At 61.3% G+C, this 457010-nt stretch carries 410 protein-coding genes, 3 tRNA genes, 13 pseudogenes and 1 riboswitch (2 of these 427 only partly in view); of the genes and pseudogenes, 221 read left to right on the top strand and 205 right to left on the bottom strand.

Going from position 1 to position 457010, the window contains the following annotated elements:
- From ON753_RS13815 to ON753_RS13805, 3 genes are all read left to right on the top strand, one after another.
- Positions 1-1784 carry the 3' portion of a heme lyase CcmF/NrfE family subunit gene (locus tag ON753_RS13815; protein ID WP_265963213.1) on the top strand. The gene continues 205 nt to the left of window position 1, outside the view, so only the last 1784 of its 1989 coding nucleotides appear in the window; the start codon falls outside the window, past its left edge; it ends in the stop codon at positions 1782-1784.
- 4 nt (positions 1785-1788) lie between these two features.
- Positions 1789-2277, top strand: coding sequence for a cytochrome c-type biogenesis protein (locus tag ON753_RS13810; RefSeq protein ID WP_265963212.1), 489 nt, complete (start codon positions 1789-1791; stop codon positions 2275-2277).
- 77 nt (positions 2278-2354) lie between these two features.
- Positions 2355-3596 carry a bifunctional alpha/beta hydrolase/OsmC family protein gene (locus ON753_RS13805; protein WP_265963211.1) on the top strand — a complete coding sequence of 414 codons (1242 nt, stop codon included), beginning with the start codon at positions 2355-2357 and terminating at the stop codon, positions 3594-3596.
- Between the two features lie 69 nt (positions 3597-3665).
- Here ON753_RS13805 and ON753_RS13800 read toward each other — a convergent pair whose 3' ends face one another.
- Together ON753_RS13800 and ON753_RS13795 are read right to left on the bottom strand one after the other, a co-directional pair.
- Positions 3666-4745 (bottom strand): DUF2336 domain-containing protein, encoded by a 1080-nt coding sequence (locus ON753_RS13800; protein WP_265963210.1) that lies wholly within the window; start codon positions 4743-4745, stop codon positions 3666-3668.
- Positions 4746-5033: 288 nt separating this feature from the next.
- The gene (locus ON753_RS13795; RefSeq protein ID WP_265963209.1) at positions 5034-6032 is read right to left on the bottom strand and encodes a DUF2336 domain-containing protein; all 999 of its coding nucleotides are present in this window, start codon (positions 6030-6032) and stop codon (positions 5034-5036) included.
- Between the two features lie 126 nt (positions 6033-6158).
- Here ON753_RS13795 and ON753_RS13790 point away from each other — a divergent pair, with 126 nt between their 5' ends.
- The 6 genes and pseudogenes from ON753_RS13790 (at position 6159) to ON753_RS13765 (ending at position 13831) form a co-directional block, all read left to right on the top strand.
- Complete coding sequence (locus ON753_RS13790; protein ID WP_265963208.1) at positions 6159-6815, top strand: glutathione S-transferase; 657 nt, start codon at positions 6159-6161, stop codon at positions 6813-6815.
- Positions 6816-7159: 344 nt separating this feature from the next.
- Positions 7160-8557: a Do family serine endopeptidase gene (locus tag ON753_RS13785; protein ID WP_265963207.1), complete on the top strand. Its 1398-nt coding sequence runs from the start codon at positions 7160-7162 to the stop codon at positions 8555-8557.
- Positions 8558-8764: 207 nt separating this feature from the next.
- The gene (locus ON753_RS13780; protein ID WP_323054732.1) at positions 8765-9451 is read left to right on the top strand and encodes a response regulator transcription factor; all 687 of its coding nucleotides are present in this window, start codon (positions 8765-8767) and stop codon (positions 9449-9451) included.
- Positions 9345-10289 (top strand): annotated as a pseudogene (locus ON753_RS26725) (HAMP domain-containing protein); the annotation flags it as partial. The gene ON753_RS13780 and the pseudogene ON753_RS26725, both read left to right, overlap by 107 nt.
- A gap of 316 nt (positions 10290-10605) precedes the next feature.
- Positions 10606-10884: a sensor histidine kinase gene (locus tag ON753_RS13770; RefSeq protein ID WP_265963205.1), complete on the top strand. Its 279-nt coding sequence runs from the start codon at positions 10606-10608 to the stop codon at positions 10882-10884.
- On the top strand, positions 10841-13831 hold the full coding sequence (locus ON753_RS13765) for a bifunctional [glutamine synthetase] adenylyltransferase/[glutamine synthetase]-adenylyl-L-tyrosine phosphorylase (protein ID WP_265963204.1): 2991 nt from the start codon (positions 10841-10843) through the stop codon (positions 13829-13831). Before ON753_RS13770 ends, ON753_RS13765 begins: the two co-directional genes overlap by 44 nt.
- A 32-nt stretch (positions 13832-13863) precedes the next feature.
- On the opposite strand, the gene ON753_RS13760 is transcribed toward ON753_RS13765, so the two are convergent.
- Both ON753_RS13760 and pepN read right to left on the bottom strand, forming a co-directional pair.
- Positions 13864-16221, bottom strand: coding sequence for an ATP-binding protein (locus ON753_RS13760; protein ID WP_265963203.1), 2358 nt, complete (start codon positions 16219-16221; stop codon positions 13864-13866).
- Positions 16222-16378: 157 nt separating this feature from the next.
- Entirely contained in the window at positions 16379-19024 is a 2646-nt protein-coding gene (gene pepN, locus ON753_RS13755; RefSeq protein ID WP_265963202.1) for an aminopeptidase N, read from the bottom strand.
- Positions 19025-19282: 258 nt separating this feature from the next.
- Here pepN and ON753_RS13750 point away from each other — a divergent pair, with 258 nt between their 5' ends.
- The 9 genes and pseudogenes from ON753_RS13750 (at position 19283) to ON753_RS13705 (ending at position 30742) form a co-directional block, all read left to right on the top strand.
- On the top strand, positions 19283-19780 hold the full coding sequence (locus tag ON753_RS13750) for a class I SAM-dependent methyltransferase (protein WP_265963201.1): 498 nt from the start codon (positions 19283-19285) through the stop codon (positions 19778-19780).
- Between the two features lie 43 nt (positions 19781-19823).
- Positions 19824-21014, top strand: a complete 1191-nt coding sequence (locus tag ON753_RS13745) for a CaiB/BaiF CoA transferase family protein (RefSeq protein ID WP_265963200.1) — start codon at positions 19824-19826, stop codon at positions 21012-21014.
- A 16-nt stretch (positions 21015-21030) separates the two neighbouring features.
- Positions 21031-21537: an NUDIX domain-containing protein gene (locus tag ON753_RS13740; RefSeq protein WP_323054731.1), complete on the top strand. Its 507-nt coding sequence runs from the start codon at positions 21031-21033 to the stop codon at positions 21535-21537.
- Positions 21538-21702: 165 nt separating this feature from the next.
- Positions 21703-23582: pseudogene (locus ON753_RS26720) on the top strand (adenylate/guanylate cyclase domain-containing protein).
- Positions 23583-23774: 192 nt separating this feature from the next.
- On the top strand, positions 23775-25661 hold the full coding sequence (locus ON753_RS13725) for an ABC transporter ATP-binding protein (protein WP_265963199.1): 1887 nt from the start codon (positions 23775-23777) through the stop codon (positions 25659-25661).
- A complete protein-coding gene (locus ON753_RS13720; protein WP_377046994.1) occupies positions 25661-27544 on the top strand; it encodes an ABC transporter substrate-binding protein in 1884 nt (627 codons plus the stop codon). The genes ON753_RS13725 and ON753_RS13720 overlap by 1 nt, the downstream gene beginning before the upstream one ends.
- A 301-nt stretch (positions 27545-27845) precedes the next feature.
- A complete protein-coding gene (locus ON753_RS13715; protein WP_265963197.1) occupies positions 27846-28871 on the top strand; it encodes an ABC transporter permease in 1026 nt (341 codons plus the stop codon).
- Positions 28868-30049: an ABC transporter permease gene (locus ON753_RS13710; protein ID WP_265963196.1), complete on the top strand. Its 1182-nt coding sequence runs from the start codon at positions 28868-28870 to the stop codon at positions 30047-30049. The genes ON753_RS13715 and ON753_RS13710 overlap by 4 nt, the downstream gene beginning before the upstream one ends.
- Before the next feature lie 99 nt (positions 30050-30148).
- Positions 30149-30742 carry a class I SAM-dependent methyltransferase gene (locus ON753_RS13705; RefSeq protein WP_265963195.1) on the top strand — a complete coding sequence of 198 codons (594 nt, stop codon included), beginning with the start codon at positions 30149-30151 and terminating at the stop codon, positions 30740-30742.
- 161 nt (positions 30743-30903) lie between these two features.
- On the opposite strand, the gene ON753_RS13700 is transcribed toward ON753_RS13705, so the two are convergent.
- Positions 30904-31191, bottom strand: a complete 288-nt coding sequence (locus tag ON753_RS13700) for a DUF1330 domain-containing protein (protein WP_265963194.1) — start codon at positions 31189-31191, stop codon at positions 30904-30906.
- 81 nt (positions 31192-31272) lie between these two features.
- Between ON753_RS13700 and ON753_RS13695 the strand changes: the two genes are divergently transcribed.
- Positions 31273-32184, top strand: a complete 912-nt coding sequence (locus ON753_RS13695) for a LysR family transcriptional regulator (RefSeq protein ID WP_265963193.1) — start codon at positions 31273-31275, stop codon at positions 32182-32184.
- Positions 32185-32194: 10 nt separating this feature from the next.
- Here the strand turns inward: ON753_RS13695 and ON753_RS13690 are convergent, their stop codons facing one another.
- The 4 genes from ON753_RS13690 to nthA are packed head-to-tail and all read right to left on the bottom strand — an operon-like array spanning position 32195 to position 34286.
- Positions 32195-32656 (bottom strand): methyltransferase family protein, encoded by a 462-nt coding sequence (locus ON753_RS13690; protein ID WP_265963192.1) that lies wholly within the window; start codon positions 32654-32656, stop codon positions 32195-32197.
- Entirely contained in the window at positions 32649-33011 is a 363-nt protein-coding gene (locus ON753_RS13685; protein ID WP_323054730.1) for a nitrile hydratase accessory protein, read from the bottom strand. The genes ON753_RS13690 and ON753_RS13685 overlap by 8 nt, the downstream gene beginning before the upstream one ends.
- The gene (gene nthB, locus ON753_RS13680; RefSeq protein ID WP_265963191.1) at positions 32998-33657 is read right to left on the bottom strand and encodes a nitrile hydratase subunit beta; all 660 of its coding nucleotides are present in this window, start codon (positions 33655-33657) and stop codon (positions 32998-33000) included. Before nthB ends, ON753_RS13685 begins: the two co-directional genes overlap by 14 nt.
- Complete coding sequence (gene nthA / locus ON753_RS13675) at positions 33654-34286, bottom strand: nitrile hydratase subunit alpha (RefSeq protein WP_265963190.1); 633 nt, start codon at positions 34284-34286, stop codon at positions 33654-33656. Before nthA ends, nthB begins: the two co-directional genes overlap by 4 nt.
- A gap of 155 nt (positions 34287-34441) precedes the next feature.
- Between nthA and ON753_RS13670 the strand changes: the two genes are divergently transcribed.
- Positions 34442-34957 (top strand): peptide-methionine (S)-S-oxide reductase, encoded by a 516-nt coding sequence (locus ON753_RS13670; RefSeq protein WP_265963189.1) that lies wholly within the window; start codon positions 34442-34444, stop codon positions 34955-34957.
- Positions 34958-35081: 124 nt separating this feature from the next.
- Here ON753_RS13670 and ON753_RS13665 read toward each other — a convergent pair whose 3' ends face one another.
- The 6 genes from ON753_RS13665 to ON753_RS13640 are packed head-to-tail and all read right to left on the bottom strand — an operon-like array spanning position 35082 to position 40965.
- A complete protein-coding gene (locus ON753_RS13665) occupies positions 35082-35387 on the bottom strand; it encodes a DUF3088 domain-containing protein (RefSeq protein ID WP_265963188.1) in 306 nt (101 codons plus the stop codon).
- A 35-nt stretch (positions 35388-35422) separates the two neighbouring features.
- Positions 35423-36190 carry a polysaccharide deacetylase family protein gene (locus ON753_RS13660; protein WP_265963187.1) on the bottom strand — a complete coding sequence of 256 codons (768 nt, stop codon included), beginning with the start codon at positions 36188-36190 and terminating at the stop codon, positions 35423-35425.
- A complete protein-coding gene (locus ON753_RS13655) occupies positions 36187-37341 on the bottom strand; it encodes a glycosyltransferase family protein (RefSeq protein ID WP_265963186.1) in 1155 nt (384 codons plus the stop codon). The genes ON753_RS13660 and ON753_RS13655 overlap by 4 nt, the downstream gene beginning before the upstream one ends.
- The gene (locus ON753_RS13650; RefSeq protein WP_265963185.1) at positions 37341-38468 is read right to left on the bottom strand and encodes a glycosyltransferase family 4 protein; all 1128 of its coding nucleotides are present in this window, start codon (positions 38466-38468) and stop codon (positions 37341-37343) included. Before ON753_RS13650 ends, ON753_RS13655 begins: the two co-directional genes overlap by 1 nt.
- Positions 38469-38477: 9 nt before the next feature.
- The gene (locus tag ON753_RS13645) at positions 38478-39698 is read right to left on the bottom strand and encodes a glycosyltransferase family 4 protein (protein ID WP_265963184.1); all 1221 of its coding nucleotides are present in this window, start codon (positions 39696-39698) and stop codon (positions 38478-38480) included.
- A 49-nt stretch (positions 39699-39747) separates the two neighbouring features.
- Complete coding sequence (locus tag ON753_RS13640; protein WP_265963183.1) at positions 39748-40965, bottom strand: glycosyltransferase family protein; 1218 nt, start codon at positions 40963-40965, stop codon at positions 39748-39750.
- Positions 40966-41231: 266 nt separating this feature from the next.
- Between ON753_RS13640 and ON753_RS13635 the strand changes: the two genes are divergently transcribed.
- The 8 genes from ON753_RS13635 (at position 41232) to ON753_RS13600 (ending at position 51234) form a co-directional block, all read left to right on the top strand.
- Complete coding sequence (locus tag ON753_RS13635) at positions 41232-43814, top strand: ATP-binding cassette domain-containing protein (RefSeq protein ID WP_265963182.1); 2583 nt, start codon at positions 41232-41234, stop codon at positions 43812-43814.
- Positions 43815-43916: 102 nt separating this feature from the next.
- A complete protein-coding gene (locus ON753_RS13630) occupies positions 43917-44375 on the top strand; it encodes a cyclic nucleotide-binding domain-containing protein (protein ID WP_265963181.1) in 459 nt (152 codons plus the stop codon).
- A gap of 10 nt (positions 44376-44385) precedes the next feature.
- Positions 44386-45210, top strand: coding sequence for an MBL fold metallo-hydrolase (locus ON753_RS13625; protein ID WP_265963180.1), 825 nt, complete (start codon positions 44386-44388; stop codon positions 45208-45210).
- 445 nt (positions 45211-45655) lie between these two features.
- Complete coding sequence (locus ON753_RS13620; RefSeq protein ID WP_265963179.1) at positions 45656-46810, top strand: helix-turn-helix transcriptional regulator; 1155 nt, start codon at positions 45656-45658, stop codon at positions 46808-46810.
- A gap of 412 nt (positions 46811-47222) precedes the next feature.
- Positions 47223-48317 (top strand): adenylate/guanylate cyclase domain-containing protein, encoded by a 1095-nt coding sequence (locus ON753_RS13615; protein WP_265963178.1) that lies wholly within the window; start codon positions 47223-47225, stop codon positions 48315-48317.
- 290 nt (positions 48318-48607) lie between these two features.
- On the top strand, positions 48608-49375 hold the full coding sequence (locus ON753_RS13610; RefSeq protein WP_265963177.1) for an SDR family NAD(P)-dependent oxidoreductase: 768 nt from the start codon (positions 48608-48610) through the stop codon (positions 49373-49375).
- A 131-nt stretch (positions 49376-49506) separates the two neighbouring features.
- The gene (locus tag ON753_RS13605; RefSeq protein ID WP_265963176.1) at positions 49507-49992 is read left to right on the top strand and encodes a hypothetical protein; all 486 of its coding nucleotides are present in this window, start codon (positions 49507-49509) and stop codon (positions 49990-49992) included.
- Complete coding sequence (locus tag ON753_RS13600; RefSeq protein WP_265963175.1) at positions 49993-51234, top strand: HlyD family secretion protein; 1242 nt, start codon at positions 49993-49995, stop codon at positions 51232-51234. It begins immediately after the preceding gene.
- 40 nt (positions 51235-51274) lie between these two features.
- On the opposite strand, the gene ON753_RS13595 is transcribed toward ON753_RS13600, so the two are convergent.
- Positions 51275-51661, bottom strand: a complete 387-nt coding sequence (locus ON753_RS13595; protein ID WP_265963174.1) for a VOC family protein — start codon at positions 51659-51661, stop codon at positions 51275-51277.
- A 98-nt stretch (positions 51662-51759) separates the two neighbouring features.
- Between ON753_RS13595 and soxR the strand changes: the two genes are divergently transcribed.
- Together soxR and ON753_RS13585 are read left to right on the top strand one after the other, a co-directional pair.
- The gene (gene soxR, locus ON753_RS13590) at positions 51760-52245 is read left to right on the top strand and encodes a redox-sensitive transcriptional activator SoxR (protein WP_265963173.1); all 486 of its coding nucleotides are present in this window, start codon (positions 51760-51762) and stop codon (positions 52243-52245) included.
- 282 nt (positions 52246-52527) lie between these two features.
- Positions 52528-54423, top strand: coding sequence for a PhoX family protein (locus ON753_RS13585; RefSeq protein WP_265963172.1), 1896 nt, complete (start codon positions 52528-52530; stop codon positions 54421-54423).
- A gap of 125 nt (positions 54424-54548) precedes the next feature.
- Here the strand turns inward: ON753_RS13585 and ON753_RS13580 are convergent, their stop codons facing one another.
- Complete coding sequence (locus ON753_RS13580; protein WP_265963171.1) at positions 54549-54806, bottom strand: YjhX family toxin; 258 nt, start codon at positions 54804-54806, stop codon at positions 54549-54551.
- A 269-nt stretch (positions 54807-55075) separates the two neighbouring features.
- Here ON753_RS13580 and ON753_RS13575 point away from each other — a divergent pair, with 269 nt between their 5' ends.
- On the top strand, positions 55076-55261 hold the full coding sequence (locus ON753_RS13575) for a hypothetical protein (RefSeq protein ID WP_265963170.1): 186 nt from the start codon (positions 55076-55078) through the stop codon (positions 55259-55261).
- A gap of 400 nt (positions 55262-55661) precedes the next feature.
- Positions 55662-55964 carry a phosphatidylglycerophosphatase gene (locus ON753_RS13570; RefSeq protein ID WP_265963169.1) on the top strand — a complete coding sequence of 101 codons (303 nt, stop codon included), beginning with the start codon at positions 55662-55664 and terminating at the stop codon, positions 55962-55964.
- A 44-nt stretch (positions 55965-56008) separates the two neighbouring features.
- On the opposite strand, the gene ON753_RS13565 is transcribed toward ON753_RS13570, so the two are convergent.
- Positions 56009-56260 carry a DUF6455 family protein gene (locus ON753_RS13565; protein WP_265967156.1) on the bottom strand — a complete coding sequence of 84 codons (252 nt, stop codon included), beginning with the start codon at positions 56258-56260 and terminating at the stop codon, positions 56009-56011.
- A 301-nt stretch (positions 56261-56561) separates the two neighbouring features.
- Between ON753_RS13565 and fliK the strand changes: the two genes are divergently transcribed.
- The 5 genes from fliK to ON753_RS13540 all read left to right on the top strand — a co-directional run bounded on the left by fliK (position 56562) and on the right by ON753_RS13540 (position 63239).
- Positions 56562-58958: a flagellar hook-length control protein FliK gene (fliK, locus tag ON753_RS13560; protein ID WP_265963168.1), complete on the top strand. Its 2397-nt coding sequence runs from the start codon at positions 56562-56564 to the stop codon at positions 58956-58958.
- Positions 58959-58992: 34 nt separating this feature from the next.
- Entirely contained in the window at positions 58993-59280 is a 288-nt protein-coding gene (locus tag ON753_RS13555) for an EscU/YscU/HrcU family type III secretion system export apparatus switch protein (protein ID WP_265963167.1), read from the top strand.
- Between the two features lie 210 nt (positions 59281-59490).
- On the top strand, positions 59491-60972 hold the full coding sequence (gene gatB / locus ON753_RS13550) for an Asp-tRNA(Asn)/Glu-tRNA(Gln) amidotransferase subunit GatB (protein ID WP_265963166.1): 1482 nt from the start codon (positions 59491-59493) through the stop codon (positions 60970-60972).
- Positions 60973-61195: 223 nt separating this feature from the next.
- The gene (locus ON753_RS13545) at positions 61196-62737 is read left to right on the top strand and encodes an ArnT family glycosyltransferase (protein ID WP_265963165.1); all 1542 of its coding nucleotides are present in this window, start codon (positions 61196-61198) and stop codon (positions 62735-62737) included.
- A gap of 37 nt (positions 62738-62774) precedes the next feature.
- Positions 62775-63239, top strand: a complete 465-nt coding sequence (locus ON753_RS13540) for a GNAT family N-acetyltransferase (protein WP_265963164.1) — start codon at positions 62775-62777, stop codon at positions 63237-63239.
- A gap of 119 nt (positions 63240-63358) precedes the next feature.
- On the opposite strand, the gene ON753_RS13535 is transcribed toward ON753_RS13540, so the two are convergent.
- Positions 63359-63781 (bottom strand): DUF2147 domain-containing protein, encoded by a 423-nt coding sequence (locus ON753_RS13535; protein WP_265963163.1) that lies wholly within the window; start codon positions 63779-63781, stop codon positions 63359-63361.
- Between the two features lie 447 nt (positions 63782-64228).
- Between ON753_RS13535 and ON753_RS13530 the strand changes: the two genes are divergently transcribed.
- Positions 64229-64498 (top strand): hypothetical protein, encoded by a 270-nt coding sequence (locus ON753_RS13530; protein ID WP_265963162.1) that lies wholly within the window; start codon positions 64229-64231, stop codon positions 64496-64498.
- 120 nt (positions 64499-64618) lie between these two features.
- Here the strand turns inward: ON753_RS13530 and ON753_RS13525 are convergent, their stop codons facing one another.
- Together ON753_RS13525 and ON753_RS13520 are read right to left on the bottom strand one after the other, a co-directional pair.
- A complete protein-coding gene (locus tag ON753_RS13525) occupies positions 64619-65344 on the bottom strand; it encodes a DUF930 domain-containing protein (protein WP_265963161.1) in 726 nt (241 codons plus the stop codon).
- Positions 65345-65473: 129 nt separating this feature from the next.
- Entirely contained in the window at positions 65474-66184 is a 711-nt protein-coding gene (locus ON753_RS13520; protein WP_265963160.1) for an SOS response-associated peptidase, read from the bottom strand.
- A gap of 292 nt (positions 66185-66476) precedes the next feature.
- Here ON753_RS13520 and ON753_RS13515 point away from each other — a divergent pair.
- The 3 genes from ON753_RS13515 (at position 66477) to ON753_RS13505 (ending at position 67502) form a co-directional block, all read left to right on the top strand.
- Positions 66477-66566, top strand: a tRNA-Ser gene (locus ON753_RS13515).
- Positions 66567-66694: 128 nt separating this feature from the next.
- The gene (locus ON753_RS13510; protein WP_265963159.1) at positions 66695-67042 is read left to right on the top strand and encodes an ArsR/SmtB family transcription factor; all 348 of its coding nucleotides are present in this window, start codon (positions 66695-66697) and stop codon (positions 67040-67042) included.
- A complete protein-coding gene (locus tag ON753_RS13505; RefSeq protein ID WP_265963158.1) occupies positions 67032-67502 on the top strand; it encodes an SRPBCC family protein in 471 nt (156 codons plus the stop codon). The genes ON753_RS13510 and ON753_RS13505 overlap by 11 nt, the downstream gene beginning before the upstream one ends.
- A 77-nt stretch (positions 67503-67579) precedes the next feature.
- On the opposite strand, the gene ON753_RS13500 is transcribed toward ON753_RS13505, so the two are convergent.
- Complete coding sequence (locus ON753_RS13500) at positions 67580-67960, bottom strand: hypothetical protein (RefSeq protein WP_265963157.1); 381 nt, start codon at positions 67958-67960, stop codon at positions 67580-67582.
- Positions 67961-68033: 73 nt separating this feature from the next.
- On the opposite strand from ON753_RS13500, the gene ON753_RS13495 reads away from it, so the two are divergent.
- From ON753_RS13495 to ON753_RS13485, 3 genes are all read left to right on the top strand, one after another.
- Positions 68034-68837, top strand: a complete 804-nt coding sequence (locus ON753_RS13495; RefSeq protein ID WP_265963156.1) for an IclR family transcriptional regulator — start codon at positions 68034-68036, stop codon at positions 68835-68837.
- 95 nt (positions 68838-68932) lie between these two features.
- Entirely contained in the window at positions 68933-71041 is a 2109-nt protein-coding gene (locus ON753_RS13490; protein ID WP_265963155.1) for a 3-hydroxyacyl-CoA dehydrogenase NAD-binding domain-containing protein, read from the top strand.
- A gap of 140 nt (positions 71042-71181) precedes the next feature.
- Positions 71182-71832: a dihydrofolate reductase family protein gene (locus ON753_RS13485; protein ID WP_265963154.1), complete on the top strand. Its 651-nt coding sequence runs from the start codon at positions 71182-71184 to the stop codon at positions 71830-71832.
- Positions 71833-71941: 109 nt separating this feature from the next.
- Here ON753_RS13485 and ON753_RS13480 read toward each other — a convergent pair whose 3' ends face one another.
- From ON753_RS13480 to ON753_RS13460, 5 genes and pseudogenes are all read right to left on the bottom strand, one after another.
- A complete protein-coding gene (locus ON753_RS13480) occupies positions 71942-73375 on the bottom strand; it encodes an NAD(P)(+) transhydrogenase (Re/Si-specific) subunit beta (RefSeq protein ID WP_265963153.1) in 1434 nt (477 codons plus the stop codon).
- A 13-nt stretch (positions 73376-73388) separates the two neighbouring features.
- Positions 73389-74959: pseudogene (locus ON753_RS13475) on the bottom strand (Re/Si-specific NAD(P)(+) transhydrogenase subunit alpha).
- 413 nt (positions 74960-75372) lie between these two features.
- Entirely contained in the window at positions 75373-76245 is an 873-nt protein-coding gene (yghU, locus tag ON753_RS13470; RefSeq protein ID WP_265963152.1) for a glutathione-dependent disulfide-bond oxidoreductase, read from the bottom strand.
- 189 nt (positions 76246-76434) lie between these two features.
- Positions 76435-77694 carry a M24 family metallopeptidase gene (locus tag ON753_RS13465; protein WP_265963151.1) on the bottom strand — a complete coding sequence of 420 codons (1260 nt, stop codon included), beginning with the start codon at positions 77692-77694 and terminating at the stop codon, positions 76435-76437.
- Between the two features lie 41 nt (positions 77695-77735).
- A complete protein-coding gene (locus tag ON753_RS13460) occupies positions 77736-78701 on the bottom strand; it encodes a TAXI family TRAP transporter solute-binding subunit (RefSeq protein ID WP_265963150.1) in 966 nt (321 codons plus the stop codon).
- 301 nt (positions 78702-79002) lie between these two features.
- Here ON753_RS13460 and ON753_RS13455 point away from each other — a divergent pair, with 301 nt between their 5' ends.
- Positions 79003-79632, top strand: coding sequence for a LysE family translocator (locus ON753_RS13455; RefSeq protein WP_265963149.1), 630 nt, complete (start codon positions 79003-79005; stop codon positions 79630-79632).
- 69 nt (positions 79633-79701) lie between these two features.
- Here ON753_RS13455 and egtD read toward each other — a convergent pair whose 3' ends face one another.
- Together egtD and egtB are read right to left on the bottom strand one after the other, a co-directional pair.
- A complete protein-coding gene (egtD, locus tag ON753_RS13450; RefSeq protein ID WP_265967155.1) occupies positions 79702-80598 on the bottom strand; it encodes an L-histidine N(alpha)-methyltransferase in 897 nt (298 codons plus the stop codon).
- Between the two features lie 45 nt (positions 80599-80643).
- Positions 80644-81909, bottom strand: coding sequence for an ergothioneine biosynthesis protein EgtB (gene egtB, locus ON753_RS13445; protein ID WP_265963148.1), 1266 nt, complete (start codon positions 81907-81909; stop codon positions 80644-80646).
- 499 nt (positions 81910-82408) lie between these two features.
- Here egtB and ON753_RS13440 point away from each other — a divergent pair, with 499 nt between their 5' ends.
- Together ON753_RS13440 and ON753_RS13435 are read left to right on the top strand one after the other, a co-directional pair.
- Positions 82409-83002 (top strand): TetR/AcrR family transcriptional regulator, encoded by a 594-nt coding sequence (locus ON753_RS13440; RefSeq protein ID WP_265963147.1) that lies wholly within the window; start codon positions 82409-82411, stop codon positions 83000-83002.
- A 17-nt stretch (positions 83003-83019) separates the two neighbouring features.
- Positions 83020-83307, top strand: coding sequence for a YciI family protein (locus ON753_RS13435; protein ID WP_265963146.1), 288 nt, complete (start codon positions 83020-83022; stop codon positions 83305-83307).
- Between the two features lie 564 nt (positions 83308-83871).
- Here ON753_RS13435 and metG read toward each other — a convergent pair.
- The 8 genes from metG to ON753_RS13395 form a co-directional block, all read right to left on the bottom strand.
- The gene (gene metG, locus ON753_RS13430) at positions 83872-85392 is read right to left on the bottom strand and encodes a methionine--tRNA ligase (RefSeq protein WP_265963145.1); all 1521 of its coding nucleotides are present in this window, start codon (positions 85390-85392) and stop codon (positions 83872-83874) included.
- Positions 85393-85583: 191 nt separating this feature from the next.
- A complete protein-coding gene (locus tag ON753_RS13425) occupies positions 85584-86570 on the bottom strand; it encodes a YeiH family protein (protein WP_265963144.1) in 987 nt (328 codons plus the stop codon).
- A gap of 165 nt (positions 86571-86735) precedes the next feature.
- Positions 86736-87794: a TRAP transporter substrate-binding protein gene (locus ON753_RS13420; protein WP_265963143.1), complete on the bottom strand. Its 1059-nt coding sequence runs from the start codon at positions 87792-87794 to the stop codon at positions 86736-86738.
- A 24-nt stretch (positions 87795-87818) separates the two neighbouring features.
- Complete coding sequence (locus ON753_RS13415; protein ID WP_265963142.1) at positions 87819-89108, bottom strand: TRAP transporter large permease; 1290 nt, start codon at positions 89106-89108, stop codon at positions 87819-87821.
- A complete protein-coding gene (locus ON753_RS13410; protein ID WP_265963141.1) occupies positions 89108-89698 on the bottom strand; it encodes a TRAP transporter small permease in 591 nt (196 codons plus the stop codon). Before ON753_RS13410 ends, ON753_RS13415 begins: the two co-directional genes overlap by 1 nt.
- Before the next feature lie 56 nt (positions 89699-89754).
- Complete coding sequence (locus ON753_RS13405) at positions 89755-90270, bottom strand: flavin reductase family protein (RefSeq protein ID WP_265963140.1); 516 nt, start codon at positions 90268-90270, stop codon at positions 89755-89757.
- Positions 90270-91160, bottom strand: coding sequence for an aldo/keto reductase (locus ON753_RS13400; RefSeq protein WP_265963139.1), 891 nt, complete (start codon positions 91158-91160; stop codon positions 90270-90272). Before ON753_RS13400 ends, ON753_RS13405 begins: the two co-directional genes overlap by 1 nt.
- Positions 91160-92314, bottom strand: a complete 1155-nt coding sequence (locus ON753_RS13395; RefSeq protein ID WP_265963138.1) for an LLM class flavin-dependent oxidoreductase — start codon at positions 92312-92314, stop codon at positions 91160-91162. The genes ON753_RS13400 and ON753_RS13395 overlap by 1 nt, the downstream gene beginning before the upstream one ends.
- A gap of 191 nt (positions 92315-92505) precedes the next feature.
- On the opposite strand from ON753_RS13395, the gene ON753_RS13390 reads away from it, so the two are divergent.
- From ON753_RS13390 to ON753_RS26875, 3 genes are read left to right on the top strand one after another with little or no spacing between them, the layout of a single operon-like run.
- Positions 92506-93216 carry a GntR family transcriptional regulator gene (locus tag ON753_RS13390; protein WP_265963137.1) on the top strand — a complete coding sequence of 237 codons (711 nt, stop codon included), beginning with the start codon at positions 92506-92508 and terminating at the stop codon, positions 93214-93216.
- Positions 93217-93252: 36 nt separating this feature from the next.
- On the top strand, positions 93253-93888 hold the full coding sequence (locus ON753_RS26880) for a Gfo/Idh/MocA family protein (RefSeq protein WP_470424747.1): 636 nt from the start codon (positions 93253-93255) through the stop codon (positions 93886-93888).
- Positions 93851-94378: a Gfo/Idh/MocA family oxidoreductase gene (locus ON753_RS26875; RefSeq protein WP_470424746.1), complete on the top strand. Its 528-nt coding sequence runs from the start codon at positions 93851-93853 to the stop codon at positions 94376-94378. Before ON753_RS26880 ends, ON753_RS26875 begins: the two co-directional genes overlap by 38 nt.
- A 56-nt stretch (positions 94379-94434) precedes the next feature.
- Here the strand turns inward: ON753_RS26875 and ON753_RS13380 are convergent, their stop codons facing one another.
- Positions 94435-94863, bottom strand: a complete 429-nt coding sequence (locus ON753_RS13380; protein ID WP_265963136.1) for a hypothetical protein — start codon at positions 94861-94863, stop codon at positions 94435-94437.
- Between the two features lie 216 nt (positions 94864-95079).
- On the opposite strand from ON753_RS13380, the gene ON753_RS13375 reads away from it, so the two are divergent.
- Positions 95080-97647: an SH3 domain-containing protein gene (locus ON753_RS13375; protein WP_265963135.1), complete on the top strand. Its 2568-nt coding sequence runs from the start codon at positions 95080-95082 to the stop codon at positions 97645-97647.
- Between the two features lie 30 nt (positions 97648-97677).
- Here the strand turns inward: ON753_RS13375 and ON753_RS13370 are convergent, their stop codons facing one another.
- Positions 97678-98139, bottom strand: coding sequence for an Lrp/AsnC family transcriptional regulator (locus tag ON753_RS13370; protein WP_265963134.1), 462 nt, complete (start codon positions 98137-98139; stop codon positions 97678-97680).
- Between the two features lie 104 nt (positions 98140-98243).
- Between ON753_RS13370 and ON753_RS13365 the strand changes: the two genes are divergently transcribed.
- Positions 98244-99710: an aminotransferase class V-fold PLP-dependent enzyme gene (locus ON753_RS13365; protein WP_265963133.1), complete on the top strand. Its 1467-nt coding sequence runs from the start codon at positions 98244-98246 to the stop codon at positions 99708-99710.
- Between the two features lie 16 nt (positions 99711-99726).
- Positions 99727-100515, top strand: a complete 789-nt coding sequence (locus tag ON753_RS13360; protein ID WP_265963132.1) for a class II glutamine amidotransferase — start codon at positions 99727-99729, stop codon at positions 100513-100515.
- Positions 100516-100617: 102 nt separating this feature from the next.
- Here ON753_RS13360 and ON753_RS13355 read toward each other — a convergent pair whose 3' ends face one another.
- From ON753_RS13355 to ON753_RS13340, 4 genes are all read right to left on the bottom strand, one after another.
- Positions 100618-100989: a SpoIIAA family protein gene (locus tag ON753_RS13355; protein ID WP_265963131.1), complete on the bottom strand. Its 372-nt coding sequence runs from the start codon at positions 100987-100989 to the stop codon at positions 100618-100620.
- Positions 100990-101098: 109 nt separating this feature from the next.
- The gene (locus ON753_RS13350) at positions 101099-101683 is read right to left on the bottom strand and encodes an HD domain-containing protein (RefSeq protein ID WP_265963130.1); all 585 of its coding nucleotides are present in this window, start codon (positions 101681-101683) and stop codon (positions 101099-101101) included.
- 109 nt (positions 101684-101792) lie between these two features.
- Positions 101793-102374, bottom strand: coding sequence for a helix-turn-helix domain-containing protein (locus ON753_RS13345; RefSeq protein ID WP_265963129.1), 582 nt, complete (start codon positions 102372-102374; stop codon positions 101793-101795).
- A gap of 82 nt (positions 102375-102456) precedes the next feature.
- Positions 102457-103083, bottom strand: coding sequence for a DapH/DapD/GlmU-related protein (locus ON753_RS13340; RefSeq protein ID WP_265963128.1), 627 nt, complete (start codon positions 103081-103083; stop codon positions 102457-102459).
- A 394-nt stretch (positions 103084-103477) separates the two neighbouring features.
- On the opposite strand from ON753_RS13340, the gene phnC reads away from it, so the two are divergent.
- The 5 genes from phnC (at position 103478) to ON753_RS13315 (ending at position 108976) form a co-directional block, all read left to right on the top strand.
- Positions 103478-104311 carry a phosphonate ABC transporter ATP-binding protein gene (gene phnC / locus ON753_RS13335; RefSeq protein WP_265963127.1) on the top strand — a complete coding sequence of 278 codons (834 nt, stop codon included), beginning with the start codon at positions 103478-103480 and terminating at the stop codon, positions 104309-104311.
- Positions 104312-104369: 58 nt separating this feature from the next.
- Positions 104370-105284 (top strand): phosphonate ABC transporter substrate-binding protein, encoded by a 915-nt coding sequence (phnD, locus tag ON753_RS13330; protein WP_265963126.1) that lies wholly within the window; start codon positions 104370-104372, stop codon positions 105282-105284.
- 163 nt (positions 105285-105447) lie between these two features.
- The gene (phnE, locus tag ON753_RS13325; protein ID WP_265963125.1) at positions 105448-106296 is read left to right on the top strand and encodes a phosphonate ABC transporter, permease protein PhnE; all 849 of its coding nucleotides are present in this window, start codon (positions 105448-105450) and stop codon (positions 106294-106296) included.
- Between the two features lie 13 nt (positions 106297-106309).
- A complete protein-coding gene (gene phnE / locus ON753_RS13320) occupies positions 106310-107644 on the top strand; it encodes a phosphonate ABC transporter, permease protein PhnE (protein ID WP_265963124.1) in 1335 nt (444 codons plus the stop codon).
- A 135-nt stretch (positions 107645-107779) separates the two neighbouring features.
- The gene (locus tag ON753_RS13315) at positions 107780-108976 is read left to right on the top strand and encodes a lytic murein transglycosylase (protein ID WP_265963123.1); all 1197 of its coding nucleotides are present in this window, start codon (positions 107780-107782) and stop codon (positions 108974-108976) included.
- A gap of 74 nt (positions 108977-109050) precedes the next feature.
- Here ON753_RS13315 and ON753_RS13310 read toward each other — a convergent pair whose 3' ends face one another.
- Positions 109051-109287 (bottom strand): DUF2798 domain-containing protein, encoded by a 237-nt coding sequence (locus ON753_RS13310; protein WP_265963122.1) that lies wholly within the window; start codon positions 109285-109287, stop codon positions 109051-109053.
- The gene (locus ON753_RS13305; RefSeq protein ID WP_265963121.1) at positions 109284-109649 is read right to left on the bottom strand and encodes a VOC family protein; all 366 of its coding nucleotides are present in this window, start codon (positions 109647-109649) and stop codon (positions 109284-109286) included. The genes ON753_RS13310 and ON753_RS13305 overlap by 4 nt, the downstream gene beginning before the upstream one ends.
- A gap of 112 nt (positions 109650-109761) precedes the next feature.
- Between ON753_RS13305 and ON753_RS13300 the strand changes: the two genes are divergently transcribed.
- Positions 109762-110325, top strand: a complete 564-nt coding sequence (locus ON753_RS13300; protein ID WP_265963120.1) for a TetR/AcrR family transcriptional regulator — start codon at positions 109762-109764, stop codon at positions 110323-110325.
- 66 nt (positions 110326-110391) lie between these two features.
- On the opposite strand, the gene ON753_RS13295 is transcribed toward ON753_RS13300, so the two are convergent.
- Positions 110392-110595: a hypothetical protein gene (locus tag ON753_RS13295; protein ID WP_265963119.1), complete on the bottom strand. Its 204-nt coding sequence runs from the start codon at positions 110593-110595 to the stop codon at positions 110392-110394.
- A gap of 233 nt (positions 110596-110828) precedes the next feature.
- Here ON753_RS13295 and parA point away from each other — a divergent pair, with 233 nt between their 5' ends.
- From parA to ON753_RS13270, 5 genes are all read left to right on the top strand, one after another.
- A complete protein-coding gene (gene parA, locus ON753_RS13290) occupies positions 110829-111470 on the top strand; it encodes a ParA family partition ATPase (protein WP_265963118.1) in 642 nt (213 codons plus the stop codon).
- A gap of 155 nt (positions 111471-111625) precedes the next feature.
- Positions 111626-117115 (top strand): alpha-2-macroglobulin family protein, encoded by a 5490-nt coding sequence (locus tag ON753_RS13285; RefSeq protein ID WP_265963117.1) that lies wholly within the window; start codon positions 111626-111628, stop codon positions 117113-117115.
- A gap of 20 nt (positions 117116-117135) precedes the next feature.
- A complete protein-coding gene (pbpC, locus tag ON753_RS13280) occupies positions 117136-119376 on the top strand; it encodes a penicillin-binding protein 1C (protein ID WP_265963116.1) in 2241 nt (746 codons plus the stop codon).
- Positions 119377-119950: 574 nt separating this feature from the next.
- Complete coding sequence (locus ON753_RS13275; protein ID WP_265963115.1) at positions 119951-121111, top strand: porin; 1161 nt, start codon at positions 119951-119953, stop codon at positions 121109-121111.
- 450 nt (positions 121112-121561) lie between these two features.
- Positions 121562-122722, top strand: a complete 1161-nt coding sequence (locus ON753_RS13270) for a porin (protein ID WP_265963114.1) — start codon at positions 121562-121564, stop codon at positions 122720-122722.
- A 90-nt stretch (positions 122723-122812) separates the two neighbouring features.
- Here ON753_RS13270 and ON753_RS13265 read toward each other — a convergent pair whose 3' ends face one another.
- Positions 122813-123727, bottom strand: a complete 915-nt coding sequence (locus ON753_RS13265) for an alpha/beta fold hydrolase (protein ID WP_265963113.1) — start codon at positions 123725-123727, stop codon at positions 122813-122815.
- Positions 123728-124006: 279 nt separating this feature from the next.
- Here ON753_RS13265 and dapA point away from each other — a divergent pair, with 279 nt between their 5' ends.
- Positions 124007-124885 carry a 4-hydroxy-tetrahydrodipicolinate synthase gene (gene dapA, locus ON753_RS13260; RefSeq protein WP_265963112.1) on the top strand — a complete coding sequence of 293 codons (879 nt, stop codon included), beginning with the start codon at positions 124007-124009 and terminating at the stop codon, positions 124883-124885.
- Positions 124886-124908: 23 nt separating this feature from the next.
- Positions 124909-125400, top strand: coding sequence for an SsrA-binding protein SmpB (smpB, locus tag ON753_RS13255; RefSeq protein ID WP_265967154.1), 492 nt, complete (start codon positions 124909-124911; stop codon positions 125398-125400).
- Between the two features lie 438 nt (positions 125401-125838).
- On the opposite strand, the gene ON753_RS13250 is transcribed toward smpB, so the two are convergent.
- The 12 genes from ON753_RS13250 to rpoZ all read right to left on the bottom strand — a co-directional run bounded on the left by ON753_RS13250 (position 125839) and on the right by rpoZ (position 138349).
- Complete coding sequence (locus ON753_RS13250) at positions 125839-126228, bottom strand: acyl-CoA thioesterase (protein WP_377046939.1); 390 nt, start codon at positions 126226-126228, stop codon at positions 125839-125841.
- A gap of 65 nt (positions 126229-126293) precedes the next feature.
- A complete protein-coding gene (locus ON753_RS13245; RefSeq protein WP_265963110.1) occupies positions 126294-127457 on the bottom strand; it encodes an iron-containing alcohol dehydrogenase in 1164 nt (387 codons plus the stop codon).
- A gap of 117 nt (positions 127458-127574) precedes the next feature.
- On the bottom strand, positions 127575-128216 hold the full coding sequence (locus ON753_RS13240) for a hypothetical protein (protein ID WP_265963109.1): 642 nt from the start codon (positions 128214-128216) through the stop codon (positions 127575-127577).
- Between the two features lie 112 nt (positions 128217-128328).
- Complete coding sequence (parC, locus tag ON753_RS13235; protein WP_265963108.1) at positions 128329-130581, bottom strand: DNA topoisomerase IV subunit A; 2253 nt, start codon at positions 130579-130581, stop codon at positions 128329-128331.
- A 127-nt stretch (positions 130582-130708) separates the two neighbouring features.
- Positions 130709-131464, bottom strand: a complete 756-nt coding sequence (recO, locus tag ON753_RS13230; protein WP_265963107.1) for a DNA repair protein RecO — start codon at positions 131462-131464, stop codon at positions 130709-130711.
- Between the two features lie 103 nt (positions 131465-131567).
- Entirely contained in the window at positions 131568-132476 is a 909-nt protein-coding gene (gene era, locus ON753_RS13225) for a GTPase Era (protein ID WP_265967153.1), read from the bottom strand.
- Between the two features lie 100 nt (positions 132477-132576).
- The gene (rnc, locus tag ON753_RS13220; RefSeq protein ID WP_265963106.1) at positions 132577-133284 is read right to left on the bottom strand and encodes a ribonuclease III; all 708 of its coding nucleotides are present in this window, start codon (positions 133282-133284) and stop codon (positions 132577-132579) included.
- Between the two features lie 61 nt (positions 133285-133345).
- Positions 133346-134098: a signal peptidase I gene (gene lepB / locus ON753_RS13215; protein WP_265963105.1), complete on the bottom strand. Its 753-nt coding sequence runs from the start codon at positions 134096-134098 to the stop codon at positions 133346-133348.
- Between the two features lie 237 nt (positions 134099-134335).
- The gene (locus tag ON753_RS13210; RefSeq protein ID WP_265963104.1) at positions 134336-134944 is read right to left on the bottom strand and encodes a DUF2062 domain-containing protein; all 609 of its coding nucleotides are present in this window, start codon (positions 134942-134944) and stop codon (positions 134336-134338) included.
- A gap of 39 nt (positions 134945-134983) precedes the next feature.
- Positions 134984-135565 (bottom strand): orotate phosphoribosyltransferase, encoded by a 582-nt coding sequence (gene pyrE, locus ON753_RS13205; RefSeq protein ID WP_265963103.1) that lies wholly within the window; start codon positions 135563-135565, stop codon positions 134984-134986.
- Positions 135566-135596: 31 nt separating this feature from the next.
- Complete coding sequence (locus ON753_RS13200) at positions 135597-137843, bottom strand: RelA/SpoT family protein (RefSeq protein ID WP_265963102.1); 2247 nt, start codon at positions 137841-137843, stop codon at positions 135597-135599.
- Positions 137844-137950: 107 nt separating this feature from the next.
- A complete protein-coding gene (rpoZ, locus tag ON753_RS13195; protein WP_265967152.1) occupies positions 137951-138349 on the bottom strand; it encodes a DNA-directed RNA polymerase subunit omega in 399 nt (132 codons plus the stop codon).
- A gap of 397 nt (positions 138350-138746) precedes the next feature.
- Between rpoZ and ON753_RS13190 the strand changes: the two genes are divergently transcribed.
- Together ON753_RS13190 and ON753_RS13185 are read left to right on the top strand one after the other, a co-directional pair.
- Positions 138747-139340, top strand: a complete 594-nt coding sequence (locus tag ON753_RS13190) for a LabA-like NYN domain-containing protein (protein ID WP_265967151.1) — start codon at positions 138747-138749, stop codon at positions 139338-139340.
- Positions 139341-139349: 9 nt separating this feature from the next.
- The gene (locus tag ON753_RS13185; protein WP_265963101.1) at positions 139350-140009 is read left to right on the top strand and encodes a uracil-DNA glycosylase; all 660 of its coding nucleotides are present in this window, start codon (positions 139350-139352) and stop codon (positions 140007-140009) included.
- 19 nt (positions 140010-140028) lie between these two features.
- Here ON753_RS13185 and ON753_RS13180 read toward each other — a convergent pair whose 3' ends face one another.
- From ON753_RS13180 to hemB, 5 genes are all read right to left on the bottom strand, one after another.
- Positions 140029-140793 (bottom strand): arginyltransferase, encoded by a 765-nt coding sequence (locus ON753_RS13180; RefSeq protein WP_265963100.1) that lies wholly within the window; start codon positions 140791-140793, stop codon positions 140029-140031.
- A gap of 85 nt (positions 140794-140878) precedes the next feature.
- Entirely contained in the window at positions 140879-142528 is a 1650-nt protein-coding gene (locus tag ON753_RS13175; protein WP_323054729.1) for an SLC13 family permease, read from the bottom strand.
- Positions 142529-142878: 350 nt separating this feature from the next.
- On the bottom strand, positions 142879-143385 hold the full coding sequence (locus tag ON753_RS13170; RefSeq protein ID WP_265963099.1) for an RDD family protein: 507 nt from the start codon (positions 143383-143385) through the stop codon (positions 142879-142881).
- 72 nt (positions 143386-143457) lie between these two features.
- Complete coding sequence (locus ON753_RS13165) at positions 143458-144708, bottom strand: threonine ammonia-lyase (RefSeq protein WP_265963098.1); 1251 nt, start codon at positions 144706-144708, stop codon at positions 143458-143460.
- Positions 144705-145742 carry a porphobilinogen synthase gene (hemB, locus tag ON753_RS13160; RefSeq protein ID WP_377046941.1) on the bottom strand — a complete coding sequence of 346 codons (1038 nt, stop codon included), beginning with the start codon at positions 145740-145742 and terminating at the stop codon, positions 144705-144707. The genes ON753_RS13165 and hemB overlap by 4 nt, the downstream gene beginning before the upstream one ends.
- Positions 145743-145985: 243 nt before the next feature.
- On the opposite strand from hemB, the gene ON753_RS13155 reads away from it, so the two are divergent.
- The 16 genes from ON753_RS13155 (at position 145986) to ON753_RS13080 (ending at position 162103) form a co-directional block, all read left to right on the top strand.
- Positions 145986-147125 carry an isobutyryl-CoA dehydrogenase gene (locus ON753_RS13155; protein ID WP_265963097.1) on the top strand — a complete coding sequence of 380 codons (1140 nt, stop codon included), beginning with the start codon at positions 145986-145988 and terminating at the stop codon, positions 147123-147125.
- A gap of 53 nt (positions 147126-147178) precedes the next feature.
- A complete protein-coding gene (locus ON753_RS13150; protein WP_265963096.1) occupies positions 147179-148222 on the top strand; it encodes an enoyl-CoA hydratase/isomerase family protein in 1044 nt (347 codons plus the stop codon).
- A 24-nt stretch (positions 148223-148246) separates the two neighbouring features.
- Complete coding sequence (locus tag ON753_RS13145; RefSeq protein WP_265963095.1) at positions 148247-148666, top strand: DUF6163 family protein; 420 nt, start codon at positions 148247-148249, stop codon at positions 148664-148666.
- Between the two features lie 66 nt (positions 148667-148732).
- On the top strand, positions 148733-149659 hold the full coding sequence (mmsB, locus tag ON753_RS13140; protein WP_265963094.1) for a 3-hydroxyisobutyrate dehydrogenase: 927 nt from the start codon (positions 148733-148735) through the stop codon (positions 149657-149659).
- Between the two features lie 154 nt (positions 149660-149813).
- Positions 149814-150329 carry a transcriptional regulator LdtR gene (gene ldtR / locus ON753_RS13135; RefSeq protein ID WP_265963093.1) on the top strand — a complete coding sequence of 172 codons (516 nt, stop codon included), beginning with the start codon at positions 149814-149816 and terminating at the stop codon, positions 150327-150329.
- Positions 150330-150707: 378 nt separating this feature from the next.
- A complete protein-coding gene (locus ON753_RS13130; RefSeq protein WP_265963091.1) occupies positions 150708-152018 on the top strand; it encodes a L,D-transpeptidase family protein in 1311 nt (436 codons plus the stop codon).
- Positions 152019-152126: 108 nt separating this feature from the next.
- Positions 152127-152354 carry a DUF6898 family protein gene (locus tag ON753_RS13125; protein WP_265963089.1) on the top strand — a complete coding sequence of 76 codons (228 nt, stop codon included), beginning with the start codon at positions 152127-152129 and terminating at the stop codon, positions 152352-152354.
- A 329-nt stretch (positions 152355-152683) separates the two neighbouring features.
- On the top strand, positions 152684-153994 hold the full coding sequence (gene glyA, locus ON753_RS13120) for a serine hydroxymethyltransferase (RefSeq protein WP_265963087.1): 1311 nt from the start codon (positions 152684-152686) through the stop codon (positions 153992-153994).
- A gap of 27 nt (positions 153995-154021) precedes the next feature.
- Positions 154022-154498, top strand: a complete 477-nt coding sequence (gene nrdR / locus ON753_RS13115; protein WP_265963085.1) for a transcriptional regulator NrdR — start codon at positions 154022-154024, stop codon at positions 154496-154498.
- A gap of 20 nt (positions 154499-154518) precedes the next feature.
- Positions 154519-155643 (top strand): bifunctional diaminohydroxyphosphoribosylaminopyrimidine deaminase/5-amino-6-(5-phosphoribosylamino)uracil reductase RibD, encoded by a 1125-nt coding sequence (gene ribD / locus ON753_RS13110; RefSeq protein ID WP_265963083.1) that lies wholly within the window; start codon positions 154519-154521, stop codon positions 155641-155643.
- Position 155644: 1 nt separating this feature from the next.
- Entirely contained in the window at positions 155645-156256 is a 612-nt protein-coding gene (locus ON753_RS13105) for a riboflavin synthase (RefSeq protein ID WP_265963082.1), read from the top strand.
- A 158-nt stretch (positions 156257-156414) separates the two neighbouring features.
- Entirely contained in the window at positions 156415-156864 is a 450-nt protein-coding gene (gene ribH / locus ON753_RS13100) for a 6,7-dimethyl-8-ribityllumazine synthase (protein ID WP_265963081.1), read from the top strand.
- A gap of 5 nt (positions 156865-156869) precedes the next feature.
- Positions 156870-157388 carry a transcription antitermination factor NusB gene (nusB, locus tag ON753_RS13095; RefSeq protein WP_265963080.1) on the top strand — a complete coding sequence of 173 codons (519 nt, stop codon included), beginning with the start codon at positions 156870-156872 and terminating at the stop codon, positions 157386-157388.
- Positions 157389-157390: 2 nt separating this feature from the next.
- A complete protein-coding gene (gene thiL, locus ON753_RS13090; RefSeq protein WP_265963078.1) occupies positions 157391-158389 on the top strand; it encodes a thiamine-phosphate kinase in 999 nt (332 codons plus the stop codon).
- 131 nt (positions 158390-158520) lie between these two features.
- The gene (locus ON753_RS13085) at positions 158521-159744 is read left to right on the top strand and encodes an MFS transporter (protein ID WP_265963076.1); all 1224 of its coding nucleotides are present in this window, start codon (positions 158521-158523) and stop codon (positions 159742-159744) included.
- A 220-nt stretch (positions 159745-159964) separates the two neighbouring features.
- Complete coding sequence (locus ON753_RS13080) at positions 159965-162103, top strand: sodium-translocating pyrophosphatase (RefSeq protein WP_265963074.1); 2139 nt, start codon at positions 159965-159967, stop codon at positions 162101-162103.
- A gap of 284 nt (positions 162104-162387) precedes the next feature.
- On the opposite strand, the gene ON753_RS13075 is transcribed toward ON753_RS13080, so the two are convergent.
- Positions 162388-162720, bottom strand: coding sequence for an outer membrane protein assembly factor BamE (locus tag ON753_RS13075; protein ID WP_265963073.1), 333 nt, complete (start codon positions 162718-162720; stop codon positions 162388-162390).
- 246 nt (positions 162721-162966) lie between these two features.
- On the opposite strand from ON753_RS13075, the gene ON753_RS13070 reads away from it, so the two are divergent.
- From ON753_RS13070 to ON753_RS13045, 6 genes are all read left to right on the top strand, one after another.
- The gene (locus tag ON753_RS13070) at positions 162967-163515 is read left to right on the top strand and encodes a ubiquinol-cytochrome C chaperone family protein (protein WP_265963072.1); all 549 of its coding nucleotides are present in this window, start codon (positions 162967-162969) and stop codon (positions 163513-163515) included.
- A 33-nt stretch (positions 163516-163548) separates the two neighbouring features.
- On the top strand, positions 163549-164121 hold the full coding sequence (locus ON753_RS13065) for a YceD family protein (RefSeq protein ID WP_265963070.1): 573 nt from the start codon (positions 163549-163551) through the stop codon (positions 164119-164121).
- A gap of 214 nt (positions 164122-164335) precedes the next feature.
- Positions 164336-165400, top strand: coding sequence for a phosphate acyltransferase PlsX (gene plsX / locus ON753_RS13060; protein WP_265963069.1), 1065 nt, complete (start codon positions 164336-164338; stop codon positions 165398-165400).
- The gene (locus tag ON753_RS13055; RefSeq protein ID WP_265963068.1) at positions 165397-166374 is read left to right on the top strand and encodes a beta-ketoacyl-ACP synthase III; all 978 of its coding nucleotides are present in this window, start codon (positions 165397-165399) and stop codon (positions 166372-166374) included. The genes plsX and ON753_RS13055 overlap by 4 nt, the downstream gene beginning before the upstream one ends.
- A gap of 155 nt (positions 166375-166529) precedes the next feature.
- Positions 166530-166844, top strand: a complete 315-nt coding sequence (locus ON753_RS13050) for an integration host factor subunit alpha (RefSeq protein WP_265963067.1) — start codon at positions 166530-166532, stop codon at positions 166842-166844.
- An 18-nt stretch (positions 166845-166862) separates the two neighbouring features.
- Positions 166863-167459: a MerR family transcriptional regulator gene (locus ON753_RS13045; protein ID WP_265967149.1), complete on the top strand. Its 597-nt coding sequence runs from the start codon at positions 166863-166865 to the stop codon at positions 167457-167459.
- Between the two features lie 14 nt (positions 167460-167473).
- On the opposite strand, the gene ON753_RS13040 is transcribed toward ON753_RS13045, so the two are convergent.
- Positions 167474-168673: a glycerophosphodiester phosphodiesterase family protein gene (locus ON753_RS13040; protein WP_265963066.1), complete on the bottom strand. Its 1200-nt coding sequence runs from the start codon at positions 168671-168673 to the stop codon at positions 167474-167476.
- Between the two features lie 316 nt (positions 168674-168989).
- Positions 168990-170225 (bottom strand): cytochrome P450, encoded by a 1236-nt coding sequence (locus tag ON753_RS13035; protein WP_265963065.1) that lies wholly within the window; start codon positions 170223-170225, stop codon positions 168990-168992.
- A 273-nt stretch (positions 170226-170498) separates the two neighbouring features.
- Between ON753_RS13035 and ON753_RS13030 the strand changes: the two genes are divergently transcribed.
- Positions 170499-170690, top strand: a complete 192-nt coding sequence (locus ON753_RS13030; protein WP_265963063.1) for a hypothetical protein — start codon at positions 170499-170501, stop codon at positions 170688-170690.
- 37 nt (positions 170691-170727) lie between these two features.
- Here ON753_RS13030 and ON753_RS13025 read toward each other — a convergent pair whose 3' ends face one another.
- From ON753_RS13025 to ON753_RS13005, 5 genes and pseudogenes are all read right to left on the bottom strand, one after another.
- Positions 170728-171234, bottom strand: a complete 507-nt coding sequence (locus ON753_RS13025; protein ID WP_265963062.1) for a GAF domain-containing protein — start codon at positions 171232-171234, stop codon at positions 170728-170730.
- Between the two features lie 16 nt (positions 171235-171250).
- Positions 171251-172000, bottom strand: a complete 750-nt coding sequence (locus ON753_RS13020; RefSeq protein WP_265963061.1) for an ABC transporter ATP-binding protein — start codon at positions 171998-172000, stop codon at positions 171251-171253.
- A pseudogene (locus tag ON753_RS13015) lies at positions 171997-172843 on the bottom strand (ABC transporter ATP-binding protein). The gene ON753_RS13020 and the pseudogene ON753_RS13015 overlap by 4 nt, the downstream one beginning before the upstream one ends.
- Positions 172840-173736 carry an ABC transporter permease gene (locus tag ON753_RS13010; protein ID WP_265963060.1) on the bottom strand — a complete coding sequence of 299 codons (897 nt, stop codon included), beginning with the start codon at positions 173734-173736 and terminating at the stop codon, positions 172840-172842. Before ON753_RS13010 ends, ON753_RS13015 begins: the two are co-directional and overlap by 4 nt.
- Positions 173733-174809 (bottom strand): ABC transporter permease, encoded by a 1077-nt coding sequence (locus ON753_RS13005; RefSeq protein ID WP_265963059.1) that lies wholly within the window; start codon positions 174807-174809, stop codon positions 173733-173735. The genes ON753_RS13010 and ON753_RS13005 overlap by 4 nt, the downstream gene beginning before the upstream one ends.
- A gap of 220 nt (positions 174810-175029) precedes the next feature.
- Between ON753_RS13005 and ON753_RS13000 the strand changes: the two genes are divergently transcribed.
- The 3 genes from ON753_RS13000 to ON753_RS12990 all read left to right on the top strand — a co-directional run bounded on the left by ON753_RS13000 (position 175030) and on the right by ON753_RS12990 (position 178583).
- Positions 175030-175704, top strand: a complete 675-nt coding sequence (locus ON753_RS13000; RefSeq protein ID WP_265963057.1) for a helix-turn-helix domain-containing protein — start codon at positions 175030-175032, stop codon at positions 175702-175704.
- 24 nt (positions 175705-175728) lie between these two features.
- Positions 175729-177315, top strand: coding sequence for an ABC transporter substrate-binding protein (locus tag ON753_RS12995; RefSeq protein ID WP_265963056.1), 1587 nt, complete (start codon positions 175729-175731; stop codon positions 177313-177315).
- A 173-nt stretch (positions 177316-177488) separates the two neighbouring features.
- Complete coding sequence (locus ON753_RS12990) at positions 177489-178583, top strand: M24 family metallopeptidase (protein ID WP_265963055.1); 1095 nt, start codon at positions 177489-177491, stop codon at positions 178581-178583.
- Between the two features lie 130 nt (positions 178584-178713).
- On the opposite strand, the gene ON753_RS12985 is transcribed toward ON753_RS12990, so the two are convergent.
- The 6 genes from ON753_RS12985 to ON753_RS12960 all read right to left on the bottom strand — a co-directional run bounded on the left by ON753_RS12985 (position 178714) and on the right by ON753_RS12960 (position 183142).
- The gene (locus ON753_RS12985) at positions 178714-180018 is read right to left on the bottom strand and encodes a ferredoxin reductase family protein (RefSeq protein WP_265963052.1); all 1305 of its coding nucleotides are present in this window, start codon (positions 180016-180018) and stop codon (positions 178714-178716) included.
- A gap of 252 nt (positions 180019-180270) precedes the next feature.
- On the bottom strand, positions 180271-180771 hold the full coding sequence (locus ON753_RS12980) for a hypothetical protein (RefSeq protein WP_265963051.1): 501 nt from the start codon (positions 180769-180771) through the stop codon (positions 180271-180273).
- Positions 180772-180872: 101 nt separating this feature from the next.
- Positions 180873-181250, bottom strand: a complete 378-nt coding sequence (locus ON753_RS12975) for a DUF4168 domain-containing protein (protein ID WP_265963050.1) — start codon at positions 181248-181250, stop codon at positions 180873-180875.
- A gap of 205 nt (positions 181251-181455) precedes the next feature.
- Positions 181456-182340 carry an anti-sigma factor family protein gene (locus ON753_RS12970; protein ID WP_265963049.1) on the bottom strand — a complete coding sequence of 295 codons (885 nt, stop codon included), beginning with the start codon at positions 182338-182340 and terminating at the stop codon, positions 181456-181458.
- Positions 182337-182861, bottom strand: a complete 525-nt coding sequence (locus tag ON753_RS12965; protein WP_265963048.1) for an RNA polymerase sigma factor — start codon at positions 182859-182861, stop codon at positions 182337-182339. The genes ON753_RS12970 and ON753_RS12965 overlap by 4 nt, the downstream gene beginning before the upstream one ends.
- A gap of 17 nt (positions 182862-182878) precedes the next feature.
- Positions 182879-183142: a hypothetical protein gene (locus ON753_RS12960; protein ID WP_265963047.1), complete on the bottom strand. Its 264-nt coding sequence runs from the start codon at positions 183140-183142 to the stop codon at positions 182879-182881.
- On the opposite strand from ON753_RS12960, the gene ON753_RS12955 reads away from it, so the two are divergent.
- A complete protein-coding gene (locus ON753_RS12955) occupies positions 183141-183488 on the top strand; it encodes a DUF4168 domain-containing protein (RefSeq protein WP_265963046.1) in 348 nt (115 codons plus the stop codon). The two genes, ON753_RS12960 and ON753_RS12955, sit on opposite strands and share 2 nt — an antisense overlap.
- A 314-nt stretch (positions 183489-183802) precedes the next feature.
- On the top strand, positions 183803-184507 hold the full coding sequence (locus tag ON753_RS12950; protein WP_265963045.1) for a CPBP family glutamic-type intramembrane protease: 705 nt from the start codon (positions 183803-183805) through the stop codon (positions 184505-184507).
- Between the two features lie 261 nt (positions 184508-184768).
- Here the strand turns inward: ON753_RS12950 and ON753_RS12945 are convergent.
- The 5 genes from ON753_RS12945 to ON753_RS12925 form a co-directional block, all read right to left on the bottom strand.
- Positions 184769-184845: transfer RNA gene (locus ON753_RS12945), tRNA-Pro, on the bottom strand.
- A gap of 79 nt (positions 184846-184924) precedes the next feature.
- On the bottom strand, positions 184925-186193 hold the full coding sequence (locus tag ON753_RS12940; protein ID WP_265963043.1) for an O-antigen ligase family protein: 1269 nt from the start codon (positions 186191-186193) through the stop codon (positions 184925-184927).
- On the bottom strand, positions 186190-187797 hold the full coding sequence (locus ON753_RS12935; protein WP_265963042.1) for an undecaprenyl-phosphate glucose phosphotransferase: 1608 nt from the start codon (positions 187795-187797) through the stop codon (positions 186190-186192). Before ON753_RS12935 ends, ON753_RS12940 begins: the two co-directional genes overlap by 4 nt.
- The gene (locus tag ON753_RS12930; RefSeq protein ID WP_265963041.1) at positions 187797-189026 is read right to left on the bottom strand and encodes a glycosyltransferase; all 1230 of its coding nucleotides are present in this window, start codon (positions 189024-189026) and stop codon (positions 187797-187799) included. The genes ON753_RS12935 and ON753_RS12930 overlap by 1 nt, the downstream gene beginning before the upstream one ends.
- 105 nt (positions 189027-189131) lie before the next feature.
- Complete coding sequence (locus tag ON753_RS12925) at positions 189132-189689, bottom strand: polysaccharide biosynthesis/export family protein (protein ID WP_265963040.1); 558 nt, start codon at positions 189687-189689, stop codon at positions 189132-189134.
- 196 nt (positions 189690-189885) lie between these two features.
- On the opposite strand from ON753_RS12925, the gene ON753_RS12920 reads away from it, so the two are divergent.
- Complete coding sequence (locus ON753_RS12920) at positions 189886-192375, top strand: exopolysaccharide transport family protein (RefSeq protein WP_265963039.1); 2490 nt, start codon at positions 189886-189888, stop codon at positions 192373-192375.
- Positions 192376-192391: 16 nt separating this feature from the next.
- Here the strand turns inward: ON753_RS12920 and ON753_RS12915 are convergent, their stop codons facing one another.
- Complete coding sequence (locus ON753_RS12915; RefSeq protein ID WP_265963038.1) at positions 192392-193549, bottom strand: GNAT family N-acetyltransferase; 1158 nt, start codon at positions 193547-193549, stop codon at positions 192392-192394.
- A 261-nt stretch (positions 193550-193810) separates the two neighbouring features.
- On the opposite strand from ON753_RS12915, the gene ON753_RS12910 reads away from it, so the two are divergent.
- Complete coding sequence (locus tag ON753_RS12910) at positions 193811-194845, top strand: polysaccharide deacetylase family protein (RefSeq protein WP_265963037.1); 1035 nt, start codon at positions 193811-193813, stop codon at positions 194843-194845.
- Here ON753_RS12910 and ON753_RS12905 read toward each other — a convergent pair.
- Complete coding sequence (locus tag ON753_RS12905) at positions 194805-195020, bottom strand: DUF2842 domain-containing protein (RefSeq protein ID WP_265967147.1); 216 nt, start codon at positions 195018-195020, stop codon at positions 194805-194807. The two genes, ON753_RS12910 and ON753_RS12905, sit on opposite strands and share 41 nt — an antisense overlap.
- 194 nt (positions 195021-195214) lie before the next feature.
- Here ON753_RS12905 and ON753_RS12900 point away from each other — a divergent pair, with 194 nt between their 5' ends.
- Positions 195215-196273: a COX15/CtaA family protein gene (locus tag ON753_RS12900; RefSeq protein WP_377046998.1), complete on the top strand. Its 1059-nt coding sequence runs from the start codon at positions 195215-195217 to the stop codon at positions 196271-196273.
- Between the two features lie 34 nt (positions 196274-196307).
- Here ON753_RS12900 and ON753_RS12895 read toward each other — a convergent pair whose 3' ends face one another.
- From ON753_RS12895 to ON753_RS12885, 3 genes are all read right to left on the bottom strand, one after another.
- Positions 196308-197588: an O-acetylhomoserine aminocarboxypropyltransferase gene (locus tag ON753_RS12895; protein ID WP_265963035.1), complete on the bottom strand. Its 1281-nt coding sequence runs from the start codon at positions 197586-197588 to the stop codon at positions 196308-196310.
- 316 nt (positions 197589-197904) lie between these two features.
- Positions 197905-198435, bottom strand: coding sequence for a CoA-binding protein (locus ON753_RS12890; RefSeq protein ID WP_265963034.1), 531 nt, complete (start codon positions 198433-198435; stop codon positions 197905-197907).
- Between the two features lie 174 nt (positions 198436-198609).
- Positions 198610-199431 carry an enoyl-CoA hydratase gene (locus tag ON753_RS12885; protein ID WP_265963033.1) on the bottom strand — a complete coding sequence of 274 codons (822 nt, stop codon included), beginning with the start codon at positions 199429-199431 and terminating at the stop codon, positions 198610-198612.
- 75 nt (positions 199432-199506) lie between these two features.
- On the opposite strand from ON753_RS12885, the gene ON753_RS12880 reads away from it, so the two are divergent.
- A complete protein-coding gene (locus ON753_RS12880; RefSeq protein WP_265963032.1) occupies positions 199507-200415 on the top strand; it encodes a DUF1194 domain-containing protein in 909 nt (302 codons plus the stop codon).
- A gap of 139 nt (positions 200416-200554) precedes the next feature.
- Here ON753_RS12880 and ON753_RS12875 read toward each other — a convergent pair whose 3' ends face one another.
- The 8 genes and pseudogenes from ON753_RS12875 to ON753_RS12840 form a co-directional block, all read right to left on the bottom strand.
- The gene (locus ON753_RS12875; RefSeq protein WP_265963031.1) at positions 200555-202588 is read right to left on the bottom strand and encodes an ASKHA domain-containing protein; all 2034 of its coding nucleotides are present in this window, start codon (positions 202586-202588) and stop codon (positions 200555-200557) included.
- A gap of 190 nt (positions 202589-202778) precedes the next feature.
- Positions 202779-203736, bottom strand: a pseudogene (locus ON753_RS12870) (methyltetrahydrofolate cobalamin methyltransferase).
- Positions 203737-203788: 52 nt separating this feature from the next.
- Positions 203789-204631 (bottom strand): methylenetetrahydrofolate reductase, encoded by an 843-nt coding sequence (locus tag ON753_RS12865; RefSeq protein WP_265963030.1) that lies wholly within the window; start codon positions 204629-204631, stop codon positions 203789-203791.
- Complete coding sequence (locus ON753_RS12860) at positions 204624-204926, bottom strand: virulence factor (RefSeq protein ID WP_265963028.1); 303 nt, start codon at positions 204924-204926, stop codon at positions 204624-204626. Before ON753_RS12860 ends, ON753_RS12865 begins: the two co-directional genes overlap by 8 nt.
- 206 nt (positions 204927-205132) lie before the next feature.
- A complete protein-coding gene (locus ON753_RS12855) occupies positions 205133-205789 on the bottom strand; it encodes a DUF1638 domain-containing protein (protein WP_265963027.1) in 657 nt (218 codons plus the stop codon).
- A 4-nt stretch (positions 205790-205793) separates the two neighbouring features.
- Entirely contained in the window at positions 205794-206495 is a 702-nt protein-coding gene (locus tag ON753_RS12850; RefSeq protein ID WP_265963026.1) for a corrinoid protein, read from the bottom strand.
- A 234-nt stretch (positions 206496-206729) separates the two neighbouring features.
- Positions 206730-208401, bottom strand: a pseudogene (locus ON753_RS12845) (formate--tetrahydrofolate ligase).
- A gap of 286 nt (positions 208402-208687) precedes the next feature.
- A complete protein-coding gene (locus tag ON753_RS12840) occupies positions 208688-209062 on the bottom strand; it encodes a hypothetical protein (protein WP_265963025.1) in 375 nt (124 codons plus the stop codon).
- A gap of 135 nt (positions 209063-209197) precedes the next feature.
- On the opposite strand from ON753_RS12840, the gene ON753_RS12835 reads away from it, so the two are divergent.
- From ON753_RS12835 to tdh, 3 genes are all read left to right on the top strand, one after another.
- Positions 209198-209758 carry a helix-turn-helix domain-containing protein gene (locus tag ON753_RS12835; protein WP_265967145.1) on the top strand — a complete coding sequence of 187 codons (561 nt, stop codon included), beginning with the start codon at positions 209198-209200 and terminating at the stop codon, positions 209756-209758.
- 111 nt (positions 209759-209869) lie between these two features.
- Positions 209870-211057, top strand: a complete 1188-nt coding sequence (locus tag ON753_RS12830) for a glycine C-acetyltransferase (protein WP_265963023.1) — start codon at positions 209870-209872, stop codon at positions 211055-211057.
- Positions 211054-212094, top strand: coding sequence for an L-threonine 3-dehydrogenase (tdh, locus tag ON753_RS12825; protein ID WP_265963022.1), 1041 nt, complete (start codon positions 211054-211056; stop codon positions 212092-212094). Before ON753_RS12830 ends, tdh begins: the two co-directional genes overlap by 4 nt.
- Positions 212095-212183: 89 nt before the next feature.
- On the opposite strand, the gene ON753_RS12820 is transcribed toward tdh, so the two are convergent.
- Together ON753_RS12820 and ON753_RS12815 are read right to left on the bottom strand one after the other, a co-directional pair.
- Positions 212184-213398, bottom strand: a complete 1215-nt coding sequence (locus ON753_RS12820; RefSeq protein ID WP_265963021.1) for a winged helix-turn-helix domain-containing protein — start codon at positions 213396-213398, stop codon at positions 212184-212186.
- 124 nt (positions 213399-213522) lie between these two features.
- The gene (locus ON753_RS12815) at positions 213523-214557 is read right to left on the bottom strand and encodes a GlxA family transcriptional regulator (RefSeq protein WP_265963020.1); all 1035 of its coding nucleotides are present in this window, start codon (positions 214555-214557) and stop codon (positions 213523-213525) included.
- Between the two features lie 450 nt (positions 214558-215007).
- Between ON753_RS12815 and ON753_RS12810 the strand changes: the two genes are divergently transcribed.
- From ON753_RS12810 to ON753_RS12790, 5 genes are all read left to right on the top strand, one after another.
- Positions 215008-215820, top strand: coding sequence for a ferredoxin--NADP reductase (locus ON753_RS12810; protein ID WP_265963019.1), 813 nt, complete (start codon positions 215008-215010; stop codon positions 215818-215820).
- Between the two features lie 249 nt (positions 215821-216069).
- The gene (locus ON753_RS12805) at positions 216070-216933 is read left to right on the top strand and encodes an N-acetylneuraminate synthase family protein (RefSeq protein WP_265963018.1); all 864 of its coding nucleotides are present in this window, start codon (positions 216070-216072) and stop codon (positions 216931-216933) included.
- A gap of 91 nt (positions 216934-217024) precedes the next feature.
- The gene (locus tag ON753_RS12800; RefSeq protein WP_265963016.1) at positions 217025-217774 is read left to right on the top strand and encodes a class I SAM-dependent methyltransferase; all 750 of its coding nucleotides are present in this window, start codon (positions 217025-217027) and stop codon (positions 217772-217774) included.
- Positions 217775-217805: 31 nt separating this feature from the next.
- Positions 217806-218993: an acylneuraminate cytidylyltransferase gene (locus ON753_RS12795; RefSeq protein WP_265963015.1), complete on the top strand. Its 1188-nt coding sequence runs from the start codon at positions 217806-217808 to the stop codon at positions 218991-218993.
- A gap of 32 nt (positions 218994-219025) precedes the next feature.
- Positions 219026-219994, top strand: coding sequence for a class I SAM-dependent methyltransferase (locus ON753_RS12790; protein ID WP_265963014.1), 969 nt, complete (start codon positions 219026-219028; stop codon positions 219992-219994).
- A gap of 23 nt (positions 219995-220017) precedes the next feature.
- Here the strand turns inward: ON753_RS12790 and ON753_RS12785 are convergent, their stop codons facing one another.
- The 3 genes from ON753_RS12785 to ON753_RS12775 form a co-directional block, all read right to left on the bottom strand.
- Positions 220018-221871, bottom strand: coding sequence for a tetratricopeptide repeat protein (locus ON753_RS12785; protein WP_265963013.1), 1854 nt, complete (start codon positions 221869-221871; stop codon positions 220018-220020).
- A gap of 170 nt (positions 221872-222041) precedes the next feature.
- Positions 222042-222821, bottom strand: coding sequence for a class I SAM-dependent methyltransferase (locus ON753_RS12780; RefSeq protein ID WP_265967144.1), 780 nt, complete (start codon positions 222819-222821; stop codon positions 222042-222044).
- Entirely contained in the window at positions 222805-223356 is a 552-nt protein-coding gene (locus ON753_RS12775) for a winged helix-turn-helix transcriptional regulator (protein ID WP_265963012.1), read from the bottom strand. Before ON753_RS12775 ends, ON753_RS12780 begins: the two co-directional genes overlap by 17 nt.
- Positions 223357-223443: 87 nt before the next feature.
- Between ON753_RS12775 and ON753_RS12770 the strand changes: the two genes are divergently transcribed.
- Both ON753_RS12770 and ON753_RS12765 read left to right on the top strand, forming a co-directional pair.
- Positions 223444-224310 carry an alpha/beta fold hydrolase gene (locus ON753_RS12770; protein WP_265963011.1) on the top strand — a complete coding sequence of 289 codons (867 nt, stop codon included), beginning with the start codon at positions 223444-223446 and terminating at the stop codon, positions 224308-224310.
- A gap of 504 nt (positions 224311-224814) precedes the next feature.
- Positions 224815-225147: a GYD domain-containing protein gene (locus tag ON753_RS12765; protein WP_265963010.1), complete on the top strand. Its 333-nt coding sequence runs from the start codon at positions 224815-224817 to the stop codon at positions 225145-225147.
- Positions 225148-225389: 242 nt separating this feature from the next.
- Here the strand turns inward: ON753_RS12765 and ON753_RS12760 are convergent.
- Positions 225390-225464, bottom strand: a tRNA-Val gene (locus tag ON753_RS12760).
- A gap of 151 nt (positions 225465-225615) precedes the next feature.
- Between ON753_RS12760 and ON753_RS12755 the strand changes: the two genes are divergently transcribed.
- Positions 225616-227580, top strand: coding sequence for a DUF4139 domain-containing protein (locus ON753_RS12755; RefSeq protein WP_265963009.1), 1965 nt, complete (start codon positions 225616-225618; stop codon positions 227578-227580).
- A 118-nt stretch (positions 227581-227698) separates the two neighbouring features.
- Here the strand turns inward: ON753_RS12755 and gph are convergent, their stop codons facing one another.
- Positions 227699-228382, bottom strand: a complete 684-nt coding sequence (gene gph / locus ON753_RS12750) for a phosphoglycolate phosphatase (RefSeq protein WP_265963008.1) — start codon at positions 228380-228382, stop codon at positions 227699-227701.
- 98 nt (positions 228383-228480) lie between these two features.
- Positions 228481-230151, bottom strand: coding sequence for a methyl-accepting chemotaxis protein (locus tag ON753_RS12745; protein ID WP_265963007.1), 1671 nt, complete (start codon positions 230149-230151; stop codon positions 228481-228483).
- Between the two features lie 379 nt (positions 230152-230530).
- On the opposite strand from ON753_RS12745, the pseudogene rpiA reads away from it, so the two are divergent.
- The 3 genes and pseudogenes from rpiA (at position 230531) to gor (ending at position 233494) form a co-directional block, all read left to right on the top strand.
- A pseudogene (gene rpiA, locus ON753_RS12740) lies at positions 230531-231222 on the top strand (ribose-5-phosphate isomerase RpiA).
- Between the two features lie 54 nt (positions 231223-231276).
- Positions 231277-231789 carry a DUF2059 domain-containing protein gene (locus tag ON753_RS12735; protein WP_265963006.1) on the top strand — a complete coding sequence of 171 codons (513 nt, stop codon included), beginning with the start codon at positions 231277-231279 and terminating at the stop codon, positions 231787-231789.
- 328 nt (positions 231790-232117) lie between these two features.
- The gene (gene gor / locus ON753_RS12730) at positions 232118-233494 is read left to right on the top strand and encodes a glutathione-disulfide reductase (protein WP_265963005.1); all 1377 of its coding nucleotides are present in this window, start codon (positions 232118-232120) and stop codon (positions 233492-233494) included.
- An 87-nt stretch (positions 233495-233581) separates the two neighbouring features.
- Here gor and ON753_RS12725 read toward each other — a convergent pair whose 3' ends face one another.
- The 3 genes from ON753_RS12725 to ON753_RS12715 all read right to left on the bottom strand — a co-directional run bounded on the left by ON753_RS12725 (position 233582) and on the right by ON753_RS12715 (position 238120).
- A complete protein-coding gene (locus ON753_RS12725; RefSeq protein ID WP_265963004.1) occupies positions 233582-235120 on the bottom strand; it encodes a sensor domain-containing diguanylate cyclase in 1539 nt (512 codons plus the stop codon).
- 155 nt (positions 235121-235275) lie between these two features.
- Positions 235276-236838 (bottom strand): diguanylate cyclase domain-containing protein, encoded by a 1563-nt coding sequence (locus tag ON753_RS12720; protein ID WP_265963003.1) that lies wholly within the window; start codon positions 236836-236838, stop codon positions 235276-235278.
- 88 nt (positions 236839-236926) lie between these two features.
- Complete coding sequence (locus ON753_RS12715; protein WP_265963002.1) at positions 236927-238120, bottom strand: aminotransferase class V-fold PLP-dependent enzyme; 1194 nt, start codon at positions 238118-238120, stop codon at positions 236927-236929.
- Positions 238121-238182: 62 nt separating this feature from the next.
- On the opposite strand from ON753_RS12715, the gene ON753_RS12710 reads away from it, so the two are divergent.
- Positions 238183-238788 (top strand): gamma-glutamylcyclotransferase family protein, encoded by a 606-nt coding sequence (locus ON753_RS12710; RefSeq protein ID WP_265963001.1) that lies wholly within the window; start codon positions 238183-238185, stop codon positions 238786-238788.
- On the opposite strand, the gene ON753_RS12705 is transcribed toward ON753_RS12710, so the two are convergent.
- Complete coding sequence (locus ON753_RS12705; RefSeq protein WP_265963000.1) at positions 238777-239562, bottom strand: VIT1/CCC1 transporter family protein; 786 nt, start codon at positions 239560-239562, stop codon at positions 238777-238779. The two genes, ON753_RS12710 and ON753_RS12705, sit on opposite strands and share 12 nt — an antisense overlap.
- Positions 239563-239786: 224 nt before the next feature.
- Here ON753_RS12705 and ON753_RS12700 point away from each other — a divergent pair, with 224 nt between their 5' ends.
- The 5 genes from ON753_RS12700 to gltX all read left to right on the top strand — a co-directional run bounded on the left by ON753_RS12700 (position 239787) and on the right by gltX (position 246379).
- Positions 239787-241169: a class II 3-deoxy-7-phosphoheptulonate synthase gene (locus ON753_RS12700; RefSeq protein WP_265962999.1), complete on the top strand. Its 1383-nt coding sequence runs from the start codon at positions 239787-239789 to the stop codon at positions 241167-241169.
- 238 nt (positions 241170-241407) lie between these two features.
- Positions 241408-241941, top strand: coding sequence for a response regulator (locus ON753_RS12695; RefSeq protein WP_265962998.1), 534 nt, complete (start codon positions 241408-241410; stop codon positions 241939-241941).
- A 105-nt stretch (positions 241942-242046) separates the two neighbouring features.
- Positions 242047-243714 (top strand): NAD+ synthase, encoded by a 1668-nt coding sequence (locus ON753_RS12690; protein ID WP_265962997.1) that lies wholly within the window; start codon positions 242047-242049, stop codon positions 243712-243714.
- A 32-nt stretch (positions 243715-243746) separates the two neighbouring features.
- Complete coding sequence (locus ON753_RS12685) at positions 243747-244961, top strand: MFS transporter (protein WP_265962996.1); 1215 nt, start codon at positions 243747-243749, stop codon at positions 244959-244961.
- A gap of 56 nt (positions 244962-245017) precedes the next feature.
- Positions 245018-246379: a glutamate--tRNA ligase gene (gene gltX / locus ON753_RS12680; protein WP_265962995.1), complete on the top strand. Its 1362-nt coding sequence runs from the start codon at positions 245018-245020 to the stop codon at positions 246377-246379.
- Here gltX and ON753_RS12675 read toward each other — a convergent pair.
- The gene (locus tag ON753_RS12675) at positions 246342-247688 is read right to left on the bottom strand and encodes a DUF2865 domain-containing protein (protein WP_265962994.1); all 1347 of its coding nucleotides are present in this window, start codon (positions 247686-247688) and stop codon (positions 246342-246344) included. The genes gltX and ON753_RS12675 overlap by 38 nt on opposite strands.
- An 89-nt stretch (positions 247689-247777) precedes the next feature.
- Positions 247778-248284 carry a MarR family winged helix-turn-helix transcriptional regulator gene (locus tag ON753_RS12670; RefSeq protein WP_265962992.1) on the bottom strand — a complete coding sequence of 169 codons (507 nt, stop codon included), beginning with the start codon at positions 248282-248284 and terminating at the stop codon, positions 247778-247780.
- 515 nt (positions 248285-248799) lie between these two features.
- Between ON753_RS12670 and ON753_RS12665 the strand changes: the two genes are divergently transcribed.
- Positions 248800-250056, top strand: coding sequence for an MBL fold metallo-hydrolase (locus tag ON753_RS12665; protein WP_265962991.1), 1257 nt, complete (start codon positions 248800-248802; stop codon positions 250054-250056).
- A 299-nt stretch (positions 250057-250355) separates the two neighbouring features.
- Positions 250356-250871 (top strand): CreA family protein, encoded by a 516-nt coding sequence (locus ON753_RS12660; protein ID WP_418067878.1) that lies wholly within the window; start codon positions 250356-250358, stop codon positions 250869-250871.
- Positions 250872-251163: 292 nt separating this feature from the next.
- Here ON753_RS12660 and ON753_RS12655 read toward each other — a convergent pair whose 3' ends face one another.
- From ON753_RS12655 to ON753_RS12640, 4 genes and pseudogenes are all read right to left on the bottom strand, one after another.
- The gene (locus ON753_RS12655) at positions 251164-251505 is read right to left on the bottom strand and encodes an ArsR/SmtB family transcription factor (protein WP_265962990.1); all 342 of its coding nucleotides are present in this window, start codon (positions 251503-251505) and stop codon (positions 251164-251166) included.
- 68 nt (positions 251506-251573) lie between these two features.
- Positions 251574-251762, bottom strand: a complete 189-nt coding sequence (locus tag ON753_RS12650) for a sugar transporter (protein WP_265962989.1) — start codon at positions 251760-251762, stop codon at positions 251574-251576.
- 227 nt (positions 251763-251989) lie between these two features.
- Positions 251990-252343: a L,D-transpeptidase family protein gene (locus tag ON753_RS12645; protein ID WP_265967142.1), complete on the bottom strand. Its 354-nt coding sequence runs from the start codon at positions 252341-252343 to the stop codon at positions 251990-251992.
- A gap of 217 nt (positions 252344-252560) precedes the next feature.
- Positions 252561-253439, bottom strand: a pseudogene (locus ON753_RS12640) (L,D-transpeptidase scaffold domain-containing protein); the annotation flags it as partial.
- A gap of 608 nt (positions 253440-254047) precedes the next feature.
- On the opposite strand from ON753_RS12640, the gene cysS reads away from it, so the two are divergent.
- From cysS to rarD, 5 genes are all read left to right on the top strand, one after another.
- A complete protein-coding gene (gene cysS / locus ON753_RS12635) occupies positions 254048-255463 on the top strand; it encodes a cysteine--tRNA ligase (protein ID WP_265962988.1) in 1416 nt (471 codons plus the stop codon).
- A gap of 130 nt (positions 255464-255593) precedes the next feature.
- Positions 255594-256085 carry a GFA family protein gene (locus ON753_RS12630; protein WP_265962987.1) on the top strand — a complete coding sequence of 164 codons (492 nt, stop codon included), beginning with the start codon at positions 255594-255596 and terminating at the stop codon, positions 256083-256085.
- Positions 256082-256573: a GFA family protein gene (locus ON753_RS12625; RefSeq protein WP_265962986.1), complete on the top strand. Its 492-nt coding sequence runs from the start codon at positions 256082-256084 to the stop codon at positions 256571-256573. The genes ON753_RS12630 and ON753_RS12625 overlap by 4 nt, the downstream gene beginning before the upstream one ends.
- Before the next feature lie 32 nt (positions 256574-256605).
- Entirely contained in the window at positions 256606-258201 is a 1596-nt protein-coding gene (gene cimA, locus ON753_RS12620) for a citramalate synthase (protein ID WP_265962985.1), read from the top strand.
- Positions 258202-258238: 37 nt separating this feature from the next.
- On the top strand, positions 258239-259165 hold the full coding sequence (gene rarD / locus ON753_RS12615) for an EamA family transporter RarD (protein WP_265962984.1): 927 nt from the start codon (positions 258239-258241) through the stop codon (positions 259163-259165).
- A gap of 16 nt (positions 259166-259181) precedes the next feature.
- On the opposite strand, the gene ON753_RS12610 is transcribed toward rarD, so the two are convergent.
- The 3 genes from ON753_RS12610 to ON753_RS12600 all read right to left on the bottom strand — a co-directional run bounded on the left by ON753_RS12610 (position 259182) and on the right by ON753_RS12600 (position 261375).
- Positions 259182-260009, bottom strand: coding sequence for a GGDEF domain-containing response regulator (locus ON753_RS12610; protein WP_265967141.1), 828 nt, complete (start codon positions 260007-260009; stop codon positions 259182-259184).
- A 98-nt stretch (positions 260010-260107) separates the two neighbouring features.
- Positions 260108-260434 (bottom strand): response regulator, encoded by a 327-nt coding sequence (locus ON753_RS12605; protein ID WP_265962983.1) that lies wholly within the window; start codon positions 260432-260434, stop codon positions 260108-260110.
- A gap of 323 nt (positions 260435-260757) precedes the next feature.
- On the bottom strand, positions 260758-261375 hold the full coding sequence (locus ON753_RS12600) for an LOG family protein (RefSeq protein ID WP_265962982.1): 618 nt from the start codon (positions 261373-261375) through the stop codon (positions 260758-260760).
- Positions 261376-261588: 213 nt separating this feature from the next.
- Here ON753_RS12600 and ON753_RS12595 point away from each other — a divergent pair, with 213 nt between their 5' ends.
- The 7 genes from ON753_RS12595 to ON753_RS12565 all read left to right on the top strand — a co-directional run bounded on the left by ON753_RS12595 (position 261589) and on the right by ON753_RS12565 (position 269546).
- A complete protein-coding gene (locus ON753_RS12595) occupies positions 261589-263106 on the top strand; it encodes a LysM peptidoglycan-binding domain-containing protein (RefSeq protein WP_265962981.1) in 1518 nt (505 codons plus the stop codon).
- 139 nt (positions 263107-263245) lie between these two features.
- Positions 263246-263638, top strand: a complete 393-nt coding sequence (locus tag ON753_RS12590) for an ArsR/SmtB family transcription factor (RefSeq protein ID WP_265962980.1) — start codon at positions 263246-263248, stop codon at positions 263636-263638.
- A gap of 228 nt (positions 263639-263866) precedes the next feature.
- The gene (locus ON753_RS12585) at positions 263867-265714 is read left to right on the top strand and encodes an ABCB family ABC transporter ATP-binding protein/permease (protein ID WP_265967140.1); all 1848 of its coding nucleotides are present in this window, start codon (positions 263867-263869) and stop codon (positions 265712-265714) included.
- A gap of 308 nt (positions 265715-266022) precedes the next feature.
- The gene (locus tag ON753_RS12580; protein WP_265962979.1) at positions 266023-266982 is read left to right on the top strand and encodes a LysR family transcriptional regulator; all 960 of its coding nucleotides are present in this window, start codon (positions 266023-266025) and stop codon (positions 266980-266982) included.
- A gap of 106 nt (positions 266983-267088) precedes the next feature.
- A complete protein-coding gene (locus ON753_RS12575) occupies positions 267089-267835 on the top strand; it encodes a phosphatidylserine decarboxylase (RefSeq protein WP_265962978.1) in 747 nt (248 codons plus the stop codon).
- Positions 267836-267903: 68 nt separating this feature from the next.
- Complete coding sequence (pssA, locus tag ON753_RS12570) at positions 267904-268716, top strand: CDP-diacylglycerol--serine O-phosphatidyltransferase (protein ID WP_323054803.1); 813 nt, start codon at positions 267904-267906, stop codon at positions 268714-268716.
- An 80-nt stretch (positions 268717-268796) separates the two neighbouring features.
- Positions 268797-269546, top strand: coding sequence for an SDR family oxidoreductase (locus ON753_RS12565; protein WP_265962976.1), 750 nt, complete (start codon positions 268797-268799; stop codon positions 269544-269546).
- Between the two features lie 122 nt (positions 269547-269668).
- On the opposite strand, the gene ON753_RS12560 is transcribed toward ON753_RS12565, so the two are convergent.
- From ON753_RS12560 to ON753_RS12545, 4 genes are all read right to left on the bottom strand, one after another.
- Complete coding sequence (locus ON753_RS12560; RefSeq protein WP_265962975.1) at positions 269669-270637, bottom strand: bifunctional helix-turn-helix transcriptional regulator/GNAT family N-acetyltransferase; 969 nt, start codon at positions 270635-270637, stop codon at positions 269669-269671.
- Between the two features lie 236 nt (positions 270638-270873).
- Positions 270874-274416 carry an efflux RND transporter permease subunit gene (locus ON753_RS12555; protein WP_265962974.1) on the bottom strand — a complete coding sequence of 1181 codons (3543 nt, stop codon included), beginning with the start codon at positions 274414-274416 and terminating at the stop codon, positions 270874-270876.
- On the bottom strand, positions 274413-275354 hold the full coding sequence (locus tag ON753_RS12550) for an efflux RND transporter periplasmic adaptor subunit (protein ID WP_265962973.1): 942 nt from the start codon (positions 275352-275354) through the stop codon (positions 274413-274415). Before ON753_RS12550 ends, ON753_RS12555 begins: the two co-directional genes overlap by 4 nt.
- 183 nt (positions 275355-275537) lie before the next feature.
- Positions 275538-276095, bottom strand: coding sequence for a PadR family transcriptional regulator (locus tag ON753_RS12545; protein WP_265962972.1), 558 nt, complete (start codon positions 276093-276095; stop codon positions 275538-275540).
- Positions 276096-276575: 480 nt separating this feature from the next.
- Between ON753_RS12545 and ON753_RS12540 the strand changes: the two genes are divergently transcribed.
- Both ON753_RS12540 and ON753_RS12535 read left to right on the top strand, forming a co-directional pair.
- Entirely contained in the window at positions 276576-276974 is a 399-nt protein-coding gene (locus tag ON753_RS12540) for a hypothetical protein (protein ID WP_265962971.1), read from the top strand.
- 563 nt (positions 276975-277537) lie between these two features.
- On the top strand, positions 277538-277768 hold the full coding sequence (locus tag ON753_RS12535) for a hypothetical protein (protein WP_265962970.1): 231 nt from the start codon (positions 277538-277540) through the stop codon (positions 277766-277768).
- Between the two features lie 43 nt (positions 277769-277811).
- On the opposite strand, the gene pcaF is transcribed toward ON753_RS12535, so the two are convergent.
- The 3 genes from pcaF to ON753_RS12520 form a co-directional block, all read right to left on the bottom strand.
- The gene (pcaF, locus tag ON753_RS12530; protein ID WP_265962969.1) at positions 277812-279017 is read right to left on the bottom strand and encodes a 3-oxoadipyl-CoA thiolase; all 1206 of its coding nucleotides are present in this window, start codon (positions 279015-279017) and stop codon (positions 277812-277814) included.
- A gap of 129 nt (positions 279018-279146) precedes the next feature.
- Positions 279147-279947 carry a cupin domain-containing protein gene (locus tag ON753_RS12525; protein WP_265962968.1) on the bottom strand — a complete coding sequence of 267 codons (801 nt, stop codon included), beginning with the start codon at positions 279945-279947 and terminating at the stop codon, positions 279147-279149.
- Positions 279944-280549, bottom strand: a complete 606-nt coding sequence (locus tag ON753_RS12520; protein WP_265962967.1) for a mannose-1-phosphate guanylyltransferase — start codon at positions 280547-280549, stop codon at positions 279944-279946. The genes ON753_RS12525 and ON753_RS12520 overlap by 4 nt, the downstream gene beginning before the upstream one ends.
- 171 nt (positions 280550-280720) lie before the next feature.
- Between ON753_RS12520 and ON753_RS12515 the strand changes: the two genes are divergently transcribed.
- From ON753_RS12515 to ON753_RS12480, 8 genes are all read left to right on the top strand, one after another.
- Positions 280721-281560, top strand: a complete 840-nt coding sequence (locus tag ON753_RS12515; RefSeq protein WP_265962966.1) for an ATP-binding cassette domain-containing protein — start codon at positions 280721-280723, stop codon at positions 281558-281560.
- Positions 281550-282377, top strand: a complete 828-nt coding sequence (locus tag ON753_RS12510) for a metal ABC transporter permease (protein ID WP_265962965.1) — start codon at positions 281550-281552, stop codon at positions 282375-282377. The genes ON753_RS12515 and ON753_RS12510 overlap by 11 nt, the downstream gene beginning before the upstream one ends.
- Positions 282374-282790: a Fur family transcriptional regulator gene (locus tag ON753_RS12505; RefSeq protein WP_265962964.1), complete on the top strand. Its 417-nt coding sequence runs from the start codon at positions 282374-282376 to the stop codon at positions 282788-282790. Before ON753_RS12510 ends, ON753_RS12505 begins: the two co-directional genes overlap by 4 nt.
- A gap of 165 nt (positions 282791-282955) precedes the next feature.
- A complete protein-coding gene (locus ON753_RS12500; protein ID WP_265962963.1) occupies positions 282956-283537 on the top strand; it encodes an NnrU family protein in 582 nt (193 codons plus the stop codon).
- Positions 283538-283738: 201 nt separating this feature from the next.
- On the top strand, positions 283739-284419 hold the full coding sequence (locus ON753_RS12495) for a tetratricopeptide repeat protein (protein ID WP_265962962.1): 681 nt from the start codon (positions 283739-283741) through the stop codon (positions 284417-284419).
- Positions 284420-285772, top strand: coding sequence for an outer membrane protein assembly factor BamB family protein (locus ON753_RS12490; RefSeq protein WP_265962961.1), 1353 nt, complete (start codon positions 284420-284422; stop codon positions 285770-285772).
- A 45-nt stretch (positions 285773-285817) separates the two neighbouring features.
- Entirely contained in the window at positions 285818-287239 is a 1422-nt protein-coding gene (der, locus tag ON753_RS12485; protein ID WP_265962960.1) for a ribosome biogenesis GTPase Der, read from the top strand.
- Between the two features lie 99 nt (positions 287240-287338).
- On the top strand, positions 287339-288136 hold the full coding sequence (locus ON753_RS12480) for an inositol monophosphatase family protein (RefSeq protein WP_265962959.1): 798 nt from the start codon (positions 287339-287341) through the stop codon (positions 288134-288136).
- A gap of 280 nt (positions 288137-288416) precedes the next feature.
- Here ON753_RS12480 and ON753_RS12475 read toward each other — a convergent pair whose 3' ends face one another.
- The 12 genes and pseudogenes from ON753_RS12475 to rpsF all read right to left on the bottom strand — a co-directional run bounded on the left by ON753_RS12475 (position 288417) and on the right by rpsF (position 299340).
- Positions 288417-289031 carry an HAD family hydrolase gene (locus ON753_RS12475; protein WP_265962958.1) on the bottom strand — a complete coding sequence of 205 codons (615 nt, stop codon included), beginning with the start codon at positions 289029-289031 and terminating at the stop codon, positions 288417-288419.
- Positions 289032-289138: 107 nt separating this feature from the next.
- Positions 289139-289777, bottom strand: a complete 639-nt coding sequence (locus ON753_RS12470) for a glutathione S-transferase family protein (protein ID WP_265962957.1) — start codon at positions 289775-289777, stop codon at positions 289139-289141.
- Positions 289778-289895: 118 nt separating this feature from the next.
- Positions 289896-290624, bottom strand: a complete 729-nt coding sequence (locus tag ON753_RS12465; protein ID WP_265962956.1) for an SDR family NAD(P)-dependent oxidoreductase — start codon at positions 290622-290624, stop codon at positions 289896-289898.
- Positions 290625-290741: 117 nt separating this feature from the next.
- Positions 290742-292214 (bottom strand): amidophosphoribosyltransferase, encoded by a 1473-nt coding sequence (gene purF, locus ON753_RS12460; protein WP_265962955.1) that lies wholly within the window; start codon positions 292212-292214, stop codon positions 290742-290744.
- A gap of 119 nt (positions 292215-292333) precedes the next feature.
- Entirely contained in the window at positions 292334-292945 is a 612-nt protein-coding gene (locus tag ON753_RS12455) for a CvpA family protein (protein WP_265962954.1), read from the bottom strand.
- Between the two features lie 74 nt (positions 292946-293019).
- Complete coding sequence (gene radA, locus ON753_RS12450; protein WP_265962953.1) at positions 293020-294414, bottom strand: DNA repair protein RadA; 1395 nt, start codon at positions 294412-294414, stop codon at positions 293020-293022.
- Positions 294414-294674, bottom strand: a complete 261-nt coding sequence (locus ON753_RS12445) for a hypothetical protein (RefSeq protein WP_265962952.1) — start codon at positions 294672-294674, stop codon at positions 294414-294416. Before ON753_RS12445 ends, radA begins: the two co-directional genes overlap by 1 nt.
- 17 nt (positions 294675-294691) lie before the next feature.
- Positions 294692-295834 (bottom strand): alanine racemase, encoded by a 1143-nt coding sequence (gene alr / locus ON753_RS12440; protein WP_265962951.1) that lies wholly within the window; start codon positions 295832-295834, stop codon positions 294692-294694.
- 236 nt (positions 295835-296070) lie between these two features.
- Positions 296071-297556, bottom strand: a pseudogene (locus ON753_RS12435) (replicative DNA helicase).
- Positions 297557-297928: 372 nt separating this feature from the next.
- A complete protein-coding gene (rplI, locus tag ON753_RS12430; RefSeq protein WP_265962950.1) occupies positions 297929-298519 on the bottom strand; it encodes a 50S ribosomal protein L9 in 591 nt (196 codons plus the stop codon).
- A gap of 113 nt (positions 298520-298632) precedes the next feature.
- Complete coding sequence (gene rpsR, locus ON753_RS12425) at positions 298633-298881, bottom strand: 30S ribosomal protein S18 (protein ID WP_265962949.1); 249 nt, start codon at positions 298879-298881, stop codon at positions 298633-298635.
- A 6-nt stretch (positions 298882-298887) separates the two neighbouring features.
- On the bottom strand, positions 298888-299340 hold the full coding sequence (rpsF, locus tag ON753_RS12420; RefSeq protein ID WP_265962948.1) for a 30S ribosomal protein S6: 453 nt from the start codon (positions 299338-299340) through the stop codon (positions 298888-298890).
- 414 nt (positions 299341-299754) lie between these two features.
- Between rpsF and fabD the strand changes: the two genes are divergently transcribed.
- From fabD to ON753_RS12375, 9 genes are all read left to right on the top strand, one after another.
- Positions 299755-300699: an ACP S-malonyltransferase gene (gene fabD / locus ON753_RS12415; protein WP_265962946.1), complete on the top strand. Its 945-nt coding sequence runs from the start codon at positions 299755-299757 to the stop codon at positions 300697-300699.
- 68 nt (positions 300700-300767) lie between these two features.
- Positions 300768-301505, top strand: a complete 738-nt coding sequence (gene fabG / locus ON753_RS12410) for a 3-oxoacyl-[acyl-carrier-protein] reductase (RefSeq protein ID WP_265962944.1) — start codon at positions 300768-300770, stop codon at positions 301503-301505.
- Between the two features lie 234 nt (positions 301506-301739).
- Positions 301740-301973 (top strand): acyl carrier protein, encoded by a 234-nt coding sequence (locus ON753_RS12405; protein WP_006931822.1) that lies wholly within the window; start codon positions 301740-301742, stop codon positions 301971-301973.
- An 84-nt stretch (positions 301974-302057) separates the two neighbouring features.
- Complete coding sequence (fabF, locus tag ON753_RS12400) at positions 302058-303323, top strand: beta-ketoacyl-ACP synthase II (protein ID WP_265962934.1); 1266 nt, start codon at positions 302058-302060, stop codon at positions 303321-303323.
- 120 nt (positions 303324-303443) lie between these two features.
- A complete protein-coding gene (mltG, locus tag ON753_RS12395; protein ID WP_265962932.1) occupies positions 303444-304574 on the top strand; it encodes an endolytic transglycosylase MltG in 1131 nt (376 codons plus the stop codon).
- Between the two features lie 45 nt (positions 304575-304619).
- On the top strand, positions 304620-305513 hold the full coding sequence (locus ON753_RS12390) for a YicC/YloC family endoribonuclease (RefSeq protein WP_265962930.1): 894 nt from the start codon (positions 304620-304622) through the stop codon (positions 305511-305513).
- 5 nt (positions 305514-305518) lie between these two features.
- A complete protein-coding gene (gene gmk / locus ON753_RS12385) occupies positions 305519-306238 on the top strand; it encodes a guanylate kinase (RefSeq protein WP_265962928.1) in 720 nt (239 codons plus the stop codon).
- A 270-nt stretch (positions 306239-306508) separates the two neighbouring features.
- On the top strand, positions 306509-306715 hold the full coding sequence (locus ON753_RS12380) for a YegP family protein (protein ID WP_418067869.1): 207 nt from the start codon (positions 306509-306511) through the stop codon (positions 306713-306715).
- Positions 306708-306845: a YegP family protein gene (locus ON753_RS12375; protein ID WP_265962926.1), complete on the top strand. Its 138-nt coding sequence runs from the start codon at positions 306708-306710 to the stop codon at positions 306843-306845. Before ON753_RS12380 ends, ON753_RS12375 begins: the two co-directional genes overlap by 8 nt.
- 151 nt (positions 306846-306996) lie before the next feature.
- Here the strand turns inward: ON753_RS12375 and rsmA are convergent, their stop codons facing one another.
- From rsmA to lptF, 6 genes are all read right to left on the bottom strand, one after another.
- The gene (gene rsmA / locus ON753_RS12370; RefSeq protein ID WP_265962924.1) at positions 306997-307848 is read right to left on the bottom strand and encodes a 16S rRNA (adenine(1518)-N(6)/adenine(1519)-N(6))-dimethyltransferase RsmA; all 852 of its coding nucleotides are present in this window, start codon (positions 307846-307848) and stop codon (positions 306997-306999) included.
- A gap of 20 nt (positions 307849-307868) precedes the next feature.
- Complete coding sequence (pdxA, locus tag ON753_RS12365) at positions 307869-308888, bottom strand: 4-hydroxythreonine-4-phosphate dehydrogenase PdxA (RefSeq protein WP_265962922.1); 1020 nt, start codon at positions 308886-308888, stop codon at positions 307869-307871.
- Between the two features lie 6 nt (positions 308889-308894).
- Positions 308895-309614 carry a peptidylprolyl isomerase gene (locus ON753_RS12360; RefSeq protein ID WP_265967138.1) on the bottom strand — a complete coding sequence of 240 codons (720 nt, stop codon included), beginning with the start codon at positions 309612-309614 and terminating at the stop codon, positions 308895-308897.
- 361 nt (positions 309615-309975) lie between these two features.
- A complete protein-coding gene (locus ON753_RS12355; protein WP_265962920.1) occupies positions 309976-312345 on the bottom strand; it encodes an LPS-assembly protein LptD in 2370 nt (789 codons plus the stop codon).
- A 34-nt stretch (positions 312346-312379) separates the two neighbouring features.
- Positions 312380-313441 carry an LPS export ABC transporter permease LptG gene (lptG, locus tag ON753_RS12350; protein ID WP_265962918.1) on the bottom strand — a complete coding sequence of 354 codons (1062 nt, stop codon included), beginning with the start codon at positions 313439-313441 and terminating at the stop codon, positions 312380-312382.
- Positions 313441-314625 carry an LPS export ABC transporter permease LptF gene (gene lptF, locus ON753_RS12345; RefSeq protein ID WP_265962916.1) on the bottom strand — a complete coding sequence of 395 codons (1185 nt, stop codon included), beginning with the start codon at positions 314623-314625 and terminating at the stop codon, positions 313441-313443. The genes lptG and lptF overlap by 1 nt, the downstream gene beginning before the upstream one ends.
- Before the next feature lie 246 nt (positions 314626-314871).
- Between lptF and ON753_RS12340 the strand changes: the two genes are divergently transcribed.
- From ON753_RS12340 to ON753_RS12330, 3 genes are all read left to right on the top strand, one after another.
- Positions 314872-316371, top strand: coding sequence for a leucyl aminopeptidase (locus ON753_RS12340; protein WP_265962914.1), 1500 nt, complete (start codon positions 314872-314874; stop codon positions 316369-316371).
- A 480-nt stretch (positions 316372-316851) separates the two neighbouring features.
- On the top strand, positions 316852-317304 hold the full coding sequence (locus ON753_RS12335) for a DNA polymerase III subunit chi (RefSeq protein ID WP_265962912.1): 453 nt from the start codon (positions 316852-316854) through the stop codon (positions 317302-317304).
- A gap of 23 nt (positions 317305-317327) precedes the next feature.
- A complete protein-coding gene (locus ON753_RS12330) occupies positions 317328-317723 on the top strand; it encodes a rhodanese-like domain-containing protein (RefSeq protein ID WP_265962910.1) in 396 nt (131 codons plus the stop codon).
- A gap of 18 nt (positions 317724-317741) precedes the next feature.
- Here the strand turns inward: ON753_RS12330 and ON753_RS12325 are convergent, their stop codons facing one another.
- The 4 genes from ON753_RS12325 to ON753_RS12310 all read right to left on the bottom strand — a co-directional run bounded on the left by ON753_RS12325 (position 317742) and on the right by ON753_RS12310 (position 322966).
- Positions 317742-319067 (bottom strand): DUF4349 domain-containing protein, encoded by a 1326-nt coding sequence (locus tag ON753_RS12325; RefSeq protein WP_265962908.1) that lies wholly within the window; start codon positions 319065-319067, stop codon positions 317742-317744.
- A gap of 330 nt (positions 319068-319397) precedes the next feature.
- The gene (locus ON753_RS12320; protein WP_265962907.1) at positions 319398-320099 is read right to left on the bottom strand and encodes an HAD family hydrolase; all 702 of its coding nucleotides are present in this window, start codon (positions 320097-320099) and stop codon (positions 319398-319400) included.
- Positions 320099-321985 (bottom strand): ABC-F family ATP-binding cassette domain-containing protein, encoded by a 1887-nt coding sequence (locus ON753_RS12315; protein ID WP_265962905.1) that lies wholly within the window; start codon positions 321983-321985, stop codon positions 320099-320101. The genes ON753_RS12320 and ON753_RS12315 overlap by 1 nt, the downstream gene beginning before the upstream one ends.
- A gap of 102 nt (positions 321986-322087) precedes the next feature.
- Positions 322088-322966, bottom strand: a complete 879-nt coding sequence (locus ON753_RS12310) for a DUF4344 domain-containing metallopeptidase (protein ID WP_265962903.1) — start codon at positions 322964-322966, stop codon at positions 322088-322090.
- Between the two features lie 239 nt (positions 322967-323205).
- On the opposite strand from ON753_RS12310, the gene ndk reads away from it, so the two are divergent.
- From ndk to ON753_RS12295, 3 genes and pseudogenes are all read left to right on the top strand, one after another.
- Complete coding sequence (gene ndk, locus ON753_RS12305) at positions 323206-323628, top strand: nucleoside-diphosphate kinase (RefSeq protein WP_265962901.1); 423 nt, start codon at positions 323206-323208, stop codon at positions 323626-323628.
- A 174-nt stretch (positions 323629-323802) separates the two neighbouring features.
- A complete protein-coding gene (locus ON753_RS12300; protein ID WP_265962898.1) occupies positions 323803-324933 on the top strand; it encodes a YHYH protein in 1131 nt (376 codons plus the stop codon).
- Between the two features lie 97 nt (positions 324934-325030).
- Positions 325031-327126, top strand: a pseudogene (locus tag ON753_RS12295) (molybdopterin-containing oxidoreductase family protein).
- Here ON753_RS12295 and ON753_RS12290 read toward each other — a convergent pair.
- Together ON753_RS12290 and ON753_RS12285 are read right to left on the bottom strand one after the other, a co-directional pair.
- Complete coding sequence (locus tag ON753_RS12290) at positions 327123-327269, bottom strand: hypothetical protein (protein WP_265962896.1); 147 nt, start codon at positions 327267-327269, stop codon at positions 327123-327125. The pseudogene ON753_RS12295 and the gene ON753_RS12290 sit on opposite strands and share 4 nt — an antisense overlap.
- Positions 327270-327274: 5 nt before the next feature.
- Positions 327275-328435 (bottom strand): WD40/YVTN/BNR-like repeat-containing protein, encoded by a 1161-nt coding sequence (locus tag ON753_RS12285; RefSeq protein ID WP_265962894.1) that lies wholly within the window; start codon positions 328433-328435, stop codon positions 327275-327277.
- Between the two features lie 305 nt (positions 328436-328740).
- On the opposite strand from ON753_RS12285, the gene ON753_RS12280 reads away from it, so the two are divergent.
- The 4 genes from ON753_RS12280 (at position 328741) to ON753_RS12265 (ending at position 333937) form a co-directional block, all read left to right on the top strand.
- Positions 328741-329775 carry an HPP family protein gene (locus ON753_RS12280; RefSeq protein WP_265962892.1) on the top strand — a complete coding sequence of 345 codons (1035 nt, stop codon included), beginning with the start codon at positions 328741-328743 and terminating at the stop codon, positions 329773-329775.
- 53 nt (positions 329776-329828) lie between these two features.
- Positions 329829-330479, top strand: a complete 651-nt coding sequence (locus ON753_RS12275; RefSeq protein WP_265962890.1) for a 5-formyltetrahydrofolate cyclo-ligase — start codon at positions 329829-329831, stop codon at positions 330477-330479.
- A 286-nt stretch (positions 330480-330765) separates the two neighbouring features.
- Positions 330766-331959 (top strand): HlyD family secretion protein, encoded by a 1194-nt coding sequence (locus ON753_RS12270; protein ID WP_265962888.1) that lies wholly within the window; start codon positions 330766-330768, stop codon positions 331957-331959.
- 1 nt (position 331960) lies between these two features.
- Positions 331961-333937: a glycosyltransferase family 2 protein gene (locus ON753_RS12265; RefSeq protein ID WP_265962886.1), complete on the top strand. Its 1977-nt coding sequence runs from the start codon at positions 331961-331963 to the stop codon at positions 333935-333937.
- Between the two features lie 30 nt (positions 333938-333967).
- Here the strand turns inward: ON753_RS12265 and ON753_RS12260 are convergent, their stop codons facing one another.
- Positions 333968-335056 (bottom strand): cache domain-containing protein, encoded by a 1089-nt coding sequence (locus ON753_RS12260; RefSeq protein ID WP_265962884.1) that lies wholly within the window; start codon positions 335054-335056, stop codon positions 333968-333970.
- Positions 335057-335200: 144 nt separating this feature from the next.
- A complete protein-coding gene (locus ON753_RS12255) occupies positions 335201-336016 on the bottom strand; it encodes a sugar phosphate isomerase/epimerase family protein (protein ID WP_265962882.1) in 816 nt (271 codons plus the stop codon).
- A 172-nt stretch (positions 336017-336188) separates the two neighbouring features.
- Between ON753_RS12255 and ON753_RS12250 the strand changes: the two genes are divergently transcribed.
- The 6 genes from ON753_RS12250 (at position 336189) to ON753_RS12225 (ending at position 343173) form a co-directional block, all read left to right on the top strand.
- A complete protein-coding gene (locus ON753_RS12250) occupies positions 336189-337100 on the top strand; it encodes a LysR family transcriptional regulator (protein WP_265962880.1) in 912 nt (303 codons plus the stop codon).
- Positions 337101-337235: 135 nt separating this feature from the next.
- Positions 337236-338240 (top strand): Bug family tripartite tricarboxylate transporter substrate binding protein, encoded by a 1005-nt coding sequence (locus ON753_RS12245; protein ID WP_265962879.1) that lies wholly within the window; start codon positions 337236-337238, stop codon positions 338238-338240.
- A gap of 97 nt (positions 338241-338337) precedes the next feature.
- Complete coding sequence (locus ON753_RS12240; RefSeq protein WP_265962877.1) at positions 338338-338904, top strand: tripartite tricarboxylate transporter TctB family protein; 567 nt, start codon at positions 338338-338340, stop codon at positions 338902-338904.
- Complete coding sequence (locus ON753_RS12235) at positions 338901-340421, top strand: tripartite tricarboxylate transporter permease (RefSeq protein WP_265962875.1); 1521 nt, start codon at positions 338901-338903, stop codon at positions 340419-340421. The genes ON753_RS12240 and ON753_RS12235 overlap by 4 nt, the downstream gene beginning before the upstream one ends.
- Complete coding sequence (locus tag ON753_RS12230) at positions 340418-341281, top strand: shikimate dehydrogenase family protein (RefSeq protein ID WP_265962872.1); 864 nt, start codon at positions 340418-340420, stop codon at positions 341279-341281. The genes ON753_RS12235 and ON753_RS12230 overlap by 4 nt, the downstream gene beginning before the upstream one ends.
- Entirely contained in the window at positions 341278-343173 is a 1896-nt protein-coding gene (locus tag ON753_RS12225; RefSeq protein WP_265962870.1) for a bifunctional sugar phosphate isomerase/epimerase/4-hydroxyphenylpyruvate dioxygenase family protein, read from the top strand. The genes ON753_RS12230 and ON753_RS12225 overlap by 4 nt, the downstream gene beginning before the upstream one ends.
- Positions 343174-343208: 35 nt before the next feature.
- Here the strand turns inward: ON753_RS12225 and purN are convergent, their stop codons facing one another.
- Both purN and purM read right to left on the bottom strand, forming a co-directional pair.
- On the bottom strand, positions 343209-343856 hold the full coding sequence (purN, locus tag ON753_RS12220; protein WP_265962869.1) for a phosphoribosylglycinamide formyltransferase: 648 nt from the start codon (positions 343854-343856) through the stop codon (positions 343209-343211).
- Positions 343853-344943, bottom strand: a pseudogene (purM, locus tag ON753_RS12215) (phosphoribosylformylglycinamidine cyclo-ligase). The gene purN and the pseudogene purM overlap by 4 nt, the downstream one beginning before the upstream one ends.
- A gap of 234 nt (positions 344944-345177) precedes the next feature.
- On the opposite strand from purM, the gene ON753_RS12210 reads away from it, so the two are divergent.
- The 4 genes and pseudogenes from ON753_RS12210 to ON753_RS12195 all read left to right on the top strand — a co-directional run bounded on the left by ON753_RS12210 (position 345178) and on the right by ON753_RS12195 (position 350840).
- The gene (locus tag ON753_RS12210; RefSeq protein ID WP_265962867.1) at positions 345178-346263 is read left to right on the top strand and encodes an AI-2E family transporter; all 1086 of its coding nucleotides are present in this window, start codon (positions 345178-345180) and stop codon (positions 346261-346263) included.
- Between the two features lie 10 nt (positions 346264-346273).
- Entirely contained in the window at positions 346274-346954 is a 681-nt protein-coding gene (locus tag ON753_RS12205) for a P-loop NTPase family protein (RefSeq protein ID WP_265962865.1), read from the top strand.
- Between the two features lie 260 nt (positions 346955-347214).
- A pseudogene (locus ON753_RS12200) lies at positions 347215-349318 on the top strand (RNA degradosome polyphosphate kinase).
- 1 nt (position 349319) lies between these two features.
- Positions 349320-350840 carry a Ppx/GppA phosphatase family protein gene (locus ON753_RS12195; RefSeq protein ID WP_265962862.1) on the top strand — a complete coding sequence of 507 codons (1521 nt, stop codon included), beginning with the start codon at positions 349320-349322 and terminating at the stop codon, positions 350838-350840.
- A 46-nt stretch (positions 350841-350886) separates the two neighbouring features.
- Here the strand turns inward: ON753_RS12195 and rnd are convergent, their stop codons facing one another.
- On the bottom strand, positions 350887-352059 hold the full coding sequence (rnd, locus tag ON753_RS12190; protein WP_265962861.1) for a ribonuclease D: 1173 nt from the start codon (positions 352057-352059) through the stop codon (positions 350887-350889).
- 591 nt (positions 352060-352650) lie between these two features.
- Between rnd and aspS the strand changes: the two genes are divergently transcribed.
- Together aspS and ON753_RS12180 are read left to right on the top strand one after the other, a co-directional pair.
- Positions 352651-354432 (top strand): aspartate--tRNA ligase, encoded by a 1782-nt coding sequence (gene aspS, locus ON753_RS12185; protein ID WP_265962859.1) that lies wholly within the window; start codon positions 352651-352653, stop codon positions 354430-354432.
- Between the two features lie 109 nt (positions 354433-354541).
- Positions 354542-356329: an ABC transporter ATP-binding protein gene (locus tag ON753_RS12180; RefSeq protein WP_265962857.1), complete on the top strand. Its 1788-nt coding sequence runs from the start codon at positions 354542-354544 to the stop codon at positions 356327-356329.
- A 237-nt stretch (positions 356330-356566) separates the two neighbouring features.
- Here the strand turns inward: ON753_RS12180 and ON753_RS12175 are convergent, their stop codons facing one another.
- On the bottom strand, positions 356567-357739 hold the full coding sequence (locus ON753_RS12175; RefSeq protein WP_265962854.1) for a hypothetical protein: 1173 nt from the start codon (positions 357737-357739) through the stop codon (positions 356567-356569).
- Positions 357740-357841: 102 nt separating this feature from the next.
- Positions 357842-358753, bottom strand: coding sequence for a sugar kinase (locus tag ON753_RS12170; protein ID WP_265962852.1), 912 nt, complete (start codon positions 358751-358753; stop codon positions 357842-357844).
- A gap of 91 nt (positions 358754-358844) precedes the next feature.
- Here ON753_RS12170 and ON753_RS12165 point away from each other — a divergent pair, with 91 nt between their 5' ends.
- The 4 genes and pseudogenes from ON753_RS12165 to ON753_RS12150 all read left to right on the top strand — a co-directional run bounded on the left by ON753_RS12165 (position 358845) and on the right by ON753_RS12150 (position 365673).
- Positions 358845-360563 carry an EAL domain-containing protein gene (locus ON753_RS12165; RefSeq protein WP_265962850.1) on the top strand — a complete coding sequence of 573 codons (1719 nt, stop codon included), beginning with the start codon at positions 358845-358847 and terminating at the stop codon, positions 360561-360563.
- A gap of 293 nt (positions 360564-360856) precedes the next feature.
- Positions 360857-361420 carry a TetR/AcrR family transcriptional regulator gene (locus ON753_RS12160; protein WP_265962848.1) on the top strand — a complete coding sequence of 188 codons (564 nt, stop codon included), beginning with the start codon at positions 360857-360859 and terminating at the stop codon, positions 361418-361420.
- A gap of 12 nt (positions 361421-361432) precedes the next feature.
- The gene (locus ON753_RS12155) at positions 361433-362527 is read left to right on the top strand and encodes an efflux RND transporter periplasmic adaptor subunit (RefSeq protein ID WP_265962846.1); all 1095 of its coding nucleotides are present in this window, start codon (positions 361433-361435) and stop codon (positions 362525-362527) included.
- 75 nt (positions 362528-362602) lie between these two features.
- Positions 362603-365673 (top strand): annotated as a pseudogene (locus tag ON753_RS12150) (efflux RND transporter permease subunit).
- Between the two features lie 283 nt (positions 365674-365956).
- Here ON753_RS12150 and ON753_RS12140 read toward each other — a convergent pair.
- Positions 365957-366784, bottom strand: coding sequence for a bifunctional allantoicase/(S)-ureidoglycine aminohydrolase (locus ON753_RS12140; protein WP_265962842.1), 828 nt, complete (start codon positions 366782-366784; stop codon positions 365957-365959).
- Positions 366785-366932: 148 nt separating this feature from the next.
- Between ON753_RS12140 and ON753_RS12135 the strand changes: the two genes are divergently transcribed.
- Together ON753_RS12135 and ON753_RS12130 are read left to right on the top strand one after the other, a co-directional pair.
- Positions 366933-367250: an antibiotic biosynthesis monooxygenase family protein gene (locus ON753_RS12135; protein ID WP_265962840.1), complete on the top strand. Its 318-nt coding sequence runs from the start codon at positions 366933-366935 to the stop codon at positions 367248-367250.
- Positions 367251-367395: 145 nt separating this feature from the next.
- The gene (locus tag ON753_RS12130) at positions 367396-368220 is read left to right on the top strand and encodes a GNAT family N-acetyltransferase (protein ID WP_265962838.1); all 825 of its coding nucleotides are present in this window, start codon (positions 367396-367398) and stop codon (positions 368218-368220) included.
- Positions 368221-368249: 29 nt separating this feature from the next.
- Here the strand turns inward: ON753_RS12130 and ON753_RS12125 are convergent, their stop codons facing one another.
- The 3 genes from ON753_RS12125 to ON753_RS12115 form a co-directional block, all read right to left on the bottom strand.
- Complete coding sequence (locus tag ON753_RS12125) at positions 368250-369566, bottom strand: GNAT family N-acetyltransferase (RefSeq protein ID WP_265962837.1); 1317 nt, start codon at positions 369564-369566, stop codon at positions 368250-368252.
- 92 nt (positions 369567-369658) lie between these two features.
- Positions 369659-370429 (bottom strand): glycerophosphodiester phosphodiesterase family protein, encoded by a 771-nt coding sequence (locus ON753_RS12120; RefSeq protein ID WP_265962835.1) that lies wholly within the window; start codon positions 370427-370429, stop codon positions 369659-369661.
- A 59-nt stretch (positions 370430-370488) separates the two neighbouring features.
- The gene (locus ON753_RS12115; protein ID WP_265962834.1) at positions 370489-370953 is read right to left on the bottom strand and encodes a RidA family protein; all 465 of its coding nucleotides are present in this window, start codon (positions 370951-370953) and stop codon (positions 370489-370491) included.
- A 316-nt stretch (positions 370954-371269) separates the two neighbouring features.
- Here ON753_RS12115 and ON753_RS12110 point away from each other — a divergent pair, with 316 nt between their 5' ends.
- Positions 371270-372088 carry a cell envelope integrity EipB family protein gene (locus ON753_RS12110; RefSeq protein ID WP_265962833.1) on the top strand — a complete coding sequence of 273 codons (819 nt, stop codon included), beginning with the start codon at positions 371270-371272 and terminating at the stop codon, positions 372086-372088.
- Between the two features lie 34 nt (positions 372089-372122).
- Here the strand turns inward: ON753_RS12110 and ON753_RS12105 are convergent, their stop codons facing one another.
- From ON753_RS12105 to ON753_RS12095, 3 genes are all read right to left on the bottom strand, one after another.
- On the bottom strand, positions 372123-373430 hold the full coding sequence (locus tag ON753_RS12105) for a DNA polymerase IV (protein WP_377046999.1): 1308 nt from the start codon (positions 373428-373430) through the stop codon (positions 372123-372125).
- A 315-nt stretch (positions 373431-373745) separates the two neighbouring features.
- The gene (locus tag ON753_RS12100; RefSeq protein ID WP_265962827.1) at positions 373746-374429 is read right to left on the bottom strand and encodes a hypothetical protein; all 684 of its coding nucleotides are present in this window, start codon (positions 374427-374429) and stop codon (positions 373746-373748) included.
- Positions 374416-374715, bottom strand: coding sequence for a DUF3572 domain-containing protein (locus ON753_RS12095; protein ID WP_265962824.1), 300 nt, complete (start codon positions 374713-374715; stop codon positions 374416-374418). Before ON753_RS12095 ends, ON753_RS12100 begins: the two co-directional genes overlap by 14 nt.
- 138 nt (positions 374716-374853) lie before the next feature.
- On the opposite strand from ON753_RS12095, the gene ON753_RS12090 reads away from it, so the two are divergent.
- Complete coding sequence (locus ON753_RS12090) at positions 374854-375225, top strand: response regulator (RefSeq protein WP_265962822.1); 372 nt, start codon at positions 374854-374856, stop codon at positions 375223-375225.
- A 522-nt stretch (positions 375226-375747) separates the two neighbouring features.
- On the opposite strand, the gene rpmG is transcribed toward ON753_RS12090, so the two are convergent.
- From rpmG to ON753_RS12025, 13 genes are all read right to left on the bottom strand, one after another.
- Positions 375748-375915, bottom strand: coding sequence for a 50S ribosomal protein L33 (gene rpmG, locus ON753_RS12085; RefSeq protein ID WP_094070346.1), 168 nt, complete (start codon positions 375913-375915; stop codon positions 375748-375750).
- Positions 375916-376104: 189 nt separating this feature from the next.
- A complete protein-coding gene (locus ON753_RS12080) occupies positions 376105-376851 on the bottom strand; it encodes an NUDIX hydrolase (RefSeq protein WP_265962817.1) in 747 nt (248 codons plus the stop codon).
- Entirely contained in the window at positions 376848-377318 is a 471-nt protein-coding gene (locus tag ON753_RS12075; protein ID WP_265962815.1) for a DUF983 domain-containing protein, read from the bottom strand. Before ON753_RS12075 ends, ON753_RS12080 begins: the two co-directional genes overlap by 4 nt.
- Positions 377315-379567: a ribonuclease R gene (rnr, locus tag ON753_RS12070; protein WP_265967136.1), complete on the bottom strand. Its 2253-nt coding sequence runs from the start codon at positions 379565-379567 to the stop codon at positions 377315-377317. The genes ON753_RS12075 and rnr overlap by 4 nt, the downstream gene beginning before the upstream one ends.
- A 62-nt stretch (positions 379568-379629) precedes the next feature.
- Positions 379630-382308 carry a type I DNA topoisomerase gene (topA, locus tag ON753_RS12065; protein ID WP_265962813.1) on the bottom strand — a complete coding sequence of 893 codons (2679 nt, stop codon included), beginning with the start codon at positions 382306-382308 and terminating at the stop codon, positions 379630-379632.
- 174 nt (positions 382309-382482) lie between these two features.
- Positions 382483-383619 (bottom strand): DNA-processing protein DprA, encoded by a 1137-nt coding sequence (locus ON753_RS12060; RefSeq protein ID WP_265962811.1) that lies wholly within the window; start codon positions 383617-383619, stop codon positions 382483-382485.
- Positions 383616-384284, bottom strand: coding sequence for a glycerol-3-phosphate 1-O-acyltransferase PlsY (plsY, locus tag ON753_RS12055; protein ID WP_265962809.1), 669 nt, complete (start codon positions 384282-384284; stop codon positions 383616-383618). The genes ON753_RS12060 and plsY overlap by 4 nt, the downstream gene beginning before the upstream one ends.
- Before the next feature lie 174 nt (positions 384285-384458).
- Positions 384459-385250 (bottom strand): DUF3108 domain-containing protein, encoded by a 792-nt coding sequence (locus tag ON753_RS12050; RefSeq protein WP_265962807.1) that lies wholly within the window; start codon positions 385248-385250, stop codon positions 384459-384461.
- A 115-nt stretch (positions 385251-385365) separates the two neighbouring features.
- Positions 385366-386667: a dihydroorotase gene (locus ON753_RS12045; RefSeq protein WP_265962805.1), complete on the bottom strand. Its 1302-nt coding sequence runs from the start codon at positions 386665-386667 to the stop codon at positions 385366-385368.
- Positions 386668-386679: 12 nt separating this feature from the next.
- Positions 386680-387636, bottom strand: a complete 957-nt coding sequence (locus ON753_RS12040) for an aspartate carbamoyltransferase catalytic subunit (protein ID WP_377046972.1) — start codon at positions 387634-387636, stop codon at positions 386680-386682.
- Positions 387637-387872: 236 nt separating this feature from the next.
- Positions 387873-388799, bottom strand: a complete 927-nt coding sequence (locus ON753_RS12035) for an AEC family transporter (protein WP_265962801.1) — start codon at positions 388797-388799, stop codon at positions 387873-387875.
- A gap of 70 nt (positions 388800-388869) precedes the next feature.
- Positions 388870-389355 (bottom strand): Holliday junction resolvase RuvX, encoded by a 486-nt coding sequence (ruvX, locus tag ON753_RS12030; protein WP_265962800.1) that lies wholly within the window; start codon positions 389353-389355, stop codon positions 388870-388872.
- Positions 389356-389467: 112 nt separating this feature from the next.
- Positions 389468-390064: a GNAT family N-acetyltransferase gene (locus tag ON753_RS12025; RefSeq protein WP_265962799.1), complete on the bottom strand. Its 597-nt coding sequence runs from the start codon at positions 390062-390064 to the stop codon at positions 389468-389470.
- A 163-nt stretch (positions 390065-390227) separates the two neighbouring features.
- Here ON753_RS12025 and ON753_RS12020 point away from each other — a divergent pair, with 163 nt between their 5' ends.
- Both ON753_RS12020 and ON753_RS12015 read left to right on the top strand, forming a co-directional pair.
- Entirely contained in the window at positions 390228-390932 is a 705-nt protein-coding gene (locus tag ON753_RS12020) for a metal-dependent hydrolase (protein WP_265962797.1), read from the top strand.
- 176 nt (positions 390933-391108) lie between these two features.
- Entirely contained in the window at positions 391109-391657 is a 549-nt protein-coding gene (locus ON753_RS12015) for a cupin domain-containing protein (RefSeq protein WP_265962795.1), read from the top strand.
- A gap of 90 nt (positions 391658-391747) precedes the next feature.
- On the opposite strand, the gene ON753_RS12010 is transcribed toward ON753_RS12015, so the two are convergent.
- From ON753_RS12010 to ON753_RS12000, 3 genes are all read right to left on the bottom strand, one after another.
- Positions 391748-392992, bottom strand: coding sequence for a lytic murein transglycosylase (locus ON753_RS12010; RefSeq protein ID WP_377046973.1), 1245 nt, complete (start codon positions 392990-392992; stop codon positions 391748-391750).
- Between the two features lie 70 nt (positions 392993-393062).
- On the bottom strand, positions 393063-393548 hold the full coding sequence (locus tag ON753_RS12005) for a hypothetical protein (RefSeq protein WP_265962791.1): 486 nt from the start codon (positions 393546-393548) through the stop codon (positions 393063-393065).
- Between the two features lie 105 nt (positions 393549-393653).
- Positions 393654-394751, bottom strand: a complete 1098-nt coding sequence (locus ON753_RS12000) for an SH3 domain-containing protein (protein WP_265962790.1) — start codon at positions 394749-394751, stop codon at positions 393654-393656.
- A gap of 282 nt (positions 394752-395033) precedes the next feature.
- Between ON753_RS12000 and ON753_RS11995 the strand changes: the two genes are divergently transcribed.
- From ON753_RS11995 to ilvD, 4 genes are all read left to right on the top strand, one after another.
- Positions 395034-396221 (top strand): ABC transporter substrate-binding protein, encoded by a 1188-nt coding sequence (locus ON753_RS11995; RefSeq protein ID WP_265962789.1) that lies wholly within the window; start codon positions 395034-395036, stop codon positions 396219-396221.
- 115 nt (positions 396222-396336) lie between these two features.
- On the top strand, positions 396337-396936 hold the full coding sequence (locus tag ON753_RS11990) for a TetR/AcrR family transcriptional regulator (RefSeq protein ID WP_265962787.1): 600 nt from the start codon (positions 396337-396339) through the stop codon (positions 396934-396936).
- A 117-nt stretch (positions 396937-397053) separates the two neighbouring features.
- The gene (locus ON753_RS11985; RefSeq protein ID WP_265962785.1) at positions 397054-398160 is read left to right on the top strand and encodes an alkene reductase; all 1107 of its coding nucleotides are present in this window, start codon (positions 397054-397056) and stop codon (positions 398158-398160) included.
- A gap of 308 nt (positions 398161-398468) precedes the next feature.
- Complete coding sequence (gene ilvD / locus ON753_RS11980; protein WP_265962783.1) at positions 398469-400313, top strand: dihydroxy-acid dehydratase; 1845 nt, start codon at positions 398469-398471, stop codon at positions 400311-400313.
- Between the two features lie 166 nt (positions 400314-400479).
- Here ilvD and ON753_RS11975 read toward each other — a convergent pair whose 3' ends face one another.
- The 4 genes from ON753_RS11975 to ON753_RS11960 form a co-directional block, all read right to left on the bottom strand.
- Positions 400480-401427 (bottom strand): hypothetical protein, encoded by a 948-nt coding sequence (locus tag ON753_RS11975; protein ID WP_265962781.1) that lies wholly within the window; start codon positions 401425-401427, stop codon positions 400480-400482.
- 454 nt (positions 401428-401881) lie between these two features.
- The gene (locus ON753_RS11970; RefSeq protein ID WP_265962779.1) at positions 401882-402232 is read right to left on the bottom strand and encodes a hypothetical protein; all 351 of its coding nucleotides are present in this window, start codon (positions 402230-402232) and stop codon (positions 401882-401884) included.
- Between the two features lie 255 nt (positions 402233-402487).
- Positions 402488-404668 carry an anthranilate synthase gene (locus tag ON753_RS11965; protein ID WP_265962778.1) on the bottom strand — a complete coding sequence of 727 codons (2181 nt, stop codon included), beginning with the start codon at positions 404666-404668 and terminating at the stop codon, positions 402488-402490.
- A gap of 267 nt (positions 404669-404935) precedes the next feature.
- On the bottom strand, positions 404936-405700 hold the full coding sequence (locus ON753_RS11960) for a substrate-binding periplasmic protein (RefSeq protein ID WP_265962777.1): 765 nt from the start codon (positions 405698-405700) through the stop codon (positions 404936-404938).
- Between the two features lie 398 nt (positions 405701-406098).
- On the opposite strand from ON753_RS11960, the gene ON753_RS11955 reads away from it, so the two are divergent.
- The gene (locus tag ON753_RS11955) at positions 406099-407520 is read left to right on the top strand and encodes an 8-oxoguanine deaminase (protein ID WP_265962775.1); all 1422 of its coding nucleotides are present in this window, start codon (positions 406099-406101) and stop codon (positions 407518-407520) included.
- A 42-nt stretch (positions 407521-407562) separates the two neighbouring features.
- Here ON753_RS11955 and ON753_RS11950 read toward each other — a convergent pair whose 3' ends face one another.
- Complete coding sequence (locus ON753_RS11950) at positions 407563-408057, bottom strand: FKBP-type peptidyl-prolyl cis-trans isomerase (protein WP_265962773.1); 495 nt, start codon at positions 408055-408057, stop codon at positions 407563-407565.
- A gap of 180 nt (positions 408058-408237) precedes the next feature.
- Complete coding sequence (locus tag ON753_RS11945) at positions 408238-408804, bottom strand: MarR family winged helix-turn-helix transcriptional regulator (RefSeq protein WP_265962771.1); 567 nt, start codon at positions 408802-408804, stop codon at positions 408238-408240.
- A gap of 227 nt (positions 408805-409031) precedes the next feature.
- Here ON753_RS11945 and ON753_RS11940 point away from each other — a divergent pair, with 227 nt between their 5' ends.
- Together ON753_RS11940 and ON753_RS11935 are read left to right on the top strand one after the other, a co-directional pair.
- Entirely contained in the window at positions 409032-410021 is a 990-nt protein-coding gene (locus tag ON753_RS11940; protein ID WP_265962769.1) for a DMT family transporter, read from the top strand.
- A gap of 182 nt (positions 410022-410203) precedes the next feature.
- Entirely contained in the window at positions 410204-411148 is a 945-nt protein-coding gene (locus ON753_RS11935) for a class I SAM-dependent methyltransferase (protein ID WP_265962767.1), read from the top strand.
- On the opposite strand, the gene ON753_RS11930 is transcribed toward ON753_RS11935, so the two are convergent.
- From ON753_RS11930 to ON753_RS11920, 3 genes are all read right to left on the bottom strand, one after another.
- Positions 411100-411993: an ROK family protein gene (locus ON753_RS11930; protein ID WP_265962766.1), complete on the bottom strand. Its 894-nt coding sequence runs from the start codon at positions 411991-411993 to the stop codon at positions 411100-411102. The genes ON753_RS11935 and ON753_RS11930 overlap by 49 nt on opposite strands.
- 2 nt (positions 411994-411995) lie before the next feature.
- A complete protein-coding gene (locus ON753_RS11925; RefSeq protein ID WP_265962764.1) occupies positions 411996-412712 on the bottom strand; it encodes a class II aldolase/adducin family protein in 717 nt (238 codons plus the stop codon).
- Between the two features lie 187 nt (positions 412713-412899).
- Entirely contained in the window at positions 412900-413826 is a 927-nt protein-coding gene (locus ON753_RS11920; RefSeq protein ID WP_265962763.1) for a pirin family protein, read from the bottom strand.
- A 266-nt stretch (positions 413827-414092) separates the two neighbouring features.
- Positions 414093-414218, top strand: a riboswitch (TPP riboswitch).
- A 164-nt stretch (positions 414219-414382) separates the two neighbouring features.
- On the opposite strand from ON753_RS11920, the gene thiO reads away from it, so the two are divergent.
- The 4 genes from thiO to ON753_RS11900 are packed head-to-tail and all read left to right on the top strand — an operon-like array spanning position 414383 to position 416922.
- Positions 414383-415360 carry a glycine oxidase ThiO gene (gene thiO / locus ON753_RS11915; protein WP_265962762.1) on the top strand — a complete coding sequence of 326 codons (978 nt, stop codon included), beginning with the start codon at positions 414383-414385 and terminating at the stop codon, positions 415358-415360.
- Positions 415344-415541, top strand: coding sequence for a sulfur carrier protein ThiS (gene thiS / locus ON753_RS11910; protein ID WP_265962760.1), 198 nt, complete (start codon positions 415344-415346; stop codon positions 415539-415541). The genes thiO and thiS overlap by 17 nt, the downstream gene beginning before the upstream one ends.
- A gap of 5 nt (positions 415542-415546) precedes the next feature.
- Complete coding sequence (locus tag ON753_RS11905; RefSeq protein WP_265962758.1) at positions 415547-416320, top strand: thiazole synthase; 774 nt, start codon at positions 415547-415549, stop codon at positions 416318-416320.
- Positions 416317-416922 (top strand): thiamine phosphate synthase, encoded by a 606-nt coding sequence (locus ON753_RS11900; RefSeq protein ID WP_265962756.1) that lies wholly within the window; start codon positions 416317-416319, stop codon positions 416920-416922. The genes ON753_RS11905 and ON753_RS11900 overlap by 4 nt, the downstream gene beginning before the upstream one ends.
- 35 nt (positions 416923-416957) lie before the next feature.
- On the opposite strand, the gene ON753_RS11895 is transcribed toward ON753_RS11900, so the two are convergent.
- Positions 416958-417839 carry a LysR family transcriptional regulator gene (locus ON753_RS11895; RefSeq protein WP_265962754.1) on the bottom strand — a complete coding sequence of 294 codons (882 nt, stop codon included), beginning with the start codon at positions 417837-417839 and terminating at the stop codon, positions 416958-416960.
- Positions 417840-418093: 254 nt separating this feature from the next.
- Between ON753_RS11895 and ON753_RS11890 the strand changes: the two genes are divergently transcribed.
- The 3 genes from ON753_RS11890 (at position 418094) to ON753_RS11880 (ending at position 420762) form a co-directional block, all read left to right on the top strand.
- Positions 418094-419593 (top strand): CoA-acylating methylmalonate-semialdehyde dehydrogenase, encoded by a 1500-nt coding sequence (locus ON753_RS11890; RefSeq protein ID WP_265962753.1) that lies wholly within the window; start codon positions 418094-418096, stop codon positions 419591-419593.
- 126 nt (positions 419594-419719) lie between these two features.
- A complete protein-coding gene (locus tag ON753_RS11885) occupies positions 419720-420163 on the top strand; it encodes a methyltransferase family protein (protein WP_265962752.1) in 444 nt (147 codons plus the stop codon).
- A 2-nt stretch (positions 420164-420165) separates the two neighbouring features.
- On the top strand, positions 420166-420762 hold the full coding sequence (locus ON753_RS11880; protein ID WP_265962750.1) for a TetR/AcrR family transcriptional regulator: 597 nt from the start codon (positions 420166-420168) through the stop codon (positions 420760-420762).
- Positions 420763-420964: 202 nt separating this feature from the next.
- Here the strand turns inward: ON753_RS11880 and ON753_RS11875 are convergent, their stop codons facing one another.
- Positions 420965-421423, bottom strand: coding sequence for a hypothetical protein (locus ON753_RS11875; RefSeq protein WP_265962748.1), 459 nt, complete (start codon positions 421421-421423; stop codon positions 420965-420967).
- 22 nt (positions 421424-421445) lie between these two features.
- Between ON753_RS11875 and cydD the strand changes: the two genes are divergently transcribed.
- The 5 genes from cydD (at position 421446) to cydX (ending at position 428097) form a co-directional block, all read left to right on the top strand.
- Complete coding sequence (cydD, locus tag ON753_RS11870) at positions 421446-423158, top strand: thiol reductant ABC exporter subunit CydD (protein ID WP_265962746.1); 1713 nt, start codon at positions 421446-421448, stop codon at positions 423156-423158.
- Positions 423155-424822 carry a thiol reductant ABC exporter subunit CydC gene (gene cydC, locus ON753_RS11865; protein WP_265962744.1) on the top strand — a complete coding sequence of 556 codons (1668 nt, stop codon included), beginning with the start codon at positions 423155-423157 and terminating at the stop codon, positions 424820-424822. The genes cydD and cydC overlap by 4 nt, the downstream gene beginning before the upstream one ends.
- Positions 424823-425191: 369 nt before the next feature.
- Positions 425192-426796 carry a cytochrome ubiquinol oxidase subunit I gene (locus ON753_RS11860; protein WP_265962743.1) on the top strand — a complete coding sequence of 535 codons (1605 nt, stop codon included), beginning with the start codon at positions 425192-425194 and terminating at the stop codon, positions 426794-426796.
- Between the two features lie 5 nt (positions 426797-426801).
- A complete protein-coding gene (cydB, locus tag ON753_RS11855; protein ID WP_265962741.1) occupies positions 426802-427959 on the top strand; it encodes a cytochrome d ubiquinol oxidase subunit II in 1158 nt (385 codons plus the stop codon).
- A 12-nt stretch (positions 427960-427971) separates the two neighbouring features.
- Positions 427972-428097 (top strand): cytochrome bd-I oxidase subunit CydX, encoded by a 126-nt coding sequence (gene cydX, locus ON753_RS11850; protein WP_265962740.1) that lies wholly within the window; start codon positions 427972-427974, stop codon positions 428095-428097.
- A gap of 75 nt (positions 428098-428172) precedes the next feature.
- Here the strand turns inward: cydX and ON753_RS11845 are convergent, their stop codons facing one another.
- Positions 428173-428715, bottom strand: a complete 543-nt coding sequence (locus ON753_RS11845) for a peroxiredoxin (protein ID WP_265962738.1) — start codon at positions 428713-428715, stop codon at positions 428173-428175.
- Positions 428716-429057: 342 nt separating this feature from the next.
- Here ON753_RS11845 and ON753_RS11840 point away from each other — a divergent pair, with 342 nt between their 5' ends.
- The 4 genes from ON753_RS11840 to ON753_RS11825 all read left to right on the top strand — a co-directional run bounded on the left by ON753_RS11840 (position 429058) and on the right by ON753_RS11825 (position 432660).
- Complete coding sequence (locus ON753_RS11840; protein ID WP_265962736.1) at positions 429058-429531, top strand: TRAP transporter small permease subunit; 474 nt, start codon at positions 429058-429060, stop codon at positions 429529-429531.
- Positions 429528-431084 carry a TRAP transporter large permease gene (locus ON753_RS11835; protein ID WP_265962735.1) on the top strand — a complete coding sequence of 519 codons (1557 nt, stop codon included), beginning with the start codon at positions 429528-429530 and terminating at the stop codon, positions 431082-431084. Before ON753_RS11840 ends, ON753_RS11835 begins: the two co-directional genes overlap by 4 nt.
- A gap of 18 nt (positions 431085-431102) precedes the next feature.
- Positions 431103-432167 carry a TRAP transporter substrate-binding protein gene (locus ON753_RS11830; protein WP_265962734.1) on the top strand — a complete coding sequence of 355 codons (1065 nt, stop codon included), beginning with the start codon at positions 431103-431105 and terminating at the stop codon, positions 432165-432167.
- 145 nt (positions 432168-432312) lie between these two features.
- On the top strand, positions 432313-432660 hold the full coding sequence (locus ON753_RS11825) for a hypothetical protein (protein WP_265962733.1): 348 nt from the start codon (positions 432313-432315) through the stop codon (positions 432658-432660).
- A 219-nt stretch (positions 432661-432879) separates the two neighbouring features.
- Here ON753_RS11825 and ON753_RS11820 read toward each other — a convergent pair whose 3' ends face one another.
- Both ON753_RS11820 and ON753_RS11815 read right to left on the bottom strand, forming a co-directional pair.
- Positions 432880-433116, bottom strand: a complete 237-nt coding sequence (locus tag ON753_RS11820) for a hypothetical protein (RefSeq protein ID WP_265962731.1) — start codon at positions 433114-433116, stop codon at positions 432880-432882.
- 197 nt (positions 433117-433313) lie between these two features.
- Positions 433314-433742 (bottom strand): CBS domain-containing protein, encoded by a 429-nt coding sequence (locus ON753_RS11815; protein WP_265962729.1) that lies wholly within the window; start codon positions 433740-433742, stop codon positions 433314-433316.
- 496 nt (positions 433743-434238) lie between these two features.
- Here ON753_RS11815 and ON753_RS11810 point away from each other — a divergent pair, with 496 nt between their 5' ends.
- A complete protein-coding gene (locus tag ON753_RS11810; protein ID WP_265962727.1) occupies positions 434239-434628 on the top strand; it encodes a hypothetical protein in 390 nt (129 codons plus the stop codon).
- Positions 434629-434743: 115 nt separating this feature from the next.
- Here the strand turns inward: ON753_RS11810 and ON753_RS11805 are convergent, their stop codons facing one another.
- The 4 genes from ON753_RS11805 to ON753_RS11790 all read right to left on the bottom strand — a co-directional run bounded on the left by ON753_RS11805 (position 434744) and on the right by ON753_RS11790 (position 435922).
- Positions 434744-435025 (bottom strand): DUF1488 family protein, encoded by a 282-nt coding sequence (locus tag ON753_RS11805; protein WP_265962725.1) that lies wholly within the window; start codon positions 435023-435025, stop codon positions 434744-434746.
- The gene (locus ON753_RS11800; RefSeq protein ID WP_265962724.1) at positions 435016-435204 is read right to left on the bottom strand and encodes a hypothetical protein; all 189 of its coding nucleotides are present in this window, start codon (positions 435202-435204) and stop codon (positions 435016-435018) included. The genes ON753_RS11805 and ON753_RS11800 overlap by 10 nt, the downstream gene beginning before the upstream one ends.
- Before the next feature lie 21 nt (positions 435205-435225).
- Positions 435226-435477: a hypothetical protein gene (locus ON753_RS11795; RefSeq protein WP_265962723.1), complete on the bottom strand. Its 252-nt coding sequence runs from the start codon at positions 435475-435477 to the stop codon at positions 435226-435228.
- A 238-nt stretch (positions 435478-435715) separates the two neighbouring features.
- Complete coding sequence (locus ON753_RS11790; protein ID WP_265962722.1) at positions 435716-435922, bottom strand: cold-shock protein; 207 nt, start codon at positions 435920-435922, stop codon at positions 435716-435718.
- Positions 435923-436381: 459 nt separating this feature from the next.
- Between ON753_RS11790 and ON753_RS11785 the strand changes: the two genes are divergently transcribed.
- Entirely contained in the window at positions 436382-437353 is a 972-nt protein-coding gene (locus tag ON753_RS11785; protein ID WP_265962721.1) for a hypothetical protein, read from the top strand.
- Between the two features lie 66 nt (positions 437354-437419).
- Positions 437420-438424 carry a DUF3137 domain-containing protein gene (locus tag ON753_RS11780; protein WP_265962720.1) on the top strand — a complete coding sequence of 335 codons (1005 nt, stop codon included), beginning with the start codon at positions 437420-437422 and terminating at the stop codon, positions 438422-438424.
- 12 nt (positions 438425-438436) lie between these two features.
- On the opposite strand, the gene ON753_RS11775 is transcribed toward ON753_RS11780, so the two are convergent.
- Positions 438437-438943, bottom strand: coding sequence for a sensor histidine kinase (locus ON753_RS11775; RefSeq protein WP_265962719.1), 507 nt, complete (start codon positions 438941-438943; stop codon positions 438437-438439).
- A gap of 97 nt (positions 438944-439040) precedes the next feature.
- On the opposite strand from ON753_RS11775, the gene ON753_RS11770 reads away from it, so the two are divergent.
- Together ON753_RS11770 and ON753_RS11765 are read left to right on the top strand one after the other, a co-directional pair.
- Entirely contained in the window at positions 439041-439301 is a 261-nt protein-coding gene (locus ON753_RS11770) for a hypothetical protein (RefSeq protein ID WP_265962718.1), read from the top strand.
- A gap of 54 nt (positions 439302-439355) precedes the next feature.
- On the top strand, positions 439356-439616 hold the full coding sequence (locus ON753_RS11765) for a hypothetical protein (RefSeq protein WP_265962716.1): 261 nt from the start codon (positions 439356-439358) through the stop codon (positions 439614-439616).
- 146 nt (positions 439617-439762) lie between these two features.
- Here the strand turns inward: ON753_RS11765 and ON753_RS11760 are convergent, their stop codons facing one another.
- Both ON753_RS11760 and ON753_RS11755 read right to left on the bottom strand, forming a co-directional pair.
- Positions 439763-440107, bottom strand: coding sequence for a putative pterin-binding protein (locus ON753_RS11760; protein WP_265962714.1), 345 nt, complete (start codon positions 440105-440107; stop codon positions 439763-439765).
- A gap of 274 nt (positions 440108-440381) precedes the next feature.
- Positions 440382-442655, bottom strand: coding sequence for a vWA domain-containing protein (locus tag ON753_RS11755; protein WP_265962713.1), 2274 nt, complete (start codon positions 442653-442655; stop codon positions 440382-440384).
- A 136-nt stretch (positions 442656-442791) separates the two neighbouring features.
- Here ON753_RS11755 and ON753_RS11750 point away from each other — a divergent pair, with 136 nt between their 5' ends.
- Positions 442792-443913, top strand: coding sequence for a response regulator (locus tag ON753_RS11750; protein ID WP_265962712.1), 1122 nt, complete (start codon positions 442792-442794; stop codon positions 443911-443913).
- A gap of 66 nt (positions 443914-443979) precedes the next feature.
- On the opposite strand, the gene ON753_RS11745 is transcribed toward ON753_RS11750, so the two are convergent.
- The gene (locus tag ON753_RS11745; RefSeq protein WP_265962711.1) at positions 443980-444936 is read right to left on the bottom strand and encodes a LysR family transcriptional regulator; all 957 of its coding nucleotides are present in this window, start codon (positions 444934-444936) and stop codon (positions 443980-443982) included.
- Between the two features lie 106 nt (positions 444937-445042).
- Here ON753_RS11745 and ON753_RS11740 point away from each other — a divergent pair, with 106 nt between their 5' ends.
- From ON753_RS11740 to dusA, 3 genes are all read left to right on the top strand, one after another.
- Positions 445043-446698 carry a glutaredoxin domain-containing protein gene (locus tag ON753_RS11740; RefSeq protein WP_265962710.1) on the top strand — a complete coding sequence of 552 codons (1656 nt, stop codon included), beginning with the start codon at positions 445043-445045 and terminating at the stop codon, positions 446696-446698.
- A gap of 250 nt (positions 446699-446948) precedes the next feature.
- On the top strand, positions 446949-447437 hold the full coding sequence (locus ON753_RS11735; RefSeq protein ID WP_265962708.1) for a hypothetical protein: 489 nt from the start codon (positions 446949-446951) through the stop codon (positions 447435-447437).
- 269 nt (positions 447438-447706) lie between these two features.
- Positions 447707-448708, top strand: a complete 1002-nt coding sequence (gene dusA, locus ON753_RS11730) for a tRNA dihydrouridine(20/20a) synthase DusA (RefSeq protein WP_265962706.1) — start codon at positions 447707-447709, stop codon at positions 448706-448708.
- A gap of 37 nt (positions 448709-448745) precedes the next feature.
- Here dusA and ON753_RS11725 read toward each other — a convergent pair whose 3' ends face one another.
- From ON753_RS11725 to ON753_RS11710, 4 genes are all read right to left on the bottom strand, one after another.
- A complete protein-coding gene (locus ON753_RS11725) occupies positions 448746-449459 on the bottom strand; it encodes a retropepsin-like aspartic protease family protein (protein WP_265962705.1) in 714 nt (237 codons plus the stop codon).
- A complete protein-coding gene (locus ON753_RS11720; RefSeq protein ID WP_265962704.1) occupies positions 449459-449638 on the bottom strand; it encodes a DUF1289 domain-containing protein in 180 nt (59 codons plus the stop codon). Before ON753_RS11720 ends, ON753_RS11725 begins: the two co-directional genes overlap by 1 nt.
- Before the next feature lie 74 nt (positions 449639-449712).
- Positions 449713-450864 (bottom strand): alpha/beta hydrolase, encoded by a 1152-nt coding sequence (locus ON753_RS11715; RefSeq protein ID WP_265962703.1) that lies wholly within the window; start codon positions 450862-450864, stop codon positions 449713-449715.
- 80 nt (positions 450865-450944) lie between these two features.
- On the bottom strand, positions 450945-451694 hold the full coding sequence (locus ON753_RS11710; RefSeq protein ID WP_265962702.1) for an adenosylcobinamide-GDP ribazoletransferase: 750 nt from the start codon (positions 451692-451694) through the stop codon (positions 450945-450947).
- 230 nt (positions 451695-451924) lie between these two features.
- Between ON753_RS11710 and cobT the strand changes: the two genes are divergently transcribed.
- The gene (cobT, locus tag ON753_RS11705) at positions 451925-452950 is read left to right on the top strand and encodes a nicotinate-nucleotide--dimethylbenzimidazole phosphoribosyltransferase (RefSeq protein WP_265962701.1); all 1026 of its coding nucleotides are present in this window, start codon (positions 451925-451927) and stop codon (positions 452948-452950) included.
- A 10-nt stretch (positions 452951-452960) separates the two neighbouring features.
- Here the strand turns inward: cobT and ON753_RS11700 are convergent, their stop codons facing one another.
- The gene (locus tag ON753_RS11700; protein ID WP_265962698.1) at positions 452961-454517 is read right to left on the bottom strand and encodes a sensor histidine kinase; all 1557 of its coding nucleotides are present in this window, start codon (positions 454515-454517) and stop codon (positions 452961-452963) included.
- A gap of 162 nt (positions 454518-454679) precedes the next feature.
- On the opposite strand from ON753_RS11700, the gene ON753_RS11695 reads away from it, so the two are divergent.
- The 3 genes from ON753_RS11695 to ON753_RS11685 all read left to right on the top strand — a co-directional run.
- Positions 454680-455354: a uracil-DNA glycosylase family protein gene (locus ON753_RS11695; protein WP_265962696.1), complete on the top strand. Its 675-nt coding sequence runs from the start codon at positions 454680-454682 to the stop codon at positions 455352-455354.
- Positions 455355-455522: 168 nt separating this feature from the next.
- Entirely contained in the window at positions 455523-456008 is a 486-nt protein-coding gene (locus tag ON753_RS11690) for an Lrp/AsnC family transcriptional regulator (protein ID WP_265967135.1), read from the top strand.
- 258 nt (positions 456009-456266) lie between these two features.
- On the top strand, positions 456267-457010 hold the 5' portion of the coding sequence (locus ON753_RS11685; RefSeq protein ID WP_265962695.1) for an aromatic ring-hydroxylating oxygenase subunit alpha. 492 nt of this gene lie beyond the right edge of the window; only the first 744 of its 1236 coding nucleotides appear in the window; it begins with the start codon at positions 456267-456269; its stop codon lies off the right edge, out of view.

The raw sequence follows: 457010 nt of genomic DNA, 5'->3' as shown, positions 1-457010 counted from the left end.
TGAACGTCCTGGAGAACTCTCATTCCGCCAAGCCGCTGCTCTACAAGTTCACCGGCGTGTGGGGCAATCATGAAGGCTCAATGCTGCTCTGGGTTCTGATCCTGGTGTTCTTCGGCGCGCTTGTGGGGCTCTTCGGCGGCAATCTGCCGGCCGATCTCAAGGCAGCGACACTGGCGGTTCAAGGCTCGATATCGGCAGGATTTCTCCTGTTTCTGCTGGCGACGTCCAACCCCTTTACCCGTGTCGCCAATCCGCCGCTGGAAGGCGCCGACCTCAATCCGATCCTTCAGGACATTGGCCTGGCGATTCATCCGCCGCTCCTCTATGTCGGCTATGTCGGCTTTTCGATCACATTCTCATTTGCCGTTGCCGCGCTGATTCTGGGGCGCACGGATGCCGCCTGGGCGCGGTGGGTCCGGCCCTGGACGCTGCTTGCCTGGAGCTTCCTGACGCTCGGCATCGCAATGGGGTCCTACTGGGCCTATTACGAACTCGGCTGGGGCGGCTGGTGGTTCTGGGACCCGGTCGAAAATGCAAGCTTCATGCCCTGGCTGGCCGGAACTGCCCTGCTGCACTCGGCAATCGTCATGGAGAAACGCGAGGCCCTCAAGGTGTGGACGGTGCTGCTCGCCATCTTCACCTTCTCGCTGTCGCTGCTCGGCACCTTCCTGGTCCGCTCGGGCGTCCTGACGTCGGTGCACGCGTTTGCCACCGACCCGACCCGCGGCGTCTTCATCCTGGGCCTCCTGTGTTTCTTCATTGGCGGCTCGCTGGCGCTCTATGCCTGGCGCGCCTCGACCCTGAAACAGGGTGGGCTCTTTGCCCCGATCAGCCGGGAAGGGGCGCTGATTCTCAACAACCTCTTCCTGACGGCCGCCTGCGCCGCGGTTTTCGTCGGCACGCTCTACCCGCTGCTGCTGGATGCGGTGACCGGGGAAACGATCTCCGTCGGAGCGCCCTTCTTCAATCTTACATTCGGGCCGCTGATGGTGCCGCTGCTGATGGCCGTTCCCTTCGGGCCGGTTCTTTCATGGAAGCGCGGCGATCTGCTTGCGGCCGCTCAGCGGCTTTACGCGGCCCTCGGCCTCGCCTTGGTGCTGACGCTGTTCACGTTCTGGCTCTGGGGCATGGAAAAAGTGCTTGCACCGCTGGGCGTCGGCCTTGCCGTCTGGATCATGGCCGGATCGGTCTCCGAAATCGTTACCCGCGTGAAGCTCTTTGAAATCGGCCCGCGGCGCGGCCTTTCCCGCCTGATTGGCCTGCCGGGTTCCGCCTGGGGCACCGCGACCGCCCATTTCGGCGTCGGTGTCGCAGTTCTCGGGATCGTCACGGCGTCAGCCTTCCAGGAAGAGCGGATCGAAACCATGCGCCCCGGCGACACGGTCGAGCTGTCCGGATACCAGGTGACCTTCGACGGCGCCGCACCGAGGCGTGGACCGAACTATACCGAAGAAGTCGGCCACTTCACCGTCCGCCGGGCCGGCCTGACCATCGCCGAGCTCGATCCGTCGAAGCGGGTCTATACGGCCCGCCAGATGCCGACCACCGAGGCGGCCATCCATACGACCGGCTTCTCGCAGCTCTACCTGTCGCTCGGCGAAAGCCGCGGGGATGGGGCGGTCGATGTGCGTGTCTATTTCAAGCCGCTGATTACGCTGATCTGGATCGGCAGCGTCATCATGGCGGTGGGCGGTGCCTTGTCCATCGCCGACAGGCGGCTTCGCGTCGGCGCGCCGAAGCCGGCAAGAAAACGGAACGCGGGCGCAACAGCCCCGGCGGAGTAAAGCGATGATCCGATCCCTTCTGACCTCGATTGTCCTTTGCCTCGGACTGCTGGCGCCCCCCGCCTTCGCCGTGGCGCCGGACGAGGTGCTGGACGACCCGGTGCTGGAGGCGAGAGCGAGAGATCTTTCGGCGGAGCTGCGCTGCATGGTCTGCCAGAACCAGTCCATCGACGACAGCGACGCGCCATTGGCAAAGGATCTGCGCATCCTGGTGCGCGAGCGGCTGGTGGCGGGCGACAGCGATGAGGAAGTGATCGACTACCTGGTCTCCCGCTATGGCGAGTTCGTGCTGCTGAAACCGCGCTTTGCCTGGCACACGGCTGTGCTTTGGGCCGCAGGCCCGCTGGCGCTGGTCGCCGGCATGATCGCGATCTTCCTGGCCATGCGCAGGCGGGCCGGCCGCCGGTCGGAAACCGCCGGCGAGGCCGGTCAGACCAAGCTTTCCGCGGAAGAAGAACGCCGGTTGCGGGTGCTTCTCGAAGAAGCGGAATAAGTTTTCCCTCCGCCTTCGGCTTGCTCCGCGCGCCATTCCGCCTACCTCTGGTTTGAGAAACTCCTGGAGGCTTGAGAATGGCGAAACGTCCGCTGAAACTGGAATTCGACGGTGCCCACGGCGCCAAACTGGCAGCACGGCTTGACCTGCCTGCCGGAAAGGTCCGGGCATTCGCGCTCTTTGCCCATTGTTTTACCTGCTCCAAGGACATCGCCGCCGCCCGCTATATTGCCGATGCACTCAGTACGGAAGGCATTGCGGTATTGCGGTTCGATTTCACCGGTCTTGGCGGCAGCGGCGGAGATTTTTCCTCAACGGGATTTTCCTCCAACCTGGAGGATCTGAAACTGGCCGCCGATTTCCTGCGCCAGAACTACGAGGCTCCGCTACTGCTGATCGGGCACTCGCTCGGGGGCGCCGCAATTCTCGCCGCCGCTTCGGAAATCCCGGAGGCCCGGGCTGTGGTGACGATCGCTGCTCCTTCCGACGCGGACCATGTGCTTGAGCAGTTCAAGGGCGCCCTGGAGACCATCCGGGAAAATGGGGCGGGCGAGGTCAATCTCGCCGGACGAACCTTCACGATCCGCAAGGAATTCGTCGATGATCTCGACCGGCATTCGGTCACGGAGAAGATCTCCCGCCTCGGCAAGGCACTGCTGGTCATGCATGCGCCGCTCGATGAGACGGTCGGCATCGACAATGCCACCGATATCTTCCTTGCCGCCAAACATCCCAAGAGCTTCGTTTCGCTGGACAAGGCCGACCATCTCTTGAGCAACAGCGATGATGCGGCCTACGCGGCCAAGGTGATTGCCGGCTGGGCGAGCCGCTATCTGGACGCGGACCCGGCTTCCGCCTCCGACGAGGTGAAGGAAGGCGTTGAGGTCGTGGAAACCGGTCAGGGCAAATTCCAGGCAATGGTGTCCAGCGGAACGCATCGCATGATCGCCGACGAGCCGGTCGACTTCGGCGGCCTTGACAGCGGCCCGACCCCCTACGGCTATCTGGCTGCCGCGCTTGGCGCGTGCTCGGTCATGACCATGCGGATGTACGCGGACCGGAAGGACCTGCGCGTCGACCGGATCAGCATGCGCGTACTGCACGGCAAGGTTCATGCCGCCGATTGCGAGGGCTGTGCGGAAGAGCTGAAGCAGCGCGAAGGCAAGATCGACCGGTTCGAACGGCTGGTCACGATCGAAGGCGACGTCGACGCGGAGACACGGGTGCGGCTTCTGGAGATTGCCGGCAAGTGCCCGGTCCACAAAACGCTTGAACTGGGCGCGGCCGTCATCACGCGCGAAGTCAAGCCCGATAGCTGACGCCCGGCGTGAGGGGAGGTGGAACGCGGCCTGGAAACAGCCGCCCGTGTTCCTGCCGGTCGGGACCGTCTACGCCGCCACCGTTTCCAGGGAACTCAGGCGGATCTTCATGAAAGACAGCAGGCGGCGCGCATCCTTGTCGGACAGGGACCGGTAGGCCGCAATCCAGTTGTCGACCGTCGTCAGAGGTTGCTTGTTGTGGCTGGCGCGCGCCTTGGCCAGGGCCAGATAATCCTGATCCTCCACGCCCAGGGCACGGCAGAGAACCGCGACGCCCGTGGCATCGTAGCGGACCATGACGTTCGTGACGTATTTCTGCTCCAGACCGGCCACTTCGGAGAGCAGAAAGCAGATGTCGAACAGGTTGTTTGACAGCGAAAGCTGGGTGATCGCCTTGCCCAGGGACCGCTGTCCGGCGCGGATCTCCTTCAAGGTGGCCTTGGCATTGATCCTCGTTGCCCTGCGTTCCAGTTTGGAGCTCGCAACAATCTTGCTGGCCTTTTGAAAGAGATCCTGAATGAGGGTTTCGTTCTCTGAGCGCAGCTTGCGGATCTTTGCCTGCTGTTGTTCGGGCATCTGACTGATCAGCTTTTCGTAATCGTCTTCGGTGACATCCGTGCGTTCCATCATGGCGTCACGGATCTTTTCGTCGCTTTCCGCCAGTTTGATCAGGAGCCGCGAACCCCAGTCGGAAAACTCGGCGCCTGAGTTGGCCGCCACCGATTGCTTGACCGGCTTTTCACCACGCTCCAAGAGGACATCGGTTACCTGGGCCTCTAGATGCTTGCGTTTGGAAATCGCCAGAAGATGGCCTTGCCCCATTGTCCTTGCGAGCTGAAGGATTTCGTCCGGCTTCAGGGCGTTGGACGACGTCAGCATCGGACGGGCAATGTCGATTTCTTCGCGGGCCAGGGCATAGGCGAGCTTGGGCGACGTGCTGTCGATAGGAGCAAGTTGCTCGGACACCGCCTTCTTCTGCTCCTGCTCCATGACCGGCAACATGCCTTCCAGGATAGAATTGAACAGGGTGATTTCTTCCGTCCGATAACTGTCCGCCCCGTTTGCGAAAAGCTCGGTGACATGGTCAACCAGCTGGTGACGCTTTTCCGGGGTGCAATCCCGGGCGAGGTTTATGATGTTATCGATCATGGCGGGGCCGTCCGTTGTTCTGATCTAGAACTACAGGCTAGGAAGTTTACAATCAGGTAAAAACGGAGATGAAAGTTGGATAAGCTTTTATATTGTTTGTATTTTTATGGATAAAATTGAAATAAAAATGTTTTCGTGGCTATTTAGGGTAGTATAGGTAAATCTATTTTCCGAAATGTAAGGTTGTGTCACTGGGTCCGTCGAGAAAGGGGCCGGGTTTGGAATACGGCAGCTTTACTCAGGATCTTCCGACGTTGTCACACGGGATCTTCGCTGCGGAGCTCGTTGCTAGGCTGCCCGTGCCTGCTTGACTGCCTTCAGCTTCATTTTCATCAGCGCCAGCAAGCGCCGGGCGTCGGTTTCATCGAGCATATGGTAGTTGGTAAGCCATTTGCTGCCGGTGCTTTCCGGGAATTTCAGGTGTTTGCAACGTTCCTTGCAGATCGCCTGGAACTCCATTGCTCCGATTCCCGTCGCCCTGCAAACCGTCGCGATGCCGGTGGAGTCGAACCGGACCATGAGATTGTGAACGTATTTCATGTCCAGAGCCGAGAAGAAGGAAAGCAGGGCAACCGCGTCCAGAAGATTGTGTTCCTGAGCGAGTTGATAGATCGCCTTGTTCAAGTTGGTCTTGCCGAGCCGGATTCCCATCAGCCATGCCTTCGGGCTGATCTTGGACGGACGCCTTGCCAGTTCCGCGCCCGAAGCGATTTCGCCATCGGCCTTGAAGAGGTCTTCGAGCAACTCTTCGTTGGACTTTCTCAGGTGCCGGATGCGGTCGCCAAGCTGCTTGGGCATGTCCTTCACGAGGGCCTCGAACTCGGCCATGGAGATATCGGCGCCCAGATTGGTGGCAACGGTTTGTCTGACCTCCTTGCTGCCGCGCCTGATCAGGGTCCTGGAAACGTCCTTGCTGATATGCTCGCGCTTGGCCATGGCCAGGAGGTAACCCTGGTCCTTGGTCTCCGCGAGCTTTCGCAGGTCCTCTTCCTCCAGCGACTGGGAACGTTCGAGAACCGCTCTTGCGACCGGCAGTTCGTCACCGGCGATGACCGCTGCAAGCTTGGCGGACATCGCCTGGACGCTGGCGAGCCGCTCGGACAGCTTCTGGCGGGTTTCCGGCGCCAGGCTGTCATAGACGCCTTCGAGCACGTTGTTGAGAAGATGCGTTTCGTCGGACCCCTTGTCGTCCGCCCTTGCCGCGAGCAAACCCGTCACATGCTCGGCGAGCTCGTGTTTTTTCTCGGAAGAACTGCCCTTGGCAAGCTGGAGAAGTGAGTTCGTCATGGTCATACCTTGTCGGCATCAGCTTGAATTAAAATCCTTTATAAGCCGTGAAACAGTGTTCTTTCCCCTATTGAGAGGGCCCGCCACAGAGTTGACGCGGCGGCGGCTTTGCGCCATGGGACGGCGATGAGCGCGTTTCCGATCCTCTATTCCTTTCGCCGCTGCCCCTATGCCATCAGGGCTCGGCTGGCGATCGCCTCCAGCGGCCGAACGGTCGAACTGCGGGAAATCCTCCTGCGGGACAAGGCCCCGGAATTTCTTCAGACATCGCCGTCGGCGACGGTTCCGTGCCTGAAGGACGGCGACAAGGTTCTGGACGAGAGCCTGGACATCATGCTGTGGGCGCTTGAGCACTCGGACCCTGAAGGCTGGCGGCAAGCGGCGGACGAACACGCCATGCTTTCCCTGATCAGCGAGTGTGACGGTCCCTTCAAGCGTCATCTCGACCGCTACAAGTACGACACCCGCGACGCGGATGCGGACAGGCAGGAGGAACGGTCCGCCGCGGCCGGTTTCCTGTGGCAGCTCGACGACCGGCTCGCAGCAGGCAGCTGGCTTTTCGGCGCACGTGCCTCGCTCGCCGATTATGCCGTCCTGCCCTTTGTCCGCCAGTTCGCCAACACAGACCGCGCCTGGTTCGACGGTGAGCGCTGGAGCGCCCTGAAAGCGTGGCTGGTCCGGTTCGAAACCTCGGACCGCTTCCGGGCCGTCATGCCGAAATTGGAAAAATGGCATGCGGGCAACGAGCCCGTCCTGTTTCCTGCCGCCGCAGGCGAGAATTAATCGCCCCGGCGGTCCATTCACCGGATGGGAGTGCCGTTTACCGGCTCCAGCCAGTGGATATCGTGTCGTTTTGTTCCAACCTTACGAAATCGTAATCTCACCGTCAGGCGCCTGTAAGGCTGGGTAACCTACCTTCCTCCTCGAGCCTGGAATGCGACTCCCCGCTCGCATCCGAACACGGCCTCCAAGTCGAATATTGATAGAGGAACAAAACATGCAAAATCGTGGGTCAGTCTCTCCCTTGCGGTCCCGCCGCGCCAAATTGCTGGCAGGAGTCGTTGCGCTCGGCACCGCAGGTCTGGTGAGCGCGCAAACTCTCGTGCCCAGCCAAATGGCGCTGGCTGATGCGGTCCGTGTGGATCTCGGCCTCCCCGGCGGACTTCTCCGATGTTGTCCGCACCGTCAGCCCGGCCGTTGTCAGCGTCCGCGTCAAGCAGGCCGCCGAGCCGCGCATGATGAATTTTGGCGGCGGCGAAAACTTCGAGGAATTCTTCAAGGGTCTTCCGGACGGCCATCCGTTCCAGCGCTTCTTCCGCGAATTCGGTGAGCGCGGCGAAGAAGGCAACACCCCGCGCCGCGCGCCGCGTCAATACGGCATGTCGCAGGGCTCCGGCTTCTTCATTTCCGAAGATGGCTATGTCGTCACCAACCAGCATGTGATCGACAAGGGGACCGAGTTCACCGTGATCGATCAGGACGGCAATGAGTACGACGCCACGCTGATCGGCGCGGACAAGCGCACCGACCTGGCGTTGCTCAAGGTCGAAGGCGAGGCAGACTTCACGTACGTGAACTTTGCCCAGGACGCGCCGCAGGTCGGCGAGTGGACCGTTGCCATCGGTAATCCATTCGGCCTTGGCGGGTCTGTCACGGCCGGCATCGTGTCCGCCCGCGGCCGCGACATCGGTGCAGGCCCCTATGACGACTTCATCCAGATCGACGCCCCCGTGAACCGCGGCAATTCCGGTGGTCCGGCCTTCAACATGCATGGAGAGGTGATTGGTGTGAACGCGGCGATCTTCTCGCCGTCCGGCGGCAATGTCGGTATTGCGTTCGCAATCCCGTCCTCGACCGCGCAGGATGTCATCATGCAGCTGAAGGATGACGGGACCGTCGTCCGTGGCTGGCTGGGGGTCCAGATCCAGGGGGTCACCGACGACATCGCCGAAAGCATCGGCCTTGACAGTGCACGCGGCGCAATTGTCGCGGAAGCACAGCCGGAAAGCCCGGCTCAGAAAGCCGGCCTGCGTGCGGGCGATACCATCCTGGCCGTCGACGGCACCAAGGTGGACGGTCCGCGCGACCTGTCCAAGATCATCGCTGCCTATGAGCCCGACACCAAGGTGGACGTGACCGTCTGGCGGGATGGCGAAGAGAAGGACATCAGCGTCACCCTGGGCCGCCTGCAGGACCAGGAGCAGGCTGCTGCCGCAACCCCGCAGGCTGAAGAAGGCAAGACTTCGCTGGACAAGCTCGGCCTGGTCCTGACCACGAAAGCCGAAGCCGGCCTGGAAGGTGAAGGCGTTGTCATCGTCGAAATCGGCCCGGACAGCCCGGCAGCGGAAAAGAACCTCGGCACCGGAGACGTCATCCTGGAAGTCGGAGGCATGAAGGTGAACAATCCGGCCGATGTCCTGAAGGCGCTTGAAAAGGCTGAAAAGGACGGCCGCAAGGCGGTTCTCTTCCGGGTTGAGAGCAACGAGCGCTCACGCTTCGTGGCCCTGCCCATGAACGTTGGCTGATCAGGCGCCCGTGCCTCGACGCATACCAGCGTTCACGAACGCGGGATGTGATCCGGAGCGGAGCCTGAATGGCGGGCCGGCTCGCCCTCTGCCCCTGAAACCCGGCGGGCCGGTTCTGTCCATAACCTGAATGGTGGCGGCGGCAATTGCATCAGTTGCCGCCGCCAACCATTTTGTTTCGACGCAACTCACGGTAAAAAGGATCTTATGTTGAAGATTCTTGTTGTTGAAGATGATCCGGAAGCGGCCAGCTACCTCGTCAAGGGGCTGAGCGAAGTCGGCCACATGGCCGACCGGGCATCGGATGGTGATACCGGGCTGCAGATGGCCCTCGACAGCACCTACGACATTCTCATCGTCGACCGGATGCTGCCGAAAATGGACGGCTTGTCGCTTATCCGCGAGCTGCGCCGCGAGCAAAACCACACGCCGGCGCTGATCCTGTCGGCGCTTGGCCAGGTCGATGACCGGGTCAAGGGCCTCAAGGCCGGCGGTGACGACTATCTGCCCAAGCCCTACGCTTTCACCGAATTGCTCGCACGGGTCGAGGCGCTGGCCCGGCGGCCTCAATCCTCCCACCACGTGGAAACGACCTACAGGGTCGGTGACTTGATCCTGGACCGCATGGCCCATTCGTGCCGGCGCGGCGATACGGAAATCCCGCTGCAGCCGCGCGAGTTCCGCTTGCTGGAATATCTCATGCAGCATGCCGGCCAGGTCGTCACCCGCACGATGCTGCTGGAAAACGTCTGGGAGTATCACTTCGACCCCCAGACGAATGTGATCGATGTCCATATTTCGCGTCTTCGCGCCAAGATTGACAAGGGATTTGACACACCGCTCCTGCACACGATCCGCGGCGCTGGATACACGATACGTGACACGTCTCACTAGATTCACCAGGACCACGGCCTTCAAGCTGTCGTTGCTTTACATCGCCGTGTTCACGGTGATGTCCGGTTTCCTGCTGCTCTACATCTCCAAAAGCACCGAAAAACTGATGTCCGAGCAAGTGGTGCAGGATGTCGATTCAGAACTGAAGAACCTGGCCGACGTCTATGTGCGCGGCGGGGCCCGCGAACTGGTGGAAACCATCGACCGGCGCTCGCGCCATCCGGATGCCAACCTCTATCTTCTGGTCGACTTCGCCGGCAACGCGCTCGTCGGCAACATTGCCCGCCTGCCGACCATGGTGCTGGAAGAGGCCGACGGCGGCCTGCACCGGGTGCGCTACACCAGGCTTGGGCAGGAACCGGAAAACGCAGAGCGCCAGGCCATGGTGCGCACCTTCGAACTGCGCGGCGGCTTCCGCCTGCTTGTCGGCCGGGATCTCGGCGACCAGCTCTTGTTTTCCAACCTTCTGGGTAATGCGCTGCGCCTGTGGCTGATCGTGGTGGTGATCATGGGTGTCATCACCTGGCTGTTCGTCAACCACAGGGTCATGAAACGCATCGACGAGATCTCCGCCACCAGCCGCACCATCATGGAGGGGGATCTGACGGGGCGCCTGCCGATTGCGGGCAACGACGACGAATTCGACCGCCTGGCCATCAACCTCAACGACATGCTCGAGCGCATCGAACTGCTGATGCAGTCGATGAAGGACGTGACCGACAACATCGCCCATGACCTCAAGACGCCGCTGACCCGCCTGCAGACCCGCGTCGAGACGGCGCTGCGCGAAGCCAGGGACCAGGCGGACTATCGCGGTGCTCTGGAGGCGACGCTGGAGGAAACCGACCATCTGCTGCGCATCTTCAATGCGCTGCTCAGGATTGCCCGGATTGAAGCCACCGCTCCGGCATCCGTCATGGAACCGGTTGATCTCAACAAGGTCGTGGCCGAAATTGCCGAGCTCTACGAGCCTCTGGTAGAAGAGGAAGGCGGCAGGCTGGAAACGGACGTGCCGGAGAAAGCGCTCCAGGCGGACTGCAACAGGGATCTGATCAGCCAGGCCCTGGTCAACCTGATTGAAAACGCCCTGAAATACGGCCATCCCGATTCGGGCGAACTCCTGATCCGGATTTCCGCATGGCGAGAGGGCGACCGTGTCGTCTCTTGCGGTCACGGACAATGGCCCCGGCATTCCGGAGAAGGATCAGGACCGGGTCAAGGAACGCTTCGTTCGCCTCGAAGAAAGCCGCTCGGAACCCGGAACGGGTCTCGGATTGAGCCTCGTCAAAGCCGTTGCCCGCTTGCATGGAGGAGACTTGCGCTTCAAGAATGAAGCACCGGGCCTTTCCGCCCGGATGGATTTAGCACCGGTCAGCAACGGGACGGACCATGGACAAGGCGGCACAGGAACAGGGCACACCGACGGAAGCTGAGGCTGCCCCGGGCGAACTTGCCGGGCGCATCGCCGTCGTCCCGGCGACCCCGGATCCCGATCACGCGGCGCTCTTCCTGAAGGACCTCATTGACGACGCAGGGGCCGGAGCCGAGCTCAAGGCCCTATTCCGCGACAATCCCAGCCTTGAAGATTTTCTGACAGGCATCATCGGCAATTCACCGTTCCTGCGCGATCTCATGCTGTCAGATCCGTCTCGGCTCGTGAGCATACTGAAAGACGCCCCGGAAACGCGGCTCGAGCGCATTCTCACCCAGGCCCGGGACGCCCGCGCGGACGATGAAGCGGGCATCATGCGGGCGTTGAGGCTGCTGAAGAACGATCTCGCCCTGACCCTGGGGCTGGCGGATATTTCCGGTGTGATCGAACTCGACCGGATCACCGGCGCTCTGGCCGGCTTTGCCGACGCGGCGCTGACAGCCGCAATCCGCTTCTGCCTGAGCGATCTGACCCGCCTCAACAAGTTCAAGCCGTTCGATCCTGAAAAACCGGAAATAGACAGCGGCTTCATCGTGCTCGCCATGGGTAAGCATGGCGCCAATGAGCTGAACTACTCGTCCGACATCGACCTGATCGTCCTCTATGATCCGGACAAGGCCCCGATGGCGGGCACGGCCGAGGCTCCGGTGGAATTCGTCCGCATGACCCGGCGTCTCGTCAAGATCATGCAGGACAGGACGGCGGAAGGATATGTTTTCCGTACTGACCTGCGCCTTCGTCCCGACCCCGGCGCGACGCCCCTGGCCATGTCCGTTCCTGGCGCGCTCGTCTACTACGAGTCGCTCGGCCAGAACTGGGAACGGGCGGCGCTCATCAAGGCGCGGCCTTGTGCGGGAGACATTGCGGCGGGGGAAGCCTTCCTTCACGAGATCGCCCCGTTCATCTGGCGGAAATACCTCGACTTTGCCGCGATTGCCGACGTGCAGTCGATCAAGCGGCAAATCCATATGCACAAGGGCCACGGGACCATCGCCGTGGCGGGACACAACGTCAAGCTGGGCCGCGGCGGCATCCGCGAAGTGGAATTCTTCGTCCAGACCCAGCAGTTGATCGCCGGCGGCCGCAATCCGGCGCTCAGGGGCCGCCGCACGCTCGACATGCTGAACGCGCTTTGCGAGGCCGACTGGATCCGGCCGGAATCGCGGGACGAGATGGCCGATGCCTACAGGTTCCTGCGCAATGTCGAGCACCGTATCCAGATGCTGAACGACGAACAGACCCAGCTCCTGCCCAAGGATGAAGAAGGCCTCACGCGCATCGCCGCCCTGATGGGCTTCGGCACACTGAAGGCATTTGAAGCAGAACTCCTCAGCCATCTGAAGAAAGTGCAGCATCACTATTCGGAACTTTTCGAGGACGAACCGGCTCTGTCCTCCGAACTCGGCAATCTGGTCTTCACGGGTGACGATCATGATCCCGGTACGCTCGAAACGCTCGCCGGTCTTGGCTTCAAGCAGCCGGCCGAAGCGGCCAGCATCGTCAAGTCGTGGCATTTCGGCCGCTATCCCTGCACGCGTTCGACCAAGGCGCGCGAACGTCTGACTGAAATGCACCCCGCCCTGATCGGCGCTCTGGCGGCGACCGACAACGCGGATGCGGCGCTGCGGACCTTCGACAGTTTTCTCGCCAAGCTCCCGGCCGGTGTGCAGCTTTTCGCGCTGCTGAGATCCAATCCCCAACTCCTGACGCTGCTTGCCACCACGATGGGCGTTGCGCCGCGCATGGCGGAAACCGTGTCCAGGCGGGTCCATGTCCTGGACGCGGTGCTGGACCCGGCCTTTTTCGGCGCGATGCCGAGTGTCAAGGAATTTCGCGTCGGCCTGGACCGGACGCTCGCCCAGGCCAGGTTCTACGAGGAAGCCCTCGACCGGGCCCGGATCTTCACCCAGGAGCAGCAGTTCCTGATCGGCCTTCGGCTGATCTCCGACACGCTTTCCGCCGATAGGGTCGGCTTCGCGTTGGCAAGGCTGGCGGAAGTGGTCGTCGACCGTATCCAGTCCCGCGTCATTACCCATGTCGCCGAAACCCACGGGGTGGTGCCGGGCGGCAATATCGCCGTGCTTGCCATGGGCAAGCTGGGCGGACGGGAAATGACGGCCAGCTCCGATCTTGACCTGATCCTGCTCTACGAGGCGCCGGAGGACGTGAAGGAGTCCGACGGCAAGCGGCCCCTGTCGATCACCCAGTACTATACGCGCCTGACGCAGCGGCTGGTCACGGCGCTTTCCGCACCGACCGCCGAGGGCTCGCTCTACGAGGTGGACTTTCGCCTCCGCCCCTCCGGAAATGCCGGACCGCTGGCCACCAATCTGGAAGGTTTCATCGCCTACCAGAAGAAGGACGCCTGGACCTGGGAGCATATGGCCCTGACCCGCGGACGGGTCATTGCCGCCACGACACCGGAATTCAGGCAGAAGATCGTCGACAACATCGGCGAAACGCTGACACAGCCGCGCGACAGGGCAAAGCTTGCAAACGATGTCCGCTCGATGCGGGCGCGCATCGAGAAGGAAAAGGGCACGAAGGATATCTGGGACCTGAAGCAGGTCTCAGGCGGCCTGGTCGATATCGAATTCATCGCTCAGTTCCTGCAACTGGTGCATGCTAACGACAACCCCGGCGTCCTGGCCCAGGGCACCGAACAGGCGCTGGAGCGTTTGCGCGACGCCGAGTGCCTGGATATCGGCGATGCCGAACTGCTCCTGGAAGCGCTTCGCCTCTACCACCGGCTGACCCAGATCCTGCGTCTGACGCTTTCGGAAAGATTTGTGCCCTCTGCGGCGCCGGGCGGCGTGCTCGGCCTGCTCGTCCAGGCCTCCGGCAGCCCGACCTTCGACCGGCTCGAGACGGAACTGGCCGACCTTCAGGCGAAGGTGCGCTCCACATTCGTGCGGCTTGTGGGGGAGGTCGAGGTGGCTGAGGGGTAACGGGTTCCCGGGCTGACTTTCAGGCCCGCCTGTCACGCAGGCTGCTTGTCCTCCGCCATCGGCAGCGTGAAGCTTACCGTGGTGCCTTTCTTGACTTCCGACTGGATCGTCAGCTTGCCGCCGTGCAATTCCACCAGCGAACGTGCGATGGCGAGCCCGAGGCCGGAGCCCTGATGGGTTTTGGTGAACTGGTTTTCCACCTGCACGAATGGCTTTGCGAGGCGCTCGATGTCGCGCTCGGAAATGCCGATGCCGGTGTCCGTGACCTCGAAGCGGATCTTGTCGCCGCGCGGCCGCGCCTTGAGCGTCACCGTGCCGTTGTCCGGGGTGAATTTCACCGCGTTGGCAAGCAGGTTCAGGAGGATCTGCTTCAGCGCCCGCTTGTCCGCCTGGACATTGAGGTTTTCGGCGACTTCCGCAGCCACGGTAATGTTCTTCTCGGTCGCCGCGGCGGTAACGATCCGGCCGGCATCCGCGGCGGCAGCCGAAGCGCTGACGGCCTCGGTTTCGATGTTCATCCGGCCCGCCTCGATCTTGGACATGTCGAGAATGTCATTGATCACGTTGAGCAGGTAGGTGCCGGAGGAATAGATGTCCTTGCAATAGTCGGTATACCTGTCGGTGCCGATCGGCCCGAACATCTCCTGGGTCATGATGTCCGAGAAGCCGATAATGGCGTTCAGCGGCGTCCTGAGCTCGTGGGAGATATTGGCCAGGAATTCGGACTTGGCCTTGTTGGCCGCTTCCGCGCGGGTCTTTTCTTCCTGGTATTTGTCGGCCATTTCCACCAGCTGCCGGGCCTGGACCTCCAGCGTCTGGCGGGATTTCTGCAGATCGGAAATCGTGGCCTTCAGCCGCTTTTCCGACTCCATCAGCTTTTCTTCGTGTTTCTTCAGCGCGGTAATGTCCGTGCCGACGGAAACGAAGCCGCCGTCCTTGGTGCGGCGCTCGGAGATCTGCAGCCAGCGCCCGTCTTCCAGTTGCGCTTCGTAGGAACCGTCCGGCGCTCCGCCGCGCTGGGTGACGGTGACCGGCTGGGGGGCGATCTCCGCATTGGAGGCGGCGGCCATCACGTCGTTGTAAGGCGTGCCCGGCTTGATGACCGCGCTGGGGAGGCTGTGCAGCGACTGGTAGTTGGAGTTGCAGATCACCAGCTCGTTCCGGGCGTTCCACAGCACGAATGCCTCCGAGATCGTCTCGATCGCATCGCGCAGGCGCAGATCCGCCATGCGGCTCTGTTCGGCGAGCTGGTGCTGCTCGGTAATGTCGATGCAGATGCCGATCAGGTGCGGTTCCGCGCGGCCCGGCTCGGACTGGATTTCCCCGCGGGCCCGCAGCCAGATCCAGCTGCCGTCCGCATGGCGCATGCGGAAGGTTTCGTCGACCAGCGTTTCGCCGCTCTCCAGCAGATGCTCCGCCAGGGCGAGCAGGTCGATATCGTCCGGATGGGTGATGTCGGAGACATCGGCAAAGCTCAGGATGTCGTCCTTGGGCTCCCGGCCGAGCAATTCATAGAGCGAGGAAGACCAGAACATGCGGCCGCGGGAGAGATCCCAGTCGAACAGGCCGCAGCGACCGTGGGTGAGGGCGGTGTCGATACGGGCCCTGGTCGCGGCATACATTTCATCGGCGGTTTCCGCGCGCGTAGCCTGGCTGAAAAAGCCGTAGATCACCGCCAGAAGCACCAGCGAAGTGCCCACGAACAGCGTCACGTTGGCCGAAAGGTCCTTGCGCCAGTCGGCGTAGATCGCCGTCTCGGGCTGCAGGACCGCGACCATGCCTAGGCGCCCGTCGAGATGATGGACCGTGGCGAATACCTGTTCGTCACCGTCCGGACGGCCAAGACCGGCAGGCACGGACAGGACGCCGGCACGCGAGCCGAAGACGGTCAGCGGTTGCGACGGGCTGAGGATGTCGGTGATCGGGCGGCTTTCCATGTCCGGATGGGCCGGGGCCGAGGCGACGATCGTTCCGGACGGATCGGTGATCAGGAAAATCCGGCCCTTGCTCGTGGCGCCGGCCGGCAGGCTGTCGGCCAGGAGGCGCTTGAGTGTCGTCCGGTAGCCGGCTTCAGGAAGAGTGTCCTGCTCGGCGTTGAGATTGCCGGCGACAACGGTCGCCAGCAGGCTGAGCGTGCTCTGCGCCGATGTCTGCGCTTCGGAATAGCGGCCGGCAAGTTCGCCGCCGCGAAAGAGCGCCAGTATGACGATGAAGACGATCGCAAGGCCGGGAATGACACGTCGAAGCAGGCCGTCGGACCGGGCAAGGCTGTTCAGGAAGGTTTCGACCAGGGTGCGCAGCGGCAGGCCTGGCGCGCTTGCGCGCGTCTCCTGATCTGACTCCTTCTCGCCGCGCCGCGCAGATGCGTCGCCAGCCAATGCTTGCGTCATGGGAAGTGTGCCTCAAGTTCCGCCGCATCGGAGCTTGCCCCGAATCACTTCCATTTGAATCAAAACGTCTGTTTTTGTCCAGACCTGCGGAAGAAGAAAATGGTTAACGCGCGGCGCGATTTGCTGCTCTCGCGTTAACCTTCTTCAGTATTGCACACTATTGCAATGTCCTGTCGACGATGTCGCGACTGTCTCTCGACAGATCTTCGCATGAGGAAATCCGCAGGAGGGCAGATTCCGCAAGGACAGAACGTTGTGGGTCAAGGGCCCGCCATGACCTGAAACTGGTCAGCAGACGGGACGCGACCTGCGGGTTGCGCTTGTCTATTGCCAAAACCGATTCGGCAACCAGCTCGAAACCGGCCCCGTCGGCCCGGGCAAACTGGGTCGGATTGCCGGTGGCGAACGACTGCAGGAGCGAGCGCACCCTGTTCGGATTGCTGCTGTCGTAAAGCGGGTGCTTCATCAGCGCCCGGACCTTGTCCAGCGTCCGGTCCCCCGGCGCGGTGGCCTGGGTCATGAACCACTTGTCCATGGCAAGCGAACTGGCCTCGTGCCGCTTCCGGTAGTGGTCCAGCGCGGCTTCTTCCTGCGCCATGTGGTCATGAACGAGGAGCGTCAGCGCGGCCAGGCGGTCGGTCATGTTGTCAGCGGCCACGAAACGGTCCCAGACAAGCCGGGCGGCATCGTCGTCACCCGAAGCCGCGTAATAGTGCAATGCCCGGTTGGCAAGGGCACGTTTCCCGACGGCCTCCGCGTCAGGGGAATAGGCCCCCGCGGGAGCAAGACTGGTGATGAGCGGCAGGAGTTCGCTACCGTGGCTGAGGGCGATCGCTTCCCGCAGCAGCCGGCGCGCCGCGAAGATGGCATCCGGGTCGACATCCTTGCCGATCTCCTGGGCGACATCGGCTTCGCTTGGCAGCGTGAGCGCCTGCGCCCTCAAAGCCGCGTCAAGCGAAGTATCGGTCAGCACGGAGCCCATGACGCGGATGACGTCCTCGGACGGCTTGCCGCTGTCGCCTCTGCGAATGAGGCTGGAGAGCCGCACCAGATCCTGCATGGCCAGGGTCTGCACCGCCTGCCAGCGGTTGAAGGGATCGTTGTCCTGAGCCGCCAGAAACAGCAACTCGTCCGGCTGCAATTCCTGGCTCAGCCGGATGGGCGCGGAAAACCCGCGCAGGAGCGACAGGACGGGCCGGGAGGCGACATCCCTGAACGTTACCTCCTGATGGGCCTTGTCGAGCACCAGAACATCGCCGGAGACAGTGGCGCCCTCGGGAGCGGAAAGGTCCATGTCCTCGCCATTCGGACCGATAAGCCCGAAGCGGAGCGGAATGACTGCAGGTTTGCTGGACTTTTGCCCGGGCACCGGCGGGATTTCCTGAGAGAGCTTGACCGTAAAAGTCTGGCGCTCCGGATCGTATTCGCTCTGGACGGCGACGACCGGGGTGCCTGCCTGTTCGTACCAGAGGGCAAACCGGCTGAGATCGATTGCGGCCGCTTCCTCGAAACAGGCAAGAAACGCCTCGATCGTCGTGGCTTGCCCGTCGTGGCGGTCGAAATAGAGATCGAGCCCGGCCCGGAAGCTGTCGTCGCCCAGCAGCGTCTTCAGCATGCGCACCACTTCCGCACCTTTTTCATAAACCGTGGCGGTGTAGAAGTTGTTGATTTCGTGGTAGATCCGGGGGCGGACGGGATGGGCCAGCGGTCCGGCATCCTCCGGAAACTGATGGGATTTCAGCAGCCGCACGTCGGCAATCCGCTTGACCGGGCGGGAGCGCATGTCGGCAGAAAATTCCTGATCGCGGAAGACCGTCAGGCCTTCCTTCAGGCACAGCTGAAACCAGTCGCGGCAGGTGATGCGGTTGCCGGTCCAGTTGTGAAAATACTCGTGCGCGATCACCGCCTCGATGTTGGCGTAATCCTGGTCGGTCGCGGTATCCGGATCGGCCAGAACGTATTTGTCGTTGAAGATATTGAGGCCCTTGTTCTCCATCGCGCCCATGTTGAAATTCGACACGGCGACGATGTTGAATACCTCCAGATCGTATTCGCGGCCGAAGACCTGCTCGTCCCAGCGCATGGAGCGCTTCAGGCTGTCCATGGCCCAGTCGCACAGGCCCTCCTTGCCGTGCTCCACATAGATGTTGAGCTCCACATCCCTGCCTGACGCCGTGGTGAAGCGGTCCGGCACCTGCGCCAGGTCGCCTGCAACCAGCGCGAAGAGATAGGCCGGCTTCGGGAACGGGTCGTGCCAGACGGCATAGTGGCGGTCCGAACCGGCAACGCCGCCGGTCTCGATCAGGTTGCCGTTGGCGAGCAGCACCGGGCATTCGGCCTTCGGAGCTTCCAGGCGTGTCGTGTAGACGGCCAGAACGTCCGGACGGTCCAGAAAATACGTGATGCGGCGGAAGCCTTCCGCCTCGCACTGGGTGCAGAATGTTCCGGATGACCGGTAAAGCCCCATCAGCTTGGTGTTGGCGCCGGGATTGATTTGCGTCGTGATGGTCAGCTCGAACGGGGATGCGGGCGGGGCGTTGATTTCCAGCCGGTCGGCGGACGCCGTGAAGTCCTGGCTGCCGAGCTCCTCGCCGTTCAGTTTCAATCCGGTCAGGGTAAGCTCGTCCCCGTCCAGGACGAGAGGCGTACCGGCCTTCGTTCCGGCCTGTCGGGCAAGCGACAGCGTGGCGGTGACCGTCGTGGCGGCCGGATCGAGCTGTACGTCCAGATGGACCGTGTCGATGCGGTAAGCGGGCGGTTGGTACTCTTCCAGCCGGATGGCGGGCGCCGTTTCGGAACGCATCGAACTCTCCTGCAATGACGTCATACAAGCAAAGGATCGCGGCTGATGAAGCCTGGTTTGGGGTCAGGGCCGGTCAAGAGGTCCCGATACCAAGGCGTTAGCATGATCGAACAATGGGGCAAAGGCCTGTTTCCGTTTCCGCCTCCTGCGGCAATTGGAACGAGGGCAGATCCCTGTTCAATTACGCCAGATAGTGCTTTGACGTGGTGCAAGCCATTGTCTATGTCATGACCTTTGCCAGAACCGGGAACCTTTTTGATGAGCCGTTTGGACAGTTTCATTCGCCGTATGACTTCCCAGAAGATCCTGATGGAACATCTGGTCGACAGGGTCAACGAGGTCGAAGGTCCGATTCTGGAGCTGGGGCTGGGCAATGGCCGAACCTATGACCATCTGCGCGAAATCTACCCGAACAAGGAAATCTTCGTTTTCGATTTCACCATGGACTGCCATCCGAGCTGCGCGCCCGATGCCGAACACATGATACTCGGCGATATCCGCGACACGCTCGCCTTTTGCGGTCCGCGTGTCGGCGCCAAGGCGTCCTTTGCTCATATCGACATCGGCTCCGCCGACCCGACCAATGACCTGGCCATCGTCCACTGGCTTGCGCCGCTGATCGACAAGCGGATGGCCGTCGGCGGCATCGTCATGTCGGCCCTGGAACTCGACCTTGCGAATTTCGAGGCGCTGGAAAAGCCCGAGGGTATTCATCCGGGCCGCTACCACGTCTACCGCAAGACCTGCGAAGCGTGATGCCAGGCCGGAGTGAGGTGGTCAACTTTTCAAGGAACCGAGCATGACCGCGCCGCTGAAAGGCATAAAGGTTATCGAACTTGCCCGCATTCTGGCCGGCCCCTGGACCGGTCAGACCCTGGCCGATCTCGGTGCGGACGTGATCAAGGTGGAAAGCCCGCAGGGGGACGACACCAGAGGCTGGGGACCGCCCTTTGTCCGGGACGAAGCCGGTGAGGACCGGGACGCGGCCTATTTTCATGCCTGCAATCGCGGCAAGCGGTCCATTGCAGTCGACTTCAGGACGGAAGAAGGGCAGGAGATCGTCCGCCGGCTGGTTGCCGGAGCGGATGTCCTGATCGAGAATTTCAAGGTCGGCGGTCTGGCCAAATACGGGCTCGATTACGAGAGCCTCAGGAAGGTCAATCCGAAGCTGGTCTATTGCTCGATCACCGGCTTCGGACAGACCGGTCCCTACGCCCGCCGTGCGGGCTACGACTTCATGATCCAGGGCATGGGCGGGATAATGGACCTGACCGGAGAGCCGGATGGCGCCCCGCAGAAAATCGGTGTCGCCTTCGCCGACATCTTCACGGGCCTCTATGGCGTTATTGGCGTTCTGGCGGCGCTCCGCAGGCGCGACGAGACCGGCGAGGGCGAATGGGTGGACATGGCCTTGCTGGACGCGCAGGTCAGTGTGCTCGCCAATCAGGCGCTGAATTACTTCGTGTCCGGCAGGTCCCCGAAACGGCTCGGCAATGCCCACCCGAACATCGTTCCCTACCAGGTGTTTCCCGCAAAGGACGGGCATCTGATCATCGCCGTCGGCAATGACAGCCAGTTCAGGCGCCTTTGCGGCGTGCTCGGCCTGCCCGCGCTCGCCGGCGAGCCGAAATTCGCCACCAATGCGGCGCGCGTTGCGGCCAGGTCCGAACTGATCCCGCTTCTAAGCGCGGAAACCGCCGCCCGCAACCGGGACGATCTGCTTGCGGCCCTCGAACTGGAAGGCGTGCCCGCCGGGCCGATCAACTCGGTCGAAGAGGTCTTCGATGACCCGCAGGTGCAGGGCCGCGGGCTGAAGGTCGATCTGCCCGCAACCGGCGTTGCCGGCGGAACCGTGCCGTCGGTGCGCACGCCCATCAGTTTCAGAAACAGTGAACTCGTTCTCCGGCACGCGGCACCCATGCTGGGAGAGCATACGCAGGAAATTCTCGCCGAACTCGGTCTCGTGCCTTCGAAAGGCACGGGATCATGAAGTCAGGAGGCGCATGATGGCAGATCCGGATTTCCTGAAGATAGTTGACGCCGAGGTGCTTGCGAACGAGTGGGGCAAGCTGACCAGGTACAGGATCGAATACAGGCGCAGGGACGGGACCTGGCAGGAACAGGTCCGCGAGGCCTACGACCGGGGCAACGGCGTCACCTGCCTGCTTTACAATCCTGAAACCGGCTGTGTTCTGCTGACCCGGCAATTCCGCCTGCCGGTCTGGCTGAACGACAAGGATCCGTTGGTGATCGAGGCACCGGCCGGAATGCTGGACGGGGCCCATCCGGAAGACCGGATGCGGGCCGAGCTTGTCGAGGAAACGGGTTTCGAGATTTCTCGGCTGGACCATCTCTTCGACGTTCTCATGAGCCCGGGAGCGCTCACCGAGTATCTTTCCTTTTTCTCCGGCACATACCATCTGAAGGATCAGGTCGCGGAAGGGGGGGCCATGAGCATGAAGGCGAGGATATTGAAGTTCTCCACGTTCCGCTTGACGATGCGCTTCGGATGATCCGGTCCGGTGAGATCTGCGACGCCAAGACCATCATACTTCTGCAGGAGCTTGCGCTGCGGAAAATGGTTCCCGGGCAAACGTGAATCTCGCCAGATCCTGTCCGCCGGGATTTGACGCCAAGCCATTGGCGGGTAAGCTGTTGCCGACAACGGAGGCCGCCTGATGGCGAAGAAGGACCGTACCCGAGGGCGCATGAAGTGGCCCCTGACGACCGTCGTCGGGCTTGGCTTCGGCGCGTTTGTGGCGCTGGCGATCGGTCTGGTGCTCGGCCTGTCCGTGATGGCCAATTTCCAGAACACCTTTTCGCTTCTCAACGACAAGGCGATCTTGAGCACCCAGGCGCTGGAGACGCGGCTGCGCACCCACTTCCGATCCGTTGAAAGCGCCGTTGTCGGACTGAAACCCTATTTCGATGACGATACCATCGGCTTCAGCAATCCGGAAAAGACCCTGGAAGACCTGTCGATCGCCATGAAGGCCAATGGCGATCTCAGCACGCTGGCCGTCACGGACCTGAATGGCCGGCGGCTGGGCATCTTCCGTGCGCCGTCGGGGAAGCTCTGGCGGATATCGACCGACGTGCCGCCGCCGGGCATGATCTCGGACGGTATTCCAAATCTGGTGGCCGATAGCGGGCCGACCTGGGGACCGCTTGTGCGTCATGATGTTGGCTTGTTCGCAAATGTCTCGGTGCCGATCACCCGGAACGGCCAGGTCACCGGCATACTGACGGCGGCAACGTCAATGGAGGACCTGTCGCATGCGGTGTCCGCGCAGGACGAAGGCGCCAACAATACCGTCTTCATCATCTCGGGAGACGGCAAGGTCATCATGCACTCCGACGTGAACTGGCTGCAGACAGGCGGAAGCATAAAGGACAATCTGCCAAGCCCCTGGAGATCCGCGGGAGATCCGGTTCTGGCGGCGATGGCGAACGAGCAGCGCCTGAACGAATTCGAGAAGGCGGCGGAACTCGGCATCGAGGTTTCGTTCGTGGAAGCAGGCGGCAGCGAATACATTCTCATGAAAGGCGTTCTGGAAGGCTTTAGCGACGAGGCCTGGATCGTGGGACAGTATTATCGTGGCGTCACGGTTTCCCGCGAGGTCAGGCGGCTGGCCGGGTCGATGTTCGTCGGTTTCGGCGCGCTGGTGGTTTCGGTCCTGATTGCCTTCTGGATCGGCCGGCGGGTGGCCCGGCCGCTGCGCAATCTTGCCGTTCAGTCACGGCGGGTCGGCTCATTGTCGTTGAATGAGGTCGAGCCGCTGCCGCGCAGCCGGGTAGCGGAGGTCGATCAGGTTGCTCTCGCGTTCAATTCCATGGTGGAAGGCCTGAAGGCCATGAACACCTATGTGCCGCGGTCGCTGTTCATCAAGCTGATGCGTCTGGGCGGCCGCGGGGCGGCAGACGCGCGGGAAGCGGAACTGACCATCGTGTTCACCGATATCGTCGGCTTCACTGCGCTGTCCGAACACATGAGCGCCGAAGAAACGGCCGGCCTTCTGAACGACCATTTCGCCATCCTGGTTGAGGCGGTGGAGAGCGAGGACGGGACGGTCGACAAGTTCATAGGCGACGGCATGCTTGCATTCTGGGGGCTCCCGACGCGCGGCCCGACCATGCCGCAGCGGCGGTCAGAACAGTCCGCCGGATCGCGGCTGCCCTCCATAAGGCCAACGAGCAGGCGGTGGAGGAGGGCCGGCCCCGGCTCCTGCTTCGCGTCGGCATCCACACCGGGCCTGCTGTCGTCGGCAATGTGGGCGCGCTCGACCGTTGGAACTATACGGTTGTCGGCGATACGGTGAATGCGGCCGAACGCCTGCAGACGCTGGGCAGGGAAGTTGCGGGAGATGCGGAAGTCACCATTCTGGCCAGCGCTAACACCGTTGCCCAACTCCCGGGCGAGCGGAACCTCCGCCGGGCCGGAGAGCATCTCTTGCGTGGGCGGAGTGATCCGATGGAGGTTTACTGGCTGGATCCGTTCCCGGCGGCCGAACCCGCGCAAACCGCTGCGGAAGATTTGCCGGTCTCCGCGGCAGAGTAGCTTTGAAACTTTACTGCGCGCACGGACAAGATTCTGAACAGAAAAGGGATTTTTTGCCAATATGATTTAGATCACTGATACTCGGTACCGATTTCTGCATTGCTATCGCTCGGCGAATTTGGTTGTCTTTCTATTGCAACAAGGGCTTATTAAGCCACTCTGAGACAAACCTTGCCGGGGAGGAGCCGCGCGGTGAATGTGCTCTCGATCGAGGGACTGACGGTCGATTTTAATATGCCGGAAGGCCGTATCAGGGCGGTCAACGACGTCTCGTTTGTCGTGCCCCAGAACAAGACGGTCGCGCTGGTGGGAGAGTCCGGGTCGGGCAAAACGGTCATTTCCCAGACGATCATGGGCCTGCTTCCCGATGCGGCCGCGATCACATCCGGCAAGGTCGTTCTGGCCGATCCTTCAGGCACCGAGCCGCCGGTCGATATCGCGACACTCGAGCGCAAGGGCGCGAAGATGCGGCACCTGCGCGGCAACCGGGTTGCGATCATCTTCCAGGAACCGATGACGTCCCTGTCGCCGCTGCACACGATCGGAGACCAGATCGGCGAGGCAGCGCTCCTGCATCGCAACGTCTCGCGCGCCGAGGCCCGCGAACTCACCAAGGACATGCTCCGCCTCGTCCATTTCCCGGACCCGGAGCGCGCGCTGGATACGTATCCGTTCGAGCTTTCCGGCGGTCTGCGTCAGCGCGCCGTGATTGCCATGGCGATGATCTGCCGGCCCGCGCTGCTGATCGCCGACGAGCCGACCACTGCCCTCGACGTGACCATCCAGGCCGAAATCCTGAAGCTCATCCGCGAAGTCCAGTCCGAGCTGGAAATGTCGGTGCTGATGATCACCCACGATTTCGGTGTGGTCGCCAATATGGCCGATGAGATTGCGGTGATCTACCACGGCCGCATCCTGGAAAAGGGGACAGCCGAGCAGCTCTTCGGCGATCCCAGGCACGATTACCTGAAGGCGCTGCTCAACGCGGTGCCGAGCTTTCACATGGGCAAGGACGAACGGCTCGTGCCGATCCGCCCGATCAAGGTGAAGGCCACGGACCTCACCGCGAACCGAACGCGCTGTGACGTTGCCCCGGGCGAGCCGCTCGTTGAAATGCGCAACGTGACCAAGGAATTCACCTTGCGCAAAGGCTCGTTTCTGGGCGGCAAGGCCAGGACGATGACCGCGCTGGACCAGGTCAGCCTGACGATCCGCCGGGGCGAGTGTCTGGGACTGGTGGGCGAATCCGGGTCGGGCAAAACCACCGCCGCCAAGGCGATCTTGAGAGCCGTCAAGCTGGAAGGCGGCCAGGTTCTCTACAACCGGGGCAACGGGCTGGAGGACATCGCCAAGCTGAGGGGCTCGGCCCTCATGGATTACCGGCGCAGGGTCCAGCTGATCTTCCAGGATCCCTTTTCCTCGCTCAATCCCCGTATGACCGTCAACGATATCCTGACCGAACCGTTTGAGGTTCACAGCATCGGCACTGCGTCCGAACGGGCGGAGCGGGCAAGAAATCTGATGAACCTGGTCGGACTGGACCCGCGATATCTGCGCCGCTATCCGCATTCCTTCTCAGGCGGGCAGCGCCAGCGCATCGGCATCGCCCGCGCGCTTGCGCTCAATCCGGAATTCATTCTTTGCGACGAGCCGACCTCGGCGCTGGACGTTTCGGTGCAGGCGCAGATCCTCAACCTGCTTCAGGATCTCAAGCGCGATCTCAATCTGACCTATCTCTTCGTCAGCCATAACCTGGCGGTGGTCGACTATGTCGCCGACCGGATTGCCGTCATGTGCCGTGGCTGCCTTGTGGAAATGGGCGAAACCCGCACCGTCGTGGGCAATCCGCTCCACCCCTATACTAAGGCCCTGCTGTCCGCTGTTCCCGAGCCGGACCTGTCAGCGCGTTTGGATTTTGCCGCCCTGGATGCCAACAGGGCATCGGAGCCGCAACTCTGGCCGGAACCTTTCCGCCTTTCGGACGGTATGGAACCGTCACTCGTCGAATTGGAACCGGATCACTTTGTCTGTGCACCTGGCCTGAAGAATGCCGGGGCACTTGAGGGGACTGCAGCATGATGTTCTTGAAATCCGTCAGGGCAGGACTGTTCCTGGCCGCAGCGATGATGACCGGTCCGCTGGTCGCGCTGGAGCTGAAAGAAACACCGGGGCTCGACGCCTCGCTGCCACCTGTGGCGGAGCGGGTTCCGTCCGAGCCCCTGGTCGTCGACCTCGAAGCCAAGGGCCGGGAGACCGGCAGGCACGGCGGCACGCTCGACACGCTGATCGGCCGGGCCAAGGACGTGCGGCTGATCAACGTGTGGGGCTATGCGCGTCTTGTCGGCTACAATGAAAGCCTCGATCTTGTTCCGGACATCCTGCAGGACATCGAGGTCGAGGACGGCCGCATTTTCACGCTGCACACGCGTCAAGGGCACAAGTGGTCCGACGGCCACCCCTTCGGCGCGGAAGACTTCCGCTACTATTTCGAGGATGTCGTCAGCAATGAAGAACTGACGCCCGCCGGCCTGCCGCCTTTCCTCCTGTCGAATGGCCAGAAACCGAAATTCGAGGTGCTGGACGAGACGACGGTGCGGTTCACCTGGGCGGACCCGAACCCGCTGTTTCTGCCGGAGCTTGCGAAATCCCGGCCCCCGTTCATCTACCGGCCGTCGCACTATCTGAAGCAGTTCCACGAGAAATACGGCGATCCAGATATCATCGCCAAGGAAGCGGAAAAGGTGAAGGCCCGCGGCTGGGCGCCGCTGCATAACAAGAAAGACGATATGTACAACGCCCAGAATGTGGATATTCCGAGCCTGCAGCCCTGGGTGCGCAATCGCGCCGACAGTGACCTGCGCTTCATTCTGGAGCGGAATCCGTACTATCACCGGGTCGACAGCACCGGACAGCAGCTTCCCTACATCGACGAAATCGTCATGACGGTCGCCGATGGCAAGCTGATCCCGGCAAAGACGCAGGCCGGCGAGAGCGACCTTCAGGCGCGCAACCTCAGCTTTGCCGACGTCACGGTTCTGAAGAAGGGTGAAAAGCAGAACGACTACGTGACCGCGCTCTGGTCGAATTCCAAAGGCTCGGAGATTTCGCTGCTGCCGAACCTGACGGTCAAGGATCCGGTCTGGCGCGAGCTGCTGCGCGACACCCGTTTCCGCCATGCGCTTTCCCTCGGCATCGACCGCACGCTGATCAACCGGGTGCTGTTCTTCGGTCTCGGCAGGCCGGCCAATGACATGGTGCTGCCCGCCAGCCCGCTCTACAAGGCCGAGTACGCCACCAAATGGGCCGAGTACGACCCGGAAAAGGCAAACGCGCTTCTGGATGAAATCGGCCTCACGGAGCGCAACGGCGAGGGCATCCGCCTGATGCCGGACGGGCGCGCACTGGAAATCATCGTTGAAACCGCCGGTGAGGACCAGACACACGATGATGCACTGGAACTCGTCACCGAGATGTGGCGGGAGATCGGCATCAAGCTGTTCGCAAAGCCCAGCCAGCGGGACAACATGCGCGAGCGCGCCATCACGGGCGAACTGCTGATGTCCGTCTGGTGGGGATTTGAAAACGGCATCCCGACCTCCGAAATGCCGCCGGAAGACTATGCACCGGTTCATGGCGACAGGTTCGCCTGGCCCGCATGGGGCGATTACTACGAAACAGGCGGCGAGGGCGGCGAAAAGCCCGACTGGGAGCCGGCCGTGCGCCTGATGGAGCTCTACAAGACCTGGCTGGTTTCCAGGGAGCCCGAGGAACGCAGGGCGATCTGGGATGAGATGCTGCAGATTCATGCCAACCAGACTATCCATATCGGTCTGGTCTCGGGCGTCCCGCAGCCGGTCGTGATCAAGGACGTTGAAAACGTTCCCCTGGAAGGGATCTACGGCTGGGATCCGGGTGCCCATTTCGGAATTCACCGCATGGATGAGTTCTACATGGCCGAGTGAACACGAACCGAAAGACGACGGATTTCCAGGAAGGCAACATGGCTGACAGGCTGAACAAAACCGCAGGTCCGGCCCGTCATGTCTGCCAGGACGGATCCCGGAGATCCCGTCACATCATTACAGGACCCGGATCCGTTCGGCGGATCCGGGTTCGCAACCGGCCGGCGGTGATTTCAGAATTATTTGTTTCGGGTGGACACGCTCTCGTTCTAAAAACATGCTGACAGGAAGAACGAGGCGGCCGTTTGACGAGCCGTGGGTGCGTGCTTTGCGGGAAGTATCGGGGCTAAGGGGAGTTTAGGTGCTTTATTACATTATTCGCCGGATACTGATGATGGTCCCGACACTGTTGGTGATCAGCTTTTTGATCTTCTTCATCGTTGAACTCCCGGCTGGCGACTACATCTCCAACCAGATCGCCGCATTGAAATCCTCAGGGGAAGCATCTTCGGTCGCAAAGCTGGAGTTCCTGCGCAAGGAATTCTCGCTCGACAGGCCCTTCCTGGAACGATACCTGGTTTGGGTCGGTCTGTGGCCGGGGCCCCACGGTTTCGATGGCCTTCTCCAGGGCAACTGGGGCTGGTCGTTCGAATTCGACAAACCGGTCGATTATGTCATCGGTCCGACGCTGCCGCTGACGGTCGTGCTCAATTTCGCAACGATCTTATTCGTCTATGTCGTTTCCTTCCCGATCGGGATCTATTCGGCGACGCGGCAGTATTCCTGGGGGGACTACGGGTTCACGTTCCTGGGATATGTGGGACTCGCGACACCCAACTTCCTGCTCGCGCTCATCCTGCTCTACATGTTCAACCGGTGGTTCGGTCTATCCATCGGCGGCCTCATGGCACCCGAATATATCGACAGTCCGTGGAGCGTCGACAAGATACTGTCCGTGCTGGCCCATCTGATCGTGCCCACCATCGTGATCGGAACGTCGGGTACGGCCGCCATGATCCGGCGCCTGCGCGCCAATCTTCTGGATGAACTCCACAAGCAATATGTCACCACGGGCCGGGCCAAGGGGCTGAAGGAAGGCCAGCTCCTGGTCAAGTATCCGCTCCGCATGGCGATCAACCCGTTCATTGCCGACATCGGCAACCTGATCCCCTCACTGGTCTCCGGCTCGGTGATCGTCTCCGTGGTGATGAGCCTGCCGACCGTCGGGCCGGTGCTCGTTTCCGCGCTGCAGTCGCAGGACCAGTTCCTGTCCGGCTTCATTCTTCTGTTCGTCGCCATCCTCACCCTGATCGGCATGCTGATATCGGACCTGCTGCTCGCGGTTCTCGATCCGCGTATCCGCCTCGGCGGGAGGGCCTCGTCATGAGTATGGATGCGAAAGACAAGGCAGCCGTGCGGGAAGTCGAGCACTACGTCGATCCGGCACCGTTCAATCCCGCCGTGACGGAGGAGATGACGCCCGCACAGGAGCGCTACTTCCAGGCCTCGCAGTGGCAGATCATGTGGTGGAAATTCAAACGCCACAAACTCGCCGTCTGGTCGGGCGTGATCCTTATCCTGTTCTATCTCACCGTTCCGTTCGCGGAGGTCATTGCCCCCTATACGGCAAATACCCGCGACAGCATGAATCTCTATGCGCCGCCCCAGCAGGTGCATTTCTTTCACGACGGTGAATTCGTCGGACCCTTCGTCTACGGGATAAGCTCGGAAATCGACATGGAGACCCTGCAATGGGTGTTCCAGGAGGATCCGACCCAGGTGCAAAGGATCCGTTTTCTCTGCAGCGGAGATCCTTACGAATTCTGGGGGCTCTTCGACGCCAGCTTTCACCTGTTCTGTCCGGCGAAGGACGGAACCCTGTTTCTCCTGGGAACGGACCGGCTGGGCCGCGATCAGTTCTCCGGCCTGGTCTACGGGGCCAGATTGTCGCTCACGGTGGGCCTGGTCGGTGTGACGATCTCGATCGTGCTCGGCCTGTTCTTCGGCGGTATCGCAGGCTATTTCGGCGGGCTGCTCGACAGCGCCATTCAACGCGTCATCGAGATCATCCGCTCCCTGCCGGAGCTGCCGCTCTGGATGGCGCTTTCCGCCGCGCTGCCGGTCACCTGGAGCCCCGTCTGGATCTATTTCGGCCTTACCATCATTCTGGGCCTTCTCGACTGGCCTGGGCTCGCTCGCGCCGTCCGCTCCAAGCTCCTGTCGCTGCGTGAGGAGGAATATGCCAAGGCGGCGGTGCTCATGGGGGCAAAGCCCCGCCGGGTGATCACACGACATCTGCTGCCCGGCTTCACCAGTCACATCATCGCCTCCGCGACGCTGTCGATCCCGGCGATGATTCTGGGCGAAACCGCACTCTCTTATCTGAACCTCGGCCTGCGGCGCCCGGCCGTCTCATGGGGCGTCCTCCTGAATGAAGCGCAGAATATCTCGGTGGTTACGGTCTACCCCTGGCTGATGGCGCCGGTCATCCCGATCATCATCGTGGTCCTGGCGTTCAATTTCCTCGGGGACGGTTTGCGTGACGCGGCAGATCCCTATAAGTGATGCATCTGAAATCCGGAATGTTCCGGCGGGGCCGTGGAGCGGGATAGTTCTGGCTGAACCATCCCGCTCGCCGCCCGCCTTTGCTGTCAGGAAGCCAACATGTCGAAAAACGCCACAACCGCCGAAGGCTGGGACGAGGAATACGAAGCCGGACGCTGGGCCTTTCTGCGCTCGCTGCCGGAAAGCGGCCGCTACGGCATAATCGGCATGTGGCTGTCGCTGACCGGCACCATGGAAAACGTGCTCGATATCGGCTGCGGCGAGGGGCTGTTATACGAGCGCCTGCAGCCGATGGGCATCAAGCGCTATGTCGGCATGGACCTTTCCCCGGCCTCGCTGAAGATCGCCAATGTGGATCCGGCCATCGCCTCATTGCGCGCGGCGGACATGCACACGTTCGAACCCGAACCCGGCGAAGCGTTCTCGGCCATCGTCTTCAACGAAGTGCTGCATTTCGCCGACGATCCAGCCGCCCTTGTCTCCCGCTACGTGCCCTTCCTGAAGGAAAACGGCGTCATCGCGCTTTCCATGTATTCCCCCAAACGGCCGGAATCGGGCGCCAACAAGCTGATCAACAGCCTTTGGCAGGCGACCGACGACGAGAGCAAGTGGGAAGTCCTCGACGACTATCGTCTGGTCTCGGACAAGAAGGGCGTCACCTGGCGCATGCGGCTGGTCAAACCGGTGAAGTGATTGCGGGCCCACTTGGGCCAGCAGACCCGAAAATCCCGATTGCCTTCCCGGTCCTGCCGCATTGGCGCCGAGACCGGGAACCGGTGACCCGTGTCACATTTCACGCCGAATGCCCGCCACTTCGCCAACCGGCCATGAACCGATGCCGCGGCCTCGGGCACTCAGCTTGGCAAAACCACGATCGTCGACTTGCCGCCCTTGTTGCGCAGTGCGTGGATGTCGGCGAGATCCGGGTCGTCGCGCCAGGCTTGTGCCGCCTCGAGGTTCGGGAAGGACAGCAACGCCGTCATATCCGGCGTGTCGCTTGCGGCCTCGAGAACCAGCGGTTCGGGATCGGCCGCCAGCACGCTGCCACCATGCCTGGCAAGGGCCTCCGCAGCCCTTTCCCGGTAGGCTCCGAGGCTTTCCCGGTCGGTGATCGTGATAATGGCAAGTGCTTGGATGGACATCTCTGCGTCTCCTCTTTGTCGAGATGCGAAAAACCTAGCCAAAATCGCGCCTGCGAAAAATTCTTCATATTCGGAATCAGGATGTGCAAAAATGCACAGGCTATGAACCATTGGGACGATTTGAAATTCGTGCTCGCAATTTCCAAGGCGGGCAGCCTGGCAAGGGCGGCGAGAAACCTTGGTGTGACGCACTCCACGGTTTCACGCCGTCTGGCCGCAATGGAAGAGCGCCTGGGGACGCGCCTGTTCGACAGGCTTCCGGACGGCTTCACGGCAACGGCTGCCGGCGAAGAGGCGGTGGCGGCGGCCGAGCGGATGGAAGCGGAGGTCCTGGCGCTGGACACCCGCCTGACCGCGCGGGATGCGGAGCTGGAAGGTCCCCTCAGGGTAACCGCGGCCCAGCTGATCTTTCAGGTGCAGCTTGCTGATATCATTGCGCGGTTCAAGGAACGGCATCCGGGCATCGACGTGACAATGAACGCTTCCAATGAAATCCTCAGCCTGCACCGGCGGGAAGCCGATATTGCCGTGCGCGTGACGGACAAACCGGACGAGAATCTCTTCGGCCGCCGTGCCACCGGGCAGAACCGGTGTTTCTATCTCTCAAGGGACTACGCCCGCCAGCACCAGGATGCGCTTCTGGAGTCCGCGACATTGAGGCGGGTGCAGTTCGTCACGTTCAAATGGTGGGGCAGAGGCCCGCCAAAGGAACTTCTCGAAAGATTTCCCAATGGAGAAGTCGCCACCGTGACCGACGACATGATCGCGATGCATGCGGCCGTTCGCGCCGGAATGGGGATCGGACATCTGCCCTGCTTCCTGGGAGATCCGGATCCGGGGCTCATCCGTCTGCCCGGCGCCGAGCCGACGCGTTACCTCGACATCTGGATACTCACCCATCCGGATCTGAAGAACGTCGCCCGCATCCGCTCGTTCCTGCGATTTGCAGCCGACGAGTTCAAGGCGAGAAACCGCTTCTATCTCGGGACCTGACGGGTCGGGCTCAGATCCAGCGGCGAACCTTGCCGCGATAGTCCCGGTAGTCATCACCGAAGATCTCGATGAGCCTTTCTTCCTCCGGCCTGATCTGGAATGCGCTCATGTACCAGACGAAGGCGGGCAGGACGACCAGCGCCGTCAGCGTTCCGAGGTAAACCGCAACGGCAAGCAGGAGCGAGAGCAGACCGAGATACATCGGGTTGCGGGTAATGCGGTATACACCGTCGGTGACCAGTTTCGTTGCTGCCTCAGGCGTCATCGGGTTGACGGTGGTCCGCGCTCGCCGGAACAACAGAACACCTTGTGCGCCAAGGATTGCGCCGGCAACGACCAGGAGTGCGGCCAGGATCGTCTGTCCGGGGAAGGCAATGCTGAGCTGCGGCAGCAGCCAGGCGCCGGCGCCCAGCAACAGAACCGCCACGATGAAAACGGCGACCGGCGGAACTTTCAGGCGCATGTCAGCCATGGGGCCTCTTGAGCTCTATCGGTTGACCGTGAGGCGTTGCGCGCGCCGCGTCGTCCCACGCGCTGCGCAACTCCGACAGTTGCTGCGGTCCCGCGATGCCCTTTGACGTCAGCAGCGCCTCGAACGCGTCCAGCCAATGGTCGTAATAGCCGGCGGTCTCACTGCTGCCGTCGCCATCCCTGGCGAGCTTCGCCCCAAGAGCCTCTGCCCATTCGCTCCAGGTGAAGACGCCGGCCTGATGGGCCTGTACCGTCATGGCGAAGACCTTCGCTTCCCAGGGGGCGTTGAACACCGGACCGCCGTCATCGTCCAGCGGCAGGCGCGGCATTGATCGGACATCGTCAGGCAGGGTCAAGATAGGGCTCCCACAGATCGATGCGCAGGACAAGGTCCGGATCGGTGTCCGGGCCCCAGAGATCCGTGCCCCTGAAGGCGACGCCGTAGAGCCAGGCGGGCTGCTCGCCCTTGCCGTGGGCATTGGTATCGGGAAAAACATGGACGCCGTGAACGGCCTCGATCCGGCCCTCCACATCACGGGCATAGCGCGGCAGGCGGGTGTGGGTTTCAGGATGCATCCGCTTCGTGCGCACCCGGTCCCCGGCTTTGAACCTCGCCGGAACGTTCTCGGGCCGGTCGACCGGCGCGCCCTTGGCAAGCACGCCCGCCACGTCGCCGGCCTTCAACACCCGCTTGACGGACTTTGGCGGCACCAGGGCCTTGCCCTGGCTGAGCTCTTCCTGTGTCACCAGCCCGTTGCTCACCACCAGCTTCTCCAGTCCCTTGAGCCAGATCTCGTAATAGCTGGACGAAAGATAATCTGCCGGAGGCAGGGATCTGCGGGCAAAGCGGGAGGCATCCAGCGTCCAGGAGCCGGTGGCGCCCATGGCCAGTGTCACGGCAAAGGCACGTTCTTCCCATTCGGCGTGAAAGTTCGGCTCGCCCGGTTCCAGCTCGATGGGGCCGAACCCCATCTGTCCGCCAAGATCCTGTGCGCCGTTCATGCCGCATCCTCCGGCTTCGACGGGTCGAGCGCCAGACCGGTGCCGATCATGCTGTCCCGGGTGACGAGTTCGGCGAGCCGTTCCTCGCTCCAGCCGTCGGTTCCGGCTGGGCGCTGCGGGATCACCAGATAGCGCATCTCCGCCGTCGAATCCCAAACCCGGATCTGTTTGCCTTCTGGCAGCGTCACGCCGAATTCGGCGAGAACCCCGCGCGGATCGCGCACGGCGCGGGAGCGGTAGGGCGCGGATTTGTACCAGACGGGCGGCAGGCCGAGCACGGTCCACGGATAGCAGGAGCACAGCGTGCAGACGACCATGTTATGCGTCTCGTTCGTGTTCTCGACCGCAACCAGGTGCTCCCCCTGGCGACCGGTAAAGCCGAATTCGGCGACGGCCGCCGTGGCATCGGCGAGCAGCCTTTCCCGGAAACCGGCATCCGCCCATGCCCTGGCAACCACCCTGGCACCGTTCTTCGGTCCGATTCTGGTTTCATAGGTCTCGATCAGCTCATCAAGGGCCAGGGGATCGACATAGCCCTTTTCGGTGAGCAGCGTCTCCAGCGCCCGCACCCGCAGCTCGATATCGGAGAGATGTGAATGGTCGTGATCATGATCGTGATCGTGTGACATGGGAGCTCCATTGGCGACGGGACTCTCGATCCTAAATGTCCAGAAGCGCACCGCCAAGAGGGCAGGGCTGTCACAGTCAAAAATGCTTTGGGGGAATCTCCGCCAACGCGTTTTGCAAACGACGAGTCCATCGGCAGAGTTGGGAAAGACACGGGATGACTTCGGAGGCACAGGTGAAAATCGGGCTGGGCGGCGGCTGCCATTGGTGCACCGAAGCCGTCTTTCAGGCAGTGGCGGGCATTTCCCGGGTGGAACAGGGCTTCATACGCTCCGATCCGCCGAACGCGAGCTGGTCGGAAGCTGTCGTCGTGACCTTCGACCCGGTCGCGCTGCCGTTGGCCGTGCTGCTCGAAATCCACCTGCGCACCCATGCCAGCACCAGCGAACACAAGATGCGCGGCAAATACCGCAGCGCGGTCTATGTCTATGATGCCGGCACCGGCCAGAAGGTCGCCGGAACCATGCGCGAGCTGCAGCGCGGCTTTGACGAACCGCTCGTCACCAAGGTGCTGACCCTCGCCGAATTCAGGCCTTCGGACGAACGCTTCCGGAACTACTATGCGAGCGACCCGGAGCGGCCGTTCTGCAGAACCTATATCGATCCGAAGCTGGCGCTGCTGAGAAAGGAATACGCGGACAGGCTGCGCCAGAAGCAGGTGGCGGCGGAGTAGGTTCCGGGCCGCTCCCGGTGCCGGAGCCGTGAGCAAAGCGCTTCTTCCAGGCACCCGTCATTCCGGATCTGTGTTCGGCTTGGCCTCACTTGTCCAGAATGACAGGGCAGGCAAGAGCCTGCCGTCACGGATGCGGATGGGCAAAGCCGTGACGTTCCGTCAAAGCCGCCAGGATCAGATCCTTGTCATCGATGAACCCGCCCTCGGCCAGTACCAGAACCGGCAGGCTCTGGTTTTCCTCGCCCAACAGGTCGGCGACCTCCCGACGCGGCTTCGGCCAGGCAATGCGCCGCACATCCAGTTTGGCAGCAAGCTCGGGGAATGAGGCCAGCACACCTTCCATCAGCGCGCAGTGCCAGCAATAGAAGGTCTTGCCCGGATAGGCCGGATCTTCGAAACCGGGAGCAAGGAGGCAGAGCGTATCCTTCATTTCGTCTCCAGTTGCAGCTTGGTGACCTCCGCCGCTCAAGGCCGTGGTTCGAACAGCCCCTTCACCTCCGGCCACTCCGCTCCGTCATGATGGGCGGCAATTGCCAGAAACGTTTCCAGAAACGCGAATGAGCTTTCGTCATGGGCGAGGTGGTGGGTCAGCAGGCCGAGCGGTTCGTCGCCCGTGTTCCGCCGGCGGGTGAGTTGCAGATCAAAACGCAGGCGAGCGCTCTCCCAGCCGATGAAGCGCACCTGCTTCTTCCATTTCAGAATGTCGACATGCGACTGGACCTGGCACGCGCGCGGAAAATTGTGCCAGGTGAAGGTGGACAGGCCGGGAAGACCGATGTCCGGCAGGCGGCGGGCGATTTCCGGATCGATCCGGTTCCAGGGCGGCACCACGGCGGGGATGAACCTGTCGCCGAAAAGCGCTTCCAGCCGCGCCTTGCCGTCGGCGAGCTGGCCCATGAGCTCGTCCGGGTCGCGGCGCGAGCCGAGTTCGGCTGCCTTCTCGCCAAGATCCTTGCGCTGAAAGTTCCGGTGCTGCCAGCCATGCTGCAGAACCAGCGCGTGCTGCTCCGAGCCAAGCCGCTCGGCCAGCGCCTGCGTTGCATCCTTCGGGATGATCGCAAGCGCCACATCCACGTTGTGCCGATTGGCGATTGCCAGCATCCTGTCGAGCGCCGCGGTGGGTTCGACGGCATCGTCGTCCCGCCACCAGAACCGGACCTTGCGGCCGCGGTCGGCAAACCAGTCGAGATGCGCGCTCAGTTCGTCCCTGAAGCGCTGAAGGCCGGAGGTCATGTGCTGCGGTCCTTCAGATCCTGAAGAAGAATGCGCGCACTTTCCCGCGCGCCGCCGAGCCGCACCTTGTGCCGGCGGCGGGGCAGGGCGAGCGCATCGTCGATGGCCGCCGCCAGCCGTTCCGGCGTCAACCCGGCTTCGGGCACGACGACCGCGCGGCCGTGGGCCGCCAGAGCCTGAGCCCGCTGGTCTTGTTCCGTCTCGTTGACCTGGGCAAAGGGAACGAAGACGGCCGGAACACCGGCGGCGAGAATATCGAGCACGGTATTGTAGCCCGCCTGGCTCACCGACAGCCGCGCCCGCGTCAGGAGCTCCGGGAAATCCCTGCGGGCCCGCTCCACGATCACGCCGGCCGCGGCGCTCTTGCGGTAAATGGCAAACGCGTCTTCGGAGACATCGTGGCCGATCAGCACCCGCCAGGCGGTGTCTTCCGCACGCCGCGAAAGCGGCCGCGCATCGAGGGCAGCCCACAGCAGGCTCTCGGCCACGGCACCGCCCCCGCAGGAAATGATGACCTCATCCTCACCATCGGTACTGCCTGTCGGCGGACGGGCGCCACCGTCGACAAATCCGGTGTAGCGCACGAGATGGTCGACCCGGTCCGCAAAGGGAAAACTGTCGGTGAGCCGCACGAAGTCCGGATCGGAATGGACCAGGATGCGATCGTAAAACTTGAGCGCCTGCGCGGCCATCCACTCCTCTTTCCAGAGTTCCTTCTTGCGCACCAGAATGTCGCGGATGGACGTGGCGATGAGCGGCGGCTTTGCCCGGGCCGTCGCGCGTTCCAGAAGCGGCGTCAGCTCGAAATCCAGCTGACGGCGGCCGAAGGGATAGGTCTCTGTCAGAAGCAGATCGTAGTCCTCGGCGTCAAAGGCTTGAATCGATGCTTTAACGCGGGCGGATTTCCAAGTCTCGTCAATACCTTCATTGTCTAAAGTGACAAGACGCTTGAAGGCGGCGTCCGGGCTCTTGCAGGCGGGCAGCTCGACGACCCTGAGCGGGCCGGTGTCGAGTGTCGGCGGTATCCGGTTGCCGCTGGCCAGCGTCACCTCAATGCCTTCTGCGGCAAGCGCCTTGCCGATGCGGGCTGCGCGGACCACGTGGCCGGTGCCCAGCAGGTGCTGCACATGAATGAAGGCTTTCAAGCTCATCAGCCCTGTTTCTTTCTTGCGTGCGCAAAATGATTGCGGACGGCGCGTTGCGCGAAGTTGTCAAGCCTTTGCGCGCCGGCCGCAAGCGTGTGGTTCTCGGCGATATGCGCGCGCGCCGCATGGCCCAGCCGGTCGGCCAGCGCAGGATCCCCGATGACCCGGCCCAGATTTGCCGCGAAGGCAGCCGCATCGCCTTCCGGGGAGAGTAGGCCGGTTTCCCCGTTCCTGACGATATCGGGCACGCCGAACGTATCCCCCGCGACAACGCCGACGCCCGCCGCCTGCGCTTCCAGCAGCACAAGGCCGAAAGCCTCGCGGATGGCGGGCCAGACAAACAGATCGTGAAGCGCATACTGGGTGGGCAGCTGCTCCGGCGGCAGGGCGCCCAGCCAGGCGATCTTTTCCGGCGGAAACAGTCCCAGGATGTAGTCCCTGTTCGGACCGTCCCCGATGATCGTCAGCTGCCAGGGGCGGTCCTGCAGTTGCCTCAGCGCCTCGGCCAGAACCTCGTAGGACCTGGTCTTGTCGCCCTCCCGCATCATGCCGACGGTCAGCAGGCTCAGGGGTTGGGCGGCAAGCGGCTTGGGGACATGGGAAGCTTCCTGCAGCGGAGCGGCGTCCAGAAAGGGCAGCAGGACCTCCAGCCGGTCCTCCGGCACGAGCGCGCGCAGGCACTGCGCATCCGCATTGTGGAGCGCGGCAACCGCGTCGGCCCGTTCCAGCGCGGCGTCAGCGGCGGTAAAGCCGTAGGCCCAATCGCCCTTTTGCCGTTTCGGCGCCCGGCTGGCCTCCACGATCGCGTAAGGCAGGTCGAACCGGTCGGCAAGGGCGGGGCCAATCCAATCCGGGGCCTTGTGGTAAAGGTGATAGGTCAGAAACAGATCTGGCCCGTAGCCGGTTCGCAGCCAGTCTTCGGCAATCCTGTCGGCTTCCCTGATCGCCTCCGCGCGGACCGCCCCTTGAATTTCATCGCTGCCCTGCCTGCGCCAGGAGCGGAAAGTGGTTGCAATCCTGACCGCGTGCCCGGCTTGCTCCAGTGCCTGAACGATCAGCCGCCCCATGGTCCTGTCACCGGACGGCACCGGATGGTCCAGAGGTTTCATGGGGGCGGTGAAAGCGATTTTCATAGATCTTCCTCAGAGCACTCTTCGCAGTTTTTCCGTCAGACGGTCGAGGCCCGGATCGGTCGAGAAGTCCCTGCGCACCAGGTCCGAGGCAGCAAGGCCGAGCGCATGGCGACGCTTTGGATCCTGGATAAGGCCTGCCATCGCCTCGGCCAGCTCTTCCGGCCGGCCGGGTGCGACCAGAACGCCGGTCTCGCCATCCCGGATCAGCTCCGGGATGGCGGAAACGCGGGTGGACAGGCAGCACAGCCCCATGGACTGGGCCTCCATCAGCACGTTCGGCAGGCCGTCCCGGTCACCGGTCCTGGCGAGCTTGGAGGGAAGCACGAAAAGATCGGCCGGCCGGCAGGCGTCGATCACTTCCTCCCGTGGCCGGGCTCCTCGCCAGGTGATCCTGTCCGACAAGCCGAGCGCCTCTGCCTGGGCTTCCAGGGCATCGGAGAGCTCCCCGCCGCCGATATGGGTGAAATGCCACTTCAGGTATTTGGGGAGTCTGGCGAGCGCTGACAACAGATCGTCATAGCCCTTCTTTTCCACCGCCCGGCCGACGGAGACGATGCGCACCGGCTCGCTGCTGCCGTCCCTGGCGGACGCGGTGCCTGAAGGGAGGGGAAAGCCGGAAAAGTCGAGGCCGTGATAGAGCAGTTCGATCTTGTCGGGCTCGTCGGAAAGGCCCTTCAGATACTCGGCATTGACGCGCGTGCAGGTAACGCCCCAGGCGGCATCGTTGATCTTGGTTCTCAGATCCCATTCCGGACTGGTCCAGATGTCCTTCGCATGGGCCGAAAACGACCAGCCGCGCCCCGAAAGATGCGCCGCGTAACGGGCCGCAGAACAGGGCGTGTGGAGATAATGGGTGTAGATCCATCTGATGTCATCGGGCAGCTCGTGGGCAAACACGCAGCCCTGCGCCCACCGGCGCCGCCGGTCCGCGTTCGGCTGCCGGGCGAAATCGGCGTCGAAGGCCGCCTTTGCGGTCTCATAGGTCGGCTGTTTCTCCGCCCATCGTTTTGCCCGTGCCACGCGACCGGGGTCGTCCTTCACATATTCCGGCAGATACATCACCTCGGCCGAAATCTGCCGGTGCAGTTCGTGAATGTAAGGGTCGTAGGGTTTGCGCAGGGCAACGATCACAATGCCGATGCCGCGCCGCTCCAGGCCGAGGATCTCCTGGGCGATAAAGGTCTCGGACAGGCGCGGATAGCCTTTGACCACAACGGCGATTCGGGACATCGGTTGGCTCCGGGAAGATTAAGGGCGCAGATGGCGCGGCCGGTCGGGTTCAGAAATTGACCAGCTTGCGTCCCACATCGGACATCTGTTCCTGGAAGATCTCTTCCACGCGCGTGCTGATGACTTCAAGCCCCCCGAGAAGATTGTCGACACCGGCGCAAGACGGCGCAGCCATGTCCGGAAGTTCCGAAAGGGCGGTCGCCATCAGGTCCGGATCGGGATAGCGGTCGATCGGCAGCACTTTCAAAAGGCCGCTTTTCTCGGCCCTTTCCGCACGGATCGCCTGTTCCCGGCGCGGAATGATGCGCGGCACCATGAGGGTGGGTTTGTCGAAGGACAGGATCTCGCAGAACGTGTTGTAGCCTCCCATGCCGATAATGGCGGTGGCGCTGGCAAGATAAGGTTCGATCTGCGGCGTGAAACGGATGATCTCCACATCGCGCAGATGCTCGGCGCGCTCCGTGAACTCGGCGGCAGCGGCAGCCGGCATGAACGGACCCAGGACGATCAGCGCGGGAAACAGCGGTCTTTGGCGGGTCTCGTAGGCGCGCATCACCCAGTCGACCATCTCGACGCCGTCCCCGCCGCCGCCGGGCGTGACCAGCACGTAGGGTTCTTCGCCGAAGGGTGAGGGAGCCGGCTTGTCCATGACCGATTCCGGCATGTCGCGACGAAGATATCCAGTATAGCGCAGCTTCTCGCTCACGCCCTCCGGCAGGTCGATCCCTTCGAGGGGATTGCAGATGTCCTCAGGTCCGTAGACCCAGATCTCGTCATAGAGGTCCTTGAGCGCCGGATAGACATGCTTGCGCTCCCATTCGTCCCTCAGGACGACCGGATCGTCCATCACGTCGCGCAGACCGAGAACCAGCCGGGTGCCGGTGTCCTTGAGCGCTTCCAGCGTCCTGAGCACTTCGCCGCGCAATCCGAGCGGTTCCTTGTCGACGAGGAAGATATCCGGGTCGAAGACCTTCGCCGTGTGTTCGATGATCGAGGAGCGAATCGCCAGGGTCTGGTCGATGTTGATATGCAGCGAAAGCGGCGTGTATTCGCCGTTGCGCAACTTGATCACCCCTGGAATGCGCACGAAATCGACGCGGGTGCGGAACTCGAAACTGCCGATGATCGGTGATCCGGACAGGATCAGAACGGACAGCGTATCGAAGTCGCCAACCAGCGACTGAGCGATCGCGCGGCAGCGTCTGAGATGGCCAAGCCCGAAGGAATCGTGGCTGTAGATCAGGATCTTCGGTGTTCTGGAACTCATACTGCCCCTGGATTGCTGAAGCTGGCGCGAGGCACTTATGTCTCAGTTGGCCGGCCTTTGTCACGCCCGGTTGTGGCATGACGTGAAACTTTTGACGAGGAACGGTCGGATGACCCTTTCAAAATCGCTGTCGCAAATGCTAATCCTAGAGCGAAATGAGTTTAGATTGAACCGTTTCACTCTGTCTGGCGGTTCGTTCCGGAGCGCTAATATACCAAATATGATCTGCTTGCACATGTTTGATCCATGTCTATTTGGATGAACTAATGGAAAAAAGCCTATTTAGTTTTATTTGGAAGTACAGCGCACGGCAGCAGATCTTCATTCTCCTGGTTACCGTCCTCAGCTATCCGGTGGTCTACGTCCTGCTCGAACTGCCCAAGCTGATCGTCAACGATGCGGTCCAGGGCGATGATTTTCCCCGCACCATAATGGGCTTTGAGTTCGACCAGATTCCTTACCTGGTTCTGCTTTGCTTCACCTTTCTTGGCCTGGTGGTGGTTTCCAACGGGCTGAAATTTTTCCTGAACATCTACAAGGGGCGCCTCGGCGAACGGATGCTGCGGCGCCTGCGTTTTGAGCTGTTCCAGCGCGTCCTGCGCTTCCGGTTGCCGCATTTCCGGAAAGTCAGCTCCGGCGAGATCATCCCGATGATCACGTCGGAAGTCGAGGATGTAGGCGGCTATATCGGCGAGGCCTTTGCCCTGCCGGCCTATCAGGGCGGCATGCTCGTGGTCCAGATCGGCTTCATCTTCATGCAGGACCCGTTGCTGGGGCTCGCGGCAATCAGTTCCTATCCGATCCAGGGCTATGTCATTCCGCTGCTGCAGAAGAAGGTGGTCATTCTGTCCCGCAAGCGGGTGAGGAACATCCGCGTGGTCGCGGACAAGGTGGGCGAGAGCATTGCCGGCGTTGCCGAGATCCACGCCAATGACACGGCCGCCTGGCATTCCGCCGACCTTTCCGACCGTCTCTACCAGAACTTCAGGATCCGCTATGAGATCTTCAACAGAAAGTTTCTCATCAAGTTCCTGAACAACTTCATGAATCAGCTGACGCCGTTCTTCTTCTATCTGATCGGCGGCTATCTCGTGATCGAAGGCAATTTGAGCATCGGCGCGCTGCTGGCGGTGGTCGCGGCTTACAAGGATCTGGCGGGACCGTGGAAGGAATTGCTGTCCTTCTACCAGATGACCGCAGATGTCAGCGTCAAGTACCAGACGGTCGTGGAGAATTTCGACCCGCCTGATATCTACGATACGGAGCGTCTGACCGCGGACGAGACGGTCGAACTCAGCGGCGATCTGAAGTTCGAGAATGTCAGCTTTTCCGGCGGCGCCGCCGGTCAGGAAGTCATGGACGTATCGATGACCGTTCCCGCAGGCAGCGCCTGTGCGATTGCCGGGCCCGATGGCTCGGGCCGTTCGGAGGTGCTGCAACTTGCCGCGGGGCTGGTCTCGGCTTCGTCGGGCAAGATCTGCATCGGCAATCACGACTTGGCCAAGCTGACCGATTCCACGCTCGGCCGCGAGATCGCCTATGTGGGCGGCGCGGTTCACGTGTGGACCGGCACCATTCGCGACAACCTCTACTACGGACTGCGCCACAGGCCGCTGGTTGCGCCTCAGCGCGAGGGCGAGGACCTCAAGGAATACAAGAAAAGGCTCAATGAAGCCAAGGAGACGCGCAATCCGCTCTATGACCTCGAGGCCGACTGGAACGATCTGGAAGCTGCGGGCGTTGAGCGTGCGGACGAGCTTGATGAAAAGGCACTGGAACTGCTGGAGGCGGTGTCGCTGGACAAGGATATCTACCGACTTGGGCTCCAATCGCGATTCGATCCCTCAATGAACGACACGTTTGCCGAGAAGATCCTGAACGTACGGAAGAACCTCGCAATCCGGATCGCGAACGAACCGGAGCTCGGCGGCCTGGTCGAGCTGTGGCATCCGGACCGGTTCAACGCCAGCGCAAGCCTCGCGGAAAATCTGTTCTTCGCCGTTCCCTCCGATCCCGATATCACGATGGACCAGGTGCCGGAACTGGAGGAGGTGAAAGCCTTTCTCGCCAAAACGGGCTTTGACGACAAGTTGCAGCAGATCGGCCTGAAGATCGCCGAAACAATGCTCGAGCTGTTCGCCAACGTCTCCGGCGACAGTGGGCTTCTCGGCGCGTATTCCTTCATCACCCAGGAAGAAATTCCGGACTTCGAACGGATCGTTCGTATCGCCAAATCCGATCAACCGCGGCCCGGCCTGACCGTCGCGGACAGGACCAGGCTCAGGGGACTGGCCTTCAAACTGGTTCCGGCGCGCCATCGTCTCGGCGTGATGACCGACGAGCTTCGCGACGAGATAATCTCCGCCCGCAAGCAGTTTTTGTCGCAAGTCGTCGAAAACAACCCCGGATTTGTCGCCTTCGATCCGGATATCTACCTGCCGCCGCTGACCATCGAAGACAATCTCCTCTTTGGCCGCGCGCGCGTTGACCGCCGGGACGCCCGCAGGCGCATCGATGACGTCATCCGCACCATCGTGGAGGAGACCGGATTGCGCCGGCCGATCATCTTTGCCGGCTTCGGATATCACGTCGGTGTGTCCGGATCCCGTCTGTCGGCAGGGCAGCGCCGGCGCATCGCGCTGGTGCGAGGTCTACTGAAGAACGCAAAAATCACCATATTGGATGATATTGCCACAGGTATGACTGAAGACGACAAAGACCTGCGCCGCAGTCTGCAGAGAATACTCGAAGGCAAGACTTTCCTGTTCGGTACGTCCAACACGGAAATTGCGGCTGAATTCGATCAGTCTTTCGTTCTGGACCAGGGACGAATTTCAGATAAAGAGTAGGGATATGGCGGTGAATACTCGAATGCAGTCGGACTGCAGGTCACCATCCTGTGGTCGCAAGAAAATAGGCCGGAAGATGGGCAGCGTGTCCGGGAGAAGAAAATGACACTGGAAACGGAAGTCGAAGCACTGCGCAAGGTGCCGCTGTTCCATGGTATCGACGAGACCAAACTGCGTCTCCTGGCCTTTATCAGCGACCGGACGGAATACCCCGCCGGCGAGCGGCTCTGCTCGCAGGGCGAGGAGGGCGACTGCGCGTTCATCATCCTTTCCGGCGCAGCGGATGTTCTGGTGAATACGCCGGAAGGCGAGAAAAAGGTCGCCCAGGTTTCCGAAAACTCCATCGTCGGCGAAATAGCCATTTTGTGCGATGTGCCGCGAACCGCCACACTGGTGGCCGCAACGGACATGGATGTTCTCACAGTTTCGAAGGACGACTTTTTGAAACTATTGAAAGAATTTCCGGATATTTCGTTGGAGGTCATGCGGACGTTGGCCCTGCGGCTCGAGCGGACAACCCGAGATCTGGCGGACGCGCGCCGGGGAGTTGCAGGCGGTTAGGGAGCTATACGTGACAGAGGAATTTTCGCTTCGTTGCTGGGGCGCGCGGGGATCCACCCCGACACCCGGGTCGAACACACTTCGATACGGAGGCGAAACCTCGTGTTTCGAAATCCGCGCTGGAAACGCCCTGTTGCTCGTCGATTGCGGATCCGGCGCTCGAAATCTCGGCATGGAGCTCTGCAGGCGCGGGGCGCGCGCCTTCGACCTGCTGTTCACGCACACTCATCTCGACCACATATGCGGGCTGCCGTTTTTCAAACCGGCCTACGATCCCAGGTTCGCGGTGACGGCCTGGGCCGGGCATTTTCAGGACGAAACCAGTCTGGTCGACATTGTCAGCCGGGTCATGTCGCCGCCGATTTTCCCGGTCGCCGCCAAGACGCTGAAAGGCGTGGAATTCAAATCCTTCACCGCGGGCGAGCAGATCCCGCGCACCGACGATCTCGTCATACGTACGATCCGTCTCAATCATCCCGGCGGCGCCTGCGGCTATCGCTTCGAATATCACGGCAAATCGATCTGCATCATCACCGATCACGAACATGGCGATCCGGAAGTCGATGCTGCCCTGCCGAAATTCGTGGAAGGCGCGGATATCATGATTTATGACGCCATGTTCACCGATGACGAATACGAAACGTTCAGGGGCTGGGGACATTCCACGTGGCAGAAGGCGGTGCAGCTAGCCAGGGAAGGTCATGTGAAGACGCCGGTCCTGTTCCACCACGACCCGCGCCGTACCGATGACGAACTCGATGAGATCGGGCTTGCCGCCAGCAATGCCTATGCAGGAACGCTGGTGGCCAGCGAAGGCATGATCCTGCGGCTGTAGTCTTGTACGCCCTGGTATCCTTCGGATCGGCCGACGCAGTCGAACTATGCCTGTGCACCCCGGATGAGCGGACCTTCGAGCGGATCTGATCGCACGTCCTGCGGCTGGTCGGTTGCAATGGGTCGGGCGGCCCTTGTGCGGCCCGGGCCGAACGCAGGACCCGGAAAAAAAGGCGGCCCAAACGGCCGCCTGAAAAAATACTATAGATTAAAAAATCAATCGCCCGCCGGTTGCAGGAATGCGGGAATCCCATGATTGCAACCGAAAAACAGCCATCCGCAACCCGAAGAGTCCGTTGCGATTGACCGCGCGATACGATCATTAGTTGTTTACAGCGTGTATACGTTAAGTGCATGGTCCATTTGGGCTATGCGGCAATAAAAGTTATGGTTGCAAATGTGGTTGCGGCTGCCCGGGTTTTGAGCAGAGGACTGCCGGGGGCATCGTGGTCATCGCTGTCGACAAATACATCGAACTGTCCAACCTCGCCGTGGCGGCGGCGGTGGATCCGGGCCGGTGGCAGCACTTTCTGGATGAAATGGGGCAGGCGCTGGGAACGCGCGTATTCACCCAGCTGATCGGCTATGATGGTCTCACCAAAGCCGCGCCGCTCACCAGTTCCTCCGGCTACGACCCGGACATTTTGCACCTCTACGAAACCCATTTTGCCGACAAGAACCCGTATGCCGCCAATTTCGCGAAATGCGCGATCGGCGACACCATCGCGGCGCATGAACTGTGCCCGCCGGATGTGTTGAGAAAGACGGAATTCTATTCGGAATTGCTCCTGCCCCATGACGATATTTGCGCCGGCGGCGGCGCGATGCTCGCTGCCGAGCAGCACCGGATGTTCCTGGTTGGCGGCAACATGCGTGAGAAGGACCGCGAAAAACATGAGGGTCAATGGTTGCAGCTTTGCGCCAGGCTCGCACCCAGCATCCGTCAGTCGCTGGAGATCAACCGGGCAATCTGCGGCCTCACCTTCGAAAAATGGGCGGCCGAGCAACACATGCTCGGAACGGGAACCGCGATATTCGTGGTCGATGCTGCCATGACGATCCACCATGGATGCAGGGAAGGACAACATCTGCTCGCCAACGGAACCCTGGTGGGCAGCGGGCTGGGCCGCCGCCTCCACTTCCACTCGGAGGAGGCTCAAAGGCGGTTTACCGCACTCGCGCGTGTTCAGTCGAAGGGAGACCTGAATGTCCTGAACAGCTGGCGGCTTGCCGACCAACACGGCCAGTCCTGGGTCTGCCGGGCCATGGGCATGCGGCTGGGGGATCTGGACGAAACGCCCTTCGGGCCCTTTCTGACGAAGTCGATCTCGGTGATCCTGTTGGCGATCAAGCCCGAAGCCAGCCTGGCAACGCTCCAGCTCAGGTTGCAGGAAGTCCTCGGATTGAGCCAGGCGGAGGCCGAAACCAGCCTGATGCTGGCCGACGGCAGGACCCCGGCGGAAATCGCGGCAAGCCGGCAAGTCAGTCTTCACACCGTCCGCAATCAGATCAAGGCCGCCCTGGCCAAGTCCGGCTGCCGGCGGCAAAGCGAACTGGTTCGCAAGATCGAGCAAATCCGGCTGCACGGGTTGTCGCTTTAACCTACGCTGGTGGGAGGCGGATCGCTGATGGTTCCGAACCCGTTCACGCGCTGTCACATTCCCGTTCAGCTTATTGCGCATTTTCCGTCCAGAGTGGAAACTCCGGACTTGTTGAAGATCCGGGTCACATGAGCTCATTTCTGGACACTTTGCGCTATCTCTTCCGCGGCGGCCCGCCGGAAACCGGTTTGCCGGATCGGGTGCGGGCGGAAATCCGTGCCCGTGAGGCCACATCGGAACGGCTGATCGGCTGGATGCAGCTGGCTCTGGTCCTATTTTTCTCCGTCCTCTATGCGATCGCGCCGCGGGCGGAAGGATCGGCCGGTTTCAACTTCGTTCCGATTGCACTCGCAAGCTATTTCCTGTTCACCGTTTTCCGGCTGGTTCTGTCCTACCGTTTCGAGCTGCCCCGGTGGTATCTGCTGATCTCGATCGGCGTCGACATGGCGCTACTGGTCGGGCTGATCTTTTCCTTTCACATTCAGTACAACCAGCACCCGACGTTCTACCTGAAGACGCCGACATTGATGTACGTCTTCATCTTCATCGGCCTCAGGGCGCTCCGGTTCGATCCGCGTTTCGTCCTGACAACCGGTCTTGTCGCCGTCGTGGGCTGGCTGGGATTGGTGTTCTATGCGGCTTTCTCGGATATGGACCACATGCGGGTGACCCGCAACTATGTGGAATATCTGACCGGCAACACGATCCTGATCGGCGCGGAACTGGACAAGACCATGGTCATCTTCGCCGTGACCATCATCCTTTCCGTCGCGCTTTACCGCGGCAGGTCGATGCTGTTCGAGGCAACGCGCGATCATGCGGCGGCGATGGATCTGCGCCGGTTCTTTGCACCCGAGGTTGCCGCCTCGATCACGAATGCCGACAGCGAGCTTCAGGCCGGAGAGGGAGTCTGCGCGAAGCGGCGATCCTCTATGCCGATATCCGTTCGTTCACCTCCACGTCAGCCACGCTGCCGCCGGAAATCGTTCTGGCTGTCCTGGCCGAATACCAGAACATTGTCGTCGACGCGATCAGCCAGGAGGGCGGACGCGTGGACAAGTTCCTGGGCGACGGCATCCTGGCGACCTTCGGCGCGGTCCAGCCTTCCAGCACCTTCGCCGCGGATGCGCTCAGGGCCGCTTTGCGCCTTTTGGAAAGCGTCGAGGCGAACCAGGAGCGGTTCGTCGCCGCTGGCTGGCCGGGCGTGTTGCGGATCGGAACGGCGGTGGCCGCCGGCCCGGTGACGGTTGGTGTGATCGGTTCAAGGAACCGGCTGGAGTTCACCGTCATAGGAGATGCGGTCAACCGGGCCGCGAAACTCGAGGACGCCAACAAGGCGCAAGATTCCAGGGGACTGACGGACAGGACCACCTGGGACCTGGCCTGCCGGCAGGGTTTTGGGTCCGCCTTGATCGAAGAGCGGCCGGGTGCGCAGGTTACCGGTCTCAAGCAGCCGCTCGATCTGGTCGTGCTGGCTCAGGATACGGTCCGCTCCGGATCCATCTGAAGGACGTAAAAACGTCTGCGGGCCCGCAGCTCCAAAGTCCGTAACCGTTACGCCGGCATCGGCCTGCGAACTTTTCCTCGCCGTCTTGAGGCCAGCGCTTTCAATTTTGTGAGCCCGTCCGGATTTGTCCCCTCGGGCGGTCGCCGGTTGCATCTTTCAGCAAGGGCCAACGCAGGCGCGCTTGACCGGCGCGTCATTCTCGGTCAATTTGCCGGTCAAAATTGACGTTTTCGTCAATTAGGAGAATTAAATCCATTATTTTCAATGGATTGCTTTGATTGGAGGCTGTGATGAAACTCGATTCAACCCTTTCCGCCATCGTGACAGGCGGCGCATCGGGACTGGGGGCCGCGACGGCCCGGATGCTTGCTGGCGAGGGTGTGCGGGTTACCGTGTTCGACCGCAGCGCGGAACAGGGTGAGGCGGTGGCCGCCGAGATCGGCGGCGTGTTCGCCAATGTCGACGTGACGGACCAGGCCAGCGTCGCGGCTGGTTTCGAAAAGGCGCGCACCGCACATGGCCAGGAACGGATTCTTGTCAATTGCGCCGGCATTGCCCCGGTGGCCAAGACCTCCTCGCGGGGCGAGCCCCATCCGATGGACATGTTTGAAAAAGTGATTGCAGTCAACCTGATCGGCAGCTTCCGCTGCCTCTCGATCGCGGCGACCGGGATGGCCGGGCTCGAGCCATGCACCCGGGACGGGGGACGCGGCGTGATTGTCTCCACCGCTTCGGTCGCGGCTTTCGACGGTCAGGTCGGTCAGGTCGCCTATGCTGCGTCCAAGGCGGGCGTTGCGGGCATGACCCTGCCGGTCGCCCGCGATCTCGCCAAATCCGGCATCCGGGTAATGACGATCGCCCCAGGCATCTTCGAAACGCCTATGCTGCTAGGGCTGTCCGAAGACGTTCAGCAGTCCCTGGGCCAGCAGGTGCCGTTTCCCTCGCGTCTCGGAAGGGCGGCCGAATACGCCCAGCTGGTCAGGTCCATTTGCGAGAACGACATGCTCAACGGCGAAACGATCCGCCTGGACGGCGCCATCCGCATGGCGCCGCGATAAGTACAGGCATCGCGCGATAAACTCTTCTGCGACGCATTTTATTTGCACACGGATGCCGATTGCAGCTTAAATGTGGCGTGGCGAAGCTCGGGTTGTTCCGGAGGGGTGCCGCAGGCGAACTGGGGTTTGGAATGGCTGAGAATACGCATGAACTTGCGCCCGAGCATCTGCCGGCGTTCTTACCGTCGATGGAAGGAAGCGATCCGCTGATGATGATCATGCTGGCCGTGCTCATCATCGGTGTTGTCCTGTTGGGGACGTTCTACCTGCACCTTCATTCCTTGCCGGAGCGCCTCGCGCACAAGCATGGCCGGATGCATTTTGAGCTGGTTGCCGTGCTCGGCCTTCTCGCGCTCTTTACGCATAACAACATCTTCTGGGTTGCCGCCCTCCTGTTGGCATTCGTTCAGGTCCCGGATTTCGTGTCTCCGCTTGGCTCGATTGCGAATTCGCTGAGCCGGATGGCCAACCGGCCTGATGTTCGAAGCGGCATTGGTCCGGAGCCCTTGAGGGAGGCAAGCGAGCCGGACAGCCCGGCGGAGGAGCGCGATGCCGCGGCCCCGGCAGGTGAGACGGCAACGGACACTCGGCAATCCGCACCCAGGCAGGAGGCATAAATGTTTGAACTTCTGTTCTGTTCAGTGCTGACGATCTTGCCGGACTTTCTTTACCGCCGCTATGGGCAGGGCAAACGGATCGGCCACGAGATCACGCTCTACTCGGTCTGGTACGAGCTGCGCTACGGCATCGTCACCTGCCTGATGCTTACGGTGGCGCTGATCACACTGGTTTTCTACTTTCACCCGACCGCCACGAGTGCGGTTTCCGCGTTTCGCACCATCGCGATCCTGCCGGAAGGTTCGGGCCGCGTGGCGGAAACCTACGTACCGGTCGGCCTCGAATATGACGTCAAGGCGGGAGATCCCATCTTCAAGCTGGACAGCAGCCGCCAGCAGGCTGCCGTCGGCACGGCGCGGCAGCAGGTTGCCGAACTCCAGGGAGAGATTGCGCTGGCAACGGGCGAACTTGCCGTTGCCACCGCGCAGGTCGAGCAGGCACAGGCAGCCTTGAAGCAGGCCCAGGATGAGTTCGACACGAGACAGGAGTTGTTTACCCGCAACGCCAGCGCGGTCAGCGTGCGGGATGTCGAAAAACTGCAGACCACCGTGGAAGCCATGACGGGTGCCATGAAAGCAACGGAGGCGAACAGGGACCTGGCCGAAACCAAGATCAATGTGTTCTTGCCAGAGAAGCTGAAAAGCGCGCAAGCGCGGCTGGCCGAGGCGGAAGTGGAACTGGCGAAAACGACTGTCTATGCCGGTGTTGACGGGACGGTCAGTCAGTTTGTGCTGCGGCCTGGCGACATCGTGAATCCGATCATGCGCCCGGCGGGGATCTTGATCCCCAAGGACGCTCAAAACGAACGGTTGATCGCGGGCTTTGGCCAGATCGAAGCGCAGGTCTTGAAAGTCGGCATGGTGGCCGAGGCGTTTTGCGGCGCCCAGCCTTTCACGATCATACCGCTGGTGATCACAGAGGTGCAGACCCAGATTGCCTCCGGACAGGTGGCTGCGGGCGGTCAGCTTGTCGACACCAGCCAGACCGTAAGGCCGGCGTCGATCACTGCCGTTCTGGAGCCGATCTACAAGGACGGTCTGAAACGACTGCCGCCCGGCGCGGTTTGCAGCGTGAATGCCTATACCAGCAATCATGACCGGCTGAGTTCAGGCGAGCCGCTTGGAACAGGGGAGTTCATCTACCTGCATGCGATCGATGCGGTCGGGCTCGTTCACGCCATGCTGCTTCGTGTCCAGGCCCTGCTATACCCTGTCCAGACGCTGGTCCTGAGCGGGCATTGAGTTTTAGCGGAGCGGGCGGCCGAAGCCGCCCGTCAGCCGATCAGGCATAGCTGACGACTTCAAACTCGATGCCGTCATCGTCCTCGAAATAGAACCGGCGGCCCGGCTCATAGGCGGCGTGATTGTGGGGGACGTATCCGCCGGCCCTGATCCGCGCCTCTGCCGCATCCAGGTCATCGACGACAACGGCCACGTGGTTCAGCCCGCCGCGATGGCTGTAGCTGTCGCCACTTAGGGGTGTGGTGGCCTTGGGCGGGGTGTAGGCGGCGATGTAGCTCGTCTCGTTGCCGATGTGATACGTGGTGCCGCCGCCAAGACTGTCACCTTTCCAGCGGACTTTCCAGCCGAACCAGTCGTGCAGCCGTTTCGCCGTGGCCTCGGGATCGCTGACTGTCACGTTCACATGTTCCAGGAATGCGGTGCTCATAACGTCTCCTTTCAAGATTTGACTCGAAGCAGACACAGAGATAATTCCTCAAGTTAAGTTTAGGTCAAGAGGCGAAAGGTGAAATTTTGAAAAAGGTTATGAAGACGACCGATCTGCTCACCATCGGCGAACTGGCTGACCGCACCGGTCTTTCCGTGTCGGCGATCCGGTTTTACGAAGAACGGGGGCTCGTTCATCCGGCCCGCAATCGGGGCGGCCAGCGCAGGTTCATGCGCGCCGATATCCGCCGGCTGTCCTTTGTCCTCGTGGCCCAGGAGTTCGGCTTTTCGATTGCCGAAATCGCCGACCGGCTGAAAAGCCTGCCGGAGGGCAGGGCGCCGACCAAGGCGGACTGGACGAGGATCAGCAAGGACTTCCGCAGGCATCTGGATGAGAGAATCCAGCGAATGACCGCATTGAGGGACAAGCTGGACAGTTGCATCGGCTGCGGGTGCCTGTCGATGAAAAGCTGCCGTCTCTATAACGCGGGCGATGCGGCCTCGCGTCTCGGGCGCGGGCCGCGGTATCTTTATGGCGACCGGCCCGACCTGCCTGAGCGGGAGCTGCAGGATGAAGACGCATGACCTCAAAAGACGTGGAAAACCTGACCCTTCAGTCCCGGCCGACGCTCACGCCGGGACGCAACTAAATCCGTGACTGAAAGCCGCCTGAAGGGCGGATTTCCGCCGTGACACAAGGACGGGCGCCCGGGGCTCAGGCGAATGCGCCGGAAGCCCGCCGATGGTGAAACGGTCATGTGACATCAGGATTTGCGTACTTGTCGCCGAACTGTTGCGCAGTTGTCATGATGCTTGTCTAACGCAGTCCGGGTGTAGTTTCCTTTAGCCATCCTTTGGAGAGCAAACATGACCCGTATCAGCCACGATGACCTGTCCTGGGACGAATGGGACGAACTCGTTCGCCCGACCCCTGAAACCACCGATTTCGACCGTGTCGTGGAAGCAGGCCTTTCCCGCCGCGGTTTCCTGGGCGGCCTCGTGGCCTTCGGCTCCGGCGCGGCTGCAATGGGGCTGGGAAGCGGCGTGAGCCTGATGAATTCCACCTCGGCCCGGGCGCAGGAAGCCGGCCGGTTCGCGTTCAACCCTATCCCGATTGCAACCGATGCCACCGTCCACGTGCCCGAAGGCTACACCTGGGACATCCTCGTGAAATGGGGCGACAGGCTGTTCTCGGACGCCCTCGACTTCGACCATGAGACAGGCGGTGATGCCAGGACTTCGGACCGGGTATTCGGCGAGAACACCGACGGTATGGAACTCTTCGCGGTTGGTGACAGGCAGGTGATCGCGGTCAACCATGAATACGCCAATCCGAAGATCAACCTGCCGCACACCGAGGACGGCAAGCCTCAATCGGCTGAAGACGTCCGCAAGATGCAGAACCTGCAGGGCGTCACAGTCATGGAAGTGGAAGAAGGCGATGGCGGCTGGAACGTGGTCGTGGACAGCCCGCTCAACCGCCGTATCACCCACAACACCGCAATGCGGCTCGCCGGTCCGGCAGCAGGTCACGACCTTCTGAAGACCGACGCGGACCCGAGCGGAACCACATCGCTCGGCACGTTCAACAACTGCGGCGCCGGCAGGACGCCCTGGGGCACGTACCTGACCTGCGAAGAAAACTTCAACGGCTATTTCGGTTCCACGGATGCGAACTTCGAGCGTCCGGAGGACTTCAAGCGATACGGCATCTCCCTGGAAAGCCGTTACGACTACGAGAAATTCGACGAGCGCTTCGACATCTCCAGGAATGTCAACGAACCGCGCCGCTGCGGCTATATTGTCGAGATCGATCCGAGCGACCCGAGTTCCACGCCGGTCAAGCGCACCGCTCTCGGCCGTTTCAAGCACGAGAACGCTGCCTGCACGCTGGCGCGTGACGGCCGTGTCGTCGTCTATATGGGCGATGACGAGCGCGGCGAGTTTCTCTACAAATACGTTTCCAACGGCGCCTATACGCCGGGTGCATCCACGGATGGCCTGCTCGATGACGGCACGCTGTTCGTCGCGAAGTTCAACGAGGACGGCAGCGGCGAATGGCTTGCCCTGACTGCGGAGACCACCGGCATGAGCCTGGCGGAAGTCTGCATGTTCACCCGCATGGCGGCATCCAAGGTCGGCGCGACGACCATGGACCGTCCGGAATGGGTGGCGGTCAACCCGGTCGCGGTCGAAGCCTATTGCGCCCTGACCAACAACAAGAACCGCGCGGTCAAGCCGAATGCCGGCGGTGACGAGACGCCCGTCAACGGACCGAACCCGCGCGCGCAGAACCACTACGGCCAGATTGTCCGCTGGTATCCTGAGAACGACGATCACGTCGATCCGAAATTCAAATGGGACCTGTTCGTGATGGCCGGCAATCCGGACGTTCATGAGGATGCCTATGCCGGTTCGCAAAACATCAATTCCGGCAACATGTTCAATTCGCCGGACGGCATGATGTTCGACACCACGGGCCTGCTTTGGATCCAGACGGACGGTGATGACGACAACGAGGGCGACTTTGCCGGCATGGGCAACAACCAGATGCTGGTCGGTGACCCGGCGACGGGCCGGATCGAGCGCTTCATGACCGTGCCCTATGGCGCGGAGGTGACCGGTATTGCCTGGTCCGCCGACAAGCGCACCCTGTTCGTCGGCGTCCAGCACCCGAAAGCACCGTTCCCGGATGGCGAAGGCATGCTGGCCCGCTCGGCCGTCGTTGCCGTCAAGCGCGCGGACAACGCCAGAATTGGCTAGGGCCGCGACCAACCTGCAAATGATAAGCGCGCCGGAACTCCGGCGCGCTTATCAATCCGATCATCCCGGCCCGCTAAGCGTGGCCGGGATGATGGCCTGGAGGCCTGTCCGTGGAACCGGTCGTTTCACCGGTTGTTCAACTGGGCCCGGACCCGCTTCAAGCCAAGCCGGGTGATCTTGTAGGGGCCGCTGTTGCGCGACGCGATCAGCCTCTTGTACTTGAGTTTCCGGAACAGGTGAGGCGAGCAGCCGCCCCAGAACCAGCCTTCCCGGGTCACTGTTTCATAGTTGACGATGCGGCCGTCCTCGTCTTTTTCCACGAGAATGCAGCCGCCTTGAGCCAGCAGGTGCAATACCCGCTGCTCGGCCTTGGAAATGTCCATTGATTTCTTGAGAAGCTCTACAAATGCAAACGGGCAGCCACTGCAGCCGGTCGCATGCAGTGCTGGTGTGCATTACCCCGGCCTTGGTGGCCAGGGACTATCGGGTCTCGCGTCTTCCGCGCATAAAGCCTCACAATCGAATGAGCTGCCATTAGCATATGCGCGCAGCGCTTGACAATTATGGCGAGGAGGGTTTGCGCGCCTGCAATCGGTTTCCACGTAAAGTGTTGCATTTGTGCGCAGGCAGGGCGCCGGGCTGCGGAGAGCCGATGAGGCTGGTGGACTTGTCTTCGGCGGACGGGTGTCAGCTGCGCTCGGCAGGCCAATATCCGTTTTCGGGATTGCGGGAGACCGCGACGGCCCTGACATTGTGGGAGCCGCATGTGCCGCAGGTGAGCTTTGCACTCAGTGCCGAGACTTTCTCCTCCCCGGAAAACCGGGCGGAATTCATGTAGCGGAACCGTCCGCAACTGCTGCACAAAATACCCAGTCTGCGATCTGTCTTACACAGCGCTTCAACGGTAGGGTCGTCGGTTGCCAAAGAACTTTGTAACGACATGATCTTTAAATCTTATCTAATGGAAATGACAAGTCGGGAGACGAGTGTAGTATCTTGCTTTATTTATTTAATTTATCACAACGACACGCAAATCAGAAACGAAATGTACTTACGTGTGTTGCCGTTCAAGTTGATCTCGCTAAATGCCTGTTTTAACGGGCTTAGTCGTGCAAGTAGCGAGGAGCGATCGCTCCGAATGCAACCAGTGCGGGTGAGGTGGTTACGGCTTTCCCGCCGGACGATGAGCTTCGCGAAAGTATCTCGATTTTTGCGGTGGTCAACTGTAAGAGAGGCTCATGACCATGCTTTCAGACACCTGGCTCGATCTTGTCGGCCTTTCCGGCCTCCTCAATCCGTTCGCTCTTCTGATCGGAGGGTATCTGGGATGGCGAGCCGACAGTGCCAGCAAGCTTTGGATTGCCGGATTTGCCGCAGCGGCGCTGTCGCTCATTCTGGAAGCCGCCGTGGGCATGCTTCAACTGCCGCAGCCAATTTCACAGGATGCCGGCGCCCTGGCCATGTTTCCGTTCCGCTTCGTCGGAGGCGCACTGGCGGGCAGTCTGACCTATTGGCTCAACCCCAAACGCAAAAGCAACTGATCCGGCGTCCGAACGCCTCTCCGCGGTTTCGGGAAGGCCGGTGTTCACTCAGTGGAACTGTCGGTCCAACTGTTGAACAGAGGCGCGTTCGGACATTGCGGCAAGGCCTTGCGGGCTCCTTCCGGATGGCTGTCCAGCCACTTGCGGCAGGCTTCCGTTTGCGTGCACGATATGCAGCGGAAGGCCGCGGAGCGCATGGCCATGTCGGCTTGCACCCCTGAGGGCACATGCTTCATGGCCCCCATGGTCTCGAGCATTCTTCCCATCAATTCAGCGCGTTCATTAAGGCGGTTCATCCAGTTCACGCTGTCTCTCCCTCTGCCTGTCGGCGTAACCGTTCAGTCCGCATCCGGTTTCCGGTCAGCAGCCGGTTGATCGGAGCCGATTGTCCGTCCGCGAACCGACCGTCCCTGGAGTGCTGGACATCTTGCCTGCGTTGGTCTTAGCGCAAGATGCACACAGCGACCTGACGGCTGATGGACATATGTTTGACCTATCCGTGCTGTCGGAGCCTTGATCAGGGTCAAGTCTGGGCAATGCTTAAGAAACCGGCCATACTTGGCCCTTATGATTCTCTGACCACACGGAGATGATGTGATGGTCAAAACGGTGACTGCGCTGCCCCTTGCCCAGGGGACGAGCAGCAATGCGGCCGTCCAGGGACTGGAGCCGGGAACGGAGCTCAAGGCGCGAGTGGAGGCCAATCTGCCCGGTGGCGTGATTCGTCTGGCAGCCGCGGACGCTCGGATCGACTTGCGCGTTCCGGCGCCGCTTCCCGTCGGCGCCGAAGTCACCATCACCGTATCCGGCAGCAAGCAGCAGCCGGCCATCCAGATCACCACATCGGGTGCCGCCGAACCCGCCCGGCCGTCCGGGCAACTTCTCCAATCCCAACCCGGCAATCTGCCGGGTGGCGCATCCGGGCAGCCTGCGACTGCCGTCAGTAGTCCAATTCCTCGGTCCGATCCTGCACTGGTGCATCTGGTGCAGACACTCGGCGGTTCGCCGCAAGCAGCTGCGGGAACGGCCGCTTCCAGCGGTGCGCCATCACCGGCACCAGTGCCGGCTGCTCCGCCAGCACAGCAGGCCGCGGGCGTGCCGCAGGGAACTTCCACGGCGGCCGGACAGCCAGCGGCAGCGCCCACGCCGGGCCAGGGGCCGACCGTTCCTGCCTCTGGCACCAATATGTCGCCGACTGTGCCCGTGCCGGGAGCTTCATCTCAACCGGTCCCTGCCGCTGGGGCCCCGACAGTCTCGACAACACCAGGCGTTGCGCCCCAGGCCGCCACTCCGGCCGGCAATGCGCCGGCGGCGACCCCGGGCAACGTGCTTCCAGCGGGCGGACTTGTTCCGGCGGCGGGCCGGCCCGGTGCATCGGTTCCGCCCGGCGCTGCCTCACCATCCACGGCGCCACAGCCCCCGGCACAGCCTGCAGCAGCGCCGCTGCCGGCAGTCTCCGGCGCGCCCACATCGCTTTCCGCAGGCGGCGGCCAGGCGACTTTTGGACCGGCAACCGCACCGCTGCCCGGAGCGCCCAACCTGCAAACCCCGGCACCAGCCTCGCAACCGGTCACCCCGTCCCAGATCCACACCGGCCCGGTTCAAGTTACCGGCGGTAACGTCAGTCTTCCGGGGCAGCCGGTTTCCGGTGCCGGACCGCAAGGCGTTCCGACATCCGCTTCCCCTGGCCAGGCCTCACCGGCAGCGGCAGGGCTGGCGGAAGGGTCGGTCGGCAGGAGACCGCCGCCGTCGCCAGGACCCTCCGGCCCGGCGGTTCAAGCATTGGCGAATACGCCCGCCCAGGGCGGACAGGGCACTCCGGCAAGTGTGCCCGGTGCAGCGCGAATGCCCGGGCAGCAGGCGCCCCCTGCCGGAGCTGCACCCGTTCAAAACACTGCGCTGCAAGCCGCGGGCACTGCCGGGACGCCGTCCGGGTACGCACCAGGAGGAACGGCTCGGCTGGAACTGTCATTTTCCCGCGCCATTCCCGCGCAGCCTTATCCGGCACCTGCCGGCCCGCCTGTGTCCGCGGGCGGGGAAGCTGTTTCGGGCCTGCAAAATCCGGCGCAGCAGGTCGCGGCCCTCTTGAGGCAGCCACTGGCCGAACAACAGGCCGGGTTCGGCGCGCTGTTCGCGCAAGTCAGTTCCCTGATGACGACCCAGGCGGCCGGAAAGGCATCGCTGCCGGACCCGGTGGTCAAGGCGATGCAGCAGATCCTGGGGCTGCGGCTGAATTCGGCACAAAGCCTCACCGGCAAGGATCTGCAGCAGGCCGTGCGCCTCTCCGGGCAGTTCCGGGAAGCACAGGCCATGCGGCCTGGAAGCGGGCTACAGCCGCTTCCGGACCTCAAGTCCGCATTGCTGTCGCTGAAGGCGCTGTTGCAGCAGCTCGGCGCCGAAGCGCAGGTCTCCCGTCCGGCGGGCCAGCCGCCGGTTCCCTCCAGGCACGGCGCCCCGCAAGGGCAGGCGCAGCAGGGCGGAAGCGGACATGTGGCCGGCAGCACGCCGCAGAACCTGCAGTCGCTGCTGCAGGAAACCGATTCCGCCCTTGCCAGAATGCGCCTGACCCAGTTCGTCAATTCCGGCCTTTTGAGCGACGAGGGGCCGCGGGCCGCATCCCGCCCCATGGACATCGTCCTTGAGCTTCCGCTGGCGCTCGGTCACGAAACGGCGGTCATGCAGATGCAGGTCGGACGCGACGGCGGCGGCCGCGACGGCGAAGAGGAGCAGGAACCGGCGTGGCGTTTGCGTTTTGCCCTGGACCTGACGGCAACCGGGCCCTTGGAGGCTGCGATCAGCCTGCGCGGCGGGGGCACTTACGCCAGTCTCTGGATCGACCGGAAAGAAACCTATGACAGCCTGAACGCGGTTCGCGCCAGCCTGGAAGCATCCTTCGCGGATGCCGGGCTGGACCTGCAGGAATTGAGGTTGATCCGCGGCTTGCCGCCGAAGACAGCCGCCCGATTTGGCGCGCTGGTCGACCGGCAGTCTTAGACAAATGCGCATGACGGCCTGAAGGAGCGGAACGGTGAGCGAAAACAAAACGCCTGGCAAGAAACTGGCCGTCGCGCTCCAGTATGAGAACGACGGCGCCCCGGTTGTCACCGCCAAGGGAGCGGGCTCGATCGCCGAGCAGATCGAGAAGCTCGCCCGCGAGGCCGGCGTGCCGATCGAGGAAAATCCGATGATGGCCGAGGCCTTGTCCCAGATCGAAATTGATCAGGAAATCCCGATCGAACTCTACCAGGCCGTCGCGGTGCTGATCGGCTTCATCATGCGCACGGGCCAGGCAAAACATCCGCCGCGCCCGGATTAGGCAGTGCCGCGCGTTTGAAGTTCCACAGATGTGCCGTGAGCGATCGTGTGGTGTTCAAATTGATTGCACCTCGCGCAAGCGCCCAAGGAAACCCTTGCAGCCGGCACAATTCCCGACTAGGCATCAATCCGGCTAGCAACGTGCGCCGCAGCAAGTCATCCTCCGCTGCCGAAAGGGCGCAGATAAGTACAGAACAGGATTTTAGACGCAATGACGATTGTCGACGTACGCACACCCGATCCGAAGAAATTCATCAAGGGCGCGACCGGCGATTGGGAAATCGTGATCGGCATGGAAGTTCATGCCCAGGTCACCTCCGAAGCCAAGCTCTTCTCCAGCGCCTCGACCCAATTCGGCAAGGACCCCAACGACAATGTCAGTTTCGTTGACGCGGCGATGCCGGGCATGCTGCCGGTCATCAACGAGGAATGCGTCCGTCAGGCGATCCGCACCGGTCTCGGCCTCAAGGCGCATATCAACCTGAAATCGGTATTCGACCGGAAGAACTATTTCTATCCGGATCTCCCGCAGGGCTATCAGATCTCCCAGTTCAAGCAGCCGATCGTCGGCGAAGGCAAGATCCTTCTCGACATGCCGGACGAGCAGGTCGAGATCGGCGTCGAGCGCCTGCATCTGGAGCAGGATGCCGGCAAGTCGCTGCACGACCAGCATCCGACCATGTCCTTCGTCGATCTGAACCGCTCCGGCGTGGCGCTGATGGAAATCGTCTCCAAGCCGGACCTGCGGTCTTCGGACGAAGCCAAGGCCTACCTCACCAAGCTGCGCACCATCCTGCGCTACCTCGGCACCTGCGACGGCAACATGGACCAGGGCTCCATGCGCGCCGACGTCAACGTCTCCGTGCGCCGTCCGGGCGGTGAATTCGGCACGCGCTGCGAGATCAAGAACGTCAACTCGATCCGCTTCGTCGGCCAGGCGATCGAGTACGAAGCCCGCCGCCAGGTGGCGATCCTGGAAGACGGCGGCGTGATCGATCAGGAAACCCGCCTGTTCGATGCGGTCAAGGGCGAAACCCGCTCCATGCGCTCCAAGGAAGAAGCGCACGACTACCGCTATTTCCCGGATCCGGACCTGCTGCCGCTGGAATTCACCCGGGAATATGTCGACGATCTGGCCCAGTACCTGCCGGAACTGCCGGACGACAAGAAGAAGCGCTTCATGGGCGACTACGGCCTGACCGCCTATGACGCCGACATTCTGGTGTTTGAAAAAGCGTCCGCCGATTTCTTCGAGGAAGTCGCCAAGGGACGGGATGCGAAGGTCGCCGCCAACTGGGTGATCAACGAACTCTTCGGCCGCCTCAACAAGGAAGGCATGGAGCTTTCCGCAAGCCCGGTATCGGCCGGGCAGCTCGGTGCCATTGTCGACCTCATCAAGGAAGGCGTCATCTCCGGCAAGATCGCCAAGGACCTCTTCGAAATCGTCTGGACCGAAGGCGGCGACCCGGCGAAGATCGTCGACGAGCGCGGCATGAAGCAGGTCACCGACCTCGGCGCGATCGAGGCCATCGTGGACGAGATCATCGCCGCCAACCCGGACAAGGTCGAACAGGCGAAAAACAAGCCGGGCCTGCTCGGCTGGTTCGTCGGCCAGGTGATGAAACAGTCCCAGGGCAAGGCCAATCCGCAGGCGGTGAACGATCTGCTGAAATCGAAGATCGGCCTGGAATGACAAATGCCGGTGACCGGCCTGGCCCCGCAAGGCGCGGTGCTGCCGCTCACCGGAGTCATCTCGTTGCGGGGCTGTATCTTGTAAAGCAAAGGTACAGCCCGTTGCACGCTCGAACCAATGAGTTATGGTCGGTTGTGACTGGCATCAACCGCCAGCCTTGCTAGGAAACTCCGGCCAAATGCGCTAAACGGCTGAACGTCCGAAAGCCGATCAGCAAACCCGAATGACCATATCCGCAACAGCCTCCCGCGCACAGACGCCGTTCTACGCCACGCCCTCCGGTGTGTGGGCCGTCGTTGCGCTCTGGGGCCTCTCCCATCTGTTGCTGCGCGCGCTGTCGTCACCGGTGCTCGGCACGGACGACATGTTCGAGAATGTCCTCGTGCAGACGCTTCAGGCCGGCTACATGCTGCGCCAGCCGCCATTCTACGAATGGCTGCTCTGGTCCGCCCAGCAAGTGTTCGGGCCGACGATCTGGGCCGCGCTCTTCGTCAAATACGGGCTCATCTCGATTGCCGCCCTCTTTCTGTTCCTGATCGCCCGCAAGGCGGTCTCGGACCCGCGATTGGCCGCCCTTTGCGCCTTTTCCTATTCGCTCTACTACCAGTTCGGCTGGAACCTGCATGAGGGCGTCACCCACACGGTGGTGCTCACAACGGCCTGTGTGGCCAGTGCCTATCTGTTCGTGAAGGCGCTGGAGACGGAGCGGCTAGTCTTCTATGTGCTCTTCGGCCTGGTGGCAGGAGCGGGGCTGCTCGCCAAGCATTCCTATCCGTTGTTTGCGCTGGCTCTCGTCCTAGCGGCGGCAAGCGACCGGGAGTGGCGCCCGAAGCTTCGCCTGACCGGCCTGCTGCTCGTGCCGCTGGCGGCGGTGCTCCTCTACAGCCCCTATGCCTGGTGGATCGTCAGCGAAGGCCTGGCACTGCTGTCAGCCGTCTCCAAGACCATGGGCATGACCGACGAGGCCTCCCATGTTTTGCGCGCAGGCGAGGGGCTTGGCAAACTGGCGTTCGGGCTCCTGGGATTTTCCGTTCCCCTGCTGCCGATCCTGCTCGTCCTCTTCTGGCCGCGTTACATCGGGCGGCGGGAGCCGGTCATCCCGTCCGTCACCGCCGTCGCGCGGCTTTGCGGGCGCACCGTCCTGGCCATGATCGCCTTGACGGCTCTCATCATCGTCGTGACCGGGGCAACCTATGTGAAGGAGCGGCACATGCATCCGCTCATGCTCCTGTTGCCCATCTACCTGTTTGCCGATCTTGAACGCTTCGGCTTTCAGCGCCGGTGGCGCTGGCTTGCCGCCATCGTCATCGCTGTGGCGGCGGTCGCCTTTCTGGCCCGCGTGCCGGGACTGGCCGCGCCGGACAGGTTCTGGTGCGGCGGCAATTGCCGGCACATGAAGCCCTACGCGGATCTGCAGGCCCCCCTGGCCGGGCTCGGCGCCGCCGATGCGACCCTGATTGCCGATGACGGCTATACGGGCGGCAACCTCAGAGTTCTGTTTCCGGATGCACGCATCGTCACCAGCGCCATTCCGGCGCGCACGGCGGCGCGTGAAAAATGCTTCTTCATCTGGGAGGAGGGCGACCGGCAGCCGGCAGCTCCGGCCGGGGAGCGGTTCGCCAGGGTCGCCTTCTGGGAGGCACAGGCCCCGCTTTCGGTCCACTATCTGACCGGCACCTGGCCGCATCTGTGGAAGGGTCCTGATTGGCGGAGCACCTGGTGGGGCGTGGCCGAGCTGGATCCCTCAGCACCAGCCTGCCGGTAGACATGCATATACTGGAAAACAAGCGTGAGCTGATCTGATGATCCCTTCGATTGGAATTGAAAAGGCGCGCCCCGAGCATCTGCGCGAGATCGTTGCCATCATCAATGCAGGCGCCACAAGCGTGCGCAGGGACAAGGAGTTTGCCGATTGGCAGGACTATCGCCCTGCCTTTGACGCACTCCGTGCCGCGCCGGAGGTCGATATCTATGTGGCCCTGGATGGGGCGGGAGCGGTGGTCGGAACCTTTCAGATCCATTTCCTCAAAGGCCTTGCCTTCACGGGACGCCCTCGGGTGGAACTGGAAAGCGTCCACGTGCGGGCGGACCGGCGCGGAACCGGTGTCGGCCGACTGATGATGCAAAAGGCCGAAGCCCTGGCCGCGGAAGCAGGTGCCTGTCTGGTGCAGCTCACCTCCAACAAGGAGCGGGAAGGCTCACATCAGTTCTATATGCGCCTCGGCTACGACCAGAGCCATCGGGGCTACAAGAAGATGCTTGTTTGAGGCAGCCGGACGCCCGAACGGCCCCGCCGCCATGCCGGTGAGGCGTGCGCCACACTTTCTTGCCGGCACATGCGGCAGAGAGATCGCCAGATCGGGACGACTTGGCGAAGGCAGGGGCGCTATTGCGCCCGCGTCCAGGTCTCGCCCTTGCAGATCAGCCCTCCCATGACACAGCCTTCCAGCTTCAGCTCATCTGACGAAACGAGCTTGATGAAGCCGGTATAGGTCTTGCCGTCCTCCGCATTATAGACCTTGCCTTTCCACTGGCCGGCCTGATCCGTCGGTTTCATCGACTGCACGATCTGAACGCCGAGCAGCGGGCGCTCGCGCTTGGACGCATCGGGGTTCTGCGTGTCATTGCGCGGTTCGCGCAGCCAGATCAGTTTGCCGCACAGCGAAGCGCCGCAGGAACTGATGCGGATCTTGGACGCCCCGTTCGGGCGGACCCAGTCGCCCTTGGCGTCGGCGGCGGAAGCCAGGCTTGCAGATGTGGCGGCAAGACCGGCGGCAATGAGGCCGGAGGTCAAAAAGGATTTCAGCATGTTTTCCCTCCCAAGGCGAAGTGCCTTCCGTTTACGGAAAGGGAATGTAGCGGCTTGACCGCGTCCAGAAAACCCGTCTCCTTACGTCAGGTGCCGGATATTTCCGTGGATCCTGCGGGCAGGCCGGGAGGGAAGGCAAGGACGCAGGGTGGCTTCAGCCATCCAGGCTGCGAAACGAAACCATGGTGAACAGACCGTTGATGCGTCCCGTCGACTTTTCAGAAAAGGCCACTGTCTTTAAAGGGAAAATCGCAACCACATGATTACCATCGCGTAAACTTCAGATTTGTTTAAATTTTTGTTCGCATTACGTTAAACCTGTATTTTAACGGGCCTTTTAACTGCTCCTGATGAAGTGGATGTCAGGAAACGGCGAGAACAGCTTTGCAAAAGCTTACGTTTCCCAGACGCATTCGGGAAGTCTCACAGAGATGAAAGGGGAGCATCATGGCTCGTTTTGAAATGCATTCGGCCGATATGGCCATCATGGGCGAAAAGCCCGTCACTGCCGACATTCTGTTCCAGATGGGTCTGGACAGCGCCTGCGGCCGTCACGGCGAAGCCGACCTTGTGACCGCCCACAAGTGGTTCAACATCGCCGCCCTGAAGGGCAATCCGGAGGCCGGGCGCTATCGCAAGGAAATTTCCGGCGAAATGAGCCCGTCCCAGATCGCGGAAGCGCAGCGTTCCGCCCGTGAATGGCTGGCCATGCATTGAGACCGGCCAAGGCTGCCGGCCTGAAGGCACCTGAACCTGTCAATTCCATCTGACGCGGCAGACACGATCTCTGCCGCGTCCCTAGCACCTTCAAGCCGATAATCGAAGCGTTTGCCGTCCTCAATGGATCGGCGCAAGACCCAGTTCGTCCCAGAGCTGCCGGTCAATCCTCTTGCCGAGCGCGTATTCAAAGCCGACCACGGCCTCGTGCGCTGTATCCAGCCGGCATCTGTAGGCAATTTCATACCACACCCGATCACTCCGCACGGCGGCCGCCGGGGCATGGATCAGATTTCCCTTCTGAAACGAATTGCGCAGCGCATGCGGCGCCAGCCTTGTCGGGCGGAAACCCGGCTGCGTGTGCCGTACCTGCTCCATGGCTTCCAGGCCGCACAACTGTTCGCCCTGGTCGGCGCCCGTCAGCGTTGCAAGCGCCACGCGCGCCTGTTCGGAACGCGGATCGCTGAGGATGTCGCCGGCGTAGTAACTGGTTGCGCCTATCCAGACGGGCTCTGCCGCAGTGCCGGTCCCCGCCACCTCGCCGGGGCGTTCGCTTGCCGGGGCAGCTGCGGGGTCGGCATCGATCGACGCTTCGCCGCCGGCCGTCAGTGCCGCTGCCCGGTTCGCCGCGGGCGGCAATGGCGCGGAATGCTGCGTGCCGGCGTCCGCCAGCGGCTCGACGAAGATCTCGACGGAAATGGGCGACGATACAGGCTGGCTGAAACGGCCGGTTGCTGCCTGATCGGCGAGCAGCACAAAAAGGGCCAGATGCAGCCAGATGGCGCAGACCCAGGGAAACCGGTCTGCAATCAACTGATTGAAACCCGCCCTTCCGGCATAGGCCACCCGAGTCCGCCCCTGATCGATTGTCGCAATGGTTGCATTTTCAAGACGAACACTGTGTCGGATTTATGGTTTGCGGTCCCTCGCGTTCAGCCGCTGTCCGCGGGCCGGATTGAGGAGGTTGGCCATGGCTCAATCAAGAAGGTCCGGATCCGGGTCGAACGGGTCGAGAATGTCCGGTGTATCGTTTCGCGGGGAATTCACGCGGGTCGAGACCGGCCACATCTTCAAGCGCTCCGAAGGATACGGTTTCAGCAGATCGGAAGGATCCTCCGTGTCGATGCTCAGCCAGTGGCCGTAATCCACCGGGTCGATGATCACCGGCATCCTGTCGTGGATCCGTGCCATCAGATCGTTGGCAGGGCAGGTGAGCACGCAGAAGGTCCGCACGGCCGCGCCGGTCTCCGGATTGCGCCAGACCTCCCAGATCGCGGCAAGCGCAAATGGCTTGTCGTCCGTCATGGATATGGCATAGGGCTGCTTGACGCGCTGCCCACGAACGGCCTGCCACTCGAAATAGCCGTCGATCGGCATCAACGCCCGTCTCGACCTGTACGCGGCCCTGAACATGCCGTTGGTCGCCACGGTTTCGCTTTTCGCGTTGACCGGTTTCGGTCCGCCCTTGGCTTCCTTCATCCACCGCGGCACAAAACCCCAATGCGCCATCACGAAGGCGCTGCCGGGCATGTCCGGTTCGTTGACGATCAGCGGATATTCAAGCCCCGGCGCCCCGTTGAACCGCGGCCGCAACCCGTCCAGACCATCCCCCTGGCGCCGCTGCGCAAAGGGAAACGCCTCAACGAGCCCATCGGCACTGGTCTTGACTGTCACTCTCCCGCACATGGCGGCACCTGCCATTGCTCAGGTTCGCTCACCCGGCCGATTAATTCATCCCGGGCGGATTGCCACGATTAAAGATCATTTCATGAGTCATTGAAAGCGGTGCTGAGAGAGGCAGCTTCTTGAGAGCAAACAGCGGACATAGCTGTCAGGTCTTTGCCGGAGACCTTTGAACCAATTCGTTGTTCACTGAACGTTCTGGCGAATAGCCACAGGGTGGCAGAGGTGGAAAACGAGACGCCCAAGTCAAAAAGTTCTTGCGTCCTAAGGCTTACGCCACTAAACGAGACGGACCGGAGAGGTGGCCGAGTGGTCGAAGGCGCTCCCCTGCTAAGGGAGTAGACGGGGAACCGTCTCGAGGGTTCGAATCCCTTCCTCTCCGCCACTTCCCAACTGCGTGCAACTTCCAACATCTTCCATACAATCGCTTCGTCGTGCGTTGTCGGCCGACAATTGTTTTCCGATGCGAAAACAGTTTGCCAAACGGTGAACTGTCCGCTTATAGTTTCCCGTATGGAAAACCATTTTGCTCTCGACACCGCCTTTCACGCCTTGTCGGATCCGACGCGCCGGGCCGTCGTGAGCCGGCTCATGCGTGGTTCCGCGCCGGTGAAGGAACTGGCGGAGCCTTTCGCCATGGGGCTGCCGTCCTTCATGAAGCACCTGAAGGTGCTTGAGGGGAGTGGTCTGATCCGCACCGAAAAGGCAGGGCGCGTGCGCACCTGTCATGCGCGCCGGGATCGGTTGCAGGCGGTGGAAACCTGGCTCGCCGAGCAGCGTGGGCTGTGGGAGGCCAGGAGCGACCGGTTGGCGGACTATGTCGAAAACCAAATGTCATGGAGCGACGAAGATGGCAGCTGAAAAATCCGAACTCACCATTTCGCGTCTGATCAACGCCCCGCGCTCCGCCGTCTGGACGGCATGGAGCGTGCGCGAGCATTTCGAGAAATGGTGGATCCCCAAGCCCATGGAATGCAAGGCGGTCAAGCTGGATCTGCGGCCGGGCGGCGGGTTCGAAACGCTGATGCGCGAGGGGCAGGGGCCGTTTCAGCCCCATCTCGAAGGCTGCTTCCTGGATATCGCGCCGGAACAGCGTATCGTCTTTACCACCGCCCTTGCGGAAGGCTGGCAGCCAATCGATCCCTGGCTGACGCTGACGGCGATCATCACCCTGGAGGCCGAGGCAGGCGGCACCCGCTACGCGGCCCGCGTCATGCACAAGACCCCGGAAGACAGCCGCAAGCACGAGGGAATGGGATTCTACGATGGCTGGGGCAGCGTGATCGATCAGCTTGGCGAAGTTGCTGCACGGCTGGCGTGACCTGCCGGTGGGCCTTCCTCCCGCCCAGGGTCCCTGGTTCGGCGGAAGGCCCCATGCGGACCCTTGCAGTGTGGCTGTCATCCGATCAGGCGATAGCCCATCACGCAAAAATAGCTGCCGATCGCGACGAACGCGAGGCTGCTGAACCGAAGCCCGTTTTTGCCCAGTGCCGGAGATCTCGCCGCCATCTCGGGCAGCACGATCAGCCCGGCACCTTTCAGAGCGGCGGCCGCGCCGACCAGCGTTACCGCCGCCTCGAGTGCGGTTGACCATGCGAAGTGGTTCACAAGAACGGTCATACCGACGATGAAATGTGCCGCCCCGGACAGGTTCAGCGTAACGGGGTCGGTGCGCGCCTGGCCCGCGATCATTCTGGCGTAAAAGCCTGCGGACAGTAGAAACCCGAGCCCGGTCAGGAGCAGATAGGGGCCCGCGATCCTTGCAATCGTCTCCGTCATGGATATGCCTTTCGATTGGCGTTCCCCGCTTGGTATAAGCTCCGGAGATCTCGCCTGTGCAAGGGACAGTCAGATGAGCGATTTTGAAACCGACCGGCGTTTTGCCACCACGCTCGCCAGGGGCTTGAGCGTGCTGCGGGCCTTTCGTGTCTCGGATGACGGCCTGGGCAACGCCGAAATCGCGGAGCGGACCGGCCTGCCGAAGTCCACGGTCTCCCGGCTGACCTTCACCCTGCAGGCGCTCGGATATCTCAGCCACGCCCGGCGCCATGACCGCTATCGTCCGGGGCCGGCGCTCCTTGCCCTTGGCAACATCGCCAGCGCCGCCATATCCTTTGTGGATCTTTCCGAAACGCTCATGCAGCGGCTCGCCGATGAGACCGGGACTTTGGCCCTGCTGGCGGTGCAGGACCGGGACAAGATGATGCTGGTGAAAACCTGGCGCCCGCGCGCGGTTGCCTCGATCTGGCTGGAACCGGGTCACCGGCTACCGTTTGCAGGATCGTCCTCCGGCCACGCCTTGCTTGCAGCCCTTTCCGACCAGGGGCTGGAAAAGCTGTTGGCAGAGACCGGTGAAGACAGGCTGACGCCCGAACGGGCCCGTCAAATCCGCCGGGAGGCAAACGGTCAGCTCCTGTCGCGCGGATACGTGATCGCCGAACCGTCGGACTATTTCGCACCCGGCATTCACGCAGTCTCCGCGCCGTTTCATGCCCGAGACCTGAGTGAGCCGGTGGTCTTCACCTGCGGGGCGACACCCGCCGACCTGTCGTTGGAGCGGATGCGCGACGAGGTCGGGCCGAGCCTGAAGACAGCCGTCGGCGACCTGGAACGGATGCTGGGGCAAGCGCCCTGCCGGGTGCAGAACGGAAATTGAACAGGAAATAATTCCGCATAGTGGAATTCACTTTTGCATGTTGAAATGAAGCACCCGTTGCTCCACATTGCGGCCCGACAAGGAAAGGGTGAGGTATGACAGACACCGTAGGCTACGCCGTTCGCGACAATGTGGCCGTCATCACGATCGCGAATCCGCCGGTGAATGCGACCTCGCAGCAGGTCCGCACCGGCCTCATGGCCGCAATCGAACGCGTTGAGGCAGATCCCGAGGCCGGTGCCGCGGTCATAACAGGGGCAGGCAGGATCTTTGTCGGCGGGGCGGACATTACCGAGTTCGGCAAGGCGCCGCTGGAGCCCTATCTTCCGGATGTCGTCAACCGGATCGAGGAATGCACAAAGCCGGTCGTTGCAGCGGTCAATGGTGCAGCGCTCGGCGGCGGGTTTGAAATCGCGCTCGGTGCGCACGTGAGGATGGCAGCCCACACGGCCCGTGTGGGTCTGCCCGAAGTCACCCTCGGCCTCATTCCAGGGGCCGGCGGCACCCAGCGCCTGCCGCGGCTGATCGGCGTTGGCGCCGCAATTGACATCATCACCTCCGGCCGCCAGCTCTCTGCGCAGGAGGCAAAGAAGCTCGGTATCTTCGATGATGTGGTTGAGGCGGACGATCTTTTGAACGCTGCCACCGCGAAGGCGAGATCGCTGGCCTCGGGGGAGGACAGCCCTCGGCCTTGCGGGCAGCGGCCACGCCCTTCCATCGATCCAAAGGAGCTGGAGGCGGTTCGCAAGAAGACCGCGGCCAGGCACAAGGGGCAGATCGCCCAGCTCGCCGCGATCGATGCCGTGGAGGCAAGCACCCGGCTCGATCTCAAGGACGGCCTGGTGGAAGAGCGCAGCATCTTTCTGACCCTGATGGAGACACCGCAGCGGGCGGCGCTGATCCACGCCTTTTTTGCCGAGCGCAGGGCGGCTCAGCTTCCGGAAATCGCAGGTGTCGAGCCACCGCCGTTCGCGGAAATAGGGATCATCGGCGGTGGCACGATGGGTGCGGGCATTGCGACGGCCGCGGCCATGGCGGGGCTGAGCGTCGTTCTGGTCGAACGGGAAGCGGAGTTCGCGGACAAGGCCCGCCAGACGATTGCAAGGAACCTCGCCGGCGCGGTCGAGCGCAACAAGCTGAGCCAGGAGGCTCATGGCCGTATCCTGAACGAGCGGCTCAAAACCGTGGTCGGCTACGACGCGCTTTCAAATGCGGACATCATCATCGAAGCCGTTTTTGAAAGCATGGACGTCAAGAAGGACGTCTTCAACCGGCTGGACACAGTCGCCAAGGCTGGCGCGACGCTTGCCACCAACACGTCATATCTGGACGTGAACGAAATCGCGCTGGCGACCGGGCGGCCTCAGGACGTTCTCGGTCTGCATTTCTTCTCTCCCGCCCATATCATGCGGCTCCTGGAAATCGTCGTCGCGGACCGGACCGACAGGCGGCACGTCGCCCGGGCCTTCGCCCTGGCCAAGCGGCTCGGAAAGGTCGGCGTGCGCGCCGGTGTCTGTGACGGCTTCATCGGCAACCGCATCATGTCCCACTACCGCCTTGCGGCCGACTACATGATGATGGACGGGGCAAGCCCCTACGAGATCGACGCGGCCCTGACCGATTTCGGCTTCGCGATGGGCCCCTTTCAGGTGGCCGATCTCGCGGGCATCGACATCGGCTACGCCGCCCGCCAGCGCAAGGCGGCAACACGCGATCCGCGCGAAAGGTCGGTGGACTTCGCCGACACGCTCTATCACAAGGGCTGGCTTGGCCAGAAGACCGGACGCGGCTTTTATGTCTATGACGGCGAAAGCCCCAAGGGCCGTCCGGACCCGGAGGTCCTGGACCTGCTTTCAGAGGCAAGGCGAGAGGCCGGTATCGAGCCGCGCAGCTTCACCGCGGGCGAGATCCAGCGGCGCTACATGGCGGCGATGATCAACGAAGCCGCACGGGTCCTGGCCGACGGGATCGCGCAGCGCCCCTCCGATATCGATGTCGTTCTGCTGTTCGGCTACGGCTTCCCGCGCTGGCGCGGCGGCCCGCTTCATTATGCCGATGCTTACGGGCTGGAGAATGTCCTCGTCGATATCCGCAAGTTCGCCGCCGAGGATCCGTTCTACTGGTCGCCGGCCGTGCTGCTTGAGGAACTGGTGGCCGAAAACCGCAGCTTTTCCGGGCTGAATGACGACAGTCAAGTGAGTTAGTTATCGGACATAACCATCTTGATGAACCGGCTGCGGCCTGGATTCGGACAACGCGGATTGTGCGATTAAACCACTTGCAATATGACATCGGTTATGAGAGTTTGGCGCTTGCAGATCACAAGCAGATTGAGGTGTCGATTATGTCCAAGCTCCGTGTTTGCTGTTTCGGCGTGTCGCTCGATGGCTATGGTGCAGGTCCCTCGCAGGACCTGGAAAATCCGCTCGGCATCGGCGGCATGGCGATCCATGAATGGTTTTTCCCGACACGGACTTTCCAGTCCAAGGTCCTTGGCAATGACGGGGGCGAAACCGGTCCGGATGACGATTTTGCGCGGCAAGGCTTTGAGAATGTCGGTTCCTGGATCCTCGGGCGCAATATGTTCGGTCCCATCAGGGGCGAATGGCCGGATGATGAATGGAAGGGGTGGTGGGGCGACAATCCGCCTTATCAGACGGATGTTTTCGTCCTGACGCACTACCCGCGCGACCCTGTCGTCATGGAGGGCGGAACGACCTTCCATTTCGTCACCGATGGCATCGAGGCGGCTCTTGAGCGGGCGCGAGCCTCCGCGGCGGGCAAGGATGTCCGTCTGGGTGGCGGTGTCTCCACGATCCGGCAGTATCTCAGCGCCGGCCTTGTCGATGAAATGCACATCGTTGTGGCGCCGACGCTGCTCGGGAAAGGCGAGAACCTCTTCAGCCGGCTCGACCTGCCGGCGCTCGGCTATCAGGTCAGCTCGAGCCAGAGGACCAAGGCTGCCACCCACGTGACGATCAGTCGTCAGGGTTGAATGGTCGCAGGGTCCGAGCCGCCTCTACGGATGAAACGCGCGTCACGGCAAAGAAAAGCCGCCGCTCCAGTTCCCTGGAGCGGCGGCCTTGTTTCGTCTGCGGCCCGGATCAGTCGATCTTGGACAGCAGGGCGTCGACGCTGCTACGGGCGTCGCCGTAATACATCCGCGTGTTTTCCTTGAAGAACAGCGGGTTCTCGATGCCGGAATAGCCGGTGCCCTGGCCGCGTTTCAGCACGAACACCTGCTTGGACTTCCACACTTCCAGAACAGGCATGCCGGCGATCGGCGAGTTCGGGTCGTCCTGCGCCGCCGGATTGACGATGTCGTTGGAGCCGATGATGATCGCAACGTCGGTCCGCGGGAAGTCCTCGTTGATCTCGTCCATCTCCATGACGATGTCGTACGGCACCTTGGCCTCGGCCAGGAGCACGTTCATGTGCCCCGGAAGACGGCCGGCAACCGGATGGATGGCGAAGCGGACTTCCTTGCCGGCGGAGCGCAGCTTGCGCGTCAGCTCGGAGACAGCGTTCTGCGCCTGCGCCACCGCCATGCCGTAGCCGGGCACGATGATGACGCTGTCGGCGTCGTTGAGCGTGGCCGCGACACCGTCGGAGTCGATGGCAATCTGCTCGCCTTCCACTTCCATGGCCGGTCCGGTCGTGTTGCCGAAGCCGCCCAGGATGACGGAGATGAACGAGCGGTTCATCGCCTTGCACATGATGTAGGAAAGGATCGCACCGGAGGAACCGACAAGCGCGCCGACGACGATCAGCAGATCGTTGCCGAGCGAGAAGCCGATGGCCGCCGCGGCCCAGCCCGAATAGGAGTTCAGCATCGACACCACCACCGGCATGTCGGCGCCGCCGATGCCCATGATCAGGTGATAGCCGATGAAGAACGCGAGCAGCGTCATCGCGATCAGCGTCCAGATTCCCGCGCCGTTCAGGAACAGGATCAGGAAGAGCACGCTGAGGATCGCCGCCCCGGCGTTCAGCATGTGTCCGCCCGGCAGCTTTTCCGCCTTGGAGGAGACCTTGCCGGCCAGCTTGCCAAAGGCGACGACCGAGCCGGTAAAGGTAACCGCACCGATGAAGACGCCGAGGAAGACCTCGACCTTGAGGATCGACTGCTCGATCGGGGTCTTGTGGGCCAGGAGGGCGGCGAAGCCTTCCAGGGCCTCGCGCTCTTCAGCCGACATGGTCAGGACGCGGCCGAGTTCGATATAGGCGTTGAAGCCCACGAAGACGGCGGCGAGGCCCACCAGCGAATGCATCGCGGCCACAAGCTGCGGCATCTCGGTCATCTGCACGCGCTGTGCGACGTAATAGCCGATGATACCGCCGCCCGCGATCAGGATGATCGACAGCAGCCACAGGCCCGAGCCCGGGCCGATCAGCGTGGCGACCACCGCCAGTCCCATGCCGGCGATGCCGTACCAGACGGCACGCTTGGCGCTCTCCTGCCCCGAAAGGCCGCCAAGCGAGAGGATGAAAAGAACAGCCGCAACAACATAGACGGCAGTCGTGAAACCGAATTCCATCGCTCGGCCCTCCTTAGGATTTCTGGAACATGGCGAGCATGCGCCGGGTGACGAGGAAACCGCCGAAGATGTTGATCCCGGCCATGAAGACCGAGAGACCGGCGAGCAGGATCACCAGGAACGACCCGGACCCGATCTGCATCAGCGCGCCGAGGATGATGATCGACGAAATGGCATTGGTCACGGCCATCAGCGGCGTGTGCAGCGAATGGCTGACATTCCAGATCACCTGGAAGCCGACGAAGACCGCCAGCACGAAGACGATGAAATGCTGCATGAAGCTGGCCGGGGCGATCAGGCCCACGAGCATCAGCAGCAGTGCACCGACGGCCAGGAGGGTCACCTGCTGTTGGGTCTGCGCCTTGAAGGCGGCGACTTCCTGCGCGCGCTTTTCTTCCGGCGTCAGCTCCTTCTGCTTTTCCTTCGGCTTGGCCGCGATCGCCTGCACCTTGGGCGGTGGTGGCGGGAAGGTGATTCCGCCTTCGAAGGTCACGGTCGAGCCGCGGATGACGTCGTCTTCCATGTTGTGGACGACCTGGCCGTTCTTCTCCGGCGTCAGGTCCGTCATCATATGGCGGATATTGGTGGCGTAGAGGCTGGAGGCCTGGGTCGCCATGCGCGAAGGGAAGTCGGTATAGCCGATGATGACCACGCCGTTCTCCGTGACGATCCTCTCGTCCTTGACGGTGCCTTCCACGTTGCCGCCGCGTTCGGCCGCAAGGTCGATGATCACCGAGCCCGGCTTCATCGACTTGACCATGTCTTCAAGCCACAGCTTCGGGGCGTCCCGGTTGGGGATCAGCGCCGTGGTGATGACGATATCCATCTCCGGCGCCAGCTCGCGGAACTTGGCAAGCTGGGCTTCGCGGAACTCAGGGGAGGAGACGCTGGCATAGCCGCCCGTGGCAGCGCCGTCCTGCTGTTCTTCCTCGAAATCCAGATAGACGAACTGGGCACCCATGGACTCGACCTGCTCGGCCACTTCCGGGCGCACGTCGAAGGCATAGGTCACGGCACCCAGCGAGGTCGAGGTACCGATGGCGGCGAGCCCGGCAACGCCAGCGCCGACGATGAGCACCCTGGCGGGGGGAACCTTGCCGGCGGCGGTGATCTGGCCGGTGAAGAAGCGGCCGAAATTGTTGCCGGCCTCGATGACCGCCCGGTAGCCGGCGATATTGGCCATCGAGCTGAGGACATCCATCTTCTGCGCACGCGAAATCCGCGGCACCATTTCCATGGCGATGACGTTGGCGCCTGAAGCCTTCGCGGCTTCCAGCCCCGCCTCGTTGCCGCCCGGATTGAATAAGGAGATCAGCGTCTTACCCTTGGCGAGATAGCCGAGTTCCGTTTCGTCGGGCGGGCGGACCTTGGTGATGATGTCCGCCTTCTTCCAAAGGTCCTCGGCGGTATCGACGAGCTCGATGCCTGCCTTTTCATAAGTTTCGTCCGAAAAACCGGCGGCAGCCCCGCTCCGCGCTGGAGCAGGCAGCTATAGCCGAGCTTTTGCAGTTGAGACGCTGACTCTGGGGTCATGGCCACGCGGGCCTCCCCCGGGAAGGTTTCCTTGGGTGTCCCGATTTTCAGGGCTTCTGGCATATGTCGCTCCAAATGGTAACGAGGGAGTGGCCTATGAATGGTTTGCCCGTCCGATCTGGTGAACGAGTCACCGGTGCCGCCCGGACCGTGCAAGCGCGCAGCGAATATAGAAACGAAAATGTTATTTGTGACAAGGTGTGATTCAACATGATCTGCACGGTATTACCGGCAGGATCGGCAAACGGTGTGTTCGGGGGTGAATGTTAGTCAGCGCAATTTGAGCACTGTTGACTGTGTTCCGGTCGGTGCTCCGGCCGAATTACTCAAAAGGAAGTCGGTTTTAGTATATTTTTCCGTAACGACCGCAGCACCTGCGGGGTTTGGGCGGGATATAATCAGTTTAAGCAGAACGCTCCAGCGCCGCGGCTCCCGCCAGAAGAGAAGCCGCGGCTGTGGCAATTTTACTCGGCAGCGTTCCTGGCGGCGACCTTCGCATCCAGGTCCGATGCGTCGTGGCGCTCCAGAAGCTGTTCGGATTCGTCGCCCGAGGTACGGTTGACCATGCGCCCGCGCACCACGGCCGGACGGGAATCGATCTTCTCCGCCCAGGCCAGAACGTGCTTGTAGTCGCGAACCGACAGGAATTCGGCCGCATTATAGGCGCGCCCGAGAACCATCCCGCCATACCAGGGAAAGATGGCGATGTCGGCGATGGTGTAGTCGTTGCCGGCAATATACGGCCTGCCCGCCAGCAGCTTGTCCAGCACGTCCAGCTGGCGCTTGGTTTCCATGGCGAAGCGGTCGATCGGATATTGGTACTTTTCCGGTGCATAGGCATAAAAGTGCCCGAAACCGCCGCCGACATACGGCGCCGATCCCATCTGCCAGAACAGCCAGTTCAGCGTTTCCGTCCGCCCTGCGTGATCCTTGGGAAGGAATGCGCCGAACTTCTCGGCAAGATAGAGCAGGATCGATCCGGATTCGAAAACCCGCGTCGGCGTGTCGGTGCTGTGATCGACGAGGGCAGGGATCTTGGAATTCGGGTTGATGCCGACAAAGCCGCTGGAGAACTGATCGCCGTCACTGATGCGGATAAGCCACGCATCGTATTCGGCGCCCGTGTGGCCAAGCGCCAGGAGTTCTTCCAGCATCACGGTGACCTTGACCCCGTTCGGCGTTCCCTGCGAGTAGAGCTGCAGCGGATGTTTGCCGACCGGCAATTCCTTTTCATGGGTGGCACCGGAAACCGGCCGGTTGATGCTGGCAAAATCACCGCCGCTCGGCCGCTCCCACTTCCAGACTTTCGGCGGGGTGTAGGTCGTAGTGTCGCTCATGAGAATGAATCTCCAAAAGGGGATGAGACGGAACGTTTCGGAATGACTGCATACCTCAGATACGCAAATCATCGCAACATTACGATAGGTAGGTGAAGGGATGCGGATTTGCCAGTCCGTCACTCAGAGTTGAGAATGGTTTTTTAATTCCGGAGGAGATTTGAAGATGCCGGGACATGGTTTTCCCCCTCATGCCAGAAGATCGTCCTCAAAAGGAAAGCGGGACAGGACCTGGATGCCGTCAGCGGTGACGAGCAACTGTTGCTCCAGTTTGACGCCCTCCCGCGCGCCTTCCTCGCCGATATAGCTTTCAACGCAAAGCGTCATGCCCGGCTCGACGACGCCGTCATAGCCCGCATCGGGGAAATCTCCGTGATGGTAGAGATAAGGGTATTCCCCGGTCATCCCGCAGCCATGGGCGGACAGATAATACCGGTTGGCATAGAACTTCTCGGGAATGTTCCACGCCTTGTCCGCATACTCCCGGAATGTCATGCCGGGGTGCAGGATATCGATGTTGTGGTGCACCTGTTCATGGGCGGTCTTGTAGAGCTCACGCTGAACGTCGCTCGGCCGGTCCGGACCGGCATGAAAGGTGCGGGAGAAATCTGCGTAATATCCGTGGCAGCCGACCACATCGGTATCGAGTGCAATCAGCTCGTTCGCTCCGATGACATTGTCCGAGGTTTCCTGGAACCAGGGATTGGTGCGCGCACCGGCGCTCAGGAGCCGGGTTTCGATGTAGTCGCCATTCTGCTCGATGACGGACTTGTGCAGCACCGACCAGAGCTCGGCCTCGGTCAGTCCGGGACGGATCGCGTCGCGCAGTTTTCCGACACCGATCTCGGTCGCGCGCAAGGATGCGATGACGCATTTCATTTCCTCTGGCGACTTGATCGCGCGCGCCATTTCAACCGGCTCTTGAGCATCGGCGATGCGGAACCCGGCGTCCCGCAGCGCAATGGCGGTTCCCGCATTCAGCCGCTCAAGCCCCACCGTCGCATCCTTCATTCCGGTCAGTTCGCGTATGAGCGATGCCATTTCCGCCGCCCAGCTGCGTTCGCGTTCGGCAATATGCGGGCCGGCTGCAACGAAGCTTGCCGTTCTGGCCGGGCGAACCTCGTCTATGGTCTCGAAGCCTTCGCCCAGATGCAGGCAGCCGGTGAACTCGAACAGGACGGATCGGTTCGGTGTCAGCAGCAGGTAGCGGGAAGGGGCGTTGCGCATGGAGAAGACCTGCATGTTCCGTGTGCCGGTCGCATAGCGGATGTTCACCGGGTCGGACAGGATCAGCGCATCGATACCATAGTCGCCCATCTTCGCGCGCACACGCGCCTGCCGGTATTGGCGGACGGCTTTCAGATCGATGTCATGTGTCTCCGGCGCCCGGTCTAGCTGAACGAGCCCTTCCAGGTCACTGCGCTCCGCATGCCAGTCCAGATCCGCCATTTCGCCTCCTTCCGGGTCTTCTTTCTGAAATTGGCTGGAAATCAGAGCCAGCCCTGTTCCTGATAGTATTTCACTGCACCCGGATGCAGATCGGCCGTGAGGCCGTCCTTGATCATTTCTTCCCGCTTGAGGAGGGCGAATGCCGGATGTAGCGCCTTGAACTCGTCGAAATTCTCGAAAACGGCGGAAACAACCGCGTAGACGAATTGATCGGGAACATCCGCCGAGGTGACGAAAGTGGCCCTCGGGCCCCAGGAGGGAATGTCATTCGGGTTGCCCGGATACAGGCCGCCGGGAATGGTGGCTGCCGCGTAGGCGCTGGTCTCGGCAAGCACCTTGCCGGTGATTTCGCCATCAAGGGGGATGATCCTGATATCGCAGGTGGACGTCGCTTCGAGAGCCGAAGCGTTCGGCAGGCCGGCCGCCCAGATGGCGGCATCCAGTTTGCCCTCGCACAGTGCGGCGGCCTGTTCGGTGGACTTCAGCTCGCCGGCAAGCGCCAGGTCTTCAGGGGAAATGCCCGCCTGCAGCAAGAGAATCTCGGCCATTACGCGGCTGCCGGAGCCGGGATTGCCGATATTGACCTTCTTGCCCTTCAGGTCCTGCGCGCTGTCGATCCCCGCATCCTTGCGGGCCACTACATGCAGTGGTTCCGGATAGATGGAAAACAGCGCGCGCAGCCCGGAATAGGAGCGGTCGGCGGCAAAGGCTCCCGTGCCCTCGAGGGCCGCGGCCTGGACGTCGGACTGGACAACACCGAATTCGAGGTCGCCCCGGCGGATGGCCCGGATGTTGTATACGGACCCCCCGGTGGATTCGATCGAGCAGCGGATGCGATGCTCGCTGCGTTCCTTGTTGACCAGACGGCAGATTGCACCACCCGCCGGGTAATAGACGCCGGTTACCCCGCCCGTGCCGACGGTGATGAAGTCTTCCGCAGAGGCAGCGCCCGCAAATGCGACGGCCACTGCCAGAACGGCGCCTGCAAGGTTCGGTTTGATCGTCATCCGGCCGGTTCCCTCGTTGGAAAATTCTCACCTGCAAAGAAGCGGCTATCCCGGACAGGCGTCTCCGGCAAACGCTGACGCCGGCAGGTCGTTCCTCACATTCCGGGCGCAGCGCAGCGGAGATCCGGCATCGCCGAGCCGAAACTCTTGGCGTTAAAGTCATAAAGCACATCCCGGCGTGGAGGAACACCTGGGACCATCGCCTTCGCCATTCAGCACGCCATGAGTATTGCCGGGCGGGGCGCAATTGACTTTTGCCTGCCGGCTGTCCATTCGTTCATTCGCTTCCGGGGAGCCGACCATGATTCCTTTTGATGTTCTGACCGTCTTCCTTGCCGCAGCCATTGCACTGGGGCTGGCGCCCGGGCCGGACAATATTTTCGTGCTGACCCAGTCGGCGCTCCATGGCCGAATTGCCGGCCTCATCGTCACCCTGGGGCTGTGCACCGGTCTCATCGTTCACACTGTCGCGGTCGCTTTCGGTGTCGCGGCGATCTTCAAGACATCCGCACTGGCTTTCACGGCGCTGAAATTTGCCGGGGCCGGTTACCTTCTCTATCTGGCGTTTCAGGCCTTCCGGGCAGGCGGAGCGAAGCTCTCCGGCCGCAACGACCCGCCTCTGACTGCCTTCGCGCTCTACCGGCGCGGCATCGTCATGAACGTGACAAACCCGAAGGTCGCGATATTCTTCCTGGCGTTCCTGCCGCAATTTGCCGATCCGTCGCGCGGTTCGGTTCCGGTGCAGATCCTGTTGTTCGGCGGACTGTTTATCGTCGCAACCATCTTGGTGTTCGGCGGCATCGCGCTCGGCGGAGGGTTGCTTGGCGCGTTCCTGAAACGGTCGCACGGGGCGCAGGTCTGGCTCAACCGCCTGGCCGGCGTGGTCTTCGTCGGTCTTGCCGTCAGACTGGCCGTGACCGAGCGCGCGTGATCTTCAAAATGCATCTTCCGTGAGCGGCTCACGGAAGATGCGATGGTTGCGCAGGGCGGAAGCGGCGGCTCACACGGCCTGCAAGGTATAGACGGTGAACTTGTCTTCCTTGTCGCTCGCCTGATCGAGAACCCGCCAGCCGCCCTGGCCGGCGATCTCGGTGAAGGCTTCCTCGCTGTATTTGTGCGAGTTTTCCGTGTGGATCGTTTCGCCTTTCTCAAAGGCGATCTTTTCACCGCCGATGGATATCGTCTGCTCGCGCAGGCTCTCCAGATGCATCTCGATCCGGCTTTCCTCCTCGTTCCAGACCGCCTTGTGGGCGAACAATGTGAGGTCGATATCGCCGTCGAGTTCGCGGTTGATCCGTTGCAGGAGGTTCTGGTTGAACGCGGCCGTGATCCCGGCCGGATCGTCATAGGCTTCGACCAGCACCTCCCGGTTCTTCGGCCTGTCGACCCCGACGATCATGGTCGCCCCGGGGATGGCAGTGCGAATATTCCTCAACAGCTCGGCCGCGGCGGACTTCTCGAAATTTCCGATGGTAGATCCCGGGAAGAACACCAGAACCGGAAGTTCCGGCAGAAGCGGAAGCTCGCCGAGGGGCTGGGTGAAATCCGCCGCGACCGGGATGACGGCAAGCGAGGGATAGGCGCGGCGCACCCGTTCGGCGGCGTCCTTGAGATGATTTTCCGAAATATCGATCGGCATGTAGACCGAGAGATCGGGAAAGGCGCTGAGCAGCAGGTTGGTCTTGCGGCTCGATCCGCTGCCCAGCTCGACCATCGCTCCCCGGGAGCCGGGAAGGCGCCTGTAATTGCGGACGTTCTCCTTGAGAATGCCCAGTTCCGTGCGGGTCGGGTAATAGGCGTCCAGCTCGGTAATGGCTTCAAACAGATGCGATCCGACATCGTCGTAGAGCCACTTGCTGCTGACGGCCTTTCGCGGCGCATTCAGACCCGCCAGGATTTCGGATCTGAACGAGTTGTCCCGGGGCGGGGGAAACGTGTTTTGTCATTTGTCTCCTGCCAGTCTGAGGCCGAGCATCTGCCAGCGCTGGTGCGGATAGAAGAAGGTACGGTAGGACGGGCGCATCTGGAGCTTCGGAGTGGCGCAGGAGCCGCCGCGCAGCACCATCTGGTTCACCATGAACTTGCCGTTGTATTCCCCGATCGCGCCTTCCGGCGGTCTGAAGCCCGGGTATGGCGAAAAGGCGCTGCTGGTCCATTGCCAGACATCGCCCCACAGGCCGGTCCGGCGTCCCACCGGCACAAGCGCGCCGTGATCCATGAAGTTGCCTTCGATCGGTGTCTGCTCCGCGGCCGCTTCCCACTCCGCCTCCGTGGGCAGCCGGCATCCGGCCCAACGGGCGAAGGCGTCCGCCTCGTAGTAGCTGACGTGAACGACCGGTGCCGAGAGGTCGACGGGATGCGGGCCCTTGAGGGAATAGGTCCACCAGGTCCCGTCCTGCTTCCACCAGTAAAGGGGACTGTCCCAGCCGTTCTTCTCCCGGACCGCCCAGCCCTCCATAAGCCAGAGCGGCTGGGTTTCGTAACCGCCGTCCTCCATGAAGGCAATCCACTCGCCGTTGGTCACCGGCCGGTCGCAAAGCATGTAAGGCTCCAGCCAGACCTTGTGGCGCGGGCCTTCGCAGTCATAGGCAAAGCCGGTGCCGTCATGGCCGATTTCCACGAGCCCGCCGTCATGGGACGTCCAGCCCGGCTCGCGGACTTCGCTGACGGTGGCGGGTTTGGCGTCGGTATAGGCGGGAAGGAGAGGGTTATAGGAGAATGCGTGCAGGAGATCGGTCACCAGCAGTTCCTGGTGCTGCATCTCGTGGTGACAGCCGAGCGTGATCAGCGCCTCAAGCTCGTCCCGGTCCAGCGTGAAAGCGTCCCGCGCCACACCTTCGCGCAAGGCGTCCTCGACATGCGAGCGATAGGCCATCACGTCCGGCACCGCCGGCCGGGACAGGAGGCCGCGTTTGGAGCGGGTGTGCCGGGGGCCGGCCTGCACGTAGTAGGAATTGAACAGCAGCGCGAACCGGTCGTCCCTCGGCTGGTAGCCGGGGAGCGAGGGTTTCAGGATGAATTCCTCGAAGAACCAGGTGGTGTGCGCCAGATGCCACTTGGGCGGGCTGGCATCTTCCATGGACTGCAGGCCCATGTCCTCGTCATTCAAGGGGGCCACCAGCGCCATGCTGCGGGCCCGGGTGTGGTCAAAGAGATCGAGCGCAGCAGTTTCCTGCGACGGCTCGGCCCGTCCTTCCATATACGTCATTTGCTTCCCTCCGCGCGGAAACCGGCATTCCTGCCTTTAGCCGGTCCTGTGAGTGCCGCCAGGCTGGTTGAACTTAGGAGAGGATTGAGGATTTCCAATGTCGGGAATTGCGCGCGGCTGCGGCACAAAGCCGTCACCGCAGCGCGCGTTCCCGCATTGTTGATAAAACACAACATTGTTTTGGACTGTGTCATTTAACCTGTCGTTTGATGATAACTGTGCAAGTATTTGATTTACAGGAACAAACCGATACTGCACATGCCCGAAGCCGCCGGACGCCGGCTGATCGCAACCATAGAAAATCCTTCCTGACAGGGTGTGTCAGGAGAGGTTGCAACCTCGGTTCACGTTGACGTGAGGCCGGCGATGGCCTGCATCGGCTGCGACGGGTTAACCGAGCGGACCGGGTTGACTGTTTAGGGCATTTGTCCTAGTTGCTAAGTCAATTGTCCTAGAAAAGACCAGCCAGGGCCAACGGCTTGTAAATCGGAGGGAACGAATGACAGGCAGCACGACCCGGCAGCAGATCGTCGACGCGGCAGACAGCCTCTTTTACGGCCGGGGCTATGCAGCGACGTCCTTCGCGGACATCGCGGCGGCGGTGAAAATTTCCCGCGGGAACTTCTACTACCATTTCAGGACCAAGGACGAGATCCTGGACGCGGTGATCGAAAAGCGCCTCGGGGACCGTAAGAAGCTGCTTGCCGTATGGGATGAAACGGCCCGGGACGCGGCGGTCCGGATCGAATGTTTCGTCAGGATCGTCATCGCCAATCAGGCAAAGATCATGGCCCACGGCTGTCCCGTCGGCACGCTCACCACCGAACTTGCCCGGCTCGACCACGGCTCGAAGGAAAAGGCCAATCAGATCATGGCGCTGTTCCGGGATTGGCTCACCAGGCAATTTGAAGAACTCGGCTGCGGCGGGCAGGCGGAAGAGCACGCCCTGCACGTCCTGAGCTGGAGCCAGGGCGTGGCGACCCTTGCCCAGGCCTTCAAGGACGAAGGCTTCATCCGGCGCGAAGTCGACCAGATCCTGGAGTGGCTGAACAGCGTCCGGCCGGCTCCGGCGACCCGAGCAAACGCATCATGACCCGAAGGAGAAAACCCATGTTTGTCGTCACTCTGACCTTCTCGCACAACACGGCGCGCGCCGCAGATCTGATGGAGGGCCACAAGGCCTGGATCCAGCGCGGTTTCGACCGGGGCATCTTCCTGATGGTCGGCAGTCTGCAACCCGATCGTGGCGGCGGCATTCTCGCCCACAATGTTGCCCGGGAAGACCTGGAGGCCTTTGTGTCCGAGGACCCGTTCGTCGCCGGGAACGTGGTGACCGCCGACGTCCTGGAGATCACGCCGGCACGGCTGGACGAACGGCTGGAGTTTTTGGCCGCCTAGCGGAATAGCGATTATCCCGGCGCTGCCAAGTGCGCCGAATGGTTCGTTTTTCATTGGAGAACGCCTGTGGCCAACGGTTACTCATCGCGGGTGATCCCCGACTTGATCGGGGATCCAATCATTTCCAGAGCGGTCGCCTTCAAGACCTCGTGTGCCGCACATCCTGCAATCCATACAAATCTTCCTGCAAACCAGACAAGCCAATGGATCCCCGATCAAGTCGGGGATGACCTCTGAGAGGGGCTTGGGACCTACTCGCTAAACCGAGTTGATGACAACGGGTGCAAACCCGACCCCGGCACGGTCGCCTGCCACTGGTCTCCCGGAATTGTGCTCCGGGAGACCAACTCCACAATAACACCAAGCTCAACAAACAATCCCGGCCAAGCGCAGCGCGAGCCGGGATCAGAGAGCCACACGTTTCTCGGATTCAAACCGGGGGCCTCGGCTCACCGATCCCGGATTTCCGCTTCGCTGCGTCCGGGATGATGATTGGGGGAGGGTTTTCACAAGAAAAAGGCACCCGGATAAAGGGCGCCTTTTCGTGTCATTCGATGCCGGAAGCTACTGCACCCGCGGGAACAGCGTCTCGATCTCGTTGAGTTCGCCTCCGCCCTTCAGCCTGTCCAGTTCCGGTTTCCACGGAGCGGCGGCGTCCGGTGCGTTCAGCATGGCGAGTGCCTTGCCGGCGGATTCCGGGATGACCTGCAGCAGGGCTTCCATGACGATGCGCAGGCAGTCGAGGGTGACATAGATGACCGTCTCGCAACGTTCCCGGGTCTCATCGTTCTTGATCAGATCCCAGGGCGCCTGTTCGGCGAAGTAGTTGTTCATCTCGTCCGCCACCGTGATGATGGACTGCATCCGCACCGGAATGTCGGCGAGGTTCATCCATTCGCCCATGTCCCTGGTCGCCTCGACCACGGCCTTGCGGATGGCCTCGTCCTGGGCCGAAAGCGGACCAGGCGCCGGCAGCTTGCCGTCGAAGCGCGCCTTGGAGAACTTGGCCGCCCGCGACAACAGGTTGCCGATCTTGTTGCCGAGTTCCGTATTGTAGCTCTGGGTGATGAACTCGACCGAGATCTGGCTGTCGCTGTCGGCGCGCATGTGCCGGGCAAGATACCAGCGCAGCGCGTCGACACCGAGCTTGTCGACCACCTCGACCGGATCGACCACGTTGCCGATCGACTTTGACATCTTCACCCCGCCGGCACCGACCCAGTGGCTGTGCACGGTGAGCTTCTTGGGCAGCGGCAGTTCGGCGGCCATCAGCATGATCGGCCAGTAGACGCCGTGCGGCTTCAGGATGTCCTTGCCGATCAGGTGCTCGCATTCAGCCCACCAACTCTCATAGCCCTCGCTCGGCCAGCCGATATTGGTGAGATAGTTGGCCAGGGCGTCGAACCAGACATAGGTGACGAAATCCGGGTCGAACGGCAGCTCGACGCCGAGGGTCACGCGGGTCTTCGGCCGGGAGATGCACAGATCGTCCAGCGGCTCGGACAGCATCTTCTTCAGTTCGTTCCGGAAGGCTTCCGGCTGGACGAAATCCGGGTTGTCGGCAATGTGCTGCAGCAGCCGCTCCCGGTAGGGTTCCATCTTGAGGAAGTAGTTGGTCTCGTCCGTCTGCTCCACCGTCATGGTGGGGTGCAGCGGGCACTGGCCTTCCTCGGTCAGGTCCGACTCCTTCTTGAACTCCTCGCAGCCCTTGCAGTAGGTGCCGGTATACTGCTTCTTGACGATCAGACCCTTGTCGTAGATCGACTGCTCCATCGCGGCGACAGCCTGCTTGTGACCTTCCCGGCTGGTGCGCACGAAATAGTCGTAAGCCACGCCCAGGCGGTCGAAGACGCTGCGGAATTCCTTGCCGCGCATGTCGAGGAATTCTTCGACGGACATGCCGAGCGCCGCCGCTGCTTCCTGGTTCTTCTGGCCATGCTCGTCGACGCCGGTCGACAGCAGCAGCTCGTATCCGAGCGCCAGCCGGTTGCGCTTCAGGATATCGGCCATGACGGACGTAAAAGCATGACCGATATGCGGAGAACCGTTGACGTAATAAATCGGGGTCGTGATGTAGCTTTTCATCCAAACGCTTTCGAAATGTCTGGGCGGACGTAAGTCAATATTGTCTAACGTCGACCGGCATGCCGGTCCGCCATAAGAGGTGCGAGCTATATTCCATACTCGCCAGCACAAGAAAAGCCCCGGTCTTGGAAAAGGACCGGGGACACAGTCGATATATAGGGTTTGTGTCAAGGTCCGGAAAGTTCACCCGATCAGCCAGATTCCCCCAGCACGAACAGCGCCAGGAAGGCTGTTTGCGTCACGACCATCCAGATGGCCTGACCGCCGACCTCCAGGATCTTCGGGATCGAGGTCTTCATGCCGACGGCGGCGATGGCCGCGAGCAGCGCCCACCGGGAGACCTGACCGGCCACGTCCTTGACCAGGTTCGGGATCAGGCCGAAGGAGTTGAGCGTGGCAAGCACCAGGAACGCCACCACGAAGGCGGGCATCAGCGGCGGACGGGCAGTGCCCGGGTCCATGCCCTTGCGCAGGATCAGCGCCGCCACGAGCACGATCGGGGCGAGCATGGTGACACGGATCAGTTTCACCAGTGTGGAAAGATCGCCCGTTTCCTCGGAAATGGAGAACCCCGCCCCGACCACCTGGGCAACGTCGTGGATCGTTCCCCCCAGGAACACGCCGGTGGCGTCCATGGAAAGGCCGAGAGCGCTGGTCAGGATCGGATAGAAGATCATGGCCAGCGTCGAAAGCACCGTCACGGTGATCACCGTGAAGGCGAGATCGCGTTCGGCATGTTCGCGCTTCGGCAGGATCGAGCCGATCGCCATCGCAGCCGACGCCCCGCAGATCGCAACCGCACCGCCGGACAGAAACGCGAACAACCTGTCGCGGCCGAAAAGCCCTCCGATCAGCAGCGAAAAGCCGATCGTTGCCAGCACGCCGAGGATGACGAGACCCAGGAACGGAATCCCCAGGGCCTGGACCATTTCCACACTGATGCGCACACCGAGCAAGGCAACGCCAATGCGCAGGAGCGTTCTTGCGGCAAAGGAGATCCCTTCCGACGTGCGCTGCTCCTCGGACAGGAAATTGAGCGGCATGCCGAGCAGGATCGCCATCAGCATGGCCGGCGCGCCGTAATGCTCGTTCAGGAACTGGGCGGCAATCGCCACGAGCCCGGCGATGACGATCCCGGGAAACAGCTGGTTGGCGCGATCTTTCAATGGTTCGACCATTTGGGTCCTTGGCTTTGTCTCGGGGGCTTCGATGTGAGGTTTCGATCTGACAGAGGATCTTATGGGGCGGTAGCCTAGACGCAGGAGAGGACGAGAACAGCAAAGAAGTTTGCAAAAAGAAGGGAGCCCGTTCCGGCACGGGCTCCCTCCCTTCATCGGCACAGTCTAGTTCAGATCGGCATCGCGGTCGGCATTGACGTCCGCTTCCGCTTCCGCAACGGCTTCTTCAAGAGCGACGAAGATTTCCGCGCCTCGGCCGACATTTTCCTGGAACCAGTCGTAGACCGGCGCGGCAGCTTCCCTGAAGGCGTCCTTCTGGTCCGGGGTCGGCACGTAGAGATCACCGCCGCCGGCGACGAATTCCTCGTAGGCCTGGATCGACTTGCGCTTGGGCGAAGCAAAGGTTGCCTGCTGCAGGGCGTGGAAGCCATCGATAACGACCCGGCGAAGATCTTCCGGCAGGGAGAGGAACTTCTCGTTGTTCATCCACCAGAGCGCCCCCATGTAGGCGTGGCCGTCAAGGGTGACATATTGCAGGCCGGCATCGGGGAACTTCATGCTCATGATGTCGGTGATGCCGTTCTTGGAGCCTTCGACGACACCGGTCTGGAAGGACGTGAACAGCTCCGGCCACGGGATCGGGGTCGGGGAGGCGCCGAGCGCCTTGACCAGTTCCTGCGGCAGGTCGGCCACGACGGTCCGGATCTTCAGGCCCTCCAGGTCGGACGGTTTTTCGATGCGGCGCTTGGTGTTGGCAAAGTTGCGCCAGCCGCCGGTATTGCCGATGGTCATCAGACGGATGGCGCCGCCGGAATCCTCGAGGGCCATCGCACGCATCTTGCGGGTGAAGTCGCCCGAAAGCACGTGTTCCGCAATCCGGTCGTCGGACATCATATAGGGCAGGTCGAGGACCTGCACATACGGGAAGATCCCCGCCGCACCGCCGGACGTGGAGATGTAGATGTCGAGCGCCCCGTCGGCGACGCCCTGCAGGCACTCCGCCCCGTTGGAGCAAAGCTGGGTGCCGATGAACAGCTCGACTTCGATCGCGCCGTTGGACGCCGCTTCCACGAAGTTCTTGAAGACGACGAGGCCGTCATAGTCCTCGTCGTTTTCGTTGGAATTGGCGGTGGCGCGCAATGTGTAGTCCGCCGCCACGGCACTCAGTGCCGACCCGGCGAGCATCGCCGCCACGGTGAATGTCTTAAGTGCAGATTTGAGCATCAGTTCCTCCCTTTAAGCTCAATATCAGTCGGCAAATCCGGTGTAGCGCGGGATGGCCATCGAAAGTGCCGGTATGTAGGTGATCAGGAAGATCACCGCGATCTCCACCGCCAGAAACGGCAGAATTGCCTTGGAAATCGTGTCCACCCGCTCTCGTGAAACCGATGCGGCGACAAACAACACCAGCCCCATCGGAGGCGTGGCGAGGCCGACAGTCAGGTTCACGCTCATGATGATGGCAAAGTGGATCGGGTCGACGCCCATCGACGTAAAAATAGGCCCCAGGATCGGCCCCAGGATGATGATCGCCGGGCCGGCATCGAGGAACATGCCGACCACGAAGAGCAGCAGGTTGATCAGGAACAGCAGGATCAGCGGGTTCTCGGTCAGGCTCAGCACGAAGCTTGCCATCATTTCCGGTGCATGGCTGAGGCTGACGACCGTCTTGAAGGCCATGGCAGCGCCGACGAGCAGGAGGACGACCGCCGAGGTGACGCCGGCCCTGTTGAGCACGCCCGCTATTTCCGACGGTCTTATCGTCCGCAGGACGAAGAGGCCGATGACCAGGGCATAGGCGACTGCGACCGCGGCCGCTTCCGTCGGCGTGAAGATGCCGCCCAGAATACCGCCCATGATGATGACCGGTGTCAGCAGCGGAAAGAACGCCTTCAGCGACGCCTGGCCGCGCTCGCCCCAGGTGTATTTCCGGCTGGCGGCGGGAAAGTCGTATCTGTCGGCCATGAACTTGACCATGATCATCAGGCCGAGCCCCACCATCACTCCCGGCACGATGCCTGCAAGGAACAGGGCCGCAACGCTTTCGCCCATGACATAGGCGTAGATGATCATGATCCCGGACGGGGGAATGATCGGGCCGATGACGGAGCTGGCCGCGGTGATCGCGGCGGCAAACCGGCGGGTGTATCCCTGCTTTTCCATCGCCGGGATCAGCATGGAACCGAGCGCGGAGGTATCCGCCACCGCGGAGCCGGAAAGGCCGGCGAACAGCATTGAGGACAGGATGTTCACATGGGCCAGGCCGCCGCGCAGATGACCCATCAGTGCCTGGCTGAATTCCACCAGCCGCAGCGTGATGCCGCCCTTGTTCATCAACTCGCCGGCGAGCATGAAGAACGGAATCGCCATCAGAGGAAAGCTGTCCATGCCGTTGTAGACGTTGCGGTAAAGCAGCGTGATGTCGCGCTCCTGACCGTTCAGCCACAAGATGATGCCCGGCGCGGCCAGCAGGCCGAAGAACACCGGCAGGCCGATCATCAGGAACAGGAGGAAGATGGGAAGAAACCAGATCAGCATCACTCGGCTCCCACCGGGTCGGCGTCCGGAATGACCGGCAGGCGTTCGGTGCCGCCGATTGCGGAAATGACGTTGCGCAGGATCAGCTCGACATTGACCAGCGCCAGCAGGACCACGCCAACAAGGAGCGAGGCCATCATCCAGCTGCGCGGGACGCGGAACCATTCACTGAAGGTGGCATTGCCAGGCACATAGAGCGAGGCGGTCGCAAACCGGCCGCCGAAGCCGGTGACCTCCGCATAGCCGATCCGGATCGCGACCAGCAGAACGAGCAGCGAAAGCGCCAGCAGAGCCAGCGAAAGCAGGTGGGCGAGAGCCCGCGGCAGGGCGTGGCTGATCATGTCGATCGCCACGAAACCACCCCGCCGGAAGGCCGTCGGCGCCATCAGGCCGGTCATCCACAGCATGCAGAACCGCGCGGCTTCATCGGGCCAGGGCAGCGCATTGTTGAAGACATAGCGGAACACGACCTGGATCAGGATCGCGACAACCATCAAGGCTACGGCGAAAGCGCCGATTGCACGGCCGATGCGCAATAAATAGGAATTGGCAAAGGCAAGCGGTGCGAGGACCGCCAACAATGCGCCCATCCGGGCTCCTCCCTGAATATTCCGTTGATACGGGGCGCCCGCCCCGCGGTTGCCGCCTATTTCGGGGCGATTTGCCCGAGCTTGCCGGCAAAGAAGGTGAGCGCGTCTCCGGTGCGCATTTCCGCCTGCAGGACCCGGCCCAGCACGATCAGATGGTCGCCGCCCTCATAGGCCGCGTACCGCCGGCATTCGAAGCGGGCGAGGCAGTTCTCGATCAGCGGAACGCCGTTCTCGTCGGTCCTGTAGGGCAGCCGGTCGAACGCATGGGCATTGCGGGCGAAACCGCTGCAGACCTCAGCCTGCTCATGGCTCAACACGTGGATGGCATAATGCTCGGCCGTCTCGAAATAGCGGAACCGGCGCGATCCCTTGTCCGGCATCCACAGAACCAGCGGCGGCTCCAGGGAGACGGAGGAAAAGCTGTTGGCGGTGATCCCGACCGGGCCGTCGTCGGTTCCGGTGGTGACGACGGTCACGCCGGTTGCGAAGCGGCCGAATGCGTCCCGCAGGAGGCGGGTATTGTCGGAATCAGGCTCGAAGGTAACGGTATGATTGGTATTGTGCATGGTCATCAGGGCACCTCTTTTCCGAGGGCCGCTTCATAGAGGCGGTACCAGGTTTCGCGGTCCAGATTGACCTTCAGCGCGTCGGCGATCCTGCCGATCCGTTCCAGGTTGTTGGTTCCAAGAACGGGAAGAACCTGCGCCGGGTGCGCCAGAAGGAAGGCGACTGCAACCGCCGAACGGTCGACGCCGTAGTCTCCTGCAAGTTCGTCAAGGACAGCACCGATCGCGCCGCCCTCGGAGATCAGCGCGCCACCGCCGAGCGGCGACCAGGCCATGATCCGGGTTCCGAGCCGCTGGTGAAACGCGACATCGCCGTTGGTGAACGGCGAGATCTCCTTCAGGGAAATCTCGATCTGGTTGGTGACCAGTTCGGTTTTCATGGCCGATTGCAGCAGTTGCCAGTCCCACGGACGGAAATTGGAAACGCCGACATTTTTCACCTTGCCGCTCTTCACCAGATCATCGAGCGCGGACGCGGTCTCATGGTGATCCATGAAGGGGTCCGGCCTATGGATCAGCAGAAGGTCGATCGTCTCGATGCCCATATCGGCAAGGGATGCCTCGACCGATTTCTCGATATGCGCACGGGAGGTGTCATAGTGTTTCACCATGCTGGACGCATAGCGGCCGACGGGGGCGACGATGCCGCATTTGGTGACGATTTCGATCCTGTCGCGCAGGGCCGGGTTGGCCTTCAGCGCGCCGCCCAGAACGGCTTCCGCGGTGTAGCCGCCATAGATATCCGCCTGATCGAACGCGGTAATTCCCTGATCGAGGCAGGTCTGGATCTTCCTCTCCACATGGGCGGGCGATGTGTCCTTGTCGTCGCCGAGGCGCCACATGCCGTAGATCAGCCGGGAAATCTCCAGGGTGTCGGTAAGTCTGACGCGTTCCATCAGCGACGCACTCCATTGCCGAGAGGGGTTGCCGGGGTCTCGGCCGGGACGCGGCCGTAGACATGAGGAAGCGAGCAGGTTTTCAGGTTCGGCAGGACGCGCGAACCGAAGTGCTTTGCTTCCTCAAGATGCGGGTAGCCGGAGAAGATGAAGGCTCTTATGCCCATCTTCTGGTAGTCCTCGATCTTGGACAGGACCTGATCCGTGGAGCCGACCAGCGCGGCGCCGCAGCCGGACCGGGCGCGGCCGACGCCGGTCCACAGGTTCGGTTCGATATATCCGAACTCGTCGGCAATATCGCGGTTTTTGGCCTGATGGCTGACACCCAGGGACCGGGCATCGAGAGCCCGCTCGCGGATTGCCGTGCCCTGGACGTCGTCCAGTTTGGAGACGATGTAGTCGGCATATTCCTGCGCTTCGCGTTCGGTGTCGCGCACGATCATGTGGACGCGCAGGCCGTAGTCCAGCGTGCGGTCGTATTTTTCGGCCACCGCATTGACGGCCTTCATCCGCCCGGCCAGTTCCTCGACCTTTTCGGGCCACATCAGGTAGACGTCGCAGTGCTGACCGCAGAGCTCCAGCGCGGGGGGCGAGTAGCCGCCGAAATAGAGCAGGGGGCCGCCGGTCTGATAGGGCTTGGCCGGGTCCGTGGTGAGCCCCTTGAAGGTGTAGATCTCGCCTTCGAAGTTGATCTCGTCCTGCGTCCAGGCCTGTTTCAGGATCTCCACCACCTCCCGCGAGCGCTGGTAGCGGTAGCCGCTGTCGGCCTGTTCGCCGGGAAAGTCCGACGAGATGATGTTGACCGTCAGGCGCCCCTTCAGCATGTGGTCGAGCGTCGCAATGGTGCGCGCCAGCATGATCGGCTGCATTTCACCGCAGCGCACGGCCGCCAGCAGGTTGATCCTGTCCGTGATCGGCGCACAGCCGGCCACGAAGGAGAGCGTGTCCTGGCCGACCTGGTAGGAAGACGGGCACAGGATGTTGCGGAATCCCTGTTCTTCCGCTGTCTTCACGATCGAGGAGCAGTGCTCCCACGAAGACCGCAGGTGGCCTTCCGGAACTCCCAGGAACTGGTAGTCGTCGGAGCACAATGCCGCGAACCAGGACACTTCCGCAGCGTCGAGATCCGGCGATGTTACCGGGACAACAGTCATGGATTTCTCCCTTTGATCGGCCTGCCGTCCTGCGGAACGCCGGGATGGCAGCAAAGTTGAGCGGTCTTTGAGAACGCGGTTTCGTTTGTTTTCGATTGGCTTCACTTCGCCTTCGAATTTCCTCTTGCATATCACCCGATTTGATGTAAATCAATAGTGTATCAATTTTGAATTCGGGTCCTCAGAAACGCATGCCGACCGCCTCGCAAAACTCCAACGCCCTGCCACTCTATGTGCAGATAAGCGAACTTTTGATCAGGGATATCGCCGCCGGACGGCTGATCGACGGCGAGCGTCTGCCGCCCGAGCGCGACATGGCGGAGGAGCTGGGAATATCGATCGGCACCCTGCGCAAGGCTCTGGCCGACCTTACGGAAAAAGGCTTACTCGAGCGGATCCAGGGTTCGGGAAACTACATACGCCAGGGCGGGGCCCATGAGAGCGTCTATGCGATGTTCCGCCTGGAGCTTCTGACGGGGGGCGGTCTGCCGCGGGCGGATGTCCTCAACGTGGAGCGCATGGCCAAGCCGGACGTTCTTCCGGCCTTCGGCACCAGCGCGGAGGGCACCCGGATTCGTCGGCTTCGATATCTAAATGATGTCATGATCGCGGTCGAGGAGATCTGGCTCGACGGCGACTCAGGCTTCGTCAGGCGGGACCAGCTCTCCGATTCGCTCTACCGCTATTACCAGAAGCAACTCGGCTTCTGGATCGTTCGCGCTGAAGACAGGGTGACGATCAAGGAGGTGCCCGCCTGGGCGCCAGAGGTGTTTTCCAAGGCGCCGGGAACGGTCACGGGTTACATCGAACGGTTCAGCTGGGCGGACCGGCCCAAACCGGTCGAATACTCGCGGACATGGTTCGATACCGACAGGGCGCATTACGTTCAGCGACTGAAATAGGCGGGTGAAAAGACCCTGCCTCTTGTGGAGGATTAGATGCCTGCAAAGGTAAGATACGGTGTGATAGGCTGCGGAATGATGGGCCAGGAGCATCTGCGCAATATCGCTCTTTTGCCCTATACGGAAGTGACCGCGATCTTCGAGCCGGACGCCGCAATGGCCAGTGCCGCCTCGCAGTTCGCGCCGGATGCCGTGTTCGTCGGGTCCGTCTCCGAGTTGCTGGATGTGGAGGAGATTGACTGCATCCTGATTGCCAGCCCCAACCACTGCCATGTTCCGCAGATGGAAGAGATCCGCCGGAGGCGTCCGCTGCCGCTGCTGGTCGAAAAGCCGCTTTTCACCGATCCGAAGGACCTGGCCGAGCTGGAGGCCTTCAGGGCCGGCTATCCGGCGCCGGTCTGGATCGCCATGGAATACCGCTACATGCCGCCGATCGCCGCCCTCATCCGGCAGGCCGACGAGGCGACTGGCGGCATCAGGATGCTCACCATCCGCGAGCACCGCTACCCGTTCCTGGACAAGGTGGGCGCCTGGAACCGTTTCAACCGCTATTCAGGCGGCACATTCGTCGAAAAATGCTGCCATTTCTTCGACCTGATGCGCCTGATCATGAAGTGCGAGCCGGTTCGAGATCATGGCCTCCGCCGGTCAGGATGCCAACCACAAGGATGAGATCTATGACGGCGAACAGCCGGACATTCTCGACAACGGCTACGTAATCGTCGACTTCGAAAACGGCTCCCGCGCCATGCTGGAACTGTGCATGTTCGCGGAAGGGTCACGCTACCAGGAAGAGGTCTCCGCGGTCGGGCCGAAAGGCAAAATCGAAGCCTTCGTGCCCGGTCCAGAGCGGTTCTGGCCAGCGGAACTCGGCGAGTTGCCGATGCCGCACCTGGTCGTGTCGCCGCGCACTCCGAAGGGACCGCGCCGGATGGACGTTCCGGTCGACCCGACAATCCTCCACGCAGGCGATCACAACGGGTCCACCTTTTATCAGCACGAGAGGTTCGTCGCCGTCGTTCGCGGCGAGCTCGAGCGGCCGGAAGTGACGCTCGACGACGGCCGCCGCGCGGTCGAGATGGGCCTTGCCGCCCAGCTGTCGGCCCGCACGGGTCAGGCCGTCCTGATGACGGGGCGGACGATCTCCTCGCTCGCCTGCTGACCGAGACCAGGCCCTTCCGGCGTGGCGTAAGTCACGCCGCGTACTTCGAGCGAAACCTACCAGCCCTCTTGCGGCAAATGGCTGCCGATCTCATCGGTGCTGAACCCGTCGCGGCCGCGGCGCATGTTGAGCGCCTTGATCGGCACCTTGTATTCCCGTCCGGTGTCCGTCTTGCGGCACTGCTGTTTCCGGTAGGCGATATTCTCGGGCACGCCGGTATGGTTCTGCACGAGAACGCAGAAAATGTCATAGCGCCCGTTGAGCGCCACCTCCCGGCGCGCGCCCTGGGCGACTACGATCTGCCGATGCCGGGTGAATGCATTGTCGAACAGCAGAAAGTTGCAGTACTTGGCGCCGCCATTCGTCCCTCGGGTGCTCTCGCAATAGAAGATTTCCGCCCGGGCCTCAGAGGGATGGAAGGCGGCAAGAGCGGCGATGCTCAGGCAAGCCAGTCCGGCGGTCAAGGCATAGCGCGACGTTCGCAACGTTAATCTCCCGGGTTCAAAAGGTCGTCCATCGAACAAGCACCGGATGCCGCATCGAGGATGACGTGACTGGTGGGGCGAGTATAGGCAAGTCGATTTGCGCGGCCAGTGCGCATGATCACAATCTGCCATTACGGCTGTTTCGATTGCAGCCATTCGTGGCAACCAGTGGTACAGTTGTCCACCCAATTCTTGCTCCGCCTCCCGGAGGATCCCATGCGTAAGACAATATCCGTTCTTTTATCCTCAGCACTGATTGTCCAAACCGTATTCATAAACGGCGTTCTCGCGGCACCGGCCGTCACCACCGCCAACGTGAACTTCCGCCAGGGGCCGGGGACCGGCTACGGAACACTTGGCACCGTCCCGGACGGTACCCAAGTAGAGCTGCAAAACTGCGACGACAGCGGTGCCTGGTGTTCCATCAGTTTCAACGGCCAGAACGGGTTCGTCAGCGGCAAGTATCTTCAGTTGACGGAAGCTGAAGAAGGTACCGGCTGGCCGCGCTCCTATCGTACCGACGGCGGGGCGACGCTCATCCTCTATCAGCCGCAATACACCGAGTGGAAGGACTTCAAGACGCTCAGCGCGCTCGTGGCCGCCGAATATGTGAAGGACAAGGATGCGACACCCGTTTTCGGCGTGATCGGCATCAGCGGATCGACCGTGGCCGACACTGAAAACGGTGAGGTCGACGTCAGCGGGATCCAGGTGACGCAACTGGACTTTTCCGCACTCGATCGCGCGTCGCTGACAGATCTCTCCCTGCAGGTCGGCAAGATCATGCCGACGGGCTCGATCACCGTAAAGGAAGACCGCGTCACCGCCGGCTTGGCCGAATATCAGCGGATGGAAGACGTTGAGGGCCTGAATGCCAAAGCGCCGCCGATCTTCGTCTCAAACGAACCGGCCATCCTGGTGCAGATCGACGGCGAACCGATCCTGGCTCCGGTCAAGGGCGTTGAGGGCCTGAGTTTCGTGGTCAACACCAACTGGGACATCCTGAAGATCGACGAGACGTCCGAGTTCTACCTGCGCGACGAGACGTCCTGGATGAAAACGAAGGACATTTCCTCCGGGTGGAGCCCTGTCACGGACCTGCCGGATCTGATCGAATCCCTGCCCGACGATGACAACTGGAGCGAGACAAGACAAGCAATCCCGGCGGAGCCCTTCCCGGACGATCAGCCCCCAAGGGTGATCTATTCCGACAAGCCCGCCGAAATGATCGTCTTTGAGGGCGAGCCGAAGCTGGAGCCGGTCGAAGGCACTGATCTTGAATGGGCGTCGAACACGGACAGCGACGTGTTTTTCCTGAAATCCGCATCCACCTGGTACATCCTCTTGTCGGGACGCTGGTTCCGGTCGGCGTCCCTGGACGGTCCCTGGACATTCACGACGCCCGACATGCCGGCAGACTTCCGGAACTTGCCGGAAGACGCGCCTTATTATTCGGTGCGCGCCTCCGTTCCGGGCTCGTCGGAGGCAGAGCAGGCGCGGCTGAAGGCCAGCATTCCGACCACGGCGCGCGTGAAACTGGGCTCGCTCAGCGCCGATGTCTCCTACGCCGGCGATCCGGAATTCGAGCCGATCGAGGGCACAACGCTCGCCTACGCGGTGAACACGTCCGATCAGGTCATCCAGGTCGGGGCAAGGTATTACGTGCTTCAGGATGGTGTCTGGTTTGTCGGCGACAACCCTGAAGGCCCGTTCCAGGTGGCAACCTCGGTGCCGGAGGAGATCTACACTATTCCGCCGTCCTCACCGGTCTACAACACGACATATGTGCGCATTTACGAGACCGAGCCGGATGCCGTCTGGTTCGGTTACACGATGGGCTACCTGACCGGCTTCCTGGCCTGGGGAACCTTCGTCTATGGAACTGGATGGTATTACAGGCCCTGGTACCGGCCGGGACTGCGCCCGATCTACTTTCCGCGGCCGGTCTCCTACGGCATCGGCGCCTTCTACAATCCGGTCCGCGGCACCTTCGGCCGCTATGGGTATGCCTATGGGCCGCTTCGCGGCATCGCCGGGGGCGGGGTCTACAATCCGCGTACAGGCGGCTATATCCGCGGCGGAGCGATCAGCGGACCGCGCGGGACCGCCGGGTTCATCAGCGCCTATAATCCGCGCACCGGCAATCGCGTCATCGTGGGCGGTGCTCGCGGTATCTACGGCTCCTGGGGCGGCAAGGTCGTGACCGGACCCGAGTGGTCGCGCACGAGCGCTATCCAGACAGACGCGGCACAGCGTTGGAAACAGGACGGCAATGCCGGCCGCCTGGCCAATCTGGATCGCCGGAGCGACGTATTTGCCGGGCAGGACGGCTCGGTCTATCGCAGGGACGGGGAGAACTGGCAGAAATTCGAGGGTGGACGCTGGGGAGACGTTGCCGCGCCATCACGGGAAAATCTGCAGGACCGATCCGGTGACATCGGTGCGGGCGCTGCCATAGGAGCAGGTGCTGGCGCTGCGATTGCGAACAGGCCCGCCGGCGACCGTGCGACTAATCTGCCGGCCGGCCAGAGGCCGAACGTGCAGCGTCCGGCCCAGCAGCCGAGTGTCCAAAGGCCGGCTCAACGGCCTCAGCAGCAGCCCGCGGCGCGTCCGGCACAAAGAAAGCAGGCCCCTGCACATCTGAGCAGCGACCGGCAGGCCAGGTCCACCGGCAACAGCCAGGTCAACCGGCAGCGCAGCGTCCAGCAGTCACGGCCGCAGGCTTCTCCGCAACGCCGGTCAGGTGGTGGTGGGGCGCGCGGTGGCGGCGGCCGTCGGCGTTGAGCGCAGGGGACGGTACCCTAAGGATGTCGTCTAAATCGGCAGGTCGCGGGCATCCGCGATCGCCTCCATGGTCATGTAGGAGGTGACCGTGTCCAGGTCGACCTTTTCGATCAGGCGCTGATAGATCCCGTCGAAGGCATTCATGTCCTCCGCCACGACCTTCAGCATGTAATCGTAGTCCCCGGCAATCCGGTAGAAATCGATTATGTTCGGGATCGCCACCACTTCGTTGCGGAATGCCTGCAGCCAGTCCTTGGAGTGGTGCCGGGTGCGGACCATCACGAACACGGTCAGGTTCAGCCCGAGCCGTTGCGGATTGAGCCGCACCGTATGACCTTCGATCAACCCGCTTTCGTGGAGCGCCTTCAACCGGCGCCAGCAGGCGTTCTGGGAAAGTCCCACCGCGTCGGCAAGCTCGCGTTGCGAAAGGCGGGCGTCCCGTTGAAGGGCGCGCAGCAATGCGCGGTCAATATGATCGAATTTTTTCTCCATACTCGTTCATTTGACACAATATCAGACGCCAGGCAATCAAAATAGGTAAAGAAATTATACATCGAAGGGTCGTATGATCTGGATACTGAGATTCGGAGAATAAAATGATCCCGCAAAGCGGCACCGCACTCGATCATTTCAAGCAAAACCTGGAAGGTCCCGACCTGATCGCCCGCTTGCGCGCGGGGCTGATCGGCGAGGGGATCTCCATCTCCGGCCCGTTTGGCGAGCGCGAACTGATCTATGCCGACTATGTCGCCTCCGGCCGTGCCTTGCGCCAGATCGAGGAATTTGTGCTGGAAGAAGTCCTGCCGGTCTATGCCAACAGCCACACCGAAGCTTCATTCTGCGGCAGCGCCATGACCCGCATGCGCGAAGCCGCCCGCGCGGAGATCGCGCGGATCTGCGGAGCTGACGACACCTGTGCAACGGTCTTTTGCGGGGCCGGGGCGACGGCCGGCATAAACCGCCTGGTGCACCTGCTCGGCGTTTCGGGAGCTGCCGGGCGCGGTGAAAATCCGCTTGTTATCCTCGGACCCTACGAACACCATTCGGACATTCTGCCCTGGCGGGAAAGCGGCGCCGAAGTCGTCGAAATCGGTGAAGCCGCCGACGGCGGCCCTGATCTTGCCGAACTCGAGGAGGTCCTGCGCAAGGCCGGCAAGGAGCGCCTGGTCGTCGGCGCCTTTTCCATGATGTCCAACGTCACCGGCATCGTTACGGACGACGAGGCTGTGACCCGCCTTTTGAAGCGTTATGGCGCCCTGAGCGTCTGGGACTGCGCCGGCTCGGGCCCCTATCTGCCGATCGACATGAAATCAGGCACGGATGTTCAGAAGGACGCCATTGTCGTTTCGCCGCACAAGTTTATCGGCGGCCCGGCAGCATCCGGCGTGATGATCGTCCGCAAGGGCGCCGTGAAAATCGACACGCCCGTTTTCCCGGGCGGCGGCACGGTCCGCTTCGTCTCGCCCTGGAACCATGACTACACGGCCGATGTCGCGGCCCGCGAGGAGGCCGGCACGCCCAACGTCGTCGGCGATATCCGGACCGCCCTGGTCTTCCTCGTGAAGGAAGCCATCGGCCAGGAGTGGATGAACGGGCAGAACGCCCTCCGGCGGGCGGAGGCGCTGGCCGTCTGGCAGTCCAATCCGGCGATCGAAATCCTCGGCAATCCCCGCGCTTCGCATGCCCTGCCGGTGTTTTCCTTCCGGGTGCGGGACCTGGAGCGGGGCGGCTATATCCACCAGCAGCTGGTCACCAGGATGCTGTCCGACCTCCACGGCATTCAGGCCCGTGGGGGCTGCGCCTGCGCCGGTCCCTATGCCCACCGGCTGCTCGGCATAGGCAAGGAGCAATCGGACGCCTTGAGGGCCGGCATACTTTCCGGTGAGGAACTCAGGAAACCCGGCTGGACGAGACTCAGTTTTTCCATTCTCATGACGGCGGAAAAGGCAGACAGGATCATCGCGGCCGTCGACGATCTTGCGTGCAATCCATACCCCGTTGCCGACAGTTACGCGTGCGATGAAACCACCGCACGGTTCAAGGCAATGCAACATGCTGCGTGAAGGAAACCGGTAAAAGATGTGCCGCTGGGCTGCTTGGAGCGGGGCTCCCAAATATCTTGAGGAAGTGATCTGCGACCCGGAGCATTCGCTCATCGACCAAAGCCGCAATGCCTTGTCGTGCAAGACGGCCGTGAACGCGGACGGTTTCGGCGTCGCCTGGTATGGCGACCGGCAGACGCCGTGCCTCTACAAGGACGTGCGCCCCGCCTGGTCGGACCCGAACCTGCTTCAGATCGCCCGGCACATCCGCTCCGGCCATTTCCTTGCCCATGTGCGCGCCTCCACCGGAACGGCCACGACACGCGACAATTGCCACCCGTTCACATTCGACCGCTGGACCTTCATGCATAACGGCCAGGTCGGCGGCTACGACAAGGTGCGCCGGCGTCTCGACAACATGATCCCGGACGATCTCTACCGCGGCCGCATGGGCGGGACCGACAGCGAGAGTGTGTTCCTCGTCGCGCTGGCCTACGGGCTCAATCTGCATCCTCGGGCGGCCATGGCGCGGGCGGTCAGCGAGGCCGAAGCCCTTTCCCGGTATGCCGGCTCCACGCCGCATATGCGCTTTGCAGCCGCCTGGTCGGATGGCGAGACCCTCTATGCCGCCCGCTACGCGTCCGACAATCTTGCCCCGACGCTCTACTACCGTGAATTCGGCGACGGCGTGATGGTGGTTTCCGAGCCGCTCGACAAGGCCCGCGACTGCTGGATGGAGGTTCCCCAGGGGCACATGATCGAAGTCAGCCAGGGCAGGGTGAAGCAATGCGCCTTCCTGAGCGACGAAGTGCTCGTGGGCGCCTGATTTCCCTAATCGGACACCGTTCCCATAGGACTGACAGCGTGTCGCCGGACTTGAGGATGTCGCCCGGAAACAAATGCTCAGGTTCCCTCAAGGACAGTCTCCTTACTGCCCCTCTTCGATCCACTTCCACGCGGCTTCGATCTGCCTTTTATCGAAATGCTTTTCCGCGATGCCGACCATCTTCGCAAAGGTGGCGTCCACGGCCACCAGCGTGGCCAGCAGGTTGCTGTCGGTGACGATGGCAAGCTTCTTCAGGTGCTGCATGTTGGCGAGCACCCATTTGATGTCGGCCATTGCCGCTTCATATGAGAGCCCCACATCATCGCCGACCACGATAAGAACGCTGATCTTGCCATGCTCCTCGATCAGCTCCTCCGCGACGGCTATCAGCGCCTGCTCCTGGGCCATATCCATTTTGCCGCTGAGCTCGACGCCCAGGACGGCGCCCTGGCTGCGGGGCAGGATCGTGTACATGGGGCTCCTCCAGTTTCGCCGACACGTTGCAGGACGCCCGGTCCTGGCCGGGCGTCCAGGAGGGTAACGCCCAGTGCGGCCCGGTCAAGGTGTTCGTCCGCCGAGCGGATCAGGCCGGCTTGCTTTCAAGTGACCTGATCAGGGCCAGCGTGCCTTCGTCCGCCTGCTGGCGGATCTGGCGTGTCAGAGGATGATAGTCCGTATGTTCGCGTCCATAGGTCAGGTTGAACTCGTAAAAACCCACGCTGGGCGGCGGCATCAGCTGGTGCTGGAGAATGGTTTCCGTCTTGTCGAGCGCCTTGGCGAACCGCGCTTCCACCGTTTGTGCCTGTGCATATTCGTCCCAAAGGGCGGTGAGGCTTTCCGCCAGATCCCGGGGAAGGGGCGCGCAGAGGGTCTGGAAGTCGCGCCTTTCCCGCTCCTGCCGGTCGTCTCCCGGCTTCTGGTCCGGGGCCGGAATATCGCCGGAAATAGCTTCGCCGAGATCGTGGACCAGGCACAGCTTCAAAAGCTTCGGGAAGTCGACGCCGCGCAGGTCCCTTTCAAGCAGCAGGACGAGCAGGGCCAGCCGCCAGCTGTGCTCGGCGGTGCTTTCCGGCCGGCCCTTGCGGGTCGAGCCGGAACGGATCGTATCCTTGAGCTGCTCGGCCGCCTGGAGAAACTCCAGGATGCCTGTGAGTCTCTTGTCGTTCATTTTGTTCGTGAATGGGGGAGGAGTTACCGTCTTTGTCATGCCCGCAAGACTAGCCGGCGGCAGCGGCGTGATCGAGGCGGTGAATATTTTATGCAAGGAGCTCCCGCGTTCAGTTGGCGGTTGCCGGGCCGTGCGGCTCCTCGCGCACCAGCCGGGCGAAGCTGCCGTCGGAAAGCGGCAGGCGCGAGATCCTGATCCAGCTATCGGGGATGGTCATCTCTGCAAAGTCGGCGCGTTCCGTCCTGAAGCAGACGTCCGGTCCGAACGGCTCGAACCAGCCATGCTCGGTCAGCTGATATTCATTGGACCGGATGCTCTGCGTCGCGAAGCGCCACAGCGGCCGGTTCAGAAAGTCGGCAACCGGCACATGCCACTCCCGCGCGCGGGCAGGAGAGAGCGCCAGCAGTCTGTGGGTGAGATCGCAGACCAGGTGGACCGGACCTGCGGCATTGGAGACCAGCTCCAGAAGAGCCCGGTCCGCAGCGGTTTCGGGCCGGGCGCGCAACAGCTGCGTGATCCTCAGGCGGTCGGCCCCTTCCGGTTCCGCCGCGCCGCTCTCCCAGCGGGAAACCTTGCTTTGCGAGACGCCGAGGTCCCGTGCCAGGGCCTGCTGCTTGACGCGGTTCAGCACCCGCCATCGTCGCAAGGACGGGCCGAGGTTGTTTTGCAGCACTGCGGTCTCAACTGACATGGGCCGATTTTAGCGCAGTCGGGCGCCGGTTTGAAACCGTCATGCGCTGAAAGAGATCACTTTCGCCCGCCGGGAGACCGCCTCAGCGGTATTTCTCGATAAAGCCGTCGATCGACAATTGGCGAAAATCCGGCAGCCGGTCCTTCAGCTGCTCGTGGCTCCAGTCCCACCATGCAATCTCCATGAGAGCCTCCGCCTGGGCTTCGGTGAAGCGGCGCTTGATCGGCCTGGCCGCGACACCGCCGACCACCGTATAGGGTGCCACGTCCCTGGAGACCACTGCGCCTGCCGCGACGATCGCGCCGGTGCCGATGGTGACGCCGGCAAGAACGGTGACGTTGTGCCCGATCCACACGTCATGCCCGATGGTCACCCAGTCGTCCTTCCGCCATTGGAAGAACTCGGCATCGTCCTCGCCCAGCCCGTAGGCAGCCGCGCGGTAGGTGAAGTGATGCTGGGAGGCGCGCCAGGTCGCGTGATTGCCGGGATTGAGGCGCACGCGCCGGGCAATGGAGCAGAATTTGCCGATGGTCGACCAGATCACGTCCCCGTCCTGGACGATATAGGAATAGTCCCCCATCCGGCTTTCGCGCATGTCCGTCCGCGCGCCGACCTCCGTCCAGATGCCAAGCTCGCAATCAAGGACATGCGCCTCCGGGTGAATATTGGCGGCTTCGCTCAGGGAAGGCTTCTGGCTCGGGGCAGACATGGGAACTCCATCACTATCGGCAGGGAAGGTTTAGAGCCTTTTACCGGTCGGGGCGACAAGGGGAGTGACAGTTCTGTGACGGGAGGATGACTGATTCACCATCTGGAGAAGCGGAGCGATATTGAAGACCTGGATCTGAAAGATGCCCGTTCGGCAATCCTTGCGATCCTCTGGGCAGAAAAACGCATTCGGGGCTTGCGCTCAGGCCGTCATCAAAGCTCCGGCCGCATGGCGGAACTTCCCCGTTTTCCTGAATTTTTCCGGGCCGGCGGCGCAGGCGTCACCCAAGCGTCACAAATCTTTGGCCGTGCCGTCAAGGAAGTGTCATCCGGCTGTAACGGTCCGATGGCTCATGTCGCCGGGAACGACGAACAAACACGGACGGGGCCGGCACGTGATTCAGTTTCAGGAAGTGACCAAGACCTTCGGGTCTCGGACCGCGGTCAACAGGGTGAGTTTTAATATCGGCAAGCCGCAGATGGTGGGTGTTATCGGCCGCTCGGGCGCCGGCAAATCGACCCTGCTGCGCATGATCAACCGCCTGACTCCGGCAAGCTCCGGAAAGATCCTGTTCGAGGACCGGGACATCCTGCGGCTGACGGGCGGCATGATGCGCCGCTGGCAGCGCGACTGCGCCATGGTCTTCCAGCAGTTCAACCTGGTGCCGCGCCTCGACGTGGTGACCAACGTCATGCTCGGGCGGTTGAACGGCCACGGCACGTTCAAGAGCCTCTTCAACGTCTTCAGCGCCGACGATGTAAACGCCGCGCTCGCCGCGCTCGACCGCCTGGGCATTTCCCAGGAGGCAACCAAACGCGCGGAGGAGCTGTCCGGCGGCCAGCAGCAGCGCGTTGCCATCGCCCGCGCCCTGATGCAGGACCCTCACATGATCCTCGCCGACGAGCCGATCGCCTCGCTCGATCCGATGAACGCCAAGATCGTTATGGATGCCCTGCGCCAGATCCACGAGCGCGACAACAAGATCGTCATCTGCAACCTGCACACGCTCGATACGGCACGCAGTTATTGCGACCGGGTCATCGGCATGCGCGACGGGTTCATCGTGTTCGACGGCTCGCCTGAAGAGCTGACGACCGCCGCCGCGCGGGCGATCTACGGCGCGGATGAAAGCTTCAACGAGGCGGCGACGTCCACTGCCATCGATGCCGGAAGGTCCGGCGCCCAGGAATCCGCCGGTGCGATGACGCCGGCGGCGGCGGCGGTTTGAGCCGGCTGCGCACTTGAACCACGTCATCACAATCGAGAACTCTCGGGGAGTGTCCCATATGAAAATCGTTTCCAGAATTGCCGCTCTTGCTGCGGTCAGCACGATCGCCCTGAACGCTTCCGTTGCAGGTGCGGCGGAAATCAGCGAATTCCGCATCGGTATCCTCGGCGGCGAAAACGCTTCCGACCGGCTGCGCGCTTACGAATGCCTGGAACAGAAAGCCGCCGACCTGCTTGGCGTTCCGGTCAAATTGTTCGCTCCGGCCGACTATAACGGCGTTATCGAAGGTCTACTCGGCGGCAACCTCGACATGGCCTGGCTGGGCGCTTCCGCCTATGCAAAAGTCTACCTGACCGACCCGGAGGCCGTTGATCCGGTTCTCGTCAAGGTGAACGTCGATGGCAGCTACGGCTACTATTCCATCGGTTTTGCCCGCGTCGACAGCGAGATCAACTCCCTTGACGACATGAAGGGCAGGGTCTTCGGCTTCGGCGACCCGAACTCCACGTCCGGATACCTGATCCCGTCCATCGAGATCCCCAAGGACGGCTACTCGATGAAGCCGGGCGAGTATTTCGGTGACGTGAAGTTTACCGGCGGTCACGAGCAGACCATCGTTGCCGTGTTCAACGGCGACATCGACGCCGGCGTGACCTGGGCTGACGGTCTCGGCGAATGGGAAGACGGTTACAACTCCGGCGCCCTGCGCAAGGCTTCCGACGCCGGCCTGGTAGACATGACCGATATCCACGAAATCTGGCGTTCGCCGGTGATCCCGGAAGGTCCGATCGTTCTGTCCAGGAAACTGCCGGAAGACGTCAAGATAAAGATGACCGCCCTGATGGCGTCCTTGAATTCCATGGACCCGGAATGCGCCTATGGCGTGGCGGCCGGCGACACGAAGGGCTTCATGCCGATCACTCACGATGCGTATGTTTCGATCGTCGAAGCCCGCAAGGCGAAAAGCCAGTAATCGCGTCCGGCCAAGAAGCGCGGGCCGAGCCTCGGTCCGCGTTTTTTCCTGAACAACACATCTACTTCCATCCCGGCCCGCCGGTACGGCGCGTGGAGAACCAGCGGTTCCGTCCTATGCAAGCGACACTCGGATGGAACGCAGCATTTAGAGGTCCCGGCACATGCCCGTAGCTGCTCTCGAGCAGGAAATCCTGACACTGCGCAAACGCCGGCAGCTTTATTCCCTGATCGGTCTGCTGCTCGTCGTCGCGGTCCTGGTCTCCGGATATTCGAAATCCAACGAGATGAATTCCGGCGGCTTTCTGCAGGGCCTGTCCAAGTTCTTCGACTATCCCGGAGAAATCGTCGCGGAAGCCTGGGCGGCCGGGCCGGCGTTTTTCGCCCTCGTCCTGACTTACGTTCCGGCGATGCTGGAAACGCTCAACATCGCGATGGTCGCAACGCTTCTTGGCGGCGCGGTCGCCGTCGTCCTGGCGATGGCCTCGACGCGGAACGTGGACAGCTGGGGGCCGCTCATCCCGGTGGTCCGGCGCATGATGGACATCATGCGCGCCTTTCCCGAACTCATCGTCGCGCTCTTCCTGATCTTCGTGCTCGGATCGAGCCCCGTGCCGGCCATGATCGCGGTCGCCTTTCACACGGCGGGTGCGCTGGGAAAGCTCTTTTCGGAAGTGAACGAAAACATCGACCGCAGGCCGATCGAAGGACTTTCGGCCTGCGGCGCAAGCTGGCTGCAGCGCATCCGTTTTGCGGTCCTGCCGCAGGTTGCGCCGAACTATCTGAGCTATTTCCTGCTTCGTCTTGAAATCAACGTGCGCGCCTCGGCAATTCTCGGCTTTGTCGGAGCCGGCGGCATCGGCCAGGAGTTGCGCCGCACGATCGGCTGGGGTCAGGGCGCGGGCGACGACACCGCCGCGATCTTCGTTCTCCTGTTTCTCACCATCATGGTCATCGATCAGCTGTCGTCCTATCTGCGCGGCAGGCTGGTCGGCTCCGGCCGGGCACATTGAGGAAAGCTCAAAGATGACCACGCACACCCTTGAACCGGTCGTGACCCCTCGGCTCGTCTGGCAGAATGTGCGCCGCAGGGCCTGGATGACGGCACTGCTCCCGCTCGCGGTCGTCGCCTACCTGGCCTATACCTGGTTTGCCTTCGACGTCTCGGTCCTGCTGGCGAAAGCCCAGCCCGAACGGGCGGCGATCCTTGCAACGGACAGTGTCGCCCACAAGGTTCACGTCACCAAGACCTTCCGCCGCGGCGAACTGGAAGTGGCCATCGAGGGCGAGCGGACGGCCACTTACGATGCTGATGACGTTCCTGACTGGGTGCAGCTGAACGGCGAAAACGCCTTTGTCGATCTCGGCGACGGATACACGATCGAAATTGACGGCAAGACGGCCTATTTCGACATCCCGGGCTACGGGCTGATCAAGGCAACGGCCACCAACGATGGCGTCGACACGATTCTGCCCGGTGGCAATGTTCCCGAATGGGTCAGGGTCGATCCGCGCAAACTCGATGTGCGCCCGCAACTCGACAAGCGCCTGCAGATCACCAAGACCAAGATCGAAATCCATAACTATTTCGCCGGGTGGGAGAATTTCTGGTTTCCGTTCAGGTCTCCGCTCCACGGCATGTCCGCGGGTCAGTTCTATGCGCTGGCGCTGAGTGCCGACCGGCTCGACCCGGACTACGCGAACCTGTGGTTCATCGTGCACGAATTCCTGGACAATCCGGACTGGCAGCATGGCGCGGTCTTCAATGCCCTGTTCGAGACGGTCATGATGGCGGTGCTCGGAACCCTGACGGCAGCTTTCTTCGGCCTGCCGCTGGCCTTTCTGGCGGCCCGGAACTTCACGCCGTCGAAACTGCTGCGCTTCGGTACACGCCGCTTGTTCGACTTCCTGCGCGGCATCGACATGCTGATCTGGTCGCTGATCTTCATCCGCGCCTTCGGCCTCGGCCCGCTCACCGGCGCGCTGGCAATTGCCTTCACCGATACGGGGACTCTTGGAAAGCTGTTTTCCGAGGCCTTGGAAAATATCGACAACAGACAGGTGGAGGGCGTGAGGGCGACCGGCGCCAGCCAGATCCAGCGATACCGCTTCGGCGTCATCCCGCAGATCCTGCCGGTCTTCGTTTCCCAGGTCCTCTACTATCTGGAATCCAACACCCGCTCCGCGACCGTGATCGGCGCGCTGGGGGCAGGGGGCATCGGTCTGATGCTCGTGGAAACGATGAAGACGTCGCGTGACTGGGAAAACACGAGCTACATCATCATTCTGACCATCCTCGTGGTGATGCTGATGGACCAGATCTCCGGCTGGCTGCGCAGAAAGCTGATCGAAGGCAGGTAGGCCGACTTGGCCGCCCCAGGCCGGCCCGGCTTGTTCATTGCTTTCTACTTGAAAACGACCCCGTTCCAGTTTCTGCCGCATTTAGGTCGTGCTCGCGTGGCAGCGTTTCCCAAGTGATTCACCGGGGGGCTGGCGATGTATGGTCGAAGCGTAGCAAAGACACTCACACGTGCTGTTATCGCAGCCGGGCTTGGGCTGATCCCGGGAGCCGCGCATGCCATCGAAGGGTGCGTTGAGTCCCTGAAACAGCAGGCGATCTCGGCCGGGGTCCGTGCGGACGTTGCCGAGCGCATGCTTTCCGGGGCGACGTATGACGAGAAGGTGATCCGCTTTTCGACCTCCCAGCCCGAGCACAAGACCGAAATCTGGGACTACATGGCCTTCCTCGTGGATGCGGAGCGGATCAAGGACGGCAAAGCCAATCTGCAGAAGCACTCCCGCACTCTTTCCGCAATTGAGAGCCGCTACGGCGTCGACCGTCACGTCGTGCTGGCCGTCTGGGGAATCGAGAGCGATTACGGTCAGTTCCAGGGCGACTTCTATACGCCCCATGCCCTGGCCAATCTCGTGTGCGCCGGCAGCCGGCGCAAGGACTATTTCCGCGGCGAACTCATCAAGACCATGCAGATCGCCTCGCGCGGCGATGTCCCGCTCGACGATTTTCGCGGCTCCTGGGCCGGGGCCTTCGGCCAGACGCAGTTCATGCCGAGCACCTACAACAGCCTGGCGGTGGATTTTGACGGCGATGGCCGCAAGGACCTGGTCAATTCGGTTCCCGACGCGCTAGCCTCGACCGCCAACTTCCTGAAGAACGCTGGCTGGCGGAACGACCGGCCCTGGGGATACGAAGTCAGGCTGCCGGACGGCTATTCCGGTCCGTCCGGTCTCAAGTCCCGGTCTTCGCTTGCGACCTGGAGCAAGCGGGGCCTGACGAAGATCGACGGCGGCAGGCTGTCCGGCAATCTCGAGGCCGCGCTCATCCAGCCGGCCGGAGCCGGCGGCCCGGCCTTCCTGGTCACCCGGAACTTCAACGCTCTGCGCTCCTACAACGCGTCGACCTCCTACGGTCTGGCCATTGCCCTTCTGTCGGAACTTGTGTCCGGCGGCGAGCCCTTCAAGACACCCTGGCCGACGGACAATCCTGGCCTGTCGCGGGCACAGAGGCTCGAGCTGCAAAAGCTTCTCAACAGGAACGGCTTCAATGTCGGCGAACCGGACGGCAAGGTCGGCCCCGCAACCCGGGAAGGGATCCGCAAGGCGGAAGCCAAATTCGGCATGCCGGTCACGGGGCGGCCGTCGTGGAACGTCTATTATGCGCTCGGAGGGCGCTAGGGCAGGGCCCGCGAGCTTGCGGACGCGCTCGCGTCAAGGCGCCCCGCTCGCAGCGGTTTTGCGCCGTTCGCAGGCTATTCGGTCATTCGGTCGACGATCGACTTGACGATGGGCGTGACCAATAGCGCGGTCGGCAATCCGATCGGCAAGCTTCCCGCGTAGGCGATCATCCACTTCACAAGGAAATCGCCGCGCAGGCCGAGATTGATGACTGTCACCACGAAGGACATGATCAGTCCCATCGACAGCGCCATCAGAAGACCCATGAGCAGACCGGCATACCGGCGCGGAATCTTGCTGGCTTTCGTCACCGGGCGGCCGCCTGGAAAAGTTCGACCACGTTGCCGGAGGGGTCTTCCAGAAGGATCTGCCGCCCGCCCGGCCCCGAGGCAATCTCGCCGCGAAACGCCGCTCCGGCCTCGCTGATCCGGGCTATCAGGCCGTCCAGGTCATCGGTTTCGATCTGAAACCTGTTCCAGCCACCGGGCTGTGGGGTTCCCCCTGCCTTGCCGGCGCTGCCCGCCCCCGGCGTGTTCAGGAACAGGCGCAATTCGCCGCGGGACAGAGCCGCAAACCCCGGGCCCGGATGCATCTCCACCGTGAAGTCGAGCCGGTCACGGTAAAATGCAACGCACTCTCCCACATCGGAGACGATATAGCGGACGGAAGCCATTTTGTTCCTCCATGTCGTTTGCAGCATTCGAATTTTATAATACGGTACCGTCTCATAAAAAGATATGAAACGCAACCGTCCCATAACTTTGGGCGCTGCTTCGGGATCCGGCATGGACAAACGCATCGAACGCACAAGGCACGAGGTCCTCAGTGCTGCTATCGCGCTGCTGGGGGAGAGGGGTTACGCTGCTTTCAACATGGAGGCCATCGCCGACAAGGCGGGCGTGTCGAAAAGCACGCTCTACAGGCATTGGCCGACAAAGGTGTCGCTCATCGCCGATGCATTGAACACCTTGAATGTGCAACCCCGGCCTGGTCCTGCAGATGGCACTGTCAGGGAAAGGGTGACGATCCTGCTGCGTCATTTGACGGAGGCGCTGACCGCATCGCCGTTTGCCTCCTGTATTCCAGGGCTCATCGAAGCGACAAAGCATCATCCGGAAGTCGCGGACTTCCTGTACGATTACAGCGCCCGCCGGCGGGAGAGACTGGTCGCCTTGCTGCGGGATGGGGTCGCGGCGGGGGAACTGCCTGCGGATTTCGATGCCGAGACGGCAGCAACGGCGCTCAGTGGCGCGATCTTCTATCGCTGCCTGATGACGCCCGACCCCTACCAGGCAAAGGACGTTCCGGCGCTGGTTGCGCTGGTGCTCGGATCACAAGGCGGCACTTGAGAGGGGCGTAGTCATGCCACGTCATCCGATAGGCTCATGACGTGACATTTTCGTTCAGCTCAGACCCTAAACATACTGAACGACAAGAATAGCCAGAACCAGTACCAGAACCGCCGCAATACCTATGCGCCAGGCGTTTGTTCTTTTCGAAATGGGAGGCACCAGGGATTCCAGCTCCTTGTCGGCTTGGGTCTCTTGCTCAAATTCGCGATTGAGCTGATCCTTTTCGGTGAACTTCTCCTCGGCACTGCGCGTCGTTCTTTCGGTCATTTCCACTTTCCTTGCAGATATGTATGGAAAACTGACAGGCTAGGATTAGGTTCCGCCGCAGTGTTTCGCAGTGCTGCCTGATAACCTGCTGGAAACGGATCGTTCCCGGTCCAGGCGCCTTCATCGCCTGAGACATTCTTGCCGAACACAGGCGGTTTCACGGAGTTTTCATTGTCATATTGCATTGCGGAAATTGGCAGCGCAATATGATGGCCAACTTCTGGAGGGAATGAATGTCCGGGCGGATTCTGACTGTTGCACAGCAAAAGGGCGGTTCAGGAAAGACAACCATAGCGGCTCATCTTGCCGTGGCACTCGCGGCACGGTCCGGCGAGCCGGTTGCCATACTCGACGTCGATCCGCAAGGGTCTCTGGGAACCTGGTATGAAGCGCGGGAAGACAGCCTCGGAGAAGACAATACCGGGCTGGAATTCCGCACCGCTTCCGGCTGGGGCGCGCGGCGCGAAGCCCGATCGCTCGCAAGGTCCCACGGCTATGTGGTGATAGACACGCCCCCCAAGGCGGACACGGATGCCAAACCCGCCATTGATGCCGCCGACTTCGTCATCGTTCCGATCCAGCCGACGCCTGTCGACCTTTGGGCAACATCTCAAACCATTGAAATTGCCGCCCGCGAGAATACGCCGGCGCTGATGGTGCTCAACCGCGTTCCGCCGCGCGCGTCCCTGACGGGTGAAATGGCTGCCGCGATCCTTGCCTCAGGCTATGATGCCTTGACGGCACGGCTCGGAAACCGCACCATATTCGCGTCAGCCATGGGCAGGGGATGTTCCGTTACGGAAGAGGCTCCTTCCAGCAAGGCGGCTCAGGAAGTCGATCTTCTGATTGAGGAACTGATCGCCCGGATCGGTTAACCTTCGCTCAGCAGTGTCGCTTCGGCGGCGTGTTTTCTGTCTTGTGCTTGTCGCGATCCGGTGCCTTTATAAAGTCGATGCTTGGCCCGGAAGCACGAGCCATGCTGTTTTATTCGCAGTTCTTTAGTCACTTTCAATAATGCTCCGGACTTCACATGAAAAACCTTCTCAAATCCGCCTTGGTAGCCCTCGCGCTCGCGGGTGGCACCGGCTTTTCGGTTCCCCAGGCTGAAGCCCAGGACCGGCGTATCGTTACGATCGACGATGCCGATTTTTTCGGCAGTGACTACAGGACGGTGAAGGATGTCGATCTGGACGGCTGCAAGTCGGCCTGCCTCCAGGACGGGCAATGCCGCGCATTCACCTTCAATACGTCTGCCGGCTGGTGCTTCCTGAAATCGGACTTCGGCGAATTGCAGAGTTTCGCCGGCGCCATTGCCGGCCGTGTCGTCGAGGTGCAGGCGCCGCGGGCGGATATGAGCGTGGACCGCAAGGCGGAACTCTCCTTCCTGCCGCAAACCCAACTCGAGAGTGCCGAAACCTATTCCCTCAGCATTTCCAATTCCGTCAACCCGCGCGGACAGACCGCGGATCAACTGCGCAGCAACGGACAGGCTGCCCTGAACGACCGGAACGGCGTCCTGGCCGAGGCCGATTTCCTGCAGCTGATCGTGCTGGAGCCGGGCGACTTTGATGCCTGGACGCGGCTGACGAGCGCGCTGCTTTTGCAGAATCCCGACAACTGGCAGGACCGGGAGACCAAGCAGAAGAACGCGGTCTCAGCGGCGATCAATGCCTATCTGCGTTCGGTAGGCGTGCCGGAGCGCGCATATGCCCTTGACCTTCTGGGCCGCTCGCTGGAGCGGCGCGGCGAGTACAAGAGCGCCATCAGGTCTTTCAGGGCATCCCTGGCGCTTGAGGAGAATTCCGGCCGGCGGCAACGCTACGACCGGTTGGTCGCCGCGCATGGATTCCGGATCGTCGATCACCAGGTGGATTCCGACAGCGCGTCGCCGCGCATCTGCCTGGTGTTCTCGCAGGCATTGCCCGTCGGTGAAGACATGAGCCCTTATGTGACCGTTAGGGGTGAGGGCACGCTTTCCATCGAAGCGGAAGGCAACCAGATCTGTGCGGACGGTCTCAAGCACGGTGCCCGCTATCAGGTGGCCGCACGCAGCGGCCTTCCGGCCGCGGACGGTGAAAAGCTGGAAAAGACCGCTGAACTCTCGGTCTATGTGAAGGACCGCTCGCCGACGGTGCATTTCCTCAGCAGGTCCTATGTGCTGCCCTCCGGCGGAAATCCGACAATTCCGATCGTCTCGGTGAATACCGACGAGGTGGAAACCGCGATCTATCGGGTCGGCAACCGTTCCGTCGCAGATATCCTGCGCGACGAGCGGTTCCTGCGCCAACTGGACACCTATCAGGCGGACCAGATCGAGGATGAGCTTGGCGAGAAGGTCTGGTCCGGCATTGTGGAGACCGAAAACCGGCTCAATCAGGACATCACCACGGCCATTCCGGTGTCCGAAACAGGCATCGAACTGAAACCGGGCGTCTATGCGATGACGGCACGGTCGAAACTTGACGTGCAAAACCGCTGGGGAGCGCTTGCCACGCAATGGTTCCTGGTTTCGGATCTCGGCCTGACTGCGCTGACGGGCGACAACGGCATTGCGGCGAATATCCGCTCGCTCTCGAGCGCGAAAGCCCTGGAAGGCGTCGCCGTCAAGCTGCTTGCGGTCAACAATGAAATCCTCGGCGAAACGACGACCAACGCGGAAGGCTTCGCCGAATTCGCGCCCGGTCTGACACGCGGCCAGGGCGGACGTGCGCCCGCCGTTCTCGTCGCGGAATCGGGAGCGGGGGACTATTCCTTCCTCGATCTGCGCAAACCGGCCTTCGATCTGTCGGACCGCGGCGTTGAAGGACGGCCGGCCCCTGGCCCCCTTGACGTCTTCGCCTGGACCGATCGCGGGATCTACAAGGCAGGCGAGACCGTTCACGCTCAAGCCCTGTTGCGCAACTCCAAGGCTGTCGCGCAGGAAGACTTCCCCCTGACCTTCGTCTTTTCCCGCCCGGACGGCGTCGAACATGCCCGCTTCACAGTCAATGACGGCGGCCTCGGCGGACATCTGCAGGATCTGACCCTGGCGCAATCCGCGCAGCAGGGCATCTGGTCGTGGCAAGTCTTTGCCGACCCGAAGGGCAGTTCTCTGGCGCGAGAGACTTTCCTGGTGGAGGACTATCAGCCCGAGCGGGTCGATTTCGAGCTTGATACCGATGCCAAGACCTTCAGCCGGACAGAGCCTCTCCAGGTGACCCTGGAGGCGAAATTTCTCTATGGCTCACCTGCCAGCGGCCAGACGCTGGAAGGGGACATTGTCGTACGGCCCGTGCGCACCCTGGCCGCTTATCCCGGCTATGAATTCGGACTTGAGGATTCGGAAGCCTATCCCGAGCGCGGCTCCCTTCCGTCCGGCTTGAAAACCGACGAGGACGGCAGGCTCACCTTCGAGGTTACCCTGCCGGAGCTGCCGGACACGACACTTCTCTACGAGAGCGAGCTGATCGCGCGGCTGGTCGAGGCCGGCGGGCGCTACGTGGAACGGGATCTCAAGCTGCCGGTCGCCCTCGACGGGCCGCGCATCGGCGTCAAGCCGGCCTTCGACGGCGGCGTCGACGAAGGCGGCCCGGCCGATTTTTCCGTCATCGTCGTTGGTGCCGACGGCGCAGAACAGGATGCCTTCGGCCTGAGCTGGACGCTGTCGCGGGTCCACCGGCGCTACCAGTGGTACCGGCTCGATGGCCGCTGGTCCTTTGAGCCCATCACCACATCACAGCGGGTCGCCAGCGGCGAGATCGAGACAAAGGCGGGTCAGCCGGGACAATTGTCCTTGCCTGTCGAGTGGGGCGAATACCGGCTCGACGTGGAGGGAAGCGGCGACGTGCAGACCTCGACCAGCGTGACTTTCAACGCCGGCTGGTACACGGCGGACGCATCCTCCGATACGCCTGACTATCTTGATGTCGGCCTGGACAAGACAAGTTACCGGCCGGGAGACACGGCAAAACTGCGCCTCAAGCCGCAGATGGCGGGGATAGCGGTCGTGAATGTTGTCTCCGGAGGTCTTCTTGCCAGCCGGACGGTGGAAGTTTCCGGCGAGGAAACCGAGGTCGAGATACCCGTGAGCGATGACTGGGGCGCAGGAGCCTATATCACCGCAAGCCTCTATCGCCCGATGGATCTGGACCAGAAGCGCATGCCGTCGCGCGCAATCGGCCTGTCCTGGCTGCAGGTCGACCCGGGTGACCGCGTCATCGGGGTCGAGCTGTCCGCTCCCGCCCGGATCCTGCCGGAAACGACCCTTGAGGTGCCGGTCAGACTCGCCAATCTCGAGCCCGGCACACAGGCCTACCTGACCGTGGCTGCGGTCGATGTCGGCATCCTGAACCTGACCGGCTACGAGACGCCGGAGCCTGATGACTGGTATTTCGGCCAGCGGCGCCTGGGCACGGATATGCGCGACCTTTACGGCCAGCTGATCGACCGGATGGCCGGCACGATGGGCCGTGTTCGCTCGGGCGGCGACGCCATGGCCATGCGCCTCGACGCACCTCCCCCGGATGAGGAGCCGGTCGCTCTGTTCTCCGGTCTGGTGGACGTTGGCACGGATGGCGAGGCCACGGTCTCGTTCGACATTCCTGCGTTCAACGGCGCATTGAAACTCATGGCGGTGGCCTGGACCAAGGACGGTGTCGGTCATGCCGACAGTGAAGTGGAAGTCCGTTCGCCTGTTGTGATGACGGCAAGCGCACCGGCATTCCTTGCGCCCGGCGACCAGTCGCGTCTCGCCCTTGAAATCGACAATGTCGACGGCGCGGCGGGAGCCTACGAGCTTGAGGTCTCGGCTGGCAACGGGCTGACGCTTGAAGAGGGGGCCGCGAGCCTGACCCGTGCGCTTGACATGGCTCAGGGCAAGAAGTCTCTCGTTCTTCTGCCAGTTTCCGCGGGTGCTGCGCCGGTGACGAGCGAAATCGTCGCCTCGCTGACGGGGCCGGACGGCAAGGTCTATGTCAAACGCTTCAGCCTGGAGGTCAAGGATACCCAGCCGGAAGTCGTCCGCAGGTCTTCGTTCCAACTGGCCTCCGGCGACAGTCTCACGCTCGGCGCGGACAGTTTCGACGGACTGCGCACCGACACCGTTGACGTGACCCTGACGGCCGGCGGTGCTGCCAACATCGACATTGCGGGCCTGCTCGCCGCCCTGGATCGCTATCCCTATGGCTGCACGGAGCAAACCACCAGCCGGGCTCTGCCGCTCCTTTACTTGAGCGAAGTGGCCGAAGCGGCGGGTCTCGGGTCGGACAGTGCCATCCGGGAGCGGGTCGTGAAAGCGATTGCGAGCGTGCTGGCCAACCAGTCCTCTTCCGGAGATTTCGGTCTTTGGAACAGCTACGGCGACGGCGACACCTGGCTTGACGCCTATGTCACCGACTTCCTGACCCGCGCGAAGGAAAAAGGCTATCAGGTTCCGGATCTCGCCTTCACCACGGCGCTGGACAATCTCGAGAACCGGCTGGCCTATGCGTCCGATTTCCAGGACGGCGGCGAGGGGATTGCCTATGCGCTCTACGTGCTGGCCCGCAACGGCCGCGCCTCGATGGGCGACCTGCGTTACTATCTCGACGCCAAGCTGCAGAGCTTCGCGACCCCGCTGGCAAAGGCCCAGCTGGCGGCCGGGCTGGCGCTCTATGGCGAGCGCAGCCGCGCGGAAACCGGCTTCAGGGCTGCCCTGGCCGCCCTTCCGGACCTGAAGCAGCAGACATACCGGCCCGACTACGGATCGGTGCTGCGCGACAGCGCGGCTGTCACCGACTATGTCGTGTCCGCATCCATGGGCGACAGCCTGCAGGGCGAGGCGGTCGATTTCCTGAAATCGGCACAGACCCGGAAATCCAGCCGCTCCACACAGGACATGGCGTGGTTGTTGCTGGCCGCGCAGGCCCTCAACGAGTCGGCCGGCGAGGCGCGGATCTCCGTCCGGGGCGAGGAAACCGCCGGGCGGCTTGCCTGGTCTTTCAGCGGCGAGGACATCTCTGGCTCGTCTACCGTGGTGAAAAACAACGGCAGAGAGGCGACGGATCTACTGGTTTCCGTGGTCGGGCAGCCCACCACGCCGGAGCCGGCGGGCGGCAATGATTACGCGGTGGAACGCACGGTCTACGATCTTGACGGCAATCCGGTCGACCCGACGGCCGTGCCGGTCAACACCCGGCTGGCCGTTGTCGTTACGGTTCGCGCCCTGACGGACCAGCCGGGGCGCTTGATGGTGGTCGACCGTCTCCCGGCGGGCCTTGCCATCGACAACCCGCGCCTAGTGCGCTCGGGGGATTTGGGCGGGCTCTCCTTCCTGTCGACGATCGACCAGCCGGAGCATTCGGCCTTCTACGCGGACAGGTTCGAAGTCGCGGTCGACCAGACCCGGCATGGCGGCAAGGAACTGACCTTTGCCTATCTTGCCCGCGCAGCGACACCGGGAGAATTCGCCCATCCTCCGGCGTCCGTGGAAGACATGTACCGGCCCGAACGGCGCGCGATCACGGAAACCGGCCGCTTCGTCGTCCTGGGGCCGACGCGGTAAGGCACAGGTAGGGCAATGCAATGAGAGCACGGCAGCGCAACAGCTGGCGTCTGTACCGGCAGTGGGCGACCGCTGCCGGGCTCGCACTTGCCGTGCTTGGCGGGTGCGCCGTGCTGAAAGTCCGGCACGATTACGCAACCCTGCCTCCCTTGCCGCAGATTGCGGACCTGCCGCTCTCGGTGGTGGTGCTCGACCGCAAGGACAGGCTCCTGCGGGCATTCACCAGCGACGACGACAAGTGGCGCCTGCCGGTCGGCCTTGGCGAAATCGACCCGCTTTACGTCAAGATGCTGCTCGCCTTCGAGGATAAGCGGTTTTTCGCTCACGGCGGGGTGGATCTGCGCGCCTTAGTCCGGTCGGCGGTGCAGAGCGCACGTTCGGGACGAATCGTCTCCGGCGGCTCGACGCTGACCATGCAGGTGGCAAGGCTCCTGGACGAAAAACCGACAAGGACGCTGAAACGCAAATACGAACAGGTTCTGAAAGCCGTCCAGCTGGAGCGATCCTTTTCAAAAGAGGACATCCTGAGAATATACGCGCTGCGGGCGCCGTTCGGCGGCAACCTGGAAGGCGTGCGGGCTGCGAGCCTGACCTGGTTCGGCAAGGAACCCGGGCGCCTGACACCGGCCGAGGCCGCCCTGCTGGTCGCCCTGCCGCAAAGTCCGGAATCCCGTCGCCCCGACCGTTTCCCCGCGGAAATCCGTCGGGCCCGCGACCGCGTGCTGGCCCGCGCCGCCGCCGCCGGCGTTCTGACCGAGGAAGAGGCGCAGTCGGCGGCCGCCGAACCCGTTCGCGCAAGCCGGCACGCGATGCCGTTCCTGGCGCCCCATGAAAGCCGCCATGCGCGCATCAGCGCTCCCTCGAAGCCCGTGCACCGCCTGACTTTGGACCGCGACCTGCAGTCGGCGCTCGAGAAGCTGGCCCGCCAGAAGATCGGCTCTCGTCCGAGCCCCGTCTCGATGGCGATCATGGTCGCCGATCATCAGAGCGGCGAAATCCTGGCAAGGATCGGTGCTCCGGATCTTCTGGACAACGGCCGTCAGGGGCATGTCGACATGACCCGCGCCATCCGCTCCCCCGGCTCGACGCTGAAACCGTTCATATACGGATTGGCATTCGAGGAGGGAATCGGCCTGCCGGGCAGTTTCATCGTCGACCGGCCGACGGATATCGGTGGCTATCAGCCCACGAATTTCGATCAGGCCTATCAGGGAACCGTGACGCTCCGCGAGGCCTTGCAACTGTCCTTGAACACGCCTGCGGTGCAATTGCTGGAAGCCGTAGGCCCGGCACGGCTGATAGCACGTCTGAAGCGGGCCGGTGTCCGCCCTGTTCTGGAGGACGGCGCAGCGCCGGGACTGGCCATCAGCCTCGGAGGACTGGGCCTGTCGCTTGGGGACCTGACGCAGCTATACGCTGCACTGGCACGGGGCGGGGAGCCAATCTCCCTGTCGGCCTGCCGTCTCGACTGTGATGTTGCCGGAACGGCCGGGCATCCGGGAAACGTCCTGTCCCCGAAGGCCGCCTGGCTGGTAAGCGACATCCTGACCGGCCTTCCCCAGTCGCAGGGGGACGAGACCTCCCATATCGCCTACAAGACCGGCACCGCCTACGGCTATCGCGATGCCTGGGCCGTCGGGTATGACGGGCGCTATGTCGTCTCTGTCTGGCTGGGCCGCCCCGACGGAACCCCCGTCCCGGGTGAAACGGGGGCAAGTGCGGCGGTCCCGGTCCTTTTCGAAGTTTTCCAAAAGCTGGGCCCGGGCAGGGTGCCGCTGCCGGACGCCCCGCCGGAAGCCCTTCTCGGCGCAAACGTGTCTGTGCCGGCACCGCTGCGCTATGCCCGTCTGCCGGAACGGCGCGATATGGCCGGACCGGGTGAAGGGCTGCAGATTTCCTATCCGCCCAACGGCGCGGAGCTGGACCTGGGTTTTGCCTCGACCGGGCAGGAGAGCGCCAAGCCGCAGCCGCTCGTCGTCAAGCTGAAGGGTGGTGCAGGGCCTTTTTCCATTCTCGTCAACGGCGCACCACTTCCGGAAAAGGCGCTGAGACGGCAATTGATCTGGCAGCCGGAAGCTCCCGGATCTCGCCAGTGTGACGATCCTGGATGCGCATGGCGCAAGCGCGAGAGTGACGGTCTTGCTTCGATAGCGTCGGCACCCCACATGGGGATGAAATCGGGCACGCCATGCCTCGTCGATACGAATCTCCGGCGCTTGCTGCGACCGAAAGCCGGCTTTTCCCACGCCGGTTCCAGATAGACTGTCCCTGACGCCCCCAGATCACGGCGTTCACAGTTGGCCGGGTTGAAGCCCTAAGGGAAGAAGCCCGCGATACGCGCAATTTGTCCCACAAAGTAAACATTCGTGACTGTTGGAAATAAAAATGATAATTATACTCACGAAATAATGTGAGCAAGATTCATTTGTCCAAAAAATATTTTCTTACACGCAACCCAATCAAAAAGTTTTGGTAAATAGACTAGTGATATTTCCAATATTACGTAGTGGTAGATGGTAAGCGGTAACGTGCATTTTTATTTCACAGATACCGTGTCGAGCGAAGGAAAATTACCAAACGTCATTAATTAATATTGAAAATCAGTATGTTGCAGGAAAGGCACACCGTCGCCTGGCAGTGCCTCCAACAGGCGATTTGGGCTTGATGGTGAGTCCCAAGTTTGGTTCTTAAGTTGTGCGACGGCGAGTAATCGCCAGTAAAAACGGTTCCCGGAAATTCTTTTTGGATCGTTTTTCTACAAAATCGCGGGGACGGAACCCGCAGGGCTCGATCGGGCCAAGCAGGTTCCAACAGAAATTGACTTTGGAGGTCATAATGAAACTCAAGAGCTTGATGCTCGGCGCTGCTGCTGCAGCCGCTGCTACCACTGCTCAGGCAGCCGACCTTCCGGTTGCTCCGGAGCCGGTTGACTACGTTCGCGTTTGCGATGCTTACGGCGCACGCTTCTACTACATCCCGGGCACCGAAACCTGCCTGCGCGTCGGCGGACGTGTCCGTACCCAGTTCGTTGTCAACAACGTTCTGGACGGCGGCAACTGGGGCGACCGTGACGCAGACGGCTATTCCTGGCTGGCTCGTGGCTACCTCTTCCTCGATGCCCGCACCGCCACCGAATTCGGCACGCTGCGTGCATTCGTTTCCATGTACGGCGACTCCGTTTCCAACGGTACCGACGATGCCAGCAACTCCGGCTTCGCCATGGACAACGCCTACATCCAGTGGGGCGGTCTGACGGCCGGTCGTCTGGGTTCCAACTTCGACATCTTCACCGGTCAGGTGTTCATGGGTGTCGTCGGCCGTGACTGGTCGGATACGGTTTTGAACCAGATCGCTTACACCGCAGCTTTCGGTAACGGCTTCTCCGCTACCATCGCTCTGGAAGACCGCACTGCACGTCAGGTCGGTGCCTACGGCGGTTCGCGCGCTCCGGACGTTGTTGCTGCTCTCGGCGTTTCCCAGGGTTGGGGTTCCGCACAGCTCTCCGGTGCTCTGCACCAGGTGTACCCGGACGTTGCCAACAACAACGCTACCGGCGGTGAAGACAACATGGGCTGGGCAATCGGTGGTGGCGTCGTCGTCAACATTCCGATGGTCACTCCGGGCTCCAACATCTTCTTCCAGGGCTTCTATGCTGATGGCGCTCTGGCGTACATCGGTGCAGGCGACACCGAAGGCGGCATCACCGTTTCCGATTATGTCGGCGACGACACGTCTACCGGTTACTCCCTGTCTGCTGGTGCCTACATCCAGGCAACTTCCACGATCGGCCTCGCACTCGACGGCTCTTACATGGATGTTGACCAGGCTACTGGCAACACTGACTTCAACCGTTACGCAATCGACGGTTCCGTCAAGTGGGAGCCGGTCTCCGGTTTCGAACTCGGTGCTGACGTTGGTTATGCCAACACTCAGGCTGATGGCGGCGACGACGTTGACGAGCTCCTCTTCGGTGTTCGTCTGCAGCGGACCTTCTAATCAACTGATGATTAGATCCTGACTGTGATCTGAACTCCAGTCAGTCATGCGGCCCGGCAGGCTCCAATCTGCCGGGCCGTCCCCTTTTCTGATTCTCATTCGGAAAAGCATTAAGAGGTGCGATTCAGGTCGCGCCAGAGCACCCGGAGCGCGCACGAGACGCCTCTTCTGCCTCTAATTCCTAACAGTTTCTAAATTTCCGGCCTGCTTTTGTGACATTCGTGCCACACCGGTTTTTGAAAACAGCCCCGGCGGTAGCAGCCGGGCGCATTCGATGTTGAACCGGGATGGCGGATGCGTATGGTCATTCCTGCGAGCGGCTTCGGGCCGCACTGGTTTGCATGCCTCGGACGTCCAACCTCCGGTCGGTGGCAAACACAGAAATATTTCGCGGGGACATATGGTGCTTCTGTTTTAGTACCAATTGATATGACTGATTGGAGGTCAGAAATGAAACTCAAGAGCTTGATGCTCGGCGCTGCTGCTGCAGCCGCTGCTACCACTGCTCAGGCAGCCGATCTTCCGGTTGCTCCGGAGCCGGTTGACTACGTTCGCGTTTGCGATGCTTACGGCGCACGCTTCTACTACATCCCGGGCACCGAAACCTGCCTGCGCGTCGGCGGCCGTGTCCGTACCCAGTTCGTTGTCAACAACGTTCTGGACGGCGGCAACTGGGGCGACCGTGACGCAGACGGCTATTCCTGGCTGGCTCGTGGCTACCTCTACCTCGATGCCCGCACCGCCACCGAATTCGGTACGCTGCGTGCATTCGTTTCCATGTACGGCGACTCCGTTTCCAACGGTACCGACGATGCCAGCAACTCCGGCTTCGCCATGGACAACGCCTACATCCAGTGGGGCGGTCTGACGGCCGGTCGTCTGGGTTCCAACTTCGACATCTTCACCGGTCAGGCCTTCATGGGTGTTGTCGGTCGTGACTGGTCGGATACCACTCTGAACCAGATCGCTTACACCGCAGCTTTCGGTAACGGCTTCTCCGCTACCATCGCTCTGGAAGACCGCACTGCACGTCAGGTCGGTGCCTACGGCGGTTCGCGCGCTCCGGACGTTGTTGCTGCTCTCGGCGTTTCCCAGGGTTGGGGTTCCGCACAGCTCTCCGGTGCTCTGCACCAGGTGTACCCGGACGTTGCCAACAACAACGCTACCGGCGGTGAAGACAACATGGGCTGGGCAATCGGTGGTGGCGTCGTCGTCAACATTCCGATGGTCACTCCGGGCTCCAACATCTTCTTCCAGGGCTTCTATGCTGATGGCGCTCTGGCGTACATCGGTGCAGGCGACACCGAAGGCGGCATCACCGTTTCCGATTATGTCGGCGACGACACGTCTACCGGTTACTCCCTGTCTGCTGGTGCCTACATCCAGGCAACTTCCACGATCGGCCTCGCACTCGACGGCTCTTACATGGATGTTGACCAGGCTACTGGCAACACTGACTTCAACCGTTACGCAATCGACGGTTCCGTCAAGTGGGAGCCGGTCTCCGGTTTCGAACTCGGTGCTGACGTTGGTTATGCCAACACTCAGGCTGATGGCGGCGACGACGTTGACGAACTCCTCTTCGGTGTTCGTCTGCAGCGCACCTTCTAATCATCCCTCTTACGAGGTTTGATGGGAAAACCCGGCGGAAACGCCGGGTTTTTCTTTTGTCTTCAGGGACTTGCCCTTTCTTGCGCCTGCTCAGAGGCCTCTGAGAAAAAGCGCAATGTTTTCATGGGCTTCTCGGACCCACAAGACGGGAGCATGTCCCTGGCCCCCTATGGTTTCCAGACTTGCCGCCGGATGGAATTCCAGCATGCGCCGGCAGGTGTCGCTGCTGAGAATGTCGGAGTGCTCGCCGCGAATGACCAGAAGGGGACGGTCGCTCAGCTTTTCGTACAGATGCCAAAGGTCCGGGAGAGGCGCAGCGTCGTCCAGGCCTGCCAACTGATTGGCCAGTGCCGGATCGTAGTCCATGACAAACCGGCCGTCCTCTTCGCTTGCAAGTTGTCCGGCAAGCTTCAGCCAGTCCTCCATTCCGAATGCCGGAAACTGGGGGCCTAGAAACTGTCGCAGGATCGCCGCCAGATCCTCACGGGAGCCATATGTCATCTGTTGCCCGAGTGTACCCGCGATCCGGCGAAGGCCTTCCATTTCAACTTGAGGGCCGATGTCGTTGAGAATCACGGCCGCCATCCTGTCGGCCGGATACCGATCCGCCATGGCGAGGGCATGGAGGCCGCCTCTGGAGGTTCCGAGGACCGCAAAGCGCTGCAGGTCGAGATGGGCTATCGCCGCGTCTATGTCGGCTGCCTCGACTGCGAGCGTATAGTTCCGCCAGTCCGGGTCCCAATCGCTTCTGCCCCTGCCGCGATAGTCGAGCGCCACCACATGATGGCCGGCTGACTGCAGATATGCGGCGACGTCATGAAAATCGCGGGTGTTTCTCGACAGGCCGGGCAGACAAAGAACCGGTATGGCGGACGCAGTCCGAGTTGCACCGCCTTGCTGCGGAGACCACTCACACCCGGCGAGCGTCAGGCCGTCGGGGCTCTGCCAGGTGAATTGCCTCCTTGCGGCACGGCTCGGCAGCGCATGTTCGGGCGCAGATGTCATGAATTTCTCCCGCTGTTTTGGAGCTCCTGAACAACGGTAACCCGTATCAGGTGCCGCCGGACAGGACAAAGACGTTGCCTGTTCCTCGCCATGTGGTTGTGAGGCAGCGGGAGAGTGTCGCCGAAAAGGCGCATGGCAGCGAAGAAAAGTTGCCACGCAGGGCCTGAAACACCTGGGGAGCATTGCTCCTTTTGCGGCAGATGAGTATGTTGCGCCTCCGTCGAAAACCGCTAACGTTCTAGCCGGGAAACCGCAAGATTGATCCAAGAGGAAACCGAGATGTTCAAAGGCTCCATTCCAGCGCTGATTACCCCGTTCAAGGACGGAGCGCTCGATGAGAAACGGTTTCAGGATCTCGTGGAATGGCAGATCGGTGAAGGATCATCCGGGCTGGTTCCGGTCGGGACGACCGGCGAAAGCCCGACGCTGAGCCATGACGAACACAAGCGCGTCATTGAGCTGTGTGTCGAGGCCACCGCGGGCCGCGTTCCGGTCATTGCCGGAGCCGGTTCCAACAACACGACCGAAGCGATCGATTTTGCCCGCCACGCGGAAAAGGCAGGGGCGGATGCACTGTTGGTCGTTACGCCCTATTACAACAAGCCGAATCAGGCAGGCCTGAAAGCCCATTTCAGGGCCATTAGCGGCGCTGTCGGCCTGCCGATCCTGATCTACAACATTCCCGGACGGTCGGTCATCGACATGACACCGGAAACCATGGCCGAGCTTTACGAAACCTGCGAGAACATCAAGGGCGTGAAGGACGCGACCGCCGACCTTGCAAAGACAAGCCGCCAGCGCCATCTGTGTGGTCCCGATTTCATTCAGCTGTCGGGTGAGGATATTTCAGCACTGGCCTTCAACGCTCATGGCGGTGTCGGCTGCATTTCCGTGACTGCGAATGTGGCGCCGCGCATGTGTGCGGAGTTCCAGACAGCCACGCTGTCGGGTGATTTCGCGAAAGCGTTGGAATACCAGGACCGCCTGGCGCCGCTTCACCGCGCCCTGTTCCTGGAACCGAACCCGACGGGCGCGAAATATGCGCTTTCGCTGCTCGGCAGGGTCGAAGAGGAACTGCGCCTGCCGTTGGTCCCGGTCAGCGAGGAAACCCGGGTGGAGATCCGCGCCGCAATGGCCCACGCCGGCCTGATAAATTGAGCACGAATTAAGGTGCTGGACACCTGAAGGATAATAATGGCTCCGAAAAAGGGGGCACTCCGGGGCGGACCATCATTTCCGACAACCGGAAAGCCCGGTTCAATTACGAGATCGAAGATACGCTGGAAGCCGGGATCGAGCTGAAGGGAACCGAAGTCAAATCCCTGCGCAACGGCAAGGCGAATATTGCCGAATCCTATGCTGCGGAACGTGGCGGCGAGATCTGGATCTACAACGTCTATATCCCCGAGTACCTTCAGGCCAACCGGTTCAATCACGAACCGCGCCGGCCGCGCAAGCTGCTACTGCACAAGCGTGAGATCGGCAAGCTGGCAGGTGCCGTTCAGAAGGACGGCAAGACGATTGTCCCGCTCAAGCTGTATTTCAACGACAAGGGCCGCGCCAAGCTGGAACTGGCCCTTGCCCGGGGCAAGAAGCTGCATGACAAGCGGGAGACGGAAAAGAAGCGCGACTGGCAACGCGAGAAATCGCGGCTGTTGAAGACCATGGGCTGACCCGACAGGTATTTTCGCGACTGTGTTCAACCTGTTGGAAAGCTGCGCACAAGTTGTGGATCGTGTGTGCATAACCTGTGGGTAGATGATGAGTGCGCCCAGGGGATATGCTGTGAAAAGTCGCCGGTTATCCACTTGCAGGCAATCTGCCGGTCGGGTGGATCATCGCAACATCTGGAGTCTCAACAGGACGTCCATTGGTAGCATCTCAGGCTGCAAAAACGTTCGCATCCACCCTCATCCTGAGGAGCCGCGCAAGCGGCGTCTCGAGGGATGGGCCGCTTGCTCCGAGGATGCCGCCCATCCTTCGAGACGGACCTGAAGGTCCTCCTCAGGATGAGGTGGTGTTGTAGATAACCTCTTGCAATCTCACATCTACTACATTTAAAGCGACCGACTTTTCCGCATTCAGGTGAGGCAGGATGAACGCAGGTTGGCCTACGGCATCAATGCGTTCAGAACCTCCCGCTTTTCCTCTGGAATCGGCACTGGCCGGCGCGTCTCGCGGTCGACGTGCACATGCACGAACCTTCCATGCGCTGCCGTTTCCAGGGCATCTCCGGAAAACAGTCCGACCCGGAAGACCGCAGAGCTGGAGCCAAGGCTCTCGATCCTCAAGCCTGCAGTGACGACTTGGGGAAAGGTCAGTTCGGCAAAGTAGTGGCAACCGGTTTCGACGACGAGAAAGATCTGCCGGCTCTTGGCCGGGTCGAGGATCTTGTTGTCCATGTACCAGCCATTCACTGCGGTGTCGAAAAAGCTCAGGTACTGCACGTTGTTGACATGGCCGTAGATGTCCACATCCATCCACCGGGTGGGGATATCCACGAATGCTCTGAAATCCTCGCGTCGAAGCGGCCTGGGCCGTTCAGTCTGTGGATGCGCGGGAGAATTCATAGGGCGGCCCGGTAGATTTCGAATGCATCCGCTTCGCCCAGCTCTCGCGGATTGTTCACCAGGAGACGGGTCTGTTTCATGGCATCCCTGGCCAGTTTCGGCAGGTCGGCCTCACTGATGCCGACCTGCCTGAGGCAGGTCTGAAGACCCAGCTTCCGGGAGAGGTCCGCAAGGCGTTCGGCAAATTGCGCCGCTCTCTCCGGCCCGTCGGAAACGGCCGCCAGATCCGGAAGGAGCGCCGGTGCGATTTCCGCATAGGTTTCAGCGGCAACTTCATTGTTGAACTTGAGGACGTGAGACAGCACCAGGGCGTTCGATAGCCCGTGCGGTACATGGAAGCTTCCACCGATCGGATAGGCGAGCGCATGAACGGCCGCCACGGGAGAGTTCGCAAATGCCATACCTGCCAGCATGGAGCCCAGCAGCATCTCGCCTCTTGCCTCCTCGTCGTCAGGTGAGAAAACCGCCCGCTCGATATTTGCGCCAAGCAGCTTGAGGGCTTCCACGGCCAACGTTCTGGAGACCGGGTTGTTGTTGGCGGATTTCGAGGCATAGGCCTCGATCGCATGCACGATGGCGTCGATGCCCGTTGCAGCCGTGACGGCTGCCGGCAGCCCGAGTGTCAGCAGCGGATCCAGAACGGCAAGATCCGGCAGGAGGAGAGGGGAGACGACCCCGCGTTTTTCCTCCTCTGCGACGGTGACGATTGAAATCGGCGTGACTTCCGAGCCTGTACCGGCCGTGGTCGGGATCAGGATCAGCGGCAGGCGCGGGCCCTTGGCGTTGCCGATGCCCCAGGCCTCGTCGAGATCTTCGCCGCTTCTTGCGATCAGCGCAACGAGCTTGGCAACGTCGAGGGATGAACCGCCGCCAAAACCTATGACCGATGTCGCCCCGTGTGCCTTTGCGCTCTCTATCGCCTTCTCCACCAGCGCCAGTGGCGGATCGGCCGCGACGTCGCAGAACTGGCCAAGTTCGCAACCGGCCACGCTCACGTCGTTTGCGCAGGGTCCTTGCAGGTCGAGGGCGACAATGCCGGGATCGGTGATCAGAAAGGGACGAGGACCCAGAAACGGGGCGGCATGCGTGGCAAGTCGCGATGCAGCGCCTTTTTCAAAGACGATGCGCTGGCTGGTATTGAAGGTGAATGGCCCGATCATCTGTCCCCCGGCCGATGGATCCCAAAAGGCCAGATTGCCCGCTTGGCATCGATCCGTCGAGAGGCAATGGGCCAGACTTTTGAAGGGCGGATGCGATAGCGGTATATCTTGGACGTTCTATCTGCCGTTGCGGGGCAGCCAGCGCGGTGAGTTCTCGCCGAACGTCAGGACCGGCGCGTTCGGGTGGATCCAGGGAAACGAGCCGCCATCGTGTTCCAGATTGGTGAAAACCACGGCCGGAACCAGATCGAACTCGTCCGAGGCGGGCGGGGGGTCGAACGAAATCGTCACCGCGCCGTCGCTGACGCGCACGAAATCGCTAAGCGCTGCCAAAGCGAAGACTTTTCCGTCGAACTCATAGCCACGCATGGAAAACACCGCCGAATCGAAACTGTATTTCGGAACGGGTTTCCACCCGCTTTCCGTCGCCGATGCGTGGACTTCCTCCAGAAGGCCCGATTGATCCTGGATTTCGTCTCCGCCGATTTCGTAGCCGCGGGGCCGCAAGGCCTGCCTTCGGGTGGCGTCCGGATAGTCCTCCCGGATCAACTGCAGAAGAGGGCCCCAATAGGACAGTAGAACGCTGTTCATCAAGGTCCCGTTGTAATCCTCGTCTGCCGTGACGATCTCCACCGGCAGGACAGGCGACGAAACCTGCGCGGCAATCGCCTCCGGCAAGGCGTCATTCCATCCGATGGCGGCAATGCCGACCATGGCGGGGCCTACAAGCAGACCTTTCGCAAGGCTCCGTTTCGTCACGGGGACTTCTCCTCATCCAGGAACGGGGAACAATAGTGAACCGACAGGAAACGCAGGCAATTGTGGCCGATTTCTGGTGTGGCGCAACAGGCGGACAGCAGAGCGGGCTGATCTACAGGCTCTGAGGTCCGAACTTGTTGGAGCGCGGGAAACCGGTCGGCGGCAGACGTCCGGCCTGGCCGCGCTCGCCGCGCCAGTCGGCGAGCTCCTGCAGGCTGCGGGTGAAGCTGCGGCCGGAACTGTCGGTCCAGGTAAGGCCGTCTTCGCCGTTGAAGACACGGATGTCCGACACGCTGCCATCGCGGTAGCGTTGCAGCCGGACGCCGCGTCCGCGCGTCATTTGCGGAACCTGCACCAGCGGGAACACGAGAAGCTTGCGGTTTTCGCCAATAATGGCGACATGGTCGCCCCTCGCTTCCACGCACTGCGTTGCTTCGGCCGGAGCGGTGAGATTGAGGACCTGCTTGCCTTTGCGGGTGTTGGCGATCACCTCGTCTTCATTGACCAGGAAGCCGCGGGCCTCGCTGGTGGCCAGCAGAAGGTTGCGGCCGGGCTTGTAGACAAAGGCGTTGACGACATCCTGGGCTTCGTCCATTTCCACCATCAGGCGCATCGGTTCGCCGTGGCCGCGTCCGCCCGGCAGGCGGTCGGCTCCCAGCGTGAAGAACTTGCCGCCGGTGGAGAAGATCAGGATCTTGTCGGTCGTTTCCGCATGAAACGACAGCTTCAGCTTGTCGCCCTGCTTGAAGGAAAGGGTGGAAAGATCCGCCTGGTGGCCCTTGAGGGCGCGGATCCAGCCTTTCTCGGAAATGATGACGGTGATCGGTTCCTTTTCGATCATCGCCTGCTGAATATCGACGATATCGGTCTCGGGCGCCTCGGACCTGTCGGTCCGGCGCTTGCCGATCTCGGTCTCCGGACCGTAGACCTTGGCGATATCGGCAATTTCCCTGGAGATCCTGGTCCACTGGCGCGCGTCGGATCCGAGCAGCTTGTTCAACTCTTCCTTTTCGGCCGTAAGCTTTTCGTGCTCCTTGCGGATTTCCATCTCTTCCAGCTTGCGCAAGGACCTGAGGCGCATGTTGAGGATGGCTTCCGCCTGGACGTCGGAAAGCTCGAAAGTCCGGATGAGTTCGGCCTTCGCTTCGTCCTCTTCGCGGATGATGCGGATCACCTCGTCGAGGTTCAGGTAGGCAATCAGATAGCCTTCCAGCACCTCCAGCCGGTGATTGATCTGCCCGAGACGATGTTCTGACCTGCGGACCAGCACTTCCTTGCGGTGATCCAGCCATTCGCGCAGCACCTGTTTCAGGCCCATGACCATGGGCACCCTGCCCATGGAAAGCACGTTCATGTTCAGCGAGAAACGGCTTTCCAGGTCGGTCAGCTTGAACAGGGATTCCATCAGGATATTGGCGTCGACATTGCGCGAGCGCGGCACCAGGACGACGCGGATGTCCTCGGCGGACTCGTCCCGCACGTCCTCGAGCATCGGCAGCTTGCGGGCGGTCAACAGCTCCGCGATCTTTTCGATCAGGCGCGACTTTTGAATCTGGTAGGGGATTTCGGTGACGACGATCGCCCACTGGCCGCGTCCCAGGTCCTCCACCTCCCAGCGGGCGCGGATACGGAAGCTGCCGCGGCCGGTGGCATAGGCCTCGCGTATGGAGCCCTGGTCGGATACCAGAAGGCCGCCGGTGGGAAAGTCCGGGCCCTGGATGTATTCCAGGAGCTCGTCGACTTCCGCACCCGGATTCTTGATCAGGTGCTGGCAGGCCAGGCAGAGCTCATGGGCATTGTGCGGCGGAATGGACGTCGCCATGCCCACGGCGATGCCGGAGGAACCGTTCCCCAGAAGGTTCGGAAACCCGCCAGGCAGGACGATGGGTTCCCTTTCCTCGCCGTCATAGGTCTCGCGGAAATCGACGGCGTTTTCGTCGAGGCCGTCCAGCAGGCGCTTGGCCGTATCGGTCATGCGCGCTTCGGTGTAACGCATGGCAGCCGCGTTATCGCCGTCGACGTTGCCGAAGTTTCCCTGACCGTCGATCAGCGGATAGCGCTGTGCAAAATCCTGGGCAAGGCGGACGAGCGCGTCATAGACGGCCTGGTCTCCATGGGGATGGTACTTACCGATGACGTCACCAACGACGCGGGCGCATTTCTTGAAGCCCGAGCCCGGGTCGAGTTTCAGGAGGCGCATGGCGTAAAGCAGGCGCCGGTGCACCGGCTTCAGCCCGTCACGCACATCGGGCAGAGCCCGGTGCATGATGGTCGACAGGGCATAGGCCAGATAGCGCTCTTCGAGCGCGTCCTTGAGGTTGATGCCTTCAATGCCGCTCGGCGGTGGTGTCGTCTCTTTTCCCATAATTGCTTGCTAGCTTTTTCGCGCCGCCAGCGCAATTCGCTTCTGTGCTTTCCCCGGCGGGATCGGCGGATTTTCAACGGATTTCGAAGGATTGTGGGTTGTTCGGGGCGTTCAGCTGCCGGTCCGGCTAGAAATTCCAGGGGAACTCGTCGCGGTAGCGTTTCTCCAGCGCACCGAGCAATTGAGCGCGCGTGCCGCTGTCGCCGCTGCCGCGTTCCTCAAGATGCCGGTTCAAGAAGTAGCTCGTCAGGTCAAACCCCTGCCGGACATCCGCCCAGGTCAGTTCACTGCCCGCTTGGCGCTGGCCTTCCAGCACGAACGAGGGCAGCGGCAGCAGCTTGTCGTGATAGGGCCGTCCAGCCTCCCGGCTGACGGCGCGCGCCGATTTCGGCGAGACATAGGCGAGGTCTTCGCGGATTCCGGTCGCGGCACAGGACGACAGGTCCAGGCCTATCCCGAGTTCCCGCAACAGCTCCAGTTCGAAGCGGATGATGAGGGCGCCCGCCGCGTCCGCCGCGCTCATGTGATCGAGAACGACCACCAATGCGTCGAAGAGCCTTGGATAAGGGTATCTCTCCGGCAGAAGGCGCACGAGAAAGGCAAGATGCTGCAGGCCGGCCAGTCCGACGGAACTGGTCATCAGGTCTCCGGCACGCAGGCTCAGCGGTTCGACCTGAAACTGGCCGAGGTGTTCCGACAGACGCGCTTTCCAGGTGAGATCCAGCTCGTTGCCCGGCTGCAGAACGGGGCGGTGCCGCTTGGACCTGCCGCCGCGGACAAGGCCGAGGTGGCGGCCATGATCGAGGGTCATGGCCTCCAGGATGACGTCGTTTTCGCCGTATTTGCGGGTGGTCAGAACCACACCGCGCCCGCTCCATTCCAAGTGCCGTTTCCTGTTTCAAGGCCAGACCAGCGGACGATTGAAAACTGACCGGTTCCAGCATGCTCTGATACCGGCGTCTGGCGGCTTCCGCCCGCCCGGCCGGTTACCTTGGGAACTCCAGTCCCATTTCGCGATACCGTTCGGGATCGTCGGCCCAGTTCTCGCGCACCTTCACAAACAGGAACAGGTGCACGGGCGCCTCGATGATCTCGCCGAGTTCCTTGCGCGCCGCCTGGGAGATCGCCTTGACGGTCTGGCCGTTCTTGCCCAGTACGATGCTCTTCTGGCTGTCCCGCTCCACGTAGATTGTCTGTTCTATGCGCACGGAACCGTCCTTGCGCTCTTGCCACTGTTCCGTTTCCACCGTGGAAATATAGGGCAGTTCCTGATGGAGGCGTTCGAACAGTTTCTCCCGGGTGATCTCGGAGGCAAGAATGCGCAAGGGCAGATCCGACGGCTGGTCTGCCGGGTAGAACCAGGGACTTTCGGGGACCTTGGAGGCGAAATAGTCCAGGATGGCCTGTGTGCCGTCTCCGGTCAGGGCGGAAATCATGAAGGTTTCCTCGAACCGGACGTGTTCATTGGCCTTTTGCGCGATCTTCAGAAGCTTCTCGCGTTTGGCCACATCCGTCTTGTTGAGGATCAGCACCTTGGGGGCGGACTGACCCGGCAGGCGCTTGAGGATGTTTTCCACTTCCTCGTCGATGCCTTTGCGCGCATCGATCAGGAGCGCGATCAGGTCCGCGTCCCTGGCGCCGCCCCAGGCGGTATCGACCATCGCGCGGTCAAGCCGCCGCTTGGGCTTGAAGATGCCCGGCGTGTCGACGAACACCAGCTGGGCCTTCCCGTGCATTGCAACTCCGCGCACGATGGTGCGGGTTGTCTGCACCTTGTGGGTCACGATGGAGACCTTGGTGCCGACGAGCTGGTTGATCAGCGTCGACTTGCCGGCATTCGGCGCGCCGATGAGCGCGATGAAGCCGGCCCTTGTATCGGCGGGCATGGCGTCCATCGGGTCGGGCAGGGGAATGTCGAACCGGCCTTCCGGCGGCTTGAAGCCGTCATCATCGTCCATCGGGTCGTCGGTATGGTTGTCGTCGCTCAAGGTGTCTTCATTCCTTCCAAACGCCTTCACGGCGGAGCACGGCTTCGGCTGCGTTCTGCTCCGCAATCCGCTTGGAGCCGCCCTTGCCCTCGCCGGGGGCCAATCCCTGCACGGTCACCGAAACGGTGAAATTCGGCGCATGGTCCGGCCCGTCCCGGCCCGTGACGTCATAGTGCGGGGTCGGCAGGCTCCGGGATTGCGCCCATTCCTGCAAAGTGGTCTTGGCATCGCGAAGCGGGCCGGACCAGGTTAGCATACGCGGCTCCCAAAGGCGCCTGACAAAAGCTTCCGCGGCGTCGAAACCTCCATCGAGATAGATCGCGGCAATCACGGCTTCGCAGATATCGGCAAGCAGCGCCGTCTTCTTCCGGCCGCCGGTCTGTGCCTCTGCCAGGCCGATGCGCATGGCATCCCCGATGCCGAGTTCCTGGGCTATTTCGGCGCAGGTTTCCCGTTTCACCATGTGATTGAAGCGGCGGGCCAGTTCGCCTTCATCCGCTTTGGGAAAATGGCGGTGCAGCATGGTGGCGATCGCCAGTCCGAGCACCCGGTCGCCCAGAAACTCCAAACGCTGATAGCTGCCGGCGACGGAGTCCGCCGGTGCAAGCGCGCTCGCATGGGTAAGGGCGACGCGCAGCAACTCCAGATCCTTGAAGTCATAGGCCAGCGTCGCCTTGAGCGCCGAGATGGAATTCAGTTGTTGTTTTTTTATCATTCAGACTGCTTCGGTCTTTCGGTCGATGACCTGCCGAACGGCCGGGTCCGGTCGGATCGGATCAGAGAGTCCGGCCGATCCGCTCCCAGCGTACGCTCCACGGCCACGTCCAGATCTGCCATGCCGGGGTTTCGTCCTCGATCGAGAAGAACAGGATTTCCGCCCGTCCCATGAAGTTTTCGAACGGCACGTAGCCGACGCGGTCCAATACCCGGCTGTCGGTGGAGTTGTCCCGGTTGTCGCCCATCATGAAGTAGTGCCCCTCGGGCACCTTGTACGCGCGGGTGTTATCGAGCGTCCCCCGCTCGGTGAGGTCGAGCGTGTCGTAGGAAACGCCACTGGGCAGCGTTTCGCGGTAGCGCGGCACGCGGCGCGTGACACCGGAAGGCGACTGCTCGATATAGTCGTCGATGCGCTCCCGTTTGACGGGCTCGCCGTTGATATGGACAACGCCGTCGATCACCTGGATCGTGTCGCCGGGCAGGCCGATCACCCGCTTGATGTAATCCACCGTCGGATTGGTCGGAAGCTTGAAGACCGCGACATCGCCCCTTTCCGGTTCCGAGCCGAAGATTCGTCCCGAAAACGGCCCCAGCCCGAAGGGGAAGGAATAGCGCGAATAGCCGTAGCTGTATTTCGAAACAAACAGATAATCGCCAATGAGCAGCGTGTCCTTCATGGACCCGGACGGAATATTGAACGGCTGAAACAAAAAGGTCCGGACGATCAACGCCAGCAACAGCGCCTGGACGATGACCTTTACGGTTTCGTAAAGACCGTTCTCCTTGTCTTTTTTGTTTTCCGACACGCTCATTTTATCCCTTAAAAATGTTGTCCGGCATACCCGGAGGACAAAGCCGCTTGGCAGTGGACTCTTAGCTGCTCAGGCCAGCGGAAGCAATGCAGGGAAGGCTTCCTGTCCTTTCGCAACCGGCACCATGTGATCCCCGTTGCCGCCCGTATCGGCACGAGGCAGTCATATCGCTGTTTCTTGTCGGGAATGCCACAGAATTTTCCGCCCCGTGGCATTGAACGTTGAGGTTTCGTCTTCTCAGGAAGGGCTGCTGTCTTCTTCCATCGCCGCACCGGCGGGAGGCGGGAACAGCCGGCCGTTCTTGTTGGCAAGAACCCGCTTGCGACGACGCTGATAGACTTCGACGCTCTTGAAGACGATCACGTAGGACACCGTGCCCACCAGCAGACCGAGCGGAACGGAGCCGATGAACATCGGTTTCAGCATCGGCCAGAGCGCATCCAGGGATTTTTCGAAAATTCCCTGCTGGAACTGCTGGTGAACCTGATGCGGGTCGGTATTGGGAGCCCGCCCGTAGAGAACCCACCGTCCGAACTTGAAGGTGAACGCCCAGATGAACGGAAATGTCAGCGGATTGCCGATCGATGTGCCAAGGGCGGCCGCGATCATGTTGCCGCGAAGCAGATAGGCCAGCGCGAAGGCCGTCAGAAAATGGAAGCCGACCAGCGGTGTGCAGGAGGCGAAAGCGCCGGCGGCAAATCCGATTGCGATGGCATGCGGGGTTGCCGTCAACCTGAGAACCCGCTTGCCGAAATAGCGGGTCGACCGGGCCCAGCCGTTCCGGGGCCACACGGCAACGCGCAGGCGTTCGATGCGGGTTGGCCTATTTCTCCGGCGGAACAGCATGGGGGTAAAGTCTTCTCCGTATTACGCTTTCGTTGTCATTCAGACCAACCCGCGGCTTCCGGGTTTAACGGCGGGCAGGGCGGCCAGTTCCGGCGGCAGATTGTCCGGCTCGTAGGCCGGTACCTTGTATTGCGCCAGAGCGATGACCGGAACCGAGGCATCCGCTTCGCCGCCGGAACGGTCGATCAGGCAGGCAACGCCAAGAACTTCAGCACCAAGAGCTTTCAGGGAGGTTACCGTCTCGCGGCTCGAAAGCCCCGTGGTTACGATATCCTCAACAACGATCACCCGTGCCCCCTTTGGCAACTCGAACCGGCGAAGCCGGAACTCGCCGTCCTCGCGCTCGACCCACATTGCCGGAACGCCCAGGTGGCGCGCGGTTTCATAGCCGGGGATGAGGCCGCCCAGAGCAGGTGAGACGATATAGTCGATCTGCCCGAGGTTCGATGCCCTGATCTTCTGCGCAAGCGCCTTGCAGAGCTTCTCGGTCTTATCCGGATACATGAAAACGCGGGCTTTCTGCAGAAAAACCGGGCTGCGCAGTCCCGATGTCAGAATAAAATGCCCTTCCAGGATCGCACCGGCTTCGCGGAACAAGGACAACACTTCGTCACGTGTCATGAAACAGATCCCTCTGAAATAGACCGCGTTTCTAGCCGTTCACCCGGCTGACATTTGAAACATTCGGTTTGGAGCGCAATTGATTGATGATCCGGTTCAGGTGCTTCAGGTCCCAGACCTCCAGGTCGATATACATCCGGTGGAAGTCCGGTGCCCGCTGAAGCATCTTCACATTGTCGATGTTTCCGCTGTTTTCCCCAATTACCTGGGCAATGGTTGCCAGAGAGCCGGGCTCGTTGGCCGCGGAGATATCAAGGCGTGCGGGAAATCGTTCTGGATTGTTGACGTCGATGTCCCAGCGCACATCCACCCAGCGTTCGGCCTGATCGTCATATTCCTTCAGCGCCGGCGATTGTATCGGATAGATGGTCAGTCCCTCCGACGGGGTCAAGATGCCGACGATACGGTCGCCCGGAACGGCGCCGCCGTCGGGTGCGAATTTGACCGGGATATCACCGGAGAGGCCCCGGATCGGCAGAGCCGGAGCTTCACCGGCCTCCGCCGTTTGGTCGAGGGCGGGCTTTTCGGTATCCGTTTCGGCCAGCGGAAAGCGGAATTTCATGCCATGGCCCTGTTTCAGGCCGAACCAGCCTTCTTCCATGGGCGGGCCCGACAGGGCCACTCGTTCGTCCTGATAGTCCGGATGGGCGGATTTCAGCACTTCCTGGGCGCTCAGGTCGCCCCGCCCGACCGCGGCAAGCAGATCGGCGACGCTGGCCTGGTTGTGATCGTCCAGCGTGGAGTCCAGAAGGTCTTCCGAATAGGTCTTGCCGGCACGGGCGAAGGCCCGCTTGAGAATGTGTTCGCCGAGTGCACCGTATTGCTTGCGCACCGACTCTCGCGTTGCCCGGCGGATGGCGGCGCGGGCCTTGCCTGTTACCGCGATTGCCTCCCATGCAGGCGGCGGCGTCTGGGCCGGCGAGCGGATGATCTCCACCTCGTCGCCGTTGCGCAACTCGGTCACCAGCGGCATGATCTTGCCGTTGATCTTGCAGCCCACGCATGTATTGCCGATGCCCGTGTGCACCGCATAGGCAAAGTCGATCGGCGTTGCCCCGCGGGGCAGGGCAATCAGCCGGCCCTTGGGCGTAAAACAGAATACCTGGTCATGGAAGAGTTCCAGCTTGGTGTTTTCCAGGAACTCTTCCGGCGTGTCGCCCTGCGCCAGCAGTTCGGTGGTCCGGCGCAGCCATTCGAAGGCGCGGCAGTCTTCCGTGTGGTGGGTAATGTTCCGGCCGCCGAGAATACCGTCCTTGTAGAGCGCATGGGCGGCAATCCCGTATTCCGCCACCCGGTCCATCGAGACGGTGCGGATCTGCAGTTCGACGCGCTGGCGAGACGGACCGACGATGGTTGTGTGAATCGACCGGTAGTCGTTCTGCTTCGGGGTCGAGATATAGTCCTTGAACCGGCCGGGAACGGTTGGCCAGGTGGTATGGATCACGCCGAGGACCCTGTAACAGGCCTCGATGGTGCCGACGGTGACGCGGAAACCGTAAAGGTCCGACAACTGCTCGAAGCCGATCGCCTTGCGCTGCATCTTTCGGAAGATCGAATAGGGGCGTTTTTCGCGCCCCTTCACAACCGCGGCCATGCCCCGTTCGCTGAGGCGCTCCGTCAGCGTGGTTTCGATGTCCATGATCAGGTCCCGGTTGCGCTCATGCAGATCCGCGAGCCGGTCGGTGATGGTTTCATAGGCTTCCGGGTTGAGCGTGCGGAAGGCGATGTCCTCCAGTTCCTCACGCATGTCATGCATGCCCATGCGTCCGGCAAGCGGCGCATAGATTTCCATCGTCTCTTCCGCAATGCGTCCGCGCTTGTGCGGCGGCATGTGGTTGAGCGTACGCATGTTGTGCAGGCGGTCCGCCAGCTTGACCAGAAGAACCCGGACATCGTCGGCAATGGCGAGCAGCAGCTTGCGGAAATTTTCCGCCTGCTTGGCCTTTTGCGAGACCAGGTCCAGCCGTTTGATCTTGGTCAGGCCCTCGACGAGCTTGCCGATCTCCTCGCCGAAAAGACTGTCGATTTCGGACCGGGTGGCGTCGGTGTCCTCGATCGTGTCGTGCAACAGCGCAACGGCAACGGTCGCATCGTCCAGCCGCAAATCCGTGAGAATGGCGGCGACTTCGAGAGGATGGGAGAAATAGGGGTCGCCAGATGCGCGCGTCTGGGTGCCATGTTTCTGCATGGCATAGACATAGGCCTTGTTAAGCAAGGCTTCGTCCGCTTCCGGATTGTAGCGTGTAACCCGTTCAACGAGTTCATATTGACGCATCATGGCCGCAACCGACCCTGGCAACCGGCTGAGACTTCAGCAGGAAAAGAATATTCGCCTGAAGCGCCGGGCCGCAGCGGCCGCGCTTCAGGCGAGTTTGTGCAGTGAAATCAGACTTCGTCGTTCCGCTCCGGCGGAACGAGACCTTCCAGGCCGCGCAGCAGATCTTCCTCGGACATGCGGTCAAACTCAACCGCGCTGTCGTCTACAGCGTTCACCTGGGTCGCCTGATGCTGGCTGGACGGGATAGAAGGTACCGCATCCGCTTCGGGCTCGTCCACTTCCACAAATTTCTGCAGAGAGTGGATCAGGTCTTCTTTCATATCTTCCGGGCTGACGGTCTGCTCGGCAATCTCACGCAGGGCAACGACAGGGTTCTTGTCGTTGTCGCGGTCAATGGTCAGCGGCGAACCGCTAGAGATCATGCGAGCGCGATGCGCAGCAAGCAGCACCAGCTCAAACCGGTTTTCGACCTTGTCGATGCAGTCCTCGACGGTCACGCGCGCCATTCGACGTCTCCATAGGCTGAAGGAACTTTGAAAAACCAGCGTATAGTGGTCACGTTTCGAAAAAGCAACCCCTGTCACATATGTGAGGCCACAGCTATTCTGCCAATCGAACCGTTCATCTTCCGCTGACATTTGCCTGATTTTTAAAACTGCCTCTCGCTTTTGCATTGCGACCTTCCAATATAATGGTGTAGGCCACTAAAACGGTCCCAAAAAGAATCATAAGACCGTTGGGAAACAAAACAATAAGCTGTCAGAAGCTGCGTTTAGCGGACTTCATGCAGCACTTGTGTGCGTTGACTGCAGGATTGGATTGGCGGGGTTTGGCTGCGGGAAGCCGGGTTCGCTGTTGCAATTGAAAGCAAAGCGCATGCGACTGGGAAAGGTTTCACATAAGATGTTTGACGCTAGAGAAAAGGTTGCTTTGTTCATTGATGGAGCCAACTTGTATTCGACAGCCAAAGCCATTGGCTTTGACATCGATTACAAGCGTTTGCTGCGAGAGTTCCAGGGACAAGCATATCTTTTGCGCGCCTATTACTACACGGCATTGATAGAGGATCAGGAATATTCCTCTATCCGTCCGCTGATAGATTGGCTGGACTACAACGGCTACAAGGTCATCACCAAACCGGTGAAGGAGTTTGTGGACAGTGCCGGCCGGCGCAAAGTTAAAGGCAATATGGACATCGAACTTGCCGTCGACGCCATGCAACTGGTCGAAACGGTTGATCATGTGGTGTTGTTTTCAGGCGATGGCGATTTCCGCTATCTCGTGGAAGCCCTCCAGCGCAAGGGCCGAAAGGTGAGCGTCGTCTCCACCTTGAAAACCCAGCCGCCGATGATCGCCGATGATCTGCGCCGGCAAGCGGACCACTTCATCGATCTTGCGAGCCTTGCCAGCAAGATCGGTCGCGATCCGTCCGAACGTCCCGTACGTCCGCAGACGCCTGTGGACGTGGACGATGAAGACGAGGACGACGACTACTAAGGCCGCCGAATGTCCGTACTTGACGGAAAACCTGGCCCGGTCGATCCGCCCCGGGAGTGTCCGGCATGCCCCCGGCTTGTCGAATTCCGCGAGGAACTGAGGGCCGTTCATCCCGATTGGCATAACGCGCCCGTGCCGTCCTTCGGGGCCGAAAACCCGCGTCTTCTGGTGGTCGGGCTTGCCCCGGGCATGAAGGGCGCCAATCGCTCCGGCAGACCGTTCACCGGCGACTATGCAGGCCATCTTCTCTATCAGACCATGCTGGACTATGGCTTTGCCGAAGGCACGTATGAGGCACGCCCGGATGACGGTCTCGTGCTGAAAGACGCGATGATCACCAACGCGGTGCGCTGCCTTCCCCCACAGAACAAGCCGACCGGTGAGGAAATCCGGACCTGCCGGCCGTTTCTGCTGGCGACACTTGCGGCCAATCCGTCAATCACCGCCGTTCTGGCCCTTGGCCGCATCGCCCACGAGACGTTCCTGACGGCTCTGGAACTGAGGCGGGCGGAGTTTCCCTTCGCGCATGGAGCAAAGCACGATCTGCCGGGCTACGACCTGTCGCTCTTCGACAGCTATCACTGTTCGCGCTACAACACGAACACCGGCCGATTGACGCAGGAGATGTTCACATCGGTCTTCGACAAGATCCGCAGGCATCTGTCCTGAGGCAGCGCCCGGACGAGGGTCACTTGATGCAGGCGTCCCCGTCGACGACCATCCAGCCGTTCGGACCAAGGTGCTCCTGGGGCTTGAAGCGGGCCTTGTAGGCCATTTTGGCCGACCCTGCGACCCAATAGCCCAGATAGACGTAAGGCAGCCGCATTCGGCGGGCCCGTTCAATGTGGTCCAGGATCATATAGGTGCCGAGCGCCGTCTTGGTGTAGTCCGGATCGTAGAACGAATAGACCATGGACAGGCCGTCCGTGAGCTGGTCGCTGAGAGCCACCGCCAGGAGCGGTCCCTCTCCGGCGCCGGTGATGTAGCTGTCCGGTCCGCGCCGCCGGTATTCGACCACCAGCGTCTCGACATGGGTATCCTCTACCATCATGGCATAGTCGAGCACGCTCATTTCCGTCATGCCGCCATTCTCGTGACGCGCTTCGAGATAGTCCCGGAAAAGATCGTATTGTTCCGCCGACGGGCTGGCCGGAAGGCGTGCGCCGACGATGTCGGCGCCGGATTTCCACACCCGCCGGAAGGATTTGGTCCACTTGAAGTCGTCGACCCGAACCCGGACGGAAACGCAGGCCTGGCAGCGCTCGCAGGCCGGCCGGTAGGCGATGTTCTGGCTGCGCCGGAAGCCGCCTTGCGTGAGCACTTCGTTGAGGGCAGGGGCACCCTGTCCGACCAGATGCGTAAAGACCTTGCGCTCTTGTTTCCCTTCGAGATAGGGGCAGGGCGCCGGTGCCGTAAGATAGAATTGCGGATGGTCAGTTGGGTGGCGTGTCACCGTAGTTTCCCGCGATTCCTCATTGCTCGTACCAAGTCGATCGCCAAAGTCCGTGCGACGTGGCCCTCAAGGCCTGACCATGGCGCTACAGTCCATAATACCATGGCGCGACCAACGAGAAGGTCAACCATAAAATAAGCGTCAGAGGCGTACCTGCTTTAAGGAAATCGTTAAACCGGTAATGTCCCGGACCCATGACGATAAGATTGGTCTGGTAACCGACCGGGGTCGCGAAAGAACTGTTCGCCGCAAAGATCAGGCAGACCACGAAGGCTTCCGGAGGCTGGCCGATCTGGTCGGCCAGATTGAGCGCCACGGGGGTGAACAGAACGGCCGCCGCATTGTTGGAGAGAAAGTTCGTCAGGATCATCACGATGAAGAACAGGGCGGACAGCATGATGGCGGGCGAGGCGCCCTCCAGAACTTGGACCAGGGTCGTTGCGATCGCCATTGCGCCGCCGGTCGACTCCAGCGCCACCGCACCGGCAAGCGAGGCGCCGACCAGCATGAAGATCCGGCTGTCGATGGCGCGCATTGCCTGGCGGATGTTGAGGCACCCGGTGGCGATCATCGCAAAGGTACCCGCAACGGCCGTCGACACGATCGGCACCACGCCCGTGGCTGCGAGCGCGACGACGCACGCGAAGATGAGCAGCGCGCGCGGGGCGTAGCGTCGCCGGGGAAGTTCGGCGGTCGACCAGTCGAGCAGAAGCACGTCCCGATTGCCGCGCAGACGGGCGATTTCGTCTTCATTTCCGGCAACGAGGAGCACGTCGCCGGCTTCGAGCCGTATGTCGTTCATCGCCATGCGCGGCATCCGGCTGCGTCTTTGAATGCCCATTACGAGACAGCCGGTTTCGCTGTAGAAACCGGACTGGGGCAGGGTCCTGCCCATCAGGCGCGAGGCCGGCGCCACGACTACTTCGGCAAGGTTGATGGAGCCGGGAGCCGTTGCCGATGCTTCCCGGCCGGAACTCCCGGCGTCGGACTCCGTGTCCATCAGCGGCTGGCGCCGGGCAAGCGCATTGGCAAGCGCGGCGCGGGTGGCGGCGACGATCACCGTATCGCCCGGCGACAGCGCCACGTTTTCGAAAGGCGGCAGGATCGGCTTTTGTCCCCGCTGCACCAGGCGGACGGTCATGTCCTTGAGTTTGGGGAACATGCCGGAGACGGATTCAACCCCCACAAGCGGATGGCCGTAGGTGATCTCGATCTGGGCGATGAATTGTTTGCCGGACGTCGCCTGGAACTCTTCCGCCATGGTTTTGCGGATTTTCACGAAACGGGGCATTACGTAGAGCACATAGATCGAGCCCGCGCCCGCAACGATCAGTCCGATGGGCGTGAAGCTGAAGAAGGTGAGCCTGAGATCCGAGCTCTGTGCGGCATAGTTGGCGACAAGCAGGTTCGTCGACGAGCCGATCAGGGTTGTCATGCCGCCGAGGATCGCAATGAATGACAGAGGCATGAGCACCCGCGCGGGAGATTGCCCCGTGGTCGCCGCAACGGCCGTCAGGATCGGCAGGAACATCACCACGACGGGGGTGTTGTTCAAAAAGGCGCTGAGGATAGCCACCACGATCAGGATGGGAGTGGCCGCCCAGTGCGAACGGCCGCGCGACATGCGCACGATGGCCTTCGCCGGTCCCTCGAGCGCATCCGTCTGAAACAGACCCTGACCGATAACGAGAAGGCAGATGACGGTTATGAGGGCAGGATTCTGCAAAACCTGCAAGAAAGTCCGCGGTAGTGACCTCGGTCCCGTCCGGCGCGGTGACGGGAAAGATTGTGAAAACGACAATCAGCGCGGAAACAGAACCAAGAGCGATGGATTCGATCGGGTAGCGCTCAATGGCGTACAGAACGACAGTTGACGCGAGCACCACGAAGGTCAGCGCCATTGCAATATCTACTGAATCCATTCACCTGCCCAAAGCCGCCAATATTCGACGGCGCACTCTAGAACAGGCGATCCCGTCAATGGAAGAGCAAACACCACACATTAACGTTGATTGAATTCGGCAATTTCAATCTGGGGCCCGGAACCTCAGTGTATCTGCGGCATCAGGCCGCCCGGGCCACGCTTCACGCCCGGTTCTGGGGTACCTCCTGGTGATGAGCGGAATTGATCACCACCGTTCCCAGAACGATGTCGTGCAACAGGCGTTTCCGGTCTGAAAACAGCGATACCAGCAGCACCAGCGGGGTCAGCAGCGATATGGAAAACCAGAACAGAAGAACATGCACGGCCGCGAGCAGGGGATAGGGTTTCGAGCCGTACCAGAGCCGCATCTCCAGTCCCATGGCGCGCATGCCGAGGGTCGATGCCTGCGAGCCGCCAAGGGTGAAGGCCACATAAAGAAGGGCAACCGTCGTCGGCAGGATGGCATAAAGCGCGAATCCGAGGCCGAGTGTGAAAATTCCCAGGAAAAACACCAGGATACCTGCGCCGAATGTCAGCAGCGCGATCACGATCACGTCGATGAGGAAGGCGAAGATCCGGCGGCTGCGCACGCCTGAGAACAACTCGGGATTGCGAACCGGATCGAAGGCGGCCTGGCGCCCATAGTCCGGTGAGGTTTCTGCTGACATGTACCGGCTCCCGTAAAACTGACCCTCCTGATGTGGGGGCATGCAAAGAGATTCGCAAATTCGAACGCTGTGTCAGTCCATACGTTCCCCGATTTCCAGGTAGCGCACCACGAAACCCCTGTCGCGAAGGGCGGCGACGACGCGCTCGCCATGAGGCCTGTCGAACGCCTCGAACGTGACGTCCAGCGTCGCGCCCTTGGCGGGAACGTTCAGGAACAGCCGGTGGTGTTCCACGTCAACCACGTTGCCCTGCATGTCGCCGATCACCGTTGCGATTTCGCCCAGGACCCCCGGGCGGTCCGGCGTATCGATGCGGATCGAGACCAGGCGGCCGTCGCGGGCAAGTTCCCGAACGACGATCTTGGACAGAAGCCGCGGGTCGATATTGCCCCCGGTGAGGACAAGCCCGGTTCGTTTTCCCGCAAAGCGTTCCCGGTCGCTCAGCAGACCGGCCAGGCCGGCCGCGCCCGCGCCTTCGGCAATCGTCCGCTGCATAGTGAGATAGGCGTTGATCGCCTGTTCGATGCTCGTCTCAGAGACCAGCAGGATGTCGTCGACGCTTGCTTTGACGACCGCGGTCGTCAGGTCGCCGATGTCGCGCACGGCGATGCCTTCGGCAATGGTCGCGCCTTCGCAGCGCACTTCCTTGCCGTGAAACGCGCCCCACATGCCCGGATAGAGCGCCGTCTCCACGCCGATGACTTCCACGGACGGCTTGATCGCCTTGGCCGCGGTCGCCATTCCGGCGATGAGGCCGCCGCCGCCGATCGGGACGACAAGCACGTCGAGATCCGGCTGGCTGGCGAGCATCTCGGCGGCGATCGTGCCCTGGCCGTTGATCACATCGGCGTCGTCATAGGGGTGCACCCAGACGAGACCGCGCTCCTTGGCCAGCCGGTCGGCCTCCGCCTTGGCCTCGGCGAGCGTGTTGCCCGCCAGAACCACCTCGGCGCCATAGCCGCGTGTCGCCGCGATTTTGACGAAGGGTGTCAGCACGGGCATCACGATGGTGGCCGGGATGCCGAGCCGTCCGGCGTTGTAGGAGACCCCTTGCGCATGGTTGCCCGCCGAAACGGCAATGACGCCGCCGGCTTTTTCGTCCGGGCTCAGGCTGGAGAGCTTGACCAGCGCCCCGCGTTCCTTGAACGAACCGGTGACCTGCATGTTCTCGTATTTGACGTAGATCTCCGCGCCGGTCAGCTGGGAAAGGCGCGGGGCAGGCAGGCACGGGGTTTCCAGAACGGCTCCCTTGATGAGCGCGGCAGCCTCCTGGATCCGTTCGAAGGAAACCTGGTCCGCAGCATTTGGAGCCGCGCCGGTCATTTCCCGCGCGCCAGCATTTCGGCAACCTTCGGTGCGAAATAGGTCAATATGCCGTCAGCGCCCGCGCGCTTGAAGGCCAGAAGGCTCTCGAACATGGCGCGCTCGTCGTCCAGCCAGCCATTGGCCGCGGCCGCCCTGATCATCGCGTATTCCCCCGACACCTGATAGGCATAGGTCGGAACCCGGAATGCGTCCTTGAGACGGCGGACGATGTCGAGATAGGGCATGCCCGGCTTCACCATGATCATGTCGGCGCCTTCCGCGATGTCGAGCTCCGCCTCGCGCAGCGCCTCGTCCGTGTTGGCCGGATCCATCTGGTAGGTGAGCTTGTTTCCCTTCAACGTTCCCGACGAACCGACCGCATCGCGGAACGGGCCGTAGAATGCCGAGGCGTATTTGGCTGAATAGGCCATGATCTGGGTGCCGCGGAAGCCCTGGGAATCAAGCGACTCGCGAATGGCGCCGATACGGCCGTCCATCATGTCGGACGGGGCAATGACATCCGACCCGGCTTCGGCCTGAACCAGCGCCTGACGGCAGAGCTGATCGACGGTCTCGTCATTGAGGATCGTCTCCCCCTCCATCAGTCCGTCATGGCCGTGGCTGGTATAGGGGTCGAGCGCCACATCGGTCATGAGACCGAGATTGAGGCCTTTGGCCTTGATCGCCCGCAGGGCGCGGCAGGTGAGGTTGTTGGAGTTCAGGGCTTCCGAGCCGGCCTCGTCCCTGAGGGCCGGGTCGGTAAAGGGAAACAGCGCCATGGCCGGAATACCGAGGTCGGCCGCGCGTTCCGCTTCCCGGACCGCCTCGTCCACGGACAGCCGGTAGACATCGGGCATGGACGCTACGGGCTGGCGGACCCTTTCGCCGTCGACCAGGAAGATCGGCCAGATCAGGTCGTCCACCGTCACGACATTCTCGCGCACCAGCCGGCGCGACCAGTCCGTCTGGCGGTTCCGCCGCATACGTATGCCGCCCAGCAGCTTGTCCATGTCGTCGGAGGTGATCGGCGGTAGCGGAGATTTGGACGGCATGGGCCCCTGCCTGCTTGGTGATGGGAATGACAAAAGGCATTCTTGTGAATTTGGGCCGCCAATCTATCACGCAGATTGACGCATTCCAACATTATGAAAAACAACTGAAATTAAAAACGAAAAATAGATTGTTTGACGTTTGCGTCAAATGTGATTTAGTGCGGCGCCAATGGTGACCGGAAGCTTTCGCGAAGCAGACCCAATGGCGATGCCAGGGTCTCATCCGCACTTGGGAGGACAATCGTGGACTTTTCTCTGAACGAAGATCAGCGCGCCTTTCAGGCCATGGCCGCAAATTTCTCGCGGGACGAATTGGCGCCCCATGCCGCAAAGTGGGACGAGGACAGCCATTTCCCGATCCCGACCCTGCGCAAGGCCGCCGAACTCGGCTTCGGCGGCATCTATGTGAAGGAAGATGTCGGCGGATCCGCCCTCACGCGCCTGGACGCGGCGCTGATTTTCGAAGAACTTTCCAAAGGCTGCACATCGACGGCCGCCTATATCTCCATTCACAACATGGTTGCCTGGATCATCGACACTTACGGATCCGAAGAACTTCGCCGGAAATATCTGGCGAGGCTGTGCACCATGGAACTGCTGACCAGCTACTGCCTGACCGAGCCCGGCTCCGGATCGGACGCGGCCGGCCTGCGCACCAGCGCGAAGGACGACGGCGATCATTACATCCTCAACGGCTCGAAGGCGTTCATTTCCGGCGGCGGGGTGAGTGACCTTTACGCGGTGATGGTGCGCACCGGCGGGGACGGGCCTTCGGGCGTTTCCTGCCTTCTGGTGGAAAAGGGCACGCCGGGCCTGAGTTTCGGCGCCAACGAGGTCAAGCTCGGCTGGAAGAGCCAGCCGACAGCCCAGGTCAATTTCCAGGACTGCCGGGTGCCGAAAGCCAATCTGGTCGGCTCCGAGGGCCAGGGGTTCCGGATCGCCATGGCGGCCCTCGATGGCGGGCGGCTGAATATCGGCGCCTGTTCCCTCGGCGCGGCCCAGGCTTGCCTCGATCATGCTCTCACGTATGTGAAGGAGCGCAAGCAGTTCGGCAAACCGATCGCCGAATTCCAGGCCCTGCAATTCCGCCTGGCGGATATGGCGACCGAGCTGGAAGCGGCCCGCTTGCTGCTCCACAAGGCCGCCGCGGCCGTCGATGCGAAATCGCCCGAGGCGACCAAGCTGGCTGCCATGGCCAAGCGCCTCGCCACGGATACAGGCTTCAACGTCGTCAACGAGTCGCTGCAGCTCCACGGGGGTTACGGCTATCTGCGCGACTATCCGATCGAGCGGTATTTCCGCGATGTCCGGGTTCACCAGATCCTGGAGGGCACCAACGAGATCATGCGGCTGATTATCGCCCGCCAGCTCTTGAATCAGTAGGCGAAGTCTTTGAACCTGTCCTTTGAAATGACTCTGTTTTGTGAGGCGGCGCTGTGAGTGACGAGATCCTTTTTGAAAAACGCGGCAGGGCCGGATTTGTTACCCTGAACCGGCCCAAGGCGCTGAATGCACTTAGTCACGACATGGTCAAGCTGCTCGGCGAACAGCTGACGCGATGGGCGCAGGACCCGACCGTCGCCCATGTCGTCATCAGCGGGGCAGGGGACAAGGCCTTTTGCGCCGGCGGCGATATCCGCAGCATCTACGACGCCCGCCAAGCGGGCAAGGCGAGCGGCCTCAGCGCCTTTTTCCGCGATGAATATCTGCTCAACGCACAGATCAAGGCCTATCCCAAGCCCTATATTGCCCTGGTCAACGGCATCGTCATGGGCGGTGGGGTCGGCGTGTCGGTTCATGGCAGCCACCGGCTCGGAACGGAAAAGACCCTCTTTGCCATGCCCGAGACGGGGATCGGCTTCTTTCCCGATGTGGGCGGCACCTGGTTCTTGCCGCGCATGCCGAAAAGGGCTGGCGTCTATTGCGCCTTGAGCGGCGGCCGGATGAAGCAGGGCGATGCGCTGGAGACCGGTGTGCTCACCCACGCGGTCGCTGAAAGCTCATTGGCCGACCTTGAACGGTCGCTTGAAACCGCCGCCGATATTGACGCTGCTCTGGCTTCCTATCTCGTCAGTCCCGAAAAGGGAGTGGTGAGTGAGAATGCGGACCTGATCGACCAGGCCTTCTCGGGCGACATGGTTGCAGACATCCTGAGCCGGCTGGACGCGGCGGACAGTGAATTCGCTCACAAGACGGCCCGAACGATCCGCGAGAAATCTCCGACCAGCGTGCTGATTGCGTTCGAACAGATGAAGCGCGGGCCGGAGCTCAGCTTCAACGAGTGCATGCGGCTTGAATACCGGATCGTGTGCCACATTCTTGAGGGCAGGGATTTCTTCGAAGGCGTGCGCGCGGTACTGGTCGACAAGGATCAGAACCCGCAGTGGTCCCCTTCACAGTTAGGACAAGTGGACAGCGGGGACTTGGCGTCGTATTTCCAGGAACCGTCCGGCGGAGATCTTCCGCTGGCCGCAACCTGATTCTTTCCCGAACCCGGACCGGCCATGATCACCAGCTTTCAGGACCTGATAGAAACCCGCCCGCCCTGGAGCACCGTTCTGATCTGGTATCTGCGCGGCATCGCGATCCTGCTGTTTGCGGGCGGCGTCATCTATTGGGCACGCATCATCGGCGTCGTCGAATGGCGCGGGTTCTGGTTCTGGGAAATGCCGCTCGCCCTGCAGGGGGCCATCGTCTTTTTCGCCGTTCTGGATCTGGTCGCGGCCACGGGGCTGTGGCTGACCGTAACCTGGGGCACGGTGATGTGGCTGTTCCGCTGCTTCTGCCAGATCGTCATGCACACGGCCTTTTCCGATCTTTACGGCCGCAGGCCTTATGAGATCACGTTCTACCTGCTGACCATCGCGATCTTTGCCCTGCTGGCCTATCTGATGGGCAGGGAGAATCGGGAAGCCGCGGGCTGAACCGGCTTGAATCGAATTGTGAAGCTGCTCGTGGACAGCTTCAAGGGAACCGATCAACAGATCTCGATGACAACGCGAAATTTCTTTTGGGAGGAAACAATGGCAAGCACAGTCGGATTTGTCGGTCTCGGCAATATGGGCGGGCCGATGGCCATCAATCTGGTAAAGGCGGGGCACAGGGTCCTGGGCTTCGACCTGTCCGAAGCGGCCATGGCCGCCCATGCCGAGGCAGGCGGCGAAAAGGCGGTCAGCATAGGTGAGCTTGCCGCTGCCGCCGACGTCATCGTGACGATGCTGCCGGCCGGCAAGCATGTGCGCCAGATCTATCAGGGCGAAGGCGGCATTCTGGAAACTGCCAGACCGGGTACGCTCCTGATCGATTCCTCAACAATCGATGTCGAAAGCGCGCGCGTGGTCAGCAAGGCCGCGGAGGAAAGCGACATGCCGATGGTCGACGCGCCGGTCTCCGGGGGCGTTGCCGGGGCGGCGGCCGGCACGTTGACATTCATGGTCGGCGGCGCCGACAGCGCCTTTGAGGCGGCAAGGCCCTTCCTCGAGGTCATGGGCAAGACGATCGTGCATGCCGGCGGGGCCGGCACCGGTCAGGCCGCCAAGATCTGCAACAACATGCTTCTCGGCATTTCCATGATCGGGGTGTGCGAGGCTTTCGTGCTCGCGGAAAAGCTCGGACTGGATGCACAGAAGCTGTTCGACATCTCCTCCACCGCCTCGGGGCAGTGCTGGTCGTTGACCTCCTATTGCCCGGTGCCGGGTCCGGTTCCGTCCTCTCCGGCCAACCGGGACTACCAGCCCGGCTTTGCCGCTGCCATGATGCTGAAGGATCTGAAACTGGCCCAGGAAGCTGCAGGATCGTCCGGCGCCGCGACGCCTCTGGGCGCGGAAGCCGCCTCTCTTTATGCGCTTTTCTGCAACTCGGGCGGGGAAAGCCAGGATTTCTCCGGGATCGTGAAGTTCCTGCGCGGCGAAACGTAAACGAAATCTTAAATGGGCCGTTAAAAGGCCCTGTGGGAATTAACCAATGATTCAGCGTATCTCTTAAGCGGATCTTAGAATCGCTCGGTTAGATTGCAGGTCAAGGCGGGAACAATATCCGTCGAACGACAGGTACTACAAGAGGCGCAATCACATGATCACCGCAAGTAGGGCAGTTGACGCTGTTGCACCGGGTCAATCGGAAGAAGCGGAAATCAAACCGCTTTACCTTGAGGCTCTTACGCTCGTTGAGCGGCTGCACAGGCGTCTTCTCGACGTTATCAAGGACGAGTTCGACCGCATGGGCCGGTCAGATGTCAACAGCGTACAGGCACTGCTGCTGTTCAACATCGGCGATGCCGAGCTCACGGCAGGTGAGCTGCGGACCCGTGGTTACTACCTGGGGTCGAACGTTTCCTACAATTTGAAGAAACTGGTCGAAACCGGCTACATCCATCATCAACGTTCCCGCATGGACCGCCGGTCCGTCCGCGTGAGCCTGACCGACAAGGGCCAGGAAGTGGCGAAGATCGTCAACGATCTCTATGAACGCCACATTCTGTCCGTGGAACAGGTTGGTGAAATCGGTCCGGAGGATTTCGTTTTCCTGAACAAATCCCTGCGCCGGCTGGAACGTTTCTGGACCGACCAGATTCTTTACCGCCTGTGAAATTTCGCGGCACATTCAGATGACAAGGCACCGCCCACCGGGCGGTGCCTTCTGCGTTTTGGAACATCTTGGGTTCAAGGCCGGACTCCGTCACATATCTTGACGCGAACTTGTGCTTCAATCGTGTGAAAAACGGCCAAAATACTGGACTGGAAGTCGGCCACACCTTATGAGGGCGGCGTTCCTGACATCTTTAGGTCACAATGAAATGTAATTTGACCGCGTTCCCGGAAAAAGATGGTTAAGGAATCATGCGATTTGTTAACTCCCATCCGTTAGGAATCGGAGCAGGAGCGGCAGCGGTCCGTTTTTGTGTGGCCGCGCCAAAGGCACAAGAGCAAAAATCCGTGCGAGAAATGTAGCAAAATGGGGTTGCCAATGAACCTTTTTTCCCATCCGTTCGGGATAAAGCTTCACCTGAATGTCGCCAAGCGGCAGACGCTGATGAGCCTGTGCGCTCTTGGGATCGCCGTGCCTATGTTGGCAAGCGGCCAGGCCAGTGCACAGACCGCGATGCAGTCCCTCCGGCAGAACCAGCAGGGTCTCGAGTGGACTGACAATTTCGACATCGCGACCGAAAACATCACGGAAGTGAATTCGTCCGAACCGACCCTGTCGCCCCAGACGGCCGACTATATCGCCGTGGCAATCGATCGCTATCAGCGCATCGTTCAGAGCGGCGGCTGGGGAACGGTCACACCCGGCGGCAAGGATCTGCGGATCGGCGCCAAGGACCCGCGCGTCGTCGAATTGCGCCGCCGCCTGATGGCTTCCGGCGACCTGGAGCAGCACGCCGGCCTTTCCGATACGTTCGACTCCTACGTGGATGCAGCCCTGCGCCGCTTTCAGTTGCGCCACGGGCTGATCCCGGACGGCGTCATGGGGGAGACGACGGTTCAGACGCTCAACATTCCGGCGGATGTTCGGCTGCGTCAGCTGGAAACCAACCTCGTGCGCATGAAATCCATGTCGGGCTTTCTTGGCGACCGCTACGTGATGGTCAACATTCCGGCGGCGGAAATCGAAGCGGTTGAAGACGGCCGGGTCCGCTCGCGGCACACGGCGGTTGTCGGCAAGATCGACCGCCAGACGCCGATCCTGAACAGCAAGATCTACGAACTCAACTTCAACCCGTACTGGACGGTTCCCGTTTCGATCATCCGCAAGGACCTGATCCCGAAAATGAAGCAGGACCCGGAATACCTGGCCAAGAACAAGATCCGGATATTCGACTGGCACGGCAACGAACTCGCGTGGCAGCAGATCGACTGGAACACGGACGAGGCGACGCAGTACCGCTTTACCCAGGATCCTGGTGCGGAAAACTCGCTCGGCTCCGTCCGCATCAACTTCCACAACGAGCACCAGGTCTATCTGCACGACACGCCGTCCAAGACCCTGTTCGGCGAAGACTACCGCTTTCACTCGTCCGGCTGTGTACGGGTGCAGAATGTTCGTGAGCTGGTCACCTGGCTGCTGGAATCGACGACACCCGATTGGGATCGGTCCCGTGTGGATGGCGTCATTCGCAGCGCTGAACGCGAAGACGTCAAGCTGAAGACGCAGATCCCTCTCTATCTCACCTATGTGACGGCATGGGCGAATGCGGACGGCGTGATCCACTTCCGGGACGACATTTACGACCGGGACGATCTCTTCTATGCGAGCGAGAGCCAGGCCCGTCTGTGACGAAATGCCGGCCCGGTTGCATCTGACTGGCATGTTTAGCGAAACGCCGACCTTGATAAGGCCGGCGTTTCGTGGATTCTGACTGCTTCCATGCAGGGAGGCAAGGTCATGAGTCGCGATCCGCGGCCAGGCGAGATCTATCTCGAATTCCGTCCGGTCGGTCACCAGGTGCAGGTGACCGCAATCGATGCCGCAACAGGTATCGAGGTCTCCATATTCGGTCCCGCTTCGGCGTCCCGGGAAGACCTGAAACGCGTCGCCGTTCGCAAATTGCAGCGCCGCATCGCACAGGAAAATCCATCTTCCGCACCGCAATCCGACCCGACGCTCTATTGAGCCGCGGGGTCCTTCGGCCGAAGCCTGTATTGATCCAAGGCGCCTCGAGCCGCCGTAGAGGCGGTGCGAGCCTGGCAAATGACCGGAAGGAAAAGCCTGCAGTGCGCCGGCAGGCATTCCTCTTGAAACATACCCTTCCGCACAGCCCGGAAAACATGCCCGGATGACCCTCGAAGTCGTTTTCAAATCGGCGCGCGTCGGTAAGACCCTTGGTTCTTGGCCGGCCTTATGTTAATCCCTCGCCTCAGTTGGCAAGGCGGTCAGACGACGCCCGGCGAAGTCCGCATCGCCCATGCCCCGTTTTTTCACAAGAATAAAAGGATGGCGAAATGTCTTTGATGGAAAGCTCCGGTCAGTCCGCGCAGTCCGGTTTCTTCACCCGCAGTCTGGCTGAGGCGGACCCGGACATTTTCGACACCATCGAAAAGGAACTTGGCCGTCAGCAGCATGAAATCGAGTTGATCGCGTCCGAGAACATCGTCTCCCGCGCCGTACTGGAGGCCCAGGGATCGATCTTCACCAACAAATATGCCGAAGGTTACCCGGGCAAGCGCTACTACGGCGGCTGCGAATTTGCCGACATCGTCGAAACCCTGGCGATCGAGCGGGCCAAGCAACTGTTCGATTGCAATTTCGCGAACGTTCAGCCCAATTCCGGCAGCCAGATGAACCAGGCCGTGTTCCTGGCGCTGCTGCAGCCGGGCGACACCTTCATGGGCCTTGACCTGAATTCCGGCGGTCACCTGACGCACGGTTCCCCGGTCAACATGTCCGGCAAGTGGTTCAATGTGGTTTCCTATGGCGTGCGCCAGAACGATCACCTGCTCGACATGGAAGAGGTCGAGCGCCTTGCCAACGAACACAAGCCGAAGCTGATCCTGGCAGGCGGCACTGCCTATTCCCGTATCTGGGATTGGAAGAAGTTCCGTGAGATCGCCGACAGCATCGGTGCTTACCTGATGGTCGACATGGCGCATATCGCGGGTCTTGTCGCCGGCGGCGTGCATCCGTCTCCGCTTCCCCATGCCCATGTGGTCACCACGACGACCCACAAGTCCCTGCGCGGCCCGCGCGGCGGCATGATCCTCACTAATGACGAGGACATCGCCAAGAAGATGAATTCCGCCGTCTTCCCGGGTCTTCAGGGCGGTCCGCTGATGCATGTCATCGCGGCGAAGGCGGTTGCCTTCAAGGAAGCGCTGCAGCCGGAATTCAAGACCTATGCCCGCGCGGTCACCGAAAACGCCAAGGCGCTCGCCGAGGTTCTGAAAGAGCAGGGGCTCAACATCGTCTCCGGCGGCACCGACAATCACCTGATGCTGGTGGACCTGCGTCCGAAAAACGCCACGGGCAAGGTTGCTGAAAAGTCGCTCGGCCGCGCCAACATCACCTGCAACAAGAACGGCATTCCCTTCGACCCGGAAAAACCCTTCGTCACCTCCGGTGTCCGCCTCGGCACGCCCGCGGCGACGACGCGCGGCTTCGGCGTGGCGGAATTCCGCGAAGTCGGCCTGCTGATCACGGAAGTGTTGGACGGTTTGAAGGCCGCAAACAGTGAAGAGGGCAACGCGGCAGTTGAAGCGGCCGTCAAAGCCAAGGTAGAAGCACTGACAAACCGGTTCCCGATTTACGGGGGATAATACCGGCTCGGTCAGGAGCTAAGAAAAATGAGATGTCCGTTTTGCGGCGGCGAGGAAACCCAGGTCAAGGATTCCCGCCCGACCGAGGACAATACCGCCATCCGCCGCCGCAGGATCTGCAACACCTGCGGCGGCCGCTTTACGACATTCGAACGGGTTCAACTGCGCGAGCTTCTGGTGCTGAAACGCTCCGGCCGCAGGGTTCCCTTCGACCGGGAAAAGCTGATGCGGTCGGTGCAGATCGCCGTTCGCAAGCGGCCCGTGGACCCGGAAAAGATCGAGCGCATGGTCAGCGGCATCGTCCGGCAGCTGGAAAGTTCCGGCGAGAACGAAGTCACCGCCGAAACCATCGGCAATCACGTCATGGAGGGGCTGAAGGCCATCGATGACGTCGCCTATGTGCGCTTTGCTTCCGTTTACAAGAACTTTCGCGAAGCCAAAGACTTTGAGGCGCTTCTGGACGAGCTCAGCGATCCGGAAGGTCATCTGCTGAAAAACAACTGATCTGTTGCGACTGGTCTTTCATGTCAGCCATTTCCAATCTTGACGAGCGTTTCATGGCCGCCGCCGAACGCCTGGCCCGTCGCGGGCTTGGGCGCGTGTGGCCAAATCCCTCCGTGGCAGCCCTGATCGTGCGTGAAGAAAGCGGCGGGCCGGTGCTGGTCGGGCGCGGCGTTACCTCGCGGCCGGGCATGGCTCATGCGGAAGTGAACGCCCTCAATCATGCGGGAGAACAGGCCCGGGGGGCCACATGCTACGTGACGCTTGAGCCGTGCTCCCACTATGGCCGCACGCCGCCCTGCGCGCTGGCCCTGGTCGATGCGGGGATCAAACGCGTCGTCGTGGGCATGCTGGACCCAAATCCGCGCGTCGCCGGACGCGGTGTGGAGATGCTGCGGGAGGCCGGGGTCGACGTTACCGTCGGCGTGCGCGAAGCGGCCGTGAAGGTGCTCTATCACGGCTTCACACTGCGCCAGCGCCGCCAGCGGCCGCATGTCTTTCTCAAGCTGGCCGTGTCGCAGGACGGTTACATCGGCCGGGCGGGAGATGGCCAGATCAAGATCTCCGGGCCGCTCTCCATGCGCAAGGTGCACGGCTTCCGGGCCGAACACGACGCCATCCTGATCGGATCCGGAACGGCGCTGGAAGATGATCCGCAGCTGACCTGCCGGCTGCCCGGCCTCGCCGACCGCTCTCCCGTCAGGGTGATTGTCGACCGGTGTGCACGCCTCCCGGTGGACTCGCAGCTCGTGAAAAGCTGCGTGGATGTGCCGGTCTGGCTGGTCTGCGCCAATGATGCCGATCCGGACAGGATCCGGGACCTGGCGGCCGCCGGTGTGCATATCATCCGCGTCCCCGCGTCAGCCGCCGGCATAGAGCCCTCCGTCATTCTCAGCGCACTGGCAACGCGCGGCGTCACCCGGCTGATGGTCGAGGGCGGTGCGAGAATTGCCTCGTCCTTCCTGGCGGCGGATCTGGTTGATGACCTGTGTGTCGTCACGGGCAATATCGTCATCGGCAACGATGGCATAGCGGCCCTGCACGGTCTCGATCTTGCGGATGTCCTGAAAGACCCCAAATTTGGGCGGGTCGATGCCGGCAGGTTCGGTGACGACAGTTTCATCTATCTCAGACGGCGTGGAGCCTGACATGTTTACCGGTATTGTGACCGACCTCGGCGAAATCCTTTCCATCGAAGACATTCCGGCCGGCAAACGGACGCGCATCCGCACCGCCTATGATACGGAGACCTTCGATATCGGCGCCTCGATCGCCTGTGCCGGTGTTTGTCATACCGTGACGGCCAAGGGAAACAGCCCCGAGGGCAACTGGTTCGACGTGGAATCTGCCGCCGAGACCCTGGCCTTGACGACCGTTTCCAACTGGAAGGTGGGGCAGAAGGTCAATCTGGAGCGGTCGCTGACCATGGGGGCGGAACTTGGCGGTCATCTGGTTCTGGGTCACGTTGATGGTCTGGCAACAGTGACCAGACGCGAGGACCATCCCGATTCCGTCTATTTCCAGTTCGAAGCGCCAGGAGAAGCGGCGCGCTTCATCGCAAAGAAGGGCTCGGTTGCGCTCGACGGCACGTCCCTGACGGTCAACGAGGTGGACGGTCTGCTGTTTTCCGTCTTCCTCATTCCGCATACGCTGGAGGTGACCACGTGGTCCGAGCGCCAGGCGGGAGACAAGATCAACCTTGAAGTCGACATGATGGCCCGCTACGCGGCGCGTCTTGCGGAATTCGCAAAGACCGGGTAGGGGAGACGGTCCCTACATCATCGAAACGAGCTATGATCGTCAGCCGCGTCTTCCTGGCGGCACATTGTTGCCGGGTTCCAGCGGTCCCTTACGAATGAGACTGGACAAACCGGGGCAGACGTGGTTCCTGTCGCGGCCCTTCAAAGGATTCTAGACCCATGAGCGCTGCACCGAAACTTCTGATCATCGAAGCCCGCTTCTATACGGAACTGGCCGACGCGCTCGCAGAGGGCGCGATCAAGACGCTCGAAGCGGCAGGGGCTGCCTACGACCGGATTGCCGTTCCCGGCGTGCTCGAGATCCCGGCAGCGCTTTCAATGGCCATGACCGCAATGGAAAACAACGGTGACTTCTATGACGGTTTCGTTCTGCTGGGGGCCGTTATCCGCGGCGAGACCTCTCACTACGACATTGTCGCCAATGAATCGAACCGCGCCATCATGGATCTTATCGTGGATGCGGACCTGGCCGTTGGAAATGGTATTCTCACCGTTGAAAACAGTGCGCAGGCATGGGCCCGTGCGAAGGTGGACGAGAAGAACAAGGGCGGCGCCGCAGCTCAGGCGGCCCTCGACATGATTGCCCTGCGCGAACGGCTTGGAGCGTAAGAAATATGACCGGAAAGGCCGACCCGGAACAACCGGCTAAGACTGTACGCCCCGCGAACAAGCGAGGCGTTGCGCGTCTCGCTGCGGTCCAGGCTCTTTACCAGATGGACGTGGGCGGCGCATCGCTTGCCAGCGTCATCAGCGAGTTCACCGCCTTCCGTCTCGGCAAGGAGATCGACGGTGCGCAATACCGCGAAGCCGACGAGCAGTGGTTCAAGAATATCGTCTCCGGCGTCGTTCACGATCAGAAGTTTCTGGATCCCTATATCCACACCGCGCTGACCGAGGACTGGCCGCTGAAGCGGATCGACAGCCTGCTGCGGGCTATCCTGCGCTCGGGCTCCTATGAGCTTCTGCGCCGCAAGGATGTTCCCGCCAAGGTGATCATCTCGGAATATATCGACGTCGCCAAAGCCTTCTTCGAGGATGACGAACCGGGCCTCGTCAACGGCGTGCTGGACCGGCTGGCGCATGAACTGCGCGATGCGGAGTTCGACGCCAGGGACGCGGACGGCAGTTCCTGATCATGGACGACGGCCGGCCTGGCGAGTTTGAGCTCATCAGACGGTACTTTGCGCCGCTGGCGAAAGATCCCGGCAGTCTGGGCCTGACCGATGACGCGGCCGTCCTGACGCCCAGACCGGGGGTCGACCTTGTCCTGACCAAGGACATGCTTGCCGCGGACGTCCACTTCTTCGCCGATGATGCGCCGGAGGCGATCGCTGCAAAGGCGCTGCGGGTCAACCTGTCGGACCTTGCCGCCAAGGGCGCCCGCCCGCGCGGCTACCTGATGGGGCTGGCCCTGCCAGCCGATTGGACGGAAGGCTGGGTGGCGCGGTTCTGCAACGGCCTGGCGGCCGACCAGCAGGCGTATGGGGTTCATCTCCTGGGCGGCGACACGATCCGCTCCTCAAACGGGCTCCAGGTGTCCATCACCGCGATCGGTGAGGTCGACACCGGCAAGGCCGTACGCCGGTCAGGGGCAAGGCCCGGCGACATACTGTTCGTCAGCGGGACGATCGGAGATGCGGCGGCCGGCCTGCACGCACGGCTTGATCCGGACTTCAGCCGGGTGCACGACCTCACGCAGGACGAAGAACGTCACATCCTGAACCGCTACCTGCTGCCCCGCCCGCGGACCGGACTGGCCGGACCGGTGACCGGCTTTGCCACCGCGGCAATGGACATATCCGACGGGCTCATTGCCGATAGCGCGCATATGGCACGGGCCTCCGGTGTCGGTCTCTCGATCGATCTTTCGAAAGTGCCGCTGTCCGGCGCGCTTCAGCGTCTCAAGATGAACGCCCGCCACGAGTTTATGCGCTGCTTCAATGGCGGGGACGACTACGAGATCCTTGCGAGTGTCTCAAAAGACAAAGCCGCGGCCTTTCAGAAAGCCGCAGCTGCCGCCGGTTGCCCCGTCACGGAAGTCGGGCTGGTGGAAGAGGGCAGTGGCACCGTCCGTCTTCACGATGCCGGTCAATCGCTGGACTTGTCTACGGGCGGCGGCTTCCGGCATTTCTGAACGCGTCCAAGTGCCGGGTGGCGCGCTGTACCGTGCAACATTTGAACAGCTTCCTGTTTCAAATTCCCGCTGCGACGTGATACCGGTAAAATCCACTTCCTTCCGGATTCACCTGTTCAGAGACATGACCGATGACAGCCGTAACACCGGACTCCTTTGTTGACGATCGCCTGGCCAAGCGCAATGCGCTGCTTCTTGCGCTGGCCCAGGCCCTCGGTGGAGCATCGGCTTCCATCGTGATCGCAACCGGGCCGCTGGCCGGCTACATGATGCTGGAGGAGGACAAGTCGCTTGCCACGCTGCCGGTCTCGGCGATGGTTCTGGGCACGGCCTTCGGGACAATACCTGCCGGAATGATCATGCGCCGTTTCGGCCGCCGGGCAGGGTTCATGGGGGCCGCCCTTCTTGGCGTCCTGTCCGGTCTGCTGGCCTCATATGCCATGTTCCGGGATGAGTTTCTGTTGTTTTCACTTGCCCTGTGCATGGGCGGCCTCGCGGGAGCCTTCGTGCAGCAATACCGCTTCGCCGCCGCGGACACGGCAAGCGATGCGTTCAAGCCGAAGGCGATTTCCTGGGTTCTTGCCGGTGGGGTCCTGGCGGGCATCGTCGGCCCGCAGACCGTCATCGCCACGAAGGACCTGTTCGAACCGATCCTGTTTGCGGGGACCTACCTGGCGCAGGCCGGGCTGGCTCTCGTCGCGTTCTGCCTCCTCGCCTTCATCAGGATTCCCATACCGCCCCGGCAGACACATGCCCAGGCGGGCGGGCGCCCGCTGAGGCAGATCATGGCGCAGCCGCGCTTCATCGTGGCCGCCGCCTGCGGCATCTGTTCCTACGCGCTCATGAGCCTCGTGATGACCGCCACGCCGCTGGCGATGATCGCTTGCGGCCTGAGCGAAAACGATGCCGCTCTCGGTATCCAATGGCATGTGCTGGCCATGTTCGGTCCCAGCTTCTTCACCGGCAACCTGATCGCCCGCTTCGGCAAGGAACGCATCGTCTCCATCGGGCTCGCCCTGTTGGCCGGCTGTTCGATCGTCGCGCTGATGGGGGTGGAGCTGGCCCACTTCTGGACCGCTCTCGTACTGCTCGGCCTCGGCTGGAATTTCGGCTTCATCGGGGCAACGGCGATGCTTACCGACACCTATCGGCCGGAGGAACGGAATCTGGTCCAGGCCACCAATGATTTCCTGGTGTTCGGATTCGTCGCAACGGCGTCTTTTTCCTCGGGTGCGCTGCTCAACGTGTTCGGCTGGGGCACGGTGAACGTGCTTGTCTTCCCGTTCGTGCTGTTGTGCCTCGGTCTGCTCGGCTGGCTCGTCGTAGCTGAAAGAAAAGCAGTTACAACCGCTTAAGGTATCTTTCCAAATTCCGTTTCGTCGGCGCAGCGCAATTATTGCACTGCGTCAAATGATACCGTAACGGAACTGTCAAATTAAACAATGTGAGAGCTTGACGAGCCGCTCTGCTTTGCTGCTATCGTGTCGACGCTTCACGCTGGGGAATTGACGTGAGGTGCAGCCTGGCGGGTGAAAAGAACAATAAGATCCTCCCGCCGCAGTCTTGGGAGGAAGTATGATCGAGCTTGTCGTCATCATTTTTTGTGGCCTCTTGTCCATCGCCTATGGCGTGTGGGCGATTCAGTCCGTCATGGCAGCGGATGCGGGTAATGCCCGCATGCAGGAGATCGCCGAGGCGATCCAGGAAGGGGCCAGGGCTTATCTCAACCGGCAATACACGACCATTGCCATCGTTGGAGCTGTTGTTTTCGTACTTGCCTGGATTTTGCTTTCCGGACCCGCGGCGATAGGATTTGCGATCGGCGCCATTCTCTCAGGTGCTGCCGGCTACATCGGCATGATGGTTTCCGTCCGCGCCAACGTGCGCACCGCCCAGGCGGCCAGCCAGAGCCTCGGGGCAGGACTGGAAATCGCGTTCAAAGCCGGTGCCGTCACCGGCCTTTTGGTTGCCGGCCTCGCGCTTCTTGGCGTTGCGGTCTACTACACCGTCCTGACGGCCGGCATGGGTCTCGACCCGACCGACCGCACCGTCATCGATGCCCTGGTGGCGCTCGGTTTCGGCGCATCGCTGATTTCGATCTTCGCCCGTCTCGGCGGCGGCATCTTCACCAAGGGTGCCGACGTTGGCGGCGATCTGGTGGGCAAGGTCGAAGCGGGCATTCCCGAGGACGATCCGCGCAACCCGGCGACGATTGCCGATAACGTGGGCGACAATGTCGGCGACTGTGCCGGCATGGCTGCCGACCTGTTCGAAACCTATGCGGTGACCGTGGTCGCCACCATGGTTCTGGCATCCATCTTCTTCACCGGCGGGCAGGCGCTCGAACTCATGCTTCTGCCGCTCCTGATCGGTGCAAGCTGCGTGGTGACGTCCATCATCGGTACGTTCTTCGTCAAGCTCGGCGCGAACAATTCGATCATGGGGGCTCTCTACAAGGGCTTCATCGCCACGGCTGTGCTGTCGGCGGTCGCTCTGGGGATCATCATCTTCGGCTGGCTTGGCGCCGGGACGGAATACACCACGTCCGGCGGCGTGACCTTCACCGGCTTCGACCTGTTCATCTGTGGTCTCGTCGGGCTGATCGTCACCGGTCTGATCATCTGGGTTACCGAGTACTACACGGGCACGCAATACCGGCCCGTGAGGTCCATTGCCCAGGCGTCGGTGACCGGTCACGGCACCAACGTGATCCAGGGCCTCGCCATTTCGCTGGAAGCGACGGCGCTTCCCGCGCTCGTCATCATTGCCGGTATTCTGGTCACCCATGCCTTTGCCGGCCTGTTCGGCATTGCGATTGCCGTCACCACGATGCTGGCCCTGGCCGGGATGGTCGTGGCGCTCGATGCCTTCGGCCCGGTAACGGACAACGCCGGCGGCATTGCGGAAATGGCCGATCTGCCGGCCGAAGTCCGGTCCACGACCGACGCGCTGGATGCTGTCGGCAACACCACCAAGGCCGTCACCAAGGGCTACGCGATCGGCTCCGCAGGCCTCGGGGCCCTGGTGCTGTTTGCTGCCTATACGGAGGACCTGAGGTTCTTCTCAAGCAATGCGGCGGAAGGCTCGATCTTCTACGGCATCGATGTCAGCACCCTGTTCTCGCTCTCCAATCCATACGTGGTGGCGGGGCTCCTGTTCGGCGGTCTGTTGCCGTATCTCTTCGGCGGCATTTCCATGACAGCCGTGGGCCGGGCTGCCGGGGCGGTGGTTGAGGAAGTCCGCCGGCAGTTCAAGGAAAAGCCGGGCATCATGGAGGGCACGGAACGGCCGGATTACGGCCGCGCCGTGGACATGCTGACCAAGGCCGCGATCAGGGAAATGATCGTGCCTTCGCTGCTGCCGGTGTTGTCGCCGATCGTGGTGTTCTTCGTGGTGCGTGCCGTGGCAACGCCCGCCGACGCTTTCGCGGCTCTGGGGGCAATGCTGCTGGGCGTGATCGTGACCGGCCTCTTCGTCGCCATTTCCATGACGGCGGGCGGCGGTGCCTGGGACAACGCCAAGAAGTCGTTCGAGGACGGCTTCACCGACAAGGACGGCGTTACCCACCAAAAGGGCAGCGAGGCGCATAAGGCTTCGGTGACCGGCGATACGGTCGGCGATCCTTATAAGGACACCGCCGGACCTGCGGTGAACCCGATGATCAAGATCACCAACATCGTCGCCCTGCTGTTGCTGGCGGTGCTGGCGCACTGATCACCGGTGATCAGAAAACAAAACCCCGGCCTTTGGGCCGGGGTTAGATTGATGACAAACCCTCAGTTCGTCATCCCGGACAGAGCGAAGCGGAGATCCGGGATCGGTGAACCGAGGGCTATCGAATAGAAGGGAAGGCTTGTGGCTTTCCGATCCCGGCTCGCGCTGCGCTTGGCCGGGGTATTTTGTTGGGAGCGACGGATTCTGCCTTCGCCGCCATCCGGCATTCCGGCGCGGCAGGCGTCTCCGCCTTCAGGTGACAGCACCTGACTTGAGGAAAGATCCTAAAGACCGAGGCCCGGGTTGGTCGCGCCTTTCAGGATCTGGGTCAGGAAGCCGTAGTCGGCACCGCCCGTGCGGGTCTTGCGGGTGACGATATCGACGATCTTGCCGTCTTCCAGCGTGTAGTTGCCGATATCCTGGGCGTAGCCATCCTTGTCGAAATAGACGGCCACCACGCGCTGCTCGACGATGTCGGGCGCAAAGAACGCGGTCGTCGCGGTCTTTTGCGAAATGTAGTAATAGGCGTCGCCGTTCAAACTGGATGTCGTCGACGGCGAGCCGAGCACCAGTTCGACCTGTTCACGGCTGGAGCCCACCTGCACCTGGTTCAGCATGTCGGAGGTTATGACATGCCCGTGTGTATAGGTGGTGGTGAAGCACCCCCCAGCGGCAGTGTAACCAGAAGCGGAAGGAACAGGGCGCTCGCCTTGAAGTTCATGTAAGAAGTCCTGTTTCGCCGGACAGGTCCGGCTGCTCTTGCATTCGTTGCTTGGCAAAGTGTCTATCGTGGGATAGGGCACATGACAACACCTGAGTCTAGGGCTGGGCCCTAGCCGCCTCTCATCGTGAAGGAGACGGTCATGCTATTCGGCCTGTTCCGCCGCCGGACCCGTGACGCCGAGCACAGGGTCTATTGTGAAATCGTGGCTCAAGCGCGGCAGCCGGCTTTCTACGCGGATTTTCTCGTGCCCGATACGATCGACGGCCGGTTCGACATGATTGTCGCTCACGCGGTGCTGTACTTCCGGCGCATGCGCGGCGAAGGAAAGGAGGTTGCGGACTTCTCCCAGAACGTCTTTGACCTCTTCTTCCAGGACATGGACGCCTCGTTGCGCGAAATGGGTGTCAGCGACACCCGCGTGCCCAAGAAGGTGAAGGTCATGGGCGAGGCCTTTTACGGTCGCGCCGATGTCTATACGCCGCCAATCGAAAGTGGCGACGTCGACCAGCTGGCAGAAGCGCTCGGCCGCAATATCTATCCGGACAATGCCGAGCCGGTCGCACAAACGCGTCTTGCCCATTATATGCTGGAAGCGGCAAGCCGCCTGAGCGGCCAGTCCCCGCAAGACCTGATGAGGGGAAAGATAGACTGGCCGGACCCGGAAGCATTCAAGGACCTTCCGGTGTGAAGATCGCCGAACGCGTGAAAGAAAGAAAGAGCAATGGCAACGGACACTTTCCCTTATTCCTTCAAGGTGAATGCGGCCAGCGTGGTCGACAAGGATCACAAGATGGTGGTCGAGCCTGACGCCGCCGGCCTGAAGGCGATTGCCGGGACCTACGATCTTGACGCCATCAGCGACCTGAAAGCGGACTTCAGGTTAAAGCCCTATCGCAAGGCCGGACTGCGGGTGGTCGGAACGATCACCGCCGACATTACCCAGACCTGCGTCGTGTCGCTGGAGCCATTCGACAGCCGGTTGCGGCTTGATGTGGACCGCACCTTCGAACCCCATTCCAGCAGGCCGGCGAAGACCCGGGACCTGAACGCGGACGGGGAGATCGAGATCGATCTGGAAACCCTTGATCCGCCGGATGTCATCATCGACGGCGTTCTGGATCTGGGCGCCGTCATCTGCGAGGAAATCGCATTGTCGCTTGATCCGTTCCCGCGCAAACCGGGGGTCGAATTCAAGGCCGGCGAAGTGGATGATTCCCTCGAAGAGGACAAAAGCGAAGAAAAGCCGTCTCCCTTTGCCGTCCTGGAGGCCCTCAAGGCAAGGAACGAAGACTGAAACCTTTCTTCCCCTAATGTCGTCAGCAGCGGTTCAACGCCGCTTTCTTGCCGGTTTTCAACCTCTCCACCTGAAAGGGACAGGAAAACGGTTGTCACTCCGCCCAAAACCGTTATGTTCGCGCCGGATTTGGGCCTTGCTGGAGTTGCAGGACTTTTTTGGGCGCACCGACCGGTGCCGTCTTTGGTAGCATAACGTCAAAAAGACCTTGTAAATGGCGAAAAAGATTCCGATTTCATTGGATGCCATGGGCGGCGATAACGGGGCCGAAGTCGTAATTCCCGGTGCGGAGATAGCCCTTGTCCGCCATCCCGACATACACTTCCTGCTGTATGGCAACGAACAGGTCATTCGCCCGCTCCTGGAGAAGTATCCGCGTGTGCGGGACGCTTCGACCGTGCATCACTGCGAAGTCTCGATTGCCATGGACACCAAGCCCAGCCAGGCCCTGCGTCAGGGAAGATGGCGGTCCAGCATGTGGCGCGCGATTGAGGCCGTGAAGACCGGCGAGGCAGCCGTCGCCGTTTCGGCCGGCAATACCGGCGCCCTGATGGCGATGTCGAAATTCTGCCTGCGAACGATGGCCAATATCGAGCGGCCCGCCATTGCCGCCATCTGGCCGACGATGCGCGGGGAATCCGTCGTGCTGGACGTGGGTGCAACGATCGGCGCCGACGCACAGCAACTGATCGATTTCGCCATTCTGGGTGGCGCCATGGCGCGTGCTCTTTTCGGGGTCCAGCGCCCGAGCGTCGGTCTCCTGAATATCGGCGTCGAAGAGGTGAAGGGGCTGGAGGAAGTGCGCACGGCGGGCCGTTTGCTTCGCGAGACGCCTCTGCGCTCCCTGCAATATGCAGGCTTCGTCGAGGGCGATGACCTCGGCAAGGGCACGGTCGATGTTGTCGTGACCGAAGGCTTTGCGGGCAATATCGCCCTCAAGACGGCGGAAGGCACGGCCAAGCAGATCGGCAGCTACCTGCGGTCGGCGATGAACCGTACCTTCATGTCGAAAATCGGCTATTTCTTCGCCAAGGGCGCGTTTGACTTGCTGCGCGAGAAAATGGACCCGCGCAAGGTCAATGGCGGTGTGTTCCTGGGATTGAACGGCATTGTGATCAAGAGCCATGGGGGAACGGACGCCGAGGGCTATGCCTCGGCGATCGATCTGGCCTATGACATGGTCAAGAACGAACTGACCCACAAGATCGCCCAGGATCTTGTGCATTATCATCGCGGCCGCTTCGCAGAAGCCGCGCCGACATCGGAAGGTGATTTGTGAGCGTAATCCGTTCGACCGTAACCGGCTGCGGAAGCTATCTGCCGGAAAAGATCCTGACAAATGACGACCTCGCAAAGATGGTCGATACCTCTGACGAGTGGATCGTTCAGCGCACCGGCATCAAGCAGCGTCACGTCGCCGCCGAAGGGCAGGTGACGTCGGATCTGGCACTGGAGGCGGCAAGGCGCGCCCTTGCCCATGCCGGCCGGGATGCGCAGGACATCGATACGATCATCCTGGCGACCGCAACGCCGGACAACACCTTCCCGGCAACGGCAGTAACGGTTCAGGCCAAGCTCGGCATGAGCCATGGCGTCGCCTTCGATCTTCACGCTGTCTGTTCGGGCTTCGTCTACGCACTTGCAACCGCCGATGCGTATATCCGCTCGGGGATGGCCAAACGCTGCCTGGTCATCGGGGCGGAAACCTTTTCGCGGATCCTGGACTGGGAGGACCGGACGACCTGCGTGCTGTTCGGTGACGGGGCCGGGGCGGTGGTCGTCGAGGCGGCGATGGGCGAGGGCACCAACGACGACCGCGGTATATTGACGTCGCACCTGCGCTCCGACGGACGCCACAAGGAAAAGCTCTTCGTGGATGGCGGTCCGTCCTCGACACAGACCGTCGGCTATCTGCGCATGGAGGGCCGGGAGGTCTTCAAGCATGCGGTCGGCATGATCACCGACGTGATCGAGGACGCCTACAAGGCAACCGGGCTGACGTCGGAAGACCTGACCTGGTTCATTCCTCACCAGGCCAACAAGCGGATCATCGACGCCAGCGCCAAGAAGCTCAACATCGCCCCGGAAAAGGTCATCACCACGGTGCAATGGCACGGCAACACCTCCGCCGCCTCCATTCCGCTGGCCCTCGATCTGGCCGTCAAGGACGGACGTGTCAAAAAGAACGATCTTTTGATGCTGGAGGCCATGGGCGGCGGATTCACCTGGGGTTCGGTCATCCTGCGCTGGTAACTGGCCCGGGTTTCCCCGCAGGACGACCTGGCGACAAATATTAATCAGATGCCGAGTTCCGGTTGACCGGCTCGCCGTGAGGCCGTACCGTAGAGGCTTGCATCGGAGTTCTCTTGCAAAATCAGCCAGATCGCTGGCGTCATTGAGGAGGGGTTATGGGCAATCGGACTATTACCCGGGCGGATCTGTGCGAGGCCGTTTATCAGAAAGTCGGTCTGTCTCGGACTGAATCTTCTGAATTGGTCGAGCGTGTACTTTCTGAAATTTCAGACTGTCTTGTAACCGGAGAATCAGTAAAATTATCGAGCTTCGGTTCATTCGTGGTTCGCTCCAAGGGGGAACGTATCGGCCGTAACCCGAAGACCGGCGAGGAAGTGCCGATTTCACCGCGTCGTGTGATGGTGTTCAAACCATCCAACGTTCTGAAACAGCGGATCAACGACGCGCTCACAGGACCGAGCAGCAAATAACAAAACGGGATGAGCTCACTGGACAAAAGCCCGGACGCGTTTCGAACCATCAGCGAAGTCGCTGACGATCTCGATTTGCCGCAACACGTTCTGCGGTTCTGGGAAACGCGCTTTTCTCAGATCAAGCCTCTGAAAAGAGGCGGCGGAAGACGCTATTACCGCCCTGACGATGTCGAGCTTCTCAAGGGCATTAGGCATCTGCTCTACGGCGAAGGCTACACGATCAAGGGCGTGCAACGCATCCTGAAGGAGCAGGGCCCCAGGTTCGTGATGCAGATCTGGCGCGAAGATGCATTGCCGTTGCAGGTTGCCGCTGCACAGGAAAAGGCACCTGCGGCACGTTCCGGCAATGCGGAACCCCAGCCCGCACCCCCGCATGCTTCCACCAAACCGAATGGGCAGCGCGAAAAGCTGCCGAGCGGCGTCCTGGCCGATGACGAAGCCGAACCGGCCGCGCACGCGCATGCCGGTGGGCTGAGTATTCTCGGCAGGCTGAGGGGCGACAAGCAAGGCGGGGCGGCACAGTCAGCGGTCTCCAAGGAAGACATCCGCCGGCTTCAATCGACGCTCTTCGAGTTGCTGGAGTGCAAGCGGACACTCGATCAGGCGCGGTGATCCGCCGTACCCTGCTATTCCAATCCCATGCAGGACGCATAGAAGCTCGTCGTGGCGGGCCAGTCGGAGAAGATCCCCTTCACGCCGACAGCTTGCGCGAGCACATCCACGACTTCCAGCATCCTGCCATCGCCATCGATCACGTCGCTGACGGACTGATAATACCAGCCGCCGCCGGATGAAAGCGGACCGGAGCGTTCGAGTGTCCAGGCGATAATGTCGATACCCGCCGCCCTGGCTTCCCTTGCATAAGGAGAGGGCACGATCATGCCGTCTTCCTCGGCCAGCAGGACGTAGAGCGGCGGCGCGATATAGTTCACGCCCATGGCCTTCAGCTCGGCCATGGAGGGCGAGAAGGTGGCTGGGTCCATCGGGTCCAGGTCGCGTCGGCCCTCCAGGTAGACGGCCTGCTTGCCGAATTCCGGTTCATGCTCGATCCAGTAAAGAACGTCATCGAGGTTGAAGGACTGGGGATAGACCTCTTCCGGCGGGACATCGGCCTCCTTGTATTCGTCGATCAGCTTCTGGGCATAGTCAGCCTGGGTGAAGCCGTCATACGGCATGTCGACGACCGGGGCCTTCAGCTCCGGCGTGAATTTCACTCCCAGGCTCCTGAACAGCGCGATGGACTCCTTGTGGGTCATCAGCGTGCCGGTTGCCCCGTAGAGTTCCGTCCGCCAGGGAGACGTGCCGTTGAGATAGTCCTCCACGCTCTGCGCGCTCTTGTCCGCGCCGTCCATCTTGCCGCGGAGGGATTTGAATTCGGCAAGGGCCAGATCGGACGTCCGGCATTCGGCGGAGGCGGGATCGCCCCCGCTGGCCGGCTGGAAGCCTGCGGTGCATTTTTTCGCAAGATCCGTCGCCAGGATGTTGGTGGTGGTGTGCAGGTCGTTCTGGGAATGCCGGCAGACCAGCTCCTTGTCGCTGGTAAAGGTCACGTCACATTCCAGCATGCCGGCCCCCATCAGCGCCGCCGCACGGTAGCCCTCTTCGGTGTGCTCGGGAAACTGCAGGGGCGCCCCCCTGTGGCTGATGGAAAAGAGTGTGCGCTTCACCGGTGAGCCGACACAGGCGGACAGCGTTTGCTTGAGGTCACTCTCGGGCATTTGGCTGACGAGATAAGCGGGCCGGGGGCCGAGTTCGAATTCCTTTGCGCCGGCCGGCGCTGAAAGCACCGATCCAGCCAGCAAAACGAGTGTGAAAGCAGATCGCATGTCTTATCCGGGATCGTTGGAAGTGGATAGATTACCTTAGGATCAGTACCCTAGGGTACGGACCCATAAAATTGAATGCACTGGTCGCTCTGGAGCGGCCCGTATTCAAGGCGCGAAGGCGCAGGAAACCCGGCCGGTTTTCAAGACTTCGCAACGCAGGAGACGGTCCGCTCCAGAGCGATCCAACGGACGCCAAAACGGCTGCGAGCGGCAGCGTCAAAGCCCTTGGCCGATGCACATGCATCGACCTGCGGACTTTTCCTCCCCGCTCCTTGCCGTTTTGACGCCAGTGCGTTCAATTTTATGGGTCCGTACCCTAGGCTGCTTTCCACGATATTTGCAACGACTTGGGTCCGCGAACCGACAGACCGCTCTTGTAGGCCGGGGTGTCTTCCACGAGCTCAATGGATTTGAAGCGCTTCAGGAGCGTTGAAAAGATGATGTCCATATCCAGCCGGGCAAGGTGATTGCCGAGGCAGAAATGGGCTCCACGGCCAAAGGCGATGTGCCAGTTGGGCGAGCGGCCGACGTCGAAGCGGTCGGGCTCGGGAAACTGCTTCGGATCTCTGTTCGCCGACCCGTAGAGCACGCCGAACTTCGTGCCGCGAGGATAAGGCGTTCCGCAGATCGTCACGTCTTGCGCCGCGTAGCGATGGAAGAAGGGCAGGGGCGATTCAAAGCGGAACATCTCCTGCACCGCCGTCTTCATGAGGCTCGGCTCTGCGCGCAGGCGCGTCATCTCGTCCGGAAATTTCAGCAGCGCATGCATGCCGCTGCCGAGCACGTCGATGGTCGAACCGTGACCTGCCATCAGGATCAGCATTGCGGTGGAGATGAACTCGTCATGGTTCATGTGCCCCTGGCGTTCCGATTCGATCATCAGCGACAGCAGGTCATCCCTCGGGACCGCTTCCCGCTCGGCCCTGAGCTTGAGGAGATAGTGGTAAAACTCCGTCGTATTGCGCTCAGCCAGTTCCTTGCGTTCGTCGGAGCGGTCGATATCGAAGAACTGGACGATGTTCTCGGACCAGATCCTGAGCTGCGGACAGTCCTCGTCCGGCACGCCCAGAACGCGGCCGATGATATGGCCGGGAACATGGGCCGCCAGATCTTCGACGAAGTCGATTTCCTCCCGGTCGGCAAGCTTGTCGAAAAGCCCGTCCACATAGGCCTGGATGCCGTGCCGAAGCTGGTTGACCATCACCGGGGTGAACAGCTTGAACACCTGCTTGCGCAGCCGGTCGTGGACCTCTCCGTCGCTGTCGAGCAACGAAAACTGAACGAAACGGGAATGGTGCGGCATGTCGTGCCAGTTGAGAGCCCGCTTCTGTTCCGCGATTTCGTCGGGACTGGCGACATGGTCCAGGGAACGGACCATATGCTCATGCATTACGATTTCGGAAACATCGTCGAACCGGGACGCCAGCCAGACGTCGAAGTCTTGATAGTAGGTCAACCCGTCCCTGGCGCGCAGCGCGGCGTAAAAGGAATAGGGATCCTGGGCGAAGGCTTCTGACAGCGGATCGAAACAAAGGTCTGTGGATGGGCTCATGTGAGACTCTTGGCACCGTCGGCAATCGGTTAGAATTGTGATTCTTGGCAGGGTCGAAGATTTGTCTGACCAAGTGCAAGAGGAAAGCGGAGTTGGTTCGCTGTTTTCTGCAGATATTCCGAGTTTTCCCGGCCGGCGCAGATAGCGCCTGGGGATAGTGAGGAAATGGCAAAAGTTACGATACCTGGGTGCGTCTGGAATCCTTAACAGTTTCTAAACGCGATCGGGGAACCGGTTGCCAGATCCAGAAATTCATGTGTGCGTGAGGCCGTGATGCAGGTGCCAAAGGCTTTCGTTGAAGAATACCAGACCTTCTTGCGGGAGACCGGATTCGACAATCCGGATCCCCAGGCGCTGCTGATGGACCTCGCCTCGCTCAGCATGGAGGTCTATCTGAAAGAGATCGCCTGGCTTTCCGATTTCATCGGCAGGCTTGAGCGGGCGAAAAAGCAGCGGGCCGCCTAGTGATTACCTCGGCTTCCTCCGTCATGACAGCAAGGATTCAGCCTGCCGCCTGCAGCGCGCGTCTCGCCAGATAAGCGGCCTTGGCGGGAACGGATAGCCAGTTGCTGGCCAGGCTTACCCGCTCCGGCGTGTAGTGCTGTTCCTCGTGCAGCATGTTGACCGTGCCGACAGGCGTGTCGCCCAGTACCACCGGCAGGTTGATGACCGAACCGCAGCCGAGCCGGCCGATCAGCTCGTAATCCGGAAACACCGTCGCGATGTCCGCCAGGGTATTGGCGACAAAGCACTCGCGCCGTGTGTGCACCGTCTCGAACCAGCGATTGTAGGTGATCGGCTTCGTGCCGGAGACGGGATAGTCCTGCGGATGCGAGGTATAGGACCGCCGCGCCGTTTGCGTTGCCATGTCCGCGGTCATGAAGGTGAACAGCTTCACGCCGACCGTTGCGCGGGCGAGGTCCAGAAGGGCATCGAATGGTGCATCGGGCGCCCTCGCAATGGATAGCGCACGGTCGAAGGCGGCCAGCGGGCCGTGAAAATCAGTCATTTGGAGAAATCTCGGATCATGCGGGTTGCAGGGTGCCGCCACTGGCGGCGTAGAGTTCGCGGGAATAGGGTTCTTCCAGACGGCCGGTTTTCAGGGCATCGACCCCGGCGACTTCGACGATCCGGCCATGCCGCATGACGGCGAGGCGGTCGCACAGGAACGACACCACGGGCAGGTTGTGCGTGACCATGAGATAGGTGAGGCCCTGTTCTCGCCGCAGCTTCTTGAGCAGGTTCAGGATCTCCGCCTGGACCGACACATCGAGCGCGGAGGTCGGCTCGTCCAGCAGGAGAAGGCGCGGCTCCAGCATCAGGGCACGGGCAATAGCCACGCGCTGCCGCTGGCCGCCGGACAGCTGATGCGGGAAGCGGAACCGGAAGCGCTGGTCCAGGCCGACGGCGGCGAGCATATCCTTGACCCGGCCGTCCCGGCCGCCGATCCCGTGAATGGCAAGCGGTTCGGCGAGGCACGTGTCGACCGTCTTGCGCGGATGCAGCGACCCGTAGGGATCCTGGAACACCATCTGGCAGGTCCTGGCGAATGCGCGGTCGGGCGCATGAGCGCGCACAATGCCGTCCACCGTGATCGTTCCGGTCCAATCCGGCGCCAGTCCGGAAATCGCTTTCAGGATCGTGGATTTGCCCGAGCCCGATTCGCCGACAAGAGCGAAGCTCTCCCCCGCCGCAACGTCGAAGGAGACGGAATGGACCACGGCGGTCGGGCCATAGCTGATCGTGAGGTTGTCAAGATGAATGGCCGCGGTCATGTTCCCGCCCCCGTCGTCCAGGTGCTGCGGTCGAGCACGGGCAGTTCCTCTCTGGTCTCATTCATGCGCGGCATGGCCTCAAGCAGTCCACGTGTATAGGGATGCCGGGCGTCGTGCAGGTCGCTCGCCTTGCAGGCTTCAACGATCTCGCCGCTGTTCATGACCAGGATCCGGTCGCAGTAGCGCGACACCAGGTTGAGATCGTGGCTGATCAGGATCAGCCCCATGCCCTTGCCGGTGACGAGGTCGTCGATGATGTCGAGCACCTGGGCCTGGACGGAGACGTCGAGAGCCGACGTCGGTTCGTCGGCGATCAGGAGGTCCGGTTCCGGGATCAGCATCATCGCGATCATGACGCGCTGGCCCATGCCGCCGGAAACCTCGTGCGGGTAAAGCCCGGCCACGCGGGCGGGATCGTCGATCCGCACCGCCTCGAGCATGCCCAGCACCCGGGCCTTCAACTCGCCGCGTGGCAGCTTCCGGTGCGTTACGAGCGCCTCCGCGATCTGCTCTCCGACCGTCATGACCGGATTGAGCGAGAACTTCGGGTCCTGCATGACCATCGAGATCCGCGCCCCGCGCAGGTCCCGCATCTGCCTTTCGCTCCGGCCGAGCAGGTCGATGCCGTCGAATGTCATGGTCTTGGCCGTCACCCGTCCGGGATTGCGGATGAGGCGCAGGATGGCGCGGCCGGTCATGGACTTGCCGGATCCGGATCTCGCCGACAATGCCGAGCCGCTCCCGGCCGAGGGAGAAGGAGATGCCCTTGACCGCATCGACCGGGCCTCTTGAGGTCGGAAAGGTGACGGTGAGGCCGTCGATCTCGAGCAGGGGGCCGGTCATTGCTTGTCTCCCTGCTTGGGGTCGAGGACGTCGCGCAGGCCGTCACCGAGAAAGCAGAAGCCGAGGCTCACTACGATGATGGCAAAGCCCGGCATGGTGGCGACCCACCATTGGTCGAGAATGAAAACCCGCCCGCGGGAGATCATCGCGCCCCATTCCGGCAGCGGCGGCTGGGCGCCGAGGCCCAGAAAGCCGAGGCCGGCGGCCGTCAGGATGATGCCGGCCATGTCCAGGGTGACCCGGATGATGGTGGAGGAGGCGCAAAGAGGCAGTACGTGGCGCAGGATGACGCGCATCGGGGAAGCCCCCTGCAACCGGACCGCGGCAATGAACTCGGCGTCGCGGAAGGTGATGGTCTCTGCGCGGGCTATGCGCGCATAGACAGGCCAGGCGGTGATGGCGATGGCGATGATGGCGTTTTCGATGCCTGGCCCCAACGCCGCCACGAAAGCCAGCGCCAGGATCAGCTTGGGCATCGACAGGAAGATGTCGGTCACTCCCATCAGGATGCGGTCGGTCCAGCCGCCGAAATAGCCCGACACCGCACCGACGACCAGCCCGATGGGCGCTGCAATGACGGCGACCATGGTGACGATCAGAAGCGTGATCCGTGCTCCGTAGACCACACGGGAATAGATGTCGCGGCCGAGCTCATCCGTGCCCATCCAGTGTGCCGCGGACGGCGGCATCAGCCGGTTCGCCAGGTCCTGGCCGATCGGGGAATAGGGCGCGACCAGCGGGGCGAACAGCGCCATGGCGATCAGGATCAGAACAATCAGTCCGCCGACAACCGCAAGGGGATTGCGCAGCAGCGCGGTCCAGATGCGCCAGGTGCGGCCGAGATTGGCCTGCAGGCGCGAGGTGGGGGAATCGTCGAGAAGCCAGTCGATCATCTGCGGGCCCTCGGATCGAGAATGCTGTAGAGCACGTCGGAAATCTTGTTGATGAGGATGAACACCGCGCCGATGACCAGGGTCGCGCCGAGCACGGCGTTCATGTCCGCGGTCAGGAGCGCGTTGGTGAGGTAGTTGCCGATGCCGGGCCAGGAGAACACCGTCTCGATCATGACCGAGCCTTCCAGCAGGGCCGCATAGGACAGCCCGATCACTGTGATCAGCTGGATGCGGATCGGATAGAAGGCGTGGCGCCAGATCACCCGGCGCTCCGGTACGCCCTTGACGCGCGCGGTCGTCACATATTCATGGCCGAGCTGGTCGAGCATGAAGGAACGCGTCATCCGGGCGATATAGGCCAGGCTGAAAAAGCCGAGGATCGAAGCGGGCAGCAGAAGGTGGTCGAGGGCGTTCCAGAAGATGTCCCATTCGCCGGCAACGAGGCTGTCGACCAGATAGAGCCCGCTCACCGGCTCCACGATGCCCTCGTAGAAGATATCGATGCGCCCGGGGCCCGCGACCCAGCCGAGGCCGGCATAAAAGACCGCCAGGCCCACGAGACCGAGCCAGAAGGCGGGAACGGAGTAGCCGAGCAGGCCGAGCACCCGGATCAGCTGGTCGACCCAGCTGCCCTGGCGGGTGGCCGCGAGCACGCCCATGGGCACGCCGAGTAGCACTCCGATCAAGATGCCGATGGTTGCCATTTCCAGCGTCGCCGGAAAGACGCGGCCCAGATCCTCGGCAACCGGGCGGCCGGTGGAGATGGACATGCCGAGATTGCCGGTGAAGACATCGCGGACATAGGCGAAGAACTGCACGATCAGCGGCCGATCGAGCCCCATCGCCTGACGGGCCGCCTCATAGACCTCGTTCGAGGCCCGGTCGCCGACCACTGCCAGCACCGGATCGATGGGCACCACACGGCCGATGAAGAAGGTGATCGCGAGCAGGCCGAGAAAGGTACCGGCGGTTACCAGCGCAAACCGCAGAAGCGCCGCCAAGCCGCCCAGAAACTGGCCCGGCAGCGCGCTCCGGCGTGCGTCGACGGCGCTTTCGGACGGTTCAAACGCCATGCCGGAGCCCGCTGTGCGCCGTTCTCTGTTCGATCGGTTTGTTCAAGGCCGCATCTCCATCTGCCGCTTCGAGTTACGAAGCGAAAACACAACAGTTTGTTTTTAAACGACTTTTGGAGGGGTTCTGGATTACCTCTTCCGCAAAGCCGCTTAAAAAAGTTCTTGGAGCATACAAAAAAATCTGGTTAGATCAAAAAAATTTTGATGGGAGTAAAAACATTTGAGCAGTTCTACGGCGCGAGCCGCCACCGCCACGGAGACGAAGATTGGCGCCCTGATCCGGGCACGCCGGCGGCAGCTTGGTCTGACGCTGCAGCAGCTCGGCGACAAGTCGAACCTGTCGGTCGGGTATCTCAGTCAGGTCGAGCGCGATCACGCGACGCCGACCCTCGGCTCGCTGGCGGGAATTGCGAAGGCGCTCGGCGTCGGCCTCGATTATTTCGTCGCCCAGCCACGCGCCCAGGATGCGCTGACCCGTTCGGACGCCCGTCCGCATTTTTCCATCTCCGGGTCCTCGGTCAGCTATGAACGCCTCGGCGCGGAGTTTCCCGGAAACCAGTTGTCGTCCTTCATCCTCACCGTTCCGCCGGGCTACGCCTCCGAAACGGTGAGCCACGAGGGCGAGGAGCTGATCTACATCCTGGAAGGTTCGATCACCCAGTTCCTGGACGGCCAGGCGATGGTGATGACGGCGGGCGACAGCCTGCACTACCGGGGCAACACCCCCCATGCATGGTCGAACCCGAACGACATGCCGGCGAAAATCCTGTGGACCGGCACGCTGACGATCTTCAACGGCGGCGACGAGCAAACCAGCCGCTTCGAGCTGGTGTCGCCGGACAAAAGCGCGGCGGTGAAAGCGCCGGCCCGCGCCAAGAACAAGAACAGACCTTAAACCCTGACAGACGGAGACGTAGGAATGAGACTTCTCAAGACCGCGCTGCTGGCCGCCGCTCTGGCAATGCCGATTGCGCAACAGGCAAGTGCCGCAACGCCCGACGACCTCCTGGTCGTGGCACAGAATATCGACGATATCGTCGCCATCGATCCGGCCCAGGCCTATGAGTTTTCCTCAGGCGAACTGGTGACCAATATCTATGATCGCCTTGTCCAATACGACGCTGAGGATCCGACGGTGCTTGCCGCCGGTCTTGCCGCTGAGTGGCAGGCCGATCCACAGGCCAGGACGATCACCTTCACACTGCGCGACGGGGCAGTCTTCCATTCCGGCAATCCGGTGCGGGCCGAGGACGTGGTCTTCTCATTTGCGCGCGTCATCAAACTCAACCTGACCCCGGCCTTCATCCTGGCACAGCTCGGCTGGACGCCGGAAAATGTCGGCGAGATGGTCAAGGCCGACGGCAACAAGGTGATCGTCAAATACGAGGGAGAGTTCTCGCCGGCCTTTGCCCTCAACGTTCTTGCCTCCCGCCCGGCTTCCATCGTCGATGAAAAGACGGTGATGGAGCATGAAGAAGACGGCGACATGGGCAACAAATGGCTCAACGCCAACTCGGCCGGGTCCGGCCCGTTCGAGCTGCAGTCCTACCGTCCGGGGGAAATGGTGCGTTTCAAGGCCAATCCGGATTATTTCAAGGGCGCGCCGAAAGTGGAGGGGGTCATCATCCGCCATGTGGCCGAAGCGGCGACCCAGCAGCTGCTCCTGCAGTCCGGCGACGTCGACATGGCGCGCAACCTGACGCCGGATCAGATCTCCGGCATCGAAGGCGATGCCATCAAGGTGGAGACCTATCCCCAGGCCGCCGTGCACTTCCTGTCCTTCAACCAAAAGGAAGAATCCCTGCAGCCTGAAGCCGTCTGGGACGCCGCGCGTTACCTTGTCGACTACAAGGGCATGACCGACACCTTCCTGAAAGGGCAGATGGAGATCCATCAGGCCTTCTGGCCGGAAGGCTTCCCAGGGTCCTATGACGAGACGCCCTATAGCTACGATCCGGACAAGGCCCGGCAGATCCTGACCGATGCCGGCATCGAAACGCCGATCACGGTGACGCTCGACGTGATCAATTCCGCGCCGTTCACCGACATGGCGCAGTCGCTGCAGGCAACCTTTGCCGAAGCCGGCATCAACTTCGACATCATCCCCGGCACCGGCTCGCAGGTCATCACCAAGTACCGCGAGCGCAGCCACGAGGCGATGCTGCTTTACTGGGGCCCGGACTTCATGGATCCGCATTCCAATGCCAAGGCCTTCGCCTATAACAGCGACAATTCCGACGACAACTACCAGGCGACCACCACGTGGCGGAACGCCTGGGCGGTGCCGGAGGACATGAACGAGCTCACCAAGGCGGCCCTTGCCGAAAGCGATCCGGAAAAGCGCCTCGACATGTACGTCGAACTGCAGAAGCGCGTTCAGGAGAAGTCGCCGATCGTCATCATGTTCCAGGCGGCCTATCAGGTCGCCATGGATCAGAAGGTCGAGGGTTACGTCAACGGCGCAACATCCGACTTCGTCTACTACCGCCTCGTGACGAAGAACTGACCCTTCCAGGAAATGAAACCGCCCCCGTTGCGGGGCGGTTTCTGATCGTCCCCGGACTGCTGCTTTTCCTGCACCCGTTCCCGTCAGGCCGAGCGCACGCGTTCTTTGCAGCCTGACCGTCTCTGGTTTCCCGGCAGATCATCGGATCGCCAACCATTTCCGGAGTTCCTGAAATGACCTCCATCTCCGATCAGCGCCTCGCGTGCCTGCGCGCGCGGATGTCCGCAACCGGAACCGATCTCGTGGCAATTGGTCCGTCAAGCCACATGGCGTTCATGGCCGGGTTGGATCCCCATGGCGACGAGCGTCCGGTGATGCTGCTCGTCTCGCATGATCATGCCGGCTTCCTGATGCCGGCGCTCAATGTCGACAGTTCGCGTCAGAAGACGAAACTGACCTTCTACCCCTGGCGCGACGACGATGGGCCCGACGCGGCGCTGGCCGCTCTCCTGCAGGCTTGCCGCCTGCCGGACAAACCGAGCGTCGTAATCGACGAGACGATGCGCGCCGACTTTTGCCTGCTTTTGCTGGATGCGCTGCCGGGCGCGTCGCGGCGGTTCACCGGCGACACGGTGGGTTTCCTGCGTGCCCGCAAGGACGCGGACGAGTACGAGCGCCTCAAGGCCAGCGCGCTCCTCAATGACAAGGCGGCTCTGGCAGGATTTGATGCGCTGAAACCGGGAATCACCGAGCTCGAGGTCGCCGCAGCCATCCGCGATGTCTACAAGGCGGCCGGCGCGGTGCCGGTGTTCACTTCCGTCTGCTTCGGCGCCAACGGCGCGTTTCCGCACCACCATACCGGCGAGACGAAGCTGGCGCCGGGCGATGCCGTTCTCATCGACACCGGCGGACGGCTCGATAGCTATCCCTCGGACATGACCCGGGTCGGCTTCTTCGGGGAGCCGACGCAAGCGTTTGAAACGGTACATACCATCGTCGACCGGGCGGTCGAGGCGGCTCTGGCGGCGGCCCGGCCCGGCATTGCCGCGAAGACGGTCGACAAGGCTGCCCGTGATGTGATCGCACAGGCGGGCTACGGCGACTTCTTCACCCACCGCACGGGCCACGGGCTCGGTATCGACATTCACGAACCACCCTACTTGACCGCCACGTCCGAAACGGTTCTGGACGAGGGCATGGTGTTCTCCATCGAGCCCGGCATCTACCTGCCCGACCGCTTCGGGCTGCGGCTGGAGGAGATTGTCATCCTGCGGGAAGACGGACCGGAGATCCTCTCCGGGATGCCGCGTGATGCGCAACTGAGGTAGGGCGTTTCTTTTCCGTCCTGCTCTTGTCTTTTACCGCAGCACGATAACGAGCAGGGTCACGAACAGCAATGTGTTCACAGCGAGGACCGTAACGGTAACCCTTTGGCGCAAGGGTATTTTCCTGAATGGATCAATCATATTCGAATCTCTCTGACAGGATCCGGCCCGACGGAGTTCCGCGGGCAATCAGATAGTCCTCGACGGTGTCCATCATGGCCGAAGGCCCGCAAAGTACGAACAGCCAGTCCTGGACCTGAACCGGCGGTAAAATGAGGTCGAGCAGTATGGCGTCGATGAGGCCGGTTTCGCCTTGCCAGTCCTGTGGTGGTTCAGTGAGAACATGGGTTACATCTTCATCAGCCAGCTCGTCCGCGTACAGAATTTGCTCCTCCGTCCTGTTGCCGTAGATCAGACGGACCTTGCGCGGATCGCCGGTCAGACGGATTTCTCGCACAATACCCAGAAGCGGCGCGATACCGACCCCTCCGGCGACAAGCACGATGCCCGGCTCACAGCGGTCCTCGATCGTGAGGCTGCCATAAGGACCGTCGAGATAGGCGCGGGTTCCGGGCTGGACCTGATGAAGAGAGCGGGTGAAATCTCCGAGTTCTTTGATGACGAATGAAACGTTCGGGCCGCTGGAGGGCGCCGAGCTGATGGAAAACGGGTTTTCATGAAGCGAATACGGGCTGTGGCCGATGTTCAACCACACAAACTGACCCGCTTTGTAATTCAGGCCTGAATGACCCCTGGGAGATACGATCACTTCCCATTGTCTGGGCGACAAACGGTTTATCGCCGAGACTTGCCATCGCTGCCGCTTGTCCTTCATCGGCACGATCAAATATACGTAGATCAGCGATCCGACGGCAATTGCCGTCATCGCCACCCATAGCCAGGTCAGCGGCGTTTCCGCGCCATAGCGACCAGCGTAGATCGTATGATGCAGCAGGAATAATGCAATCAGAAGAGCGCTGATGCCATGCATCAGCCGCCAAGTCTCATATTTGTAGTCCAACTGCGTGCGGTAAATCGACAAAAGTACCAGGCTTGGCAGAAGCAGGTATGCGGCGATGCCGGTTGCAAGTGCGGAAAGGTCGGTGGTGAGCGTAAGTTGTCGGCTCGGGTCCCACGGACGCTGGCCGCCAGATGGCGAGCCTTGGTAGAGGAATGGGTGGACGAGGGCAAACAGCAGAGCTGTGCGGGCCATGAGCTGATGGAACCGCATCGTGACATCCATGCCTATCCTGTTGGCTACGCTCTTGAAGCGGCCGGAGAGGACAAACTCTGCAAGCACAATCGCGAAGGCGAGTATGCCGAGCCCGGAGGCAAGTTCCTGGTGAAACGGGCGCGGCGGACCGCCGAAAATCGCCGCGAGGATCAGCGGCAGAGTAACGGCGACCAGATAAAGCGGAATAAGACTCAACGCTATCATGCGCCTGTCTTACCGCAGCACTGACCAGTCGCAATGATCTCTCTCAATTCAGGCAGATCTCACGCGCACGGCACCGGCCCGGCCGACCCTTAACATCGTCAGGGCAAACGCATTGCCATTTGATGATCGGCCGAAGCCTGTCGACGACTGGATACCGGGGACTATTGGAGCTGGAAGGATACAGTGAGGTGTACACTTGCCGGTCCGCCGGAAGCGAAACTGTGGCGGACATATCCGTGCCGCGCGTGCGGTTTACCGTTCTCGGCCCGACACAAACACGGTTACCTCATCTTCGTCGGATATGTCTGCCGCGACGATCCTGTCGACATCGAGATTCTGAGCTTCAAATGCCACGAGAAATATGGCGCTGGTTCCCATCTTTCTTCTCAGGGCGCCAATATCCTCATTGTGTTCAGCAATGCTTTCAGACAACCGTTCAGATCCCAGCGGTGGCTCCTCGTCACCTAAATAGACGACTTCGAACGTATCGAGCTTGTATGTCATTATGACTCGTGTGACCGTCTCTGAGAGGCCGTCCAGTGCCGCGATGACCTGATCGATTGTAACATCGTCCAATTGACCGACTTCGATTTCGGTTCCGTAAATGGTTTCCCCTGAGGTCGTCTCGCCGAGTGGCTGCGCGGTCGATTGCTGCGCGATCGATTGCTGCGCCGGAACTGAGGCGAGAAGGAATAAGCCCAAGGCCAGTGCGGAGAACATCCTGCTGTTATCGCTTACAAAAACACTTATCATGATTTCTGATCCGATAATACGTTAGTGAGGGAGGCCGAGGTCTGTCGGCCATGGCTCGGGCGGAACACGTTCGTATCCAATTGTTGCCGACCGTGTTGGTCCTACTTTTCTTTGAGGCTGGTGATACTTGTCTCGATCCGCTCGGCGAGTATGGGATCCTGCCGGGCCTGTGAAGCGATCGCTTCATATTCCTCAACCGAGATGCCGTCAGTGGACTCGATTGCGGTCAGCATTTCCTGCCGGGCCTCCGCTCGAAGGTCAGACTGTTCACCTGGTGTTATCGCAGCCTGGATTTTCGCATCGAAGTCCTGGCGCACACGGTCCAGTTCCAAAAACGCTGCTACGAAAGCTTGCAGCTTTTCCCTGCTGAATTCCTGGGACTGCATCTGGCCTGGCTGTTCCTGAGCCGTGGCCGGTGCGACCACACCTGTCACCGCAGCGACCAGGGCGACCAAAATTCTACAAATGCGGATGACCATGTGGGGTCCTTTCTTTCGTCGTTGAACCCACCGGCCTTGAGGGCGTCGGTGGAGATCCAAGACGCGATGACGCGTCATTGCGCCCGAAGGTTCTGTCGATGGCGCGGAGGCAATGAGGCCCCGCTTCTTGCCGATTTGTGCTCAAGCCGCATTGGCCACACCCGACGAAGAGTTGAATCAGCCTCTCAAACCAGCCTGTTTCCGGCTAGTTGAATTGCCTTGGCTGCGGGAGACCAGGCGCCGGTTCGGTTTGTCCGTCGACAGCTTGGGAGCTGTTGCCTGCGGCAGGTTCCACCTGGCCGGCAACGTTTGCCGGCGGCGGCTCCACGAAGTGCCCGGGCTGGGCGGCGTCGCGCACCGCCTGGGCCAGTGACGCTGCCCGATCCTTCCCGGCATTAATCGTCAAGGCATAGGCCAGCGCACCCTCGGACCAATAATGGACAGAGACGTCGTCCGTTTCGATGTCCCGCATGTCCGTCGTCTTGGCGTTCCGGCGCAGCCGCATGAACAGGTTTATCGCCTCGTCGGAAGAATTGTAGACGACGCGCACCATCGTCTTGCCACCGACATCGACGACGGAACGCCCGGTGAGTTCGAAACCGTGAGCGCTCAGGTCGGGCACCGGCACTTCGATCAGCACTCTTTGCGAAAGGTTCGGCAGAAGGAGGCCACTGGACGGCGTGGCGACAGCCGTCTGAACCTGGGCATCCAAATGATGGCCAGCGATGTCGCGCAGCAACTCCGACGGAACTGCTGTCCCGCCACTGTGGCCGATGAACCAGCCGCCGCCGGCAGCGAGTACCGCAAGCGCTAGGCTCGCGGCGGTCGCGGTGGGCATGCGGCGACGCCTCGGCGCCGGCTCGCGCAGGACGCGCGACAACCATTGAGGAACCGGCCGGTGGAGTTCCTCCGCATACAACTCGCGGATCAACCTGTTGTCCTCGATGATCGCCGCCACACGGGCTGCGTCGATTGGGTTCTCTTCAAGATAGGCCTCGACAGCCGCCTTTCGGGCGCTATCGCCTTCCAGCAAACCATCGGCATAGGCCATTAGGTCGATTTCGCGGATATCCTGCCGGGTACTGGTCATTTGATTGTCCTCAGCTTGGCTGTCCGGCGCTCCGGCGGTGCGGCGTCGCGGAACAGCCGCAACGTCTCCCGGGCCCGCGACAGGCGCGAACGTATCGTGCCGACGGGGACATCGGTGATCTCGGCAATCTCGTCATAGGCCAGACCCTCGAGCGCTGCCAGAAGCACCACCGCACGCTGTTCTGCCGGCAGCCGGTCGAGCGCTTCGGCTACCCTGAGGCAGTCGATGCGCATCTCCTGGTTGGCGGGTTGTGCTGCCGCTCGGTCGATTGTCCCCGCATCAGCCGGTACCGTTTCGGGGCGCAAACGGCGAAAGTGCTCGATGCTCTGGCGGTAAAGGATGCGGAAGAGCCAGCTTCGGATGCTGCCGCGCCGTTTCCACAGATGGCGCTTGCGCAGTGCCCTTTCGAGGCTGTCCTGAACGATCTCGTCCGCGGTATCGCGGTCGCGCGTGAGCGCCAGCGCATATCTGCGCATATGCGGGATCTGTCGCTCGATCATCCACTTCAGCTCATCCGGCATGCTGCTCCCGATCCCATCTAAAGGGTTTCTTTTGCTGTCTGCTTAAAGGACGGGCTGACGACGCGATTGGTTCCGAGAAAAGTTGCGCGGCGCGCGAAACGAAAATCTGCGGAAGGAAGGAACTTATCGCCCGTTGCCCCCGTCTGTGAAGTCAGTGCCGCGTCCCTGCGGCGCTTGGAACTCACAGAGGCGCCGCCTGGTTCGGCGGCGCGCAACAGGAGATACCCACCAATGAAATTGTTCCCCAAGAGCTTGGCAGCAGCAGCCGGAACCGCGGTCATGTTGACGTTTGCGGCCAGCGTTGTCCCCGTCCAGGCGCAACAATCACAGCAGCCGGCACCGGAGACACAGCAGCCTTCGGATTACCGGCTGAACGACGAGACATTGAAAGCCTTCGCGCAAGCCTCACTTGATGTCGAAGGTGTGCTGAACGAGTGGACGCCGCGCATCGAGACGGCAGAGGGTGATGAGGCCGACCAACTGCGCGACCAGGCAAATCGTGAAATCGTTGACGCCGTGCAGACCAACGGCCTGGAGGTCCAGACCTACAATCAGATCTATGAATTCGTAAAAGCCTCTCCCGACGTGGCGGTCAAGGTCCAGCAGTACCGCCAGCAAATGAAGTAAACCAAAAGCTGCGGGTGGCGACACCGGCAGCGGCGGCCGGCCGTCTCCTGATTGCGCCGGCCTCCACACCGGACGTAGACCTCACTGAAGCAAGTGTGAATTCAACCCAGGTGCAGTGCGAACCGCGATGCTCAGGGCGACTTTAATTGTCGCATTTGGTTTTTCTCCCTTATGAGTTGCTGTCGACTCCAAACCTTTTCTATGGTTGTATTGCGGCGTCCGAGGAGGTTGGGGGCGCCTTCAGACAGATGCAATCTGTTGTCGCGTGCGAAGAGCAGTTCCCTTGTCGGTTTTAGATGGCTGGAGGGAAGGCGATGTTTCCGGATGGCATAGGCATCATGTTTTGGAATGGTGCGCAGGGGCTCTACTACTATGCCGCAAAGGCAGGTCGCATCTTTGTGGAAAACAGCGGCGTTATCATTTCCGTTGCTGTTGGCGCATACGTTTTCCCGCAACAAACGAAAGTCGCGCTGGCTGGCGCCGTCGTTTCGCGCGGCGCGACATGGCTGACCGAGGAGATTGATCAAAGGTACCATAGGCATCTGGCCGATGCGTATGACTGGCTGCTCGATCAGGCACCGCAAAACGTGACGCAGGGCTATCTCAGGATGACGAGAACGGTTGGCGCGCCGCAAAGAGAGATATCGACAGCAGTCAGGAACAGGGGCCATCAGGGCCCACAAATTCTTCTCTGGGTGAATGAAGACACGGTAACGGAGCTTATCGCGCCTGTGCTTGAGGAGGGCATTTTCAGGCTCGGAATACAAAGTGGTATCGGGATTGCGTTGACACGTTTCGGCGTGCCGTCTCCGCTCGCGCATTCACTTTCCGGCGCGATTGCCACAACCCTGTTTGCAGGTGCGCACAATCCGGACCCCAGAGATCCTCAGTTCAGACAGACGCTGATTTCTGGAATTGCTTTTGGCCTCATGATGCATTTCCGCGGCTATCCGGCAGCGGTCATGACGCACTCGTTCCATAACTTCAGCATGCGAGCGCAGGAGAGATTAGGTTATTGAGCTCTTGCTGTGAAACGGCAGGGATCCCTACGCCAAACGGCGTCGCAAGCGATTGAATGCACGTCTGCGATGAAGATCACTCGGCGGCGCGGATTCACAGTCGATGCCTTGGCGCGAAGGACTGTTTGAGGCTGACTTTTGATTATCTTAGACCGCAAAATGGATGCCAACCGAAGTTGCGCGCTACAACAGCACGCTTGGCAATCCGGGCCGGTCGGTTGGGCATGCGTGTCGGATAAGATGTCAAGTTGCTCGGAGAATTGGTCGGGCAGGCCGGATTTGAACCGACGACCCCTTCACCCCCAGTGAAGTGCGCTACCAGGCTGCGCTACTGCCCGAACGGCCTCTACCTAGCTTGTTCGCCAGCCGAGCGCAAGCGGCTTGTTGAGGCAAGGGAGCAGGTTGTGCCCATGGTTTTCAGGTCCGCGCCCGGCTCAGCGGCCACGCCGCCGTTCGAGCCCGCTTCTGCTCGATCCTGTCCGTCGCGATCATGCCCCAGGCCAGACCGTAGAGCATGTACATGTGCCGCCAGTGGTCGGTGTCGATGATGACCGACAGGATCAGGTGGGCAAAAAAGACGGCGAAGACGGATTGGGTGAAGGCTGTCCACGGCCGTGACTTGAACAGCAGCGGCACCATGGCGCAAAGGGTCCACAGTGCCAGCAGGATATAAATGGCGCCGCCGAGCCAGCCATAGGTCGTGAAGCCTTTCAGGTAGACGTTATGCTCGTCTTCGGGAAAGTAGTTGTTGAATTCCAGAGCCCCGATGCCGAGGGGATATTCCATGACCATCTGGAAGCCGAGGGAATAGCGTGCGAAGCGGCCGAGACGGGCGGCATCATAGTCCTGGACCAGCTTGGCGCGCTGAACGAACATGTCGGAGACCGATTCAAGGGAAAGCGCGGCTGCGATAAGCGCGAAAACCGCCAGCACGCCGGCAAAGCCGAGGAAGACGAGGCGTGCGCGCCTCCGGCGGCTTTGCTCCGTCACCAGCGCCAGCACATAGATGAGCAGGACGGCGGCGCACAGGACACCCCAGGCGCCGCGGGAAAAGCTCAGGAAGACGCCGAGCAGCAGGACGGCGAGCGGCATCAGCAGGTGAAGGTTCTTCAGCACCGAGTCGCGCAGGAGCTTCTGGATCAGGAGAACCGTCGGCAGCACGAGGAACGGCCCGAAGACGTTTGGGTCCTGGAACGTGCCGCGGGCGCGGTCGTACAAGGTGAAATAGTCGGCACCGGGAAAGAGGCGGAAATAGCCGGAAATGCCGATCGCCGCCACCAGCACCGCGCTGAACGTATAGCCGCTCTGAATGACCCTGAATCGGTCCGGATCATCGGCCAGAATGGCGGCATAGAAGATCGCCGTTACCGCGAGAAAGCCCGAGACGGCGATATACATCATCGCCTGGCCGAATTCCGTTGCCATCGGCGTGGAGGCGATCCCGCCGGCGACATAGAGCATGAGGCAGATGATCAGCAGTCCGAATTCGCGCCGCAGCTTCAGCCCGCAGGCGAACCAGACAACCGCGATGAGCGCCATGTAGAGTTCGTAAGGCGCCGGTTCCTCGATGACGAAACCCGACAGGAAGGCCGCAAGCCACAGCGCGCCGTTGCCCAGGCTCCTGACCGGAAGACCGGCAGGCGCGCGCGCCAACTGAGTGCCGTGAGCTTCGGACCATACGCTCAATAGGCGTTCTCCGTATTGAGCAGGCTGAACGGCGTCATGAACAGGATCTTCAGGTCAAACAGGATCGACCAGTTCTCGATGTAATAGACGTCGCATTCGACACGGTTCTGGATTTTCTCCGGCGTGTCCACTTCACCGCGCCAGCCGTTGATCTGGGCCCAGCCGGTAACGCCCGGCTTCACCTTGTGGCGGGCGAAATAGCCATCCACCACGTCATCCCAGGTCCTGTTGTCCGTATGCGCGTTGACGGCATGCGGGCGCGGGCCCACCAGCGACAGGCGGCCGGCGAGCACGTTGAAGAGCTGAGGCAGTTCGTCGATGGAGGTCTTGCGGATGAAGCGGCCGACCCGGGTCACGCGCGGGTCGCCCTTGGTCACCACGTTCCTGGCGTCCGGATCTGCCATCTGCGCATACATGGAGCGGAATTTCAGGACTTCGATGATCTCGTTGTTGAAGCCGTAACGCTTCTGTCTGAACAGGACCGGTCCCTTGCTGTCGAGCTTCACCGCGATCGCGGTCAGGATCATGACCGGAAGCAGGACGACGAGGGCAAGGGATGCGAACACCACGTCGAAAATCCGCTTGGCGACCATGTCCCAGTCGGCAATCGGTTTTTCCGCGACATCCACGAAAGGCACCGTGCCGATGAAGGACGCGCCGCGGTTGCGGAACCGCACCTTGTCGGTATGCGCGGACAGGCGGATGTCGACCGGAAGCACCCACAGCTTCTTCAAGAGCTCCAGCACCCGCCGTTCCGCCCGAAGGGGGATGCACACGATAAGCATGTCGATGCGGGCAAGCCGGGCGAAATGCACAAGAGCGCTGATGTTGCCGAGCTTGGGATAGCCGGCGACGACCGGCGGCGAACGCTCGTTCGAACGATCGTCGAATATGCCGCAGATGCGGATGTCGTTATCCGGCTGGGCCTCCAACTCGTGGATCAGCTCCTGTGCCGCGGTGCCGCCGCCGACGATGATCGCCCGCCGTTCCAGGCGGCCGGTATTCATCCAGTGGCGCACCAGTTGGTAGACGATCAGCCGGGACAGGCAGAGGGCGGGGAGGCTGAGCGCATACCAGGATCCGATCCAGGTTTCGGGAATGCTGGCGCCGATCCCCGTCGTCGATCTCAGCAGGGCGAACATGGCAAAGACCAGCGTCCAGCCCGCCGCGACACGGCCCAGCTGGGACAGGCCCTGGCGCATGACCGGCACCTGATAGACGTCTGCTGCCTGGAAGAAGGCAAGGGAAAACAGAATGGAGGCGGCGGTGGCAAACAGGTTTGGCAAGCCAAAACCGGTCGCCTCCGCACCGGTGAATGCGGCAATCAGGGCGGTTCCGGCGATCAGCAGAACGTCTGACAGGCGGACCAGGCCGGTCAGGACCGGAATCGATATGCCCTTGCCGCCGAGGCCCTGGGCGATTTCGAGCGCCTCGGCCGTCAGGTCGAGATTGGCCGTGGACAGCACTTCCAGATTCGTCGATCCGGATACCTCTCCGACGGCTAGTCTGAGATGTTTTTCCAGCCTGTCCCGCAACTTCGATCCATCGCTGGAGTACCGCGTCGGATCGATCGGTCCGGTGGGCTTAAAAGCGCGGTTGCTCATTATCGGTTGCTCGATCTGGCGTAAACGGCTTGTCTCGGGGCGCGGGCCGACACACTTTCGGTGCCAAGGGATGGCGTTTCCTCGGCCGGGGTATTGCCCTGCAGTTCCTGATAAAGCGTGGTGATCCGGTCGTTCATCAGCTCGGTGGAGAAGGTCTCTGCCAGGCAGCTGCGCAGCTCTCGGGCTTCGGCCGCCATTCTTTCAGGGTTTTCAAGTGCCCCGTCCATCGCGAGCGTTAGCTTGCCGATATGGCCCGGCTCGACCAGCCGGTTGGCATAGCGTCCGAAGATTTCCGGTATGCCGCCAACCCGGGTGGCAATCAGCGGCCGCTCGGCGGCGACCGTCTCGAGAATGATATACGGCATGGCTTCGGCGCGGGAGGGAACGACCACGGTCCGGGCAAGCTTGAAGGCTTCGCGCGCGGGCAGGGCACCGTGGAACGTGACGGCGCGCTCCAGGCCGAATTTCTCGACCATCTTGCGGTATCGGTGCTCGTCGGGCCCTTCGCCGACGATATGCGCCCGGGGTGCCGTGCCGGTCGACAGGCGAATGTTGTAGAGCGCCTCGATGAAAAGATCGGGACCCTTCAGGTCTCTGAGCATGCCGATATAGACAAAATCGGCCGCTTCTTCGCCAACCTCCACCGGCGTGAATTCTTCCGGCGTCAGCCCGTTATAGACGATGCGCGACAGTGCCTTCGGACGACCGACCTTGCTTTCGTAAGCGGCGGCTTCGTAATCGGAAACGAATATCAACCCGTCTGTGAGCCGGCCAAGCAGGCGTTCCAGCGTGTGATAGACGCGGCCCTCGAAGCGGTTGGGATGGTAGTGCAGGCTGCCGCCGTGCGGACTGTAGACGCGCACTATATTCCGGCCGCCAAGCCGCAGGACGCTGCCGATAAGGCGGGCATAAGCACCGCCCTTTGCGCCGTGACCGTGCAGAATGTCCGGCGCGAGATCGCGGATATGCCGGTAAAGGGCGAGAGTTGCCGTGAGGTCCTGAATGGTGAGCTGGCGCTGCATCGGAAAGCGCGCCACACCGAGCGTCAGTTTCGGCCGCAGCTGATCCAGGAGCCGGTTGTCGTATGCGCTGCCCGTGCTGCTGTCGCAAATGAGGCCGACATCGTGTCCAGCCTCTGTCTGGGCTATCGCCAGGTCGCGGATATGGCGGAAGATTCCGCCAATAGGCGAGCGGACACAATGCACGATCCGCATGGGAGTCGTTGTCATGGTGCAGTTTCCCTGTTGCAGCCCCCGGGTTTCTTTTCGAACCCGTGGGACTTAGAAACGGCACCCTAACAAAGGGAGATGAGTCCACAGTTAACTCGGCGGACCTCAGAAATAGCGTTCGCGGACGTGGATCGTGTCGCCGGGACGGATCGGGTCCGAAATAGGCACACGGCCGTTTAGGATCTCGCCATTGATCTGCCGCGTGATATCCACATCTGATTGCAGCGCCCGGGGGCTGAATCCGCCCGCGGTCGCAATGGCGTTCTGGACAGTCATGCCGGCCACGTAGTTATATTGGCCCGCATTTTGCACTTCGCCCATGACGAAGATCGGCCGGTAGGTGTCGACCTCGACGGAGACATCCGGATCGCGGATATACCCCTGCCGCAACTTGGTGGCGATCTCGGCGGCCAGACCCTGTTGCGTCTTGCCCCGGGCAGCGACGCTTCCGATCAGAGGAAAAGAAATATATCCTGCCTGATCAACGACATAGGTGTTGGACAGGTCGTCCTGGCCGAACACGATGATGCGCAGCTTATCGCTGGAGTCCAGGCGATAGGGCTGTGTCAATGTCTCATGAAATGCTGTCGGCGGCCGCCTGTAACCGCTGCAAGCGGCAATGCCCAGGCAGAGGGCCAGGACAAGTAGCGCTCTCATTCGCATCTACGACTCTCCTACAATTCGCCGACAGCATCGCGTGTTATGGTTAATCGAGGGTGAAGAGGCGAATACGTTCCGACCGTATATCGTCAGAACTGCGCATGCATAGTTAACGCGCGGGGATGTACAATTGCATGTGCCTTAACTGATCGCTTACCCTAATTCGAGATAGTTCGGCAGAGTTGCGGAGATAGATACAATGCATGCTGAGCGGCAGACAGCTTCCGAAGACGATATGGCGCTGGACCTGGGCGGTCTGCTGCGGGCGATAGGCCGCGCGCTCGTCTGGTTGCTGCCCTTGACGTTGTTCGTCGCCGTGGCGGTGTTTCTGGGGTTGCAATTCGTGGCTCCTAAGTATCAGGCCGAAGCGCGGATCCTGATCGAAAGCACGGACAACCGGTTTCCCGGCGCCTCGCGCGGCGCGGAGGAGGAGCGGGCCATCCTCGACAGTGAAGGCGTGGCCAGCCAGGTTCAGCTCCTGATGTCCACGGATCTGGCACGGCGGATCGCCCAGGAACTCGACCTGGCGGCCATCCCGGAATTCGAGGCTAAGGGCTCGGCTTCTCTCGTCGGCGATCTGCTGACCTCGATCGGACTTGGCAAGCCGTCAGCCGGCAACAGCGAGGAAGAACGCGTCCTCAGCCATTTTTACGAGAACCTGCAGATCTACCGTCTTGAAGGTTCCCGTGTCATCGCAGTCGACTACACCGCGGAAAATCCTGTTCTCTCAGCCAAGGTGGCCAATGCGATCGTGGACGAGTATCTGGCGGTCCAGCGCAGCGCAAAGCGACAAACCACGGAACTTGCCTCGGCGGCCCTGGAGCCGCGGATTGCCGAGTTGCGCAAGGAAGTACAGGCCGCCCGCCAGGCCGTCGCCGATTTCCGCGCCCGTGCCGACCTCCTGATCGGTGCCGACAACATTCCGCTGCACCAGCAGCAGCTTGCCGAAACCAGCAGCAACCACTCGGCAGCGCAGGCCGCCAAGGCCGAGTCCCAGGCCAAGGCCGACCTGATCCGGGAATTGCTGGAATCGGGCGGCTCCCTGGAAACGGCGAGCGACGTTCTCAATTCCCTCCTTATCCAGCGACTGCGGGAGCGGCAGGTCGAACTGCAGTCGAACATCGCCGAACTGTCGATTACGCTGTTGCCGAACCATCCGCAGCTGAAAGCCCTCAAGTCGCAGCTCGATGACTACGACCGGCAGATCGTCTCCGAAGCGCGCAAAATCCTGCAGGGGCTGGAGAACGACGCCAAGGTCGCCAATCAGCAGGCCATGGCGCTGGAAGAACGCCTCAACGAGCTGAAAGCGGCTGCCGCACGCTCCAATGCGGATCAGGCCCGGCTGAGCGAACTGGAACGGGAAGCCGATGCGAAGGCGGACCAGCTGGACCAGCTCATGCGGAGCTATCAGGAAGCCGATTCCCGCCTCCAGGCCCAGGTTCTGCCGGCCGATGCCCGCATCATTTCGCGGGCCGGCGTTCCTGTCGAGCCGGTTTCTCCGAAGATCATTTCCAGCACGATCATCGCTGCGCTCGTCACGGTCATTCTGGGCTGCGCCTTTGTACTGATGCGCGAGTTCCTGAGTGGCAATGCCCTTTACCGGACGCACCACTCCGCACCTGTCAATGCACGTGGCGCCGCTCTTGCCACGGCGGATTTTGCGCCGGCAGGGTCTTTCGGCTGGGAGCGCGGATACAACCAGACGGTTTCGAACTACCGGATGGACGCGGATTTCCCATCTTCTCACGCCTCGTTGCCGGAGCCACGGATACCCGAGTTGACGGAAGCCGAGCGGCCGGAGCCCGAAATCCCGGCAGCCGGGATGCCGGACCTTGGGCAGCCGGATCCCGGGCTCCAGCCGGAGCCGCATCGATTGCGCGCAGGCGAGACGCAGGAACAGCAGAGCATAGCTGACGAAATGTCGGAGCCCGCCGCCAGCACGTCCAACAGGATCTCGACGCTCAGGGCGGCCATTGCGCGCAGGATGCAGCGCAAGGAGCGGAATAAGACCGACCAGGACGCGCAACAGGAATGGGTCGGCGATCTTCGCAAGACGCCGATCGACGATGAGCCGATCCCGGTGCTGCCGGAGCCGGGAACTCCCGCGGTCGATCCCGTGCCGACGACCAGCGTCGACGAGGTGGAAGCGGCCGGGAGGATTGTGGTCCTGAGCGTCGATGACGATGCCTTGTCCCACAATCTTGCGTTCGACCTCGTGCGCAAGGCAGCGAAAGCCGGCGGGACCGCGCTCATCATGGAAGTATTTCCGGAGCAGAACAACAAGAAGGCGGCTGAAGGATTTGCCGACATCGTTGCCGGAACCGCGCCGTTTGCGAAAGTGGTCTACAGGGACGCCGCCTCCAAGGCCCATATTATCGAGGCGGGCCGGGTGGAGATCACCGACGACATGGTCGGCTCGGAACGCTTCAAGCTTGCGTTGGAGGCGATCAGATCCACCTATCAGACCATTGTGGTCGACCTCGGGGCGATCGACGGAACGCTCGCCAGCGCCCGTATGCTCAGCTTTGCCGACAAAGTGCTGATTGCGGCCAGCGCGCCGGACCACGGCCACGAACTCGAAAGCGCAGCCAATCTGCTCGCTCACAATACCGGCGCAAAGGTCGAGGTCGTCATTTCGGGAGGAGCAGGCCCCGGTCCGCGCCGCAACGACGACGGTCACGCCGCCTGAATGCATCTCCTGATGGCTAGACAGGCGTCTTGTTGCTCAGTCCAGCCTTCCACTTCCGCAATCGCCGCACGAGCGGCCAGACACGTCCGGAGCTCCGGACGGCGGACTTTGCCCGGATGATCGCGGCGTCAAAACGGGCCTTCATCGCCCCTTTCAGGGTAACTGCGTAAAGGACATCCCCGAGGGGAAAAGGCTCGGTCCAGGATGTCTTGTAGCGTTCTTCGCCAAGGCCCAGATCCAGGCGGACCAGACCGGGTGCGGAGCAGGCGTGCTCAATAATCTCCTTTGTCAGCACCACGCCGGGGCTGTTCTGCAGCATGTCATCATGCGCGATGCTGTTGCTGTAGGAGTAGATTGTGCCGGCATCCTCGATGCACAGATAGGTCGCACGGATCGCGCCGCCCGTTTCCAGCAACCACAGGTCCAGCGGGCGGTTTCCGTTTGCCGGGGCATCGGCGTTCAAGAGCCGCGACAGGAACTCCTGCGCCTCGGGACCGGAAAAGACATTCGGGATGCCGGCTTCGCCCGCACGTATGGCGCGCTGCTCCAGGAAGGCGCTAAGCCCCCGCCGGATATCCTCCGCAGTTCGCGCCTTAATAACCCGGTAGTCGCCGGGCGCCTGCAACCGGCGTTGTTTCCGCAAGAGGTTCTTTCGGGACGACTTGCTGTGCGTTTCCTCGAAGAAGGGCACGAAATCGGCGGGGAGGTAACATACGAAGACGGGGCTTGGGCTTGGCGTTACCGTGCCGACAAGCAGTGGATGCCGACGGCCATGCCAGATCTCAGGAACGTTGTGCAGCGCCAGAAGGTCCGCCCCGGCCCGGCGGCACATCTCGTCCAGAAACGGCAGGATCTCTTCCCGGGCCGCATTTGCATAGAAAGCCCTGTCCCAGAAACCGGTATTCTGATTGCCGTACTGGTGCCCCAGAAAGGAAAGGGTCCTGATCCCGGCAGACCTTTCCAGGCCCATCGGCAGAACGACGACGGCTTTCCCGTCCAGCCGTCCGACCGCGACGACCGCCTCGATACCGAGAGCCTTGCCGATGGTCTCGTGCCAGGCTGTAACCCATTCCCGGGACTGATACGGACTTGTGTAGCCTGCATCTCTTAGTTGTTGCCAGTCGGCCTCGGCTTCACCGGGCGTACTGTACAAGGAGAGTTGCAGAGCGTTCATGACATGTTGCCCCTCCGTCTTGCTGTTGAGAGCCTGACGCGGCATGGGAAGATCACGTAAACCATTTTGAACGAACATACGGGTCCAACCGGAACTAGTACTGGCGGTTCGGAATTTCTCTCGGTAGATCTAGCTATAAATGTTAAAGAATCCGTGCCTTACTGGCACTTTATTGAACGTGGGCATCAGCGCCATATGGCTTTACGACAGCAAGCAGTTTCACAGGCATTCCGCATCCTGAACGGGACGGGACTCGGCCGAATGCTGGCTCCCCTGACCCAGGGCTGCGGCGCGGTTTTCATGATGCACAATGTCCGGCCTGCCCGGATCGACGCCTTTCAGCCCAACCGGCACCTCGAAATCACGCCGGAGTTTCTGCGCGTCGCGGTTGAGCGGATCTGCGCGAACGGCTACGAGATCATTTCGATCGACGAGGCCGTCGATCTTCTGAAATCCGGCTACGGGAACCGTCGTTACGCGGTGCTGACCTTCGATGATGGCTACCGGGACAACCTGGAAGTCGCCTATCCGATCCTGAAGGAGCTTCAGGCGCCTTTCACCGTCTTCGTCGCCACCGGGCTGGTCGACCGGACCAGTGAACTCTGGTGGCTCGCTCTGGAGCGCATCATCGCGGCAAACGATGAGATCGTATTCTCCGAAGCCGATAAGGCGGGCGATATTCCATGTGCCACCGTTGCGGAAAAAAACGCCTGCTTCGACAAGCTGTCCACCTACCTGACGCTGGAGCTTGGTGAGCAGGATCAGCGGCGTGTCATCCGTGCGCTGGCGAAGAAATATGATCTCGACCTGGCGGCGCTTGCCGACGAGCAGGTCATGAACTGGGATGAAGTCCGGCAACTGGCGTCAGACCCGCTTGTGACCATCGGCGCCCACACTCACGATCACTTCGCCCTGGCTCGCCTGGATGCCGCCGCGGCCCGCGCCGACGTGATGAAGGGCCTGACGCGTCTCGAAGAGGAGCTCGGCCGGCGGCCGAAGCATTTTGCATATCCTTACGGCAAGTCCCACGCCGTCAGCTTGCGCGATGCGGACATTCTCCGGGAGATAGGCTTTGCGTCCTCCGTGACGACGCTGCCGGGCGTGCTTCAGTCTGCGAACGCGAAAAATCCCCTGATGCTGCCGCGCATTTCTCTCAACGGTCGTTTCCAGGAACCTGCGGTGGTTGACGAATATCTCACCGGAGCGCCCTTCGCGCTTTACCGGGCAGCCCGTTGGGCCACGTCCGGGTTCGGCGTCAGGTCCGGTTTTTCCCGCCTTTTTCCATCCACCAGATGATGGCGCCCGCCGGGATCACCCAGATGAGTCCGGCAACGCCAAAATAAATGAAACGCACCAGATTCGATGCCTGCTGCAATTTCAGGTCGCCGATCACCATTGCGGTGAGGGCATAGACGACGACGAATGTTACCAGCAGCACCATGCCGACGAATTTTCTGAACGAGGGGACCATAGCCAATGGGTTTCCGTGGATCGTGTTAGTATCGGCAGGATGAGGGACCGATTGCCGCAAAGCGCCTCAGACCGCTTGCCGTCTTGCTCTTGCACCTATATCTCCCAAAGCCAAAGGTCAAACCAGTTCAGGCAAAACACCGGGAACGTTTCATGAGCGCTATTGCAGACAGCACCAAGAGCGGGCAGGGGCAGATGCGTCCGGCCGGGCTGGCGACCATCGAGCGCAACAGGGTCATGATCCGTTGGTGGCTTTACTGCGTCTGTGCGCTGATCCTGGCCATGGTCGTCGTCGGCGGCGCCACGCGCCTCACCGAATCCGGACTGTCGATCACCGAGTGGAAGCCGATCCACGGCGTCATTCCGCCGCTCAGTGAGGCCGAATGGGAAGAAGAGCTCGAGAAATACCGGCAGATTCCCGAATACCAGATCATCAATAAGGGCATGAGCCTCGACGAGTTCAAGGTCATCTTCTGGTGGGAGTGGGGACACAGACTGCTTGGCCGGCTCATCGGCGTTGTCTACTTCGTGCCGATGGTGACGTTCTGGGCCGCGGGACGGATAGAGCCCTGGCTGAAGCCGAGGCTCGTGGTGGGACTGGCGCTCGGCGGCCTGCAGGGCTTTGTTGGCTGGTGGATGGTCGCCTCCGGCCTCGTCGACCGGGTTGATGTCAGCCAATACCGGCTCGCCGTCCATCTGACGCTGGCATTGATCATATTCGCCTATCTCTTCTGGCTTGCCCGGCGGCTGGCGTCCTTGTCGGAGCCGGCCGACGAGGAGCAGGGACGTCTTGCCGGGCTCGGCAGGCTGGTTCTCGGGCTTGTTTTCGTGCAGATCTTCCTCGGCGGACTGGTCGCGGGCCTGAATGCAGGCCTGACATTCAACACCTGGCCGCTGATGGACGGAAAGATCGTGCCGGGCGGGCTGCTGGCCATGCAGCCGGCCTGGCTGAATTTCTTTGAAAATGTCATGACCGTGCAGTTCCAGCACCGCATGACCGCCTATCTTCTGGTCGTGGTCGCACTGGTGCTGACATACAGCACGTTCAAGGTTAGCCGGCGCAAGGAACTGCGACGGGCCGCAGCCCATGTCGGCGGTTTCATCCTGCTTCAGGCGATAATCGGCATACTGACGCTGATCTGGATGGTGCCGTTGTCCGTCGCCCTCATCCACCAGGGCTTCGCGGTGTTCGTCCTCGCAGCTTTCGTGGATTATATGGCGGCGCTCAAGGGTCCCTTTCCGGCACGGAACTAGAGGCTCGCCGGCCGGCGAACCTCGTTCCCTCTGGTTATCCGGACAGGGCCTGGTCCAGGTCTGCGATGATATCGTCGACTTCTTCCAGACCGATTGAAAGGCGCACCACGTCCGGTCCTGCGCCCGCGGCCGTCTTCTGCTCGTCGCTCAGCTGGCGGTGCGTGGTGGAAGCCGGATGGATGATCAGGCTGCGCGTGTCGCCGATATTGGCCAGGTGCGAAAACAGTTCGATCTTGGAGACCAGTTGCACGCCGGCATCGTAGCCGCCGTCGACACCAAACGTAAGCACGGCGCCCGCGCCCTTGGGCATGTATTTCTGCTGCAGGGCGTGGTGCTTGTCATCCGGCAGGGCGGCATAGGAGACCCACTTGACCTTGCCGTGCCCCGACAGATGCAGGGCGACCTTCTTGGCATTGTCGGAATGCCTTTGCATGCGCAGCGGCAGGGTTTCGATGCCGGTCAGGATCATGAACGAGTTGAACGGCGAAATCGCGGGACCAAGGTCGCGCAGCCCGAGGACCCGGCAGGCAATCGCAAAGGCGAAATTGCCGAAGGTCTCGTGCAGAACGATGCCCTGATATTCCGGACGCGGCTGGGAGAGCAGCGGATAGTTGCCGCTGGCGGACCAGTCGAAACTGCCGCCGTCGACGATTATGCCGCCCATGGAATTGCCGTGGCCGCCCATGAACTTGGTCAGCGAATGCAGAACGATGTCCGCACCATGCTCGATCGGCCGGCACAGATAAGGCGTCGCCAGGGTGTTGTCGACGACCAGCGGCACACCCTTCGCCTTGGCGAGCTTGGCGATCGCCTCGATGTCCACGACGATGCCGCCCGGATTGGCGAGGCTTTCGATGAAGATGGCCCGGGTCCTGTCGTCAATGGCCGCCTCGAAGGAATTCAGGTCGGCGGGATCGGCCCATTTCACGCCCCAGCCAAAACTCTTGAAGGAATGGTTGAGCTGGTTGATGGAGCCGCCGTAGAGCTTGTTGGCCGCGACAATATTGTCGCCGGGCTGCATGAGCGAGTGGAAGCACAGGAGCTGGGCGGAATGGCCGGACGCGGTTGCGAGTGCCGCCGTGCCGCCCTCAAGGGCTGCGACCCGCTCTTCCAGAACCGCTGTCGTCGGGTTGGTGATGCGGGTATAGATGTTCCCGAATGCCTGCAGGCCGAACAGGGAGGCAGCGTGATCGACATCGTCGAACACGAAGGATGTCGTCTGATAAATAGGCGTCGCCCTGGCGCCCGTTGAAGGGTCGGGCGCCGCGCCGGCATGAATTGCAAGGGTGGAAAAACCCGGAATCTTATCGCTCATTAAAGAACCTCCCAGTTGGAATTGCGGCCAGTTTGACCGAAGGGCATGGGCAGGTCAAAGGCTGAATTTCCGCTTCCATTACATTGTAATTATTCCCAAGGTGCCAACCACATGGGAGGGTGTCTCCACCCTATCGGCCCTGACTGGCAAGGCGAGGGCCGATAGGTGCGCATGGACCCGGCGCAATTCCTCCTCGCTGCAACGCGTATGCGGACCCACGCCTCTGGCCGGCTCTGCGTCCGGAGCGAGGGCAGGGCGTGCTCCGGGTGAACGGTTTCCTGTTATGCAGTGCGCAAAGCTGTCGGCGAAGCGCAAGTCAGCTGGTGTCTTTCCCGGTGAGCCCGCGATGCTGAAAACCCGACTTGAGGGACGGGCGCTTGGACGAAAGCGTTCTGGAATTGACGCCCGCCCAGCCGATTTCTCCCGACAGACGGCCGTACTCGATCTTCGGGCAGCGGTTCATGACCACCTTGATGCCCGCGGCCTCGGCCCGTTCGGCGGCTTCGTCGTTGCGCACGGAAAGCTGCATCCAGATGACCTTGGGCAGCCTGCCGCCGGCCAGAACTTCATCGACGACCTGTCCTGCGGCCTCCGAGTTGCGGAAAATGTCCACCATGTCCGGCGCGGCCGGCAAATCCGCCAGTGAGGCATGGACCTTTTGCCCGAGGATGTCCTTGCCCGCATGTCCCGGGTTGATCGGCCAGACCTCGTAGCCTTTCGACAGAAGATACTTGAGCACGAAATAGGAGGGCCGCACGCTGTTGGCGCTGGCGCCGACCATGGCGACGGTTTTGACCTCGTCCAGAATGCCCTTGATGTAGGCGTCGGAATAGGCGTCGTGGTTCATGAAAAGGAGATCCCTTTATGTGCCGCGCCATCCAATCCGAAAGAGCGCATTTCCGCAAGGCCGCCGACCGCTACAACCGGTCACAATCCCGAAAGACCGCCAGCGAAGCCCCGGTTTCACAAGGTTCCGGCCGAGATCGATCGCATGCCTTGCACCTTGTGCGAAGAGTCTGCCTCAGCTGTCCGTCCATTCGGGCTTGCGCTTTTGCAGAAAGGCCGCAATGCCTTCTTCCGCATCCTTGGCCATCATGTTTTCAACCATGGTCTGGGCAGCAAACTCATAGGCTTCGGCAAGCGGCATTTCGATCTGGCGGTAAAAGGCATCCTTGCCGATCTTGAGAGTCCTGGAGGATTTCGACGCGATCACCTCCGCATATTTCTGCACGACCTGTTCAAGATAGTCCTGCGGCACGATGCGGTTGATGAGGCCGAAGTCCTTGGCGGTCGAGGCATCGATGCTTTCGCCGGTCAGCAGCATTTCCATGGCCTGCTTCGGCGCGACATTGCGGGAAAGCGCCACCATGGGTGTGGAGCAGAAAAGGCCGATATTGACGCCCGGCGTGCAAAAGGTCGCCGTGTCCGTGGCGATCGCCAGGTCGCAGGAGGCAACCAACTGGCAACCGGCCGCCGTTGCGAGTCCCGTCACGACTGAGACAACCGGCTTGGGCAGGCGGACGATCTGCTGCATCAGGTCGGAGCATTGCCGCATGATCCGCTCATAGGTCGCCTTGCCGCCATCGGCTTCGGCCCGTGCAGCCGTCAGTTCCTTGAGATCATGGCCGGCACAGAACACCGTTCCCTCCGCCCCCAGAAGAACGACCCGAACCTCCGGGTCTTCGGCTGCCTTGGCCAGTTCCGCAGACAGAGCGGTCATCATCTCGCTGGAAAGCGCGTTCATCCGCTCCGGACGCTGCATCACAATCCGGTAGACGCCTCGATGCAGCAGGGTTCCGAGCAATGGTTTCTGAACGTCGTCGTTTGCCGCATTGTCGGACATGGAATGCTCCCTGAAGTCTGATTTACGGCCCTTATACCCGATAGGAGCCGTGCGGCGATAGGCCGGGACCGGATTTTGCGCGCTCCCGATCACGGATCGTTTATCGCATCCGCTCGTCAAGTCGCTGGCGGTTCGCAGCCGATCGTCTATCTTTTTGCCATGCGCAGGCTCATTCGTCTCGGGATTGCAGTGTGGGCGCTCATCGGTGCTCTTAATATCGTTTCCTCCGCCGGTGCCGAGGAACAGGTGGATGTTGCCCTTGTGATCGCGGTCGATGTGTCGCGGTCCATGTCGCCGGAAGAACTGCTTATTCAGCGAAAGGGGTATGCGGCCGCGATTGCCAGCAGGGATGTCGTCCGCGCCATCGAACTCGGTCCTTACGGCCGCATCGGCCTGATGATGTTCGAATGGGCCAACGAGAGCCACGCCCGCGAGATCGTCGGCTGGACGGTCATCGAAAGCCAGGCGGATGCGCTGGCCTTTGCGGAGCAGGTCCTGGCCGACAGCACTTACGGCCAGCGCCGGACATCCATCTCCGGCGCGATCCGGAGTGCGACGGCCTTTCTGGAAGACGTTCCCTATGTGGCAAGCCGGCGCGTCATAGACATTTCCGGGGACGGCCCGAACAATCAGGGGTTTCCGGTCACGCAGGCGCGCGATGCTGCCATTGAACGCGGCTTGATCATCAACGGCCTGCCACTGATGACCACGGGCGGGGCCGGGTTTCAGTTCAACATCAAGGATCTGGATGTATACTACCGCCGCTGCGTCATCGGCGGGCCCGCCAGTTTCGTGATCCCCGTCAACGACTGGGCCCAGTTCCCCGAAGCGGTTCGCCGCAAGCTGATCCTGGAGATCGGCGGGCGGGTTCCCGAAAAGGCAAAGGTCATTCCTGCTCAATTCACGTTCGAGGAGCCGTATGACTGTCTGGTCGGTGAGAAGATCTGGCAGCAGATGCGCGAGCAGTACTACTGGGACCAGTAGGCATCCGCCTGAAAAGCGCTAGCCGAGAGCTCTGCGGGGGAACGTGAACGTTCTTGAGAAAATCATATGCACACCCTCATCCTGAGGAGGACCGACAGGTCCGTCTCGAGGGATGGACGGCCTGTTCCGAGGGCGGCTCCTATCCCCTGCGCCGCCGCCTGCGTCTCTCGCCGCCCGCGGGATCGCTGTCGGCAAGCTCCTTGGGCTCCGGCAGGGCGACTGCCGCCCTGAGGTGGGGGAAGGGATCGGTCTTGTTCGGCAGGGCCATGGCGTTGACGAAATGCTCCTGGAACCTGGGCTCCAGAGCCGTTTCGATCTTTTCGATGTTCCGAACGGTGTGCTCGATCTCCCGGCGGTAGCCGCGGTTGACGAGCGCCATGCGCGCGCCTGTTCCGGCCGCATTGCCGACGCCGGCGACGCCCTCCAGCGGGCAATCCGGGATCAGGCCCAGGATCATCGCGTATTTCGGGTCGATATAGCTGCCGAAAGCGCCCGCCAGGCGGATACGGTCGAGCTCGTAGACGCCGAGCTTGTCCTGCAGCAGCTTCACGCCCGCATAAAGAGCGCCCTTTGCCAGCTGGATCGCGCGGATATCGGTCTGCAGGATCGAGATCTCCACGCCGTCCTTTGCGATCACATAGGAGAACGTCCTGCCCTTGGGCTGAATGCGCGGCGTGCGCTCGGCCATGGAGCCGTCGATCACGCCGTCGGTGGTAACGATGCCGGCCAGATACATCTCGGCCACGGCCTCGATGATGCCGGAACCGCAGATACCCGTGACGCCGACGCCATCGATCTTGTCGGTGAAGCCTTCTTCATCCGACCATTCGTCGACGCCGATCACCTTGAACCTGGGCTCGAGGGTGTCCTTGTCGATGCGGATACGCTCGATCGCGCCCGGAGCCGCGCGCTGGCCCGAGGAGATTTCGGCTCCTTCGAAAGCCGGGCCGGTGGGCGAGGAGGCCGCGAGCAGGCGATCCTTGTTGCCCAGCACGATTTCGGCATTCGTGCCGACATCGACCAGCAGGGTGATTTCGTCGCGGCTGTATGGCGCCTCGGAAAGCGTGGCCGCGGCGGCATCCGCACCCACGTGTCCGGCGATGCAGGGCAGCATGTAGACCCGTGCCCCCGGATTGACCAGCAGGCCGAGGTCGCGGGCGTTCAGGATCATGGCGTCGGATACGGCCAGCGCGAAGGGCGCGCCGCCGAGTTCCACCGGGTCGATGCCGAGGAACAGATGATGCATGACCGGATTGCCGACAAAGGTCGCGTCGAGCACGTCGGAGCGCTGCGCACCGACATCACCTGTCAGTTTGCCGATCAGGGAGTTGATGGCGTCGCGGACGGCTTTTGTCAGGTCCGGCAGCCTGGACGGGTTCATCTGCACATAGGAGACGCGCGACATCAGGTCTTCGCCGAAGCGGATCTGCGGGTTGGACGTGCCGGCGGAGGCGACCGTACGGCCGTTCTGGAGATCGCACAGATGTGCGGCAATCGTCGTGGAGCCGATATCGACGGCAAGTCCATAGACCGTTGATTTCTCGCCCGGCCACAGCGCGACCACCGTCGGGAGTGTGTTGCGGTCCTGGTGGATCGCGGCCGTTACCCGCCATTGGCCCTGACGCAGAACGGTCTGCACACTTGGCAGCAGCACCGGATCGGTGATCAGGTCGGCGAGGCCGGTTTGCGCGACCAGCGCTTCACGCAGCCGGTCGATGTCGCCGCGCGGGATTTCCATGTCCGGTTCCGGGATCGCAACGCTCACCAGCGATATCGCGCTGTCCGGGTCGATCTGCCTGGCTTCGGCCCGTTTGCGCACGATCTGTCGATTGGTCTGCGTATCGGTGGGAACATCCACCACCAGATCGCCCAGGATTTTGGCCTGGCAGGAAAGCCGCCGGTCTGCCGGCAGGTTCCGCAAGCTGGCGTAACGGTTCTCGGCCTCCGTGGCGGCTTCCAGGTTTTCCGCCCGGCTGGTCAGCTTTTCCTTGGCGAACGAGCCTTCGGAGATCAAAATCTGGCAACGACCGCAAATGCCGCGACCACCGCAAACCGATTCCACGTAGACGCCGAGCGATCGGGCGGCGTCGAGAAGCGGGGTTCCTACGGGAAACGTTCCCCGGCGGCCACTTGGCTGAAATACGACTTTGGCGAGTTTGGTATCTTCGGTCATGGCTGCGAATTCGCGTGTGTCAGCGTGGTTGTGTTTCGGAAGGGCCGGATCGAAACGGCCTCCGGCCGGGAACTGACGTGCTGCCTCTCAAAGCGCAAATCCCCTCCCGAATTCGGGGAGGGGATCGAGGTGGGGTTACCACCCCGTTGCGGCCGGGAGAGAACCGCAAATGCGTCGGTCTCCAGAGGCCTCAGCCGGCAGACATTCTGCCGGCCCGGCCGCCTCTGCGGCGCCCGGCCATGCCTGATCCGGAACCTTCGGACGTGCCTGCCGTGCCTGCGGCTGCCGGCTGGTGATCGCGATAGGTCATGATCCATTCATAGCAGTTCGGATCGGTGCCGTTGAGCACGTTTGCGGCGCGCACGGCTTCCATTTCCTGCGGACGGCACGGGTTCATGATTGCCGACGTCATGCCGGCGCCGATCACCATCGGAATGAAACCGGCATTGATGCCATGGCGGTGCGGCAGGCCGAAGGAGATGTTCGACAGACCGCAGGTCGTATTGACTTTCAACTCGTCGCGCAGGCGGCGCAGCAGATGGAACACCTGCTTGCCGGCGGTGCCCATGGCGCCGATCGGCATGACCAGCGGGTCGACGACAATATCATGCGCGGGAATGCCGTAGTCGGCGGCGTGCTCGACGATTTTCTTTGCCACGGCAAAGCGCACATCCGGATCTTCCGAAATGCCGGATCTCGTCGTTGGAGATCGCAACCACCGGAACGTTGTACTTCTTGATCAGCGGCAGGATCGCCTCGAGTTTTTCCACCTCGCCCGTCACCGAGTTCACCAGCGGACGGCCCTTGGCGACTTCAAGCCCGGCCCTGATCGCCTCGGTCACGGATGAATCGATGGACAAGGGAACATCGACAAGCCCTTGAACAATCTCAAGTGTCTTGACCAGAAGCGGCGGTTCGGTCTCGTTCGGATTGACGGCGGTCACACCGGCATTCACGTCCAGCATGGTGGCGCCAGCCGCGACCTGTGCGAGAGCGTCCGCTTTCACGGTTTCGAAATTGCCTTCGATCATTTCGGCGGCCAGTTTCTTGCGGCCGGTCGGGTTGATCCGTTCACCGATGACGCAGAACGGCTGGTCGAAGCCGATAATGATTTCCTTCGTGGCGGAGGCGACAACAGTACGTGTCATTTATGCGCTCTCATTGGCTGTCAGAGTTGTTGACGAAGTTTGAAACGACCAGCTACCGCGTCCGAGCAGCCAGCCGGCGGACTTCTCGATGCCGCCAAAGGGATAGACATGGATCTGGGCGAGTTGCAGAATCGGGCTGGCTGACAACCCGGCTTTCGAGCGGCTCGACCATCGTTTCGGGATCGTAGCCGGCCAGCATGGAAACCACGGCGCCGCCACGTTTTTTCAGGAAGTTCAGCGAATTCTCCACCCCGGCAAAGGCAGCGAATTTCAGCAGCGTGGTCATTTTGGCCGGACCGGCAACACCCACATGAACCGGGAATTTGTTGCCCCAGGCCCGGAGCTCATCGAGCCACAGGCTGACACGGTGCGGATCGAAGCCGAACTGGGTGACGATGCGGAACTCGGCGTCGCTTGCCGCCGCCAGCTCATGCTTTTGCAGCAGGAACGCCCTGATCACGTCCGGCTTGATGTCCGGTGCGCCTTCCGGATGCCCGGCAACGGCGATCTTGCGGATGCCGGTCTGATCGAAAAGACCGCTTTCCAGCATCTTGACGGACGAGGTGAGGGGGCCTGCCTTGTCGGCTTCCCCGGCAATCGCCAGCACCTCGGTGACGCCGGCCTCAGAGGTGAGGCGCTTGATACGACGTTCGAAGGCTTCAAAGGAGGGGTAACGGCGGGCCGCCATATGCGCCACCGGGATCAGTCCGCTGTCGGTCAATTTGCGCGCCGCGGCGACGATCGTGTCTTCCGGAGCATTGCCGAGATCGGTGACGTAAACCTGCGTGCCGGCCGGAATATGGGCCAGCAGTTCAGACTTCTCGACCACCTGTTTCGGCGACATTTCAGTGGAGGCGGCAAGCCGGCCATTTGCGAACAGGCGCTGATCAGTCATTCTCGATTCCTCCACGTGCCAGCAAGGCATTCAGTCGCTCTTTCGGATAGGCGGCAACCAGTTCACTCAGGGCCGCGTCCGCTTCCTCTTCCAGATTGTCAGAGACCTCGGCGGGATCGGTGCGGCGCCATTCTGCCATATAGGCGTCACTGTCCTTCGCCCCGATCCGCATCGCGCAGGCATCGATCACTTCCATGAATACCGACGGCATTTCCCGGCGTGCCGATGTCCGGCCTTTCTTCACCAGGATCTGTGCCGGGATATCCCGCCAGTAGACGACGATTTTCTGCGCCATGGTCTCTCATTCCTCTTCAAGACCATGATTGCTCAAGCGAGGCGTTTCAGGTCGCAAGATACCGGCAAAATCACGTGAAAAACCGACTTGTCCCGACGCCGGTTCGTTTATTGCCCGTCCACGGAAGGCTTTCCGTCCCCGCCGCACGCCACGTCATCGAATCGGGTCCCGATTCCCCGGTTTCCAACTGTTCGGAAGTGTCAGGTTCAGCCGGCCAGGAAAGGCGTCAGAAGGCCGTATCCCGTGCGGCGCATTTCAAAGGCAAGGCCGAGCCGGTCGGCGGCCCTGCGCGCGGCATCCTCGAGAGCCGGGTCGTCCGTCTGGGCCAGATAAAGCACCCGCGTATAGTGGGTGAAATACATGTCCCGGAGGTGCGGGTGCCAGTCGAGCCCGAGCGGTTCGATCACCATGGTCTGGAAGTGCCGGGCCAGAAAGTCGGTCAGATAGAAGGTGCCGAGCTGATCCTCTTCCAGGTCGTCGAACGCTTCAACGCCGGTAAAGAAGGCATAGCAATGCGCGCCGGCGATCCGGCGTGCGCCGGTCTCCTCGAGAACCTTGTCCAGAAGGCCGCCGGTCCCGCAATCGCCATAGGCCACCAGGATCTCGGAATAGCTGTCCTGGTTCATCAGGATCGCGCGGCGCACCGCATCCGGGATCTTTTCCGGTGAATTGTGAAGCTTCGCAGGCAGGCAGGTCAGGTCGATGTGATCGAGCCCGTTCAGGTCGCGGATGGCGAGGATTTCGCGCGCCAGGGCTCCACACGCGATAACGAGAACGCGGCCGGCCTTGTCGGTCGCGCTCCCATCCGTCTCAACCGGAAAGAGAGGCTCGCCCACACGCATATCGGCAGCCTCCTGGTACATGGCTCTAGCCTCTGTTGGCCAGCTGGTTGTGGCGGCGGGCGATCAGGTCCTTCGCCATTTCCACCGCAACAGCCGCATCCCGGCAATAACCGTCGGCGCCGACGGCGTCGCCGAATTCCTCGTTCAGCGGTGCGCCGCCGACGAGCACGATATAGTCGTCCCGGATGCCCTTGGCCTTCATCTCGTCGATGACGACCTTCATGTAAGGCATGGTGGTCGTCAGCAGGGCGGACATGCCCAGAATGTCGGGCTGGTGTTCCTCAAGGGCGGCCAGGTAGTTCTCGACCGGGTTGTTGATGCCGATGTCGATGACTTCGAAACCCGCGCCTTCCATCATCATGGAGACGAGGTTCTTGCCGATGTCGTGGATGTCGCCCTTCACGGTGCCGATCACCATCTTGCCGACTTTCGGCGCGCCGGTTTCGGCCAGGAGCGGGCGCAGGATGTGCATGCCCGACTTCATCGCATTGGCCGACAGGAGGACTTCCGGCACGAACAGGATGCCGTCGCGGAAGTCGACCCCGACGATGCGCATGCCTTCGACGAGCGCTTTCGTCAGGACATCGTAGGGCGTCCAGCCGCGCTCCAGCAGAATCTTGACACCTTCCACGACTTCGTCCTGCAGACCGTCGTAAAGGTCGTCATGCATCTGCAGGACGAGGTCGTCGTCGGACAGAGTGGCGAGATCGATATCGTCTTCAGACATGGGCAGCTCCAAAGGGCCACAAGGGCATCAATTTACTGCAAAACCTTATGCCCCATGCCGAAGTTCCCGATATCTTTAAAGCGACACGCCAAGTCGTTTACGCGACAGGTAAAAAATCGGTGACTGGTCCAACGTGGAGAGTGGGATTTCCGCCACGGTGCCAGGCTGATGCAAACATGATTTCTCCGCCTCTCAGACCCCGGCTACCACTGTTCCCGGCGAGTACGGAATTCTCTAGAACAGCCCCTCGATCCTGCCCTCTTCATCCAGACGGATATGGTTCGCGGACGGGATGCGGGGCAGGCCGGGCATGGTCATGATTTCCCCGCAGATGGCGACGACGAAACCGGCGCCCGCCGCAAGCCGCACTTCGCGCACGGGCACGCTATGGCCGGAAGGAGCGCCGCGCAGTTGCGGGTCGGTGGAGAAGGAATACTGCGTCTTGGCCATGCAGACCGGCAGGTGGCCAAAACCGTCCGCTTCCCAGCGGCGCAACTGATCGCGTACGGATTTGTCGGCAAGAACCTCGTTGGCCCGGTAGATGCGTTTGGCAATGGTTTCGATTTTCTCGAACAGCGGCAGGTGGTCGTCGTAAAGCGGGGCGAATTGCGACGCGCCGCTTTCAGCCAGCATGGCGACGCGCTTGGCAAGAGTTTCGGTGCCGGCGGAGCCATCCGCCCAGTGCGTTGCGACGATCGCGTCGACACCCAGTTCGGCGCAATAGGCCTGCACCGCCTGGATTTCGGCCTCCGTGTCCGCCGTGAAGTGGTTGATGGCAACGACCGCCGGAACGCCGAACTGTTTGACGTTCTCGACGTGACGGCCAAGGTTGGCGCAACCCTTGACGACGGCCTTGACGTTCTCGGTTCCCAGATCCTCCTTCGCGACACCGCCATTCATCTTCAGCGCCTTGACGGTGGCGACGATGACGACGGCATCGGGATGCAGCCCGGCCTTGCGGCACTTGATGTCGAAGAATTTCTCGGCCCCGAGATCCGCCCCGAATCCGGCTTCGGTCACCACATAATCGGCCAGTTTCAGGGCCGTCTTCGTGGCAACGACGGAGTTGCAGCCATGGGCGATATTGGCGAACGGGCCGCCGTGGATGAAGGCGGGATTGTTTTCCAGGGTCTGAACCAGGTTCGGCTGCAGCGCTTCCTTCAGGAGGACGGTCATCGCGCCATCGGCTTCCAGGTCCCTCGCGGTGACGGCGGTGCGGTCGCGCCGGTAGGCGACGATCATGTTGCCCAGGCGCCGCTGCAGGTCGTGAAGATCCGTTGCCAGGCAGAGGATCGCCATGATTTCGGAGGCAACCGTAATGTCGAAGCCGGATCTCGCGCGGAAAGCCGTTGGCGACGCCGCCGAGGGAGCAGACGATCGACCTCAGCGCGCGGTCGTTCATGTCGATCACCCGTCGCCAGGTCACCCGGCGCTGGTCAATATCAAGATCGTTGCCCCAGTAGATGTGGTTCTCGATAAGCGCGGCCAGCAGGTTGTGGGCCGAAGTGATGGCATGGAAGTCGCCGGTGAAGTGCAGGTTGATGTCTTCCATCGGCACGACCTGCGCATAGCCGCCTCCGGCCGCGCCGCCCTTCATGCCGAAACAGGGGCCGAGCGACGGTTCACGCAGACAGATCATCGCGTTCTTGCCGATCCGGTTGAGCCCGTCTCCGAGCCCGACGGTGGTCGTGGTCTTGCCTTCCCCGGCCGGCGTCGGGTTGATCGCCGTGACCAGGATCAGCTTGCCGTCCTTGCGTCCGTTGACGTTTTCAACGAAATCCGCCGATATCTTGGCCTTTGTGCGCCCGTAGGGCAGGAGAGCTTCGTCAGGGATGTTCAGCCGCGCTCCGATCTCCTGGATCGGCTTCATGTCGGCTGCACGGGCAATTTCGATATCGCTGGCCATCTAAGTCTCTCCGAAAGCGTTTCCTGTAGAAATCTTTGTCGGACACGCAAGGTCCTATCGCATTGACCCTTCTCAAGAACGCTACGGGTGAGGGCAGCGCAGCAAATGTTCTGAATGCGACCTTCAACCGATCGTTTGCGACCGGAGGGCTGGGGTTCCGGCCGGGATCGGGCGGTGCGGCGCGACCGGTGAATTGATTGCCGGGCGCAGCATTGCGCCCGGCCAGACAACACCGGGCGCCATAAAGAAGCCGGGTGCTCCCTGTGCAGGATTTGGTCCCGGCCTCTTAGGCGGCCGGATCTCGGAAGCGGACGATGACGAACAGAAACAGCAGCATCGTCAGGACCGCGAGACCAGAACCTGCCTTGGCAAGCGCTTCGCCGCTCTGGTTGATTGCCATCGCGATGCCCGGAACCATCACCACGACGGTGAGGACTGCGAGCGTGTAGTGGGCGATCGCAAGACGTCCGGATGCGGCCTTTGGCACCAGCGCATAGTAGGTCCCGAAGACAGCCATCGCCACAAAGCCGATCAGGTTCAGGTGGCCGTGAGCCGGGGCCAGTGTGAAATCTGTCGTCGCCGACATGTGAATGCCCCAGCCCATGCCGATCAGTACGAAGATGACAGCGGTTGCAAAGAATAAACGTGGTATCGGTTGCATGAGTTTCCCCCAATCTGCCGCGGAATTCTACGTCCAGGTTGCGGCAGGCGGGGCGAAAATATCACGGAGCGGCAAACCGGACAGCGGGAAAAAGAAAGAATTGCAAAATCTGCCAGAACGGATTTTAGTTCCGTGATGACAGATTCAGACATTCTCTCCCGTCTTCCCGCACGCCTGAAGAAGGCCCGGCGGGCGCAAGGCCTGTCGCTCGAGGCAGTCGAAAAGCTTTCAGGCGTTTCCCGTTCCATGGTCAGCCAGATCGAGCGCGGCGAATCCAATCCGACCGTCGCAACGCTGCTCAACCTGACGCGCGCCCTGAATGTCGATTTCGCCGGTCTCCTGGGCGAGGAAGCGGCCGAGGACAGGGTGGAAATCCAGCATGAACACCAGACCCCGGCGCTTGACCGGGCAGGGGACGGCTGCAAGATCCGCATCCTGTCATCGCCTCAGGACACCGGCCGGTTCGAAGTCTACGAGCTGATCTTTGCCGAAGGCGGAAAGCTGGAGAGCAAACCGCATGAGCGCGGCACCAGGGAGCAGTTGATCGCTGAAGAGGGCAAGCTGCAGGTGACCTCGGGTGTTGCCAAAGGCATCATCGGCAACGGGGATACCGCCCGGTATGCAGCCGATGTTCCTCACTCCATTGAGGCCGTCGGCGGGCCTGCGCGCGCTATACTGATGGTGGTGAAGCTCTAGAATTTTTCCTTGATAACGGAATTTTTCCGTTATCAAGGAAATCGAACTTTCATTTCCGGTGAAAATTCGGCATGGTGGAGGAAGCCATCCAACTTTGCCGGAGGAAGCCCTGTGTCCGACGCGTTTCTGTCTCATGTTGCCGACATTCTGGAGGAAATCGAGGCCGAAGGGCTCTACAAGCGCGAGCGGCTGATCACCTCGCCGCAGGGCGCGCGCATCACGGTGGACGGGCGCGAAGTCATCAATCTGTGCGCCAACAACTATCTTGGCCTGGCGGATCATCCCGCGCTGGAAGAAGCGGCAAGGAAGGCGCTCGGACCGAAAGGCTACGGTATGGCGTCCGTGCGCTTCATCTGCGGCACGCAGGACATCCACCGGGAACTCGAACAGCGCCTGGCACGGTTTTTGGGCAAGGACGATTCCATTCTGTTTGCCGCCTGTTTCGACGCCAATGGCGGTCTGTTCGAACCGCTTCTCGGCCCTGAGGACGCGATCATATCGGACGCGCTCAATCATGCCTCGATCATTGACGGCATCCGGCTCTGCAAGGCGCGGCGCCTGCGATACGCCAATTCCGACATGGCGGATCTGGAAGAGAAACTGAAGGAAGCACGGGAGGTGGGCTGCCGTCACATCATGATCGCCACCGACGGCGTCTTTTCCATGGACGGCTACCTGGCAAAGCTTCCCGAAATCACCGCCCTTGCCAAAGAACACGGTGCCGTCGTGATGGTCGACGACTGCCATGCCACCGGTTTCATGGGACCCAAGGGGCAGGGCACGCCGGCACATTTCGGTGTCGACGTTGATATTCTGACCGGAACCCTCGGCAAGGCGCTTGGCGGGGGCATCGGCGGTTACGTTGCCGGGCCGCAGCCGGTGATCGACCTTCTCCGACAGAGGGCACGGCCCTATTTGTTCTCGAACTCCCTGCCGCCGGCAATTGTCATGAGCGCGCTGGAAGCGATCAGGCTCGTGGAGGAAGGCGATGACCTGCGCCGGAGCCTGTTCGAAAACGCCGCATACTGGCGGACCGGTCTGGAAACCCTCGGCTTCACACTGCTGCCGGGCGAGCATCCGATCATTCCGGTGATGCTGGGAGAAGCGAAGCTTGCGCAGGCTATGGCGGCGAAGCTGTTTGACGAGGGGGTTTATGTCTCCGGCTTCTTCTTCCCCGTGGTTCCGCGCGGCGAGGCGCGCATCCGCACGCAGATGAATGCGGCATTGACCAGAGACGACCTGGACCGCGCATTGGATGCGTTCGGCAAGGCCGGAAAGGCGACGGGAGTTCTGTCATGAACACCAATCAGATGAAGGCGCTGTGCAAATCCGAACCGAGGGAAGGCCTTTGGATGACCCGGGCGCCAGTGCCTGAAATCGGCCCAGACGACGTCCTGATCAAGATCCACAAGACCGGCATATGCGGCACCGATATCCATATCTGGAACTGGGACGACTGGGCGGCAAAAACCGTGCCGGTTCCACTGATCACCGGCCACGAATTCGCCGGGGAGATCGTCGAGCTCGGCACCAACGTCACCGATTTCCGGATCGGCCAGCGCTGCTCCGGCGAGGGGCATCTGATCGGCACGCATTCGCGTCAGTGGCGCGCCGGAAAGTTTCATCTGGATCCGGAAACCCGCGGGATCGGCGTAAACGAACAGGGGGCCTTCGCCGAATATCTGCGTCTGCCCGCCTTCAACGTCGTGCCGTTGCCGGACGAGATCGACGATGAAATCGGCGCCATACTCGATCCGCTCGGCAACGCGGTGCACACCGCACTGAGTTTCGATCTGGTCGGCGAGGATGTGCTGGTCACCGGGGCCGGTCCGATCGGCATCATGGCCGCTGCGGTCGCCCGCCATGTCGGTGCGCGCAACGTGGTGATCACCGACATTAACCAGGCGCGGCTGGACCTGGCGACAAAGGTTGTCGATGTGGTGCCGGTCAATGTCGCGACGCAAGATCTGAAAGGCATCGAGAACAAGCTCGGCATGCGTGAGGGCTTCGACGTCGGCCTCGAAATGTCCGGCAGCCAGGCGGCGCTGGATCAGATGGTCGAAAACCTTGTGATGGGCGGCCGGATCGCGCTGCTTGGCATTCCACCCGGCAAGTCGCCGGTCGACTGGTCACGCATCGTCTTCAAGGCCATCACCATCAAGGGCGTTTACGGACGGGAAATCTTCGAGACCTGGTACAAGATGATCGCCATGCTCCAGAACGGCCTCAACGTACGCAATGTCATCACCCACCGGTTCGGCATCGATGATTTCGAACAGGGATTTGCGGCAATGAAATCCGGCGAAGCCGGGAAGGTGGTCCTGAACTGGAGCTGAGCACAGGCGACGCTCGCCATTCGGGGACCGCACCAGGGGCGCCAGGACGCGCCGGATTGCGTCAGAGCCGTTTGACGGGCGGCCTTGGTTCAGGCCGTCCGCAGCCAGTCGGTCTCGAAGCTGACATCCGAACAGCCGGAGAACCGGGCCACCCTGCCAAGCTCCGCCTCCAGGCGGTCCAGGCGGCCCTTGCTCATGCGCACGCGGTCTTCCGGCCAGAAGGCACGCACATGCAGTCTGCCCTCGCTGCGGAGCGCCTTCATGTCGATGCGCCCGATCAGCCTGTCCCGCTCCATCACCGGAAAAACGTAATAGCCGTATTTGCGCTTGGCCTCGGGGACGAAGATTTCGATCCGGTACGAGAACCCGAAAAGACGCTCCGCGCGTTTGCGGTCGCGCAGCGCCGGATCGAACGGCGAGAGGATGCGCACGCGGGGAGACGGTTCGGGGATTGAAGCAAGGGTGTCGAGCGTTTCCGGATAGGCAAACACCTTGCGGAACGCGCCATCCATGCATTCGATCTCGACATCAATGATGTCTCCGCTGACGCGTGCCTCTTCGCACCAGGCCTTGGCTTCCTGCGGCGTGATCAGATCCCAGAAAGCGGAGATTTCCCCTGACGTCGCAAAGCCGAGCCTGTCGAGTGCGGACCGGGCCGCCCAGTCGACCGTTTCCTCGGCGTCAAAGCGCGTGTTCAGATGCTCTGCCGGAATCACCCGCTCGGTGAGATCGTAGACTTTCTGAAAGCCCTCGCGCCGGCACACGGAAAGCGCGCCCGTGCGCCACAGGAACTCCAGTGCGGTTTTCGACGGGTGCCAGTCCCACCAGCCGCCGCTGCTGCGCTTTTCATCTTTACCGATGGTTGCAGAAGTGACCGGGCCATGGGCGCTGATCTGCTTGAGAACCTCGTCGAACTTCGCCTCAAAGCCGTTGCGGCGCCAGTTCCGCCAGCGGCCCATCAGGGCTTCCTTGTCCCGCTCAAAGCGCAGGCGCCAATGGGGAAACAAGGCGGCCGGGATCACGGCCGCGTCGTGCGTCCAGTGTTCGAACAGTTGCCGGTCCCGTTCCAGTAAGGCCTTGAGGTTCTTTTCCTTGTAGGCCGGCCTGCGGGCCGCGACGATCATGTGATGGGCCCGGGCGACGGTGTTGATGCTGTCCACCTGCACGAAACCGAGCTGGTCGATGACGGCGGACAGATCGTCGCCCTTGCCGCTGCCCTTCGGAGTGGCACACAGACCGTGCTTGTCGAGAAACAGGCGCCTGGCGGGTAAATTCGGCACCCGTGGAATCGTTTGAGACGTCATGGGCGGACGATAGAGCGTTTTCCGATCAAATTGAACCACTTGATGGAAAGCCAGGGACGCGTTTGCGCAAAAGAAAAGGCGCCGCAATCCCTGCAGCGCCTTCGGGAGAGAAATGGCAGGCGATCTACTTGGCGATCAGCCGCATCGGAGTTGCCGTGCCGACGCCGGAGGTCGTTTTCGTGTTGGCCCACTGATAGGACTGCCGCTCTTCGGTCGGCGTGCACAGGAACCGCTCGCGGTAGCACTTCGTGAAGTGGGACGTCGAGGCAAAGCCGCAGGCAAGTGCCACGTCCAGCACCGGGCGGCTGGTACGGCGTAACAGGTCCCGCGCGGTTTCCAGGCGAAGGCGCAGGTAATACTGGCCCGGCGTGCAGTTGAAGTGGCGGCGGAACAGGCGCTCCAGCTGGCGCGGCGACAGGTTCACCGTCATGGCCAGCTGCTGACAGCTCAGCGGGTCTTCGATGTGCAGATCCATGATGCGGATTGCGTCGAGGATCTTCGCATTGGAAATGCCGGTCCGCGCCTCGATGTCGTGGCGCTGCGCGGATTCGCCGGAGCGCATGTTCTGGTAGAGCGCGACTTCGGCGACCTCATGGGCAAGATAGGCACCGTGCTGAATGGCGATCAGCCGCAGCATCATGTCGAGCGAGGCCATCCCCCCGGCGCAGGTCATGCAGTTGCGGTCGATCGCAAAAATGTCAGAGGTGACTTCGACGTCCGGAAACTCCTCGCGCAGGGACCTGAGGTTTTCCCAATGGATCGTGCAGCGCCGGCCATCCAGCAGGTGATAGCGGGCGAGCAGGTAGGCACCGGTGCAGATGGCCCCGAAGGTGCGTCCCATCGCATTCAGGCGGCGCAACTTGCTTCCAAGTTCCGCATTCATCGGCAGCCGTTCCACGTCTATACCGGAGCACAGAAGTGTAATGTCCGTATCGTGAAGCTCACGAATGGACTTGTTTACAGAGACCTCGCATCCGTTGCTTGCGACGACGGAATTTCCATCGAGCGAATAAGTCGTCCACACATAGTAGTCCCGGCCAAGCAGCCGATTTGCTATCCGGAGCGGTTCGATGACGCTGGCGAAAGCGTTCATTGAAAACCGGTCCATCAACACGAATGCTACTGTCTGGCCTGTTTCTTCCTGCGTGCGTCCGGCCATTTACTTTGCCTCTTCGGAAGGTGTTATTTCTAACGTTTTATATTACCAGCAAATTTTGCATTTTGTATGTAGCTGTCAAATAAAAAACGAGCTTTTTCCGGATGATCTTGAAAACGTCACGAACAGGCGCGCCAGCGACCCGGTCTGCCGCAGATGTGCCGCAAATCGACCGGGGGCGATAAGCCGGCGTTCCGGCCAGCTGCCGGCGCGCCGGTGCGGCTGCATCAAGCAGTCCGGGGCCCGACGGCAAAGCGCTCTCCCGCGTGACGGGCATTCAATCTCATGAATTTCCACGCTGGACCCGTCAGCAGACCCCAGATTCGGCTGCATTTAGAATGTTTTTTTGCGCAAACGCGTTTTCATGGATCGGAGTTGCTTCAAGTCAATGTGCGAGTGGTGCTACATGGGGCAGGTTCAATTCACGCAATGACCCACGGACCCTTGATTGAAATGAATGTACTTGCCAAACCCGCAGATCTGGAAGCCGCTGCTCCGGCCGGCGCTTTTGTTGAAGAGGTAAAGAGTGTCCAGCACTATACGGACCACCTGTTCCGCTTCCGCATGACCCGCCCGGCAAGCTTCAGGTTCCGGTCCGGCGAATTCGTCATGATTGGCCTGATGATTGACGGCAAGCCGCTCTACCGGGCCTATTCCATTGCCAGCCCTGCATGGGACGAAGAACTTGAGTTCTTCTCCATCAAGGTTCCCGACGGTCCGCTGACGTCGCACCTGCAGACGATCCAGCCGGGTGACGCGATCCTGATGAAGAAAAAGCCGACCGGCACGCTGGTGAACGATGCTCTCGTTCCGGGCAAGCGGGTCTACATGTTCTCGACCGGCACCGGCATCGCGCCGTTTGCCAGCCTGATCCGCGATCCCGAAACCTACGAGAAGTTCGATCAGGTGATCCTGACGCACACCTGCCGGGAGGTTGCCGAGCTGAAATACGGCGAAGATCTTGTGCAGGAAACCATCAACGATCCGCTGATCGGTGAATTCGCCAGGGACAAGCTGATCCACTACACGTCCGTGACCCGCGAGGAGTTCCCGCGCAAGGGCCGGATCACCGACCTGATCAAGTCCGGCAAGCTGTTCGAGGATCTCGGCCTGCCGCCGCTCGACCCGGCGATCGACCGCGGCATGATCTGCGGCTCCATGGACATGATCAAGGACACGAAGGCGCTGCTCGAAGAAGCCGGCCTGACGGAAGGCGCCAACAACAAGCCAGCCGAGTTCGTCGTGGAACGGGCGTTTGTCGGCTGAGTCGGCATCGCCGGCCGAATTTTAATTTCGAGAACAAAATAATCATCAGGGCCTGCATTTGCTGCGGGCCCTTGGCGTTTCTTTAAAGTAAATTCAGGTTTTCCAAAGAAAGCAAGGGTCGGAATCGTCGGATACACCCGCCCCCGGTGGACAGACTGAGCTGCCAGTGGCAAGAGTTTCTTAGGAAATTAGCAAGCTCGCAACGCGGACCCCTATACCGGTTGAGGCTTAAGACTAAGGTGCTGTGCCATGATCTCCGACAAAGGAACCTATGTGATTGCCGAAATCGGTATCAATCATAATGGTGACATTCACAAAGCATTTGAAATGATCCGCAAGGCCCGCGACGCAGGCTGCGATGCGGTCAAGTTTCAGAAGCGGACGATCGAGATCGTCTACTCTCACGATGAACTGGCCAAACCTCGCGATAACGTCTTCGGTCCAACCAACGGAGACCTCAAGCGCGGATTGGAATTCGGCAAGGCCGAATACGATGCGATCGACGCGCTGGCCAGGGAGATTGGTATCGAGTGGTTCGCATCGCCTTGGGACGAGCCGTCCACCGAATTCCTGCTGAACTACGACACCCCTTACATCAAGATCGCGTCGGCAATGGTGATGGATCGGGATTTCCTGGTTCATTGCGCAAAGAGCGGACGTCCGTTGCTCGTCTCGACCGGCATGTGCGATCTGCAGATGGTCTCCAGTGCCGTCAACACGATCGAGAGGGCTAGCGGCCAGATTGCGTGCCTGTACCATTGCACGTCCACGTATCCGACGCTTGACGAGGAAATCAATCTGCTGGGCATCAACACACTTCAAAAAGCGTTTCCGCATTTGCCAATCGGTTTTTCCGGTCATGAACGCGGCATTTTGCCGAGCGTCTGTGCCGCAGCCATGGGGGCCGTCTCCATTGAGCGCCACGTGACGCTCGACCGGAACGACTGGGGATCGGACCAGAAAGCATCTCTTGAAATGAACGAGATGGCGGAACTGGTGTCTCAGCTACGGCGCCTTGAAGTCGTGCGTGGCGACGGACAACTGCGTGTCTATGACGATGAAAAGCCGATCGCCGAAAAGCTTCGCAGAAAAGATACGCTCCAGGCAGCTTGATTGCGCCGGCTCTGCACCTGAGCCCGGAGCATCCTGCACGCTGATCTGGCTGATCCCGGATCTGCCACGCCGAACCACTTGAGGGGTGTGAATGTCGATTATTGACCGTTGCCTGGAGCTTTATCGAGGAGATCGGTATTACATTCACTATCCGGCGAGACCGCTGAAACAGGATTACTGGGAAGCCAAGCAGGACCCGGACGGCAAGGTCAGGGACGCTGCGGAAGAGCGGGAAACGCGCAAGGAAGACGTGCGTTACATAGCGGACTATGTGAATTCAAGGTCACCCGGGACGGTGCTTGATATCGGGTTTGGTCTTGGCGAACTATTGGAACAGGTCGCCGACGCAAACAAGTGCGTCGGCCTCGATCCGTCGCGACGGGCAATAGAGATTGCGGGGCAGCGGTGTTCCGCTGATCTGCGTCAGGGAGTGCTCCAAAGCAATACTTTTGCCGCCGGCACGTTCGACGTCGTTGTCGCCAATCATGTGATCGAGCATGTCGACGAGCCGGTTTCGTTCGTTGAGAACATCTTCAACATCCTGAAACCGGGGGGCGATTTCATCTGCGGGACCCCCAATTTTGCCAGCGCCGCCGCTCGGCAATTCGGCGACCGCTTCCGGTTGTTGCATGATCCCACGCATGTCAGCCTCTTCACCGACGACTCCCTGATGCGATTGCTGCGGGACACGGGGTTTCGCATTCAGAAAGTGGAATACCCTTTCTTTGGAACCCGCTTTGCGTCCCGCGAGGCATTCGATGCAATGCTGTCGGCCGACGCTGAAGTCTCTCCTGCGTTCTGGGGATCTTTCGTCACGGTCATTGCCCGGAAGCCGGAATGATGTTCGAAGCGTGCCAAGCGATGGACCACCCATGAAAATTGTAGCAGCGATCCCCGCGCGCGGCGGCTCTGTCGGTCTCCCGGGAAAGAATATCCGGCCGTTGAACGGCATTCCGCTGGTTGGCCGGACCATTAGAGCTGCGCGGGGCTCCCGATTTGTTTCGGAAGTATTCGTTTCGAGCGATTCAGACGAAATTCTCTCGGTCGGCGAAAAGTACGGGGCCAAGGGCGTAAAACGGCCGATAGATCTCTCCGGGCCGACGGCGAGTTCGGAGTCCGCCCTGATCCACTTGCTGAAATCGGAACCTTCGTTGATCAGCGAACCACCCGACATTCTTGTCTTTCTCCAGTGCACGGCGCCATTCACGCAAGCGCATCACGTCGACCAGGTGGTTGAAACGCTTCTGTCCAAGGAGGCGACAAGTGCAATCTCAGTCGTGGATGATCACGGGTTCTATTGGGAGGTCGGAGAAAACGGGCAAGGGGTCGGCATAAACCACGACCCGACGAAACCCCGCGTGCGGCGGCAGGATATATCCGCCCGCTACCGCGAGAACGGTGCCGTCTACGCGATGCGCGTACCTGAATTTCTCCAAACCGGAAACCGGTATTGCGGAAAGACGATCCTTGTACCTGTCGATTCCACCTGGATCGAAATCGATACGTCGCAAGACTGGGATATGGCTGAAGCATTCATTCGAACCGAACCGTTCACCGGAGAACTCGCCGTTGCCAGAGGAACGGTAAGCGCGCTGGTCACCGGATTTGAAGGCGTGCACACAGACAATTCGGTATTCGTGAACCAGGACGGTACGGAGTCCATCGTCTGCAATCGATATGACGAAATCGGGATGGACCGGCTCATCGGCCGGGGTGTCCGGTTGATGATGATAAGCGGCGAGCAGGACAACCTGGCTCAGTTGAGAGCGCGCAAGCTCGCAATGGAATACAAATACCATCCCTTCGACAGGATGCAGATTACGGCTGAGTGGCTTCAGCAGCATGGTCTTGACTGGTCGGAGATTGCCTATGTGGGCGCCGACCTGGCGGACATAAGCTGCATGGAAGCCAGCGCGGTGAGTGCCGCCCCACGCAATGCACCGGCCGAAGTGAAATCAGTCGCAAAGGTTGTTCTCGACACCAGCGGCGGTTCGGGCGCGCTGCGCGAACTCAGTGATCTGTTGATCTCGACAGATCTTATCAAGAACGGGGCCGGCTGAATGGACGGCTTCGACGCTCGCAGCGAGAGCCGATGCATCTGCTTATGGCAGTCCACCCGGCACCCAGGTCTGTCGCGCTACGTTTCTTTCGTCCTTGGGCCTTTGGGGTAAGCCAAAAGATGTCGCAGAACCGCATATTCGATACTCTTGAAAGTCTGGGCGTTGCGACACTGGAAACACGCGAAGTGCTTGCCGAAGGGACGCGTGACAATGAGCATCTGCCGGTCTACCGGGACAGGTTATCCGGCGTCATTTACATCGATGACCATTATGTCGGCGACACGGTTTACCGGGAAGGCCAGTACCGTCAGGAAACGATACAGCGCTCCGGTCACCGGGACTTTGAACTAGGCGCGGATACAAGGCGGCGTGCGATTGCCTATGCTCAGTACTACGTGGGCAACACCGTGACGGAGTTTGGATGCGGTGAGGGGGCTTTTCTGCGCAGTATCTCCGGTCAGGCTGCACAAGTGTCCGGAATTGAGTTGCAATCGGATTATGTGACTGCATTGACGGAGGACGGCTACCGTTGCTTCGAAAATGCGGAGCGGATTAAACAGTCATCTCAGGATGTTGTGTTCGCCTTTCATGTCGTCGAACACCTCCCGGACCCGCTCGCCGCGCTTTCCGACCTGCGCCGCCTTCTCAAGAACGACGGATATATCGTGGTCGAAGTCCCTCACGCATCGGATTTCTTGCTGTCGCATCTCAAAAGTGATGCGTTCACCAAATTCACGGTCTGGAGCCAGCATCTGATCCTGCACACGCGAGAGAGCCTGAAGCGGCTGCTTCTCAATTGCGGGTACACAGACATTGTCGTTGAGGGAATACAGCGTTACCCGCTGTCAAACCACCTGGGGTGGCTGGCCATGCAGGCGCCTGGTGGGCACAAGACCCCTCTGTCGGTACTGGATACGCCGGAGCTGAAATCTGCCTACCAGGCTGCCCTGCAGAAGATCGACGCGACGGACACGCTCGTTGCCATCGCGAAAAAGGCATAGCCCTTAACTTCAATGGAACGCGTTCACAGCTCAAGCCTCTCACGGCGGAGATGTGGATAGACGCTCTTCAGTTCGCTCTGCACCGCACCAATAATGTCCGGCAGCATTTGCGGAGCCAACTTGCTTTCGTCAATCCGCACATATTTCATGCTCGGATACCATGGCGGCGACGCTTGTCCGAGCAGCAAAGGCGGCTCCATCGGACCGAAACGAATGCAGGGAACGCCGAGAATCCCTGCCATGTCTGCGACGCTGGTGTTCGCTGAAACGACCAGGTCACAAATCGCGGTCAGGTCTCCTGCTGCGCACAGGTCGTTGAACAGGTCGATGTCTTCGAAATGGGCAAAACGGCCCTCGGCGCGGGTACTGAGAAATTCAATCTCTTTTGGAACGGTGTTGTATTGCAGGTTCACGTAGACGGCATCTTCCGCATCAATGATGGGAGCGAAGTCGGGTGCGGAAAGATAATAACGTGCGCGGGATTTCTGCAGGTTTCGTGAACGCCATGAAATACCAATGATGGGTCTGTCGTCTGTTCCGGAAAGACGGCTTAGATATTGGCGGGCCCTGGTCTTGTCGAACCTGTAAACAGGATACTTGGCTTTGCGGAAGTCATCGATGTTTCTGCGCAGGTATTTTGCCACGTCAGTGATATTGGCCGTTACATCGTAGTCGATATCATCGGTCTGCTTGTCTGGCGCGGCCGATGCAAGCCTGAATTCAATGTCCGGAAAGGAGCGCTCATAGAAGGGGATGGCTTTGGCAGAGACCTCGAAAATGATCTTCCTGGCACGCTTCGCCATGTCCGGGAGCATTGTCCCGCTCTTCAAGGCGTCGCCCAGGCCCTGGTCGCCCCATAGCAGAACCGTCTTGTCCGAGATGTCTTCGCCCGCCCATGTGGGTTTCGGAAACTCGCGAAGGACCGACTGAGACTGTGAGTCCGCAAAGCGTGCCTCATGAATAGCCCACCCGTTCTTAAGGTCGCCTTCGGACAGATACGCAAGTGACAGGTTCCAGTCGATACCGGCCGCACCCTCCGGCCCCAGTTTCTTGGCCTTCAGGAAGGTGTCGATCGCGTCTCTGCCGCGTCCGAGCATAAGATAGTGAACTGCCAAAGTGACGCGGCGGTGGTAGTCGCGGGGTGCTGCCGCGACGGCTTCCTCGGCATATTTTACGCCTTCATGTGTCCGCGAAATGGAGAACAGCAGGCGTGCGACTTCGTGCTTGACGTCCGAATTTTCGGGAAAACGTTCCAGTGCGTCGGCAAGCTCGTGTTGAGACTGGTCAAACTGCTTCAGTTTGAGCCGGCAGCGTGCCCTTTGAATGAAATCGTTCGGGTTGCTCGGATCGAGCATGATCGCCTTGGTGTAAAAGTTGACGGCATGCTCGCCCCTGTCTGCTTCCATCAGCAACGTCGCATAGTTCTGATAGGCATCTATGTGGTCCGGATCTTCGACGATCAGTTTTTGCAGGATGATTTCAGCTTCCTCGTATCTCTTCAGCCTGGTGAGCGCGATCGCCCGCATGTTCCGGGCTTCACGCTCCAGGGGATTGAGAGACAGCGATTTGTCGCAAACAGCCAGAAGGCTGTCGGGGTCGGTGCCCAGGTCCATCATTGCCCGGGCCAGGTTGGCGTAAAAGGGCGCCTGGTTGGGATCCGTGCCGATCGCCTTTTGAATATATTCGATGGCCCGCTTCGGGAACCCGAGCTGCCGGTAGGTCACTCCCAACAGGTGCAGGGCGTCTGCGTTGTGGGGTGCTTTCTTCAGCACTTGCTTGTATTGCCGCTGCGCTTTCTCGAACTCGCCGGATTTCTGATAGGACAAGCCCTTGAGCAGCTTCTCCCGGACGGGGTTTGGAGCGGTTTGAGTGGCCATATCAACTCTGCCTGATGGGAATCACCGCAAAAGAATAGCAGTCCCGGTTCCCGGCTGCAGGCTTCGGGATGATTTCGGCCAAATCCTCTGGGGATTGCGCGCACTCCGCCGCCGATGAAAGGACGCTTGAGGGTGCTTGGCGCATTTCTCCGGCAGCGTCCGACAGTCTGTCAACCGCTCCGCCTTCTATGTGCGGTGATAATCCACGCGCGCGAATCAAAAAACACGCCCTCCGTGGTCACATGCGCCTCCAGTAAATCGCGCAGCCGCCGCAATGCCTTTTCGGGCGGCTCACCGGTGCGGGCGAGCGCGTCCTTGACAAGATAAAGGCTAATGAGTGCGTCAAACGCCGTATCGACGTCCGGCCCGTAGAAGACCGGCTCGCGCACGTCGGCAAACTCGATCGAGGTAAAGCCAGCTGCGTTCAGAAGTTCCGCGGCGGTGTCGGGATCGCCGAGCGAGAATGGCGCGGCGACATCGACGGAGGCCGCAGCTTTCGGGACCAGGGCTTGCCGGATCGCCGTAGACCACACATTGCGGTCCTGGCTCTGCCATACCATCCATACAAGGCGGCCACCGGCACGCATCGCCCGGCCGATATTGGCAAATGCGGCTGGGGCATCCTTGAAAAACATCACGCCGAACCTGCTGATACAGAGGTCGAAACTGGTTGCCGGAAATGCATGGGGCTGTGCGTCACCCTGCTCAAACACAACATTCCGCAAACCCTCTTCGTCGGAACGCCGACGCGCAATCTCAAGCATCTCGGCCGAAATATCCACGCCAAGAACGCTTCCCTCCGCCGCGGTGCGGGCAACCTCTCGAGTCGTCTGTCCCGCGCCGCAGCCGACATCGAGCACTCGATCACCAATCCCGGCACGGGTTGCGGCCCGCAAGTGCCGGTTATGCCGCCTTAATTCTGCGTCGTAGAAGTCAGCGCGATTCAACATCTCCACCATCACCGGTCTTGTGCTGGCGAGTCGACGAGAGCTCGTCCTTCGTCGCAATTGCGGCCGCCTTATAGGCCTCGGTCAGTTTTTGCAGCACCGAAGAACTGCTCTTGGGCGAAGCTCCGAGATGCAGGACGCGCAGTTCGTCCATGAATTCTTCCCATAATTCCGGCCCGCCCTCTTCCAGCAATTGCGCCCGAACGCTGAGCTCCCGGGTCGCCGGCAGATGCCGGCATCCCCATGCGCCGATTGTGGCCATGACCGGAACCAGCTGGATCGCCGACTCGGTCAGTGAATAGATCACCTTCTGCTTGTGGCTTGGATCGTCGCTACGGCTTAGCAAGCCGACTTCGACGAGCCGTTTGAGGCGAGCGGCCAAAATATTGGAGGCGATGCCTTCCATCGAGTTCTCAAGCAGTTCCCGAAAATGATGGCGATTGCCGAACATGACGTCGCGCAGAACAATGAGGCTCCAGCGGTCTCCGATGGCTTCCATAGTCAGATTGATGGGGCAGCCTGAGCGATTGTCGAGCATTTCGTTTCTCCAGACAAACTGGTTGCATAACAGGATCAGATATGCAAGAAAAATCTGATTTCAAATTGCAATCGGAAGGGTCAGGCCATGGTATGGACCGAATCATCTCCCGACACCGCAAGGATTGTTGAGGCCGCGGGCGCGGTGCTCCAGACCCAGGCCTTCGGCGACCCGTCGCACCCGCCCGTGCTGCTGATCATGGGTATGATGGCCTCCATGCTGTGGTGGCCCGACAGATTCTGTGAGGAACTGGCGGCCCAAAAGCGCTACGTCATTCGATACGACCAGCGCGACACCGGCCATTCGACGCATTACCCCCAAGGACAGCCCGGCTATTCCTCCAGCGACCTGACAGACGATGCCATCGCCATTCTCGACGGTTACGGACTGGCATCGGCACATCTGGTCGGCATGTCGATGGGCGGCATGCTCGCTCAGGAGGCGGCGTTGCGCCATCGCGAACGCGTGCGCACGATCACACTCATCAGCACTTCGCCGCTCGGGGTCAGTGGCCTGCCGTCGTCGAGCGAGGCCTATCAGGTGCACTCAGCGGCCGCCGAAGGGGTCGACTGGTCGGATCTGGGAGCGATCGCCGACTTCCTGCTCCGCGATGTGGCCATACTGGCCGGCACCAGGCATCCCCACGATGCCGAGGCGGCAAGCGCTCTGATCGCGCGCGACATGGCCCGGGCACCGTCCTTCGCCAGCGCGACCAACCATTTCATGCTTTTTGGTGAAGAGCAGGGCGCCACGCTGCATGCGTCCCGGATCGAGGTTCCGGTGCTCGTGATCCACGGCACCGCCGATCCGCTATTTCCGATTGAGCACGGGGAAGCTTTTACCCGGGTTGCCTCGAATGCGCGCCTGCACCGGGTCGAAGGAGGAGGCCACGAGATCCATGACAGGGACATTGACGAGATGGTGCTTGCCATCGCCACTCACACTGCGGCTTGAATGAGCCATCGGGCACCCTGCTCTGCGTCGACGCGACGGCCGCAACGCCCCCGAATCTTCTGGCGCCCTGAAGTCTCGCCCGCGGCCGCGTGCGTCGCGCCAGGGTGTCGTGCCTGCGTATCCCATCGGCAGCAAACCTTCGCTCGTCTGGGCGGTTCGGTTTGCGGGACCTCGTTGTGTGGCCTGAGGGAGGACTGATAGCGACTGCGTAAGCGCGCTTTTCGCCACTTCAGAGAGGCTCAGGAGGCGATTTTAGCTTTTCGAACTGACGTTGAATGTTTCTCTGCTTGCGGGCGGCTAATCCACTCCTCACAGGTACTCCTGGCGCCAGGAGGTGGATAATAGAACAGGGCCGCGAGCAGTGGACTTGGGCGCACCGGTCGATGAAAGTAGTGTTGTTGCTGAATTGAGCATACAATTCTTGCGAGGGACTTGCGGGACGCACGGTCAGGCGAGATGTCGTCTGAGGCCGTTCACGCATCGCCACCCTCAGGGAGGTTTTGCATGCCAAGATTTATCGTTACCGGGAACTATACCGCCTCGGCCATGAAAGCGATGCTTGCGAGCCCAACTGACCGCGAAGCTGCTGCCCGCGCCATTGTGGAAGCAGCAGGCGGCACACTGGAGAGCTTTTACCTGACAACAGGCGACAGCGATTTCGCGATCAAGGTTACCATCGACGACGTTACGAACCTCATCGCAGGTTTGATGGTCACCGGGGCCAGCGGTGCGGTCAGCCACCTCAAGACAGTGCGGGCATTCACTTCTGACGAATTCACCGCAATACAAAAGAAGGCTGGCGAACTCGCCATTGCCTACAAGGCACCGGGCAACTGAGCCTCCACTGACGCGATCATAGAGCTTGACGCGGTTTCACCGGTCTGCGGCCAAGATCAGGAGGGCCGAAAAGGAGCGCAGACCGAAGACTTTTGTCGCGGTGATGCGGGTGCTGAGCAATTTCGACTGCCTCCGAATGGGATGCACGGAACAACACACGCCCCGCTTGCCTGCGCCTTGCGCGTCGGCGCATGAATTGAAGCTCCGACTTTACAAAAGCCACACAAAGATCATCAGGAAAATGGTGGGCGATACTGGGATTGAACCAGTGACCCCTCCCGTGTGAAGGGAGTGCTCTCCCGCTGAGCTAATCGCCCGAAAATCGATCTGGTTGGGCGGGTGTCTAAGGGATTGGGCGGACGTTGGCAAGAGCTTTTCGTCCGGCTGGTCGCCGCCCGTCTGGCCGTTCCCCACAATAGCCGTTATTTTTGCCTATGAGGGCACATCCTGTTTCCTGGGAGTTGTTTCATGTTTTTCCGTTTTTCTTCCGCCGCGATTGTTTGTCTGACGCTGCCCGCCGCCGCCTGGGGGGCTGACAACGGGCCGATTACCAGCATCACCCTTTCGTCCGGCGGGCTCGCCGAGGTGGTCCGCAAGGCCGATATCGACAGTTCGGGCCTCATCCGTATGACCGTGCCGCTGGACCAGGTGAACGATGTTCTGAAGAGCATCGTGGTCTATGACGACAAGGGCGTTGTGGAGGGGATCACGCTGCCGGGGCCTAATCCGCTTGCGGAAACCTTCAAGAACCTGCCGTTCTCGGAAGCCGACCTCCAGTCGCCGGCGCTGCTCCTGTCGAAACTGCAGGGCACGCGCGTGCGGCTGGAAAAGGCGGGGACAACGGTTGAAGGCCTCGTTCTGGGCGTGTCGCAGAAGAACCGCGGCGACGAGGGCCTCTCCGACATGGTCTCGGTGCTGAGCGAGGGCCGCATCGTCGGGGTGGAGCTGGGCCTCGATACGGAAATCACGTTCCTGGACGAGGATATCCAGGAAAAGGTCGCCAGGGCGCTATCCGTCGTCGGCAACGGCATTTCCGATGGCGCCAGAACCGTTTCGCTGAAAGTGGCGGGCGAGGGGGCCCGGGAAGTTGCGGTCGCCTATGTGGTGCCGGCCCCCATCTGGAAGACCGCCTACCGGGTCGTGATGCTGCCGCAGGACAAGGCCCGGCTGCAGGCCTGGGCGGTTCTGGAAAACGCCAGCGGCGAGGACTGGGACAATGTCGCCATCACCCTGTCTTCCGGCGCGCCGGTCACGCTGAAACAGCGGCTGCATGATCTTTACTGGAAACAGCGTCCGGAAGTCCCGGTCGATGTTTCCGCCGGATATGTTCCCAGAACCGACACCGGCGCGGAGCCACGGTTCGAAATGGCCGAGAGCAAGGCCTCGGCGCCTCAGGGCGGCGCTCTCGGACGTCTTCTTTCTCCCGCTCCCTCCGCGGACGCAGCGATGGCCTACGAAGTTGCCTCCGCGAATGTCGGCGATGCTTCGGAAGGCGCCGTCACCGCGTCGTTCGCCCTGCCGCAGCGGGTCAGCCTGGCAAGCGGCGAGACCCTGTCCGCCCCGATCGTCGACAAGGTGGTGCCGGGCGAGAGCGTGTCCGTCTTCCAGCCGGAAAGCGGACTGCCGCATCCGATCGCGGCGATCCTGATTACCAACGAGACGCAAACCAGCCTGCCCAAGGGTATTCTCACCGTCTATGATCAGCAGGAAGGCTATGTGGGCGACGCGCAGATCAACGGCATGCCCTCCGGCGAGAGCCGCATGGCAAGCTTTGCGACGGACAAGAAGGTCCGGATCGCGCGGGAATCGACACCGGACGATCAGATCACCTCCATCAAGGTGACAGATGGCGTCCTGACCGCCTCCGTCCGTCAGCGGGCCGAAACGGCCTATGCCATAAAGGGCGCTCCGGACGGCGAGCGCACGATCGTCATTGAGCATCCCAAGCGGCAGGGCTGGAAATTCTCCTCACCCCAGAAGATGGACACGACCGCGACCCATCACCGGCTGAAGGTCGAGGTAGCGCAAGGCGAAACAGTGACTGCGACCGCGCTGGAGGAACGCACGCTCTCCGAAACCTATGCGCTGATCTCGACGGACGAGCAGGGACTGCTGAACCTCGCGTCCCGCTCGCCGGATGCGGAGACGGCGGGCAAGCTTCGCGAACTCGCGCAACTGCAATCGGAAATCACCGGCATCGAGCGGCAGATCCGCGAACAGCGCTTCCGCAAGGAAGAGGAAAGTGCCGATCAGCAACGCCACCGCGCCAATCTTTCCGCCGTCGAGCCGGGCGCGGATCTTTACAAGCGCGCGGCCCGCAAACTGGCCGAATCGGAAACCCGCATAGAAGCCATCGACAAGCAGATAGCGGTGCTGGAAGACCGCCGCGAAGAGATCCGGGCAACGCTCGGCGAGGCGATCAGCACATTCTGACGCATGCGGCTTGAAAAACCTGTCGCGCGTCTCCCTTCTCCCCGCAAAGGGGGAGAAGAAGTGCTGTGCGACCGGTTGGCGGCGAACGTTTCCCTCAACCCGGAAAGCGTCCGGTGCCTCATGCCATGGCGGACCGTTGTGCCTTGGCCAGGCCGGCGACGGCCGCCGGCAGTTCGTCGAAATGCGAGATCACCACGTCCGGGTCAAGTTCGTGAACGGGAACGGGCGTATAGCCGAAGTCGACCGCGATCACCGGGATGCCGGCATTGCGCGCAGCCTTGATGTCCGTTTCGCTGTCGCCGACCATGATGGATCCTTCAACCTCGCCGCCGGCGCGCCGGATGGCGCCGAGGAGCGGTTCCGCCTGGGGCTTGGAGGAGGGAAAGGTATCGCCGCCGACGACGGCATCGAAATGCCGGGCGAGATCCAGTGCGTCAAGCAGGGTCAGGGTCAGCTTTTCGGCCTTGTTGGTGCAGACAGCCAGTTTCCAGCCGTCGTTGCGGAAGGCTTCCAGTGCCGCGACGACGCCCTCGAAGGGACGCGTATGTACGGCGATGTTGGCGGAATAGTGCTCCAGGAAATCCCGGTAGAGCGGCTCGATGTCATGTTCCGTCCAACTGACCTTGTTGAAGTCGAGCCCGCGCTGAAGGAGCACCCTGGCCCCCATGCCGACCATGTTCGCCACGTCTTCCTTCGGGATTTCCGCATGTCCGGCCGCCGTCATCACCGCGTTAAGCGTGGCAACCAGATCTTCCATGGACGACACCAGCGTGCCGTCCAGATCGAAAACCAGTACAGACATGAACCCCCCCGGCAAAGATGTACGAATGACGTTCCGTACCGGCTTGCTATCCCGACAGGGCGCATACCGCAAGGCGTTTTGCCGGTTTGGAAACGCCGTTACAGCTTGTAGGCGGTTCTGAAGCCGCCCCAGTGGCGGCCATGAACGATGATCGGCGCATCGATTTCCTTCATCCAGATGATGTTACGGCCTCCCATGTCGCGGGCATAGGACTGGATCAGGAACGGACGCGTGTTTCTTCCCGCACTCAGGCCGGCCCTGTCGTCGAAGATCCTCTTGTTCCGGCAATTGGCGGTGTTCCAGGCCGGATCGTCGGGCTTCTGCGGTTTAGAATAGATCATGTTGTGGACGGGCAGATAGCCGTTCCGGTCCACGGCGACGCAGAACACCATGCCCTCGCCGTTGCCCAGAAGCTCTTCCTGAATCTCGGGCAACACCTTTTCCAGGTGGGAGAGGGCGCGGGTGGCGACCTGCTGCGGATTGGTTCCCGCAATCGGCGTATAGTTGGTGTCGAACAGATCGTCCGGGGTCAGTTGGCGGGTTTCAAGCAGCTTTTCCATGGTCGCGGCGACGCGGGCGGCTGCCGCCTGGGCCAGTTCAACTTCGCGCGCGTGGATCGCATGAATGGCCGCGATCTTGCTGTCAAGGGCTTCCCGGAAGCGCTCGTCCGGATCGGCGAAACAGCAGTGATAACCGTTATCGGAGACGGCGAGGATCCTGACGTCGGTCCGGCCGATGCCGCTGATGTCGAGACCCGCCTTGTCTCCGGGGCGCAGGATGCCGTCACCGTCCATCTTGAACAGGACGCCGCCTTCGGAAATGTCGAGCGTTTCGATCTTCGACACCCTGGACCCGCTGGTGAGGGTGCCGCCCAGCTTGACGGGCAGGCGGTCGTGCTGCCGTCTATCGCCGATTTCCGTCTGGCGGATCATCATCGTGAACCGCGCCCGCAACGACTGCGCGTTCTTGCTCATCTCCGTGCCCATCTCCCGGGCCCGTGTCCCGCCGTCTTCCGCCTCGGCGGCCGACTGGGTGATCGTATTGGCCCGTCGGACCACTTCCTGTACGAAGGTGGCCGTCTGGAGGGCCTGTTCGCCGATGAGGTTGGTGGTCTCGACCTGGGTCTGCACGGCGTCTTCCACGGCGGCAAAGCTTGGCCGGATCCGTCCGATGACGTCGATGATCTGGTTGACCGAGCCAAGGCTGTGTTCGGCCGACTGGTGGAGGCGTTCGATGTTCTCGACGATCTTTTCCGTTGCAGACTGGGTCTCCACGGACAGCGCCTTCACTTCGCTGGCGACAACGGAAAAGCCCCTGCCGGCTTCCCCGGCCCGGGCTGCCTCGATGGTCGCATTGAGCGCCAGAAGGTTGGTTTGCTTAGCGATGTCCGAAATCATGCTGACCACATTGGCGATGTCGTCAATGGCGGTCTTGAGATCCATCACGCCCTGGTTGACCCGATCGGCGACGTCGCGGGCTTCATTGGCCAGCTGATTGGACACCCCGACCTGCGAGCCGATTTCGCGGCTGGAGGAGGAGAGCTCCTCGATGGAGGCGGCGAGCCCGGAGGCGTTTTCCTCCGCAATAGAGGACTGGTCCGCGAGGGACTGGCTGTCGTTGCGGATGGTCTGAAGCTTGTCCATCTGGCTGTCGAGCTGGTCCTGAACCTTCTCCGCCGCGGCATTGATGGCCTTTGCCGCAACCTGCAGATCGTCCTCCAGGCTGTCGAGGACAAAGCTCATGCGGTCCGACGAAACGTCGTCCTGCACAACGCCAGGCTCCGCCGCGGCAGCTTCCTCTGCGGCAGACAGGGCGACGTGCGAGAGGTCGTCTTGGACTTTCCGCCGCGACTTAAATCGAAGAATGTTCATCGGATTTTGTGCTTTCCAGGCCCTAGACTATTTCAAGCACTATCTGAGGTTTGTCTAAAATGATGGTTAATATTGGTTGGAAGACCGGGAGCCGCCGGTTTTCCCCGCCAAATAGGGAATGTCACTGGACCGGCGGACGCACACCGTGTTAAGCACCCGGCGGCTCAGAACGAGAGGACCAGCCATGGTTCGGGCGGACCGGCTTCCGGTCGCGTCCTGGAGCATGGGAGCGGTGCCGCAAGCCGGCGCTGAGGGAAGGTTGCCAAGGAAAGTTTGAATGAGCGACCAGTTTAAGAAACAAGCCGCTGAACGCGCCGTGGAGGATGTCTCTTCCGGAATGCGGCTTGGCATCGGAACCGGGTCGACGGCCGAGCTGTTTGTTCATGCCCTTGCCCGGCGGGTCGCGGACGGTCTGGACGTGATCGGCGTGCCAACCTCGGAGCGGACCGCGAAGCTGGCCTCCAGCCTCGGCATCCGCCTGACAAGCCTGGACGAAATGCCGCAGCTGGATCTGACGGTGGATGGAGCGGATGAACTGGACCCGAATCTGGCCCTGATCAAGGGCGGTGGCGGGGCCCTGCTGAGGGAAAAATCGTTGCTGCCGCTTCCACGCAGATGATAGTCATTGCCGACAGCAGCAAGGCGGTCGAGACGCTCGGGCGTTTTCCGCTGCCGATCGAAGTTGTTCCCTTCGGCCTGGAGGCAACCAGGCATGCGATCTTGAAGGTGCTGGCTGATTTGAACCTGCCTGAGGAACTGGAATTGCGGGGCGGGAAGACCGATCCCTACGAGACAGACGGCGGGCACTACATTTTCGATGCACACCTTCAGCAGATCAAAGACGTGAAGACGCTGGCTGATCGCCTGGCCGCAATTCCGGGCGTTGTCGAGCACGGCCTTTTCATTAACCTTGCAACAAAAGCTTACGTGGCTGGCGCAGATGGGGTAAAGACCCTGTGGCCCGTTTAACAGTTTGGAACTGGCTTTCCAGGCTATGGATGAATGCCGCCTAGGAGTAGAAAAATGAAGCTTATCAAAACATTCCCGCGGGCAGCTGTATTGGGCGCAGCGATGGTGCTCGCCGGTTTCATTTCGAGCAATGCAACGGCTCAGGAAATCTCGGAGAGCCACCTGGCCGCCGCCAAGAAAGTTGCCTCAGCCACGAAGATTCTGGAGCCGTTCGACGACATTCTGCCGGTGCTTGCGGAGCAGACCCGCACGGCGTTTGTCCAGTCGGACCCGACCCGCGCCGAAGAAATCATTGAAGTCACGCAGAAGGTTGCCCTGGAACTGGCTCCCAAGCGGGCGGAACTGAACGAGCGCGTCTACCGGGTCTGGGCCGAACACTTTACGGAAGCCGAACTCAACGAACTGGCTGCATTCTATAGCACCGAGCTCGGCCAGAAGCTGACCCAGACCATCCCGGTCGTCACCCAGTTTTCCGTTGGCGCCGCCCGTGAGTGGCAGGACAAGATCTCAACGGAAATGGTGACCATGGTTCAGGAAGAGCTTAAGAAGCAGAACGAAGCCCAGTGATGCAACGGCTTCCCGGATGCGGATCTGCGCTTGCGGGACCACATCGACTGCACGGAAAATTGAAGCGGGCCGCGAAAGCGGCCCAATTCGTTTGCGGGGCCGGCGGAAGCGGAGACTTGCTGCCAGGCACGCCTCCCGTCCGGTCTTGCATCGCGCCTGCAACTGCCTACTTGGGAGCAGGCCCGGCATCCTGCCCGCCGGTCGGCTTCTCCGCCTTCATGCAATTGCGTGAAGGCGGAAAAGTTGATTGTTCTGGGAATAATACGGCGTCCCGTTAAGGTTATTTGTGAGCCGGGATGCATTGCGGACGACATATCATGAGGCGTAGATGACCGACTACGATTACGATCTTTTTGTTATTGGCGGTGGCTCGGGCGGTGTCCGCGCCGCAAGGATTGCCGCAACGCATGGCGCCCGGGTCGGGATCGCCGAGGAATACCGCTATGGTGGCACCTGTGTCATCCGCGGCTGCGTTCCCAAAAAGCTCTTCGTTTATGCGTCCAAGTTTTCCGAGGAATTTGAAGATGCCGAGGGCTTCGGCTGGACCGTGGGCGAACGCACTTTCTCCTGGGAAAAGCTTGTTGCCGCGAAGGACCAGGAAATCACCCGGCTGGAAGGCCTTTACCGGCGCAATCTGGAACGCTCGAATGTCGAACTGCACGACAGCCGTGCCGTCCTTGAGGACGCCCACACCGTCCGCTTGCTCTCGACCGGTCAGTCCTTCACCGCGAAATATATCCTGATCGCGGTCGGAGCATCACCCAACGTGGACAGAGACCTGCCGGGCAACGAGCATGTCATCACGTCCAACGAAGCGTTTCACCTCGATCATCTTCCCGAGAAGATCGTCGTCGCCGGCGGTGGTTACATTGCGGTCGAATTCGCCGGCATCTTCAATGGCCTCGGCGTCGACACGACACTGATTTACCGCGGCGGGGAGATCCTGCGCGGCTTCGACACGGACTTGAGGACCACGGTCCGCGAGGAGATGGAGAAGAAGGGCATCCGGGTCGTTCTGAACGACGCTTTCGAGAAGATCGAAAAGCAGGAGGACGGTTCCCTGGTGGGCCGCACCAAAGGCGGCGAGACGCTTGCGGCCGGCCAGATCATGTTTGCGATCGGCCGCAATCCACACTCCAACGATCTCGGGCTTGAAAAGGCCGGGGTCGAAACCGACGGCATCGGGGCGATCAAGGTCGGCCCGGATCTGCGCACCAATGTCGAGTCCATCTACGCTGTCGGTGATGTCACCAACCGGGCCAACCTGACGCCCGTGGCGATCCGCGAAGGCCATGCATTCGCCGATACCGTCTTCGGCGACAAGCCCTGGCAGGTGGATCACAGCCTGATTGCGACCGCGGTTTTCTCGCAGCCGGAAATGGGAACCGTCGGCCTGACACAGGAGGAGGCGCTGGAGCGCACGTCGAACCTCGACATCTACAAGGCGAGTTTCCGGCCCATGAAGCACACCTTGTCCGGCCGGGACGAAAAGATGCTCATGAAGATGATCGTGGACGCGGACACCGACAAGGTGCTTGGTGTTCACGTCGTCGGTCCGGATGCGGGCGAACTGGCGCAGATCCTGGGTGTGACCCTGCAGATGGGCGCGACCAAGGCGGATTTCGACCGCACCATCGCCGTGCATCCGACTGCTGCCGAAGAACTGGTGACCATGCGCGAACCGACCGAGCGTCTGCGCGGCTAATCACTGTTGTTGCCTTGCTTCGCCGGACTGCGTCCGGCGAAGCGCACGCTTGCAGGGGTGTCGCAAAAGCTCCGCAAGATCTCGAAATCAGGCGTCCGAACGCGCCGGGAGCTGTTCCGGCGGGTCTTGCAGGGAATAGGGCGACTGCCCGGGATCCGTGTCGGGATCAAAGAAATCCGAAAAAAACGAACACCGGTCGCGGCCCTGGTTTTTGGATTGATATAGCGCCGCATCTGACCGGGCCACCAGGACATCGGCTGTCGTGCCGTCATCAGGCGCGATGCAGATCCCGACACTGAGCCCCACGTGGGCCGTGCCCTCGTCTTCGATCTCGATGGGAATCCTGCCGTTTTCCACCAGCGCCTTGCTGAGATCGCGCAAACCGGACCGGGGGCCGTAATAGATGGCCATGAATTCGTCGCCGCCGACGCGGCAGACAAGCCCGTGATCGCCGATGATTTTCGTAAGGCGTGCGCCCATGGTCCTGATGACAAGATCGCCGGCCGCATGTCCAAACGTGTCGTTCACGGCCTTGAACTGGTCGAGATCGCAGTGAAGGACGGCGAACGGCTTCTCCGGCAGTGCCTTCACCGACTTTTCCAGTACCTGATTGAACTGCAGCCGGTTTGCCAGGCCCGTCAGGGTGTCATGGAGCGCAAGATAACGGTTTTGCTGTTCGCTTGCCTGCAGCGACGAGGTCAGCTGTCCGATGCGCCAGGCGATGCCGATGGCAAGCAGTGCCAGTGCGATGCTCAGGACGACGATCACCGGGATGATCGTCGGCCAGATGGATCTCTCGACGGACCGGCTGTCCCACTTGAAGGCGCCCAAAGGCTCGCCATTCTGGTTGGTGACGGGGTGCAAGGAACCGGTTTCCGCCGGAACATCATCTGGAACGAAGGTGAAGGATGCGAATTTCAACTGAGCGTTCAGCTGGTTCAGGAGAGGCCCGTCGATATACTGAGCCGTCAGCAGGACTGTGGGCGGTCCGTCCGGGAGCGTTGTCTGGTATTCGTCGGGAATGACCGGCATTGCGCCGAACAACGCGGGCCTGCCGTCTATCCGGACGAAACCCATGGAGGCATATTCGCCGGGATCGAGACCCCGCAGTGACCGGTGGCCGAAGCCTCCCGGCACGCGGACCCGGTTCTTCTCGTATGTCTTCTTGAGGTCCTGGAACACCGCTTCCAGCCCGGGCGTCTCACTGATCGGGCGCTTGACGATATGCGTGTAATTTTCGAAGGATTCCGCCAGAATATTGCCGCTGCCGGAGATCAGCATGACCTTGCTGTACCGGTAGTTGGTCCAGAGCGTGTCGAAAGTCTTGCGGGCGTAATCCGCGTCGAAGTCGCGAACCAGGTTTTTCACAGACTCGTCTGAATACGTGACGATGAGCTGCTCGCGCACCAGCGCGCGCACGCGATCGGTGAGCGTATTGCTGAACAGCCGCTGCTCGTTGGCAATCGCCTGTTCCGTTGAGGCCCGGGACGCTACAAAGCCGACGAATGTCAGCGATGCCGCCGTGAGCGCAATGAGCATGCCTGCAAGAAGGAAGGCGAGCCGCGAGATGTGCTGCCGGGGGCGCTTCTCGGATTGATCGAGGTATCGTCGCGTGAATTCGGTCAAGATGCGATCCCGCACAGATGCTGCAACGAAGAAATCCGGCGCTGATGGAGGTTCGGGCGAATGTTGATATTAGGGATAAGAACAGGCATTTGTCTAAGTGATTGAAACATATTGTTCTAATGTTTTGTGAATAAGATACTTCCCCGTGCGAATAGTTACAGGGTCGATTCAAGCCGGGGTTGTTCCGGTTCGCTCTCATGCAGCTTGTGTTCTCTGTTCGGTGTTGCCGCCTGCAGCAACTGGGGGCCGGCAAATTCGAATCCGTTGCGGCCATTGTCCTTGGCCTTGTAGAGGGCGAGGTCGGCCATTCGGATCAGTTCCTTTTCCGTTGAGCCGCAGTCGGGCGCGATGGCGATGCCGATGCTGACGCCGATTTCGACAACCTGGCCGCTGCCGATCTCGATCGGGCCGGCAACGGTTTCGCCGATCTGCTCCGCAAGCGATGCCAGATGGTCCCTGCCGGTTTGTCCGGTGAGGAGAATGATGAACTCGTCGCCGCCGATCCTGCTGACGATGCCGTGTTTGCCGACGAGCAGCCGCAACCTTTGCGCCACGCTGCAAATCACCGTGTCGCCGGCTTCATGGCCATGGGTGTCATTCACCGGTTTGAACCGGTCCAGGTCACAGGCGAGAATCGCAAATTCCTGTTCCGGAAGGCAGTCCAGGGAATAGGCAAGGCAATCGGAAAAGTGGTGGCGGTTGGGCAGGCCCGTCAGCGCATCGTGGCGCGCAAAATGGTGGTTCTTGCGCTCGCTTTCTTCAAGCGAAGCGGACAGGCGGCTGATCTTGCTGGCAAGCGCGAAGGCGACGACGGCAATGAGGGATACCAGCAGTATGATCAGGGGCAGGGCGGTTACCCAGATCTCCCGTCCCGGTTTCGCATGGTCCCAGCGCAAGTAGCCGAATATCTTTCCGTCGTCTGCGCGGATGAGGTAGTTCGTGGGATGCCTCCGCTCGGGCGGCCCTGGATAGAATCCGAGCTCGCGGAACGAAAGCTGCTCGTTCAGTTCTGCGATCCAGTCCTCGTCCAGGTAGACGGCATTCACCAGGATCGCCGGATAGTCCGCGTGCAGCTCGACGGTCCCCTCGTCGGGCAACACGGGCATGGCGCTCAAGAGGGCCGGCGTACCGTCGACGACGGCAAAGGCGGAGGCGCCGATATCCAGAAGGGCGGACTGCGGCATATGCCATTCGGAGAAAACCGAGCTGGAGCGCGTCTGCCGCCTTTTGAATGCGGCCAGCGTCTCTTCCGCAAGCCTGCGGATCTCGTTGCCGGGCGCGAGTTGCTGGGCGTCGAAGCGGATCTCGTCTTCAAAGGCCTGAGCGATGAGGGAGCCGTTCCCGTCGACGATGAACGTCCGGGCGAGGTCGAAATCTTCCCAAAGGTCCCTTGCGAGTTCGAACTCCACGAAATGCCGATCGATTGGCGGTTGGAGGGCCTTGAAGGTCTCGTCCCACTGCGCCAGCGCAATCTGGTCGCGCGCGATTTGCCGGTGATAGTCGTGCAGGGCGTTGCTCATGCGCAGCTGTTCGCTTTCAAGCGCCCTCCGGTCGGCTTCACGCCAGGCATAATGGGCGATGAAGGCAAGGGATGCGGTCGAAAGGACAATCAGAAGGGCGGCAAAGCCGTAAATCCAGACCTTGATGCTGCGTCCGCCCGACGGCTGGAACAGGTCCGGACCTTGCACCCCTTGCTTATCGACTTTCTTCCTGATCAAGCAGATCCGCCTTTCCCGCAAAGATGGGCGGTCTATAGCCGATGAGGTTTAACACCAGGTGCTCAACCGGTATCGCGCGCGGGTCGGGCTAGCGAAAACTACCGATAGCCTTAACGAACTCTTCTATTTCGGCCTCGGTATTGAAGGCATGGAGCGAAGCGCGGACCACGGCATCAAGTCCGCGGTGGGGGAGGTCGATCCTGGCTGAGCCGGCGCCGCTGACCGAGACGTTGATGCCCGAGGCGGACAGGCGTGCCTTTGTCTTTTCCGGCGTCTCGCCGTCAAGCGTGAAGGTTACGATACCGCCCTTGCGCTTGCCCTTGTCGTGCAGGGAAATCCCGGCAAGCCCGGAGAGCTCCGATCGCAGGTGCGCACCGAGGGAGCAGATCCTGTCGCCGATCCGCTCCATGCCGAAGCCGATCGCGTAGCCGACCGCAACTCCGAGGCCGATCTGACCCGCGACATAGCGTTCCCAGGTCTCGAAGCGCCGGGCATGGGGAACGAGTTCGTAGGAGGTCTCGTCGATCCAGTTCGCGGCCTGCAGGTCGACGAAGGGTGGATCGAGCTGATCCAGCACGTCGTCGCTGACATAGAGGAAACCGGTTCCGCGCGGCCCGCGCAGATACTTGCGGCCCGTTCCCGACAGCATGTGGCAGCCGATGTCGCCGATATTGAGCGGAATTTGTCCGGCCGACTGGCAGGCGTCCAGCAGGTAGAGAAGCTTGGCCGAGCGTGCGATTTCGCCCACTTCTTCAGCCGGATTGATCAGGCCAGAGAAGGTCGGGACATGCGTCAGCGCAATCAGCCGGGTTTTCGCGGTGATCGCCGCTTTCACGCCCTTCAGGTCGATCTGCCCGCTTTCATCGTCCTCGACGATGTCGATCTCGATGCCCTTGCGGCGCTTCATCTGCAGAAAGGCGACATAATTGGAGACATACTCCGCCCGGCCGGTGACGATCCGGTCGCCTTCCTTGAAGTCGATGCCGTAAAAGGCCATGTCCCAGGCGCGGGTCGCGTTCTCGACATAAGCTATTTCGTGGGGCTTGCTGCCGATCAGCGCGGCAAGGCCGGTATAAAAGGCATCGAGTTCCGCGCCGGCGGCATCAGCGGCCTCATAGCCTCCAATGCGGGCTTCCAGGTCCAGATGCCGCTTGACTGCGTCGAGGACCGGGGACGGGGCGAGGCCCGTGCCGGCATTGTTAAAATGGATCACCTGTCCTACACCGGGAGTCTCCTCCCTTAAATGCTCGACGTCCTGTTGGGAGAGGGAGGAAACGATCATGGCAACCCCTGAACTGATATCTGGTGTTGGATCCGACTTTGCGGAATCAGGATAAGCGGCACATGACGATCACATATTTTGGCTACGGTTCCCTCGTCAATAGTGACACGATCCCCGCCGCCATGGAAGTCACGCCCGGGAGGCTGCGCGGCTGGGTACGCGAATGGCGGGTCTGCGGGGAAGGGGAGGACGGCCAGGGCCGCTGCGCGCTCACCGTCCGGGAAGATGCGGAAACCGAAATCCTGGGTGTGATGGCGCGTGAGCCGCGCGCCGGGCTGAAGGCCCTGGAGCTGCGGGAGCAGCGCTATCACAGGGTGGAGGCAATCGGCTCCTGCTTTCGATGCGACGCCCGCAAGTCGCCCGGACCGGAGGACATGTTTCTGTTCAGGGCCGCTCCGGAACATCAGCGCTGGGGAACCGATGCATATCCGATCTTGCAGAGTTACCTGGATTGCGTGCTTGCAGGGTTTTTCCGCTTCTGGGGCGAGGAAGGTATCGACCATTTCATCGCGACCACCGACGGCTGGCACGTGCCGATCCTCAACGACCGCGCCAATCCGCATTACCCGAGAAAGATCATCCTCGACCCGCCGCTGCAGGACCTGATCGACCGGAAACTGAAGACGCTTGGCGTCAGTTATCTGGAAACGCGCGAGCTAACCCAGTAGCGACTGCAGTCCGTGTCCGGCCAGATAGGCGATGCCGGCCGCCAGCATGCCGATGGCGGTCGTCTCGATGCCGCAAGACAGCCAGTGTCTTTGAGACCAGCGCGAGCGGAATGAACCGATCGCGAAAAAGGCGACGGCAGTGAGTGCACTCGCCGTGGTCGCGCTTGCCTGGAAGGCCAGGACGAAGGGCAGCAGCGGGACCGAGCCGCATGCGACGAATGCCGCGAACGTGTGGAGGGCTGCTTTCAGTGGCTTTCGGCCGCCGTCGGACATGCCGTATTCTGCCTGCATCATTGTCTCGATCCACGTCTCCTTTTTGGAGGTGAGCAACTGAACCACGGTCTCCAGGTCTTCGCCCCGAAAGCCCTTGTTCCTGAATATCTGCCGGACCTCTTCCCGCTCGCCTTCCGGGGCAAGGGCGATGTGATTTTCCTCGATCGCCCTGAGACGGGCATAGGCTTCGTTTTCCGATTTCGAGCCGCTGTAGTTGGCCGCCGCCATGGAGAAGCCGTCGGCAAGCAGATTGGCGATCCCGAGGATCAGGATCACCTTGGCGGACAGATCGGCGCCGGTCGAGCCGGCAACGATGGCAAAGGTGGTAACGGCCCCGTCGATGCCGCCATAGATCCAGTCCTTCAGGTAGCTGGCACCTGGCGGGGTGGCCAGCCGTGAGGCGATATCGTCGGGGTTATGACTGTGTTCCAGTCTCGGCACCGGTTTGGGTATCCTGTTGCATTGATGGACAAGATCGCCTGCCAGAACAGCACGCGCCATGATCAGGCTCAAGCCGGGGTTTTGTCGCCTGGCAAGACACAGGTAAATCCAATCCGGAATCGGGTGTATATTTGGCATATTGTCCTGTGGCTTTGGCGGCGCTTGGGGTGTATAAGGCCGCACGTTTGCTCTGTTTGAGCATGGCGAAACGAACGAAAAGGTCGCGGACGGGGGCAGCAGGCGTAATGAAATTTACCTGCGGAGCCCAGTGAGGAGTAGGAAGCATGGCGGACAAGTGGAGCCCGGACAGCTGGAGATCGAAGCCGATCTCGCAGGTGCCGGAATACCCGGATGAACAGGCAGTGGCGGATGTTGAACAGCGCCTGTCGACCTATCCGCCGCTGGTTTTTGCAGGTGAAGCACGCAAGCTGAAAGCGCAGCTGGCCGATGTCGCCAGCGGAAACGGTTTTCTGCTCCAGGGCGGTGACTGCGCCGAGAGCTTCGCCGAACACCAGGCCGATCATATCCGCGATTTCTTCCGCGTCTTCCTGCAGATGGCGGTCGTGCTTACCTATGCCGCCAGCCAACCTGTCGTCAAAGTCGGCCGGATTGCCGGACAGTTTGCCAAGCCGCGCTCGTCCAATATCGAGAAAAAGGGTGATGTCGAGCTGCCGAGCTACCGCGGCGACATCATCAACGACATCAATTTCACGCCCGAGGGCCGCATTCCGGACCCCTCGCGGATGGCCATGGCCTATCGCCAGTCCGCCGCGACCCTGAACCTGCTGCGCGCCTTCGCCCAGGGTGGGTTCGCCAACCTGGACCAGGTGCACCGCTGGATGCTCGGCTTCATCAGCGACAGCCCGCAAGGCCACCGTTACAAGGAACTGGCGGACCGCATCTCGGAGTCGCTGAACTTCATGAGAGCCTGCGGCATCAACGCCGACAGCGTGCCGCAACTGCGCTCGACCGATTTCTTCACCAGCCACGAGGCGTTGCTTCTGGGTTATGAGGAGGCGATGACCCGCGTCGATTCCACTTCCGGAGACTGGTACGCAACCTCCGGCCACATGCTGTGGATCGGCGACCGCACCCGTCAGCCGGACCATGCCCATGTGGAATTCTTCCGCGGCATCAAGAACCCGATCGGCCTGAAATGCGGTCCCTCGCTGACGCCGGACGGTCTGCTGGAACTGATCGACGCGCTGAACCCGGACAACGAGCCCGGGCGCCTGACCCTGATCGCGCGCTTCGGCGCGGACAAGGTCTTCGACCACCTGCCGCAACTGATCCGCGCCGTCGAGCGCGAAGGAAAGACCGTCGTCTGGTCCTGCGACCCGATGCATGGCAACACGATTACGGCAGGCGGGTACAAGACCCGCCCGTTCGACCGCATTCTCAAGGAAGTGGAAAACTTCTTTGCCGTCCACCGGGCTGAAGGCACCCATGCGGGCGGCATCCACGTGGAGATGACCGGCCGGAACGTCACCGAGTGCACAGGCGGTGCACGCGCCTTGACGGCCGAACAGCTCGGCGACCGCTATCACACCCATTGCGATCCGCGTCTCAATGCGGACCAGGCTCTGGAGCTTGCGTTCCTCATCGCCGAAAACCTCAAGAAAGAGCGCGACGGACGCGGCGCGGAACCGATCGCGGCAAGCGCATAAGACCGTTGCGCAACAACGGATCAAGGGGCGGCCGCGGTCGCCCCTTTTTTGCTTTAAGAACACTTCCCCCATCGTCATTCCGGACGAAGCCACGCGGAGATTCCACGGTCGGCCGTTGAGTTCGCTCGGTGCTCGTCTTTGAGAAAATTTGCGAAATCGGCCCGCCCGGTAAGGCTCGTTTAACGCTCGAGGCGCATATCTGCCGTAACGGCGGACTATGCGGTAAAGGGGCGAGGGCTTGCGCGAGACGTGGGATCTTTCGAAGGTTTCCTGCCTTGTTGCGGAAGACAACCTGCATATGCGCGCAATCCTGCGCTCGGTGCTTTCCGGCTTTGGCATCCGCACGGTTCTCGAGGCCAGCGACGGCGCGGATGCCCTTGAACTTGTCGTCGATCGAAAACCCGACATCGTTCTGTGCGACTGGGCCATGACCCCTTTTGGCGGCAGTGAGTTCCTGCGGATCCTGCGCAGCGATCACGATTCTGTGGTCAGCACGACGCCGGTGCTCATCGTCACGGCGCATGCCAGGCGCGCGACGATCCTGGAGGCCATTGGCATCGGCGTTCACGGCTTTGTCGCCAAGCCGATTTCTCCGGCAATCCTTTACAGCCACATTGGGGATATTCTGGAACGGCAGAAATTGTTCGGCCGCTCAAAGGGAATGCTCGGTCCGGGCTGGTCGAAACCCGGCGGTGGGCTTCGCGGCGCCAACGTGTCCGTTACGGCGCCTTTGCATCCGGCTGCCGAGAAAAGCGGCCAGGCGCTGCTTTAGACGCCATGGCGGCGGTAAAGCGGCAGCTTTCGCCTTTTCCGCGATTGCAACCTTTTGGCCATGCGGCTACACCAAGGGAAATGACACTTCCTGGCTATCGTTTCCATGACCTCTGATCGATTTAGACTGGCTGTCGCGCAGCTGAACCCAACCGTTGGCGATGTGACCGGCAATGCGGATCTCGTCCGCAAGGCGCGTGTCGAAGCGGCTGAAAAAGGCGCCGATCTCGTCCTGACCTCAGAGCTCATTCTGGCCGGCTATGTGCCGGAAGACCTTGTGCTGAAGCGGGCCTTCGTTCGGCGCTGCATGGAGGTTGCCGAAACGCTGGCGAAGGAGACGGCCGATGGCGGCCCGGGACTGGTGCTCGGCACGCCCTGGAGGGGCGATGACGGCAAGGTCTATAACGCGGTGCTTCTGATCGATCAGGGCGAGATCAAGGCCGTCCGTTACAAATACGATCTGCCGAATTACAGCGTGTTCGACGAAAAACGTGTTTTTGCGACAGGTCCCCTGCCGGGGCCGGTGGACTTCCGCGGCGTGCGCATCGGCCTGCCGATTTGCGAAGACATCTGGGACGACGAGGTCTGCGAGTGCCTGGAGGAAACCGGCGCCGAACTTCTGCTGGTTCCAAACGGCTCTCCCTACTGGCAGAACCGGGCGGAGGAACGCTTGCAGGTCGTCGTCTCCCGCGTGGTCGAGACCGGACTGCCGCTGATTTACTGCAACCAGTTGGGCGGCCAGGATGAGCTCGTCTTCGACGGCGGCTCCTTTGCCCTTCATGCCGACCGTTCGCTGGCATTCCAGATGCCGCAATTTGAAGCGGCGCTCGGCATTAGCGACTGGAAGCGCGAGGGGGACACCTGGATCTGCGAGAAGGGGGAGTTCGCAACACTGCCGGACCTCGACGAGGCCAACTGGAAGGCCTGTGTCCTGGGGCTTCGCGACTATGTCGAAAAGAACGGGTTCCCCGGTGTCGTTCTGGGGCTGTCCGGGGGCATCGATTCCGCGATCTGCGCCGCAATGGCGGTGGACGCCCTGGGCGCCGACAAGGTTCACGCGATCATGCTGCCCTATCGCTATACCTCCGAAGAGAGCATCAAGGATGCCGCGGCCTGCGCATCTCGCCTGGGCATCCGCTACGACACTATTCCGATCTCGGAACCGGTCGAGGGCTTCATGTCCGCGCTTCGCGGAATTTTCAAAGGCACGAAAGAGGACACGACCGAGGAGAACCTGCAGTCCCGTTCGCGCGGCGTCATCCTCATGGCCGTCTCCAACAAGTTCGGCAGGATGGTTCTCACTACCGGCAACAAGTCCGAGATGTCCGTCGGCTACGCGACGCTTTATGGCGACATGAATGGCGGTTTCAACCCGGTCAAGGACCTTTACAAGACCCAGGTCTATCACCTGTCCGCCTGGCGCAACGCCAACAGGCCGGACGGCCTGCTGGGGCCGGCAGGCGAGGTGATCCCTTCGAACATCATCATCAAGGTGCCGACGGCGGAACTGAGGGAAAACCAGACCGATCAGGATTCCCTCCCGCCTTACGATGTCCTTGACGACATACTGACATGCCTGGTGGAACATGAAATGTCTGTCAGCGAAATCGAGGAGCGCGGCCACAGCCGGGACCTGATCCACCGGGTTGAACATTTGCTCTACGTCGCCGAGTATAAGCGCCGGCAAGCGCCTCCGGGTGTGAAAATCACCGCAAGAAATTTCGGCAAAGACCGCCGGTATCCCATCACCAACCGCTTCCGGGACCGCTCCTGATCCTGCGCCGGTCCCGCGGCTCCAAAGATCATATGACCTATATTGCGTTCCTGCGCGAGAATGCACGCTGGTTGTCGGCCAGCTACCTGCTCGCGGTGTTCTCAGGCTTCGGCCAGACGTTTTTCATTTCTCTTTCCGGCGGGGACCTGCGGGCCGAGTTCGGCCTCAGCCACGGCGACCTGGGGCTGCTTTACATGCTGGCAACGCTCGGCAGCGCCCTGACGCTCCCCTATGTCGGCCGGAGCGTCGATCATTTTCCGGTCCAGCGAATTGCAGCGGTGGTCATCACCGGCCTGGCGCTGTTCTGCCTCGCAATGGCAACCACCTTCTCCGTGTGGATGATCGCCCTGGCCTTCTACGGCCTGCGTCTTTGCGGTCAGGGAATGATGACCCATACCGCGATCACGGCGGCCGGGCGCTGGTTTTCCGCGCGGCGCGGGCGCGCGGTTTCCATTGCTGTTCTCGGCTTTCCCACCGCCGAGGCGCTGTTCCCGCTCTGCTTCGTTGTGCTCAGCAACGCCTTTGGATGGCGCGGCGCCTGGACCGTCTCCGCCCTGGTGCTGGCGCTTGTGGCCCTGCCAGTGCTGATGATGCTCCTTTCCAGGGACCGCATCCCGAGCGCGGCGGAAGTTGCCTCCGTCAAGCCCGAGGGGCGGCAATGGACCCGCAAGGAGGCCCTGAGCGACCCGCGCTTCTGGCTGGTGTCCTGCGGGGTCAACGCGCCGGCCTTTATCGGGACGACGATTTTCTTTCACCAGGTCTATCTCGTGGAGTTGCGCGGCTGGACGCTCGAGCTGTTCGCCAGCTCGTTCCTGCTGATGGCCACGGGCGTCGTCTGTGCCTCGCTGGTGATCGGTCCGCTGATCGACCGCTTTTCGGCCAGACAGCTGCTGCCCTTCACGCTGATGCCGCTGACCGTCGGGTGCTTCGTGCTCGCCAACTATCACGCACCGGCGGCGGCATTCATCTTCATGGCGCTTGTCGGCATTTCCAACGGCTTCAACAGCACTCTTGTCGGCGCATTCTGGCCCGAGGTCTACGGAACCCGGCACATGGGCGCGATCCGCTCCGTCGCGTTTTCAATGATGGTGTTCGCCTCGGCGGCGGGCCCGGGGCTGATCGGCTGGCTGATCGACCTGAATGTTCCGTTCGACCGGCAGGTGACCGGGATGGCGCTCTATTGCGTGGCATTCATTGCCGTTCTGACCCTGATGTCGCGTGCCTACCGGTCAAACGCACTATCTTGAAACCGATCTCTGTTTTGGGGTTGCCGACTGTGCGATCCCCGGCTAACTGAAACGCCATGACCGTAACTGTTCGCTTTGCGCCGTCGCCGACCGGCCATATCCACATCGGCAACAGCCGTCCCGCCCTCTATAACTGGCTTTTTGCCAGAAAGTCGGGTGGGCGGTTCATCCTGCGCTTCGACGATACCGACCTGGTGCGTTCGAAACAGGAATATGTCGAGTCGATCGAACGGGACCTGCGCTGGCTGGGAATCGACCCGGACCGGATCGAGCGCCAGTCGGAGCGTGTCGCAAATTATGATGCCGCCGCGCAAAGGCTGAAGGACGCCGGCCTTCTCTATCCGTGCTACGAAACGCCGGACGAACTGGAGCGCCGCCGCTCGCGCCAGCGCGCGCTTGGCCGTCCGCCGGTCTATGACCGCGCAGCGTTGAAGCTGACGGATGACGAGCGGGCCGCACTGGAAGCGGAAGGACGCAAACCGCATTGGCGGTTCCTGCTGCCCAACCACGAGGGCAATCCCTTCGAGACGCAGCGCACCGAAGTCGCCTGGACCGATCTTTGCCGGGGCGAGCAGGCGGTCGACCTTGCCTCCATGTCCGACCCGGTGCTGATCCGCGCCGACGGGACGTATCTTTATACGTTCACGTCGATCGTCGATGACATCGACATGGGCGTGACCCACATCATCCGCGGCGAGGACCACGTGTCGAACACGGGTGTCCAGATTGCCATATTCGAGGCTCTTGGAGCCAAGGCCCCGGTCTTCGGTCACCACAACCTGCTGACGACACGGGAAGGCGAAGGGCTTTCGAAGCGCAAGGGCGCGCTGTCCATTGCCTCCTTGCGCGAATCCGGGCTCGAGGCCATGGCGGTTGCCTCTCTCGCCGTTCTGACCGGAACCAGCCAGTCCGTCGAGCCCGTACCCGCCATGGACGCCCTTGTCGAGAAATTCGACCTTGCCAGCGTCTCGAAATCAGCCGCCAAATTCGACCCGGAAGAACTCAGGAACCTCAATGCCCGCCTCGTTCATGAACTGCCGTTCGAGGCCGTCAAGGACAGGCTGGCCGGGCTCGGGATCGATGCTGGCCCGGAATTCTGGGAAACCGTGCGCGGCAATTGCGAGACGGTCGATGACGCCCGTACCTACTGGCAGGTTGTCGCCGGCCCCGTCGAAGGGCGGATCGACGAGGAAGACCGGGACTTTGTCGCCAGGGCCAGGGACTTCTTTCCCGAAGGGGAAGTGACCCGGGAGACGTGGGGCGCCTGGACCGGTGCGCTGAAGGCCGAAACGGGCCGAAAGGGCCGGGGCCTGTTCATGCCGCTGCGCCGTGTGCTCACGGGTATGGATCACGGGCCGGACATGAAGGATCTGCTGCCGCTTATTGGGCGACAAAATATTCTGGACCGACTACCCTGACGGGCGCCTTGCGGTCCTCCGCCGGGCGAAACCCCGGGTCTTCGCTCTTGAAGACCGGTGAGACGGATGCCAGCTCCGCATCCCCGTCAAGGGGGAGAGTGCGGGTCGACAGCAATGGCAGGCCGTCATCGGTCGTTGAATGGACCTCCACCACATCCGCGTCCCGCTTCAGCCTCTTTGCCGCATCACTGAGGCGAGCGGCGACATCAAAGCCCTTTTCCAGGTTGAAGCGCGTGTCAGGATCTTCGTAAGGCGGCAGATGCGCTCGTTCCAGCGGCGTTCCTGAGAGCGGTGAGGGAGTGTTGCCGCTTTCCTCGAAGGTGGCGCCCCGGCTCGGGTGCAGCGAGCGTCTGGGCAGGCCCGAACTGATATCGGCGAAGAAGACACGGTCTGCGGAGCCGGAGGACAGTTCTTTCCAGGACGAGGGGCTTTTCGACTGTTGCGCCGCTCGGCAGCTGCAGCCCTGCACGAATTCCGCCTTGTAGCGATTGGCGAACGGCTGCTCCGAATAGAGCTTGCCGGCCAGGGAAATCATCTGCGACCGATCTCCACCCGGGTTCCGGTAGACGTAAAGTTCGGTCGGAGCGGCCGGGCATATTTCGGAGCAGCGCGCCTCGTCATAGGGAAGATGGTTCTTGCCGGTCGAGAAGCTGAGCGGGAAGAAATAGCCGTCACAGGTGCGCACGCATAACGTCCGGAACGTGCCGCCGGTCGGAATGCGGGCACTGGATATGCTGCTGCTGTGTTGCGAACGCACCGCCCTTATCCCGGGGTCGCCCGATCGGGCCGACACGGTTTGGCGCGGTTGTTGGGATTGCCCGCCGAAAAGACGTGACAACAGCGAGCGCGGTTGGCCTTCGTCGGTTCGGGATCGGGCGTCTTGCGCCCGGGCGGGGGCGTTGCAATTCTGGCTGGCAAGCGACGCCTTGATCTGTCGAAGCCGCCCGGTGCTGGCAGAAGAGCCGCCGCCGGACTTTGCCAGTTGACGCTCGATCGCGGCCAGATTGGTCTTCATCTGCTTGATCTTGCCGTTGAGCGACTTGCACTCGGGTGTCGACGAATTCGCGCAGCCGAGATAGCCCGCATCCCGCTGCGCGGCGGTAAGCGCCTCTTGCTGCCGGGCCTTGGCAGACGTCCATTTCTGTGCGGCGGGAGATTGCGAAGCGGAACCCGATTCCAGGCGGCGCAATTCGGCCTGCAGGCTCGAACAGCTGGCGGCGGATGCGTCCGCTGCGGGCAGGACGAAGACGGCGCAGACGGCAAGTGCGCGAAATAAATCAGCAGACCCGACTTTGCTCCAAAGCCTCATACCCATCCCCTGCAGCGCGGCACAGCCTTGCGGTGGCGCGTCACTATCGCTGTCGTGACATCAATAGCAATCAAAGCGCTCACGTTCGGTTAATGGCCGTCGCTTCCAAGGGATCTCGCGGCCTTGTGCAGCCGTTCGAAAATGTCGTCCAGAAGGGCTTTCTGCTCCTCTGTGAGCGCGTCCTGCAGCTCTGCGGAATAAGCCAGCGCGTCAGGGACGATATCCTGATACATCCTGCTGCCCTTCGGGCTCAGTTTCAGGGTCTGTTCGCGCTGGTCATCCGGGTTTCTGTCCCGCACGATCAGGCCGCGCTTCTCCAGCGCGGCTACGGCCCGGCTCACCTTCGTCTTGTGCATCGATGTCGACCGGCTGATGTCACGCGCGGTCAGCGCCTTGTATTCGCCCAGGGTCGCGACGACCCGCCATTCCGGGATGCCGATGCCGTATTTCTCCGCATAGATCCTGGAAAAGGAGCGGCTGACGGTTTCGGCCAGATGATTGAGTTGATAGGGCAGGAACCTGCTCAGTTTGAGAACGGGCTTCTGCTCCTGCGCCGGCTTGGTCTGAAGGGTGGTTGAACCTGGTTCGTCGGACATGAATTGGACGCTGCCTCGGAGGTTTCTTGAGCCGCATCGCGGCGACGGATGAGCATTGCCGTGATCCGGCCATCTTCTCTTAATACATCAACCTGCATTCGGGTGTTTCACCTGAAGGCAGAAAAGGTGATCGCTTTCAAAGTTCTAGAGCACCCCGTGAGACTGCTGGATGCTCCAGGCCGCAGTCTCTTGAGCCGGGAGCCGGGAGCCGGGATAAGGGGCTGGGGCGCGACAAGTATAGTCGATTGAAGTTGTCGGGAAAGACAACCGCCGCAGCTTTAAAACAATTCGCGGGGATGCAAGCAAGATTGGCGCTGAGCTTTGAGTGCATATAGTGAACGGGCGGCAATATAGGCAGACCTATCTGTTGATAAGAAAGGAATAGTTAAGGAATTAACGAGGGAAGATTTGCGAATCAGTGAAGGAAACTGAGACGCTACAGTCAACAAGAAAAGCCGAGACGCCGGATGCATAGCCACAGGCAAGCACTCAGCCGGCAGGAAAGCGAGGCCGCTATGGTAGACGTTAAGAACAAGTCCGCAGCTGTGGGAGATAACGAACGGTTCGAGGAACTGGGCCGTGGGTGTTACGCCTATAGCGCCGATGGCTGCTCCAACACGGGAGTGATCATAGGCGAACGGGGTGTTCTGATTGTCGACGGCCAGGCAAGCCCCGAGCTCGCCGAAAAGGTGCTGAGCAAAATCCGTGACATCACCGACAAGCCGGTCAAACAGCTGGTCCTGACCCATTTTCACGCGGACCATTCGCTCGGCTCTCCGGCCTTTGAGCCGGGGGAAATCGTTGCTTCCGACCTCACCAGGCGCATGATGGATACCCGCGGCAAGGAGGAAATCCGGCTTTCAAGGGAACGTTCTGCGGAACTGTTTGCCGGCCTGCCCGCAAATGGTGAAGTCGTCGAACCCACAATGACCATCGCTTCCTCCATGACGATCGACCTTGGCGGGCTTGACGTCCGGCTGATGCATCTGGGCCGCGGTCACACAATGGGAGACATTGTCGTCTGGGTGCCGGCCAGTTCGGTCATCTTCTCCGGCGATCTGGTTCAGAAATCCGCTGCGCCCTATTGCGGCGATGCCCATCTCGCCGATTGGCCGCGCGCACTCGACCGCATTTCCGCCTTCCGGCCGAATGCGCTGATGCCGGGTCGCGGCCGGTCCGCGCTCGGGGCACAGGCTGTTGCGACAGCCATTGAAACCACGCGCGATTTCGTCACGACACTGCGCGACGCCGCAGCAGCATGCGTCGATCAGGGCCTTGGCCTCAAGGATACGTTCCATGCGGTGAAAGACGCTCTGGTTCCGCAATTCGGGCAAAGGGAGGATTTCGACTTCCATTTGCCGTTGAACGTCGCGCGCGCCTATGACGAGGCACTCGGCCTTGATCAGCCGCAGGTCTGGACGCGCGAGCGCCATGCCGATCTTCGCGATGCGCTGAAAGGCGCACTGGCTGCAGGTGAGCCGGAAGAAGAAACCGTGGCGCCGGTCGAGGAGGCTGCCCCCGAGGCCGAGCCGGCAACCGAAAACAGCACATCCGTTGCACCGGCCGACAGCGAGGGAACCGAGCTTGTCTCGGACAACGACTTCGCAGCCTCGCTTTCTCAGGCACCGGAGGAAGAAGAATCCGGCGACGACGAGCCCTTTGACTTTTCGGCGGACGATGCCGTTGAAATCGGCAGCGATGAGGAAACGTCTGCTTCAGAAAACGAAGAGAGCGGCGCAGAGGGCGAAAAGGTTCTGGAAGAGACCCGCTAAGGCGCGTCCTGGCCTGGTGACAATCCTCGATCAGGTCGTCATCCCGGCGCGCCCTGCGCCTGGCCGCGATGTAATTTTTGCAGGCTGAAGCCCGCCAGCGCGGCCACGTTCTCTTCTGAGCCCCTCCCGAGAAAGGCCGGGCGGCCGCAACTTCATTGCTGTCCCAGCCTCCCGACGGCTTTCCGATTTTCCTGCGCGTTCTCCCTGCCCACGTGCCTTGGCGTGTCCTGCTCAACTTCCTGCTTGACCGTCGGAATGCCGACCCCACATGTCTGAGGTCCCACTAACCGGAGGCCAAAATGCGTTTTCTAACCGCCGCTGCTCTTGCCATGGCACTGTGTATCCAGGGGACTGGGGCTGCGCTATCCGCGGAAGACCCCGATCTCATCTTCAAAAAGTCGACCGTCTGGAAGTTTCTGACCCCGGACCACAAGCTCGCGACCTATGCCATTGACGATCCGATCGTGGAGGGCGTTGCCTGTCATTTCACCGTGCCCGAAAAGGGTGGTGTCTCCGGTTGGCTCGGAGTTGCCGAGGAGGTGTCCGACATTTCGCTGGCCTGCCGCCAGGTCGGTCCGGTCACCATCAAGGAAAATTTCGAGCAGGGCGAGGAAATGTTCCGCCAGCGCCGCTCGCTCCTGTTCAAGAAAATGCAGATCGTGCGCGGCTGCGATACCAAGCGGAACGTGCTTGTCTACCTGATCTATTCCGACAAGCTGATCGAGGGCAGCCCCAAGAACTCCACCTCCACTGTTCCGATCATGCCCTGGGGCGATGAGACGCCGCCGAAATGCGAGGAATTCGTGAAGGGCTGAGCGTCGGCAGGAATACGTCCGGACGCGGATCATACCAACCGTCATTGATTATGGCCCATCTGACCGAGTTTTCGGACCGTCCGGCGAGGAGGGCTTCGCAGGGCGATGCGGGGCATCGGCCAAGAAGTGCGACGACGTCCGGGCGTTTCGAAAACTCGGCCTTCGGTGGACCATATCGGCCCGCCGGACGTCGTTGCATCGCTTGCCCGACCGGACGGTCGCGCTGCGCGACGCGCCTCGCCGACAAACCGATCTGGTCCATCAGATGAGTCATAATCAATGACGGTTGGTATCAGTCCGCGTCTACAGCTTCCAGACGCTTGCCGACCGGCAGGTCGGTTCCGGCGCAGAAATGCTTGTAGAGCATCCCCATGATGTCTTTCACCGGTTCACTGGCCAGACGGTAGTAGATCGTGGTGCCTTCGCGCCGGGTGGTGACCAGGCCCTGGGCACGCAAAAGAGCCAGCTGCTGCGAGACAGTCGGCATGCGCATGCCGGTTTGCTCTGCAAGATCACTCACGCAACGCTCTTCCTCAAGCACGAGGCACATCAGCAGTAGACGCGGCGCAGACGCCATCATTTTCAAGAAATCAGCCGCGGATTCTGCTTTTTCTTCAAGTGCTTTGTAGTCCATGGGTCGACCTTGCCAAACATCCGGTGAAACTGCAAGCTTGAGTCAAGCTTTCAGCTTTCACGCGCCTTTTATATCCGCGCGGCCATCGTGACAATGATGTTTCCGTCGCCACATCCGGTTCCGGTTAACAGGCACATGCTTTTCTGCTGCATTTCATTGCCGAAAGCCTTGGTGCCATCTGTGATCATGATGATGGCGGCAAATGGACCGCCCAGAACGATGGCGAGAAATATAATGACGAAAATGCGGTTCAACATGGGTTTCTCCTGACGGCAATCTGTATCCATTGCCCGGAGAATAGGGGTGGTGCCTTGAACCCATGCTGAGCGGCGCATTCAGCTTCCGTTCAGTTATCTAAACATCGTGAAAACGAATTAAATTTCAATTGGTTGACTGTATTCCTGGGGCCGTTTTCACCCTATAAAATGCGTCATGACAGCTCCCCAAAATGAACGTCGACGCCTGGAAATCGCCTAAAAATCGCCTAAAGATTTTGGGTCATGGCGGTTCTGAGCGCCTCCAGCAAAACCTCGTCGCGCCCGTAGATGTCCTTTCTGAAATGGGTCGACCCGTCCTTGTTCATCCAGGCCGTCAGATAGGTCAGGTGAACTTCGATGAGCGCCTGTGGCTTGACGACGGTGCGCTCGCCGCTGTCGCGTATCTGTTCCCAATGACCAGGCGTGGCGTTGACGTGGTCCAGAAGAACGCCCGCAAGCGCAAACGGATCCGAGACCCGGATGCAGCCATGGCTGAAGGCGCGCTCCGGGCGGGCGAACAGAGACTTCGACGGCGTGTCGTGAATGTAGATGTTGAACTTGTTCGGGAACATGAACTTCACCCGCCCAAGCGCGTTGCCATCGCCCGGGTCCTGACGCAGGCGGAAGGGGAAGTTTCCGCCCGAATAGCTGTTCCATGCGATCTGCCTTGCGGGAATTTCCTGACCGTCCTGAAAGACACAGAATCTGCTGATCCCCCAGGGCCATGGGATTCTGCTTCAGCTTAGGCAGGTATTCCTTCGTCGCAATGGAGTAAGGCACGTTCCAGTAGGGATTGATCTCCACATACTCCAACTGGTCGGAGAAGACCGGAGTTGCGTGATAGGGCTTTCCGACGACGACGCGCGCCGTGTGGACGGTCTTGCCGTCGCGGACCACCTTCAGGTTCTGGTCGGCAAGGTTCACGAAAATATAGAAGTCGCCCAGATCGTCGCGCATCCAGCGGCGGCGCTCCATGTTGAGCTCCATCTGGATGAGCTTGTCCTGGATCGGAATGTTGAGCTGCGCCAGCGTATTCTTGCCGACCACGCCGTCCGCATCGAGGCCATGATACTCCTGGAAGATCTTGACAGCTTCGACCAGGGCGCCGTCATAGATGTCGCCTGCATGTTCGGCTGCCGCGGGAACATCCTCTTCCATCAGCCTCGTGCGAAGGACGGGAATGCGCGGGTCGCTCATGCCGGGTTTCAGTACGTCTCCGTCCGGCATGGGCGTGAAGCCGCCGGCCGCGGCCTTCTCCCTGTACTGGGCAAGGCGACGCTTCAGCCTGGCATAGTTGTCCGATTGCGGCGGGAGACCATCCAGAAAGGCGCTGAAGTCGACGGCCTGTTCCGCATTTTCAAAGAGTTTCTTCGGGTCGGGCCGGTGCGGGAAGAGGTTGAGCGCCTTGTTGACCTTGTTGGGCTGCACGCGGCCGGAGGATACATGCGTCACGTAACGCAGGAACTGAACCGACAGGTCCAGATCGAATTTTGCCCATTCCTCCGGGGTCTGTGCGGTTTCGGAGCGTTGCGCCAGCTCCAGTGGGCCGTAATTGTTCGGATCGAGTGCATGATCGTTGGCGGCAGCCATCGTGGCGATCGCCAGGTGGGCATATTCCGTCAGGCCGTTCTCGTTGAACCAGACCGGGGCAAATGCGCGTTCGCCGTAATAGAGCACCAGCCCTTGCGCAATATCGGGCGATAATGCCGCCTGGATTGCTTTGGCGATCGGTGTCTCAGGCTCCGGAAAAACAGGGGGCGCTGGTGCGGTCCGGGCTTGCTTGGCCGCCTCGGTCTGCGCCTGCGCTTCCGCCTGCACGGGAGACTGGAGTGCCGCAAGCCCCAGCGCGGCGAAGAAAAGAAAGCCGGCTGAAATAAAACCACCTGGAAAAATGCGCCCCACAGGAAAATCTCCTCATGATTCTCAGTCAAGCAAGCATAGATCAACAATCCGTCAGGTGAAATCTCAAGAAAGCAGAAAAGCTGTGCCGCCTTTTTGGCTTTGAAGCGCTCCATCCGGGATGGGAACAATTTGCGCAGCTCGACCTCAACTTGCATGTGGCATCGGTTCCGCAGGCCCGCGCGCCTCGCCGCTTCATGGCAATTGTGGCCTTGACCGCATTCGGTTTTCCGGTCCATAAAGCTGGCCATGATGACGGCCACACGGAACATCATTTCGATCACCATTATTTGCAGCTAGCGACACCGCTGGCTGTGGCCGTTCCCTCTTGGCACAAATTCCTCTGAGACGGACCGCCCGGCCAGCCGGCCAGGAGACCGTTTGACATGAGCGCCGCTGAGACGGAAACATCCGGCACTTTCAAGGGCTTGAGGCTCACCAACACGTTGACCCGCCAGAAGGAAGATTTCAGGGCGATCGACGATGAGAACGTGCGTCTCTATGTCTGCGGACCGACTGTCTACGATTTCGCGCATATCGGCAATGCCCGGCCGGTCATCGTCTTCGATGTGCTGTTCCGCCTGTTGCGCCATCTTTATGGCGCGGCGCATGTCACCTATGTGCGCAACATCACCGACGTCGACGACAAGATCAACGCAAGGGCCCTGCGCGACTATCCCGACCTGCCGCTCAACGATGCGATCGCCCGGGTGACGCAGCAGACGGCGGATCAGTTCCACAAGGATATCAAGGCGCTCGGCGTTCTGGAGCCGACCTTCGAGCCGCGGGCAACACAACATATCGACGGCATGATCGGGATGATTAAGGTGCTGATCGAAAAGGGCCATGCCTACGAGTCCGGAGGCGAGGTGCTGTTCGATACGCACTCCATGCCGGACTATGGCGGGCTTTCGAAGCGCAAGTTGGACGAGCAACTGGCCGGTGCGCGCATTGCCGTTGAGGCACACAAGAAGAGCCCCGGCGATTTCGTGCTCTGGAAACTCTCCTCCGACGAGGAGCCAGGCTGGGACAGCCCCTGGGGCCGCGGGCGTCCGGGCTGGCATATCGAATGCTCGGTGATGAGCGAACACCACCTCGGCAAGGTCTTCGACATTCACGGCGGCGGGCTGGACCTGATCTTCCCGCACCACGAGAACGAGATCGCCCAGTCCCGTTGCGCCCATGGCACCAGGGTCATGGCCAACTACTGGCTTCACAACGGCTTTCTGCAGGTGGAAGGCAAGAAGATGTCCAAGTCGGAGGGCAACTTCTTCACCATCAAGGAACTCCTGGAAAACGAAACCTTCGGCGGCCGCAAATGGCCCGGCGAAATTCTGCGCATGGCCATGCTGATGACGAGCTACCGCGAGCCGATCGACTTTTCCGTGCGCAAGCTGGAAGAGGCCGAGCACCTTCTGGCCAGGTGGCCCGAGCCGGTGGAGACCGACGCCGCACCCGCGGCGGAAGTCGTCGCGGCGCTCAATGACGACCTGAACACGGCAGCCGCCATCCAGACCCTGCATGCCCTCGCCGTCGAGGCGGCAAAGGATCCTGAAAAGCTGGCGGTCTATTCGGCATCGGCGGCACTGCTGGGTGTCGGGCCGCTCAAGGCGGACCTCTCCGGTGTTGACACCGCGGCCGTCGAGGCCGCCGTCGGCGCCCGGCTGGATGCCTTGAAGTCCAAGAACTGGGACGAGGCCGACAGGATCCGCAATGAGCTGTCGTCTCAAGGAATCCTCCTAAAGGATTCAAAAGACTCCGAAACCGGCGAGCGCGTGACAACCTGGGAGGTCAAGCGGTGAACTCTGTTCCGGCGGATAGGCGGGATACCCCCCTCTGTCCTTTCGCGGGGAAGGTGCTCGCGTTGATCGATAGGGGAGGTGTCTGCCCTTTGCGACCCGTTCAGCGTGCCTGCGGAAAGGAGACCTGCTGATGAGCGAGGTCAAGCCCCTGACCGGCGGCTGTCAGTGCGGGGCCGTGCGCTACCGGGTGCGCGGGGAGGTCGGATATCCGCATCTGTGCCACTGCCGCATGTGCCAGAAGGCCTCGGGCAATTTCTTTCTGCCGCTGATCGGAGCGGCGAAAAAGGATTTTGAGTGGACCCGCGGCGAGCCGTCCTGGTTTCATTCGTCCAGGCCTGTCCGGCGCGGTTTCTGCCAGGCCTGTGGAACACCGCTCGCTTTTGACACGATTGGCGGCGACCATATCGCTTTCACCCACGGAAGTCTGGACGACGTCGCAGCCGTCGTGCCAATTGAGCAGTCCGGCGTCGAGGGGCGGGTGCCTTTCTACGCCGCGTTGTTCAGCTTGCGGGAAAGTCAGTCAAACCGGGATGATCTGCCGGGCGGTATCGATGACGTTGCATCGAGCAACTGCCAGCATCCGGATCACGATACGCAAACCTGGCCAAGGAGGAACTCATGACGAAAATCTACACGGGCGGATGTCAATGCGGGGCCGTGCGGTTCCGCGTTTCCGGAGAGCTCGGAAAAGGGTCGATCTGTCACTGCCGCATGTGCCAGAAGGCTTTCGGCAATTTCTATGCGCCTCTTGTCAGCATTCGGGAAGGCGGGGATCTGACTTGGACGCGGGGCCAGCCGAAACGGTTCCAGAGTTCCAATATGGTCGCGCGCGGCTTTTGCGCGCAGTGCGGTACGCCGCTGACCTATGAAACTCCGGAAGGCGACGCGATCGCGATCGGCGCCTTCGACAATCCGGCGGAAATCGTTCCTGTGATCCAGTTCGGCGTCGAGGGCAAGCTGCCCTATACGGACCACATGGCGGACCTGCCGACACGAACCACGGAAGAAGATTTTGAAACGGCGGCCTTTCTGGCCTCCATCGTCTCCAACCAGCATCCCGATCATGACACGAAAACCTGGCCGCAGGCCAGCGAAACGGACAACGGATAACAGGCAGCCGCAGGGCTGGGCAGGACACATTGATGACCAAGGAACGCCTCTACCTCTACGACACCACGCTCCGCGATGGCGCGCAAACCAGCGGCGTCGATTTCTCGGTGAATGAAAAGATCGTCGTTGCCGAATTGCTGGAGCGGCTGGGGGTCGATTATGTGGAAGGCGGATATCCAGGCGCCAATCCGACGGATACGGAGTTCTTCAGCGAGAAGCGCACGGCGAAGGCGGCCTTTACCGCGTTCGGCATGACCAAGCGGGCGGGCCGCTCCGCCGCCAATGATCCCGGTCTTCAGGAGATCCTCGCCGCCAGGTCCGACGCCTGCTGCTTTGTTGCCAAGGCGTGGGATTACCACGTTCGTGTCGCGCTCGGATGCACCAATGAGGAGAACCTGCAGTCGATCGAGGAAACCGTCGCCGCCGCCGTCGCGGCCGGCAAGGAAGCGATGATCGATTGCGAGCATTTCTTCGACGGCTACAAGGCCAATCCGGGTTACGCCCTTGAATGCGCCCGTGCCGCCTATCTGGCAGGCGCACGCTGGGTCGTGTTGTGCGACACCAATGGCGGCACGCTTCCGGATGAAATCCATGACATCGTCACCCGTGTGCAGGAAGTCGTGCCCGGGAGTCACCTGGGCATCCACACCCATGACGACACCGGCCACGCCGTCGCCAACTCCCTGGCGGCGGTCGATGCCGGTGTACGCCAGATTCAGGGAACGCTGAACGGCCTCGGCGAGCGCTGCGGCAATGCCAACCTGATCACGCTGATCCCGACCCTCAAGCTCAAATCCGCCTATGCGGACCGTTTCGAGATCGGCGTGAGCGATGGGCAGCTCAGGGAGATCTCGTCGATTTCCCATGCTTTTGACGAGATCCTGAACCGCTCGCCCGACCGGCAGGCGCCCTATGTCGGCGAGACCGCCTTTGCCACCAAGGCGGGCATCCATGCTTCCGCCATCCTCAAGGACCCGCAGACCTACGAGCATGTGGACCCGGAATGCGTCGGCAATCGGCGGCGTGTTCTGGTGTCCGATCAGGCGGGCAAGAGCAATCTCATCGGCGAACTCACCCGGGTCGGCATCCAGGTCGACAAATCCGATCCGCGGCTCGACCGGCTGCTGGCGCTGGTGAAGGAGCGCGAAGCGGAGGGCTATGCCTATGAGGCCGCGGATGCTTCATTCGAGTTGCTCGCGCGGCGGGAGCTGGGGGAGGTGCCGCGGTTTTTCGAGATCAATTCGTTCCGCGTGATGGTGGAGCGCCGGTTCAATGCGATCGGCGACCTGGTGACCGTCTCCGAAGCGGTGGTGAAGGTGGATGTCGACGGAGAGACCCGCATGTCCGTGGCCGAGGGCAACGGGCCGGTCAATGCGCTCGACATGGCGTTGCGCAAGGATCTGGGCAAATACCAGTCCGCGATCGAAGGTCTGGAGCTCATTGACTACAAGGTCAGAATCCTCAATGGTGGCACGGGCGCGGTCACGCGCGTTCTGATCGAAAGCCACGATACGAAAACCCATCGCCGCTGGTTCACGATTGGAGTGTCGTCCAATATCGTCGATGCCTCGTTCCAGGCCTTGGCGGATTCCATTACATTCGCGCTGATGAAGGCCAACCTCACCTGAGGCGCCGCTACGGCCGTTCTCCAAAAGGGCAAATCCGATGTCGCAGACGGTGCTGCCGGACTCCGAGTCGACGGCCGAGTTCCGGCAAGGTCTTTTGTTCGGCCTGGCCGCCTACGGCATGTGGGGCTTTCTTCCGGCCTACTACAAGCTGACGGATACGGTTCCGGGGGACATCGTCGTGTCTCATCGCATCCTGTGGTCCGTGCTCTTTGTCGGCGTTTTTCTTTACCTGCGCGGCCGCTGGCCGGAGGTGCGGGAGATCTTCCACCAGCCGAAAATCGTCCTGGGGCTGACGGCCTCCGCATGTTTTATCGCGGTCAACTGGCTGGTGTTTGTCTGGGCGATTACCAACGAGCGGGTGCTTGACGTTTCGCTTGGCTATTTCATCAATCCGCTGGTGAGCATCCTGGTCGGCCTGGTAGTGCTGCGCGAGCGATTGAGGCTCTGGCAGGGGATTGCGGTCGCTATCGCAGCCTTGGCCGTTATCCTGCAGGCGGTCCTTGCCGGAGGCGTTCCATGGGTCTCGCTGATGCTGGCCTTCTCATTCGCCGGATATGGCTATGTCCGCAAGGTCACGCCGGTCAAGGCAACGCCCGGCCTGTTCGTCGAAACGCTGCTGCTCTTTCCGCTCGCCGCCAGCTATATGCTGCTGAACCTGAGCTGGGGTGTCGATGCGCTGGTTCTGGACGATCTGCCGGTTCTCCTCGCCCTTGCCGGAACGGGCGTTGTCACCGCTGTACCCCTGATCTGCTTTTCTTCGGCCGCGCGCCGCCTGCCGCTCTTCATGCTCGGGTTGATGCAATATCTCGCACCGTCCCTGCACTTCCTGATGGCGGTCTATATCTGGGGGGAACCACTGGACCAGACCAGGCTGATCGGTTTCTTGCTGATCTGGGCGGCGCTGGCGGTCTTCACCTATGACAGCTGGCGCCGCTATCGGGGTGCCGCCCGAAGGGCCGCGTGACAGTACGAGCGGCGGATCAGCCTGTTGAAACCAGTTGGCCCCGCCCGGTGCGCTTGGCGGTATAGAGCCTGAGGTCGGCGCCCTTCAGGGCGTCGCCCAGCTTGCCTTCCTGAATGGGGGCGAGGCCGATGCTGGTTCTCATGTGGTGCTCCTCACCCGCATGTCTGACCGGTGAGGTCTGAATGGTGTCCAGAAGGCTTTCCAGAAGGTGGACGACGTCTTCTTCCGTCTTGTCGCGGAATACGACGCAGAATTCATCGCCGCCAAGGCGGGTGACCACATCCCGTTCGCCGGAAAGCTTCAGCAGATGCCGGGCAAAGCTCGTCAGCACGGCATCGCCGAAGTCGTGGCCGAGCTTGTCGTTGATGCTCTTGAAGGAATCCAGGTCGAGGAGGGCGAGCCAGTGCCGGCTGTTTTCCGAAGTCGGCCAGGACTTGACCGCCTTGGCGACTCCCTCCAGCAGGTAACGCCGGTTGTAAAGCCCGGTCAGGGCGTCCCGCATCGCCAGGTTGTTCAGCTCTTCGATGCGGTACATGTAGTCGAGGTTCTGCGAAATCCGCAGCAGCAGTTCTTCCGGCGGGCAATGCTTGTCGACGAAATCCGCCGCGCCGTATTTGAGAAACTGCACCCGGTTTTCCGGCTTGGCATAGGAAGACATGCCGATCACGCCGACTTCCTCCGCCTTGTGCTGGCGGCGCACGGCTTTCAGAAACGCAAAACCGTCCTTGCCCGGCATGAAATAGTCCGCCAGAACCAGCTTGATGTCCGTGTTCTCTTTCAAGCACTGAAGGGCTTCGTCGGTGGAGCCGGCCTGGTACACCTTGTAAAGGTGCTTGGCGACGATCTGCGAAATGGCTTCGCGTTCAACGTGAGCATCATCGATGACGAGAACGCCGATTTTCGGGTTATGCGCCAGCTTGCGGATCAGGTCGGCGACGTAATTCAGACTGCCGGGGAGTCTTTCAGGACGTAGTCGATCACGCCCTTGCTCAGCATCTTGTTCCGGATTTTCGGATCGAAACGGCTGGTGAAGACGATGGTCGGGATGTGCCTTTCACTGCACAGGTCCACGATCTCGCCGTCCGGCGCGTCGGGTAGTGTCAGGTCGACGAGGGCAAGGTCCGGGTCGCCGATCGGAAGATCCAGGCAGTTTTCCGCCTCCGCATAGGATCGGGCAACCATGATCTGGTGACGGCCGACTTCATGCAATTTCTTGACGATCGCCTTTTCAAAGAACGATGCGTCTTCAACCAGGAGAGTGGTCTGCATGGCGTGGCCTGCTGCTCTGGAAAGAGTGGCGAACCCCCATTGATTGCCTCTCCCTCTTAGATTTCACGTAACGGTACTGTCCAATTCGGGCGACTCCAACTGATAAACATCAATTTTTGCCAGTCCTATGGCATGTAATGCAAATGGGTAAATAATTCGGATTACCCGAGACAGAACCCGTCGAATATGACGCGCCGGAGCCAAAACGGCGAGGAGCCGGAAGGAAAAGTCGGCAGGTGGATGGGTGCGTTGGCCAAGGGGTTTTGGCGCTGGCCGTCGCAGCCGTCTTGGCACGGCTGCAATCGAGTTTGGAAGTCCGGGCCCTAAAGTTCCGAAACCGTAGCGACTTCGTCCGGATTATCCTGGTCCCCGCCGCCAACGGCCCGTTGCAGCATCGGCAGGACATCTTCGACGCGTTTGGCCACCAGATAGGGCACTTCCGTCTCCGGACGGATATAGCCCTGGGCGCGCATATGGTCGAACAGTTCGAGAAGGGGCGACCAGAAACCGTTGATATTGGCAAGCGCCACGGGCTTGCGATGCTGGCCGAGCTGCGCCCAGGTCATCATCTCCACGGCTTCCTCAAGCGTTCCGATGCCGCCAGGCAGGGCAATGAATGCATCCGCCTTCTGGAACATCAGGTGTTTTCGCTCGTGCATGTCCTTGGTGATGATCAGGTCATCCAGGGATTCCAGCATGACCTCCCGCTTTTCGAGGAAATGCGGTATAATGCCGGTGACTTTGCCGCCCGCTTCCAGTGCCGAATTCGCAACCGTGCCCATCAGACCGACCGAGCCGCCGCCATAGACCAGGCGCAGGCCTGCCTCGGCGATGAGCTGGCCGAGCCGGGTGGCGGCCGCCTCGTGGGACAGGTCCGAGCCAAAGCTGGAGCCGCAATAAACACAGACGCTTGTGAGCTGATTTTGAGGAACCGTATTCATGACGCAAAGATGTGGCCCGTGACTGTCGAGACGTCAAGCATTCTGTTTGAAAGCTCGTGGCTCCAGCCTGATTTCTTGCCGTGCCTTTAAAAGACAGCTATGCATGCAATTTGATAGAATATTGTCACGGCGACGTGCCGCGCCCCATATACATGTGGGACTGATACAGAAAAGCCTTGGGATTTCCTTCTGGCGTTTCTGATGGGATGAGAAATGACTAAACAGAGACTGATCTGGACTTTGGCCGTGGCGGTACCGGTGGGACTGGCGGCGCTGGCAGCCGGTTATGTCTATCGTGATACCGGACGTGTGCCATTTCAGGAGCAGGCCGACGATTCCGCTCCCGCCGGCTCCACGAGCGTGGCGAAGCAGCAGGCAGCCGATGGCGGACCCGATGCCGCGTCCGAGACGGTCCAGTCCGCGCAAACTCCCGCTGTTCAGGACCAGCAGGCCGGTGAAAACGCCCCGATCAAGGGGCCGAGCTTCGATGTGGTCGGAGTCGAGTCCACCGGTGAAACCGTCGTGGCCGGCCGCTCCGAAGCCGGTGCCATTGTTGCCCTGACCGCCAATGGCAAGGTGGTCGGAAAGACCATCGCCAACGAGGTGGGGGAATGGACCATCATTCTCGACGAACCTTTGAAGCCCGGAGATTACGATGTCGGGCTGGAAGTGCATGACGACCAGGGCACCGCCATTGAACATTCCGAACAGCGCCTGGCAGTTTCGCTCGCCGAAGACGGCAACGAAAAGCCGCTTGTCGTCCTGAACACCCCGGACGGCCCATCCGACATCCTACAGAAGCCGGCCGGCGAACAGCAAGTGGCCGGAGTGCAGGGCAAGGAAGACATGAGCGGGTCCGAAACCGCCGGAACGGTGGTCGCCGCGGTGCAGGAAACGCCGGACGATGCTGACCCGGATGTGTCCGGCCAGCAGGCAGCTGCGCCCGGGGGCGCCGGGCAGGCACCGGAGGGCGGCGACGCATCGGCGGTTGCCGTAGGCGCGGCTCCGGCCGGCCAGCAGACTGGAATACAGCAGGACACGGCGGGGGTCGCCGCGCCCGGTACACGTGACGAAACCGGTAAGACTTCTCAGAATCCGGAGACGGCTGCGCCCGCCGTGACGGCATCGGCCGAGGCAAACTCCGGCGAAGCATCCGCCCTTGAGGCCGATACGTCTGCGCCCGCAGTGACTGTCGAGGCGGTCGAGTCCGAAAAGGACCGGGTGTTCATTGCCGGCACGGGCGTGCCGGGATCTTCGGTTCGCGTCTATGTCGGCGAAGATTTTCAGGGCGAAGCCAAGGTGAATTCCAGCGGCAGGTGGCTCGTCGAAGGCGACAAGAACGTGGCCGAGGGCAATGTGGAAGTCCGCGCCGATCTCATTGCCGAGGGCGGCGATTCCGTCGATGCGCGCGCTGCGGTGACCTTCTCCAAGGAGGAAGACCGGCAGATCGTTCTGACCAAGGTTGTGGCAACCGGTGTCAGCGGCAATGCCGGCACGCAAGGAGCGGAAGTCCAGAAGGCCTTGCCGGTGGTCATCATCCGCAAGGGAGACAATCTCTGGCGCATTTCCCGGCGGCTTTATGGTGACGGCGTCCGCTACACCACGATATATCAGGCCAACAAGGAACAGATCCGCAATCCGGACCTGATTTATCCGGGGCAGGTGTTTCTCACTCCGGAAGAGGACCTGAACTGGGCAAGTCCGGATGAGGAAAACGGCCGAAACGGCTGATTTCGAGCAGTTTTTCAGGTAGAAAAAGGCAGGATACCGTAATCGGTTCCCTGCCTTTTTTGCTCTGCCTCTTGTATTGGGGGTGATTCATCGCATATCACCGATGAGACACGGGTGTGTGATTTGAGGGAGCAGCCTGATGAGCAGGGCGGGACCGCCGTCGGAAAAAATCTGCACGGCGCCAAAGGAAGAGTTGGCGGGCTGTGAAGAGCTCGCGGCGATCTTTCGTGCGTTGGGGCACCCGGCGCGTCTTGCCATCGTCAAGCAGCTTGCAAAGCAGAACGAGGCCTGCTGCGGAGAGATCGTGAACCATCTGCCGCTGGCTCAGTCTACGGTTTCTCAGCATTTGCAGGTCCTGAAGGAGGCAGGTCTCTTGACCTGCGATGCCCGCGGCCGCAATTGCCATTATCTGCTCAACTGGGACAGGCTCGCTCAGGCGGAGCGCCATTCGAACGAATTCTGGTCCCGGCTCAATTCAGTGCCGGCAGCCTGCACGGAACAGAGCAAATTGGCGCCGGCGACCAAGGATTAACGCGATCCGGAGCCGCCCGGCATTCGTGCGAATGCGTGCGGAAAGCTTCGACGATCTGAAATCGATCAACCTTTTGCTTCTGCGTCCAGGCGGGTTGATCCAGCGGCTGCCGCCGGCAGCTCGGAGAACAGTGTGACCGATCAATCAGCCACCTCGCCGCAAAAGCAATCCGCTGCGGCTGAAGGCAGCCATTTAGGAAAAACCGTCAGCGCCGATGAAGGCACCACGCTGACGACACTCGCCAATCTGTGGCCCTATATCTGGCCCTCGGATCGCCCGGACCTGAAAAATCGGGTTCTGCTGGCGATCCTCGCCCTGGTAATCGCCAAGTTCGTTACGGTGCTTTCGCCCTATTTCTTCGCCTGGGCAACGGATGCGCTTACCGGAGAAGCCGTAGGTCTGCCGGCCTTTCTGGTGGCGCCGGTCATGCTGGTGCTCGCCTACAACGCAGCTCGGGTGATGGCGGTGGCCTTCAACCAACTGCGCGATGCGCTCTTCGCCCGGGTCGGGCAGCACGCCGTGCGCCAACTGGCATTCCTGACCTTCCGCCACTTGCACCAACTGTCGCTGCGCTTTCATCTGGCCCGCCGCACCGGCGGTCTCAGCCGTGTGATCGAGCGCGGGGTCAAGGGCATCGAATCCATCGTTCGCTTCACGATCCTGAACGGCATCCCGACGGTTCTCGAGTTCGCCATCATGGCGGCGGTGATCTGGTATCAGTTCGGCTTCTTCTACGTGGTGATCGTCGCTGTGATGATCGTGGCCTATGTCTGGTTCACGATCAAATGTTCCAACTGGCGCATCGGCATCCGCCGCGAGATGAACGAGAGCGACACGGATGCCAATTCGAAGGCCATCGACAGCCTGCTCAACTTCGAGACGGTCAAGTATTTCGGCAACGAGGACATGGAAGCCAAGCGCTTCGATGCGTCCATGGCCAAATATGAAACGGCGGCGACAAAAACATGGACGTCCCTGGCCTGGCTCAACCTTGGCCAGGCGGTCTTCCTGGGCCTCGGCATGGCGGCCTGCATGGGGCTCTCTGCGCGGGCTGTGATGGCTGGCGAGCAGGATATCGGCGACTTCGTCCTCATCAATGCTCTCCTGATGCAGATATCCATCCCGCTGAACTTCATTGGCTTTCTCTACCGCGAAATCCGCCAGGGACTGGCCGACATCGAATCCATGTTCGACCTCCTGATGGTGCCGGCCGAAATCAAGGACAAGCCGGATGCCGGGCCGCTGAAGGCCGTCGAAGGCAGGATTGTCTTCAAGAATGTCTGCTTTCACTACGATCCGGAACGGCCAATCCTGAAAGGCATCGACTTCGAGGTGCCGGCCGGCAGAACCATCGCGATCGTCGGGCCGTCGGGGGCGGGCAAATCGACCATCTCGCGGCTTCTGTTCCGCTTCTATGATGTCACCGGCGGGTCGGTGGAGATCGACGGTCAGGATGTGCGCGACGTGAGCCAGGAGAGCGTGCGTCATGCGATAGGCATGGTGCCTCAGGACACGGTGCTCTTTAACGACACCATCGCCTATAACATCCGTTACGGGCGCCCGGACGCTAGCGATGAGGAAGTCCGCGAGGCGGCTCGAATGGCACAGATCCACGAGTTCATCGAGAACCTGCCCCAGGGCTATGCGTCGGAAGTCGGCGAACGCGGGCTGAAGCTTTCGGGCGGCGAGAAGCAGCGCGTGGCAATCGCGCGGACGATTCTTAAGTCTCCGCCGATCCTGATCCTCGACGAGGCGACGTCGGCGCTGGACACGCATACGGAACGGGAGATCCAGTCTGCACTCGACCAGGTGTCGCGGAACCGGACGACGCTGGTCATTGCCCACCGGCTGTCGACGGTGGTCAATGCGGACCAGATCATCGTTCTGGAAGCCGGCAGGATCGCCGAGCGGGGCACCCATCAGGAGCTGCTCGGCAAAGACGGGCTCTACGCCTCCATGTGGGCCCGCCAGCGCGAAGCGGACGAGGCCGAGGAGCGGCTGCGGGCCGCCAGGGAAAATGACGAGCTTGGCATCGTCACACGGGGGCAGGCGGCCGATTACGTGCCGGCGAAGTAAATCGCGGCCCTATAGCGGTCGTCAGGCCGCGCGGGTTTCGGCGGGCTCCCGATCATTGGCGCACGCAAAGCCGCTCGCGGGTCCTCTGCGTGAGGACCCCGGTGGGCCTTGCCCCGGAAAAGGATCCGGGACAGGGCTCTGGCCAGGGCGCTCAATTCGCGGTGCCGGGCGGCGCGGGCACGGGTTTCGTAAATATCTCCTGTATGCATCATGGTCATTCCCTCCTTGGTGACGAAGGGGTTGTCCCACATTGCGTCTCATCGAAGAATTGGGCTAATCTGGAAGATATCTTTCGAAAGTTTCGAAGAATGCGTCTGGACGATCTGAAGTTTTTCAAACGGGTGGCCGAACTCGGCAGCCTTTCGGCCGCGGGACGGGAATTCGGCCTGTCTCCTTCTGCGGCCAGCAGCCGGCTCAGCAATCTCGAAAAGGAACTGGGGACGCAACTTGTCGCCCGCACGACCCGGCGCACGGGATTGACGGAGGCCGGTCAGGTCTTCCTGAACCATGCCGCGGCCGCGGTCGGCGAACTGGAGCAGGCCAAGGCGTTGATCGATGCCGCCGAAGACACTCCGCGCGGCCTCTTGAGAATATCGTCGAATGTCTTTTTTGGACGCAAGCATATCCTGCCCTATCTGGCGGAATACCGGCAGCTCTATCCGGATGTGCGTCTGGAGGTCGATATGACCGACCGGCTCGTCGATCTCGTGGCGGAGGGCTATGACATGGCGATCCGTGGGGCTCCGTTGCCGGATTCAAGTCTGATTGCGCGCAAACTGGGCGGCAATCCACGTGTCCTGTGTGCCAGCCCCGTCTATCTTGCCCGCAAGGGCACGCCGCACAGGCCGGAGGACTTGAGAAACCACGACTGTATCGGCTTCGACCCGATGCCGGTGTGGTACTTCAACGGACCGGACGGCGAGATTGCCCATCACATTGAGGACCCGGTGATTTCGGGCGATAGCGGCGACTTCGCCTATGACGCCGCAATCCACGGACTGGGCCTGACGGTCAAGTCCGTGGCGCATGTCTGGGAGGATTTGAGGGACGGACGGCTGGTGGCGGTTCTGGAGGATTATCCGATCGCCCGCACGGGCAACATCTATGCGGTGTATCCCCCGGCCAGATTCATACCGCCGAAGATCACGACCTTTGTCGATTTCCTCCTGTCCAAGTACGGGCGGCCGCCTTATTGGGAAACGGATCACCGCCAGGCCGCCAGGGCTCTGCCTCCGGGCGCCGGGAGAGATCAACCGGAACCTGTGTGATTTTCCCGCGTTGCTGGTTCTCTTTGATCGGAAAAGCCTCTAGAAGCGAACTGGAAAACAAGCGCGACAGTTGCATATCCGGTGTCGGAACGATCCGGAATGCAAGGTGAAGCGGCAAAATTGCTGTTCCAAGGAGCGGAAAGTAAGAATGTCAATCATTGACTCCGTTACCAAATCAATGGTCCCGATCCACCGCGAAGGCTGGCCATTCATTGCTATCGCGCTGGTGGCGACGCTGGTCGTCGGCTGGTTCGTCGATCCGTTGTTCTGGATCGGTCTCATTTTCACCGGCTGGGTCTGCTATTTCTTTCGCGATCCGTCACGGGTGACGCCGCTCGGCGAGGGCTTCGTGGTTGCGCCGGCCGATGGTGTCGTCAGCCACGTTGGCCTTGTGAGCCCGCCGGCTGAACTGGAGCTCGGCAGCGAGCCGCTGATGCGGGTGTCGATCTTCATGAACGTGTTCAATTGCCACGTGAACCGCGCCCCGATCGGCGGCAAGATCACGCGCGTTGCTTACCGGGCCGGCAAGTTCCTGAATGCAGAACTCGACAAGGCAAGCGAAGACAATGAGCGCAACGGCCTGGTGATCGACACCGGAGAAACCCGCATCGGCGTGGTCCAGATCGCCGGTCTTGTCGCGCGGCGGATCGTTTGTTTCGTGCGGGAAGGGGAGACGGTCTCTACCGGGGAACGTTTCGGAATTATCCGCTTCGGATCGCGCCTGGACGTTTACATGCCGGCCGACACGACGCCGAAAGTGGCACTCGGTCAGACCATGATTGGTGGCGAAACGGTGCTGGCCAATCTGGAAGAGCCGCAGGCGCAGGCGCAATCGCTGACACGTTTGAGCTGAGGACCAACTTGACCCAGGCTCCACAAAATAGCGAGACCCGGACGCGACGGACGCCCCGTTTCCGCCGCGTGCCGCTGCGTCTGATCATCCCGAACATGGTGACCTTGCTGGCCCTTTGTTCAGGCCTCACGGCGCTGCGCATGGCCAATGAGGGACGCTGGGAATTTGCGGTCGGTGCCATTCTTCTGGCGGCTGTTCTGGACGGACTCGACGGCCGCGTGGCGCGGATGCTGAAGGGCACCTCCCGGTTTGGAGCCGAACTCGATTCCCTTGCCGATTTCGTCAATTTCGGCGTTGCCCCGGCCGTGATGCTGTATATCTGGATCCTGAACGAAGCCGGTTCCCTCGGCTGGATCGCCGCGCTGATCTACGCGATTTCCGCAGCCCTTCGCCTTGCCCGCTTCAACGTCGCGCTGGACGACCCCGACAAGCCCGCCTGGGCATCGCGTTTCTTTACGGGCGTGCCCGCACCGGCCGGGGCCGTGACGGTCATGCTGCCGCTCTATCTGGACTTCCTGGGGTTGTTTCCGCACTGGTTTGCCGACGAAGCCTTTGTTGCGGCCTACACGGTCGCCATTGCCTTCCTGCTGATCAGCCGTTTGCCGACCTATTCCGGCAAATCGATCGGAACACGCGTCCGGCGGGACTACGTTCTGCCGCTCTTCGTGTTCGCCGTGCTGATCGTGGCGCTTATCGCCAGCTATCCGTTCCGCATGCTGGCAGCCGGATCCGCGCTCTATCTGCTGACGATCCCCTTCTCCTGGCGGACCTTCCGCAAACTGGCCCTGGCGGACACGGCGCGCGGGTTCGACGATGACGGTGACGAGAGCGACACCGATATGGATAATCTGGCCGACCGGGACAAAGACCACGGCGGATGACCGCCCTGGTCTCGCAAATCGGGTTTCAGTGGGCGGAAAACCGGTTCAATTAGGCATCCTCAACCATTGAGGAGCTGAATATGTTGGACGGAAAAACCATCCTGATCACCGGCGCCAGCAGCGGCATCGGAGCCGCCGCGGCGCGATTGCTGGCGGAATCCGGCGCGAATCTGATGCTCGCGGCACGGCGTGGCGACAAGCTGAACGAAGTGCGGGCCACCATACCGGTTGCTTCAGACCGCATAGCCCTGTTTGTCGGGGACGTCTCCGACCCCTCTTTCGCGCAAGCATCTGTCCAGGCGACCCTGCATGCTTTCGGCGGACTGGACGGCGCATTCAACAACGCGGGAACGCTTGGCGACCTGGGTCCGGTGCCGGAGATGAGCCTCGGGGCCTGGAATCACGTCATCGTAACCAACCTGAACAGTGCGTTTCTTGCCGCCAAGCACCAGATCCCGGCCATGAGAGCGCGCGGCGGCGGTTCGATTGTTTTCACCTCATCCTTCGTCGGTCACACGATCGGTCTACCGGGGATGGCCGCCTATGCCGCCGCCAAGGCGGGTCTGATCGGGCTGACCCAGGTTCTGGCTGTGGAACATGGACCCGAGAATATCCGTGTCAACGCGCTTTTGCCGGGTGGAACGAAGACCGGCATGGCGGGGGACGATCCGGCGTATCTCGAGTATGTTGCAGGTCTTCATGCCCTGAAGCGGATGGCCGAACCTGAAGAAATAGCAAGAGCTGCCCGGTTCCTGCTCTCCGACGCCGGGTCGTTTGTAACCGGTTCTGCCATGCTTTGCGACGGTGGTAATTCCATCACCAAAGCCTGAGGAGTGTTGCCTTTCTTGACCCGATAAATTGTGCGGATGCAGGGCTCACCGGCTGACGGGAATTGCCGCGATGGGCCCTGCCACACTCGGAGCTGACAGCTTCACCTCCCTGTGAAACAGGATCATGCTGCGGGCCGCGATCCGGGCCTCTTGCGGATAAACTTCTGCTCCGTCACCGCCTTGCCCCACTGATCGCCGACATATTCGTCGGTCAGCTCGAATCCGTGCTTTTCATAAAGACTGCGAGCGGCGTCCAGTCCCTTGAGCGTCCAGAGATGGATCTCATCGAACCCCTGCCGGTCGCAATGGTCCAGCGCCCTTACCAGAAGCTCTTTGCCAAGGCCCTTGCCTCTTAAACGCTCCGACAGAATGAACCAGCGCAGGTGAGCGATGTTGTTGCCCAGATCTTCACCGTCGATGCTGATCGAGCCGATCACCTCGCCGTTTTCGACAACGCTCCAGCTATTGTTCGCCGGATTGCCGATGCGGGGCATGAATTCGGCCATGGCGTTCGAGACGACGCTTTCGAAGGTCGGTCCCATCCCGACAATCGGGCCGTGGGTGCGGGCATGCATGGCCGCGACATCGCCGATCATGCCTGTCTGATAGCCCTCGACGATTTCATATTGATGTACGGGCGCCGCGCCGTCCGCCAGCGGGACTGCCAGCGCGTCCGCATAGGCCTCCAGAGCGCTTGCCACCGTTTCAGCGTTGCTGTCCCTGATGCGTGAGAGCGCGCCCCTGACCTGGCCGTCGGCGAACCGGTTGATCGCCGCGAATGTCTGCTGCCCTGCCTGCGTGAGGTTCAACCCGAAGGCCCGTCCGTCGGAGGCCGAGCGGGCCTGTTCGATTTCGCCGCGCGCTTCCAGTGATTTGAGCAGCCGGCTGATGGTGGATTTTTCGAGCTTCAGCCTGGCCACAAGATCCTTCGCGGTCAGGCCCGGGTTGAGCCCGATTTCCAAGATGGCATGCACGCCCGAGCCGGAAAGGTCTGTCCCGGCGATGGTCTTGTCCAGAAAGCCGAATTCCCGGACCAGCCTGCGGGAGGCGGCGCGGATGTCGTTGACGAGATCGGGGGAGACGTGGGTCATGGGGCGCTCATATAGTTGTATGAAGCAACTATATGAGCGACCGGTCTTCGCTTCAAGAGGAATTCGTTTCGGGCGACATCACAGGGAGGTACCATGCGGACGAAAGCCGGCCGCCATTTACATCGTCAGTCGTGGGAGCGATGCGGGGAACCGGATGATGGTGGAAGAAAGCTAGCTTTGAATGGACAACCAAAAAGGCCACCGGAATCCGGCGGCCTCTTCGTCTTGTCATCTTGTCATTCCGCTGCGTAAGGCATTTCCTCTTGCGGCGGGCGCCTTGGCCGTTCCGGAATGGAGACCACCCGGGCCGCAGCACGGTCCTGCGTGTCGGCGTCGTCCGTCTGCGCCGTCGTGGCCGTTGCCGGTTGACGGCGGAAGCGGTTGGCGATCTTCCGGAACACGCCCGCCCATACGCTCGGCACTGCGATCATGACCGGGATCATGAGCAGCGTCAGAACGGTGGAGAAGGCGAGGCCGGAAATCACCGCCGTTGCCAGCTGCACCCACCAGACCGCCGTAATGCCGCCAAAGGAGACCACCTGATTGAAGAAATCCAGGTTGATCATGGTGGCCATCGGGATCAGGCCGGCGATCGTGGTGATCGTGGTCAGGAGGATCGGGCGAATACGCTGTGCGGATGTCTTCAGGATCGCATCCAGCGGCGTCAATCCATCCTCCAGGAACCGGTTATACGTATCGATCAGCACGATGGCGTTGTTCACGACGATGCCGGCGAGCGCCACTACCCCGGTTCCGGTCATGATGATCGAGAACGGCTGGTTGGTAAGCAGCATGCCCAGAAGCACCCCGAACGCGGACATGACCACGGTCGAAAGGGTCAGGATGGTCTGGTAGAACGAGTTGAACTGGGTCAACAGGATCAGGAACATCAGGAAGAGCGAGGCTGCCGCTGCTTTCATCAGGAATATGCCCGATTCCTGCTGGTCCTCATCCGCACCGCGGAACTTCAGGAAGACGTTGGACGGCCATTCCTGAGAATCCAGCCACGCCTGAAGCTCGCCGACCTGCTCCGTCGGGTTGGATCCGGACGCCGGATCGACGGTGGCTTTCACGAACATGGAATAGAGCCCGTCGCGGCGGATGATTTCCGAGACTTTCGGTGCCGGTTCCCGGCTGACGAAGTTCGCCATGGGAACCAGTCCGAGATCGGTCTGCAGCCGCAACTGGTCGAACTGGTCCATCGTGCGCTCGTTGTCGGGCAGGCGGACGCGGATATCGACTTCGTCTTCGCTGTCGCCCGGACGGTAGGTGCCGATGAGGACACCGTTGGTCACCAGCTGGACCATGTTGCCGACCGAGGCGATATTTGCCTTGTAGCGTCCGGCCTGTTCCCGATCGATGGCGATCTGCCATTCGATGCCGGGCAGGGGACGGTCGTCCTCCTGATCGATCAGCGTGTCCGCCCCGTTGATGTGGTCACGGATCCTGGCAACCGCAGCCACCATGTCGGAATAGTCGGTCGACCTGACCTCGAGCTGGACGTCCTTGCCCGTTGGCGGACCGCCTTCGATCTTGCGGGTTTCCACCTTGATGCCAGGTATCTCCGCCGTGGCGGCACGGATCTCGGCAAAGATCTCCTTCGCCACCCGGCGGCAGCAGAAATCGGCGAGCTCGATATTGATCTCGCCCATGACATCGGCAGGCTTGTCCTGAACGTCACCGACAGACGGACCGCCGGACGAACCGCCCGGGGTGAAGGAATTGGTGATGACATTCTCGACACCCGTCACCGTCATGATCTTTTCTTCGACCTTGACGACGAGATCGCGGGCCTCGGCCGCGGACATGTTGCCGCGTCCGGACACCAGCACGACCGCCTGTTCCGGTTCTTCGTCAATGAAGAACTGAACACCGGTCGGGTTCGCGATGAATGCGCCGAGGATCACGGCGCAACTGCCGATCAACAGCACGAGCGCGGCGATATTGCCGATCGGATTGCCGGCAAACATCTTCAGCACGCGGACATAAACCCCGGTGAAGCCGCGAACCTTGCGCACGTCGAACTTCTCCGCGCCGGAAAGAGCCGCAGCTTCCTCCCGGTCGATCGCCGCCTGCCTGGCGGCGCGGGCCTGCGACCAGCGCACGAACGGACGCAGGATCCTGTAGGACAGGTAGCCGACGACGACGAACGCAGCGATGGCGAGCAGCGCGGTCAGCGGCAGCATCGCGTTCGCGGGAACGGAGCCGGCCAGTGCAGCGGGGACGAACGGTCCCATGCCCACCGCAAGTGCGGCCAGTATCGCGAAGGTGAGGGCCAGCAGCACAGTGGCATGCCGGCTCAACCAGTGAGACACCCGCGCAAGTATTCCGCCTGTCACCGGCAGGAAGATCATTGCCGTGAACAGCGACGCGGTCAGGACGATGATGACCATGATCGGCAGGTAACTCATGAACTCGCCGGCAACGCCCGGCCACAGCAGCATCGGCAGGAAGGCCACAAGGGTCGTCGCCGTGGAGGAGACGATCGGCCAGAACATAAGCTTGGCGGCCCGGATATAGGCTTCCCGGTCTTCCATACCCTCATGGATTTTCCGGTCGGCATATTCCGTCATCACGATGGCGCCGTCCACGAGCAGGCCGACTGTCAGCACGAGGCCGAACATGACCATGTTGTTGATCGTGTAGCCGACACCGCCCAGGATCAGGAAGCCGACCATGAACGACGTCGGGATCGCAAGGCCGACGAGCAGGGCGGAGCGCAATCCGAGCGCCGCAAGAACCAGGATCATGACCAGGAAGATCGCGGTCAGGATCGAGGACTCCAGCGAGCCCAGAACCTCGAAAATATGCGAGGACTGGTCGAGCATCATGTCGACATGGATGGTTTCCGGCCAGTCCTTCGAAGCGTTTTCGACCGCTGCCCGCACGGCGGCATTGTTCTCGATGATGTTCGTGCCGATCCGCTTCACCACCTGCAGGGCGATAGCCGGATTGCCGTTCACACGGGTATAGGCGTTCGCGTCCTTGAACGTGCGGCGGATTTCGGCAACGTCGGCCAGCGTGACGACGCCTTCACCGCTCTGTTTCAGCGGCAGCGTGTAGACATCCTCCGCGCTTTCCACGAGGCCAGGCACCTTGACGTTGAAGCGGCCCTTGCCACCGTCGATGAAACCGGCCGGAACGAGCTGGTTGTTCATCCGCAGCGCGTTGAGCAGCTCCTGCTGGGTGATCGAATAGGATTCCAGTTTCTGGGTATCGATCAGCACTTCCAGCAGCTCTTCGCGGTGGCCGGTCAGATCCGCCGAACGCACGCTATCGATCGCCTCGATCTCGTCCTTCAGGCGCCGGGCATGCTGATAGAGCGTGCGTTCGGGCACATCGCCGGAGAGTGCAACGAACATGGTCGGTGCCAGCGCAAAGTTCATCTCCGTGATCGTCGGCTCCTCAGCCTCGTCCGGAAGCTTGCTCTTTGCCTGGTCGACCTTGTCGCGGACATCCGCCAGGGCCTCGTCCTTGTTGAACGAGATGTCGAATTCCAGAACGAAGCCTGCGTGGCTTTCCGAGGCGATCGCGGTGATTTCCTTCAGCCCGTCCAGGCCGCGCAATTCGGTTTCCATCGGCCGGACCAGCAGGCGCTCCGAATCCTCCGGCGAAATGCCCTGTTGCGTGACCGAAATGTAGAAGATCGGCAGATCGATATCAGGGCTGGCTTCCTTCGGGATTGAAATATACGCCACGATACCGGCTGCGATCAGCGCCAGCATCAGGACGAAAACCGTTTTCGGACGTCGAAGGACGCCTTCGAGCATGTCTATCATTGGTCAACCTCTGCCGTCTCGTAGACCGGCTCCACGATCTGCCCGTCAGAGACGTATTCCTGCCCCACGGTGATGGCGGTGACTTCTTCCGGCAAACCGCCGACCCACATTCCGTCCTGCTCTCCGCCCAGCACCTGGATCGGGTAGAAGACCGTCGTATTGTTTTCGTCAATGGCGCGAATTCCAACCTGTCCGGCATCGTTGAGCGTCAGGATCGCGGGAGAAATCTTGTGTGCACGCTCCACGGGCAATGGGATCCTCGTCACGGCGGTAACACCGTCGCGGGCCTTGCCCTCCGGGTTGGGCAGCGCGACCTCGATGCGGAACGTCCTGGTATCCGGATCGGCAGACGGCGAGATATACCGGACCTCGCCTTCCAGGTTCTCTCCGGTCACCAGGGCGACTTCCGCCGGCATGCCGGTGGAAATCTTGCTGATGCTGAGCTCGGAGACCTGACCGATGGCAATCAATGGATCCGCATCGACAACGGTCGCGCAAATGCCGCCCTTGTCGAGCTGCGCTCCGATTTCGGCCATGGGGCTTTCGATCAACCCGCCGATCGGAGCCCGGATCACAGTCCGCTGAAGCTCGAGCTCGGCTTCCTCGAGCCGCGCCTTGGCGGCATCCAGCTGCGCCTGTACCGCGGCAACACGGGTCTGGGCGGTGAAGCCCTTGGTGTTCAGTTGCGTGGCAGCGGCATGGTCGAGTTCGGCCTGTGCAAGCGCAGCCTTGGCCTCCAGGACACTTGCCTCGCGGGTGCCCTTGTCCAAAACGCAAAGCACGTCGCCCGCCTCCACGCGGGCGCCTTCCCGGGCCGGTCGTTCTACGACATCGTCGCTGGTCGAAGCCCGGACGGCGACCTTGGCTTCCGCTTCCGTGCGTCCGCGCACTTCCAGGATAGCCTGCCGGTCCTCTGCGGCAAGGCGCTTAACCTGCACACGGAAGGCTTCGCTTTCCGCCTCGCTGACCCTGAGGGCAGGGGAGGCGTCGCGTTCTCGCCATCACCCACACCGCCGACCACGATCGTGCCGCTGTACATCCAGGCCCCGATGCCGGCTGCGAGACCGGCCGCCAGGAGGTAGGAAAATTTCACTCGCATTTCTAAAACTCCGAAACGTCGCTTACTCCGCCGCCGCCGGAATGGCTTGGGCCGCGTCTTCAGCAATCTTGATAAGGGCCTCGCCATGCTCTTCCAGATAGGCCAGGGTGGAATTCATGCAGGCGATCCCGTAGTCCCGCGTCCATTTGGAGCCGGGGTGCTGGCATTGCTTGTCTTCTTCCGTGTCCGTCAGCAGTTTCAGCTCTTCGCGTACCTGGGCCTTGCGCCGCTCCACCGCGCGGCGGATGACTTCCGGCGGCAAGAGGGCTGCATTCAGCGCGATCAGCAGAAACGGGGACTTGAACGTGTCCGGGGCCTGCGGTTCGCACAGGGAGGCTATGAATTCCGCACGCCCGGGCTCCGTGATGGAATAGACCTTCCGCGCCGGCTTGCCCGGTTGCGGTTCCTCGCGCACCGTGACCAGCCCTTCCGATTCCAACCGGGCCAGAGCAGGATAGATCGAACCGAAGCTGGCATCCTCGAAATAGCTGAACCGTCCTTCGGTGGACTGCTTCCGGATTTCATAGCCGGTCGCATCTCCGAAGGACAGGATGGCAAGACACAAGCTGCGTACGCTCATTAACTTCTCCGTGCTCGGGAGCAACTCCCGGCCTGACGGCGCTCTCTTGTTGGACGGCAGGGTGGCGTTCGCCGGACCTGCACCCTGTAGAAATTGACATATACCGGCCCGATATATCGAACAAATATATATTTTGCCGAAGTCAATCAAGAGTGCAATGCACAAAATCTACCCGTAGGTGAAAAAAATTTTTGATTCAACCAGATTCACCCGGCTCTGCTTAGGGTATGGCCCCACAAAATTGACAGGTTGTTGGCACCGGGCAATGAGGACTAAGCTGTAGACACCGACATGGGATGGCAGCGTGACGGGGAGGCGGCCTCTTCCGGGTCCTCCGGGATTGGATCAGGACCGCGCCTGACGACGCATAAAGTTGAAAGGGACCGGGTTCCGGTCCCTCACCCTGATGCTGCATGCGAGGACCCGAAGATGTCCAGAATTGGCAAGACCCAAGTCCGGTTGACGTTACCTCAAGAACCATTGCTCCGGCTGATTGTGATTAACGGCGTTGCCGGGATAGGCATCGCCGGCCTCGTGCTAGGAGGCCTGTTCGGGGCCAATATCGGCAACCTGAGAACCCTGGTCCTCAGCGCCGACAATCCCGTTCTGCCGCTCCTGATGCTTGCCTTCGGCATGGTGGTTACGCTCGGCTCCGTCGTGGTCGGATCGGCCATCATGCTGCTTGGCGGCAACAGCTCCCAAGGGGGCCGCCGCTCAACGCAAGGCATGGGAAACGGGAAATGCAGCTGCGGCCCTTGCCGGTGGCTGCCTCACGCCGGCGCCCGGGAAACAAATCCTGACAACGGGCAGAACCGGCCAGAGCCCGCCCGCTCTGTGAAGCAGGCGCGGCTGTGCGGTCAGTGCGCGAAGTGCTGGTGAACGACGTTTGCCTTTGCCGCTTGTCCGCGGCGCGGCCCGAAATCAGCGAACAATATCATGGCCGCAGCGGCAAGAAGCAGCAGCAATCCAGCAGATGAGAGCCTCATCTCTGCGGTCCTTTCGTTCATGACATCCTCCGCGTTCGATGCGTGGTTTATGAGTCCGCGGCATCTAAGGTCCCGGTAACATCACCCCTAAAATTTTAGGTATTGGCAGATTTGACGATGGCTCGTGCGACTTGCACCTGCCCGCTTGTCCCGCGCTGGCCCGAAATTAACTATAGCCCTTAAAATTCAACTTAAATCAGATCTGACTCGGTTGCACCGCCAACATCTTTCAACTACCCATTAGACAGCTTAATCAATTGTTAACCATTGCCAGAGGTTGTAGTGCGTTATCTTTTTAGAAATCTTCATGTATTTGTTTTTGCAATCTTTTCTCTGCTTGCGGCATTGCTGGTTGCCAATGGTCCGCACAAGGCCGTCAACCTGATGCGGCCTCTGGTTGAGGATGCCGTCGAGGTGAGAGACTTGACAGTGGCAGCTTATCGGGAGATCCGACAGTTGAGCTTGCATGTCGTTTCCGACGAAGCGGTTTCCCTCTACATCGCCACGCTTCGCATGCCCAGCATGCTGTTCGAGCGGCTGGCGGACCGTCTGGCCGAGGTTGAAAAGAAAGTCTCCATGAGCCCGCAGGTGGAGCCCGCCGGACAAGCCGATGCGCAGAAGGCGACCAGGCTGCCGCGCGAGTCCCGGGCCATGGCTGCCGGCGATCTGCGCAAGCGACGCCTTTAGAGACGTCCGGCCGAAAGGCGGCATCCCGGCGCCGGCTTAGCCTTCAAGCTGCAGCCAGGGCGATGGATATTCCCTGGCCGACGCCGATGCACATGGTCGCGAGCGCGAGCTTTCCACCGCGCTTCTTGAGCTCGAGGGCCGCCGATCCGGCAATCCTGGCGCCGGACATGCCGAGCGGATGGCCAAGGGCGATCGCTCCGCCGTTGGGGTTCAGGAACTCGGCATCTTCCGGCAGGCCGAGGTCACGCATGACGGCCACCGCCTGGGCGGCGAAGGCCTCATTCAACTCGATCACATCGAATTCCGCCAGCGAGATGCCGTGGCGGGCACACAGCTTCCGGGTTGCGGGAGCGGGGCCGATTCCCATGATCCGCGGCGGCACACCTGCGGTTGCTCCGCCGACGATGCGGGCGATCGGCTTGAGATTGTACTTTTCGACCGCAGCTTCGGACGCGATCAGCAGCGCGGCAGCGCCGTCATTCACCCCTGATGCCGTCCCGGCCGTTACCGTGCCGTTTTCCCGGAACGGCGACTTGAGGCCGGCCAGGGACTCCAGCGTCGTGCCGGGCCGCGGGTGCTCGTCCGTGTCCACCAGAACCGGGTCGCCCTTGCGCTGAGGTATCATGACAGGCACGATTTCTTCGGCAAGGCGTCCGGACGCCTGGGCTTTTTCGGCCCTCTGCTGGCTGCGGGCGGCAAAGGCATCCTGGTCCTGGCGCGAGATCGAAAACTCCTCCGCGACGTTTTCGGCCGTTTCGGGCATTGAATCTATGCCGTACTGGTTCCTGAGCAGCGGGTTGACGAAGCGCCAGCCGATCGTCGTGTCGTAGATCTCTGCATTGCGCGAAAAGGCGGCCTCCGCTTTCGGCATCACGAAGGGGGCACGGGACATGCTTTCTACGCCGCCCGCGATCGCCAGGTCGATTTCGCCGGCCTTGATGGCTCTGGCCGCCGTCAGAACCGCGTCCATTCCCGATCCGCACAGGCGGTTGAGGGTGAGCGCCGGAACGGTGTCGGGCAAGCCTGCCAGAAGCGCTGACATGCGCGCGACGTTGCGGTTGTCCTCGCCGGCCTGGTTGGCGCAGCCGTAAAAGACATCATCCACTTCCGTCCAGTCCGTATCGGGATTGCGTTCCATAAGCGCTTCGATGGGGATCGCGCCGAGGTCGTCCGCGCGCACCGAGGAGAGCTTGCCGCCGAACCGGCCGATCGGCGTGCGGACATAATCGCAGATGAAGACGTGGTGCATGGTTCTTTCCTGACTGTCGCGGAGATCGCGGCTGGTGTGCCGAGCGACACGATTTCAAGCAAAACTGTGCCACGTCTTGCCGGATTTCAGAAGCCAAGGCAAGGACGTGTCACAGAATTCGCGAAACTGTCAGCTTTGTTGTGATGTCCCGGCGTGCCGCACGATATCGTCCTCCTGCAGGTAGGTTCCGGACTGAACTTCGATCATCTGGACCGGGATCTTGCCGCGATTGTGCAGCGTGTGCTGGGCGCCCAGGGGCACATAGGCGGACTGGTTTTCCGTGAGCAGCCTGGTTTGGCCGTTGATGGTTATCTCCACGGTGCCGGAAACGACCACCCAATGCTCGGCCCGGTGCAGGTGGCTTTGAAGGCTGAGGCCCTTGCCGGGTTTGATCATCATCGACTGGACCGCAAAGCGGTCTCCGGCATTGATGCGCTCCGTATAACCCCAGGGGCGGTAGGAGCGCGGATGCAGTTCCACTTCCTTTCGTCCCTCAGCCTTGAGCTCTTCAACCACCGTCTTGACGTCCTGCGCCCGGTCCTTGTGGGCGACCAGGACACTGTCGCTCGTGGCGATCACCATGACGTCCTCAAGACCGATGACCGAAACGAGACAGCGCTCGGCATAGGCAAGGCAATCCCTGCTGTCCAGGAAGCGCGTGTCGCCGAGACCGGAATTGCCGTCGCCGTCCTTGTCCAGAACGCTCCAGATTGCCGACCATGACCCGAGGTCGTCCCATTCGGGCGCCACGGGCGCGCAAACGACATTGTCCGCCTTTTCCATGATGGCGTAGTCGATGGAAATGTCGGCGAGTTTTTCGAATGCTTCCCTGTCGAGGCGCACGAAATCGAGATCGCTGTGCCGGGATTTCATGACCGCGGCGACATCCTTGTACATCGCCGGCTGATGGGCCTTGAAGGCATCGATCATCGTCTGCGCGGAAAAAGAAAAATGCCGGCATTCCAGACATAGCTCCCGTCCTTCAGAAAGGCCTCGGCGCGCGCAAGATCCGGCTTTTCGACAAAGGCCTCCACCGGCCGCACGGGCGCGCTGCCATCGGTCACCTTGATGTATCCGTAACCGGTATTCGGCTCCTTCGGCGTGATGCCGAAGGTAACGAGCGAGCCGTTCCGGGCTGCTTCCTCGGCTTTGAAGACGGTGTCCACAAACACGTCTTCCTTCCTGATCAGGTGATCCGACGGCAGCAGCAGCACGAGAGCCTCCGGATCGGCTTCGGCTGCGATCATTGCGGCCATCAGCGTGGGAGGGGCGGTGTTGCGGCCGACCGGTTCGAGCAGGATGGCACTGGATTCAAGATCCTGCTCGGCCAATTGTTCGCCGATGAGGAAGCGGTGATTGTTGCTCCCGATGATTATGGGTGCGGCAAAGCCGGGATGGTCGACCCGCTTGCAGGTTTTCTGAAAAAGGCTTTCGCCGCCGAAGATCGGCAGAAACTGCTTTGGCCTGTCGGTGCGCGACAGCGGCCATAGCCGGGAACCGACCCCACCGGACAAGATACAGGGAAAAATCATGGGTATGTTCCTGGAATTGGGATCACTTGAACTCAACACCTGTCGGACAGAAGCAGCTTGTTGCCGGGATCATCGCCGATTCACTTTAAAAGTTACAGACTTGACGGGCAGGTGTGTAATAATATAACGCATTACCAATGCTCATCACGAGCATAGCAGGCTCGCTGTAATATGACAGACCCACAAACCCAGCTGGTGAAGCTCGAAGGTGCCGGTGTCCGCAAGGGTGCCGAATGGCTCGTGCGCGGCGTCGACCTTTCGGTCTCGCCGGGCGAGATCATAACGCTGATCGGGCCGAATGGTTCGGGAAAATCGACCACGGCGAAGATGGCCCTGGGTATTCTCACCCCGAGCGAGGGCCGCGCGGTGCGAGTCCCCGGTCTGAAGGTGGGCTATGTCCCGCAGAAGCTGACCATCGATTGGACGCTGCCGTTAAGCGTCCACCGCTTCCTCAGGCTGACCAACCATCTGTCGGTCGCCGAGTGCACAAAGGCACTGGAGCAGACCGGAGCCGGGCGGCTCTTGAATGCGGAAATGCGGAACCTGTCGGGCGGAGAACTCCAGCGCGTCATGCTTGCCCGGGCAATTGCCCGCAATCCCGATCTGCTTGTGCTCGATGAGCCGGTGCAGGGGGTCGATTATGCCGGCGAAATCGCGATCTACGACCTGATTTCCGAAATCCGCAGCACAATGGGCTGTGGCATCCTGATGATTTCGCACGACCTTCATGTGGTTATGGCCGCGGCCGACCAGGTGGTCTGCCTGAACGGGCATGTCTGCTGCCGGGGAACGCCGTCGGACGTGAGCAAGGACGCCAACTACCAGGCGCTGTTCGGTGCGCGCGCGGGAGCGGCACTGGCGGTCTATGAACATCACCATGACCACGTCCACCTGCCGGACGGCCAGGTGCGCCACGCCGACGGCACGCTGTGTTCCGCCTGCCCGGGAGAGCATCACGACCACGTCCATGACGAACCGCACAAGCAGACTGATCTGAGCAATGCTGGATGATTTCTTCACAAGGGCTCTGGTCGCCGGCATCGGTGTCGCGGTGGTCGCCGGCCCGCTCGGCTGTTTCATCATCTGGCGCCGGATGGCCTATTTCGGCGATACCCTGTCCCATGCGGCTCTGCTGGGTGTCGCACTGTCCCTGCTGCTCGAGATCAACACGACACTGGCCGTGGGCGGCGTTTCGATCCTGCTGGCGGCCATGCTGGTGTTGCTGCGGCGAAGCAATACGCTGTCTTCCGACGCGATTCTGGGCCTGCTGTCGCATTCGGCCCTTGCCGTGGGCCTGGTCTGTCTCGCCTTCATGACCTGGGTACGTGTGGACCTTCTGGGCCTGCTCTTCGGCGACATCCTGGCGGTCACCCGACTGGACATCGCCATGATCTATGGCGGCGGTGGCCTCGTGCTGGTCGTGCTGGCACTCATCTGGCGGCGCCTTTTCGCAGCCACGGTCAGCCCGGACCTGGCGGCCGGGGAGGGATTGCGGCCCGAGCGGACGGACCTCGTTTTCATGATGCTGACCGCCGTGGTGATCGCGATTTCCCTGAAAATCGTCGGCGCTTTGCTGATTACTGCCCTTTTGATCATTCCGGCGGCTGCCGCACGACGCCTCTCCGCTTCTCCGGAGCAAATGGCGGTCATCGCGGCGCTGGCAGGGGCCGCCTCCGTCATTGGCGGGCTCTATGCATCCTTGAACTATGACACACCGTCAGGTCCGTCGATTGTCGTCGCCGCCATGGTGTTGTTCGTTGCCAGTCTTGTCCCTGGCGGCCGTGTTGTGCGAAGCATGTTGGCGAAGACGGGAGGAGACCGGCCATGAGCGCTCACGCGCATCCTGAACTGACGAAAAACCAGGCGCTGGTCTTCGGATCCCTTGCGGAGGCCGGAGGCCCCCTGACGGCCTATGCCATCCTGGATGATCTGCGCGACAGTGGGTTCCGTGCGCCGCTTCAGGTCTACCGGGCGCTCGACAAGCTGGTCGCATACGGCATGGTGCACCGCCTGGAAAGCCTGAACGCCTTCGTGGCCTGTTCCCACAAGGGATGTTCCGGTCACGGCACTGCTGCGTTTGCCATTTGTGAAAAATGCGGCGATGTGCGTGAATTCACGCCGGACGAGGCGATCAGGGCCTTGCGGGCCTGGACAGAAAGCCAGGGCTTCACATCGACCAGAACGACGATCGAATTGCGGGGCACCTGCAAGGACTGCAACGCGGCGAACTCGCCAAATTAGAGCGGGCGATGCGCCGATGCCTTTGCGGCGCGAGTCCGCACGTTGCCGGCCGAAATGCGCCCGGCAGTCGCCTTCGGGGTTGAAACCCGCCGTGTTCTAACGATAGTTGCAGCGTCTTCTCCCGCCCCCTATGGTCCGCTGGCGGCGAGAGTGAGGGAGAACTTTATGATCTTGTTGGTTGTCGGATTGATTCTGTTTTTGGGAATCCACATTGTGCCGATGTTTCCGGCTCAACGGGCCGCTCTTGTGTCGAGGCTCGGAGAAAACGGCTGCAAGGGGCTTTTTACGCTCGTTGCCGCCGTCGGGCTGGGGCTCGTCATCTACGGATACGGGGTTGCGCGCTTCGAAGGCTCTCCGCAGATTTACGATCCGCCCGCATGGCTGCGCCACGTCACCATGCTGTTGATGGTGCCGGTGTTCATCTTTCTCGTTGCGGCCTATGTTCCCAGCCGCATCAGGAACGCGCTCAAGCATCCGATGCTGGTCGCGGTCAAGCTCTGGGCGTTGGCCCACCTGCTTGGGAACGGAGACCTGGCGTCGGTCCTGCTGTTCGGCGGTTTCTTCGCCTGGGCGGTTGCGGACCGGATTTCCGTGAAGCGCCGCGGACCAGGGGCGGGGCAGCCCGATTTTGCCGCCGGGAATCCTGGCAAATACTCGGATGTCGTGGTGATTCTGATAGGGCTGGTCCTCTATGGCCTCTTCGCCTGGAAGCTGCATACGCTTCTCATCGGTGTGCCAGTCGCCTGAATCGGGCGGCCATGGGCGAAAATGCGTCCGGATGCCGCCTTTTCGGGAGCTATTGCCCCACTTGCGCCACGAAGCACGGTTTTAAGCCCGAACAGGGAATTGCCCGAGACCGATCAAATGGATAATGTGCGCCACTCAAACAGGGGCAGCGTCCCGGCTTGCGCGCCGGTGCGATAGAGTGAATGCAGGAACAAGATACGCATGACTGATATTTTTCGTGAAGTCGATGAAGATATCCGCCAGGAAAAATTCCGTCGGCTCTGGGACCGTTTCGGTCCGTGGTTGATCGGTCTTGCGGTTTTGATTGTGATTGGCACCGGCGGCTACCGCGGCTGGATCTATTGGCAGGAAACCCAGTCTCGCAGCGCGGGCGACAAGTTCTTTGAAGCGGTCAGGCTGTCTGAAGCGCAGAACTATCAGGAAGCGGCCGAAATGTATGGCGAGCTTGAGGGCGCGCTCGGCGGTTACCCGGCACTGGCGCAAATGCGGCGTGCCACCGATCTTGCAAATGCCAGCCAGAACGAGGAAGCCCTTGCCGAATTCGACGCTCTGTCCGCCGACAGCAGCCTGAGGGATGCCTTGCGGAACGCCGCTGCGCTTCGCGCCGGATATCTGGCGGTTGACCTGGAAGATTATGCGGGCGTTGCCGACCGGGTGGAGAAACTGACCGGCGACACCGGGTCCTTCCGCGCGGCAGCACGTGAACTTCTTGCTCTAAGCGCTTGGAAAAACGGCGATATTGAAACCGCACAGCAATGGATTACCGCGCTTGAGGAAGATCCGGAAACGCCGAGCGAAGTGAGCCGCCGGGTTTCCCTTCTGGCCGACGTCATCCGCGCCAACAACGGCGAAGCAAAAGCGGACAGTGAAGGGAATAATTAAGTGAGTTTTGGGACCGTTTCTTCCTGTCGACGCGGGCTTCTGGGCGCTCTCGTCCTGTCTCTTGCCCTGACCGGCTGCGGGTCGGTGAGTGATTTCACCGAAAGCGTGAATCCCTTCGGCCGCGAAAAGATCCTGCCTGGAGATCGCGAACCGGTTTTCGCCGGTGCGGATCCGGCCGCGGAAGTCCTCGGCCAGGCGGCAAAGGTCGGCCCGGCAACCGGCGGCCAGAGCTGGACGACTGCCGGCGGGGGACTGTCCAACGATCCGGGCAACATTGCGATTTCCGTCTCCGGGAACAGGGCATGGCGTACCAGCCTTGGCGCGTCGGGGCGCGGCCTCACAACCGCGTCCTTGCGCGTTTCTTCCCGTCCGGTCAGCGACGGCAGCCGGATCTTCGTCTATAAGCCCAACGGCGAAGTCGTGGCACTCTCGACCAGCGGAGGCCGGCTGTGGACACAGAACCTGCGTCCGGAAGGCGAGCGCGATGTGGGTCCCGGCGGCGGTGTCGCCGTTGACGGCGGCGTTGTTTATGCGGCGACCAGCTACAGGAAGCTCGTCGCGATGGATGCCGGATCGGGTCAGATTATCTGGACCGCCGAACTGGACACGCCCGCACGCGGCGCCCCAGTTGCCGGTGCCGGGCATGTCTTCGTGGTCTCCCAATCCAACGAGGTCTACGCCCTCTCGCAGTCCGACGGCTCCGTTGCGTGGACTTATGCGGGTATCGAGCAAACGGCGGGGCTTCTGTCGGCCGCCAATCCGGCGATTTCCGGAAATCGTGTGATCGTTCCGTTCTCGTCCGGCGAAATCATGGCGATCGACATCAAGACCGGTGAACCGGTATGGGTCGACGGCGTTGCGCAGAGTTACCGCACGCTTGCCGTTTCCGGGCTGGCGGATGTCTCGGCGAGCCCGGTCGTTGCCGGCAACACGGTCTATGCGACGGGCGTTGCGGGCCGCACGGTGGCCGTCGATGTTCGCACCGGCCAGCGCCGTTGGGAACAGGATCTCGGCAGCGTGCACACGCCGGTCGTTTCCGGAAGTACCCTGTTCATGGTCGATCTGGATGACCGCATGGTGGCGCTCAGCCTCCAGTCCGGGGAAACCCTTTGGGCGACCTCGCTGCCGCGTCCGGAGAAGAAGAAACGCCGCCGCAACTGGGCCGGACCGATCCTGGCGAACGGCACGCTCGTTGCATTTTCCAGTGACGGCCAGATCGTCATGGTCGATTCAGCCTCTGGCAAGATCATGCTGTCGCAGCGGACCAATACGGATGTCTACGTGACGCCGATCGCGGCTGGTGGCCGGGTGATCGTCCTCAGCGGAGACGACGGCATCGCCGCCTTTAACTAGATATAGGGGACGGCCCAAGAGGCCCTCCTATCAGGAGTAACTGCCGTGGGCGCCACAGTCGCCATTATCGGACGGCCGAATGTCGGCAAGTCCACGCTATTCAATCGCCTGGTCGGCAAACGCCTGGCACTGGTTGACGACACACCGGGTGTGACGCGCGACCGGCGGCCGGGCGAAGCCCGCCTGGGCGATTTGCGCTTCACCATCGTCGATACGGCGGGCCTGGAAGATGCGGACAAGGAGTCGCTCGCAGGGCGCATGCGCCGCCAGACCGAAGAAGCGATCGAGGCCGCGGATGCGGTCCTGTTCGTGATCGATGCCCGTGCCGGCGTCACACCGCTGGACGCGCATTTTGCCGAAGTGGCGCGCAAGACCACCCGCCCGGTGATCCTGCTCGCCAACAAGGCGGAAGGCCGGGCCGGGGAAGGCGGCCTCTATGAATCCTATTCCCTCGGCCTCGGCGAACCGATCGCCATTTCCGCGGAACATGGCGAAGGCCTGGCGGACCTCTACGAGGCGCTGAAGCCGCATGTCGATCGTGTCGACCACGAGGAAGAGGCAAAGCGCGAAGAAGCCATCACCAATGTCGATGTCGACGAGGACGGCGAAATCGTCGAGGACGAGGTTCCCGTCGGCACGCCCGAAAGACCGCTGCGCGTCGCGATCGTCGGCCGGCCGAATGCGGGCAAGTCGACGCTGATCAACAAGTTTCTGGGCGAAGACCGCATGCTGACCGGTCCGGAGGCGGGCATCACGCGCGACTCCATCTCCGTCGACTGGACCTGGCGCGACCGGCATATCAAGCTGTTCGACACGGCCGGTATCCGCAGGAAGGCCCGTGTGCAGGAGAAGCTCGAAAAGCTCTCCGTGGCCGACGCCCTGCGCGCGATCAAGTTTGCCGAAGTGGTCGTGATCACGCTCGACGCCACCATGTCCTTCGAGAAACAGGATCTGCAGATCATCGACCTGGTCGCCCGCGAGGGCAGGGCCCTGGTTGTCGCGATCAACAAGTGGGATCTGATCGAGGACCGGGAAGCGGCCTGGAAGAAGATCCGCGACGCAAACGAGCGCTATTTCAACCAGATCCGGGGCGTTCAGATCGTGACGCTGTCGGGCCTTCAGGGGCAGGGGACCGATCGCCTGATCGAGAGCGTCTTTATCGCCTATGAAGCCTGGAACTCGCGCGTATCGACCGCCAAGCTGAACCGCTGGCTGGACAAGGTGACGGCAAACCACCCGCCACCGGCTGTCGCCGGCCGCCGGGTGCGCCTGCGCTACATGACGCAGCCGAAAACCCGTCCGCCGCATTTCGTGGCCTTCTGTTCCCGGCCGGAGCAACTTCCGGAGAGCTATACGCGATATCTGATCAATTCGCTCCGGCAGTCCTTCAACATTCACGGTACGCCGATCCGGCTGTCCTACCGGAAGGGCGAGAACCCGTACGCTCCGAAGCGGAAACGGGGCTAAAGCATTTCCGACGCCCCGACCGGAATTCCGGCGGTCAGGCATTTTCCCGGCGGGAGCAAAGTTCTCCCGCCGCCAGAGACACTTATAGGAGTTTGACCCATGCATATCGACCGGCTGGAATTCGCCGTCTCGCTTGCTGAGAAGGCCGGAAAGCTCGGAATGGAGTATTTCCGCAAGCTGGACACCCTGAACGTGACCCAGAAGGGCCATCAGGATCTTGTGTCCGAAGCCGATCGAAACGTGGAAACACTCATCCGCCAGGAGTTTGCAAAGGCTTATCCCGAGGACGGCATCCTTGGCGAAGAGCATGGCATGGAAGAAGGCAGTTCGGGCTACACCTGGGTGACGGACCCGATCGACGGTACAGCCAATTTCGTCACAGGCATCCCCCAGTGGTGCGTGATCATCGCCTGTGTCCACCAGGGCCAGGTGATCGTCGGCGTCATCCACGATCCGGTTGCCGGGGAGACCTTCAAGGCGGCCGCCGGTCAGGGCGCGTTCCTGAATGGCAAGCCGATCCGGACCTCGACAAGCGAGAGCCTTTCCACCGGGTCCGTCGGCGTCGGCTTCAACGGCCGTACCGCCATCACGGATGCCGTGAACGTCGTCGGTGCACTGGTTTCCAAAGGCGGCGTGTTCTTCCGGAATGCATCCGGCGGCCTGATGCTGGCCTATGCAGCCTCCGGCCGTCTGATCGGCTACGTGGAAAGCCACATGAACGCCTGGGACTGCCTCGCGGGCATGCTGATCGCCAAGGAAGCCGGCGGCATGGTCATGGAGCAGGACATCAACAACGCGCTCTATCACGGCGCCCGCATCGTCGTCGGCGCCCCTGGCGTATTCAACGACCTGATGGAAATCGCCGAAAGCTCCTTCTCGCCGCTGGAAGTTGCGTAACGCCAAGGCGTAGCTGTCGGAAACGCTGACGAACGGCGCTTCCTGGAGGGGCCTGGGGCGAGCGTAGCGCGCTCCGGTCTGCTCATTCAGATCAACCTGCATTCGGGTGGAAACACCTGAATGCAGAAAAGTTGACTGGTTTAAAAGTGTCGGAGCACGTAGTCCGCGTTCCTCTGAACGCAGTCGCTCTAGCATGAAGAGATTGCCGGAAAACTGCAGAGCGACCTGCGCACAGACCTCAGTTCCGCCGTGAGCGGCGATGCGAAACTCCTGCGGCGCTTCAAAGGCCGAGATAAAATGCAAGCTCCGTGCGGGTCTCTTCAGAGAAGCAAGACCCCTTCCAGCCGAGCGCTTCGGCCGTCCGCACGTTCGTGGCGCTGTCGTCGATCAACAGGACTTCGTGAGGAGCAACGCCGATCATATCGGTGACGTGCTCGAAAAAGGCTGCATCGGGCTTTGCGCGTCCTATCCGGCCCGATGAAAAGATGTGGCTGACGCGTTTGCCGAACCCCGACTGGTGTTCGATATAGGCCGCCCGTCGGGCTTCATTATTGGTCGCAATCACCTGAAGAATGTCCCGCTCTGCCAGTTGATCCAGCAATCCGCAGGTAAGCGGATCCTGCAGATCGTCCTTGGCGAACCAGTAATCGAGAAGGGTGGACGCTTTGACCCCGTGACCGTTCAGGTCCAGCCAGTCCTGCACATGGGCCTCCAGGTCGCGCTCGCCCGTGATAACCGGCATGAATTGCTCGCCGAAAATGCCCTCCTGGAATTTCTCAACTGAAATTCCGAGATCCGCTTCAAGCGTCTGCGACCATAGAAACCGCCCATTGACGATATTCCGGTTGAGAACGCCGTCGAAATCCCAGGCGATCGCCTTGATGTCGTTCCGCATTGGCCCTCGTTCCGATCACATGTCCGAAGTGCCAATGCGTATAGGGAGAAGAAGGGATCTGCAACCTGGGCGGGATGAGTGCAGGTTGACCTGCTCTTTGATGCCGATCAGTCTGCCGCAGCAAAATGCGCCATCTGGTCTGCATGTGCCTTGAGAAAGCCCGGGCGGGACGTGGCGCGGGCGAGATAATCTCGGCAGGCCGGGTGTCCGGCCAGCCGCTCGAACCGGTCGACAAGGCGCAATACGTCCGCCATCAGGATATCGGCGACGGAAAAGGATCCGGCCAGCCATTCGCGTTCCGCCAGCACCGGCTCCAGGTGCTGGAGCCGGGCTCCCAGGAAGCCGTCCAGCCGGTTCCACCCCGGCGTATCGTCGTTGAAACCGGAAAACACGAATATCGACCAGGGTAGGCTCGCCATCTCGACGGAATTGAGGGCTGCGAACAGCCATTCGATAGCCTCGCTGCGGGCGCGAGGATCGGCAGGCAGCAAGGCGTCGCTGCGATTGCCCAGATGAAGCAGGATCGCGCCGCTCTCGAAGATCGACATGTCTCCATCGGTCAGCCACGGCACCTGCCCGAATGGCTGCCGCGCGAAATGCCCGCCGTTGCGATCGCGAAACGGGACGCTCTCGACGCGATAAGGCAATCCCGCTTCTTCCAGCGCCCAACGCACGCGTATGTCGCGCACATAGCCGCGCGGCAGCTCGGGAACCCAGTCGAAGGTGGTGAGGATCAGGTCGGCCATTCGCAATCTCCAATTGTTGCGGCCGCACTATGGAAGCTTTCGGGTTGTGCAGTAAAGGGGTGACTGGCGGGCACGTGGTCGGCAGCGGTCACGCAATACGGAGCACGAGCTATGCCGGTTATGGCCGGACCCACTCCCGGGCGACGCGGTCATAGAGCTTGCCGGTTTCCAGCACCTCCGGTCCGACAAGGTCCAGAAGCTCGTCCGCGACGCCGGCCGGCGAGGGAAGGTTCTCCGGGATTTCGCCCGGCATCGCCTTTGCCCGCAGGCCGGTGCGTGTCGGGCCGGGGTCGGCCAGGTTGATTTTCATCGGTGTCTGAAGGCTTTCCTGCGCCCAGGTCCTGGCCATTGCCTCTACGGCTGACTTGCTGATCGCCTGAAGGCCCCAGAAGGCGGTGCAGGTGTGGGCCTGGACGGCGGTCAGAAACAGCGCCCTGCCGGCATCGGATTGCCGCAGTAAGGGATCCAGCGACCGGATCAGCCGCCAGTTGGCGGTGACATTCACCGCCATGACTTTTTCGAAGTCCTTCGGGCCGATATGGCCGAGCGGCGACAGGACGCCGAGAACGCCTGCATTGCCGACCAGAATGTCGAGCTTTTTCCAGCGCTCGAAGATCGCAGCGCCCAGACGGTCAAGGGCGTCGTAGTCTGTCAGGTCGAGCGGAACCAGGGTGGCCTGGCCGCCTGCCGCCTTGATTTCGTCATCCAGGTCTTCCAGACCGCCCACCGTTCGCGCAATCGCGATGACATGGGCACCGCGCTCGCCGAGCTTTTTCGCGATCTGGTAGCCGATACCCCGGGAGGCGCCGGTCACAACCGCGAGCCGGCCTTCGAAATCTTTGTGCATTGGGAGCCTCTTGGATCAACCTGTCTTGCCGTTGAGCCACGGCAAGACGGAAATGCTGATCGACATGAAGATGACAGAGCGTCCCGTCCGTAGTCTTGCGAATGCGGACGGGGTGCCTTAGCGGACTTCCACCAGGCGTGGGGGCCTGACAAATTCCTGGTCTTCGGAAAGATCGGTCAGCGGCGTCGGATAGTCGCCGGTGAAGCAGTGGTCGGTGAATTGCGGATTGGCATTGTCGCGGCCGTCATAGCCCATGGCCCTGTAGATGCCGTCGACGGACAGAAACGCCAGGCTGTCCGCGCCGATATAGGCCCGCATTTCCTCAAGGCCGTATTTCGCCGCCAGGAGCTTTTCGCGCACCGGCGTGTCGATGCCGTAATAGTCGGAATATTTGATCGGCGGGCTCGCCAGCCGGAAATGAACTTCGCTCGCGCCCGCATCCCGGATCATCTGGACGATCTTGACCGAGGTGGTGCCGCGCACGAGGCTGTCATCGACCAGAACGACCCGCTTGCCCTCAATCTGCGAGCGGTTCGCCGAATGTTTCATCTTCACGCCCAGGGCACGGATCTGCTGGGTCGGTTCGATGAAGGTCCGGCCGACATAGTGGTTGCGGATGATGCCGAGTTCGAACGGCACGCCGCTTTCCTGGCTGTAGCCGATCGCCGCCGGAACCCCGCTGTCGGGAACGGGGACGATCACATCCGCGTCCAGATGGGTTTCCTTGGCGAGTTGCTTGCCCATCTCACGGCGCACGTCATAGACACTGCGGCCGCCAAGGACGGAATCGGGCCGCGAGAAATAGATGTATTCGAAGATGCACGGGCGGGCCGGCCGCTTGCCGAATGGGAAGTAGGATTCAATCCCGGTCGGCGTGCAGACGATGACTTCACCGTTTTCGACTTCGCGGATGAACTTCGCGCCGATGATGTCGAGCGCACAGGTTTCCGATGCCAGGATCGGGGCGCCGTTGAGGTCGCCCAGAACCAGCGGCCGGATCCCCAGCGGGTCGCGTGCGCCGATCAGCTTTTTCGACGTCAGGGCCACCAGCGAGTAGGCGCCCTCCATCTGGGTGATCGCTTCGATGAAACGGTCGACGATCTTGCCCTGGCGCGAACGCGCAACCAGCTGCAGCACGACTTCGGAGTCCGATGTGGACTGGCAGATGGCTCCGTCCCGGATCAATTGCCGGCGGATGGTCAGCGCATTGGTGAAGTTGCCGTTGTGGCAGACGGCTATGCCGCCGCCGTCGAGTTCGGCAAACAGCGGCTGGACATTTCGAAGGATTGTTTCGCCTGTCGTGGAGTAGCGCACGTGCCCGACGGCGGCCATGCCGGTGAGGCGGCCGATCGTCTCCGCATCCGAGAAATGGTCACCGACGAGGCCCAGGTGGCGTTCGGCCCGGAACTGTTCATTGTCGAAGGTAACGATCCCGGCTGCTTCCTGGCCGCGGTGCTGAAGGGCATGCAGGCCGAGGGCCGTCAGTGCGCTGGCATCCTCATGGCCCAGAATGCCGAACACACCGCACTCTTCGCGCAGTGTGTCGTCATAGATGTCAAAAGGTTCGTGCACTTCGGTTTCGCCAGTCATGGCGAACACTCCTTGTTTCCGGCCGGTTGGCAGGCCCGGCCCTGGGTTTTCCGAACAACGGCTCCGCGTTTACCAGAACGCGGGAAGCTCCTGAGCATCGTCTGCGCCGCCCGTTGGCGTCAGTTGCTGTCCGAAGTCAGCTGCTCAAGGCCCTGACGCTCGGTGTCGCTATAGGCCGGCTCTTCGGCCGGACTGCCGGCGTCGCCGCCGGCGAAATCGCTGTCGCGGATCTTGTCGAGGATCGCCTTTTCCGGATCTTCCGGCAACACGGCGACGAGACGTTCCCCGATGGAGAGCAGGACCGGCCGCGACTTGGCTTGCAGCACCCAGCCCGGCTGCTGATCCGGCTGAACGAACCAGTTGAAGAACATCATTGCCACGACGACCAGAAGCAAACCGCGCACGGCACCGAAGACAAAGCCGAGTGTCCGGTCCAGCGCACCGATCCGGCTGTCCAGCACGAAATCGGAAATCCGCATGGTAATGTAGCTGACTACGACCAGCGTGACCAGAAAGACCGCCGCGGCCGATGCGCCCAGGGCGACCACGTCATGCGATATATATTGCTTCGCATAGGGAAGTACACGCTCGTAGAGCAAAAATGCCGCAGCAGCTGCCGCGACCCAGGAGGCGATCGAAAGAACTTCCCGGACAAACCCGCGGATCATCGCAAGGACCGCCGAAATGAACATGATGACCAAAAGCAGTCCGTCCAGCAGCGTTATCGGCATGTTCCTGAAAAATCCTCTGTCTGGCGCTCAATACTGCGCTGAAACCGTCAGTTCGAACCCGCAAGCATCATGCTTCATTTGTCCACGGAAGCACTAGCCTCCGCCGAGAGTTTGGCAACAAAGTCCCCAAGTTCCGGCAGGCCCGTAACCCTGAAGGACGATGCGCCACCGTCCTTGAGGTTGCCCTCCGGGCAATAAGCCTGATCGAAGCCGAGTTTCTCTGCTTCCTTCAGCCTGGATTGGGCCTGGGCGACCGGCCGTATGGCCCCGGACAAGCTGACTTCGCCGAAATAGACGCAATTGGACGGAAGGGCAAGCCCGCTGAGCGAAGAGACCAGTGCCGCCGCCACGGCAAGGTCGGCTCCCGGCTCGTTGATTTTGAGGCCGCCGGCCACATTCAGGTAAACGTCATGCTGGGAGAAGCGGATGCCGCAGCGGGCCTCGAGCACCGCCAGGATCATCGAAAGGCGGGCGCTGTCCCAGCCGATCACCGCCCGGCGCGGCGTGCCGAGCGAGGACTGGGCGACCAGCGCCTGGATTTCGATCAGCAGCGGACGGGACCCTTCGAGCCCCGCAAAAACGGCCGCGCCCGGAGCCGTCGAATTTCTGTCGCCCAGAAACAGGGCAGACGGGTTCGAGACTTCGACAAGGCCCTTGCCGGTCATCTCGAAGACGCCGATTTCGTCCGTCGCCCCGAAGCGGTTCTTGACCGAGCGCAGGATGCGGTACTGATGCGCGCCGTCGCCTTCGAAATAGAGGACGGCGTCGACCATATGCTCGACGACGCGCGGACCGGCGATCTGGCCGTCCTTGGTCACGTGTCCGACCAGGACCATCGTCGTGCCGTTCTTCTTGGCGTAGCGGACCATCGCCTGCGCCGAGGCGCGCACCTGGGTGACCGTGCCCGGGGGCGAATCCACCTGGTCGGTCCAGAGCGTCTGCACGGAATCGAGGATCAGCAGGGCCGGCGGCTTGTCGGCTTCGAGCGTTGCCAGGATGTCCTCGACGCTCGTTTCCGCCGCCAGCGCCACCGGTGCCTCCGAAAGGCCGAGCCTTTCGGCCCGCAGCCGCACCTGGCCGATGGCCTCCTCACCGGAAATATAGACGGTCTTGTGCCCGAGGCGGGCAAGCTGCGCTGCGGCCTGGATAAGCAGCGTGGATTTGCCGATGCCCGGGTCGCCGCCCACCAGCAGCGCGGAGCCGCGCACGAAGCCGCCGCCGGTCACCCGGTCGAGTTCGGCCACCTTCGTCTCGATGCGCGGCGCTTCCCGGGAATCCCCGGTAAGTCCCACAAGCGGCACGACGCGGCCCTTGGTGCGCGGGGCCCGCCCGGGACCCCCGCCGATGCCGCCGCTGGTCTGTTCCTCGACGATGCTGTTCCACTCGCCGCAGGATTCGCAGCGCCCGGCCCATTTGGCCGTGACCGCCCCGCAGGACTGGCAGACGAAAGACGTGGGCCGTCGGGCCATCAGAGCGAATGACGATAAATATGGTTCATTTGACCGGAGCGCTTTTGTCTGCTGCCGAGGCGGATTGCGCGCTGTGGTGCAATCCCACCACAAGCGCGATCCAACGAAGTCAGCGGGCAAAAGAGCCCGGCCCTTCGGGTGGCGGAAAGCAGCCCATCGGCAGCGTTGCGCCACTTGCCCGATGTTCCGCATCGCGCTTCGCGACACGCCTTGCCGAATGAACTGCTTTCCGCCATCAAATGATCCATATTTATCGCCATTCGCTCTTGTGCTCCGATCAGGTGAGGGGGCCGTAGACGCGCTCGAAGCGGCGGCCGAGGCTGGTCAGGTATTCGTAGTCGATGGTCTGCGCATAGGCTGCAAGATCGGCCGCGGCAACAGTCGGACCCAGCATTTCCACAAGCGCGCCGCGCCGGAGAAGATGCTCGGGTACGTCGGTGACGTCCAGTGTGATCATGTCCATGGAAATCCGGCCGAGGATCGGCGCCTTGTGGCCGCCGATCATGGCGAAGCCTCCCGGGCGCTCGTCGGTGGAACTCGCGCGGCGGATCATGCCGTCCGCATAGCCGGCGGCAACCACCGCATTCCGGAGCGGACGGCGGGCGGTCTGGCGTGCGCCGTAGCCGATGGTGTCGCCCTCGGGAACGTCGCGCACGATCATGATCCGGGCTTCGACCTTCACGACGGGCTTCATCGGATTGGACGCAGTCTCGATCGCCTTGCCGCCGTAAAGGGCAATGCCCGGGCGCGCGAGGTCGAAATGATAGTCCGCTCCCATCAGGACACCTGCGGAATTGGCAAGGGACCGCGGGACGTCGGCAAAGGGTGCCGTGACCTCACGGAAAAGCTCGAGCTGGCGCCGGTTCATCGGATGGTCGGGCGTGGAACCGCAGGCCAGATGGCTCATGATCAGCGACGGAACGACCGGACCGAGCAAATCCCGGTCGGACATTGCCGCTGAAAATTCCGCCGGCGACAGACCGAGCCGGTGAATGCCCGTGTCGACATGCACCGCCGCATCGAAACTCCTGTCCGCCGATTTGCAAAGCGCCGCCCAGTCTTGGAGCTCGGCGAGCGAGCCGAGGACCGGGCGAATGTGATGCTCCAGGAAATGCCCGGCGGTCCCCGGAAACAACCCGTCGAGCACATATATCACCGCATCCGGCAGCAGCGCCCGGAGCTCGATTGCCTCGGTCGGCACGGCGACGAAAAAGGTCCGGCATCCGGCCTGGTAGAGGGCTGCGGTGGCTGCTTTCAGGCCAATACCATAGGCGTCCGCCTTGACCGCGGCCGCGCATTCCGCCTTGCTATCGAGCTTGCCGTTCAGGAACGTCCAGTTCGCCGCAACCGCATCCGGATCGATGGTCAGGCGGCCGCCGTAAAGCTCGGAAGGAAAGGGATTGCGGTAGGTAAGAGACACGACCCGCGATTTGCTCCAGCCAGATTTGAGACCTGTGAATCGGTGTGAAGCTTAGCGTATAGGGGAGGGGGCGTGCCAACACCATGATTTTATCAGGCACGGGCCTCGACGATCCGGCAAGTGGGCCGCTCAGGAGCCGTCCCGGATGGAAAACGGCGTCCAGGAAGAAACGGCCGCGCCTGGTGCTCGCGGCCGGTTGAGGTTTCACGTGGCGGCAACGAACTGCCCTGCAGCGGCTATTCGTAGCGCTGCGGCAGGTGATCTTCCTCGGCAAGATCGGAGAAGCGGGTGAATTCGCCCTGGAAGTGCAGGTTGGCGGTACCGGTCGGGCCGTGGCGCTGCTTGGCGATGATGATTTCCGCCTTGCCCTTGGCCGCATCATGCTTGGCTTCCCAGGTGGCATATTCCGGCGAGCCGACATCCGGCTCGGTCTTGGAGAGATAATACTCCTCGCGATAAACGAACAGGATCACGTCGGCGTCCTGCTCGATGGAACCCGATTCGCGCAGGTCCGACATCATCGGCCGCTTGTCGTCCCGCGATTCCACCTGGCGCGACAGCTGTGACAGCGCGATGATCGGAACGTTGAGTTCCTTCGCGAGAGCCTTAAGCCCCGTGGTGATTTCCGTGATTTCCTGCACCCGGTTGCCGGAGTTCTTGGCCGACCCGGAAAGCAGCTGAATATAGTCGACCACCAGGAGGTCCAGCCCGCGCTGGCGTTTCAGGCGGCGCGCCTTGGCCACCAGCGCGGCAATCGAGATGCCGCCGGTCTGGTCCACATGCAGCGGAACCGTCTGCATCGTCTGGGCGCAGGCGGCGAGTTTTTCGAATTCGGCTTCGGTAATGTCGCCGCGGCGGATCTTGGAGGACGAAATCTCCGCCTGTTCGGAAATGATACGCGTGGCCAGCTGTTCGGCCGACATTTCGAGCGAGAAGAAGCCGACCACGCCGCCGTTGACGGTCTTGATCGCTCCGTCCTGCTGCTCCTCGGCCTTGTAGGATTGGGCGACATTGTAGGCGATGTTGGTTGCCAGCGACGTCTTGCCCATCGCGGGGCGGCCGGCGAGAACGATCAGGTCCGACTGCTGCAGACCACCCATCAGCCGGTCGAGTTCGCGCAGCCCCGTCGAGATGCCGGACAGCGCGCCCTCGCGGTTCCAGGCGGCATGGGCCATCTCGATCGTTTCGGTAAGCGCATCGCCAAAGGAGATGAAGCCTCCCTCTGCGCGGCCCGTTTCCGCCAATTCGAACAGTCGGCGCTCGGCATCGTCGATCTGCTGGGTCGGCGGCACGTCGATCGGCGCGTCATAGGCGATGTTGACCATGTCCTCGCCGATGCGGATCAGGTTCCGGCGAGATCGCCAGGTCATAGATCGTGCGGCCGTAATCCTCCGCATTGATGATCGAGGCGGCATCACCGGCAAGGCGCAGCAGGAACTGGGTCGCCGACAGGTCCGCGATCTTGGCATTGGCCGGGTAGAACGTTTTCAGCGTGATCGGAGAGGCGGTCTTGCCGGCCCGTATCAGATGGCTGATCTTCTCGTAGATGTCCTGGTGAGGCGGTACGAAGAAATGGTGCGGCTCGAGAAAGTCGGAGACCCGGTAGAACGTCTCGTTGTTCACCAGAATCGCGCCCAGGAGCTGCCGTTCCGCCTCCGCATTATGCGGCGCGAGGCGCTGAGCCTCTTCTGCCGTTTCAACCTTCTGTAGCGTGCCCTTCATACCGACCCCCGATGACCCAAGTGCATTCGGAATACTCTTTGCCGAATGCGGGCTCAAGGCTTCAAACCGAGCTCTAGCTGATTCCCACTGTCAACCACAGATCAACGGGGAAAGAATCGAATCCTGCTTGACTCGGAAGACCGTTGCAGACTCAGCATGCTAGTTCTTAGTTGTTGAAATTAAATATACTTTTGAATTGATGAACAGGAAGTTAACAAATGTGTGAGGGCTTTCAAGGTGTTGCGGCAGAGTCTGAAATCCCCGCCTTAGGCCCCGTGATCGCTGGCGGCGAAAGCGGTGCCGGCAAAACGAAAAACGGCGCCACTCGGGCGCCGTTCAAATGAGCTGGTGAAGCAGGAATGGGCCTTAGAATCAGGCTTCCTCTTCGCCGGTTGCTTCTTCTGCGGCTTCGGCGCCGTCTTCTTCGGTGCCTTCAGCCTCTTCGTCCTCTTCGAATTCGAAGACGTCCTGTTCCGGAGTGGAGAGATCCTCGCCGGCCGCCTGACGGGCTGCCTCGTCTTCAGAACGGGCAACGTTGACGGTGACGGACACTTCGACTTCCGGGTGCAGCTGGATCAGAACGTTGTGGACGCCGATCGTCTTGATCGGGAAACGCAGTTCAACCTGGCTGCGGCCAACGGAGAAGCCGGCTTTGGTCAGGCCTTCCGCGACATCGCGGGTGGATACGGACCCGTAGAGCTGGCCGGTTTCGCCTGCGGAGCGGATCATGACCAGGCTTTCGCCGTCGAGCTTGGAAGCAACGGCTTCGGCTTCGGCCTTGCGCTCCAGGTTACGGGCTTCGAGCTGAGCGCGCTCACGCTCGAAACGCTCCAGATTGGACTTGTTGGCGCGCAGAGCCTTGCCTTGCGGCAACAGGAAGTTGCGGGCATAGCCGTCGCGAACACGCACGGTGTCGCCCATCTGACCGAGCCTGGCGATACGCTCAAGAAGGATAACTTGCATTCTATTTCTCCTACTGTCCCACCGGTCGCGGTGGTTAGAGGCCGATTGCCCGCGGCCCCAATTCGGGTCTCCCGGGCAGGCCCGGGAGAAGCATCTCAAAAAACGAGAAGCGCTTAGCTGATCACGAACGGCAGCAGGCCGAGCAGGCGGGCGCGCTTGATCGCACGGGCCAGTTCACGCTGCTTGCGCGCGGAAACCGCGGTGATGCGGCTCGGAACGATCTTGCCGCGCTCAGAGATGTAGCGCTGCAGCAGACGAATGTCCTTGTAGTCGATCTTCGGCGCATTGGCACCGGAGAACGGGCAGGTCTTCCGGCGGCGGAAGAACGGACGGCGGCTCGGAAGTTGTGCAATATCAACCATTATCTCTTACTCCCCTTCTGCCCGGCGCGGAGGACGGCTGCCGCCTGGACGGTCGCCACGATCACCACGGTCGCCGCGATCACCACGGTCGCGGTCGCCACGTTCACCGCGGCCACCGCCACGGCGGTCGTCACGGTCACGCTTCTGCATCATGGCGGACGGTTCTTCATCCAGCTCATCGACGCGGAAGGTCATGTGACGCAGAATGTCTTCGCTCAGGCCCATCTGGCGTTCCATTTCGGCAACCGCTGCATGCGGCGCGTTGATGTTCATCAGGGTGTAGTGAGCCTTACGGTTCTTCTTGATGCGGTAAGCGAGGGACCGCAGACCCCAGTTTTCCACCTTGCCGACAGTACCGCCAGCGCCTTCGATGAGGCCCTTGTACTGTTCGACGAGTTGTTCGACCTGCTGGGCCGAAACGTCCTGGCGCGCCAGGAAGATATGCTCGTACAGAGGCATGGAAACAAGCCTTTCTTCATGTTGACAACGCGGGATTGGCGCAGAGCCTCCTCGTAGCCCCGGAAAGGCACGAGAATTCTAACGAGAGCGGGAACACGGGAAGTCGGATCTCTTTACAGATCCTAGCAAAAGCCCTTCCGTTCAGCCCCCGGCCATACCCCGGATGAAGCGCGGTCTATACTCGGTTTCGGAGAAAATGCAAGGACCATCCGTGAAAAGGCACGCAAAAGCGGCTAGTTTTGCGAAATGAATGGTGGCTGGGCCTTGACAGTTCGGGCAAGAGCGTATCATAGCCTCGCGCCAAGTTCGATATGCAAGCCCTTGCCGGGCTGCTGTCCGCTTTCTATTGAAGCCGGCGATCTTTTGCCTTGCGGCCCTGAAGATCCGCACACGTGTCACGGAGGCGCTTTCCAGATGACCATCGCATTCACCTTTCCCGGCCAGGGCAGCCAGAGCGTGGGAATGGGCAAGATCCTTGCCGATACCTATCCGCAGGCGAAAGCCGTCTTTGACGAAGTGGATGAAGCGCTCGGGCAAAAGCTGTCCGAGGTGATGTGGAACGGCCCCGAAGACGCGTTGACGCTGACCGCCAATGCACAGCCCGCACTCATGGCCGTCAGCATCGCAACGATGCGCGTGCTGGAGGCCAGGGGCCTCGCTCTGAAAGCCCGCGTATCCTACGTGGCCGGCCATTCGCTGGGTGAATATTCGGCGCTGGCTGCCGCCGGCAGCCTGGATCTCGCCACGACCGCTCGGCTCCTGCGCGTGCGCGGTGATGCCATGCAGAATGCGGTTCCCGTCGGGCAGGGGGCAATGGCCGCGCTGCTGGGTCTCGATTTTGATTTGGCGGCCGAGATCGCCCAGGCCGCGGCTCAGGGCGAGGTCTGCCAGGCCGCCAATGACAACGCGCCGGGACAGGTGGTTGTCTCCGGTCACGTGGCCGCCGTCGAGCGGGCCGTTGAAATTGCCAAGGCCAGAGGTGCACGTCGCGCGGTGCTGCTGCCGGTCAGCGCACCGTTTCATTGCGCGCTGATGGCGCCGGCCGCCGAAGCCATGTCCGAAGCCCTTGCCAACGCGCAGATACGTACACCCGCCGTTCCGCTTGTGGCCAACGTCCTGGCCGCGCCGATCACCGACCCTGACGAAATCCGCAGCCGCCTGGTCGAACAGGTGACGGGTACCGTCCGCTGGCGCGAGAGCATCACCTGGCTCGCGCAAAACGGTGTCGATACCTTCGTGGAAGTGGGGACCGGCAAGGTTCTGACCGGCATGGTCAAACGCATCGACAAGGAAGCCGCCGGTCTTGCGGTAAATTCTCCGGAAGATATCGACGTTCTTATGGAAAAGATCTCCGGATAAGCCTTTTATCGCCGCCGACAATCCATTAAGTCCCGCCGCGGGCACACGAGATCAGGGAAGGACTCCGAATGTTCAGCTTGGAAGGGAAAAACGCACTCGTCACCGGCGCGACCGGCGGGATCGGCGAGGCTATTGCCCGCGCATTGCACGCGCAGGGCGCAGCCGTATCCTTGTCCGGCACCCGCGCGGAAAAGCTGGAGGCCCTTGCGGCGGATCTCGGCGAGCGCGCCTATGTCACCCCTGCAAACCTTTCCGACCGCGAAGCCGTCAACGCGCTTCTGCCGGCCGCGGAAGAGAAAATGGGATCGGTCGACATTCTGGTGAACAATGCCGGCATCACCCGCGACAACATCTTCATGCGCATGAAGGATGAGGAGTGGGACCAGGTGCTGGAAGTCAACCTGACCTCCGGGTTCCTTCTGTGCCGGGCTGCCATCAAGGGCATGATGAAGCGCCGCCAGGGCCGGATCATCGGGATCACCTCGGTTGTCGGCGTCACCGGTAATCCGGGTCAGACGAACTATGCTGCGGCCAAGGCCGGCATGATCGGAATGTACAAGTCGCTGGCCCGCGAAGTCGCCAGCCGGAACATCACGGTCAACGCCATTGCGCCGGGGTTCATCGAAACGGCCATGACCGATGCGCTGAACGACAAGCAAAAGGAATCGATTCTGACGAGCGTCCCGGCAGGCCGTTTGGGCACTTCCGCCGAGATTGCGTCGGCCGCTCTGTATCTTGCCAGTGACGAAGCCGCATACGTGACGGGACAGACCCTGCACGTCAATGGCGGCATGGCTATGATTTAAAAGGAAGTTTCGCCGAACAGGCAAAAGAATCCGGGTCGCTCGCAAGCGGCCTGGACCGGCTGGTAAAGGTCAACAAAGTGTGTTACCAACCCGCCGATTGTTACGAATGGCGCAGTCTACTGTCCTGACTGCGCGGCGACATCTTGAATACTGCGAGTTCGCACCGCCGCTGTCATGCAAACCGGTTCGGGGCAGTTTCGCGAGAGATGATTAGACAAACTAAGGAAGTGAAAGATGAGCGATATCGCGGATCGGGTAAAGAAAATCGTCGTTGAACACCTCGGTGTTGACGCTGATAAGGTTGTGGAAGGTGCAAGCTTCATCGACGATCTCGGCGCTGACAGCCTCGACACCGTTGAACTGGTCATGGCATTTGAAGAAGAATTCGGCGTTGAAATCCCGGATACCGCAGCAGAAACCATCCTCACTGTTGGCGACGCTGTAAAGTTCCTGGAAGCCAACAAGTAAGGGCAGTGCCCTTGTTGATTTCATTTTGAAGATCGGGCCGGCGGGGCAAACCCCGTCTGGCCCATCCAACGTAAGTGCAGGTGAATGAGGCGAGTTGTCGTAACTGGGTTGGGCATGGTGACGCCGCTTGGCAGCGGTGTTGATGTCACTTGGAAGAAGATCCTTGAGGGTAAGAGCGGGGCCAACAAGGTCACCAATTTCAAAGTCGACGATTTGGCCTGCCAGATCGCGTGCCAGATCCCGCGTGATCCTGCCGCTGAAGGCGCCTTCAATCCGGATGACTGGATGGACGTCAAGGAGCAGCGCAAGGTCGACGACTTCATCGTCTACGCCATGGCTGCCGCCGATCAGGCGATCGCGGATTCCGGCTACAAGGCGGAATCCTATGAACAGCAGGCCCGATCCGGCGTTCTGATCGGCTCCGGTATCGGCGGCCTTCAGGGCATCGAACAGGGCGCAAATCTGCTGGCCGAGAAAGGCCCGCGGCGCCTCAGCCCGTTCTTCATTCCCGGCCGGCTCATCAATCTTGCCGGCGGCTATGTTTCCATCCGCCACAGTTTCAAGGGGCCGAACCACGCAGTCGTGACCGCGTGTTCCACCGGTGCCCACGCCATCGGCGACGCCTCGCGCCTGATCGCCTTCGGCGATGCCGATGTCATGGTTGCCGGCGGGACGGAGTCGCCCCTGTGCAGGCTGGCGCTTGCCGGCTTTGCCGCGTGCCGGGCTTTGTCCACCGGTTTCAACGACGCCCCGGAAAAGGGATCCCGGCCCTATGACAAGGCCCGTGACGGCTTCGTCATGGGTGAGGGCGCGGGTGTCGTCGTTCTTGAAGAGTATGAACACGCTGTACGCCGCGGTGCCACGATCTATGCCGAGGTCATCGGCTACGGTCTGTCCGGCGATGCGTATCACATCACCGCGCCGTCCTCCGACGGCGACGGCGCCTACCGCTGCATGGATGCGGCGCTCAAACGCGCGCAGGTCAGCCCGGCCGAAATCGACTATGTCAATGCCCACGGTACCTCGACACCGCTCGGTGACGAGATCGAACTGGGCGCCGTAACACGGCTCGCCGGCGAACATGCGTCCGGCCTGACCATGTCATCGACAAAATCGTCAATCGGACACCTGCTTGGTGCCGCGGGGGCGGTCGAGGCAATCTTCTCGGTTCTGGCGATCCGTGACGGTATGGCGCCGCCGACGATCAACCTGGACAATCCGTCGGTTGAAACCGAAATAGATCTGGTGCCGCACAAGCCGAAGCAAATGGACATTAATGTTGCCCTGTCGAACTCGTTCGGCTTCGGCGGCACCAATGCCTCGCTTGTCTTCCGCAAAGTTGCCGCATAACCCATTCAAGTTCTGTCAAGCCGAATCCTTGGATTCGGCTTGAGATTTTGATTGTGACAACCGGTCCGCTCGAGCCCAGGTCAGGGACTTTGGGGCTCGGGCCTGGAGGTGCGACCCGATATGCGCATTAAGCCGAAAAGCCCGCGTGAAGCCTTGCAGCCTGAACCGGCGCCGGAACCGCCGCAACGGTCCCGCCACGTTCGCAATCCGCTGGTCATCCTGATCAACCTGATCATCACGCTGGCGGTGATCGGCCTTGCCGCGGCCGGGGCCGCGCTTTACTTCGGCAAGCAGAAGTTCGAGGAAGCCGGACCGCTCAAGGAAAAGACGACCGTCATCATTTCGTCCGGCGCGGGTCTTTCCGGTATAACCGATCGCCTCGCCAGCCAGGGCGTGATTGAAGACAGCCTCATCGACGAGTGGGTCTTCAATGTCGGTACCCGTTTCTACAAGAGCGCCACCAAGCTGAAGGCCGGGGAATATGCGTTCGCGCCCGGGGTTTCCATGCATGAGGTCATGAGCGATCTCGTCGAGGGCAAGGCGGTCGTGCATTCCGTGACTGTTCCCGAAGGCTGGACCACGGCGCAGATCATTGAGCGTATCCGTCAGCATCCGATCCTGGTCGGAGAGATCACCGAGGTCCCCGAGGAAGGCGCGCTCCTGCCGGAAACCTATACCTTCGCCCGCGGAACGAACCGCCAGGAAGTCGTCAACCGCATGAAAGCGGCGCAGGAGAAGCTGCTGGCAGAGGTCTGGGAACGGCGTACGGAGGGACTGCCGGTCGAAACGCCGGAAGAACTGGTCATTCTGGCATCGATCGTCGAGAAGGAAACGGCCCTGGCGGATGAACGTCCCCGGGTGGCAGGTGTCTTCGTCAATCGTCTGAACAAGAACATGCGCCTGCAGTCCGATCCGACGATCCTCTACGGCTTGTACGGCGGGGAAGCCTGGCTCAAGGACCGTTCCGCCATCAAGCAGTCCGAATTGAAGGCCGATAACGAATACAACACCTATCAGATCGACGGGCTGCCGCCGGGACCGATCGGTAATCCGGGACGTGCGGCTATGGAGGCCGTCGCCAATCCGTCCAGGACGCAGGACCTCTACTTTGTTGCGGATGGCTCGGGCGGGCATATATTTGCCGAGACCTATGAGCAGCATCAGCAGAATGTCCGCAAATGGCGTCAGATCGAACGGGACCGCCGCCAGAGCGAACAGACAAACCAGGCAGAGCCGGCAGCTGCCAACTGACCCTGCGCCGGGCTGATACGGGGCGGAGAACTTCCGGAGGGGCATATGTCACTGGCCAGCATGACGGGTTTCGCGCGTGCCTTGGGGGAATCGGGTCCGGTCCGTTGGACCTGGGAGCTCAGATCCGTCAACGGCAAGTCGCTGGATCTGCGTATCCGCATTCCGACCGGCCTGGAAACGCTGGAACCGAAGATCCGGGAACGCTGCACGAAGCTTTTGCGGCGCGGCAACGTTTCGATCGGTCTGTCCATGCAGCGGGATCAGTCGGCACAACAGTTTCAGGTCAATGAAAGTGCTCTCGAAGCGGTGCTGACCACGATCGATCTTCTGAAGAGGCGCGTACCGGATCTGGCTCCGCCGTCGATCGACGGCATCCTCGCCCAGAAAGGCGTCTTCGAGCTGAAGGAGCCGGAAGACGATGAAGACGCCCAGGAAGCCCTTCACAATGCGCTGCTGACCAGTCTCGATGCAGCCCTCATCGATCTGGTCGACATGCGTCACACGGAGGGACAGGCGATCACCAGTATCGTCCGTGACCAGATAGACAGGATTGCCGATCTGACCCAGGCGGCCGAAGGTCTTCCGGCCCGCCAGCCGGAGGCGATCAAGGCCCGGCTGAAAAAACAGGTTTCCGAACTCGTGGATGCCTCCGACGGACAACTGGACCCTCAGCGCCTTCATCAGGAGGCAGTGTTCCTGGCGACAAAGGCTGATATCCGCGAAGAACTGGACCGTCTGCATGCCCATGTGGCTGCCGTCCGCGACCTGATGGACACCGGCGGGGCAGTCGGCCGGCGGCTGGATTTCCTGGCACAGGAGTTCAACCGTGAAGCCAACACGTTGTGTTCCAAATCCAACGACGTGGACCTGACGGCCATCGGACTGGACTTGAAGTCCGTCATCGACCAAATGCGTGAGCAGATACAGAACCTGGAGTGAGCCTTATGTCCGACGCGCCCGTTGGAGCCCAGAGCGGACCTTCCGCCGGGATCACCGTCAGTGCAGACCAGGCCGATAAACAGCGGCGGGGCCTGATGCTGGTGTTGTCGTCGCCCTCCGGCGCCGGAAAATCGACCATTGCACGCCTTCTGCTCGAGAAAGAGGACAATCTCGAACTCTCCATTTCGGTGACGACCCGCCCGCGCCGCTCCAGCGAAGTGGAAGGTGTGCACTATCATTTTCTGGACCAGAAGCGGTTCGATCAGATGCGCGACCATGGGGAACTGCTGGAATGGGCCGAGGTGCACGGCAATTGCTACGCAACGCCACGGGCCCCGGTGGAATCCGCTCTCGAGAACGGTTGCGACGTTCTGTTCGACATCGACATTCAGGGCACCTTCCAGCTCTATGAGAGCATGCGCCCCGATGTCGTCTCCATCTTCATCCTGCCGCCGTCCATTGCCGAGATGAAATCCCGTTTGCACCGGCGGGCGGAGGACACCGACGAAGTGATTGCCAAACGCCTGAAGACGGCCGTCAGCGAAATGCGCCACTGGTCCGAATACGACTATGTCGTCGTCAACGACGACTTGGAACGGGCATTCGACAACGTTCGCGCCATCCTCAAGGCCGAACGGCTGAAGCAGTTTCGCTCTCCGAAGATCGGTCCGCTCATTCAGGCAATGGTTGACGATCTGGAGAAGGAGCTGGGCGAAAGCGACTGACATTCGGCACCGCCTTCGCTATGTCACAGCCGGGCATGAATGCAGTTCGCGCGGCTTCAACGCCGCAAATGCGAAAAGTGTTACCTATGTGTCCGGAACGTTCTGTTACCTATCTCACGGGTCAGGCATCCGGCTACGTCGGCCTGTTTGGTGAACAGTTCGCATCGGTAGCGGTCTTCCTTGCTGGGGCCGTCGTAAAGCTATTGCCATTACCCGCATTTTTGCGTCAAATCGGCGCTGTAAATGGATTTTTTTAGAAGGGTATTGGCAATGGTGGCAAAGTTTGAACTCTACGAAGACAAGGCAGGTGAATACCGTTTCCGGCTGAAAGCCGGCAATGGCGAGATCATTCTCACCAGCGAGAGCTACAAGCAGAAAGCGAGCGCCAAGAACGGGATAGAACTCGGTCCGCGAGAATGCTCTGCTGGACGACCGCTACGAGCGGAAGGAATCGAAGTCCGGACAACCGATGTTTAATCTCAAGGCAAGCAACGGCCAGGTGATCGGCACCAGCGAAACCTACAGCAGCGCAGCTTCGCGCGACAATGGTATCGAGTCGGTGAAGAAAAATGCGCCTGACGCAGCGCTGGCCGACGAGACGGCCTGAACCGGTCTACGGCCCGGTCCGGCGTATTGACGTCAACGACCGGGTCGCCCCATCACTTCGTGGCAATCCCCGCAAAGACAGTGAAGCTGCAGGTTCTTGAAGCGGTGCAAAACCGGGCGGCCGTGCTCCTGGCCGCGGGATTTGGCAAACCCTAAACAGCCCCCGCAGTCCTGAAGACATTCGCCAGATTCACGAAGCCGGCAATGTCGATTTCCTCGGCGCGGGCGGTCGGACCCAATCCTGAGTCCACGATCAGTTTTTCCGCATCCTTCGACAAGGCCTTGAGGCTGGAACGCAGCATTTTCCGCCGCTGGCCGAAGGCTGCTGCGGTGATCTTTTCCAGGGCGTGCAAATCGCAGGGCAGGGGCGTGGGATCCGGTGTCAGATGTACCACGACCGAGGTGACCTTGGGTGGCGGCGTGAAGGCCTTCGGGCTGATGTCGAACAGGATACCGCCGTTGCAGCGCCAGCCGGCCAGAACGCCGAGGCGGCCATAGGCTTTGGAGGCGGGCCTGGCGACGATCCGCTCGCCCACTTCCTTTTGAAACATCAGCGTCAGCGAAGACCAGAAGGGCGGCCACTTCGGTGTCGTAATCCAGTTGATCAGCAGCTGCGTGCCCACATTGTAGGGCAGGTTGGCCGCGATGCGGACCTTGTCGCCGCCGGTGAGAGCCACCGGATCCAGTTGCAGCGCGTCGCCTTCGATCACCTCCAGCCGACCGGGATAACGGGCGGCAATGTCAGCAAGCGCCGGCAGACAGCGGCTGTCCTTTTCAATGGCAACTACCTTCTTTGCGCCTGCCGCCAGGAGCGCTCTGGTCAAGCCTCCCGGACCCGGGCCGATCTCGAGCACCGTGCAATCATCAAGGCTGCCGGCGGACCGGGCGATGCGGGAGGTCAGGTTCAGGTCGAGCAGGAAGTTCTGGCCGAGAGATTTCTTCGCATCCAGGCCGTGGGCCGCGATCACATCGCGCAAAGGGGGAAGGTCGTCTATTTGTGCCATTGGAAAGGATCGCTACGCCCTTACAGCTTTTCGGGGTTGGCCAGGACATTGGCCATGCGCAGGGCCGCCGCAAAGCTGTCGATGCGCGCTGTGCCGGCGCCCGCCAGTCCGTAGGCCGTTCCATGGTCGGGAGAAGTGCGCACGAAGGGCAGGCCAAGCGTGACGTTCACGCTGTCATCGAAACCGATGGTCTTGGCCGGGACGAGGACCTGATCGTGATACATTCCCAGCACGCAGTCATACTCCTTGCGGGCCGGCGCATGAAACAGCGTGTCCGCGGCGTGGGGGCCGCTTGCAGCGATGCCTTTGGCCCGCAGCCGGGCGACCGCAGGCGCGATGACATCGCGGTCCTCGGTGCCGATCGTCCCGTTTTCGCCTGCGTGAGGGTTGAGACCGCACAAGGCGAGCCGCGGGTTGGAATAGCCAAAACGGTCCGCAAGGTCTCTGGCGGTGATTTCTGCCGTCTTTACGATGAGATCCTCGGTCAGTACCGCAGGCACATCCCTGATGGGAATATGGATCGTGACAGGCACGACCAACAGCTCGGGTCCGGCAATCATCATGACCGGTTCTGCCGGCTCGTCCGGCCAGTATTTCCGGGCAAGGGCGCCCAGAAACTCGGTATGACCGGGATAGGAAAATCCGGTTCTGTAGAGCGCTGCCTTGTTGATCGGGTTGGTGACGAGGGAAGAGGCCAGTCCGCCGCGGATATCCTCCACGCAGCCTTCTATGCAGGCGACGACGCTCTGGGCGGTGCCTTCCTGTTCTTCGCCTGGCCTGTCGGTCAAGGCAGGGCCGGTTTGAACGACCGGCAGGGATTTGGAAAATTGGCGAACCGCCTGATCCGGCGAGACGCTCTCAATTCGGATCTTCATCCCGATCGCAGCAGCGCGTTCGGCGAGCAGGGTTTCATCGCCCCGGACATAAAACGGAGGCAGCCTGAGGGACCGCCGATTGTTCCACGCCACAAGTGCCAACTCCAGCCCGATGCCGGCAGGCTCTCCCATGCTGACGGCAACTGGCTTTTGATCGGGATCCATGGCTGATCAGCGGTAGATAATGGACGAGCGGCGGCGCACTTCCATCAGATAGCGGCGGGATTGGCTCTGGCCTTCCTTGGCGCGCAGTTCGTTTTCCAGCTCGGTGCGCAGTGCAATGTCCGACTCGATCTCGCGCTTGCCGCAGACTGCGATCATTTCATAGCCCACCGGCGTCGCGGACGGTTTTGTCAGGTTGCCGGGTTCAAGGGCCTTGATTTCCTCACGCACGTCTTCGGGCAGTTCGGTCTCGAGGCGGCGGCCGATCGGCTGCATCACCACTTCGCTGTATTGTCCCAAAACGCTGCCGGCATTGTCGCAGCCGTTGAAGGCGGCGCGGATCTGGTTGCTCTCCTTCTGACGCTTGGACTTGAAGCCGCCCGAGGAACTCTTCGGAACCACAACGATAACGCGTTTGAGATCGTACTCGACGGATGTCTGGCGCTCTTCCTGGTCGCTTTTCTTCAAGGCAGCGATGATGTCCGATTCATCGACTTCGATCTTGCCGCTGAAGCGGGAGCTCAGAACCCGGTTCCACGCCAGTTGAGCCTTCAGACGGGCTTTCAGGGTTTCCGGCTGGACGCCGCCCTGACGCAGAGCGGAGGAAAGTTGCGACGGCGACATTTTCACGTTGCGCGCAATATTGTTGAAGGCGTTGTCGATCTCCGACTGGCCGACGCTGATGCCGACCCTTTCAGCTTCCGCGAGCTTGACATGGTCGTCGACCAGTTCTTCCTCGGCCTCACGTTTTGCAACGGAAGCCGATTTTTTTGGGTGAGCGTAATCAGCCGCGCACGCTGACTGATGTCATAGTCGGTGATCGGCGTGTCATTGACGATAACCCTGATCCCAGCGTTTGCGGGACCTGAAAGCGGGGCCGTCAGTATAAGTGCCAGACACACCAGTGCCGGGACGAAACGAAATCGCATTGCATAACCATCCGTGCTGGCCTGAGGCCAAACCGAAGTGAGTGTTCTTGTAGCATGATGTTTCGCATATCATTGCCACAAATTCAAAGTTTCCCGGCATGATGCCCGGATTCATGGCCATCTGATGACTGCGCGCGTACTTCTGCTACACGGTTTCTGATTTAGTTCAAAGCACCGCTGGAGACTTGTGTATTGCCGATCGTCCTGAGGCCAACTCGGAAATACAGCGTGCGGTTGACGTTGTCACCGTCATTCCGGCTCCGGTCCTCGGCATAAGAGACCGAAAGGGAGAACCCTTCGTCGTCATAGCCGAGCCCGAGCCCGTTCTGGACGATGTTGCTGTTTTCCAGGTCGTAGCGCATGGAACCGAACAGCCGCCAGTTCTCTTCCAGCCGCAGACTCGCCGATCCCAGAATCTCTTCACGCGGCGCGTCGATACCGACATCCGGTTGAGCATCCAGGAACGCATAGGCGAGCGAGGAGACCACGGGGCCGTAAATGGCACTCGCCTGCGCCTGCAAGCGGTTGACGCTGAAATCGTCCTTGTCGAGACGAGCCTGGGCGCCGAGCTTCACGCCGTATTGGGTGTCCAGGTAGAGGCTGCCGACATAGTCCGAAAGGTCCGAGGCAAGACCGGAGTCGTCCGTGGCGCCGAGGATGTCCGGCGTTGCGTAGGAGTTTTCGCCGGCCAGATGGTAGGACCGGCCAAAGAGGCCGCTGACGTAATAGCCGCTGTCCAACTGAAGCCTGTAATTAAGGCCGAGGTTCAAGCGCGTGCCGCCTTCCGCCCGGTCGAACCCGGAGAACTTGTCATAGTCGAACAGGGTCGTGGTATCGAAGACGATGCTTTGGGCATCGTCGTTCGGAAGCTCTCCAATCCTCTGTTCGTCCGGGCGGGCGACGATTTGAGCCACGGGCTCGAGAATCTGGTTGCCGCCATCGAAGGAGGCGATGAACGGATACCGGTACTCCAGACCGACCGCCGGCATGGCGCGGCCCACAAAACTCTCGCCCGTCAGCGCCGTCACGTCGGAATCGGGAGAGGCCAGGAAGAATAGATCGCCGCGCACATAGGCGAAAGGCGTGAAGGACTGGCCCAGGGGGTCGATGAATGTCCGGCGCCAGTTGCCCTTGACCGAGAAGCGGGAGAACGTGCCGTCGATCCCGCGAAATTTCGGCGTCGTGCCCCCGTCGACCGAAAACGCATCGGTTTCGTCGCGGGTGAGGGATGTCAGGTTTGCGGTCAGCGCAAGCTCACCGGCCAGGATGGGATCGGCGAAGACATAGTCGTAATCGACGACCGGCAGAACCAGCGGCTGCTTGTCCTGCAGGGAACTGCCGACGGGGGAAAAGCCATTGGCGTTGAATTCGCTGTCCGAATAGTCTTCCTGCGAAATCTGGAAGGCGTAGGCGCGGACGCTCAACGCATTGCGATCGGTCATTCCTTCCAGGTAGATCTGGGACGTGTCGCCACTGAAGCTGGTGAAGGCGTAGTCCCTGAAGAACTGGCGGTCGCTCTTGTAGGTGAGGTCCCAGCCGAGCGTCCAGTCCCGCGCAATGGAGAAGGACCCGGTCGAGTTGACCGCGCCGCGCCAGCGCATATCCGCTCTGGGGGTCGAGAACTGTCCCGGCTGTGTCTGGAACAGCCCGGCTCCGGAAATGCTGGCGGCACCGGTCCGAAACTGCTGACGGTACTCGACGTCGGCGAACAGTCCCTGCTTGGTCATTGGGGTGAGGGTGGTCGTCAGGTCATAATAGGGATTGAGCGCCCAGTAATAGGGAACGGTGACGCCGTAGCCGAGCTTGTCCGAAATGACACCGCTCGGCATCAGGAAACCCGATTTCCTCTTAACGGAGGGATCCGGCATGGACAGATAAGGCAGGTACGCGATCGGCCGTCCGTAGACCTCAAAGGCGGCGTTTTCGAACCGGATAATCTTTTCCTGCTGGTTGTGGATGATTTTCTCGGCCCGAACGCGCCAGAGCGGCGGCTTGTCCGGCGGATTTGTCGGTTTGGTATAGACCGTATAAATGCCGTTTTCGATCGTGGTGACGTTGTCGCCTTCGCGGCGCGCCTGAGCCGCCAGAAACCGCGTGCGCCTGGTCGTGTCGATCTGCAACGCCCGGGCGAAGCCTTCCGAGAAGTCCTCCGAAAGGGTCATCTCCGCCGTGCGGATGACATTGCCGTCGGCCTCGATGAAAATCACGTTGCCGACCGCCTTGAGCTGCTGGTTGCCGCGGTCGAAGACGATCTGATGGGCCTGGACGGTGTTTCCGTCATAATAGACCTGAACGTCGCCGGTCGCGACGATCAGGTCCCGGTCGAAGTCATAGGTGACCTCGCTGGCTTCCAGGATCAGATTTGCATCCGGATCGAGCTGCCCTGCAAGGTTGGAACCGATATCCTGGGCATGGACGGGAGCAACGACGCCATGACAAAGGGTTGCCGCTATGGCAAATACGCTTGCCGCCGCCAGTAGACTGCCTTTTTTGGCCCATATCTCTGTGTTCAGGAAAACTGGAAAAGACATAGCTCTTAACCGTCTTCCTGATGCAAGAGAATCGTCAAACCCATAAGTACTCCAAATATTCCGGGCGCCCAGGCGGCCACCAGGGAGGGACGATGCCAGCGCCCCCAAAGTCCTTGGCAAGCTCGGTTAGAACGTAAAGCACGAACCCGGACAGGATTCCACCCAGAATCATCGTCCCCAGCCCGCCAAACCTCGAAACTTTAAGGGAAACTGCTGCTGCGATCAAAATCATCGCAACCAAAAGAAGTGGTCGCGCCAGCAATGTCTGATACTGCAAATTATACCGATAGGCGGGTAACCCTGCGTTTCTCGCCAGTTCGATGAAACGAGGCAGGTTCCAGAAGGAAATCGATTCGGGAGAGCCGATGCTTTCGCGCACTTCGGTTGCGGTCAAGAACGTGCTGACCTGATAGCGCCCGTAATATTGTGGATCCTGCTCGGTGGTGTAGACGATGGCATCGTCCAGATACCAGATCTCGTGTCCGAGCCGCGCCTGCTTGGCTTCGATGCGCTCCCGGAAAGTGCCGTCCTTGTCGAAGGTGAAAACGGTGACACCCATGAGCCGCGTTCCGCCATCCAGAAGCTGCTTGGCAAGCAGCACCGATTCCCCGTCGAGCCCGTCCTGGCGCACCCAGACGTCGTTGGAATTCTGCAGTAGGAAGCTCTCCTCCGTGCCGAAGAGGCCGGCGGCGGCTTCGTCCGATTTCTGTTGAAACCAGACGGCCGCGGGATTGTAGATCGTGATGGACAGAATGCCGAGTGCGATGCCGACGGTGATCGCGGGCATGCAGAACTGCCACACGGAAACACCGGACGCCCTTGTCACAACAAGCTCAAGGCCGCGGCTCAAGGTGACGAAGGCGGCTATAGAGCCGAACAGGACCGTAAACGGAATGACCTGTTCCAGCAGAAGAGGAACGCGCAACACGGAAATCAGCGCCACCCGGAGCACGGAAAATCCTTCCCGGTCGCCACCACGGCGCACGAGTTCCAGAACGTCGAAGAGATAGATCAGGACGGCGGCAAACAGGAAAAGACCGAGAATGGCTTTCAGGAAGCGGCCAGAGAAATAGACGGTCAGAGTGCGCCCGAGCATTAGGCCGCGCCTCCCGTCCGCCGGTTATGCAGACGATCAACCAGGGCATCGATCCGCTCTTGTACCGCCAACTGCAGATTGGTCAGCCATTTCGGTTGGCGTCTCTGCTCCCTGAAGGCGGAGATGAGGGCCAGTGCGGATGCCGAGACCGGAACCGCGTAAAGCAGGCCGACAAGAGCCGTCGAGCCGCCCGATATGGCGGTTACTCCAAAACCGGCCGTTCTCAGCAGAACGCAAGACGCAATCGCGGCCACAACTGCCAGGCCTCGGCTCTGGCGTGTGGTGCGGGCCTTGCCGAGATAGGCGAAGACGATGAGCCCGAAAGCGATGCAATAGAGCGGCTGGCTGAAGCGTTCATGAAGTTCCGTCGTCAGCTTTTCCGGATTTTTCAGCGCATAGGCGTCATTGCGGCCGGGCGACAGGAGATTGGTGGTTGTTCGTTCACTCGCCTTGAAGACCGGCTCTCCGGCCTCCGGTATCAGGTTGGAAAGGTCAAAGGCATAGGACTGAAACCGGACGATCGAGATATCGCCTTCCTGTTTGGGGCGACGCTGGATGGTGCCGTTTTGCATTACGAGCAGCGTCCGGTCGGCCGCTTCGACGATCAACCCCGTATCGGCCTGATAGGTGAAGGCGGTTTCCGCATCCCGGGTGTCATGCAGCAGAAGGCCGTCCAGGGTGCCTTTGCCCGACCGGTTGCGGATGTGGAACGTCAGGCCGTCTTCCACGGTGATGAAACGGCCCGGCTTGACGATGTTGGCGACGAGGTCGGCCCGCACCCGTGTAATCTCGGTTCTGAGCTGGGCAAGCCCCATGGGGGCGAAATAGAGCGACATGCTGGCTGTGAGCAGCATGACCACCGTAGAAAAAATCATCACCGGTCTCAGCACCAGAAACCGGGAACCGCCACTGGCGTCGATCACGATCAGTTCGCTGTCGCCGGACAGCGCGTTGAGCACCAGGATGAGCGCGATCATGAGAGCAAAAGGGGCGACGATGACGATCAGGAACGGCAGGGCAAGGATGGTAATGCCGATAAACTGGACGATCGTCTGCCCCTTGGAAGTCACCAGATCCAGTTGGCGCAACGCCTGCGTGGCCCAGACAACACCCGTCATTGCCGCAATGGTGAGGGTGAATGCATAGACAGTCCGGCGGACGATGTATCGTTCGATCGTTTTCATAACGGTGCCGGAACTTGTCCCTTGTAAAATTGACTACAATTCAGCCCAGGTCCGAATAACACGGAATGTGGTGAACGGGCCGTGAATAAGAATGGTAAATATACATTAAATTTTGCGGCCCTTGCCGGAAAGCTGTTGAAACCCCATGATTTGGCGTGAAAGCTGCAACGCCAAGGATAGGAGGCAACGCCTCTCTACCGCCTGGGCACCCGCCTACACAAGATGCAAAATCAATAGGACCGACGAATGATCAAACTTGCGAAAATCTCATTTGTAAAAGCAGACGCTCCGAAGTCGGGCGTCGCCGTGATCCTGGCCGGCGAAGACCTGAGTGTGGGACCCGGCGCGGGGGAGGTCGTTTCCGGTGTCGAGGGCGGGTTGCAACGTGTGGCGGGGATAGCCGGATTCTCGGGCAAGAAGAAGACAAGCCTCGACCTGGTCGCTCCTCGTGGACTTGGCCTGGACCGGCTGATCGTGTTCGGCCTTGGCAAGCCTTCCGAACTGACGAAAGACGACTGGCGCGCCTTTGGCGGCGCCGTGCTCGCCGAGCTTCAGAAGGCCAAGGCGGAAGCGGCAACGGTATTGCTCGATGTTCCGGAAGGCGCGGAGATCACGGCCGAGGATGCGGCCGAATTCGCAATGGGTGCGAAGCTGCGCGCCTATGCGTTCGACAGATACAAGACCAAGAAAAAAGATGACGAAGGCGACAAGGACCTGAAGCTCAGCCTGGCCGTCTCAGACCCGAGGAAGGCCAAAAAAGCCTGGGGGACTGCGGAGGCCATCGCGGACGGTGTGATCCTGGCACGCGATCTTGTCAACGAACCGGCCAACGTGCTCGGACCAGTGGAATTCGCCCAAAAGGCACAAGAGCTGGAAAAGCTCGGCGTCGAGGTTGAAGTCCTCGGCGAAAAGGAAATGAAAAAGCTGAAGATGGCGGCCCTGCTCGGCGTCTCCCAGGGGTCGGTCCGTCCGCCCCGTCTGGCGATCATGCGCTGGAATGGCGGCAAGAAGGGGACCGCTCCAGTCGCGCTTGTCGGCAAGGGTGTGGTGTTCGACACCGGCGGCATCTCCATCAAGCCGGCCGCGGGCATGGAGGACATGAAGGGCGACATGGGCGGCGCGGCCGCTGTCATCGGTGCCATGCATGCCATTGCCGCGCGCAAGGCAAAGGCCAACGTGATCGGCGTGATCGGCCTTGTCGAAAACATGCCGGACGGCAACGCACAGCGGCCCGGCGATATCGTCACCGCCATGTCGGGCACCACGATCGAGATCCTCAACACGGATGCGGAAGGCCGCCTCGTTCTGGCGGACGCGCTCTGGTACACCCAGAAAGAATACAAGCCGGCGATCATGATCGACCTGGCGACGCTGACGGGTGCCGTACTCGTGGCGCTCGGCAACCTGAATGCCGGGCTGTTCTCCAACAATGACGAACTCGCAGACAAATTGCTGGCGGCGGCAAAGGCGAGTGGCGAGCCGCTGTGGCGCCTGCCGCTTTCCAAGGACTACGACAAGCTGATCGATACGCCCAATGCGGATGTCAAGAACACCGGCGGCCGCTGGGCCGGGTCGATCACGGCTGCCCAGTTCCTGCAGCGCTTCGCCAATGACGTGCCCTGGGCGCATCTGGATGTTGCCGGAACCGCCTTCGGTGCACCAAAGGACGATATCTGCCAGAGCTGGGCGTCCGGCTATGGCGTTCGCCTGCTCAGCCAGCTCGTGGCCGATCATTACGAAAACTGATCAGTCCATACAAAGCGAAAAACCCGCCGTTGCGGCGGGTTTTTCCGGTTCGTTTTACCGTGTTTTCAGCAGGTTTTGTATGTCTGGCAGGCGGTCGCCGGTTCGACAAGAAATCCCATTCCAAGCGTGGCGCCGGCAACGGCAACCACAAGCGCAAAAAACACAACGACACGTGCAAGCATTCACAAATCCCCTCGCAAAGCCGGTTCGGGAAAACCGCTCACCAGCTCGAAATCAAATGATCCTTGGATCGTCCCCGGGTCGAAACCCTAGTCAATCGACATTTGCGAAGGGTTAATGATACGAGTCTCGTGGTCTGTCTATGGTGGGGTTGCCGTTCCCGCAATTTGACCGGCCAGCTGTTGCACCGCTGCACCAGTGCCCCTGGGGAACTTCTGACGTGAAGTGTGGAAAGGCCGAAATGACGCTTGGAATAACCTGCGCTCGCGTGAACGAGCCTATCCACCGCCGGAACCGCCGATGACCACTGAAGTCGTGTTTTACCACCTTCTGCATAAACCGCTCGAAACCGCGCTGCCGCAGCTGTTGCTGAAATGCCTGGAGCGGAGCTGGAAGGTCGTGGTGCAGACCGGCACGGAAGAGCGCTGCAACGCTCTCGATGCGCATTTGTGGACCTACGCCGATGACAGCTTCCTGCCCCATGGCACCAGGGCGGATGGGTATGCCGAACATCAGCCGATCTATCTGACGGCGGGTGACGACAACCCGAATGAGGCAGATGTCCGCTTTCTGGTGGACCGGGCGCAGCCGCCGCCTCTTTCGCCCTACAAGCGCGCTATCTACATCTTCGACGGCAACGATCAGGACGCGGTCCAGGAAGCCCGGCAGCGCTGGAAAGAGGCAAAGGACGAAGGCTTCGAGGTTGCCTACTGGCAGCAGACGCAGTCAGGCGGCTGGGACCGGAAAGCCTGAAGCCGCCCGTCAGGAGGGAAACAATGAGAAAACTGAAACTCTCGTCCGAAGACATGGTGAAAAGCGCGAAGGCGCGCATCGAGGAGGTCGAAACGGCCGACGCAATTGCGCTCGCCGGTCGCCCCGATGTCGTGTTTGTCGATCTGCGCGACATCCGCGAGCGCAAACACTCAGGCTTTATCCCCGGCAGCTTTCACTGCCCGCGCGGCATGCTGGAATTCTGGGTTGATCCGGAAAGCCCGTACTTCAAGGAGATTTTTGCCGAGGACAAACGCTTCATCTTCCATTGTGCCGCCGGATGGCGGTCGGCACTTGCTGTGGCCACCTTGAAGGATATGGGTTTCGAAGCCGCCCACCTGACGAATGGATTTGTCGATTGGGTGAAGCAGCGCGGGCCGGTTGAACGGGCGGACGGATAACCGCCCGCCCGACTTCGCTTACTGTCCTGCGTCGGTCAGGCGAAGCTCTTCCTCTAAGACTTCCGGATCGGATGTGTCCGAGCCTTCCGTATCGGCAACGTCATCAGTCGCGAGGGGATCGGTTTCGTCCCCCGTTTCTTCAGTTGCCTCACGGATTTCCTGGGTCTTACCCTCCAGAACCTCTGTCGCCCAGTCGACCATTTCATCATCGACCGGACGATCGTTGTTGATCATGCTTTCCAGGGCGTCCTGAAGTGCTCCCCGGGAGGCGTCCGCTTCAAGTTCGGCGAGCTCACCTTCCGCTGTGCTATAAGTTTCTTCGATCGTCTGGTAATCGGTGAATTCCGGGCTTTCAAGAATTCCGTTCAAGGTGTCGATTTCCGCCTGCAGCGCCGCGATTTGCTCTTCGGTTGTCAGTTCCTCGACGGGGTCGACGACTTCCTCGCCATCGGTTACTTCAGCGGGGTCGACGACTTCTTCAGGGGCAACCGGCTCTCCAAGAGCCTTGAGTTCCGCTTCCAGTGCGTCGATCTGGCTGGCAATGTCTGCAGCCAATTCTTCGGAGCTTAGATCGTCAACGGTCAAATCTTCAAAACCCTCGATCCCTTCGAGAGATGCCAGCAGAGACGTCCGCGCTGCGTCGAATTCTTCCGCCAGAACGTCGAACGCTTCCTGGGCCTTCTGATACTCGATGGACGCGCCGATATAGTCGACGACCGAGGCGAGGTGCGGATCATTGGAATTGATATAGGCGTTATAATTCCGCTTCAACGAGTTGAGCCGGCCGAGCCTGGCGTTGAGGTTCTTCTCCTTGCCAACGGGATTGACCGATGGGGTCACGTCGACGCTGGCGAGCGTGGCCCGCTCTGTCTTGGACAAACGATGCGTATCGGCTTTTCCGGAGCCGCGCGAAGCAGTGTTGCGTGCGCCGCCCGACGAGGATTTGCGTGAGGAGGCCGACGAGGACTTGCGTGACGAGGACGGGCTGTCTTTCGTCCCGAAGACGGAATTCAGGAAAGCGCCGACGCCGCCGCCGCCGTTGCCGTTACTGGCCTGTTTGCTTCCGTTGCCGCGGTTGGAGACGCCGGATCCGCCGGAGCCTTTCGATGCGGACTTGCCGCCGCCGCCGGAATTGCCGTTCCCGCCGGAGTTGCCTCCGTTGCCGCCGGAATTTCCGCCACCGTTGCCGTTGCCGCCACCGTTGCCATTCCCGCCGCCATTGCCGTTTTTCGCAAAAGCCTTGTCAGCGGGAGCAAAGGAGAACGGCAAGTCAGGTGCCAGTGCAGGCGTAACAACAAGCGCGGCCGCGCCAATCATGAGGGTTATTTTTCTTGTCAAAGCCATGGGGTGTCCTTACGTGCGTCCTGAACTTCGGATTGAAGAATTCCTTACCCGGAAACCCTGCCCCGTCACGACAAACACGGGCTGAGACTCCAAGCGTTCAGAAAGTAAAACACGTCAGGTTTTGATGTCTTCCACACCAAATGAAACGAATCAGTAAGGAAAGCGGAGGGTTTCGGGTTGTGGTTATCCGAATATTAATAGGTCAACTATGATTTGAATTTCATTGTAGTTTACAAACAAATTTAAACAAAATTTGAACAGTGAGGGAGATGTTGACTACGCACTTCCGACGAGGGGTGTTTAAACTATCTAACCTTGAGTAATCTTCTCCTACGCCAATCTCGCAAGAAGTTGTGGAACCTTGCCGATGTGGTCGAGCCGGTAAAACCTCTCGATCCCGTGCGGTTCGTCCGCGTGCTCCAGGGCCCAGGTCACGTCATAGGGCACATGCACGCCAAATGCTCCCGCCGTCAGCGCCGGGAGAATGTCCGACTTCAGGGAATTGCCGACCATCATGGCTTCCGCTGGACCGGTGCCGTGCCTGGAAAACAGGGTGCGATAGGTTTCGTCGCTCTTTTCGGAAACGATCTCGATGGCGTCGAAATAGACGTCGAGCCCGGAGGTAGTGACCTTCCGTTCCTGATCGAAAAGGTCTCCCTTGGTAATCAGCACAAGGCGGTAGCTGGGTTTCAGCGCCTTCAGGGTCTCTTCCACGTGGGGCAGGGGATCGATCGGATGGGTGAGCATTTCCCGCCCGGCCTCGAGAATCTCGGCAATCACGTCCGCAGGCACTCGCCGGTTCGTAACCTCGAGGGCCGTTTCAATCATGGAAAGCGTGAACCCCTTCACGCCATAGCCATAGTGCAGCACGTTGCGCCGTTCGGCGGCGATCAGGCGCTCCGACAGATGGTTCTTGTCCGTGTAGTCGGCCAACAGGCCGGCAAAGCGCTCTTCCGTGAGGCGAAACAGCCGCTCGGTGTGCCAAAGCGTATCATCCGCATCGAAACCCAGCGTGGTGATATTGACCGGCATCAGCTGGCCTCCTCAAATTCAGCGGAGAGTTCCAGCCACTCCTCTTCCGTCTTCACCAGCTTCCTTTCGCAATAGGCGCGTTCCTTGGCGAACTTGGCGGCCCGTTCCGGCTCGCGGGTAAAGAAGCCGGGGTCGGCCAGCGCCTTGTCGAGCTTGTTGATCTTTTCCCGAAGGCGGGCCATTTCCTTTTCCGCGGCGTCGATCTTCTGCTTCAACGGTTTCAGCTGGCTGCGCTTCTGCGCCGCTTCCCGGCGCTTGTTCTGCGAGTTGGTCTTTTCGGCTTCTTCGGCATCCGCCTTGTCACGGGCTCTCTGGGCCGCTTCCGGGCCTTGCAGGATCAGGCGGCGGTAATCTTCCATGTCGCCGTCATAGGGGGCAACCTTGCCATCGGCCACGAGCCACAGCCTGTCGGCACAGGCTTCGACAAGATGGCGGTCGTGGCTGATGAGCACGACAGCACCCTGGAAGTCGTTGAGCGCCATGACCAGCGCTTCCCGGCTGTCGATGTCCAGGTGGTTGGTCGGCTCGTCGAGGATGAGCAGATGCGGGCCGTCAAATGTCGCCAGACCAAGCAGGAGCCGGGCTTTCTCGCCCCCTGAAAGATCTTTCGCGGGCGTGTCCATCCGGTCCGTCGGCAGGCCGAAGCGGGCGACACGCGCCCTGACCCTGGCTTCCGGAGCATCCGGCATCAGCGTGCGCACATGCGCGACCGCGCTTTCCGCCGGCTTCAGCTCATCCAGCTGATGTTGGGCGAAGAAGGCGATCTTCAGCTTGGAGGCCCTGGTGATCTCGCCTTCCATGGCGTCGAGGCGTCCGGAAATAAGCTTGGCGAACGTGGACTTGCCGTTGCCGTTGGCCCCAAGCAGGGCGATCCGGTCGTCCGTGTCGATATTCAACGTCAGCCGCGACAGGATCCTGGTGCTGCCATAGCCCGTGGAGACGCCTTCGAGCTTGAGGATTGGCGGGGCGAGCTGGGTCTGCGGATCCGGGATTTGGATCGGCTTGCTGCTTTCATCCGTCAGCGCTGCAATCGGCTGCATCTTTTCCAGCATCTTGAGGCGCGACTGTGCCTGGCGCGCCTTGCTGGCCTTGTAGCGGAACCGGTCGACAAAGGCTTGCATGTGCTTGCGCTGGGCGTCCTGCTTTTCCTTCGCCTTCTCCGCAAGAACCATCGCCTCGCGGCGTTGACGGTCGAAACTGTCATAGCCGCCGGAATAATAGGTCAGCTTGCCGCGGTCCAGATGCAAGATGCTGTCGACCGCCTTGTTGAGGAGGTCCCGGTCGTGGGAGATCAGCAGCACCTGATGCGGGTAGCGGGCGACATAGTTTTCCAGCCAGAGCGTACCTTCCAGGTCGAGATAGTTGGTCGGCTCGTCGAGGAGAAGCAGATCCGGCTCCGAGAACAGGACCGCTGCCAGGGCGACACGCATCCGCCAGCCGCCGGAAAAGGATGAGCAGGGCCGCTGCTGGGCCGCCGCGTCGAACCCCAGGCCGGACAGGATCGCCCCGGCACGGGCCTCTGCGGTATGCGAACCGATATCGGCAAGGCGTGTATGGATTTCCGCAATCCGGTGCGGATCGGTTTCGGTTTCCGCTTCGCGCAACAAGCCGCTGCGTTCCGTATCGGCGGCGAGGACGACTTCCATCAGCGTGTCTTCGGTGCCCGGCGCTTCCTGGGCGACCTGGCCGATGCGGGCGCGTTTGGGCGTCTGAACCGACCCCGTCTCGGTGGAAAGATCACCCGTGATGATCTTGAAGAGCGTTGTTTTACCCGCGCCATTGCGCCCCACCAGCCCGGTCTTGGCCTTGCCGGGAAGCGTTACGCTGGCTTTGTCGATCAGGAGACGATCCCCGATCCGGTATGTGAGATCCGTGATTTGCAACATGGGCCGGATGTTTGGCGAAGCCGGCCGGCGGATGCAAGAGGAAAGCTGGAATTCGATCGATCAAACGGCGGGCTGTGGCAAAGCTGCACGACCGGGAGCCGTTTAATCCGCGTCCTTCAGGACGTCCAGATAGATACCCGCAAAGGCGCCGAGCAGTTCGTGACAGAGAATGACTTCCCGCATATCCGGGTCCCAGAATGCGTTTTCCTCATCGCAGGACGTGGCGCGGAAGGTGACATTTTCCGGAAGCTCGTAAAGCGTGTCGAGTTCCGCGGCGACGTCTTCCATCAACGCGCTTTCCTTCAGGAAGAGAGCAAGCGAAGAAAGGCCGTCGGGAGCCGGCTCGTGACGGACCTCGATCTTGCCTGCCGGCGGATCGTCCTCCCTCAGATAGGGCTCGGTTGCGGTTTCCCAGGACGCCGACACCTGTTCATAGTCTTGGCTGCAGGTTTCGACCCGTTCCTCCGGCAGCCCCAGTTCCTGGGCGACGTCGAGAAACGCACGTTCATCCGCGCCGACCATCAGACACAGCATCCGGTAGCCGCGCTGCGGATCGAGATCATGCTGGTCGTAAAAGGTGACGTCCTCGCCGTCATCCCCGGCGATCAGAAACCAGCCGATCATGGCGTTAGTCAGCAGCAGGTCCATGTCGTCTGAATCGGCGGCGAGCATCGTGACCGTGGCAAGGTTGTCGACTGCATCCTCTTCCTGGGCAAGCACGGGAAGGCCGAGCTCCGACACCAGCATGTGCCCGCCTTCATGATAGAGCGTGAAGAGCGCGTTTCCGGCAACGAAAACGAGAAGCTCTTCCAGTTCCTCGGAGTTCAGGCCGGCCAGATCTTCATCGATTTTCGCAAGATATCCGCCGTCTTCCTGCGCCGCGGCCAGCGACGGTGCAGCGGCAAGGCAGAGACAGAAAACAGCGGTCGCCGCGGTTGCAGCCGTTCTGATGCGAGCGAGGATCGCGGCGGTTCGCGTCATATTGGGAGGGGCCTGTATCAGATCCGGGAGCTTCGTTGAAGCATTGCGTCGGCCGAGATTATGCACCGCAAGCCTGCGTGGCCAGCATCATTCGCCAGGATGGGCCGGTAATCGACATCAAATTGTATTACGCACGCCCCTTGCGGGGGACGCGGCGCCCCGTTATGAAGGCCGCGAAATTCCGAAGTGACCGATCCGGCAAGGCTGCCGGATGCTCCCAAGACGAGAAAGACGAAACCATGGCGATTGAACGCACGTTTTCCATGATCAAGCCGGACGCCACTAAGCGCAATCTGACCGGGGCCATTACCGCAAAGCTCGAAGAAGCCGGCCTGCGCGTCGTTGCCTCCAAGCGCGTCTGGATGTCCCTGCGCGAAGCAGAAGCATTCTACGCCGTTCACAAGGATCGCCCGTTCTTCGGCGAATTGACCGAGTTCATGTCTTCCGGCCCGACCGTCGTTCAGGTTCTGGAAGGCGAAGACGCGGTTGCCAAGAACCGTGAAGTCATGGGCGCGACGAACCCGGCCGAAGCCGCCGAAGGCACCATCCGCAACGAATTTGCCCTGTCCATCGGTGAAAACTCCGTGCATGGCTCGGACGCTCCCGAAACCGCTGCCGAGGAAATCGCCTTCTGGTTCGCCGGCACCGAAATCGTCGGCTGAATCGCGCACAGATCAGGCATTCGAAAGCCGGTCCTTCGGGATCGGCTTTTTTGTGGCCGCGTTCATCAGCGGTTACATCCGGTTACACAATCTTACCGATGGACGACAGCATTCCCTGTCCGTTGACTGCATAGTCGCTGTCGGTCGTGGGCGACCAACTGGGAGAGAAAAAGCATGCGCTTGAAAATTGCGCTCGCCGGTGCGCTGGTCGCACTGCCTGCATCAGCACATGACAGTTCACATCCGATTATCGGCGAAGAGCCTGTCGAACACGGTCACATCAGCGACGAAGTCTGGAACCTCTTGCTGCCCGAGGCAGAGGCGTCCGCGGACATCACGGTCGACGGCAATTCCAGACGCATCCGGGCGAATGGCTATCCGACCAAGCCTCCGGGCCGATTTCCCAACAGCGACAACCCGCACGCCATTTCCAAGAAGAACTACAATCTGAGAGTTCCGCTCGATCCACGCACGAACGGGCGGGCGACCAACGCGCAAGACGCTGTCTTCGGCATTGCGATCAACGGTGTGGTCATGGAGCCGGGCACGGCGGAATACTGGCAGAACGACCGGCGGTCGGGCTGGAACTACGAGGCGCTGGGCGGTGCCTGCAAGCTGGGACTTGACACATACAACGCTCATGTCCAGCCGGACGGCACCTATCACTATCACGGCATTCCGACCGGCGTGCTTGCCGCCAGCGGCGGCAAATCGGTCCCGGCGATGATCGGCTACGCAGCCGATGGTTTTCCGGTCTACGGGCCCTACGGATATTCCGATCCAAAGCGCAAGTCCGCGGTGAGGAAGCTCAAAAGCAGCTACCGGGTGAAAAGCGGAACCCGCCCCGGCGGGCCCGGAGGGCGTTACAACGGCAAGTTCACGCAGGACTGGACCTTTGCGGCGGGAGCCGGAGACCTGGACCAGTGCAACGGCCGTTTCGCCGTCACGCCGGAATATCCGGAGGGCACCTATCACTATGTCCTGACCGACGCGTTCCCTTTCATTCCGCGCTGCTGGATGGGCACGCCGGACTCCAGCTTCACGCGCTTGAAAGCACGGGGGCAGCGGGGCGGAATGGATAGCGGCGATGGCCGTTCGACGGTGGACTTCGCAACGCTGACGGACAACAGCGAAGCTGCCGTGACTCTGATCCAGGCCCAGGGCGGGCGTCCTCCGCGCCTTCACCCGGGTAGCAGACCGCCTCCCGGCTTCGGGCAAGGGCCAGGTCAGGGACCGCGCCAGGGCGCAACGGCGGGAAGACCGGGCGGCGGCCGGGGCGGCAAGTCGCCCTGCAGCGGAAGGTGACCATTGGTGATGACGAAATATCGGAGAGGCGCTTGACGGCGCCTCTCTTTGTTTGTCACTACACCTTGATTGAAGCGCATCTGCCGATTGGACCGAGATGACCCAGCAGCCGCCAAAAAGCGCCTTTTCCGCCTGTCCGCACGATTGCCCGTCCACCTGCGCCCTGGACGTCCATTTTGATGCCGATGGCAGCGTCAAGCGGATCAATGGCTCCAGGGACAACGACTACACGGCGGGCGTGATCTGCGCCAAGGTCGCGCGCTATGCCGAGCGGCTCTACCATCCGGACCGGCTTCTGAAACCCATGCGCCGTGTGGGCAGCAAGGGGGAGGGACGGTTCGAGGAGATCTCCTGGGACGCGGCGCTCGACCTGATCGCGGAAAAGTTCCTGGCGGCGGAAGCCGAGTTCGGCGCGGAGAGCGTTTGGCCCTATCACTATGCCGGCACGATGGGCCTGGTCCAGCGCGACAGCATTCACCGCCTGCGTCACGCGAAGGGTTACTCCCGCCAGTTCGACAGCTTCTGCACCAACATGGCCTGGACCGGATATGTTGCCGGAACGGGCAAGCTTGCCGGTCCCGATCCGCGTGAAATGGCCGTCTCGGACCAGATCGTCATCTGGGGCACCAATCCGGTCGCGACCCAGGTCAACGTGATGACCCACGCAATTTCGGCCCGCAAGAAGCGCGGCGCGCGGATCATCGTCGTCGACGTCTATCAGACCGAAACGATGAAACAGGCCGATATCGGCCTGATCCTGAAGCCCGGCACCGATGCGGCGCTTGCCTGCGCCATCATGCATGTGCTGTTCCGCGACGGGTTTGCCGACCGGACCTATCTGGAAAAATACACCGACTGCCCGAAGGAACTTGAAGCCCATCTTGCCACCAAGACACCGGACTGGGCGGCGGCGATCACCGGACTGGACGCCGGGCGCATCGAAGAGGTGGCGCGGCTGATCGGTGAGGTGAAGAAGACCTTCTTCCGCCTCGGCTACGGCTTCACCCGCTCGCGCAACGGCGCCGTCGGCATGCACGCCGCCAGTTCCATCGCCGCCGTAACCGGCTGCTGGCAATATGAAGGCGGCGGCGCGTTCCACAACAACGGCGCGATCTTCCAGCTCAACAAGGGGATGGTCGAGGCGACCTCGCTGCGGGATCTGTCCGTACGTGCGCTCGATCAGAGCCTGGTGGGGCGCGTGCTGACCGGGGATGAAGCGGCGCTCTTTGGCGGTCCCCCGGTCAAGGCGATGCTGATCCAGAACACCAATCCGGTGTCGGTTGCCCCGGAGCAGGAACTGGTGAAGCAGGGATTTGCCCGCGAGGATCTCTTCACAGTGGTCCATGAGCAATTCCTGACCGAAACCGCGCAAATGGCGGATATCGTCCTGCCGGCAACGCAGTTTCTGGAACACGACGACTTCTACAAGGGCGGCGGCCACCAGTATCTAATGCTGGGACCGAAGGCTGTTGAGCCACCCGACGGGCCAAGGGAAAACCTGTTCGTTCTCAATGAGATCGCTCGCCGCGTTGACTCAAAATCTCATCCCGGTTTCGATTTGAGCGCGCGCGATCATATCGACTGGATGCTCCGGAATTCCGGCTATGGCACGCTTGCCGAGCTGGAAGCGTCCAAATGGATCGACCTGCAGCCGGATTTTGAAACCTCGCACTATCTGAAGGGCTTCGGCCACGCGGACGGCAAGTTCCATTTCAAGCCGGACTGGGGCCGCTCCGGCGCACCCAACAAGCCGGACGGCGCCCCGTTCGGGCCATGGACGTCGATGCCGCTTCTGCCCGATCAGTGGGACAGCATCGAACTGGCGACGGAACAACACCCGTTCCGGCTCGTGACAGCCCCGGCGCGGTCCTTCCTGAACTCCTCTTTCAACGAAACTGAGAGTTCGAGGAAAAGGAAATCCGTCCGGAAGCCTGGCTCCGCCCGCAAGACGCCGCGCGGTTCGGCATAGAGGACGGCGCCCGGGTGAAAATGGGCAACGGTCGCGGCGTGGTCACGTTGCACGCCCGTCTGGTCGAAACCGTCGCGCCCGGAACCGTGATTTCCGAAGGCATCTGGCCCAACGAGGCGTTCGAGGACGGCAGGGGCATCAACACGCTGACCGGCGCCGACCCGGTCGCGCCTTATGGCGGGGCTGCGTTTCACGACATTGCAGTGTGGGTGAGGGCGGCTTAGCGCAACAGCATGAAACTGCCTGTCGGCAACTCGACCCACTTGCCCGGTCCGTAAAGGCCGATGCCGTCTCTCAGTCCGTCATTCCGGACAAGCCGGGCGGAGCCGCGCGCAGATCCGGAATGAAGAAGCGTCTTTTCAGCCATTCCGCTCACCCCCTGTCCAGCACCTCCACCGAAAGCACCGTTGGCAGATGGCGGGCGATTTCCTGCCAGTTTTCGCCTTCGTCCATACTGGCGAAGACCGAACCGGAATTGGTGCCGAAATAGATGCCGGCCGGGTCGCGCCTGTCGCCGGCCATGGCCTGGCGCAGGACCGTGAAGAAGCAGGCCACCTGGGGCAGGCCCTCGCGCTTTGCCTGCCACGACTTGCCGCCATCCGTTGACTTCCACACCGCCGCCGCGGCATCCGGCGGGAAGCGGCCGTCCGTGTCGCCATTGAGCGGCAGGGTCCAGATCGTTTGCGGGTCCCTGGGGTGAACGCGGATCGGGAAGCCGAAGGTTGACGGCAGGCCGTCGGTGATGTTGTCCCAGCTGCGTCCGCCGTCGCCGGAGCGCCAGACGCCGTGGTGGTTCTGCTGATAGAGAATGTCGCCGTCACCAGGCGCGCGCATCATGTTGTGCACACAGTGGCCCGTCTCGCCGTCTCGCGCTGCCGCCGGATGGCTGTGCCCTTCATCCGTGACCGTGTTGGAAAGCCTGTTCCGCCGCTCCCAGGTGGTGCCGCCGTCCTCGGTTGCAAATACGCCTGCCGCCGATATGCCGATCCAGAGTTTTTGCGGATCCTGCGGATCGGATACGATCGTGTGCAGCACCAGTCCGGCCGCGCCCGGATTCCAGCTGTCGGCGGACGGGTGGTTGGCGAGCCCTTCCAGATGCTCAAAGCTCCGGCCGCCGTCCTTGCTGGCCAGGAAGCGCGCCGGCTTCGTTCCGGCATAGAGCGTACCGTGTGCATAGCCGAGCGACCAGATCTGCGAAAACGTGTCCTCGAAAGGGGCCGGCCGGGCGCTCCAGCCGATCATCGCGGCGAAATCCGGATCGTTTGCGGCCCAGTCGTCCATCTGGCCCTTGGTGAGCTTTGAAAGCTCCCAGTTCTTGCCGCCGTCGGTGCTCCGCCAGACACCGGCTCCGAACCAGTCACCACCGCCACCAGCCCAGATCGTGCCGCTCTCGGCATCTCCGACCACATGGTTGATCGGCCAGCCATCACAGAAGGGGCCGTTGACAGTCCAACCGGACCTGTCGCTGCCGCCCGCCAGCAGAAACGCACCCTTGGTCGTGCCGACCAGCACTGTCAGTTCTCCCGCAGTCATCCGCTCCTCCTCAGATCCGGCTGCGCTTGTTCACTTCGGCGTGGAGAATAACACGGCTGTTGAAATTGCCGATGCAAATCTTGGGTTGAGACACCTACAGGCCTCACCGGGGCCGCGCCGGCTTTGGAAAACCGTTTCCCGCACAGCCCGGAAAAGAGTTTGATAATCCAAGCAACTCGACCACAGGTCGCCTAAACAGTAAGCAGTTGCACAAAAAAGGGGCGGTTTGTATGCGCGGTGGCGAAGAATCTGCTTGGTGGTCGACCTTCTTTCCGGCCATGCCCTGGCCTGAACGGGGTGAGCTCTTGAAAGCAACGCTCGGCGGAGCGGTGGGCATCGCCGCCTGCGCGTTGATAGCCCAGGCGAGCGAAGGGTTGGGCGGACTTCATCTCTTTCTCGTCGCACCCCTTGGTGCCAGCGCCGTTCTGGTCTTCGCCGCGCCCAACAGCCCGCTGGCGCAACCCTGGTCGGCCGTTGCCGGCAATACGCTGGCGGCCGTCTGCGGGGTGCTCGCCGCCCTGTTTCTGGAGCCCTGGTTGGCGCCGGCCGTTGCGGTGGGCATGGCGTTCGCCGCAATGATGCTCGGCCGCGCGCTCCATCCACCGGGCGGGGCCGTTGCGCTTCTCATTGCACTTGAGCCGCAACTTGTCGCGCAAGCGGGAGCGCTTCAGGTCTGTCTGAACGTCGCCGTCATGACCGCCGCTCTGGTCGCGACCGGCCTGGCGTATCACAGGTTCTCCGGCCGGAAATATCCGCTCAGAAACAGCCTGGCCAAAAGCGCCGCGGCGGGCAATTCGCGTCTGGGATTGAGCAAGGACGAATTGACGGACCTTCTTGCAAGGTTTCATCAGTCGGCCAACCTGGGCGCTGTCGACCTTGGCCGGCTCCTGGCGGCGGCAGAGGAGGAGGCGATCCATCACCGCTTTGGCGATACGACGTGCGGCGAGGTCATGTCACGCAACATCGCCACCGTCGCGCCCGATGCTGCCTTCCAGGAAATCGTCCGCCGCTTTCGCCAGACCGCCGAGCCGGCTCTGCCAGTGATTGGCGACGACGGCCGCGTCGTCGGAGTGGTCACGCAGCAGGACGTGCTCGCTCAATTGGCACGCTGCAAGAACCTGCGCCTCTTTACGCCGGCAAACTCGGCGCGGGATCTGATGCGTGCGCCTGATGCCGTGGTCGAATTCGATACCCCGCTCGGCGAAGTGGTGACCATGATGATCCGCCAGCGCTGCCAACTCGTTCCGGTCACTGAAAACGGCGTTCTGAAAGGCCTGTTGACAAGATCCGGACTGCTGGATGTCATTCTGCTGTCGGCTGCCGAGCGCAAGGCGGCGTAAGGGAAACCGGCAGGCGCGGCGGAAACGTCTTTCTCAGCACAGGACCTGTAGAAATGAGCAACGAAGAGGACCTTCCCGGTGATCCGGTGTGTTACGCCCACAAACTCGTCGGCGGCCATATTGTCGACGAGCAGACGTTCAGGGATGTCAGCCGGTTCCGCAAGGCAGAACGCACCCGCCTGGTCGAAAAACGCAAGCGCCTGCCAAGCGGCGAGCGCCAGGAAAAGACCGCTGCCCTGGTCTCCAACCTGCGCCGCATCCTCCAGGGGAGGCGCTTCACGACCATCGCCGCCTACTGGCCGATCCGCGGCGAGCCGGACCTGAGACCCCTGCTGAGCGACCTCTGCGAAGCAGGTATCACAGTGCTGCTCCCCCGCATCGTCACCAGAGACGAACCCCTCCAGTTCATCCCCTGGGCCCCGGGTTGCGACATGATCCGCGGCCCATGGAACATTCCGGTTCCCGGCAAGGGCGACCCGCAGGTGCCTGATCTCGTGCTGTCGCCGCTCGTCGGAGTCGACCCGGACAGATTCCGCCTCGGCAATGGCGGCGGCTACTACGACCGGACACTGGTGGCCTTTCCCGTGAAGCCGACGACGATCGGCGTCGGTTTCGAGTTCTGCCTAATCCCGACGATCTTTCCGATGCCGTGGGATGTGCCGATGGATATGGTCGTAACGGAGGATCGGGCGAGGGAGCAGTAGTGCATCCGGCGACGTTCGAAGAGTTTACAATTACTGATTGCATTTTGTCTGCTTTCAGAAGATCGCAACTATAGCATCTAATCGAGATCTGATGTATACGTCGAAGCATAGTCGAGAGATTGATGTGCTTCTGCTCCGCAGGCGTCCGTTTTTCCACCAAGAAGCGTTGTTTCTATTTCAGGCGGGCGCGTTAACTAAAATATGTTAGCGTCTCTTTACATACTGCACGTTGTGCGGGCACCTTGTGATGTCGCTTGTTCGATTCTACGACATCACGTGAGGTTGGATGCGGATAGTCAGGCTGATACTCGCCGTCATGGTGGTCGCTGCTGCCGTCGTCGTAATCGTGGGCGAGCATATGTCCGGCGTGAGCGCCGATGCGGTTATCAACGCCAGATTGACCACCTTGAACGCGCCGACAGCGGGCATTCTGTCGCTCCCGCACCGGTCGCTGGGGTCGTATGTTCGCAAGGGAGAGACGATCGGCTCGATTTCGGATCCCCTGGTCGACAATGTCCGGCTCAACGAACTGGTCCACGAGCGGGCTCGTGTTACGGCTGAAATCCTGCGCCTGAAGAAAAACATCGAGGCGGTGGAACAATCGGTGACAGAGCTTGAATCCCGTTCCGGGCGGTACCAGAAACGGCGGGTGCAGCAACTCGGGGCGGAATTGCAGGCATTGCGCTCGCAAATCGGCGCCGCCAGGGCGCGCGGAGAAGAAGCCCGGGCGGCCTTGACCAGGTCGAGACAGCTGACCGAAAGAGGACTGGAGACCGCCGCTTCCTTCGAACGGATCAGGGCGGCGCAAAAAGTGGCGGAGGAGGAGGTTGAAACTGCACGCCAGCAAGCCGCGGTCGTGGAAATCGAGCTGCAGGCGGCAAACTCCGGGATGTTTCTCGGTGACGGATACAATGATGCCCCGTATTCGGAGCAGCGGATACTTGAATTGTCGCTGCGGCTCTCCGAATACAAGGCGATGCTGGCTGCCGAACAGTCGAGGGGCGAAGCCCTGGACCGGCGCATAAACGTGGAACGCCTGCGGGTGAATCGGCTGTCATCCTCGGCACTTACCTCCAACGTGAATGGATCTGTCTGGGAAGTCCTGACCGCGGACGGGGAAACGGTGCAAAGGGGCGAAGCCCTGATGCGGCTGGTGAATTGCAGCGCCACGATTGTCACGTTGAGCGTTGCGGAATCCGTCTACAACCGCCTGAAATCCGGAGACCGGGCCAAGTTCAGGCTCAACCAGGGCGGCCAGGTGTTTGACGGTACCATCACCCGCCTGGCCGGGTCCGGTGCGGAAACGATATACCGCAACCTGGCCGTGGCTCCGAGCGAGAGGCATCTGCAGCGCTTTGATGTCGCGCTTCTGGTGCCGGAGTTGGCGAACGACCCGGCGCTTTCGTGTGCGATCGGACGGACGGGCCGCGTTTTCTTCGAGGCCCGTCCGCTCGACTTCCTTCGCGGCCTGTGGTCCTGAAATGTTTCCGCTTCTGTATCTCAGTGATACGGCTTCCAGCATCATGCAGATCAACCTGGTGCTGGCGATCGGAATGGTCGTTCCGCTGCTTCTGTCGCCAAGGAACAATCTGCATCGGGCACTGCTTTTCGGCGCGTGCGGGGTTCTGACGATCCGATATCTTCATTGGCGTGCGAGCGAAACGCTTGCGCCCTTTGGATTGACGCTGGATTGCCTCGCCAGCTGGTCATTCTTTGCCATCGAACTGGGAGCGGCCCTGTCGTCGCTCAGCGCCTTTGTCATTCTCTCGCGCGTGCGTGAGCGAAAACAGGAAGCGGACCGTCAGGCCAACTGGTGGCAGGGGGAGGCGCCCCGGGTCGCCGTTCTCATACCCACCTATAACGAGGATCGAGAGGTCCTGGAGCGGACGATCGTCGGGGCGTTGGCGCTCGACTATCCCAATTTCGTCATTTACGTTCTCGACGACAGCCGCCGGGACTGGCTGGAGGACTATTGCGCCTCCCAGGCCGTGCGCTATTTCCGCCGATCGGACAATGCCGGTGCGAAGGCCGGAAACATGAACCACGCCCTGGGCCGGATAACCGAGACCGGAGAGGTGCCGGACTTCGTAGCTGTGCTCGATGCCGACTTTGTTCCGCACAGCAACTTCCTGACGCGGACCGTGGCTCTCCTCCAGGAGGAAGCGGTGGGCCTGGTGCAGACGCCGCAGCATTTCTTCAATGCCGATCCCATTCAGCACAATCTTGGACTGAGCCGATCCTATCCGGACGAGCAGCGCTTCTTCTTCGATCACATCCAGCCCTCGCGGGACGCCTGGGACATCGCATTTTGCTGCGGCACATCTTCCGTCATCCGCTGGAGCGCCCTGGAGGCAATCGGAGGCTTTCCAACGGAAAGCGTGACCGAGGATTTCCTTTTGAGCCTGTGCCTCAAGAACGCCGGATACCGGTCCGTCTATCTGAACGAGGCCTTGACGGAGGGGCTGGCCCCCGAAGGTCTCAGAGAATACATCACACAGCGCGCCCGCTGGTGTCTGGGCCAGATGCAGATTGCCCGCAGCAAGCTTGGACCTTTCTCGCGGAACAATCTCGGCCTGGCCGACAGATGGAGCGTTGTGGATTCAGTTCTGTTCTGGAGCACCACCTTTCCGTTCCGGATTGCGGTCCTGTTTTTTCCGCTCCTCTACTGGTATTTCAATATCCTGGTCGTGGAGGCGACCTTGCCCGAAGTACTCAGGTATTTCGGCGTCTATTACCTGTGGATCCTGATTACGCTGAATTTCATTTCCGGCGGGCTGGTCGTGCCGGTGGTCAATGACATCAGCCAGTTGTTGGGTGCGGTCCCAATTACCCGCGCCGCTTATTCGGGGCTGTTTTTCGCCAGGGACCGCCCATTTTCGGTGACTGCAAAGGGAGGAAATCGCAGTCGGGTGATCGTGCAATGGCAATTGATCGTGTTCTTCGGCGCGCTCTTTCTCGTGACGCTCACCGGCATGGTGCTCGCAATCGCATCGGATCTGTTTGTCTTCGACGACAGCGGACAGAGCAAGGTCGTGATCATGTTCTGGACATTCTACAATCTGCTCGTCCTTGGCGTGACCATCCTTGTGTGCATCGAACTGCCGAGGCGCGAACTGCACCTGGGCGACAGGCCGGAACGGACATACCTGCGCACGGCGGAAGGCAGGGTGCGCGTCTGGATCGTCGGGCTGACGCAGAACTCCGTAAGGATCCGCGGCGCCTCCGTCGCCGATGATGTCCCCGTCGAGATCGAGATCGAAGGTGTCGGTCCGGTCCGGGCCGTCGTGACAACGCCCAATGTGGACGGGGCCAGGCTGCTTCTCGAGCCGACGCCCGAACAGTACCAGGATCTGCTGAAGCGTTTTTATACGACCGGCGACGTGCCGAGTGTCACCAGCACCAGATACAGCGCTCTGATCGCCGATCTCGCGCGCAGGCTGTCGCGCCCCCAATCGTGAGGCGCAATTGCAGGCAGCAGGTGAGCGCCGCTAATCTTCCAACTCGGTTTGCAGCCTCGCAATGGCTGCGTTCAGGACCCTGGCCTCTGATGTTGTCCGGGACTCGTTCGGATAGACCGTTTCCCCTTGCAAGGTTGCCTGAGCACAATCTGCAAGCCTGGTGATCGGACGCACGAAGATGACGATGAAAAGCAGCGTCAGGAGACCCAGAGCTGCGCCGAAAGCGACAACATAGCTAAGGAATGGTCCAAGAACCGATTGCTCCAGATGGGCCCTGTTGTCGATACGCGCAATCATGCTCCAGCCAAATGACGGAAGGTCGCGATACCCGACTGAAGGAACGACGGTTGAAAAATGGCGGGTTCCGTTGGGCCAGTGTTCAACAATCGTCTGCGCCGCTCCGGTCATCGCTGCTCGGTAGCTTTGCAGCCGGTCCAGGGGATCGGTGCTGTCGTCAGACCGCAAGACGACATTGCCCGCCCTGTCGACAACAAAGACGTCCAGTCCAACGGCATGTGCCGATTCAGTCAGATATCGCTGCACCCAGTCATGGTTCAAATGGATCCCGAGCACGCCCTGGGTGGTGCCGGATTCATCCGTGATGGGCGTCGCCATGTCCAGGAACCTCCTTGGCTCCCCGCTCGTCGGCGGCAGGAGGTCCGCAAGGAGCACTGCGGGATGGACATCGCCCGCAAAATCTCCGCGGAGGCCATTGCGGAACCAGGGCCTCTCCGAAACATCGGCGCCCTCAAGCATGTTTCGGGATGCGGCCATAACGGTTCCGTCAACGGAGGCAACACCTGCCCAGGAAATCCGTTCGCCGTCACCAACCATCAGGTTGAGCGAGGTGGGAACGACTTCCGGTCCGCGGCTGGTCACGTAGTCCTCGACCGCTTTCAGGTTTCGCCAGTCCTGATGAAGTTGCCGCGCAAGATCTAGCAGCACTCCTCTTGCCCGCACGTTGACGGCTTCGGCAAGGGCCTCCCGGCGATACTCAGCTAGTCTGTCCCCAATGAAAAACCATGCTCCGATGGTCAAGAGAGCCGCTCCGAGCGCGACGAAGCCGCAAAGGGCGAGCGTGAGTGACGGCCCTCCGGATCTGCTGACTTTTCCGCTCATCAATGCCCCCCAACGTCTTGTCTCGCCCTATCGTTCTCTTGATAGGATTCGCATCGGCAATAGAATCAAGTGTTTGGGGCCGGAATAAGGAGCAGCGCCTGATGCGCATCTCAAGGCGCCGGTGCGTTTCTCAGGCGCCAGATTTCAGGTGTGCCCGACCGTCTCAAGCAGATCGAGCGTTGCGTCCCTGAGCTGCCGGAGTTGCCCGATCAGGTCCCGGTCGACCGCGCTGTTTCGCATTGGCACTTCAAGTCCCAAGGGGATGTCTGCCGGCAAGGCGGCAAGGAAACGATGGAGGTCTATGTCGCCTTGGCCCGGCGGCAAGCGATCCGATCGTGCCGTGTCGATGAGCTGCTCGCTCGTATAGGCGGGAAGAACCGGAGCATCGCAGAGGTGGGCGAAGGGCAGCCTGGACGGCGGCAGACCTGCCAGGTCGTCAAATCCGGATCCTGACCGGTCGAAATGCAGGCTGTCGACCAGGATGCCGACCTCAGGTCCCGCCTTCTCGACCACCTGCCGGCAGGTGGCGAGGTCCGGAACCACGGTCCAGGGAAAGAATTCCAGGACGATGCTCAGGCCTCGTGCGTGTCCCGCTTCGGACAGCTCTGCCAGCCGGTCGGCCAGCCTGTCGAGATCCGGATCGTACGGGGCAGCGATCACGTGGCGGGCTCCGAGTTCGGCGCCCGTGTCAAGGAAGGGGAGCAGGGGCTCGATCTCGAAGTCGGGTGTTATCCGGACGAATTCGATATCCGAGACGTCCAGCCCGGTCCTCTTGAGAGCGGATTGTGTTTCGCGCAGGGCCTGGGCTTGCCCCATCAGCGGGTAGCCGGGCGTATCATCGGTCACCCGGATGAGCCGGAGGCCGACGGCGTCATAGCCGGCCGCGCCGGCTGCTTCGATGAACGCGGGCGGCGCAAGATCAATGGCGGAAAGATGTGCGACCGAGAGCTTACGCGTCATATCCGGCCTCTCTTGCCGGGGCATGCCGGGCGCTGGGGGCAAAATTCACATCCATGACGATCCTCGATTGCCGGTGAGACGTCGGTAAGACTTGAAGCACCTGGCTTTAACGTCAATTACCGACTGTTCGCCTGTCGTAACATGGTGTTAATTGTGGATCGGGAGGACGTGCATGCGTGAAATCACTCTCCGGCAGATCGAGGTCATACGGGCCGTCATGCTGCGGGGCACCATCAATGGGGCGGCCGAACATCTCGGTGTTTCGGCGCCCGGCATAAGTCGGTTGATCAAGCACACCGAGGAGTCGCTGGGGATCAGGCTCTTCGAACGGCAGGCGGGCCTGTTCGTGCCGTCCCTCGAGGCCAGTGCCGTTTTCGATCAGATCGGGCAGGTCTACAAGGGTGTCGAGAACCTCCAGTCGGCGCTGGAATCCCTGCAAAAGGGGGTGGACGTACGGCTTGCGTTCGCGTCTGCGCCATCGGTTGCCCAATTCATTGCAGCGCGCGCCATCAGGACGATGCGCAAACGCTATCCGGACCTTTTCATCGACCTCAATATTTTGAGGATCGAGGAAACCCTCGATTACCTGCTTCTGGATCGCGGTGAATTCGTCATCATGAGCTCCCCCGCACGCAACCCGGGAGTGGAAAGTGATGAAATCGCGCGGGGCCGAATCGTCGCGATCCTGCCGGAAGGGCACCGCCTGGCGGATCAGGAGCGCGTTTCGGTTCACGACCTCAAGGATGACCCGCTGATCGGGGTCGATCCGAGCGATCCCTATGGCGCGATCGTCGCCAAACCGTTTCTGGATGCCGGGATTCCTCTGAAGCACAGCATGCGCGGGCGCTTTGCCCAGACGGTCGTCAGCCTCGTTCGCCACGGGCTGGGCGTCGCCCTGATCGACGAATTCTCGGTTGCCGAGGTCTACATGCCGGGCCTGGTGCGCAAGCCTCTGGTCGAGGACGTCACGATTGCGATTTACGTCGTCCGCAAGAAGGGGCGTGTCCTGTCGAATTTCGCGGAATTCGCAATCGGCCGGTTTCGTAAGGAACTCGCCGAAGCGCACATGCACTGGGAAGACTGATCGGAACCGGTATTAACATAATGTTACGCGATCGTTGAATTGGGTATTTGACGTTAGGTCTGCGCTCAAGCAAGCTCTCCGCAGCAAACGGTGTTCAGGGAGTGAGCCGTTTGAATCTGACATGGGAGGAACCTTATGAAACGTCTTGTTATCGGCGCTGTATCCGCGCTGGCTTTCGCGACGTCGACTGTCTTTGCGGCCGACTATCCGACCAAGGAAATCCAGGGAATCATCCAGTGGGGCGCGGGCGGTTCGACCGACACGGTGATGCGTTCGGTAACGCCCCATGCGGAAGAGGCATTGGGCGGCACGATTGTCATGCAGAACATGACCGGCGGCGTCGGCGCCATCGCACTGAACCATGTCGCCGGTCAACCGGCCGACGGCTACACGCTGCTGATGGGTGCGGAAAATCCGTTGCTCTACAAGGTCATGGGTCTTGGCGACAGGGACTATTCCGACTTCATCCCGGTTAGCCTGCTGGCACGCGGAACGCCGATCCTGGTGGCCAAAAAGGACGCACCTTTCGACGACTACGCCGGCATGATGGCCCACATCAGGGAAAACCCGGGTGAACTGCGCTTCGGTGCGACCGGTCCAGGTGGCCTGCCGTCGGTCGTCACTGCAATGATCAACTCGGTCGAGGGCGGGCTCGACGTCATTTCAGTGCCCTACGATGGTGACGGTCCGGCGCTCACGGCTCTTCAGGGGGGCGCCATCGATGTGATGCCGGCCGTGCTCGGAGCTGCGATCGAAGGCATCCGCGCCGGAAACATGAAACCGCTGGCGGTCTTCGATGTCGCAGCGAACGAGAAATTGCCCGACGTGCCGGCCGTGACCTCGTTCAATTCGGCATACGAAACCTATCTGCCGTGGGGCCCGTTCTTTGGCGTCTTCGTCGTCAAGGGTACGCCCGACGATGTGGTCGCCAAGCTGTCCGCTGCCTACGCGGAAGGGGCCAAACATCCGGATTTCGTCGAGCTCATGGACAACCGTGGCTTCACGATGATGGGCATCTCGGGCGCGGAGGCCGAGGAGTTCCTGGCGAAATGGCAGCAGGGCACGACCTGGCTCCTTCAGGATGCGGGTGCGACCAAAGCTTCTCCCGAGGAATTCGGGATCAAGCGCCCCGGCGAGTAATTGCCTGACAGGCGGTTTCTCTGACCGCCTTCCGACAGCGGCGCCGCACTTCCAGCCGAAGCGCGGCGCCTTTGGTTTCTGGCCGAGGGAGGACGCCATGCAGCACATCGAAACGGAACACCATGACGGCACGTCCGATGCCACACCCGGAGGATATGGCAACCGGCGGCGCCCCGGCGAACTGGCGTTCGGTGCGCTGATGCTGGCTGCAAGTCTCGGCCTGCTCTGGAGCGCCTATGGCATCTCGGGTTTCGAGGCATTGTCGGCGCCGGGCACCGTGCCCATGGCCACGGCCCTGGTCATGGTGGTGACGGCGGCCATTGTGGTGGCGAAAACGGCGCGCTTGCCGCTCGTGCCGAACGAGACGCTGGCGCGCGACATTGTGCCGGCGACGGTACTGGTCTTCATCGCCTTTCTCATCGCCTACGGCCTGCTCTTGAAGCCGCTGGGTTTCATCCCGACCTCGGCCCTGTTTCTCATTGCCGCGGTCCGGATCCTCTCAAGGCGCAACTGGACCTGGACGCTGCTGGTCTCGCTCGGAAGCCTCGCAGTCGTCTGGCTGGTTTTCCGTATCGTCTTCACCGTCCTGATGCCCTCCGGCATCGTTCCGGAAGCCGAGTTCATTCAGGTCTTCCGTAACCTCTTCAACGGGGGAGGTGCATGATGCAGGCACTTATGGGTTTCCTGACGGTCTTTTCGCAGCCGGAACTCCTGCTGCTTGTCGGCCTCGGCACGTTCGCCGGCGTCTATGTCGGGGCCATTCCCGGCCTGTCGGTCACCATGGCCGTGTCGATCCTGATTTCCTTCACGTTCTCATGGGATGTCTATCCGGCCATCTCGCTGATGATCGGGATTTACATGGGTGGCGTTTACGGCGGGTCGCGCACGGCGATCCTCCTGAACATTCCCGGCGCGCCGTCCGCGATCGCGACGGCGCTCGATGGCTATCCCATGGCAAAGCGCGGTGAGGCGGGAACAGCGATCGGCGTCACCACCGTCATGTCCTTTATCGGCGGCTTCGTCGGCATCGCCGTCCTTGCGCTGGCGGCGCCGCTCGTCTCGGACTTCGCGCTCGGGTTCCAGCCGCGCGACTATATGCTCCTTGCAGTCCTCGGCATCCTTCTGGTCGGTTCGCTTTCGCAGGGGAGCCTGGTCAAGGGCATCTTCGCCGGCGCCCTCGGCATCACGATCGGCGCCGTCGGCCGCGATCCTCTGACGTTCTCAGAGCGCTTCACCTTCGACTTCCAGATCCTTGAAGGCGGAATTTCCTTCATCGCCGTGATGATCGGGATGTTCGGCGTGTCGGAGGCCTTGCAGCAGCTTCACAATGTCGACAAGGCTGCCGTACGCCAGAAGATCGGCCGCATCGTGCCATCGCTCGGCACCGTGAAGAAACACTTGCCCCTGTCGCTCCAGACCTCCGCGATAGGCGTCACGATCGGGGCGCTGCCCGGCACGGGCGGCGATATCGCCGCCCTGATGGCCTATGATCATGCAAAGCGGGTGACGCGGAACCCCGAGCGCCCGTTTGGAGAGGGCGCAATGGAGGGACTGGTTGCCCCGGAGACGGCCAATAACGCGGCCGTGGGCGGGGCGTTCATCCCCATGATGACGCTCGGCATTCCCGGTGATGCGGTCACCGCCATAATGATCGGTGCGCTGTTCATTCACGGCCTCAATCCCGGTCCGATGCTGATGATCGACCAACCGGACATGTTCTGGTTCATCGTCGGCGCATTGGTGACGGCCAACTGCTTCATGCTGCTCTTCGGCCTGACCGGGATCCGCCTTTTCACCAGGATCGTCGAAATGCCCCGATCGGTGCTGATCCCGCTGATCATGCTTCTGTCGATCGTCGGGGCCTATGCGGTGAACAACTCGATCACCGACGTCTACTGGATGATCGGCTTCGGTGTCTTCGGCTACTTCATGCGCCACTACGGCTATCCGCTGGGGCCGGTGATCCTGGGCGTAATCCTGTCGCGCCTCCTCGACGACAACTGGCGCCGCGCCATTATATCGGAGAGGGAAGACCTTGGCCGCTTCTTCGAAGGCGTGCTGACGAGCCCGCTGTCGCTGGTGCTCTTCGTGTCGGTGGTGCTGATCTTCGTGTCGCAAACTCCTGTCTGGGCGAAAGGGAAAGCACTCCTTTTCTCCCCAAAAGAAAGCGCAAAGCAATGAGCAACGGCTCGGACGCACCGGACGGCCTGAAACTCGGTCTGATAGGGGACAACATAGCGCGCTCCCGTTCGCCGATGTTGCATCGTCTGGCCGGCGAGCAGAACGGGATTGCCGTGCGCTACGACCGCCTTGTGCCGATCGACCTCGGCCTCCGTTTCGAAGAGGTCTTTGACCGCTGCACGCAGGAAGGATATCGCGGCATCAACGTCACTTATCCCTACAAGGAGCACGCTACGAGATTTGTGCGGGTCAACAACCCGCTGGTCAGAGCAATCGGCGCGGTCAACACGGTGATTTTCGAAGGAGATACCCCGCAGGGCCACAACACCGACTATTCCGGCTTCATGTCGGCCTACAACATGGTCCGCGGATCAAGTGCGACCGGCTCGGTCCTGATGATCGGGACCGGCGGCGTCGGCCGCGCCGTCGCATTCGGACTGGTCGGCCTCGGAGCCCTGGAACTCAGGCTCGTGGATCGCGAGCCGGCGAAAGCCGAGGCTCTGGCGGATGCCTTGCAGGCAGCGGCCCCCGACATGGACATTTCCATCTGGATCAATTCGGAAAAGGCCGCCGAAGGCGTCACCGGTCTCATCAACTGCACCCCGGTCGGCATGGTGGGGCATGAGGGCACGCCCTTGCCGCGCCAGGCCATGCGAGGGGCGGAATGGGCGTTCGACGCGGTCTATACGCCAACGGACACGCAGTTCCTGAAGGACGCCGCAGCGGCCGGACTGTCGATCATTTCAGGCTGGGAACTCTTTTTCTATCAAGGCGTTCACGCCTGGAAACATTTCTCGGGCCTACCGGTCGACGAAGCCGGCTTGCGGCAACGCCTTCTCGACATGGGAGAGACCGGATGAAGACCGCGATCGCGACAGTATCGATTTCGGGTGACCTGAAGGAGAAGCTTGCAGCGATCGCCGCAGCCGGCTTCGATGGGGTCGAGATCTTCGAGAACGATTTTCTGGCTTTCGACGCCAGCCCGCGCGAGGTCGGACAGATGGTCCGCGACCACGGTCTGGAGATCGTGCTCTTTCAGCCCTTCCGGGATTTCGAGGGCATGCCCGAGCCGCAACGCACACGCGCCTTTGATCGTGCCGAACGCAAGTTCGACCTGATGCAGGAACTGGGAACGGATCTCGTGCTGATCTGCTCCAACGTGTCACCGATTTCGCTCGGCGGCATCGACCGCGCGGCCGACGATTTTCACGCACTCGGCGAGCGAGCCGCCGGACGCGGTATTCGCATCGGCTACGAGGCTCTGGCCTGGGGAAGGCATGTCAGCGACCATCGTGACGCCTGGGAGATCGTGCGCCGCGCAGACCATCCGAATGTCGGCCTGATCCTGGACAGTTTCCACACGCTGGCCAGGAAGATCGACCCGGAAACGATCCGTGCGGTTCCGGGCGACAAGATATTCTTTGTCCAACTGGCCGATGCGCCCCGGATCGATATGGACCCGCTATACTGGAGCCGGCATTTTCGCAACATGCCGGGCGAGGGCGATCTTGACGTCAGCGGCTTCATGCGCGCCGTTGCCGCGACCGGCTATGACCGTGTGGTGTCACTTGAAATTTTCAACGATCAGTTCCGGGGCGGTTCGGCAAGATCGATCTCCGTCGACGGTCACCGTTCCCTGGTCTATCTGATGGATCAGGTTCGCCGGCTGGAGCCGGATATCAGGATCCCGGTTCCGGCAATGCCCGACCGGCAGGCGGTTTCAGGCATCGAGTTCGTCGAATTCGCCGCCAGTTCTGAGGAGGCGCAGCATCTCGCCGCCATGCTGCACACGCTCGGCTTTGCCCGTGCCGGCCGGCATGTCTCCAAGAAGGTCGATCTCTGGCGCCAGGGCGACATCAATATCGTCATCAATACCGAACCCGAAGGTTTTGCGCATTCCTCCTATGTCATGCACGGCACCAATGTCTGCGACATCGGCGTGAAGGTGGCCGATGCACAAGCGGCTGTCGAGCGGGCGCGCGCGCTCGGTGCCGATCCGTTCGAGCAGCCGGTGGGACCGGGGGAACTGAACATTCCGGCAATCCGTGGTCTCGGCGGCAGCGTCTTGCATTTTATCGACCGATCGAGCGATCTTGCGCGGGTCTGGGATATCGAGTTCCGCCCCGTCGGTGACGATAACCGCCCGCAGAATGCCGGATTGACCCGCATCGATCATCTCGCCCAGACGATGGCGTTTGACCAGATGCTGACATGGCTGCTGTTCTATACCTCGATCTTCGCCACCCGGAAGACGCCGATGCTCGACGTGGTGGACCCCGCCGGTCTCGTCCGCAGCCAGGCGGTCGAGAATTCGGACGGCTCTTTCCGGATCACCTTGAACGGCGCGGAAAACTACAGGACGCTCGCAGGTCATTTCCTGATGGAGAACTTCGGCTCGGCCGTGCAGCATCTTGCCTTCGAGACCGGAGACATCTTTTCCACGGCAGCGGCACTGTCGCAAAACGGCTTCAAGCCACTCACCATTTCGCCGAACTATTACGACGACCTCGACGCCCGCTTCGGCCTGGAGGACGCTTTCCTGAACGACCTGATGAGCCACGGCATCCTTTACGACCGGGACGAACAGGGCGGAGAATACTTCCAGCTCTACAGTCCGTTTTATGGCGAGGGCTTCTTCTTCGAGATCGTCGAGCGTCGCGGCTCATACGCCGGCTACGGCGCCGCCAATGCCCAGTTCCGCATCGCCGCGCAAAAACGCCATATGCGTGCCAAAGGCATGCCCAAACGCTGAAGGTCGGGTGGCGGCGGCCTGGAGGAAGGTCACGCTCAGGGCCAGATGAGTTCAGCGCTGTCCGGTTCGTCTCCGCCGCTCAGCACCCGCGCTCCGGTCACCTTGGTCTTGCCGCGGGCAACCAGCTCCAGGGCCTTGGGGTAGATCTTGTGCTCGACTTCCAGTACCCGCGCGGCGAGCGTTTCGGGCGTGTCACTGTCGAGGACGGGGACCGCGCCCTGGATGATGATCGGGCCGTCGTCCATTTCCGCCGAGACATAATGCACGGTGGCGCCGTGGAGTTTGACACCCTCCTCCAATGCACGCTCGTGTGTGGCAAGGCCCCTGAAGCAGGGCAGGAGCGCCGGATGGATATTGATCATCCTGCCCGACCAGGCATTGACGAGGAGCGGGGTCAGAATGCGCATGAAGCCCGCCAGGGCAACCAGTTCGATCTTGTGCTCCTTCAAGACCGTGTCGATGGCCTTTTCGAAGGCCTGCCGGTCGCCGGGATATTCCCTGTGGTCGATCACGGCCGTGGCGATACCCACCTCCGCGGCCTTTTCCAGCCCCTTGGCGTCCGGACGGTTGGAGAGTACCAGCGCGATCTCCGCCGGATAGTCCGGATTCATGGCGGCGGCTATCAGCGCGGTCATGTTGGAACCGCGGCCGGAGATCAGGATGGCGGTTCTCTTGCGTGTCATGCCGGCGCACCAGCGGAAAGCCTGAGGGCGTTATCGAAGAGGACGGCGGAGCTGCCCGCCGCTTCGATCCGGCCTATGCGGCTGACCGTCTCGCCCGCGCGGGCAAGGGCTTCGGTGACGGCATCGGCTTCGTTTTCAGAGACCACGACGACCATGCCGATCCCGCAGTTGAAAGTGCGCAGCATTTCGTGTTCCGCGACCCCCCGGTACGCGCCAGCCAGCCGAAGACCGCCGGAACGCCGATCTTTTCAAGGTCGATCCGCGCCGAGCAGTTTTCCGGCAGAACGCGCGGCAGGTTTTCCGGCAGGCCGCCGCCGGTTATATGGGCAAGCGCCTTGATGCCGGAGGTCGCCTTGAGCGCGGCAAGCAGCGGCTTGACGTAGATCCTCGTCGGCTCCATCAGCGCTTCGCCGAGCGTCCGGCCGTCTTCGAACGGCGCCGCATCGGACCAGTCGAGCCCGGCAATCTCGATGATCTTGCGCACCATGGAGTAGCCGTTGGAGTGAACGCCGGAGGAGGCAAGCCCCAGGAGCACGTCGCCTTCGCCGACATCCCTGCGCGGCAGGATCGCGCCGCGCTCCACCGCACCGACGGAAAAGCCGGCAAGGTCGTAATCGCCTTCTACATACATGCCCGGCATTTCCGCGGTCTCGCCGCCGATCAGGGCGGCACCGGCCAGCTTGCAGCCATCGGCAATGCCCGCGACCACATCCGTTGCCGTTGCCACATCCAGCGCGCCGGTGGCGAAGTAGTCGAGGAAAAACAGAGGTTCGGCGCCTTGCACCACCAGGTCGTTGACGCACATGGCCACCAGGTCGATGCCCACCGTTCGATGCTGGCCGGTCTCGATGGCGATCTTCAGCTTGGTGCCCACGCCGTCATTGGCCGCCACCAGGATCGGATCGCTGAAGCCTGCGCCTTTCAGGTCGAACAGGCCGCCAAACCCGCCGATATCGCTGTCCGTGCCCGGCCGCGAGGTGGCCTTCACAAGGGGCTTGATCCGCTTCACCAGTTCGTTTCCGGCGTCAATGTCCACGCCGGCAGCCGCATAGGTCAGGCCGTTGGAAGGAGGGGTGGACTGGCTCATGGGACGCTCCGGAGATGCATGCGTTTGGCTGTGCCAACGCGGCTTACAGTCTGCCGCGACGGAAAACAAGAGGTGAGCGGTCCCGCAGCCGGCGCTTTGCCGTGAAAACTGCGCTGGACTGACAGGTGAAGCGGGACGAAACGGCCCGATGCACTTGACCGCAACACGGGTTTGATCCCATCTGCTTGGAAATGCAGACTTTCGTTGTTTGATCCGTTTTAGGGAGCGCCCTTGATGACCCTTCGCCGTCAGGTCCAATTCTGGCTGGTGTCCCTGGCCGTATTCTGTGCCTTTCTTTATGTGTTTTCCGGCGTTCTTCTGCCCTTTGTCGCAGGCATGGCAGTCGCCTATCTGCTGGATCCGGTTTGTGACCGGCTGGAAGCGCTGGGAATGGCCAGAATGTGGGCGACGCTGTCCATCCTGTTCACCTTTGTGCTGATTCTGGTGCTGTTCTTCATGTTGCTGCTGCCGGTGCTCGGCAACCAGCTTGCCGCTTTCCTGGAAAGGTTTCCGGATCTTGTCCGCCAGCTTCAGGGGCTGTTGTCCGAACAACTCGGATCGCGTTTCGCCGCAGCCGCCGGTATCACCCCGGAAGACCTGCAGTCGACCATGTCGGACCTGGTCGGGCAGGGCGCCTCCTTTGTCGCCAAGCTTGCGCAATCGGTATGGAGTGGCGGTCAGGCACTGCTGTCGATCCTGTCTCTCTTCGTGATCACGCCGGTGGTCGCCTTTTATCTGCTGCTCGACTGGGACCGCATGGTCGAGCGTATCGACAGCTGGCTGCCGCGCGATCACCTGGGCCAAATTCGCGGACTTGCGCGGGAAATGGACGCGGCCGTTGCCGGTTTCGTTCGGGGCCAGGTCTCCGTCTGCCTCATTCTCGGATCTTTCTACGCGATCTCTCTGGCCGTTCTCGGCCTCAATTTCGGCCTGCTGATCGGCATGGGCGCCGGTCTGATCAGTTTCATTCCCTTCGTGGGCGCAGGCGTCGGCCTCGTGCTGTCGGTTGGGGTCGCCTTGGTGCAATTCTGGCCGGAATGGCCCTGGGTCGCCGCCGTTGCGGCGGTTTTCGGCATCGGCCAGTTTCTGGAAGGCAATATCCTCCAGCCGAAACTCGTCGGGGACAGTACGGGTCTTCATCCGGTGACACTGATGTTTGCCCTGTTCGCCTTTGGATATCTCTTTGGATTTGTGGGGATGCTGGTGGCGGTTCCCGCCTCCGCGATGATTGGCGTGCTTGCACGCTTTGCCCTTAGGCAGTACCTAGCAAGCCCAGTATACAAGGGAAGCAGCCGTTCGACGACGGCGATCGAAGAGTAAGTACTTAACCATGGCGGAACCACCGCGCCAGCTACCGCTAGACCTGCCGCATGAGGCCGCGCTCAGCCGGGACGATTTTTTGCTGGGCGTATCGAACCGCACGGCGCTCGAGTTGCTGGAGCGCTGGCCGGACTGGCCTTCGCCGGTGGTCGTGCTGGCGGGGCCGGTCGGTTCGGGCAAGACCCATCTCGTGCGTGCCTTCCAGGAAGAAACGGGTGCCGCCGTCATTGCCGCCCGGGACTTCACGGAAGCCAATGTCGAGGAACTGGTGGCAGCACCCGCAGCCGTGGTGGAGGATGCCCATCTCGGCGTCGACAATACGGCGCTTTTCCATTTGCTGAATGCGGCGACACAGGCGGGGAAGACCGTCCTGATCACCAGCCGCACCTGGCCGACGAGCTGGAATATCACGCTGGCGGACCTTGCGTCGCGCCTGCGGGCCGCAACGCCGGTGGAAATTCAGGAACCGGACGACGATCTCCTGCGCCGGGTTCTGGTAAAGCTCTTTGCAGACCGGCAGATCGCCGTCGATATCGGTGTGGTGGACTATCTGGTCGTGCGAATGGAACGCTCGCTGGAGGTGGCCATGCAAGCCGTCGAGGCGATCGATCAGGAGGCGCTTGCGGGCCGTGTGAAGATTACCAAACCGCTGGCTGGCCGTGTCCTTGAAAATGTGCAAAAAGGCGGCTGACGGGCAGGGACCCGTTGTCTTGCGATTGTCTTCGGCCTGCCGGTCTGTCCATGCTAAGACAGGCTGAGCTGGCGTGGTCGGATCGGGGCCGGATCCTCCGTTCCGCCAGACCGACGGGAAAGGGCCTAAGGGAAAGGAAAATGACCGAAAACCCTGCTGTTTCAGAAGTTCTTTCCCCTGCATCCGAACATGCGGAAGTACCGCCCGTCGCCGGAAGAGACGACACGGTCTCGGACCTTGCCGCCTCTCCGAGACGCTTCATGAACCGGGAACTGTCCTGGCTCCAGTTCAACCGGCGTGTTCTTGAAGAAGCGATGAACCAGAATCATCCGCTGCTCGAGCGGATCCGGTTCCTGTCGATCTCAGCCAACAACCTCGATGAATTCTTCATGGTGCGCGTCGCCGGCTTGCGCGGACAGCAGCGGGCGGACGTCACCAATCTTTCCGATGATGGCCTTACCCCTACCGAGCAGCTGCATAAAGTCAGTGAAGCGGTGCGCGAGCTTCAGGCCTCACAGCAGGAAACATGGGGCGAACTGCGTCGCGAAATCGTCGACAAGGGCATCGAGATCCTGAAGGGCGACAATCTGAGCGATGCCGACCGGAGCTGGCTGAAGGACTATTTCCTTGCCTATATATTTCCGGTTCTCACGCCGCTTGCGATCGATCCGGCCCATCCGTTCCCTTTCATTCCCAATCTCGGCTTTTCCATCGTCTTCGAACTGGTCAAGACGTCCGGCAGCAGCGGCATGATCGCACTGCTCAGGATCCCGAACCAGCTCGACCGGTTCGTCCAGCTTCCAAACGGCGACAACGGTGCAGCCCGCTTCGTCGCGGTTGAGAAGGTGATCAGCCTGTTCATCGGACGGCTTTTCCCGGGTTACGAAATCCGGGGCAAGGGCGCATTCCGGGTGATCCGCGACAGCGATCTTGAAATCGAGGAAGAAGCCGAAGATCTGGTCCGTCTGTTTGAAAGCGCGTTGAAGCGCCGCCGCCGGGGGTCCGTGATCCGGCTGGAAATCCAGGAGACCACTCCGGCGCCCCTGCGCGAATTCGTCGCTGAAGCCCTGCAGGTAAGCGACAACGAGATCTTCCTGGCAAACGGCCTGTTGGCTCTCAACAATCTGTCACAAATCGTCGATCTGGAGCGGCCGGATCTGAAATTCGAACCTTATACGGCAAGGTTTCCCGAGCGCATCCGTGAACACGGCGGCGACTGCCTGGCGGCGATCCACCAGAAGGACATCATTGTTCACCATCCATACGAGATCCTTTGATGTGGTCGTGCAGTATCTGCGCCAGGCTGCGCGGGACCCGGATGTCGTTGCCATCAAACAGACGCTTTACCGGACGTCCAACGACAGCCCGATCGTCAAGGCCCTGGCCGAAGCCGCCGAAGCCGGCAAATCGGTCACTGCGCTCGTGGAACTGAAGGCCCGCTTCGACGAAGAGGCCAACATCAAATGGGCGCGTGACCTGGAAAGAGCCGGGGTGCAGGTGGTCTTCGGCTTCATCGAACTGAAGACGCACTCGAAAATTTCCATGGTCATTAAGCGCGAACATGGTCAGCTCAAGACCTATTGCCATATCGGCACCGGCAATTATCACCCGATTACGGCGCGGATTTACGAGGATCTGTCCTTCTTCACGGATGATCCGGGCATCGCGGAAGATGCGGCCCGGATCTTCAACTACATCACCGGCTATGCGGAACCGGCAGAGCTCAACAACCTTGTGGTCTCGCCGCTGAACCTGCGCACGCGCATGCTGGAGCTGACCGAAGCGGAAATCGAGCACGCCAAGGCGGGGCGGCCGGCGCAGATCTGGATGAAGATGAATTCCCTGGTCGATGGAGAGGTGATCGACACACTCTACCGCGCCAGCCAGGCGGGGGTGCAGGTCGACCTCGTCATCCGCGGCATCTGCTGTCTGCGTCCGGGGATCCCGGGCCTGTCGGACAACATCCGGGTGAAGTCGATCATCGGTCGTTTCCTGGAGCATTCGCAGATCTATTGCTTCGGCAACGGCAAGGGGCTGCCGTCGCCCGAAGCCCATGTCTATATCGGCTCGGCAGATATGATGCCGCGCAACATCGACCGCCGCGTGGAGGTGCTTGCGCCCTTGCTGACCCCGACGGTACACGAGCAGGTCCTTGACCAGATCATGGTCGCCAACCTGAAGGACAACCAGCAGAGCTGGCGCATCCTCGCCGATGGCAGCCATGAACGGATCGAGCCGGGACCGAACGAGGAACCGTTCAATGCTCATCGGTATTTCATGACGAACCCGTCGCTCTCGGGGCGGGGCAAGTCCTTGAAGAGTGATCGGCCCAAGCCGTTTCTGGAACGGCAAAAACGAGGATAGCATGACAGGCCAGTTCAAGCCGGCTCGAGGCCGGCTCAACGGGTCCGGACCGATTGCGGTCGTGGACATCGGCTCGAATTCCGTGCGCCTTGTGATCTACGAACGCAAGGCCCGCACGCCGACCATGCTCTTCAACGAGAAGCTGCTTGCAGGGCTCGGCAAGGGGGTGGCGGCCACCGGCCAGATGGCCGAAGAGTCCGTCAGGCTGGCACTGGGCGAACTGGCACGCTTCAGGGCCCTGATCGACCATACAGGCTGCAAGGAAATCCACATCGTTGCAACGGCCGCCGCAAGGGATGCGAAAAACGGCCCCGAATTCGTCCTGCAGGTGGAGAGCTCTCTGAGCGCGCCGGTGCGCATCCTCGACGGCAGCGAAGAAGCCTATTATTCCGCGCTCGGCGTGATTGCCGGCTTCTGGCAGCCGCGTGGCATTGTCGGCGACATGGGCGGCGGCAGTCTCGAACTCGTGGAAATCGATGACAAGAGCGCCGGTCTCGGAGCGACTTTTCCGCTCGGCGGTTTGCGCCTGTCCGAGGAAGCGGAAGGCAAGGTTGCAAGGGCCCGCAAAATTGCCGAAGCGGCGCTGCGAAACTACGAGTGGCCGGACCTGCCGCCCGGGGAGCGCACCTTTTACGCGGTCGGCGGCACCTGGCGCTCACTCGGCCGCCTTCACCTGATGCAGAACAACTATCCCCTGCATGTGATGCACAATTACGAGATCAGCGCGGAAGAAGCGATCGAGTTCTGCCGGAAGATCGCCGTGCCGAATCTGGAAGGCATCGAGAGGTCGGAAGTCGTCTCGAAGCAGCGGCGCCCGCTTGTTCCCTTCGGGGCCGTCGTCATGGAGCAGGTGCTGATGGCGATGAAGGCCGAGCGCCTCGTCTTTTCGGCAACCGGCGTGCGCGAGGGGCTGCTGCACGAAAAGCTGCCGCAGGAAATACAGGACCATGATCCGGTGATAGAGGCTGCCCGGGAATTGTGTACGTTGCGCGCCCGCTCGCCGGAGCATGCCGAAGAACTGATTGCCTGGACAGACAAGCTGTTCAATCTGCTGGCAATCGAGGAAACAGCCAACGAAACCCGCTTGAGGCACGCGGCCTGTCTGCTTTCAGATATCGGCTGGCGGGCACATCCCGACTACCGCGGCGAGCAGAGCCTCAACATCATTTCCAACGCGTCCTTTGTCGGCCTGGATCATGCCAGCCGGGCCTATCTGGCCGCCGCCGTTTTCTACAGGCATCAGGGCCTGCGGGAGGGAGATCTCTCCCCCGTCATCCATCATCTGTTTACCGACCGTCTGCGCATCCGCGCCAAGGTCCTCGGCGCGACGTTGCGCGTCGCCTCGCTGCTCAGCGCTTCGATGGCCGGCCTGCTGCCGAAGGTAGGAATCTCAAGAACGCATACCGGTCTGTCCCTTGACCTGGGCAAGGACCTTGCAAGCCTCGACGGCGAACGACTGCGCAAACGGGCGGGCCAACTCGGCAAGACCATCGACACCGTGATCGAGGTTCAACTGGGGTAGGGCTGGCTGATATGCCGCCATGAGCCCCAAACAGTGGGGCTCTATCCTACTCCGCCGCGTCCCGTTCCTGATGCTGCTCGAGCGCGACGATCTGGCGGTTCTGGAAGGCGAGGGCGACTTCGCCGCGTTTCAGCTTCAACGCGGTCTCGCCGAACAGTTCCCGGCGCCAGCCCTTCAGAGCGGCAACATCGGCATCGTCATCGGCCGCGATCTTTTCAAGATCGTCAACCGTTGCGATCACCTTCGCCGCAACACCGTGTGCCTCGCTGACCAGCTTCAACAGGACTTTCAGGAGATCCACTGCCGCTGCGGACCCGTCTGGTGCCTGACGGCCCTTCGGCAGTCTGGGCAGTTCCTCCTTGGGCAGCCCGACCGCGCGCTTCACGGCCTTCAGGATGTCGTCCGCGGATTTGGAGCGCTCGAAGCCGCGCGGAATCGTCCTCAGCCGTGACAGGGCTTCCTGGTCCAGGGGCTGCTGCGCGGCAAGTTCATAAATCGCATCGTCCTTGATGACACGGCTGCGCGGGACATCGCGGGCCTGCGCCTCCTTCTCCCGCCAGGCGGCGACTTCCATCATGACGGCGAGTTCAACCGGCTTGCGCACCCGCAGCTTCAGCCGCTTCCAGGCCTGCTCGGGGTCCGTTCTGTAGGTGGCGACCGACGTCAGCACTTTCATCTCGTCCTGGACCCAATGGCTGCGGCTTTGCTCCGCGAGATTCGCCTTCAGAAACTGATAGGCTTCGCGCAGGTGGGTGACGTCGGCAAGCGCATAGTCGAGCTGCTTGGCCGTCAGCGGCCGGCGCGCCCAGTCCGTGAAGCGGGACGACTTGTCGATCTGGGCACCGGTGACCTTGTAGATCAACTGGTCATAGGAAATGGAATCGCCGAACCCGCAGACCATGGCGGCAACCTGGGTGTCGAATACCGGTTCGGGAATCAGCTCGCCCAGATGATAGATGATTTCGATATCCTGGCGCGCCGCGTGGAAGACCTTTGTCACACTGTCGTTGCACATCAGGTCGAAAAACGGGGCAAGGTCGAGCCCTTCGGATAGCGCATCGACGATGAACGCCATATCCGGCCCGGCCATCTGAATCACACAGAGTTTGGGCCAGAAGGTGGTCTCACGGAGGAATTCCGTGTCCACTGTGACATAGTCGTTGGCAGCAAGGCGCTGGCAGGCAGCGGCGAGGTCTTTTGTCTTTGTAATCACATGCATGGTGATCGAAAGCTATACCTGAGTTCTGCCGCTTTGTCGCCACGAAATGGTGACGTTCAAGTTCAAAACTCCCACCCAAGCGCAATATGTGCACCTGTGGTGGTGCTCAGTATCAACACAGGCCGAAGTTTGAAAAAGGCATGGAAAAATGCGCACAGGTCTGGCAGCGAATGCCATGGGTGGATGCGGCATGATCGCCGCGAAACTTGCCCTGGCTGCTGTCAGTAAAGCTGCACCGGCAGATGTCGACCGGCAGAAGTCCAGCCCTTCCTGGGGGCAGGTGGCGTCGCTTGACCCCTGCCGGTGCAGAAGGTCTCAAGCGGACCCGGTAAGACGCGATCGGCGAAAGAGGGAAAGCGCGACGCCGTCCGTATTTTCGACTGTTCCGGGGCGCGTTCGCTCCAGATATGCGCCCAATACCAGCCGCTATAGCGAACCGGCAGGGCGGCGGCGGAGACCCGAATTCGGCACGGGGCGCCGCAGCCACTCCCTTGACTTTCGCTCCGCAACATGGCTTGTGCAGCCGGACACGGCCTGCCCTTGGCGGGCCGTAACGATTTTCTATGCCAGAAGAACTGTCGAGGAACGAAAATGCACCCCTACCGTAGTCACACTTGCGGTGACCTCCGTTTGTCCGATGAAGGAGAGACAATCCGTCTTTCCGGCTGGGTCCACCGGGTTCGCGATCATGGCGGGGTGCTGTTCATCGATCTGCGGGACCATTACGGCATAACCCAGTGTGTGGTCGATCCGGATTCGGCGGCATTCGGCCTTGCCGAAACGGTTCGCTCCGAGTGGTGCATCCGCATCGACGGCAATGTCAAGAAGCGGAGCGAGGAAACGATCAACCCGGATCTTCCCACCGGCGCGATCGAGGTGTTCATCCGCGAACTGGAAGTGCTGGGTGCGGCCAAGGAACTGCCTCTGCCCGTCTTCGGGGATCTGGACTATCCGGAAGAGGTCCGGCTGAAATACCGCTTCCTCGACCTGCGCCGTGAAAAGCTGCACAACAACATGATCCTGCGCTCGAACGTCGTGCGGGATCTGCGTGACCGCATGTGGGCAATCGGCTTCAACGAATTCCAGACGCCGATCCTCACAGCGTCCTCGCCGGAAGGCGCGCGGGATTTCCTCGTCCCGTCCCGTCTGCATCCGGGCAAGTTCTACGCATTGCCGCAGGCGCCCCAGCAGTTCAAGCAACTGCTGATGGTCTCCGGCTTCGACAAGTATTTCCAGATCGCGCCGTGTTTCCGCGACGAAGATCCGCGCGCCGACCGGTCGCCGACGGACTTCTACCAGCTCGACGTGGAAATGTCCTTCGTCACCCAGCAGGAAGTGTTCGACACGGTCGAACCCGTGATCGCGGGCTGCTTCGAGCGGTTTGGCCAGGGCCGTCCGGTCAATCGCAACTGGCCGCAGATTTCCTATAAGGATTCTGCACTGTGGTACGGCACCGACAAGCCGGACCTGCGCAACCCGATCAAAATGCAGGTCGTCTCCGAGCATTTTGCCGGCTCCGGATTTGCGATCTTCGCAAACCTGCTGGAGCAGCCAGGCACCGAAATTCGCGCAATTCCGGCGCCGAAGGGCGGCAGCCGCAAGTTCTGCGACCGCATGAACAAGTTCGCCCAGGAACAAGGCCTGCCGGGCATGGGGTATATCTTCTGGCGCGCTGGCGAAGACGGATCCATGGAAGCCGCGGGCCCGCTAGCCAAGAACATCGGCCCGGAGCGCACCGAAGCGATCCGGATCCAGCTTGGCCTGGAAATGGGCGATGCCGCCTTCTTCCTCGGTGGCAAGCCGAAACAGTTCGGGCCGGTTGCGGCCAAGGCACGTGTCATCATCGGCGAAGAACTCGGCCACACTGACAAGGACCGGTTCGAGTTCGCCTGGATCGTCGACTTTCCTATCTATGAACGTGACGAGGAAACCGGCGAGATCGACTTCGAGCACAATCCCTTCTCCATGCCGCAGGGCGGGCTGGAAGCGCTGGAAGGCGACCCGCTGGAGGTCAAGGGTTACCAGTACGATCTGTCCTGCAATGGCCATGAGCTGGTTTCCGGCGCGATCCGGAACCACAAGCCGGAGATCATGTACAAGGCCTTCGAAATCGCTGGCTATTCGGCAGAGGAAGTCAACAACCGCTTTGGCGGCATGGTCAACGCCTTCCAGTACGGAGCTCCTCCGCATGGCGGCTGCGCGGCCGGCATCGACCGTATGGTGATGCTGCTGGCGGACGAGGCCAACATCCGTGAGGTGATGCTGTTCCCGATGAACCAGAAGGCTGAAGACCTGATGATGGGCGCGCCGAGCGAGTCGACGGCGGCACAGCTGCGGGAGCTTCACTTGCGGCTGAACCTGCCGGAAGCCTGAACGGGCCCTGCTTGCGGCAGACCGTTAATATGAGTACCTCTTGTTGTAATGCGGCGTGAGGTCGGCCCCGCCGACCTCGACATGCCGATACGTTTGGAAAGGCGACACTTTGCTCAATCCTGCAAAATGGCAGGTCTGGCAGGATCCGGACGGAACGGTCCAGCTCGTCAAGCGGCTGCTTACGGAAAACATCCGGGCCTACATACCGCGCTATATCCTGGCGTTCATCTTCATGGCGATGGTAGCTGCGACGACGGCCGCAAGCGCCTGGATCATGAAGGACGTCATCAACGAGGTCTTCATTAATCGCGACAAGGCGATGATCTATACTATCGCCGGTGCCGTGCTGGTCATCTTCACCCTGAAAGGGGCGGCGACCTACGGTCAGGCCGTGATTCTTTCCCGCGTCGGCAATTCGATTGTTGCGGACCTCCAGGCCCGCCTGTTCAAGCGCCTCACCGAGCAGGACCAGGCCTATTTCGATCGCATGTCCCTTCCGGAAATCTCGATCCGGGTGGGGACCGGCGCCGGCAGTGCCCGCAACGTGATCGAAATGATCGTGCTGACGCTCGGCCGCGATGTTCTGACGCTGATCGGTCTCGTGGCGGTGATGGTCGTGCAGGACCCTCTCATGAGCCTCCTCGCCTTCGTCATCATGCCTCCGGCAGTCATCGGCGTCAGCTTGCTGATCAGGCGGGTCAAGGTCTATGCCAATAGGCAGGTAGTCTCCAATGCCAAGATCGGCGCCACCATGCAGGAGACCGTTCTCGGCATTCGCGTCGTCAAGGCCTTCGGCATGGAACCTGCCATGCGCGAACGGATGGCCGGCGCTGTCGCTGAAGTGCTGCGTCAGTCGAACAAGATCGCGGCATTGACCGCAAGAACGTCACCGCTGATGGAAACCCTGGGCGGAATTGCCATTGCGCTTGTCATCTTTTACGGCGGATATTCCGTCGTGGAGCTCAATCAGGATCCGGGAGCCTTCTTTGCCTTCATCACCGCCCTGCTCCTCGCTTACGACCCCGCCCGGCGCCTTGCCCGCCTCAACGTCAATCTGAGCAAAGGCGTGGTCGGTGTTCGCCTGATGTACGAGCTGATCGATCAGGAGCCGGATCTGCAACAGGTCGAGAACGCGCCCGATTTGCGGGTTGAAGCCGGCCGGATCGAATTGCGCGACGTTCAGTTCTCCTATGGGGAAGGGGCGGCGCTGAAGGGGCTGTCTCTGGTCGCTGAAGGCGGCAGTACGACTGCGCTCGTCGGGGCCTCTGGCGCCGGCAAGTCTACCCTCTTTGCACTCATCGAGCGCTTCTATGATCCTCAGACCGGGGAAATTATCGTCGACGGGCAGGTGATCAAGGACGTGACGCTGCAGTCCCTGCGGCGGAATATCGCCTACGTCGGTCAGGACTCCTACCTGTTCAACCTGAGCGTCAGGGACAATATCGCCTTCGGCAAGCCGGGTGCCAGTCAGGCCGAAATCGAAGCCGCTGCCCGGGCCGCGAACGCACACGAGTTCATCCTGGAGCTGCCGAACGGCTATGACACACTGGTCGGGGCCGGGGGCGGGCGGCTATCCGGCGGCCAGCGTCAGCGGGTCGCGATTGCACGTGCCATGCTCAGGGACGCTCCGATCCTGCTTCTGGATGAGGCGACGTCCGCGCTTGATGCGGAATCGGAGGCCAAGATCCAGTCAGCTCTCGAAACGCTGATGGCCGACCGTACGACGCTCGTCATTGCTCACCGGCTCAGCACCGTGCGCCATGCCCATCAGATCCATGTTATGGATCAGGGGCGTTTGGTTGAAAGCGGAACCCACGACGAGCTATTCGAACATGACGGCATCTACCGCCGCCTGTGCGAACTTCAGTTCCAGAATCGCATCGAGGCGGCTCAGTAAATACCGGTCGCACGGTTGTCGTACGGCAGTATTTTCGGAAGCGCGGACGCTTCAGTCCGCCGTACCCGGATTTCGCTTAACGGCACAAGCCCGGCCATCGCGGATCCATCGGGGACCGCCACCGGATAACAAAGTAAGCAAGGAAATTACTGAACAAATTCAACGTGACATGCGTTGAGCAGGCGTCCGGGCCCGGACCGCAGTCCGGGCTTCCAAAATGACGCGCTCTGCTTCGGATTACTGGTTGGCGGTGACGCTTACCGACAGGATTTGCGGGATCATCTGCGGTGCCAGCATCGCGGTTCCCATGATTTGAGCCATCGGCACCGGGGCGCCGGGCGCTGCCGTAATCTGGAGCGAACCAGGACTATTCAGGTACTGTGTGACGGCCTCGGCAACCTGAGTTTCCAGGTCCTTGTTCTGCAGCATCGAGAGCATCATCGGCAGGGTGCTGGTCAGCCCGGACACGTAGTCCGACTTCGCGACACCGGCTTTTTCGGCCTCCTGATCGAGGATACGGCCGGTCAGAGAGGCATCGTCCAGCCGGATCTTGGCATTCTCGATGGCCACGTTCTGGAGAAGCGCCATTGCCTCTTCCGGCTCCTCGGGATTGTCGCCGAGCTTGGCGATCACCTCCCGGGTGACGCCGCCAAGCGACAGGGAGAGTGACAGGCTTGCCGCTTCCTGGGCATCAATTTTTAGTTCCGGAATGACCAGCGTTGCGGTTTCCGGGTCCCATTTTCCGGAACCGGTAATATTCATGGACAGGGTCTCGTAGCCGAGGTCGGTCAGCGCCTTGGCTTCCTCGGATTCGATCTGCTTTACGTCGATTTTGGCACCGGAAATCGAAAAGCTGCCGGAGGTCGGCAGATCGCCGTCCATGCTGTCGATCGAAGACATGATCTTGTCGACATCCGCGACCTTTCCGTCTTCATCCCGGATCTGAACGGTGTTGATCTCAAGGGACCTGTAACCCGGTCCGACGGGCGACTTGTTTGCTGCGACTTCTTCGGCCGACGGCAGGAGCAATTCCGTCACCTTCAGATTATTCAGGCTCATGCCGCCGTCGTCGCTGGTCAGTTCCAGGTCCTGAAGCCCCAGGCTGCCGAGCTTGAGGCGGCCGTCGTCAAGGATTTCACCCTCGGTGAGGACGGTGGTGCCGATCGTTGCCTTGGCGTTGTCTTCGTTTTCATTGGTGATGAGCAGGTCCCTGATCGTTACCTCGCCGCCGGATTCCTCCACACCCCCATAGCTCTCGACCGTTCCCTGATCCGAATCAAGAATGGTCAGGAACGCGTCGGCGACATCGTTGCCGCTCGGTTCGAAGGCGAGGGCAGGGCTGAGCTGAAGAGCGAACAGGCTGACGGCTGCCGTCAGGCCCGACGCGAGGCGGGCGCCACGATAAAACATCACAAAAACTCCATCAAAAGAAGGCGAGCACACTCTGCTTTATGTTCGGATGCGAGGCAAGGCGAAAGCCGGTGATGCTCGGAAAACTTCGCCTGCACGAGTTCACGAGATCCGCTCGGCGACGGCTTTTTCCGGAAAGGCCTCGATAGCGCGCTCCACGTCCTGCAGGCTCGGCAGGCTGTCTTCGTTGCCCAGATGCTGAATGGCATGGGCCGATGCTCCGCGCGCGAAGTGGAAATGCTGGTCCCAGCTCCTCTCCGGCCAGTGAAGATAGGAGGCGATATAGGCACCGTGGAATACATCGCCGGCGCCGTTGGAATCCACCACTTTTTCGGGCGGAACGGCAAGGGCGGGCATGACCTTGTCCGGGCCGCCGGATTCGTACCAGACCATGCCCTGTTCGCCGAGGGTCACGGCGCCGACGGGACAGTTCTTCGCGCGCAGGTAGTTCAGCGTTTCCCCCGTGGATTTGCCGAGTTGCTCGCAGAACCGCTCGGAAACGACGGCGATGTCGATCTGATCGAGAAGTTCGTCCGTGTTCTCCCGTACCGCGCCGCCGTCGAGGGAGGTCAGGATGCCGAGATTCCGGCAGGTTGCGGCATAGTGGAGGGCCGCGTCCGGCATGTGTCCGTCAAGGTGAAGCGCCTTCATTCCGCCAATCGTCAGCGGGGGGAAGGGATGCAGGAAGTCGTTGTCCCGGCAGCGCACGATCGCGCGTTTGCCACCCTTGGGCATGATGAAGGACAGGGAGGATTCGCGCACCTTGCGGCCGTGGATGGAAATTCCGTAGGCGGCGGCCATGTCCAGGAACATCCGCGCCAGCCAGTCATCGGCCAGGGAACACAAGAGATCCGGTTTGCCGCCGAGCTTGGCGCAACAGAAGGCCGCGGTCACGGCATTGCCGCCAAAACTGATGGCGTAGTCGTCGGCGATCGTCTTTTCATCGCCCGTCGGCAGGTGGTCGGTGACAAACGTAACGTCGATATAGGCTTGTCCTATAAACAATGCCTCCATGAATGTCTCCCTTCATCCGGTTGTTGAAATGCAGCCTGTGCCCGCTGGCTCAAGCATCGATGACCATGGCGCAAGGCGTCGTGGAACGGCTTTGATCTGGACGAAAAACCTGCCCATTCAGGTCTTGTTTACCCAGATCAAGGATTGTCAGAAAGAGCTTATTCGCAAACAGGCCCTTGTTTTGTCCTTCCGTTACGTTGGTTTCGCTAAGACGGTGCTGATCGCCCTCGTGCTGGCGACCGCTCCGTTATTCGCAATCAATATCATCCTGGACCAGTATGCGGAACGGCGTGCCATCACGGAGATGGAGGCCATGGGCAATGTCTCGATCCGCCGCGCGGAGGAGGCGATCAGCACGACCGTCACTCTCCTGCAGCGGCTCGACCGCGACAATGTGCAGACCTGCAGCGCCGAAGACCGCGTCATTTTTGAAAAGCAGATCGTCGCGCACGGCATGATAGATGCCATCGGTCTGGCGGATGCATCCGGCCAGCGCATGTGCATCATTCCGGACCGTGAACTGGCGGGCCAGGTCATTCTGCCGCAGCTGCGCATGGACGGCCCGCTTGTCGGCATCGGCATGCTTGAGCGCGGTTACCTGGGGGCGCGGGCTGCGGTGATCAGTTGGGACCTGAAGGACCGGACGCGGCTTTTCGCGGAGGTAACGCCGGCCGTCATCGCCATCGATCCGGGACCGGAATATCTGCGCTCCTATCGCAGGGCGGAGCTTCGCCTCGGCGACAATCTGCTCTGGTACAGTGTCGGCGGGTACAACTCCGAGGGATCAGATCCGGAAGAAATGCTGTCCGTGGAGATTGCTTCCCAACTTTACCCGCTCGCTGCGACCGTCACCGCCCCAGTGTCATCCGCCCGGCAACTCGTGAACGACCTGAAAGTCGTCGCGGTCGCCGCCTGTGGCGGCATTGCTGTCCTGCTTGTCGCCGTCGGCGTCTGGCTGTCCTGGCGGCCGGAGAGTGAGGCGAATGACGAGTTCGTGGCTGCGATCCGCAACGGTGAATTCATCCCTTATTACCAGCCCGTCATGGACATCGAGACCAATCGTCTGCGCGGCTGCGAGGTTCTGATGCGCTGGCGGCGTCCGAACGGCATGATCGTCTCGCCAGGACAATTCATGGCTTACGCGGAAAACAATGGCCATATCTTCGATATGACCCGGCACATGATGCGGGTGTCGGTCGACGAAGTCGGTGAACTCTACGGTGAAAATCCGGATCTGAAGCTGTCGATAAATCTCTTTGCCGGTCACTTCCTGGATCGCGAAATCGTTGCCGACATCAAGTCTATCTTTGGCAAATCCGCCATCTCGTTCCAGCAGATCGTCGTTGAAGTAACCGAACGCCATCCGCTGGAGGATATGGACCTTGCCCGCAAGATCATTGCTGAGCTTCAGGCGCTTGGCGTGCGGGTCGCACTGGACGATGTGGGAACCGGCCATGGCGGCATGGCCTACCTGCAGAAACTCGGTGTCGACATCATCAAGATCGACAAGATGTTCATCGACACGATCGGCTCGGACGACAACTCCACCACGATTGTCGATTCCATGGTCGAACTGGCCGACAACCTGGGCATGGGCATCATTGCCGAAGGGGTCGAATTGGAAGAACAGATCGAGCGCCTTCTGGAGCTCGGCGTTACCGCCGCGCAGGGCTATCACTTTGCGCAGCCGATGCCGGCCGAAGACTTTATTGCCTTCGCCGAGCGCACGGAAAAGGAGGCGGACGAGCGCGACCGCCTGGCTGCAGAAGCAGCTGCCGCGGAGCGGGCTGCCTCCAAAGCCGTGGCCTGACCCGGAAGATCCCTCTCCCCAAGATGAAGCAGGCGCCCTCCGCCCCGATGGATGCGGCAGGGCTGAGATGTGAAGCCAATTCGCGGGTCGGCTTGCCGTCTCGCGTGTCGAGCCTGCCGGCATGATCTCCAACCTCTCTGGAATTCGATAGGTCTCTCTAAAGGCCGGGCGTTGCTGATACCGGACCCAAAGCGGCGGCTTTCGGATTCTTTGCTGCCATGCACCATCACCCCCCTTGTCTGTACCGGCCGGTCGGTATATATCCAACTGTACTGACTGGACGGTATAGACTCATGACAGCACGCATAACCCGAAATTCCCAGGACTCGAAGTCGGACATTCTCCGAGCGGCGCTCGAGGTTGTCAGGCGCTCGGGTGCGCAGGGCCTCACCATCGACGCGGTGGCGGAGGAAAGCGGCTTTTCCAAAGGCGGCGTTCTGTACAATTTTCCGAGCAAGGACGCCCTTATCATGGGCATGGTCCAGTTTCTCGCCGGGCAGTTCGAGGCCGAAGTCGGCGCTGCGCGCGCCCGGCGTCTGGGGTTGGAGTGCCCGACCCTGCAAGCGATGATTGACGTAACGGAAGGCTGGTTGCACGAGCAGCGCGACTTGGCCCAGGCCATTCTTGCGACCAAGGCGACCCAGCCGGATCTCAGTGAGCCCTTTGTCGAAGTCAAGGCCCGGCTGAAAGCGGCAATTGAGGCGGAAACCGCCGATCTCGGCCGGGCATGGGCCATCTGGGCCAGCCTCGAGGGACTGCATTTTTCCGGGGCCCACTGCGTCTCGGTGTTTTCCGAAGACGAACGTGCGGCGATCTTCAAGGACCTGCGCGAGCGCCTGAACAAAAATCAGACTTAGGATTGTTAGCAGATGTTTGCACCCCGCATTGCCTCCATCGGCCGCCTGGCCGGTTTTCTGGTCGCGGCCGGATTGCTGGCCGCCTGTCAGGACAACGCCGTCGATCCGGTCGCGCGAGCCGAAGCCGAGCTGCATGCCGCGCCCAAGCCGGCCAAGATCTATACCGTCTCCGACCAGGTCGGCTCGCTGGAACGGCGCTTTGCAGGCCGCGTCGCCGCGGTCCAGACCGTGGATCTGTCTTTCCAGGTAGCGGGCAAGCTGGTGGCTGTGCCGGTTCTGGAGAGCCAGCAGGTCAAGAAGGGCGATCTCATCGCCAAGCTCGATACGACCGATTACGACCGCGCGGTGCGCGAGGCGACGTATCGGCTGGACCAGGCGAAGCGCGATCTTGACCGCCTGGAAACCCTGCGCGACCGGTCCGTCGTCTCCCAGTCCGCTTACGATGAGCAGAAGAACATTCATGATCTCGCCGTCGAAGCGCTGACGGAAGCAAAGCAGAATCTTGTGTACACCGAGCTTCGCGCCCCGTTCGACGGGATCGTCTCGTCGCGGCTGGTCGACAATTTCACCACGGTCGGTGTCGGCACCCCGGTGGTCCGCATGCACGACCTTTCCGAAGTGCAGGTCGACATCAACGTCGCCGAAGCTCTGTTCGCACGGGTGACCGAGTCCGAGGTCGTTTCCATCCAAGCAAAGTTCCCGGCCTATGGCGAGAAACTGTTTCCGCTGGAGTACCGAGAGCACGCCAGCCAGGTGGATGACGTTGCGCAGACCTACCGTGTGACGCTGGCCATGCCGAGGGAAGGTGCTGAACAGCTCTATCCCGGCATGACGGCCTCGGTGTTCGTCAAGGTGGTTCCGGAGGGGCTTGAACTTGGCGAACAACTCCTCATTCCATCCAGCTCGGTTGCGGTCGATAGCGATGGGAAGGCCTTTGTCTGGAAATTCGCCGAGGCGACAAGCGCTGTCTCCAAGCAGCCGATCGAGATCGGCACGGTGATGGGGGATTACATACCGGTGAGCTCCGGCCTGGAACCGGGAGATGAAATCGTATCGGCCGGTGTCGCTTATCTGAGCGATGACCAGGTCGTACGTCGCCTGAACTGATCCCAAACGGCAATACAAGGCTCGGACCCCGTGGATATCGCGCGCTATTCCATACAGAAACCCGTCAACACCTGGATGATTGTCCTGATCGCTCTTCTGGGCGGTCTGTGGGGCCTGTCGTCGGTCGGCCGCTTGGAAGACCCGGCGTTCACCATCAAACAGGCACAGGTGATCACAAGCTATCAGGGAGCCACGGCGGCCGAAGTTGAAAACGAGGTCACCGAGCGCCTCGAAGCGGCAATCCAGCAGATGCCGCAGTTGGATCTGATCACGTCTGTTTCCGAACCCGGTCTGTCGCGCATCAGCGTGGAAATCAAACCGACCTATGACGGTTCCGAGCTTCCTCAGGTCTGGGACGAGCTGCGCCGCAAGGTCAATGACGAGGCGCGCAACCTGCCGTCCGGCGCTGGAACGCCGCTCGTCTACGACGACTTCGGCGACGTCTACGGTCTGTTCTATGCCTTCACCGCCGATGGCTACACCAACCGGGACCTCCGGGAAACGGTGAAGCGCATCCGGCGCGAGCTCCTGACGGTCACCGGTGTGGGCAAGGTCGAGGTTGCGGGCGAGCCCGAAGACGTCATTTATCTGAACGTCGACCATGACAAGATGGCCGGTCTCGGTATTTCCATGTCCGATATCGTCGGTGTTCTGGATGCTGAAAACCGCATTCAAACGAACGGATCCGGCGTTTCGGGCGACAAGCGCATCCGTCTGATGACGGCTTCTGCGTTCGATGATTTCCGTGGCATTCAGGATCTGGTCATCGGCCGACCTGGCTCGACCGCGATGATCCGCCTGTCCGATGTGGCGACGCTGGAACTGGGAGAACCTGAACGTCCGGACCGCCTCGTCCGCCACAATGGCCACGAGGCGGTGACCATCGGCGTCTCACAGGTGGACGGCACCAATATTGTCGACGTCGGTGCGCGCGTGGTCGACAAGCTCGCCGAAATCGAAGGGCAACTGCCGGTGGGCATGCAGATCCACCCGATCTACGAGCAGAACGTCGTTGTCGATGAAGCCGTCAACGGCTTCATCCTGAACCTGGCCGCCTCCGTGGTCATTGTGATCGGCGTTCTGGCCTTGTTCATGGGCTGGCGGGCCTCGGTCGTTGTCGGCACCGTGCTTCTTCTCACGGTAATGGCGACCGTTCTGTTCATGCGCATCTTCACCATCGAGATGGAGCGGATTTCCCTCGGTGCCCTGATCATCGCCATGGGCATGCTGGTGGACAATGCCATCGTCGTCGCCGAAGGCATGATGATCAACATGCAGCGCGGCCAGAAGGCCATCGATGCGGCAAGCAATGTGGTCAGGCAGACCATGTGGCCTCTGCTCGGCGCGACGGTCATCGGTATCATGGCGTTTTCCGGCATTGGTCTGTCACCGGATGCGACCGGTGAATTCCTATTCTCCCTCTTTGCCGTGATTGGCATCTCGCTTCTCCTCTCCTGGGTTTTTGCGATCACCGTCACGCCGCTGTTCGGCAAGTATTTCTTCCGCACGGCCACGGGCGATGTCGAGAACCACGACCCGTACAAGGGCATCCTCTACACGGTCTATCGCCGCTTTCTGATCGGAACCCTGCATGCCCGGCTGCTGACGATCGCCGTGCTGATCGGCATAACGGTTGCCTGCGTCGTGGCATTCGGCAACGTGAAGCAGGCTTTCTTCCCGGACAGCAACACGCCGATTTTCTATATCCATTACTGGGCGCCGCAGGGCACGGATATCCGCGCCACCGAGGCGGACCTGAAGGAGATGGAAAAGACCGTTCTGAGCGATAATCGGGTCGAAGCCGTTACCACGTTCGCCGGCGGCGGCGCGACGCGGTTCATGCTGACCTACGCTCCGGAAGACGCCAATCCTGCTTATGGTCATATGCTCATCCGGACAGGCAGCCGGGACGACATCGACATGCTGGCGCTGGACTTGCGCGAGCAGTTCGCCGAGCGCTTCCCGTCAGCCCAGGTCATTACGAAGCGGCTGGTATTCGGGCCGGGCGGCGGGGCGAAGATCGAGGCGCGTTTCTCCGGTCCGGATGCAGACGTGCTCAAGCGCCTCGGCAACGAAGCCGAAGCGATCTTTGCGCTGCCTGAGAACAAGCTGGCCGATGTGAATACCAACTGGCGCCAGCGAGAACTGGTCGTGCGCCCGATCTTCGATGAAGACCGCGCCCGCATTTCAGGCGTGACACGGGAGGAACTCTCGGTGGCCCTTCAGTTTGCCACGGAGGGCGTGCGGGTCGGTTCCTATCGGGACGTGGACGAAAGCATTCCGATCGTCGCGCGCAAGGCAGGACAGGACGGCATCTCCGTCAACGAGAGCGTGTCGGACGCGCTTGTCTGGAGCAGCAGTCAGCGCCGTTATGTTCCTGTCGACCAGGTTGTCCGCGAGTTCATCATGGAGCCGCAGGATACGCTGATCCATCGGCGGGACCGGGTGCGCACGCTGACCGTCAAAGCTGAAACGACGGCGGGGAAACCGCATCCGCGGCTCTTGCCAGGGTCCGGCCCCGGATCGAGGCCATCGAACTGCCCGCGGGCTACGCTCTGGAATGGGGCGGGGAATATGAAAGCACCAACGATGCCCAGGCGTCGCTCGGTGCGCAGTTGCCCCTCGGCTTCCTGGTGATGCTGATCATCTCGATCCTGCTGTTCGGTTCGGTCCGCCAGCCCCTGATCATCTGGCTGATGGTACCGATGTCGATCAACGGCGTGGCGATCGCCCTGCTGGGAACGGACACGCCCTTCGGCTTCATGTCCCTGCTAGGTTTCCTGTCCCTGTCCGGCATGCTGATCAAGAACGCCATCGTGCTTCTGGAAGAGATAGATCTTCTCATCCGCGAGGGCAGGGAGAAGTACGACGCGATTGTCGAGGCATGCGTCTCGCGTATGCGGCCCGTGATGCTGGCTGCAATCACCACCATCCTCGGCATGGCGCCGCTTCTGCCGGATGCATTTTTCCGGGGCATGGCGGTTACGATCATGGGAGGGCTGGCATTCGCCACCGTCCTGACCCTGATCGCCGCACCGGTCCTTTACGCCCTGTTCTTCCGGGTCCGCCCGCCGAGGAAGAGCAAGGCAACGGTGGAATTGCCGGCCGACCTGCCGGCAGGCGCCTCGCCCGCGCCGGCTGAATGAGCCGGTTCTGATCTGAAGAGGAGAGGTGGCCCCGGGCCGCCTTCTCCGGTTATCGGCAATGCCCATGCTCTTCTAGCTTTATCCCGGCCAAGCGTAGCGCGAGCCGGGATAGGAGAGCCACGTGCCTTTTCCTTCCACCCGATAGGCTTCGGCTCACCGGTCCCGGATCTCCGCTTTGCTGCGTCCGGGAGGACGATCGGACGGTTGACCGAGCCTTCTCCGTCTTTAATCCCAATGAGATAGCGATGATGCCGGACTCAATTTCTGAAGTCGTGGGGAGGCGTCAGACCTGGCCCAGTTTCATATGACGGTTGACGTCCTTGTACAGCAGATAGCGGAATCTTCCCGGTCCGCCGGCGTAGCAGGCCTGCGGACAAAAGGCGCGCAGCCACATGTAGTCTCCGGCTTCCACCTCCACCCAGTCCTGGTTGAGCCTGTAGACGGCCTTGCCCTCCAGCACATAGAGCCCGTGCTCCATCACATGTGTTTCGGCGAAGGGAATGACGGCACCGGGTTCGAACGTGACGATGGTCACGTGCATGTCGTGACGCAGGTCGTCAGGATCCACGAAGCGCGTGGTGGCCCATTTGCCGTCCGTGCCCGGCATGGCGACCGGGGTAATCTCGTTTTCGTTGGTTACGAAAGCCGGTGGCCTGGAAAGGCCCTCCACGGCTTCATAGGCTTTGCGGATCCAGTGAAACCGCACAGGCCCGCTGCTTTCGTTCTTCAAGGTCCAGCGGCAGCCGGCGGGCAGGTAGGCATATCCGCCTTCCTCCAACAGATGAAGATCGCCTTCGATCACCAGGGTCAGGCTGCCATCAACCACGAACAGGACCCCCTCGGCCTGAACGTCGGTCTCCGGCTTCTGACTGCCGCCGCCCGGCTGCACTTCCATGATGTATTGGGAGAAGGTTTCCGCAAATCCGGAGAGGGGCCGCGATAGGACCCAGAGCCGGGTTCTCTCCCAGAACGGCAGATAGCTGGTGACGATGTCGCGCATCGATCCTTTCGGGATCACCGCATAGGCCTCGGTGAAGACCGCGCGGTCCGTCAGCAGCTGTGTTTGCGGCGGGTGCCCGCCCTGGGGGAAGTAGTAGGAAGACGACGTCATGGAACGTTCCCGAGCCTGGATCTGTCTGCAAGTTTAAGGACGGCGCGTGGGCCGGCGCAATGCAATTCAATCCGGACAGGTTCCGTGCCATGTTGCCGGAGCCGAAAAAACGTGCCAGCCTCCCGGCATGCGGCAGAGGAGGAGAGCCATGCCCGAAATTTCCAGTGACGCCGATTGTCAGACAGTCATCACCACCTTCGAAATGACACCGGGAACATGTTTCGACCTGCTGGAAGAACTCAAGGACGCCTACGAGAATTTCATTCAGCACCAGCCGGGCTTCATCGGAGCCGGTCTCCACGTGAATGACGCGCAGACCCGCATCGCCAACTACTCGCAATGGCGCAAGCGCGAGGATTTCCTGGCGATGTTGCGTTCAGCAGAGATGCGCGAGCGCAACCGGCGCATCAGCGCGCTGTGCAAGAGCTTCGAACCGGTCATGTACGACGTGGCCGACACCTACTGACAGGCGCCGCATTGCGATCTGGCCTGCGCAGACTCCCAGACCGGGCGCCGCTTGCCGCGCCCGGCTCCTGCCCTGAAATCGGGTCCGGCAAGGATCCCCAACACCACTGCTGATTATGAGCTATCGGATCACGGATTGCCGGGGCGTGAGCCCGCAGGACTTGTGCGCGGCCATGAACACCGCGTTCTCCGACTATCTCGTTCCCATGCACATGAGCGAAAGCCGGTTTTCGCAGTTTCAGCGTCAGCGCGGGTTTTCGGCGCGGCACTCCTTTGTGGCTCTGAAGGACGGACGTGTGGCTGCGTTCTGGTTTTCAAGTCCACCGGACCGGCGGTATGGCAGCAGGGCTTACACCCTGTCGGTCGGCACAGATCCGGCGCACCGCCGGAAAGGTTTGTCGCGCGGGCTCCTGGAAGCGGTTCTGGATGTCCAGCGTGCGGAGGCGGCGAGCGGGCTGCAATTGGAAGTGATCACGACCAATGCCAAGGCCGTCAGCGCTTATGAGAAGTTGGAATTTCAGCGCCATCGCACTTTGCGCGTCTACAAATTGCAGAAGGCCGCCCTGCAGGAGGCGAATTCAGGTCGATGGTCGATCGGAATGCTGGAAATAGACGAGCTTCCCGCAGACGAAGGCGCCTATTTCGATACCGAACCCACTCCGCAAAACAGCCGCTCTGCAATGATCGCCTTGAGCCCTGACGTGCATCTGGTCGGCGCGCGGCACAATGGCCGGCTTCTGGGCTGGGCGGCGGCTTTCGAGGATGGCGCGGTTGCCCAGCTTGCGGTGCACCGCGACCATCGCCGGCGCGGCCTCGGAAAAGCCCTGCTGAGCGAGCTCGCCACACGAACGCGAGGGGAGCAACTGAACTTTGTGAATGTCGATGAGGCGGCGGAAGGTCTCAACGCCTTTCTGGGCGGGGCAGGGGCGGAAGAGCTTCTCAAGCAATTCGAGATGCGCCTGGTCCTATAGCGGGCCGTAGCCTGGATTAGCTCGACGAGTTAGCCGCCCTTCTTGAAAGGGGCGTGTTCGGCAAGGGCCTCGTTCTCGCGCTCGACGGCAATACGCTCGTGTTCGAGAAAATCCGCCACGGCATCGTGCAGGCCTTCATGGGCGATCCAGTGGGCGGAATAGGTGGTCGTGGGCAAATATCCCCGGGCAAGCTTGTGAGCGCCCTGGGCCCCGGCCTCCACGCGCTTCAAGCCCCTTGCAATGGCGAAGTCGATGGCCTGGTAGTAGCACAGCTCGAAATGCAGAAACGGATGATGCTCGGTGCAGCCCCAGTGACGGCCGAAAAGCGTCTCCGAACCGATGAAGTTGAGCGCACCGGCGATGTAGCGTCCGTTGCGCTTGGCCAGCACCAGAAGCGTGCGGTCTGCCAGTCGCTCGTTGATCAGCGAGAAGAACTTGCGGTTCAGATAGGGCCGGCCCCATTTGCGGCTGCCGGTGTCCATGTAGAACGTGAAGAACGTGTCCCAATGGGCTTCCGTCAGATCGGAGCCGGTCACCCATTCCACCTCGATCCCCTCTGCGCTCAACGCCTCGCGCCGCTCCTTCTTGATGGCCTTGCGCTTGCGTGAGGCAAGGTTCGCCAGGAACCCGTCAAAGCTGTCATAGCCGCTGTTTTCCCAGTGGAATTGCTGGTCCGTGCGCCGCAAATAGCCGAGTTCTCCCAGCGTGTCCCATTCGGCTTTGGTCAGAAACGTCGCATGGACGGAGGAGGCGCCGGTGCGCTGGCAGACCTGAACCAGCCCGGCGGCAAGCGCCTGCAGGCCAGCTTCCCGGTTGACCCCCGGTCCGGTCAGGAACCGGCGGCCGGTTGCGGGGGTGAACGGGACCGAAATCTGAAGCTTGGGATAATACTCGCCGCCGGCCCGGTAGAACGCGTCGGCCCAGCCGTGGTCGAACACATATTCGCCCTGGGAGTGGCTTTTCAGATAAGCCGGCACTGCGCCCAGAACCGTGCCCGCCCTGTCTTCCAGAAGCATATGCCGTGGCAACCAGCCCGTAGAGCTTGTGGCGCAGCCCGCTCGCTCCAGCGCCTCAAGAAAAGCGTGGGAGAGGAAAGGGTTGAACGGCGTTTCTTCCGGGGCCGGACCGGCATCGCCGCCAAGAGCGAGGGTGAGGTCGCTCAGGCCCGCGGAGCATTCGTCCCGTTGCAGGAGACCGCGTCCGGACAGGCGCCAACCCGGATTGGCCACCTGGTCCCATGCGTCTGCCTGCACGTCCTTCAGCGAGGACAATAAACGCAAGGACACGGTGTCCCCGTCGCCGGGCATTGCCGGGTTGTGACTGTCCTTGGTGGGGGGTGAGGTCATGCGTCAGAGATAACCATAGTTCGAAACCACGATCAAAATGTAGCGCTGCTGTTTTGCAGCGCAAGAGGCGCTGACCTCGCCGGGGCCGTATCCTAGGCCGGCCCTTTGTCCGGGTCGAAGCCCTCGAATACGATCTGGTCCGCATAGCGGGCCGCCTTTTCGCGCTGTTCCCGCGTCCGGACCGTCCAGCACATCAACGGAAGCTTGAAAAGGGAGCGCATCAGGATCGGCCCGGCCATCGGCAGGTCCTTGATGCTGTAGGAAATGAAATGCGGCCGGGTGCGCGGCGCATGCAGGATGTGGCGCAGGATGAACCGGTCCATGCGGCCGTGCAGCCCGTAGTCCGGCCCGGGGGCAGCAGCATCGGCAACGATGCCGCGCAAGACCGAGCTGTTGTGGGCCCTGGCAATGGACAGCATGTCCGGATCGAAGGTCTTGATGCAGGCCGGTCCGCGATAGGCGGTGACCTGGTCGGTGACATGGCGGACGAAGTCGGCTTGCGCATCCCGGCGCAGGTGCGACTTGATCTCGATGACGAGCGGCACCTTGCCGTCCACCAGATCGAACAGATCCTGCAGCAGCCACAATTTGTCCGTGCCGGTTTTCATGTGGACCTGAACGAGGTCCGCGGAGGATTGCCCGATAACGTTCCCCGCGCCTTCCGCCAACCGGTCGAGCGTATAGTCGTGAAAGACGAGTGCTTCGCCATCGGCCGTTTCCTGGACATCGACCTCTATGGCAAAGTTCTTCTCGATCGCTCTGCGGATGGCCGTCGGGGTGTTCTCGATGATGCCGTTGTCGGCGTCGTGGTAGCCGCGATGGGCAATCGGGCGGGCGAAGATGGCATCAAGCTCGGGTGTCATGGAAAAGGTCTTGCTGAAGAGAGGCGGCACCGGCCGATCCGGTGCCGCGACGGGAAGAGTTAGTCTTCGATTTCAAAAATGGCTTCGATCTCTACAGCGGCCCCAAAGGGCAGGGACGCGGCGCTGACGGCGGAGCGGGCGTGACGGCCCTTGTCGCCCATCGCTTCCACGAGGAAGTCCGATGCGCCGTTGATCACCTGCGGCTGATCGCCAAAATCGGCGGTGGAATTCACGAACCCGACGATCTTGACGAGCCGGACCACCTTCTCCAGGTCGCCTGTTGCGGCTTTGGCCTGGGCCAGGAGATTGATGGCGCACAGTTTTGCCGCGGCCTTGCCGTCCTCCACGCCGAGATCACCTCCGAGTTTCCCGCTGACCCTGATCTTGCCGCCTTCCATCGGCAGCTGACCTGAAACGAACAGCTGGTTGCCGGTCTTCACGAAGGGGACATAGTTGGCTGCGGGAGCTGCCGCATCCGGCAGTGTGATACCGAGGTCGGACAAACGGGATTGAATGGTGCTCATTTGGCGTCTCCAGCTGAAAGTCTTCCCGGTGTCTTGGCGCAATTCCCAATAGCTGACAAGGCCAAAATCGACGGCGGCCGGGAAACGAAACTGTGGAAGAGAAGGCACTGTTTTGCTGTGAAATCAATCTTCCGGCGGATTTGTATGAAATAAAGCGGGAACTTGAAAGTTGAGCCGTGAGGCATTTATTCGCTATATCGAAACACTCGGTTTGCCGCATAATGCCAGCCGCTTGGACGAAAACGAGGTTTGACTGATGCAGCGCGTTCCTAAGTCCGTGTCCCTGGCCGTCTGCGGGGTGCTACTGGCGTGTGTCATGAGCACCGGACCGTGGGGCGGGGCACAGGCCGCGTCCGTCGGCGCGACAGCCGGCCATCGACTGGTGCCGCACCGGGCCGTCTACGACATGCAACTCGGCGAACTGGAGGAGCAGTCGGGCATTGCCGGCCTGAACGGGCGCATGGTCTACGATTTCACCGGGAACGCCTGCGAAGGCTACAGCGTCAATTTCCGCTTCGTAACGCAATTCCAGGACACCAGCGGCGGTTCCCAGATCACCGATCTGCAGACAACGTCCTTCGAAGAGCCGAGGGCGGAAAGCTATCAGTTTCTCTCAAAGACGTTCGTGGATCAGAAACTGGTTGAGGAGACGAGGGGAACCGCGCACGCGGCGGCCGGCGCCAAGACCGTCAAGCTGAAGGAGCCTTCCGAGAAGTCCCTCAAGATCGGCAGGGAAGTGCTCTTTCCGACCGAACACCTTATCGCCATTCTGGAATCCGCCGACAAAGGCGTGCACTTCCTGGCCGCCGATATCTATGACGGCGCGGAAACCGGCGAAAAGGTCTATGCGACGACCACGGTCATCGGTGATCGGGCGATGAGCCCCGTCAAGCCCGGATCCGACGGCCCCGAAGCACCGCTCGCAGGGCTCAGCTACTGGCCGGTGACGGTTGCCTATTTCGATCCGACTGCGGAAGACGCCAGCGGAGAACAGGTGCCGGTTTACCAGCTCTCCTTCTGGCTGTACGAGAATGGGATCAGCGGTCAGTTGAAGCTCGACTATGGTGACTTCACCATCAAGGGCAAGATGGCCGCGCTCGAGCTCTACGACAGGGGCGACTGCCCGCAGCGCTAGGGTACGGACCCATATCGAAGCAGAACGGCTGCCCTCAGGTTTTCTTGGGCTTCTCGGCGGTTCTGGTCACGTGGGTCAGGCCGAGTTCGATGGCTGATTTGCCGAATTTGTCGCGCAGCCGGTCGACTGCGAGTTCGGCATTCTTGCGCCGCTCGGCGGATTGATCCAGAAGGTCCCGCGGATCGGCGCGGTCCGCCGTTTCCAGATCGCTGACCCCAATGCCGATCAGCCGGAATTTCCGGCCATTGGTCTCGTTTTCAAGCAAATCGACGCCCGCGGAATAGATCTTGTCCGCAAGCTGCGTCGGATCGCTCAGGTGCCGGGCGCGGGTGATCGTCTTGAAGTCGGACGTCTTGAGCTTAAGGGTGATCCCCCGGCCCGAAAGACCCGACTTTTTAAGCCGGGCGGAGACCTTTTCCGAAAGATCCCGCAGGATGGGACGGAGCGTCTGGAAACTGGAGATATCGGTCCGGAACGTCGTTTCCGACGATACGCTTTTCGCACCGCGTTCCGGCGTGACCAGACGCGCGTCCTCGCCTTGCGCGAGTTGGGCGAGGCGCAGACCGATCGACCCGTAACGGCGGGCAAGATCGGCGGCATCCACGGTCTGCAACTGGCCGATGGTGCTGATGCCGTCCCTTTCCAGCTTCTGCTGGAAGACCTTCCCCACGCCCCAGATCCTGCCGACAGGCATGGCAGCGAGCACCGCCTTGGCTTCCGCAGCGCCGATGACAGAAAAACCGCGGGGTTTTTCGAGGTCCGAGGCAAGCTTTGCCAGGAACTTGTTGGGCGCAAGACCGACCGACGCCGTGATGCCGATATCCCTCTCGATGGCCCGGATAAAACCGGCGAGCGTTTCGGCGGGTGTCGCGTGGTGCAAGCGCTGCGTGCCGGTGAGATCGAGAAAGGCCTCGTCAATCGAGATTGGTTCCACCAGTGGAGTGAGAGCAAGCATGCGCTCGCGAATCTCCTTGCCGACCTTTGCGTATTTTTCCATGTTCGGTTTGATGACCACGGCATCCGGGCAGGCTTCCAGCGCCTTGAACATCGGCATGGCCGAGCGCACGCCGTAGATCCGTGCAATGTAACAACAGGTCGAAACCACGCCCCGCTGACCGCCGCCGATGATGAGGGGAACATCCTGCAGCTCCGGATTGTCCCGTTTTTCGATGGCAGCGTAAAACGCGTCGCAATCGATATGAGCGATCGCAAGCCTGTCCAGCTCCGGATGGCGGACGAGACGCGGACTGCCGCAAGACGCGCATCTGGCGAGGGTCGCGCCAAGGCGCATGCCGCAATCCCGGCAAAGGGCTCGATTTTCCGGCGCGCTCTGGGTCAAGATACTGGCTTCACAAGAACTGCGCGGAGCAGAAATCAGCCGCTCCGCGTCTAGGTCGTGGTGACGATTTAACCATTGTGCCGGCGAGGCCCATTTCGTTCCTGGCGAGACGCGAAATGCGCAGCAGTGTGGCCCACTTCAAGCATTTCGCAACGACGTCCAGGGGCGAAATGGGCCTCGTCCCGAAGGGATTTGCGTGAGATCTGCCCAGGATCGGCCCATGCTCGTCGAATATGCCCGGCATGTCCTTCCTCGGCATAGACTGATCCTGAACAAATCTCACGCAAACCGGCATAATGGTTAAATCCTCACCACGACCTAGCATGTCGATCCTTCCAGAATAGCGCCGATAAAGGCCGCGGTCTCCTGCCAATCGCCGGTTATGAGATCGATATGCTTTTCCTGTGCCAAGGAGGTGCGGAACCGGGGATCGGCGACGAACTGAACCTGCACCGCCGAGGGAAACGAGGCGTGGACCGACGCATGGTTCGTCGGACTGTCGTCGATGAATACCAGAGGTCCTTGCCTGCCTGCCGAGAGTGCGGCAACGGCCCCGCCCTTGGGGCCTGAATTGGTGAGGACGGGATAGGGAATGCCCATGCCCGACAGCAGTTGTTCGCGCGCGGGCTTGTTGTGACCGCCCGGCAGGTTGGTCAGGAGGACGATCTCCCAGTCTGCCGCCAATTGCAGCAGGGCCTCATCGGCTCCGCATACCATGTCCTGCCGGTGGCAGATCTCGTCGAAAAAGATCAGGAGATGCCGGCGCACGTCGTCAGACGAAATGAGGACCCTGTCGCTCTTGCCGCAGATGTTCCCCGTCAGCCGGTACTCATGCTTCAGGAACATCAGTCCGTTCGCGTGCAGGTACTCCTCCAGATGCAGCACCATATGCAGGATCACCTCGTCGACGTCGCAGATGATCAGCGGCTTATCCGACCCGGGGAGGGCGCGGATTTGCGCCAGTACCTCGGGCAGGACTGCCGTTGGTTCACGCGTAGTCATCCATTCCCCCGGCAAGTGCGTAGCGGGCGGCTGCCATCATCGTGGGCCTGATTCCGGCGTTCTCGCAAAAGGCGAGCAGGAGCGACTCATCCATCATGTAGAACTCCAGCACACCCGCCAGAAAGCCGGGTTCGCTGGCTGCTTCGCGAATCATGTCCGGGCCGATACCGGAAAACGCTAGAAACCGGCCGATCTGCTCCGTATCGCCGCTAAGCTGAACAAGCGCCTGGGTGGCAATTTCCTGTGCTTCTTCAACGGACAGTGACTTCCCTTGCATTTTTTTCATTGTGTTTTTTTGCCTTTCTGAAACGATTCCGGGTTAGAACACATTTAATGCGGACCGGGGAAGGGTTCCACCGCGGCTGGCAACACGCTGCGACAAAGATGAATGGGACCGGCGCGCGCCGGGTGAAGGGCCAAACATATGGCGAAGACCGTGTTAATCGTGGAAGACAACGAGCTGAACATGAAGCTGTTTCATGATCTGCTCGAGGCGCACGGTTATAACACTTTGCAGACCAGAACAGGCATTGAGGCCTTGCAGCTGGCCCGTGAACACCGGCCGGATCTGATCCTCATGGACATCCAGTTGCCGGAAGTGTCTGGCCTGGAGGTCACCAAGTGGATCAAGGAAGACGAAGACATCTCGTCTATCCCGGTCATCGCGGTCACGGCCTTTGCCATGAAGGGCGATGAAGAACGGATCCGCCAGGGAGGATGCGAGGCCTATATTTCCAAGCCGATTTCGGTGGCAAAGTTTCTCGAAACAGTCCGCGCCTATCTCGGCGAGGCCTGAGCGTCTGCTACCCTGCTGTCCCAAGAACGGCGCAAGACTTCGCACATCTTTCGGTGGCAGATGTCCACCGGATGACGCTTGAACCATGCGCCGGCTCAGGTTTCGGGTTCATGTTAAGGTTACGGATTTACTAAAACGACATTGTTTCTGTGCATATTTTATGGAAAATGTTGCATTCGGGTTACAATAGGCTAGTGTAGCCGCAGATCAGGGGTTTCCCTGACCGTCATATTGACGAGGACTGCAAATACTGAATCGTCGATTTTGGCAAAAGTTTCCCCTCGGAGTGCTCAGGTCCGCCGCATCTCCTGGGTCCGTGGGGTAGGTCGGCTGGGAACCGGCCGAAGAGTGGCCTCCTCGTATGCCGTGTTCCCGCCGACCACTATTTTTTCACCTGAGATCAGGTCAGTAAACTTGCAAGTGGCTTGCGCCACTTGCCTGGGCGCTGGCCGCGTCCGCCTTCGAGCAACAAAAAACCCGCCAGCGATGGCGGGTTTTTTGCTGGATAGGGTCAGGCCAAGATCACTTGATCTTGGCTTCCTTGAACTCGACATGCTTCTTGGCAATCGGGTCGTATTTCTTCTTGACCATCTTCTCGGTCATCGTGCGGGAGTTCTTCTTGGTGACATAGAAGAAGCCGGTGTCCGCCGTGGAGAGGAGCTTGATCTTGATTGTTGTCGCCTTGGCCATGGCCTTGGATCCTGTTCTCGGTTGTCGGGCAAAGGGTTCTTATGGCCAGATGGGCTGGCGATGAATCTGCCCCAATGTCTGAAATCAGCGCGCAAACTACTCGTCGGCGCGCGAAAGTCAAGCACCCGCGTTGTTTCAGGCGCGTTTTTGAAGGTTGCGGCGGTTATATAGCCGCCGAAAACCGCTGAGTTAAATCATCTCCTTCACAAACCCGCCTTTGCGGAAAAAATAGTAGGGCACCGGTGTGTCCGGGGACAGATCCGGATCGTTCTTCAGCCGCTCCTCCAGATCCGTCAGAATTTTCGTCGTGATCATCGGCAGTTCCTTTTCCCGCGCCTCCTCGAGGGTGAGCCAGGCGCAGTCTTCCAGCTCGCCGGAGGGTCCTTTGCCGTCCGGCAGCCGGTCGGCAATGGCATTGGCCCACACGGCCAGGAAACGGGTGTCGAAGCGCCGCGGGCGCTGCGTCGGTGTGATGGCCCTGGCAATCATGCGCAGGCCGCTCAGGTCCGGCTGTATGCCCCGCTCGGCGAATGCCTCGAAACCGGATCCGAGCCGGAAGGCGCCGCTGGAGGATTTCCTGCCGATGAAGAGCCCGGCTTCCTCATATGTCTCGCGGATGGCGGCAAGGGCCAGGGCGCGCACCCGCGCCGCGGACTTCACGCTTTTCAGGTCTTCGGAGAGCTTTGCCTCCACTGCGGGGTGGTAGGGTAGCACGTCGGCGATCCTGGAATCGGAGGGGTCGACCCGCCCGCCCGGGAAAACGAACTTTCCCGGCATGAAGGCGTGGCGCCGGTGCCGCCGTCCCATCAGGATTCTGACGGGGCCGCTGCTCTCGCGGTCGAGAACAAGCAGCGTCGCAGCATCCTTGGGCCGGATATAGGGATGATTTCCGGCTTGCTCGTCTTTCGCCAGCCGCTTCTCGAATGAACCGTTCATGTGGTCCTTTCGGAGGGAAGGGGGACAGGCGGCAGGTCGTCCTCCGCATCCGGATCGAAACCGTGCATGTAGAGCGCCCACTGCAGGCCCACCAGTGCGCCCTTGATCGGCTGCATCAGAAGGAACGACAGCACCAGCGTCAGCGGAACCCAGAGCGCCATGTGGATCCAGAGATCCGGGTGCCACATGACTTCCACGGCCAGGAGCGCCGGAATGACGATGTGGCCGACAATGGTAATGGTGAAATAGGGGGGCGCGTCATCGGCGCGGTGATGATGAAATTCCGTTCCGCAGTGCGAACAGGCATGGTTCGTCTTCAGGAAGCGGTCGAAGATCCGTCCCTGACCGCAATTCATGCATCTGTTGGCCGCGCCCCGCAGCATGGCCGGCATGACCGGACGGCGCGGCTTGTCGGACCGCGCCGGCGGGCTTTCCAGCGTTCCATTCAATTCATAATGAACCGTCACGAAGACCTCCTTCGGCTCTGTTTTCGTGCGGAGGTCTTTGGGCGCCCGCCTTTCGGCGGTTCACGCCGCGTCTTGGGTCCCGCTTTCCGGATACTCTTGCCGGCAATCCGTCCATGACTGAGCATTTCGAATGTCAGTGCGCCTGCAAAAGGTGCGGCTTCAACCAGCCTGACCTCCACCTGATCTCCAAGTTGGTAGGTCTCACCGGTTTTGTCACCTATCAGGGCATGCGACCCTTCGTCATAGCGGTAATAGTCGACGCCGATGGTGGAGGCCGGCACGAAACCGTCGGCCCCGGTGTCCGCCAGCCGCACGAACATCCCGGATTTCACCACGCCCGCGATGCGGCCCTGGAAGGTCGCGCCGATATGATCACTCATCCAAAGGGCGATCAGTCGGTCGATCGTGTCCCGCTCGGAAAGCATGGCGCGGCGTTCGGCCGCGGAAATCTCCGCTCCGATCACCTCGAGCTTGCTCTCGATGCCTTCCGGCAATCCGTCCTTGCCGAAACCGAGCGCCGAAATCAGCCCCCGATGGACGATCAGGTCCGCGTAGCGGCGGATGGGCGAGGTGAAATGGGCATAGCGGCGCAGGTTGAGTCCGAAATGACCGATATTCTGGGGCGCGTATTCGGCCTGCGCCTGGCTGCGCAGCACCACCTCGTTGACGAGGTGCGCCTGCGGCGTGTCCTTCACCTGCGCAAGGATCCTGTTGAAGACGGCAGGCCTCAGTCCACCGGCCGACGGCAATTTCATGTTGAGGGTTGACAGGAATTCCTTGAGGTTTTCCAGCTTCTCCGGCGTCGAGGCATCGTGGACGCGATAGAGGAGAGGGGTCTTGCGCTTCTCCAGTGTCTCGGCCGCAGAGACATTCGCCTGGATCATGAACTCTTCGATCAGCTTGTGCGCATCCAGGCGCTCCGGCACGTAGACATGGTCGACCGTGCCGTCCGCTTTGAGCTTGATCTTTCGCTCGGGCAGATCCAGCTCGAGCGGCTCGCGTGCGTCCCTGCCTTTTTTCAGAAGCTCGTAGGCCTCCCACAGCGGCCTCAAGATCCCGTCGAGGATCGTCCCGGTCTTCTCGTCCGTGACCCCGTCGATGGCTTTCTGCGCCTGCAGATAGGAAAGCTTGGCGGCGGAGCGCATCAGGATGCGGTGGAAGGTATGTCCGGTCTTGCGGCCGGTCTTGTCGAAGACCATGCGCACGGCCAGGGCCGGCTTGTCTTCCTTTTCCCGCAGCGAGCAGAGCTGGTTGGAAATCCGCTCCGGCAGCATCGGGATCACCCGATCGGGGAAATAGACCGAGTTGCCGCGCAGATTGGCCTCCCGGTCCATGGGAGAACCGGGCGTCACGTAATAGGCGACATCCGCGATGGCGACATAGACGACGTGCCCGCCCTGGTTCTGCGGATCCTCGTCCGGTTCTGCAAAGACCGCATCGTCATGGTCCTTGGCGTCCGGAGGATCGATGGTGATCAGCGGAACCTTGCGCCAGTCCTCGCGCTTGCCGAGCTTCTCCACCGGCTTCGCCGCTTCGGCCTGTGCCTCCACGCTCGCCGGGAAGACATGCGGAATGCTGTGGACATGCAGGGCGATCTCGGAGACCGCCATCTCCGACTTCATCGAGCCGAAGCGTTCGACGATGGAGGCGCGCGGATGGCCGTAGCGGCCCGAGCGCGTGACCTGAACACTGACGAGGTCTCCGTCCTCGGCCTCTTTCAGATCCGAGGGGTCCACGTCCAGTTCCCGCTGCTTGCGGTCGATCGGCTCCAGATAAGGCGGGCGGTTGTCGCTCCGCAATCTCAGGATTCCGAGGATAGCACCTTGCTTCTTCTCAAGAACCCTGATCACCCGTGCGGCATGGCTCGCCTCGTCGCCGGCCTCGCCCTCCGTCAGGCGTACCAGCGCCCGGTCGCCGACGCCCGGCTGCGTGTTCTTGGTCTTGCCTGCCAGAACGAGGATCTTCGGCGGTTCGCCCGCCTCGTCGTCCCAGTCGACCGGGATGCCGAGCAGCTCGCCGTCACGGTCCCTGCCAACGAGATTGGCGACCAGGACCGGCGGCAGGTCGCCGGGCCGGATCATGCGCTTCTTGTGCTTCTCGACGAGACCTTCCTCGGAAAGGTCCTTGAGCATCTTTTTCAGGTGAATGCGCGCTCCGCCGACAATGCCGAAATGGCGGGCAATCTCCCGTTTGCCTGCCCGGCCGGGATTATCCACCACGAAGGCGAGAATGTCCTCTCGGGACGGCATCTCGCCCGGCACCTTTGCGCGCTTGCGGGCACTGTGTTTGCGCGTGTTGATCCGTTTGGCGCTCAAGACGCATCATCCCAGGGCACCTGTTCGGACGAAGCGTCGACAGTCGCCTTGGTCTTGCGGGCGGCTGCCTTACCTGCCGTCGTCTTCTTGGGCGCCGCTTTCTTTGCAGTCGTTTTCTTTGCGGTCGTTTTCTTCGCGGCAGTTTTCTTGCCGCCCTTGGAGGCCTTCGCCGCGATCAGCTCAAGGGCCTGTTCCAGCGTTAACGCCTTCGGATCGGTGTCCTTCGGCAACGTCGCGTTGATCTTGCCATGCTTGACATAAGGCCCGTAGCGCCCGTCATAGACGTTGATCGGACCGCCTTCCTGAGGGTGCTCGCCAAGTTCCTTCACCGGGGTCGCCGTCGCCCTGCCGCCGGTCTTCGAGCGCTTTTCCGCCAACGCATCGACGGCGCGGTTGATGCCGACGGAGAACACCTCGTCCGGCGAGGAGAGATTGGCATAGGTGCCGTTGTGCAGCACGAACGGACCGTAGCGACCGATCCCGGCGCTGATCATCTTGCCGTCTTCCGGATGCGGACCGACGTCGCGGGGCAGGGACAGGAGCTGCAGGGCCTTGTCCAGATCCATGTCCGGCGCGGACCAGCCGCGCGGCAGGGAAGCGCGCTTCGGTTTGGCCTCTTCTCCCAGTTGCACATACGGTCCGAACCGGCCGTTGCGAAGGGTGACGTCGAGACCGGTTTCCGGATCCTGGCCCAGCAGCTTCGGCCCTTCCTCGCCTTCGCCTTCCTCGCCGCTCGGCTTGCCGAGCTGGCGTGTGAAGCCGCATTCGGGATAGTTCGAACAACCGATGAAGGCGCCCCAGCGGCTGACCTTCAGGGACAGCTGGCCGGTGTCGCAAGACGGGCATTGGCGGGGATTGGAGCCGTCTTCCTTCGGCGGGAAGATGTGCGGTCCGAGCAACTCGTTGAGCGCGTCGATGACTTCGGCAACGCGCAGGTCCTTGATGTCGTTGACCGCAGCCGAAAAGCCCTTCCAGAAGTCGCGCAATACGTCCAGCCAGGACAGCTCCCCAGCGGAAATCTTGTCGAGCTGCTCCTCGAGGCTGGCGGTGAAGTCAAACTCGACATAGCGATGGAAGAAGCTCTCCAGGAACGCTATGACGATCCGGCCCTTGTCCTGCGGCACGAGCTGCTTCTTCTCGAGCTCGACATAATCGCGGTCGCGCAGGGTCTGCAGCGTCGACGCATAGGTGGACGGACGGCCGATGCCCAGCTCTTCCATCTTCTTGACCAGGCTCGCCTCGGTGTAGCGCGGCGGCGGTGTGGTGAAGTGCTGCGAGGCTTCGATCGCTTCGGTCTTGTCGTCAACCGATGCAGCGGTCAGCGGTGCGCCTTCGTCAACGGCCGGCAGGCGTCTGGAGCTCTCGTCCTCTTCATCGTCGCGGCCTTCCTGGTAGAGCGCCAGGAAGCCGTCGAAGCGGACGACCGAGCCGGTCGCGCGCAAGCTCGCGCGCTTGCCGGACCCATCCGCCAGAATCTCGATGGTGGTGCGCTCCAGGACGGCTGATTCCATCTGGGACGCCATGGTGCGCTTCCAGATCAGTTCATAAAGCCTGGCCTGGTCCGGATCCAGAAAACGGGCAACATCCTTCGGGCGCCGGGCGAGATCCGTCGGGCGGATCGCCTCGTGCGCCTCCTGCGCGTTTTTCGCCTTGGCGGAGTAGAAGCGCGGCTTTTCCGGCACGTACTGGTCGCCGAAGTCCTTGCCGATCACGGCGCGAGCCGAAGCAATCGCCTCTCCGGCAATCTGGACACCGTCCGTACGCATATAGGTGATGAGACCGGTGGTCTCGCCGCCGATCGAGATGCCCTCGTAGAGCTTCTGGGCCACCTGCATGGCGCGTGACGCGGCAAAGCCGAGCTTGCGCGAGGCTTCCTGCTGCAGGGTGGAGGTGGTGAAGGGAGCTGCCGGATTGCGCTTGGCGGGTTTGGAGGCGACGCTGTCGACCTTGAAGCTGGCGCTTTCCAGCATGGTCTTGATTGCGCTCGCTTCCGCCTCGTTGGAGATATCGAGACGGCCGATCTTCTTGCCGTCAAAGCCGGTGAGACCGGCCTGGAACGTGTCACCGGCCGGCGTCTTCAGATTTGCGAAGATCGACCAGTATTCCTGCGACTTGAAGGTCTCGATCTCCATTTCCCGGTCGCAGATGAGGCGCAGGGCGACCGATTGCACACGGCCTGCCGAGCGGGCGCCGGGAAGCTTGCGCCACAGAACGGGAGACAGGGTGAAGCCGACCAGGTAGTCGAGCGCACGGCGGGCAAGATAGGCATCGACCAGGGGCGTATCCAGCTCGCGCGGATTGGCCATCGCCTCCAGAACCGCCTTCTTGGTGATCGCGTTGAACACGACGCGCTCGATCTTCTTGTCCTTCAGCACCCGCTTCTTCCGGAGCACTTCCAGGACATGCCATGAAATCGCTTCCCCTTCGCGGTCGGGGTCGGTTGCGAGAATGAGGCGGTCGGCATCCTTCACCGCATTGGCGATTTCCGTCAGGCGCTTCTGCGCCTTGCTGTCCACCTGCCAGCTCATGGCGAAATCGTCGTCTGGCTTCACCGATCCGTCCTTGGGCGGCAGATCGCGTACGTGACCGAAGGAAGCCAGAACCGTATAATCGGACCCAAGATACTTGTTGATCGTCTTGGCTTTCGCCGGCGATTCCACAATAACGACGTTCATTCTTACCCAAATTATTTTGCCGGAAGCGGTGATCCGTCCGGTGGAGAAGGTGATTTATGGCTGCAGACGATCACGGATCATCCGCCGCCTGTCAAATGGACCTTTGAATCATTCCGGTCAACCCGTACGGTCCAGATACGGGTTTCCCCTTGAGGCGCCAATCGGATTTCACTCTCACATGAGTGCCGAGATTTTATTGCCTCTATGACGTTCGAGCCGCCCTGCCAGTTCCAGTTCGAGCAGAATTACATGAATCGACCGGGTATCCCCATCGACGAAACGGATGAGTTCATCCAGATCGATCGGCGTCGGCCCCAATGCGGACATCACCCTTTGCCGCAGCTGGTCATCGGGGTCCGAAAGTGCAGAGGGCCGCGGACGATCTTCTTCCAAAAGGCGCTGTTGAACGGGAAGGACAGGCTCGATACGTCCGCTGAGTCCTTCCAGAACGTCTCTGGCCGAGGTCACCAGCATTGCGCCCTGGCGGATCAACCCATTGGCCCCTTCCGAGCGCGGATCGAGCGGCGAGCCGGGAACGGCAAAGATCTCGCGGTCTCTGTTCCAGTGCGTAGCGGGCTGTGTGCAGGGAGCCCGACGACTTGGCCGCTTCGATGACGATGACCCCGAGGAGCATCCCGAAATCAGCCTGTTGCGCCTTGGAAAGTCCCGTCCGCGCGGTTTCCAGCCAAGCGGCATTTCACTGATCACCGCGCCGCCCGCATCGAAAATGGCGGCGAGCAGGCGGTTATGTTCTGGCGGATAGAGCACATCGATCCCGCCGGCGAATACCGCGACGGTTCCGGTCGGCAGGGCGGCATCGTGGGCCGCGGCGTCGATGCCGCGTGCAAGACCCGATATGACGACGAAGTCCTCCGCGCCCAGATCACGCGCAAACATGCCTGCCAGCTTCCGCCCCGACAGCGAGGCATTGCGGGCACCGACAATGCCGAGCATCTTGGTGTGTGCCAGGATCGGGCTGCCCTTGACGGACAGCAGGGGAGGCGGACTGTCGATATGCCTCAGGTGCGGCGGGTAGTCGGCTTCGCCAAGGGCGACGAGCCGGGCTCCGCGTTTCCCGTGTGCCGCCAGTTCGGCCTCCGCATCCTCGACAGGGCACAGCCGATAACTCTTCTTGCCGCCGCGCTTTGAAAGTTCTGGAAGCATCTCCAGGGCGCGCTCGGCGGACCCGGTATGGTTGACCAGATCGAAAAACGTTGCAGGTCCGATATTCTCGGACCGTATCAGACGCAGCCAGGCGAGCCTCTGGGTATCGGAGAGCCGAAGCATCTTGTGGTCTACGGGACCGCTCACGAGTCAGGACCCACCGTATCGGCGCCGGAAGTCTGCGAAGCGGATTTGGATCCGGAGCCGATCCTGCTTTCCTTGCCGGTCAGAAGGCGGCCGATATTCTCGTGGTGTTTTGCCCAGATAAGAACCGTCAGCAACACGAACATCTCGGCCATCTGCACCCGGCTGAAGGCGAAATAGAGCAGGATGGGCGTGGCAAGGCTCGCCGTCAGCGCAGCGAGGGACGAATAGCGGAGGACGGCAGCCATGGCGATCCAGATTGCCGCGAAAAGAAGGCCCATCGGCCAGTGGAGGCCGAGCAATATGCCGAGATAGGTGGCAACGCCCTTGCCGCCCCTGAATTTCAGCCACACCGGAAAGAGGTGGCCGAGAAAGGCGCCAAGCCCGGTGATCAGCGCCATTTCCTGACCGTACAAATGCCTGACGATCAGCACCGCTACCGTGCCTTTGAGCGCATCTCCGAGAAGGGTGGCGGCAGCCAGGGATTTCCTGCCCGTGCGCAGGACATTGGTGGTGCCGATATTGCCGGAGCCGATCTTGCGGATGTCGCCGAGACCTGCCATGCGCGTGAAGATCAGGCCAAAGGGAATTGACCCGAGCAGATAACCGAAGGCGAGGGCGGCAAGATAATAGGGCCAGGCGAATGCCCAGCTGATCGGATCAGGCACGCGGCGGTACTCCAATGACGTGCATTGTAAAAAGTCACTGCAATGTAACGGCACGGCGAGACGGATCAAGTCCGGCGACCGCGAAAAACCGTCTGTGCAGGGATTTGCAGGGAAAAGGGTGCTGCCGGCTCTTAAGGCATCCGACGCGATCGGATCGAACGGTCCGACGACAGCTCACGTCTGCTTCGACAGCTTGTACTTTTCCGCCTGGATGACGACCCGTCCGAAGGGAAGCGAGATGCTGGCCCTCAAGGGTACCAGGAACGGCTTGTCGCCGACCGGGGCAAGCCAGACCTCCAGGGAGGTGTTGGCCGCAAGCTCCTGGATCGACTTGCGCTTCGGGCGGTGTCCGGAGACGGGTTCGTACCGCACGCCGCAGACAATGGTATCGCCCTTGAAGCGGCCGTCGGCGGTCGTCATGGACTTGCGGGATTTGTAGTGCATGTGAACGTTGTAGCGTTCCTTGCCGTCGAAGATCTGCAGCGTCCTGTTGCAGCTTTCCTTCGAGAGGCCCTTGGGAGCCGGCAGGAGGGCCGCCGTGAGCGGGTCGACAACGCCCTTGAGATGATCCGCGGTCACCTTGATGCGTTCCTTCATCCGGTCCTGGGGCGGATTGACGGCGACTTTGTCCACCTTGCCGGCGCGCATGTTCATGGAAACGGTGCCGGTTTCGTCCTCGCTCTTCAGGTCAAAGGCATAGGTTTCCGGCTGCAAGGCCAGTTTGCGGATGCCGCCGCGTGCCTTCACCGACCCCTTGCCGTCCGAGATCAGCCGGCCAAAGGCGGCGGTCTGGCCGTCGGCACGAACGGAATAGACTTCGTCGCCGACATCCAGCGACAGCGTGCCGGAGCCGATGGGCAGGCTCAGGGCGTAGAGCTTGTATTTCACGTAAAGGTCCGCCGCCGAAGCCTCGCCGGCAAGCAGAACATAAGCCAGACCCAGCCCCATCAAAGCCGTCAGACGCATCCGGACCATTCCTCGCAAACCTGTTTCGCGCCACGTTCGCGGAGAATTGTGGCGCAAAGCAGGATGCTTCGCTCAGACACACAACGTGCGGGCGGTGCGCAAAGTCGGCGCCGGATCAGGCGTAGTTGTAGACCGTCCTGCCGGCGACCACGGTGCGGAGCACCCGTCCGGAAAAGCGGGCGTCTTCGAAAGGCGAGTTCTTCGAGCGGGAGCGGATGGCGCTTTTTTCCAGGACCCAGGGCCGGTCGGGATCGAAGACGGTCACATCGGCCGGTGCCCCTTTGGTGAGGCGTCCGGTCTCCAGCCCCAGCCGATCTGCCGGCCGGCAGGTCATCGCGCCGAGAAGCGTGATCAGGCCGACCTGATCGGAGTGATAAAGCCGCAGGGCCGCCGCCAGAAGGGTTTCCAGGCCGATCGCCCCGTCTTCCGCTTCCGCCCACGGGTGGCGCTTGGTTTCCACGTCCTGCGGGTCGTGGTTGGAGCAGATGATGTCGATCGTGCCGTCCGCAACGGCCGCGATCATGGCCTGCCGGTCATCTTCGTCACGCAGCGGCGGCGACATCTTGAAGAAGGTGCGGTAGGCGCCAATGTCGTTTTCGTTGTGGGTGAGGTGGTTGATCGAAACGCCGGCGGTAATGTCGAGGCCGCGCTTCTTGCCGGTGCGGATCACGTCGGCGCTGTCGGAGGTGGATATCAGGTTCGCGTGATATTTGCTCCTGGACATGCCGACCAGCCGGAGGTCGCGCTCCAGCATGATGATTTCGGATTCACGCGGCACGCCGGACAGACCCTTCCAGCTGGCGTTGAGACCTGCATTCATGACCCCGCCTGCCAGGTCCGGATCTTCCGTGTGATGGATGACGAGCGCATCGAAATCGCGGGCATAGGTCATCATCCGGCGCATGACCTGGGCATTCTTGACCGACTTGTGCCCATTGGTGAAGGCGACGGCGCCGGCTTCCTGCAAGAGGCCGATCTCGGCCATCTCCTCGCCCCTCAGGCCCTTGGTGAGGGCGGCCAGGGGCAGGACGTTGACGCTTGCCGTATCTCGCGCCCTGCGCAGGATGAAATCCACCAGCGCCGGGTCGTCGATCACCGGATCGGTATCCGGCATGGTGCAGATTGTGGTGATTCCGCCTGCTGCCGCGGCATTTGAGGCGCTTGCCAGCGTTTCGCGGTGTTCAGCGCCAGGCTCGCCCACCGAAACGCACATGTCGATCAGGCCGGGGCAGGCGATGGCGCCCTTGCAGTCGATCACCTCCGCACCATAGGGCGTGCCCTGGTTGGCGGCTTCCGGGCCGGCGGCCAGGATGGTGCCGTCTGCGATGATTACCGAGCCGGGAGCATCCAGTTCGCGCGCCGGATCGATCACCCTGGCGTTGGAGAAAACCAGAGGTTTGGGTGTGTCGATAGCCACGATGAAAATCCTCTAGTTGTTCGGCAGGTTGGCTGCCAGAGCTTCCAGCACGGCCATGCGCACCGCAACGCCCATTTCAACCTGTTCGCGGATCAGGCTCTGCGGTCCGTCGGCAACGGATGGATCGATTTCCACCCCCCGGTTCATCGGGCCGGGATGCATCACCAGCGCATCCTCCCTGGCATAGGCGAGCTTTTCCGCGTCCAGGCCGTAATAGCGGTAGTATTCGCGCACCGACGGAATGAAGGCCCCGTTCATGCGCTCGCGCTGCAGGCGCAGCATCATGATGATGTCCGCGCCATGCAGGCCTTCGCGCATGTTGTTGAAGACCTCGACGCCCATCTTCGCGATACCTGATGGAAGCAGCGTCGACGGAGCGACGACGCGGACCCGGGCTCCCAGGGCATTGAGAAGAATGATGTTGGAACGTGCGACCCGCGAATGGGCGATGTCACCGCAGATCGCCACGGTCAGCCGGGCGATTTTTCCCTTGTGGCGGCGGATCGTCAGCGCATCGAGCAGGGCCTGCGTCGGATGTTCGTGCGGGCCGTCCCCGGCATTGACCACCGAGCAGCCGACCTTGCGGGCGAGGAGGTGAACCGCCCCGGCCGCGTGGTGACGGACCACCAGAAGATCCGGGTTCATCGCATTCAGCGTTGCCGCCGTATCGATCAGCGTCTCGCCCTTTTTCACCGAGGACTGTGAGACGGCCATGTTCATCACATCCGCGCCAAGCCGTTTGCCGGCAAGTTCGAACGAACTCTGGGTGCGGGTGGAATTTTCGAAAAAGAGGTTGATCTGGGTGCGGCCCTGAAGAACGAGCTTGCGCTTGTGCACCTGGCGGGAAACCTCGACGGCTTCCTCGGCCCGGTCCAGAAGGCCCAGAATTTCGTGGGGGTGAAGTCCCTCTATGCCCAGCAGATGGCGATGGGGAAAGGGGCTGTTTCGATGGGTGTCTGTCGCGGTCATCGAGATCATGCCTATAGGTGGAATCGCCGTCATGCACAAGACAGGAAATCAGCTCATGCCCGCTGTTCACATTTCTGCTAAATATTTGAACGGTTGGACAAAATATGGACGTCGCACTCCCGACCTTGTCCAAGTCCCGCTGCAAAGCGCCACCTTGCCCCAAGACGGCCTCATCGTGAAGAAGCGCGTAGCGCTGTCTCGGAGGACCGGCCGGGGCATTCGGCTGACCTGCTTCCTTAAGTGAAAATCAACAGCGCGGCCGGAATCGTCACTGTGGCGGCAAGGGTTTGCAAGGTGATGATCTCCGCCATCAGTTTGGCATCGCCGCCCATCTGCCGGGCGAGAAGATAGGAGTTGCTGGCGCAGGGAACGGAACTGGCGATGATGACGATGACCAGCGCCGGACCGCTGACGCCGAAGAGGGTGGCAAAGCCGAAGGCCAGAAGCGGCATGACCAGCGGGCGCAGGAACGTGCCGAGCGTGAGCGCCGGCCCGGGACGGCGCAGGGAGCCGAGATCCAGGCCCGCGCCGACGCAGACAATGCCGATCGGCAGGGCCGCCCGCGAGAAGATCTCCAGCGTATCGTCGATGACAAGGGGCAGGGCGAGGCCGCTGATATTGAACACGACCCCGGCGCCGATGGAAACGATGAAGGGATTGGTGACAAGGTCTTTCAGGATCTTCGCGCCGCTCGGCGCGGTGCCGCTGGCGTAGCGGGAGAGCACCAGGATGCTGACAACGTTCAGTACCGGGATCATGAACACCATCGCGACCGCGAGCATGGCAAGGCCGAGATCTCCGGCCACATTGTCGGCAATGGCGAGTGCGATCATCGCATTCCAGCGCAACGTTCCCTGAAAGATCGAGGTGAAGCGCGCCGGCGTGATCCCCCAGATGCGCTCGATCGCCGTGCGTATAATCATCAGGACGGCCGCCATGCAAAGGATCGAGGCCAGCAGCGCGCCGCCCATGTTCAAGGTCGGAAAACTGGCGAAGTCGGCCTGCGAGATGGTGCGGAACAGGACGGCCGGAAACAGCACGAAATAGGCGAGTTTCTCCACGCCGCGCCATTGCTCACCGGTTATCAGGCCTGTGCGGGCGATCAGATAGCCGCAGGCAATGACCAGAATGACCGGTGTCAGCGCGGCAAGAATTGTCAACATGACGGACTACGCGTTTTGAGAGAGCCACCGGCCGGGCGGGAAGTTCAGGCGGGCGGCAAGGCAGGATTTGTCAGCCATCTAATCCCATAAAGCCGAGTCGGTCCAGAAAGCCTTGCAGGATATAGGCGGCTGCCATCTTGTCGACTGCGTCGGCCCGTTTCGCGCGGCTGGTATCGGCTTCCAGCAGGGTGCGCGTCACCGCGGCCGTCGACAGACGCTCGTCCCAATAGGTGATCGGCAGATCGGTCTTCTGGGCAAGGTTGCGCACAAAGGCGCGGGTCGCCTGCACGCGCGGCCCTTCGCTGCCGTCCATGTTCAGCGGCAGTCCGATCAGGATGCCGCCGACCTGGTGCTTGGCGCACAGGGCAAGCAGATAGTCCGCGTCGATCGTGAACTTCTTGCGGCGGATGGTTTCCATCGGCGTCGCAATTCCCAGGCCGAGATCGGACAGGGCAAGACCGATGGTCTTGGTACCGAGGTCGAGACCGATAAGACGGTGTTTTGCCGGCAGTGCGGCGACAAAATCTTCAAGGGAGAGTGCGGGGTCGTTTGCCATGCAGCGCCTTTAGCAGGGCTTTGCTGCCGGCGCCAGAAAAACCGGCAGCATTGCGCCCGGTCGCAGATGTCATGGCCATATCCCGCGTGTCGCGAGGACCGCGGGAGCTGGTTCAAAGCTCCTTGGTCAGCAGGATCCACGCGTTGCCCTTGCTCTGCCAATCTTCCTTCACCATCGGACGGCGGGCGGTCTCGGTATAGCCGTGTCGTTCGTAAAGCCGCCGGGCGCCGGTGTTGTTATCGGCGACGATGACGCTCATCCCGCGCATGCCGAGTTGCACTCCGGTCTCATCGGCGCGCACGAGCAGGCGGGCGCCCAGACCGTAATTGCGGAAGTCAGGCAGAACCGCCAGCACATTGACGTACCAGGTTCCGGGCGCGAGGTTCTCCAGTTCCAGAAGCGGGACGAACATCGCCGGCAGGTCATGCGGCACCGGCTCCGGATCGTCGGCGATGGCATAGCCGATCAAGGCGCCGGCAGCATTGCCGTCGAGTTCGATGATCGTGGCGTTCCTGTAGGAAAAACTTCCCTCTTCGCGTGCCGCACGTTGTTCGCCGACCTCCCAGGGACCTTTGCCCTCCGGAGCCATCTTGTCCCACAGGTAAAGCGGAAGACCTTCGCCGGCGTAATTGACAAGACGCGCCAGAACCGGCGCATCTTCCACACGTGCGGGGCGAATGGCGACCTTGTCGTTTCTTTCGATGCTCATGTTTGTGCTTCCCGAAATATCAAAATTAGCCAGATGCTGTCCTTTTTTGAAGAATAGCACCGGCGGTGTGGTTGCCGGAGCGTTTCTCAATACCGACGGTTCAATTTGACCGCGAACCGCACTAGTTTCTTCTCTTACTGGAAAAAATCGTTGGGAGATTGTGATGAAGCTCACATGGTATGGCCATTCGGCCTTCAAGCTCGAAATCGACAACGCCACAATCCTGATCGACCCGTTCCTGAGCGGAAATCCAGCCTTTCCCGAAAACCTGAATGTCGATCAGGTCGCCGAAGGGGTTACTCATCTGATTTTGACCCACGGCCACGACGATCACATTGGCGATTCCATCGAGATCCTGAAGAAGACCGGGGCGCAGCTGACGGCCAATTTCGAGATCTGCATGTGGGCAAACCGTCAGGGGATCGAGAATTTCAGCCCGATGAATTCCGGCGGCAACGTCGACGTCGGTCCTTTCAAGGTGGCGCTGACGAGAGCGGATCATTCCTCATCGAAACAGACGGACGGCGAGGCCATCTATTTGGGCAATCCGCACGGTGTGATCATCGACGCTCCGGGTGAAAAGGTACTCTATCACCTTGGAGATACCGACATTTTCTCCGACATGGCGCTCATCAATGAGATCTATAAGCCCAAAATCGGCCTGGTTCCGATCGGCGACAGGTTCACCATGGGCGGCAAGACCGCTGCGCTCGCCTGCAACCGGTTCTTCGACTTCGAAACGATCGTGCCCTGCCATTTCGGTTCGTTTCCGATCATCGACCAGACGGCGGCAACCTTCACCGCGGCGATGGGCGATGCTTCCTCGAGGGTGAAGCTTCCCAGTCCGGGCGAGACCATCGAGGTCTGACATTCACGCCAACCGGTCTCTGTAGGGGATGCGGGGCCGCCAAAGTTGAATTGGCACCGGTTTCGCGTTGTTGCATTGCCAATTGTGTTGCACATTGCAGGCAGTTGCGCTGCTAGCCGCCTTATCGACGACCGGCCCATGACAACCGAAAACGCCACACCCATCTGGACGCCAAAATGACACTGATGAAACACGTATGCCTCGCACTCCTTGCCGGCTCCCTGCTTGCGGCGCCGGCCACAGCTGCGGACAAGTCGGTCACTCCGGAAGGCAAACCGGCCCCGTCTCAGCCGCACGCCAAGCCTGGCTCCCAGGCCGCGAGCGAAGCGCAAGAGGCGGCAGAAACGCCTTATGACAAGGTGGAGGAAGTCTTTTCCGGCGATAAGACGGTTGCCGGCGAAACGGTCCCCTTTCCGCAGGAAAATCCGTCCGTAAAGGCCATGGTCGTCACCATGGAACCCGGAGAGGCGACCGAATGGCACCAGCATCATGCACCTCTCTTCGCCTATGTTCTGGAAGGCGAAATCACGGTCACCTACGAAGAGATCGGCAAGAAGGTCTACCGGGAGGGAGACGGTATGCTGGAGGCGCTGAAGGTTACCCATCGCGGTGAAAACACCGGCGAGGGACGGGCCCGTATTCTGACCGTGTTTCTGCTGGGCGACGGCGGAACGCCGACCGTGCTGGAAGACGCACCAGGGGCCGACAAGGCTAAGGTGGAATAAGCGGTCAGCAACATGCAAGCCCGGAACGCGATTTCAATCGCGTTCCGGGCACTCGAGGCAGGGCTGTCGCGCCCGTACCCTATTCCATTTTCAGAGACGGTTGAGCAGGGCCGGGGTCGGCCAGGCGTCGGCCGGCATCCCGAGCCGTTGCTGGGCATCGCGCACGGCGGCGCGGGTACCGGATCCCAGGATGCCGTCGATCTTGCCGACATCATAACCCATGTTCGCGAGCTTGGTCTGCAGCTGTTTCATCTGTGCGTCGCTCAGCCCCGGTTCCGGGTTGCCCTCGTTGTAGACCGGGGCACCTGCGAGACGGGTGGCGAAGTAGGCGGCCGTGGTCGTGTAGACGAAGGACTGGTTCCACTCCAGATAGACGTTGAAGTTCGGATAGGCGAGGAAGGCGGGGCCCTTGCGGCCCTGCGGAAGGATGAGGGAGGCAGGCAGGTTCGAGGAGATCTGTCCCCAGCGCGGTTGAACACCTAGGGCCGCCCACTGGGCTCCGGTCTTTGCATTGCCAAGCCCCGTTTCCGCCCAGTTGAGGTTCTGCGGCGCCGTGACCTCCTGCAGCCACGGCTCGCCCCGGCGCCAGCCCAGATGCTGGATGAAGGCGCCGGCGCTCAGAATCGCATCGGCAGCGCTTTCCTTCAGACGCACATGCCCGTCGCCGTCGCCGTCGCGGCCGAACTTGATGATATCCTCGGGAAGCATCTGCACCATGCCGATTTCGCCCGCCCAGGCACCGGTGGTGCGTTGCGGGTCGAGATCGCCGCGCTGAACCATTTCGATGGCGGCGATGAGCTGCGGACGGAACAGTTCCGGACGGCGGCAATCATGCGCCAGTGTCGCCAGGGCGTTGACGGTATTGAAGTCGCCCTGAACCGCTCCGAAGTCGGTTTCAAGTGCCCAAAAGGCGGTGATGACGGGAGCGGGCACGCCATATTCCTGCTCGGTGCGCTGGAAGATGGCGGCATATTTCTGCATGTTCGCCGCACCGTTCTTCATCCGGTAGCCGGAGATGACCCGCTTGGAGAACTCCAGAAAGGGCATCTTGAAGATGCCCTGCGCCCGGTCCCGGGCAAGGACTGTCTGGTCGACCCGGGCCCCGGAGAGCGTCCGGTCCGCCGCCTGTGCGGAAAGACCCCGCGATATCGCCTCCTGCTTAAGGTCGGCCAGAAACTGCCGGAAATCCCCGCCGCATTGCTGGGCAGCCGCCGGTGAGGCGGCGATCCAGACTGCGGAAAAAGCGGCAGCGGCAAGTCGGGAAGCAAAGAGCACTCGGCGAGTCATGAAAAGTCCTGTCGTCTTGTGGCGGATGAAATTGCGCAAATCGGCCATAGTTGACTTTGCTTCGCCCCGAAGGTCAACCGGGGTCGTGCGCTGCGACGTGGGGATTGTTGATTGCGGTCTAAGGACAGTTTCCGAAGCCGGAGCCGGCCATGATGCCGCCCTCGGGCGTTCGCCGCAAAGGCGCATTGACGCTGGCCGAGGACCGGCAGTCGGGCGGCGGGGCAGGCAAGGTCGGCGTGCCGGCATTCACGCCGGACGTCTGCTGCAGGCACATCTGATAGGCCATGTCGTAAAGCGCCTGCCATCCGCCCGGCAAGGAGCCGAGATTGTCCATGACCCCGAGCGCGCCACCGACGCGCACGCCGCGGTGGGCTCCGGAGGGGCCCTGCCATTCTCCGCCGGCAACGGCGCCCGCCATGCCGCCGGAAACAACGTCACCGACGACGTCGCCGCTGCCCATGCGGGCACTGGCATAGTCGGTCGCATAGATCACGCAATCGGTGCCATCGGCAAGAGCAGGGACGGAACTCATGGCCGGGAAGACGGTCAGTCCGACAACCGAGGTCAGATACGCGACAACGCGGCGCGATTTGGGGTTGGGCATGATCCGCCTCCTGCCATCATCAACTCAAAGTGATGCGGATACTAACGGATCAGGCTTAACAAGGCTCTACTTGAACGGTTCAGGCCGCCGTGGAGACCACCGGCCCTATCGTTGCAGATACTTCTGGCTGATGAAACCCGACTGTCCCTCGTAGGAAATATTGCACCACCACGGCCCGCATTCGCTGAAGCGGACTTCGCTGTTTTCCGGAACAACGGTCAGGACCTCGGAGTCGTTGTCCGCCGTCTGCCGCAGATTGACCGCAACAGAGACCAAACCCGTGTTCGTATAGGCAGGGTCGCCTGGCAGGGTTTCGATCCCGGTTTCGGACTGTTCTGAGGCAGTTGAAATCTCTCCGGCTGCCGGAACCGCAGCGCCCGTTTGACCTGTCTGCGCCAGGGCAGAACCGGTTGCACCTGCCTCGCTCAAGGTGTTTCCGGCTTCGCCGGCCTGACGGGGCTCGACCCGTGCCTGGATTTTGTCCGGCGAAGGATCTTGCGCCGTGTCTGCAACCGCGGCAGCCTGATTGACCGAAGCAGAAGCATTCGGGTCGCGCGCGGCAAAGACCTTGCGTATCTGGGCTTTTGCCTGTGCCTTGGCGGTATCGATCTCTCCAGCCGCGGTTTCTCCTGCTGTGCTGCCACCGGACGACACTCCGTCGCTTCCTGCGATCAGGCTCTCGATGGTCGGCTCGGCGGTAATGCTCAGGGTTTCCACCGTGCGGCTGCCGTCGCCCCTGTCCTGCAGGAGGCCGGTCATGCTCACGGCGAGGGCGCCGCTGCCGGCAGCGACGATGAGCAGCGAACTTATCAGCAACGCCTTGAAGCTTGGCCCGTTGCGAAGCGAGCCTGAGGACACCGTCCTGTCCGACAGGGCCAATGCCTCGGGCCTGGGGGGCACCGCCCTGACATCTTCCTTCGCACGCCACAAAACACCGGGCACGTCCAGTGCCGGCTCGTCGTAATTGTCGATCAGCCTTGGTCTTTTGGTCTCCGCAACTTCGGCGGTGGCGTGCAGGTGAAGGATCCTTGCCGCAAGTATCTCGGCGTTTTTCGACTGCTCCTGCGGTGCTTCCGCTTCAGGGAAGGGCTCAGAAGGTCTGACGAGTTTCAGTTCCTGGTTCGCCGTGACGGAAGGCTTGCTGTCCGGTGAGACGTCCGACTGGGGTTCGAATTCGCGCGGTGGCAAGGATATGGAATACATACGGCACTCCTGGATTCCCGGATCTGACAGGCGCTGGGGCGGATATCGGATCGAAGACCGGCATTTATCTTTGTCAATGCGTCGGGACACGGGCAGGATTGCGGCAGCCCTGAGGAATTTGACGGCAATTGTGGCGGGCTTGTGATCGTTCGCGAACGTCCTTGCCGTTGTTTGCAAAAGCCTAACCTGTCTCCGTCATGATGAGGACGATAGCGCCTGCTCCCGGCCAGAAGGCCGCAGTAATCGGCCAGAACAGCAATTGAAACACACGGGCAAGACATCATGAAATCCTGGATCTCGCACTGTCTCGCACACGCAAGTGGCATGATCGCGGGACTGGCGCTGACGTGTCAGGCGTTGGTGGCGCAGGAAATCCCCGAATTGAAAATCGGCTTCATGGCAACCCTGTCGGGACCGGCTGCGATATTCGGCGAGCAGATGCGCGACGGTTTCATGCTTGGCCTGAAACAATCCAATGGCGCCCTGGGCGGCCTGCCGACGAATGTTCTCGTTGTCGATGACAAGCTGGATCCCGAATATGCTGTCGAAGAGGTAACAAAGCTGATCGAGCAGAACGGCATCGACATACTGGTCGGCGTGAATTTTTCCAGGGTCATGCTGGCGGTGCACGATCCAGTGGTGCGTTCCAAGACGATCTTCATCGGCACCCAATCCGGGCCGGCGCCCATCGCCGGACGGCAATGCAGCCGCTACTTCTTCTCCACCGCCTCGCAGGACGATCAGGTCCATGAGACCATGGGCCGCTATGCGAGCCTGAAGGGCTATCAGCAGGTCGTCACGGTCGCGCCCGATTACGAAGCCGCCCGCGATGCCGTCGCCGCATTTCGCCGCCACTTCAAGGGGCAGATCGCGCGCGAGCTGTTTCCCAAGCTCGGCCAGTCGGATTTCTCGGAAGAATTCCGGCAGGTCTCCGAAATCGAACCCGATGCCATCTTTGCCTACATGCCGGGCGGCATGGGTGTCGAACTGGTCAGGCAGTTCCACGCCTCCGGTCTCAAGGGCATTGTCCCGTTCCTGTCGTCGCGAACGATCAACGCCGTGACCTTGCCCCATACCGGCGAGACGGCGGAGGGCCTTTTCTCCGCGTCTCATTGGGCGCCCAATCTGGACAATCCGTCGAACAAGCGTTTCGTGCGCGAATTCGGCCGCGAATACAAATACGAACCGTCGGTTTATGCCGCGCAGGGCTACGATGCGGCAAGGCTCATTCATTTCGCCCTCGAGCTCACCGGGGGCGTGAAAGACCAGGAGGTTCTTCTCTCCGCCATCAACGCCGCACCGTTCGAGAGCGTGCGCGGAGATTTCCGTTTCAATTCCAACCAGTTTCCGATCCAGGACCTGTATCTGGTGGAGGGCGTGCGGCGCACCAGCAGGCTTTATGAAATGGAAGCCATAGCGCGCATTTTCGATGATGTCGGCGATGCATATGCCGGCTCCTGCAGGATGTAGATCCCGACTGCGGTGCGCGACGGCCGCCTTGCCGCATCCATAAATCTGAAACGCTCAGTCCGTAATTTTCCGTGGCGGAACTTGCATTGCGGACCGGACAGTCCATATCAGGAGCATGTCAGAGGCTCAGTTTCACAAATCTTCACCCGAAAAACGGGTATCCGGACCGGGGCGGCCGCGCAATTTCGATGAAGCCGCCGCGCTGGAGGCCGCCATGAACGTGTTCTGGCAAAAGGGTTTTGAAGCGACGTCTCTGGATGACCTGACCAAGGCCATGGGCCTCAGCCGGTCGAGCTTCTACGGCGCATTCGGGGACAAGCAGTCCTTGTTTCTGAGGGCCGTGGAACACTATTCGAGCAACGGTATCCGCAATCTGAGGAATGTTGCGGAAACTGCCGGCGGCGATCCGATCGACGCCATGATGCAGGCCATATCGGATCCCAAAGGGGGACCGCGAGGCTGCTTGCTGGTGAATTGCATCACCGAGCTTGCCCCGCATGATGAAAAGGTCGCCGCACTCGGGCGCCGCCACCTGGAGAGTATCGAGGAAATATTTGCCAGGGCCCTCGACCCGCAAAATCCCGACGCCGTCCGGGACAAGGCGCGCGCTTATTCCTCGCTCGCAATCGGAACCCTGGCACTCCGCAAGGCCGGCATCCCGGCAGACCGGATTGCCGATACCTTAAAACAAGCCAGATCGGTACTCTCCCCGTAGGAAGAGCGCCTTCCCAGCCGCGCAATCCAGGTGATGACCTGGTTTCGCACGCCTATTTATGGACTGATTAGTCCATAAATATCCAACTTTGAACAACAGCCAGAAGGAAATATGACCATGGCAGGTACGACGCTGTTTTCTCCGGCAAAAGCCGGTGCTATCGATTTGAAGAACCGTATCGTGATGGCTCCGCTGACCCGTAACCGGGCACGGCCGCAAGATGACGCCCCGTTTGAAATCCACGTCGAATATTATCGCCAGCGCGCCGGGGCAGGGCTGATCGTGACCGAGGCCTCCCAGATTTCCCCGCAGGGCAAGGGCTACGCCTGGACGCCGGGCATCTATTCCGATGCCCAGGTCAACGGTTGGAAGAAGGTGACCGACGCCGTTCACGCTGCGGGCGGCAGGATTGTCATTCAGCTCTGGCACGTGGGCCGCATCTCCCATCCGGTGCTTCAGACCGGCGGGGCCGATCCGGTCGCCCCGTCCGCCATTGCGGCAAATTCCAAGACCTTCGACGGGACCGGGTTCGTTGACACGCCCACCCCGCGCGCGCTCGAAATCTCTGAAATACCGGGGATCATCGAGGACTACACAAGGGCGGCCGAGAACGCGAAAAGGGCCGGCTTTGACGGCGTGGAGATCCACGCGGCCAACGGTTACCTGATCGACCAGTTCCTCCGTGACGGCTCCAACAAGCGTGACGACGGCTATGGCGGGCCGATCGAAAACCGTGCGCGGTTCCTGAAAGAGGTGACCGAGGCGGTGGTCGGCGTCTGGGGCGGAGATCGTGTCGGGGTGCGTCTGAGCCCGTTCTCGAACGCCAATGACATTGAAGACAGCAATCCGCAGGAAACCTTCTCTTACGCGGTCCGCCTGCTGAACGGCTATGGGCTGGCCTATCTCCATCTGGTCGAAGGGCAGACCGGCGGTCCGCGCGACATTCCCGAGGGCGGTGATCTTGCCGGGCTTTACGCGCTCTTCGACGGCGCCAGGATGGGCAATAACGGCTATGATCGGGCTTCGGCGATCAAAGCTATCGAAAGCGAGACGCTGGACCTTGTCGCCTTCGGACGTCCGTTCATTTCCAATCCGGATCTTGTCGTGCGGCTCCAAAAGGAAGCGCCCCTGAACGAACTCGACCGGGACACGCTCTACGGCGGAACCGAGAAGGGGTACACGGATTATCCGACGCTGGAGGAAAGCTCGATCGCGGCCCAGTAGGGCGCATAAAGGATTCAGGCCGCCTGACATCCACGCCTTCCGGAGGCCTGAAAACTGGCCGGTGCGGGCATTGCCCGCACCGGCTTTTTGCGGCAGCGCAAGGCGCTGGCTTTGGGTTCTCCGCACTTTTGACAGCTCGCGCGCCAACCGTACCGGAGCGTACTCTTTTTGCACTTTCAGGCCTTTTGTTCTATTCAAAAACCTGTCACACCCATTGCCAGATGAAATACGGGTGCGGACATCGCTCGCGCCTCGGGCGGGACACCTGCCGAGGGCGTGGGATGGCTGCACATGCAGGGAGAGACACAATGCCTCCGTATCGTTCCAGAACATCCACACACGGCCGGAATATGGCCGGCGCGCGCGGACTTTGGCGCGCCACAGGCATGAAGGACGATGATTTCGGCAAGCCGATCATTGCGATTTCCAACTCGTTCACACAGTTCGTGCCCGGCCACGTGCATCTGAAAGACCTTGGCCAGTTGGTCGCCCGGGAAGTCGAGAAGGCCGGCGGCGTTGCCAAGGAGTTCAACACTATTGCGGTCGACGACGGCATCGCCATGGGCCATGACGGCATGCTCTATTCGCTGCCTTCGCGCGAGGTCATTTCCGACGCGGTCGAATACATGGTCAACGGCCACTGTGCCGACGCGCTGGTCTGCATCTCCAACTGCGACAAGATCACTCCGGGCATGCTGAATGCCGCCATGCGGCTCAACATTCCGGTGGTCTTCGTCTCCGGCGGCCCGATGGAAGCCGGCAAGGTGGTGCTGGAAAACGGCGTCGAGAAGGCAATCGACCTGGTGGACGCCATGGTCGCGGCCGCCGATGACCGGATGTCCGATGCCGATGTCCTGTCCATGGAGCAGAATGCCTGCCCGACCTGCGGTTCCTGCTCGGGCATGTTCACGGCCAACTCCATGAACTGCCTGACCGAGGCGCTCGGCCTTGCGTTGCCGGGCAACGGTTCGACGCTTGCCACCCATGCGGATCGCGAGCGGCTGTTCGTTGAAGCCGGCCATCTGATCGTCGATCTCGCCAAGCGCTATTACGAGCAGGATGACGAAAGCGTTCTGCCGCGCAACATCGCCAGCTTCAAGGCGTTCGAGAATGCCATGAGCCTCGACATCTCCATGGGCGGCTCCACCAATACGATCCTGCACCTGCTGGCCGCGTCTTATGAAGGCGAAGTCGGCTTCACGATGGACGATATCGACCGGCTGTCGAAAAAGGTTCCGGTGCTGTGCAAGGTCGCGCCCGCGGTCGAGAATATCCACATGGAAGACATTCACCGGGCCGGCGGCATAATGGGCATTCTGGGAGAACTGGACCGGGCAGGGCTCCTGCACTCCGACGTGCCGACCGTTCATTCCGCCACTTTCAAGGAGGCGCTCGCCCGCTGGGATGTCCGCCAGACCAATTCCGAAAGCGTGCACGAGTTCTACCGTGCGGCTCCGGGCGGTGTTCCCTCGCAGGTTGCCTTCAGCCAGAACCGCCGTTGGGAGGAGCTCGATCTCGACCGCAAGAGCGGCGTCATCCGCGAGGCGCAACATGCCTACAGCAAGGATGGCGGTCTGGCCGTGCTTTACGGCAACATTGCCGAGGACGGCTGTGTGGTGAAAACCGCGGGTGTCGATGAAAGCATCCTGACCTTCACGGGCCCGGCCCGGATTTTCGAGAGCCAGGACAGCGCCGTTTCGGCGATCCTGACCAACAAGGTCAGTCCGGGGGACGTTGTGCTGATCCGCTATGAAGGGCCGCGCGGTGGACCGGGCATGCAGGAAATGCTGTATCCGACCAGCTACCTGAAATCCAAGGGTCTCGGCAAGGACTGTGCACTGATCACCGACGGCCGTTTCTCCGGTGGCTCCTCGGGCCTTTCCATCGGCCACATCTCTCCGGAAGCCGCTGAAGGCGGAGCGATCGGTCTGGTCGAAGAGGGCGACACGATCGTCATCGACATTCCCAACCGCGTGCTGAAAGTGGATGTTTCGGACGATGTACTGGCCGAGCGCCGCGCGGCTATGGAGGCCAAGGGCGATCAAGCCTGGAAACCGGTGGAGAAGCGCAAGCGCAAGGTCACCACAGCGCTGCGGGCCTACGCCAAACTGACGAGCAGTGCTTCCAAGGGAGCCGTCCGGTTCGTCGACTGAGACGAGCCGGACGCCCGATTTCTTCGTCCCGGAGGCAGTGATGCTGCGGTCCGGGACCGGAAAGTCCGAGAGCAGGGGTTCAGTAGGGGACATTCGAGGCGCCCCGAATTCCGGCACGAGCTCTGCCTGGCCGGGAAGACGGCAGAGACCTCTTTCGATGCCGTACTTAGTTCAAGCGGGTTTCGGACACAGGAATGAGAAGGGTCCGGCTCAGCAGGTGATCCGGGTCGTAAACGGCAGGCTCTTGCTGGCAATCGACCACATTGTTTTCGGTCGTATGTGTCTTCAGGTCGGCGCAGATGGGAATGGCTGCCTGACGCGTCCCGTTGACGGCTGCGGTCATGGCTTCCCGCAAGGAGCCCTCCGTCTCGGTCAGGGCGAGCGCCAGATGCTTGGCAAACAGTGATATGGTGCGGTCTGCGGAATAGTTCGCGGTCTGGCCGGCCCCGGACGAGGAAACAATGGCCTCCGGGCGGCCTTTCAGGTCAGTGTCATGCTGGTCCAGAAGGTGAAGATTTGCGGCGTTGGAGTTGTTTGCGTCGAGGATCAGGATGACTTCGGCTGCCCGAAACGTATGAATCATGGCGGCGAACGCCGGAGCCGTCATCCAGGTTCCCTCGCTGATCGCAATGTTGGTCGTCTCGGGTTTTTGCCCCGACCAGAGTTCAAGCACGTAACCGGTTTGGCCCGATGGCAGTGTGATGTCCGACGCGCCGAGTGGCAGATTGGCGTAAATGATGAGCCGGTCATTCGGGGTGAGCTTGTTTGCAAGCTCCGTCGCCTTGCGTTTGAGCGCGGCAGCGCTCGCGCCTTCGTTGATGAGCAAATGGGTCTTGTCCGGTCCGGCATTGACCCTCGGTGCCAGCGACGACACCACCTCCTGCAGGCTGTGCCTGCATATTTCCACCGACTGCGGGTGCCATGGCGGGCAACTGCCGATGGCGAGGATATGATTTTGGAGACTGACCGGTTCCTGCGTTCCGGCCGGAGTACCGGAAAGCGCGGCAAGTCCAAGTCCGCCGGCGACCACGGCGCACACACTGCGCAGGAATGTCCGGATGCGCCATGCACAGATCTGTCGCGCCTTGCGGATTATCGTCTCCTCGCGGGTCATGTTCTCAAGAGTGGGCTTTAAAAGGTTCAGGAAGGGTTGCTCCTCGTGAAAGGCAGGCACGTGCAGGTGATGACCTGTCTCACTTCCTGACCCTTGTACGGGATAAAAGCAGACCAGCCAATTTTATCGTTGGTGAGTTTCGATAGAACCCCATCGCGGACAGTTAAACAAATCTGTTTTGAAAATTCCAGCTTTGGGGACGCCATATCAACGGAAATGCGGCAGCGTTCCACTCCATCCCAAACGCGCGCGAAAGCTCCTTCAGAACAAAAAGTCCGGAAGAGCAAAGCGATGCTTTCGGGGGAAATCTGCTTTCGAGCGTTGCATGCAGCCTATACTGCAGGTCAGGCCCGCAACCGAATTGCACAGAACAACCTTTAGTCGGCCTGCGCAAGCTTAGAAAAGCGAGAGGACCGCGCCAAGTGGCGCGGCCTGTCGTTTCTTAGATTAGCCGTCATTGAGATCGATTGGCTTCATTCGGATCAATGGGCGGCTGGTTGGTCGGCTGGTCGCCACTCAAATCGCCCTGCATGTCGGCGGGCGGAGGTGCGCCATTTTCAACCTGCTGCTCTTCCGTAAGCCGCCTGTCGCCATCAGCGTCGCCGACCATTTCTCTCGTCTCATCCACTGGTGCTTCGGCTGCAGCCTCTGCATCTGCTTCAGGACACGGCACCAACGGTACATCTCCGTCGGCGTCGGCACCACAGGGGTTATCGGTCACCTCAACCTGTGCGCCTGCGGAGCCCACGAGAGCGGTCGAAAGGAAAAGGGCGCTCATCAGGGGCACGATCGTCTTCTTAAGCATTGGTTTCTCCTTTGCTTGTGAACGTCAATGGACAGTGCGACCGGTAAAGGCGCTGGCTGCCATCATCACATTCGAAGGGAAAATGCTTTCGACCGGAGGATGTTCCAATTTTTCGATCACATATTTTTCAGAACGGTTTATGGCCGGGGATCAATAAGACCCAACGGGTGTCGTCGCGGGCTACGGGATCGCTTTTTTTGGCATTCCCCTGAAATTATTGACAGGTGCCCAGAACCGGGCACCTGGCTGCCCGAGCTATATCGCTTCGGCCAAACGTTTTGTGTTGACCAGCCTGCTGACCACATTCTCGATGATCTTGTGCCCTGCGTCCTGGTCTAGCGACATGATGGACTCAGGGTGAAACTGCACCGCTGCTATCGGCTCGTTTTCATGTTCGATCGCCATGACGACACCGTCATTGGTCTCCGCCGTGACACGAATGTCGCCGGGCAATGTGTCGCGTTTGGCAAACAGGGAGTGATAGCGACCGACGATGACCGGTGCGTTGAGTCCCTCGAACAGGAGGGAATTGCCGGAAAGGATGATCGGAGAAGGTTTGCCGTGCACCGGAATGTCCAGCTGGCCGAGCTCGGCGCCGAAATATTCGCACAGCGCCTGCAGTCCCAGGCAAACGCCGAAAATCGGCAGGGCGCGGGACCTTGCGCGGCCGATGGTTGCCGCGCAGTCGAAGTCTTTCGGATTGCCCGGGCCAGGTGACAGGACCACGAGGTCGGGATCGACGTCGTGAAAGACGTGATCGGCCACCGGCGTCCGGTAGGTGACCACGTCGGCGCCGGTCTGGCGGAAGTAGTTGGCAAGCGTGTGCACGAAGCTGTCTTCATGGTCGACGAGCAGGATTTTCAGGCCCTTGCCCGGCTTTCTTTCCTCGCTTTTTTCGGCACTCCTGGTGGCAAGTCCGGCTTCGCGCACGGCGGCCCGCATGGCCTCCGCCTTCAGTTCCGTTTCCGCCTCTTCCTCTTCCGGAACACTGTCATAGAGCAACGTCGCGCCGGCACGTATCTGCGCCATGCCATCCTTGATGCGCACGGTCCTGAGAGTCAGCCCGGTGTTCATGTCGCCATTGAAGAGCACTGCGCCGATCGCACCGCCATACCAGGCGCGCGGCGACTTTTCGTGATCCTCGATGAACTGCATTGCCCACCGCTTGGGCGCGCCGGTCACCGTGACCGCCCAAGTGTGCGACAGGAAGGCATCCAGTGCATCCATCTCCTCAAGCAGAATGCCCTCGATGTGATCCACGGTGTGGATGAGACGGGAATACATTTCGATCTGGCGGCGGCCGATCACCTTGACCGAGCCCGGCTCGCAGACGCGGCTCTTGTCGTTGCGGTCAACATCGGAGCACATGGTCAGTTCCGCCTCGTCCTTGGCGGAGTTCAAAAGCTTGCGGATCTGCGCTTCATCCTCGATCGCATTCCGGCCGCGGCGGATCGTGCCGGAGATCGGACAGGTTTCAACGCGCCGCCCGCCTGTTACGCGCACATACATCTCCGGCGAAGCGCCGACCAGGTATTCGTTGTTGCCGAGATTGAAGAAGAAGGAATAGGGGGAGGGGTTGATCTGGGCCAGCCGCCGGCAGACCGCCGAGGGGGGATTGGCGCAGGGTTCGTAGAATGTCTGGCCGGGAACGGTTTCGAACAGATCGCCCCGGCGGAAATAGTCCTTGGCCTTCTCCACGAGCTTGGCGTACTCGCCCGGCTCATGATCGCCCCGGCCCGGATCCTGATTGGCGGGCGTATATTGGCGTTTTTCTCCGTCCCGTTCCATGTCCTTGGTGGTGACACCGTTCACTACGAAATCGTACTCCAGCACATAGGCGCGCTTGCCGTGGTGATCGACGATCAGGATTTCATCGGGCAGAAACAGCACGACGTCGCGCTGGTCATCCGGGCGTTGAAGTTTCAGGTCGATCGGCTCGAACTGAAAGGCGACGTCATAACCGAACGCCCCATAGAGGCCGAGTTGATCATCGTCGCACGCAAAGAGGTCCTTCAGCGCACGGATGATGGAGAAGGTCGAGGGCTGGCGGGAGCGGTCTTCCTCATTGAAAAGCCGGTCCGGCTTTTTCACGGTCAGATTAATCTGCGTATCCGTGGCCTCAAAACCCTCCACATCCTGATGGGACTTCAAAGCCTCGGTGATCGCGGGAATGAGGACTTTGCCGCGCTCGTTCAGCGCCCTGATTTCGACACTCCGGTCGGCGGCTTCCAGAACCAGCGGCGGGTTGACCAGGGCCATGTCCCAGCGGGTGTACCGGCCGGGATACTCATAGGACGAGGCCAGAACGGCACCGCGCTCCGCATCCAACCGGTCGATCCACTCGGAAGTGCCGGTTTCATAGACGGAAGGGCGCGACGTGCGCAGGATCGTGATCCCGCCGTTGGTTTCAAAGGTCTGGTTTGCCAGCACCGGCATGATCCTTCTGTTCCCGTTCTGATGGCTGCCTGATGGTATGGCGGCCTTATAAAGCACCAAGGCCGCCAGCGGTATCCCGCGGCGGCCTTTGGTTTGATCTTTGAACCCCTTAGAGCATGACTGATCGCTGGCCGCCTATTTCGCGCCGCACCACCACCAGGCTGTCTTCAGGGTCATTTTCATGAAAGGATGGATAGCGGATGTCGAAGGGGAAGGCAACGACATTGTTGGCTGAAGGAAAGGCATTCCCGGCTGTTTCGGAGCGACTTAATGACGCCAGTCATCGAGGGCGTATTTTTTCATTATCAGACGAAGGCTTCCGTTCGCTCTCAAGTCCCGCATTCCGGTGCTCAGCATTTGTGCCAGGCGCGTCGATGCCGGATTGCCGGGAGAAAAGGCGGCGTAGATGTGTTCTCTGGAAAAGGTCTTGGCTAGTCGAAACTCCTTGTCCAGCCCCAGCTCCCTGGCAGTGTGGCGGAAGACACCGACGTCCTCCACGATCATGTCGATCCGCCCGACTTTGAGCTGGAGCATGTTGATTTTCAACGGATGTTCGCCGCCGGCATAGGTCGGATGCGCTTGCAATCTGATGTGTCTCTCCAGCTCCTCGCCATAGGCGTAGTCGCGGATCAGGCCGATGCGCTTGTCCTTGAGCGAGGCCTCGGAGGTGTATTGCCAGCTGGAGGACTTCGGCACGAAAATGCCGATCTCCGTTTCTCCCTGAGGCTCCGCCGGAAATACGAAATCCGGTGCATCGCCTTTCAGCGCACCCAGGACCGCGTCAAATCGGCCGGATCGCGCGTAGAGCAGTGCGCGCGACCAATTCACGTTCACATAGCGCACGTCATAGCCTTTCGGCTCCAGAATCGCTTCGACGATTTCCACCATGTAGCCGGGCCGCTCGGAGCCTGGGGCGCAGTTGACCGGACACCAGCTATCCGCCGCGAAGGTAATTGTTTTTGCTTCAGCCTGTTGTTGAGTGAAGAGAAAACTTGCGCAGACAATGCCAAGAATTCCGAATCGTAACCGCACCACGTATATCCTCTTTAGTTGTGTCCATGTTGATTTGGGTCGGCATCATAACGGGGAAATATTGGAATTCTATCCACCTTCGGTAGCAACTCTCATTCGTGTAATGGATACATTCTTGATCATTGCCAAGCAGAAAACTGTCGGCTTTTGCGCAGCAATGTTTGAAGAGGGCGCACCGCGGAGGCACGGGGGAGGGCAAGCGGATTCCTCCCGGCTCGCTCAGGCACCATTCATTAGTCTTTCTGGACACCTAAAAAACGGATGCCGCGCGAGGGGGCCGCATTTTCAGAAATGGCCTTAAGGTCCTTCGCGTTTGAAACAATGGTTCGGGACCGCTCAAGCGGTTAAGCTGCCGGCAGTTTCGCAGGTTGCAAACTTCCCCCACCGAAAGGCTGCCGATGGTCCAGACGCTGTTGCTCAAAAACGCCGACATGCTCGTCACGATGGATGGTACACGCCGCGAGATTCCAGGGGGCGGGCTCTATGCGGAAGATGGCGTCATCAAGCGCGTCGGTCTTTCAGGCGAATTGCCGGAAACGGCCGACAATGTGATCGATGCCCGCGGGCAAATCGTTTTGCCGGGCTTCGTGAATACGCACCATCACCTCAACCAGACGCTTACCCGCAATCTGCCGGCGGCGCAGAACAACAATCTGTTTGCCTGGCTGCAGGCCCATTACCGGATCTGGGCAAGAACCAATCCCGAGGCCTCTCGGGCGAGCACGCTGATCGGTCTGGCGGAACTGGCTTTGTCCGGCTGCACCACCGTTTTCGACCACACCTACCTCTTTCAGAGCGGCAACAAGGTCGACTACCAGATCGAAGCGGCGAAGGAACTTGGCGTGCGGTTTCACGCAAGTCGCGGCTCCATGTCCCTGGGCGTCAGCAAGGGCGGTCTGCCGCCGGACGAGTGTGTGGAGGACGAAGAGGAAATCCTGAAGGACAGCATTCGGGTAATCGACCGCTATCACGACGCGTCCTTCGCCGCGATGACCCGGATCGTCGTTGCGCCCTGTTCGCCGTTCTCCGTCTCGGAAAACCTCCTGCGCGAAAGCGCGCGGCTGGCACGCGACAAGGGAGTGATGCTGCACACCCATCTTTGTGAGACCTACGACGAAGAGCGCTACACGCTTGAACACTTCGGCAAGCGGCCGGTGGAATGGATGGAGGGGCTGGAGTGGACCGGTCCCGACGTCTGGTTCGCCCATGCCGTTCACGTGGATGATGATGAAATCAAGCTCTTTGCCAGAACTGGATGCGGGGCGGCCCACTGTCCCTGTTCCAACATGCGGCTCGCCTCCGGCATTGCGCCGGTGAAGAAATACATGGCGGCCGGCGTGAAAGTCGGGCTTGGCGTGGACGGGTCGGCAAGCAATGACAGCTCCAACATGCTGCTGGAGGTCCGCCAGGCAATGTTGCTCGCACGCCTGCAACTTGGCCTCCTGCCGCCGGAGGGCCCGCGCAGGCATGCCTTGCTTCCGCCTTCGCACCCCTTGCGCGCCGGGGAATGGATGACCGCCAGGGAGGCGCTGGAACTGGCGACGATTGGAGGCGCTTCAGTGCTGGGACGGGACGATATAGGCTCTTTGGAAACAGGCAAGTGCGCCGATTTCTTCACGCTGGATCTGAATACGGTCCAATTCGCCGGCGCGCTGCACGATCCCGTCGCGGCCGTTGTTTTCTGCGCTCCGCAAAAGGTCGAAACCACGGTCGTGGGCGGGCGCGTGGTCGTCGATGGCGGCGAGATCGTTACGATGGATATGGCACCGGTTGTTGAAGCGCATAACCGCCTGAGCCTGGCCCTCACATCGGAAATCTGAACTCCGGGCCTTCACGGCCAAAGCGTGTCAATCGTCTGCGCATCATAATGCCGTGACCCGCCATTCCCCGGCGAACCGGGTAGCGGTGGTGGCTGTGCCCTCAGTCGGTTCAGCCTCGAGCCTCCCGCCATCGAGAGCGGAGAACTTCTTGGCTTTGACCTCGAGAAGCTCGATCTCGAATTTCAGCGTTGCGTCGGGCGGAATGATCCCTCCGGCGCCCCGGGAACCGTAGGCCATGTCCGGCGGGATGATCAGTTCGCGCTTGCCGCCGACCTGCATGCCTTCAACCCCCTTTTCCCAGCCGGGGATGACTTTGCGCTCGCCCAGGGTGAAGGAAAAGGGTTCTCCGCGGTCGAGACTGGAATCGAACTTGGTGCCGTCCATCAGCCAGCCGGTATAGTGCACCACCACCGTTTCGCCGACATTGGCCTCCTCGCCAATGCCCTTTTCAATGTCCCGTATCTGCAACTCATCCTGAGCGACCGCGGGCATGATGAGCACCGCCGAAACCAGGATGCCCGAAATCCACTTAATCATTGCGCTTCTTCCTGTTCTTGCCGGAATGCAGCCTAGCCTGAAAATCGGTGATCGGCGGGCGAATTGCAACTCAAGGCAATTTGACCTGCTCGAGTGGGAAACAATGGAACTTTTCCGTCTGCCGGGGAGGCTGGCACGCAATGATCGCCGTTCATGGTTTTCCGGAGCCGACGAATTGCATCACGGCGTCTTTTTCTCGTTCGCGGCGCGTATAAGTTTTTCCAGAAGCCTGGAGAGCTGCAACTGTTCCTTTTCCGACAGGCCGTCGACAGCTTCATGCTGGGTGTTGATATAGTCCGGCATCTTGCTCTTGATCAGATCAAGACCTTTTCCGGTCAGGCAGACGGTGAGCGCCCTGCGATCATCGGGGTTGGGGCATCGCTCGACCAGGCCGGCCTTCTCAAGCTTGTCCAGCCGGGCCGTCATGCCGCCCGAACTCATCATGGTGGTGCGGTAAAGCTCGGTCGGGGACAGCTTATAAGGCGGACCCGAGCGCACAAGGGTGGCAAGCACGTCGAACTCGCCGAATTTCAGGCCGATATCCGCATAGGAAGGCACCAGATAGTCCCGGCTCATGACATGTGCGGCTTCGTTCAGCCGTCCGAGCAGCACCATAGGCTGCAGTTTGTCGGCAAGTTCGGGCATTTCCTTCTGCCATTGCCGGCGGGCCCGTTCGGCGCGGTCGACCAGGATATCCTCAGGATCGCCGAATAGATGCTTCTGCGGGCTCTTCGATTGCGTAGTCATGACGGGTCCCCCGAAAGCGCACCTGTGTACCGAATTCATCTAAGTCTCAGGAAAAATTCGAGTTTTCAACAGAGTTGCGATCAGAATCCTCCGATCTTTGCTCCTGGAAGTCAACACTTTGCAAGAATCTTTTAGAAAAGTATCTTGAAATAAAGATACTTATGATTATGTTTCGTTCACACCGGGGGAGCCGGGCACGAGCGCCCGCAAAACGGAAGGAAAATCTGATGTCGGACATGAGCAGACCCAACCTGCAACCGGCGAAGCCGGCCGCCGTGCACGCGCCCACGCCTATGAACAAAAAAGGCGCAGAGATGTTCGAGCAGCCGCTCGTCCTGTTGCTCGTCGTCGGCGGGTTCCTGGCGGTTTCCACCGTGATTGCCAAGGCGGCTCCGGCCATTGGCTGGCATCCCCTGGCGCTGTTGCAATGGTCCGTTCTCGGCGGAGCGATCGGCCTTTTCGCCCTGACGCGGCTCTGGGGGCGCAAGGGTGAGCAGGTCGCGAAGCCTGCGGCGGCCGGCGATCGGAAGCGCTTCGCGATCTATCTGATTTTCAGCGGGTTACTGTTCATAGCCCCCAACATGATTGCCGTCGTTGCCGCGTCAAAGGTCGGCGCAGGCTTCGTTTCCCTGAGCTACGCCTTCCCGCTGGTGCTGACATACGCAATCGCGGTCATCCTGCGGCTGGAACGGTTTCAACTCTTGAGGGGCACCGGTGTCCTGTTCGGCCTGGTGGGCGGCGTTCTTCTGGCAGTCTCGGGCTCTAAGCTTTCGGTTGAAGCATCCTGGTGGAGCATTTTTGCGCTGTCCATTCCTGTGTTTCTGGCAACGGGAAATATCTATCGGACCCTCAAATGGCCCAAAGGCGCCACGCCGGTCGACCTGGCCCTGGGGATGATGGCAACCGGGTTTCTGGCGCTGGCCATATTCACCGCGGCCATTGGCATTCCCGTTGTTCCCTCAGGCTGGAGCCCGGAGGCGGTCGGACTGCTGGCCGCCCAAATGGCCATCTTCGCCCTTCAATACGGTCTCTATTTCCGTCTTCAGCAAACGGCCGGACCGGTGTATCTCAGCCAGATCGGCTCCGTCGCTGCGGTTATCGGTCTTGGGCTGGGCTTTCTGGTCTTTGGCGAGATTCCCAATGCCGCAAAGCTTGCCGCCGTTGCCAGCGTCGGTGCGGGCATCGTTCTGGTCACATTGGGGCGTGTGAAGGCGTGATAAGACCGGGTTGGCTTGTTCAATGAGAACGGTGGTCTCAAATTTCAACCGACGGCCATGAGAGAAACGTTTCTCGATCAAAGTGAGCCGAGAAATCTTTCTTCTGCCCGGCAGGGTTGTTTGACAGATGCTCAACCGGTCGGCTACCAGCGATAAATTCTCAACTACGCAGAGCCGGCCTCATGCTGTTCGATATCAACAAGACAAATTACAAATACAGGGAAAACTTCGACGAGTTTCCCGATATCGAAAAGCACTCCTTCCAGTTCACGAAATGCACGTGTGGCGCCACTGAATCGATTGTCGTTTCCACTGTGTCGCGCCACAGGAATTTTCTTCCTGTCGTTGCTTGCACTAAGTGCGGCACGTTGCGCGCAAATCCCTATTTTACGGAAGAGACCGCCTCGCATTATTACCGGAATGTGTACGGGAACACACACCGGCGTGGCAGGCCCCCAAAGGAGCTTTTTGAGGAACAGCGCAGAAAGTCAATCGCGCCGTTTCTGTCGGACGTAGTGGAAGATTTCGACAGCGTTCTGGACTATGGCGGCGGGGCAGGCGGTCGGACAGCAGACTTTCTGACCGCGGGAAAACCGGTTTCTCTCCACGAAGTTGAGAGCAACTACAGCCAGTACGCCTACGACAACGGCATTCTTCCCTACGATAAAGAGAAGAAATACGATCTCGTCGTCGTTTCGCACGTGATCGAACACATGATCGATCCGGTCAGGCAGATCAACGAGATCATTTCACAGTGCTGCCGTCCGGATGGCCTGCTGCTGGTTGCAACGCCCATTATCGACCGTCAACCGGCCCGGCAGTGGCTGCAGCACTTCCACATCGCCCACAAATACTACTTCACTCATGACGCCCTGATCGGCCTCATGGCGGGCCTTGGGGGCAAGCTGGTAAAATATAACGGCAATGATTCCTTTCTGTTCAGATTGGGCGCCGAGACGGACGCCGACGCCATAGGACAGCTCTATGCGCGAAGCGCCGAAAGGATCAGGAAGGCCATCGAAGCCGAACTCAGGCCCTCAAGAAGGAGCTTGCTGAGTTTCTTCAGGTTCTGGCGCCCTCATTCCCACAGCCAGGCAGCGCCGCGAACGCCGGAACTGTCGCCGTGAAAGGCCTTGCGGATCGGCGTGTCGAACCTGTCTGAGAAGATGTAGGGCAGCATCGCCGGCGGAAGGTCGTCGTAGAGCTCGTCGATATTCGACATGCCGCCGCCAAGCACGAATACGTCCGGGTCCAGGAGGTTTGCAGACATGGCAAGCGCGCGGGCAAGGCGGCTCACATAAGCTGTATAAACCTCATTGGCGACCGCATTCCCGGAGCGCTTCAGCGCCATGATCTCGTGCCCTTTGAGAAGCGTCCCGGTCCGTTCCTGGTAGTCGAGCTGAAAGCCGGTGCCCGAACACCAGCGATCGATCACGCCCTTGTGGCCGATCCAGCTGTCGGGACCCGGAAACTCTTCCGGCTTGAGCCAAGGGACCGAGATTGCACCCCATTCGCCGCCGATCCCGTTTGCGCCCAGATGGGCCTTCGCGTCGATCGCGATTCCCGACCCGCAGCCGGTGCCGATGATGATGGCATGCACCACGTGGGCTCCGGCTCCGGCACCGTCGGTTGCCTCGGAGACCGCCAGGCAGTTCGCATCGTTTTGAATACGCACCTGCCGGCCGAGGACCCTCTCCAGGTCCTTGTCCAGCGGCTTGCCGTTCATCCAGGTGGAATTCGCGTTCTTGACGAGACCGGTCTTCGGTGAGAGGGAGCCGGGAATGCCGAGACCGAGCGTGCCGCTCTGGCCGGTTGCCCGTTCGGCAGCCTCCACCAGCTGCTTGACCGCAAGCAGACAGCCTTCGTAGTCGTTCCGGGGCGTGTCGAGACGCTGCCTGAACAGCTCTTTTCCCTCGTTGGAAAGAGCAATGATCTCGATCTTCGTACCACCCCAATCAATTCCGAGCCGCATCCTCATCCCACCCGTTTCGGCAATTCGAAAGCGGCCGACTGACCCTCTTCGAATTCGTTCGTCTGCTTGCCGTAGCTTTTGAACTTTCTCAGGATATCCGCCATCTCGGCGGCATCCAGAATGACCGGCTCCCCCAGTGCCAGAGCGGAAAGGTATTGATCCGCCAGATCTTCAATTCCCTCGGCGACGGCCAGGGCCTTTTGCAGCGTCGGTCCGCCCGCAATCTGCCCGTGATTGGCGAGGAGGCAGGCGTTGCGATCCCCCAGTGCCGCGATCATTGCGTCCGAAAGGGCCCTGGTCCCGAAGCTGGCATAATCCGCGCACTCGATCCGGTCGCCGCCGGCCAGCGCCACCATATAGTGAAAGGCGGGAATGCCCTTGCGATGGCAGGCAAGTGCGGTCGCCCGCGGGCTGTGGCAATGGACGACGGCTCCGCAAGCCGGTTTCGCCAGATAGAAATCCAGATGCATCCGCCATTCTGAAGAAGGCAGGATATCGCCCCGGTAACAGCCTTCCAGATCCAGCGCGACGATCCTGTCTTCGCTCAGGACTTCATAGGGCGTGCCCGAAGGTGTCAGCAGGAACCCGGAACTGGTGCGCGCGCTGACATTGCCGGAAGTTCCCTTTGTCAGTCCGAGCCGGGTAAACGCGCGCGCGGTTTCGATGATTTCGCGGCGCAGCTCCGCACTGTCGTCTGGAAAGAGAGGTTTTTCGGGCATTTGTGTTTTCACAGGTCAAAACTTTGGAAGCCGGATCCGACAGATCACGGAACAGGCGCCTAGATGACAGACATCCGGCTGTGTTTTCAAGAGACTGGCCGGATAAAACCTGAGGAGCGGAGCGGAAAGGGCTTGAACGGCGGACTTTCCCACGCCCCTCGTTTTGAAGATGCCGGAATCTCGCGGTCTACCGGTCGGGAAGGGGAATAAAGTCTTCCGCATCCCCCGGCACCGTGTCGAACCGGCCCAGGCGCCAGTCTTCCTTGGCCTGCTCGATACGCTCCTTTGAGGAAGAGACGAAGTTCCACCAGATGTAGCGGCGGCCGTCCATCGGCGCGCCGCCGAGGACAACGAACCGGGCCGGATCGGGCGAGGTGTTCTCGATCACCAGATGGTCTCCCGGTTTGAAGACCAGCAGCTGCGCCGGATCGAAGCTTTGCCCGGCAATGCTGATGCGGCCGGAAACCGTATAAAGGCCGCGCTCTTCCCAACCGGCGTCGAGAGGAACCTTCGCGCCCGGTTCGAGAGAGATGTCGGCGTAAAACAGCTCCGAAGCCGTAGTGACCGGCGCCTTGTGACCGTAGAGCTCGCCGGCGATCAGTTTGACAGAGGCGCCCTTGTCGGCGAATTGCGGTTGTTCCTCCGTGCCGAAATGCTGGAAGGCCGGCGCGCCTTCTTCCAGGTGTTTGGGCAGCGCGACCCAGCTCTGTAGGCCGAAGAGCGGACGAGTCGAAAGCTTGCGCTCCGCCCGCTCACGCTCTGAATGGACAATGCCCTTGCCGGCACTCATCCAGTTGAGGGCGCCCGGCGCAATGGCGATTTCCGTGCCGAGGCTGTCGCGATGATAGAGCTCGCCCTCGAAAAGGTAGGTCACGGTTGCCAGGCCGATATGCGGGTGCGGGCGCACGTCAATGCCGCCGCCGACCAGAAGCTCGGCCGGTCCCATCTGATCGAAGAAGATAAACGGGCCCACCATCCGGCGCCTTGCCGAGGGCAGCGCGCGGCGCACGGAAAAGCCGCCGAGATCCGACGTTCTTGGAACGATAATGGTCTCGATCGGGTCACAGCTTGCAGCGTTCCCCGGAATGGGATCCGGACAATTCAACCAGCTCATCTGCCTCTCCTCGACTTGTATTTGACTTCATTAGATTGGGTGGAACGGCAGGAGATGTCCATTGAACAGTCCGTTTCCGGCTTCCCATTCGCGTTGGACGGAGGTGACCCATCGCGAGCCGCCGCATCATCTGACCGTCTACCGGCTGCAGAGCCGTGCAGAGGTCGGGGCTTTTCTGGCCGGCTTGAGTCCCTAGATATGGAGAGAGGCCGCCGGATCACCCGGCAATGGCACCTTGACAGGTTGCTTGCACTGGCGGCACAAGGTGATTTCACCCGGGGTGCCCCGAAAGGGGCTGAGATACTGCTGGGCGCGATCCGGTCGTGCAGCGCAGGGACCCGAAGAACCTGATCCAGGTCATGCTGGCGAAGGGATGGTGTTTGCCAGAACCGGCAGGTCCCCGACACGGGCGCACGGTCACACCTCATCCCGCACCGGTATGACGAAGCCAGGCAAAGCGTCGAGTGACTTTGCGGGAGATATCCGGAGTGCATACAGCCCGACTTCTGACATTTGCCCGTGCGGCGGCCCGGCCCGCGACCGCTAGAGGCATTTCATGAGAGTGCTGATCCGGGGCGCTGGAGTGGCCGGGCTGACGCTGGCCCGGGAACTCTCCAGGCGCGGTGCGAAAGTCATTGTGGTCGAGAAAAACAAGGACCTTGGCGGCAGCGCTTCCTGGCTCGCCGGTGGCATGCTGGCGCCCTGGTGCGAGCGAGAAAACGCGGAAGAGGACGTACTCACATACGGCAAGACGTCCTTGGACTGGTGGTCGGATGCCGTGCCCGGTCACGTCGTGCGGCACGGAACGCTTGTGGTGGCGCCGCCGCGCGATACGGCCGAGCTCGGCCGGTTCGCGGCTCGCACCACCGGTCACAACTGGCTGGACGGACACGGTATCGCGGCGCTGGAACCGGATCTGGAGGGGCGGTTTTCAAAGGCGCTGTTCTTTCCGGGCGAAGCGCATCTCGACCCGAGAAGAGCCCTGAGCTGCCTTAAGGCGAAGCTGGTCGAAAGAGGTGTCCGGTTTATCTTCGACGGAGAGGCGGCCTCGATCGCTGCCGATTTCACCGCCGATTGTACGGGCATGGCTGCAAGGGACCCGGATCTGCGAGGCGTTCGAGGGGAAATGCTGATCCTGCATGCGCCCGACGTTGCGCTGTCCCGTCCCGTGCGTTTTCTGCATCCGCGCATTCCCGTTTACGTGGTGCCGCGGGAGGGAAATCATTTCATGGTCGGGGCGACCATGATCGAAAGCGACGATACCGGACCGATCAGTGCCCGTTCCGCAATGGAACTGCTCAACGCTGCCTACAGTCTCCACCCGGCCTTTGCCGAGGCAAAGATCGTAGAGACGGGAACCGGCGTTCGTCCGGCCTATTCCGACAATCTGCCGCGCATTGTCCGGTCGGGACGGACATTGTCGCTCAACGGTCTTTACCGGCACGGCTTCCTGCTGTCGCCCCATTATGCCGAAGAGGCCACCAATCAGATCCTTTCTTTCTCAAAGGAGAACGACCTTGAAGCTCACCATTAACGGCCAGGAGCAGGAAGTTTCCAGCGAGACGCTGGCCGCATTGCTCGACGAACTGGCCTACGATCACGAGTTTCTGGCCACAGCCCGCAACAGCGACCTTGTTGCCGCGGAAGACAGGGCAGATTGCCCGCTGGCGGAAGGTGACCGGATCGAGATTCTGTCGCCGATGCAGGGAGGCTGAGCGCCATGGTTGAATTCTACGGCGAGAAAGTCTCCTCGCGCTTTTTGCTCGGCACAGCGCAGTATCCGTCGCCGAAAGTTCTGGCGGATGCGGTAAGGGGCTCGGGGGCCGAAATCCTGACCGTTTCGCTGCGCCGGGAAACGGCGGGAAACGGGGCCGGCGGCAAGTTCTGGGAGCTCATCCGCGAATTGAATGTGCGGGTGCTGCCGAATACCGCCGGATGCCACTCCGCAAAGGAGGCCGTCACAACCGCCAAAATGGCGCGGGAGCTGTTCGGGACCGACTGGATCAAGCTGGAAGTCATCGGACATCACGACAGCCTGCAGCCCGACGTCTTCGCGCTCGTCGAAGCCGCTCGCATTCTGACGGAAGACGGTTTCAAGGTGTTTCCCTATACGACGGAAGACATCATCGTCGGCGAAAAGCTGCTGGAGGCTGGCTGCCAGGTGCTGATGCCGTGGTGCGCGCCGATCGGTTCGGCAAGAGGCCCGGTGAATCCGGATGCCTTGAGGGCTTACCGGGCGCATTTTCCCGGCATTCCCCTTGTGGTCGACGCGGGTCTGGGCAGGCCCTCGCATGCGGCGCAGGTTCTGGAACTGGGCTTCGACGCGGTGCTGCTGAACACGGCCGTTGCGAAGGCCGGCAATCCGGTTGTGATGGCGGAAGCCTTTGCCAGAGCCATCGAGGCCGGCCGTCTTGCCTATGAAGCGCAACCGCTCGAGCCGCGCGACATGGCAGTCCCTTCCACCCCTGTTATCGGCATGGCGGTATTTGAATGAAACTCGACCCGTTTTACCTGATCGTCGACAGCTCCGAATGGATCTCACGGCTGATACCGCTCGGCGTCAAGCTTGTGCAACTGCGGATCAAGGACAAGCCGGAGGCTGAGCTCCGCAAGGAAATCGCCGCGTCCAGAACGATCTGCGAAGACCATGGCTGCCAGCTTGTCGTCAACGACTACTGGCAGCTCGCCATCGACGAAGGCTGCGACTTCGTCCATCTCGGCCAGGAAGACCTTGCGGATGCCGATACCGGTGCGATCCGAAAAGCCGGCCTTCGTCTGGGCGTGTCGACCCATGACGGAGACGAACTGGACGCCGCGCTTGCCGCCTGTCCGGACTACGTCGCGCTGGGCCCGGTCTATCCGACCGTTCTGAAAAAGATGAAATGGGCGCCGCAGGGCGTCGAGAAGATCGGCAAATGGAAGCGCGCGGTCGGCGGTCTGCCGCTCGTCGCCATAGGCGGCCTCAAGCCGGAACGGCTGCCGGGCGTCTTCGAAAACGGCGCGGACAGTGCCGCCGTCGTCACCGACATTACGCTCAATCCGGATCCGGAATCCCGGACGAGGGAGTGGATTTCCGCAACGCAGAAGTGGCGGTAGGGGCAGGGGCTGAAGGGCCCCCTGCGATCGTGGCCCTATCCGAACATCATACGGTCTTGCGCGACCTGGTCGCGCAGGAAATCCTGGACCGCTGCCACATTGCGCAAGGGGCGCGAGCTTTCGTGGGTGACCATCCAATAGGCGCGGCGGAGCTTGATGTCAGGCATGACAGGCACAAGGAGCGGGTGCGCGCGCGCGATGAAATCGTGCAGGATACCGATGCCTGCGCCTGCGCGAACGGCTTCGGTCTGGCCAAGCGCGGAAGCGATCTCGAACCGGGCCGACCAGTCCCTGGTGATCTCCGTGCCGTAATTGAGCGAGGGGGAATAGACAAGATCTTCCACGTACCCGATCAGATCGTGTGCGCTTAAATCGCCTGGCTGTTCAGGCATGCCGCGTTTTTCCAGATAGCCTTTCGAGGCATAGAGGCCGAGCGCATAATCCACCAGCTTGCCGGCCACGAGACGGCCGGTGTCCGGACGGTCGATCGTCACCGCTATGTCCGCTTCGCGTCTGGACAGCGAGAAGGAGCGCGGGACCGGCACCAGCTGGACCGTAAGGCCCGGGTGTCTTTCGGTCAGCTTTCCAAGGCGCGGCGCAAGATAGGCAACGCCGAAGCCGTCCGGTGCTCCGATGCGGACCGTGCCGCTGACGCCGGGGGTGTCGCCGCCCAGGTCCGCCTCCGCCGCAACGGCCTCCGCTTCCATCCGCTCCGCCCGCTCGAAAAACCGGCTGCCGCCTTCGGTCAAAATGCAGCCGGATGTGGAACGGTCGAAGAGACGTGTCCCGAGGCTCTCTTCCAGAGCTGTCAGCCGGCGGGCGACCGTTGCGTGGTTCACGCCAAGCCGCCGTGCCGCGGCAAGGATCTGACCGGTGCGGGCAATGGCGAGAAAAATGCGAATGTCGTCCCAGTTCATGCTGTTGGGTTCCCTAATCAGAGAAGAGCCGGATCGCTCACTCCGCAACGCTCGGTCCCGCCGCCCTCATCAGGGATGACAACACGGGCCGTGTTTGAGAAGCTGAGCGAAAATGATGTGCCATAACTATAAAAAATGCACAACGGCTCCGGAATACTGGAGCTTGTTTGTAGCAAAAATAAAAGTCAGAAAGGATGCAGTTTTGAATGCGGTCAGTCGATCCGTATTGCTCAGAGCTGATGGGAGAAACGCACATGCAGAAAATCGGTCATTTCATTGGCGGCAAGCACGTGGAGGGCACGTCCGGCCGCTACGCCGACGTCTACAATCCGGCAACCGGCGAAGTTCAGGCACAGGTGGCCCTGGCCAGCCAGGCCGAAATGGATGCCGCAATTGCCAATGCCGCGGCCGCACAGCCGGCCTGGGCGGCCACCAACCCGCAGCGCCGCGCTCGCGTGATGATGAAGTTCGTCGATCTTCTGAACCGCGACATGGACAAGCTCGCCGAAGCGCTTTCCCGTGAACACGGCAAAACGCTCCCGGACGCAAAGGGCGACGTGATCCGCGGCCTGGAAGTGGCCGAGTTCTGCATCGGTGCGCCGCATCTGCTCAAGGGTGAATTCACCGAAGGCGCGGGCCCGGGCATCGACATCTACTCAATGCGCCAGCCGCTTGGCGTCGTTGCCGGCATCACGCCGTTCAACTTCCCGGCCATGATCCCGATGTGGAAATTCTGCCCGGCGATCGCCTGCGGCAACTCCTTCATCCTGAAGCCGTCAGAGCGCGATCCGTCCGTGCCGATCATGCTGGCCGAACTTATGATCGAGGCCGGACTTCCCGCTGGTGTGCTGAACGTCGTCAACGGCGACAAGAGCGCGGTTGACGCGATCCTCGACGATGAAACTATTCAGGCCGTGGGCTTTGTCGGCTCCACGCCGATCGCGCAATATGTCTACTCGCGGGCAACCGCTTCCGGCAAGCGGGCGCAGTGCTTCGGCGGCGCCAAGAACCACATGATCATCATGCCGGACGCCGATATGGATCAGGCGGCCAACGCTCTGATCGGTGCCGGTTATGGTGCTGCCGGCGAACGCTGCATGGCCGTTTCGGTCGCGGTTCCCGTCGGCAAATCCACCGCCGATGCCCTGATCGAAAAGCTGACGCCGAAAATCGAAGCGCTGAAGATCGGCCCTTACACTGCCGGAGACGACGTCGATTTCGGTCCGCTGGTCACCAAGGAAGCCCTGGCCCGCGTCAAGGGTCTCGTCGACCAGGGCGTGAAGGCAGGTGCGACGCTCGTGGTCGACGGCCGCAACTTCTCCATGCAGGGCTACGAAAACGGCTACTTCATGGGCGGCTGTCTGTTCGACAACGTCACCAGGGACATGGAAATCTACAAGACCGAGATCTTCGGTCCGGTTCTGTCCGTTGTCCGCGCCGAAACCTATGAGGAAGCGATCGATCTGCCGCTCAGCCACGAATACGGCAACGGCACGGCAATCTTCACCCGCGATGGCGATACGGCCCGCGATTTCGCATCGCGCATCAATATCGGCATGGTCGGCATCAACGTGCCGATCCCGGTGCCGCTCGCCTACCATACCTTCGGCGGCTGGAAGAAGTCCGGCTTCGGTGACCTGAACCAGCACGGTCCGGACGGGTTCAAGTTCTACACCCGCACCAAAACCGTGACCTCCCGCTGGCCTTCGGGGCTCAAGGACAATGCCGAGTTCGTCATTCCGACGATGAAGTAAGCCGCCGCAGGACAAGCAAACGGCTCAGGCGCTCCCCGGTTCACACCGGGGAGCATATTTTGGCTTGTAAAATGATAAAAGATAGATTTTATCATTTATCATCTTTTGATTTAGGGAGAGATGGCAATGCCGCAGATTATACCGCCGGTTCTGGTGCTCGTGCTGGGACTGTTGATGATACCGACAACGTTACTGGTTCCGGGCGCGCCGATGATATCGGCGCCGTATCAATGGATCGGGCTGCCAATTGCGGCCGCCGGTCTGTTTGTCCTTATGAAAGCGCACCGGACGTTCCGACGGGAAAAGACTGAGATTCATACGTTCCGCCAACCGCGCAAGCTCGTCACGTCAGGGATTTATCGACTCTCCAGAAACCCCATGTATCTTGGGTTTCTGCTGCTCCTGACGGGGATAGCCATCTGCACGAATGAGGCGCTGAACCTGTTTTATGCGCTCGCGTTTCTTCTCGTATCGCATTTCTGGTACATCCCCATCGAGGAACGCAACGCCGCCGGAGTGTTCGGGGCCGCCTACGACGATTACCGAAGCCGTGTCCGAAGGTGGTTATAGAGATGCCGAGACCCAGGGCCGACAGCCGGAAGATACGGCAGACCTTGCTTGAGGCGGCGGAGAAGCGTCTCGCCAAATACGGATCGAGCCGTATCTCCGTGACGGAACTGGCTGCGGAATGCGGCATGTCGCAATCGAACGTCTACAGGTTCTTTCCCAACAAAGCAGCATTGATTGCAGCTCTTGCGGACCGATGGTTCGTTGATATTGAGGCCGAGCTACGCAAAGCCATTGACTCGGCAGACAACTGGCAGACCAAACTGCAGCAGTTTGTACTCGTCCAGCTTGCCCTGAAGTCATCCCGCTTCGATCAGGATCCCCAACTCTTTCGGACCTATCTCGCATTGGCGGAGAAACACCCTGAGCCGGTCCTTCTGCATGTGGCGCGCCTGGAAAACATGCTGACCGCAATCCTGTCGGCTGCGTTTGACCGCGAGTCCCTGGACGCGGCCAGGACGATTTTTGAAGACGCAACGCAGATGTTCAGGGACCCGTTTGCCATCGCCAGACTGCGGCCGCGATGTACACCGGAGCGTGCCCGACAAGTCATATCCATGGTAACAACGGAACTGGAGCGCCGGCTTGAGTGGGCTCCGTAGGCCGGGGTGTTGCCCGGCCTGCGGAGCCCCTGATGCAGGCTGTCAGGCGGCGTTCGCTTCGGCCTCGACCATCCGGTCGGCCCGGTAATGCGACATGGACACGAGCCCGTCGATTTCGGCCATCAGGGCGGCAAAGCCCGGATCCTTCATGACTTTCTCCGCGGCCGCTTTGGCAGAGCCGAGATCCCGCCACACGACCACGTCAGCGAACTGGCCGGCCTCGTCGTGAGATCTCGTAGGCCGTCCAGGAAATGAAACCCTCGTAGTGCTTGACGGTCTCTTGTGCGGCACGCCGGGCGATACGGGCTTTGTCAGCGTCTTTGACTTTGAAAATCACCAGTTCGAGGCAAGGCGTGTTCATGTTCATCTCCATGTTTTGAAAGGGAAAGTCCCGTTCCGCCTTCATTGCACACTGCTGCTGACAACCTGCTGTCAGCAGTCTTGCGGCGTGTTGCCGCCGGCTGTGAAAATGATAGGGGTCCGCCCGTACTGGCGCTTGGGTCATGGGCGGGGTAAGAGGGATGCGAAAGGCCGTGGCAATCTGCCACTTGCTTTCGCGAGGGAGGCGCGACATCACGAGCCAGATGAAGAATGGTGACACGTCAGCGATCGGCAGCTCCGGAATGACCGTCGGGTCGAAACCGTCAGACTGCCCGGGCATCGGTCAGCCGCAGGAAGAAGAATTGAGGGCGCTTCAGAGGTCCGGCCGCCTGCATGGCCTTTCCGACCTTTTGTGGATCCCGCAAGCCGGCCTGGTTTCCCTCGCGCTCGGCGCGTTGCTGGCCAGCGTTACCGGCGGTCAGGACAGCGACGCGGCACAATTGCTGATGTCCAACCCTGTCGTCTGGGCGATTGCCGGATTGCCTTTGCTCGCCCTGTTCAGAACATGGCTCCAGACGAGGGCCTTGAACATGGCTCGCCAGACGGCGCGCGCTATCCAGGGCCGGGCACGGGCGGAGGTATTGCGGGCCGCCGTTCAGCGTTCGCCCGCGGCCGCTTTTCCGTCCTCAGGCGTTTTTGCTGCCCAGCTTACCGAACAGGTCGACCTTCTCGGCCCCTATTACCGCAACTACGTCCCTCAACTGATACGCTTGAAGCTGGTGCCGTTCGGGATCGTGCTGGCAACGGCCGTTTTCAGCTGGCTCGCGGCCTTGATTCTGCTGGTCTGCGGGCCACTCATTCCGCTCTTCATGGCCCTGATCGGCATCCGGGCCAAGGCCGCCAGTGCAAACCAGCAGGAAGAGCTCACCCGGCTCAGCGGCCTTCTCATGGACCGGATCCGCGGCCTTGAGACCCTCATTCTGTTCGGTGCGGTCGAGCGCACGCAGGACGACATCCGTGACGCCGGGGAGCGGTTCCGGACCGGCACCATGCGCGTCCTGAAAATCGCCTTCCTCTCGTCCACGGTGCTTGAGCTCTTTTCCGCACTCGGCATTGCCTTTTCCGCGGTCTATGTCGGCTTTTCGCTGCTGGGCGACATTGAAGCAGGCAACTGGGGTGCCCCGCTCGGCTATTCCACCGGCCTCTTCATCCTGCTTTTGGCACCGGAGTTTTTTGCGCCGCTCAGGGCTTATGCCGCCGCCTATCACGATCGTGCCGGCGGGATCGCGGCTCAGGAAAAACTGGCCGCGCTGCTTGGGGAAATCACGGAGCAGGAGGCCGTCCCTGCCAGTCATGAACGCCCCGCTGCGTCGTGTAAGGCAGGTCTGGCTTCACCGCCCTCCATTCACATCGCCAAGGTGACACTTGAGCTCGGGGGACGGCGGATCTTCAGTGATCTGGATCTCTCCCTGGCCGCCGGGGAGACGGTTCTCCTGACGGGACCGAGCGGCAGCGGCAAGACGACCCTGATGGACTGCGTTCTCGGGTTTCACCGGCCGGTGATGGGCGAAGTCCGGGTCAATGACTTCGATGTGCAGGAGGTTGCCGCCTTCTTGCGCCGCAACGTGATCTGGCTCGGCCAGGCGCCGCGGCTGCACCACGGCAGCCTGAAGGCCAATCTGCTCAAAGGGGTAGAGAACCCGGGCGCGGTATCGGAGGACACACTCTGGGCTGCCCTTCGCCTGGCTGGCGCGGAAGGTCTGGTCCAGCGCTTGCCGAACGGGCTTGCAACGCCGCTTGGCGAAGACGGCTTTGGCCTTTCAGTGGGCGAGATCCGGCGCGTGGCGCTGGCCCGCGCCGCCATGCGCCAGCATGGCGGACTGCTTCTTGCGGATGAACCGACCGCTGGTCTGGATGAGGAAACCGCCGCGGATGTCATCAGAGGACTGAAAATCCTGGCGAAGGACCGGACGGCTCTGATTGCCACCCATGACCCGGCGGTCCTGGCGATCCCTGGCCGGCGGCTGGAGCTTTCCAGCCTGACGGCAATGGCAAGGGGAGAGGCCGTGTCATGAAGGCCGTATGGCAACTGGTTCTGGTCCAGCACCGTCACGACAGGCTCCATTTCTGGCTTGGCATCCTGGTCGCCATACTCCCGGCCGCTGCCGGTATCGCGCTGCTCGGCGTCTCCGGGTGGTTTATCACCGCCGCGGCCGTGGCGGGGCTTTCCGGAGCCTTTTTGAATATCTTCGCGCCGAGCGCAATCATTCGGGCGCTGGCGATCATCAGGACCGGCGGGCGCTACGGCGAGCGGATGCTGACCCATGACGCCACGTTCCGATTCCTGACCGCGCTCCGGAACAGGCTTTTCAAGGCCTATGTGGCCATCGGCACCCGTGGGCGCCGATCGGGCGTGCTGCTGAACCGGCTGACGATGGACATTGCCGAACTGGACAAGCTCTATCTGCGGCTGGTGGTTCCGCTTGCCCTTGCCTCGGTGGTTGCCCTCGGCCTCCTGTCGGTCTCGGCGGTGGTATCCCTTCCGGTTTTCCTGACTGGTCTGATTTTCCTGGGGGCTTGGGCCGCGCTTTCCTGGATTTCGTTTTCGCGCTCCGACAGGAAAGTGGCGCGGCGGGCGGATGCCGCGTCGGATGCGATGCGGCTCAGGGCCGCCGATCTTGCCGCCGGGCGCCGGGATCTCGCCATCTATGGCGGGTTGGACAAGGCGGCCGAGACGATCCTGGCGGCTGAACAACGGCTGACGGCGGCCGAAGAGGCCGAAGAGCGCCGGGCGACATGCCTGACCTCGGCCTCGGCATTCGTCGGACAGGCTTTTCTTGCCGCCTCGCTCGCTGTTTGCATCTGGGGAGCGGAAGCCGGCACGTTCAGCACACCCTTTGCCGTCGGTCTCGTCCTGGTCGTCGTCGCCCTGCCGGAACTGTTCTCGATGATTCTGCCGGGCCTAGCCCGGCTTCCCCGCATCAGCCTGGCAGCGGAAAGAGTGCGCGATCTCTTGTCCGCAGAGCCGCGGGATGCACGGTCCTCGACTTCTCACGATGCTTCCGGGCAGGTGCGACCGAATGCACCGAAGCTCTTGTTTGAGGACGTCACCTTTCGCTATCGCGGAGCGAAGCGGAACGTGCTTGACGACATCTCGCTGGAAGTCGGTGACGGAGAAGTGGTGGCGATTGCCGGTCGCAGCGGTTGCGGCAAAAGCACTGTCGCCGCACTGGCATCGCGCATGCTTTTGCCTGAGTGCGGCCGCATCCTGCTGAATGGCCGCGATATCCGGCAGCTCGACGAAACGGTTCTGCGCCGATCCGTCACGGTGCTCAGCCAGCGTCCGTATCTGTTTAACGACACCGTTTCCGCCAACTTGCGCATCGCCAGGCCCGCTGCGACCGACGCAGAGCTATGGATTGCACTGCAGCATGCTGCCTTGGCGGACCGGATTGCCGAAAGCGCTCAAGGCTTGCAAACCGTCCTGGGCGAAGGCGGGTTGGGGCTTTCCGGCGGCGAGCAACGCCGCCTGGCACTGGCACGTGCTTTTTTGACGTCGCCGGAGATTTTCATTCTCGACGAAATGACCGAAGGGCTGGACGGTGAAACCGCCTCCGACGTCCTTGCCCGGTTCCTCAAGCACCGGGGCAATTCTTCGGTCCTGATGATTGCCCACAAGCAGCAGGAGCTCAGGGCGGCGGATCGGATCCTGCATCTGCCGGAGCCGCGGACGCCCTGACTTTCGCCGGGCCGCGGGGCCCCGCCGTCCGCGCGCCGCCAATGCTGTTGCGATTTCCGGTTGTTGACTTCCATGTGTCGCATTGACCTTGCAGGATCGGTAGGCCACGATCCCGAATGTGAAGACTCACATGTCAGACCGGTTCACTCGTGTTTGTGGCTACAAATCCATATCTCTCCGCAGAGCCCGCCGGTTCGCTTACGGTCGGCGCCATGTGTGTTCGCTCACTCGGACCAACCTGCCTTCTTTTGAAAATTCATGAATGCAAGTTGATCGGTTTATTGGTCGGATAACTCCGCGTTGACCTGAACGCTGGATGCTCCGGCATCGTGCTCAAGCCGTCGGGCCGGCTTGAAAAGGGGGAATACGATGGAACTCGACGTCGTCGACCTGTCCCGGCTGCAGTTTGCCATGACAGCGCTCTACCATTTCCTGTTCGTGCCTTTGACGATCGGGCTTGCCGTTCTGCTTGCGACGATGGAAACGGTCTATGTGATAACCGGACGTGAAATCTGGAAGCGCATGGTCAAGTTCTGGGGCACGCTTTTCGGGATCAACTTTGTCCTGGGCGTTGCGACGGGTCTGACCATGGAGTTCCAGTTCGGCATGAACTGGGCCTATTTCAGCCAGTATGTCGGCGATGTATTCGGTGCGCCGTTGGCAATCGAAGGCCTGATGGCCTTCTTCCTGGAAGCGACGTTTGTCGGGCTCTTCTTTTTCGGCTGGGACAAGCTGTCCCGGCGCCAGCATCTGGCCGCCACGTGGGCGGTCGCTATCGGGACCAACCTTTCCGCCCTCTGGATTCTGATCGCCAACGGCTGGATGCAGCATCCGGTGGGCTCAGTGTTCAACCCGGACACCATGCGCATGGAAGTCTCCAGCTTCTATGACGTGCTGTTCAACCCGGTTGCCCAGGCGAAGTTCGTGCATACGGTCTCGGCCGGCTATGTGACCGCCGCAATGTTCATGCTGGGGGTTTCATCCTGGTATTTGCTGAAAGGCCGGCATCTGCAAATCGCAAAACGGTCCGTGGCGGTGGCTTCCGCCTTCGGTTTTGCTTCGGCCCTTTCGGTGGTCGTTCTCGGCGATGAGAGCGGGTATGAGGCAAACCTGAACCAGAAGATGAAACTCGCCGCCATAGAGGCCATGTGGGAGACCGAACCCGCACCGGCATCTTTCAACATCGTCGCCTGGCCGGACATGGAAAGCCGCAGCAACGTCTTCGCCATCGAAGTACCCTATGTGATGGGCCTCATCGCGACCAGGTCGCTGAACGAGGTCATTCCGGGCATCAAGGAACTGGTCGAGCAGTCCAGGGACCGCATCCGGCAGGGGGCGATCGCCTGGGACGCCCTGCAGAAGATCCGCAACAACGAGGAAGGTGCCGGCGAGGATGTCCGCGAAACCCTGCGGCAGAACGTCAACTCGCTTGGCTATGCCTATCTGCTGCTGCCCTATACCGACAATCCGATGGAAGCGACCACCGAGCAGGTGGACGCTGCGGCGTGGTCGACCGTGCCGGAGGTCCTGCCGATATTCTATTCCTTCCGGATCATGGTGGCCTGCGGCATGTTCTTCATCCTGTTCACCGCGGTGTTCTTCTACTATTCCTCCGCTGGAAAACTTGATTTCGTGAGGCAGCGCCGCCGCTGGTTCCTGCATATCGCGGTCCTCGCCATTCCCTTGCCCTGGATCGCCAGCGAGATGGGCTGGATCGTAGCGGAATACGGCCGCCAGCCCTGGATCATCGAGAGCATGCTGCCGACATCGCTTGGAGTTTCCAGCCTGTCGGTGGGGGAGATACTGCTCACTCTGATCGGTTTCGTCGCCCTTTACAGTGTGCTGCTCGTTATCGAGGTCGCGCTGCTGGTCAAATACATCAAGATCGGCCCGGAAGACGATGAACCGGCTGACGATCGCCCCACATCCACATCCCGGTCGGGTTCCCGTACGAATGCGGCTGCTGCGGAGTAAACACCATGGTTCTCTTCGAATTGATCGATTATTCGACACTCAAAATGATCTGGTGGTTGCTGCTCGGCGTGTTGCTGATCGCGTTTGCTGTGACGGGCGGTTTCGACATGGGGGTCGGTACTTTGCTTCCCTTCATTGCCGAGACCGATATTGAACGGCGTGTGGTGATCAACACCATCGGCCCGACCTGGGAAGGCAATCAAGTCTGGTTCATCCTCGGCGGCGGGGCGATTTTCGCAGCCTGGCCGCCGCTCTACGCCATCAGCTTCTCGGGATTCTATATGGCAATGTTCGTGGTGCTCGCAGCCATGATCCTGAGGCCCGTCGCCTTCAAGTACCGCTCGAAACGGCCGGATCCATCCTGGCGAACTACCTGGGACTGGGCGCTCTTCACCGGCTCCGTCGTACCGGCTCTCGTATTCGGCGTGGCGGTGGGCAACGTCCTGCTCGGCGTCCCGTTCAGGCTGGACCCGGACCTGCGCATGACCTACGAAGGCTCGTTCTTCTGGCTGTTTTCGCCGTTCGCGCTGCTGTGCGGTCTGCTTTCCGTCGTCATGCTGGTGATGCACGGCTCCGTGTGGCTGGTCATGCGGACCTCGGGCGACATCGCACGGCGGGCGCGGCGGTTCGGAACGGTTTCCGCACTTCTCGGCATCATCCTCTTCGCCCTCGGCGGTTATCTGGTCGCCGGCGGATATGTCGAGGGGTTCCGCATCACGTCGGAGATCGATCCCAACATGCAAGCCAATCCTCTGGCCAAACAGGCAATCGTGGAAGGCGGGGCCTGGATGCGCAACTATGCGGTTCACCCGGTCCTGTGGCTGGCGCCGGCGCTCGGCTTCATCGGCCTGTTCGGAACGCTGATCCTGCTTCAGACACGGATGGAAATGCTGATCTTCGCGTTCTCCAAGTCGGCGGTCCTCGGGATCATATCAACGGTCGGCGTATCGATGTTTCCGTTCATTCTGCCGTCTTCCGTCCAGCCGGAGGCAAGTCTCACGGTCTGGGATGCCGCGTCCACCCATCGGACACTGTTCAACATGCTGGTGGCGACGGCGATCTTCCTGCCGATCATCCTCGTCTACACGGCCTGGGTCTACAAGGTCCTTTGGGGCAGGGTGGATGAAGAGGCGATCGAGCGTGACGACCATACGGCCTACTGAGGAGACAAACTGATGTGGTACTTTGCCTGGGCCCTCGGCATGCCGCTGGCGTGCTGCCTGGCCATCCTGAACGCCATGTGGCTGGAAATGCGCTTCGATGACGAAAGCCGCGGTTCGGGAGAGAAGCGCTCCAGCTGACCGCGGGGCGGACCTGACGAAAGAACCCAGGACTGCAAGACCGGGGTTCGTGACTGTTCTGTGTAGCCGAAACGCCTAAGCGGCTTCGATTTTCGCTGCGCGCAGCTTCTCCAGGATATTCTGCGGAGAAGAAATCCCATAGGGATCGCTTTCGCAGTTGTCGGAGAAGCCTTCCTCTTCGAACCACTGTTCCACGACCCCGTCGTTGACGATGGCGCCATAGCGCCATGAACGCATGCCAAAGCCGAGATTGTCCTTGGCAACCAGCATGCCCATCTTGCGGGTGAATTCGCCGGAGCCGTCCGGGATCACCTTGACGTTGCGGACGTCCTGCGCCTTGGCCCAGGCATTCATCACGAAGGCATCGTTGACGGAGATGCAGTAGATTTCGTCAATGCCCTCCGCCTTGAACTCTTCAAAGAGCTTTTCGAAATCAGGCAGCTGGAAAGTGGAGCAGGTGGGCGTGAACGCGCCCGGCAGCGAAAACAGGACAACCGTCTTGCCCTTGAAGTAGTCGTCGCTGGTCTTGTCTTCCCAGCGGAACGGATTCGGGCCTTCGATGGACCCGTCGCGAACGCGGGTGCGGAAGGTAACAAAGGGAACTTTTTTGCCGAGCATGATTAACTCCGTGTCTTGAATGGACGCTGACCTTTCAGGCCGCCGGGAGAATTGCCCCACCCACGGGAGGATGAGCAGAGCAGGCACCGGCGCCTGAAGGCAAAAGACGGCCTTCGCCTAACGCATTTGCTGCGCTGCCGCAATCCGTTTTGCACAAGCTAAACCCGCTCAGGTGCGACATGTTCGCCCAAGGGCTCCTTCCATTCGCCTGTGAGTTAGCTGAGCACTCGGCAAATCATTGTATACACGAGGGTTTCCGCCGATTAGTCTGGCATTCTACCGAAACGCCGGGCTGCGGAATCAGCACGGACGGGGACTGGAATTCAAACTATCGGGCATTGAATGCGACTTCTGTTTCTGGCGGTGCAAAGGCTGTGCATGTGGCTTGCCGCGATCGTTTTTCTCGGGCAGCTCGCCATGGTGCTGATGCGCTATCTGCTCGGCATCGGATTTCTGGAAATCCAGGATGGGGTCAACTACGCCTTTGCCGCCCTGGTCGCGCTTTCGGTTGCCGTTTCCTTTGATGCGGACAGGCATGTACGGGTCGATGTCTTCCGCCAGAAATGGAGCGAGCAAGCCAACAGGCGCATCGACCTGCTGGGCGATCTGTTCCTTGCTCTGCCGGTCTTCAGCCTGATGTCGTGGACCGCATTTCCGCTGGTGCGCAACTCCTGGGCCATCCTGGAAGGATCGCCCGAGACGGGCGGATTGCCGGGCCTCTATCTCGTCAAGACATGCCTTCTGATCCTGCCGGCCCTTGTGCTTCTGGTTGCGCTGACAAGGCTCGCGGGCGCAGTGCGGCGGACTTTCGCATGAGCGTGGATCTTATATGGCTCCTCCTGCTGGCGCTGGCGGTCTTCGCATGCATTCTGTCGGGTGTCCCCGTCCTTCTGGCCATCGCCGGGGCTCCGACATTGATTGCCATTGCGGCGGCCGTTCTCGGCCATTTCGATCTGGTCTTCTTTCAGGCCGTACCGCAGCGGGTCTACGGGGTCATGACCAACCCGTTGCTGATCGCGGTTCCGCTTTTCGTGCTGATGGGGCTTGTGCTCGAAAAATCCAGGCAGGCGGAGAAAATGCTGAAAAGCCTTACCGCCGCCCTTGGCGGCAATCAGTCTGCGCTTGCCCTGTCGGTCATTCTGGTTAGCGCGCTGATTGCAGCATCGACCGGCATTATCGGCGCGACGATCGTCATGCTTGGCACCATCACGCTTCCGGCACTCCTGTCGGCCGGCGTGAACAAGCATATGAGCAGCGGCCTCATCTGCGCCAGCGGCACGCTCGGGCAGATCATTCCACCCTCGATCATCCTGATCCTGCTGGGCGACCAGGTCTCAAATGCCTATTTCGAAGCGCAGCAGGAGGCAGGCAACTTCGCGCCGGATCCTGTTACGGTCGGCGATCTGTTTGCCGGAGCGCTCTTCCCGGGACTGTTGCTCGTGGCGCTTTACGCGGCTTATGTGGTGCTCAGGCTTCGCCGTACGGCGTCTCGCGACCTGTCCCAACAGCCCGTGAAGAAAGCCTCGGCGCTGAAACTGACCGGGAACATCGCGCCGACGCTGGGTCTGATTGTCGCCGTGCTCGGAAGCATTCTGATCGGGGTCGCCACGCCCACGGAAGCTGCGGGCGTCGGGGTGGCCGGAGCCATGCTGATTGCCGCCGCATCGCGGGGCGGGCGGAGCGCGTGGGCAGCCTCGGTCTGTGCGGTCCTTGCCGTCCTGCTGCTGATCTTGCGCCAGTCCGGGCTGTTCGGGCTGGAGTTTTCGGATGGCCGTATCGCCTGGTCCGGCACCTCGCTGGTCTCCATTCTCCTGAGCGTGACCGTCTTCGCGCTCCTGGTGGTCTCGGCATCGTCGCTCCTGCGCGGGGATGTCCTGCTGCCCGCCCTGCGCGAAACCGTGGCGATCACGGGCATGATTTTCGGCATTGTGATCGCCGCCAGCATTCTCTCGCTGGTCTTCCGCGGCTTCAATGGCGACGAACACGTCGCCGAATTGCTTCATGGCCTGCCGGGCGGGCCCTACGGCATGCTGCTCCTGACGATGCTGGTCATCTTTCTGCTCGGCTTCATTCTGGAATTCGTCGAGATCATCTTTATCGTCGTTCCGATCGTCGGACCGATTATCCTGCAGTCGGACATCAGCCCGGTCTGGTTCGCGGTGCTGATTGCGCTGAACCTGCAAACGTCTTTCTTGACACCACCCTTCGGTTTCGCGCTCTTCTATTACCGGTCGGTCGCTCCCGCGGACATCCGCACCTGGGATATCTATGTCTCGGTCGTACCGTTCGTCGCGATCCAGCTGCTGGCACTGGCGGTCGTTGCCGCTTTCCCGGCACTCGCAACCTGGCTGCCCGCCGTCCTGTTCTGAGCAAGTATGGAGACTTACATGAAAAGACGAGATTTCTTGAAAGCGGGAGCTGTCGCCGCGCCCGCAAGCATGCTGGCGGCTCCCGCAATCGCCCAGGGCAAGATCGAATGGAAACTGCCGACGTCCTTTCCGGCCAAGGCGCCCGGTGTCGGCACCAATGTGACGACGTTCGCCGACCGCGTCGCTGCGATGTCGGACGGTCAGCTGACGTTCAAGGTCTTTTCCGGCGGAGAGCTTGTTCCGCCGTTCGGGGTAGAAGACGCGGTCGAGCAGGGAACGGCCGAGATCGGTCATTCGACACCCTATTACGCAGCATCCAAGAACTCGGCTCTGCATTTCTTCTCCGCCGTTCCCTTCGGCTTGACAGCGGTCGAGACGACGGCATGGCTGCGCTATGGCGGTGGCCAGGAGCTTTGGGACGGGCTCTATGCGGAACGTGGCCTGAAGCCGTTCTATTCGGGCAGTTCCGGCGTGCAGGCCGCAGGCTGGTTCAAGAATCCGGTTGAAAGCGTCGACGACCTGGCCGGACTGAACATGCGCATTGCCGGTCTCGGCGGGGAGGCGATGCGCAAGCTCGGCGTCAATGCCGTGATGCTGCCGCCTCCGGAAATCTTCCCGGCCTTCCAGTCCGGCGCAATTGACGCGGCAGAATGGGTCGGCCCGATGCTGGATCAGGCATTCGGACTGCAGAAGGTGGCCAAATACTGCTATGTGCCTGCATTCCACGAGCCTTCGGCCGCCCTCGAAATCGTCGTGAACAAGGAGGCCTTCGACAGCCTGCCGGCTCACCTGCAGGCCGTGATCGCCAATGCAGCGGAAGCGGCCTCCGCGGAGACGACGGCCCAGTTCGATTATTATAACGCGGTCGCCCTGCAGAAACTGGCATCGGAAGGCGTGACCTTTGCAAACTTCCCCGACGACGTCGTGGCGGCACTCAAGAAGGCCGTCGGCGAGGTGATGGCGGAAAACGGCGCAGCCAATCCGGCCTTTGCGGAGGTGAAGGAGAGCTATGACGCGTTTCTCTCCCTTGCCCGGGACTACGCGGCGCTCGTGAAGGTCCCGACGTTCACCCAGCGTCTTTGACGCAGGCGGCCTGCCGCGGCACGCGTTCCTGCGGCCTGGGCCGGAGGGAAGCCCCGGCCGCGGGAGGCCAATCCAGTGCTGTCCGAGCGCATCCCGCTAAGGTGTGCCGGAGGGAACAAAACGGGGCGCGTTGTGTTTCCCCGGTATGGACACACGTATCTTCAAGCTGACGCCTGTGGCGCCCGACTGGGACCCCAATTGGGATGTTGCCCCGAACCAGGGCGAAGTGATCGTACGCGCCGAAAGTCCGGCCGACGCCCGTATCGTTGCGGCGGAAGCGGAACTGGATTTTCTCGAACTGCGTGCCAAGCCCAGTGAGGGGACGTCGACACGCTCTGCCAGCGCCTTTCGCAACGAAAGGCTCTACGCCGTTTCGGAACTGACCACGGACGAGTTTTCCGCCAAAGGTCCGCGCGAGGTTCTCGCCGGCTCGATCCACAATCCGGTCAAGCCCGGCGCGGATGCCCCTATCGGTTCCGCAGGCCGGACGTAGCCGGCTTTCGCGCGGTCCGGATTTCGAGGTGTCTCTCCAAGTGCCTCGCTAAACCTCAATGCGGCAGACCCAAAAGACAAGACCATCTCATCTGCGTTTGGAAAATCGCATATGAGATGGTCTTGAGGTCCAATATCGCCTGGTGCTCCTCACCAGCTTCCTTCCCCGCCGCCCTCGCACAGGCGGAGGAGGGCTTGTGACGGACCAGGTACACATAACCTAATCGGCACGATCCTGAAGCTGTGTCGCTCCCTTCCGTGCGGCGCAATGGGCGCAACAATAGATGATGTCGTCCTCTTCCACGCCGTGTCCGGCGATGCGGGTTCCACAACTCGGGCAGGTCGGCGCGAGCTTGTGGATCGCGCATTCAAAACTGTCGAATTCGTATTTGGTGCCGGCCATGACGACCTGAAATGTCTTGTCATAGTCGTTGCCGCATTGATCGCATTTTGGCATCTGGTGCCTCCAATCTCTTGCCTGTAAAGGCAGGTGCAATGGATGTTCCGTTACATCAGCAATTCCGGGCCTGCTCCGGAAGGCAATGCGCTCGCGCGCCCAGTGCAAAACTGGCGGCAAAGGGCGTTGGCCGGAAGCAGGGGGTGATGCAACCGCCGGCGGAATATCCTCCGCCGGCCTTTGTTCAACCCGCAATGTCAGGCCTGCCGATGCGGACCGCCAGGCTTGGAGACCTCGCGGAACGCGGCCTCACCGGAATTGCCGTCCTGGCGTGCGATCTCGCCGAGGGAGACGATACCCACGAGCCGTTTGTCGCGGTTCACGACGGGCATCCTGCGGATCTTGAGCGTCGCGAGATTGTCGCTGACTTCCTGAAGATCCTCATCTTCGTAGCAATAGAGCACTTCCGCACTCATCACGCTGCGCGCCGGCGTGTCCGGGCCTTTGCCTTCGGCAACCGCGCGAATGGCAATGTCCCGGTCCGTCACAACGCCGACGAGCCTGTCATTCTCGCCGATCGGCATGACGCCGCAATCGCACTCCAACATCTTTCGGGCAACGTCACGGATGGTGTCGTCAGGTGCACATACCGTGACATCCTTGGACATGCATTCCTGGATCTTCATCGGGAAACCTCCATTGACTGAAAGCGCATCGGCTACCGTCCCTCCTTGCGGGCGATAAAAGATGCGCGTGAATTCACTTCGTAAATCCACCGCCGATTTCGGCGGCCGAGAGGGGATCGAGGACGGTCTACGACTATGTGAGAGGGTTGATTTTCGATGGTCGCCCCACGCGTGTCGACGTGTCGTCCTGCGGATCCTCCATAGGGAAGCCAACGGGGAACTGTGCCTTATGTTCCTTTTTCGTCGATCACTTTTTCAGGTCCTCAGGCGTGCTCCTGCAGTTGATCGCTCCTCGCTGTTCGCCTGCGACCGGATCTCCCTCATGGTCGCTACGCTGCGATAGCCGTGCGAACGTGGTCCGGCAACGAATGATAGACCTTGACCATCTGGCCCGGCGCCACATGGTGATCCAGCACGCCGCAGACATTCTTCAGCGCCACCTTCGGGTCGACCGGCCGGGAGTCGGGCAGGGCCTGGGCCCCTCTGTACAGACGGTATGGCTCAGGCGGCCAGGATTGTTCTCAGGGAGCATGAACGGCTTACGCAGCCGATCTGCTATCTCCTCGCTCACGCAATCGAGCTGGCGCTGAAATCTGCTTTACGGGCGTCGGGAGTGTCGTTGGAGGCGCCGCGGAAGAATGTCGGTCACGATCTCGATGGAGCTGCGCGGCGCGTGATAAAACTCGGGCAAGATCCAGTCTCGGCGGTCGTACAGGAGCGGGTCGACGAGATCGGCCTGCTAAACGTCTATCATCAGGCGAAGGAGTTCGAGCACCGGGTCACAGGGGCCAGGACCTATCCGCACCCGGACATGCTATTGCAGTTTCTGGAGGAGCTGCTCGAGAATGTCGAGCCTCTGGCGTACTCTGTGTTGCCGGACCGGTAGAACCGCACCGATAGAATACAGCGCGTCTCGTCGCGCCCGCTTCCCGTGTTACGCACTGCACAGGCAAACTGTGCGGGATACGCCTCAGCTTCCTGTCCCGATTGCCGGTCTCACTTCATTTCTTTCGAAAGTCGGCGGCCGTCAGAGTGTAGGTTGGTCGGCGACCTTTGGCATAGGCTTCGCGCGCGACGTCCAGGATGGAGGCGCGCAATGCATCGAAGGTCCTGAGCCAGCGCGCTTCAACCGTACCGGAAGGATTCGAGTTGGTCTCGAACCTGGCCAGAGCATCCACTTCCACGAAAAACCTGACCTCGAACATGCCATCATAACCGGTGAATCCAATGACATTGCGCGATTCCTGGAAATCACGGCTTGGGTTTGGAAAGGTCAGGGACATGGAGAAATTTCCGGCGCGTTGAACAGAACCGGCGCGGGCCTGGGTTTGTCGGTAATGGCTGCCGGTGCCGGTTCGCGGTCGCCGAAAGCAATGGCAAAACGGGGAAAAGCGGTGGAGCTGAATCTGCTGCTCCGCTTCAAAGGGATGGGGAAAGGAATGACTTTGCTGGATTTACGCATCGGCTTTATCCTTTGTTTGGATCACGCTCTTGGCAGTGGATAGGCGTCGTCTGCGTAAAGTGCGGCAATTTCGTCGGCCCTGAAACGCTGCTCTTCGGTTTCCAGGATTGCTCCGGCCAGAAGTTCGACGGGCATGTCTTCAATGAGGTAGCGGAGTGCTTCCGCCGTCGTATCGAAACGGCGATAACCCAGGCTACGGAACCGGGCCGAGCGCTTGCCCGGGTAGAGCTCGGCGCTGGCGGTGTAGTCGCACTCGACGGTTTTGGTCTTCATGGATTTTCTCCGGCTTACGCCAGGTTCTTCGACGTCATCCCATATTGAATATGAAGATACGCCTTTCGACTGTTCCCGGCCAACGTTCGCGTTGGCTCAGACCCTGACGATTTGCAGTGAAACGTCCGCTGCTTTGAGTTGTATCGATCGCCCGGAAGTGGCTTTCGGCCGATCAACAAAGTGCCGTTTTCATTGGCTTTGTGGGCCGGGACTGCACCGCAGTCCCGGCGAAATTGCTTTATGCCAGCTGCAGATTGACTGCCGATGTCTTGCCGTCGCGACCGTTTTCCAGTTCGTAGGTGACTGCCTGACCTTCGTTGAGACCCGAAAGGCCGGCACGCTCTACTGCCGAAATGTGAACGAAAGCGTCCTTGCTGCCGTCAGAAGGCGAGATGAAACCAAAGCCTTTGGTGGCATTGAAGAATTTAACGGTACCGTTGATCATGTGTATATCTTTTCATTTGGCCCGGTCCACAGTGGACAAGCGGGCATATTCCGGCCCGCAAGCACGCGGATCGGTTCAGGAACGTTCGCAAAATCAGGAGTAAAGCCTGTGCTGGCTGGCCAGCACAGAGAATTGCCAATAATCGGCGGAAACGTACTCTCATATATAGGCACAGAGCGCCTGACAAGCAAGGCCGGAACAGGATTTAGAGCATTTCTCGACAATATTGCCTCATCAAATGATCCAATATTGTCGAGAAATGCTCTCGCTGAGAAGTCTCTCCAAAGCGTGTGTGCGCTGCCGCCAGGCCGGTTGTGTCGAGCTGGTCTTCAAGCTGTGTCATACTGCCCGGTGGCCGACCCCGCCCCGTCCAAACAAACGGGGCGCTGCCGGGCCGGTTGTGCGACTGTTTGGCCCAACGGCCGAGACAGGCGGATTTCAAACAAGAAAGAGATCGACATGTGGGATTTCAACCTCGGCAGCGCATTGCGGATGATGGTGCGCACACTGCCGTTTATCCTGTTGCGCGTGGTCGTTTATTTCGGCATTGCGCTTGGCTACGTCCTGGTCACCGGCGCCGGGGCCGGCATCGGCTATGGTATAGGCGCTCTTGGCGACGAAGGATTCCAGGCGAACACCGCCATATGGGGTGGGCTCGCCGGGTTCGGGTTGTTCGGCTTCATCATGTACTGGGTGCGCGAATATATCCTTTATATCGTCAAGGCGGGTCATATAGCGGTTCTGATCTCACTGATCGACGGCAATGAGATCCCTGAGGGGCGTGGCCAGGTTGCGCATGCGACGGCGGTGGTCAAACAGCGTTTCGGGCAGGCCAGTGCGCTCTTCGCCATCGATCAACTCATCAAGGGGGTCGTCACCGCGATCTCCGGCCTGGTGCGGGGCATTTTGACCCTTCTACCGATACCGGGTATCCAGCAGATCTCAAGCATCCTGTCAGCCTTTTTGCGTATCGCGGTCGGATTTGTCGACGAGGTGATCCTTGCCTATGCGATCCGTACCGAATCCACCAATGCATGGATGTCCGCCAAGGAGGCACTGGTGCTTTACGGCCAGAACTACAAGGTGATGCTCAAGAACGCCGCCTGGCTGGCGGTCATCGTCTATGGGCTCGGCTTTCTGGTCTTTCTGCTCATGCTCGCGCCGGCGGCGCTGGTCGTCTATCTCATGCCCGGGGCATGGACAGCGGGCGGATTCGTATTCGCTTTGCTTTTCGCATGGAGCGTCAAGGTGGCACTGCTGGAGCCCGTCGCCATCACCTGCATGATGCAGGTCTACTTCAAGACCATCGAAGGCCAACAACCCGATCCCGATTGGGAGGCCAAGCTTGAACAACTGTCGAAAAAATTCCGCAAGCTGAAGGACCGTGCCCTCGGGACTGCGGACGGCGAGGGCGCGATTCCCGGCATATGAGGGGGAGTTTCGGTTGCCGATCGAGAGAAGAACGGACATTTCATGACGACCACATTTGCCGAACACATGCCCATCGAGTTCGGCTTTTCCAAACACTTCGATGAGCGCATCGTGCCGCGCCTGAACGAACTCGAAGAACAGCGGCAAGCGATTCTGGCCGTGGCCAAAAGACATGCCGCGATCGCGCTGGCTGCCGGGGCGGTGTTCGGCCTTTTGTTCATGTTGTTCGGCAGTGGCTCGGGCGGGATTGGTGGCCTATTGGCCGGTTTCTTCATTCCGCTCGCTTTCGGCGCCGTTGCCGCCTTTCTTCTGTGGAAGCGACAGGCCAGGAAATGGAACGGTACGGCCGCTGAAGCGGTGATGCCGGAGGTCTGCGAGTTCCTTGGCGACCTGAGCTACGACTACGAAGCCCACAAAGGATTTCCGCTGGAACGCATGCAAAAGCTTGGCGTGATCCGGTCCCACACACGCTCGGAAATCAGCGACCGCCTGGAAGGCACCTACCGCGAAACGCCGTTTGAGATCGTCGAGGCCGAACTCATCAGCGAAGCGAAACGGAGCAGCGCGAACGCGTCCAACAACGGCAGCAACCGATCCAGCCGAACGCTGTTCAAGGGATTGCTGATGCGCATCGGCGTCCCCGAGCCGATTCCAACCCGCATCCTGATCGCACGCGACTTCGGCCCCGCCAACAAGCTCGGTGAGCTCTTTGGCGGCAGTTCTGGGCGCGGCATGCCGAAACTCGATACCGGTCACCCCGAATTCGAGCGGCATTTCGAGGTTTATGCCGCCGACCCGAAGGTTGCCCGGGATGTACTGGCCCCGGGGTTGTTGGACAATTTCGTCCGCATTGCCGAGTCCGAGGCGGGACGCCACGGCACCGAGGGCCTGGAGGCCGGATTTCACGATGACTCCTTTTTCATGGCACTCAAGCGTGAGGGCGATTTCCTGAAGATGGGTGGGCTCACCACCCCGGCCGATGCGATTGAAGGGGATCTGCACGGTGTTTTCGAGGATATCGCCACGGTGCGCCGCATTATTGATCGCCTGCAAGGCGATCATCCCGCCTGATCGCCAGAGCTGTCACTCCTTGAGAGGAAGATGCAGGGTAAAAGTGGATCCGACGCCTTGGCGTGATTGAAAACTCAGAAGGCCGCCGAGCAGAATCGCCAGGCGCTGCGATATGTTGAGGCCAAGCCCGATTCCGGAGATGTTGCGAGACGTTTTCGACCTGAAGAAGCGGCTGAACACACGAGGCTGCTCTTCTTCGGAAATGCCGATGCCCCTGTCATGGACCCCAATTGCAATCCGCTCCGGTTCGGTCCGAGTGATGATATGCACCGGCTCATTCGTCGGTGAATACTTGATAGCGTTGGACACAAGATTGGTCAGGATCTGCTCGGCCAGCAAAGGGTCGGTGACCAGGCTGGCGGGTGTGTCGGGCGCGATGTGCACCTCGATGCGCCGCTCCGGCGTGAGTTCGAGCTGCCGCATGGCGACACCGCTGATGAGCGCTGCAGGGTCGCAGGGCTGCTTGTAGGCTTCGAGTTGTCCGCCATCCAGGCGTATGGACTTGAGCGTCATCTCCATGAGGCGCGTCAGTCCGGTGACCGCCTGCCGGACACGCCCGGCCCGCTGAACGATTTCCTCGCGTGTCATGGTCGCACCATCGCGGCCTATGCGCTGCATGGACGAGATCGATAACAGCCAGCGGGGTGCGGAATTGATGCGACACCAGATCGATGAAGCTGCGGTAGGCCTTACGCATTTCCTGTTCGTGCAGGAGTGCCTGCTGCGCGCGATGCCTGTCGACAAGCGCACGCACCATGATCAGGCAGATCAGCGCTCCCAGGACCAATATCCCGATGATCGAAACGATGACCTGGGCAATCGCCGCATTGATCGCATCGCTGCGGGCGCCTGTCTCATCCCAGTGCAACACCATTGAGCGGTTGGCCGCGCGCCCGAGATCGTCAACCAGCGGCGAGACGACATCACGGATATGCGCGGCTGTCTTGATGTCGCGCGACACCAGTCCGGCAATCTCGTCCTCGATGGCCAGAATCGCCGTCTGATGGTCCAGCAGCGTCTGTCTGAAGCCGATTTCCTCCAGATGCCGCGCCTGCGGCCCCTCCAGCAGGAGGGCCAGACGGCTGAGAAGGAGGTCATAGTGAAGTTCACGGTCGGTCTCGCCGGGCATGTCTGCGACGTCACCTGCAACAGTCCCCTCAAGCAGCAACGCCGCCGAACGCGCCCGTGCTAGAACCCAGATCATGTTGTCGGCGACGCTGCGCCGCGTTTCGGCTTCTGTACTCGACAAGCGCATGAGAGCGAACCCCAGCAATACGCCAAACGCCAGTATCGCGCAGCCCGACAGCGCGTAGCCTATGGCGGTCCTGCGATTCGGCCTCATTGAACCGTCAGGCTGTCGAGCTGCCAGACCCAGCGGTAATCGTAGCGGATATCCTGAAGCTCGCCGACATCGTCGCGCGGATAGACGATCCATAACGGTCCCTTGTCCCGAGCGGTCAGTCGCCTGCCGTTCATTTTCATCGCAACGAGCACATCGAAACGTTCGAAATCGCTCATGGGAATGTCGATCACATAATCGTTGAGCGCATGGGCTGTTGCAATTTCACCCTTGGCACCCACCAGTTCCAGCAGGTCGCGCATCAGGAAACCCTCGAAATGCTGTGGGCCGTCGGTCACGGAAGTGTGCGTCTCCAGCTCATGACGCTCAAGGGCAGACAGCATCTGACGGTCAAAAACCGCCTGGCCATTCACGTTCGTCTCGGTAACCGCACCTCCCACGCGAAGCACCGGCCGGCCGGTCGGTTTCGGGAGGCTTTGACCCGCCTGTGCAAATGAGGGCGCGGACATAGCCACAAGGATGAGCAGCCCCATCAGAGCGCGCTGTAAATTGCCACGTGGTTGCAAAGGTCTCCCCCGATCCCGAAATTGTCCCGACCGGACGCAGGACAACAAATCTGACCACTCATGTCCACCTGGCCGGGAAAGGGGACCGTTGTCACTGCACCTCGATGATGGCCCGGCTCAGAACCGCGGGTCCGGCGAGATCGAGCAGCCGGAATTCATAAGTTCCAGGCTCCTCCGGCATTGTGAAGGCGCGCGGTGGCTCGTTGTCTGCCTGCTCGACCTCGATCCAGGTGAAGTCCGACTGATCGCGTCTGGCAAGCGCGATGCGCTGGCGCTGGCTCGCCGATGAGGAAGACCATCCCACCTGCACCGTTTCGCCCGGCGCCGCCGTATCTGGAACATCAAGGGAACCGCCCCTGTCCAGCGCGGCATCCTCCGCAATCACCTCAACCGTGGCGCGGGCCAGCGTCCGCCGGCCTTCTTCGAGGACGAACCTTACCTCATACACTCCTGTTTCCTTCGGGGCGCGCAATGTCGCTTCGGTCCGGTCCCTGACGCGTTTGTGGCCTTTGACTTCGCCTTCTTCGCTGCCCATCGGCACGATGGTGACGATATCCCGGCCGTTGGTATCGCCCTCCCAGCGAACGGAGATCTCCCCGTTGGCGCGCACCGTTTCGGTTGCCGTCAACTGGACTGCCGGTTCGGTAACCTCGACAGGTGTAGCGGCAAGTGTCCGCCGTCCTTCATCGAGGACATAGCGCACCTCATAGAGCCCAGTTTCGCCGGGAACACGCAGACCGGATGAATTGTCATCCTTGACCCGGACGTGATTTCCGACCTCATCCTCGTCGGCGCCGGCCGGAACAATGGTAATGAGATCTCGCCGGTCGGTGGCCGTACTCCAGGTCACCTCGATGCTTGAACCGGCGAGGGCGGTCTCAGGGGCATCAACGCTCACCTCCGGCTCGGTGACCTCGATCGGTGCTGCGGTAAGTGTCCGCCGTCCTTCATCAAGGACATACCGCACCTCGTAGAACCCCGCTTCGCCGGGGACGCGCAGACCGGATGAAGTGTCATCCTTGACCCGGACGTGATTGCCGACCTCATCCTCGTCGGCATCCGCCGGAACAATGGTAATGAGATCACGTCGGTCGGTGGCCGTGCTCCAGCTCACCTCGATGCTCGAACCGGCGAGGGCAGTCTCTGGGGCTTCAACGTGCACTTCCGGTTCGGTGACTTCGATCGGTGCTGCGGCAAGTGTCCGCCGACCTTCATCAAGAACGTACCGCACCTCGTAGAGCCCCGTTTCGCCGGGAACACGCAGTCCGGATGAATTGTCATCCTTGACCCGGACGTGATTTCCGACCTCATCCTCATCCGCACCCGCCGGAACAATGGTGATGAGATCACGCCGGTCCACGGGCGCACTCCAGGTTACCTCGATGCTCGAACCGGCGAGGGCAGTCTCTGGGGCTTCAACGCGCACTTCCGGTTCGGTGACCTCGACAGGCGCGGCGGCCAGCGTGCGCCGACCTTCATCGAGGACATACCGCACCTCGTAGAGCCCCGTTTCGCCTGGAACGCGCAGGCCGGATGAAGTGTCATCCTTGACCCGGACATGATTTCCGACCTCATCCTCGTCGGCGCCCGCCGGAACAATGGTGATGAGATCACGCCGGTCCACGGGCGCACTCCAGGTCACTTCGATGCTCGAGCCGGCCAGGGCGGTCTCAGGGGCATCAACACTCACCTCGAACTCGGGTTCCGGCTCGGGCTCAGGCTTAGGTTCCGGCGCGGAGGCAACGGCGGCACTGACCTCGCCCAGGGCACCCTGCAAGCCACTCGCGTCAGACGCGGCAATGAAACGGCCTCCTGTCTGCTCGGCGATACAGGCGAGCGACTCCTGCTCCTCTTCGCTATCCAGTCCGAAGCCGATAACATGTGCGGTAAAGCCGATACCGGCGCGTTCCAGATCATTTGCCAAAGCACAAGGATCGCGCTCGCAGCTCTCGATACCGTCGGAAATGACGACCACGGTCGCCGGGTTATCGCGAAAAGCGAGCTCGTCGGCGGCCTTTTCTATGGCGGCGCTCAACGGGGTCTTGCCACGCGGGGTAATCTGGCGCACGCGGCTGAGAAATTCGGATGGATCCACGCGTCCCGGCGGGATGATGGTTTCGATATCCGAACAGTCGGCTTCCCGGCGGTGTCCGTAGGCCATAAGTCCGAGATTGGTCTGAGCCGTCCAGTCACCCATCAGGCTTTCCATGGCGTCGCGGGCGATCTCGATCTTGGCGATGCCGTCGATCTGCCCCCACATCGAGTTCGATCCGTCGAACACCACCATGACGTCGTCAAGGGCATGGGCATGGCTACCCAAAAAAAGGCCCGCGACCGTGACAACGGCAAAAACTGTGCGTTTCATGAGCTTTTCTCCCCGGCTGATCCGCTGTCCCCACATATACCGGCGCGCACGATCTTCCCCCGTCCAAACGGACGGGGCGCTCCTGAGACACCAATGATAGGCGCAAGACTTGCATTAAACGGGCTGGATCGGTTTTATGACCGGCGACAATGAACCATCGCAGCAATCAGGAAGTGTGCCGGCCATCCCGAGTCGATCGAAACCAGTTATTCTGTGTGTAGAGGACGAGCCCGAGCTTCTTGAAGATATCGGCGCGGAGCTTTCCGGCGCCGGCTACAATCCGGTCCTGGCCGCCGACGGAGTGGAGGCGTTGCGCGAACTGGAGAGCCATGCGCCCGACATCATCATGTGCGACATCACGATGCCCCGTCTTGGCGGACGCGAACTTTTGCGGATCGTGCGCACCCGTCGGCCGGATCTGGCGGATGTGCCCTTCATCTTCTTGACAGCACTGGGTGAGCGCGAAGACATGATCTCCGCGAAATTGGCAGGGGCCGACGATTATCTGGTCAAACCCGTCGACTTCGATCTGATGCTCGCTTCGATCGATGCCCGGCTCGATCAGGTCGCGCGTATGCGCCGCAAATTCGATTCCGATGCCGAAAAAACGTGGCAGACGATCGAAACACTGTCCGCCGGGGAGACTGCATGGGACAGCGCAGCCGCCCGAGCGCTCGATTTTCTGGCACTGGGAATTGTCTTTCTCGATCGGGACAACCGGGTCGTCTTTGCCAATGAAGCTGCCTATGCCTTTTCCATCGAAACCGACGGGCTTTGCGTGGGCCGGCAGATCCAATTGCGCGAACGTGTAGCGGCCAAACAGATCTTCTCCCTGATGGCAGAGGCGACCGATGCCGGTCTGAACGGTATAGAGTTCACGGCGGGCGTGCCCGTCGGTCGCGCGTCCAATGCGCATGACGTACTCGCCCTGATCTGTTCGCTGCCCGGTTCGCGGTCAGCTGGCGCCGGGGTCCCGGTTGCGGTTGCCTTTCTCTCCGATCCTGCCCGCCGTCTCCACCTGTCGCGTGACCTGATCGCTTCCCTCTTCGGCCTGACGCCGACCGAAGCGGAGATTGCGCTCGAATTGACCGAAGGGCACAGGCGCGAGGCCATCGCCGAGCGGCTCGGCATTACCAACACCACCGTCGCGTTTCATATGCGCAACCTCTTCCAGAAGACCGGCACCAACCGGCAGGCGGATCTCGTTGCTAAAATTCTCGTCGGAGTGGGCGCCGTCCTGCCCGAAGGAGCGGGTTGAATTGGGCTATGGGGGACGGGACGCACGGAATAGACCAGTATATCAGCTCGGCACGCGAGTGATGGTTCAGTCGGGGCGCGTTGCCATAGAAATGCGTTCGGTTGTGAAATCGTAGGTGCTCGCCGCCTCCTCGATCTCTGTGACATGACGGACCAGAAGGTCCAGAAAGACACGCACGGCGGGGACATTGGACCGTTTGGGAGGAAGCGCAGCGAACAGTTCCATCTCCGGACCCGTGTAGCCCGGAAGCGCCCGCACGAGCACCCCGGCACGTGCGAGGGGCTCGGCGTAGAGCATCGGCAGGAACGCCACACCGGGCCCCGCGCTCAGAATGCCGAGCGCGACAGTCGGCTCGCTGACAGCGACCAGGGGCTTGCTGGTGAGACGGACCCTTTCGCCCTGCGGGTTGGTCAGCTCCCACGCATGTGGAAATTCGTCGATTGCGATGTGGATGCGTCCGAGTGCTTCCACAGCGTCCGGGTCCGAGAGGTCGATCTCGGCAGCGCGGGTTCGGAAGGCATAGAGCGCAAGGGGCGAGCCCACGAGTTTGCGGGCCACGAGGTAAGGTTCGGACGGGCGGCCGACGCGGATCACGACGTCCAGTTCCTCGACGACGGGGTCAGGTCCATGGCTCATGACCTGAAGGCTGGCATTCACGCCGGGATAACGTTCGGCCAGCTTCGCCAGGACCGGAGCGAGCAGTTTCTGGCCCGTAAGCGCGCTAGCCGCGATACGCAGCGGTCCGTTCGGCTCGCCTTGCCCGGCCCGCATCGCCTCGTCCGCGGTCGAAAACAGTGTCAGCGCGCTCTCGGCTGTCGGCAGCAGCCTCGCACCCAGGGGCGTCAGGCGCAGTCCTCTTCCGACCCGGTCGAAAAGGGGTGCGCCGGCGGCCGTTTCAATCCGGTGCAGCGAGCGCGACAGCGTCGCCTTGGGAATGCCGAAGCGGCGCGAGGCGGGACTCAATCCGCCTGCGCTGGCAATAAGACCGAAGCCGTGAAGATCGTTGAGATCGAACTCTGCCACTTTATCGTTCCGATTTCCGAACAACGCGTTCAAGAATGGTCTGTTTCCGGTCCGATTGTCCAGTCGTATTCCTTGTGCAGTGAGACGCGCCAACGGAGGACCAAAAATGGATGACAAACTGCAACTGTTTACCAGGCCGAATTGCCAATACTGCGCGCGGAGCAAGGAGACGCTGGCGCGGGCCGGCCTGGGGTATGGCGAGCATGACGTTTCCGCGTCGAAACGAACCGCCGATCTCAGCATCTATCTTTCCGGTGTTATGACCGTTCCTCAGGCGTTTGCCGGCAGTCTCCACATCAACGGCTCGCGCGACCTGATCGCTCTCGATGCGGCCGATCGCCTTGTGCCTCTCGTCGCCGCGGCCGATGAGCCGATCGATGTGGACGCATTCTCGGACGAGGAACTTTCGCAAGGCTCTCAGGACATCGTCCTCAAGGACCAAATCCCTGAGAGCGACGGGACGCATTCGAGCGACCCTGAGCAGTGGGCGATCCTGCGCTTCTACAAGAGTTTCTTCGGCTTCTGGCCGAACTGCTTCTACTACCAGCATCATTGGCCCGAGAGCTACAAGCTGTTTGTCTATGCTCACAATGTCGGTGCCATCGGCATGGGCCAGAAGATCCTTGGCGAGCCCGTAATGATGGCGACAGGCTTCTCTACGTCAGAGGCGTCCGGCTGCAACTATTGCCAGGTGCACATGACTTCCGCCGGCGGCGAGCAGTCGCTCGGCATACCGAAGTTGATCGAGGCGGCACGCGAGGGAGATGCACCCGACGACTCGCCCATCGGACCCTTTGAGGCCGCGCTCGCGGATCTTACCGCAGCGGCAACCACCAACACGGTGACCGAGAGGCATATTGAGCGCGTGCGACAGCTCGCGGACAACGCACGGGTCTCCCGGGAAGGTGCGGAAGCCAATCTGATGGGTGCGGCGATGATCGCGTCGGCCTTCGGCTTCCTCAACACGTTCAATGATCTCACTGGTGTCGACATTGAGGCCGCCTGGGCGAAGCAATCCGAGGAAAAGGCGGGTATCCACCCCGGTCGGCACGGTGTCAGCCGGAACCGTGCCTCGAACAATCTCGACCACGACGTGCCGGAGGGCGGCCCCTCGGCTGAGGATATGGTCGCCAAGTACGACGCGATCGTTCGGAGCGCAGGTGGGGTCGAGGCCTACGCGAAGCGTGAACTGGGACTGTTGCCGGCGTGGATCGAACTCTGGCCCGAACACCTGCGCGCGCGCCACGCGCTGTTCTATGCGGAGATGATGCAGAACCGCGCCCACTCGCCGGTGCCCTCCGAACTCAAGCACCTTATGGCACGGGTTTCGGCGATCGCCCGGGGAAACGATTATCTCGCCGCGGTCGAAGGATGGCTGGCGCACCGGGCCGCCAGCGAAGATCCAGGGTCGATCGACCGCATCCGCCACTGTTTCGGTGCAGCCAAGGGGTGGCATCCTGACACAACGTCGTTCACTGAAAAGGAGCGCGCGGCGCTGGCGATGGCATGGCTCTCGGGCCAGTCGCCGCTCACCACGCCGCGGCGCTTTATTCAGCCCGCGATCGACCACTGGACGGCCGTCGAGCTCGTTCACCTGTGTACGGTCTGCAGCGTCGCGGGCCTCGTCCAGCGGTTCTCGGCAATAGCGCGCCCGAAGATCGAGCCGAAGGTACGGGCGTTCCTGCAAGAGAATGCCCTGACCTCTGACACGCTGGCATTGCGGTACCCACTGCCTGGCGATCGCCGCAACGGCGACGCCTGAGCCGCCAACGGTGACCTGCCAGGCCACCGCGCCCTCCAAGGCGACGTCTTGGCTTGCTCTGCGTCCGTACACTTCCGCGGCCGCGCCGCCAGGCAGTGTCGCGCGTTGCAGTCAGCTGACGGGCTTCATCACGTCATGCCTCTTCATCCGGGCTCGGTGAGGAGGTGCGTGGCCGCGGGCGAAGGGACTGGCAGCAGCACCAGTTGTCTTCGCGTCCGCACCACCTTGAACGATCACAGGAGTTGCACTCATGACCATCCTAATATCGACTCTCGCCACAGTCTGCTTCTCCTTTGCCTGTGGCATCTTTCTGACGCTCTCCTATATCGAGAAACCGGTATGGCCGATGATGCGGGATCCGATGACGTCGCGGATCAGTGACGATGTGGCCCGGACGATTCACGCCACACTGAACCGCCTGATCAGGCTGCTGCCGCCCACGATGATGATCACCATGGGCGCCGGCCTGGTTTTCCTATTGCTCCAGGCGTGGCAGCGCGGCTTCGCGTGGGTGACGCTCATCGTGCTTGCCGTTCTGGTTGTCGGCCTCGGCTATATTCTCAGCCAGCTCTTTTCCCGGATAGATGCCGTGAAGAACTATCCCGCGGACGGCGACATTTCGGTCGTTCGCGACGGTCTGGGCAAACTCGCCGCCATCCACCACGTCGGCCTGCTCACCGCTGCGACAATTGTGGTGCTGCAGCTCGCGCTGATCTTCGCGACCGCCGTTGCAGGCTGAGACCCTCAAGGTCGGCGCGCACCCAAGTCGGTACTCCTTTTCAAGCGGCCACTGTTCAACGTCCCTGCGGCGGCGAAACGATGCGCAGCTGCTCTTGCGGCGTATCAGAGCGCGCCGGTTGCCGGAAGAGAGCTTTTGAAAAGCGGCCATTGCTGCTATCCAGCGCGTTCGCTACATATATATCGAGGGATCAAAGGGATCCACCGAGCCGAAACCGGTCCAATGTGATCCATGAACGTTCGTCTTCAGCTCCTTGAATCGACTGAGAAATGAAGAACTATCAAGTACACAAGTTCGCTGTCGCGCCGATGATGGACTGGACGGACAGGCATTGCCGTGTCCTTCACCGGCAGTTGTCGCGTCATGCGCTGCTATATACGGAAATGGTCACGACGGGCGCCGTGATCCATGGCGACCGGCAACATCTCATCGGTTTTTCCGACGTCGAGCACCCGATTGCCTGTCAGCTCGGCGGGTCGGACCCTGCGGAGATGGCGGAGGCGGCGAGGATCGTCGCCGGGTTCGGTTATGACGAGGTCAACATTAATGTCGGCTGTCCGTCGGACCGGGTTCAGTCCGGCCGCTTCGGGGCCTGCCTGATGCAGGAGCCGGATCTTGTAGCCTCCTGCGTTGCCGCCATGAAGGAGGCGGTCGACATCCCGGTTACCGTCAAATGCCGGATCGGGGTGGATGACCAGGATCCCGAGGAGGCGCTGGACAGGATGGCCGATGCGGTCTTTGCGGCCGGAGCGGACGCGCTGTGGGTTCACGCCCGCAAGGCGTGGCTGCAGGGGCTGAGCCCGAAAGAGAACCGGGATGTTCCACCGCTGGATTACGGCCGCGTCGTGCGGTTGAAGCAGCGGTTCCCGGACAGGTTCGTCGGACTGAATGGCGGCCTGCAATCGCTTGAGCAGGCGGCGCCTTTCCTGGAAACACTCGACGGCCTCATGTTCGGCCGCGCCGCCTATCATACGCCCCAGATCCTGGAGGAGGTCGACCGGCGTATCTATGGAGATGCTGCCCCGGATGTCTCGCCGTGGGAGGCCGTAACGCGTCACATGGGCTACCTGGAAGACCAGCTCGGCAAGGGCGTTAAGCTTGCCCATATGACCCGGCACATGCTGGGCCTGTTTCACGGACGTCCTGGAGCGCGTTCCTGGCGGCGGATCCTGACCGTGGAGGCGATAAAGCCGGGGGCGGGGCTGGAAGTCGTCGAAAAAGCCCTGGCAGCCGTCAGCCCGGCCGGGTTTGAAGTGGCAGCGGCCGAATAATCACGAACCGCTCAAAGGTACGGATTCTGGCGGCAGGTCATGGGGTGATGATCAGTCTGTCACCTTCGATGCGCCAGCTCCGAAGACGGTCGAGAGCCGTCATGCCCAGAAGGCTGCCGTCGAGTGAGCCTTGCCGGGCGACAAATCCACGGACATCCCGCAAGGTGTGGTCGCCGATGGTAATGGAGTTGATCCGCACGGGCGCCACCAGCGTGCGGCCGTTTGCCGTGGAAACCGGAACCGTAAAGGTCAGGTCCCGAAGGTCGTATCCGGCCCGGCGGGCGTCCTCGAAGGTCAGGACGACGGCGCTGGCACCCGTATCGAGCAGGAACTGCGTCCGGGCGCCGTTGGTTCGCCCGTCCACGACGAAGTGACCGGTTGCGTCCCGGACAATCAGAATCGAGCCATCCTGCTGTGAGACCGCAAGTCCGGGTGCAAGCGCGCCGAGAACGCGGTATCCGGCCTGCACCAGGTCGGTGCGGTAGGTATACCCGATCACCAGGAGCGCGCACAGGCCGCCCCAGAACAGGGTTCCCTGGACGATTTCACGGACCTTCGGCTGGCCGAAGATGAAACTTGCCAGAAACACGAAGGCGAGGGAGGCCAGCGCAACTATCCGCGGGCCGGTGTCATCGAAATTGACATTCGACGGGTCGGTCGGATCGCCAAAGAAATAGTAGAACACCATTGCGCCCATGATGGTCACCAGCAGCACGACGACCAGCGCGCGCAAATATCTCGGCCCGCCCATCAGTGGCCACCTGTCCCGCCGGTCCGGGCGCGGCGGTATTTCAGATCGGACATGACTTCGTCACGCTTCCGATCGCTGTAGCCTGCCCAGCCTGCAATTTCGTCAAGCGTGCGCAGGCAGCCGGTGCAAATTCCGGTTTCCGGGTCGATCAGGCAGATATTGACGCAGGGTGACTTCATGCAAGCGATATGGCCATAGAATATGGTTTTGCCAAGACAAAAAATGGCACGAACGTGCGAGTGCATAACATTTGTCAGGTGCCTCCTCTTGCCAATGTGACCGGTGCGGCAATGATCCGGATAGGCAGCGTGATTGCCGTCTGGGCGGCATTGCCGACGAACCCGCCGAGATCCTGGCCGAGATCGTTCGGGCCATCGATGCTGGAGTGGCTCGTCAGGCTCCGATGTGCAAGCGCCTGTTGAAGTTCGGGCGAAAACTCCGCGAGAGCCGCGAATTTCGAGTGATGGGTGGCATCCGCCGAATGCACCTCGGTCAGATCGATCACGACGGCGCCGAGCTCGGTCAGTTCTTCATCATTGGAAAACGCGCCAAGGCGCTCGACACCGCCTGACAAGGCACGGGAGGCCCGCAGGGCCCGGTCGTCCTTTGATACGACCACGACAAACGGCTTTTTCGGCGTGCCAAGTTTCTTCATGCTGGCCTTGAAAAGATCTATGTCGATGTCGGGTGCCGCCATTATGATCCGCTTGATCCTGGGCTGGAGTTTCCGTCGCTCGGAGGCCGGCATCTGTCGGATGGTTTCCATCAGCAGCCAGTTTCCCATGGAATGGGCGAGGATGGTGATCTCCTCCGCGTCGCTCGCGGCCAGATCAGTCAGCGTCTGTTCCAGTGCGTCGCGGGCAATTGCAGCGCTGTTGAGATCGTAAAGGTAATCCTGGATCTTGCCGCGGGACGCCCAGGTGAACAGCACCGGTACGCCGGCGTAACCGGCGTCATGGCTGAATTGCGTAAACCGGTAGAGGCCTTCGGCAAAGAGCGTGTTAAAGCCGTGGATGAACAGGAAAACTTCCCTTTGCCCGCGCGAGCGCTCCCGCAGTTCCTGGTTGAGGCGGCTCTGGTAAGCGGTTCTGTCTGCGAGATAGCTTGCGTCGCGGGCGACAAAATCCTTCGCTGGATCGCCGGGAAGGGACCCCGGCCATTCGATCGCACCGGGAACATGGGAAGGTGGTACCGATACGCTGGCCGCAGCGTAGTTGGTCTTTCCCGCACGCTCACCGTTGAAATAGGTGTCCGGTCGGTCGTCCCGCTCACGGGTGGTCACGATCAGCACGTCATGAACCCTGGCACCCTCAGCCGGCGTGTTGTTGAGGGCGAGGGCCCCGACATCAGGTCGGCTGGAACAGGCGCCGAGAAGTGAAAAAACAGCCGTCAGAACGACGAGCATGCGGGCAACAGAGCTCCGTGACCTCATTGCAATTGGCATTATCCACCCCAAAACGGATCTTGCGATCCAACGGCCAAATCTCAAGGTACCATAAGCAATCCGATGAGAAAGCCAAGCCCGCTGAACTGCTGCGTCGCACCCAGCACATCGCCGGTGATGCCGCCGATTTTGGCAAGGGCGAGACGGCCCGTTGCATAAGCGGCACCGGCTGCCAGCAGAAGGGCAAGGGAAAGCGCGGGCAGGGACAGAAGCAGCGCCGCCGGAACCAAGAGTGGAATTGCGAAGACAAGTGCCTGCTGCACGATTTTCCGACCCGGCTTGCCGAATTTGGCTGCCAGTCCATTCGGGCGGGCGAGCGGGAGCGAATGCCATTGCCACACCAGCAGGGCGCGGCTGAGCGCTTCACCGCCCAGGAACAACAGCGCCGCATCGGCCGGGCTGAACCGCTGCCAGAGGGCGGCCAGCAACGAAATGCGCAGCGCAACGGTGATGATGAGCGTCAGCGCTCCGAAGGCGCCGATACGACTGTCCTTCATGATTTCCAGGCGCCTTTCGCGGGTTGCGCCGCCGAAGAAACCGTCGGCAACGTCGCCGAGGCCGTCCTCATGCAGGGCTCCCGTCGTCGCAGCAAGGAAACCGGTGATGATCGTCGCGACTGCCAGCGACGGCAATTCCGTAAACCCGAGAAACACGCCGAGTGCAGCCGCGGGGAGGGCGATGACGAAGCCGGCAAAGGGAGCCGCCCTGGAGATGCGCGTGAAATCCGGTGGTGCTGTGAGATCGTCTACACGGTTGATCTTCGGCAAGGCAAGGCGCGAAAAGAATCGCACGCAGGCGGCCGTTTCTGCGGCCAGGCCGCAGAGATCCTTTCCCAGGCTATTGAATTGGTCCCAAATTTTGTCCGGAGCGGATTTGGTCTCGAAATCAGGACGTTGGTCGAATTCTGAGCTCATCAGGCCGTTCCTGCGCTTGTGCTTGGCAATGTGCCGTTATAGATCAGCGCCTTAGCGAGACCAAGCGGCCGGTTGCGATACCGGCCCCAAGACCGGGAATCCCGACCATGGCCCTTTCAGATACCGCGCTCCCCTTCGAAGACATCCGCAATCTGGTGAAATCGATGCCCGGGCCGGATGAGGCGGCGGTTGAGAAGGTAAAGGCCCGCGACGCACAGCTGACGAAGCCGGCCGGTTCCCTGGGGCGCCTGGAAGAGATTGCGGAGTGGCTGGCCGCATGGTCCGGACAGGCGCCTCCCAGGATCACCCGCCCAATGGTGGCTGTTTTCGCCACGGCGCACGGGGTGGCCGACGAAGGCGTGTCCGCTTTTCCCAGCGACGTCAACCGGCAGATGGTCGACAATTTTTCTGCCGGCGGTGCGGCGATCAACCAGATCTGCCGCGCCTACGATGTCGGCCTCAAAGTGTTTGACCTTGCCGTGGACATGCCGACCCCCAGTATCACGCGGGAAGATGCCATGGACGAAGCCAACTGTGCCGCGACCATGGCCTATGGCATGGAAGCGCTCGCCGGCGGCATCGATCTGATCTGCCTGGGGGAAATGGGGATCGGCAACACGACGGTTGCCGCGGCGGTGATCAATGGCCTTTTCGGCGGCAACGCGGAGCACTGGGTCGGCCGCGGAACCGGTGTGGACGATGAAGGGCTTGCCCGCAAGCGGGACGCAGTCGAAAAGGCTGTCGCGCGCGTGAGCGGTGAAAAGGATCCTCTCGAGATCCTGCGGAGAATTGGCGGACGCGAAATCGCCGCCATGGCGGGGCTCATCATTGCCGCGCGGCTGCAGCGGGTTCCGGTGATCGTCGACGGCTTCGTGACGACGGCGGCTGCGGCGGTGGTCTATGCGATGGATCCGTCCGGGCTGGACCACTGCCTGTTTTCGCACGTCTCTGCCGAGCAGGCGCACGCGAAGGTTCTGGAGCACATGGACAAGGAGGCCCTGTTCGATTTCGGCATGCGCCTTGGAGAAGGCTCCGGCGCGGCGCTCGCGGCCGGCATTGCCAAGGCCGCGGCCGAAATGCATTCCGGAATGGCTACTTTCGCCGATGCCGGGGTTTCCGGCAAATCGGAGTGACAATGGGCTGTCAGGCCGAGCGTGCCTTGCGGTCCCGGCGGCCGGGAGTATCGTCCTGCGGGTCGGCCCAGACGATATCCGGCGAATAATTCATGATCCTGGCCCGCGGCAGGGCAACGATGACTTCGGTACCCTCGTCCGGTTTCGACTTCAGCGTGAATTCGCCGTCATGCATGCTGACGAGGGCCTGGACGATCGACAGGCCGAGGCCGGTGCCCGGCTCCGCAGTCTTGATCGCATGGGACCCCTGGCCGAATGCTTCCAGGACGGTCGGAATTTCGTCTTCCGGAATTCCCGGTCCCGTGTCCTTGATGGAGACATATTGCCCGCCGTCCGAGGTCGGCCCCACCTTGATCCAGACCTCACCGCCCACGGGCGTGAATTTGACCGCATTGGACATGAGGTTCAGCACCACCTGACGCAGGGCGCGTTCGTCCGCCCAGACCCTTGGCAAATCCTGCTCATGGGTATGATGCAGTGAAATGGACTTTGCGTTGGCACGCACCTTCATCATCGTGCCGCATTCTTCGACGACGTCGTCCAGATACAGCGCCTCTTCGTTCAATTCATGACGGCCGGCCTCGATCCTGGACAGATCGAGAATTTCGTTGATCAGGTTGAGAAGATGCTGTCCGGAGCCGTGGATGTCCTCGGAATAGGAGCGGTAATTGCTGTTGTGCATTGCGCCGAGCACTTCGTCCTTCATGATTTCGGAGAAACCGAGGATGGCGTTGAGCGGGGTGCGCAACTCGTGGCTCATGGTTGCCAGAAAGCGGGATTTGGCCATGTTGGCGGCTTCCGCGCGCCTGCGGGCTTCGTCCGACATGGCGTTGGCGGTTTCCAGTTCGGCAATCAGGTGATCCTTATCGGCGCGGTATTCCAGCATGGTATTAGCGTTTTTCAAGAGCTGGTTGCCGAGAATGAAGAAGAACCCCTGGGCGCCGATGGCCATGGCCGCGAGCGTGTAGTGGATCGGATCGATCTGCTGCAGGAAATTGAAGGTGACGACGATGGTCATGGGCAACGTGCTGGCCAGAAGACATTTTGGCAGCGTTGCCGACTGCATTGTATTCATCGCAACCACGATCAGCAGCGTGGCGAAATGGAAGATCACGAACCCGTCGCCGGCCTCCGCGGTCTTGGGCAAGAGGAAAAACGATGCCCAGCTGCAGCCATAGAAGAACTCGCCGATCGTGAACCGCTTGCGCCAGTGGATCCGGGCCTTCTGATCGGAAGGAGCTTTCTCGTAGGAATGGCTGGTCACCACCATCGTGAAGTGGGTGCAGAGCGTGACGGCAAACCATGCGCCGATGAACAGGGGGCTGACCCAGAGCACCGAAATGGCGGCAACGATCAGGGCGAGCAGAGGCACGGCATAGGCCGCATTGATGCGCGTGTCGGCAAAGAGATGCCGGCGTTCCAAGTCGAAGGTCGTATGACGGTTTTCCGGCGCGCCGAGGCGGCTGCGCACATCGCTGACCGAGCGCGCCACCTCGCGCCGCCGCATGGCCCGCTGCTCGTTTATGGCGAGTTTTTCGTCGCCGGTTTCTGGCGCAAGTGATCCCATTAGCCGCCCGGAGGGTCTTGTTTTGGTTATTGCGTTGCTGCGTGTTGTCCAAAACTGACTCACTATTCCTTAAGATCGTCCTCAGGATCGTGGTAAGCGAAACGTTAACCGGCCGGGCCGAGCTGGAATTCATGCAAGCCGTCACTATTTACGGTCCATCACATGAGCCAGAAACGAATGACGGTTGGATTGCCATTGCTGTCCGAAATGAAGAAATACGAAGATCTCGAAACACTAGTGGCCGATGTCCGCAGATGCCGGGCATGCCTCGACAATCCCGAGAAGTCACCACTGCCGCATGCTCCCCGGCCGGTTCTGCAGGTGTCTCCCACGGCACGAATCTGTGTTTGCGGGCAGGCGCCTGGAACGCGGGTGCATCAAAGCGGGCAGCCCTTTACCGACCCGTCGGGCGACCGCCTCAGGGACTGGATGGGAATCGGCAAGGACGTCTTCTACGATCCGGCACAACTTGCCATCGTGCCGATGGGATTCTGTTTTCCCGGACTGGACGCGAAAGGCGGAGACCTGCCGCCGAGGCCCGAATGCCGGAAGATCTGGCATGATCGCGTTTTTGCCGCGATGCCGCAGATCGAACTCATCCTGGTGATCGGCCAGTATGCGCAGGCGTATCATCTGGGGTCGGAACGCAAGAAAACCCTGACGGAAACCGTTGCCGGCTGGCGAAGCTATCTCCATGCGGAACCGGAACCGGGCAAGCCGGCTGTCCTGCCGCTTCCGCACCCTTCCTGGCGCAACAATGTGTGGCTGAAGAAAAATCCCTGGTTCGAAGCGGAATTGCTGCCGGTGCTGCGGCGGGAGGTCGCCCGGCTGGTCTAGGCTCGCGCTAGCAAAGGCCGGTATTCGAAAAAATTCTCAATTCCGGGCGAATTGACAAAATTGTTGAAACTCAGATACCTATTTTGATAGTCAGGGGAAATCATTTCCCAAGGTGCTTGGCCGGACTGCACAGCGAAGTCTGCCGCCAACCAATGGATTTCGCTCATGATCGATCGTATTGACCGCCGTATCCTGTCTATCCTGCAAGAGGACTGCACAGTGCCGGTCGCCGAAATAGGCCGCCGTGTCGGCCTGTCGACCACGCCCTGCTGGCGTCGGATCCAGAAGATGGAAGAAGACGGCGTTATCACCGGGCGGGTGGCCTTGCTGGATCCGGCGAAGGTGAACGCGAAGGTGACGGCCTTCGTGGCGATCACGACCAATCAGCATTCCGAAGACTGGCTGAAGAAATTTGCCGATGTGATCAGGGAATTTCCCGAAGTGGTCGAGTTTTATCGCATGGCAGGGCAGGTCGATTACCTGCTCCGCGTTGCCGTTCCCGACATCGACGCCTATGATGCGTTTTACAAGAAGCTGATTTCGAAGATAGATATCTCAGACGTGTCGACCACCTTCGCGATGGAGCAAATCAAGCACACCACAGCCTTGCCTCTTGCGTATGTGACGCCGGAAAAGAAGCGATCCGAAGCTTGATCTCTCCGGACCGCCGAGTCGCTCATTTGAAGAGAAAATTTCGGCTCGAATTCGGGTCGAAAGCGAAACGGCGATCCCGCGTCTCGTGCAATTCAGTGCCTGCTCTGCCGAGAATTGCTGCACTGCGTCCGCATTTTTGAGCCTCTGTCTTACCTGAATAAGCACGTGCCGTTTTTGCGCAACGGTGGGACGCCCGTGAGGGACTAAATCCAATCAAGAAACGAGCCGCATGGGAGCGGCCGGATAGGATCTGTCACCATGCTCAGCGACGCAGACGTTCTCTCCTTGTTGATGGGCCGCAGGGCCGGATATTCCCTGCCGCAGGCCTTCTACACGGACGCCGACGTTTTTCAGGCAGATATGAAAAACCTCTGGCAGAAGGAATGGATTTTTGCCGTGCCTTCGGCAGAGATTCCGAAGTCGGGTAACTACATCACCCTTCAGGTCGGCGCTTATCCCGTGATTATCGTCCGCGGCTCAGACGGTGAGATTCGTGCCTTTCACAATTCGTGCCGGCACAGGGGCAGCCGTATCTGCTCCAGTGCCAAGGGATCGGCGCCAAAGCTGGTCTGCCCCTATCATCAGTGGACATATGAACTCGACGGCAAGCTGCTCTGGGCGCGGGAAATGGGCCCGGAGTTCAAGCCCGCCGATCACGGCCTCAAGCCAGTGCATTGCCTGAACGTTGCCGGCATGGTGTTCATCTGTCTTGCCGCTGTTGCGCCGGATGCCTCCGACCTGCAGAAGCAGGCCGCGCGCTATCTCGGCCCTCACGATCTGGGCAACCTCAAAGTGGCCTACCAGTCGACCATCACCGAAAAGGCCAATTGGAAGCTGGTGCTCGAGAACAATCGCGAGTGCTATCACTGCTCCGGATCGCATCCTTCGCTCTGCCGCACATTCCCGGACGACCCAAATCTAATCGGCGGAGGGGACACCGCTGCATCCAATCACGGTAAAGCCCATGTGGAACGCTGCGAACAAGCGGGGTTGCCATCGAAA

The organism is Roseibium salinum, assembly GCF_026240905.1.
Classification (GTDB): Bacteria; Pseudomonadota; Alphaproteobacteria; order Rhizobiales; family Stappiaceae; genus Roseibium; species Roseibium salinum.
This window is presented reverse-complemented; position numbering and strand designations above follow the sequence as displayed.

Excerpts from the sequence above, each read along its gene's own strand:
- ON753_RS12920 (WP_265963039.1), top strand. The coding sequence starts at position 189,886 with ATGCATGCTGAGCGGCAGACAGCTTCCGAAGACGATATGGCGCTGGAC.
- ON753_RS12285 (WP_265962894.1), bottom strand. The coding sequence starts at position 328,435 with ATGACTGCGGGAGAACTGACAGTGCTGGTCGGCACGACCAAGGGTGCG.
- ON753_RS13125 (WP_265963089.1), top strand. The coding sequence starts at position 152,127 with ATGAGTCGCGATCCGCGGCCAGGCGAGATCTATCTCGAATTCCGTCCG.
- ON753_RS13575 (WP_265963170.1), top strand. The coding sequence starts at position 55,076 with ATGAGGCTGGTGGACTTGTCTTCGGCGGACGGGTGTCAGCTGCGCTCG.
- ON753_RS13705 (WP_265963195.1), top strand. The coding sequence starts at position 30,149 with ATGTCGAAAAACGCCACAACCGCCGAAGGCTGGGACGAGGAATACGAA.
- ON753_RS11790 (WP_265962722.1), bottom strand. The coding sequence starts at position 435,922 with ATGATCAACGGTACCGTTAAATTCTTCAATGCCACCAAAGGCTTTGGT.
- thiO (WP_265962762.1), top strand. The coding sequence starts at position 414,383 with ATGAGAGTGCTGATCCGGGGCGCTGGAGTGGCCGGGCTGACGCTGGCC.
- ON753_RS12090 (WP_265962822.1), top strand. The coding sequence starts at position 374,854 with ATGGCGAAGACCGTGTTAATCGTGGAAGACAACGAGCTGAACATGAAG.
- ON753_RS13065 (WP_265963070.1), top strand. The coding sequence starts at position 163,549 with ATGGCAACGGACACTTTCCCTTATTCCTTCAAGGTGAATGCGGCCAGC.
- ON753_RS13405 (WP_265963140.1), bottom strand. The coding sequence starts at position 90,270 with ATGACCATGCACAATACCAATCATACCGTTACCTTCGAGCCTGATTCC.
- ilvD (WP_265962783.1), top strand. The coding sequence starts at position 398,469 with ATGCCTCCGTATCGTTCCAGAACATCCACACACGGCCGGAATATGGCC.
- fabG (WP_265962944.1), top strand. The coding sequence starts at position 300,768 with ATGTTCAGCTTGGAAGGGAAAAACGCACTCGTCACCGGCGCGACCGGC.
- ON753_RS12960 (WP_265963047.1), bottom strand. The coding sequence starts at position 183,142 with ATGACCGCGGTTCCGGCTGCTGCTGCCAAGCTCTTGGGGAACAATTTC.
- ON753_RS11920 (WP_265962763.1), bottom strand. The coding sequence starts at position 413,826 with ATGAGCTGGTTGAATTGTCCGGATCCCATTCCGGGGAACGCTGCAAGC.
- ON753_RS13785 (WP_265963207.1), top strand. The coding sequence starts at position 7,160 with ATGCGGTCCGTGTGGATCTCGGCCTCCCCGGCGGACTTCTCCGATGTT.
- fliK (WP_265963168.1), top strand. The coding sequence starts at position 56,562 with ATGGTCAAAACGGTGACTGCGCTGCCCCTTGCCCAGGGGACGAGCAGC.
- ON753_RS13145 (WP_265963095.1), top strand. The coding sequence starts at position 148,247 with ATGATCACCAGCTTTCAGGACCTGATAGAAACCCGCCCGCCCTGGAGC.
- plsX (WP_265963069.1), top strand. The coding sequence starts at position 164,336 with ATGGCGAAAAAGATTCCGATTTCATTGGATGCCATGGGCGGCGATAAC.
- ON753_RS12805 (WP_265963018.1), top strand. The coding sequence starts at position 216,070 with ATGATCTCCGACAAAGGAACCTATGTGATTGCCGAAATCGGTATCAAT.
- ON753_RS11805 (WP_265962725.1), bottom strand. The coding sequence starts at position 435,025 with ATGTCCCTGACCTTTCCAAACCCAAGCCGTGATTTCCAGGAATCGCGC.
- ON753_RS13535 (WP_265963163.1), bottom strand. The coding sequence starts at position 63,781 with ATGCTGAAATCCTTTTTGACCTCCGGCCTCATTGCCGCCGGTCTTGCC.
- ON753_RS12735 (WP_265963006.1), top strand. The coding sequence starts at position 231,277 with ATGAAGCTTATCAAAACATTCCCGCGGGCAGCTGTATTGGGCGCAGCG.
- ON753_RS12600 (WP_265962982.1), bottom strand. The coding sequence starts at position 261,375 with ATGAATACGGTTCCTCAAAATCAGCTCACAAGCGTCTGTGTTTATTGC.
- rplI (WP_265962950.1), bottom strand. The coding sequence starts at position 298,519 with ATGCAAGTTATCCTTCTTGAGCGTATCGCCAGGCTCGGTCAGATGGGC.
- ON753_RS13190 (WP_265967151.1), top strand. The coding sequence starts at position 138,747 with ATGTTTGACGCTAGAGAAAAGGTTGCTTTGTTCATTGATGGAGCCAAC.
- ON753_RS12630 (WP_265962987.1), top strand. The coding sequence starts at position 255,594 with ATGAGCGAGGTCAAGCCCCTGACCGGCGGCTGTCAGTGCGGGGCCGTG.
- ON753_RS11970 (WP_265962779.1), bottom strand. The coding sequence starts at position 402,232 with ATGCTTAAGAAGACGATCGTGCCCCTGATGAGCGCCCTTTTCCTTTCG.
- cobT (WP_265962701.1), top strand. The coding sequence starts at position 451,925 with ATGGCCCTTTCAGATACCGCGCTCCCCTTCGAAGACATCCGCAATCTG.
- ON753_RS13750 (WP_265963201.1), top strand. The coding sequence starts at position 19,283 with ATGAGCCGTTTGGACAGTTTCATTCGCCGTATGACTTCCCAGAAGATC.
- ON753_RS13530 (WP_265963162.1), top strand. The coding sequence starts at position 64,229 with ATGGCTCGTTTTGAAATGCATTCGGCCGATATGGCCATCATGGGCGAA.
- ON753_RS13275 (WP_265963115.1), top strand. The coding sequence starts at position 119,951 with ATGAAACTCAAGAGCTTGATGCTCGGCGCTGCTGCTGCAGCCGCTGCT.
- metG (WP_265963145.1), bottom strand. The coding sequence starts at position 85,392 with ATGAAAAGCTACATCACGACCCCGATTTATTACGTCAACGGTTCTCCG.
- ON753_RS12445 (WP_265962952.1), bottom strand. The coding sequence starts at position 294,674 with ATGGCGATAAATATGGATCATTTGATGGCGGAAAGCAGTTCATTCGGC.
- ON753_RS13595 (WP_265963174.1), bottom strand. The coding sequence starts at position 51,661 with ATGAGCACCGCATTCCTGGAACATGTGAACGTGACAGTCAGCGATCCC.
- ON753_RS12970 (WP_265963049.1), bottom strand. The coding sequence starts at position 182,340 with ATGACCAGTACCCGGCAGGATATCCGCGAAATCGACCTAATGGCCTAT.
- ON753_RS11810 (WP_265962727.1), top strand. The coding sequence starts at position 434,239 with ATGGCTCAGGCGGCCAGGATTGTTCTCAGGGAGCATGAACGGCTTACG.
- ON753_RS13495 (WP_265963156.1), top strand. The coding sequence starts at position 68,034 with ATGAGCGATTTTGAAACCGACCGGCGTTTTGCCACCACGCTCGCCAGG.
- ON753_RS11820 (WP_265962731.1), bottom strand. The coding sequence starts at position 433,116 with ATGCCAAAATGCGATCAATGCGGCAACGACTATGACAAGACATTTCAG.
- ON753_RS12455 (WP_265962954.1), bottom strand. The coding sequence starts at position 292,945 with ATGCCGATAACGCTGCTGGACGGACTGCTTTTGGTCATCATGTTCATT.
- ON753_RS12980 (WP_265963051.1), bottom strand. The coding sequence starts at position 180,771 with ATGATAAGTGTTTTTGTAAGCGATAACAGCAGGATGTTCTCCGCACTG.
- ON753_RS11930 (WP_265962766.1), bottom strand. The coding sequence starts at position 411,993 with ATGCGGCTCGGAATTGATTGGGGTGGTACGAAGATCGAGATCATTGCT.
- ON753_RS11765 (WP_265962716.1), top strand. The coding sequence starts at position 439,356 with ATGCGCGGCTGTCTTGATGTCGCGCGACACCAGTCCGGCAATCTCGTC.
- ON753_RS12580 (WP_265962979.1), top strand. The coding sequence starts at position 266,023 with ATGCGTCTGGACGATCTGAAGTTTTTCAAACGGGTGGCCGAACTCGGC.
- ON753_RS13345 (WP_265963129.1), bottom strand. The coding sequence starts at position 102,374 with ATGTCAGTTGAGACCGCAGTGCTGCAAAACAACCTCGGCCCGTCCTTG.
- ON753_RS13485 (WP_265963154.1), top strand. The coding sequence starts at position 71,182 with ATGTCCAAGCTCCGTGTTTGCTGTTTCGGCGTGTCGCTCGATGGCTAT.
- egtB (WP_265963148.1), bottom strand. The coding sequence starts at position 81,909 with ATGACGTATATGGAAGGACGGGCCGAGCCGTCGCAGGAAACTGCTGCG.
- ON753_RS13285 (WP_265963117.1), top strand. The coding sequence starts at position 111,626 with ATGAAAAACCTTCTCAAATCCGCCTTGGTAGCCCTCGCGCTCGCGGGT.
- fabF (WP_265962934.1), top strand. The coding sequence starts at position 302,058 with ATGAGGCGAGTTGTCGTAACTGGGTTGGGCATGGTGACGCCGCTTGGC.
- ON753_RS11760 (WP_265962714.1), bottom strand. The coding sequence starts at position 440,107 with ATGCTGTCTGCCCTTGAGCGTCATGAGCTGGAGACGCACACTTCCGTG.
- ON753_RS13400 (WP_265963139.1), bottom strand. The coding sequence starts at position 91,160 with ATGGAACGCGTCAGACTTACCGACACCCTGGAGATTTCCCGGCTGATC.
- ON753_RS13610 (WP_265963177.1), top strand. The coding sequence starts at position 48,608 with ATGAAACTCGATTCAACCCTTTCCGCCATCGTGACAGGCGGCGCATCG.
- dusA (WP_265962706.1), top strand. The coding sequence starts at position 447,707 with ATGAAGAACTATCAAGTACACAAGTTCGCTGTCGCGCCGATGATGGAC.
- ON753_RS12115 (WP_265962834.1), bottom strand. The coding sequence starts at position 370,953 with ATGAGCACCATTCAATCCCGTTTGTCCGACCTCGGTATCACACTGCCG.
- ON753_RS13265 (WP_265963113.1), bottom strand. The coding sequence starts at position 123,727 with ATGACATCTGCGCCCGAACATGCGCTGCCGAGCCGTGCCGCAAGGAGG.
- ON753_RS12590 (WP_265962980.1), top strand. The coding sequence starts at position 263,246 with ATGAGCAGGGCGGGACCGCCGTCGGAAAAAATCTGCACGGCGCCAAAG.
- ON753_RS13185 (WP_265963101.1), top strand. The coding sequence starts at position 139,350 with ATGTCCGTACTTGACGGAAAACCTGGCCCGGTCGATCCGCCCCGGGAG.
- ON753_RS12340 (WP_265962914.1), top strand. The coding sequence starts at position 314,872 with ATGATCAAACTTGCGAAAATCTCATTTGTAAAAGCAGACGCTCCGAAG.
- tdh (WP_265963022.1), top strand. The coding sequence starts at position 211,054 with ATGAACACCAATCAGATGAAGGCGCTGTGCAAATCCGAACCGAGGGAA.
- ON753_RS12625 (WP_265962986.1), top strand. The coding sequence starts at position 256,082 with ATGACGAAAATCTACACGGGCGGATGTCAATGCGGGGCCGTGCGGTTC.
- ON753_RS12715 (WP_265963002.1), bottom strand. The coding sequence starts at position 238,120 with ATGATCGTTTCCTCCCTCTCCCAACAGGACGTCGAGCATTTAAGGGAG.
- glyA (WP_265963087.1), top strand. The coding sequence starts at position 152,684 with ATGTCTTTGATGGAAAGCTCCGGTCAGTCCGCGCAGTCCGGTTTCTTC.
- ON753_RS13480 (WP_265963153.1), bottom strand. The coding sequence starts at position 73,375 with ATGGAATTCGGTTTCACGACTGCCGTCTATGTTGTTGCGGCTGTTCTT.
- ON753_RS11880 (WP_265962750.1), top strand. The coding sequence starts at position 420,166 with ATGCCGAGACCCAGGGCCGACAGCCGGAAGATACGGCAGACCTTGCTT.
- ON753_RS13210 (WP_265963104.1), bottom strand. The coding sequence starts at position 134,944 with ATGCTGTTCCGCCGGAGAAATAGGCCAACCCGCATCGAACGCCTGCGC.
- ON753_RS12330 (WP_265962910.1), top strand. The coding sequence starts at position 317,328 with ATGAGAAAACTGAAACTCTCGTCCGAAGACATGGTGAAAAGCGCGAAG.
- ON753_RS13295 (WP_265963119.1), bottom strand. The coding sequence starts at position 110,595 with ATGACCGAAAGAACGACGCGCAGTGCCGAGGAGAAGTTCACCGAAAAG.
- era (WP_265967153.1), bottom strand. The coding sequence starts at position 132,476 with ATGGACGCCATGCCCGCCGATACAAGGGCCGGCTTCATCGCGCTCATC.
- ON753_RS13650 (WP_265963185.1), bottom strand. The coding sequence starts at position 38,468 with ATGAAAATCGCTTTCACCGCCCCCATGAAACCTCTGGACCATCCGGTG.
- ON753_RS12355 (WP_265962920.1), bottom strand. The coding sequence starts at position 312,345 with ATGTCTTTTCCAGTTTTCCTGAACACAGAGATATGGGCCAAAAAAGGC.
- ON753_RS12810 (WP_265963019.1), top strand. The coding sequence starts at position 215,008 with ATGAATGTACTTGCCAAACCCGCAGATCTGGAAGCCGCTGCTCCGGCC.
- ON753_RS13080 (WP_265963074.1), top strand. The coding sequence starts at position 159,965 with ATGATCGAGCTTGTCGTCATCATTTTTTGTGGCCTCTTGTCCATCGCC.
- ON753_RS12245 (WP_265962879.1), top strand. The coding sequence starts at position 337,236 with ATGAAACGTCTTGTTATCGGCGCTGTATCCGCGCTGGCTTTCGCGACG.
- ON753_RS12885 (WP_265963033.1), bottom strand. The coding sequence starts at position 199,431 with ATGTCCGACAATGCGGCAAACGACGACGTTCAGAAACCATTGCTCGGA.
- ON753_RS12790 (WP_265963014.1), top strand. The coding sequence starts at position 219,026 with ATGCATCTGCTTATGGCAGTCCACCCGGCACCCAGGTCTGTCGCGCTA.
- nusB (WP_265963080.1), top strand. The coding sequence starts at position 156,870 with ATGACCGGAAAGGCCGACCCGGAACAACCGGCTAAGACTGTACGCCCC.
- ON753_RS12300 (WP_265962898.1), top strand. The coding sequence starts at position 323,803 with ATGCGCTTGAAAATTGCGCTCGCCGGTGCGCTGGTCGCACTGCCTGCA.
- ON753_RS11925 (WP_265962764.1), bottom strand. The coding sequence starts at position 412,712 with ATGCCCGAAAAACCTCTCTTTCCAGACGACAGTGCGGAGCTGCGCCGC.
- ON753_RS12175 (WP_265962854.1), bottom strand. The coding sequence starts at position 357,739 with ATGTTTTATCGTGGCGCCCGCCTCGCGTCGGGCCTGACGGCAGCCGTC.
- rsmA (WP_265962924.1), bottom strand. The coding sequence starts at position 307,848 with ATGGCACAAATAGACGACCTTCCCCCTTTGCGCGATGTGATCGCGGCC.
- ON753_RS11985 (WP_265962785.1), top strand. The coding sequence starts at position 397,054 with ATGGCAGGTACGACGCTGTTTTCTCCGGCAAAAGCCGGTGCTATCGAT.
- ON753_RS13375 (WP_265963135.1), top strand. The coding sequence starts at position 95,080 with ATGCGTAAGACAATATCCGTTCTTTTATCCTCAGCACTGATTGTCCAA.
- ON753_RS13510 (WP_265963159.1), top strand. The coding sequence starts at position 66,695 with ATGGAAAACCATTTTGCTCTCGACACCGCCTTTCACGCCTTGTCGGAT.
- rpsF (WP_265962948.1), bottom strand. The coding sequence starts at position 299,340 with ATGCCTCTGTACGAGCATATCTTCCTGGCGCGCCAGGACGTTTCGGCC.
- ON753_RS12765 (WP_265963010.1), top strand. The coding sequence starts at position 224,815 with ATGCCAAGATTTATCGTTACCGGGAACTATACCGCCTCGGCCATGAAA.
- ON753_RS12235 (WP_265962875.1), top strand. The coding sequence starts at position 338,901 with ATGATGCAGGCACTTATGGGTTTCCTGACGGTCTTTTCGCAGCCGGAA.
- ON753_RS12255 (WP_265962882.1), bottom strand. The coding sequence starts at position 336,016 with ATGACGCGTAAGCTCTCGGTCGCACATCTTTCCGCCATTGATCTTGCG.
- ON753_RS12650 (WP_265962989.1), bottom strand. The coding sequence starts at position 251,762 with ATGTTGAACCGCATTTTCGTCATTATATTTCTCGCCATCGTTCTGGGC.
- hemB (WP_377046941.1), bottom strand. The coding sequence starts at position 145,742 with ATGCCGTCCAAATCTCCGCTACCGCCGATCACCTCCGACGACATGGAC.
- ON753_RS13585 (WP_265963172.1), top strand. The coding sequence starts at position 52,528 with ATGACCCGTATCAGCCACGATGACCTGTCCTGGGACGAATGGGACGAA.
- mltG (WP_265962932.1), top strand. The coding sequence starts at position 303,444 with ATGCGCATTAAGCCGAAAAGCCCGCGTGAAGCCTTGCAGCCTGAACCG.
- ON753_RS11840 (WP_265962736.1), top strand. The coding sequence starts at position 429,058 with ATGCGACTTCTGTTTCTGGCGGTGCAAAGGCTGTGCATGTGGCTTGCC.
- rpmG (WP_094070346.1), bottom strand. The coding sequence starts at position 375,915 with ATGGCCAAGGCGACAACAATCAAGATCAAGCTCCTCTCCACGGCGGAC.
- ON753_RS12995 (WP_265963056.1), top strand. The coding sequence starts at position 175,729 with ATGAGACTTCTCAAGACCGCGCTGCTGGCCGCCGCTCTGGCAATGCCG.
- mmsB (WP_265963094.1), top strand. The coding sequence starts at position 148,733 with ATGACAACGCGAAATTTCTTTTGGGAGGAAACAATGGCAAGCACAGTC.
- ON753_RS12840 (WP_265963025.1), bottom strand. The coding sequence starts at position 209,062 with ATGCAACCGATACCACGTTTATTCTTTGCAACCGCTGTCATCTTCGTA.
- ON753_RS11715 (WP_265962703.1), bottom strand. The coding sequence starts at position 450,864 with ATGCTCGTCGTTCTGACGGCTGTTTTTTCACTTCTCGGCGCCTGTTCC.
- parC (WP_265963108.1), bottom strand. The coding sequence starts at position 130,581 with ATGGGAAAAGAGACGACACCACCGCCGAGCGGCATTGAAGGCATCAAC.
- ON753_RS11830 (WP_265962734.1), top strand. The coding sequence starts at position 431,103 with ATGAAAAGACGAGATTTCTTGAAAGCGGGAGCTGTCGCCGCGCCCGCA.
- ON753_RS11955 (WP_265962775.1), top strand. The coding sequence starts at position 406,099 with ATGGTCCAGACGCTGTTGCTCAAAAACGCCGACATGCTCGTCACGATG.
- parA (WP_265963118.1), top strand. The coding sequence starts at position 110,829 with ATGTCCGGGCGGATTCTGACTGTTGCACAGCAAAAGGGCGGTTCAGGA.
- ON753_RS13455 (WP_265963149.1), top strand. The coding sequence starts at position 79,003 with ATGATTCCTTTTGATGTTCTGACCGTCTTCCTTGCCGCAGCCATTGCA.
- ON753_RS12335 (WP_265962912.1), top strand. The coding sequence starts at position 316,852 with ATGACCACTGAAGTCGTGTTTTACCACCTTCTGCATAAACCGCTCGAA.
- yghU (WP_265963152.1), bottom strand. The coding sequence starts at position 76,245 with ATGAGCGACACTACGACCTACACCCCGCCGAAAGTCTGGAAGTGGGAG.
- ON753_RS12120 (WP_265962835.1), bottom strand. The coding sequence starts at position 370,429 with ATGACACCCGAGCTTGATGCCATCTTCGCCCGCCCGATTGCCCATCGC.
- ON753_RS12010 (WP_377046973.1), bottom strand. The coding sequence starts at position 392,992 with ATGGCCGATTTGCGCAATTTCATCCGCCACAAGACGACAGGACTTTTC.
- ON753_RS12685 (WP_265962996.1), top strand. The coding sequence starts at position 243,747 with ATGACCTATATTGCGTTCCTGCGCGAGAATGCACGCTGGTTGTCGGCC.
- ON753_RS12785 (WP_265963013.1), bottom strand. The coding sequence starts at position 221,871 with ATGGCCACTCAAACCGCTCCAAACCCCGTCCGGGAGAAGCTGCTCAAG.
- ON753_RS13075 (WP_265963073.1), bottom strand. The coding sequence starts at position 162,720 with ATGCTGAACCAGGTGCAGGTGGGCTCCAGCCGTGAACAGGTCGAACTG.
- ON753_RS12780 (WP_265967144.1), bottom strand. The coding sequence starts at position 222,821 with ATGTTGAATCGCGCTGACTTCTACGACGCAGAATTAAGGCGGCATAAC.
- ON753_RS11740 (WP_265962710.1), top strand. The coding sequence starts at position 445,043 with ATGGATGACAAACTGCAACTGTTTACCAGGCCGAATTGCCAATACTGC.
- ON753_RS13745 (WP_265963200.1), top strand. The coding sequence starts at position 19,824 with ATGACCGCGCCGCTGAAAGGCATAAAGGTTATCGAACTTGCCCGCATT.
- gor (WP_265963005.1), top strand. The coding sequence starts at position 232,118 with ATGACCGACTACGATTACGATCTTTTTGTTATTGGCGGTGGCTCGGGC.
- rnc (WP_265963106.1), bottom strand. The coding sequence starts at position 133,284 with ATGATAAAAAAACAACAACTGAATTCCATCTCGGCGCTCAAGGCGACG.
- ON753_RS13790 (WP_265963208.1), top strand. The coding sequence starts at position 6,159 with ATGAGCGCGTTTCCGATCCTCTATTCCTTTCGCCGCTGCCCCTATGCC.
- ON753_RS11735 (WP_265962708.1), top strand. The coding sequence starts at position 446,949 with ATGACCATCCTAATATCGACTCTCGCCACAGTCTGCTTCTCCTTTGCC.
- ON753_RS13440 (WP_265963147.1), top strand. The coding sequence starts at position 82,409 with ATGACAGGCAGCACGACCCGGCAGCAGATCGTCGACGCGGCAGACAGC.
- pbpC (WP_265963116.1), top strand. The coding sequence starts at position 117,136 with ATGAGAGCACGGCAGCGCAACAGCTGGCGTCTGTACCGGCAGTGGGCG.
- ON753_RS13130 (WP_265963091.1), top strand. The coding sequence starts at position 150,708 with ATGAACCTTTTTTCCCATCCGTTCGGGATAAAGCTTCACCTGAATGTC.
- ON753_RS12925 (WP_265963040.1), bottom strand. The coding sequence starts at position 189,689 with ATGCGAATGAGAGCGCTACTTGTCCTGGCCCTCTGCCTGGGCATTGCC.
- ON753_RS13545 (WP_265963165.1), top strand. The coding sequence starts at position 61,196 with ATGACCATATCCGCAACAGCCTCCCGCGCACAGACGCCGTTCTACGCC.
- ON753_RS12390 (WP_265962930.1), top strand. The coding sequence starts at position 304,620 with ATGTCACTGGCCAGCATGACGGGTTTCGCGCGTGCCTTGGGGGAATCG.
- ON753_RS13670 (WP_265963189.1), top strand. The coding sequence starts at position 34,442 with ATGACTTCGGAGGCACAGGTGAAAATCGGGCTGGGCGGCGGCTGCCAT.
- ON753_RS13460 (WP_265963150.1), bottom strand. The coding sequence starts at position 78,701 with ATGACGATCAAACCGAACCTTGCAGGCGCCGTTCTGGCAGTGGCCGTC.
- ON753_RS13020 (WP_265963061.1), bottom strand. The coding sequence starts at position 172,000 with ATGACCGCGGCCATTCATCTTGACAACCTCACGATCAGCTATGGCCCG.
- fabD (WP_265962946.1), top strand. The coding sequence starts at position 299,755 with ATGACCATCGCATTCACCTTTCCCGGCCAGGGCAGCCAGAGCGTGGGA.
- cysS (WP_265962988.1), top strand. The coding sequence starts at position 254,048 with ATGAGCGCCGCTGAGACGGAAACATCCGGCACTTTCAAGGGCTTGAGG.
- ON753_RS11895 (WP_265962754.1), bottom strand. The coding sequence starts at position 417,839 with ATGAACTGGGACGACATTCGCATTTTTCTCGCCATTGCCCGCACCGGT.
- ON753_RS13105 (WP_265963082.1), top strand. The coding sequence starts at position 155,645 with ATGTTTACCGGTATTGTGACCGACCTCGGCGAAATCCTTTCCATCGAA.
- ON753_RS13505 (WP_265963158.1), top strand. The coding sequence starts at position 67,032 with ATGGCAGCTGAAAAATCCGAACTCACCATTTCGCGTCTGATCAACGCC.
- ribH (WP_265963081.1), top strand. The coding sequence starts at position 156,415 with ATGAGCGCTGCACCGAAACTTCTGATCATCGAAGCCCGCTTCTATACG.
- ON753_RS12710 (WP_265963001.1), top strand. The coding sequence starts at position 238,183 with ATGACGATCACATATTTTGGCTACGGTTCCCTCGTCAATAGTGACACG.
- ON753_RS11965 (WP_265962778.1), bottom strand. The coding sequence starts at position 404,668 with ATGCCGGTGCTGGCAAACCAGACCTTTGAAACCAACGGCGGGATCACG.
- ON753_RS12100 (WP_265962827.1), bottom strand. The coding sequence starts at position 374,429 with ATGACTACGCGTGAACCAACGGCAGTCCTGCCCGAGGTACTGGCGCAA.
- ON753_RS13070 (WP_265963072.1), top strand. The coding sequence starts at position 162,967 with ATGCTATTCGGCCTGTTCCGCCGCCGGACCCGTGACGCCGAGCACAGG.
- ON753_RS12475 (WP_265962958.1), bottom strand. The coding sequence starts at position 289,031 with ATGCGGAACGACATCAAGGCGATCGCCTGGGATTTCGACGGCGTTCTC.
- ON753_RS12230 (WP_265962872.1), top strand. The coding sequence starts at position 340,418 with ATGAGCAACGGCTCGGACGCACCGGACGGCCTGAAACTCGGTCTGATA.
- ON753_RS13490 (WP_265963155.1), top strand. The coding sequence starts at position 68,933 with ATGACAGACACCGTAGGCTACGCCGTTCGCGACAATGTGGCCGTCATC.
- ON753_RS26880 (WP_470424747.1), top strand. The coding sequence starts at position 93,253 with ATGCCTGCAAAGGTAAGATACGGTGTGATAGGCTGCGGAATGATGGGC.
- ON753_RS11845 (WP_265962738.1), bottom strand. The coding sequence starts at position 428,715 with ATGCTCGGCAAAAAAGTTCCCTTTGTTACCTTCCGCACCCGCGTTCGC.
- ON753_RS13720 (WP_377046994.1), top strand. The coding sequence starts at position 25,661 with ATGTTCTTGAAATCCGTCAGGGCAGGACTGTTCCTGGCCGCAGCGATG.
- rarD (WP_265962984.1), top strand. The coding sequence starts at position 258,239 with ATGTCGCAGACGGTGCTGCCGGACTCCGAGTCGACGGCCGAGTTCCGG.
- ON753_RS12405 (WP_006931822.1), top strand. The coding sequence starts at position 301,740 with ATGAGCGATATCGCGGATCGGGTAAAGAAAATCGTCGTTGAACACCTC.
- ON753_RS13030 (WP_265963063.1), top strand. The coding sequence starts at position 170,499 with ATGCAGGTGCCAAAGGCTTTCGTTGAAGAATACCAGACCTTCTTGCGG.
- ON753_RS13500 (WP_265963157.1), bottom strand. The coding sequence starts at position 67,960 with ATGACGGAGACGATTGCAAGGATCGCGGGCCCCTATCTGCTCCTGACC.
- ON753_RS12815 (WP_265963020.1), bottom strand. The coding sequence starts at position 214,557 with ATGGCCGGACGCACGCAGGAAGAAACAGGCCAGACAGTAGCATTCGTG.
- ON753_RS13355 (WP_265963131.1), bottom strand. The coding sequence starts at position 100,989 with ATGTACACGATCCTGCCCCGCAGCCAGGGCGCCGTCCTGGGCGTCGAG.
- ON753_RS13040 (WP_265963066.1), bottom strand. The coding sequence starts at position 168,673 with ATGCGATCTGCTTTCACACTCGTTTTGCTGGCTGGATCGGTGCTTTCA.
- ON753_RS11995 (WP_265962789.1), top strand. The coding sequence starts at position 395,034 with ATGAAATCCTGGATCTCGCACTGTCTCGCACACGCAAGTGGCATGATC.
- ON753_RS13035 (WP_265963065.1), bottom strand. The coding sequence starts at position 170,225 with ATGAGCCCATCCACAGACCTTTGTTTCGATCCGCTGTCAGAAGCCTTC.
- gltX (WP_265962995.1), top strand. The coding sequence starts at position 245,018 with ATGACCGTAACTGTTCGCTTTGCGCCGTCGCCGACCGGCCATATCCAC.
- ON753_RS12315 (WP_265962905.1), bottom strand. The coding sequence starts at position 321,985 with ATGTTGCAAATCACGGATCTCACATACCGGATCGGGGATCGTCTCCTG.
- ON753_RS13810 (WP_265963212.1), top strand. The coding sequence starts at position 1,789 with ATGATCCGATCCCTTCTGACCTCGATTGTCCTTTGCCTCGGACTGCTG.
- ON753_RS12050 (WP_265962807.1), bottom strand. The coding sequence starts at position 385,250 with ATGCGTCTGACGGCTTTGATGGGGCTGGGTCTGGCTTATGTTCTGCTT.
- ON753_RS13315 (WP_265963123.1), top strand. The coding sequence starts at position 107,780 with ATGTATGGTCGAAGCGTAGCAAAGACACTCACACGTGCTGTTATCGCA.
- ON753_RS12290 (WP_265962896.1), bottom strand. The coding sequence starts at position 327,269 with ATGGCTGAAAAGACGCTTCTTCATTCCGGATCTGCGCGCGGCTCCGCC.
- ON753_RS12955 (WP_265963046.1), top strand. The coding sequence starts at position 183,141 with ATGTTGACGTTTGCGGCCAGCGTTGTCCCCGTCCAGGCGCAACAATCA.
- ON753_RS12040 (WP_377046972.1), bottom strand. The coding sequence starts at position 387,636 with ATGACCGCGACAGACACCCATCGAAACAGCCCCTTTCCCCATCGCCAT.
- ON753_RS12260 (WP_265962884.1), bottom strand. The coding sequence starts at position 335,056 with ATGAGCGGAAAAGTCAGCAGATCCGGAGGGCCGTCACTCACGCTCGCC.
- ON753_RS13570 (WP_265963169.1), top strand. The coding sequence starts at position 55,662 with ATGACCATGCTTTCAGACACCTGGCTCGATCTTGTCGGCCTTTCCGGC.
- nthA (WP_265963190.1), bottom strand. The coding sequence starts at position 34,286 with ATGTCACACGATCACGATCATGATCACGACCATTCACATCTCTCCGAT.
- ON753_RS12500 (WP_265962963.1), top strand. The coding sequence starts at position 282,956 with ATGATCTTGTTGGTTGTCGGATTGATTCTGTTTTTGGGAATCCACATT.
- ON753_RS12705 (WP_265963000.1), bottom strand. The coding sequence starts at position 239,562 with ATGGCGCGTGCTGTTCTGGCAGGCGATCTTGTCCATCAATGCAACAGG.
- ON753_RS11825 (WP_265962733.1), top strand. The coding sequence starts at position 432,313 with ATGGACACACGTATCTTCAAGCTGACGCCTGTGGCGCCCGACTGGGAC.
- soxR (WP_265963173.1), top strand. The coding sequence starts at position 51,760 with ATGAAGACGACCGATCTGCTCACCATCGGCGAACTGGCTGACCGCACC.
- ON753_RS12380 (WP_418067869.1), top strand. The coding sequence starts at position 306,509 with ATGGTGGCAAAGTTTGAACTCTACGAAGACAAGGCAGGTGAATACCGT.
- ON753_RS12080 (WP_265962817.1), bottom strand. The coding sequence starts at position 376,851 with ATGAACGGTTCATTCGAGAAGCGGCTGGCGAAAGACGAGCAAGCCGGA.
- ON753_RS11770 (WP_265962718.1), top strand. The coding sequence starts at position 439,041 with ATGGACGAGATCGATAACAGCCAGCGGGGTGCGGAATTGATGCGACAC.
- ON753_RS12495 (WP_265962962.1), top strand. The coding sequence starts at position 283,739 with ATGACTGATATTTTTCGTGAAGTCGATGAAGATATCCGCCAGGAAAAA.
- ON753_RS12510 (WP_265962965.1), top strand. The coding sequence starts at position 281,550 with ATGCTGGATGATTTCTTCACAAGGGCTCTGGTCGCCGGCATCGGTGTC.
- ON753_RS11875 (WP_265962748.1), bottom strand. The coding sequence starts at position 421,423 with ATGCCCGGGCAGTCTGACGGTTTCGACCCGACGGTCATTCCGGAGCTG.
- ON753_RS13630 (WP_265963181.1), top strand. The coding sequence starts at position 43,917 with ATGACACTGGAAACGGAAGTCGAAGCACTGCGCAAGGTGCCGCTGTTC.
- ON753_RS12320 (WP_265962907.1), bottom strand. The coding sequence starts at position 320,099 with ATGCCGGTCAATATCACCACGCTGGGTTTCGATGCGGATGATACGCTT.
- ON753_RS11780 (WP_265962720.1), top strand. The coding sequence starts at position 437,420 with ATGCCCATCGAGTTCGGCTTTTCCAAACACTTCGATGAGCGCATCGTG.
- ON753_RS12375 (WP_265962926.1), top strand. The coding sequence starts at position 306,708 with ATGTTTAATCTCAAGGCAAGCAACGGCCAGGTGATCGGCACCAGCGAA.
- ON753_RS13660 (WP_265963187.1), bottom strand. The coding sequence starts at position 36,190 with ATGACCTCCGGCCTTCAGCGCTTCAGGGACGAACTGAGCGCGCATCTC.
- cydB (WP_265962741.1), top strand. The coding sequence starts at position 426,802 with ATGGTTCTCTTCGAATTGATCGATTATTCGACACTCAAAATGATCTGG.
- ON753_RS11935 (WP_265962767.1), top strand. The coding sequence starts at position 410,204 with ATGCTGTTCGATATCAACAAGACAAATTACAAATACAGGGAAAACTTC.
- pcaF (WP_265962969.1), bottom strand. The coding sequence starts at position 279,017 with ATGCACCACGTCTTCATCTGCGATTATGTCCGCACGCCGATCGGCCGG.
- nthB (WP_265963191.1), bottom strand. The coding sequence starts at position 33,657 with ATGAACGGCGCACAGGATCTTGGCGGACAGATGGGGTTCGGCCCCATC.
- pdxA (WP_265962922.1), bottom strand. The coding sequence starts at position 308,888 with ATGGATCCCGATCAAAAGCCAGTTGCCGTCAGCATGGGAGAGCCTGCC.
- ON753_RS12005 (WP_265962791.1), bottom strand. The coding sequence starts at position 393,548 with ATGCCCAACCCCAAATCGCGCCGCGTTGTCGCGTATCTGACCTCGGTT.
- ON753_RS12020 (WP_265962797.1), top strand. The coding sequence starts at position 390,228 with ATGAAGCTCACATGGTATGGCCATTCGGCCTTCAAGCTCGAAATCGAC.
- ON753_RS11900 (WP_265962756.1), top strand. The coding sequence starts at position 416,317 with ATGAAACTCGACCCGTTTTACCTGATCGTCGACAGCTCCGAATGGATC.
- ON753_RS12470 (WP_265962957.1), bottom strand. The coding sequence starts at position 289,777 with ATGGCCGACCTGATCCTCACCACCTTCGACTGGGTTCCCGAGCTGCCG.
- ON753_RS12890 (WP_265963034.1), bottom strand. The coding sequence starts at position 198,435 with ATGAACCACGACGCCTATTCCGACGCCTACATCAAGGGCATTCTGGAC.
- ON753_RS13805 (WP_265963211.1), top strand. The coding sequence starts at position 2,355 with ATGGCGAAACGTCCGCTGAAACTGGAATTCGACGGTGCCCACGGCGCC.
- ON753_RS12555 (WP_265962974.1), bottom strand. The coding sequence starts at position 274,416 with ATGATAGACATGCTCGAAGGCGTCCTTCGACGTCCGAAAACGGTTTTC.
- ON753_RS13340 (WP_265963128.1), bottom strand. The coding sequence starts at position 103,083 with ATGTCTGCCCCGAGCCAGAAGCCTTCCCTGAGCGAAGCCGCCAATATT.
- ON753_RS12250 (WP_265962880.1), top strand. The coding sequence starts at position 336,189 with ATGCGTGAAATCACTCTCCGGCAGATCGAGGTCATACGGGCCGTCATG.
- ON753_RS12770 (WP_265963011.1), top strand. The coding sequence starts at position 223,444 with ATGGTATGGACCGAATCATCTCCCGACACCGCAAGGATTGTTGAGGCC.
- ON753_RS13655 (WP_265963186.1), bottom strand. The coding sequence starts at position 37,341 with ATGAGCTTGAAAGCCTTCATTCATGTGCAGCACCTGCTGGGCACCGGC.
- phnE (WP_265963125.1), top strand. The coding sequence starts at position 105,448 with ATGCCCGTAGCTGCTCTCGAGCAGGAAATCCTGACACTGCGCAAACGC.
- ON753_RS11950 (WP_265962773.1), bottom strand. The coding sequence starts at position 408,057 with ATGATTAAGTGGATTTCGGGCATCCTGGTTTCGGCGGTGCTCATCATG.
- ON753_RS13410 (WP_265963141.1), bottom strand. The coding sequence starts at position 89,698 with ATGGGCGCATTGTTGGCGGTCCTCGCACCGCTTGCCTTTGCCAATTCC.
- ON753_RS13165 (WP_265963098.1), bottom strand. The coding sequence starts at position 144,708 with ATGACCGGCGCGGCTCCAAATGCTGCGGACCAGGTTTCCTTCGAACGG.
- ON753_RS12855 (WP_265963027.1), bottom strand. The coding sequence starts at position 205,789 with ATGTACCAGGAGGCTGCCGATATGCGTGTGGGCGAGCCTCTCTTTCCG.
- ON753_RS12135 (WP_265962840.1), top strand. The coding sequence starts at position 366,933 with ATGCCCGAAATTTCCAGTGACGCCGATTGTCAGACAGTCATCACCACC.
- dapA (WP_265963112.1), top strand. The coding sequence starts at position 124,007 with ATGTTCAAAGGCTCCATTCCAGCGCTGATTACCCCGTTCAAGGACGGA.
- ON753_RS12325 (WP_265962908.1), bottom strand. The coding sequence starts at position 319,067 with ATGGCTTTGACAAGAAAAATAACCCTCATGATTGGCGCGGCCGCGCTT.
- ON753_RS12835 (WP_265967145.1), top strand. The coding sequence starts at position 209,198 with ATGACAGATTCAGACATTCTCTCCCGTCTTCCCGCACGCCTGAAGAAG.
- ON753_RS12270 (WP_265962888.1), top strand. The coding sequence starts at position 330,766 with ATGCGGATAGTCAGGCTGATACTCGCCGTCATGGTGGTCGCTGCTGCC.
- topA (WP_265962813.1), bottom strand. The coding sequence starts at position 382,308 with ATGAACGTCGTTATTGTGGAATCGCCGGCGAAAGCCAAGACGATCAAC.
- ON753_RS12505 (WP_265962964.1), top strand. The coding sequence starts at position 282,374 with ATGAGCGCTCACGCGCATCCTGAACTGACGAAAAACCAGGCGCTGGTC.
- ON753_RS12605 (WP_265962983.1), bottom strand. The coding sequence starts at position 260,434 with ATGCAGACCACTCTCCTGGTTGAAGACGCATCGTTCTTTGAAAAGGCG.
- ON753_RS12155 (WP_265962846.1), top strand. The coding sequence starts at position 361,433 with ATGTTTGCACCCCGCATTGCCTCCATCGGCCGCCTGGCCGGTTTTCTG.
- phnD (WP_265963126.1), top strand. The coding sequence starts at position 104,370 with ATGAAAATCGTTTCCAGAATTGCCGCTCTTGCTGCGGTCAGCACGATC.
- ON753_RS12195 (WP_265962862.1), top strand. The coding sequence starts at position 349,320 with ATGACAGGCCAGTTCAAGCCGGCTCGAGGCCGGCTCAACGGGTCCGGA.
- ON753_RS11835 (WP_265962735.1), top strand. The coding sequence starts at position 429,528 with ATGAGCGTGGATCTTATATGGCTCCTCCTGCTGGCGCTGGCGGTCTTC.
- rpoZ (WP_265967152.1), bottom strand. The coding sequence starts at position 138,349 with ATGGCGCGCGTGACCGTCGAGGACTGCATCGACAAGGTCGAAAACCGG.
- ON753_RS11695 (WP_265962696.1), top strand. The coding sequence starts at position 454,680 with ATGAGCCAGAAACGAATGACGGTTGGATTGCCATTGCTGTCCGAAATG.
- ON753_RS13740 (WP_323054731.1), top strand. The coding sequence starts at position 21,031 with ATGGCAGATCCGGATTTCCTGAAGATAGTTGACGCCGAGGTGCTTGCG.
- ON753_RS11945 (WP_265962771.1), bottom strand. The coding sequence starts at position 408,804 with ATGACTACGCAATCGAAGAGCCCGCAGAAGCATCTATTCGGCGATCCT.
- ON753_RS12465 (WP_265962956.1), bottom strand. The coding sequence starts at position 290,624 with ATGCACAAAGATTTCGAAGGCCGGCTCGCGGTTGTGACCGGCGCCTCC.
- ON753_RS26875 (WP_470424746.1), top strand. The coding sequence starts at position 93,851 with ATGGCCTCCGCCGGTCAGGATGCCAACCACAAGGATGAGATCTATGAC.
- ON753_RS12240 (WP_265962877.1), top strand. The coding sequence starts at position 338,338 with ATGCAGCACATCGAAACGGAACACCATGACGGCACGTCCGATGCCACA.
- ruvX (WP_265962800.1), bottom strand. The coding sequence starts at position 389,355 with ATGGCAAACGACCCCGCACTCTCCCTTGAAGATTTTGTCGCCGCACTG.
- purF (WP_265962955.1), bottom strand. The coding sequence starts at position 292,214 with ATGACTGGCGAAACCGAAGTGCACGAACCTTTTGACATCTATGACGAC.
- ON753_RS12905 (WP_265967147.1), bottom strand. The coding sequence starts at position 195,020 with ATGGTCCCCTCGTTCAGAAAATTCGTCGGCATGGTGCTGCTGGTAACA.
- ON753_RS13795 (WP_265963209.1), bottom strand. The coding sequence starts at position 6,032 with ATGACGAACTCACTTCTCCAGCTTGCCAAGGGCAGTTCTTCCGAGAAA.
- ON753_RS13645 (WP_265963184.1), bottom strand. The coding sequence starts at position 39,698 with ATGTCCCGAATCGCCGTTGTGGTCAAAGGCTATCCGCGCCTGTCCGAG.
- ON753_RS13710 (WP_265963196.1), top strand. The coding sequence starts at position 28,868 with ATGAGTATGGATGCGAAAGACAAGGCAGCCGTGCGGGAAGTCGAGCAC.
- ON753_RS11755 (WP_265962713.1), bottom strand. The coding sequence starts at position 442,655 with ATGAAACGCACAGTTTTTGCCGTTGTCACGGTCGCGGGCCTTTTTTTG.
- ON753_RS11890 (WP_265962753.1), top strand. The coding sequence starts at position 418,094 with ATGCAGAAAATCGGTCATTTCATTGGCGGCAAGCACGTGGAGGGCACG.
- ribD (WP_265963083.1), top strand. The coding sequence starts at position 154,519 with ATGTCAGCCATTTCCAATCTTGACGAGCGTTTCATGGCCGCCGCCGAA.
- ON753_RS12820 (WP_265963021.1), bottom strand. The coding sequence starts at position 213,398 with ATGACGTCTCAAACGATTCCACGGGTGCCGAATTTACCCGCCAGGCGC.
- ON753_RS13415 (WP_265963142.1), bottom strand. The coding sequence starts at position 89,108 with ATGCTGATCTGGTTTCTTCCCATCTTCCTCCTGTTCCTGATGATCGGC.
- ON753_RS13245 (WP_265963110.1), bottom strand. The coding sequence starts at position 127,457 with ATGATCGGGCCATTCACCTTCAATACCAGCCAGCGCATCGTCTTTGAA.
- ON753_RS13005 (WP_265963059.1), bottom strand. The coding sequence starts at position 174,809 with ATGGCGTTTGAACCGTCCGAAAGCGCCGTCGACGCACGCCGGAGCGCG.
- ON753_RS12800 (WP_265963016.1), top strand. The coding sequence starts at position 217,025 with ATGTCGATTATTGACCGTTGCCTGGAGCTTTATCGAGGAGATCGGTAT.
- cydX (WP_265962740.1), top strand. The coding sequence starts at position 427,972 with ATGTGGTACTTTGCCTGGGCCCTCGGCATGCCGCTGGCGTGCTGCCTG.
- ON753_RS12990 (WP_265963055.1), top strand. The coding sequence starts at position 177,489 with ATGACCTCCATCTCCGATCAGCGCCTCGCGTGCCTGCGCGCGCGGATG.
- ON753_RS12850 (WP_265963026.1), bottom strand. The coding sequence starts at position 206,495 with ATGTCTGAAGACGATATCGATCTCGCCACTCTGTCCGACGACGACCTC.
- ON753_RS11860 (WP_265962743.1), top strand. The coding sequence starts at position 425,192 with ATGGAACTCGACGTCGTCGACCTGTCCCGGCTGCAGTTTGCCATGACA.
- ON753_RS13170 (WP_265963099.1), bottom strand. The coding sequence starts at position 143,385 with ATGTCAGCAGAAACCTCACCGGACTATGGGCGCCAGGCCGCCTTCGAT.
- rpsR (WP_265962949.1), bottom strand. The coding sequence starts at position 298,881 with ATGGTTGATATTGCACAACTTCCGAGCCGCCGTCCGTTCTTCCGCCGC.
- ON753_RS12545 (WP_265962972.1), bottom strand. The coding sequence starts at position 276,095 with ATGAGCGTACGCAGCTTGTGTCTTGCCATCCTGTCCTTCGGAGATGCG.
- ON753_RS13465 (WP_265963151.1), bottom strand. The coding sequence starts at position 77,694 with ATGGCGGATCTGGACTGGCATGCGGAGCGCAGTGACCTGGAAGGGCTC.
- ON753_RS12595 (WP_265962981.1), top strand. The coding sequence starts at position 261,589 with ATGACTAAACAGAGACTGATCTGGACTTTGGCCGTGGCGGTACCGGTG.
- ON753_RS13395 (WP_265963138.1), bottom strand. The coding sequence starts at position 92,314 with ATGACTGTTGTCCCGGTAACATCGCCGGATCTCGACGCTGCGGAAGTG.
- gatB (WP_265963166.1), top strand. The coding sequence starts at position 59,491 with ATGACGATTGTCGACGTACGCACACCCGATCCGAAGAAATTCATCAAG.
- ldtR (WP_265963093.1), top strand. The coding sequence starts at position 149,814 with ATGATCACCGCAAGTAGGGCAGTTGACGCTGTTGCACCGGGTCAATCG.
- ON753_RS13565 (WP_265967156.1), bottom strand. The coding sequence starts at position 56,260 with ATGAACCGCCTTAATGAACGCGCTGAATTGATGGGAAGAATGCTCGAG.
- ON753_RS13390 (WP_265963137.1), top strand. The coding sequence starts at position 92,506 with ATGCCGACCGCCTCGCAAAACTCCAACGCCCTGCCACTCTATGTGCAG.
- ON753_RS12125 (WP_265962837.1), bottom strand. The coding sequence starts at position 369,566 with ATGACCTCACCCCCCACCAAGGACAGTCACAACCCGGCAATGCCCGGC.
- ON753_RS11815 (WP_265962729.1), bottom strand. The coding sequence starts at position 433,742 with ATGAAGATCCAGGAATGCATGTCCAAGGATGTCACGGTATGTGCACCT.
- ON753_RS12675 (WP_265962994.1), bottom strand. The coding sequence starts at position 247,688 with ATGAGGCTTTGGAGCAAAGTCGGGTCTGCTGATTTATTTCGCGCACTT.
- aspS (WP_265962859.1), top strand. The coding sequence starts at position 352,651 with ATGCACCCCTACCGTAGTCACACTTGCGGTGACCTCCGTTTGTCCGAT.
- ON753_RS13580 (WP_265963171.1), bottom strand. The coding sequence starts at position 54,806 with ATGGACATTTCCAAGGCCGAGCAGCGGGTATTGCACCTGCTGGCTCAA.
- ON753_RS12515 (WP_265962966.1), top strand. The coding sequence starts at position 280,721 with ATGACAGACCCACAAACCCAGCTGGTGAAGCTCGAAGGTGCCGGTGTC.
- lptG (WP_265962918.1), bottom strand. The coding sequence starts at position 313,441 with ATGCTCGGGCGCACTCTGACCGTCTATTTCTCTGGCCGCTTCCTGAAA.
- ON753_RS13305 (WP_265963121.1), bottom strand. The coding sequence starts at position 109,649 with ATGGCTTCCGTCCGCTATATCGTCTCCGATGTGGGAGAGTGCGTTGCA.
- ON753_RS13365 (WP_265963133.1), top strand. The coding sequence starts at position 98,244 with ATGATCCCGCAAAGCGGCACCGCACTCGATCATTTCAAGCAAAACCTG.
- ON753_RS13760 (WP_265963203.1), bottom strand. The coding sequence starts at position 16,221 with ATGACGCAAGCATTGGCTGGCGACGCATCTGCGCGGCGCGGCGAGAAG.
- ON753_RS11975 (WP_265962781.1), bottom strand. The coding sequence starts at position 401,427 with ATGACCCGCGAGGAGACGATAATCCGCAAGGCGCGACAGATCTGTGCA.
- ON753_RS12755 (WP_265963009.1), top strand. The coding sequence starts at position 225,616 with ATGTTTTTCCGTTTTTCTTCCGCCGCGATTGTTTGTCTGACGCTGCCC.
- ON753_RS13540 (WP_265963164.1), top strand. The coding sequence starts at position 62,775 with ATGATCCCTTCGATTGGAATTGAAAAGGCGCGCCCCGAGCATCTGCGC.
- ON753_RS11990 (WP_265962787.1), top strand. The coding sequence starts at position 396,337 with ATGTCAGAGGCTCAGTTTCACAAATCTTCACCCGAAAAACGGGTATCC.
- ON753_RS12700 (WP_265962999.1), top strand. The coding sequence starts at position 239,787 with ATGGCGGACAAGTGGAGCCCGGACAGCTGGAGATCGAAGCCGATCTCG.
- ON753_RS12860 (WP_265963028.1), bottom strand. The coding sequence starts at position 204,926 with ATGGCGCAGAAAATCGTCGTCTACTGGCGGGATATCCCGGCACAGATC.
- ON753_RS12035 (WP_265962801.1), bottom strand. The coding sequence starts at position 388,799 with ATGTTGACAATTCTTGCCGCGCTGACACCGGTCATTCTGGTCATTGCC.
- ON753_RS11905 (WP_265962758.1), top strand. The coding sequence starts at position 415,547 with ATGGTTGAATTCTACGGCGAGAAAGTCTCCTCGCGCTTTTTGCTCGGC.
- thiL (WP_265963078.1), top strand. The coding sequence starts at position 157,391 with ATGGACGACGGCCGGCCTGGCGAGTTTGAGCTCATCAGACGGTACTTT.
- ON753_RS11795 (WP_265962723.1), bottom strand. The coding sequence starts at position 435,477 with ATGAAGACCAAAACCGTCGAGTGCGACTACACCGCCAGCGCCGAGCTC.
- ON753_RS11720 (WP_265962704.1), bottom strand. The coding sequence starts at position 449,638 with ATGAAGTCACCCTGCGTCAATATCTGCCTGATCGACCCGGAAACCGGA.
- ON753_RS13200 (WP_265963102.1), bottom strand. The coding sequence starts at position 137,843 with ATGATGCGTCAATATGAACTCGTTGAACGGGTTACACGCTACAATCCG.
- ON753_RS12865 (WP_265963030.1), bottom strand. The coding sequence starts at position 204,631 with ATGACTGATCAGCGCCTGTTCGCAAATGGCCGGCTTGCCGCCTCCACT.
- ON753_RS12140 (WP_265962842.1), bottom strand. The coding sequence starts at position 366,784 with ATGACGTCGTCTTCCTACTACTTCCCCCAGGGCGGGCACCCGCCGCAA.
- lepB (WP_265963105.1), bottom strand. The coding sequence starts at position 134,098 with ATGAGCGTGTCGGAAAACAAAAAAGACAAGGAGAACGGTCTTTACGAA.
- ON753_RS13050 (WP_265963067.1), top strand. The coding sequence starts at position 166,530 with ATGGGCAATCGGACTATTACCCGGGCGGATCTGTGCGAGGCCGTTTAT.
- ON753_RS12170 (WP_265962852.1), bottom strand. The coding sequence starts at position 358,753 with ATGGAGGCATTGTTTATAGGACAAGCCTATATCGACGTTACGTTTGTC.
- rnr (WP_265967136.1), bottom strand. The coding sequence starts at position 379,567 with ATGCCGTCCCGAGAGGACATTCTCGCCTTCGTGGTGGATAATCCCGGC.
- ON753_RS12690 (WP_265962997.1), top strand. The coding sequence starts at position 242,047 with ATGACCTCTGATCGATTTAGACTGGCTGTCGCGCAGCTGAACCCAACC.
- ON753_RS12225 (WP_265962870.1), top strand. The coding sequence starts at position 341,278 with ATGAAGACCGCGATCGCGACAGTATCGATTTCGGGTGACCTGAAGGAG.
- ON753_RS12205 (WP_265962865.1), top strand. The coding sequence starts at position 346,274 with ATGGCGGAACCACCGCGCCAGCTACCGCTAGACCTGCCGCATGAGGCC.
- ON753_RS12930 (WP_265963041.1), bottom strand. The coding sequence starts at position 189,026 with ATGACAACGACTCCCATGCGGATCGTGCATTGTGTCCGCTCGCCTATT.
- ON753_RS13690 (WP_265963192.1), bottom strand. The coding sequence starts at position 32,656 with ATGGCTGACATGCGCCTGAAAGTTCCGCCGGTCGCCGTTTTCATCGTG.
- ON753_RS12000 (WP_265962790.1), bottom strand. The coding sequence starts at position 394,751 with ATGTATTCCATATCCTTGCCACCGCGCGAATTCGAACCCCAGTCGGAC.
- ON753_RS11885 (WP_265962752.1), top strand. The coding sequence starts at position 419,720 with ATGCCGCAGATTATACCGCCGGTTCTGGTGCTCGTGCTGGGACTGTTG.
- ON753_RS11725 (WP_265962705.1), bottom strand. The coding sequence starts at position 449,459 with ATGGGCGGGCCGAGATATTTGCGCGCGCTGGTCGTCGTGCTGCTGGTG.
- phnE (WP_265963124.1), top strand. The coding sequence starts at position 106,310 with ATGACCACGCACACCCTTGAACCGGTCGTGACCCCTCGGCTCGTCTGG.
- ON753_RS12525 (WP_265962968.1), bottom strand. The coding sequence starts at position 279,947 with ATGATCGATGCCTTCAAGGCCCATCAGCCGGCGATGTACAAGGATGTC.
- ON753_RS13435 (WP_265963146.1), top strand. The coding sequence starts at position 83,020 with ATGTTTGTCGTCACTCTGACCTTCTCGCACAACACGGCGCGCGCCGCA.
- ON753_RS12665 (WP_265962991.1), top strand. The coding sequence starts at position 248,800 with ATGGTAGACGTTAAGAACAAGTCCGCAGCTGTGGGAGATAACGAACGG.
- ON753_RS12795 (WP_265963015.1), top strand. The coding sequence starts at position 217,806 with ATGAAAATTGTAGCAGCGATCCCCGCGCGCGGCGGCTCTGTCGGTCTC.
- ON753_RS13025 (WP_265963062.1), bottom strand. The coding sequence starts at position 171,234 with ATGACTGATTTTCACGGCCCGCTGGCCGCCTTCGACCGTGCGCTATCC.
- ON753_RS12210 (WP_265962867.1), top strand. The coding sequence starts at position 345,178 with ATGACCCTTCGCCGTCAGGTCCAATTCTGGCTGGTGTCCCTGGCCGTA.
- ON753_RS12655 (WP_265962990.1), bottom strand. The coding sequence starts at position 251,505 with ATGGACTACAAAGCACTTGAAGAAAAAGCAGAATCCGCGGCTGATTTC.
- ON753_RS12670 (WP_265962992.1), bottom strand. The coding sequence starts at position 248,284 with ATGTCCGACGAACCAGGTTCAACCACCCTTCAGACCAAGCCGGCGCAG.
- ON753_RS12895 (WP_265963035.1), bottom strand. The coding sequence starts at position 197,588 with ATGAGCGATAAGATTCCGGGTTTTTCCACCCTTGCAATTCATGCCGGC.
- ON753_RS12950 (WP_265963045.1), top strand. The coding sequence starts at position 183,803 with ATGTTTCCGGATGGCATAGGCATCATGTTTTGGAATGGTGCGCAGGGG.
- ON753_RS11785 (WP_265962721.1), top strand. The coding sequence starts at position 436,382 with ATGTGGGATTTCAACCTCGGCAGCGCATTGCGGATGATGGTGCGCACA.
- ON753_RS12965 (WP_265963048.1), bottom strand. The coding sequence starts at position 182,861 with ATGCCGGATGAGCTGAAGTGGATGATCGAGCGACAGATCCCGCATATG.
- ON753_RS13420 (WP_265963143.1), bottom strand. The coding sequence starts at position 87,794 with ATGCTCAAATCTGCACTTAAGACATTCACCGTGGCGGCGATGCTCGCC.
- ON753_RS12975 (WP_265963050.1), bottom strand. The coding sequence starts at position 181,250 with ATGGTCATCCGCATTTGTAGAATTTTGGTCGCCCTGGTCGCTGCGGTG.
- ON753_RS13640 (WP_265963183.1), bottom strand. The coding sequence starts at position 40,965 with ATGAGTTCCAGAACACCGAAGATCCTGATCTACAGCCACGATTCCTTC.
- ON753_RS13085 (WP_265963076.1), top strand. The coding sequence starts at position 158,521 with ATGACAGCCGTAACACCGGACTCCTTTGTTGACGATCGCCTGGCCAAG.
- ON753_RS12935 (WP_265963042.1), bottom strand. The coding sequence starts at position 187,797 with ATGAGCAACCGCGCTTTTAAGCCCACCGGACCGATCGATCCGACGCGG.
- ON753_RS13010 (WP_265963060.1), bottom strand. The coding sequence starts at position 173,736 with ATGATCGACTGGCTTCTCGACGATTCCCCCACCTCGCGCCTGCAGGCC.
- ON753_RS12015 (WP_265962795.1), top strand. The coding sequence starts at position 391,109 with ATGACACTGATGAAACACGTATGCCTCGCACTCCTTGCCGGCTCCCTG.
- ON753_RS12095 (WP_265962824.1), bottom strand. The coding sequence starts at position 374,715 with ATGAAAAAAATGCAAGGGAAGTCACTGTCCGTTGAAGAAGCACAGGAA.
- ON753_RS12160 (WP_265962848.1), top strand. The coding sequence starts at position 360,857 with ATGACAGCACGCATAACCCGAAATTCCCAGGACTCGAAGTCGGACATT.
- ON753_RS13425 (WP_265963144.1), bottom strand. The coding sequence starts at position 86,570 with ATGGTCGAACCATTGAAAGATCGCGCCAACCAGCTGTTTCCCGGGATC.
- cimA (WP_265962985.1), top strand. The coding sequence starts at position 256,606 with ATGACCAAGGAACGCCTCTACCTCTACGACACCACGCTCCGCGATGGC.
- ON753_RS13350 (WP_265963130.1), bottom strand. The coding sequence starts at position 101,683 with ATGAACGACAAGAGACTCACAGGCATCCTGGAGTTTCTCCAGGCGGCC.
- ON753_RS11775 (WP_265962719.1), bottom strand. The coding sequence starts at position 438,943 with ATGGAGATGACGCTCAAGTCCATACGCCTGGATGGCGGACAACTCGAA.
- ON753_RS13605 (WP_265963176.1), top strand. The coding sequence starts at position 49,507 with ATGGCTGAGAATACGCATGAACTTGCGCCCGAGCATCTGCCGGCGTTC.
- ON753_RS13765 (WP_265963204.1), top strand. The coding sequence starts at position 10,841 with ATGGACAAGGCGGCACAGGAACAGGGCACACCGACGGAAGCTGAGGCT.
- ON753_RS12875 (WP_265963031.1), bottom strand. The coding sequence starts at position 202,588 with ATGACCGAAGATACCAAACTCGCCAAAGTCGTATTTCAGCCAAGTGGC.
- ON753_RS13695 (WP_265963193.1), top strand. The coding sequence starts at position 31,273 with ATGTGCAAAAATGCACAGGCTATGAACCATTGGGACGATTTGAAATTC.
- pyrE (WP_265963103.1), bottom strand. The coding sequence starts at position 135,565 with ATGACACGTGACGAAGTGTTGTCCTTGTTCCGCGAAGCCGGTGCGATC.
- ON753_RS12560 (WP_265962975.1), bottom strand. The coding sequence starts at position 270,637 with ATGACCCACGTCTCCCCCGATCTCGTCAACGACATCCGCGCCGCCTCC.
- ON753_RS13635 (WP_265963182.1), top strand. The coding sequence starts at position 41,232 with ATGGAAAAAAGCCTATTTAGTTTTATTTGGAAGTACAGCGCACGGCAG.
- ndk (WP_265962901.1), top strand. The coding sequence starts at position 323,206 with ATGGCGATTGAACGCACGTTTTCCATGATCAAGCCGGACGCCACTAAG.
- ON753_RS12900 (WP_377046998.1), top strand. The coding sequence starts at position 195,215 with ATGCGTCCGGCCGGGCTGGCGACCATCGAGCGCAACAGGGTCATGATC.
- ON753_RS12910 (WP_265963037.1), top strand. The coding sequence starts at position 193,811 with ATGCTGGCTCCCCTGACCCAGGGCTGCGGCGCGGTTTTCATGATGCAC.
- ON753_RS12775 (WP_265963012.1), bottom strand. The coding sequence starts at position 223,356 with ATGCTCGACAATCGCTCAGGCTGCCCCATCAATCTGACTATGGAAGCC.
- ON753_RS13700 (WP_265963194.1), bottom strand. The coding sequence starts at position 31,191 with ATGTCCATCCAAGCACTTGCCATTATCACGATCACCGACCGGGAAAGC.
- ON753_RS13800 (WP_265963210.1), bottom strand. The coding sequence starts at position 4,745 with ATGATCGATAACATCATAAACCTCGCCCGGGATTGCACCCCGGAAAAG.
- rnd (WP_265962861.1), bottom strand. The coding sequence starts at position 352,059 with ATGCATGTGATTACAAAGACAAAAGACCTCGCCGCTGCCTGCCAGCGC.
- ON753_RS13360 (WP_265963132.1), top strand. The coding sequence starts at position 99,727 with ATGTGCCGCTGGGCTGCTTGGAGCGGGGCTCCCAAATATCTTGAGGAA.
- pepN (WP_265963202.1), bottom strand. The coding sequence starts at position 19,024 with ATGCGTTCCGAAACGGCGCCCGCCATCCGGCTGGAAGAGTACCAACCG.
- radA (WP_265962953.1), bottom strand. The coding sequence starts at position 294,414 with ATGGCCCGACGGCCCACGTCTTTCGTCTGCCAGTCCTGCGGGGCGGTC.
- ON753_RS11800 (WP_265962724.1), bottom strand. The coding sequence starts at position 435,204 with ATGCGTAAATCCAGCAAAGTCATTCCTTTCCCCATCCCTTTGAAGCGG.
- ON753_RS12565 (WP_265962976.1), top strand. The coding sequence starts at position 268,797 with ATGTTGGACGGAAAAACCATCCTGATCACCGGCGCCAGCAGCGGCATC.
- purN (WP_265962869.1), bottom strand. The coding sequence starts at position 343,856 with ATGACACGCAAGAGAACCGCCATCCTGATCTCCGGCCGCGGTTCCAAC.
- ON753_RS13370 (WP_265963134.1), bottom strand. The coding sequence starts at position 98,139 with ATGGAGAAAAAATTCGATCATATTGACCGCGCATTGCTGCGCGCCCTT.
- ON753_RS11750 (WP_265962712.1), top strand. The coding sequence starts at position 442,792 with ATGACCGGCGACAATGAACCATCGCAGCAATCAGGAAGTGTGCCGGCC.
- ON753_RS12660 (WP_418067878.1), top strand. The coding sequence starts at position 250,356 with ATGCGTTTTCTAACCGCCGCTGCTCTTGCCATGGCACTGTGTATCCAG.
- nrdR (WP_265963085.1), top strand. The coding sequence starts at position 154,022 with ATGAGATGTCCGTTTTGCGGCGGCGAGGAAACCCAGGTCAAGGATTCC.
- ON753_RS12275 (WP_265962890.1), top strand. The coding sequence starts at position 329,829 with ATGAGCAACGAAGAGGACCTTCCCGGTGATCCGGTGTGTTACGCCCAC.
- ON753_RS12985 (WP_265963052.1), bottom strand. The coding sequence starts at position 180,018 with ATGATAGCGTTGAGTCTTATTCCGCTTTATCTGGTCGCCGTTACTCTG.
- cydC (WP_265962744.1), top strand. The coding sequence starts at position 423,155 with ATGAAGGCCGTATGGCAACTGGTTCTGGTCCAGCACCGTCACGACAGG.
- ON753_RS13270 (WP_265963114.1), top strand. The coding sequence starts at position 121,562 with ATGAAACTCAAGAGCTTGATGCTCGGCGCTGCTGCTGCAGCCGCTGCT.
- ON753_RS13520 (WP_265963160.1), bottom strand. The coding sequence starts at position 66,184 with ATGTGCGGGAGAGTGACAGTCAAGACCAGTGCCGATGGGCTCGTTGAG.
- gmk (WP_265962928.1), top strand. The coding sequence starts at position 305,519 with ATGTCCGACGCGCCCGTTGGAGCCCAGAGCGGACCTTCCGCCGGGATC.
- ON753_RS11700 (WP_265962698.1), bottom strand. The coding sequence starts at position 454,517 with ATGGGATCACTTGCGCCAGAAACCGGCGACGAAAAACTCGCCATAAAC.
- ON753_RS12025 (WP_265962799.1), bottom strand. The coding sequence starts at position 390,064 with ATGAGCATCGAAAGAAACGACAAGGTCGCCATTCGCCCCGCACGTGTG.
- ON753_RS11940 (WP_265962769.1), top strand. The coding sequence starts at position 409,032 with ATGTCGGACATGAGCAGACCCAACCTGCAACCGGCGAAGCCGGCCGCC.
- ON753_RS13600 (WP_265963175.1), top strand. The coding sequence starts at position 49,993 with ATGTTTGAACTTCTGTTCTGTTCAGTGCTGACGATCTTGCCGGACTTT.
- lptF (WP_265962916.1), bottom strand. The coding sequence starts at position 314,625 with ATGAAAACGATCGAACGATACATCGTCCGCCGGACTGTCTATGCATTC.
- ON753_RS13780 (WP_323054732.1), top strand. The coding sequence starts at position 8,765 with ATGTTGAAGATTCTTGTTGTTGAAGATGATCCGGAAGCGGCCAGCTAC.
- ON753_RS12520 (WP_265962967.1), bottom strand. The coding sequence starts at position 280,549 with ATGATTTTTCCCTGTATCTTGTCCGGTGGGGTCGGTTCCCGGCTATGG.
- ON753_RS12110 (WP_265962833.1), top strand. The coding sequence starts at position 371,270 with ATGAGCACCGGACCGTGGGGCGGGGCACAGGCCGCGTCCGTCGGCGCG.
- ON753_RS12480 (WP_265962959.1), top strand. The coding sequence starts at position 287,339 with ATGCATATCGACCGGCTGGAATTCGCCGTCTCGCTTGCTGAGAAGGCC.
- ON753_RS12265 (WP_265962886.1), top strand. The coding sequence starts at position 331,961 with ATGTTTCCGCTTCTGTATCTCAGTGATACGGCTTCCAGCATCATGCAG.
- ON753_RS13665 (WP_265963188.1), bottom strand. The coding sequence starts at position 35,387 with ATGAAGGATACGCTCTGCCTCCTTGCTCCCGGTTTCGAAGATCCGGCC.
- ON753_RS12915 (WP_265963038.1), bottom strand. The coding sequence starts at position 193,549 with ATGAACGCTCTGCAACTCTCCTTGTACAGTACGCCCGGTGAAGCCGAG.
- gph (WP_265963008.1), bottom strand. The coding sequence starts at position 228,382 with ATGTCTGTACTGGTTTTCGATCTGGACGGCACGCTGGTGTCGTCCATG.
- ON753_RS13300 (WP_265963120.1), top strand. The coding sequence starts at position 109,762 with ATGGACAAACGCATCGAACGCACAAGGCACGAGGTCCTCAGTGCTGCT.
- ON753_RS12310 (WP_265962903.1), bottom strand. The coding sequence starts at position 322,966 with ATGACGCGAACCGCCGCGATCCTCGCTCGCATCAGAACGGCTGCAACC.